The sequence below is a fragment of the Mucilaginibacter gilvus genome, assembly GCF_004054195.1.
In the GTDB taxonomy this organism is placed as follows: Bacteria; Bacteroidota; Bacteroidia; order Sphingobacteriales; family Sphingobacteriaceae; genus Mucilaginibacter; species Mucilaginibacter gilvus.
Genome location: NZ_SBIW01000004.1, coordinates 1 through 448591 on the forward strand (window position 1 = coordinate 1; position 448591 = coordinate 448591).

The window sequence follows — 448591 nt, forward strand, 5'->3', positions numbered from 1 at the left end:
GTGGTCAATTTGGCCCGGAATGCCTGGTCAGTTTGCCCCGGAATGGGGTGGTCAATTTGACGCGGAATCACTGGTCACATTCCGCCGGAATCAGGTGGTCAATATCAGCGGTATATCCAGTAAGGCATACATTCATTCCAAATTTAAAGATTAGTAAGATACGATTTTAAGAAATGCTGGGAAATTTGTATATTTATTAAAGCTAAAGTCAAGCTAAGAACCGTTAACAATACGTTAACAGAAAAAAGAAAGGCAGTCACGATCTAACGTAACTGCCTGATTCTGAGGTAGCGGGAACAGGACTCGAACCTATGACCTTCGGGTTATGAGCCCGACGAGCTACCAACTGCTCCATCCCGCACTATGTTAATCTTCATCGCGGCCATAACATCCGCAATGTTTGTTCCTTCTTGCAAGGAAGCCCGGATTTTGTCGACCCGCCGTTTAGAAATCAAAAGCCTCAAATCGTAAAGACTTGAGGCTTCCTAATTTTCTGGGTAGCGGGAGCAGGACTCGAACCTACGACCTTCGGGTTATGAGCCCGACGAGCTACCAACTGCTCCATCCCGCACTATATTTGGTGTTTATTACCTTCCGTTCATAACCCCGGAAAGTGGTTTCCAATTGTCAAAATGCAATTTGCACTCCGTTTTTATTGGACTGCAAAGATATAATTCGTTTCTTTGCAGTCCAAATAATATTTTAATTATTTTTTCTATGGCACACAGGGCAGGTTTTGTAAGCATAATTGGTAAACCCAATGCGGGTAAGTCAACCCTTATGAACGCCCTCGTGGGCGAAAAAATGTCTATCATCACCCCAAAAGCGCAAACAACACGTCACCGTATTTTGGGTATTGTGAATGAGGAAGACTATCAAATTGTATTTTCGGATACCCCGGGGATCATTAAACCGCACTACGCATTACACGAAAGTATGATGCACCAGGTAGACGGCTCCATTGTAGATGCCGACCTGATTTTGCTGGTTACCGATATCCACGAAGAATACAACGAGCAGGATGTGCTGAAAAAGCTGGAAGGCTCCACAGCTACACTTATTGTATTAGTGAACAAAATAGACCAAAGCGACGAAACGGAAGTAAAAGAGAAAGTTGATTACTGGCAGGAGAAGTTGAACCCTAAAGCCATCTTCGCTATATCTGCCCTGCATGGCCACAACATACAGGCCATTATGGAACTGATACTGGACGAACTGCCCGAGCACCCTGCCTATTACGAAAAGGACGCGCTGACCGATAGGAACGACCGCTTCTTTGCCTCAGAAATGATAAGGGCGCAGATTTTTAAGCAGTACAAAAAAGAGATCCCATACAGCACCGAGGTAATTGTAACCGCGTTTGTAGAGGGCGAAAAATTGCACCGCATCAGTGCCGAGATCATCGTTGAGCGCGATTCGCAAAAAAATATCATTATTGGGGAAGCCGGAAAAATGCTGAAAATAGTAGGCACCTACGCCCGCCGCGATATGGAAGATTTTTTCCAGAAGAAGGTCTTCCTGGAAATGTTTGTAAAGGTTATCCCCGACTGGCGCAGCAAAAAAAATTACCTGAAAAAATTCGGGTACGAATAAGAAAAGTTTTGAGTAGTGTGTGTTGAGTTCTGAGTTGTTTAAGCTTAACTTTACACACGGGCAAAGCTAATAAGTAATAATTTATTGGGTATGTTGTGGGATAAACTCACAACTCATTACTCACAACTCACAACGAACAATGAGTAATATAGTAGCTATAGTAGGCAGGCCAAACGTTGGCAAATCCACTTTATACAACCGTTTAACCGAAAGCCGTAAAGCTATTGTTGACGATTTTAGCGGCGTAACCCGTGACAGGCATTACGGTACCAGCGAATGGACCGACCAAAAATTTACAGTTATAGATACCGGCGGTTACGTAGCCAACTCCGAAGAACTTTTTGAAGTTGCCATCCGCGAGCAAGTATTAATCGCTATCGAAGAAGCATCTGTGATCTTGTTTATGGTGGATGTTACCACCGGCATTACCGATCTGGACGATGAGATTGCAAACATCCTGCGTAAAGGTAAAAAACCAGTCTTTGTAGTGGTAAACAAACTGGATAACAACTCCCAACTGGCAGATGCTACCGAGTTTTACAGCCTTGGCCTTGGCGAGATCTACACCCTGTCGTCTATGACAGGCAGCGGCACCGGCGAACTGCTGGATGAAGTGGTGAAACATTTCGAAGATGTTCCGTTTGACGAGAACGAGCGCCCTAAATACGCCATTGTTGGCCGCCCTAACGTAGGTAAATCATCTATCATTAACGCGTTGATCGGCGTGGATCGTAACATTGTTACCCCTATTGCCGGTACCACCCGCGATAGTATCCATATCCACTACAACCAGTACGGCCACGATTTTATGCTGATCGACACTGCCGGGATGCGTAAGAAAACCAAGGTGAAAGAAAATATCGAATTTTACTCGGTAATGCGTACCATCAAAGCCCTGGAAGAAGCCGATGTGGTTATCCTGATGATTGATGCTGTTGAAGGTTTGGAATCTCAGGATGTGAATTTATTCCACCTTGCTGAGAAGAACAAAAAGGGTATCGTTATTGTGGTGAACAAATGGGATCTGATTGAGAAGAACAACAAGACCGTCAAGGTTTTTGAGGAGCAGATCAAACAAAAAATAGCGCCATTTACCGATGTGCCTATCGTATTTACCTCGGTTACCGAAAAACAGCGTGTACTTAAAGTTATCGACGTAGCCAACCAGGTTTACGCCAACCGTGCCCGCAAGATCCCAACCTCAAAGCTAAACGAGGTAATGCTGCCCATCATCGAGAATTACCCGCCGCCATCTTTAAAAGGTAAATACGTAAAAATTAAATACATTACACAGATAGCGGGCCAATCGCCCATGTTCGCGTTTTTCTGCAACCTGCCACAGTATGTAAAAGAACCATACTATCGCTTTATCGAAAATCAGCTGCGCGAGCATTTTGAGTTTTCCGGCGCGCCTATACAGGTGTGGTTCAGGCAGAAATAGGCAGTTATAATATTTATATATGCAAAGGCGATAGGTTTTATACCTGTCGCCTTTTTGTTTGAAATCATTACAACTATCTTTATGGAAACAAAGCAAATATGGATATTGATGGTAACGAAAGTATTGCTGCGTCTTTTCCCGCAAACTATATCAATGCCGAACTTGGCATAACGCTGTCGGCCGAACAATTTGAGCCTTTTAAGACGGGGATTTATGCGGGCAGCATGGACGAAAAGTGGAATATTTTTGTTTTGGGTGATGTATTGTTCTTTTCTCGTAGCTGGACGAATAACTGCATTTTTAAAGTATACATAGAAGAACAAGAAGATTTAGTTCTTCTTAAAAATGTTGATATTAACAATGACCCGGCGGAATATCGCGTTGTAGATATAAAAGCAAGCGTTGACCATGTAAAGTGGATAATACAGCTTTATTTGTCCAGGCAAGAAGTTGTAGACCCTAAATTAAAGTTACCGTTTATACGTGATACTATAAGAAAAGAGGATCCCGATAATGAATGCTCCAAAATAGTAGGCTCGCGTACTGTCGCGCAGGTAAGGCATATTTATAACGCCTTAAACTCTTCGCCAAATGATGAGTTATTTACTGTTCGGGGATGGGTAAAATTCGAAGCAAACCTTTTAAGCAGGGTGGATAAAGAGGCCTTAGTAAGCATTTATATTACAAACAAGGCTAAGGATATTGCCAAAACCCTATACTTTGACGAAACGGCAAATGAGTTACTCGGTAGCATTATTATCGAAAAAATAAGGGCGGAGTAGCTAACCGTAAAGGTACCGGTCATTTCAAATTGTATCGTCTCAAAAATTTTTATCCGTCAATATCTTCTTACCTTTAAGGCGCTCGATGATATGGCGTGCTTCGGCTTCATCCAGATCGTTGCCAAACTTTACCGTTTTTAGGCCGTAATCAAACTTAACGGTGCCCGAATTATAATTGCTTAAAAAACCTTTTTGCTCCCGTCGGCCAAACTGAAACCCATTATAAATCGAAAACTCTTCTAAGGCGCGTACATGCTTAACCTCATTTAAGTCGTACACCTGGGGCGATAAAAAGAACAGCGCTCGGTTACGGATAGAGATAGTGCCCTGCCCCGCTTCAATAATCTCTTTTCCAAGGAGCATAAAAAGGATAGTGCTCACTACAAAAATGCCGCCGAGCGTCCAGCCGCATAGCCACACAATTAAAAACAGGTCTGTGCCGGCTGCAATTCCTCTTGTTCTTGTTACACTCGTTTCGCCAAAAAACCAGCCAACCAGCCAAACCGAAAAAAACAATAAAATAAAATAGTTCTTTTTGCCGGGGATAACGATCTCTACTTTGTCGAAGTTGTCGGTAATGATGGCGCGGCCGCCGTAAGGGGTTTCCAATTGCGTAGGGGATTAGGGTTTAAACGTTTATAAAAGTAAGGTTACGGCTTGTAAAAGCAAATCTTTACATCGTTATTTTTGAACCACCGTTTGCGCTACAATTTTTAGTAATTTTACTTTTATTATTATGCAACCAACCCTCAATAAATACAACATCAAATTCAGCGAAGCGCTCGCCGGCTTAAACCCCGAGCAATTGGCGGCAGTAAATAAAATGGACGGCCCGGTGCTGGTAGTCGCTGGCCCCGGTACGGGTAAAACGCAAATATTGGCCGCGCGTATAGGTAAAATATTAACCGATACCGATGCCCAGCCAAACGAGATCCTCTGCCTTACTTATACCGATGCGGGCGCCGTAGCTATGCGCAAACGCTTGTTCGAATTTATTGGCCCGGATGCTTACCGCATTAATATTTACACTTTCCACGCTTTTTGTAACGAGATCATCCAGGAAAACCTGGAGTATTTTGGCAAGCTGAACCTGGAATCGTTATCGGATCTGGAATCGGCCATGCTGTTTCGCGAATTGGTAGATGAGTTTGGTAACGAACATTTGCTGAAGCGCTTTACCGGCGATATTTATTATGATGCACCCCGCCTAAAAACCCTCTTCTCTACCATGAAACGCGAGAACTGGAGCAAGGAGTTGATTGTACAAGCCGTACAGGAATACCTCGACGATCTGCCAAACCGCGAAGAATTTATCTACAAACGCGCCAACCTTAAAGCCGGCATCAACATAGGCGATCCAAAACAAAAGGATATCGACAAGGCGAAAGATACCATGGCCAAACTTTTGGCCGCCGTTGCGGAGTACGAGAATTATTCGGCCAAGATGAAAGCCCGCGGCCGGTACGATTATGACGACATGATCATCTGGGTGCTGAAAGCCTTCCGCGAAAATGAGGAGATATTGCGTAAATACCAGGAACGGTACCAGTATATTTTGGTAGATGAGTTTCAGGATACCAGCGGTTCGCAAAACGAATTGCTCAAATTCCTGCTGAACTATTGGGAAACGCCAAACGTTTTTGTGGTGGGCGATGACGATCAATCCATCTTCAAGTTTCAGGGCGCCAACATGAAGAACATCCTCGATTTTGCCGGCGACTACGTAAGCGCCCTGCATACTGTGGTGCTTAAGCACAACTACCGCTCCAATCAGCAGATCCTGGATATTTCCAAAGCACTCATAAACAATAACCGCGAGCGTTTAACCAGCCAACTGAGGTTAGACAAAAACCTGAAGGCCTCGCACCCCAGGTTTGATACGTTGGTTGTAGAACCGGCTATAAAAGAATACGATAACCCCGCTAATGAACTGGTGGATGTTGCGTTGCAAATAAAAGAGCTGGTAGAAAAAGGCACGGAGCCCGGCGAAATTGCCGTTATCTACCGCAACCACAGCCAGGTAGAAGAATTGCTCATCTACCTGGAGGCGCAAAAGATAGCCGTAAATACCAAGCGGAAGATAGATATCCTTACTGTCCCCTTCGGCGAAAAGATCCTGAACATCCTCCGCTATCTCGCCATGGAGTTGGACTCGCCATACAGCGGAGATGAACTGCTGTTCGAGATCCTGCATTACGACCTTTTCAACATGCGCCCTATAGAGATCGCTAAAGCAAGCATCGCGGTATCCAAAGAAAACTTCGCGACAGCAAAAAACAATGAGCCGGTAACCAGCCTGCGCCGCTACATCCACGAGATGAAATTGGTTGCCCAAACTGATTTATTTAGCAAGCAGCCCAACGTAGAGATGAAATACCTCATTAACGATATTGATGAGCTGCTAAAGTCTGCCGTAAGCGTTACACTACAGCAATTTTTTCAGGATGTGGTCACCAAAACGGGCATCCTCAAGTACATTATGCAGCAGCAGGATAAGGGCACGCACATGCAGATCCTCACCAGCTTCTTCGATTTCCTGAAGGATGAAAGCCGTAAGGACCCGGAGATAAAACTATCGGGGTTGATAGCTACCGTCGAACTAATGAAGAAGAACAACATAAGGTTGGAGCTGAACAAGGTGATCTTCTCTGATAACGGCATCAACTTCTTAACCGCTCATGGCTCTAAAGGACTGGAGTTTGAGCATGTGTTCTTCATCGGCTGCGATAAAAAAACATGGGATGGCAAGGGCCGCAATTACGGTTTCAGTTACCCGGATACGCTCACCAGCTCAGCATCAAACGATATTGCGCAGAAAGAAGAGGCACGCCGCTTGTTCTACGTGGCCATCACCCGGGCTAAGCAATGCCTTAATATTTCCTACGCCGGCAAAGATGCCAAAGGCAAGGACCAGGAACCATCGCAGTTCATCGGTGAGATATTGGCAGATACCGATTTGCAATTACAATTCCCTAAAGTAAGCGACGCTAACATGCTCGGCTTCTTCGCCACCCAATTCAGCGAGGCTGAAAAACCTGTGGTGGAACTGCTGGACAGAAATTACATTAACCAGTTATTGCAGAATTACACGCTCTCGGTTACACATTTAAGTAATTATTTGGATTGCCCGCTGCGGTTTTACTTTCAGTGCCTTATCCGCGTTCCATCGGGCAAAAGCCCTTCGGCAACGTTTGGGCAGGCGGTCCACTGGGCGCTTAATAAAGCCTATCGCAAACTGCCGGAATATGGCAATGAGTTTATGCCAATAGAGGATTTTGTGAAGGAGTTTAAGTGGTACATGTACCGCAACCGCGATTCGTTCACCAAAACCGACTTTAAACTACGGGTAGATTATGGCGAAAAGATCCTGCCGCCGTATTATGAGCTTAACGCCCCCAACTGGAATAAAGTAGCCCAAACCGAGCGAAGCATCAAAAATATTGAGGTGGACGGTGTGCCGATAAAAGGCAACCTGGATAAAATAGAGTTCGACGGCAAGGATGTTACCGTGGTGGATTATAAAACCGGCCGTGTGCGCAACGCAAAAGATAAATTGCTTCGCCCTACAACCGATGCGCCAAACGGCGGCGACTACTGGCGCCAGGCGGTTTTCTACAAGATATTGATAGATAACGACCACACCAACGATTGGCAGGTGGTGAACACAATATTTGATTTTATTGAACCGGTAAGCGACGAGTATTTTAAAGAAAAGGTGGTGATAGGTCCACAGGATATTGAGGATGTTACCGGGCAGATCACATCCGTTTATCAGAAGATCATGAACCACGAATTTAGCGAAGGCTGCGGAAAAAAAGAATGCGACTGGTGCCATTTTGTAAAAAGCAATTTTAAGCAGCCGGGTAACATTTTGGAGACAGTTGAAGGGGACGAAACAGAATAATTAAATTGCTTGTATGAAAAACGCATTTATCCTTTTGCTCTCCTGTTTAACCCTTGGTGCATCTGCCCAAACCGTAGTAAAGCAAGATGCCGCTATCAAACAAATGGTAGATGAGGTTTCTAACAAAAACATCGAGGCCATTGTGCGCAAGCTGGTGAGTTTTAAAACCAGGCATACCCTAAGTGATACCATCAGCAAAACCGAAGGCATTGGCGCGGCTCGTAATTGGATAAAAGCCGAATATGAACGCTATGCGGCGGCATCAAACGGGCGCATGAAAGTGCAATTTGATGTATTTGTGCAACCACAGGGCAGGCGTTTAAGCAAGGCCACTACCATGAAGAACGTGCTGGCCGTTTTAAAAGGGACAGATACTTCAGATCATCGGGTTTATATCGTATCCGGTCATTACGATTCACGTGCTACCAAGGCAATGGATTCTACGTCATTCGCGCCCGGCGCGGTGGATGATGCATCCGGCACGGCCGTTTCTATGGAACTGGCCCGGGTGATGGCAAAACGTTCGTTCCCGGCTACTATTATATTTATGGCGGTTGTTGGCGAAGAGCAAGGCTTGTACGGCTCTACCAACGTGGCTAAGCGCGCAAAAGCCGAAGGGTGGCAAATAGATGCCATGCTGAATAACGACATTGTAGGTAACACCTACGGCATGGAAACAGGCTTGAAAGACAATCGCAGCATTCGAGTGTTTAGCGATGGTGTGCCAACGGCTGCTACAGAAAAGGAAATAGCCGCCCTAAAATCTTTAGGCGGAGAAAATGATAGCCAATCGCGGCAGTTAGCGCGCTATGCCAAAGAAGTAGGCGAGCGTTACGTAGAACAACTGGATGTAAAACTAATTTACCGTACCGACCGCTACCTGCGCGGCGGAGACCACCTCCCCTTTTTAGAACAAGGTATTACCGCCGTACGCTTCACCGAAATGAACGAGAATTTCGAACGCCAGCATCAAGACGTTCGCAAAGAAAATGGCTTGGACTACGGCGACCTCCCCGATTTTGCGGATTATGATTACACACAGAAAATAGCTCGCATGAATCTTTCAATCCTCGCCAACCTGGCCTCCGCCCCTGCGCAACCGCAAAACGTAGGCGTAATCACCAGCGACCTCACCAATAAAACAAAACTGAAATGGGATGCTCCAAAAGGCAAAGCGCCTGCGGGCTATTATGTACTGATGCGCGAAACTATTAGCCCGTATTGGGAAAAGAAATTTTATGTAACCGATACCAATGCAACCATTGGCTACTCAAAAGATAATTACCTGTTTGCGGTGCAGTCGGTTGATGCCGCGGGGCACGAAAGTTTGCCGATGGGGCCAAAGCCCGTGAGGTAACGGTTTTTATCGCTGCGAAGTATCTCGTTTCTACGATGAAACTACTTCACGCTTTTCTTCCGCACGATAAAATATCCCAGCACAAAAACTACCGCTGCCACGCCAAGGCTTACAAAAACATCTTTTGTAAATATGTCTATGGCAAATTCTTTAGCGGGTCCTCCCTTGCCGGGTTTCATCATGCTTTTTAACGCGATCATAGGGTGTGCATAAGGGAAGGCGTAGCTGTATTCCCAATTGGTTGACACGGAGATAACACCCAGGATAAAGCAAACAAAACCAATACCCATTGGCTTTAAAAAGTCACTCCAAAGCAGGCTAAGTAAAAACTGGATGGATAAGATGCCTAAGGCAGACAAGAATAGCTTAAAATAGATTTCCCCAATTTCAATTTCGAGATGATAAGTATCAAACTTCAATTCGGGTTTTAAAAGGCTAAGCAGGTTACCAAAGATAACCGTAAATAGGGCAAAGAGCCCCATACAAGTAAACAGTAAAAACACTGCGTAAAAATATTTAGCGCTATAAATCGCCCAGCGAGACATAGGCAGGCTAAAGAGCGTTTTCCAAGTATCTGCTTTATGCTCAATACTATTTACTGAGTATGCCAAAAATATTGCGAACATAGGTAGTAATAACGACCCCATAACCCCCAAAGCTAAGCCGGCAAACTGCATCCACAAGGCCATGCCGGATAATGCAGCTAACCTTTCGCTTTTGAGGTAAAAACCAACAGCAATAAAAAAACAAATCAATAGCGGCAGCAATATTGAACTCCAAAAACCCAGGGTTTTACGGCTCTTATAAAATTCCGAGCGGAACGATAGTATAAATCCCTTCATCTGTGGTTAGTTGCTTTTGGTTATAGCCAGGAATAAGTTCTCCAGGTCTTTATGCTGTTTGTTAATGGCAAATACCGTAATGCCGTTTTGGTTGAGCAGGGCGTTTAATTCACCCATTTGCTTTTTAGAGGTAAAGGGCACGATAAGGTTCTCATGGTTTATATCAACAACCTCGTAATTATTGCGTTTAAGCAGGTTGGCCGCATCCACGGTGTTATCTGTCTCTATATATACCTGCGGCTGGCTAATGGCTTCCAGATCCTTCACGCTGCCCTGGAATAATAATTCGCCGTTATTAATAATGCCTACGTGCGTAGCCATTCTTTCTATCTCGGCAAGCAGGTGGCTGCTGATGAATACTGTTTTATTATGGTCGCGCGTTAAACGCACCAGCAGTTCACGGATCTCTATGATACCGTTCGGGTCCAATCCATTGGTGGGTTCGTCAAGTATTAAGAGTTTAGGGTCGCTTAATAAGGCAAGCGCAATGCCCAGGCGTTGTTTCATGCCCAGCGAGTATTGCCCTGCTTTTTTACCGGCGGCGTTGCTGAGTTTCACAAGCGCGAGCATCTCATCTACGCGCTCATCCTTTACGCCAAGCAGCATGGCGCGGTTCACCAGGTTTTCGCGGCCGCTCATGTGGGCGTATATCGCGGGCTGCTCTATCAGTGAGCCTATTTGCGATAATATGGCAACGCGGTTGGTTTGTAATTCTTTTTCAAAAACAAAAATGCTGCCTTCATCTGTTTGTAACAGATTAAGCAGCATTTTTATGGTGGTGGTTTTCCCGGCACCGTTTGGGCCTAAAAATCCGTATATACTTCCTTCCGGAACTTGGAGGGATAATGCTTTAACAACCTGCTGGCTGCCAAAGCTGAACGATAGGCCTTCCGTACGAATTACCATACGTTCTCTTGAGCAACAGATACAACAGTTTTTACTAAACCAATGCCTTTAACAAAAAGCGATTTGGCCTGGGTGGCTGATGCGTGTGCAGATGCAAATTGTTGTGTTTTTTGTTCAAACTGGTAGCTAACCCCCATTACAATGGCAAATAATACTGGTGCCAATAATAAAATGAAGGGATTTGAATTTGAAACTAACTTTTTCATTGTGTGTTTGATTTTGATAGAACAAAGGAATACTAAATAACCCACGCGCTAAAATCAATTAGACCAACAGGCGGGAATTGTAGATGAACGGCCCTTTTTGTGATTAAACCCTGTTCATCGGTCTTTTTTGCCCGTTCGTCGAAAAAAGCGCCAGCCAACTGTAATTCACAGACTTATTTAGCATCAAAACGCTACTTTAGGTGCTGTTAACATGTATATTATTTGATGAAAAAAAGCTGGCAAATATTCTGGCACATGTTTTTTTGGCTAAGCATGATCTCGTTCTTCGTGTTTATAGCCTATAGCGGCGGCAAAACCAGTCTGCAAAACCTTCTTGTGATATTTGTGGTTTTTGGGGTGGTAAACATTGGCCTTTTCTATTTAAACTACCTCGATTTTATCCCCCGCTTTTTAGATAAAAAGAAGTACTGGCAATTTGTAGTAACGGTAATTTGCACGGTGATCATTGTCGGGGTGGCAAAATATGGGCTGGCTTTGTTGTTTAAATCCGTCATCCTCGTGCGGATGGGCAAACAGATCGGCTTTTGGCAGTATATCGTAAGTTCGGCCTTTACCAGTGTGGTTTTTGTATTCCTGAGTACCATATTAAGGTTTACCGTAGATTGGTTCCTGAACGAACGCATCCAGCGCGACCTGGAGAACCAGCGCCTCAGCGCGGAACTGTCGTTTCTAAAGTCGCAGATCAACCCGCATTTCCTGTTCAATTCGTTAAACAGCATTTATTCGCTGGCTTACCAAAAATCAGACACTACGCCGGAGGCCATCCTGAAGCTCTCCGAAATTATGCGCTACATGCTTTATGAGTGCAACGACAACAAAGTAGATTTAACCAAAGAACTGCAATACCTGCAAAACTATATCGACCTGCAGAAGATCCGTTTTGGCAACAAAGCCTTTATTAATTACGAAGTTCATGGCGAGGTTACCAACCAAAACATTGTGCCCTTGCTGCTCATTTCTTTTATAGAGAACGCCTTTAAACATGGCGTTGCCAACGACCCGGCATCGCCCATAGCATTAAAAATAAACCTGAGCGACAGCCACCTTTACTTTTTTGTGCAGAATAAAAAGCACACCCATAACCGCGATGCATCGGGAGGGATTGGCCTTGTTAACGTAAGGCGCCGGCTGGACCTCCTTTACCCGTCTAAATATAATTTAGAAATTCGAGACGAAACCGATACCTACACCGTACAATTATCCTTAGTTTTATAACCATGATCAGATGCCTTGTAGTTGACGATGAGCCCTTGGCCCTCCACATACTGGAAGATTATATTTCCAAAATACCTTTTCTGCAGCTGGTTAAAGCAACCACCAACCCTATCGAGGCGCTAACCCTGGTTCAGGATGGTGGTATCGATCTTGTTTTTCTGGATGTGCAAATGCCCGAACTTACCGGCATTCAATTCCTTAAAATATCAAATGGCAAGGCAAAAGTGATCCTTTGCACCGCCTACCCGCAATACGCGCTGGAAGGGTACGAGTTGGATGTGATAGATTACTTGTTAAAACCCATCGCTTTCGACCGATTTTTTAAATCGGTACAAAAAGCTCAAACAGTTCTTGCACCGGCAGCCAAGCCCGTAGCACCGGCAGAACCCGCCAAGCAGGACGACTTTATGAGCGACTTTATCTTCGTGAAAACCGAGCATAAAATTCAAAAGGTATACCTGCACGATATTTTGTTTATTGAGGGTTTGAAAGATTACATCTCCATTTTTACTCCTGCCGAGCGCATTATTACGCTACAGGGTATGAAAAAGATGGAAGACGCCCTGCCCGAAAAGCATTTTATGCGCGTACACAAATCCTACATCGTATCTATCAACAAAATTGACAGCATCGAACGCAGCCGCATTTTCATTGGCGATAAAATAATCCCCGTAGGTGATACGTATAGAGAAGATTTCTTTAAGATAGTGGACGGGAAGAATATTTAAACGGGAATCAACTTGCATTCCCCTCCACCATGTCTTTTCGATGAAGCAGTGGGAAGGACCGAGCGGCGGCGCGAAAGAGAAATCTTATACGCTGTGCATTCGGGCACGCAATCCAACTATGCATTGGCTTGATGCGGGGCGTATAAGACTTCTCCCCTCTGCGCTCAATCCCCGCTTCCGGGTTCGAAATGAACGTAAAGGGGTAAAAAAGCAAAGCCCGTTTACTTGCGTAAACGAGCTCTCTTATTATATAAAATCCACTCCTTATATCGATAGTATCTCTACGATCTTTAAAAAGTTAGCGTTAATTTCTACGTGATGTTTACATGCGTGCTCAAACGGCGTGAACGCGATCTCATTATGTACTATGCCTATCATCTCGTTACGGTGCCCGTCTCTAAGCGCCTCAACGGCAGCTACGCCTACGCGGCTTGCCAGCACCCTATCCATACATGATGGCTTACCACCACGCTGAATGTGGCCCAGGATAGATACCCGGGTATCGTAATTAGGGAATTTTTCTTTTACCTGGCGGCCAATTTCAAACGCGCCACCCGGGTCTTCCCCTTCGGCAACCATCACAATTTTTGATGATTTGTCCTTACGCCCATTTTCAAGCCTATCCATCAAAGCATTAATATCGCGATTTGTTTCCGGGATAATAATAGCTTCCGCACCCGATGCAATACCGGTACGCAAAGCAATTAGCCCGCTATCGCGGCCCATCACCTCAACAATAAAAAGCCTGTCGTGAGATTCCGCCGTATCGCGGATCTTATCAACGGCATCAATTACGGTATTAATGGCGGTATCGTAGCCTATGGTAAAATCCGTTCCGTAAAGGTCGTTGTCAATGGTACCGGGCAAACCAACAACCGGCATGTCATATTCGCTGCCGAAGATACGCGCGCCGGTAAAGGTGCCGTCGCCACCTATGGCAACCAGGCCTTGTATACCATGTTTAATCAGTTGGTCATAAGCTAAACGGCGGCCTTCGGCAGTTTTAAACTGCTCGCTGCGCGCTGTTTTAAGTATGGTACCGCCACGCTGGATAATATTGGCAACCGATTTTCCATCCATCGGAAAAAGCTCGCCGTTTATCATGCCTTCGTAGCCGCGGCGAATGCCAACAACTTCTATATTGTAGTATTTTGCTGTACGCACAACCGCTCTAATAGCGGCGTTCATTCCCGGCGCGTCGCCGCCCGAAGTAAAAAGTCCTATTTTTTTGATCTGCGTCATTTGTTTGGGGAACGCCCTTGTAGCTTCTGATAATGTATTTACTTACTTCTTAACGATATTAAAAGGCATTCCTTTATATACCGCTTCAAAAGTTCGGCGAATTTACACTTTTTTGCTGAGAATGACGGGCATTAAAGCTAATGAAGCGCTAATGAAAAATGATTACGGCTTATTTGGCAGCTTTATAGGCGGTTAGGCCGCTGTTTAAGAATTTGATGTAATTACTTACGCTATAATTAGCGCCCTGTGGTGGCACCAAAACGGCACCATTACCATCCATAATAATATAATTGGGCTGCGAGTTAGAATTGAAATCTTTTGCCTCCATATCGCTCCACTTGCCACCAATGGTAGTTATTTTTTTACCGCTATAGGTAGATACAAAAACATCTTTAGGGTCAAGATCTGCTTTGTCATCAACAAATAGCTGTAGTAAAATAAAGTCGTTTTTTATGCGGGAAAACACTTCTTTGTTACTCCATACATCGCTTTCCATTTTGCGGCAGTTTACACAAACAAAACCGGTGAAATCTATCAATATTGGTTTATGCTGTTCTTTGGAAACCTGGAGTGCCTGCTCATAATCGTACCATGGCTCAAGCCCTTTTATTTTATTGCTCACGTAGTTGGCAGCGTATTTCCGTTCGGTAATTTTTGAAGGAGTTTCAGCCGGGTTAACCGATGTAATGCCCACGTCCGGCGCTTGCGATAAGTTAAAATCCTGTGTTCCCTCAGGTGGTAAAAACGCGCTGATGGCTTTTAGCGGTGCACCCCATAGCCCGGGTATCATATACACCACAAAAGCGAATGTGACAATGGATAAAAATAAACGCGGGATACTCACAAACGGCACATCGCTATCGTGAGAAAACTTGAGCTTACCCAACAAATATAAACCCAGCAATGCCCATATTGCTATCCATAACGACAGGAACACTTCACGGCTGAATAAATTCCAGTGATAAGCAAGGTCTACGTTAGATAAGAACTTCAAGGCAAACGCCAGTTCTAAGAAGCCTAATACCACTTTAACGCTATTTAACCAACCGCCAGATTTTGGCAGGCTTTTTAACAACGATGGAAACATCGCGAAAATGGTAAACGGCAGTGCCAGTGCTAAAGAAAAACCAAACATACCCAGAGCGGGTGCTAAGCGGTGTCCCTTGGATGCAGCATCAACCAACAGGGTGCCTATGATCGGGCCCGTGCAGGAGAACGATACAACCACTAATGTAGCAGCCATAAAAAATATCCCGGCCATGCCCCCCTTGTCGGAGTTTTGATCGAGTTTGTTGGCAAGCGAGCTTGGCAGTGTTATTTCAAACGCACCCAGGAACGATATACCGAATACGATCAGCAGCAAAAAGAAAAAGATATTGAAGACGCCGTTGCTCGCCAGCGCGTTAAGCGCATCTGACCCAAACAGAAGGGTTATGATAAGCCCCAAGCCTACATATATAACAATGATGGATAAACCATATATCACCGAGTGCATAATGCCCTTGGCTTTACTTCCGCTCTTTTTGGTAAAAAAACTTACGGTTAATGGCAACAATGGATAAATACACGGCAGCAACACAGCTGTAAAACCACCTATAAGCCCCTCTATAAAAATTTGCCAAAGCGACTTTGGTTCCTCTTTGGACGTTACGGTTTGCTTTGCCGCTGCGATCTTCGCCACAGAATCTCCCTTTGTTTTAGCAACCGAATCTGCCTTTTTGCGAATAACAACACTATCGGCTGCTGTAGGGATATCGGTAAATTGCATTTCACCCGTGACGGCGGTATCCGCTTTTTGGAATGCATTTGCCTGTTTCGGTATAAAAACCGTTAGGCAAAATAGCGCTGCTAATAATATGATTCCGTTGCGGAGCATGCTGCGCCTGGTTGCTGTGGCCATTATCTATTCTTTGTTAAAATTATTTAGCTAATGGGATAGAGAAAGCTACCTCATCCGGTGGCAGGCATTTGGCATCGTTGCAAACCATAAATTCAAGCTTGCCGGTTACAGCAGTAGCCTTCGCCGATTTTAATTTTATTTTTTGGCTAAACACCACCGAATTTTCAAAGTAGCCAACATTCATGCTAAACACCTTTTCGTACTTGGATATTGGTTTTGGCTCTACCGTTTTGCCAATTGGAGCGTAATCTTTAGATTTTGTAAACGTGAACGATGTTTTTACCGGGCCGCCTTCTTTAACGGTTTGCGAATAAATGTGCCAATCCTTTTGGATAGTAGCTTTCAAATAAACAACGGCCTCAGTAGCGCTCACTTTTTTGGCCGCGTATGACCATTTTACCGGTGTTTCTATTTGTGCATGGGCTGCTGCGGTTAATACCAAAGCCGCAACCATTAAAAATAATTTCTTCATCTTATTTGTTTAAAAATTCTATTTCCTTTAAATTATATTGTTCTTCTGTGCCATTACGCTCTACCACCAGCAGCCCGTTCTCTACCACATTTTTAATGGTGCCGGTAAACGTTTCCCCGTTAGACCGATATTCGCTTGCTTCGTTTAACCGGTATAGTCGGCTTAAGTAGGTACTCCTTACAATATCCGTTTTACCGGCCTTCAGTTTAAGGTACCAGCCTTCCAGATGGCTGCAAATTTCAGATAATATATCTTTCAAATCATAATCCCTTTGTAATATCTGCTTAACAGAAATAGCGCTCCCGGCACTTTCGGGGTAATTATCCTGGTTGATATTGAGCCCGATGCCGATAATGGCATTTTTGATTTGTCCGCCCTGTATCATATTTTCAATTAGCATGCCGCCAAGTTTACGGCTGCCAAAGTAAATATCGTTGGGCCACTTAATTTTTAAACCGCCGCCCAGCAAGGGGTGCAACGCGTCGTAAACCCCTAAACTAACGGCTCTTGTGAGGTCGAATTGTTGCGTGGGCGAAATAAAATGAGGCTTTAATAACAGGCTGAAGGTTAAATTTTTACCTGGCTGGGCGTGCCATGTGTTTTGATGCTGCCCGCGGCCGGCGTACTGGCTCTCTGCCATAATGACCGTTCCCTCCGGTACTGGCTTGGAATTTGACAAGATATTTTTGAGGAAAGTATTGGTGGAGTCAACTTCTTTTAGTGTCACTAAATTTTGTCCAACAAATAATCCTGAAATTATGTTATTTTGCAACGTATAATATTTTATAAACCCAAATCGTTCAAAACTAATTCTTTTTGATGGTAAAAAGTAAAGTGATAAATGAATCTACCTATATTTCTGAACTGGCCATACACGGTATGCAGGAGAAAAAGGGGAATGAACTGGTAAGGCTCGACCTGAGGAATATCAAAAGTTCGGTAGCTGATTATTTTGTGATCTGCCATGCAGACTCTGCCACACAAGTAAAAGCGATAGCACATAGTGTTGAAGAAGAAATTTATAAGGCCATACAGCAAGACCCCTGGCGAAAAGAAGGGCTTGAATATGGCGAATGGATCCTGCTGGATTATATAGACGTAGTTGTACACATCTTCCGTACCGATAAACGCGAGTTTTATGGGGTGGAGGATTTATGGGGTGATGCTGAAATTAAAAGCTATAAAAGCGCTTAAACAAAAGCTCAAAATTATATACCCTTTTTAATTAATTATTATTGATTGTTGAGCTTGTAGAAAATGGAAAACGATAAAAAGGCCGATGGCCAAAAACCGATAAGGAAAATACCGATTAAAAAAATTACGCCTAAACCGCCTAAGTTTAACCTCATGTGGCTTTACGCCATTGCTATAATTGGTTTACTGGTAGTGCCAACCTTTTTGGGCGGCAACAACGGCAAGCCTATAAACTTTCAGCGGTTTGCCGGCAAAATGCTGAAGACCCGTGACGTGGACCACATAAGTGCCTACAAAAACGGCGACCTGGTGGTTGCAGAGGTTTACATTAAAGGGGATAGTTTAAAAGCAAAAGCATCCGGCGAATACCTTGATGCCAATAAAAATCAGGGCACTTTAAAACTAAATGCCGATGGCCCGCAATATTATTTTACCGATGCATCTTACGAAAGCCTAAAACAATCTATAGCCAATGCCGATAAAGCCGTTGGCGATGGGCAGGTTACCTCTATAGAGTATTTGCAAAGCAAAGAGAACTTGTTAAGTAACTGGCTGGTACAATGCATTATTATGGCAGTACTGCTGGTGGGTGTATGGTTATTCATCATGCGCCGTATGGGCAGTGGTGGCGGTGGCGGCCCCGGTGGCCAGATCTTCAACATCGGTAAATCAAAAGCTACCTTGTTTGATAAAGAAGCACAGGTATCTGTTACCTTTAATGATGTTGCCGGTTTGGAAGAAGCCAAGCAAGAGGTAATGGAAATTGTAGATTTCCTTAAAAACCCCAAAAAATACACCAACCTGGGTGGTAAAATACCAAAAGGCGCATTGCTGGTTGGTTCGCCGGGTACGGGTAAAACCTTATTAGCCAAAGCCGTTGCAGGCGAGGCGCAGGTGCCTTTCTTCTCTCTATCGGGTTCCGATTTTGTGGAGATGTTTGTGGGTGTGGGTGCATCGCGTGTTCGCGACTTGTTCCGCCAGGCAAAGGATAAAGCGCCGTGTATCATCTTTATTGATGAGATAGATGCTATTGGCCGCGCCCGTGGCAAAAATAATATTGTAGGTGGTAACGATGAGCGCGAAAACACGCTGAACCAGTTATTGGTGGAGATGGATGGTTTCGGTACCGATTCTGGTATCATTATCCTTGCAGCTACCAACCGCCCGGATGTTTTGGATTCTGCTTTATTGCGCCCGGGTCGTTTCGACAGGCAGGTATCTATTGATAAACCGGATCTGGTTGGTCGCGAGCAGATCTTTAAAGTACACTTAAAACCGGTTAAACTGGCTGAAGGTGTGGATGCTAAAAAATTATCGGCACAAACCCCTGGTTTTGCCGGTGCCGAAATAGCCAACGTTTGTAACGAAGCTGCTTTGATAGCCGCCCGTAAAAACAAAGAGGCTGTTGATATGCAGGATTTCCAGGATGCGATTGACCGTGTGATAGGTGGTTTAGAGAAAAAGAACAAGATCATTTCGCCGGAAGAAAAACGCATTGTTGCTTACCACGAAGCCGGCCACGCTATTGCAGGCTGGTTCCTGGAGCATGCCGATCCACTGGTAAAGGTATCTATCGTTCCTCGTGGTGTCGCGGCTTTAGGCTACGCCCAATACCTGCCAAAAGAGCAATTTTTATACACTACCGAGCAACTGCTTGACGGGATGAGTATGACCTTAGGAGGCCGTGTTGCCGAGGACATAACTTTCGGTAAGATCTCTACCGGTGCGCAGAATGACCTGGAGCGCATTACCAAACTGGCTTACGCTATGGTTACCATTTACGGTATGAACGAAAAAGTTGGTAATGTATCCTTCAACGATCAGCAGGGTGAGTACCAGTTTAACAAGCCATACTCAGAAAAAACATCTGAATTGATCGATACCGAAGTACGCAACCAGATAGCTGAAGTTTACGCCCGTACCAAAGCGTTGCTGATAGAGAAACGCGAAGGCCTGGAGAAACTGGCTAATAAACTGATAGAAAAAGAAATTCTTTTCCAATCAGATCTGGAAGAACTGTTAGGCAAGCGTCCGTTTGATAACCGCACCACTTATGATGAGTTTGTAAATGGCGAAGGCGAATCTAATCAGGAGCCGGTTGCACAAAGCTTAATACACGAAGGTGTTAATGATCACTCGGGTACTTTCTCAAGAAACCCCGGAGAAACTGATACAACAGCAAAGGACTAATAAAATAGTGTTGAGTTTTGGGTTGTGAGTTTTAAGTTCAGTACTTATAACTCACAGCTCAAAACTTTTTACTTTTTACAACATGAGGGATATCACTACATCGAAAGAAAAGCTGCTTAAAAAAGTGCGCAAGGCGCTTTTGGAGAAGCGCGATAATCCCTATCCCAACCTGGAAGACCTGCCCATGTACCCACCCAATGAAGAAATATTGGAGGTGGTTTTTGCAGAACAATTTACAGCGGTAAGCGGTCAGTTTGTTTTTTGTGAAGACGAGGTGCAATTTATTGAGAATTTACTGGAGCTTGCCGAAGAACGCAAATGGCACAAAATATACTGCTGGGAACCCGCCCTGCAACAAGTGCTCAACACCTACGAATACCCCTTTTTTGAAACTGATAAAGATTTTGAGCAGGCCGACGTTGGTTTTACCCTGTGCGAAGCTTTAATAGCGCGCAATGGCAGTATATTGCTCTCCAACGCCAACGCAGCAGGCCGCAGGCTAAGCATTTACCCGCCGGTACATATTGTGCTGGCCTACACCTCGCAGTTGGTGTTGGACCTTAAAGATGGCTTTAAGCTCATCAAAGAAAAATACAGCCCCCGTTTGCCATCCATGATCACTACCGTTACCGGACCAAGCCGCACGGCAGATATAGAAAAAACACTGGTTTTAGGCGCGCACGGCCCCAAAGAGTTTTTTGTTTTTTTATTAGATGGATAACTGTAGAGACGCGATACTTCGCGTCTTCGTTAGGGCGGTAATGAATACGCAAAACAGGGATTTTCATTAAAACCCGAAGTATCGGTGTCTCTACGGGTTAATTTAATTTCAAATCTCCCAGTTCGCATTCTTCCAATACAATTCTTTCGCTCACCTTTTTGTGGTACGTCCATTTGATCAGGCGGATGCACTCGCCCTCAATTTCTATCCCGGTGATATCCCCATCGTCAAAGCAGCAACAGCCCGTGTTAAAGTACGTGTCGAGGTAACCGTTAAAATCGGGTGGGGTATTTCCTTTTAGGTGCAGGCCGGTTATCTCCCTTTCTAATTCTACTGTTTTTGCGGTGTCGTTCGCTTCCTTAGCTTTATCCAGGCTGATGTATAAACTTTCCAGTTGGGTTAAGGATCTAAACACCGGCTGATGCGTATGCCCGGTTATCAGCAGCAAGTCTTTTCGTTGACTGCTCCATTCGTACATAATACGGTTGTGGTCGGTTTTCATTTGGTTGTTAAAGGCTGGCGTATTGGGGTTAATGCGCAGGTAACCCTGCAGGGGGCCCCATACATCAGATACAAACCATTTGCTAAACCAATTGCCATCGCTTTGCAGATCGCCCTGATGGCCATGCGTCATAAAAATGGAGAGTGGTTTATTGTTTATGGTGGTTTGCAATACAACGCCCTCGTACACCCTGATCACCTTACCATAAATTTGCGCCAGGCTTACCATGGCCAGCGGGTCGTTCCCCCAGTACAGATCGTGGTTGCCAAATATTTTAATAAACCTATCCTGGTCAATAAAAAGCTTCTCTCTTGTAAAAGTGGCTTTGTTATGCCGCTTTACTGTCAAAAAAACATTCTCCCACAGTTCCTCACTATCACCAAGGTTGATGTAGGTAAAACCTTCCCGGTAATAATGATCAAGCGCCGCCAGGTAGTTGCGCTCGGAATGAGCAAATATATCGGCACCATCCCGGGCGCCTTTATGCTGATCGGACAGGATGATGAATTTGTCGTGCCGTGCATCAAACGGTATCACCAGCCCTTTTTTGCCGGGTCGGGTTGTAATACTTTTATAAAGCGCGTTCAGCGCTTTATCCACCCGGTTTTTGCTTGGCCTCGACGAATATTTATCGGCAAGCCGTACTACGGGCTTATATAAAAGTTTTTGCAAAAACTTGCGCATGGGTGGATAACGCACAAGGGGCCTAAATTGTTGCTGGTAGATGCAGGGCCTTTTTTTGAGGGAGAGATGATGTTAACTGGAAGGAGGCGCGGGGAGCGAATTGCTCCCCAACCATTCCTTCCGTCCCTAAATTCCCCCGAAGTAGGGATTAACTTTAAACGCTTATTTGAGCTTAAGCGCTTGTAACACTTTTTTTCCTTTGCCCGGGTTGTAGCCCTAAGCAGAGGCACAATCAACTAATTATCTGATATCCAAAGTAACGCTATAATTAATTCTACCGAAAGAAGCAGAACACCCAAAAAAAACGCGGTTTTAACGGTAAAAAATACCGTGAAAACACCCCCTTAATTTAATCGTCAAATCCTACCTTAGAAAACAGTTTCAACCCTAACACAATTAACTATGGCAACTACAGATCTGAAAGGCGCGGCCGGAGCCGGCGTGCCCACAGCCAAGATTAAAAAGCTATCTGACAACTACTTCAAGAGGATGCAGATCATGCGCGAAGACGGTAAATTCGAAGCACTCGACCCCAAAAAAGACAGTAAATCTATTTGGTTCTCCAAAGAAGCTATCGACAAATTATTTACAGACAATGGCTACACCGGCGACTCTACCGGGTTTGGCCTCCGTATTTATTTTGGGATGCATGATAAGAAAAACATCTTAACCGACATCCCCGACCACGCGCATAACAAGCTGATGACCGTGCTTGTGGCTACCAAAGCGCCATCGGCCGAGGCGACACATGTTGATATGCTAACGAGCACCCAAGCCAAAATGACCGCTGAAGCCAGTGGTGAAGTAACAGCCGGAGGCGATGGCTTAAACCATGGTAAAATATGCCCGCCTGAGAGTTGCGTATAGGCGCACAATTTGTATTTAGTAAAATGTTATATTGCTACGGAATAACCCCCCTTAGCAATATGACATTTGAAATTTATTTTGGCTTTGAATTACTTGCCCTGTTTACTGCCCTTGTAAAATATAGGTCGCTCCTGAAATCTGATTATAAATTCTTTATACCATTCCTGATTTTAATTGTATTGTACGAAACCGGCTCATTGTACAACAAGTTTAGTATCGGCAACAATAATGCATTGGCCACCAACTTAATGACAACTTTTGAATTTGCATTTTATAGCTTTTTTATTAGGAACACGTTAAATAATCCGTTTTATAAGAAGATTATACTGATAGCCATTTTTACGTGCCTGGTTTACAACATTATTAACTTGTTTTTTATCCAGGGGGGTATGAAGCTTAATGTAAGTACTATTATACTGCAAACGATAGTTATTATACTTATTACCGGTGTATACTTTTTGGAACTGATGCAGGTTTCGTTCGGCAACAGCCTCAGCATTATTAAACTACCCGGGTTTTGGTTAAATACAGGCGTTTTGTTTTTTTATCTGGGCGAATTTTTATTATTTGCGTCTTACAGTTATATGGCTTATAAGCATAATTACGATTACTTAATGTTATTCCGAATGATATCAGATATAGCCAACGCTATATTATATACCTGTTTAATTATTTCCTTCCTATGCCTCAACCCGACCAGGAAATTATCAACTTAGTTATAGCAGGCACCGGGATGCTGCTATTGCTGGCTGTATTTATTATTGGCTTTTTGTTCCTGTACCAGCGCAGGCACAACAAATACCACATGGAACAAGAGCAGCTAAAGGCGGCTTTTAGCCAGGAGCTGCTTAAAACCCAGATAGAAATGCAGGAGCAAACCCTGCACTACGTGAGCCAGGAGATACATGATAATATTACCCAGGTGCTCTCTTTTGTGAAACTCAACCTGGCGCTTACCGGCAATTTAAATGAAACCGATAAGGCTCATAAAATAGATGAAAGCCGCAAACTGGTTGCCCAGGCCATTGGCGATCTGCGCGACCTATCCAAAAGTCTCAGTTTTGAGCATATCGCGCAGCTTGGCCTCGTAAAAACCATCGCTATAGAGGTAGAGCGGATAAACAAGAGCAGCATTATGGATGCGGTGATGGATGTTAAGGGGCAATCTTTTAGTTTGGGCGACGAACGGGAGTTGGTGATTTTCCGCATCTTCCAGGAAGCGCTGAACAACGCGCTTAAACATGCCTGCGCTAAACAGTTTAAGATCAACCTTAAATATACCGAAAACTTATTTGAATTAACCATTGCCGATGATGGGGCAGGCTTCTCCATCGACGCACTGACTACCGGCGGCTCGGGCCTGAGGAACATGCAGAACAGGGCCGCTCTTATTGGTGGCGTTGCCAATATAACCAGCGAACCGGGCAAGGGATGTGCCATCACTATCACCATAGACCCCATAGCGCAGCATACCTAAATAGCGAATACGCGCAATGTGTTTTTTTTGCAGCGTTTGTTGCGCCCGGCCGGTAAAATGCCGGTGAAGCCGAATGCGTATATTGGCACAATGGTGTGGTCAGACTATCTCTACTTTTTATTCGAGCTGATGGCTTTTATTGTTGCCCTTGTGCAATGGCCAAAAATGAAGGGCACACCATACAGCTATTTTGTGCCTTTTTTGTTTTTTATAGTGGTTTATGAGTTCGGCACTATTCGTAACTGGTTCAGCATCAATCACTCTAATTTGTGGATCGCCAATATAGAAATTACACTTTTCTTTGTCTTCAACGCGCTCTTTTTAGTAGGGCAACTCCAAACACCGTCCTTTAAAAAACGGTTGAGGGCCGCCATCGTTTTTACTATTGCCTTCACTATTATCAACATGGCTTTTTTCCAGGGGTTTTGGAAACTCGACACCGTGAACATCCTGCTGCAGGACGTAGTACTTATTGTTTCATGCTGCTTGTATTTTTCCGAGCTGATGCATTACACGATACTCCCCTTATCCATTATTAAGCTCCCGGGCTTTTGGGTAAACACGGGCTTACTGCTTTTTTGCACCATTACCTTTATGTTTTTCGCCTCGTATGCCTACATGGCCTATAAAAATAACTACAACTATTTCTTGCTGTTTTGGGGCATCGCCAATACTTCAAACGCCGTACTTTATTCATGCTTGGCGGTAGCGTTCCTGTGCTTCCGCAGAGGCGTGGAACCGGGCCAATAACACCATAAAACGCACTTAAACATACCTGGTTAAACAGTTCAAAATTTGTTTGTGGTATTCTTCGCATTTATTTAACTTAACCCTCGCTGATGATGGTGCCGGTTTTGTTGCTGCTATAACAAAAAAACGGCACATCGGGCATTAAAAACAGGCAGAACAAAGCGGCCTTTACCGGTGCTGTTGCTACTGAGCAGCAAAAGGGAAGAGGTTGTTGTATTACAATTATTATTGACCCCCTTTTTTAGAACAGACTTATGCCCACGGAAGCTATACAAATAGTGCTGGTTGATGACCATCGCCTGTTCAGGAGCGGGCTGGTGTCGTTAATAAATAGCCTGGGCGGATACATGATTCTTTTTGAAGCTGCCAATGGCGAAGAACTAACCCGTAAGCTATCCCCACAGCTAAAACCCGATATTATTTTACTGGATATAAACATGCCGGTAATGGGTGGCATAGAAACCGCGCGCTGGCTAAAATCAAACTACCCTGATATTTGTGTAATTGTATTATCAATGTTTGAGGATGCCGAAAAGGTTTTAACCATGGTGAAGCTCGGCGTAAAGGGCTACCTGCTTAAAGATGCCGAACCCTACGAGTTTGAAAGCGCCCTCCGCAAAGTAGCCCAGGGCGAAATTTATTACCCCGAGTTTGTTACCCGCCACCTGGTAAACAGCTTTAACCGCAATGCCGACGAAATTAAGCTGAACAGCCGCGAGCTGGAATTTTTAAAACTCGCCGGTACCGAACTTACCTACAAAGAGATTGCCGACCATATGTGCATCAGCGCGCGCACCGTTGACGGCTACCGCGACCAGCTTTTTGAAAAACTGCAAATAAAAAGCCGCGTTGGCCTGGTACTTTACGCCATAAAAAACAATTTGGTACAGTTGTAATTTGCTAAAATAATTAGCAAATTTGTTCTCATGGCACATGGGGAGAACGGGGAGTTTTTTAAGGGAAGAGGCGCCCAGGTAAACACACACAACAAGTTTTTAAAGCAGAAATACGTACTGGACCACATTGAAGGGCTGGACGAACAGTTGCTGGAAGATACCCGTACGCAGCTTTTTGAAGAGAACGCCAAAAAGATAGTAAGCGAATCTAACAGCCCGGACCTGAGCCATTTTGTTTCCATCAATCCTTACCAGGGCTGCGAACATGGCTGTATCTATTGCTACGCCCGTAACACCCACGAGTATTTTGGTTTTAGCGCAGGGCTGGATTTTGAGCGCAAGATAATTGTAAAGCGCAACGCTGCGGAACTCCTGGAAAAACATTTTAATAAAAAAGGCTACCAGCCCGTGCCCATCGTACTATCGGGCAATACAGACTGTTACCAGCCTACCGAACGAAAGCTGAAGATAACCCGTTCGTTACTGCAGGTGTTCCTCAAATACCGCAACCCAGTAAGCATTATCACCAAAAACAACCTCGTGCTGCGTGATATTGATATTTTAACCGAAATGGCGCAGATGAACCTGGCGCATGTAAATATCTCCATCACCTCGTTAAACGAATCGCTTCGCCAAAAGCTGGAGCCGCGTACCGTAACCGGCATGGGCAGGTTAGCGGTAATACAAAAGCTATCAGAAAAAGGAATCCCCGTAAGGGTAATGGTGGCGCCCATTATTCCCGGCCTAAACAGTAACGAGATCCCCGATATTATTAAAGCCGCCGCAGATAGAGGTGCCCTCTCCGCCGGATTCACCATTGTACGCCTCAACGGCAGCATTGCCGAAATCTTTACCGATTGGGTACACAAAGCTTACCCGGACCGGGCCGAGAAGGTGCTGAACATGATAAAAGCCTGCCACAACGGCAACCTGAACGATAGCGAATTTGGCCGCCGCATGAGCGGCGATGGCCATGTAGCCAACTCTATCCACCAACTATACCGGATGGCCTGCGTGCGCTTCCTTGCCGACAGGGAGATGCCTTCGTATGATCTCACACTGTTTACGCCCAAGGGCGGGAAGCAGATGGGAATGTTTTAGCCAACGTGCTTAACAATAAAAACAGTAGCTTTAACAAACCTTATTACAATGAAAAAAATTTGCCTGCTTGTCTGTTTGGTATCATTTGGCGGAACACTTTGCAAAGCGCAAACCTATACCCCATTGGAGCTATGCAAACGCATACTTTCCAGAGACACCCTCCCCTATATTAAGAAATATTGCGCCGGTGATTTTGAAGGGCACCCAAACGGCAGCGATTTTGCGCCACACCTTAAAGTATCGTTTACCGTGTTGAAGCAAACCGACAAGACTGCCGTTATTAACGTAACACTGTCCGATTCCACAGGTAATTCTCTCGACACTTACTTTCATTTAGCAAAAGACAGCATATGGAAGGTAAATGCATTTCGCGCTTTGGCAATGACCGGTATGCTACAACAAATGTATGATGAATTAAAAAAGATGACTCCGGCGCAGATAGATAAAATAATAGCAGAGCCGCTACGCAAAGGCAAGGATCATCGCATATTTAAATCAAGGGACGAATACCAATACCTATTAAATAATACGGAACTGACCCTTGCGTCGGATGATAAAATTGTTGCACATTTTCAAAAAAACAAAGAAGCCTTTGAACAGTTAAAGGCCGATCTTTTGACCTCCCCTTCAGTCGGCAAACGAAATTTCATACAGGCTTTAGGAGCTAAAAATGCCCTATCCGATAAACTAAAAGCACTTTACCTGCACAATGCCGAACTTGACGGCGAACAAACTACCAACACCGTAATTTTAAATATTGGCGGTATTGTGGATAACTATGTAGGTTATATGTATATTAAAGATAGTAAGGATGTACCCGAAATGAGCGGCGACCACTTCATTATGATTCGCTCGATTGGAGATGGCTGGTATTTGTACAAAACTACCTGATATTCTTGTTCAACCCATCCTATTAAACCCAACCGTGTCCCGGTACATTTGCGGGCTTACGTCGGCATTGGTTTTAAAGAACCGGCTAAAATAGCTTTCGTCATTATACCCCAGTTCGTAGGCAATTTCTTTTACGGGTTTGTTGGTGAGGTATAATTCGCGTTTGGCTTCGATGATGATGCGCTCGGCTATCAGGTCGGTTAACGTTTTATTGAAATGCGCCTTGGTTATCTTGGCCAGGGCCTTTGGTGTAATATTAAGCAGATCGGCATATTCGCCTGCGGCGTGGCGGGTTTTAAAATGCAGCTCTATATAATCCTTTAACTTTTGCAGGATAAACGGCTCCTTGCTGCCGGCTGTCGCTTTTTCCGCGTCGGGCTGCTGCTGTGTTTTTAAACGCGATGCGGTTATCAGTAATATTTTCAAGTACGATACCAGCAACTCGTACTGCGCCAGGGCGGGGTTCTGCATTTCGGCTCGTATTTGCGCCAGTAGCATTTCCAGCGTTGCGGATGCTGGTTCGTCTAAATGTAAAAAGGGCGGGTTATAAATATTGTTAAACAAAACGCCGTTGCAGGCCACTTCCTTTTGGTGTTTGTGGATACAAAAGAAGTCTGGATGAAAATGGAGCGCAAGCCCGGCAATGCCATCATTGGGTGTAAACATAAAGGGCTGATAGGGCGAAAAGGCAAACAGCGTATTCGCTGTAAAAGCATAGTCGTTAAAATCGGCCCGTGTGGTACCGCTCCCTTCCTTTACCCAAATAAGCGAGTAATAGTTATTTCGCTGCACATGGTCGAAATAACTATTATCGCTAAATGCGAACAGTTTAAAGGCGAGGTTCCCGGTTTGCGGGTTAACCAGGGTGAAACTCTGCTGCTCTGTCATTATTTATAATTTACGGTCGGCTTCGGCAATGGGCATATCATTTATGCTGGCAAAGCGTTTTTGCATGTAGCCGTTCTCGTCAAATTCCCAAAGCTCGTTGCCGTAGCTGCGATACCATTGCCCGGCCTCATCGTGCCATTCGTATTCAAAGCGCACCGCCATACGGTTCTCACGGAAGCCCCACAGCTCCTTCTTCAGCTTGTAATCCAGCTCCTTTTCCCATTTGCGGGTTAAAAAGGCTTTTATCTCTTCGCGTCCGTTTATAAAATCGGTGCGGTTGCGCCATTCCGAGTCTATAGTGTAGGCCAGGCTCACCTTTTCGGGGTCGCGGGTGTTCCAGGCATCCTCTGCCGCCTGCACCTTTTGCAAGGCGGTTTCCATATTAAAGGGCGGCAAAGGGAATCGTTTATTTTCTGTGCTCATGCTTTTACGTATTAGCGGGCCTGCATTATTACAATGCCGGTGCCAGTGGGAAATCTACCGCAATATCAGTTAAATTGTGCAGGTAATTCATGGCTGTTTTATCGCTGATCTGTAAAATTAAATCTATCAGGTTTTCGTTGGTGTACCCGTTGGCGTAAATGTTGCTTACTGCTTCATCGGCTGCGTTACCACGGTTGCGGGTGATGTCGCCGGCCAACTGTACCAAGGCATTCAACTTAGGATTTTCGCTTTTGCCCCTGCGGAGATCTAAGATCTGTTCATCGGTAAAGCCATTCATTTTACCAATTACGGTATGCGCGCTTAAACAGTACGAACATCCGTTTACTTCGCTCACAATTAAGTTAACCGCTTCTTTCTCTTTATTATTTAACGTTGTCTTTGCGTTTTGATAGGCAAGGTAGCGGGCAAGGCCAGCATCAGAATAGGCGATGGTTGCGTACAGGTTTGGTACAAAACCCAAGGCTTTTTTCAGGTTATCAAATATGGCCTGGTTGGTTGGGGTTACTTCTTCGCGGGTAGGTATTAAAAATTGCTTTTTCATTTTGCTGTGTCTTTGTTGTCGTTATTGACAATACAAAGGTGCAGCATGCCCCGCTACGGGTAAAGGGATAAAGGGCGCAAGTACATGGATAGTTTTCCCTCGCTAAAAAACAAATCCAACAAAAAAGGCCCCATAGCTGGGGCCTTCTAAATATAAATTTATAGTTGGTTGCTTGTTATACGTTCTCTTCTTCCAAAGCCATCAGTTCATCAACCAATATACGGCCACAGTGCTCGCAAACGATAATTTTTTTGCGCTGACGGATATCTGACTGGCGTTGTGGCGGGATCTGGTTAAAACAACCAGAGCAAGAATCGCGCTGAATGGTTACTACAGCAAGACCATTTTTGGCGTTGCCGCGTAAACGGTTGTAAGCGGTAAGTAAACGTTCCTCAATGTTCGGGATAGCTTTTTCAGCTAAGGCGGTTAGTTCGTTTTCTTCTTTTTCGGTTTCGGCGGTAATGGTGCCTAACTCGTCTTTTTTAGCATCCAGATCTGCACGGCGGGCATCAAGGTCGGCCAGTGCTTTTTCGTAAATGGCAGTTTTAGAAGAGATCTCAAAACCAAACTCACGAATTTTTTTCTCGCTTACCTGTATGTCTAAACCCTGTATCTCAATTTCTTTTGAGATCGCATCATATTCGCGGTTGTTTTTAACCTCGTTTAGCTGGGCTTCGTATTTTTTAGTGTTGGCCTGTGAGTCTTTGATAAGGTTCTTGCGGGTTACAATTTCGTCCTCAAGATCATCAAGCTCATTTTTTATTTTTTGTATACGGGTTTCTAATCCGGCTACGTCATCTTCCAGATCGGCAACTTCCATAGGTAATTCACCACGTACCTGGCGAATTTTATCAATTTTGGTGTGGATGGTTTGCAGGTCGTATAAAGCTTTAAGCTTTTGTTCTACGGTTTGTTCCATTAAATATAATATTTGACGGGGTTTGTATTCACTTTTGTTAAACGGACCGCAAAGTTAACAAATTTATTTTGAATAATTTCATACAATAATTGTTGCGTAAATTGCTCACTTTCAAAATGTCCAATGTCTGCGATCACTATTTTTCCTTCGGCATCAAAAAACTCGTGGTATTTGTAATCGGCAGTGATAAAAACATCCGCTCCGGCCGCTATTGCCTGCTTCAATAAAAACCCTCCCGAGCCTCCGCAAACCGCCACTTTCTTGATCGGCTTGCCGGTAAACGCAGTATGCCTTATAACGCTCGCGTGCATCTTTTCTTTCACCATGGCTAAAAAAGCGTCGGCATTTTTGGCGTTCTCCAGTTCACCTATCATGCCGCTGCCTACCTGCTGGTGCTGGTTAGTAATGGGGTAAAGATCGTAAGCCACTTCTTCGTACGGATGCGACAGCACCAGTGCCATAATAATTTTACTCTCCAGGTTGGCGGGGTAAATACTTTCTATGCGGATCTCGTGCTCGCGATGGCGTTTGCCCGGCTCGCCTACATAGGGATTGGTATGCTCGTTTCCTTTAAAGGTGCCAAAACCCTCAGCATTAAAACTTACCTCGCTGTAATTACCAATATTGCCGGCACCTGCAGCAAATAAAGCGTTGCGTACTTCTTCGGCCTGGGCAATGGGCACATAAGTAACCAGTTTCTTTAACAGCTGATGTTTGGGCGCCAATATGCGGCTGTTTTTTAAACCAAGCGTTTCGCAAATGCGGGCGTTAACCCCCGTCATGATATTATCCAGGTTGGTGTGGATAGCGTAGATGGCAATATTATGGCGAATGGCTTTCTCCACCACGCGTTCCACGTAGGTTTTACCGTTGAACTTTTTTAGGCCTTTAAATACGATGGGGTGATGCGACACGATCACCTGGCAGCCGGTGGCAATGGCTTCGTCCACCACTGCCTCGGTGCAATCCAGCGAGATAAGCGCCTGGTGGATCTCCGCATCGGGATGCCCTACGATCAGGCCCGAATTATCATATTCTTCCTGGTAGGCCAAAGGGGCCAGGCTTTCCAGGTAAGCGGTGAGCTGTGCTAATTTCATATTAGCTAAGGTAGTACAGGATTAATGAGATTGGAAGGATTGGAGGATTTTTTATTGGAGGCCTCACCCTGCCCTCTCCAAAGGAGAGGGTTCTATCCACATTGTTTCAAAGTCCTCTCCTTTGGAGAGGATTAGGTGAGGCTTTTAAACAAACAAAGATCAAAACGTATGTAATATTTTCTTTGGTGGGCCAATCGCCGCCGGGCGTTCTGCCCTTCCCAATGCTTACATTCGTTTTGATCTTGCGGGGGCCAATCGCCCTTTTATTTCTACTATCAGGCTTTTTTAGCGCGGACAGATTTCAGGTCGCTTTTTAACAGGTTCATTAACTCTTTATCGAAACGAACGGTTAATTGAGTTGCGGTTTTGTTAAGGGTTTTCATGGTGGTGTGTAGGGTTGATGGTGATGATTATATTGTTTATTCCTGAACGGCCATTTTGGTGATCTGGAAGCTCTCGTAAGCCATTTTTTGGTTGTATTCGTTTGCTAACGATTTGTGGTTGATCAAGTCGATTATCGATCCAATAAAACAAAAGCCTACTGTGAACAGGTATAAAAGGCCCATCCCTATCTGGCCGGTAATAAATCGCTGCAGTCCCGGCACTAAAAACAATCCTACTAAAGAGAAGATCAGCATATCTTGCTGGCTTTTTCTTTTACCGGAGTAAACCATGTAAAAGTATTGCTTCTGTTTCTCGGTGAGGCCGTTTGTTGCCTGTTGCAGAGAACCCATTTCTTCGGATGTCATATCCGCGAAAGTCATATAAGGATCTTGATACATGTTCATTGTCTTAATTTTTAATTTGTTTGTGATGATTTATGATGTAAAACTACATCCAAACACAAAAAACGCCAATACAAAGTTGGCAGCCAGTAATAAACTATCGGTAAACAACGTGAAATTTACGGTGAAGCGGGGGCGGATTTTTCGCCGGTGGCGGGGGTGTCGGCGAGTGGAGCTAGATAGGGCTTATCGCGGGGTTATTTACTCGCCATGCGCACTTTAGAGTTCGCTATGACCGCTTTCTATCTTAGCCAAATAATTCACCGGCCTTGCCAGGGTATATATCCGGTAAAAGATACCCAGCACTGCAGGGATGCCCAGCCAGTGTGCATGAAAAGAGTTGATGATATCGCCGCGAAACAACCAGGAGATGGAATGCCCCAGCCCGCAGCCGGGGCACCAGGTAAAGCCCATGGCCTTAAACGGGCACAGGCTAAAATGCGAATGGCCTGCCGGGTTTGTAAACGCCAGGCAAGCCATTGCAGTTATCCAGAATACGAGTTCGAAGTATCTGTGGAAAAACTTTTTAATCAACTTTGTTGCTCTTGGTTGTAAGCAATAAAGATACGCCAAAAGCCATAATTACACCAACCAGCAATGCGCCAAAAATACGGCCGCTAAAGCTTTGAAAAGTAGTGTCGTGAGAATCCGGGTTACCCCAGTTGATAAATACGATGCCTGCAAAAACAGCCAGGGCACCGCCTACCAGCAATATTTTAAAGCTTTGGATCAGCGCCTCTAAAAAGCCCATATTGCCTTTTAGTTCGCCATCGCGGAAGTTTTTTACGCCAAAGTACAAGCCGATAAGCGGTATCAATACCGATACGTATTCTATCGGCGATGCTTCGCTATCGGTAAGGTTATAGCCGGTTGCGCGCATTACAAACAGCCATATCAAGCTTAAAACGCCTATTACTATTCCGAAAATTACTGAGTTCTTCATGGTAGTATAAAGTTTGGTATCTGAGTTCTAAAATGTGTTTCGCCATATAAAAGCGAAATATCATTTAAAAGTAAACAATGCCTGCTTTTGTTTGCTTTAATTTTTGATAATTATGCGGCGAAGACAAAAACGCCTTTTTTAGCTATATTTGCACCGCTTTGAATATCCGCGATATATTAGATAGGTATAAGGCCGACGAACGGATAAAGGCATTGGCGCAGGCGCTTAATGCCGGTAAAAATCCAAGAGTTCAGCTTAGGGGGTTAGTCGGATCGGGCGATGCGGCCATGGCGGCAGCATTGTATTTTTTGCAGCACAAGCACATGATCTTTGTGCTGCCAGAGCGTGAGGAAGCCTCCTATTTCCAGGCCGACCTGGAAAACCTCACCGGTAAAGAAGCCCTGCTTTTTCCCTCATCATACCGCAAACCCTTTGAATTTACCCAGCCCGATAGCAGCAACGTTTTGGCACGCGCCGAAGTATTGAACGAGCTGAACCATAGCACCGAATACGGGCAACTGATTGTTACCTACCCCGAGGCCATTGCTGAAAAGGTAATAGACCGTGCTTCGCTGGAAAAAAATACTTTAGAAATTGCCGTTAACAATAAGCTGAGCATCGATTTCATAGCCGAGTTTTTGGTAGAGTACGATTTCGACCGCGTTGATTTTGTGTACGAGCCGGGCCAATTCTCGGTACGTGGTGGTATTGTGGATATCTTCTCCTTCTCGCACGATCTGCCTTACCGGGTAGAGTTCTTCGGCGATTTTATCGAGTCGATCCGTACATTCGAGATAGAGAGCCAGCTCTCTGCCGAAAAAGTAAAGAACATCACCATCGTGCCCAATGTGCAATCCAAATTCCTTACGGAGAATAACATCTCCCTGCTGGAATACGTGGACGCAGGCACACAGGTATGGATAAAGGATGTACAATTTACGCTGGATATCATTCAAACCGGACACAAAAAGGCAACCGCCTTGTGGAAGGCCCTCTCCGCAGAAGAGAAAAATCAGAACCCCGACTGGATAGACCCCAAGTTTAGCTTTACCGACGAGAAACTGATAGCCGACCAGCTGCACGATTTCCCGCTGGTAGAATTTGGCAAGCAATTCTTTTACCACGATGCCGCGCAGATCAGCTTTGATATGCGCCCGCAACCATCCTTCAACAAAGATTTTAGCCTGCTTATTCATAATTTCAAGAATAACGAGGCGGAGAAAATAGAGAACTACATCCTTACCGATAGTTCGCGACAGGTAGAGCGCCTTTATGCTATTTTGGATGACCTGGATAAAACCGTGAAATTCACCCCGCTGAGTGTATCCATCCGCGAAGGCTTTATTGATAAGGAACAAAAGCTCGCCTGCTATACCGATCACCAGATCTTCGACCGTTATTATAAATATAAGCTTAAAAAGGGTTATCAGCGATCACAGGCCATCACCCTGAAGGAACTGCGCGAACTAAAGCCGGGCGATTTTATCACCCACATAGACCACGGTATTGGCAAGTACGCCGGGCTGGAAAAAGTAGAAGTTAACGGTAAAGTACAGGAAATGATACGGCTGGTTTATGCCGATAACGACCTGCTATATGTAAACATCAACTCGCTGAATCGTATCAGCAAATACAGCGGCAAAGAAGGCACGCAGCCCCGCATGAACAAGCTGGGCACCGATACCTGGGAAAGGCTGAAGAAAACAACAAAAAAAAAAGTTAAGGATATCGCCCGCGACCTAATCAAACTTTACGCACTACGTAAAGCCCAGGATGGGAACGCCTTTTCGCCGGACAGCTACCTGCAGACCGAGCTGGAGGCGTCGTTCCTTTACGAAGATACCCCGGACCAGGAAAAAGCTACCACCGATTTTAAGAAGGATATGGAATCGCCACACCCGATGGACCGCCTCATTTGCGGCGATGTAGGGTTCGGTAAAACCGAGATAGCCGTTCGCGCCGCGTTTAAGGCCGTTGCGGATAGCAAACAGGTAGCCATACTGGTGCCGACCACCATTTTGGCAGCCCAGCATTATAAAACCTTTAGCGACCGCCTAAAGGGCTTCCCTGCCAATATAGATTACATCAACCGCTTTAAAACCAGTAAGCAGATCAAAGACACCCTTGCCAAGCTAAAAGAGGGCAAGGTGGATATCATCATTGGCACGCACCGTTTGGTGAGCAAAGATGTGAAGTTTAAGGACCTGGGCCTGATGATCATCGATGAGGAGCAAAAGTTTGGCGTAACCGTTAAGGAAAAGCTGAAACAAATGCGCGCCAACGTAGATACGCTGACGCTGACGGCAACGCCTATACCGCGCACCCTGCATTTTTCGCTGATGGGCGCGAGAGACCTTTCCATCATCTCCACCCCGCCGCCAAACCGCCAGCCGGTAGTTACCGAGCTGCATGTGTTTAACGATAAGCTGATTAAAGAGGCCGTTGAGCACGAGATTGAGCGCGACGGGCAAGTGTTCTTCATCCACAACCGCGTTGCCGATCTGCCGCAATTAGGCGGCATGATCCATAAGCTGGTGCCTAAAGCCCGCATCGGTATTGCCCACGGCCAATTAGAAGGCGACGCGCTGGAAGATGTGATGCTGAAATTTGTGAACCACGAATACGATGTGCTGGTGGCCACTACCATTATCGAGGCTGGTTTGGATATCCCGAACGCCAATACCATCATCATCAATTACGCCCACATGTTCGGCTTGAGCGATCTGCACCAGATGCGGGGCCGCGTTGGGCGAAGCAATAAAAAAGCTTATTGTTATTTATTGAGTCCGCCCTTATCTACGCTGACCAACGAAGCCCGCAAACGCCTGAGCGCTATTGAAGAATTTAGCGACCTGGGCAGCGGCTTTAACGTTGCCATGCGCGATCTGGATATCCGCGGCAGCGGTAACCTGCTGGGTGCTGAGCAAAGCGGTTTCATTGCCGAAATTGGCTTTGAAATGTACCACAAGATATTGGACGAGGCCATACAGGAATTAAAGGAAGACGAGTTTAAAGGCGTTTTCCCAGATGAAAAACCGAAGCCATTTATCACTTTCACCCAGATAGATACCGACCAGGAGATCCTTATCCCTGACGAGTATGTAACCAGTATAGCCGAACGCTATAACCTATATACAGAACTCTCCAAGCTGGAGAATGAAACCGAACTTGAAGCCTTTAAACAACAACTGCACGACAGGTTTGGGCCGATACCATTACAGGTGAACGACCTGCTGAATTCGATGCGCCTGCAATGGTTGGGCAAAACCATCGGCTTTGAGAAGGTTTCCCTCAAAAACAACGTGCTGCGCGGCTACTTCATCACCAACCAGCAGTCCGCCTACTTCGAAAGCGATGCCTTCCGCGAAGTGCTCAATTTTGTACAGCGCAACCCACGCCGAACCAATCTTAAAGAAGTAAAAAACACGCTAAGGTTGAGCGTGGATAGAGTTGGCAATATCAATGAAGCGTTGGAGGTTTTGGAAGAGTTAATGGTGGTTGGGGTATAATGCTCAAATCTCCATAAACCGTCCTGCCGAACTCGTTTCGGCACCCCACGCGGCAAGTGGACTATGCAAAATCGCTACTTTTCATGTGGGATGCTGAAATAAATTCAGCAGGACGTTGGATTATACCATTCTACCCTTCCTTAGTCTTCGCCACCATTTCCGTAAAACTCCTTGCCGCATTGGTAAAGTCCGACGGTACCAGTACAATGGTGGTGGTATTGTTATCGATACCAATTTCGGAGAGCATCTGCATGCGGCGCAGTTCCAGGGCTATCGGGCTGGCTTCCATTTGCTTGGCGCCCTGGGTGAGTTTGATGGATGCTTCCAGTTCCGCCTCCGCCTTAATGATCCGGGCGCGTTTCTCGCGGATAGCCTCTGCCTCGCGGGCCATGGCACGCTGCATCGATTCGGGGATCTCTACATCTTTCATCTCTACCATTACAATTTTTATCCCCCATGGCTCGGTAGCGGCATCCACTATCTTTTGCATGGTGGAGTTGATCTGCTCACGTTCGCGCAGCACTTCATCTAAATGGTGCTGGCCAATAATGTTACGCAAAGCCGTAACCGCAAACTGGTAAACAGCCATGTTGTAGTTTGCTACCTTAATAATGGAATCCTCGGGGTTGATCACCTTGAACCAAAGCACGGCATTAACCTTAATGGTTACGCTATCCTTAGTGATAGTTTCCTGCTGTTCCAGATCAACTGTGCGGGTACGGATATCCACAGTTATCTGCCTGTCTACAAAGGGGATAATAAAGTAAAGTCCCGGGCCGGCGGTGCGGCTGTAGCGGCCCAAACGAAAAACAATGGCGCGCTGATACTCTTGCGCAATGTGAGCGCTGATCACTATCAGCACAATGGCGACAGCTAATGCAATAAGTAAATACATGATGTTTTATTTGTTTAATGAACGCATCGCCTGCCTGTAGGTTCCGGGAGGATTTTGGACGTCGGGGAAGGGTTCACCGGTACGCGATTACGCGGTAAATGTAGCGTACATTTTGATATTTGCAAAAAATATTTTGCGGGCGAAAAACAACGATAGAAATCTGATAATCAGGCACAATAAGGAGTATCAGGAAATTACAGTTACCCTATCTTCCTATATATCCCCTTCAAATTTCGGCCCAGTTCGCGGTAGTCTAAGCCGTAGCCTACTACAAAATCATTCGGCACCTGGAACGCCACGTATTTTAGCTCTTCAATGCTGTACACAACCGCATCAGGTTTAAACAGGAGCGATACTACGGTGATAGACGCCGGTTCGCGCACCATTAATTTTTGGATAAGGTAGCGGATGGTGTTTCCCGAGTCGATAATGTCTTCCACCAAAATAATATCACGGCCCTTAATATCCCCGGTAAGGTCAAAATCATCGCGGATGGTTTGTGTGCTGGATACCCCGCCGAAGTACGATGCCAGCTTGGTAAACGTTACCTGGCAGGGCAATACTATCTCTTTCACCAAGTCGCCGATGAACATAAAGCTACCGTTCAATATCCCTACAAATATGGGTTCCTTGCCTTCAAAATCTTCGTTTATCTGCTGCGCCATTTCCCTAACGCGTTCTTGTATCTGCTCGTATGATATCAGTGGCTCAAACTCCAGGTCGGCTATTTGTAGTTTCATCTTACTAAAATAAAAGAAATATGTATACCAAGGTATAAAATTATCGCGGCTGCCAAAAATTATAACAATTGAACTGCTTGCCTAAATAAGTGGTGCCCGCACAGGTTAATATAAACACTATCTTTGCGCCTTAATGACAGACCACCAGATACATACCCTGCCCAACGGCATCCGCATATTATTTAAACATTCGCCATCACCCATTACGCATTGCTGCTTTGTACTCAATGCAGGCTCGCGCGATGAAACGCCAAACAAAGAAGGCCTGGCGCACTTTATAGAGCACCTGCTATTTAAAGAAACCGAACGCCGCAGCACTAACCAGATCCTTAACCGGCTGGAACTGGTAGGTGCCGACTTGAACGCCTACACCACCAAAGAGTACACCTGCATCCACGCGTCGTTACTAAGACAGCATTTGGAGCGCGCGGTAGACCTGTTTGAGGACATCCTGTTCCACTCTACCTTTCCTGAAGAAGAAATGGAGAAAGAACGCGGTGTGATCCTTGACGAGATCTCCAGCTACCTTGACCAGCCCGAAGAAGCCATTCAGGATGATTTTGAGGCTTTATTGTTTAAAGGGCACACCATAGGCAACAACATATTAGGCACGCCCGAAAGCGTTGCTGCTATAAACGGGCAGGATATAAAGCAATTTATGCTGGCCAACAACAACACGCACCAGATGGTATTTGCCGTATACGGCGATTACGATTTTAAAAAACTGGTGACGCTCTGCGAAAAGTACTTCGGTGGGGTGCCCGAAAATACAAGCCAAAAACAGCGCATAGCGCCTTCGCCAATAACGGGCGGGCAATACGTTATTCAAAAGCCAATCTCGCAAACGCATTGCGTACTGGGCAGCCGGGCTTACCCATCGGCACACCCCAATAAATATGGGCTGTTGTTATTGAACAACCTGCTGGGTGGCATGGGCATGAGCAACCGCCTCAACCTGGAAATCCGCGAGAAGTATGGCATCGCTTACACCATCGAGAGCAATTACACCTCGCTTACCGATACCGGCATCTTCTCTATTTACTTTGGTACAGATGCCGAAAAGGCGGAGAAAGCGCTTAAACTGGTACATAAGGAATTAAAAAAGCTGCGCGATAATACCATTGGCACCATCCAGCTAAAACAGGCCAAAGAAAAATTTATAGGGCAGATAGCCCTGGCCGAAGAAAGCCGTATGAGCCTCATCATCAGCATGGCCAAAAGCCTGTTGGATTTTAACCATATCGATTCGCTGGAAGACATCTTCGCTAAAATAAATGCCGTTACTGCCCAACAATTATTAGAAATAAGCAACGAAATTTTTGATAATGACGGTATGATAACCTTATTATTTGAGCCTAAACAGTAAATCCCTTATTTTTGCATAATGAAATACCCTATTGTAGCATACGGCGACCCTGTTTTGAGGCGTAAGGCCCCTTCTATTGAGCCGGATGAGTACCCTCATATAAAAGAACTGGTTACCAACATGTACGAAACCATGTACGGTGCGCGTGGCGTTGGGCTGGCCGCCCCGCAGATAGGCATGAGCGCGCGTTTGTTTGTGGTTGATCTGTCGCCGTTTGATGATGAAGAGCCGGAATTGGCCGGTTTTAAAAAAGCGTTCATCAATGCTGACATATTAGAAGAGAGCGGTTCCGAATGGTCTTTTAACGAGGGTTGTTTAAGCATCCCCGATATCCGTGAGGATGTATCGCGCAAGCCGGTTATCCGCATGTCATATTACGACCAGAACTGGAAACATCACGAAGAAACTTTTAAAGGCATGGCCGCCCGCGTAATACAGCACGAGTACGACCATATAGAGGGCAAGTTGTTTACTGATAAGCTGAGCCCACTGCGCAAACGCCTGATAGAGAAAAAACTGAACGATATATCTAAAGGTGCCGTTGACGTAGATTACAGAATGAAATTCCCCGATGCTAAGAAGGGGAGATAGGGTCAAGAAATAAGAGACAAGACAGGAATTATTGAACTGTATGTTGCTAAAAGAAAGGGCCGCGATGATCATCACGGCCCTTTTTTTATTTTTTTATCTTGATCCTTATCTCTTGATTCTCAAAACTAATTCCCCTTCTTATCCCCATCCGTAATGGACTTGATCAGGCTTCCCCAGGCAAGTGGGTTCAGCAGCGGGTTGGTAATGGAGTGGGAGTTTGCCAGGTTGGTATGCATTTGCGATGCATTTGCCGACTGAATCTCCTGCCCATCGCGCGGGAGTGAAGTGGTTAGCGCTGCAAGTGATGCACGGCTAATGTTCTTCCGGGCTATCTCCAAGTCATCGTCAGCCAGTTTTGCCGTTATGAAATCGCGTCTGAACTCATCCGTAGTGGCCCATGGGAACACCCGGAACACCGGCAGGTTAATGATCTGCGGCTTTATTTTTATTTGGGTGGTGTAGCTTTTGTTGGCCAGATTTGCGGGTATAACAACCGTAAGGGGCGCGTAACCCACCGCGGTAAAACTAATGGTATCCTGCTCATGCACCACAAAAGAAAAGTAGCCATTGTAGCTGGCTATAACTGTTGCGTTGTGGTAGCTTTTATTGCTGATGCTTACATAAGGCACCACCACATTGGCACTATCGCCATTGTAAATAACGCCGGTAAATTGCACCAAAGGTTTTTCCTTTTGGGCGAATGCCGAAAGCGATACCAACAAAAACAATATGCCAATTAACTTCTTCATTTATCTTTTGCGTATTTATACTATCAGGCCTGTTTTATATTGTTTTAGAAACGGGCATGTAAAAATACATTATTCATTTAAAGCAAATTGCTATTTAACAATTCTTAACACTACCGTAAATTCTCTGGGAGCACAGCATATGGGTCGTCAATGTCTGTTAGGTTAATGGCTTCAACACCGGTAATTTCGGGCACGGCTTTTTTAATGGCCTGTTCAATTCCCGCTTTCAGCGTCATGATGCTCATGGGGCAAGAACCGCAAGAACCAAGCAGCTTTAACTTCACAATACCTTCAGGCGTTATTTCTTCCACAGAAACGTTACCGCCATCTGCCTCCAAATACGGGCGAATGGAATCTAACGCTGCTTCAACCTGATCAATTAAACTCATTTTTACTAATTTATATACGTAAAGTTATTAATTATTTGCAACATTCATAACATTTGCTTTTTCGGCATTTGCTATAGATACCTGCTGCGCCACCCTGCGGGCCATCTCCATAAAGGCAATGCTCATGCCGCCTTCTTCTTCCAACACTATAGGTTTACCAGCATCGCCGCTGTCACTTATCCCCTTTATCAACGGAATTTCGCCCAAAAATGGTACATCAAGCGTTTGCGCCAGCTTTTGCCCGCCACCTTGGCCAAAAATATAGTATTTGTTATCGGGCAGTTCGGCCGGGGTAAAATAGCTCATGTTCTCCACAATGCCCAGTATCGGAACGTTAATGGCATTCATCATAAACATGCCTATCCCCTTTTTGGCATCGGCCAGGGCCACATTTTGCGGCGTGGTTACAATAACCGCCCCCGTAACCGGGAAGCTTTGCGTAACCGTGATGTGGATATCACCGGTGCCCGGTGGCAGATCTATCACCAAATAATCCAGCTCGCCCCAGTCGGCATCATTAAATAGCTGCTTTACCGCTGTGGACACCATTGGCCCGCGCCAGGGCACGGGTTGGTTAGGGTCTGTAAAGAAACCTATGGATAAAAGTTTGATACCATATTTTTCTATCGGTTCTATGCGTGTTTTACCGTTTACGTTGCTGGCCAACGGTCTTGCGCCTTCCAGCCCGAACATGATGGGGATGGATGGGCCGTAAATATCGGCATCTATTAACCCAACCTTAGCACCGGTTTTTGCCAAAGCTAGCGCCAGGTTTACCGATACGGTAGATTTACCCACGCCGCCTTTGCCGGATGCTACCGCGATGATGTTCTTCACCCCAGGTACGCTAGTGTTCTTTTGCGAAGTAACCCGCGACGTCATGTTGATGCTTACCTCAATCTCTTTACTGATGAAATGCTTTATAGCATTGCGGCAAGCGTTCTCTATGAGAGCCTTTAAGGGGCAGGCGGGCGTGGTTAATATTACCGAAAAGCTTAATTTTTGGCCATCGATAACAATATCCTGTATCATATTTAATGTAACCAGGTCTTTTTTCAGATCGGGTTCCTCTACGTTGCTCAGGGCTTGTAATACTTGTTGCTGGGTAATTTCCATATTTATCTGGTTACAAAAATACGAAAACAGGGGGCGTGTAGCGTTTGTTAAAAAAACAATTTGCTGTAACTAAGCGTTGCAGCGCATTATATTTAGTTTAGTTTTGAAATAAATTTCTCAAATGCGCCGTATCCACCCTAAATATATTCGTATTGCAGGTATCGTAGTTGCTGTTTTAGTAGTTCTGTTGGTTATAGGCGGTTTTGTTGCCTATTCCAAGCGCGAAGCTATCCTGCAATCTGCTATCAGCAAAGCTAAAGCAAAAGCAAAAAGGGATTATAATTTGGATGTAAAAATAGGTTCAGCACGTTTTACAGGGCTGGCAACCGTAGCTTTTACCGATATTTCTGTAGTGCCATACCAGCGCGATAGCCTGCTGTCTGTCAAAACCTTTAGTGTAAGCGTTAAGATCCTCCCCATCATTTTTGGTACCATTAAGCTGGGCGATGTGGTACTGCAAAACGGGCACCTTAACCTTACCAGTAAAAAAGGCGTTAAAAATTTCGATTTCCTGTTTAAAAAGAAAAAGGACAGCACCCAAACCAGCCAAAAATTGAATTTGGCCGATCTGACGGATAACCTCATCAACGAGGTGCTTTATAAGATCCCGGATAACCTTTCGCTCAATAACTTCCTGGTATCCGGTGCCGACGATAGTACCCGCATTACCCTGCTGGCCAAATCGGCTATTATTAACGATGGCAAGCTTACCTCAACCATTTTAGTGAATGATGGCCTGGCTGCTTCTATCTGGCATTTTGATGGTAAAATGCATCCATCGGACAAGGATATCGATATCCGACTGTTTGCCGAGGGCAAAAAGGTAGAGTTGCCTATAATCGAGAAGAAGTTTAAGGTAAAACTGAATTTTGATACGCTGACAACCAAGCTTACCAAAGTAAAAAGCCGCGATGGCGAAACCCAGGTATTTACCTATTGCGCGGTACGTAATTTATTGGTGAACCACGCAGGCCTTTCCACTAAAGATATTGTTGTACCAAACGGATCGATAGATGCCAATTTTTTTGTGGGATCTAACTACGTATCGCTCGATAGTTCTTCGGTTATCCATTTAAAAAAGATCACCGCTAACCCGTTCCTCAAGTATACCCTCAACCCGTTTAAGATCTACGAGATGAAGATCCACACCGGCTGGCTAAACGCGCAGGATGTTTTTGATTCGTTCCCTACCGGGATGTTCGAATCGCTGGAAGGGATGCAGGTTGCCGGGAAGCTGAATTACAATCTCAACTTTTTTATGAACTCCGCCCATGTAGACGATCTGCGGTTTGATTCGCGGTTGGATAACCAGGGCTTCCGCATTGTTAAATTTGGTAAAACCGATTTCAACAAGCTGAACAAAACGTTTGTATATACGCCATACGAGAACGGCAAACCAATGTCGCCGCATACCATCGGCCCCGAAAACCCTAAGTTTACACGTCTCGAAGATATCTCGCCGGATCTGCGCAACGCGGTAATGACGGCCGAAGACCCATCCTTTTACCGCAACAAGGGTTTTGTGGATGAATCTATCCGTAAATCGTTGGCTACCGATTTTAAAACCAAAAAATTCACCCGCGGCGGCAGCACCATATCCATGCAACTGATCAAGAACGCTTTTTTGGTGCGCAGTAAAACATTGTCACGTAAAATTGAAGAGATACTGATCGTGTGGACCATTGAGAACACCCGCCTGATGAGTAAGAACCGTATGCTGGAGGTGTATTTTAACATTATAGAGTGGGGCCGTAATATTTACGGTATCGGCGAAGCCTCGCATTACTATTTTGGCAAATCGCCGTCAGAACTTACGCTTGGCGAAAGTATTTTCCTGGCCAGTATAGTGCCCCGCCCCAAAGCCGGCCTATACTCGTTCCAGCCCGACGGATCACTGCGCCCCGGGCTGCACGGCTACTTTAACCTTATTGGGCGGCTGATGGCAGGCAAGGGCCTTACACAACGGGATACCAACGCTTATGGTTTTTACAGTGTAAGACTGAGAGAAGGCCTGCGCAGCCAAATAGCACCGATAGACACTGCCGTTGTTGATAGCCTGATGAAGCAGGGAGGCGAAAATACCGGCGTAGGTGTGGAAGCCCCGGTATATGAAGAACCCAAGCGCCCAAACTTTTTCCAACGCCTTTTGGGTAAAAAAGATACCAGCCAGGCGGCAAAGTCAGAGGAGAAGATAAAAGAAACCAATGAGATGATTAAAGCCCGCATCAAACAAGAAATTGAAACGATGAAAACGGATTATAAATCGAAAATGGACAATGTGGATACCGCCGGACGTACCAAAAAAGAGGTGAAGGAAGAAAAGAAGCGGTTGAAGCAGGAGATGAAGGATAAAGAAAAAGATATGAAAAGCAGGTTGCCGTAGGATGCTATTTGTCACATAAAAATACAATTATCTACTGCTTTGGTAGCCTTTACGAAAGCATGACTTTAATATTTGTTCAAACATATATGTTTGAACAAATATTAAAAATAGCATCTCATGTCAATAGTAGATAAATTAAAATGGCGCTACGCCACCAAAAAATTCGATACTAATAAAAAGCTTTCGCCACCACAATTAGATCAGTTGCTGGAGGCCATCCAACTATCCCCATCCTCTATCGGGTTACAGCATTACAAAGTGCTGGTGATAGAAAATCCCGAGGTACGTGCCAAACTGCGCGAAGCCGCTTATGGCCAGCCGCAGATCACCGACGCATCGCAATTGATCATATTTGCCGCCGAAGCCAATATGGACGAAGCATACGGCAAAAACTTTATCAGCCTTGTGGCCGACATCCGTGGTGTAGAGCGCGAAAGCCTTGCGGGTTTAGAGGGTATGGTGCTTGGCACCATCAACAGCCGCACACCAGAGCAACTTTTACTATGGGCTCAAAAACAAGCTTACATTGCCCTGGGTGTTTTGGTTGCCTCAGCAGCCGACCTGGGTATTGACGCCACACCGATGGAGGGTTTTGATCCCGCAAAATTTGATGAGATCCTGGGCCTGAAAGAAAAAGGATTGACGGCAACCGTTATCGCGGCTGTAGGTTTCCGCGCCGATGATGATCAGTATAGTAAACTTGTAAAAGTACGCCGTCCGAAAACAGAGTTGTTCATCCACATTTAATTTCCCCACGGATTTTAGACGATCATACCAACCTTTTTGTAAGGCATTTTTCCCGGGGATAAAAAGGCGCGAAAAACGCGTGTTTTTATCCCTTTTTCGTGCTTTTTTTCGCAGAAAAGCGGAAATTTTTGAACAAGGCTTTTATTCCCCTGAAAAGATGGAAAGACACCCTGTTTTTTACTATCGTAAAAATAATTTTCACAAAATTTAATTAGCGGCATGGGCTTTGCATAACCATCTGAAATACAAAGCCATGAACAAGAAAATATTAATAGTAGACGACAATGAACTGATCACCGAGGTGATGAGCTACATATTGACCAATAATGGCTATGATGTAACCACGCTGAACACCGGCGACGGTGTGGTAGCCCAAATAAAACAATCCCATCCCGACCTGGTGATTATGGATATATCCTTGCCTGGTGTAGATGGCAGAGATATCTGCCGCATCATCAAACATAATAAAGCCACTGAAAATCTGCCGGTTATCATTTGCTCCGGCAATGATGATATCGAATCGGCCTTAAAGCAGGATGGCGCGCCAAACGATGTGTTGGCTAAGCCATTCGATATGACCGTGTTACTCAACAAAGTAGAATACCAGTTGGCAGCGTAATTACGCATTGCGTCGTTATAAAAAAAGAGCCCCGGTTTTGCCGGGGCTCTTTTTTTGCAGTTAATTAAATTAAAACGCTGCCTTCAGGGTGATATACTTATTAATATCATCAGATTTAAAACCCTTCTCTTTCATTTGGCTAACGTACTCGGGGGTTACACCCATAGCTTTCAATGAACTGGCCTGATCCAGCGACACATTGTATCCAATCGCCTTAAAGCCTTTTAAAAATTCCGGCGTAATGCCCAGTGCTTTTAGTCCGGTTGCGTTATCTAAGCTGATATCACTGTAGCCTGCATTTTTAAAGCCGTTTAAAAATTCGGGGGTAATGCCTAATGCTTTTAAAGATGAAGCCTGGTCAACAGACAATTGTTTATAACCCGCGGCTTTAAAGCTGCTCATAAATTCGGGGGTGATACCCAATGCTTTAAGCGATACCAGGTTATCGGCCGAGATCTGGTTGTAGCCTGCTGCTTTAAACCCGTGAATAAAAGCTGCATCTACCCCAACAGCTTTCATACTGGTTAACTTGCCTGCGGAGATGTTAGTATACCCTTCCTTTTTTAATGAATTGATATAGTTATCATCTACATTGAGTGCCTTAAAGGCTACCATATCATCATCAGATACGTCCTTTTTAACAACGCCCGGTTTGCCGTTGGCTGCTTTGAACTTACTGATGTATTTACCATCAATACCCTGGGCTTTAAAACTGATGAGTTTATCCCAACTTACTTTAGGGTAGCCCGCTTTATGGATCTCGCTGATGAACGCGCCAGTAATACCCAAAGCTTTACCGGAAATCAACTCCTGTAACTTAATATTAGGGTAGCCATTTTGCTTCATCGATTTAATGTACGACTCATCAACCCCAAGCGCTGCGCAAGCAATAACATCATCTTTTGATGGGGTTTTGTATCCGTTATTTTTCAGCATAGCTATAAAGCTCTTTTTAACGTTGAGAAAGAAAAACGCCATCTCGTCGTCGCTGCTGATGCCGGTTACGCCTTCGCCGCGTAAATAGCTGTTGAACGCTGCATCTGGCGTAAACTTATATTTTCCAGAGCCTTTTGTCCCGTCAAACCTGCCGGTGAATTGCATGGTGCCTGCTTCTCTTGTCAGTTTAAACGCACCTTCCTGCCCCATTGGCAACGCGGTAAATTCGCTTACCAGAAAATTAGAATTGCTCATGTTATTTTTGTCCTCATCGCCTTCGTATAGCTTAAGGTCAAGTTTTTTGCCATTTATGGTGCCTTTCCAGTTGCCTTCGTTACGGGTAGGGTCTGTTGTGTTCGATTTAACTACGGTGCTAACTGTCTTTGCTACACTGGAGGCGGCCGGCTCGTTTAGGGCACATACCAAAAATGCCATCAGGGGCACCAGGAAAAGATATTTCCAGGCGGTATGTATGTTTGATTTTTTTGCGTTCATCATAACTATTCGTTTTTTTAAGAGTGATTGATTATAGTTGGTTGTAATTCTCAGGGATAAATTAGGTACGGATACCTTTAATAAATTCATCTGGTAGTCGGCACGTTCAACCGTGGCGTCGTGCAGCACTTCGTTATCAGCCAGGTATTCTAAGTTGCTTTCAACTTCTTTGCGGTATAACCAGGCAAAGGGGTTAAACCATTGGAACGCCAGCATCAGTTCCGCTATCAGCAGATCGAGGCTGTGGCCCTGCCTAATGTGGATCTTCTCGTGCAGCAAGATCTGGTTAAATGTATCCGGCTCGTATTTGGTTGGGTTAATGAAAATGTTGTTACCGAAACTGCATGGCGCTTTATCATCATCCAGTTCCACAATACGGAACTGCCCATCAATAATAACCGGTTTGCGGTAGGCCTGGAAAAGCAGCACACTTATCTGTAGCAGCAAATTCGCGCCGAAAGCCACTACGCCAAACCAATACACGTAAAACGCCCATTTTATAATACGTGTTAAAAGCGGTAACTGTGGCTCCGCAGCCTGCGTGATCTTAGCAACCGGTTCGGCCTGTTGTTTCGGACTATAACTTTCTGCCGGGGTTACCTGTGGTAGGTGAATGGCCACAACGGGGATGCTTTCTGCGGCAACCGGTTGGGGGCTTTCCCTTAACGCCCATTGCTGCGGTACGTGTATCAGTGGCAACACAAAGGCCATAGCAAGGCAGCCCAGCAGGATAACGCGGTTAAGCCGGTAATAGGTTTCCTTTTGCAGCAGCAGCTTGTAAAACAACAGGCAAATAGCCAGCAGAAGGGCCACGTGTAATACGTATGGTATCATTTCTTGTTGGATTTAATCAGGGTTAATATTTCGTCCAGTTCAGTCTCAGAAATTTTTTCTTCTTTGGCAAAGAAGGCCAGCATGCTGGGGTACGAGTTATTGAAGTATTGGCTCACAATATCTTTCATGGCGTGCTTTTGGTATTCTTCTCGCGTGATCTTTGGATAGTAATTGTAAATGTTGCCAACTGTTTCGTGGTCTAAAAAGCCCTTCTCCTCCAGTATCTTTACCATGGTGGCCACCGAGTTATAGTGAGGCTTCGGGTCGGGCAGTTCGGGAATAATTTCTTTGATGTATGCTTTTCCGAGGCTCCAGAAAGCCTGCATTATTTGTTCTTCGCGCTTAGCCAGTTTTTGCATAATTCTATAATTATAACGCAAGCTACTACTAATGAATTAGTATTGCAACTAATAGATTAGTATTTGTCAACAAAACCTGTAAATCACTGATTATTAATGATATAATTTACAGCAGCCGCTCAATGGCTTTTCGCTGTTGTAGATAGACGCTTAAGGAGTACAAGTGTGACATTTGCGAGGACCTTTTGAAAAAGCACCCTGCGGGGACTAAAGGGCGGCGGTGGCGCCGCCTTAGGGATGGTTAAACGGTGGAAGTGAATAATCTGTTCAAGAAACAGGTGTACCAAAAAAGTGTTTCACCTTGTTGTGAGCCGAATTTCTTTTTTTGCTTAATGCCCTGATAATAAGAAACATATAAGAATCACTCAACGTACAGGGATGTTCCAAAGCGCTTCGCTAAAACTGTAAAGCGCTGATAAACCAGTGTTGTTTTTAAAACAAGTGTTCCACTTTCAAAAATGGAACACTTATTCGCGCTATTATCCTATGGCTGGAAAATACTCCGGGCTTTCTTAATGGTTTTCTCTAAGTCTATGCCCTCGCCTAAAACACCTTTAAACAGGTCGCCTTCTTTTTTAAGGCGGGCTATGGAGTTGTGAATAGTGAAATGCTTCATGGTGAGGCCGGGTTTTACCTCGTCCCAATGCAGCGGCATAGATATCGTTGCGCCGGGTTTCGGTCTCAGCGAATACGGACCGGCAATGGTTGCACCGGGGCGGTTTTGCAGAAAATCGAGGTACATTTTGCCGTGGCGGTTTTTTATCATCCGCTCCAGCGAGGTATAATCCGGAATTTGCTTGTGTACGATGTTTACGATTAGCCTTGCAAACATCTGCGATTGGTCGTAATCGTATTTCGCTTCCAGGGGGATATAGATATGCATCCCGGTAGAGCCGGATGTTTTACAATACGATGGTACGTCGATAGCATCCAGCACGTTTTTCACTTCAAGGGCCGCTTCAATTACCTGGTCGAAAGTATTTTTATCTGGGTCCAGGTCGATAACGCAGTAGTCCGGGTTATCCGGCGATTGTACGCGACTGAACCATGGGTTCATTTCTATACATCCCAACGACGCCATCCAAAGCAGGGTAGCTTCATCATGGCCCACCAAATAATCCTTATCCTCGCCATCGCTGGTGGTATAGGGGAAGGTCTTTACCCAATCGGGCGATTTGCCTCTTACATCCTTCTGGTAAAAGCTTGGCCCATGGATCCCGCCCGGGAAACGGTTAAGTGACTGCGGACGATCCTTTAAATAAGGCAGAATATATTCGGCTACCTGGTAGTAGTAGTTGAACATATCCCTTTTGGTGATGCCGTCTTCGGGCCAGTAAACTTTGCTCAGGTTGGTGAATTTCAGGTCGTGCCCGCAGATTTTTTTCACCTGGGTTTCTTCCTTGGGGTTGAGCAGCGTGCGTTTGGTGCTTTCCTTTGGCGCCTTTACCAGATCGTGCTTTTCGGCTTTCGTTTCTTTTTGGGGGTTTACATCTTCTTCAATTACCTCGTCGGTGTGCACCTCGGTTTCCCTTACCACATCCTTCGCCTTTTTATCATCGCGCATTCCCTGGAATGAGGGGTGCCGGAAAACGCCATCGCTGGTTACCTCGGCAAAACTCACTTCGCAAACCAACTCTGGTTTTAGCCAGGTGGCTTTTGCCTTCGGCGGATTTGGGCGAAACCGCGAAGGCTTGTTTACATCGGGTTCGCTCTCAAATGGTGTTTTCTCTATAATTAATGGCTTAAATTGCGCCATCATTTCCTTTTGCAGCTTATCCGAAAAGCCGGTACCCACCTTGCCTACATATTGAAAACGACCATTCTCATATACCCCCAGTAACAAGGAACTGAATTGCTTTGCTGTTCCGTCGTTTTTGGTGAAGCCGCCAATAACAACTTCTTGCCGTTTATTTATTTTAACCTTTAGCCAATCTTTAGACCTATTATCTGCCAGGTAAGGGCTATTTGCTTTTTTGGCCATGATGCCTTCCAGTCCTGCTTTTTCAGCTGCTGCAAAAAACTCCAGTCCATTAGCGGTGAATACCTGGCTCAGGCGGATGCGGTCATCATCCGTTGGCAACACTTCTTTTAATATGGCCTGGCGTTGGGTAAGCGGCAGGTCAATCAGATTTTTGCCCTCATACCAAAGCAGGTCGAACACGTAGAGCATCAATTCGCCGTCGGCTTCGCTACGCCAGTTTTGCAGCGCACCAAAATTTGACACGCCTTTATCGTTAGATACCAAGATCTCGCCATCTATTACGGCATTTATCTTCCAGCTTTCCAGCAGTTGGGTAATGGGGTAGTATTTTTCGTTGAATGATTTGTTGTTTCGCGAGAGCAGTTGCACCTCACCTTTGTTGATGAACGCAAGCGCGCGGTAACCATCCCATTTTATTTCGTAAACCCAGTCCGGGTCGTCGAAGGGTTTATCCACCAGGGTTGCCAGCATAGGCTTCATTCCGGTGGGGATTTTTGCTTTGGGTGCTTTTTTGAGGGTGGCCTCTATGTCTATCGTTTCAGTCGGCGTGGATTCCCCTACGTCATCTTCAAGTTTTTCGGCCTGGAGTTTTTTTTTACTCTCTTTTTCAGGTTCTTCGTCTACATCTTCCTCATGTCCGTGCTGCCAAACCTTTTCGCCGGTTTTCTCCATACTTTCGATGGTCTTGCCTGAAAGAACGGATTTGTCCTTTTTTGTAATATCCTTATCCGAAGCAAAATCATCTTTATGCTTGATCAGCAGCCAGCCGTTCTCGCCCATGCCATGGGTTTTCACCAGGGCATACTCGCCTTCCAGCTTCTCGCCGTGTAGTTTTATTTTTAAAGAGCCCTCGTTAAGCTGTTTCAGCAGATGTTTTTCCTGGGCTTTTTTACCTTCTATTTCCTCAATAGGTTCGTATGTGCCTTCGTCCCACACAATAACGGTCCCGCCACCATACTCCCCCTTGGGAATGAGGCCCTCAAACAAGCGGTAATCGTACGGGTGGTCTTCCACCATCATAGCCAGTCGCTTGGTTTTTGGGTCGGTTGAGGGACCTTTTGGTACGGCCCAGCTTTTTAGCACACCCTCCATCTCCAGCCTGAAATCATAGTGCAAGCGCGTGGCGTCATGCTTTTGGATCACAAACCGCAGTTGATCCTTATCCTTGCTTTTACCGGCTTTGGGTTCTGCCGTTTTGGTAAAATCCCGCTTCTCTGCATATTTCTCCAGGCTCATGGTATTCCTGTTTATTTGTTAAGATACGCTTTAACTTTTTCTGCCGATGTGCCGGCTTCTTTTACAGCATTGCGCAACTCATCACGACTTACGCACAGCGCTTCGCTCCAATATTGCAGTTCGTAATCCTCGTTTACATTTATCCTGTCCCTATCGGGAGCGCCTACATTTTGTTTGTTATCCACAACCTTAGTTTTTGTTTATGAATAATTAACAGCCTTATTCTTATATGGTTTGAAAGAAATTTACTTATTAGGAAACGGCCGGCTATGCTCCGGCATCTTCAATTACCGATAGGATATTGCCTGCAGGATCTGTAAACCAGGCAATGCTTGGGCCACGTTCGCCCCCATCGCCGCGGGAAATGTTGTTTTCGTCGGTTTTTAAATATTCGGAATCGTAGCTTTCAAAGGGCACCCCTTTTTCTTTTAGCCCCGCTACGGCCTTATCTATATTCTTCACGAGGAAATTATGTACGGTGAACGTGGCTGGCGCATGGTTGGGTTTGGGATAGATAATAAAATGTCCGCTCCCGGTTTTCACTGTAAGGATGTTGCCCATCTTTTCGTTCATTTCTACCGACAAACCTAAAGCTTCCCTGTAAAACTGTTCTGCTTTCTCAATGTCGTTCACCGAGAAACTACCAAATGTTTTTGAATCTTTTAACATGATAATTTTGTTTGTTATTGCTTATGGTTTTTGATCAAACAGCGCTTTGCCGTTTTCCATATTTATTGGTTCGGAAATATGCTCGTGGACGATGAGCCATTTGCCGCCCACGTTTTTGTAGCAGGATGTAACGCGGTACCACATGTCCAGGTCCTCGCCCGCCACGCTTGTGCCCCAGGTACGCGTCAGGCAATGACTGTAGGCTATTTCCTTAGTTGCTTCCACCTCCACATGAGTAACTTCCTGGTTAATGTGCCCGTTGTAACCCGAGAACCATTTTCGCAGCCGCTCTTTCAGTCCGCCATTATTTTGCAGCGGCGGGCCAAGGTCAAATGTTATCACGTTGCCTGCATACCTGTTTAAAACGGCATGCTCGTCGCGGTTATAAATGGCTGCTATCTTATCATCTATCAATTCCCTTATTTCCGTTTCGGCAGTAAGCGCGGCTGTTGCTTTGTCCATAAAAATTTAGTTTAATGTTAACGGCGTTTATAGGTTATAGCCCTGCAAAAGTGCTGCCAATAAATTGATTTATAACATCTTATTACGCCAACAAGCGGGGGCAAATACGACACCTTTTGCGTGCGCCACAATTATCTGCTATATTTACAATGGTGATCAAGAAAGTATCCATATCATTGTTGTTAAAAAGCAGGCTGAAAAGCGTGCTGTTTGTTGCGGCCTTCCTGGTAAGTTTTTTTGCCGTGTCGGGATCTGTCAGCACAACCAACGCTACGCTAAATGCACAACAAACCGCGCAGACTTTTTCAAAATGGGCTGTTATCAAGAAGAGCGCGGACTATCAGCGCTTTTTAACATCGCTTTACAAAAACAACCATCGGGACATTCCCTGGTTACAAGACCTTACTGCAACGGGCCGTTGTTTCGATGCTGGCGTCAAAAGATGCCTGAAAACCCAACGTGCCTGTTTCGGGCTTATTAAAACTAATATTGCCTTCCCGGTTACCCATCAATATTACACTGCCGATAGTTTTTTCGCTGTCAATTCCGGAGTAGCACTATACTCCTGACCTTCCATTGATTAGTTTAATTTCTTAAGAGATGGCTACGCCTTATCCGTAAACTATCTGCATTTTCTCTTCAGCATGAAAAAATTAAGGAAAATAATGCGGCTTTGCGGGCTTGTGTTGTTTTTACTATTGGCTGTTGGGGGAGTATCCCTTACAGGCGCAGCCCCAACAAGGCCACAAAATCGCGATAGCTTTTTAACAGAACAAATAGAAGACGAGCGGGAGGAAGCCGATGAGCCGCTAAACGAAAATTTCTACCAATAAAAAAGCCGGTCGGTATTAATACCGACCGGCCTCTTGTTAGTTATACTGAGCTTAGTTGATTTCGAAAATGGTCGCTGTTATCTTTTGGTCCGGGTTGCCGGAGGTTGTAGATTTAAGTAATACCTCGGGGATGGTTACCTTAACCTTGCCACCGGTAATGGTGATATCTACATCAGTATCTACGCCAATATAGCCATACGCTTTACCGTTGCCTCCCGCCGATAATTGAAACTGTTTGTCGGTGGGTGTGCTGCCCAAGCCTATCAAGGTGTATTTACCACTTGCGGTTGGCGATGTTTTAAAAGAAAGGTTTAACGTATTTACAGCCGGGTCGGCACCAACGGGAATCTTATCTGCAAAGATAATAAGGGTTGATGGCGTCCCGCCACTTGTTAGCCCTTTGTTGGTGAAAGTAACTGTGTGCTTGGTGCCACCAAGTGTCCAGGTGTTGTCGCCGGTTGGGGTTGGGTCGCTGCTGCTTTTTGAGCAGGAGGCAGTAAGTATGATAACCGTCGTGCTCATCAGGAAGAATAATTTTTTCATGGTTTTTGGTTTAAGGGTTGCTTGTTCTACAATACAAAAAACCGCGTTTTGCACTACGCCTTCAATAACGCATATGTAGTATTTTACGGGCAAAATGTTCTTTAATTATTAAATATTGCGTTTATAGATCTATATTTAACACATTGATTATTAAAAAGAACCAAAACAATGAGCAGCCATTATTTAACCTTTTAAGGATTATAACCTTTGGCGCATGCTGTTTTTTGTTGCCCCGGCCTCTTGGCCAAAAAGATAATCTGTTAAACGCTTTTTTACGCCGATTCGGTAGGGTTGAACAGTCTGATTATCGAAGGGAGAAAACATGGAAGACGAATTTGGCGGCATTGGCCTAAAAAACATAGGCAGCCGCATGGAATACCTGAAAGGCACGGTTGATTATCTTTCGGCAAGGAATAAGGGGACAACCGTAAAGGTTTGGGTGCCGGTGATGTAATAAAAAGGCCTTCGGTTAAAACTAAGCCGGCACCCTTTTTTCAACCGATAGCTTATGCGCCGGTATAGTGAACGAAAATTCTGTGCCTACACCGGGCTCGCTGGTTAACCATATTTTGCCGTTACATTTTTCTACCAAATCCTTACAAAATAGTAAACCCATGCCGGTACCCAACTCATTATTGGTGCCGGTTTTGCTATCTACCTTGCTTTTAAACAGCTTTTCGGCCTGATCTGCGGGCATCCCCATGCCGGTATCTTTTATGCGCACCAAAACGGTATCGTCATCCTGCACATCCGAGAATACTTCAATAGAATCGCCCTTGCCGGTAAATTTAATGGCGTTGGTAATAAGATTGCGGAGAACGATGCGGATGGAATTTGGATCGGCAGATGCCGACAGGCCTTTTGCAACATGGTCTATCAGCTTCACGCCTTTTTGTTCGGCGGCATCCTGGTAGTTTTCAACCTCGTACCGCACAACATCCTTTAACGAAAACGTGGTTACCGAACTTACAAAGCTCTCCATCTGGCTGTTGATCCAAAAGAGCAGCGTATCCAGGAAATCTGATGTGTACTCCAGTTTTTTCAATACGCCAGGGATCATATCCAGCATTTCCTCATGGGTAATGGTATCATCCTGCAACAGGTCGAACATTCCGCGCAACGTACTTAACGGCGCGCGAAGATCATGCGCTAAGATGGAGATGAGCCTGTCCTTTAGTTTATTCAGGTCGTTTAGTTTATAGGTTTGCTCGTCAAGGCTTGCCTTTTGCTGCAGCACTTCAAAATTCTTTTCTTCCAGCTTTGCGTTTATCTGTTGCTGCTTGCGCCGCTGCATGTAATAATTTACCAGTATGATCACCATCGCAAGGATGATAATCCCAAAAATGATATTGATAGAGCGCTGGCTGGCGATTTTTTGCCGGTATAGCAGGGTTTCTTCGCGTTGCTGTTCCTGCAACTGATGTTCTTTAGTCGCAAAATCGAGGTCGTAATTATAAGAGGTTAGTTTCTGTATGCTCTCGTTATCCTTCAGTTTGGATTTCATATCCATATACTGATTGAGGTAAGCGTAGGCGTCCTCAAATTTACCCAGGCCGGCCAGCGTTTTGCTCAGCTGTAACGATGCATTGGCCCTAACCGATAAATTACCTAACTGAACAGCCAGCGCCTGCCCCGACAAAGCGTGTTGGTATGCTTTACTGTATTCTTTTTGCAAATTATACGCCGTAGACAAGCCGATAAGGGCGTATGCTTGGTTATAAACGTATTTATATTTTTTAGATAATTGTATAGCGGTATCCAGGTAGTTAATGGCAAGCGGCCCCTTCCCTTGGTAAGCGTAGCAAAGGCCCAGGTCGGTATAAAGAGAGCATAGCCCATCAATATCCTCCTGGCTTTTGGCAACCTTTAGCGAGCTGGACAAGTAACCAATTGCCTTACCGTATTCTTTTTGCGCCAAAAGCACTTCACCAATGTTTTCGTTTACGGTAGCTATGGCCTGGTAGTTTTTTGTCCCCTGAAAAAGGTTTAGCGCTTTCTGATAATGCTCGAGCGCCTTGGGGTAAACCTCCATGTTTTGCAGCACCAGGCCGATATCGTTATACAATTCGGCCGACGGGCCGCTGTAATGGTTTTTAACCGCTATAAACAACCCTTTATAATAAAAATCGAGCGCTTTGGATAGCTCTCCCTGACTATAGTAAACAACTCCTATATTTTTATAGTTATCGGCGAGTGCCTTTTCATCCTTAATACGCAGGTTGATGCGTAACCCCAGATTTAAGTAAACCAGTGCTTGCTTATAATCGGCAAGCAGGGTGTACATTCGCCCAAGCGACACATAGCACATGCTAAGCCCTTTGTCGTTTTTCAGTCGCTTAAATATCCCGATAGCTTCATCAAAGTTTTGCTGCGCTTTTTCAGACCGACCCTTAAAATAGTTCACGTGGCCGGTTTGCAGCAGGCCATTGGCTATACCTTCGTCGTACTTTATTTTGCGTGCCAGTTCAATCCCTTTTTGGCCATAGTAATAGGCGCTGTCCGGGTTCGATTGGAAATAATCTGCCGCAAGTTTATTCATCCGGTTTATGGTAACCGTATCCGTTGCCGCCTGGCCATCTAAAGAAATACCTATTAAATTTTTTATGCTATCCACATGAGGATTGCGCACCCCAGCAAAAAGCGAAGTACTGGTAAGCGAGCATATAAAGGCAACACCAAGCTTTACCTGGCGTATATGTTTGAGGGGCATGTATTTAATTTAACTCCGATTGCTTGTTTTTATACGAAAAATACAGCTGAAAAAGTTTCCGATAAGGTAAATAAAAAAATGCAATATTAAGCCATTCGGTCAAAAATTGCTAAAAACCCTATCTATTAGCCATGTTCCAGAGCGTTGTAAAGGCCAGCTGCGTTTGTTTGGTAAGCAAAGCATAGTTTATTTTATCGGGGGTATCGGTTGGTTTGTGATAATCGGAACAAAACCCGCAATCTATCCTTATAAAGGGTACGCCCTTTAAATAAAACGGGTACTGGTCCGAACCTGTTAGCCTTCTCATCATATATTTGGGATTCTCATAATAAGTATCCAGGGTAAGCTTGGTGGAGGCATCATTGGCTGTGTAAAGCGCTTCGCGCAGGCCCCGGTTTAGTGTGTCTTTTACCAATATGTATGCATAGTTGGCGCTATCCGGCATATTATGATTTAAGTGGATGGTATCCGGGCGGCCAAACATATCAATATTTAAAACCCCATAGGTTTTTTTCATACTGTATAGAGGATGGTCTACGTACCATGCCGATCCTAACAATCCCCGCTCTTCGCCCGTGAACGACGCAAAAACAATGGTGCGCCTGGGTTTCAGTCCCTGTTCAACGGCGCGGGTCATCATTGCCGCAACCTCCATTATAGCTACGGTTCCGCTTGCATTATCCACCGCACCGTAATAAACTTCTTTTCCGTTTACCCCGTCGTGGTCGTGATGGGCGGATATCACAACCGAAGCCAGCGAAGTATCGCTGCCTTGTATAACACCTATTACGTTGGGCGCATGGGTTTCTTTAAATTGTATTTGCGCTCGCACCGTTAGCCGGGTTTGTATGTCGAAGTATGGTTTATCTCCGGTGTTCAGCACATTGGCGTCTTCATCAACAATCAAATTATCGGCAGCCAGCATTTCGCGCAAGCGCTGTGGCGTTAAATTAACTTCGGGCAGGGGCTGCACTTGTGGCGGATTACCATCGTATGGCTGTACATATTGCGGTAAAAAACGGCGGGCCTTTTGCCTGTCAATTATTTTATTGAAGAAAGGGCCACTCCAGGCAACCATCAACGCCCCGCGCCTTTTCAATACCATCTCCATGCTGTCTAATCCTTTTGCGATAAAAGCGCGGGCAAGTGTCGTATTAAAAAAAATCGCCTTTTCTCTAACCTCCATCTTCGGCAGATCGCGGTAAAACGCCTCAATGCTGTTATGCATTACATACAAAACCGGCACGTTTTTCAGATCGGTTGGTTCGGTAAGGAACATCTGCCAGCCGTCCAGGTAATCATATCTTTTGTTATTGATAGTAAGGGCGGCCCTGTTTATTTTTTGTACAGCCGTTATGGATTGAAAGTAGGACAGCCCTTTGTTATATGGCGCCTGTACGCCATTTTGCTTATACCATTCAGCTATATATTTTGCCGTGAGTGTATCCCCGCGGCTGCCCATTAACCGGCCCTGCAGCTTGCTACTTGCCAGGTAATACAGATTTTTTTTGAGGTTGACTGTTGAACAGCTGCTGGTAATATTTTCTATAGATTTTTGCTGGGCCATACAGGCCGTGCCGCAAAGCAAGAGTAACGTTAATAAGCGCATTTACAAAATGGTGGGCAGTGTTTTAATAATGAGATAGTTGTGCTGCTAATTTATTAAAAGATTTTTAAAATCCTAACCCCCCCGCAAAATCGCGAACCTCACGGTACGTCCTTTTACTAATCACCATTTACCGGCAATAGCGTCGCGGCTTTTTGTTAGGAGCCTAAGTTAGTTTGGGCCGGGGTAAAACTTTATGCCGTTTTGTTAGTTAAGCTTTATTGTTAACTAATTTGATATCAAAAACATACATTATGAAACTTTACGTAATTATCCCCGCGTTGCTAATTGTGGCAGCAATGACACAAAGTTGTGTCAGCTCTAAAAAATATAAAGAACTGCAAACCAATTATAGTTTATTGGATAGCAATAACCGCGACCTTAAAACCAAATACCTAACCAGCGAACAAAACCTTGCGGTACGCACAGGCCGTGTAGTAAGCTTGGAAGAACAGCTGGCATCTGAAAGGACAAACGCCAAACAATTGCAGGCCGCGTTGGATAAATGTTTAACATCCGGTAGCCAAGGTAATGTTAACATCTCTAAACTGGTTGATGAGATCAATAGCTCTAACCGTTACATACAACAGTTAGTAAATGCCAAAAACAAAAGCGACTCGCTCAATATGGTTCTTACCAACAACCTCACCCGTTCGCTTAGCCAAACAGAGGCGCAGGGTGTTGATGTACAAGTGTTGAAAGGTGTGGTTTATATTTCCTTATCAGATAACATGCTTTACAAATCGGGCAGTTACGAAGTATCCGACCAAGCCGGCGCTACGCTGAGCAAAATTGCCAAGATTATTAAAGATTACAGCACTTACGACGTGTTGATAGAAGGTAACACCGATAACGTGCCTATTACGCAGAAAAACATCCGCAACAACTGGGATTTGAGTGCATTGCGTGCATCATCGGTAGTAATGGCACTGCAAACCACTTACCAGGTAGACCCGAAACGTTTGACCGCAGGCGGCCGTGGCGAGTATAACCCCATTGCCGATAACGCTTCAGAGGCCGGCAAGGTTAAAAACAGGCGCACACAAATTATCATTACACCAAAACTCGATCAGTTTATGGAGCTGATAAATAAAGCGCCGGAAAAACAGAAGTAATAGATAAATAATTGTTAAACGAAAGGCGAACCCGGATGGGTTCGCCTTTTTTTAATATGTACCCATCCAAGCGCTCCTTAATTATTCCTCTTGGGGGGCTATTGCCAATTCCGCTTTCTGCCAATATTACCTATTTAATAGTCCGTAAACAGCTTTATAAATAACATTCCCATTTGTTATATTCGGAACGTTATAAAGTTGTGTGCAAATTGAATACGCCCAATGGCTTATTTGGGTATTTGAATAGAAAATATGTATCTAAATAAAAAAGTTGTTGTTGTTTTACCCTCGTACAACGCCTCGGCAACATTAAAACAAACCTACAGTGAAATTCCTTTCGACCTGGTGGACGACGTTGTGCTGGTTGATGATAAAAGCTATGATAACACTGTTGAGATAGCAAGAAGCCTTGGAATAAACCATATTGTTGTTCATGATGTAAACCGGGGTTATGGCGGAAATCAGAAGTCTTGCTATGATAAAGCCCTGGCTTTGAATGCCGATATTATAGTAATGCTGCATCCCGACTATCAATACTCGCCAAAATTAGTTAGGGCTATGGTATCTGTTATTGGAGAAGGGCTGTACGAGGTGATGTTTGGTTCCCGTATCCTTGGGAAAGGGGCGCTTAAAGGCGGCATGCCGATGTATAAATATTTAGCAAACCGGGTGCTAACCCTTGCTCAGAATATTTTGATGAATCAAAAACTTTCTGAGTATCACACGGGCTACCGGGCTTACTCTTCCGCGGTTTTAAAAGCAATCCCCTATCACAAAAATTCCGACGATTTTGTTTTCGACAACCAGGTAGTTGCACAGATTTTTTACGCCCAATTTGAAATAGGGGAAATTACTTGTCCTACAAAATACTTTGAAGGAGCTTCTTCTATCAGTTTTTCGCGAAGCGTATCCTATGGTTTGGGTGTATTGGGGGTTTCATTCAGGTATTTCCTAACTAAAATAAAGCTGTATAAATGGAATCTGTTAACGTTTTAAAATGACTCATATTAAACCTAAAGCGGTTTTAATTACTATTGCTGTTATATGCATTGTTTCCATAGCGGCGATCATTATTACCCAAAGCCGGGGCATGTTATATGATGAGGCCTACTTTATACCCAATATTCATCTTATAACGCACACGGGGCTAACAACAGATTTTCTCTTAAAACTCACCGGCTCGCCGGGGCCAACCTATGCCGTAATACATGGCATGCTTACCGGGATTACCCACTTTAGTATCCTGGGCATCAGGCTCACAAACTTCGGGTTGTTTTTGCTGCTTCTTTGTTTTATATATTTAAATGCTAAGCTATTAAATGCCGAATCTCCGGTTATCGTTTCTGTCAATTTTGTTTTTGTGCCTATTGTTTGGGTGGTGTGTGGCCTGGCATTAACAGAGACCCCCACTATGCTTTGCGCAATGGTGAGTTTATACTTTATGCTGCTCTGCCTTAAAGGGACCTTACCCTTGCTACCGAGGATAGCGTTGGCTATTTTGGCCGGAGTATTTTTGTCTTTCGCTATACTTGGCCGTTCCTTTTTCCTGATAGTTGTATTGGCTTTTTTGGCGTGCATAATTGTAAACTATCTTATAACCAAGTTTGATAGCCACAACATTACCCCCTCTAAAAAGCCCACGATAGTTATTAATAAAACATATACTCCTTTGCTGTTAAGCCTTTTCTTTATCTTCTCAATACTGTTACCTATTCGTGTTTTTATGATCTGGAGAGCTTTGGCTCCCCCTACAGAAACAGCGATAGTTGGTGCCAATAACCTATCGCTTGTGCCATGGTATGGTATGCTTTCTTTTTGCTACTGTGGCTTTGTAACCATTATACTGGCTCCTAAATGGTTTGTAATAGATAAAAAAACCATCGTTGCTACATTTGTTGTTAGTCTGGTCTTTCTGGTCTTTAATATTTATAACGGTTATTTTGAGTTCGCGCCATTTTTAAGTGCCGCGGGCAGGTTCTTAAACGCCGAAATGTTTTCCTGGTATCAGCGGGCAATACCGGCGCTGGTTGTTTTTTTATCGTTCCAGTTCTTACTATCCTCCCTTATCCGGTTGTGGGAAAACAGGCACGATCCTATTGTTATATATATCGGGCTAACCGTGCTGTTTATTGCCATTTCGGCCATAAAAGTAAAGGTGCAATTCTCAAGCCGTTACGTGGCCCAGATTGTTCCATACTTTCTGTTGCTGTTTATCCCCTATGAAAAAAACGATTGGCAAAAAGTTGTCCGGGTATCTGTCGGTTCAGCCTTAGGGTTCTTGTCGCTGTATTTCTATTACCACACGGGGTAAGTCGTGCAGAGCAATAATAACTAGCAAAAAAACAAGCCCTCAATCTTTCGATCAAAGGCTTTCCGATTTATATGTCGGGATGAGAAGATTCGAACTTCCGACCTCCAGCACCCCATGCTGGCGCGATACCGGGCTACGCTACATCCCGAACAATTGGGCTGCAAATATATAATCTGGCTAAAATAAAAACAATGCGTTTGCCCCCATTATTTACAGTTATATTCAAATTTATACCCGTAAATGTTTTCAATGTTCACGGTTTCCGTCATGGCAACAACGTTTCCCGAATCAGTTGTTTATGCAATGTACCGGGCATGTCACAAAAAAGTCTTTTACATATTAATTAAACTGTATTTTCGTTTTATCCGATACATTGGTAGCTTAGCCATTTTATGACGCCCGCTGAAAATTACGACCTGTTGATCGACAAGATCAACACCTTTATTCGCAAATACCATTATAATAACCTGCTGCGCGGGCTGATATTTGTGGGCGCGGGTATATTTTCGGCTTATGTTATCATCACCCTTGGCGAGTATTTCGGCAACTTTAATACTACGCTGCGTACCATCCTTTTCTACTTTTTCATTTTACTGAATCTCGGTTTGATTGCGTGGCTGGTGCTTCCGCCCCTACTGGCACGCCTGCAATTAGGTAAAACACTTACGCACGACCAGGCAGCAGAGATCATCGGCAAGCATTTTCATGATGTGAACGATAAGCTATTGAACACCCTGCAGCTAAAAAAGCAATCGCTCGATAATGCCGAACACCGCGATCTGATAGAGGCCAGCATCAATCAAAAAATAGAAACCCTTAAACCGGTAAGCTTTCCCTCGGCTGTAAACATCCGCGAGAATAACAAATACCTTAAATACGTTATCCCGCCTGCGGCTATTATTTGCATTATCGCGTTCGCCGCGCCGTCTATATTAACAGAAAGCACCAAAAGACTTATCCGCCATAACGAATATTTCGCACCGGTTGCACCATTTCAATTCACGGTGATGAACAAAAATTTATCCGCAGTGCAGGGCGAAGATTTTAAGCTGGATCTGAAACTAACCGGTGATAAACTTCCGTCGGATGTGTACGTGGAAACCGCCAGCAATACTTTTAAGCTGGATAAACAGAACATCAGCCGCTTTCATTACCTGTTTACCAACCTGCAGCAAAACACGGTATTTAAGCTTTCGGGCAACGGCTTTACTTCTGTCCCTTATGAAATTAAGGTGAACCTTAAACCCGTTTTGCTTCATTTTGATGCCGAACTAAGCTATCCTGCCTATCTCCATAAAAAAAACGAGCTGGTTACTAACGCGGGCGATCTGACGCTTCCCGCTGGGACGGTAGTTAACTGGCAGTTCCATACTCAAAATACAAATACGTTGCTGTTTAGTGTCAACAATCATAATATCGCCCTCCAACCATCGGCAACTGATGTTTTTGAACACCGCGAAAGGATCTTAAAAAACACATCCTACAATGTTAGTCCGCTAAACAATTCGGTTAAACGCAGCGATTCTGCCAGTTACCGCATTAGTGTGGTTGCCGATGAAGCACCTTCAATAGAAGTACAGGAAAAGCCTGACAGCGTTAGCCTTAAAGCCATTTACTTCAACGGAAAAATACAGGATGATCATGGTTTTTCGGCCTTAACCTTTCATTATAAAATTGGCGACAAGGCTTTCACCAAATCAGTTAAAGCCGATCTTTCTGCAACGCAAAGCGGCTTTTTCCATTTTTGGAGCCTGAAGGAAACCGGCATACAACCCGGCGATGTGGTTACGTATTATTTTGAAGTTGCTGATAACGATGGCGTTAGCGGGCCAAAAACCACCCGATCGCCCGAGCGTACCTTAACCGTACCAGATGCCGCGGCATTGGCCGAACAGCTAAACGCCAGCACACAGGCGGTAAAAGACAAAATGGCATCGGCTGTAAAGCTGGCAGCGCAGATAGAGAAAGATGCGCAAAAACTTAACCAGGCCCTGCTTGATAAAAACAACCTCTCCTTTGATGAGAAAAAGCAAGTGGAAGAGTTGCTGCAAAAACGCAAGGACCTGGAAGAACTGGTAAAAGACATTCAAAAAGAAAACAAAAAGAACCTGTATAACCGCCAGGAAAGCTTTAAACAGAACGAAGAATTGCTGGAGAAGCAAAAACAGATAGAAGACCTGTTTAATAACGTACTTGATGAGAAGACCAAGGATATGCTGGAAAAACTGCAAAAACTGTTAGAGCAGGATCAGAAGGATTCTACCCGCGATGAGCTCTCTAAAATGCAGAGCGATAATAAATCTTTAAAAAAAGAGCTCGACCGTATGTTGGAGCTTTATAAAAAACTGGAGTTTGAACAAAAACTTAACCAGGTTATTAACCAGTTAGACCAATTAGCCAACGACCAACAGCAGCTTGCCGATAAAACACAGAAGGATGGCAACAACCAACAGGACCTGCAAAAACAGGAAAAACTGAATAAGGATTTTGATGCGGTAAAAAAATCCATGGACGATCTGCAAAAAACCAACGAGCAGAACGGCAAAAAGGAATCTTTTGAGAACCCTGAAAAAGAGAAGCAGGCCATTGATCAGCAAATGGAACAAAGCAGTGATAACCTGAAAAAGGAGAACCGCAAGCAGGCATCCAAATCGCAGCAATCTGCCGCTAAGCAAATGAAAGAGCTGGCCCAGAAAATGCAACAACAAGAGGCAGAGGGCGAGGAAAGCGAAAATGCGATAGACGCACGGCAACTGCGCGAGTTGTTAAAATCGTTGGTGAACAGTTCCTTTAGCCAGGAAAAACTAATGCAGCAATTGCGCAGCACCAACGCATCAGATCCAAACTATACTAAACTGGCACAAAGCCAAAAGGATATTAAGGATAACCTTAAAACTGCAGAAGACAGCCTGTATTCGATAAGCCGCCGCGTTCCGCAGATACAATCAACTGTTAATAAAGAGGTTACCGCCATCAATTCAATGATAGACCAGGCGCTGGAAAAACTGGGCGACCGCCGTACCGCCGAGGCCTTACGCAACCAGCAGTTTGCCATGACATCTATGAACAACCTTGCCCTGTTGCTAAGCGATGCCCTTAGCCAGTTGCAAAAACAGATGAACAAAAGCAAGGGCGGCAAAGGCAAAAGCGGGCAGCCATCACTATCGCAGTTGAGCAAAATGCAGCAGCAGCTAAACCAAAACATGCAAAAAGCCCGCGACCAAATGCAGCAGCAGGGAAAACAACAGGGTCAGCAGCCCGGCAAAAACGGAAAACCGGGCCAAGGCCCCGGCATGAGCGAGCAACTGGCCCGATTGGCCCGTGAACAACAACTGATAAGGCAAACCCTACAGCAAATAAGTCGTGAGCAAAAGAAGGATGGAACGGGGCAAGCGGGCAGTTTGGATAAAATTTCAAAAGAAATGGAACAAACTGAGAACGATCTCGTAAACAGACGAATTACCGATGAAGCACTAAAAAGGCAGCAGCAGATACAAACACGTTTGCTTGAGGCCGAAAAGGCTGAGCAGCAACGCGAACAAGACCAAAAAAGGGAGGCTCGCGCCGCTACAGATATGCCTCCAGGATATATAAAAGCCCTGCAAAATTACGAACAGGTGAAAGCAAAACAGACAGAACAGCTTAAAACCGTTCCATCGGCACTAAATTTGTATTACAGGCAAAAAATAAAACTATACTTTGATCAACTTAATGGTAAATGATATGGAGCAGGCAAACGTTCAAACAGGACGATTATACACACTACAGCTTCCGTCTAAGTATGAAAGCATAAACCTGCTGGAGGCTTTGATAGAGGAAATTGCAGATAAGTACCAGGTGAGCGACGATACGTTCGCTAACATGATGACCTGCCTTAATGAAGCCGTAGTGAACGCTATTGTACACGGTAATAAGCTCGATGAAACCAAAATGGTTATAGTAAATGCCGAAGTAGAGCCTAAGCGCGTTGTATGGACCGTTACCGACCAGGGAGCCGGCTTTGATTATAACAACCTTGCCGACCCAACCGCGCCCGATAAATTAGAAGAACTCACCGGCCGTGGCGTATTCATCCTTAAACACCTTGCCGACCAGTGCATTTTTAACGCCAGCGGCAACGAGGTGGAACTACATTTTAAAATATAATGCCCGCTATAACTTTTTTCGAAGAAGGCATCAGCTATAAACTAAAAAACAAAACCGCGGTACGCAAATGGCTAACAGATACCATTGTTGCTGAGGGCTTTAAGCTGACCGAACTTAACTACATTTTTTGCTCGGATGAGTACCTGCTACAAATAAACCAGCAATACCTGGATCATGATACCTATACCGATATCATCACGTTTGATAATTCCGAAGAAGAGGGCATCATCGTAGGCGATATTTTTATCTCCATAGAGCGGATAAAAGAGAACGCCGGCAAGTTTTCCGTTACCGAAGCACAGGAACTCCACCGGGTAATGGTACATGGCGCATTGCATTTATTCGGGTATAAAGATAAATCTGCCGCTGATAAGAAAAAAATGACTTTAAAAGAAGATCATTTTTTGGGCGAAAGAACTTTTTAATCCTACTTTTACAGTATAAAATATTCATCTCCAATTTTTTAACCAATGAAAACACTTGCATTAATACTTACGCTGATGTTTGTAACATCTGCACCCTCATCAGTATATGATTTTAAGCTAAAAACCATCGATGGTAAAGACTTTTCGCTTAAAAAATACAAGGGAAAAAAAGTACTGATCGTTAACACAGCTTCTAAATGCGGATTCACCGTACAATACACAGATCTGCAGAAACTTGCGGAGCAGTACAAAGACAAATTGGTTGTTGTTGGTTTCCCCGCAAATAACTTTGGCGGCCAGGAACCGGGTACCGAGCAGGATATCAAGACCTTTTGCCATGATAACTTTAACGTTACCTTCCCGATGAGCGGCAAAGTAAGCGTTACTGGTTTGGATATTAACCCATTATTTAAATTTCTGACCACTGCGGATAACCCTGATTTTAAAGGCGATATTAAATGGAACTTTGAGAAATTCCTGATAGATGAGAATGGTAACCTGATACACCGTTACCGATCGGCCACAAAACCGCTTGATCCTGCGATCACCAGCGCGTTATAATCCAACAAAGCATTTTTTAAAGGCTGTTCCCGTTTCGGAGACAGCCTTTTTTGTTGTTATACGCCCAACATGTTAAGCTTTTTCCACCTATATTAGCGATAAACACTTTTGCGTCGACATGAAAAAAATCATCCCATTGCTGGCCATTGCCCTGGCGACGGCCAGCCTCACAAAAGCACAAATGACTATTAAAACACTCCCGTACCCCCAAACTAAAAAGGGTGATATTACCGATACGTACTTCGGCACCGCCGTGGCCGACCCATACCGCTGGCAGGAAGATGACCGCGCCGAAGACACCAAAGCCTGGGTTATTGCCGAAAACAAGGTTACACAAGATTACTTAGGGCAGATCCCCTTTCGCGAAGACATTCGCAAACGTTTAGAAGTATTGTGGAATTACGAAAAATACAGCGCTCCCTTTAAAGAAGGGAAATACACCTACTTCTATAAGAACGATGGTTTGCAAAGCCAATCGGTACTGTATAGGCAACTGGGCGAGGGCAAGCCAGAGGTTTTACTCGATCCAACGAAATTCTCTAAGGACGGTACCACTTCGCTGGCAGGGATCAATTTTTCTAAGGATGGTAGCCTTGCGGCCTACCAGATCTCAGAAGGCGGGTCGGACTGGCGCAAGGTTATTGTTATCAAAACAGCCGATAAAAGCATTGTTGGCGATACGCTGATCAACGTAAAGTTTTCGGGTATTTCCTGGTACAAAAACGAGGGTTTTTATTACAGTAGTTACGATAAGCCAAGAGCCGGCAGCGAATTAGCCGGTTTAACTCAATACCATAAATTGTACTTTCATAAGCTTGGAACGTCGCAGGCCGAAGATAAAATGATCTTCGGAGGTGATGTTACCCCACGCAGGTATATTGGCGGCGACGTAACGGAAGATGAGCGCTACCTGGTTATCAGCGCAGCTACATCTACTACGGGTAACGAACTGTACATCAAAGACCTATCCGTACCAAACAGCCCCATTGTTAACATTGTAGATAATTTTGAAAAAGAGCACCATGTGATAGATAATGTAGGCAGCAAGCTTTACATCTTTACCAATTTGAATGCACCGAACTACAGGTTGGTAACCGTTGACGCAGCCAACGCAAAACCCGCTAACTGGAAAGATCTGATCGCGGAAACTCAAAATGTACTTGGTATATCCACAGGTGGTGGTAAAATTTTCGCGGAATATTTAAAAGATGCTACCTCGTTGGTGAAACAATACGATATGAATGGCAAATTTGAGCACGATATCGCGCTGCCGTCCGTTGGTACAGCGGGTAGTTTCGGGGCTAAAAAGCATGAAACGGAAACTTATTACAGCTTCACTTCCTACATATACCCAAGCACTATTTTTAAGTATGATATAGCGAGCGGTAAATCAACCGTTTATAAAAAATCAGGCGTACAATTTAATCCTGAGCTATACGAATCCAAACAGGTGTTCTATCCGTCAAAAGATGGCACCAGGGTGCCAATGATCTTAACCTATAAAAAAGGCACGGTACTTAACGGAACAAACCCAACCATGCTATATGCTTATGGCGGCTTTAGTATAAGCCTTACGCCGGGGTTTAGCACCTCCAACATCGTTTTGCTGGAGCATGGCGGTATTTACGCGGTACCTAACCTCCGTGGTGGTGGCGAATACGGCGAAAAATGGCACCTCGCCGGTACTAAAATGCAAAAACAGAACGTGTTTGATGATTTTATTGCAGCAGCGCAATACCTTATCGATAACAAATACACCGCCAAAGAACACCTCGCTATTTCGGGTGGTTCTAATGGCGGGCTGCTTGTTGGTGCGGTTATGGCGCAACGGCCAGATCTTTGCAAAGTGGCCTTCCCCGCAGTGGGGGTAATGGATATGCTGCGTTACAACAAATTTACGGCAGGCGCCGGATGGGCGTATGACTACGGTACCGCCGAAGATTCTAAGGAAATGTTTGAATACCTGTACAAGTACTCCCCTTACCATGCCATTAAACCTGCGGATTATCCGGCAACCATGGTAACCACAGCAGACCATGACGACCGTGTGGTACCCGCGCATTCCTTTAAGTTTGCGTCACGGCTTCAGGAAATGCAGAAAGGTGCGGCGCCCGTGCTTATTCGGATAGAAACGAAGGCCGGGCATGGTGCGGGCAAGTCAACCGCCCAGGTGATAAACGAGCAGGCCGATAAATGGGCTTTCATGTTTCAGAATATAGGCGTAAAGTATTAACGCAATGTTCCATGTGGAACATTCATAAAAAAAGACGCGCTCGTTTGTAGCGCATCTTTTTTTATAACCTGTTAATTGTTAGGCAATTAATTTGTTTTCTTTGCTTCTTCTATTGCTTTCTGTTTTACCTTTAACTTGTCTTCCTGCACTTTTTTTATCGAATCCAGTTTAGCTTTTTTAGCTTTCTCCTTTTTCTTAAAAAATCCTCTCAGCAAAAAGTTATGTTGTGCTGCCTGAAGGTCTTCGTTGAGGGTGGCGGTGGTGGCATGTACGCCTTTCATGGTAGTTTGCGCCTGTTTTACGGTGCCTTCCAAGTCGCGGGCAATTTTATCATTGTTCAGCAGGCGGCCTATGCTGCCTTTGCCGTTGTTTACCTTGGCCACAATTTCGGCAAGGTTGCTGGTGAGCACTTCGGCGTTATCGGCAACCTTGGTTAGCTTGTTGAAGATTCTGTCAACATCTATCGGGTTTACGGAGTTTAGCTCATTATCTTCCCCAATTTCCTCGGTACTGTTAACGCCCCCAGGGGCAATTACCACTAATTTATCGCCCATCAACCCATCGCTGCCGATGCTCATTTTCGAGTCTTTTTTGATGAACTTCTTAACTGATTTGTTCAAGCTCAGGTCCACCCTTACCGAGCTATCGGTAACGATATTAATGCTTTCCACCACGCCAATATTAATGCCCGCAAAGCGCACATTATTGCCAACAGTGAGGCCGTTTACGTTTTTAAATGTTCCGTATACATTAAAGGTAGAATTGAACAGGCTTTTTTGGTTCCCGATAAAGAATACTGCCAGCAGCAGTATTACAAACCCAATGACGGTGAATACGCCGATCTTTATTTTTTGTGATGATGTAGTTCTCATGTTGTTTCGTTAAAAAATGACCTTACAAGTTCGTCGTCCGAGGATTGCAGCTCATCGAACGAGCCTTCGGCTATATATTCTCCATCGTTCATGATAACTACACGGTCGCCGGTTATTTTGGCGCATTCCATGTCGTGGGTGATGATGATGGATGATGTTTTATATTTCTTTTGCATATTCAGGATCAGTTCGCTTATCTCTCGCGAAGTAATTGGGTCTAAGCCCGTTGTAGGCTCATCGTAAAGCATAATTTCTGGTTTCACGATCATGGTACGCGCCAGGCCCACCCGTTTGCGCATCCCCCCGGAAAGGTCAGACGGCATTTTGTCTATCGCGTCCAGCAACCCTACACCCTCCAGCACCTCTTCTACCCGTTGGTCTATTTCTGCCTTGTCCTTCATTTTTAACACTCTTGTAAGCGGAAACTCGAGGTTCTCGCGCACGGTCATAGAGTCGTACAAAGCACCGCTCTGGAAGAGGAAACCTACTTTGGTACGCAGGGCTTTTAGCTGCTTGTCGCCCATATCGGCTACCACATCGCCAAATACTTTTACAACACCTTCATCGGGGTTTAAAAGGCCAACGATGCATTGTATGGTAACAGATTTCCCTTGTCCCGATTTACCAAGCACTACCACATTTTCACCGCGTTTTACCTTCAGGCTGATATCCTTGAGCACCTCATTATCGCCAAAAGATTTAGAGATATGTTCTATATCAACAACCACCTCGTTGGGGGTACGCTTTTGTTCGCCGTTATGTTTTACCTGCTCTTCCATTTTACCTGTAGAATAAGATACTGGTGACTTGTACAGCAAAAGCATCTATCACGAAGATCCAGAGTGAGGCGGTTACCACGGCAGAATTTGCTGCCAGCCCCACGCTTTCGGTACCCTTATCAGAATGGAAGCCTTTATAGCAGCCCACAAAACCTATGGCGAAGCCAAAAAACATTGTTTTAACCAGGGCTGGTAAAAAATCGATGAACTCCAGCGAGGAGATACATTTATGGAAGTAGAGCGAAAAGCTGATGTCATCAGTAAAGTTTAAAGCCAGGAAACCACCAAATAAACCAATTACATCCCCCATTAACGCCAGGATGGGCACCATTATGGTGGTTGCCAGGATGCGTGTAACCACAAGGTACTGCATAGGATTGGCCCCCGATACTTCCATCGCGTCTATCTGTTCGGTTACCTTCATACTGCCCAACTCGGCACCTATGCTCGATGCTATTTTACCTGCGCAAATAATGGCGGTAATAACGGGCCCCATTTCACGGATGAAGGATACAGCAAGTGTTTTAGGCAGCATACTTTCCGCTCCCATGTCAACCATAGATGGGCGGAGTTGGAGGATGAGCACCAAGCCCATAATAAAAGAGGTGAGCCCAACCAGCATAAACGATTTGTAGCCAATCTCGTAGCATTGGCGCACGAATTCCGACCATTCAAATCCACCAGTAAAAATGTTGCGGAAAAAACGACTGAAGAAAACGCCTTGTTCGCCAACGCCCTCCATCCATTTTTTGTACCCGGTTAATGCCTGTTCTGCCATAAAATTCTAATTACTTGCCAGTTATAAACAATCTGTTTGGTATTTGTTTGGGTTGGGCTATTATTTAACTCCGGCTTAAAAACTTATGCTAAACAAGAAAGTTGCTGCGGAATTGAAAATTATAACTGGTTGGGAGATTAACAGCGGATGAGGGTAATTGTTTAAGGGCCTTTATACGCCCAGGTTTTCTACTAACAACTCCTTATGCACTAATAACTTACCGTGCCTAAAACGTTACCTGTCCAATGATACCCGCTCGTCTTCAATTTACCTTAGTTACCATAGGCGGCTATTTACAACTATCTGATTATTAAATAATTGTAAATTCAATTAGGCTTTTCATCTCTTGGACATCGTCGGTTCTCCCTTTTTCCCATCCCCTATCTTTTACAGTATAAAAACATACCGTTTATAACCACTATTTTATTTATGCGTATTTTTGCGGTTTAAACTGGCCATCAATGGGATATAAGGCAATTATAGTGGGTGCAAGCGGGCTTGTAGGCGATAAACTGCTTACGGTGATGTTAAACCATGCCGAATACGACGAGGTATTGGTTTTGGTGCGAAAAAAATTGCCGGTGGAGCATAAAAAGCTTGTACAGATGGTAATAAACTTTGACGATCTGCCTAAATACGCGGCATCGCTAACCGGCCATGCAGTTTTTAGCTGCTTGGGCACAACCAATGCAAAAACGCCTGATAAAGAACAATATCGCAAGATAGACCATGACTATCCTTTGCGGATAGCAGAATTAGCCAAGGCCAACGGGGTTGAACAATTCCACCTGGTATCTGCTGTTGGCGCTAATGCCGGCTCTTCCACCTTTTATTTAAAGTTGAAAGGTGATTTGGAAGATAGTTTAAAAGCGGTCGGTTTTAAAAGCCTTTATATCTATCAGCCTTCCATGTTATACGGCGGCAGAAAAGATCAGCGCACTTTTGAAAACGCGTTAATTAGCCTTTTTAAAGTGATAGACCACCTGATGATGGGCGGCTGGCGGAAATACCGCAGCATCGATGCCGCTAACATTGCAAACGCCATGTTCCGTAATTCGCTGAAGAGCGCACCGGGAATACATACATATACATTTGATCAAATAAAGAACGCTTAGTGAGTACATACATTTCGGCCGAGAATTTGGGCCATTCCTTTCATGATAACTGGTTATTTAAAAACCTAACCATTGGCATTAACCGCGGCCGCAGGGTTGCTTTAGTGGGTATTAATGGTGCCGGTAAGTCTACCCTTTTAAAAATTCTTTCGGGTTCGTTAAAACCGACAGAAGGCAAAGTAGCGCAGGCGCGCGACCTCAATGTGGGCTACCTGGAGCAAGACCCGCATTTTAAAAACGCGGTTACTATCAGCGATTACATCTTTCACGCTGATAATATTCAGCAGCAATTGATCCGCCGTTACGAGGAGTTGTTAGAGAACGACCCGGATAATATGAAAGAGATGGATAAGATCATGGAAGAGATGAGCGACATCGATGCCTGGGATTATGAGTACAAAATAAAAACCATTTTGGGCCGGCTGGATATTCATCATTTAAACCAACCTATAAATACGCTTTCGGGTGGGCAAAAGAAACGTTTGGCCCTGGCTAAATTGCTGATAGAAGACCCGGAGATCTATATTTTAGATGAGCCTACCAACCACCTGGATATTGATACCATTGAGTGGCTGGAGAAACTACTCACCGAAGGCAGCAAAACTATCCTGATGGTTACGCACGACAGGTACTTTTTAGATAACGTTTGTAACGAGATATTAGAGATAGACCGCGGTAAAATCATCCCTTACGTGGGCAACTACGGTTATTACCTGGAAAAGAAAGCTGAGCGCGAAGCAACCGACGAAGCCACATTCCAAAAAAACTCACAGTTATTAAAGAAAGAATTAGAATGGATGCGCCGCCAGCCTAAGGCAAGGGGCACCAAATCTAAATCGAGGATTGACTCTTATTATGACCTAGAAGCGAAAACCAAGAACAACGGCGGTAAACAGGATGTAGAACTGAGCGTGAAGATTGCGCGCCAGGGAAACAAAATAATGGAGATGCACAACGTCACCAAGGGTTTTAACGGAAACACTTATATAAAAGATTTTAATTACGTTTTCAAAAAAGGCGACCGTATTGGCCTTGCCGGTAAAAATGGCAGTGGTAAATCAACCCTGCTTAACTTAATTACCGATGGCTTACAACCAGATAGCGGCGAAGTTATAAAAGGTGAAACCACCGTTATCGGCTACTTTAACCAGGCGGGTTTGTCTTTTAAGGAAGATGAACGCGTTATAGACGTAGTAAAAAACGTCGCAGAGTTTATTACCATGGCCGATGGTAAAATGATCTCCGCTTCGGCCCTGCTCACTTTGTTCCTGTTCCCCCCTGCTAAGCAATACGGCATGATAGCCAAATTAAGCGGTGGTGAAAAGAAGAGACTTCACTTGATGAGCATCCTGATGAAGAACCCCAACTTCCTGATACTGGATGAGCCCACCAACGATTTGGATATAGACACGCTGAATGTACTGGAAGAGTTTTTAACTACTTACCCCGGCATCCTGATGATCGTATCGCACGATAGGTATTTGCTGGATAAAATGGCAGAACAGCTGTTTATTATGGAAGACAATGGGGATGTGAAGGTATACAACGGCAACTATTCATCGTACCGTATAGAACTGGAAGAAAACAAACAGGCCAATAAAAAGCCCGCTGCTCCTGTCCCGATACAAGTAGAAACGCCAAAGAAGCCTAAGCTAAGCTTTAAGGAAGAAAAGGAATTTGAGGGTTTAGAAAAGGAAATAAGCGACATTGAGAACAAGCTAAAGGAAACAACCGATGAACTAAACACCACCAATATCGAACCTAAAAAATTAAACCAGCTTACAGATAAGATAGCTTATTTAAACAAGCAATTGGATGCAAAAAGCATGCGCTGGATTGAGTTGTCTGAGCTGAAAGAAGTATAAAATGAAACCATCCGACGTTATTGCATCTACGGGTGTTATTATATTATTAGCGGCTTTTTTGCTGAATTTATACAAGAAACTGCCATCGCACAGCGCTGGTATAGCGGAATGAACTTTATAGGAGCAGGCTTGTGTGGGTTATCATCCTAAATGATTAACTTCTACCCTTTTGTGGTTTTAGAGAGCATTTGGTCATTATTTGCCCTTTATTCGTTCATTGTTCCACGTGGAACATCTGCCAAGGAGAGCAAACAATGTTCCACGTGGAACATCAAAAAGAAATATTAAACAATGTTCCACGTGGAACATGGAGGTTATATGTTTAAGAAATATAATGTAATAGTTGTTGGCGCGGGTCATGCAGGCTGCGAGGCCGCTGCTGCCGCTGCCAACCTTGGTTCGTCGGTTTTACTGATAACCATGAATATGGGAACCATTGCGCAAATGAGCTGCAACCCCGCTATGGGCGGCGTTGCCAAGGGACAAATTGTGCGCGAGATTGATGCTTTGGGTGGATATTCAGGTATCATCACAGATAAAACATCTCTTCAATTTAGGATGCTAAACCTTTCCAAGGGTCCTGCTATGTGGAGCCCTCGTGCCCAAAGTGACCGTGCAAGATTTGCCGAAGAATGGCGTATCGCCCTTGAGAAAACCCCAAATGTCGATTTTTGGCAAGATACCGTTACCTCGTTATTAGTTAAAGGAAATACCATTGCCGGGGTGAAAACATCCATCGGTGTAGAAATAGAAGCTGACTCTGTTGTACTTACCAACGGTACGTTTTTAAACGGTGTTATTCATATCGGCGAAAAGAAATTTGGCGGAGGCCGCTCAGGAGAGAAAGCAGCTACCGGTTTAACCGAGCAATTAATAACCCTTGGCTTTGATAGCGGCAGGATGAAAACGGGCACCCCACCCCGGGTAGACGGACGAAGCTTGAACTACTCTTTAATGGAAGAACAATGGGGAGATGAAGAACGCGGTCGCTTTTCTTACACCAACGTTGAACTTGCTAAGGACCAACGCTGCTGCTGGATCACCTACACTAACACCAAAGTACACGAAACGCTAAAGGAAGGCTTCGAACGTTCGCCAATGTTTACCGGGCGTATCAAGGGTTTAGGCCCGAGGTACTGCCCGTCCATAGAAGATAAAATAAACCGCTTTGCAGAGCGCGACCGTCACCAGATTTTTGTAGAGCCCGAAGGATGGAACACTTGCGAGATCTATGTAAACGGTTTCTCCACCTCGCTACCAGAAGATGTGCAGTACAAGGCGCTTACCCAAATCCCCGGTTTCGAAACTGCAAAAATGTTCCGCCCGGGCTATGCGATAGAATATGATTACTTCCCACCTACCCAATTGGGTTTAACGCTGGAAACAAAACTCATCAGCAACCTTTACTTCGCAGGGCAGATAAATGGCACCACCGGGTACGAGGAAGCGGCATCACAAGGCTTTATTGCAGGCATCAATGCGCATCAAAAAATAAACGACAGGCACGAGCTGATTCTAAAAAGGTCGGAGTCTTATATAGGCGTATTGATAGATGACCTGGTAACTAAAGGTACCGAAGAACCTTATCGTATGTTTACTTCAAGGGCGGAACATCGCTTGTTGCTTCGCCAGGATAACGCGGATATTCGCCTTAGTCCAATGGGTCACGATTTGGGCCTGATCAGTGATGAGCGTTTAGATAAAGTAAATCAAAAGGTAAAAAACTCGGACGACATTGTTGCTTTTACCCGCAGCAAAAGTGTAGACCCGGCTACTGTAAATAAACTGCTGGAAGAGTTAGGTACTAGCCCGATAAACCAAAGTGCTAAATTGTTTAATTTATTAAGCCGACCACAGATTGGAATTAAGGACCTTAAAAGCATCGACCCTACCCTGCAGGATAAACTCTCGGCTTACGATAAAGAAACTATTGAGCAGGCTGAAATAAAAATTAAATATGAGAGTTACTTTATAAAAGAAATGGAAATTGTTGAGCGGATGAAAAAAATGGAGGACAGAGAGATCAATCCCGAATTTGATTACAGCCAACTGGTTTCTCTTTCCAAAGAAGCTCGTGAAAAACTGAAAAGGATAAAACCACGCACTTTGGGCCAGGCATCACGTATTTCGGGGGTTTCACCATCAGACGTGTCGGTTTTGATGGTTCATGTGTCGAGATAGTTTATAAATATCTGCAAATCAACTATTTATAAAATATCGTTTATAAAGCACTATTTTAAATTTTTAATATCAGCGTTCATAAAAACATAAAAGTTGCTTACAGGCCAAAAAAACTATGTTAAATAAAAAACCGGTCTTTTTTAATAAAAATTTATTCTTCCTGTTAATCGTTTTGGTGCTTTGCGGCTGCGCGGCCCAGCAAAAACCGCAGGGCGGCCCAAGGGACCTCACTCCGCCAAAAATATTGAAGGCAACGCCCGAAGATCAGACCCGTAATTTTAAAGCAAAAGAAATACGTATCGATTTTGACGAATACTTCCGTCTCACCAACCCATACCAGGAAATCAGCATCAGCCCAGCCCAGGAAAAACAGCCTGAGTATAAAACCGATAAGAAAAGTTTGGTGATCCAATTTAAAGATACACTACTAAAGAACACCACCTACGTGATTAACTTTGGTAAGGCTATTGCAGATGTGAACGAAAGCAATGTGCTCAAAAATTACACTTATGTTTTTTCTACCGGCAGCCACATTGATTCGTTAAGTCTTTCGGGGAACGTGGTAAACTCTACCACCGGCCTAAAAGAAAAAGACGCTACGGTATTCCTTTTTTCGCTCCGCCAGGATTCCCTCCTCTTCGGTAAAAAGAAACCGGGAATTTTCACCACGACAGATACCGCCGGCAATTTCTCTTTAAATAATTTACGTGAGGACACCTATCGGATCTACGCGTTGAAAGAAAGCAGTCCGGATAAAATTTTTAACAATGATAACGACCTTATCGCATTTACAAAAAAACCGATCAGGGTTGATAAGGACAGCTCTAACATTTTATTAAAACTCTTTAAACAAGTTCCCGATAATTTCAGGGTAGCTGAAAAGAAATTTACGCTTGATGGAAAACTATCATTAGTATTTAACCGGCCCGTTCAAAAGCCGGCACTAAAGGTGTTATACCCCGCGGCACTTGATGCACAAAAAATAGTTGAGTTCACCAAAACCAAGGATACCGCAGTGGTATATATGCGCAACATGGCCTTCGATTCCCTGAGCATCGCTATACTGGATAATAACAAACCTATAGACACCGTTTACCAGCTGAAAAGCAAAAACGAAACCTTTCAGCGAAATCTAAATTTCACTTTCGGGGTAAACCGGGACAATAAATTAAAACCGGGAACAGACCTGCCTATCACCGGTAATTTCCCGCTGGAAAGTTATGATGCCGCGCAGATCGTACTTCTTGAGGATTCCATTCCAATAACTACTTTCACCCTTACAAAAGATACCACTAACCTGAGGAAGTATTACTTAAAATACCGATGGCGCGTAAACGCCAAATACCAGATAGGGTTGAATGAAGGAGCGTTTACAGATATCTACGGCGATAAAAGTAAAAAGTTTGTAAAGCCATTTATTGTAGATAAACCTGAGAACTATAGCCAACTTACCTTAAAAGTAAACTTACCCACAGACACCGGTAAATCTTACGTGGTTGAACTTTTAGACGATATTAAAAATGTGCTTCGGAGTGATGTAGTTAGCAAAAATACTTCGTTGGTTTATAAAAACTACGCTACTATAAAATATTCAATTCGTGTTATCTACGATGCCAACCACAATGGGCGCTGGGACAGCGGTAACGTAAAACGCAGGGCACAGCCTGAAACAATATGGGTAAGTCCAAAAGACATTGTGTTACGTGCTAATTGGGAAGCTGAGGAACCTTTGGATATACCAAAGGAGCAGTCTAATCCTTAAACCAGCCCGAGTACATGATATAGTTTTGCGGCAATTTATTTAGTAAAGCCTTTTGCTCATCAGTAAGAGGCTTTATTTTTTTGGCGGGACTGCCGACATACAGGTACCCTGACTCACAAATGGTTCGTTCCAGCACTACGGAACCTGCCCCTATGATCACATATTCTTCCACCACGGCATCATCCATTACAATAGCACCCATGCCTATCAAAACGTTATTTTGCAGCGTACAGCCGTGTACAATGGCGTTATGGCCTATAGAAACGTTATCACCAATATTGGTAGGTGCTTTTAAGTAAGTAGCGTGGATACAAGCACCATCCTGTATATTGGTGTTGTTGCCAATTTTGATGTAATGCACATCGCCACGCAACACCGCGTTAAACCAAACGGAGCAATTATCGCCCATTACCACATCCCCTACTATAGTAGCATTTTCGGCTATGAAACAATCATTTCCCCAAACAGGGCTTTTATCTTTTACGGGTAGTATTAATGGCATAACTTAATTTGAGCAGAAAGGTTAAAGGATAAAGGTAAAAGCTTTTAAAACTTATCTTAAAAATATTTATGTTTGAGGGCAATTAAATGCGGGAATAGCTCAGTTGGTAGAGCGTCAGTTTCCCAAACTGAAGGCCGCGGGTTCGAATCCCGTTTTCCGCTCTTAGACAATTGCTCTAAAGCAATTGTTCATTCCCGTATCTTGACTCAAAGAGGTCTAATAAATCTTGTGTATTGGTAACTTCAGGATTAATAACACTCAACACCTTAGTTTGAACTGGATATTCATCAATAAAATTTAAATTTTCCTTTCTATACAATTCAAACCCTTTCATTGTCTCTTCAAACTTTACCTCATCTATTCCCCAGTATTGAATATATTTAGTTCTGTGAACAAATACTTCCTGTAATTCAGTTTCTGTATTATTAATTATTCCGAAATGGAGAAAGCCATCTTGTACAACTTCCTTCTCATAATTCTCTAAGTAATTTATCAGGCTAAATTTATCTACATACTCACCGTACTTGGGCTCTTCATCATCAATATATTGATAAATAAGAGCGACTTCCTCTGGAAAATCAATAATCAATGCTTTAACAAGCGACCATAACTTTTCGTTATCAATATTTATTTCAGAAAAAAAGGAAAATAAGTCGTTTGGATCAGTTCTACCACTTATTTTATAACCCTCAACGATGTTTGCGCTTTTCCTCCTTTCTAACATATCCAACACGTCCTGAGTTTGCGGTACATCTCTAAGTTCAGGCGTGCTAATTGTGGGTGCTAATTTTAAAGCTCTCATAATTTATAATACCGTATCCTCCAAAATATCCGCATGTTCCGGGTAATCTGTCGTATAATGCAATCCCCTGCTTTCGTGCCTTGCGGTTGCAGATTTCACTACCAGGTAGCTAACCTGTATCAAATTTCTCAACTCACAAAGCTTAACAGATACTTTGGTATGTTTGTAAAAATCCTCTGTTTCCTCATACAATAAACGTAGTCTGCGCATAGCGCGTTCCAGCCTAAAATCAGAACGAACAATACCCACATAATCATTCATCAGTTTTTGCATCTCGCGAATGTTGTGGGTGACTAAAATATCTTCGTTGGATAGTTTCACGCCATGCTCGTTCCAGTCAGGAATATTGACGGGTATTTCAAACTCAGCAAAAGCAAATACTGCATCTTTATAAATACGATGAGCAAATACTAAAGCTTCTAATAAAGAATTTGATGCCAGGCGATTAGCACCATGCAAGCCCGTTGACGAACATTCCCCGCAAGCATAAAGCTGCCTGATGGATGACCTGCCAGTATGATCTACAAGTACCCCGCCGCACATATAATGGCAGGCAGGCGCTACAGGGATCATATCGCGGGTCATATCTATACCCATCTCTAAACACTTGGCATATATATTAGGGAAGTGCGCTAAAATATCCTTCTTCTTTTTATGCGTAATATCCAAATAAACAAAGTCCTCCCCCGATTTTTTTATCTCCGCATCAATAGCGCGGGCAACAATATCACGCGGAGCAAGCGATTTACGTTCATCGTACTCCTGCATAAACTCTTCGCCGTTAGTGCGCCTTAATACGCCTCCCATACCGCGTACAGCCTCCGAAATAAGAAAAGATGGATATTCGCCCGGGTTGTATAAAGCTGTGGGGTGGAACTGGATAAACTCCATGTTCCGTACCTTTCCTTTAGCACGATAAACCATAGCCACTCCATCGCCGGTAGCAATAGTAGGGTTAGTAGTAACCGAATAAATATGCCCGGCCCCACCAGATGCCATTACGGTAACTTTAGAAAGTATCTTCTCTACGTTATTATTTTCTGTATTGAAAGCGTAGATGCCATAACAGGTAATATTATCTGAGGATTTTGTTACCATCTCACCTAAATGATGCTGAGTGATCAAATCCACCGCAAAATAGTGAGTAAGTATTTCTATATTGGGTTCCCGATGGATCTCTTCCAGTAAGGACCGCTCTATCTCAAAACCGGTAATATCCTTATAATGTAACACCCTAAATTCAGAGTGGCCACCCTCTTTTGCAAGGTCATAATTACCTTCATTGGTGCGGTCGAAATTGGTTCCGTACTCAATAATCTCGTTGATCCGTTCCGGGCCCTCCTTTACTACTACCTCCACAACTTCCATGTCGCATAGCCCATCGCCGGCAATAAGGGTGTCGTTTATGTGCTTTTCAAAAGAATCCTCTTTTTTATCCACAACTACCGCAACGCCGCCCTGGGCATACTTAGTGTTACTTTCATCTTCATTGGCTTTGGTAACTATCAGTACCTTACCATGCTTTGCAGCCTTTAGTGCAAAACTTAATCCGGCGATGCCCGAACCTACTACCAGGAAATCCACTGTTCTGGTCATGCTTGAGTTATATATTGTGTAAAATTAGTACTAATGTTAATAAGCGGTATAAAACCTGTTAAGTTTGTGTAAGTAAATAATTAGAAATAACCTGAATAGTTAACAACCCGGAATTTTATCAATTTTTACAATACTTTTGAGCGATTTGTAAGACGATATTACAACGAAACTAACATTTTATTGAGCAAGTAAATATTAACATTTAAGTTTTTATATTAATACTTGATTGTCACAGAAAGCTAAAAATCAGTAAAATAAAAAATAAAAAGGCATTAATAAATGTTAGTAAAAATGTATAAACAATTTTTTTACTATAACCAGTAACGACTTTTGAACATTACTAACACCTTAATAACAATAGGTTTATTTTATATATAAAAAGAAGTTATTATTAATTGATTTGTGGAATGGATACCTTCGAAGAAATAAAAATGAATGGCTTTGTGGACGAATACATCGACCCGACACTTGACCTTTTTGCCGAGATCAATAAACTTAAAAAAGAAAAAAATGCTGTTGTGCTGGCCCACTACTACCAGGAAGGAGATATACAGGATATTGCCGATTATATTGGCGATAGCCTTGGCCTTTCTCAGCAGGCTGCAAAAACAGATGCCGATGTTATCGTTTTTGCCGGTGTGCATTTCATGGCCGAAACAGCTAAAATATTATCACCAAACAAGAAGGTTCTGCTACCGGATATGAAGGCAGGCTGCTCCCTGGCCGACAGTTGCCCGCCCCATTTGTTCAGAAAGTTTAAAGAAAACTACCCCGACCATTTGGTGATAACCTACGTGAATTGCACAGCAGAACTGAAAGCAATGAGTGATATTGTTTGTACTAGCAGTAACGCTGTGCAGATAGTAGAGAGCCTGCCTAAGGACCAGAAGATCATCTTCGGACCGGATAAAAACCTGGGTGCTTGGGTAGCTAAAAAAACAGGGCGCGACCTTGTGTTATGGAATGGTGCCTGTATGGTACACGAAATCTTCAGCCGTGAAAAAATAACCAAACTGAAGGAGCGCCACCCTAATGCTAAAATATTGGCACACCCGGAATGCGAGGAAGTGATACTGCAAATGGCAGATTACATAGGAAGCACCACCGGGATACTAAAATATGCCACTAATAGCCCCGAAACGGAATTTATTGTAGCAACAGAGGCTGGTATTATTCACCAGATGGAAAAGGAAAATCCATCTAAGAAATTTTTCCCGGCTCCACCAAATAATACCTGCGCCTGTAACGATTGCCCGCACATGAAGCGTAATACGCTGGAGAAATTATATCTGTGTATGAAAAACGGCACACCAGAAATTGATGTGCCGAAGCATATTATTGAAAAAGCTGTTTTACCGATTGAGAGGATGCTGGAGATCTCGGCAAGATTGGGGTTATAGTGGTTCACATTAAAAAAGATGATTGCACAGATTAGTTTTTTTTAAAATATGTGTAATCATCTTAAATCTGTGTAATCCAGCTTACAAATTATCCTTTTTAATTTCAACTGCGTCCTGTACCCCTTGTGGCAAAGTGCTCAGCAGGTTATAACCAGTTGCTTTTTCAATATCACGCACGGTTACGCGGTATTGTTTCCAATCGGCATTTGTGGTGTTAATGTTAGGAGTATTCACTGCAATTACCCGGGTTGTGGCAGATACACGGCTAACATCGCCATCGCCTATAGGAACGATCACAGCAATTTTCCAAACATTGCTTGGAACGGTAACGTGGCCGTTGTTAATAGTAGTGACCGCGCCATTTTTACCTGTACCACCTGTGCCGTAAGCACCCATTACAATATAAACCTCGTTCCCGGCAACAACCTGCGCACGCAGGTAATTTTCCATATTTGCCCAGGTTTGTTGGTTATTATTTGGTGCCTGCGGGATCATATTGGTCATTAAAAAAGTAGCCGAGTTGGCATTGGCAGAACTGGTACGATCTGCAGAAGGGCAATTGTGGCCCCTATCGAAACCGGAATTTTGATAGCTGTTGCTTTCTACATGGTAAAAGCTTGCGTCTAAACCGATGAAACCCGCAAAATTATCCAACCTTGGCGATGCGTTGTTAATGGTAGAGGCATCAATATGCCAACTCACCCAGTTGGGTATGCCCCTGGTGCTGCTGTAAGATTCTACGTAATACTTCTGGTCTATCAAATAATCATTCAGCATAACTACATTAGGCTGTGCACCGGATGGATTACCGAATAGCAAATTGCTGTTATCGCCACTTTCGGGCTGAATATCCGCACCTGCTGTTACGCCACGCTCCGCAGTAGCGGGGCTGGTTGTAGTTGTGGTATCGGCGCCGCTATTATCAGTACTGCCGCCAACTATAATCCCCGCATCGCCTATGCCTTTAAAAGTTATATCATCTATATTGATACGCGTGGTGGCTGTGCCAATTTTTTTGAATTGGAAACGCACCCTTTTGGTGGTATTTACAGCAAATGAATCTGTTACCAGGGTAGTATTAGTTTCATTAAAATCGGTACCCAGTTGCGTAAATGTTTTCCCGCTGTCTATCGACATTAGCAACTGCCAGCCGGAGGCTGCATCTGCGCCGTATTTACCGTGTTTAAAACTAATTTGCTGTATGCCACTGATATCAAATTTCATGGTTAGGTCTCCGGCACGCAACCTTACAGTCTTAACGCCGCTTTTAAGATCTTGTGGTAAATTGCCAATAAGAGCGTCGTTAAATGTCCAAACACCGGTGTTTAACTGTACGTCACTCTGTTTGTAATCTCCTTTACTGCCGGTTTCAAAACCTTCTACAATAGTGTAAGGTTTTGGTACAACAACTTCAATGGGAGGGGCAGGGTCTACGGTAATTCCACCGCGGTAATCCTTGGCGCAACCCGCTATAAGTAATAGCCCAAGGCTTAAATAGATAAGTAATTTTCTGTTTTTCATATATATATTATTAGATAAGCAAAAATATTACTTAAACATTAACTGTGTGTTAAATAGTTTTATGTACGGTAAATGTTACAATCAGTGCTAACACTAAGGGGATTAATTAATTATTGGTAATTTTGTGTTTTTAGAATACAATATGTTTGAGAACCAGGAACGTACCCACTTAGATGAATTAGGCGAGTTTGGCTTGATAAGCCACCTTACTAAAAATATAAAGCTTACCCAAAAAAGCACCATAAAAGGCGTTGGCGATGATGCTGCGGTGTTAGATCACGCAGGTAAAAAACTGTTGGTATCTACCGATATGCTTTTGGAAGGGATCCATTTCGATCTTGCTTATACGCCATTAAAACACCTCGGCTATAAAGCCATACAGGTAAACCTGAGTGATATTTACGCCATGAACGGTACCGCCAGCCAGGTAACGGTTTCTATAGGTATGAGCAGCAAGTTCCCGCTGGAAGCTATTGAAGAATTGTATGAAGGTATTTACCTGGCATGCGATAATTACAATGTAGACCTGGTAGGCGGCGATACTACCGCGTCAAAACAAGGCTTGGTGATCAGCGTAACCGTTTTAGGTTATGCCGATGAAAAGGATATTGTTTACCGTAACACCGCCGAAGAAGGCGACCTGATCTGCGTATCCGGCGACCTGGGTGGCGCATATACCGGCCTGCAATTGTTAGAGCGTGAGAAACTGGTCTACATAGAGAACCCAAACATCCAGCCCGATTTGGAAGGCAAGGATTATATTGTAGAACGCCAGCTAAAACCCGAAGCACGTAAGGACATCATCGACCTGCTAAAAGAACTGAATGTAAAACCAACATCTATGATTGATGTATCTGACGGCCTGGCTTCGGAGCTACTGCACATTTGCAAGCAAAGTGATAAAGGCTGTAATCTTTACGAAGAAAAGATCCCTATAGACCCGATGACCTATGAAACCGCACGCGAATTTGGCCTCGACCCAACCGTATGTGCCCTAAGCGGTGGCGAAGACTACGAACTTCTGTTCACCGTAAAACAAGCGGAGTACGATAAGATAAAATTTAAAATGGATTTCACCATCATAGGCTATATCACCGAACCAAATGCAGGGTGTAATTTGATCACCAAAAGTGGCAACGTACATCCGTTAAAAGCACAGGGGTGGAATGCGTTTGGGTCGCAAGCGTAGCCCCCCAGCCCCCTGAAGGGCGAGCTTTTGAAACGCTTAAACAAGAAAAGCAATGCCAACAGCGTTGTTTTTCTTGTTTATAGGCTAAAATTTGGCCTTGCCAAATCAAAGGGTCCTCTTCAAGGGTGAGGGGGCTTCCTCACCAATATATTTAACATCAATCTGCTTATTAGCCTTAGCGCCAAGCTTCTTAATCTTCTCTGCAGTCACAGTTAAATTTCCTCGGCCGTCGGTGAGTTTGTTGATGGCTTTTTCGTAGCTGTCCTGGCTTTGTTTAATGTTTTTGCCAATGCCTTCCATATCGCCAACAAAACCCACGAATTTATCATACATTTCGCCGCTAAGGCGGGCAATCTCCAGTACGTTGCGGTTTTGGCGTTCCTGTTTCCAGATGCTGGCGATGGTACGCAGGGTAGCCAGTAAAGTGCTCGGACTTACGATAACTACCCGTTTATCCCAGGCATCGCTAAACAGATCAGCATCCAGCTGCACCGCAAAGCTGAACGACGATTCTATCGGCACAAAAAGCAAAACAAAATCAGGTGAGTTTACCTGGTAGAGGTCGTGGTAGTTTTTAGACGACAGCCCATGTACGTGCGCGCGGATAGATTCGATATGCGCTTTGGAGAATAAACGGCGCTCTTCTTCGGTTTCGCAATTTACCAGCCGCTCATAAGCGATCAACGAGACCTTAGAATCGATTATTAAATGTTTTTCGTCCGGGAGGTCAATAATTACATCCGGCTGCAGCCTGTTGCCATCCGCGTGGTTTAGGCTGGCTTGTGTGCGGTACTCGCGCCCGTTCACCAGGCCACTCCGCTCCAAAACCTTCTCTAATATCACCTCGCCCCAGTTGCCCTGCTTCTTATTGTCGCCTTTAAGGGCCTTGGTAAGATTTGATGCTTCGGTACTGATGAGTTTGTTCAGATCCATCAATTTGGAGATCTCCCCCTTCAGTACATTCCGCTCGTCCGATTCGGCTTTGTACACCTTTTCCACTTTTTCCTCAAAAGATTTGATGTTTTCTTTTAGCGGGTTGAGGATAGTGTCTATGCTTAATTTATTTACATCCGTAAACTCCCGCGATTTCTCCTTCAATAATTTTTCGGCGATGTTTTCAAACTCCTTTTGGAAATGGCTGCGGGTTTGTTCTATATCGGCTTTTTGTTCCGCCAGTTTTTCTTGCTGGGCCTTAAAAAATGAGCGGGATGATTCTAACGATTGATTCGCCTGGGCCAGTTGGGTACGTTCGTACAATAGTTCATCCAGCAAACGGTTTTGCTCGTCTTTTAACAGCTTGGTGATATTTTCTTTTTCGGATTGCAGCCCGGCTGCCTTCTGACCGGAAATGGCTAACGAAATTTTAAACGATTCATTTTCGGTTTTTAAGGCAGCAAATTCATCCGCGGAAATAAACCCTTCTGGCCGCTTTCTAACAAAGAAAAGCACCATAGCCACTATAACAAATAAGCCCGCAACACCTAAAATAACCACGTCCATTTGATAATAATATTAGCAAAACGAATGTAGTAAATTATATATTACTAAAAAAAGATAAAAATTGGAACTACCTATTTGCAAAAATGTAGCGCGTTTTCTACAGCCGCTTTATTACCTAACGTTATAGCCTTTTTAAAATCGGGGCAGGCGGCGGCATCATTTCTTAAGGTATGGCTTATAAAGCCACGGTTGTTATAAGCGTCGCCATTTTTAGGGTCGATAGCGATTACGCGACTGTAATCGGCGATGGCGCCAGGGTAATCCTTCAGGTTTCGTTTGCAAAACGCGCGGTTAAATAAGGCTTCGGTATTATTGGAGTTGAGCGATAAGCGTTTATCAAAATCCTCAACGGCATTTTTGTAGTTAGCCGTTTTTAGGTAGTCATTTCCGCGCTTTAAATATGCCCTGCCGCTATCTTCATTACTTTTTAAATACGTGGTGTAATCGGCAATAGCGGCAGCGAACCGGCCCAAATTATCCAGAGTTATCGCCCGGTTATAATACGCCAGGATGTTCTTAGAATCCAGTCGTATGGCGGCGGCATAGTCAGCATTAGCGCCCGCATAATCTTTAATTTTCAGTTTGGCATTGCCACTATTCAGATACATATCGGCACCCGGAGGGGCTAATTTTAACGCCTGATTATAATCGCCGGCGGCCCCTTTAGCATCATTAAGCGCCGATTTTGCTTCGGCGCGCAAACTATAGGCACCAACATTATTAGCATCAATGGCAATTGCGGCATCATAGTCTGCAACAGCACCTTTACTGTCGCCGGCCTCCTTTTTTAATTGTCCGCGTTCTATGTAGGCGTTTTTATATTTAGGATCAAGCTCGATTGCCTTGTCATAATCTGCTCTGGCAGCAGTGAAGTTATTCATGCTAAAATTAGCCAGTCCCCGGCTATAATAGGCAACGGCGGTAGGTTTAATTGATATCGCCTGGTCGTAATCGGCAATGGCGCCTTCGTAATTACTTAAAACATCTTTTAACCGGCCACGATCAACATAAGCGCGGTCGAAGTTTATTTTTAAGCTCACGGCTTTATTAAGGTCTACAAGCGCTCCGTTAAAATCTTTAAGGGTTATCCTGGCATGGCCGCGCTGGTAATAATCATCTGCTTCGTTGGGAAAATCGACGATATCTTTGGTGTAAAAGTCCACAACTTTCACGGCTTCAACGCTATCAGTTGATGTGGTTTTTAATTTAGCATTTTGTGCCGAAGCGAATATGGGGATTAAAAAAAGCAACGCGAATAGCTTATTCATGACAGGATATTAGGATCACCTAAAATAGCTATTTTATCCGCCGGGTAAACAAGAAAAATCAGGGCTTTGTTTTCAGCGTATCCTTTGGTATGCTAGTAGTGCCGCTGCCATTGCCGCTGGTATCTTTTCCGCCGGTTTCGGTTGGGCTGGTTTTGTATCCGGCGCTATCTGCCGGGCCAGAGTTGCCCACGTGCGTTTGGCCCGAATCTGCAGCCGCCCCACCGGTTTGCCCGGTATTGCCTTTACAAGCCGTGAAAAACAACAGCGCCGCAGCTAACACGATAGCGAGGTAAGAAATTATTTGTTTCATCAGACGGTAATTTTTGTTGGTATACTTAAACTACAATTAGCATATTTACATGTTTAAAAATTCTTAAAATAAATCTGGCTATGAAATACGCGTTTATTCTGTTGAGCCTTATTGGCGGCTTTTTTTTAACCTCTTGTGGTAAAAAAGGAACCGCCGGCCCTGTGCCTCATAATATCAAAGTAAACGTAACCGGCACGGCGGCGTTCACGGTGACGCTGTCCGCCATTAAAGCAGATGAAACCATAACCTCGGCTATCGATACTAAAATGGTAAGCAGCGGCACATACGAGTTTACAACGGGACTGGTTGCAGGCGGCGTATTACATTTAGAGATCCAAAACTCGGGCGCGGAGAACACCGTATCGTACACCATCACCAATAATGGTGCCGCAGGCAAATCGGATTCAGGCAAAGAGCTGGGCTCGTTCAGTAAAATAACTACTGATTATACGGTTAACTAAAACCAGAATAGCGTTATCAAAATAAAATAAGGCTTATTGATATGTATAACGGTCTTATGCCTGCTTGCCGGTTGCTCCTCAAACAAGAACGAACCTTTATGGTTAGCAAGCATACCATAAAGGTTACAGCTACGGCAGCGCAGGAATATAGCACAGGTGTTTGGGTGCAGGATAACACCCTTAGGAACCGCTCAGGATGGAAAGACCTTAACCGGAACTTATGAATTTACAACAACAGCCACTGTTGGGCAAACATTGGTTTATAAGTTACAGAGCGTTAATACCACCGACCTCTCTTATACCATAGTTGACAACGGGGAAGAAAAAGTAGGCGTTCCTTTTGAGACACCTGTTATCCGGTTAACTAAACCAGCCTACTTACAATATTTCGCCAGGTTGCCTACGGCTTGTGTATTGCCGTACTCTACGCCTTTTCTAAAATCTTCGCATGCCCCCGTGGCATCCCCTAACAGGCGTTTTGCATTACCACGGTTATTAAAAGCGTCGCCGTCTTTTGGTTCCAGCGCAATATATTTGGTGTAACCCTCTATTGCGCCTTTGTAGTCGTTAAGAGATCTTTTTGCGAGGGCGAGGTTATAGTAGGCATCGGCATATTCCTTATCAATAACTATAGCCTTGTTCAGGTCCTCCACCGCGCCATTATCGTCGTCGAGGTTTAACTTTGATGTCCCTCTTTTAAAGTATCCGTCGGCCTCTTTTGGTGTAAGCGTTATGTATTTGGTGTAATCTTCAATGGCATCATTGTAATTTGCCAGCCCATCCTGCGCCAGCCCGCGATTATAGTATCCATCGGCATATTTAGGGTCGAGCGCTATGATCTTGTCTGCATCGGCAATGGCACCGGCATAATCTTTCAGGTTATATTTGGCTACGCTGCGGTTATTGTAAGCGTTTATAAAATCGGGAGAGAGCTTAATGGCGGTAGTATAATCATCAATAGCTGCCTGGTAATTTTTTGTATAGCGTTTGGTATTACCGCGGCTGTAATAAACATCCGGATCTTCGGGCGTTAGTGTGGCAACTTTGTTAAAATCGGCCATGGCTGCGGTATAATTTTTGGTGATGTTTTCTGCAATACCACGGTTATAGTAGGGGTTTGGCCCGGTAGGATTTATGGCAATGGCCTTGGCATAATCGGCCATAGCGCCCTTATAATCTTCCAGTATTTTTTTCTCCACGCCGCGTTCGTTATAGGCGTCTTCATCGTTCGGGTCGAGCGCGATGGATTTATCAAAGTCGAGTATAGCGGCTTTATGGTCATCCATGTGGGCTTTGGTAACCGCGCGTTCGTAATAAGCAATCGCGGTTGGTTTGATCAGGATGGCGGCAGAGTAATCGGCAATGGCGCCTTTGTAATCTTCCAGGTTGTCTTTAGCGCGGCCACGATCAATAAAGGCATCGTCGTATTTTGGGTTGAGGGCTATCGCTTTGTCAAAATCCTTTATGGCCTCCTGGTAATTTTTAAGTTTTGATTTGGCGATGCCGCGTTTATAATATGCTTCGGCGTCGCCGGGTTTATCGGCAATAATTTTGGTATAGTATTTAACCGAGCCAGCGTATTTAACACTATCGGTATTTTGCGCTTTTACAAATAAAGGGGCGAATAAGAGTAGTACGGCAAGTTTTTTCATTGCTTAAGAGATAGGTTTAAGCAACTAATATAAAAACATGAAATGGTTTTACGCCGCCGGAAATAAAAAAAATGCGCTTATTGCGCTTTTTCTATCCGCAGGCCAACGTCGCTTACCTCGTGCAGGGGGTTATCGCGCATGTTTTGCTCTATCTCAAGCTGATACACGCCTTTAGCAGGGAATTTGTATTGTTTACGCAAAGGCAGCTGGTAGCTGTACAGGTTTCCGCTGCCACTGCCCAGCCATTCCCCATCCGGGTTGGCCAGTGGAAACTGGTAACGGGTTTTAGCTGTTTTATTGCCGTGTTTTTGCAATAGTAGCACGTATATGTTTGAGTATCGGTATCCGCCACCAACCCTTAAGTTAAGGTATATGTTATAGGGCGCGGTTTCGTCATCTATCTTCACATCAAACTTAACCCGGTTAATGTACGCCCAGTTGTGGTTGCTTATCTCCTCATTCTGATCTAAAACAGCCGCCGCATCGGTGCAGCCCTGCACTAAAAAAAGGGTAAGGGCTGCCGATACACCTAAAATAAATTTAAACATCCGCTTCATTATTCCGGCCTTGCTGGGGGTGGGTTATTATCGTTTCGGTTCGGATTATTGGGGTTGTTAGGATTCGGCCTCGGCCTGTTTGGCCTGCGGTTTTGGTTATTGCCGCGGCTACCTTCCGGGCGATTGCCACCGTCTGGTCTTGGGCCGGCCTGCTGGCCACCTTCGCGTTTTGGCGCATTGTTTTGCTGGCGGTTACCTTCCGGGCGTGCTCCGGCTTGTGCTGGTGCCTGTCCATCGGGTCTCGGCCCTTTACTGCGGCTTTTATTCTTGCTTTTGTTTTTATTGTTGTTGCGGCGCTCATCCAAACGGGTAAGGCTATCCTGGCCAACAACGTTCTCGTAATCCAATACTTTTACTGGCTTGGTTTCCACTTCAACAATTTCGCCAAGGTCTTCCGGCAAAACGCCATCGCGGTTCATTTGCTGTATTTCTTTAACGCGGCTTATTGGCAAGGGGATCCACGCTTCTTCGCGCGGGTAAGCAAACCACATGATCTTTTTAAAGATATCGGTCTTTTGCAAACGTGCGTCGCCTTTTTCGGTCTTCAGGAAGTTTACATTATCGGGGATGTGTTTCAGCGCATCCATGTAAGTATCCAGCTCATAGTTGAGGCAGCATTTTAACTTACCGCATTGGCCGGCAAGCTTAAGGGTGTTTAGCGATAGGTTTTGGTAACGTGCAGCCGAGGTTGATACGGTTTTAAAATCGGTAAGCCAGGTGCTGCAGCAAAGTTCGCGGCCGCAGGAGCCAATACCACCTAAGCGGCTTGCTTCCTGGCGCATTCCAATCTGGCGCATCTCTATCCGGATCCGGAAACTCTCCGCCATTTTTTTGATCAGCTCGCGGAAATCTACGCGGCCCTCTGCGGTATAGTAAAACGTAGCCTTGGTTTTATCGCCCTGGTAATCTACGTCGCTTATCTTCATGCTGAGTTTTAGCTCAAGCGCCAAGGTGCGCGATTTGTGCATGGTTTCCCACTCCATATCCTTGGCCATTTTCCACTTATCTACATCGGCGGGAGTGGCCCGGCGATAGATTTTTTTTACCACATCGGCTTCTTTTACATGGCGCTTGGTCATTTGCATCCTCACCAACTCGCCGGTGATAGATACGTGGCCAATATCGTAGCCGCCGGTGGTGGTTTCAACCGCTACCAGTTCGCCCGTTTCCAGGTAAATATTGTCGTTGTTATGATAGAACTCCTTTCGCGAGCCTTTGAATTTTACTTCGACTATGCTAAAGGGCTTATAATTGTTTGGCATATCCATGTGTGACAGCCAATCGTGTACATCCAGTTTGCTGCAACCATTTGTAAGGCAACTGCCATTACTTTTGCAGCCTGCAGGTGAGCAACCGCCCCCTGTTGAGCAACTTCCGCATCCCATAATTAATTCGGTATATAATGATTCCCCGGAGGGACGATTTTTAAATTTAGTACTTTTATAATTTGCAAAGATACATCTAAAAACAAGATCTTAGGGTTAGCATTGCGTTCTATATGATAGTGAGCTTTTTCCAGCTCGTCTATAATGGTTTCCGACTGTGCGATGTTCATCACCTTGGCCATTTTACGGGCCGTATCCAGTTCCTGATCCGGTAAATGTACCATTCCTTCGGCGCCTGCCGATATTAAACAGCACTCGCGGATAAAATTAATGCCATAACGCAAAAAATTCTTTTGGTTCTCGCGGCCCATTTTTGAGGATTGATCTACAAAGCTCAGCACCTCCAGCCCTTTATTACCAAAGCATAAACGCAGCCATTGTACAAACAGGTTATGATAGCCTTTGGCATCCTGTTGTAACATGCCAAGCGCCTCGGTCATGTTGCCATTGCTTAAGTAGGCAATTTCGGCGGCCGCCGTTTCGGTTTGATTGTGCTGCGCTATGAGGTGATTTTTAACATCATCGTAATTTAAACAAGGGATTTTTATCAGCTGCGTACGCGAGAGGATGGTGTTCAGGATCTGGTCCTGGTTTTGCGCGACGAGCAAGAACAGTGTATTGGGCTGCGGCTCTTCAATCGCTTTTAGCAGGGCGTTGCCCTGTTTATCCAAATATTCAGGCAGCCATAAAATCAGAACCTTGTAAACCGATTCGAAGGGTTTAAAGCTGAGTTTTTTGATGATCTGGTGGCACTCCAGTATGTTGATATTAGCCTGTTTATTGCCCGAATCTAAGTACCCCCGCCAGGTATCTAAGCTTAAATAGGGTTTTTCGGTAAAGGCAGTGCGCCATTGCTCAATAAAATCGATAGAGGATTCTTTTGGTGTGCCGAAGGTTGGGTAAGAAAAATGCAGGTCGGGGTGCATCAGTTTCTGGTACTTGCGGCAACTGGAACATACACCGCAGGAATCGTCGGGCTGTTTATCCTCGCAGCTTAAATATTGCGCGTAAGCAACGGCCAGGGCCAGGCTTCCGCTACCTTCGGGCCCTAAAAAAAGCTGCGCATGGCTCACTCTGTTCTCATTTACAGAGGTGATCAAACGTTGCTTTATAGCGCTTTGCCCGGTAATTTGCTTAAACTGCATTGGTGCAAGGTAAAAAATAGATTTGAGATGTAAGATATGAGATTTGAGACAGGAAAGGGATTACACTATCTTTGAATAAGTTTCACTTTTTAAATTACAAACGAATGCCATATTTCACATCTCATATCTCACATCTCATATCTGCGAAGCAATGAGAGTAATGGCTTTCGACTATGGTACCAAGCGCATCGGTATTGCGGTTACCGACCCGATGCAGATCATCGCTACCGGGCTGGATACCATCCACCCCCTGAAAATTATCGACTACCTGAAAAAATACCTGCAAGCCGAGCCGGTGGAGCGCTTTATTGTTGGCGAGCCCAAGCAGATGGATAACACTCCCTCCCAATCGGCCATCCATGTAAAAGGCTTTGTGAACCTGCTGAAGAAGACCTTCCCCGAAATACCCATTGAGATGCTGGATGAGCGCTTCACCTCCAAAATGGCATCGGCTACTATCGCCCAAAGCGGGATGGGCAAAAAAGCCCGGCAGAATAAAGAACTGGTAGATACCATATCTGCGGTGATACTGTTGCAGAGTTGGATGAGTAAAAGTTTCTGAACCGTTGTCCCGCCTCGCAATGAGGTGATGGAGAGCTAATTGATAGGTCAAAAATAATTTCCCTATTTTTGCCCCATGGAAATTTTAGATCCAGCACTGCAATCCTACCTCGACGCTCACCTCGACCCCGAGACCCCCGAGCTGCAGGCCATCAACCGGGAAACGTATTTAAAAGTGCTTAAACCACACATGCTAAGCGGCCATTACCAGGGACGTGTTTTGAGTATGCTGAGCAAAATGGTGGCCCCAAAGCTTATTTTAGAGATAGGTACGTTCACCGGTTACTCCGCCATTTGTTTGGCTGAAGGATTGGTAGAAGGCGGCATTTTGCATACTATAGAAGTTAACCGCGAGTTTGAGGAAATGCTGAATTCACATTTCAAATTAACAAATGTGGATAAAAAAATAAAGCTGCATTTTGGCGCTGCTGAAGCTGTAATTGCTGATTTAGAGGAAAATAACTTTGATTTGGTGTTTATTGATGCGGATAAACGGAATAATTTTACTTATTTTGAGTTAGTAATTGACAAAGTAAGGCCCGGTGGGTTAATAATAATTGATAATGTTTTGTGGAAAGGCAAAGTATACGGCAACGAAAAAGACGCCGATACCTTAAACATCCGCAAACTAAATGAACACATAGCTGTTAACACGACGGTGGAAAAAGTAATTCTCCCCATTCGTGATGGACTATTGATCATCAGAAAAAAATAATTATGAAGAAACTCTTTACTGTTACTCTACTGTTAGTAACCGCACTTGTTGCAACAACTACAGCCGTTTCGGCACAAAGCGCTCCACAATCATACATCGAGAAGTTCAAAGATAATGCCATTCGCATTATGCATGAAACAGGCGTACCTGCAAGCATCATTTTAGGCGTTGCCATGCACGAATCTGCCAGCGGAAAGAGCAATATAGCCCAAAACCTCAATAACCAGTTTGGAGTAAAAGGCGGAGGCACTGTAGTTTATTACAAACACAATAAAAAAGTTAGGACAGCATACAAACGTTACGAATCGGTAATGGACTCCTTCCAGGATTTTGCCCGTATTATGACGGAGCGTAAGCAGTTCAGCCACCTGGCAGATAAACTTACCCAGTACGATTACACCGGCTGGGCAAAGGGCATCCAACGCAGCGGTTACTGCAGCAGCCATACCTGGGCATCGCAGGTAATGGCGATCATAAAAAAATACAAGCTTAACGATCTGGATGAAAAACCTGCTGATGCACCTGCGGCAGCCCAGTTAGCAGATAATAACCAAAAATAATTTTTCACTCTTTTATGTTTAGCCCGGTAATGCGGGCTATTGGTTATTATGCGGAAATTTTGCATCCTCTTCGCTCTCGCTATTGTTTTCAATTCCTGCTCTGCGCATAAAAGCACCATCAGCAGCAGTAAGGCCCGCAAAAACAATAAAGCCATTCAAAAACGCAACCAGGCAGCAATAGCGGCCCACCGCAATATGTCCTCGCTGGAGTATATTGAGCGTTTTAAAGCCATCGCCATACAGGAAATGAACACCTACGGCATCCCGGCCAGCATAACGCTTGCGCAGGGCTTGTTTGAATCGGGCGCGGGTAACAGCGACTTGGCCGTGGCGGCAAATAACCACTTTGGCATAAAATGCGGCAGCACCTGGAGCGGCTCGAGTTATTATAAGGACGACGATAACACCAACGATTGCTTTCGGGTATATGATAACCCCGAAGACAGCTACCGCGACCATTCCGAATTTTTAAAGAAGAAAAATTACGCCCGGCTTTTTGAGCTGGACAAGGATGATTTTAAAGGCTGGGCCTACGGTTTAAAGGCTGCCGGTTATGCTACCAACCCCAAGTACCCGCAACTGTTGCTTAATATCATCACCAAATACAACCTCGACCAATATGACCGGCCCGAAGGCGAGGTAGCCAAAATAAAACGCGAAGACCGCGTGCTGGATCAGATCAACAGCAATATTGGCCTCGCACAGCAGGATACCATTGCCAAAACATCGCCCGACGATAAAATTTACACCGTAAAGCAGGGCGATACACTATACAACATCTCTAAACGTTTTGGTATCACTGTAGACGAATTGAAAGCACTGAACAGAATGGGAGAAAATGGCATAAGGATAGGCCAAAAGCTCGTTGTGGTTAAATAGCGTGTTAAAATTTGTTAATTTCAGCCAAACCCATTCGTTAAACGTGTAGTTTTAATCCCTTGATGAAATTATGGCTTCCCTTATTGTTCTGCATAGTGTATGTATCTGCTTTTGCCCAACAAAAGGAGGTTACGGGTATCGTGTTCGATAAGGAGAACAAAGGCCGCATCGCGAAGGTAAATGTCCGTAACAATAACTCCGGGCAATCGGTATACAATACTTTTAAAGGCGAGTTTACCATAAGTGCCAACCTTGGCGACGTGCTGGTCTTTAGTAAGGCAGATCACCACTCCGATACCATTACCGTAAAAAACTATGCTCCGCTTGCGGTTTACATGAAGGCAACAGCCATTCAGCTGAAAGAGGTAACCATCCGAGATAGTGTGTTGAACCCGCAGCGCCGGTACCGGGCCACAAAAGGCGAGTACGGCAAAATTTATGGCTCCTTAGCTAACCAGGACCTGCTGAGCATTGGGCAGGGCGGCGTGGGCTTTAGCATTGATGCACTATACAATATGTTTAGCCGCAGCGGCAGAAATGTCGAACACCTGAAAGAGATCATCGATAGGGATTATAAGCAGTCGGTAATTGATTACCGGTTCAATAAATCGTTTGTGGCTGGGATCACCGTTTTAAAGGACCCCGACCTAACCGACTTTATGTTTAAGTACCGCCCAAGTTATTATATGGTAACCACCGCCAACGAATATGAGTTTGTGGCATACGTTCGCACCAGTTTAAGGCGTTATAAAAGAAACCCTAAAGCATTTGAGCTGGCACCGCTGCCAACCCAATACATCAATATTAAATGAAAGGCTGGCTTATAGTTGCCCCGTTTTTAAATGTTAACGCCATGGCATTGTTTCCCTTTATTTTGCTGCGCGAAGAAGAGATGCGCGGAGATGTGGTTTTGCTAAACCATGAGCGGATACATTTAAGGCAGCAGGCCGAGTTACTGGTATTGCCTTTTTACGTGCTATACCTTTTAAATTACCTGGTAAACCTTGCCCGTTACAGTAGCCATAACAAAGCGTATCTGATGATCTTGTTTGAGCAGGAGGCTTATCAAAGGGAGCTGGATGTGGCTTATTTAAGCTGCCGGAAATGGTGCAACTGGCTGGCTTTTTTTTGATTGCGAACACATTAGTTACATTTTGTGCCTTGAAATAACAGATTTTTCCATTTTCTTTGCGTTTATGTTGAAAACCGGTTTTAAAGTAGTTCTCACACTTTGTTGTTCATTTGCGCTCTCAGCCAGTGCCCAAACAACCGATACTGTTAAAAGAGATACAGTTAAAATTGATACCAACCTATTGAACAGGTATCGCATCTCGCCAAGGCCCAATGCTATCCCCGTGCCGTCGAAACCCTTGCTAATACAGCAGGAACTTTTGCCCGTAACCATGCTTGATTATAAGGTAAGCTACTGGCGCAGGTATGTTACGCTGGGGCTAAACTTTAACCAGGCGGCCTTTAGCAATAATTACAGCGCGGGTGGTGTTACCGCAATCGCTTTAGGCACCAATTTAATTTACCGTATCGAGTATAATAAAGCGCCTTTTAGTTACTCTACAGATTTGAACCTGCTATACGGAAAATCGAAAAACAAGGGACAGGGTGCCCGCAAAACCAACGACAGGATCTTCCTGGATAACAAGGTGGCCACTCAAATGTCAAAGCACTGGTTCTTCTTCGGTTCGTTAAGTTTCGAATCTCAGTTTGATAAGGGTTTCCAATACGATGCCGCAGGGGTTAACCCACCGTTGCTCATATCCAACTTTATGTCGCCGGGGTATTTAACCGAATCTGTAGGTTTTGAGTACAAGGCCGAAAAGTTCTTCGATCTGCGTTTGGGTACGGGTACGGCCCGCCAAACTTTTGTATTGGATACCACCATTTACCACAACAACCCGGGCAACTATGGTGTTACCCCTGGCAAAACCATCCGTACGGATATCGCATTCCAGATGGTGGCCATATTTGATAAGGACATTGCCAAGAACATGCATTTTAACGCCCGGTACGATATGTTTGTGCCTTACGGCAGGGCATTGGCTTTTGTTCGCCACAGGCTTGACGCGGTGCTGGCGGCAAAGGTAAACCGCCTCATCAACGTATCTATCAATGGTACGCTACTGTTTGATAAAAACACGTCTGACAGTGTACAAGGTACAGAAGGCCTATCTCTGGGGATATTGTATAAATTCCCGTAAAGGGTTATCTCTTCCCGCGCAATGCCGCCGCGTAGGTTAAAAGGCTTATAATCGCTTACCCTTTATTGTTACGCTTCCTCAGCGCCTGAAAATCGATATAGTACAGCACCTTCAGCGAGAAGTTGTTGTTCTGCGGCAGATTATAAGTGTCGTGCAAGTTATTAAGATAACCTCCATTGGACAGGCTATTGCTGTTAAACGCAGAGTTTTTCCAGGCAAGGCTTAATTCACTGCCCGGGGTAAATTGCCAAACGTATATCATATCCACGTTCCAGATATTTACGTTGCGGTCGCTGTGGTCAAAATCATTTGATGTAAGGGGGGCAACGTATCTGTCCTGCCCGAGGCTAAAAAACTCTTTGTTGTTAACTTTACTCCAATAATGCCTCAAACGAAGGTTAAGCCCCATTGTACTGCTAAAGGTGTACTTAAGGTTAAAGATATTCTCAACCGTGTGCACGTCCCTTCGGGCAAAAACAGGCTGGTTAACGCTGTCAAATGTGGAGAACCCGAGATAGTTTAGCCGGGGGCTAATGGTAACGTCTTCGCCAATAGAAAACTTGTTGCTAAGGCGTAAGTTTAAAAACAATTCAAGGTCGTTACCATGTCCGTAGCGCGCGTTCCACACCCAGGTATCTGAATACCAAAAACCACCCGAAAGTATTTTTGACCTATCGGTGCTCAAATTCCAGTTTAACATAAAATTTTGAGGGGCAGCATACGGGCGGTCTGCCACATGTGATTCATAATAATCAACGCCTTCTTTGCGGAAGTGGGCATTAATATTTACCTGCCACAAGTTTTTAAAGGTGCCAAAGCCGCCAAAATTTTGGTTAAAGTATTGATAAACCGCTGGGTTCACCCGGCGGGAGTAGTAGGTGTTTGTCCAAACCCCGTACTGCGTAAACAGGTGCTTGGGCTTGTAATTGGTGTACTGCATGTTAAGGTTGTGCTCTAAATAATTGTTGTTATTATAAAAGCCCAAATCGTTAACCTCATATTGGCTATCCACCATATCCTGCCCAATATCCCAGGTAAAATTACCTGATGATTTCCCCGCAATAACTTCATAGCTGTAACCGGTTTTGGTTTTCATACCACCGCCGTACAAGTTACTCATCATGGCAAAACCACGTAATTTGTAGGTGTTCTTTTTATTGTTGAGGCTGTACACCAGGCCGCCAACATCGGCAGAGTAATCTTTACCAAAACGGTTTACATTGGTATTGATAAGGGTGATGGCCGAGTTGTTCTTCAGGTTCTGGTCGAAAACCAAAATGTTATAATTAGCCAGCGGGCTGGTTTGTACCTGCCTGCGATTGCCTTGTCCATCTTCTATGGTGGCGTAAGCGGTGTTGGTAATAGCGTTAAAAACACCAATACCCAAGCCGTTTGAAAGTCGCCCCGAAAGTTTGATAGCGTTTATGAGTTTGGTTTCGGTTGGGTTGCTTATCACCTCCTCTCCCGGGGCAAGGTTGGCGTAAGCTCTATCGTAATTTAACGGAGTACCCCCCACCCGGCGCGAATAGAACAGGTTGCCTTTATTAAACAGTTCGGTACCTTCGGTGAAAAAAGCGCGATTCTCATTATATTTTACCTCAAAAGGGGTTAGATTGAGTACTTTATTATCTGATTGTACCTGCCCAAAGTCAGGTATCAGGGTCAGATCCAGCGTAAAGGCATCGTTTATACCGTATTTAACATCCATCCCGCCATTAACCGATGCTTTTGTATTAGGTACTCCCGCCGTGTTGTATGGATAATGGTTTACGTAAGTAGAAAAATATGGATAGAAGGCCAGCCGCACTGGTGGGTTTAACTTCTCTAAGCCGGTTAAAGTGCCCTCCTGGTTAATAAAACCGTTCATCTTTGGGTCTATCTCGTTCCAAAACAATTGTTGCTGAATGCGCTGACGCTTGCGGATGAGGTTCATGCCCCAGGTTTGCACATCTTTTTTTGCAAAGCGCAGCGCCGAATATGGGATGCGCATCTCTACCGACCAACCATGATCATCTACCTGCACCTTGCTGGTCCAAACAGCGTTCCAGTTAGGGTCTTCGTCGTTACCCTCTGCATTCGGCGGCGCGTATTTGGCATCGAACTGGCTGTTTGCCGATGTTACGAAGAAGCCGGTACCGTTGATACCGTCCTGGTAAGTATCAAAAATAACCCCCAGGAAATCTGCATTACCCACATTATCCCGGGTAGCAATCTCCTTGGCTACTTTATCTGCCGAGGTTTCGTACATGCGTGCGCCTATATATATGGCGTTGTTATCATAAATTATTTTTACTTCGGTACGCTCTTCCGGTTTCTCGTGGTTGCCGGCGTTTGGGCGCAGTTCAACAAAATCGGTTGCGATGGGTGCATTCTGCCATGCTGCATCGTCGAGCACGCCATCCATTTTTGGCGGGGTTTCGGTTTTTATGGCAACTAAGGTTTTCTTCGCCTTTTGACAAAAAGCGCTAACGGATAAAATGGAGAATAAAAGGGCGAGGAAAAATACCTTCATGTAAGGGGGCTTATAATGCTATAAGATGTGCGAAGTTTGCAAAACGTTACAACCTGAAGTGTTAAATGTTAGTTAACAGATGTTAAATAATTGGCTATGTGTTAAATAGCCATTAAAAAAACATATTCCCGGGGTGAGTAAACGACTAATATGGCTTTATTTTAAGCTTTTGGGCCTAAAGAAAGAGAACCGAAAGCAAAGGGTTATCTACACATTTAAGCCCGTTAAAGAGCTTTAGCCGATAGTGGCCCCACGAAAATGTTTAATTGCATTCATATTAGCCGAATTGCTTCAAAATCTTAACTTTGTATCCTCAAAAATTACGAATACATAATGTTTGAAAATTTATCAGATAAGCTCGACAGGGCGTTTAAAGTACTAAAAGGACAAGGATCGATCACGGAAATAAACGTGGCCGAAACCATGAAAGAGATACGTAAGGCCCTGTTGGATGCCGACGTTAACTATAAAACAGCCAAAACATTTACAGATGATGTAAGGACAAAGGCAATGGGCGAAAATGTATTAACCTCCATTTCGCCGGGCCAATTGCTCACCAAGCTCATGAACGATGAGCTGACCGAACTGATGGGCGGCACCACTGCCGAGCTGGATCTGAAGGCATCGCCAACCATCATCCTGATAGCGGGTTTGAACGGTGCGGGTAAAACAACCTTTACCGGTAAGCTGGCCAACTACCTTAAAACACAAAAAGGCAAAAAACCATTACTGGTTGCCGATGATATTTACCGCCCGGCGGCGATAGACCAATTGGAGGTTTTGGGCCAGCAGATAGGCGTACCTGTTTATGCCAACCGAGAATCGAAGGACCCGGTTGCGATTGCTTTAGAAGGTATAGCCCAGGCCAAGCGCGATGGCAACAACGTGGTTATTATTGATACCGCCGGCCGTTTAGCTATAGACGAGGCCATGATGCAGGAAATAGAGCGCGTAAAAGCCGCTACTAAACCGCAGGAAATTTTATTTGTTGTTGATAGTATGACCGGCCAGGATGCCGTGAACACCGCCAAGGTGTTTAACGACCGCCTGGACTTTACAGGTGTTGTATTAACCAAACTGGATGGCGATACCCGCGGTGGTGCGGCGTTGTCTATCAAATCGGTAGTTAATAAGCCGATAAAATTCATTGGGACGGGCGAAAAAATGGAAGCGCTCGACGTTTTCCACCCGGATCGTATGGCATCCAGGATATTGGGCATGGGCGACGTGGTTTCCCTGGTGGAGCGTGCGCAACAGCAGTTTGACGAAAAGGAAGCTGCTGAGCTGCAAAAGAAGATCCGGAAGAACAAGTTCGACTTTAACGACTTTTACAGCCAGATACAGCAGATCAAAAAAATGGGTAACATGAAGGACCTGATGGGCATGATACCGGGTGTTGGTAAAATGATGAAGGATGTAGAAGTAAGCGACGATGCTTTTAAAGGTATCGAAGCCATCATTCAATCCATGACGCCGAAAGAAAAAGAAAACCCCGACCTGATCAATCAAAGCCGCCGCCAGCGCATCGCGAAAGGATCTGGTAGCGATCTGCAGGAAGTAAACCGCCTGATGAAACAGTTTGATGATATGAAAAAGGTGATGAAACAAATGAGCAACCCCGCCGCCATGGCCAGCATGATGCGCCGGATGCCGAAACAATAGCACCTAAAAGGAACACAATTTTGAACGCCTCAGCAGAGATGTTGGGGCTTTACTTTTTTAAATCTTTCACCAATTTATTAATCGACTCCTGAAATAATTTTTCATCAATATCCGTACAGTTAAAAGAAGTGAAATCTGTTGAGTTTATTGCTTTTGGTTCTTCAATATTCATCCAAAACTCTTCCTGCATTAATCTAGGTCTAATATCATCCTTTTGCACATTAAATAGAAAATCGTCTATATGTATAGGAAAATAAATCGTTTTCCATAAAACGTCTTGCTTTTTTCTGCCCTCCGTAAGTTCATATTGACATGCCACGCTCTTGATTGAGTTTTCTGAAGCAATAAAAAGGAGCGTATCATATCGCTGTATATTTTCAGACATTATTTTTTTCAACGGCTTTCCTCCAGGCGCGTCGTTTTCCCATAAAAAAGTCGAAACACCCCTTAGTCTAAGACCCTCATTTAGTTTTCTTGCGAATACCTTGTCTTTAAAACTATATGATATAAAAACCTTATCAAACATTTTCAAGTGTATGACTTAGGCCTATTGGCGATGGTGATCGTGGGGCTTACGTAAAATTCCTACTACACATACCCGCTTTGTGATTGAATTTTACAAACTTTAGCTTTTAAACTTTTTACGATCATGATGTTATCTTTACCTGTACGCCGGGCGCTGTTGGTTGCGCTGGCTGTTTCTGCATTGTCCTCGGCCCAAGCGCAAAAAAAGCAGCTTACCACCGGGCAAATGCTCAAAAACGAGCCCAATAAAATTATTACCCCGCTGCCAGGCTTCACCGGCTGGGCAGATGACAGCCATTACATAAAAAGCGCTAACCGCCGCCCGGGTGGCAATGGCGGTGGGAGCAGCGTAGCTGTAGATGTACTTACCGGCACCGAAACCCCTTACACCCCGCCCGTTACCAACATGACGGTGAGCGTACGCGATAAAGATGTTTACCTGAAACAGGTAGACGGCACCGAAACCCGCCTCACCAAAACAGCAGACGAGGAGCAGAACCCAACCCTATCGCCCGATAACAGCAAAGTAGCCTACACTTTTGGCGGCAACCTGTACATTTTAGATGTCGCCAGCGGCAAGCAATCAAAAATTACTACCGATGGTACAGACGTTATCTACAACGGTTATGCGTCGTGGGTTTATTATGAGGAGATCCTGGGCAGGGCATCGCGCTACAAGGCGTTCTGGTGGTCGCCGGATAGCAAAACTTTGGCCTGGATGCATTTTGACGATACGCAGGTGCCTATGTTCCCGCTGTATAACTCCGATGGTCAGCACGGCTTTACCGAGCTAACCCGCTACCCTGAACCGGGCGACCCGAACCCGAAGGTGAAACTGGCCTTTTACAATGTACCGGCGAATAAAATTACCTGGGCCGATTTTAACGAGAACGACGATACTTACCTGGGCACGCCTATCTGGTCGCCGGATGGTACCGAGCTTTGGATGCAGTGGATGAACCGCGACCAAAACAACCTGAAACTATACGCCGTAACCCCGGCAACCGGTACCAAAAAAGAAATTTACGACGAGAAACAAAGAACCTGGATCAGCTGGTTTAAGGATGTTAATTTCCTGAAGAACAACCAGGGTTTTATTGTGATGAGCGACAAAAGCGGCTGGGAGCATATTTACTGGTACGGCATGGATGGAAAACTGAAATCGCAATTAACTACCGGCGGTTACACCGTAACCGGCATCCAATACATCGACGAGAAGAACAAACAGGTTTACTTCACCGCCCGTAAAGAGAACACCGCGCGTGTGGATTTATACAAAACCAACTTTAGCGGCAAGGGTTTAATCCGTTTAACAGCAGGCGAGTTTAACCATGCGGTATCTATGTCGCCCAATGGCACTTACTTTACCGATACCTACTCTAACGTAGAAACCCCGGCTAAAACCGCCGTGTACGATAGCAAAGGCAAACTGGTGAAAGATATTGCAGATAGCAAAGGCACCGAGTATGGCGATTACGAAATGGCGACCACCAAACTTATCCGTGTGAAAACAGCGGATGGTTTCGACCTCCCGATGACCATTATGCTGCCGCTTAATTACGACCCGAACAAAAAATACCCGGTGATGATCAGCATCTATGGCGGGCCAAATGCCGGTACCGTTATGGATACCTGGAAATACAGCGGCATGGCGCAATGGTGGGCAAAAGAAGGTATGATACAGGTGGCGATGGATCACCGTGCATCGGGCCACTTTGGTAAGGTTGGCCAAAACTATATGTATAAAGATCTGGGCAAATGGGAAATGGCCGACTACATTGAGATGGTGAAATACCTGCGGACCCTAAGCTATGTGGACCCAACCAAAATGTGCATTACCGGCGGTAGCTATGGCGGTTACATTACCGCGTATGCCCTAACCTACGGTGCAGATTACTTTACCCATGGCATAGCCAACTTTGGCGTAATGGACTGGAGCCTGTACGACACCCACTACACCGAACGCTATATGGGCACGCCCAAAAACAACCCTGAAGGTTATAAAAGCAGTTCGGTTTTAACCTATGCCAACAAGCTGAAAGGTGTTCTGCGGATAGTACATGGCACCATGGACGATAACGTACACGCGCAAAACAGCATCCAGCTGATAAACAAACTGATGGACGAAGGCAAGCATTTTGAATTTATGCTGTACCCCGGCCAGCGCCACGGCTTCCGCGATAAGAGCAAGGCAGAGCACCAGCAAATGGAAACAAACCGGTTTATTTACCAGTATTTATTGCAAAAACCGATACCGGCTGAATTGGCAAGTAAATAAATGAACACGAATTTCACGAATAGGACGAATTTCACGAATTTTAGCTTCGGCGGGGTATCGAATCAAACACTAACCGATAAGAAACATGGCTGATATCCTTTTTAAGGAAGAATCTTACAAAATAGTTGGAGCTTGTTTTGAGGTGCATAAAGCGTTAGGGCATGGTTTTAAGGAGGTTGTTTATAAAGATGCTTTAGAGCTAGAGTTTAAACGCCTTGGTATATCCTTTTTGCGCGAGAAGCCGTATGATATATATTATAAGGAGCAAAAGCTAAAACATTGTTTCGTAGCGGATTTTGTGTTATTGAATAGTATTATCCTCGAGATAAAAACCGCTGGCTACATTGGTGAACCTTATTTAAAGCAAACGCTAAACTATCTTAAAGCATCTGGCCTTCGTTTAGGTATTGTAATAAATTTCGGAACACCATCATTAGAATATCAGCGCGTAATAATATGAGGGAGCTAAAAAATTCGTGAAATTAGCGTCATTCGTGAAATTAGCGGCAGTTATTTTATATTGCAATTGTTGCTTTTCTCAAAATTTAATTTTACTTTGCGTAACAAAACAAACAACAATTCGTTAAACTATTTAATAACGGTACTGTCTAACAGGCGGTACTAATTTGTTAACCTTAAACACCACACGCCATGCAAAAAGCCTATCAATCCATTTATGTATCGTTTTACAGGTGGAACTTTAAAAACTTCGGACAGGGTAAAAGCTTACCAGAATTTAAATCGATGTTTAACGTGAGCTTTTTGCTGGTAGTATTGCTTACCAACGCCATGCTTTTAACCAAGCTGATGATTAAAGGGCATTTGGTAAACCTTGGTATGGGTGTATGCGTGGCCATTGTTGCCGGTGCCATGCTTTTTCTGGTGGCCAATCACTTTATTTTGCTGAACAACAAGTGGTTTAAAAATGTGAACTTACAGATGGCGCGTGTAAGCACCCGCCGCAATGTTAACATCTGCTCGGCAGCCTTATTATTCAATGTATTTATCGCCTGCGGCCTAAGCTTTATATAAGGAACCCCGCAGCAACGTATTATAATTAAACGCCGCAATTTTGCGGCGTTTTTTGTTGATGGCATACTGCAATTGCTTAACCGCCCCGTTTGCTTAATTAAACAGGAATTGGTTAAAATCCATATCTTGCAGCTGCTTAATGAAACCGCTGAAAGAATTTAAGATAAACAACTTCGACCTGCTGAGGCTGCTGGCCGCTATCGAGGTAATATTCGATCATTATTACCAGCACCTTAAGCTACCCATCAGTCATACCAGCTTAAAAATATTGTACCTTTTCCCGGGTGTGCCCATTTTTTTTGTGATCAGCGGATACCTTATCTCGGCTTCCTACGAACGCAATAATTCCATCAAAAACTACATCCGCAACAGGGCGTTGCGCATTTATCCGGGGCTTTGGGGCTGTATTATTTTAACGCTCATCGTTTTCACCATTACCGGCGTAAACTTTTTAAATAAACAAACCCTTGTCTGGCTGCCAACGCAGTTGATGGGCTTTATATATACGCCCAACTTTTTGGCAAATTACGGCTTCGGCTCCTACAACGGCAGCTTGTGGACCATCCCCATCGAGCTGCAGTTTTACATTATGCTGCCCATCTGCTTTTTATTAGCGCCAAAGGGTAAGCTCAACGGCTGGTTCATCGTGCTGTTTGTGGTTTTTGTGGGGCTGACGCTTACCTACAACCTTTCACACTTGGGCGATAAACTAACCAAACTGCTGCGCTATACGTTTATACCGCATTTCTACCTGTTTTTAACGGGGGTGATTTTTCAGCGGCTGCGCATCTACAGCTCAAAATTTATTTACGGGAAAGCGCTGTACTGGATAGTGCCCTACGTGGCGTTCAGCATGTTCTTTTTCGACGGGATAGATGCAGCATACTTTACGGTGATACAATACCTGTTCCTGGCGTTCACCCTACTGTCGATGGCGTATACCCTGCCAAACCTTGCAGATAAACTACTGCGGAAAAACGACATTTCCTACGGCATTTATATTTACCACGGAATGATTATCACTGTTGTGGTGGAGCTAAAGCTGGTGCCCTATTTTAACCTGGTTTATTTGATCCTGGGCACGGTGCTGATGGCGACCTTATCCTGGTTGTTTATCGAAAAGCCCTTCATCAAGCGGAAGGCGCGCACCATTCACGCGGTGGAATAGAACAACAGTGATAGGACTTCTTTTAGTTCCCCCCTTGAGAGGGGTGTGCCGTAATGCGCAGTGGTAGGGGGTGTTCTACGTTATGCCGACCAACAACGCTTGCACCCTATTTTATCAAAACCCCCACAAACATATTGCCCGCCATATTAAATGGAGCAAATAAGCCGTAGATAATTTTGGCGGCGCTTAACTGCACGCCTTTTGGCAGCTTGCCGGCCAGTTTAGATACCACGAGTCCATGGTCCCAAAGGCGGAGCACTTTTATTTGTTTATAGTTTTTTAGGAGGTAACTTTTAACGGCCTGGGTAAAACTGTTCTTGTCCCAACGGTACACGTAGTTGATGGCGGTGCCCTGTTCCTCCCACTCGGTACCCATCAGGTTACCAATAAGGCTGTCGTAAGGTTCTATCACGATGACCGCTTTTTTGGCTACACGCAGCATCTCCGTAAAGCCCGTTACCGGGCGCGGAAGGTGATGCAATCCGTCCTGCACTACTACAAGGTCGTACGAGGCATCGGGCACATCCAGGCTTTCACCGTTCAGCATAATGGTGCTTATAGTTGGGTCGAATTCGTTGCAAATCTTGAGTGAGTTCTCGGAGATATCGCTTACGGTAACGTTATTAAACCCGTTCTTTTTAAAAAACAGGCCTTCGCCCCCAACGCCGCCGCAGGTAAGGAGTACGCTCCACTCACGGATGTTGGCGTTGCTTTGTTCCAGTACGGCAAGAGCTTTTAACAGCCGGCGATCGCGCAGGTAACGGGTGAGCGGGTCGGTAGTGATATGAAAATCAAATTCCGAGCGCTGTTCCGGCGCGTAAATTCCCTCGTAAGCGTTCTGCTGCTGTTTAACCTGCTCAAGCATCCTGTAAGTTTTTAGGGGAAAGATAGGGATTTTGAGGGAAAGGAGGAAGTGGGGCGGTGCGGGTTTGTGAAATTACCTGTGCTATGTAATACCGGGCACCCTTGCCCGGCGAGATGGTTATAAAACTATTTTTTCCATAGCGTCTTTTGCAACATACGAATTATAAAAATCGCCTGTGCCCTTGGCATCTAATCTGCCCACAATCACCTCTTCAGAGCTTTTACCGAGTTCGATGTTTGGGCGTAAATGGTAGTGTTCTCTTGCTCCTACCGGAAGCCATGTTTCATTTTCCTGATTTAAGTTGGCTATTTTAATTAAAAGTTTTGCGAACGATCTCAGTCCTTCGGGGTCGCCGTGAATTAATATCTCCTTCCATTTTTTAATTTCCCCTTCAAATTCATCTTCGCAATCCGCAACATCAATATCCAAATGACCTTTAATTTCATTTCCGCGCCATTTTATCTTTGCCATACCAACTGTTTCTTGCTAATTAACTAATAAATTCTGGTATTTCTTGTAAGCCCAACTCCGTTCAATCCGTCCATCGCTCGTTTTTTAAGTATAAAAATTCCCCTCATGTAACCTTCAAAATAAATCTATATCTTTCGCTTTACAAAAACCTTGTCTATAGTGTTAGTTAAAACCTTTGGAAGTGCGGTATATGGTATACAGGCCATTACCATAACAGTGGAAGTGAATATTGCAGCGGGTACCAAGTACTTTGTAGTAGGCCTGCCCGATGTGGCTATTAAAGAAAGTTATTTCCGAATAGAGTCGGCACTTAAAAATTGCGGCTACCGGATGCCCCGCCAGCAGGTGGTGGTAAATATGGCCCCTGCCGACATAAAAAAAGAGGGCTCCTCATACGATCTCACCATCGCTATCGGCGTATTGGCCGCCTCCTCGCAAATAGAAGCCGACAAACTGGACCAATACCTCATTATGGGGGAGCTATCGTTGGATGGTAGTTTGCAACCTATAAAAGGCGCTTTACCAATTGCTGTGCAGGCCCGTAAAGAAAAATATAAAGGGTTCATCCTTCCCAAACAAAACGCCCGCGAAGCCGCTATTGTAAACGAATTGGAAGTTTACGGAATAGAAAACATTAAACAGGTCGCCGACTTTTTTAACGGCACGGGCCAGCTGGAACGCGAAGTTGTAAACACCCGGGAAGAGTTTTTCGACAGCCTCACTAATTACGACAGCGATTTCAGCGAAGTTCGGGGGCAAGAGAACATCAAACGCGCTTTAGAAATTGCCGCCGCAGGCGGGCATAATGTTATACTGATAGGCCCGCCCGGTGCCGGTAAAACCATGTTGGCGCGGAGGTTGCCCTCCATACTGCCACCCCTCAGCCTGCACGAATCCTTAGAAACCACCAAAATCCATTCCGTAGCCGGGAAGCTTTCCGCGGCGGATGCGTTGGTAACTACCCGGCCATTCCGGTCGCCACACCATACCATTAGCGATGTGGCCCTGGTTGGCGGCGGCAGCAACCCGCAGCCTGGCGAGATCTCGCTGGCGCACAATGGCGTTTTGTTTTTGGATGAATTGCCCGAGTTTAAGCGCTCGGCTTTAGAAGTAATGCGGCAACCATTGGAGGAACGTAAGGTAACCATCTCACGGGCCAAGTTCACGGTAGATTACCCCAGCAGCTTTATGCTTATCGCCAGTATGAATCCATGCCCCTGCGGCTACTATAATCATCCCGAAAAGGAGTGCATCTGTCCGCCGGGAATGGTACAGAAGTATCTCAGTAAGATCTCGGGCCCGCTGCTTGATCGTATAGACCTGCATGTAGAGGTTACCCCGGTAAACTTTACCGAACTCTCCTCTGATCGCCTCGCCGAAAAAAGTGAGTTCATCCGCGATCGCGTTATTAAAGCCCGCGAAAAGCAAATAGAACGCTTTGGTGACAAGCCCGATCTGCACGCCAATGCGCAGATGAGCCCGCAAATGGTGCGCGATATCTGCAAGATAACCCAGGCAGGGCAAATGTTATTAAAGAAGGCCATGGAAAAACTCGGCTTGTCTGCCCGGGCTTACGACCGCATCCTTAAAGTATCGCGCACCATTGCCGATCTTGCCGGCAGCGACGAGATACTGTTGGAACATTTGGCCGAAGCCATACATTTCAGGAGTTTGGACCGGGAAGGTTGGGCGGGATAGTGCAACCACCTAAGCGCTACCTCGAATTGGATGCCTTGCGCGGCATGGCAGCTATGTTTGTGGTATTGTATCATTTCACGCTGGGGCAGGATGTTTGGTGGAGGTTTAACCTGGGTGTTACCGGCGTCGATCTGTTTTTTATCATTAGCGGTTTCGTTATTTTTATGAGTATAAACAACGTGGCATCGGGCACCGGGTTTGTTATCAACAGAATATGCCGCCTTTACCCCACTTATTGGGTTTGTGTTTCTATAACCTTTGGTGTGATGGTATTACTCAGGCTTATACATTTTGGGGCAGCCCATGATAGCCATGCAGGGCCAATAAATTATTTGGCTAACCTCACCATGTTTCAATATTATTTAGGCATTAAGGATTTGGATATACCCTACTGGACAATGATCGTGGAAATGCTTTTCTATATCGTTATCCTTATACTTTATTCGACAAAGTTGCTAAAGCACATTATCATCATCGGCTGCTTTGTTAATGTTTTTATTATTTTAAACGGGTTATGTTTGATACTGCATTGGCCTCACATCAACCCCAAATATTTTCCACTTTTTAATCATTTCGCCCTGTTTTTTTCGGGAATAACGTTTTATAAACTCGCCACAGGTAGCATTAGCCGGATTAAAGGCTACATCCTTCTTCTGTTTTGTATTTTTATACAGTGCTCTATCTTTTTGTTCGCAGGCCCTGCACATGAACATATTAGCTGGTACCAGTATATAGCGATGCTATTATTCTATTTTTTACTTTTTACATTATTTATCAATGGCTGGCTGAAGTTCATCGTATCCAAACCAGGCCTTTTCCTTGGGAAAATATCGTTTGCTTTGTACCTTATCCACTCCTATATTTTCGTGGGGATAATAGGCGTGTTGACGAAACACGGTATGCCTTTTGGTGTGGCCGTTTTTTTGGTTGCGGTGCCCGGAGCAATTGTGCTTGCCTGGCTTGTAACAGTCTATATTGAACGACCCCTCGGGAAAAAACTGAAAGCGGTTTTGCATAAACAAATAGGGTAAGCAATATGCGCATGGGTGTTCATTTTGAGTTATTCGAGTTTTGGTTGTAATTAAAATATTTGCTTTTTTTAAAAGTTTTTTATAGCTTCACACCTCTACACCCCAATGAATAAACAGACAAAAAAAATTATCATTTTTGACGATGACGAGGATATCTTGTCTATCTGCAGCTATATTTTAGAAGAACAAGGATGGGAAGTGCATACGTTTACCGATTGTAATAATATTACAGAAAAGGTAGCAGGCGTTCTCCCCGATGTTATTTTAATGGATAACTGGATCCCCGATGCCGGTGGCATTGTGGCCACACAAGCCCTTAAGAAGGATGAAGCACTAAAACACATCCCCGTAGTATATTTTTCTGCCAACAGCGATATACAGCTCCTTGCCGACCATGCCGGCGCGGAAACTTACTTGGCCAAACCCTTCGACCTGGAGGAACTCGAGCGCGTGATCAACACGGTGCTGATAAGCAACTAAAACTTACCATTTATAAATAACAAAAGGCATCCGTTACAAAACGGATGCCTTTTGTTATAGCTATGCCGGGCTACTACATCGGGCCGTCTGGCCTGCCGCCTCCTGGTGGCCTGCCACCGCCGCCGGTTCCGCCACCGTCTCCTCTAAAGCCGCGGCCAGAATCTGCTGCTGGTGCTTTGCCCGAGAATTTTTGCAAACGCAAGGTAAATGATACCAGGAAGTAACGGCCCAGTTTATTTACGTTAGTTTGTGTAACGGTACTCCCGGTGGTTACGGTTGAAAAACCGGTGTTCTCGTTAAATAAGTCATACGCTGCAAAACGCAGGGTGCCTCTGTGGTCTTTTAAAAACCTACGTTCTACATAAGTGTTTAAAATATTAGGGTTTTTTATTTGAAGCTCTTCTGAATAGCCGTAGTTGAAGGTTTTATTGTAATCGTAGCTCAACGTCCAATCCTTCCAGAAATAATTTTTACCGCTGGCACCAAGGTTAAGCGTGCGTATGTTTGTGTTTTGATTAAATAACGCGGTATTTAAAGAGTTATCTGTTTTGTTGACAGCATAGCTGGAGTTTAACTCAGCGTCTATCACATCCGTAATATTTACCCTGAAGCGCAGCCCGGGAGATAAAGTAAATGTTTTTGCAATGTTTTTATCGATAGCTGATGCTACGTTGTTTTCGTCGACCGAACCGGCAAAACCGATATTGTTGGTGTAACCAACGTTTGTGTTAAAAATAACCGTGTACTTACGTTCGGACCATGGCTTGGAATAAACCAAACCACCGTTAACCTGGTAATATCCGCTTGCATTTTGATACTTGATAAGGTTAGAGCCTACCAGGTTTTTCAAGGTTGGATCGGCAGCCAGGGCCGCATTTGTAAAACTTCGCGGATGTACGATATTAACGTTCACAATTTTATTATCGGTTTGCGTATAACCAACATTTGCGAAGAAGATATTGCCTGTTTGGAAACTGAAGTTACCGTAACGTAATTGCAAGCTGTTGTTAAACTCGGGGCTTAAATTGGGGTTACCCAATACAGGGTACGATGCGTTTGAGAAATCTATCACAGGCTGTAGTTGGTTAAACGCCGGCTGGTTGCTGGTACCGTTGTACTGGAAGCTTAAGTTTTGGCTCCTTGAGAAGTTGTATACAAACCGCGCTGTTGGTATTACGTTAAAGGTATTTACCTTGGTCGATTGGTTTGTTTTCACATTGAAGCCTTCCAGTGTTGCCGGTTGGCCGCCAATACCAATTACATAATTATATTTTGCCTGTACAACCCTATAGTTTAAGCCAAAGCGGTTCGTTGTAAAGGTGTAGTTGTAATTATTGCTCCAAAGCTCATAGTTATGGTATGCACCGGGCGCATATAAAGTATCTGTTTCTTTATTACTGCTTGTGTAGCTATGGTTAAATGCATAATTACCTTCCAGGAATGAGTGTTTACTCAGGGGCTCCTGGTACGATAAGTTTGCACCATACGCGTTGGTACGGCTATCGGTATATATCACCTGGTTTTCCGGCGAGGTACGCAACGAACCTGGCGCATAAGCATAAATAGGGTTATCGTATTGGTTGTTTTTATTGGTAGACCCGTTAAAACCGATGCTTAAGTTACGGCCGCGGCTGTTAAAACGGTGGTTATATAAACCAGTTATTCCATAATTTGGTGCCGAAGAATTGCTGATAGAATTTGCCGTGTAAGATTGCGCTACAATGCCATCCCTCGTAGAATTTACATTATCGAAACTGGTAACATCACTGCCTGAGTATGAAAAGGTTGGTGTTAACTTTAAATAGTTTACAGTGTCTGGTTTCCACTCCAGGTTGAAGTTGAAACGGTGGTTAACGGGGTTATTGGTTTCGTTACTTAAACTATTGCTTTGGCTAACTGTATTTGCCGATGCGTTGGTTTGTAATGTGGTTGAATTTGTGAAGACAGTGTTATCGTTAAAGCTATAGCTGCCATATACCGATAAGGTTTTGCCCCATTGGTCCCTGAAGTTTAAGCCGATAGAATGCGCGTTTGTGATGCCGTTTGCGTTTGTGGTAGACCCATTTGAGCCGCCCCTTAAAGCGTTACCACGGCCACCGCCACCACCTCCTCCGCCAAAACCACCGCCGCCTGCTGCGCCACCGGTGGGCGTACCAAAGCTAAAGGTGTTTACGTTGGTATTGTTGATGCTTCCTAATACAGATACTTGCTGGTCGCCTTTGAATTTGAAAAAGTTTAAAAGGCCAAGGTAACGGCTATCATTAGTTACCCCCGGGTTTTTTGGCAAAAGGTCAGAGCCATCGCCCGCTGTTGCCTGCCCAAAATAGCCATAGTTTTTATCCTTACGGATGGTAAAGTTCAGCACTTTATTGGGTTCGCCGGTTTTTACGCCGGTAAGGTTGGCCTGGTCGCCGTAATCATCCACAATCTGCACGCTTTCAATAACATCCGCAGGCAAATTTTTGGTTGCGCTTAAAACATCACCACCAAAAAAGTCCTTCCCGTTTACACGCACTTTGGTAACCTGCTTGCCCTGGGCAGTAACAGTACCATCTTTGGCCACATCAAGCCCGGGTATTTTTTTAAGCACGTCTTCAATCGGCGCATTCTCTCGCACTTTATAGGCCGCAACACTGTATTGAACGGTATCTTCTTTAAAAACAACAGGATTAACGCCAACAATGGTTACCACCCCAAGCTGTCTCGTTTCCGATTTTAGGACGATGGGGTCCAACACTACGGCTTTACCATCGGCGGGTAAGGTATAATGTTTTATAATTCCCTGGTAGCCGATTGATGAGATAGTCAGGGTGATTTTGGTGCCTTTTATTGCAGGGAACAAAAATTTGCCGTTTACATCTGTTGTGCTTGCCAGGCTATCGCCCAGCTCTGATGATATCTTAACGTTGCTGCCGGGCAGAGTTAGTTTTGTAGAATCGATAATGGTGCCGCTTAGCGGGCGGCTAACCTGCGCGTTGGATCGCAGCGAAGACAAGCTTAGGATAGTAAGAAGTAAAAAAATGTATTTCATAATGTATTTAAAGGCGTGCATTGATATTATTATGTGTAACACACATATATTATGCAAATGTTCACTTTATAGAATTTAAATATTTAATAATCATAGCATTGTTACATATTATAGCAGGTAAACAATAGCATTGTTACATATATAAAAACAAAAAGCCCCGCATTGCGGGGCCGAAGTTAAATAAGCTGCACGGAAATTTATACGGTTGCAGTATTAATTTGATAAATGTAACGCGCCTGCAACCTCGTTGTAGTTCCGGAGATTGATATTAGGGTGAGCGGCACCAAATGTAGTAAGTGAAGTACCCTGTATGATCACCACTCTAAAATCCAGGCCGCTCGCGGTAAAGTTTGATTTTACACTCACATAGCCTACGCCATACGAAGAAAGCGCAAGTGTTTGGCCTGCCTCGGCATACGGCATTGCGAAAAAGCCGCTGTTGCTGCCGGTTATGCGGAAGAACATCAAAACCAAGCCTTTGTCAACAATATCCTGCGTAATTGCAGGCACATTAAATTGCGTGAACCCGGTTAAAACAACCGATCTGTTTGTTAATAATACGCTGGCAACATTGGCACTGCCATCGGCACCCGTTGCGCCGGTAGCGCCCGTTGCACCTGTTGCACCTGTTGCACCTGTTGCACCTGTTGCGCCATTGGAGCCATCGGCTCCGTTTTGCCCGGTGGGGCCTTGTGGCCCAGTAGCACCCGTAGCACCGTTTTGCCCGGCTGGGCCTTGTGCGCCTGTAGCTCCTGTGGCACCAGTTGCTCCTGTGGCACCAGTTGCTCCTGCAGGGCCTGTAGCGCCCGTTGCTCCGGTAGCACCTGTTGGGCCGGCAGCGCCGGTTGCACCCGTTGCCCCGGCCGGGCCGGTAGCACCACCGTTAGCACCAGTGGCTCCGGCAGCGCCGGTTGCTCCCTGCGGCCCTTGAGGACCGCTTGCGCCTGTGGCACCAGTAGCACCGGTTGCACCAGTAGAGCCGTCTGCACCGGGTGGGCCCGGAGTAATTGTTTTTTTACAAGCCCCAAGGGTAGTTAAGCAAATTATCGAAATCGCAAAAAGAGTATTGGTTAGTTTCATATTCGGTTATGCTGAGTGGTCTTTGTACGGGCGGGGTGTTAATAAGTTTCACTCAATGTGGAAAGAAAATATATTTCTTACTAAACCAATAAGTTTCGTGCTGCGATTTTGCCCATATATTGTTAACGATTGTTAAAAAACAGGCCTAAAAAAGAATAAAACCTTTGCTTAATCGTTTTCGTTAAACACTACAAATCTTTAACCTATGGATAATATCAGAAAGTCGCTCCACGCAAAAGTGCATACGTGGATGGATGCTATTGGGTTCAGTCTCAATGCATCACAAACTAATTTTAAGAACAAAGTAACCACCAATCATTACTTTTTCGAGACCTTTAATTTTTACGAAAAATCAAAAGGGGGCGATCTGTCGAAAGTGAAATTTCTATGTTTTGATATGTATGGTGAAAAGATGAGTGTAAAGTCGCTGCTCGACTTGCAGACCGCCTTTTTTGAAAACATCAGCCAGCTCAAATAATTATTACCCCGCTATTTATATTCTTAACTAAAAATAAAACCCCCGCTAAAATAGCAGGGGCTTAATTTTTAGTTCTTTTACCGGTTAAGCCAGTACGTCTATTAGTAATTTATTTCTGTTTCCTGTTGCTCCTGCTCGGCTAAACGGCCAGCTACTGTGCCGCCAATAACGTTAATAACCGGTTTTGTTGGATTCAATGCTTCTTTTATACGCAAGCGCAGGTCTGCATAATGCGCTGTGGTTAGCGCATCGCCGCCTTTTGGCAGGGTGGTGCTTATTTTGGTAAGCTCGGCACGCACCATCGGCCTGATATCAGATAAAGCGATGTTGATAGGTGTAAGGCCAAAATTTGCTAACTGCACGCTGGTAGCGCCCGGGAGAGTCTGGCTGGCATCCGTATTCAGGAACATTTTTAAGTTTTCGATATAACCGCGCTGTAAATTGCGTTGAAACTGGTCTGGTTTACCGGCAGGGAATACACCGCCTCGTAAATCGGTAAGCAGATCGCTTACGCTGTAAGCCAATGCGCCGCTTTTTGCTTCGTTATCAAACATACGGGCCAGGCGCGATGGGTTTAATACGTTTGCAAGCGCGTTTACCTGTAAGGCTTTGATACGGCCAAGAACTACGCCGTTATCAAACTTGCTTAGCTCGGGTGTATTGATCAACCAGGTTGGTGTTTTAAAAAGCTGCTGGTTTAAAAACACAACAGCATCGTGCTGCAAACTTTTATTTACAAAGCCATAAACGGGGCCCGTTTGATCGTATGTTTTAAAATTCTCGTTCATGCCGCCAATGTTCATGGTAACGTGTCCAATATAGCGGTTGAACTGGCCAATAACTTCGTTGTAAAGGGTTTGTACGTCATCGTACTCTTCGCCTTTCTGGAAGGTCCATTTCTCAATATTCGGTAATATCCTTTTCAGGTTGGCAATGCCGTAAGTGCTTGCTTTCATGGCGTTATCACCCAGATCCTCGTTTTGCAGGCGCGGATCTATAGAAGTGCCCTGGCGGCCATAATAATAAAGCGGGTTGCCTGCTTTTGCTGTTGTCCAGGCATCAAGCGCTTCTTTTTCCTGCTTAGGTGTTTTGTTGCCGTTAAAGTAGCTATAACCCCATTTTACAGCCCAAAGGTCGTATTCGCCAATTTGCGGGTAAAAGCGGGTTACGCCGTCGCCAGGTTGGGCAATGTAGTTAAAACGGGCATAATCCATTATAGACGGAGCGGTGCCGTGTGTAGCAGTAAATGTTTTAGAACGCAAAGAATCTACCTTGTAGGCATAGCTGGAACCAAAGTTATGCGGCAGGCCCAGTGTGTGGCCAATTTCATGCGATGATACAAAACGGATCAGTTCGCCCATTTGCGTATCGGTAAATTGTGCGTTGCGCACGTTGGGGTTTGTGGCGGCAGTTTGGATAAAGTACCAATTGCGCAATAAACTCATTACGTTGTGGTACCAGCCTACATGGCTTTCCAGTATCTCGCCGCTGCGTGGGTCGGAGATGTGCGGGCCATAGGCGTTCTGTACATCTGATGCGAAGTAACGCAATACGCTGTAACGGGCATCTTCGGTACTAAATTCGGGGTCTTCTTTGGCGGTTGGGGCAACTTTACCCACAATAGCGTTTTTAAAGCCCGCGGCCTCGAATGCTTTATTCCAATCGTTAATACCTGCTATGAGGTATGGCACCCATTTTTTGGGTGTAGCAGGGTCTATGTAGTAAACAATTTGTTTTTTTGGCTCTACCAATTCGCCGCGGCCGTAAGCAGCCTCGTCTTTAGGCTCCAGTCTCCAGCGATGGATGTAAGAGGTAGCCTCCGCTTTTTGTGCATCGGTACCATAATCTGTTTGGCTTTGGCCAAAGTAACCAACACGCGGATCCATCAAACGAGCTTTCATGGGCGTTTTTGGCAACAGCATCATCGATGTGTTCAGCTCGAAAGTTAAAGCAGCGTTGGTATTGTCGGTTGGTGACTCAGCAGCGCGGAAGGTTTTCAGCGTACGTACCTCTACATTTATCGGAAAGCTTTTGATAGTATCTATATACGACCGGGTGTTATCTATCGCGGTAACTTTGTAAGCTTTCTTCACATTATCGGGCAGGCTGATAGCCGCTACATCGCCATTATACATATCGGTAACATCTACCAATACGCCGGTAGTATCTTTATTGTAGGCTTTAATATCGAAAGAGGCCAGTACCGCATCGAGGTTAGAGTTTTTAACAGAGCGATACATATCGCTGGTACTATCCGCACGTACCGAGTAGCTTGGCACGCGAATGAACACCTGCTTATCGTGGCGCTCCCATTTCCAAACCTGGTCGTTAACCTCTTCGCCGCCATACTGCTGGCCAAAAGATTTTAAGCCGGTTGGTGTTTTTACAAAGCGGGTAACCACCAGCATCTCGCGGTTTAGCAAGCTATCCGGGATCTCGAAGTAATACTTCCCGTCAACCTTGTAGGTGGGGAACAAGCCGCTATCGGCTTTAACTTTTCCAATCAGATCACTGAATTTTTTGATCCCTTCTTTTTTGGCCGGGCCTACCGTTGCTGTAGTGGCAGTTGTTCCGCCTGGCGTAGTAGTTGTTTTAAGGGTTACCGTAGATGCGGTTTCTTTTTTTGTAGCGCACGAGCTTGCTGCAACGGCAAGGGTGATAATTGCTACGCGCAGGCTGGCGCCTACCCGTAAAGATTTATTCATGGTTAATTGTTAAATTAATTAGTAAAAAGCAAAAGCTAAAAATATGGAATATTATATAAAATTTCTAATGCCCATGGGTTTGTTACAATTGGCATTAAATACGGCGGCGAAGGGTTAATATTACACGATCATACAGCTTGTCGTGATATACTTCCAGTAACAAACTCCTGTCGGTTCTTGATTTTAATAGATTGTCTACCTCTTCTATGCTCATTTTAGATACAGGCTTAAAATTGATAGAGACGATCTCGTCGTTTCGTTGTAAACCAATCTCATCTGCGGGGGAATTTTGCTCTACGCGGCTTACGATCAAGTGGTCGAGATTTTCGCCGGCCGAGTAGTATTCTATGCCGCTCATATCATGTTCAAAAGGTTCATCATAGGTTAGGTTCGGCTTAAGATATAGGGCGTTGTTACTGTAATCGAATATAACGTTGAACTTTTTCAGGATCCCGATACCTAAATTCCCATCGCGCGGAACTGAATAGGTGCGGGCTTCTGTAGCAACATCCGGGAAGGAGGTGATAACGTTTTTTACCTTGTATTTGCCCAGTTCAAGTTCATTTATCCGGCTTATAAAACCACTGATGGGGCCGTTTAAAGCCACGCCGAGATTTGCCCTGATGTATGATTTGGGCAGCCCATTGGTTTTTTGAAGGTTTTCCAGCGATAGCGGGTGCCCGGCACCAAGATCTATCACCAGCTTATTTATCGCTTTGCGTCCGTCAGGGAAAGTTACCAGGGTTTCCAGGTAAGGTTTTTTATCCTCAATGGTGATGGGTATTTTCTGGCTTTTTTTTGTCCCTTTGAGGTCCTTGGGGCGGCAAACGGTCATTGTGCTATCAGAGAAGTTGATCTTTACAGCCAGGTTGTTAAAAAAATCCCAGCCTATTAAGCCGTGTATAGGCACCCCTACATAGCTGGATAGGTTAAAGTAATCCTTTTTTAAGATAGCCGATGACACCCCGATACTGTAAAGTCCGGGTATTTCCAGCTTTAGCGGAGAGGTTACAAAAGCCTCATAATCCCCATCCTCGCCAAGCCCTGTTATTTTGATGGTGCGCTTTTGTGATAGGTTTATTGAGTCGACCATGGTTGGGTCGGTCATGATCATGAGCCCTACACCCGTATCCAGCACAAAATTAAATGGGCCTTTGTTGTTGATCTGCATTTTAATAACCACCATATTGCGGATAAGGCGGAACGGGATGTTAACATTTTTACGGTTACTATCCACCGCGAAATACTGTGCCGAGGAGGATAAATACAGGCAGCATAGTATAGCGGTAAGCCAGAAAGCCCTTATTTTAAATATATGCACAGCTGCTAACAAACGGATAAAATTGGTAGCTAAATGTACACCATTATTTATTAATGTAAACACACCTGTTTACAAATGGGAAAGCAATGTGAACTATGCTGCTGTGCCAATGTAAATCAAGGGCTTAATAAGAGTATCCTACTTTTTTTTAGCGGGCTTGTCGTCGCATTTAAGGTTACCTTTTATTTCCGGGTTCTGCGCCGGGAGTTGTGCAACGGTACGTTCTACTTCGGTTTGCTGTACGTGTACTGCGTATTCGGCGGGCTCAATACGGCTGCCAATGGCTTCAGCATAAACCTGTGTAAACTCGGCACCGATGTAAAGAATGGCCGCCGTGTAGTAAATCCACACCAAAACTACGATGAGCGAGCCTGCAGCCCCATAGGTAGACGTGGAGCCTTGTGAGGTATATTGAATATAAAGACCAATTAAATACTGCCCAAGAATAAATAAAATGGCGGTAAAGATTGCTCCCGAACGCACATCCTTCCATTTGATTTTTACATCGGGCAAGAATTTAAAAATAATACCAAACAGTGTTGAAATAACTAATAGCGTAATACCAAGGTTTACAACCTTTAGCAAATTGCCGGTAATTATAGGGAGAAAATCGGCGATGCGTTCTTTCAAAGCATCCATTAATATACCCACCAATAGAGAGGCCATTAGCAAAAAGCCGAGGCTTATAATGAGCGAAAAAGACAGGAACCTATTCTGTAGCATTTTTACCCAGCCTTTTTTGGGCTTTGCCTTCACTCGCCATATCATATTAAGCGAATCCTGGATCTCTAAAAAGATGCTGCTTGCGCCTACGAGCAATGTTACTACGGCTATTACTACAGCTGTACCTGTTTTGCCGCTTAGCTCCAGATTCTTCAGCATTTCCTCTATCTGATGGCCGGCGGATTTACCTACGTAGTGTGCAATTTGAGGATAAAGGCGGTGGGTAGCAGCATCGTGGCCAAAAACCAGGCTGGCCAATGATATTACTAAAATAAGCAACGGCGCGATGGAAAACACCGTATAATAGGCCAGTGAAGCGCTTAGTTTTAAACCATTATCGCTGCCAAAGCTGCTGAAGGTTGTCATCAAAACCTTCCATAGGTGCTTTAAATATTCTTTATCAAAAAACCGCATATCAATATATTTGTAAATACCTTTACTTGTAAACCTATTAAGCACGCTATGAAAAACGTATTGCTACAATCTAAAATATTAAAAGTACTCTTTGTTTGTTTGTTCCTTAGCAATTATAATGCCTTTGCACAAAAAACAACTATTTGGCTTGTAAGGCATGGCGAAAAAGAACCGGCAACTGTAAAAACCGCCGATGATCCCAATCTTTCTTTAGACGGGCAAAAGCGCGCCGAAGCCTTAGCCAAATTTTTAAAGCGCGAAAAAATAAAGGCTATATACATTACCAAATACAAACGTACCAGCGAAACCGCACGCCCCCTTGCTGCCCAGGCCAGGATTGTACCCCAGGTGTATGGCGATAGCCTTAAAACTTTTGCAGCCGGTATCCTCAAAAGCTTTAATGGCAGCAATGTGCTCATCATTGGCCATTCTACAACGTTAATGCCCTTATTAGGTGCCTTTGGTGCCGAAATGCCCTTTGAGGCCCTCGACGAGGACGATTTCGACATGATATTTAAGGTAACCATAAAAGATTCTGGTGAGCGCGAGCTGGAAATTTCCTACTACGGTTCCCTTCATCATAAATCAGACCTGCCTCAAAAATACAAAGAAGACAACCGCCCGGCACAGCAATTTGTAAGCCCCGCTGCCCACTATTAATTAGTGATTGGATACAACTAACAGGTCGAGATCTTTACAAGGGATGCCAAAACGCTCGCCCATGTGTTTGTTGGTAAGGTGCCCCTGGTAAATGTAAACCGCGTTGCGGATGCCCGATCTTTTCCAGATCACGTTCTTTAGGCCGCCATGTTCGCCAATATCCAATAATATCGGCGCAAAAATATTAGTGAGCGCATAAGTAGCGGTACGCGCTACCCGCGATGCAATGTTTGGCACACAATAATGTATAACGTCGTATTTTCTGAACACCGGGTGGGTGTGGTTGGTCACTTCGGAGGTTTCAAAGCAGCCGCCCTGGTCGATGCTCACATCTATAATTACCGAATTTGGTTTCATTTTGCTTACCGTTGTCTCAGATACCAGGCAGGGACTGCGGCCATCATCGGCACGCATGGCACCAATGGCCACATCGCAGGTGGTAATAGCTTTCTCCAAAACAATAGATTGTATAACTGAGGTAAATACGCGGCTGCCAATGTTGTTTTGCAGGCGGCGCAGTTTGTAGATAGATGGGTCGAACACTTTGACCTCGGCGCCCAAGGAGATGGCTGTACGGGCGGCATATTCGCCAACCGTGCCTGCGCCAAGTATCACAATTTCGGTTGGCGGTACGCCGGTTATACCACCAAGCATTAACCCTTTACCACCAAAAATATTACTCAGATATTCTGCCGCGATAAGAATGGATGTAGCGCCAACAATTTCGCTCATGGCGCGCACCACGGTTAGGGTGCCACCTTCATCCTCAATGTTTTCGAAGCAAATGGCAGTTATTTTTTTTGCCATCAGCGCCTGCAGGCATTCGGCTTTTAAGGTAGATACCTGTAAAGCGGATATTAATAATTGCCCCGGTTTCATCATGGCTATCTCTTCCATGGTAGGTGGCGCAATTTTAATAATGATATCGGCCTCGTAAACGCGCTTGGTATCGTACACTATTTGTGCGCCTTGTTCGCTGTAATTATTATCAGAGAAATTGGCGGCTTGGCCGGCATTGCTTTCTAAAAGCACATCGTGCCCGTTATTTACCAGCAAGGCAACAGATAATGGCGTAAGCGGAATACGGTTTTCCTGGAAGGAAACCTCTTTGGGGATACCGATATAAAGTTTATTTTTCTTGCTTTTAACCTCCAGCATCGACTCCTGGGGCTGCATCATCGCCTGGCGGGCGACATCAGAAAACCCACTATATTTTCCTGAACTCATTTTTTCTTATTTTCGGGATGTTGAAGATAAGAAAAACAACGGGTTTAAGCATCAAATGTTTTCCACAGTTATTTGGCGTACACCCTCTTCTGAAACCACTATGCGGATGCCGGTGTATTGATCGGGGATCAGCCCGGCAATTTTTTCTGGCCACTCTATAAAGCAATAATTATCCGAAAAGAAATACTCCTCGTAGCCCATATCCAAGGCCTCGCCCTGCTCTTTCAACCGGTAAAAATCGAAGTGATAAACGGGACTATCGGTTCCCGCATACTCGTTTACTATTGAGAATGTGGGGCTGGTAACCTCGTCTGTTACGCCAAGCGCGGCACAAAGAGATTTAATGAGGGTGGTTTTACCCGCGCCCATATCACCGTAGAACAAAAATATTTTATTGCTGCCGGCGTATTGTAATATGTCTGGTGCAGCACCTGCTAATTCTTCAAGTGTTTTGATGTGGATATCCATGGTGAGTTAGTGGTCTGTTTCCTACTTCGGCCCGTAAGTTACTATCGGGATGATCATTTCTTCTAACGAGATCCCGCCGTGCTGGAAGGTTTCGTTATAAAAATTCACAAAGTGATTGTAATTGTTTGGGTACACAAAATAGCTGTCGCCTTTGGCAAAAACAAAGCTACTGCTTACGTGTAGCTTGGGCAGCATAGCATCATGTGGGTTACGGATGTGGAACACTTCCTTGGCATTGTAATTAAGGTTTTTACCTTGCTTGTAACGCAGGTTGGTATTGGTGTTGCGGTCGCCGATGATCTTGCTTGGGTTTTTTACTTTGATGGTACCGTGATCTGTTGTGATGATCACCCTTACTTGTTTTGAAGCCAAAAACTTCAAAAGGTCGAATAAGGGCGAGTGCTCAAACCACGACAGGGTTAGCGAACGGTAAGCTGCATCGTCGCTTGCCAGCTCGCGGATCATCTGCATATCAGTACGGGCGTGGCTCAGCATATCCACAAAGTTGTAAACCACCACGTTCAGGTCGTTCTGCATCAGGTTGTTTACAGATTCATTTAGCGCGCGGCCTTCATCAATGTTTAATATTTTGTGGTAAGAGTGTTTGATCTCTTTGCGCAAGGAACGCTTTAGCTGATCGGCAATAAAATCGGCTTCATATAAATTCTTGCCGCCCTCATCCTCGTCATTCTGCCACATTTGCGGGTAGCGTTTTTCCATATCCAAAGGCATTAAGCCCGAGAAGATGGCGTTGCGCGCGTACTGTGTTGCTGTTGGCAGGATACTGAAATAGGTGTCCTCCTCCTCCAAGCGGAAGTACTCGGATATAATAGGGTTGATGATCTTAAACTGATCGTAGCGTAAATTATCTATCAATATAAAGAAAACCGGCCCGTTGCCATCCAGCTTAGGGAACACCTTCTTTTTAAATAATTGCGGCGATGATGTTGGCGCGGTATCTGGGTTTTTAACCCAATCGAGATAATTGCGCTCTACAAACTTGCAAAACTGTACGTTGGCTTCGGCCTTTTGCAGGGTGAGGATCTCGTGCATGCCGGCGTCTTCCAGGGTTTCCAGTTCCAGTTCCCAATAGATGAGTTTTTTGTAAACGTCTACCCATTCCTGGAAACTGAGGTTATCGTTCAGCGTCATCCCCAGTGTGCGGAAATCCATCTGATAGGCCATGGTAGTTTTCTCGGTTACCAGGCGCTTGTTCTCGGTAAGTTTTTTAATAGTAAGCTGTATCTGCTTGGGGTGTACAGGCTTTATAAGGTAGTCGTCTATCTTAGAGCCGATGGCATCTTCCATCAAGTATTCTTCCTCGTTCTTGGTTATCAGAACAATAGGCACATCGCTGCGGATGTTTTTTATTTGCTGTAAGGTTTCCAGGCCGGTTAAGCCGGGCATATTTTCATCGAGGAAAACAAGATCGAAGTATTGTTTTTTGAATTCGTCTAATGCATCGTGGCCATTGGTTACGGTGGTAACCTTGTAGCCTTTTTCTGTTAAGAACATTATGTGCGGTTTCAACAAGTCAATCTCGTCGTCGGCCCATAATATGGAGGTATCTTGCATAATAAATTTATTTGTACCCTTCTATAACCCCGGGGTAGTATAATTTGTTGTAAAATTATACAAAGGTTTAACATATATTAACAATAGCATGGTGCTTGTTTTGTCATAATTCAACACTTTTGCATTCTATATAGTTGCTTTGAATAAAAAGAAGATCATCAACGACCCGGTTTACGGGTTTATCAGCATACCATCCGAGCTGGTGTTCGACCTTATCGAACATCCCTACTTTCAGCGGCTAAGGTATATTAAACAATTGGGAATGACCCATTTGGTATACCCCGGCGCTTTGCATACCCGTTTCCATCATGCTATCGGCGCAATGCATTTAATGGGTACCGCTATGGAAACACTTTGCAATAAAGGCTGCACCATTAGTGCCGAAGAAAAGGAAGGGTTACTCATTGCCATCTTGTTGCACGATATTGGGCATGGCCCGTTCTCACACGCATTGGAACATACCATTATAGAAGGGATTGACCACGAAGACATCTCCATTTTATTAATGGATAAACTGAACGAACAATTCAACGGGCAGCTTTCATTAGCTATAGAGATATTTAAAGGCACCTATCCCAAAAAGTTCCTTCATCAACTGGTATCCAGCCAGTTGGATATGGATAGGATGGACTACCTTAATCGTGATAGCTTTTTCACCGGTGTATCCGAAGGCGTTATCAGCTCCGACCGCATTATAAAAATGCTGAGCGTGAAGGATGATAGTGTTACGGTAGAAGAAAAAGGCATTTATTCGATAGAAAAATTCCTGATAGCCCGCAGGCTAATGTACTGGCAGGTGTACCTGCACAAAACCGTAATAGCCGGCGAACAACTGCTATGCAAGATTTTTAACCGCAGCCGCGAGCTGGCATTAAAAGGGCATAAATTCAACATTACCCCGGCATTGAACCATTTTTTGGAGAAGGTAATTTCTAAAGAAGATTTTAAAAGCCAGCCGCATCACCTTGATGTTTTTGCCAAGCTGGATGATACCGATGTGATGGCGGCTGTAAAGATTTGGGCAGACAGCGAGGATTTTGTTCTGTCTACCCTTTGTAACAACCTGATAGAGCGGAAATTATTCCATGTGGATATCACCGCCGAAAGGCCGTACGAAGATTTTATTGCAGATCTAAGGCGCAGGGCGGCTGAGTTATATAATATTAGCGAGGAAGAAGCATCGTACTTTGTATTTACTGATGCGATACGTAACAACGCTTATAACAAAGGCGATGGCAATATTCATATACTGATGAAGAATGGCGCGACAACGGATATTGCATTGGCAAGCGATAACAGTAACCTGGAGGCCCTTACAAAAACAGTGAAAAAATATATACTTTGCTACAGCAAAGCGCTGGTATAATCAGGTAGAAATGATCGCAGATTTAACATTGTCTTTACCTCAATTTAAAAGGACTATTTGCAGCACTATAGAAAACATAAAATAAACCTAAATTTGCAGGATGCAATTTACCGCTAAGGACATAGCCTTTATGCTAAACGGAACTGTTGAAGGCGACCCGCTTGCGGCCGTTAGTCAGCTTTCTAAGATAGAGGAGGCACAAAACGGTTCGTTATCATTTTTAGCTAACCCTAAGTATGAGCAGTATTTGTACACTACAAAAGCATCCATTGTTATTGTTAATAACGATCAGCAATTAAGCGGCCCGGTAAGCGCTTCGCTGATACGGGTAGAGAATGCTTACAGTGCTTTTACCCTTTTGCTGGAACAATACAACACCTTAAAACTGCATAAAGCAGGCATCGAGCAGCCATCTTTTATTCATCCCTCGGCCCAGATAGGAGAAAATGTTTATGTTGGCGCTTTCTCTTACATCAGCCAGGATGTAAAAATGGGGAGTAACTGTAAAGTATATCCTAATTGCTACATTGCAGATAACGTTACCCTTGGCGATAATGTTACCTTGTTCCCTGGTGTTACTGTTTATTTTGATTGTGTTGTAGGTAATAATGTTATTATCCACTCAGGTGCCGTAGTTGGCAGCGATGGCTTTGGCTTTGCGCCTAAGCCGGATGGCACCTACAGCAAAATACCGCAGATAGGCAATGTTATTATTGAGGACGGCGTGGAGATAGGCTCCAATACCACCATAGATAGAGCAACAATGGGCTCTACCATAATACATAAAGGCACCAAGCTTGATAACTTGGTGCAGATAGCCCACAACGTAGAGATTGGGGAAAATACGGTTATTGCCGCCCAGGCAGGCATAGCGGGGAGCACCAAGCTGGAGAATAATGTGATGCTTGGTGGCCAGGTGGGTATTGTGGGGCACATCAACATAGCAAGGGGTACGCAGGTGCAGGCGCAATCAGGCGTTAGCCGCCCAATTACCGAAGAGGGAAAAAAATGGGCCGGCTCACCGGCTTTGCCGTATGGCAGCAATATGCGGTCGAATGTGGTGGTAAGCCGCTTGCCCGAATTAGAAAAGAGAGTATTAGAATTAGAAAAGATAATCACTGAATTAAGGAAAGACGTTCATTAGTCCACTCGTTCGTTGGTTCGTTAGCCGTTAAGGCTGATGAAGTTCCACCAATGAACCAATGAGCCAATGAGCCAATGAACCACTAATATGAATGTAAAACAAAGAACTATTAAAGAACCCGTTTCGGTTTCGGGTACAGGCCTGCACACCGGCGAATTTGTTACCCTTACGTTTAACCCGGCACCGGAGAAACACGGTTATAAATTCCGCCGGGTGGATCTTCCCGGCCAGCCTATTATAGAGGCTGATTGCGATAACGTAACCGATACATCTCGCGGTACCACGCTTACCCAAAACGGCGCAAGTGTTAGTACTGTGGAGCACGTACTTGCCGCGATGGTTGGTTTGGAGATAGATAACGTACTAATAGATATTAGTGGTCCCGAGATGCCAATAATGGACGGGAGTTCGATCCAATTTATTGATGCCATAGAGGCTATTGGCTTTACCGAACAGGATGCCGACCGCGAGTATTACCACATCCCTTACAATATCCACTACACCGAGCCCGACCGCAAGGTAGAGATGGTGGCTATGCCTTTGGATACCGATTACCGGTTTACCTGTATGGTTGATTATAACTCACAGGTACTGGGCAGCCAACACGCTACCATATCTACCATTGCCGAGTTTAAAAAGGAGATCGCGTCAAGCCGTACTTTTTGCTTTCTGCATGAGTTAGAGGCCCTGCTACAGCACGACCTGATCAAAGGCGGCGACCTGAACAATGCCATCGTTGTGGTTGATAAGGAAGTGGATGAAGAAGAGCTTGCTCACCTTGCCAAACTGTTCAATCGTAAAGATATCAGCGTAGCCCCACAGGGAATCTTAAACAATATTGAGCTTCGCCACCAAAACGAGCCGGCACGCCACAAGCTGCTGGATATGATAGGCGATTTGGCTTTAGTTGGTGTTCCGCTTAAAGGGCACATTATGGCGGCAAGGCCGGGTCACGCGGCAAACGTTGCTTTTGCCAAAAAGATAAAAACGCTTATCAAAAAAGAACGCAGCCGCAAACATGTAAAGGTTTACGACCCTAACATGAAACCGGTGTACGATACGGTACAGATCATGAACATTCTGCCGCATCGCCCGCCAATGCTGCTGATAGATAAAATATTAGAACTATCAAAAACGCACGTGGTAGGTTTAAAGGCCGTAACCATGAACGAGCCTTTCTTTATCGGCCACTTCCCCGGCGCCCCCGTAATGCCGGGTGTTTTGCAGATAGAAGCAATGGCGCAAACCGGTGGTATTTTGGTGTTGAACACCGTACCCGACCCCGAAAACTGGCTGACGTTATTCCTGAAAATAGAAAATGCAAGGTTTAAAGATAAGGTATTGCCCGGTGATACGTTAATATTCCGTTGCGACCTGATTGCCCCTATCCGGCGCGGTATTGCGCAGATGAAGGGTATAGGTATGGTTGGAGAAAAAATTGTGGTAGAGGCCGAGCTAATGGCACAAATAGTAAAATATAAATAGAAGCATGATACAGCCTTTAGCGTACATACACCCCCAGGCCAAAATTGCCGATAACGTGGTTATAGAGCCCTTTGTTACCATCCATAAGGATGTGGAAATTGGCGAGGGCACCTGGGTGGGTTCCAACTCGGTTATTATGGATGGTGCCCGCATCGGTAAAAATTGCCGTATTTTCCCGGGTGCCGTTGTATCTGCACCACCACAGGATCTGAAATATAAGGGCGAGCCAAGTACTGTTACCGTTGGCGATAACACGGTTATCCGCGAATGCGTAACCCTTAACCGCGGTACGGCGCTTGATAAAAATACCACCACCATTGGCAGTAATTGCCTGCTGATGGCTTACGTACACGTTGCGCACGATTGCGTTATTGGTGATAATGTGATCATTGCTAACGCTGTTCAACTGGCCGGGCACATTAACGTTTACGACTATGCTTTCATCGGCGGAACTTCTGCCGTCCATCAGTTTGTTGAGATAGGCGCGCACAGCATGATCTCCGGTGGTTCGTTGGTACGTAAAGATGTACCACCATTTACTAAAGCCGGCCGCGAGCCACTTTCTTATATCGGCATCAACTCGGTAGGCTTACGCCGCAGGGGATATTCGGCAACTACCATCAACGAGATCCAGGAAATCTACCGCATTATCTTTCTCAAAAAATACAATATCACCAAAGCTTTGGATATCATCGAGGCAGAGTTTAACCCAACCGTGGAGCGCGACGAGATAATCAACTTTGTGCAGAATTCGCAGCGCGGCATCATGAAAGGTTTTGGAAGTATATAGTCCGAATCAGAATGTACAGAATTTTATAATGAACAGAATGATTTGTTCATTTAGCAATTCACCCGTTGCCTAAATTCTGAAAATTCTCTAATCCTGAAAATCCTGATTCAGAATATGAAAATCACCCTCCAAAACATAGGCCGCCGCTTTAACCGTGAATGGATCTTCAAGGGGGTGGACTATACTTTTGAGAACAAAGAAAGCTACGCCATATTAGGCTCCAATGGTTCGGGGAAATCAACCCTGCTGCAGGTTTTGAATGGCAGTTTGGCACCATCCGCCGGCGTGCTCGCTTATTCTTACGAAGACAAATCGGTAGAGGCGGAAGATGCGTTTACTTACCTGAGCCTTGCCGCGCCCTATTTGGAGCTGATAGAAGAATTCAGCCTTAATGAGATCATCGATTTTCATTTCAAATTTAAAAGCTATAAAACGGGGCTCAACAGGCAATCTGTAGTAGATCTGTTAAGCCTGCCTGGCAGCCCCAATAAACTGATCAAATATTTTTCTTCGGGTATGAAACAGCGTTTGAAACTCGCGCTGGCTTTTTGTTCGGATACGCCCATGCTGATGCTGGATGAACCCACTTCCAACCTGGATAGCCAGGGCATCGACTGGTATCTTAGCCTTGTAGAACGATACAGCGCCAACCGCTTAACCATCATCTGTAGTAACCAGGAGCATGAATACAGCTTTTGTAAAAATCGGTTGAGTATTGCGGATTATAAATAATTAAGAAGCGAAGTATCGAGCTTCTACAATTAATCCCAAGGCCAACTATTTGCTTCTTTCCCTACAGATATTAATTTTGACTCTCAATTGTTGGAATTGGAAATTAGCTACACCGAACCGGCTGTAAAAGGCGATACGTCAACCGGCGCGCAAAAAAAGGCAACCGTTGAAACCGGTGCCGAGATCCGCGTTCCTTTGTTTATTAACATTGGCGATAAAGTAAAGGTTGATACCACCACAGGCGCTTATGTGGAGAGAGTAAAGGCGTAAGCCCCCGACCCCGGGAGGAGGGAGCAGAATATTATCTAAGCCTCCGATAGGGGGCTTTTTTGTTTGATGTTATTGTATTACTTTTGATTATGCAGGAAATAGATAAATATAAGCTTCTTATTCTACCTGTGCTAAGGCGCTATCTCATTAAACGCGCTGCAATTTTTGGGTCAATTGCTAAAGGAAATCACAGTTCAAACAGCGATATCGACTTATTAATTGAAGGCGACTCCACATTTACCATGTTCAAGCTACTCTCTCTGGAGGAGGAAATCTCTCAAATAGTAAATCGAAAAGTCGATTTGGTGGAGTATGGTGCTATCAAATCATCAATCCGGAATGAAGTGCTTCAATCGGCTATTACTATTTTATGAGCCGGTCTGATAGTGTTTACATAGAAGACATTCTCGAATCAATAACAATTATCGACAACTATATTACCGAGAAAACAGAGTTTGATTTCATTACCGATATGATGATGCAGGACGCAGTTATCCGTCGGTTTGAAATTATAGGTGAAGCAGCAACAAAAATATCAGAGGCTGTAAAAACGGCTAACCCCAATGTGCAATGGCGATTGATGAAGGCGATGCGGAATAAGTTAATTCACGAATATTTTGGCGTATCGGCATCAACAATATACACCACAGTCAAATCCGACTTGCCGATTTTAAAAGATCAGTTGAGTAAGATCAAGCTATAATCCCTCAAACGTCGCCAGCAGATTCACATTCGGGTCGAAAACCAGGTTGCCCGAACTGGCGGAAAATTTCATAGTCATTTCCCTTTCAGTTACCCGGATTATTCCGGCTCGTCCGTCAATGGTAAATTCTAAGGGGAATTCATAAAGCGCTTCCTGCTTTTGTGTTATGTTCAAGGTTATCGTTTTTGATGCTTTATCAAACGTTTTCTCAATCATTAACACAGGATGCCCCGCAGTATACAGCCATTGTTTAAAAAATTGTTTTAAGTCCATGCCGCCGGCTCTTTCCATAACGGTGCATAGATCGTTAGTATTGGCGTTTTTGTCCTTGTATTGGGCGTAATAGCTTCGTATACCTTTCCAAAACAGTTCGTCGCCCAGTTTACGGCGCAGCATGTGCAGCACCCAGCCACCCTTTTGGTAGCTGTTGGCATTAAGCAGCTTCATATAGTCGCCGTTTATGGTGGTATCAACAACTGGCGCAAAATGTGTTTTTTCTAATGCGAATATCGTTGCGGTATCTGCAAGTAACCGCTTTTTAAGCTTTTCCGGACCGTATTTGCTTTCTATATAAAGGTTGGTCATGTAGGTGGCAAAGCCCTCGCTTAGCCACAGGTTTGGCCATGTTTTTTCGCTCGCCGCATCGCCGAACCATTGGTGAGCTATTTCGTGTGCCATCAACTCCTCAATGGTTGGGCTTTTAACCGATTCCTCGAAATAGAAGATGCAACTGGCATTCTCCATGCCGCCAAATATGGTTTTTGATTGTACATTGGCCAGCTTTTCGTAGGAATACGGGCCCACATTCTTAATGAAGAAAGGAAGTATTTCTTTAGCTACGGCATAGCTCTTAAAACCGGTTTCCTTATCCTCCGGGAATACGTAGGTATAAACCGGGATACCGTTAACATCGCCGGTATGATCAATCACAAAATCGGCAACGCCTATCACCATCACCTTGGTAGAGATGGATGCCTTCTCGCTCCAATGGGTAAGCTTTAATTTGCCGGGTAGATCTTGTTCTTTAACCTTCGATCCGTTGGCGACTACGTTGTAGTGCGTTGGCGCGGTAACAATAAATTCCACGGTTGCCTTATCAGCAGGATGATCTGCACATGGCAACCAGTTTTGCGCACGGTTGGGCCAGTTGTCGCCAAAAAAAGTGCGGTGCTTGTAGTTATTGGTAGAGATGATGAGCCCATCCGCGGGGACGCCGCTGTACTTGATGGTATAGCTATGCAGGCTACCGGTCGTAGCTCTTGTATTGATCTTTACAGAATTGCTATCCTGAGTAAACTGTAATAGCTTGCCAAGTTCCGTTACCGATGATACCGTCATCCCCTTGCCTTTTGCGTTCTTTTTAACCAGATCAAGGCTAAACGCATTTGCCGATTTTAAGAATTTAAGCGTTACGGTTGCATTGCCTATGATGTTGTTATCCGCATCATTTAATTGCAGTGCAAATTTATAATGCTGTACATCGATGGCAGCGCCAGGCTGTTGAGCCTGCGCAAAATGGGTAATGATTAAACAAAGAAAAGAAAGGCAATAGTTACGCATGGCTGGAGCTTTTTCAAATATACGATTCGTCTTAAAATTTAGGCTTTTTAAAGAGGCGTTAGTCCCGGCCTATGTCGTAGCAACGGATTTGATCTGGTAAAAAAGGCGCCTTTTATGTTAACCCTGTAAAATATCAACCAATTGATTACCAACACATTAAAAGTTAACACTTTGAAAATGTGTTAACTTTTGTAAACTTTTTCATCCAAACAGCTATTTCGCGCCAAGCGAAAACGCATTAAAACTCCAACTCCAGCAATACCGGGCAATGGTCAGAATGTTTGGCTTCGGGCAATATGGCGGCGCGTTTAATATTGCCTTCCAATTCTTTACTCGCCATGGCGTAATCAATCCGCCAGCCCAAATTCTTGCCGCGTGCGCCGGAACGGAAGCTCCACCAGGTGTAGTTGTGCGGCTCCTTGTTTACATGCCTGAAGGTATCTACAAAGCCCGATTCGATAAAGTTTTCCATCCATTCGCGCTCCTCGGGCAAAAAGCCGGATGAGTTGGCGTTTGATTTTGGGTTATGAATATCGATGGCGCGGTGGCAAATGTTGTAATCGCCGCAGATAACCAGTTTTGGGTGTTCTACTTTCAATAAGGTGAGGTATTTGCCAAACTCATCCAGGAAACGGTATTTAAAGATCTGCCGTTCATCGCCGCTGGAGCCGGACGGGAAGTACGCGCTCATTACTGATACCTCATCAAAATCTACCCGGATGCAACGGCCTTCCCTGTCAAAATCGGGAATGCCGCAACCGTATTCCACATGGTTTGGTAATATCTTGCTGAAAATAGCCGTACCACTATACCCTTTTTTCTCCGCAGGGAACCAAAAATGTTGGTAGCCCAAATCATCTATTAGTCCCAGATCGGCGATAACATCGGGTGTGGCTTTAATCTCTTGTAAACAAACCACATCGGCATCGGTAGCCTGAAGCCAAGCCAGCCAATTTTTATTGATGGCAGAACGAATGCCGTTAACGTTGTAAGTGATTATTTTCATGCCCGTGGCCCCCTAACCCCCTAAAGGGAATTTCTTTTAATGTGTTTTATCAATTATATTTAAATCCCCAATACTAATCAAAAGCTCCCTCTTCAGGGGGCTGGGGGGCTAAGTAATTTATCCAACTGCTTACACTCGCGTTTACTCAGCAACACCACTACCATATTCACATTGGTGGTTGGGCGGTCGTGTGCATCTTTTTTAACGGCGGCAATGCGGTCAACCATATCAAGGCCGGTTACTACCTCGCCGTAAACGGTGTAGTTTTGGTCGAGGTGAGGCACTCCGCCAACGGTAGTATAAATATCGCGCTGCCAGGCTGGAATCTTCCGGCCTTTGAGGCGGGTCATCTCCAGTGTATCTAAACGGCCCGGAGTAAAACGCTTGCCCTCTACAATGTAAAACTGGCAACCGCTCGAGGCCTTTTTAGGGTTATCATCCCGCGCGGCGGCCAACACTCCTCGTTTGTGGAAAAGGCTGTCCCTAAATTCGGCGGGAATAGTATACTTTACATCGCCATTACCCAATTCGGCACCTGGTTTGGCTTTGCTGGTATCGCGCGAATCCGGGTCGCCACCCTGGATCATGAAATTCTGTATCGCCCTGTGAAACAAGGTACCGTTATAAAAGCCTTTTTTGGCGAGCTTTATAAAATTATCGCGATGCAGCGGCGTTTCGTTATACAGGCGAATAATGCAATCCCCATAGCTGGTACGGATACGCACGTATTGGTTCTTTGGCGGTTTGGCAAAGGCAATGCTTACCGTAAGAAGGAGTAAAGTAAGGGTAAAGAGTTTCTTCATGTTAGTTGGAAAGGTTGGAAATGTTATAAAAGTTGAAGAAGTTGTAATTGTTGAAAATTAAAATGATTGTTAAAGATATAACGTAAAAATTAATCTCCCAACCTCTCTAACCCTTCCAACTTTTACAACCTTTCTAAACTAATATCCGTTTTCCTCGAAATAAGTAATTATCAGCGATTTTATAAGCATCTCCTGCTCTAATATTGCGTAATTGGGAATGGTTTTCACCAGTTTCCAATGCGGCCAGCCGTCCTGGTCCTGGCCTTCCAGTTCGTAAAACCCCATTTGGCTAAACAGCTTGCAGTTAGCAATATGCATCAGCTCCTCCTTTTGCCTTTTGTTGAATTTACGCGGCCCCTGCCCCAGTTCCTGTACGCCAATTAAAAACAAAAGTACTTTAATGTCGGGCTTTTCGTTATCAAAGTCGGCGGCTATGCGATCCTGTAATGCAGTAAATTTTAAATTGATCTCAGCAGGTTTCATACGGGCAAATATACGTACGCCGGCTTGTTTAAAAATGTAATGATTAGGTGCTATTAACAATATTGTTACGAACCAAACATCGCGTTGGCATATTATTAATTAGCTTTGCGCAAACGTTGCTAAAAGCTTACAAATCGCTGTGAAAAAAAGCACTTACCATATTATCTATTCCTGGGCATTGCTGCTTTGCTTTGTTACGGGGCAGTATATGGTATATGCCCACCAGCACAACCAGGTAAAAAACCTTCATTCATCGGCAAATCACGATTGTAAGAGTTCTTCGCATACTATTGTAAAAGAGAAATGCGAGATCTGCGATAGTATGCACCACAATGCAATGGACCTTTCTGCCAGTGTTGAAGTTCATACTCCCTTGATTATTACAAAACACTCCTTTAAATCATCTCCGTATGATTTTACCAGCATAGCCCTCATTTTAGCTGCCGGGCGTGCTCCTCCTATCGCTTCATAATAAGCCATTCTTAAATAACGCCGCCTGATGTGGCATTTTCACGGATTTTATTTATTTATTATGAAACTAAAACTCATTAGTTGTTTCCTGTTCCTGTTTATACAAATTACGGCCTTCGCCGATGTTAATATTATTAAGGGTAAAGTTATAGATGCCAAAACAAACGAAACACTCATAGGTGCCGTAGTAAGCATCCCAGATCTGCACGTTTCTGTGGCTACCAACGCCAACGGCGAGTTTACTTTCCGGTCGGTACCGGCTACCGGCAAGTACGTGATGCAGGTGCAATACCTCAGCTACAAAACCATTACCCGGGTGGTAGATTTTTATTCCGCAACAGCACTGGTATTCGCTATGGAAACCAGCGTGGTAGAGGCCCGCGAAGTGGTTATCACAGGCACGCCCATTACATCAAGCAGTAAAAACAATAGCACATCGGCCAGCGTGGTGAGCAAAGAGCAGCTGCAGGGAGCATCAACCAATTTGATAGATGCACTGGCAAGGCAGGTGCCTGGCTTAGGGCAAATATCTACCGGACAGGGAATTTCCAAGCCGGTTATCCGCGGCCTAAGCTATAACCGCGTGGTTACCCTTAGCGATGGTGTTAAACAACAAGGCCAGCAATTTGGCGACGAACACGGTATTGAGATAGACCAATTTCAGGCCGAGCGCGTAGAGGTTTTACGCGGTGCCGCATCACTGATGTACGGCTCGGACGCCTTGGGTGGCGTCATTAATGTGATAGACCCGCCAAGCCCGCCCGAAGGAAACATTAAAGGCGAGATATTAAGCAACTACTCTACTAATAGCGGCCTTATTAATACCTCGCTGATGCTGACAGGTAACGAAAGCGGCTTTGTATGGCGTGGCCGCGGAAGCTACCAAAACGCACATTCTTTTAATACGCCCGCCGGTTATTATGCCAACAGCGGGTTTAACCAAACGGATTTTAACGGCATGCTTGGCGTTAATAAATCATGGGGTTACTCGCATTTAAATTTCTCGTACTTTAAAAGCAACATCGGCTTTTTTGATGCCGAACCCGGCGATAACTTGTACAGCAACTCAACCAGCCGTACGCTGGATTACCCGAAACAGGATATCCGCCACTATAAGTTAGCCTTCAACAATAACTTTATCATGGGCGGCAGTTCGCTGAAACTCGACATTGGTTTCCAGAAAAACCAGCGCCGCGAATTAGCAGACAGCCCGGTACCATCTTTGTTTTTCGACTTGAACACCTACTCGCTCGATGCAAAATATTATACGCACGAAGTTAACGGTTGGCACCCCGTTATAGGCTTTAGCGCAAGCCTTGGGCATAGCGTTAATAAAGGCGTTGAATTACTGGTGCCTGCTTATGACGAATATAGCACCGGGGCATTTGGTTACGTAAAAAAAACCTGGGACCAAAACACTTTTAGTGCAGGTTTACGGATTGATTATATCCAAAATAAGGGTAAACAGCAAAATGTTGATGGCACGCAGGTTTTTAGCGGATTTGATAATAAATTTAGTAACCTGAGCGGCGCTATAGGCTATACTCATGCCTTTAGCGATGCACTGAACTTTAAAGCCAACGCCGGTACAGCTTTCCGCGCGCCAAACCCTGCGGAGTTAGGCTCTAACGGTGTGCACGAAGGAACCAGCCGCTATGAAATTGGTAACGGCGAACTGGCACCGGAACGCAGCTACCAGGCTGATGCAACGTTGGAGTATGGTTCGGGTTTTGTTACCGGTAGTTTTGGTATTTACGAGAACTATATCCACAATTACATTTACGCATCAAACACCAACAATGAGCAGATCATCGTTACCGACGAGGCCACCGGCCTGCCGCGCGGTTACGACGCTTACCGTTATGGGCAAGTGAATGCAAGCCTATACGGCTTTGAGGGTAACTTAACACTGCACCCTGTATCGTTCCTGCATTTTGAAAATACATTTAGCTACACCCGCGCGCAAAACAGATCGTTCGACAGGCCCTTGCCGTTGATACCGGCCGGGGTACTGCACAATACTTTGCGTTTTGAACCTAAGGTAAAAGGCATCAGGGATTTTTATCTGTCGGCCGGGATTGATAACTTCTTTAAACAAACCAGGGTTGATGCCACCTTTGAAACGCCGGCGGACGCCTATACTTTGCTGAACGCGGGGATTGGCGCTACGTTTAAAATTGGTGCTCAGGCCCTTAAAGTGTACGTGTCTGGAAATAACCTCACCAATAAACGCTACTACGATGCTCTTAGCCGCTTAAGGCCGGGTCGTTACAGCCAGGAAGACCCCACCTTTGGAGTGTACAACCCCGGGCGTAATATCACCTTTGGTTTCTATCTGCCATTCGGTACCAACAAATAGCCAAAACAACAATTAAAATAAGCAAAAGCCCTGCGGGATATCCTGCAGGGCTTCGCTGTTTGTCGAAATCAGAATTTACAGGATTAAAGAATTTTCAGAACGGGAGCTACATGGGTGACTCAATCTGAAAAACCATACTTCGATGGTAAATTCTGTTCATTCTAAAATTCTGCGAATTCTGATTCAGACAATTCCTTTGGCTACCAGCTCTTCCCTCAGTTTTTCTGAAGACGTAAAGTGGATGCAATTTATCCCCATTTTTTCTGCCGCGAGAATGTTGCGGTAATTATCATCAATAAAGAGAGATTCTTGCGGGTTAACGTTATACCTGTCGAGCAAGATCTGGTAAAACTCAGGAGCCGGTTTGCGCATTTTTTCCGCACCCGATACTACGATGCCATCAAACCAATTCAAAAATTCAAACTTTTGCTGCGCCAACGGAAAGGTCTCTGCCGACCAGTTAGTTAAGGCGTAGATCCTATATTTTCCGCTTTCTTTCAATTCTTTAAATATCTCCACGGTTCCCTCAAAGGCATCGCCAAGCATCTCTATCCATCTGCCATAAAAGGCGCGGATGTTTTCTTCGTGATGCGGGTGTTTTGCCACAAGCAATTCTGTCCCTTCTTGTAACGTACGACCGGCATCCTGTTCTTCGTTCCAGTCAGAAGTGGTTACGTTAGTCAGGAAATCGCGCATTTGTTGCTCGTCGGCAAAAACGGTGCGGTACATGTAATCGGGGTTCCAGTCTATAAGTACTGCCCCAAGGTCGAATATGATGGTGTTTATCACTTTTTCTCTTTCTTTTTCGCTGTCTTTTCAAAAATCTGCACATCGGTTACCACCGAATCAGCATTCAACTTAAACAATAACCCTTTAAAATAAGCAGTATCAATGCCGCTCATTTTAAGGGTGATGTCGTAATAAAAACTTCTGTCGGTATGGCTGTTGCGTTGGGGGTATCTCAGCAGCAATATAACCTGTTTGTAGGTAAGCCCCTTTAATTTATGTGTAGCCAGCAGGTCATCTACCATCATATACCTTTTAGGGAAGTCGATGCCGTCGCCATCGTTCCATGCGCGCCTATCAAAAGGGCGCTTGTTTTTACAACCTGCAATACCCAATATGGCAACAACACAAAAGATAAAAGCCCACCTGATGATACTCATGCTTAACTATTTGCCAGCAAATATCCTTTAAATTCGTCAAAACCGGTGCCTAAACTTACCGCTTTGCTGTCTTTTTCTTCCAGTTCCTTTACCTGCTCGGGTATGGTTATCTCATGAGCTATCTGTTCCGTAAACACATCAGGGAACTTGCATGGATGCGCGGTTGATAAAAACACCCCGGTGGTATCATCGGCTTTATTTTCCTGCTGATATGCTTTTAAGGCTTTCCAGGCAATAGCGGTATGCGGACAAGCAACGTAGTTATAGGTGTCGAAGATCTCTTGTATAGCGGCTAAGGTAGCCTCATCGGTATAGGTGTAGCCTGTGATGAGGGCGTTTAATTGGTCCGGGTGTTCCTTAAACAGGTCCGCAATACGCACCCAGTTACTTGGGTTGCCTACATCCATGGCGTTGGATAAAGTAGCCACAGACGGTTTTGGCTGATAAACGCCGGTTTTTAAAAACTCGGGCACGGTATCGTTCGCGTTTGTTGCCGCTATAAATTGTTCAACCGGCAAGCCCATTTTCCAGGCTAACAGGCCAGCACCAATGTTGCCGAAGTTACCACTTGGTACGGCAAAAACCACCTTGCTGGTACCACGCTTTAATAGTTGTGCGTAAGCGTTGAAATAGTAGAACGTTTGCGGGATAAGCCGGGCTATGTTAATAGAGTTGGCAGATGTTAAACGGAATTTGGCGTTCAGTTCAGCATCGGTAAAGGCTTGCTTAACCAATGCCTGGCAATCGTCGAATGTGCCGTCAATTTCCAGCGCACGGATGTTTTGCCCGTTGGTGGTTAACTGTAGTTCCTGTATATCGCTTACCTTACCTTTGGGGTAAAGGATGGTAACGCGTGTGTTGGGCACGCCTAAAAAGCCAAGGGCAACGGCACCACCCGTATCGCCCGATGTGGCAACCAGTACATCCAGTTGTTTTTCGCCGTCCTCTAAAAAGTAGCTCATGATGCGGCTCATAAAGCGCGCGCCAAAATCTTTAAAAGCCAGCGATGGGCCATGGAAAAGCTCCAGCACGTTTATCTTTTCTTCCAGCTTTACAACTGGGGCGTAAAAGTTAATTGCATCTTTAATTAGAGCCTTCAGGTCTTCCGCCGGGATATCATCGCCCAGAAGGTTTTGCGCAACATGATAGGCTATCTCGGGTAAAGTGTATTGGTCGAGGTTGTGGATAAATTTGTCGCCCAGATGCGGGATCTCAACGGGCATATAAAGCCCTTTATCCTGCGGCATGCTGTTAAAAACGGCCTCTTTAAAGCCAACTCTTAGTTCGGTATTATTGGTACTGTAGAATTTCATTTTGGTTGTCTGAATCAGAATTTACAGAATTTTAAAATTTTCAAAATGTGTGAGGGCGCTGTATCGACTTATAGGATTCTGTAAATTCAATAATCCTGTAAATTCTGATTCAGATAATTACCCTATCACCCTTGGCCCCTTATCATTTATAGTTGATACGTAACCGTTAGAGCCTATTTTTATGCTTGTTAAATGTTTTTGTAATTTCTGCGTGATGCGTTTGGCGGTTTCCTCATCCCGGGTGAAAGCAAAAACCGATGGGCCCGAACCGGATATACCGAAGCTTACCGCTCCCATTTCCATGGCCATTTCGCGCATGATGTAAAAATCGGGGATCAGCATACTGCGTACCGGCTCTACCAGTACATCCTTCATGCTACGGCCTATCAGGTCGATATCCTGCATAAACAGGCCGCTTACCAGGCCTGCTATATTGCCCCATTGAGTAACGGCATCTTTCATGAAGATCTTGTTCCGGATGATCTGCCTTGCCTCGCGGGTGGGAACATCCACGTCCGGGAAAACGATGGCGCACCATAAACCGTCGGGGTGTGGCAGGCGCACCACGTCAAGCGGTTCGTAGCTGCGGATCAGCACAAAGCCGCCCAGCAAAGCCGGTGCCACGTTATCCGCATGGCCATGCCCGCAAGCCATTTCCTCACCTTTCATTGCGAAAGGTAAAAGCGTAGCCGCGTCGCTATCATCGCCTAACAGGGTTTTAATGGCGAACAAACCAGCGACCGTACTGGCCGAACTGGACCCCAATCCACTGCCGATGGGCATTTTTTTGTGCAACTCTATATCTAAACCAATATCGGTGCGGCCTAAGCTTTGCAGGTAATGCTGCACGCTTACGCTTACGGTGTTCTTTGCCGGGTTTAGTGGCAGGCGGCCATCGTCGCCAGTAATTTTGCTGATGGTAATGCCGGGTTTATCCGTCAGGCGCATAATTACCTCGTCGCCCGGCTCGTTAACCGCGAAGCCCAGCACATCGAAACCGCAAACCACATTGGCAACGGTAGCGGGCGCAAAAACATGGATAGAGCCCCCCCCGCCCCCTGAAGGGGGAGTAGCCCGCCCCGCCCCCTTAAGGGGGAGCTTAAAATCTTGTATGTCGTTATTATTCATATAAACTATTTAAATTCTGTTCCCCCTTCAGGAATTAGGGGGCTTCTAATTAGCGCCCACATTTATCAGGTCTGCAAATACGCCGGCGGCGGTTACTTCTGCACCAGCGCCGGGGCCTTTTACTACCAGCGGGCGGTCCTTGTACCTGTCGGTTGTAAATGATATAATGTTATCGCTGCCACTAAGCATATAGAAAGGATGGTTCTCATCAACCATTTGCAGGGTGATGGATGCCTTGCCATTTTCCAGCTTGCCTATGTAGCGCAGCACTTTTTTATCTCTTTCTGCTGTGTCTTTCAGGTTTGCAAAGAAAGCATCTTCGCTTTTTAATGCTGCATAAAAATCTTCAACAGTTTGTGCATCAAGGCAGGATTGCGGTAGAATGTTATCTATCTGCACATCGGCTGCTTCCATTTCATAACCGGCATCGCGGGCCAGGATCAGCATTTTGCGCATAAAATCCTTACCGCTCAAATCGTCGCGCGGGTCTGGTTCAGTGTAGCCTTTTTCCTGCGCCTCTTTTACCACATCATGGAAGTTGGCGTCACCTTTAAAGTAGTTAAAGATGAAAGAAATGGTGCCCGAAAGGATAGCCTCGATGCGTTGTACTCTGTCCCCACTGCTCATCAGGTCCTTCAAAGTACGGATGATTGGGAGGCCGGCACCCACATTAGTTTCGTAAAAGAAATCAACGCCGTGTCTGCGCGCGGTATCCCTAAAAGTTTTGTATTGGCTGTAACTTGCCGAATTTCCTATTTTATTGCAGGTGACAACCGAAATATTCGATTTAAAAACCTCCTCGTAGAAACCTATTGGGGCGGGGTTGGCGGTGTTATCAATAAAAACGCAATTCGGTAGGTTCATCTCCTTCATGTGGTGGATAAAGGTTTTCAGATCGGCCACGTGGTGCGATTGCGCCAATTCATCCTCCCAGCTGTCAAGAGGCAGTCCGTCAGCATTGAACACCATTTTACGGGTGTTGCTGATACCGGCTATTTTAACCTGGATGCCGTTATTTTTTTGCAAGAAATCGCGGTGGGCATTCAATTGATTAAATAAGGTTTTGCCGATGTTGCCGGTACCCAGGCAAAATGCATGGAGCGTTTTAGTAAGTTGGATAAAAAAAGCATCGTGCACCGCATTGAGGGCTTTTGCCAGGTCGGTCGCGGAAATGATCACCGAGATATTATACTCTGATGATCCCTGCGCTATCGCCCTTACGTTGATACCATTACGGCCAAGCGCGTGGAATAATTTTCCGCTTACACCTGGTGTTTGCTTCATGTTTTCACCTACGATAGCCAATATCGCCTGGCCTTTTTCTACCACCAGTGGTTCCAGTTTGTTGGCTAACAGCTCGAGTTCAAATTCCTGTTCTATCAAAAACTTTGCTTTCTCCACGTCATTCGGCTGCACCGCAAAGGTGATGCTGTGTTCTGATGACGACTGAGTGATCAATATGATATTGATCTGCTCTCTCGCCAACAATGAGAATAAACGGCCGCTAAAGCCCGATTTGCCTACCATGCCGCTGCCTTCGAGGCTTAAGATGCTGATATTATTGATGGAGGATATACCTTTTATAGGAAGGGTGGAAGATTTGCAATCGTGGCGGATAACGGTACCTGCAAATTCCGGCTCGAAGGTGTTTTTGATCACGATTGGAATCTTCTTCAAAAACGCCGGGATCATGGTTGGCGGATATATCACCTTGGCACCGAAATACGAAAGCTCCATTGCTTCGGTATAAGTAAGCTCTTCTAAGGAGAACGCTTTTTTTACCATACGCGGGTCGGCGGTCATCATGCCGTTTACGTCGGTCCATATTTGAATTTCCTGCGCGTTGAGTGCCGATCCAAATATAGCTGCGGTATAATCGCTGCCGCCACGGCCAAGTGTTGTTATCTGCCCTGCATCGTTACCTGCAATGAAACCTGTAACGATCAGTAATTTATCGCTGTGTTCCTTATAGAAAGTTTGGATCAGCAGGTCGGTAAGTTCCTGGTTAACGCGGGCGTTGCCAAATGCGCTATCCGTTTTTATCAGTTCGGAGGCATCCACAAACATCGCTTCGGGGAAATGTTGTGCCGCTATTTTGCTGATCATCATTGCCGAGCAGCGTTCGCCATAGCTCAGGATGGTATCGCGGGTTTTGGCGGTAAGCTCTCTAAGGGTAAGCACGCCTTGCAATAATTCCTCTAACTGGTTAAAGTGAATTTTTAGGCGGGTATAGGCTGGATTTTGGTTTTGAATATCCAACAACGCTTTTACCACTTCAAAGTGGCGGCGTTCCAGTTCGGCCAGCTCGGCGGTAAATTCTTTGCCTTCCGCTGCCCCCTCTGCCATGGATATAAGCAGGTTGGTAATGCCACTCATAGCCGATAATACAACCACCGGCTTGCTGCCGTTTTTGTTCTCTTCCCTTAGTATTTCCAGCAGGGTTTTGATGCTGTTTACCGATCCTACGGAGGTTCCTCCGAATTTTAAAACTTTCATTGATTGCGATAAATTAAATCTTTGGCCTCACCCTGCCCTCTCCAAGGGAGAGGGTGAAAACTCATTTTAAGTCCTCTCCTTTGGAGAGGATTTAGGTGAGGCTAATAAAAAAGCCTTCCTCTTTGCGGAGGAAGGCTTTCATTTGGTTTGTCTTTATGTTTTACACCATACGATTATCTTCCTCCAAGTTTTATCCCGGTGGTAATAATTGTTGTAATTGTGGTGTTGTTAGTAGTCATATATAATGTGGGTAAAGTAAGTAGATTATTTTCTAACAAACAAGGGTTATTTTCATTTTTATTAAATATCCATTATAATGCTTATAATTTGTAACATTAGCTCATTATGAAACGGTATTTAATAACAGCAATTTTGGCGCTTCTGCTTAGGTGTGCCCTGGCTCAGGGTGTGAAAGATTCGCTTGTATATCATCTGCCTATGGTTAATGATAAGCTGATTTATACTGACACTGTTAAGGTAACAGGTAAAAAAGCTTTATTAGATAGCGCAGCCAATGCCTGGTTCAAAAACTATTTCAAAAACTATCGGCCTTATCCGGCAGACAGAGAAATTGACGCAGGTGCAGCTGTTTTTAACCAGGCCATGTTAGAATTTAAAGTGTCTCCCGGGTTGATAGCTATCGATTACTTCGCTGCGGTTTCTATAAAAATAACCTGTGGCAATAACTTTTACACGTATAAAATTTATGAGATCAGTTTCCGGCCAAAGAACGGCGTGCTGAATAAGATTGGTTATCAGAAGAATCCGGAGTATTTGATTGAGCTTTATAAGAAGAAATATTTGGGGTTGATAACCTCGATGAGCTTAAGCCGCGGGATGATAAGGGAATACCTGGATAAAATGAATACGGCAGTTATTGCCTGTATTGAATCGCTAAATAGGGCGATGGCGAATAAAACAATGTAATTGAGTATTTTTGGCGCTGAATATGCAGGGGCTCGTAACAAAATCAACCGGAAGCTGGTACCAGGTGAAAACCGGCGACCAGACTATAGATTGCCGTATAAAAGGAAAATTCCGCACTAAGGGAATCACTACTACTAACCCATTGGCGGTTGGCGATGTAGTGGATTTTGAGATGGAGCCCGAACAGGAAACCGGTGTAATAACCAACCTGCAGCAGCGCAAAAACTATATTATTCGCAAGTCCATCAACTTGTCCAAACAAGCGCAGATCATCGCGGCAAACCTGGATTTGGCCCTACTGATAGTAACGCTGGCATCGCCCCGCACATCACTTGGCTTTATCGATCGCTTTTTGGTTACTGCTGAGGCTTATGGCATTACCGCCTGCTTAATATTTAATAAACTCGACCTTTTTAGCGATGAAGGGTTGGAGATACTGGCAGAATACCAATCCGTTTACGAGAACATCGGGTACAAATGTTATTCGGTTTCAGCATTGGAAGGCACGAACATAGATACCGTTCAGGATCTTTTAAAAAATAAAGTTACGCTATTCTCGGGCCACTCGGGCGTAGGGAAATCAAGCTTAATTAACCGCCTGCTACCAGATCTTGATCTGCGCACCCACATGATATCCGACTGGAGCGACAAGGGTATGCACACCACTACCTTTGCCGAAATGTTTGAGCTGCCGCAGGGCGGTTACATTATCGATACTCCAGGCATTCGGGAGTTAGGTGTTATCGACATAGAAAAACAGGAGCTTGGCCACTTTTTCCCCGAGATGCGCGAGCTGATGAACCAATGCCGTTTTAACAACTGCCGACACATAAACGAACCTGGCTGCGCGGTGCTTGCTGCTATTGAAGAAGGTAATATCGCATTGTCGCGTTATGATAGTTACCTGAGTATTTATAATGGGAACGATACGAGGGCGTAGACCCCAGCCCCTGAAGGGGGAGCAGAATTTAAAATAACGAGATAAACATGCGCGCAGTACTACAACGGGTTAAACAAGCAAGCTGCACTGTTGATGGAAACATTACGGGAGAAATTGGCTTAGGCTTTTTAGTTTTGGTTGGTATTGAAGATGCCGATGCAGAGGAAGATTTGCTATGGCTGGCGCAAAAAATAGTGGGTATGCGTGTGTTCGGCGATGAGAATGGGTTGATGAATAAAGCGCTTGCCGATGTTGGTGGCGACATTTTGTTAATATCGCAGTTCACCCTATTTGCTCAAACTAAAAAAGGTAACCGACCATCGTTTATAAAAGCCGCCCGGCCTGATAAAGCTATCCCGATGTATGAGAAAATGATAACCGTGCTGGAAACCCTTACCGGCAAAAAAATTGCCGCTGGTGTTTTTGGTGCCGATATGAAGATAAGCCTGCTAAACGATGGCCCGGTGACAATTGTGATGGATACGAAGGACAAAGACAACCATTAATTGATAACACGAGTTTCACTAAGGAAGGCGAATTTATCACGCTAAGCCGCCAAGGTATTTATGATTGCAACTATGTCTTTGTGCCTTCGCGTCTTAGCGTGAAATTATATTTAACAAAATACCATGGAAATAAGCGAAGCCCAAACCCTTGTAGACAACTGGATAAAAACAACCGGCATCCGTTATTTTAACGAACTCACCAATACCGCTATCCTGATGGAGGAGGTTGGAGAGGTTGCCCGTATTATGGCGAGGCAGTACGGCGAACAGTCCTATAAAAAATCGGATACGGAAGTTAACCTGGCCGATGAGATGGCTGATGTGCTGTTTGTGCTGATCTGCCTGGCTAACCAAACCGGCATTAACCTTACCGATGCGCTGGAGAAAAATATGGTAAAAAAGAGCATCCGGGATGCCGACAGGCATCGGAATAATGAAAAGCTAAAATAATACAAATCGACATAAAAGTCTATTTATTTGAAATAAACAGAATATAATTCTGTTTATTTCAAATATTACACAATATAATAATGTTCCACTGCGTTTAGGAGATAAAACTGAACCACATTATTATGAAAACTTTATTTGCTTTTGTCCTCCTCTCATCGGTAATATTAACAGCCTGCCACACCGAAAGCCAACCGGAAAAGGTTGCAATATCAGAAATACAACTGGCTCCGCTTGTCGAGGAAAAGGCGATGGACGTATCTACGCCCCTTCCCCCGGTCGCAAGCTCAACCGGAAATTCGGAAGAAAGCTCAAAAGATACCGGTAAGAAAATAGTAAAAGAAGGGCAGGTGAATTTTGAATGTCGGAACATTTCTAAAACACGCACCGCCCTTTATAAGTCTTTGGCTAAATTGGGTGGATATATCGCGGTGGAAAGGCAAAATGACGAAGGGGATTCTACCCGCAAAGTATATTTTATGCAAGTGAGGGTACCAGCTGATAATTTCGAGCGGTTTTTAAGTTCAGTACCCGAAACGGCCGAGCGGATCGATTCCAAAAACATCCATATGACGGATGCAACTTCGGAGTACATCGACTTGAATGCCCAGCTCATTAACAAAAAGGCATTAGAAGCCCGGTATTTAGAATTACTAAAAAAGGGTACCAAAATCAAAGACCTTTTGGAAATAGAAAATAAAGTTGCCGAAATAAGAACCGATATAGAATCAACCAAGGGAAATTTGAACTACCTGAGTATGCAGGTTGCATACAGCGCGCTTGACATTACCTTTTATGTTGATCCTCCTATAAGGATTAACGTACGCACGTTTGGTTACCGAATAGTTACAGCTTTGTCAGATGGGACGAATGCCCTTGGGTCATTCTTTATTGGACTTTTAGCAATGTGGCCTTTATGGATATTATCAATTCCCGGCTATTTTGCAGTAAAAAGCTGGAAACGAAAAACAGCCGCTAAGTTAGCGGCACAAGAAGCCGCCTAAACCAATTTCACCAACCTATCGCCATTTAAAACCGGGATGGCGGTAGTTAGGTCTACCTGCAGGCAAAAGGCTATGTCTTTTTCTATGCCCAGCTTTTTCATGCGTTCGCCGTGGGAGGTTTTATCAAGGTATTTGGCAATATCAGCTTTCCCTACCTGGAAAAGATCGTTTGCGGCGATTGCGGGGTCGTCTAATACGTATCCGCTGGTTTTTAAGTGTTCAATAACGGCCCCGGCAAACAGCGTATCCTCCAGATTAAAATTATTCTTCCAGCCAGCGCAAACCAGCAGGATGTTTTCGTTTTGCATTTTTAGCCAGTTACAAAGCGCCGTTAAATTTAAAAACGAACCGATAACAATTTTCTTGGCCTTGCGGGATAAATGCAGGGCGTGTGTACCATTTGTAGTGGTAAGCACCACGGTTTTGCCCAATACTTTTTCGGGCGTGTAAGAGAATGGCGAATTGCCAAAGTCAAAGCCATCAACCACTTCACCATTGCGTTCGGCAGCCAGCAGGTAATCTAAGCCCTTTTCGCGGTAAGCGGCGCATTCTTCCACCTCCGATACCGGGATAATGGCTTCCGCGCCATTCTCGATGCCATAGCAGATAGAAGAGGTCGCGCGGAAGATATCGATTACTACGACTATATAATCCGAAACATTATATAACGGGATGAGCGCGGGAGTGAGGCAAACGTCGAGCGCGAGCCCAGCCCCCCAACCCCCTGAAGGGGGAGCAGAAGTTTTGATGTCTTTAGTCATTTTAATTCAGTTCCCCCCTCAGGGGGTTAGGGGGCTTGAGCTATGTAGGTTATTTATAAAACGGCGGTTTAACCACCTTTGCTTTTACTTTGTTATCGCGGATGCTGATAAATATTTCCGAACCTTCTTTGGCAAATTCGTTTTTTACGTAGCCCAGGCCGATAGCTTTTTGCAGCGATGGTGATTGTGTGCCCGATGTTACCCGGCCAATGTTGTTACCGTCGGCATCTACAATGGCGTAATCGTGTCGGGGGATACCGCGGTCTATCATTTCAAAACCAACCAGTTTTTGGCTTACGCCTGCTGCTTTTTGCTGTTGCAAAGCTTCCGAGTTGGTAAACTCCTTGCTGAACTTGGTTACCCATCCTAAGCCAGCTTCTAAAGGAGACGTCGTGTCGTCGATATCGTTTCCGTATAAACAGAAGCCCATCTCTAAACGGAGGGTATCGCGTGCTGCCAAGCCAATCGGTTTAATGCCGAATGGCTCGCCGGCTTTAAATACGGCGTCCCAAATAAATTCGGCGTGTTCGTTATCAAAATAGATCTCGAAACCACCCGCGCCTGTATAGCCCGTTGCAGAAACCACTACATTGTTAATGCCGGCAAATGTTCCTTTTTTGAAGGTATAGTACTCCATCGAAGCCAGGTCAAGATCCGTTAAGCTTTGCAGCGCCTCGGCGGCTTTTGGGCCTTGTATGGCCAAGAGCGAGGTGCGGTCGCTGATATCTTTCATATCTACGCCGTCGGTATTGTATTTAGAGATCCAGTTCCAGTCTTTTTCAATGTTGGACGCGTTCACCACCAGCATATAGGTTTTTTCGTCTATGCGGTAAACCAGCAGATCATCTACAATGCCGCCGTCTTCGTTAGGCAGGCAGGAATATTGCACCTTGCCATCGTATAATTTAGAGGCATCGTTACTGGTAACCTTTTGTATCAGCGCCAGCGCGTTCTCGCCTTTCAAAATAAATTCGCCCATGTGGCTTACATCAAACACGCCAACGCCTTTGCGTACGGTTTCATGTTCGGCATTGATGCCGATATATTGTACCGGCATATTGTAGCCCGCAAAGGGAACCATTTTAGCGCCGAGTGCGGTGTGTACTCCTGTTAATGCAGTGTTTTTCATGCTTAATTATTATCGGGGCAAAAGTAGTAAAATAGCTTTAATTGCCCGCGGTTTAGATAATGGACCGGTAAAAGTCTACCAGGCTTTCGGTAACCTTATTTATATCGTGCTGCTCTTCCATTAATTTGCGCGCGTTTTCCCCAATAGTACGGCAATATTCTTCATCCCTTACGCATTTTAGTACCGCGTTGTAAAACTCATCGGCATTATTGGCAATGAGAATGCTCTCGCCGTGCTTAAAGTTAATTCCCTCCGCGCCAATGGTGGTAGATATGATACACTTTTGCATCGCCATTCCTTCTACAATTTTAACCCGCATGCCCCCACCGGAAAGTAAAGGCACTATCATGATGGATTTGCTGTTGATAAATTCAAGCGCATCATCCACTTCGCCCTGTATAAATACCTTCCCGGGCACCTCGTACTCGTCAAATTCCTCGGGAATGTTGTTGCCGGCCACGTAGAATTTTACTTTCAGTTCGCCATCAACAATATCTTTATGAAAGTTATTCATGAACCATTCTATACCCTCGCGGTTGGGGAGCCAATCCAGCGAGCCTAAAAAGAACAGGCTGGGGCACTCGGTTTTAGCGGGCGCGGGGATATACATGGCAAGGTCTACACCGATGGGCAATACCCGCATGGGGGTTTTTGTGCCGAAGGATAGCATGGAAGCTTTATCCTGCCCGGTAAATACCGCTATACCATCAAACTTGTTAAGCAGTTCCAATTCATAAGTTTTTACGCGGCGCGCAAGCAGGTTGAGGTACCATTTCTTAATTGGATCGCCTTTTTGCTGCGCCAGCCTGCGCCATACCTGGTGCTCAATATTGTGGGCGCGGTAAACGATGCGGGTTTTTGAACTTTTGCGGATAGCGGCGAGATAAGGAACTACAAAAAGCCCCTCCAGCTGTATAATGTCGTACTCGTTATCTTTTAAGTTTTGAACCAGCAGCTTTTCAAACCCGGCGTCATAATACTTATCAATATTATATGAGTTTTTGGTGAAGATGTTGCTCACAAACTCTATCCACGAAATGCGGGTATCAATATCGTATTCTTTATACTTAATTTTTCGGAGCAGCTCGTCGGGCTCCAAAACTTTGTCGGTATGCTTTTTTACGTTGAGGCTGATGAGTGAAACTTCATGACCGTGATTGATCAAACCTTTTATGGTATTGCCTACCACAATAGGGTAGCCTCCATTCTGCGGAAATGGTACACGGTGGGTTAAGATCAGAATCCTCAAAGCGAGTAATAATTGGTTCTTTCAAAGTTATCAACCTTGTGCCGTTTGGCAAAGCAATGGCTAAAAAATAGTGAGCTGCGGGTTGGTAACTTTAAAAGTTTTACGATGATATGGCGTATGCCCCAGTTCCAGTACGGTTTTGCGGTGGCTGGTGGTAGGATAACCCTTGTTGTTATGCCAGTTATATTCTGGATGTTCGGCAGCAATTTGCTTCATATAATCATCCCGGTAGGTTTTGGCAAGGATGGATGCCGCCGCAATGCTGAAGTATTTACCATCGCCTTCTATGATGCAGGCATGTGGGGTTGTGCCGTATTTATTAAAGCGGTTACCATCTATAATTAAGAATTGCGGGGTGAGGTGCAGTTTAGCAATGGCGCGGTGCATGGCCAAAAAAGAAGCGTTGAGGATGTTGATCTCGTCTATCTCCAAATTATCGCAGCAGGCAACTGCGTAGGCAATCGCTTTTTTTTCTATCTCCACACGAAGCTGGTAGCGCAAATCTTCGGTGAGCTGTTTAGAATCGTTGAGCAAATGATGGTCGAAATCGGGAGGTAAAATAACGGCTGCTGCATATACGGGGCCCGCAAGGCAGCCGCGACCGGCTTCGTCGCATCCGGCTTCTATAAATTCGTGCTGGTACCGGGATAGCAGTACCCTCTTTTCTTGTTCCTTCGCTTTCAATTTCACAAATATCCTGATTATTTAGCTCTGGGTAACGTCCGGGGTTGAAATTTAATTTTCACTTGATGCCTTAACCCCGTAACGTATTGCAGCTTCAAGTACATTAATGTTTATATCTTTCAGCGCTTTGAATTTAATGCAATACCCGGTAACGCTTGCTTTGCCTATTGTTGTTCCAAACGTGTGGGCTAAGTATTTCTTATCTTCAATACCAAGAATATAGACAGAAATTCCAGTTGTGTTTGCACTGATGCCAATCTGATAAAACTCTCTTACGGTTCCATTAGTATATTTCATGGTGTAAAATCCATACCCTATACTGGGGTTACTAACAGTTTTGTTTTCGCTGTCTTTACCATCCAAGAACCATAATTTACAACCCGGCAGGGTTTGAAGGATATGCTTATGCAACGCTGCCATGTCGCTACGTTTTAGTTCGGGTTGGCTATTAATATAGTTTTCTATTTGTTCTTGTATGTTCATATCAAATTAGGGTTGCTAACCAGCCCTTTTCAAATCTCGCTTATTTTTTAATTATACACTAATTTCAAACGGAGCCACTTTGGCGGAAACAGCGGAATGCATGTGAAAAAATAAACCCTGTTGAGTTAATGCCGTCAAACTAACATCAGAAACTAATGTTTACCCTTTATGCGGATAGGAGGAGGCATATTTATTTTATTGTTGGTTTGTACCATTCAATTTGGCTATGCGCAAAAGCCGCCACCCCTGCCGCATGGTATGGTGTTCGGCATAAAGCCAACGGATATAGCACCGGTACGCGCTTCGCAAATAGAAGCCTCTATGGCAAAAAAAACGCGCATAACAACCGCCATTGTGGGCAAGGTTATCCGGGTAACCCAATCGGAAGGCGGCTGGTTTGAAATGGATGCCGGCAAGGGTAAAGTAATTAACGCGCATTTTAAAAATTATGGGGTCAATCTGCCGAAAGCTTTGCGCGGGCGTGTTGTGATCATAGAAGGTGTTGCACAAAAGCAATTTATTGCAGACGATATGCAGCACTTTGCAGGAGATACGGTAATTGGCGCTAAGCAGCATAACGTTAAAGCTAACCCTAAGCAGCGACTAACTTTTGAGGTAAGGGGATTGATGGTGGATGAATAAAAGCCTTGTTATGCTGAGCGATAGCGAAGCTTCTGATGGTCGATAAGCAGAGCGGCAATGCAAGTTCGCTATTAGATGCTTCGCTATCGCTCAGCATGACAATTGGGTGTGTAAAGGATAGGCTGACGTGCGCACGATGCAAAAAAAATAGCGATAGGTTTCAAACCCATCGCTATCTGTTATGAAGCGGTTGCTTAAGGATTACTATGCCAACTTCGCTTCCTTCGTAAGAACCGACAGTTCTAAATGGAACGATTCTGCAAACAATTCTTTTACCTTTTGCACTATTTCTGCACGGTTTACGCTTGATGCATCGCGGCGGCATTTAAGGTGGTGCTCGCGGGCTATCTTTTCGGCGAGGTCGCCAATGGTTTTTACTTTAAGCTCTTTGCCAAAACGGCCGGCAAGCCTTAGGCCCGCTATAGAAACAATTAAAGCAAGGGTAGCTACAGTACTGTTTATCCAAAATAAAGCGATGGAAGCAACCAGCAGTAAACCAAATGTCCAAACTATCCATTGCTTAGGCTGCAGCAGGTTCATGTGGAAACCCATTTCGGCCTCAATGTCTGCAACCACTTCAATGCGGTTATCCCGCGGAAATAGCTCGCAAAGTTTAGTTTGAGGTTTTACCAGGTATTTTTCTGTTGGGTTTTTAGCGTTGATAGCGCTACGCAGTTTGTAAAATGCCTGCTGCGTAGTGCAGCTGTCTGCCTGCGCGTGTTTAACCTTTGCTACCACTACATCGCATAGCGCGCCAAAGGTTTTTGCCTCTTTTAAATCGGCATCATCAAAGGTGATATCAAACGATTTTTCTACCTTAAGCAATACATCGCCAATATCTTCGGCGTCGAAGTTGTTTAAATTAAGGCCAGGGGTGGCGCTTTTTATGTTAAGTTTCAATACGATCGAACTAAATTAAACCATTGTTTATAACAACAATTGCGGCTGCAATAAACCTATAAAAATTCAAATTCCAAAAATTGGATTTAAATTTATTTACTCAAGTACATTGATTTTTCTTTATACAAATGCCTGAAATACGGGTCCTGCAGATTAGGGATAAACCTGATCGCTTCACCTGTTGATTTCATTTCGGGGCCTAATTCTTTGTTCACCTCAGGGAATTTATCGAAGGAGAATATAGGCTCTTTGATGGCATAACCCCATAGTTTGCGCTCTATCGTAAAATCTTTCAGTTTGTTAACCTCCAGCATCACTTTAGCGGCGATGTTTATGTAAGGAACATCGTAAGCTTTGGCGATGAAAGGCACCGTGCGCGATGCGCGCGGGTTAGCTTCTATCACGTATACCGTATCGTTCTTCACCGCAAACTGGATGTTAAGCAAGCCACGCACGTTAAGGGCGCGCGCTATTTTCTCGGTGTATTCTTCCATCTGGCTGATCACACTGTCGCTCAGGTCGAAAGGAGGCAGCACGGCAAATGAATCGCCCGAGTGGATCCCGGCAGGCTCTATGTGCTCCATCATACCAATAATGTGTACATCGTCGCCGTCGTGGATAGAATCCGATTCTGTTTCAGATGCACGATCCAGGAAGTGATCGATCAGTACGCGGTTCCCCGGGAGGTTTTTCAGCAGGTTCACTACTGCTTTCTCCAGGTCCTCGTCGTTTATTACAATGCTCATGCCCTGCCCGCCTAATACATAGCTCGGGCGAACAAGCACAGGGTAACCAACTTCGTGCGCTACAACCAATGCTTCTTCGGCACTTTCGGCTACGCCATATTTAGGGTAAGGGATACCAAGCTCTTTCAGCAGGTCGCTAAAACGGCCACGGTCTTCGGCGATGTCCATATTATCGAATGATGTACCGATAATTTTGATGCCATGCTCGTGCAGCTTTTCGGCCATCTTTAAAGCGGTTTGGCCGCCAAGCTGTACAATAACACCAAGTGGTTTTTCCAGTTCGATGATCTCGCGGACATGCTCCCAATAAACCGGCTCAAAGTAAAGCTTATCGGCCATGTTGAAATCTGTAGAAACCGTCTCCGGGTTACAGTTGATCATAATAGCCTCAAAACCGCTTTCTTTAGCGGCCAATAAGCCATGCACGCAGCTGTAGTCAAATTCGATACCCTGGCCAATACGGTTAGGACCCGATCCCAGCACGATGATCTTCTTTTTATCCGATACGATGGATTCGTTCTCTCCCTCGTAAGTTGAGTAGTAGTAAGGTGTTTTGGCGGCAAACTCGGCAGCGCAGGTATCCACCATTTTGTAAACGCGGCGGATGTTTAATGCCTGGCGGCGCTGGTAAACATCTTCTTCGGTAACGTTGCCTAAAATGTAAGCGATCTGCGTATCCGAGAAACCTTTTTGTTTCAGGGTGAAGAAGAAATCTTCGGGGATGTTGTTTAATGAATAACGGCGAAGCTCGTTCTCCATATTCACCACTTCCTGTATCTGGTTCAGGAACCAACGGTCTATTTTAGTTGCCTTGCGGATAGACTCTACCGGTACACCCAGGCTCATGGCATCGTAGATGTGGAAAAGCCTGTCCCAGCTTGGTTTTTCCAGGCTGTGCATAATTTCATCGAGGTTGCGGCTTTGGCGGCCGTCGGCACCTAAGCCTGCGCGGCCAATTTCCAAACTCTGGCAAGCCTTCTGCAACGCTTCTATAAAGCTGCGGCCAATACCCATTACCTCGCCTACCGATTTCATGGTTAACCCAAGCTCGCGGTTAGCGCCTTTAAATTTATCAAAGTTCCAGCGGGGGATCTTTACAATAACATAATCCAACGTTGGCTCAAAGTATGCAGATGTTGTTTTGGTGATCTGGTTCTCTATTTCATCCAGGTTGTAACCAATGGCCAGCTTTGCAGCTATTTTAGCGATTGGGTAACCGGTTGCTTTTGACGCTAATGCTGATGAACGCGATACACGCGGATTGATCTCAATGGCGATGATAGATTCATCTGCCGGGTTTACCGAGAACTGTACGTTACAGCCGCCCGCGAAATTACCAATGGCACGCATCATTTTGATGGCCTGGTTACGCATCGACTGGTAGCAGCGGTCGCTTAGGGTCATGGCCGGGGCCACTGTGATCGAGTCGCCGGTGTGGATGCCCATCGGGTCAAAGTTCTCGATAGAGCAAATGATAATTACGTTATCGTTACCATCGCGCAGCAGCTCCAGTTCGTATTCTTTCCAGCCTAAAACGGCTTGCTCTACCAATACCTCGTGGGTGGGTGAAGCCTGCAGGCCGCGGCTTAAAGCAGCATCAAATTCTTCTTTTTTGTGTACAAAACCGGCACCTTTACCCCCCAGCGTATAGCTTGGGCGTATCACCAGCGGGAAACCAATTTCCTGCGCGGCTTCTTTGCCTTCGAGGAATGAGTTGGCAATTTTTGAGGTTGCAACACCAACGCCAATATCCACCATTAACTGGCGGAAGGCCTCGCGGTTCTCTGTTTTTTCTATCGCCGCGATATCAACACCTACAATTTTAACACCGTATTTTTTCCAGATGCCTTGCTCATCGGCCTCAATACAAAGGTTTAGCGCGGTTTGGCCGCCCATAGTAGGCAGTACAGCATCAATTTTTTGTTCGATAAGTATTTTCTCGATGCTTTCGCAGGTAAGGGGCAGCAGGTAAACGTGATCGCCAATAACCTTATCCGTCATGATGGTGGCGGGGTTGCTGTTGATGATGGATACGGTAATGCCTTCTTCTTTGAGCGAAAGGGCGGCTTGCGAGCCGGCGTAATCAAATTCGCATGCCTGGCCAATAATAATAGGGCCAGAGCCGATGATCAGGACGGATTTGATGGAGGTATCTTTTGGCATAGGGCTTTTTTTAATTAAAAAGTTCTAAGATAAGAAGTCAAAGTATATCAATATGATAACAATTTTTCCTATGCACTGAAGGCGAAATCCCGACCTCAGTGTCGGGGTGCAAAGATAGTAATTTACAGGTATTTGAAATTTATTTTTTAATTTAATAAAATTTGCCCCCGTAACCCAACCAAACCGAAACTAATACCGTAAAAACGGGTTGTTTATCTTAGTTTTCACCAGTCCTGTTAATCCCCAATTATCATGAAGAAACTCCTATTTGTTTTAGCGGCTGTAATATTGGTATTTACCCGCTGCGGCACAATGCAATCTATCATTAAATCAAGCTTTCCGTATACCGCAACGCTGGTTATACCGGCATCATCTTCTACCGGTACTACACTGACGGCCATTAGCCAGGGTACCAGCTTTGACCAAAACTTTGCAAAAAATGGTAACAACGGCGCACAGGTGAGCGATGTGCACATTGTATCGGCCAAAATGGTTGCAACCATCCCGTCCGATTTTAATATAGGCAACCTGGTGTCGGCAAAAATATATATGGCTAAAGCAAATGGTGAGGGCGAGGTTTTGGTGGCATCGCGTACGGATATAGGCGCAAACAGCGGCAACAATATTACGCTGGATATTGATAACACCCACTTTTTAGATGAACTGGTGCGCGAAAAAAGCGTGCGTATAAAAATGGTTTACCAGTTGCGGAATAAAATAAGCCTTGATGCCAGCTTAAGGGTGGTGCTGGGGATAACGGCCGATCCGACTAAGTAATATTATTCCTCTTGAGCGAGAGACAATGAAATAGGTATCGAAAACCTTACCCCTTCCCTTTCCCGGAATCCGTATCGCATGCCGGGTTTCCATGGGGATGAATCCTGTAATGCACGTATCGCTTCGCTATCTAAACCTGCGCTAACGCCCCTCTAAAGACATATGTCACTTAATTTACCGTCTTCTTCAACATAAAATGTTAAAATAACCTTGCCTTGTATTTTTTTATTGCGCTCCTCGGCCGGGTATTTAAAGTGCCTTGAAAGATATTTTAAAAAGGCAGCACCACCTCCGGGATATTCCGGCGGGACTTCGCGTTTGCCAGGGTAGGTACATGTTTTTCCATTTTTGGTTGCCATGGCCGAAATCAGTTCGCCATTTTTGTACTCCTCCTTGAATGCCACTTTCGTGTATTCATCTATCCCCTTCCAACTGCCTTCCCGCTTGCTGTTTTTAAACGCCCCCTCATCATTAATTTCGGTGAAAGCGTCATTGTAAAGAGTATAATAACCATTTCCATCAGTAAACTTTACTACGCCTGTAGAATCGTAAATCTGTTTTATATAGGCATCCTTCAGAAGATTATAGGAAAATTGCTCTGTAGGATATTCTATGTGCATATACAGAACCCCATTGGGATAATACCTATAACAATCGCCGGCTTTCCACCCTTTAGTGTTATTATAAACCAAAGATCTTTTACCGGTCTCAAAATACTCCATGCAAGGCCCTTCAAATCGCTGAGGATAAATGGAGCTTGATTTACCAACAAGCTTCCGTTTTCCGCTCGGGTAGTAATCAAGCACGTTGTAAAGCTCTGATCCGGCATCGGGTTCTCTCACAATACGGATAAAGTCGGCGCTGTCTTTAGTGGAAACCGTGTCTCCGTTCTTTTTATAAAAATATACATCCTGGTTTTGTGCGAAGCAATGCAAAGCGAAAGATAAAAACAGGGCGGTAAGGATAAACTTCATGATAATGGCCTAAGCGTTGGTGTAATTTAACTGTTTTTTTACCGGTTGCCAAGTTTGAGGATGTTGAAATGGCCCGTTAGTGCAGTACAAAGTTTACCGGAACAGCAAATGTTACCCTATTGGTTTGGCCAAAACGTATTGCGAAGAGCATAATGGCGAATTTTTAATTACCCGTGCGGCTTCCTACCCGGCACCGGGGCTTACCGTTTTTTGCACCTAACGTCAACAGGGTTTTCGCTAGGGTAATTTATTTAATTAACTTGTTATTAGCGTCCGGGAAGATCAGAATCGGCTCATAACTACGGGCTTCTTCGGCCTCCATGTACGCATAGCTCATGATGATAATAATATCGCCTACCTGGGCAAGCCTTGCGGTTGCACCGTTAAGGCATATGGTGCCGCTGCCGCGTTCGCCTTTTATCACGTATGTTTCAAAGCGGGCGCCGTTGTTGTTGTTAACTATTTGTACCTTTTCGTTGGGGATAATATTGGCGGCCTCTATCAGGTCTTCATCAATGGTAATGCTGCCAACATAATTCAGTTCGGCCTGGGTTACCTTAACACGGTGAAGCTTCGATTTTAAAATCTCAATAATCATAATTACACGTCATCTGTCAATAATCCTACCATTTATTTAGTTGTAACGAAGCAGGCGCTTTAAAATGACGGTGCAAAGATACAAGTATTTTTTACTCATACTTCATGGTCAATACTTCATCGTTTGCAGATGTTGTGTGCCGTAATTATGGCAGATGTTGCCGTCTGTCATAATTACGAACCAGCCGACATCAACTACCTGATCACCACATTATCTATCAGCCGGGTTTTGCCTACGCGCGCCGCGGTAAGCGCCACAATAGATGTGGAGTTTTCGTCGGCAGGCAGCAGTGTTTTCCCATCGGCTATTTCAATATACTCGGGTTCAACGCCGGGTTCGCTTTGCAGCATGGCCATGGCATCCTGCTCTAATTGAAAGATGTTCTTAACATCAAAATTGCTTTTAAGCCAGTTTAAGGTTTTAGAGAGGATGAGGGAGTGTTGCCGGTCGTCGGCAGTTAAATGGATGTTTCGCGAACTCATGGCCAGTCCATCGGCCTCGCGTGCTATAGGGCACATCACCATTTGCACGGGGATGCTTAAAAGCTCCACCATGCGGCTTACCACCATAAACTGCTGGTAATCTTTTTGCCCCAGGTACAGGGTGCTTGGTTTCACAATATCAAGCAGTTTATAAACAACCTGTGTTACCCCCTGGTAATGCCCCGGGCGAAACTCCCCCTCCAGCAAAAACTCCAGTTGGCCTATATTTAAATGCCAATGCTCATTATTATCATAAATTTCTGATACGGGCGGATTGAACAAAATATCGCATCCGGCGGCTTCCAGTTTGCTAATATCGGCGGCTATAGGGCGCGGATAGTTCTGCAGGTCCTTAGGGTCGTTAAACTGGGTAGGGTTCACAAAAATGCTGCAAACAGCCAAATCGTTGCTGGCTTTAGCTTGTTCTATTAAGGAAATGTGGCCGCGGTGCAATGCGCCCATGGTGGGTACAAAGCCAATAGTTTTACCATTTAAACTGGCTAAATATGACTGAATTTTGCTTCGGGTGCTGAATATTTTCAATGGATTATTGGCTGGGAAAATTTGCTAAAGGTGGGCAATAGATTAAAAATTACCAAATAGGCTTGCATTATTGGTTGCCAGTTGATATAATAATGCTTATATTTGCAGACTCAAATTTTTTGACTTCTTACATTTTAAAATTCTGATTTAGTGATGGGTAAATCTAAGCTTTTGTTCATAACTCATGAAATGTCTCCTTTCCTCGAACTCACAAAAATTGCCGAAATAACACGCCAGCTTCCGCAAGCAATGCAGGAAAAAGGCTACGAGATACGCATTTTAATGCCGCGTTTCGGGAATATTAACGAGCGTAGGAACCGTTTACATGAAGTTATTCGTTTATCAGGGATGAACATCATTATCAACGATAATGATAACCCGCTGATCATAAAAGTAGCGTCTATCCCGGCAGCGCGTATGCAGGTTTACTTTTTAGATAACGAAGAGTATTTTCAGCGCAAGCATGTATTTAACGATAAGGACGGTAAGTTTTATGCCGATAACGACGAGCGTACCATCTTCTTTTGCAAAGGCGCGTTGGAAACCGTTAAGAAATTAGGCTGGGCACCAGATGTTATTCATTGCCACGGCTGGATGAGCGCTTTGGTACCCGCTTACTTAAAAACCACTTATAAAGACGACCCTACTTTTAAAAACTCAAAAGTGGTTTACTCTATTTACGAAAATGACTTTACCGAGAAAATGGATGCCGATTTTGCACGTAAAGCCGTTATGGGCGATATGACAGAAGCGCATACCGAAGTTTACAAAGAAGGTACTAACTCTGCTATGTATGCAGGGGCTATACAATACAGCGATGGTATTGTACTGGCCAGCGAGAACATCAATGCAGATGTGTTAAATAATGTTAAAAACAGCAATAAATCGGTATTGGATTACGTTTCCACTGCAGATTACGAAAATTATTACAATTTTTACGACGAAATCACCAGCGACGAATTGGTGCATGTTGCATAAGCTTTAAAACTATATATGAAATTTTACAAATTAGGCTTATTAACCCTGTTAATAAGTCTTTTTATTTTGAGTAGCTGTAAAAACCAGGACGGCATAGGTTTAGGTGTTGATGCCGGAAACGAGCTTAACGGTACATTATTAGCCGACACTAACATTGTTGTTACCAACGTTTTAGAGGATACATTAACTACCAACGGCCTTTTCAGGACGCCGCTGGCTTATTTTACAGACCCCGATTTAGGCACAACCGAATCTAATATTGCCGCCCAAATTACTTTACCAGGCGGCGCGGCCTACACGTTGCCTACCGGTACTATCAGCATCGATTCTGTTTTGCTGGTGCTGCCATACGCGTCTTCGGGGTTTTACGGCGATTCGCTTACATCCAAATATAAAATAAACGTTCACCAGCTAAACGAAAAGTACGTTTCGCAAACCTACTATAATACCAAAACATGGAACTACTCGTCTACGTTGTTGGGTACCAAAACCTTCACCGCGCGTTCACACGATACCATCAAGATCGTTGATATTGTAAAAGGCAGCAAGGATACTTTAAAGAAAGTGTCCCCTCAAATTCGGGTTCCAATTAACCCCGACTTTGTTGGCGGCGGCAATTTTTTTGAAGGGCCCAGTACGTTTCGCTCGTCTACCCTTGCGTTTCAAAACAACGTAAAAGGGATATACCTTACGCTTGATAAAGCGGGTACTACCGGGCCGGGTGGCAATATTATGTTGGCAATGGATTCTGCCCGTTTTGATGTTTATTTTAAAGTGAATAATGGAGGTGTTATAGATACTGCGCTAATAAACTTGCCGGTTGTAACAGCCACGCACATGGCCTCTATTAAACACACTTATAGCACTAAAGTACAGGCCGCCTTAAATAAAACCTCCACAGACGGGCTTATTTATTTGCAGGGTATGGCCGGTTTAAGGGCCAAAATAGAGTTTCCGGGCATTAAAAACACTTTCGCTACTTTGGGTAATAATGTAATTATTAACCGCGCCGAACTGGTTATTAAACCGGCTCCTGGTACAACAGTTCCTTATGCCGCGTTAAGCAGGCTTACCATGTATCAGCTCGATCTGGCTAAACAGCGGGTTAGGATACAGGATGCATCAACAGCTGACCCGAGAGGGATTAACGGCCCATCCTTTTTTAGTGGTTTTTACAACAAGGCAACCGGCGAATACCACTTCCTGGTTACGGCCTATATTCAGGACCTTGTTAGAGGCAAAACGGTAGACTATGGTACCTACATTGCACCGGTAGACCCTACGGTTGCTACATCGATCAACATTAACCCGATAGCAAACTACGCAGAGCGTACCATAACTCCGGGTAAAAACTCGCCTTCGCGCATCAAGCTCAACATTATCTATACCAAGATAAATCAATAGTCAGCACAACTTATCAGCAAAATCGATGTTTATTATTTAACAAACATTGATTTTGCTGCATTAAGGCTATTTTTGCGGCCATACATCTAAACTTTAATATATGTGCGGTATAGTTGGCTATATAGGTTACCGGGATGCATATCCCATTATTATAAAAGGGTTACACAGGCTGGAATACCGCGGATACGATAGCGCCGGCATAGCCTTGGCAGATAAAGGCCTTAAGGTTTATAAAAAAGCCGGCAAGGTTAGCGATCTGGAGAGCTTTGTAAAAGACCTTACACTCACGGCCACTGCCGGCATGGGCCACACGCGTTGGGCCACCCACGGCGTACCAAGCGACCGTAACTCGCACCCTCACTCATCCGGCGACCGCAAGCTTACCATCATTCATAACGGTATTATTGAGAACTACGTAGTGCTTAAAGAAGCGCTAACGGCTAAGGGGCACACATTTAAAAGTGATACCGATACCGAAGTGCTGATTCACTTGGTGGAGGATATCCAAAAAACTACAGGGCTTGATCTGCAGGAATCTGTTCGCCTTGCGCTCAATCGTGTTGTTGGCGCTTATGCTATTGTAATTATGAGTGCCGACAGTCCCGATGAACTGATAGCCGCCCGTAAAGGCAGCCCTATGGTAATTGGCGTTGGTAAAGGCGAGTACTTTATAGCTTCGGACGCTACACCGATAGTAGAGTATACCAAAAACGTTATCTATTTAAATGATAACGAGATCGCCTACATTAAGCGGGACGCTCTGTTGATCAAGAATATAGACAATACGGTGCAAACCCCGTACATACAAGAACTTTCTTTAAAGCTGGAGATGCTTGAAAAAGGCGGCTACGACCACTTTATGTTGAAAGAGATATACGAGCAGCCGCGCTCTATCCGCGATTGCCTGCGCGGGCGAATCTACCCTACCAAGGGCCTGGTGCAGCTGGGCGGCATTAAAGAGTATGTGGAGAAGCTAAAGAATATCGACCGCATTATTATCGTTGCCTGCGGTACATCGTGGCACGCTGGTTTGGTGGGCGAATACCTGATAGAAGAGTATGCGCGGGTACCTGTTGAAGTAGAGTACGCATCGGAATTTAGGTACCGCAACCCCATCATCACCTCCAAGGATCTGGTAATAGCCATTTCGCAATCCGGCGAAACGGCCGATACAATGGCCGCCATAGAACTGGCCAAAGAACGCGGTGCAACCATCTTTGGTATTTGCAATGTGGTTGGCGCATCTATACCAAGGCTTACCCACGCGGGGGTTTATACCCACGCAGGGCCCGAGATTGGTGTTGCGTCCACCAAGGCATTTACCGCGCAGGTTACCGTGTTAACTTTAATTGCCTTTTACATAGCGCAGCAAAGAGGCACCATTACCCAGGGTAAACTGGTGGAATACCTTACCGAGCTGAACGAGATACCGGACCTGGTTACGCGCACCCTAAAAACCAACGACCAGGTAAAACTTATTGCCGAGCGTTTTAAAGATTCACCAAACTGTTTGTTCCTGGGACGGGGTAGCTCGTTCCCCGTGGCGCTGGAGGGTGCTTTAAAGCTTAAGGAGATTTCATACATCCACGCGGAAGGATACCCGGCCGCCGAGATGAAACACGGCCCAATAGCCCTGATAGATGCCGATATGCCGGTTATATTTATCGCTACCAAAAACTCGTCGTACGAAAAAGTGGTGAGCAATATACAGGAAGTGAAGGCACGCGGCGGCCATGTTATCGCCATCGTATCTGAGGGGGATACCGACGTTAAAGAAATGGCCGAATATGTGATAGAAATACCCCAAACCGGCGAAGCTTTTGTGCCGCTGCTGGCTACCATACCTTTGCAGCTGCTTGCTTACCACATTGCGGTGCTCCGTGGCTGTAATGTGGATCAGCCGAGGAACCTTGCAAAATCGGTTACGGTGGAATAGTTTTTAGAGGTGAGATAAAACATTCATCATCCCAAGTAAGATAGTAAACGCCGGCGCAATGCCGGCGTTTTTGTTAATAGCTTTTTATCTCATACCTGCCATTCCAATCTTTTTACCGCCATAGAATAAAACAATATTTTTTATATTCGCATAGTTTATATCTATCAAGAGTATGACCATTACCCAACTGGAATATATTATAGCCGTTGATACCTACCGAAGCTTTGTTGGTGCGGCAGATAAATGTTTTGTAACCCAGCCCACGCTGAGTATGCAGGTACAAAAACTGGAAGATACCTTGGGTGTAAAGCTATTCGACAGGAGCAAACAACCCGTTATCCCAACAGAGATTGGCAGTGAGATCATCGCCCAGGCGCGGGTGCTGCTTGCCGAGAGCGAAAAAATAAAAGAGATCATCAGCGACAGGCAAAAGGAGCTTTCCGGCGAGTTGAGGGTGGGCATTATTCCTACCGTTGCGCCATATATACTGCCGAAGATCATACAAGGTTTTGTGGAGAAGTACCCGGGGGTGAAGCTGATCGTTTGGGAGCAAACAACCGAACAAATTATTCAGCAATTAAAAATGGGCACGCTGGATTGCGGCATACTATCCACGCCGCTGCATGAAAGCAGTCTTACCGAGGTGCCTGTGTTTTACGAGAATTTTGTGGCCTATGTGTCAAAAAACAGCAAGTTATCTAAAAAGAAGAACATCGTTCCGGATGATATTGACATGGAAGAAATGTGGGTACTAAACGAGGGGCACTGCATGCGGGAGCAGGTGCTAAACATTTGCCAGCGCCGCAAGGCCACCAAAGGCTATCAGCATTTTGAATACAATACGGGCAGCGTAGAAACGTTGAAACGCATGGTAGATATGAACAACGGCGCCACTATTTTACCCGAACTGGCCCTGGCCGATTTGAACGAAAAACAGTTGGATAAAGTCCGCTATTTTAAAAGCCCAGAGCCGGCCCGCGAAGTAAGCATTGTAATGCACCGCAATTTTTTGAAGCGCCGCATGATAGAAGCTTTGAAAAACGAAATTTTGAATTTTGTGCCGAAACGGCTTCGCAGTAAAAAGAAGAAGGAAATAATGGATATTTAATATTGCCGCCTTGTCATGCTGAGGAACGAAGCATCTATTCGACACTTTGCAGGCCGACAAGCATGTTGACATAGGTCCTTCGCTATCGCTCAGGACGACAATGGAAGAGGCTTACTCTTCGCTCGTAACTACCTTTAGCGCTTCCCTTATTTTCTCTGCTGTTGCCGCCAGTTCTTCTTGGCTTGGGGATAGTTTAGGGCGGGCAAAATTCATATCATCCACACGGTTCATAGGTATTAAGTGGATGTGCGCGTGAGGCACTTCCAGCCCGATAACCGCTACTCCAACCTTTTTGCAGGGGATGGCTTTCTTTACACCAATAGCTACAATTTTGGTGAAGATATGTAGCTCGTTGTAAGTGATATCATCCAGGTCGAAAATATAATCTACTTCTTTTTTAGGGATCACCAGCACATGCCCCTCTGCCAAGGGACTAACATCTAAAAATGCCAGGAAATCATCGGTTTCGGCAACCTTATGGGCCGGGATCTCGCCTGCTATTATTTTTGAAAAGATAGTCATTTTGTAGTTGTAGGTGTAAAGTTATGAGTTTTGAATGGCCAGCGCGCACTCAAAACTCACAGCTCAAAGCTAACGGGATACTTCCAGTATCTCAAATTCAATTTTACCGGCTGGTACGGTTATCTCAATGGTTTCGCCTACTTTTTTGCCTAAAAGGCCTTTAGCAATAGGCGATGCTACTGATATTTTACCGGTTTTCATATCTGCTTCGCTTTCAGATACCAGCTGGTAACTCATGGTAGCGCCGTTCTTCAGGTTCTTTATTTTTACGATAGATAATGCCAGCACTTTAGTTACATCCAGTTTAGACTCATCCAGTAAACGGGCATTTGCCAGCGTTTCAGACATCTGGGATATCTTGGCTTCGTGTAAGCCCTGCGCCTCTTTGGCAGCATCATATTCCGCGTTTTCAGATAGGTCGCCCTTATCGCGTGCCTCCGCAATTTGTTTTGATATATCAGACCTGCCGGTAGTTTTTAACCGTTGTAATTCTTCTTTTAATTTTTCTAAACCTTCTTTGGTGTAGTAAGAAACATCTGCCATAGTACAGTAATTAATGAAATTTTATTTACGTTGTGCGCCAAAAAAAACCGCCCCACTATTTATAGCAAAATAGAAGAGCGTGATGGCCTTAAAAACAAACAAGACTACGTCGGCTTTGCCTGCATAGTCTTGTTTAGTGTAAAACGAAGATAAGGTAATTAAGTTTTAATATCCAAATTTTTGTTTTGAGGGGTTGCCGATTGAAAATGATTTTTTTTAATCACTGATAAGAAACCACTCACCACTTTCTATTCACTACCCACCGGCAAAGCCGAAAGCTTCTCCGCCATTACCTCACTTATTTTTCGGTAGCTGTCAAATGTCCAACCGGCTACATGGGGGCTCAGAATAACCTTGCCCGATTGGCGCAACTCATCAAACCAGGCTTGCTCTCCAAGCGCCGGGAATTTTTCAACTTCCAGTACATCCAGCCCGGCACCTATTATTTTATTTTGTTTGATGGCGTTTAAAACGGCGCTTGTTTTTACAACATTACCACGGGCAGTATTAATTAGAAAGATAGGCTTCTTAAAGTGAAACAAAAACTCATCATCTACTATGCCATTGGTTTCGCGGGTGAGCGGAATGTGGAGGCTCAGTACATCGGCGTGCTTTACAATTTCCTCCATGCTTACCTCCCGGGCGTATTTATCGCTGAAGCCGGTTTTGTATTTGTCATAAGCCAACACGCCAACCTGGAAACCCGACAGTTTGCGTGCAAAGCTTTGCCCCATGTGGCCATAGCCGATGATGCCAATGGTTTTACCTTTCAGTTCGTGGCCGCGGTTTGCTTCGCGCTGCCAGTTGCCCGCTCGGATCTGCGCATCGGCAATGTTGATGTTGTTCATCAGCGACAACAATAAGCCGATAGCATGTTCGCCAACCGCGTCTGAATTTCCCTCTGGCGCATTAATAAGGGTGATGTTGCGTTTGATAGCGTAAGCCTCATCTATATTATCCATCCCGGCCCCTGCGCGGCAAATGAAGCGCAGGTGTGGTGCGTGGTCTATCACCGCTTTATCTACCTGGAACTTGGAGCGGATAACCAAACCATCGTACTGGTTTAATATACCGATGGCCTCGTCGGTTTTGATGGTAGGCTGGTAATCGCAGCTGTAACCTGCAGCTTCGGCACGTTCAATAAAAATGGAGTGGATATTGTCAACGATGAGGATGTTGTTTTTCAATGCTTTGAATTTATAAAGAGCAAAATTACAAATTTCGCCAGAGTTTGTCTGAACTCGAATTTTTGGAATTAACGAATTTAAACTAATCAACACAAATTCTTTCGATTCTAAAAATTCGTTCAATTCAAGTTCAGACAAAAGCATTACCTGTCACATCTTCCGCCTTTTAAAACTGGCACGTAAATAGCATATACTTATATGCGGGTACTTTAAGCCGCATCCAAAAATGAAACTACCATTTAAACAAGCACGCATAGATATAAAACAGTACGCCGAAAAGCTATCGCAAGATGGCTTTAAGCAGATATTTGACCATATTGACCAGTTCAACATCAAAAAAGGGGTGGATAAAATGGGACTGGATAAATTCATTAACCAATGCGCCTACCTCGCTGCGGGGTCTGGTGCCATATCCGGCAGCGGCGGTATTATCACCATGGTTGTAGGTATGCCGGTAGATTTTGTGAACCTAATTACCCAGCAATTTAGGGTTACAATGGCCATTATGTACTATAGCAGGGGCAATTACAAGATCACCTTCGAAGAGTTTATGGGCCTGGTGGCATCTTCATTTAAAATAGAAGCGGGCGTAGCCATGACCAAAACCGTAATGGAAAGCGTTGCCGAAAAACTTTTGCTTGCCTTTGGCGTACGCACTGCCGAACGACTGATACCTGTAGTGGGGGCTGTAATTGGCGGCACGGCAAACTACCTATTTGTAAAACGAATGGCCGATTCGGTTAAGAAAACGCAGGGGATTGTTGGCCCGGTGGAGATTAGAGTTTACTAAGCTTTATTCGCCGTTATCTCATTCGTCAGTTTCACAAAATCTTCTACGCTCAAGCGCTCGGCTCTCAGGTCGAGCGTTTTATTTTCGGTCATTTTTTCTTTGTTAATGATGGACGATAAGGCGTTTCGCAATGTTTTTCTGCGCTGGTTAAAGCCGGCCTTTACTACCTGCCAAAACAGTTTTTCGTCACAGCCCAACTCTGCTGTTTCGTTCCGGGTAAGGCGGATAACGGCCGATAGCACCTTTGGTGGTGGATTGAACACGCCGGCTTTTACCGTGAACAGGTATTCTACCTTATAGTAAGCCTGCAGAAATACACTCAGGATGCCATATTCCTTACTGCCCGGTTTATTTGCGCAGCGCTCAGCTACTTCCTTTTGGAACATGCCAACCACTTCAACCACCTGCTTGCGGTTATCCAGGATCTTAAAAAGGATCTGCGAGGATATATTGTAAGGAAAATTGCCAATTACCGCCATTTGCGGTTGAAAAATGGCCGCAAAATCTAGTTCCAAAAAATCTGCGTTGATCAAATGCGTGCCCAGCGCCGGGTATTTCTTTTGTAGGAACGTGTACGATTCTGTATCGATATCTATCAAAAAAACCTCGTATTCGGGCTTCTGCAACAAAAAATCCGACAGGATGCCCATGCCCGGGCCAACCTCCAGCACCTGTTTGTATTGATCAGCAGGGCGCAGGCTCTCCACAATTTTTTGCGCTATATTTTTATCAGTAAGAAAGTGTTGGCCTAAATGTTTTTTTGCTCTTACTAATGTCATTATCTAAGTATATTAAGCAAATTACGGCATATTTGCGCTTTATTAAGGAATTATAAACTTAAAATCTTTTTATTTGCACATAAGCAGGGAGTTTAAGGCTCAAAGCTTAAAGCAATTACATTAACCGGTTAAACCTTTCTACCTTAAAAAGCTTCACAAATAAAATCAGTGAAGCTCTATAATTATGGAATCGAAAACATAATCGGTGTAATCACAAAACTATGAGCGATAAACCTAAAATAGGCATAAGTATTGGCGATGTAAACGGTATTGGATTAGAGATAATCATCAAAACCCTGGCCGATGCAAAAATATACGATTACTGTACCCCCATTGTTTATGGGCATACCAAGGTAGCATCCTTCCACCGCCGGGCTACGCATATCAATGAGCTTAATTTTAACGTCATAAGCGACGCATCGCAAGCAATGGCAAATCGCGCCAATATGGTCAATTGTTGGGAAGAAGATGTGCGTATAGAACCGGGTACGGTTACAGCGGATGGCGGCAAGTACGCTTACCTCTCTCTGCAACGCGCCACAGATGACCTGCTGCGCGGCATGATAGAGGGCCTGGTTACGGCGCCCATTAACAAAGACAATATCCAGAGCGAAGACTTTAACTTTCCGGGCCATACCGAGTACCTGCAATCGCGCGATAACGCGGATGAATCGTTGATGTTTTTGGTGAGCGAGACCCTGCGCGTTGGCGTGGTTACCGGCCATATCCCGGTATCAAAGATCTCTGAAAGCATCACTACCGAAAAAATTATTGCCAAACTTAAGCTGATGCACAGCAGCCTTCGAGATGATTTTTGGATCCGCAAACCAAAAATTGCAGTATTGGGGCTTAACCCCCACGCCAGCGATAACGGGCTGATAGGCTCCGAAGAAAAAGAAGTAATTATCCCGGCTATAGAAGAAGCCCGCGCGCATGATGTTCTGGCTTTTGGGCCTTATTCTGCCGATGGCTTTTTTGCCAACGGCACCTACCTGCAGTTTGATGCCGTGCTGGCCATGTATCATGATCAGGGCCTTATCCCATTCAAACAGATAGCGTTCGAATCGGGGGTTAATTATACCGCCGGGCTGAGCTTTGTACGCACCTCGCCAGACCATGGCACCGCGTATGATATCGCCGGCAAAAACATGGCTTCAGAGATCTCTTTCCGCGAAGCCTTGTTCACTGCCACACATGTTATTAAGCACCGCCGCGAGACAGCCGAACTAAATGAAAATCCACTTTTATTTAGCAAACTGAGCCGCGACAGGGACTAAAGCACCGCTTAGCGATACTGTTTTGAATAAATCACCGTTTACTTAAAACACTTATCTCTGAAAATACATTTCCCTGTTTAATGAGTAATTTAATTAACCGCATCAGGTCAATTGATGCGTTTCGTGCGGTTACCATGTTCCTGATGATCTTCGTGAATGATCTCGACGGCGTGCCCAATACGCCCGAATGGCTCAAACACGCAGCTGTAGATGCCGATGGATTAGGATTAGCCGATACGATATTTCCCGCGTTTTTATTTATTGTAGGCCTGGCAATACCTTATGCTTTTGCGCACCGTTCAAAAAAGGAAGATGCCAAGATTCCCATGCGCATCATCACGCGCTCCTTCGCGCTCATATTTATTGGTTTTTTTCATGCCAATATGGAAACCTACGACGAGTTGAACGCTATTTTGCCCCGCCCCGTTTGGGATAGCCTGGCTACTTTCAGCTTCTTTTTTATTTTTATCGATTACAGCAAAACCACGTCGCTTGTTAAGCGCTATTTATGCCAGGGCTTTGGCATTGCTTTACTTATACTGGTGTGTATTGTATACAAAAGTTCAGACCCCGGGCACACCTGGCTGCATTTAACCTGGTGGGGTATCCTGGGCCTTATTGGCTGGGCGTACCTCATTTGCGCCTTTATTTATCATTATTCCAACGGGGCGTTATGGGTGCAGGTAGCGGCTTGGCTGTTCTTCATGTTTTTTAACATCGACTATCACTTTGGCTTGCTTAATTTTTTAGCGCCAGTGCAAAAATACGTATGGATATCTGGCAATGGAGCTATGCAGGCCTTCACCATGGCCGGCATTTTTGTTTCGGTACTGTACATTAGGCTTACGCAAAACGGTGAGCTAAAAATGCTTTGGGTGGCCATGTTTTTGATCGCCATCATTATGTTTAACCTTGGCTTTATTGTAAGATACTTTAGCGGCGGCATCTCCAAAATGCGCGACACCCCTTCATGGGTGCTTATATGTACCGGCATCAGCCTCATTGTATACGCGGTATTTGTTTTTGTGGTAGATACCTGCAAAAAATACCATTGGTTTAAAGTGATAGAACCAGCGGGCACTAACACATTCACCTGTTACCTACTGCCGTTTTTGTTTTACCCGCTTTATCAAATGTCGGAGTTGAATTATCCCCAATACTTTGACCAGGGCACGGGCGGGCTTATCCGGTCGCTGCTGTTTTCGCTGGTAATTGTTTGGCTGAGCGGGCTGCTGCAGAAGATAAACATCCGGCTTAAAATTTAAGCGAAGGTGCGAAGCAAAGAGAGGGTGCCTTAAAGGTTCTGAATCCAGGGGCAGCAATGGTAAAAAGCTTTCCTAAGGGTGTCTTTTGGGATGCCGGTGGTGGGTAGTTCGCCAGGATAGGTTTTTTCAAACACTTTTACCATGCAATCGCAAAGTTCGGCTTTTTGCTGCTTGGTGCCTGCGGCACCTGGCAAGTTTAGCTTAAGCCGGTTGGTTATGGTATCCTTTACGGTCTGTTTGTATTCGGGGTTCCAGCCGCTGCACGACGCAAACGTAAAAATCACAGAAAGAAAGAGTAGGGTTCTTTTCATTATTAAAAATTTGAAGCTAAAATAAGTAAAAAATGCATTGCTCTGCTGTTCCTGTTATGAGAGACGAGCAGGGCTAAAGCCCCAGTTTTTACCTGCCGGTCCTCTCCTTTTTTTGTTTTCTGCGCTCTTTTACCCTCCTGTTTTTTGTGTTTAAATTCCTCGTTCTGTGTCTCCCAGATGCCATTGTTTATAACCTCAGTTCTATTTAAAAAAAACAGTTTCCAGTTTTAGGAATTTTACCTACATTTGCGGGCTAATTGTTGCTCATTGAAATCGCTAAGGACATACGCAATCCCATTTACCGGCTTAAAGCTGGGTAAACACCTTTTTGAATATGAAATAGGTGAGGGCTTTTTTAACGAATTTGAGTACTCGTTGGTTAAAAAAGCCAGCCTGCATTGCAATCTTGAGCTGGATAAGGAGGAAACGATGCTCATCCTTAACTTTGACATCACCGGAACGGTTACGGCCACCTGTGATAAATGCTTGTCGGAATATCAGCAGCCGATAGACATTGAGGAGCAACAAATAGCCCGTTTCAGCGAAGAGGAAATGGGTGAGGATGATGAAATTATTACACTCGGTAAGAACGATCACGAGATTGATATTGCCGGGTTGATATATGAATATGTTACCGTTGCCATGCCATTTGTTGCTTTATGCAGCAATCAGGGCGACGGAAAGCAGTGTGACGAGGAAATGCTTGATAGCTTGAATAAGCTATCGGTAAATGAAGAACAAACAGAGAAAATAGACCCAAGATGGGACGCTCTGAAAAAATTAAAGTAAATTAAATAACAGGATCATGCCACATCCAAAAAGGAAAATTTCGAAATCGAGAAGAGATAAACGCCGTACGCACGATAAAGCGTTAGCGCCAACCTTAACCACTTGCCAAACTACTGGCGCTGTGCATTTGCCACACCGTGCCTACACTGTTGATGGTAACGTTTACTTCAACGGTAAAATTCTTATTGAGAAAGCAGTAGCAGTATAAGTTAATTTTCTGAAATGAAGATTGGCTTAGATATAATGGGCGGCGATTACGCCCCCAAAGCAGCCGTTTTAGGAGCGATAGAAGCGTGTAAAACGCTCTCTGCCGGCCAAAAACTGGTTCTTATTGGCGATAGAGATATCGCGGTTACTATTCTTCAGGAAAATAATTTTAGCCCCGATAACTTTGAGTTTGTACACACAACCGAAGTTATCACCATGGGCGAACACCCTACTAAGGCCATCGTACAAAAGCCCGATTCCAGCATTGCTGTGGGATTTAAAATGCTGAAAGAAAATAGCATACAAGCTTTTTCGTCGGCAGGTAATACCGGGGCCATGCTGGTAGGTGCTATGTTTAGCGTAAAAACAATACCCGGTGTTATACGCCCGGCCATGACCACCATTGTACCCAAACTTAAAGGCGGTTTGGGTATTATTTTGGATGTAGGCGCCAACGCCGATTGCAAACCCGATATGCTTGTACAATTTGGCGTATTGGGCAGTTTGCTTGCCGAATCGGTTTACAACATTCCCAATCCCCGCATCGCCCTGATGAACATTGGTGAGGAGGAAGAAAAAGGCAATTTACTTGCCCAGGCCACCTACCCTTTAATGCGCGATTCGAAGTTATTTAACTTTGTGGGCAATATAGAGGGGCGCGACCTTTTTGAGGATAACAACGATGTAGTGGTTTGCGACGGTTTCACAGGTAATGTGATCCTGAAGCTGGCCGAATCATTCTATGTTATTACCTTAAAGAAAAGATTGAAAGACGAGTTTTTCGACCGCTTTAATTACGAGCAATACGGTGGCAGCCCTATCCTTGGGGTAAACGCGCCGGTTGTAGTGGGCCACGGTATCTCCAGCCCCGAAGCCATCAAAAACATGGTGCTTTTATCAAAAAATATGATCGAGACCAATCTCATCGATAAAATTAAACAGGCTTTTCAGTAAAAAAATATGAGTAAGATCCATGCCGCTATTACCGCAGTAAATGGTTACGTGCCCGATTATGTCCTCACCAACCACGAACTGGAAACGATGGTGGAAACCAACGACGAGTGGATAATGAGCCGTACCGGTATAAAGGAACGCAGGATATTGAAAGGCGAAGGAATGGGCACATCTGAAATGGCCGTACCGGCTGTGGAGGGCCTGCTAAAAAAACGCGGCATAAGCGCAGAGGAAATCGACCTGATTATTTTTTGCACCGTAACGCCAGATCTTACCTTCCCTGCAACCGCAAACATACTGGCTCATAAAATCGGCGCGACGAACGCATGGGGGTATGACCTTCAGGCAGCATGCTCGGGCTTTTTGTTTGGGCTGGCTACCGGTGCACAGTTTATTGAGAGTGGCAAGCATACCAAAGTGTTAGTTGTGGGCGGCGATAAAATGTCGTCTATCATTAATTATGAAGACCGTGCTACCTGTATTATATTTGGCGATGGCTGCGGTTGCGCCTTACTTGAGCCTAATGATGAAGGTTTGGGCATCATGGATTCTATTTTGAAGACAGATGGTTCGGGAGCGCAGCTCCTTTATCAAAAAGCCGGCGGCTCCGTTCGCCCGGCATCGCACGAAACTGTTGATAATAAAGAACACTACGCATACCAGGAAGGCCAGGCAGTATTTAAGTTTGCTGTTACTAACATGGCCGACGTTGCCGCCGAAGTAATGGAACGCAACAACCTCACTGCCGATGATATTGCGTGGCTGGTGCCGCACCAGGCAAACAAGCGTATTATTGACGCTACCGCTAACCGTACCGGTATAAGCGCTGATAAGGTGATCATCAATATAGAGCGTTACGGTAATACCACCAATGGTACTATCCCACTTTGCTTATGGGAGTGGGAAAGCAAATTTAAAAAGGGCGATAACCTGATACTGGCTGCTTTTGGCGGCGGGTTCACCTGGGGATCTATCTATTTAAAATGGGCCTATAACTCGTAGATGTGCAGATGATCTGCATGTGTAAAAAACAAAACATCTGCCCAATAATTAATGTTACTTAACTAATAATAAAGCAACAGGGAACATTAATTTGCATATCTGCATATTTGCACATCTGCACATTAAGGTATACCTTAGCTTATAAACTTATCCAAAACCAATTAGCTCCAACATGGATATTAAACAAATTCAGGATCTTATACGCTTTGTTTCCAAATCGGGTGTAAACGAAGTTTCCATTGAACAAAAGGATTTCAAGATCACGATCAAAACCAACGAGGTAGCGCCGGCAGTTTATCATGCTTCGCTGCCTGTGGCACCAATTGCAGCGGCACTTGCCCCGGTTGCAGCAGCGCCAGCACCTGAGCCGGTTGCGGCTATAGCCGATACAAGCAACTACATCACCATAAAATCGCCGATGATAGGTACGTTCTACCGCTCGGCATCGCCGGAGAAACCACTGTTTGTAAACGTGGGCGACGAGATAAGCAATGGCAGCGTGCTTTGCATTATTGAGGCGATGAAGCTTTTTAACGAAATAGAATCGGAAGTATCGGGCCGTATTGTTAAAATATTGGTTGATAACGCTTCGCCTGTAGAATACGACCAGCCTTTGTTTTTGGTTGAACCTAAGTAATTTGAAGATTTGTTAATTTGAGGATTTGAAAATTAAGGTTTTCAGGTCATTGCGTTAAATTTAGTTTACACATTTCAAATTACCATATTTTCAAATTTTCAAATCGAAAAGACATGTTTAAGAAAATATTAATAGCCAACCGTGGCGAGATTGCCCTGCGAATTATTCGTACCTGTAAGGAAATGGGCATCAAAACCATAGCGGTTTATTCCACTGCCGATAGGGATAGCCTCCACGTACGTTTTGCCGATGAGGCCGTATGTATTGGCCCCCCTGCCAGCCGCGATTCTTACCTCAATATCCCCAATATAATTTCTGCTGCCGAATTAACCAATGCCGATGCTATTCATCCGGGCTATGGTTTCTTGTCGGAAAATGCGAAGTTCTCTGCTATTTGTGCCGAATATGGCATCAAATTCATCGGCGCAACTGCCGATCAGATCAACAGGATGGGCGATAAAGCTTCGGCTAAAGAAACCATGAAAAAAGCTGGTGTTCCCATTGTTCCGGGTTCCGAAGGCTTACTTCCCGATATTAAAACAGGCATCGTAATAGCCAATAAAATTGGCTACCCGGTTATACTAAAAGCAACTGCCGGTGGTGGTGGCCGTGGTATGCGTATTGTTTGGAAAGACGAAGAGTTTGAAAATGCCTGGGATAGCGCACGTGCCGAATCTGGCGCGGCCTTCGGTAACGATGGCCTGTACCTGGAAAAGTATGTACAAGATCCCCGCCACATTGAGATACAGGTAGTAGGAGATCAGTACGGCAAAGTTTGCCATTTATCTGAGCGCGACTGCTCTATCCAGCGCCGCCACCAGAAACTGGTGGAAGAAGCTCCCTCTCCTTTTATGACAGAAAAGCTGCGTAAAAAAATGGGCGAAGCTGCTATAAAAGGGGCAAAGGCTGTAAAATATGAAGGTGCAGGTACAGTAGAATTTTTGGTTGATAAGGACCGTAACTTCTACTTTATGGAAATGAACACCCGGATACAGGTAGAGCACCCGGTTACCGAAGAGGTGATTAACTTCGACCTGATAAAAGAACAAATAAAAGTAGCCGCGGGGATCCCAATCTCGGGTAAAAACTACGAGCCAACCATGTGCGCTATTGAGTGCCGCATTAACGCCGAAGACCCTGCCAACAACTTCCGTCCGTCGCCGGGGAAAATAACCAACTTCCACTCGCCGGGTGGCCACGGTGTGCGTGTAGATACGCATGTGTACAGCGGCTACACTATTCCGCCTAATTACGATTCGATGATAGCCAAAGTTATATGCATGGCGCAAACACGCGATGAGGCATTAGCAACCATGGAGCGCGCGCTAAGCGAGTTTGTTATAGAAGGCATCAAAACCACCATCCCATTCCATTTAAAATTACTTAAAGACCCCAACTTTAGGGCCGGTAATTTTACTACCAAGTTTATGGAGACCTTTGAATATTAATAAATAAAAACTTTTAGGGTTACATAAAACGTAAATAGCATTCCTGAGCGTTAAAGGAGTGATATTTAAAACAGATAATGAGCGATAACAAACTAATAAAGGCGATAAAAGAAAAAGGCCAGACCATGGAGGCCGAAATGTCATTTTTTGACCATTTGGAGGCCCTGCGCTGGCACCTCATCCGGGCGGCTATTGCCATCGTTATTTTCACAATTGGCGCATTTTATTTTTACAATTTTATATTCGATACCGTTATCCTGGGCCCAAGCCGCCCCGATTTTTGGACGTACCGGATGCTTTGCAAGCTTGGCGACGCGCTTGGCAAATCGGGCTTTTGCATCGATAAAATAAATATTAAGCTTATTAATACCGAGATGGCCGGGCAATTTACCCTCCAAATAAACTCTTGTTTATTAATTGGCGTGATGCTGGGATTCCCTTATTTGTTATATGAAATATGGCTGTTTATAAAGCCCGCTTTGCACGAGAAAGAGCGTAAAGCCGCAACAGGCTTTGTGTTTTATGCTACCTTCCTTTTTGTGCTGGGCATCCTTTTTGGCTATTACGTAATTACTCCCGAGTCTATCAACTTTTTATCGGGCTTTACAGTGAGCGATAAAATAGAGAACTACTTCGATATTGATTCGTACCTGTCATCAGTAGCAACGCTTACGCTGGCTACCGGCATTGTGTTCCAGCTACCAATATTGGTGTACATTTTATCCAGTCTCGGTATTTTAACGCCAAAATTTATGCGCAGCGGCCGGCGGTATGCGGTGGTTGCCATTTTAGTAATATCTGCCGTTATTACACCAACGCCCGATATGATGACCATGACCATTGTTAGTATCCCACTCTTTGTTTTATATGAGGTAGGTATTGTAGTAGCCGGCGTGGTAGAAAAACGCAAACTGAAACGCGCGGCAGAATTGGATTTGTAATCTTCTCCACTAAGTAGCAAGATTAAAAGCGTAGCCCTCTCTTTTCAAAAGAGTGGGCTTTTTTTGTCGCAACCGCCACCAAAATTGAACACTTAAGAGTTACTTCAACCTTCAAACTCGAAATTGAAAGTTCGAATTTCGACATTCCCATTCCGTTCCTATCAAAAAATTTACGTAAGCCCTTGTATAAAAATTATACATTTGAATAATGAAAACAGGGTTAAAAATTGCCATTGGTGCAGACCATGCCGGCTTCGACTATAAGCAGGCCATTTTAGGCATGTTTGATGATATTGAGTTTAAAGATTTCGGCACCGATTCTGCCGAATCTGCGGATTACCCCGATTTTGCACATGCTGTAGCATCAGCCGTAGAAGGCGGCGGTTTCGATTTCGGTATTCTGCTTTGCGGTAGCGCCAACGGCGTAGCCATGACGGCAAATAAACACCAGAATATCCGCGCTGCTATTTGCTGGAAGGAAGAGGTTGCCATCCCCGCCCGCACCCACAATGATGCCAACGTATTGTGCATCCCCGCCCGCCATGTTACCATAGAGGAGGCAAAAACCATTATAGAACGATTTTTAAACGAAGAATTTGAAGGCGGCCGCCACGCAAGGCGCGTAGGTAAAATTGGCTGCTAATATATTAACCATAGATAAATTAGAATAGATGAAGAAAGTATCACTTTTATTAACTGCCCTGGCTATAGGCGCGAGTGCATGTGCACAGCAAAATGCCACCGCCGTTAAGTACGGTAAGTTAATTACTGCCGAAGATGCCAAAAAGCACCTGAGCATTTTAGCGTCGGATGAGTTTGAAGGTCGCGAAACCGGCAAACCGGGTGCCGAAAAAGCCGCCAACTACATAGCTGGCGAGTTTAAAAAATTAGGGCTGCAAGCACCCGTAAATGGCTCGTACTTTTTCGATGTACCGTTGAGTGAGGTTTCGCTAAAGGTTACCGCTTTCAACATCAATGGGCAGGCATTCGCAAATGGCGAAGATTTTTTCCTTAACGGTTTGTTTGTTGACAAGAGGATCGTTTCTCCTGATATTGTTTTTATTGGATACGGCACAGAAGCAGAATTAGCCGGAACCGATATTACCGGTAAAGTGGTACTGTGGATAAATGAAGACAAACCGGAAGCGGGAAAAACAGCAAACACCAGCTATAGGATGACAGCCGGCCGCCAGGCCATATTAAAAGCCATGCAAGAAAAAAACCCGGCGGCTATTTTTGCAGTCAATAGCGAGCTTGGCCCAATATTGAAACGTTTTGGCAGCAGCATACGCGGCGGCAGATTAGCTATTAAAAAAGACGGTGGCGCAAAATTAAATTCAACCGCACCGGTGTTTAACGTTACCACTACCTTGGCAGATGCTGTAGTTAAACCTACCGGCAAAACCTACGCAGACCTGAAAACAACAGCAGCTACAGCATCACAAACGCAAGTAGTTAAATCTATAGCAACTATAACTTATGCTACCGAGCAAAAAGATGTAAAGGCTGTTGATGTATTAGGCTTTATGCCTGGCAGCGACCCGAAACTGAAAGATGAAGTTTTGATCTTCTCCGCCCACTACGACCACATTGGTTTGGTAACCACCCCGGGTGCTAAAGATAAAGTAAACAACGGTGCCGATGACGATGGCAGCGGTACCACCGGTATGCTGGAAATTGCACAGGCATTTACTAAAGCAAAAAAGGACGGTAAAGGCCCGCGCCGCAGCGTTTTGTTCCTGGGTAATGTTGGCGAAGAAAAAGGATTATTAGGTTCTGAGTACTATACAGACCATCCGGTTTATCCTTTGGCTAATACCATTGCCGATTTGAACATTGATATGATCGGTCGTGTTGGCGAAGAATACATCGGCAAGCCCGATTCTGCTAACTACGTGTATTCGATCGGTTCTAACATGTTAAGTTCAGATCTGAACAAAATTGGCGAGGATGCAAACAACACCTACACCAAAATGAAACTGGATTACAAATACGATGATCCTAACGACCCTAACCGTTTTTACTACCGCAGCGATCATTACAACTTTGCACGTTACGGCGTACCAATTATATTCTACTTCAACGGCGTACACGCCGATTACCACCAACCTGGTGACGAAGTAAGCAAAATTAACTTCCCGCTGTTGGCGAAACGCGCGCAGCTGGCGTTTTACACCGGCTGGGAACTGGCTAACCGCGATGCCCGCCCTGTAGTTGATAAGAAACCTGCAGGCGGCACCCGCTAAGCATTTGCATAATCCTTTTATAGAAAGCGCCTCGCAAGGGCGCTTTTCTTGTTTCGTCTCAAACAGTCACCGTGATGTTTACTTAACTGCACAACCCTCCCAAAGGCAGTGTCTCGCGGCCTTTCCTTGTCAGGCTTGAGGATCGTGACATCGCGCCTGCGTAATAATTAATAAAAAAATAAATTTGCAAAAATGTAAAACATACTTTACATTTGGTAAACTAAGCTTTACAGGCCATGAGAACACGCTATTTATTTCCACACTGGAGCCGGTATCTGGGATGGCTGCTGGTATTTGTACATATCCCCATCATGCTCATCAAAAAGATGCTGGTTGGCGAACATTACGAGGGACACGCCGCTGGCGACACCGGTTTTTTTACTTCCGACCATTTGTTTTTTATAGCCACGGCGCTGTTTATGGCCATCGGGTTATTCCTCGTTGCCTTCTCTAAAGAGCATATTGAAGATGAGCAGATCTCGCAGCTCCGGCTCGATTCCCTGCAATGGGCCATATATGTTAATTACGGCTTGCTAATTTTAACGTTGATAATTTCTAACGACCGCGTGCACATCCTCTTTTTAAACATGTGGGTTCCGCTCGCGTTTTTTATAGTACGCTTCCGCTGGAAGATCTGGCAGCTTAACCGCCTGCTAAAAAAAGAAGAGAGCCAGGCATGACGAATAATATACGCGTAGAGCGCGCCATCAAAAATATCACCCAAGCCGAACTGGCCGAACTGATAGGTGTATCGCGGCAAACCATTAACACTATCGAAAGTAACCGCTATGTGCCATCCACCATATTGGCGCTAAAAATTGCAAGGGTATTTAACAAACCTGTTGAAGAAATATTTAAATTGGAAAAGGAGGACTGAGGCGAGCCCTCTAACCCACTGAACGGGAACAGAAATATATAGTTAGAACTGTAAAATATTGTATCATGGAAAATCAAGATTCTATTTCCATTCGCGCAGGCCGGCTGCCTTTGCCATCTTTTGCCCCGCAGCTGTACATACCCAACGGGGTGGCTGATGTAAGTTTTTACGAAAAAGCGTTTGGCGCAGTGGAGCTTCGTCGTTTTGGTAACGACGATGGCACTATCCATGTTTCGGAGTTTGCCATTGGCGGTGCCATGTTTCACCTGCACGAGCAAGCGCGGCACTCGGGAGGCTTAAGCCCGCATACAAGAGGCGGTACTACCGTTTTAATCGGCCTGTTTGTAGAGGATGTGTATTCGGTAGTAGCGCAAGCCGAAGCAGCAGGTGCTACAATTTCATCGCCGGTGGAGGATTATGATTACGGTTACCGGCAGGCCACCATCATTGATCCGTTTGGCCATCAATGGCAGATACAGGCTCAAATTTGAGTACGTTTAATGCAAAAAATCGCCCTAGAAATCAATCAAAACAGCAAAAAAACGCAAATAATGGAAAGTAAAAAACCCACTTTCGGGCACGGCAAAATTTGTTATATCGAAGTGCCCGCAGCCGACATTGCGGCGTCGGCCGCGTTCTTCGAAACGGTATTCAACTGGCATATCCGCAGGGATAACCATGGCGGGGTATCGTTTGATGATGGCGTAGGCCAGGTAAGCGGCATGTGGGTGACCGGGCGAAACCCTACAGACGGATGCGGCTTGATCGTCTCCATTATGGTAGATGATGCTGCGGCCACAGTTGCCAAAATTGAGGCTAACGCAGGCATAATAGTGCAACCCATCGGCAAGGATTTTCCGGAGATAACCGCCGCCTTTAAAGACCCCGCCGGCAACCTTTGGAGCATATACCAGCATCGGGGGTAAGAGAATTAGGAATCAAGACAGGTACTGAATTTATATCTTGCCGCTGTGCTAAAAGTCTTGCTGCTATCGGCTATCCGCACTTCTTAAATCCCCAAATCTGCACATTCATAAATCACTATCTTTGTGTTATGCGTTTCGATATCATTTCCGTACTGCCCGGCTTGCTGGAAAGCCCCTTCGCCCACTCTATTTTACAGCGTGCCCAAAAAAAAGGCGTGGCCGAAATAGTGGTGCATAACCTGCGCGATTACTCTACCGGCAAACAAAAAAGCGTAGACGACTACCCTTACGGTGGCGGCAGCGGCATGGTGATGACGATACCACCCTTTGCGGCGTGTATTGAGAAACTGAAAAGCGAGCGGGAGTACGATGAGGTGATCTTCATGTCGCCCGATGGCGAAACGCTCAACCAAAAAATAGCAAACCAGTTATCCATCAAAGGAAATATCATTATCCTTTGTGGGCACTATAAAGGCATCGACCAGCGCATTCGCGATGTCTTTGTAACCCGCGAAATTTCTATAGGTGACTATGTGCTCTCCGGCGGAGAACTGCCCGCCGCGGTGCTGGTAGATGCTGTAGTAAGGCTGATACCGGGCGTATTATCTGATGAAACCTCCGCCCTGTCAGATTCTTTCCAGAATGACTTGCTGGACGCGCCGGTTTATACCCGCCCGGCTGATTGGAATGGCCACAAGGTGCCGGATATCCTTTTAAGCGGTGATACCCCCAAAGTAGAGCAATGGCGCTTTGAACAGGCGATAGAACGTACCAAACAACGCCGGCCGGATCTGTTAGAATGAGGAATTTTCGGCGAGCCCTTTAACCCCTGAAGTGGGAATAGAAGTTTACATAATGTCTATGAAGTTTCGGCTAACAGAACATAGTCTTTAAGCGTTTCAAAAGCTCCCCCTTCAGGGGGCTTGGGGGCCCGCCGATGGCCATGCAACCAAATTCCATTTTTGCATTATACATACAGGGGATGCCAAAAAAGAACAACAGCTTATACAGCGATGCCGGGATAACCCAGCTGTGTTTGGCGATGTTTTTGATATTTGGTAAGCCCCGGTATTCGGTTATATCTATCGCCGTACTGCCGATTACAACCTCTCCCGCGACATTGCTGCCGAAACATTCCTGAAAGCTTACCTCAACATAGGGCGCTTTAGCTGGCATGGCGTCAGCCTTTCCTCGTGGATCTACCGCATTGCTACCAACGAGCTTAACCAGTATTCCCGCAAGCAAAAGTATCAGCCACAATCGCTACAGCAATTACTGGAAGAACCCGGGATGGCCAAACTACTGCATGCACAGGCCGGTAATGAAAAAGAAATTATAGAAAAGGAAATGAAGGACCTGAGCGCCTACAACCAGGTGCGCGTAAATCTACTTAAACTGGATAATACCAGGGGGTGATCTCACTGCGCTACTTTGAACAAAAAACCAATACCACATAAGCAACATACTGGATAAAAACGAAGGAACGGTTAAATCGCTGCTTTCGCGCGGACTGGAGAAACTAAGAGATATGCTTTAACGCTGCAACCAATTATCATTTACACATTATAGAGATATAACAATGAAAGATAAAGACGAATTTTTAAAAGAAATGGAAAACCTGCAAGTCCCAAGTGCCGATCCGTCGGCACACCACCAAAACAGCGTTAAAATAGCCATCATGAATGCCAACCGCTCAGCGGCCCTTGGCACCTGGCTTATTGCCGTGCCCTGCTACTTTTTGTTCCGTGTGTTTATGTATTATTACTCGCACGGGCAACGTAACTGGTTTGAGGCAATGTTCAATATCATTATTAGGCTTGATGACAACCCCTGGCTCGATTTCCTGGCGCCGATAGTGCTCATCATAATGCCGATAGGTTGCATTATCATCAATGTGCTTTCCATTACCCGTGTGCAATATAAGGCGGTGGATGAGGCGCGCAAATACAAAGAATTTAGCTTCACTATCCGCATCAGGTGGTGGAATGTGCTGCTCATCGTGCTCAGCCTGCTTACATCAGCGTTGTTCATCGCTTTCGCCATGACAGAAAATATCTCAATCACAAAATAACCTCATCATGAAATTAAACTGGTTCACCCGCAAAGGCATCGTTTATTTGCCTGCGTCTATCATTGGATGGCTTATATTTGCCGCCGCGTTACTGTATGCCGTTTACGCTTTTATCGATATCGACAGCCGCTCGCATTTGGTAAGCGATATGCTTATTAACTTTGTGTTTAACTTTTTGTTGATAGGATTGGCATACACGATAGTGGCCTATTTTACCGAGAAGAAGCCCGCTGGCCCTCTATCTCTCTGATGAGTAAACAGAAGCTTGCATTGACATTTGCTTTGCTACTGTACGATAAATGTTTAGGCGTTTAAAGGCGGGCTAAGGGACTCGTCGCCAACCTGATTTTGTGCATAAAACATAAAATGTGGAAATTTTTAAAACATACTTTTTTATTTCAAATAAAATCCCTATTATTGCACTCCGATTTTTACGGGTTAAAAGTCGCTTTAAGAGCTAAAAATCATGGATTTAGTAAAATTTGTAGAAGAGCAATCAGTAGTTAAGAATCAATTTCCCGCTTTTAAAGCCGGTGACACTGTTAGCGTGTATTATAAAATCAGAGAAGGTAACAAAGAACGTATACAACTTTACCAAGGTGTTGTACTACAACGTAATAGCGTTGGCAACAGCGAAACTTTTACCGTGCGTAAAGTTTCTAACGGTATAGGTGTAGAGCGTATATTCCCTTACAACTCTCCAAATATCGATAAAATTGAAGTGAACAGTGTTGGTAAAGTACGCCGTGCCAAATTGTTCTATCTGCGTGCCCTTACCGGTAAAGCAGCCCGTATCAAATCAAAAAGAGTTTAATTTACATTTTTGTATATTAAGGCCTTTCTGCATTTTGCAGAAAGGCTTTTTTTGTTTCAACCCGGTTTGCTGATGAAATACGTATTTTTTGTAGCTGCTTTTTTGATAGGGAACACTGCTTTTGGGCAAAACTTAACGGGTAAATGGCTGGGCGAGTTGCCCCAGAATAACCGCGATGTTAAATTTAAGCTGGAGATAGATCTGGTACAAACCGGTAAAAACCTTGTAGGTACCTCCACCTTTACTACAGTAGATAACCATAAGGTTGTTTTTGCCCTGCAGGGAACCGTTGATGGTAAAAACGTGGTGCTGGAAGAGTACAAAGGCGTAAGCTGCGATTGCGAAAGCGGCAAGTACGAATTTTGCCTCAAAAAAATGAAAGGTACCTTCACGGTAGATTCGCTGAACACGCTGTTTGTTGTTGACGGCACCTGGACGAGCGAAAGATCTTTTAATGGAAAAGAATACCTTAACAGTGTTTGCGAACCAGGCCGGTTTACTATTGTGAAACCCGCGTTTATTCGCCCGCTGGATGGTTATTACCGCAAAAGCAACATCGCAAATTCAACAAAACCAGCAACTTATGCCAACACGCGCGAGGCCGATTTGGTGTTTGCAAAACGCGTTTGGCGCGAGATAGACTTGCGCGAAAAAATGAACCAATACCTGGCATCGCCCAAGCAGCGATTGATGGATGTTTTGCTTACCGCGGTAGAAAAAAGGGACGTGGTAGCCTACGACCCTACCTCTACCAAAGATGACCTTAATGGAGATGCTTTCTCCAAACGCTTAACCGTGGCCCAGGCACTCCGCAGGCTTGCCGATAGCAGCGTAGTAGATGTGATAGATAAAAAAACAGGTGAAAAAACAGCTTCTAAAATTGTTGCCGGAGAGTTTAACCCCGACGATATTGTAAAGTTTCGCCTAAAAGAGGATTGGCTGTACGATAAACAACGCGGCATTTTTGAACCGCGTATTATTGGCATTGCGCCGCTTATAAAAATTAAAACGGCGGGAGGTGTAACTAATAACGAATATCAGCCCGCGTTTTGGATCTATTTCCCCGAGGCGCGCAGCATACTTGCCACCAAGGAAGCTGTGAACCGTGGAAGCGATGCCACCGGCCTAAGCTTTGATGATGTGTTTATGAAAAGACTTTTTACCAGCTACATCATCAAACAATCTAACGACAGGGATGAGCGCATTCGCGATTATGCGCAGGGCATTGATAAGCTTTACGAGGGCGAACGGCAAAAGCTAAACCTGAAAGGCTGGGAGCTTGGGCTGTGGCAGTATTAAGGTTGGTGAGTGGTTGATTAAGTGAGTGGTTCTTATTTCGACAAATAGCATAAAAACAACTACCCACCTAATCAACCACTCACTATTTCTTCGGCTTCGCGAATTTCTCTTTAGGGGCTGTTTTAGCCTGCGGGCCTTTCTTTGTTTTTTTCGGCATATCTTCATGTTCAACAATCATGGTAGGCTTGCCATGCGCGTTAGATAGCGGTACTGTTGAGGGCTCTGTAAAGTTGGGAATTTGTACTTCATCGGGCACGTCGTCAATATCTACAAATGTACCAACGGATGGCAATTCGGCCAATATAGTGCGGCCTCCTTTAACAACATCGTTAATAGCAACATTTATTTTAGTGTTGAGCGGTAAAAAGATATCCACCCTCGAGCCAAACTTAATAAAGCCAAACTGATGCCCTTGTTGTACCTGGTCGCCTTCTTTTACATACCATACAATACGGCGGGCCAAAGCACCCGCTATCTGGCGGAACAGTACCGCTACACCCTCACTGTTTTCGGTAACTACAGTGGTGCGCTCGTTCTCTGTAGACGATTTTGGGTGCCACGCCACCAGGTATTTGCCCGGGTGGTATTTAAAGTATTTTACAAAGCCGCTGATGGGGTTACGGTTAATGTGTACGTTAATGGGCGACATAAATACCGAGATCTGGATACGTTTATCCTTAAAAAACTCTGTTTCCACGGTTTCTTCAATTACCACAACCTTACCGTCGGCAGGGCAAAGCACCTGGGTTTCTTCGGCATTTATGGCCAGTATAGGGCTGCGGAAGAATTGTAGGATGATAAAAAACAACAGGGCCGACAGAATATAAACCACCCATTTTAGTGTATTGGCATCGGGGAGGTAAAACTGGATCAGCGCATTCACAACAGCTATGAACAAAACGGACAAGGCTATGGAGGTATATCCTTCTTTATGGATAGTCATACGAGCTTATATATTGGTTAAAAATATTATTACAAAACTAAACATTTACTACAAAGTACAGGTATGTGTACACAATTGGCGCGGCAATTAAAAAACCGTCGAACCTATCCAGCAAACCGCCGTGACCAGGCAATATGCCGCCCGAGTCTTTTATGTTGATACTCCGCTTAAACATGGATTCCACCAAATCGCCCAGGGTGCCAAAGCAGCCGATGATGATGGCGATGGATACCCATTGGTTCCAGGGCAGATCGGTAAAGTACAGGCTGATAATAAAGCCTACTATGGCGGCTATTAAAACCCCGCCTATAAAGCCTTCCCAGGTTTTCTTGGGCGAGTGGCGCTCAAACAGTTTGGTACGGCCAAAGGCACGGCCCACTAAATAAGCACCGGTATCATTAGACCAAAGCATCAGCAAAAAAGCTAAGGGAAAATGGAAATTAAAAGCTCCCTTAACATATGCCAGCGCATGAAAAAAGGTAAACGGTAAGCAAACCAATACCAGCCCCCCAAGTGTGTAAGCGATATTGGTAAACGGCGAAACTGACAGCTTAAACAACTCTTGTATGAAAATTGCGCTGATTGATATGGTTATCAAAAACAACAATTTGTGCAATAATGGGCTATCCTGGTAAGTAATGAACGCGAAAATGCCATAAATAAGCACCGCGTTAATAAACCCCGCTGCTCTGTTGGGTTGTATGCCGCTTTTGATATTAAGCCCATAGAATTCGTGCAGGCAAAGCAGGCAAAGCACCAGGTAAAATATTCCGAAAGGATAATGGCCCAGCAATACAGAGCCTAACATTACAATAATAAAAAAGAAGCCTGTGATGGCGCGTGTCTTCATAAGTTCAATTGGTTCAATATCATTATTTCAACGGCAGTGCTAAAGTTTTCCTGGTGAATGTACACTTCAATGTCGCCAAAATCGTGATGGGATGATGCCTGCCGGTTAAGCAAAACAGCATCAATGTGGTGGCCGGTAAGCATTTGCTTAACAATTTCTGATTGATAAAAATTGGTGGATGTAAAAATTTTAACCCAGTTCTTCTCCATTAATGTTAACAGCCTGCTTTTTGCCCGATGTTATGTTTTTGTAAACTAACAGCAAAATTATAACAATTATCGCGCTAAATATATAGCCACTGTAAGTAAATGTGTGTGTGTCGTCGGGGTTTATCTTTATTTTTTTCTGCTGATACAAATATGTTACAATTACGGCGCTCCCATTATTTACAAAGTGTGCCCACACCGCCGGCCAGATGCTGCCGCTCCATATAGCGAAGTATCCCATTAAACCACCTAAAAGCACCCTCGGAAGAAAACCAAAAAACTCCAGGTGGAAAGCGCTGAAGATGGCGGCGGTTACCCAAACAGCTACATGCTGGTTTTTTGTCCACCGGTACAAAATAGGCTGCAACACCCCGCGAAACATAAACTCTTCGGCGATGGCGGTAAGCAAACCCACAAGCAGCAGGTTTTTAAGCATATCGCCGATGGTATTCATTTTCAGGATAGCTTCGGTCAGTTTTTGCGCGCGGTCTTCGCTCTCGCGGATCATTTTTTCCAAGCCTTTAAGGCTTGCCGGCAAGTTAAGGTGCTGGTTTACGCGGCTCAATAATTCTATCAGCGGCAAGCATAGCATCATAATAAAAAACACCACTATCAGCGTTTGCCATGGAAAGGGCTTTGCCACGCCCATCAGATCCTTAGGCTCCTTCACCACAAACCGCGCGAAGATTACCGACGAAATAAAAATGGGGAAGGTCATGGCGATGATCTGCAAAAGGTACAAGGCCTGCCCAACATTCGGGTTGCGGAAGTTTAAGGCTCCGATATCCCGGAGCAGGTTAGCGCCATACATTCCGGCTATACCAAAGGCACCCACTACATTACAAACGATAAATATCCCTGCAAAAAGAAGGAGGAAATAAAGCAATTGCCTGCCCGGCGATAGCTGATTTACAGGCTGTTTTACCATTTAGCTTAAATTTCGTAAATTTGTACGAATATAATTCATGTCGGTACAAATAGGAAATATAGATTTAGGGGAATTCCCGCTGCTGCTGGCACCGATGGAAGACGTGAGCGATCCGCCTTTCCGTTACGTGTGCAAGCAAAATGGCGCGGATATGATGTATACGGAGTTTATTTCTTCGGAGGGATTGATACGCGATGCCGCCAAAAGCCGCCAGAAACTGGATATATTTGAGTACGAGCGTCCAATTGGCATCCAGATCTTCGGCAGCGATATCGACCACATGCGCGAAGCAACCGAGATTGCGAGCCTTGCAGGGCCCGACCTGATGGATATCAACTACGGCTGCCCGGTAAAACAGGTTGCATGCCGTGGCGCAGGCGCAAGCTTGCTACAGGATATTGATAAAATGGTAGCCATGACCAAAGCGGTTGTTGGCGCTACGCATTTACCCGTGACTGTAAAAACCCGCCTCGGCTGGGACGATAGCACCAAAAACGTTTACGAAGTTGCCGAACGGCTGCAGGATGTGGGTATAAAGGCACTCACCATACACGGGCGTACCCGTTCGCAAATGTACAAGGGTGTTGCCGATTGGAGCCTGATACACGATATTAAAAAGAATCCGCGTATTAAGATCCCCATCTTCGGGAACGGAGATATCGATTCGCCGGAGAAAGCAGCCGAATGGCGGATGCAGTTTGAAGTGGACGGTATGATGATCGGTCGCGCTGCCATTGGTTACCCATGGATCTTCCGCGAGATAAAGCACTACTTTAAAACCGGCGAGCATCTGGATAAGCCAACCATTGCCGAGCGCATAGAAGTTTGCAAAACCCACCTGCAAAAATCAATGGAATGGAAAGGCCCTCGCACTGGTATTTTTGAGATGCGCCGCCATTACAGTAACTATTTTAAAGGTGTGCCCGATTTTAAGGAGTTTAGGATGAAACTTGTTACCGCAGGCACCGTAGAAGAGATCATGGATATTTTAGCAGAGGTTGACAAAAAATATGCGTTTGAAATGGCGTAATATTTGTTTGGATGCTATATATTTGAATTAAAAGAGATTAACAAGCAATGGCTACTACCATAACTGAAGGTGTTAAGGTTTCAGTTGAAACAATTTACCAGCCCGAATATTCTAACCCGGCTAACGACCACTTTATGTTTGCCTACCGGGTGAATATAGAGAACATGAGCAATTATGCCGTGCGCCTGCTAAGCCGCCATTGGTATATCTTCGATTCTAATGGTGCCAAGCGCGAAGTAGAAGGCGAAGGGGTGGTAGGCCAGCAACCCATTATTGAACCCGGAACTTCCCACGAATACGTATCGGGCTGTAACCTGAAAACCGATATGGGCAGCATGAAAGGCGAATACCAGATGGAACGCCTGTTAGATAGCTCCCTCTTCAACGTACAAATACCTGAGTTTTATCTGGTAGCACCGTATAGGTACAATTAAGTATATAAGAGCCAAGATTAGTAGAGCCCCCGTTTTAGTCACGAAACGGGGGCTTTTTATTGTTCATCCCGGCGTTTAATTTCATACGTTTCCATATTAATTTTACATTTGATTTTGGAACAAAACTTTTCCTATTGGGAGCGTACAGCGTTTATTGATAATGCCGATGTAATTATCATCGGCAGCGGCATTGTAGGCCTGAGCGCGGCCCTGCATTTGAAAACCCGCGAACCAAATTTAAAAGTCCTGGTGCTGGAGCGGGGCTTTCTACCCAGCGGCGCAAGCACAAAAAACGCCGGATTTGCTTGTTTTGGCACCGTTTCCGAGCAGCTATCGTCCTTAACACACTCCTCCGAAGAAGAGGTAGCCCGGTTAGTAAACTACAAATGGCGGGGCTTGCAGCGCCTAAGGCAAAACCTTGGCGATGAGAATATTGATTACCATCAGCACGGCGGCCACGAACTATTTATTCAGGGCGAAGAAAGTTATGCCGATGAATGCATCGGGAAGATAGACTACCTGAATAATTTGTTAAAGAACGCCATTAACGGGCATGACATTTATTCATTAGCGAATGAAAAAATTACAGGTTTTGGCATTGGCGGCGTAAGCCGGATGATTTACAACCCCTTTGAGGGGCAAATACATACTGGTAAAATGATGCGCACTCTCCTTAATAAATGCTACCAAAAGGATGTGGTGGTTTTAAACAACTGCGCAACAACCTCGGTGACACACGAAGATGACCATATCCAAGTGAACACATCACATGGAGCCTTTAAAGCAGCTAAAGTAATATTGGCGACCAACGCTTTTGCCAGCCAGTTATTTCCCGAACTTAAAGTTATCCCCGGGCGCGGGCAGGTATTGGTTACCAAGCCTATCCCCGGATTAAAATTGCAGGGCACTTATCATTTTAACGAAGGGTATTACTACTTCCGCAATATTGATGGGCGGGTACTGTTTGGGGGAGGGCGCAATCTTAATTTTGCTGCCGAAGAAACCGCTGAGTTCGGCCATACGGATGCCGTGAAGCAAAGCTTAGTAAAGTATCTCAACGAAGTTATCCTTCCCGGGCAAAATGCAGAAATTGATTACTGGTGGAGCGGTATTATGGGTTTTGGGGAAGACATTAGCCCTATTGTAAAACAGGTGGAGCCAAACATCTACTGCGCGGTACGCTGCAACGGAATGGGTGTGGCCATGGGCAGTCTGGTAGGCGAAGAAGTCGCCGATCTGTTGCTGAATAGCTGATCAGAATCCCTTTTTGCGGGTGATGCCCACCTTGCGGGCGCGCGGTGCCGGCTCGGGAACATCAACTTCATCGGCGCCATAGCGGCGGGCCATTTTGGAGATGCGCTCCTCCATGGTTTCGGTAGTTAATTTTTCGCGGCCAAGGCTATCTACCATTATCGGGAACGCGAAGGGTGTAGGGCGCTCTATGGTTTTTAAAACAATGCTTTGCGTGGCGATGCGCTGCAAGGCCGCCCGCAATCTAAATTCTTCCAATTGGAAAGCCAAAGCCTCGTTGTAAGCTTGGCGCACCAATAAATTATCCGGCTCGTACTCGTTAAACACTTCAAACAGCAACGACGTGGAGGCCTGTAAATGCTTGTTTTTCATGGGTTGGCCAGGGTAGCCTGTAAACACCAGCCCCCCGATGTGAGCAATATCACGGAAACGACGGCGAGTCATTTCGTTGGCGTTGAGGCTGTTTTGGATGTCTTCTATCAGGTTGTTGATAGAGAAGAAATCGGTATCTTCCAAGGCTTGTTCGATCGGGATATCCTCATCCGCCAACAGTTCAAAGCCATAATCATTCATGGCGATGGAGAAGCTGGCTGGTTTTATTTTGGAGATGCGGAAGGCCAGTAAACTCGCCATGCCCTCGTGCACCAGTCTGCCCTCGAAAGGGTAAAAAAGTAAATGGTGCCCCTCGCGGGATTTGAACGACTCTATTAAAAATTCATGGCTTTGTGGCAAATGCGATAACTTACTTTGCAGATCGAACAATGGCTTCAGGGCTTTCACCTCTATATCCGCTTCTACCCCATGCGCCACTTCGTCCAGCTTGTCACGGAAAACAGCAGAGAGTTGCGAGGAAAGCGGCATCCGCCCGCCCGCCCAGCTGGGTATCAGGCCCTTGGTTTTGGTAGATTTTTTTACGTAGGCCGTCATTTCTTTTACCTTGATAAACTCCAGGCTGCGCCCCGCAAACCAAAACGTATTACCCGGTTTTAGTTTCGATATAAAGCCCTCTTCCAGCGTACCCAGGCTGCCGCCGCTAAGCCATTTTACCCGGATGCTGAGCTCGCTGGTAATGGTACCGATGCTAAGGCGGTGCCGCATGGCTACCCGGCGGTTATTCACTTTAAATAAGCCGTTCTCGACCTCAACCTTTAAAAACTCGTCGTATTGGGCAAGGGTTTTGCCACCGTTGGTAATAAAATCAAGCAGTTGGTTAAACTCGTCACGCCTCAGATCGGCAAAGGCAAAGGTTGATTTTACTTCTTTATATAATTCATCTGCCCTAAAACCTTCCGAAACGGCCAGCGTAACCATGTATTGAATCAGCACATCCATGGTGAGCAGCATCGGATCGCGGCTTTCAAATAAGCCGTTTTTAATCGCTTGTTTAAGCGCAGCCCCCTCCAGTAACTCCAAAGAATGGGTAGGCACAAAATAGGCCTTAGAGATAGCGCCGGGGGCGTGCCCGCTTCGCCCGGCACGCTGCATAAAACGGGCAACACCTTTAGGGCTGCCCACTTGTACGACGGTATCCACCGGCCTGAAATCCACGCCAAGGTCCAGGCTGGATGTACATACCACCACTTTTAGCGCTTCGGCATGGAGGGCCTGTTCCACCCAGTTGCGCAGCTCGTTATCCAGCGAGCCGTGGTGCATGGCCATAATGCCAGCGTACTCGGGATAATTATCAATAATAGCATGGTACCAGATCTCCGCCTGCGAGCGGGTGTTGGTAAATATCAGCGTGGTCTTGCTTTTGGCTACTATCTTCATCACCTGTGGCAGCAATTTTACGCCGATATGCCCCGCCCAGGAGTAATTCTCTATATTCTCGGGTATCACAGATTCTATCACCAGCTTTTTAATAATATTGGCCCGCACCATGCGGATCTGTTCCGGCGGAAAATCATTCCCAAGCAAAACCTCGGCGGCCTGCTCCAGGTTGCCAATGGTGGCAGAGATACCCCAAACTCTTAGTTGTGAGTTGTGAGTGGTGAGTGGTGAGTGGTTGCCTGCTTGGTTCTCTTCCGCTTTTTGGTTTGCGCTTAGGGCTTTCAGCTTGCTCAGCCCAAGTTCTACCTGTACGCCGCGTTTGGTGCCTAATAGTTCGTGCCACTCATCGCACACCATTACCTGCAGGCCGGAGAATACCTTTGGATATTCTTTTTGGGCGAGCATCAGGTGCAAACTTTCGGGGGTAGTGAGCAGTACTTCGGGCAGTTTTCTTTTGAGGGCGGCTTTCTCTGCTGCGGAGGTGTCTCCGGTGCGCGTCATGATGCGCCAGGGAAGGCCGATCTCGTCGCAGGTTTCCTGCATCGCCTTGCGGATATCGTTGGTGAGCGCCCTCAGGGGTGTTATCCAAAGCATCAGCAGGCCATTATTGCTTTTTGTAGTATAGGTATCGGGATGCTTATTAATAAAATCGGCCAGGAAGGGCAGGAACAAGGCAAAGGTTTTACCGCTGCCCGTAGGCGCGTTCAGCAAGCCCGAAAAGCCCGACAAATAGGCTTCCTCCATTTCTTTTTGAAACGGGAACTGCTTCCATGCCTTTTGCTTGTACCATTGCTGAATTACCTGCTGCCCTTTTGTTGCCATGCCCTTATTATACAACGCAAATTGGAATAAGTTGCGTTGGTATCAAAGTACCGGGGCTTTTATTTATACTGTTTCAGTTAGCCGGTTCTATCGAGAGCCTTCTCTCTATCGGGCGTGTTATACAAATGCTCTGGTATTTCGGCAAGGGTTGATGGATGCACCTGTTCGCCCAGCCCATAAAATTGCTGAAAACTCATGATAAGCGGTTTCCATGTGTCGGGGTCTACGTGATTGGGGTGGCCGTCCATTAATATCGACTCATCCAGGTAAACGCGTTTTATCAGCAATTCAAAAGTTAGAATCTTCCCACGCATATCGGCGTCGTGTTCGGCAAGGCCGTGTACTGCTTCAACCACTGCCTCCATTTGCACCGGGCATTCGTTAACTCTTGGTGCCTGCACGGTTTCTGATGTTTGTTTGGTTAAGCCCGCAAGTTCAAACTTGTCCTGGTGATACCGGTAGCCCTTTTGCACTTTACCGATGGGAACCGGGTTGCTGCCCGTGGTTTTGGCCAGCAAATTAACCGCGCCTGCTTGGTGTACCGATGGGAGGTTTAATACGCACTCCCTTGTACGTAATAGGTTTTGTGTTGTTTTAGAGGCCGCCGCCAGGCCGATGATACAACGCCAACCCAACCAGAAAATGGACGACATGGGCGCGAGATTATCTGTTTGGTTTTCGTTTTTTGTGCTGACAAGCACTACCGGCGTGCCGAAGTACAAGATAGATGTTTGACTTTTAATATGCATACTTTGATTTTATAAAACAAAAGTAGTACAGCCGTTACCAGGAGGGAACCCGATTCTTGCTGAGTATGTCTCTAACAAAAGGCGGGTTTTATAGTTATAAGTAAAGGGTTCAACAAAAAGATTAAAAGGGATGAAGCGCTATACATGTTTGACGATACTTTTTGCAATGCTGTTCGCTGTAGCGTGCAAGCAAAAAGGCAGCGACGCAGTGGGCAACGAGACCCCCAACCTGCCGGACACTACGGAGGTGAAAGCCATCCCCGCCGAACAGCTGATTAGCCCTGGTGAAAGCATAGGGCATATTAAACTGGAGGGCAGCGCCGATTCGGTAATGCAGCTACTTGGCCGCCCGGATACAGGCGACGCGGCCATGGGCAGCCAGTTGGCCACCTGGTATGCCGACCATGATACTGCCGGTTATCAAACCAGTATTTTTAGTCGCCGGGATATGGGCGGCAAGGACGAGCCGGTTAGCCGCATCAAAAAAATACTGGTGACCTCGCCATGGTTTAAAACGGGTGAGTATATCAGTACAGGCAATAACATAAAAGATATTGGCAAGTATTACACGCTTAAGGAAGGCAACGGTTATAAAAGAAATGGCCGAAGCATTAAAATATATACTGACATGGCGAAAGGGATTTCGTTTGAAATAGATGAGAACGGTAAATGCGTGAGTATATTGGTACATAAACCCAACTCCGCAGCGGATACTTATTTGAATATGCACTAAGCATTAAAACTATAAAACAAGCAAGGCCTGATTTATCGCCGGGCCTTGCTTGTTTTTATTAATAACGGAGCTTATTTTTTCTCCGGCATTAATATAAGTTTCACCAGGTTGGTGGTGTTTAAATATTTAGCAGCGGTTTGTTTGGTGCTTTCCACAGTGATCTGCTCCAGGCTGCTCACGTGCTTTAAAATGTCGTCTGGATTTTGGCCGTTTTGTGACGCACCACCAAGATATCCGGCCCAAAATACATTTTCCTTTAACTGAACCTGTGTAGAGCGAGCCTCTTCGGCAACGAATTTTTGTATGTCGGCCGGGGTTGCGCCATTCAATTTAAGTTTGCTTATCTCGTCCATAGTGGCAGCTATCAGTTTATCAACATTGGCGCTGCCGCAGGTGAAGTAAATGGTTGCCGTGTACCTGCCCGATGGAATTTTAGCGTAAGAGATCCTTACACCCGGCGCATAAACACCGCTTTCCTGTTCGCGCAGGCGCTCGGTAAGCTTAATGTTCATCACCTCTTCCAATGCATCCAGTTGGATGTTGTTGGTTTCGTTGTACTCGTAAGTGCCGCTAAATACCATCTGTACGGTGGCTTTATCATCAAGGCCCTTGTAAACCGTTTTGGTTAACTGCCCTGCAGGCGGGTGGATGCCCAGGTCTTTATATTTTTCTTTTTTGTTTGTTGATGGAAGCGAGCCCAGGTACGATTCGATGTATGGTTTTAAAACCTCTATATCAAAGTTGCCCACAAAAGTGAAGGTAAAGCCGCTTGCATCGGCAAAACGGTCTTTGTAAAAATTATAGGCCTTATCTAAGCTGGCCGAGTTTAAATTAGCCAGCGTGGTAACCATCGACCGCATATTATAATTGCTCAGCACGGCAGAAACGGTGTCTTGGTAAACGCTTCCCGGGTCCAGCCCACGGTTAGTGAGGATAGAACGTGTTTGGCTGATATTACCTTTCCAGATATCCTCATCCTTGCGAGGCTGGGTAAAGTAAAGGTTGATCAGCTGCATAGCCGTTTCAAAATCTTTTGGCGATGTGTTGGCGCTGATGCCCTGTGTAATATCGCTTATGTAGGTGTTTACGCTTACGTTTTTACCGGCAAGCATTTTATCAAGCTGGCCTTGGTTAAAATCGGCAATGCCGCTGCCGCCTATAATTGGGGCAGCCAAGTTAGCCGACGTGAAATCCTGGTCGCTGGCTAATGAGGTGCCGCCAAAGCTATAACCATTTACCATGATCTGGTCGTTTTTAAACTTAGTTGGTTTTAAGATCGCCTTTAAGCCATTCTCCAAAACCAATGTGGTAGTTCCTATGGCCTCGTCTGTTGTTTCGCTTACAATTTTACCGCGGGCAGGCGTTTTTTCCATCAATGGCCTGCTGGTAACATTATCCACATAAGCGGTTACGCCGGTACCGGCGGTGCTTATCCAGCCTAATATTGTTTTTTCGTTGGGTAGCTTATCCTTGTCTTTCTCCGGGCCTTCTATTATAATAACACGGTTTTGATCGCTGATGAACTGGCCCGCCAAAACGTTCATATCGGCAGTGCCAATTTTGTTAATGTTGGTTGCAATGTAATTGTACTCAAACTCAATACCGGGGATGGCTTCGCCGGATAAAAAGTTTTTGCTGTAATCGCGCACAAAATTTGCCGAGTTGGTTTTGTCGCGCTCGTTATAAGCGTTTTGTACCTGTACCAAAACGGCTTGTTTAGCCCGTTCCAGTTCGGTTAGTGTAAACCCAAATTTGCGGGCGCGCTCGGTTTCGGCAACCATTGTTTTTACAGCGTTTTCCAGGTCGCCGGGTTTGGCTATCACTACCGAAGAAAAGGCATCTTGCTTGGCAAGTAACGACGCGTAGCTCGCCCTTGCGTATAAATACGGAGGCTCGGGCTTTTGCAATAATTCGTTTAGCCTTTCGCTCATCATGTAATTAAACAGGTTGATGCGGAGGCTGCGCATATAAGTTGTTGTGTTGGTAACCGTAGCCTGAGGGTGCTTCACAATAATTTGCGCAAGTGTGTAAGGGAACTCCTTATCCGTAGCAATTTTAACTACCGTGCCGGGGGTTGATGGTACGGTAAACGCAGCGCGCGGTTTTTCGCCGGCCGGGTTGGTTAACAACGAAAATTTATTTTTAATGATCTCTTCAACCACTTTTACATCAAAATCGCCCACGGCAATAATCGCCTGCAGGTCTGGCCGGTACCAATCGTGGTAAAAGCTTTTTATGGTTTCAGCGTTAAATGTTTTTAGTACGCTCTCTTGCCCAATTGGCAAGCGCGATGCATATTTGGAATTATTAAGGATAACCGGCAATGTTTGCAGGCTAAGGCGCTCCTGCGCGTTTTTACCACGCAGACGGGCCTCTTCTAAAACAACGCCGCGCTCCTTATCAATTTCGGCAGCGTCAAAGCTTACGTAGCCCGCCCAGTTGGCCAATATATTAAAGCCATTGGTGAACACGGAGGCGCTATCGGTAGGTAAAGGCAGCTGGTAAACGGTTTCATCGAAAGAGGTGTAAGCGTTAAGATCGGCGCCAAACTTTACACCCGATTTTTGCAGGTAGTTAACCAGCTCGTTCTTTGGATAATCGCGCGTGCCGTTGAAGGCCATGTGCTCGGTAAAGTGGGCCAGGCCTTGCTGGGCATCAGTTTCTAATATAGAACCGGTTTTTACCACAAGATAAAGCTCGGCGCGATTTTTGGGCTGTTCGTTATGGCGAATGTAGTAAGTTAAGCCATTTGGCAGTTTACCTATAAGCACGTTCGGGTCTGTTGGCAACAGGGACGGGCGTACCTGCAAAGCAGCTGCAACAGGTTTTGTTTTTGGCGATGGAGTGGGCTTTCTTTTAACCTGTGCAACAGTACTTGTTGTAGCAATTGCAAGTGCTATTAAGGTTACAGAAAAATTTCTATTAAAGTTCATAAATCAATTAAGAATGAGAATGCTAAGATGCAAAACGAAAGAGGTAGTTACAAATTGTTTTCGGGCTTAATTACAGTAGGAATGGAAGCAAATACTGTGGTCATCGGAACAGGTTCAAATATTTAAAAACGGGGCAATATTATGCCCTTGCGATAGTTTAAGTAGTGGTTTTGTCACATTGTTTTATTTAGCCGGACTTATAAAAATTGATAATTGAATTAGGCATCAACGGTTTAATAATATAAATTTGCAATCGAATAATTAATATCAACACTATGTCGCATCACGAAGAAGAGAAAAACTTTGATTACGTATATTACCTGGTTGCATTACTTAGCGGTGCTTTTGTGGGCGCAATTGTAGATCGTGGCTTTATATGGATACCTGTAGGCGCTATACTTGGCTTGCTTTCCGCTGGGTTATTTATTAAGGTTTTGGTTAGTGGCCGTGAAGAGGTCTGATAGCAGCCTCCCCTCATTTATACAAAACTGGAACCAGTTTTACGGCGTTGTGCTTGTATGGCTGGTTTTTTTGATTTTTATCTTCTGGCTCATTACACGTTCTTTTGAATGAGCTTAACCGACTGGATAGTTCTTGGCTGCACGCTGCTTGCCATCGTTGTTTACGGTGTTTTTAAAAGCGGAAGTAACAAGGACATAGGCCAATACCTGGGCAGCCGCTCGTTACCCTGGTACCATGTAGGTTTATCGGTAATGGCTACGCAAGCCAGCGCCATTACCTTCCTCTCGGCACCCGGGCAAGCTTACAGCGACGGGATGCGCTTTGTGCAATTCTATTTCGGGCTGCCGCTGGCCATGATCGTGCTGTGCATTACTTTCGTCCCCATTTTTCATAAACTTAAAGTTTATACCGCGTACGAATTTTTAGAAACCCGGTTCGATTTGAAGACCCGCACGCTTACGTCTATGTTGTTTTTAGTACAGCGGGGCTTATCTACAGGGATCACTATTTACGCGCCATCTATTATTCTGTCGGGCATACTGCATGTCAACATTACCTACACCACCTTATTTATTGGCGGGCTGGTTTTGTTTTACACCGTTTATGGCGGGAGCAAGGCGGTATCCTACACCCAGTTACTACAGATGACCATCATTTTCTCGGGAATGTTTTTGGCAGGACTATTTGTAGTGATGCTGATGCCATCTGATGTTGGGTTTATCAAGTCTATTAAAATGGCAGGCAACCTGGGGCGGATGAACGTTATAGACTGGAAGTTCGACCCCAACAGCCGCTATAACATCTGGAGCGGCGTTATCGGCGGCTTCTTTTTACAGCTGGCCTATTTTGGTACCGACCAAAGCCAGGTGGGGCGTTACCTTACCGGTTGTTCGGTAGAGCATAGCCGCCTTGGGCTTATTATGAACGGGATGCTAAAGATCCCGATGCAGTTTTTGATACTGCTGGTTGGCGTGCTGGTGTTTAGCTTTTACCAGTTTAACCGCCCGCCGGTTTTCTTTAACAATTACGAGGTGGAGCAGGTGAAGAAAAGCAGCTATGCCCCGCAGTTTGACCAGTTAGAAGAGCAGTACAACAAAACCTTTGAGCAGCGAAAAATAAAAGCCGATAACCTGGCCAAAGCACTGGATAGCGATGATGCCGGGCAGATAAACAAAGCAAAAACAGAATTAAGCAACCTCAATAACGAAGCGGGTAAGATCCGCACCGATGCCATTGCCGTTATTAAAAAGAACAACGACAAGGCCAATACCGATGACACCAACTACGTGTTTCTCACCTTTGTTACCCACTATTTACCAAAGGGGTTAATTGGGCTGCTTATAGCGGTGATATTTTTAGCGTCGATGGGTTCAACGGCAAGCGGGCTCAACTCGCTGGCATCTACCACCGCGGTTGATTTTTATAAGCGTATCATCAGCCCAGGGGCATCCGATAAAAGCTATGTAAATGCACTGCGCCTGGCCACCGTATTTTGGGGTCTGGTGTGTATTGGTATGGCCCTTTACGCCAGCAAAATTGGTAACCTGCTGGAGGCTGTTAACCAGTTAGGGTCGTATATTTATGGTACAATTTTGGGCGTATTTGTGGTAGCTTTTTATTTAAAAAAGATAAAGGGCACCCCGGTATTTATAGCCGCTATAGTTACCGAAGCCATTGTTTGCTATATGGGCTATAAAAACACAGTGGCTTATTTGTGGCTAAACCCAATTGGTTGTATTGTGGTGATTATAATTGCAGCAATTTTAAATATCTTTATCAAGCCCAAACAAGCCGCAATTAATTAAGATTATGCAATCCCCGCCCGTTCAATTCCCAAAAAAACTTTACGGGCTTGATCATTTGCGTGCCTTTGCCATCTGCTACGTTTTAATTTATCATTACCGCCTTTTCGGCCACCCGAACTGGGTGCCTGTAATTGGCGGCTTCGGTTGGACGGGCGTTGACCTGTTTTTTGTACTAAGCGGTTTCCTCATCTCCTCGCACCTTTTTGCCGAGCTATCTAAAACAGGCACCATATCTTTAAAAGCATATTTCATCAAGCGTTCTTTCCGCATTTTGCCGGCGTACCTGTTTATTGTGGCGGTTTATTTTTTAGTGCCGGCATACCATGAGCGGGAAACCTTATCGCCGCTGTGGCGCTTTCTTACATTCACCAAAAACTTTGGGATGGATACCCGGGTGGAGGGAACGTTTTCGCACTCATGGTCGCTTTGTGTGGAGGAACAATTTTACCTGGTATTGCCATTGGCGCTGCTTGCGCTGGCTTGTTACAAAGCAGGCAAAAAGGGTCTGCTGCTTTTGATGGCGATATTTTTAGCTGGCTTCGTGATTAGGTGGTATGGCTGGCAACTCATAGCGCCTTATGCCAATACCGATGCATTTAGTGCCGTATTCCGCACCTATATTTATTACCCCACCTATAACCGGCTCGATCCATTGCTGGTTGGGATTGCGGTATCGGCCCTTTATCATTACCGTCCGCCTTGGTTCGCAAAAATAGGCAAAGCATCCAATTGGCTTTTGCCCTTAGGGCTGTTAGTGTTAATTGGCGCGTATTATTTAAATATGGACGAGACTAATATAAAGGCAACTATATTTGGTTTCCCGGCAGTAGCTTTTGGTTATGGCATATTGGTTATGGCAGCTGTACATCCCGTAAGTGTTTTATATAAATACCGCTGGGCGGTAACAGAAAAGATCGCCGCCTTATCTTACAGCCTTTATCTGTCGCACAAGGGATTGATGCCTCTAACCCAGCGTTTATTAAAACCTTATGGCTTCGACCCCAATAGCAACATCACGATGCTGATCTGTTTTATTGTGGTAATAGCAGCCGCTGTGTTGCTACATGTTGTAGTAGAGAAACCCTTTTTGAGAATGCGCGACAGGGTTTTGGAGCGGAAAACAGAGGCTCTCATAGAGACGCAAAAGTTTGCATCTCTATGAGAATCCATTTAAAACCAAAAAGGCGCGAATTATCGCGCCTCCTTAGAGATATCTTTTAAAACTACGGTTTAGTTTTTTGCCTGGGTTATCACTGCTTCGTTTAGCCTAACGTACTCATCGTCTTTTGTTGCTTTTGCAATCTTAACGCCTTCCTGGGCGGTGGCGATAGCTTTTGCCTTATCACCCATTTTTAGCTGGATGCGGGCCTTCCATAGTTTGTACCATGGGCCATTTGGCTCCATTTTTTCGGCTTCTAAGGCCCATTGCATGGCTTTATTCAGGTCTTTATCGTTCTCGTAAAAATATTGTATAGCGTTAAAATAAGGGCGGTTTGCTTTTTCGCCCTGCATTAGTTTTTCTATGTTGGCAGTTATCTGCGCGTCATCATCGGTTTGCAGATGGATGGGTACAGCAGTATGGTCCCAAACAATATAAAAATCGGTGGATTTTGTGGTGGAGTTTGCAAACTGCATGGTGCAGGTTTCTCTTTTCTCATCAACCTTACGTGGTTTTACTTTAACACGCAACAGGTCATCTTCCTGCTTGTAGCTATAGGCACCCCATTGTTTTGCTGTTTTGTTAAGGATGATGGTCCACTCGTTTTCACCGGGAATGCTGAACAATGCGTAGGTTCCGGCCGGTACTTTTACACCTTCGAAAATTACACTTTCGCTAAGGATGATGGTGGTTGCAGCGTTTGCGCCGGTGCGCCAAACTTCGCCATACGGGTTTATGCCGCCAAATATTTTACGGCCTTTTACATTTGGCCTGGAGTAGGTAACGGTTATTTTGCCCAGGCCAAAATCCTGAATGATGGTTTGAGTAGAGCTGGCCTCTGGGATGCGGGGCGGTTCTTGTGCAAATAAACTGGCGGAGGTACAACACGCCAGCATGATGGCAAAGAGGTATAAAAACGGTTTCTTCATCAGATCGGTAAAATTTAGCACTAAGGTAATAATTGTTAAATGAATTTTTAATGAAATAGCTGCTAAGGGCTTGCATGCAAAAAGTGTTAAAAAATAAAAGCCCCCCAGACTTGCTCCGGGGGACTTTCAACCTAAACCTTATCACAATTAACCGGCAGATAGCCGGTCCGTGTTATATATTACAAATACTATACCAAACCTTATTTGGTGTTTAAGCGTATTTTATTTGTTACTTAACGCTGTATATAATGTTGATATATAGTGCGCTATTTAATGTAGTTGCTACAGTTGTTGTACATCTTGTCAGAAAAAACGTACACGGTTGTAAGCAATTAGTGTTGTTTTGCATTCTGTTTTCTGCGCAGGTATGCATCTAAAAGGAACAAGCCCATCACCAGATCGAAAAATAGGAAGCCCTTTAGCACGCCGCCCGAAAAGAAACTTTTTACATGATTGCTGTCCAATTGCTCGGGCATTTTTATGTTAACGTCGAAGCGGCCATTGCCGGAGGGCATGCTCCAGTTAAGTGTACTCAATGCGAATATCACCAGGATAGCTATGGTTATAATAAAGAATGCGGCTATGCCCCAAATAATACGCTTATTTATAGCCGCTTTAAGGGGCTTCAAGGCGTTTGCTGTACGGATGGTTTCCATCACATTGTAGGTGAATGCCATCGACGGTTCATCCATTTCCATGGTGCTGAATTCCTGGTTCAGTTTTAGCAACTCATTGTATTTAATGCGGTAAGCCTCATCCTGCGCAATAAGCGCGGTTATGGCCTGCTGTTCCGCGGGGGTACAGGAGCCATCAATGTAGTTCCAAAGTTGTTCTTCTATACTGTTCATATCAGTTCTTTAACTTCGTGTTTTAAATTACGCTCCAGCCGTTCTTTTAAACGCTGGCGCGCCCTAAATAGTTTTACCTTAACGGTATTGGCCTCCATTCCCAGGGCCTGTGCAATTTCTTCGAGCGATTGCTCGCCTTTATAAAAAAGCGTAATGATGGTTGCATCATCGGGCAATAGTTGTGCTATGGCCTGGTTGAGGTAAAAAGACCTCGATTTGTTTTCGATGTTGTTGATATCATACGCGCTTGGTTTATGCTCTATCTGTATATAGCTTTCATCATCATCTATCGATGAGGTATCTATCCGTTTTTTCCGCAGAAAGGTCATGGCCGTGGTATATACAATACTGTACAGCCATGTACTAAACTTGCTTTGCTGCTGAAAGCTTGATAAGGAGCGATACGCCTTTATAAAACAATCCTGGGCTATCTCCTCCGCATCTTCGCGCCCTTTTGCAAAACGCATAGCCAATGTAAACACAAAGCGCTGGTGCCGTTTAACCAGGTCGGCATAGGCCGATTGGTTCCCCGCCAGGGTTTGTTCTATCAATTCGATATCGGAAAGCTTGTTTTGCATATTATACAACCTCTCTGACTACATGGCCCGCGATTAGGTTACACCTTAATTTCGAATGTTGAGTGTTCAATTTCGAATTTGCTTTTTATACGTTGATAATAAGATGCCCTACTTCGAATAGCTATATAAAGGTAAGTATATAATATATAGCATGGCGAAATTCGAAATTGAACACTCAACATCCGAAATTATTTTTCTTAGTGGGTGTAACCTTGTTAAAAAACGTGTGGTCATAGCATACAAATACACCGTAGTGGTGGGTTTGAAAACAAAAAATACACACTTATTTAAATTTATAGTATTATGGAAGGAATTTTGGTCCCAATATTAATTTCCCTTGGGCTTTTCGCAATGATCTTCGGAATTGTTTACGTTAGAAACCGCGAACGTATGGCAATGATTGAACGCGGCATGGATCCCCGCAACTACAAGGCACAACCAGCGCCATATCAAAACCTAAAATGGGGTTTGTTACTTATCGGTGCGGGTGTAGGATTGTTTTTAGCATTCCTTTTAGACCGCACCGTATTTGAAGCTACCCGCGACGAAAACGCAGCCATCTACTTTGGCCTGATAGCTATCTTCGGCGGTTTAGGTTTGGTGCTTTCTTACCGCATTGAGAAAAAAGAGCTTTACAACAACGAAAAAGAGTAAGCTTGTAAAAACTTTACACATGGAAGGGGGTAGCGTTTACGTTACCCCTTTTTTTGGTTTATAAATATTTTTCCTTCAATATCCGTAGGTGGTGCAGTTCGTGCCCGGAAGTCATGTAAATAAGCGCCCTTACCGTTAAATAATTTCCGCTGGCGGTGCCGTTGCGGTTGATCTGCTCTTCGGTGAAATTGCGGAACACGTACAGGTTTGATTGACGGGTCATACGGAACTCATCCGCCAGGTCCTGCAAACGGCGGCTGTTATAATCAGTATTGTTTACATATGTATCCTGGTCGAAACCCGGCAGTGTTACCTGCTCGCGCGAGAAGCAAAACGCCCGAAAAGCGAACACCCGCTCGGTATCTATCATGTGCCCCAAAACTTGCTTAACGGTCCATTTGCCTTCGGCGTAGGCATAAAGCGCTTTCTCTGACGGCAAATTGCTGAACAAGTTGTGGGTTTCTGCTATCGAATTGGCTAATAATTGCATTACATCGGCACCTTGGGATACCATGTTTACATACGTACCCGCAAATACAGGGTATTCGTTAGGTTGTGGCCTTGCTATCATCTGTTAAACTTTTTAATACTATCCTGAAGGTTGTGCCCTTGCCCAGCTCCGAGTCGCGCACAAAAATTTGTCCGTTGTGGTAGTTTTGTATCATGCGCTTGGTGAGCGAAAGGCCCAGCCCCCAGCCGCGTTTGCGGGTAGTGTACCCCGGCTGAAATACGGTCTCGAACTTAGAACGCGGGATACCCTTGCCGGTATCAGACACATCAATATAAATTTGCTTTTTGGCGCGGCTACCACTGATATTTACCTTGATGCTGCCTGTGCTATCAATGGCGTTTACCGCGTTTTTCAGCAGATTTTCTAGTACCCAATCAAACAAAGGTATATTAAGCCCGGCCAGCAGGCGCCGGTTACCGGTAAGTTCGAAACTTATCTTATCACTCACCCGCACCCTGAAATAATCTACATAATCTTTTACCACATCATAAACCGGCTGGGTTTCCAGTTTTGGTACCGAACCTATTTTGGAGAAGCGATCGGCAACTATCTCTAACCGCTTTACGTCGTTCTCCATCTCCGCCAGCAGCGGGTCGTCCTCGGCGTTAAATTTATCTTTTATCAGTTCTATCCATGCCATTAAGGATGATATGGGCGTACCCAGCTGGTGGGCCGTTTCTTTAGCCAATCCAACCCAAACCTGGTCCTGTTCAGATTTGCGGGAAGAGCTGAATGCTGTATAAGCCACCATTAAAAATATGGCTATTACCGATAGCTGGATGTACGGGAATATTTTTAGCTGCGTAAGCAGGGGCGAATCTTTATAATAAACAAGCCAGCGCTCGTTTAAAACGGTAAGCTGGATAGGTTCGTGCTGGCTTTTCATGTACTCCAGCTCGTCTTTAAAATATTGCAGATCGTATTTTTGGTGCTTTGCTTTCAGATCTTCGGGGTCCAGCTTATTAAAGGTTCTGGTAGTGTCCAGGCCGCGGGTGAGCTGAAATTCACCCTGGGAGTTAACCACGAGGGATGGCACCACCGAGCTGTCCCGAACAGCCAAAACGTAATTCAGGAAATCGTTATCGTCTGACGATAGCATTTGCCTTATACTCATGGCCCATACCTGCGCACGCGTACGTTCAGATTTAGCTATGTTTTTTACCAAATAGCTGGTGTAAAGCAGCGACCCGCTGGCAATAACAACGGCAAAAGCAAGCAGCGAATATTTCCAGGTTCGTTTTTGTTGGTATGGGTTCATTTAATAAGTCCGTGGTCCAGGAAGTCCGTAAGGCCCGGAGAAGCGGCAAATTACACAAAATGTTTTTATTGTGGAGAGAGTACGTAGCTGAGCCAAATTGTTTATTCTCGCTTGCAGAGTGCATTCACCCCGGCTACACTCCGTTGGCCGACCCTCTCTGCTGCGCAAAGAGGGTTAAAAAGAAAACAAGCTCCCTTCTTTGCGCAGCAGAGAGGGGTTAGGGGTGAGTCCACTCGCCAGGCGGTGCGCGCAATTGCTCAGCCCTATCCCCTCAGCGTCAAAAATCCCTTAACCTTTTGCACTATAATACTAAACCCTATCTTTGCCCAGCTATGTCTGAGAAAAAAGTAAGAGTTCGTTTTGCGCCAAGCCCTACAGGTGGTTTACACCTTGGTGGTGTGCGTACCGTATTGTTTAATTATCTGTTTGCCAAAAAACACGGCGGTGATTTTGTTTTACGTATTGAAGATACCGACCAGAGCCGTTACGTAGAGGGCGCAGAAAAGTACATAGCCGATTGCCTGGCCTGGTGCGGCCTCGTTCCTGATGAAAGCCCCTCGGTAGGTGGGCAATACGCGCCATACCGCCAAAGCGAGCGCAAGGTAATTTACCGCGAATACGCCGAACGGCTGGTATCACAAGGACATGCCTATTATGCTTTTGATACGACTGAAGAATTGGATGCCAAACGCAAGGAAGTGCCCAACTTTCAATACGGCCATACGCACCGCAGCGGCCTGCGTAATTCGCTTACCCTGCCTTTGCAGGAAGTAGAAGCCCTGTTGCATAATGGCACGCCGCATGTTATCCGTATAAAAATGCCTGATAACGAAACCATCAGCTTTCATGACATGATCCGTGGCTATGTAAGCTTTGAGACTGGCTTGGTAGACGATAAAGTGTTATTAAAGGCCGACGGCATGCCTACCTATCACTTAGCCGTAGTGGTAGATGACTACCTGATGAAGATCTCCCACGCTTTCCGCGGTGAGGAGTGGTTGCCATCGGCACCGGTACACCTGTTGTTATGGGAGTATTTGGGCTGGAAAGAAGATATGCCAAAGTGGGCGCACTTGCCTTTGATACTAAAACCCGACGGGCACGGCAAACTGAGCAAGCGCGATGGTGCACGCCTGGGTTTCCCGGTATATGCCATGAACTGGTACGACGCTAAAACAGACGAGCACACACCGGGCTTCCGCGAGCTGGGCTTTTTGCCAGGCGCGTTTTTAAATCTGCTGGCCATGCTCGGATGGAACGATGGCACCGGACAGGAAATATTCACGCTGGAAGAGCTGATAGAAAAATTCTCTATCGAGCGCATCAGCAAGGCGGGTGCTAAATTTGACTTTGAAAAAGCAAAATGGTACAACGCCGAATGGATAAAGAATGCACCTGCAGAAAAATTAAAGGTAAAAGTAGCCGAAGTGTTAACCGCCAAAGGTGTAACGATTAATAAAGAAGCTTACCTGCTGAAAATAATTGACGTGGTGAAGGACCGTTGCGTATTGCTGACTGATTTTTATCAGCAGGCATCATACTTTTTCCAGTGCCCCAAGGAATACGATATCAACTCCGTTAAACCAAAATGGACCGACGTTAAAACGGATTTCTTCAATCAGCTGAAAGATAATTTTAGCCACTCGGATACCTTTGAACCGGCCGACCTGGAAGCCCGCTTTAAAGCCCTGGCCGAGGAAAAAGGACTGAAACTTGGCGATGTGATGCTGCCCTTCCGCATTATGCTGGTAGGTGGCAAGTTTGGCCCGCATGTATTTGATATCGCCGCTTTGCTGGGCGAATCGGAAACATTGAAACGGATAGACAAGGCGCTGGCGGCGTTTGCCCCCCCCGCCCCCTGAAGGGGGAGCTTTTGAAAAGCATATTTGTAGAGGCCCGATACTTCGCATATCGCACTTAACCAAAATTTATTCGTATTATTGGGATACACCTCATCCCGAAATATCATGAACAAAAAATATATAAAAAGCATCGGTAGCCTACTGATGCTTTTTTGCGTTACAGCCACCTTGGCACAAAAGGCCGATTCGGTTAAGTATATAAAAGCGGGCCGTTTTGTTGATGTAGAAAAGGGCCGGGTGCTTGCCAACCAGGTGATATGGATTGACCACGACACCATTAAGGCTGTTGGCAGCACTATTGTTATACCGGCCGGGGCTAAGGTAATCGACCTGAGCGGTGCCACTGTAATGCCCGGCCTGATAGATTGCCACACCCACCTCACTTCGCAGCCCGGAGAAAACTACTACGAAGATATCTTCCGCAAAACACCGGTTGATATGGCCATTGTTGCCCCTGTTTTCGCTAAACGAACTTTAGAAGCAGGTTTTACCACCTGCCGCGATGTTGGTGCCTCGGCTTTTGTAGATGTTGCCTTGCGTAACGCTATCAACCGGGGTGACATCCCCGGCCCTCGCTTGTTAGTGGCCACCCTGTTTATTGGCAGCACGGGCAGCCACGGCGACCTAAATGGTTTTTCGCCTTATATAGAATGGGTTGGGCCTAAACAAATGAGTGGCGTTGCCAATGGCGTGGAAGGTGTGCGTGCCCAGGTGCGTTACAACATTAAGTACGGTGCAGAGGTAATAAAATTTGGCGCGAGCGCTGGTGTGTTAAGCGAGGAAACCAGCGTGGGCGCACCACAGTTTACGCAGGAAGAAATGAATGCTATTGTTGATGAAGCGCATCTTTGGGGTTTAAGGGCCTGTGCACATGCGCATGGCACTATCGCTATAAAAATGGCGGTTAAAGCAGGCGTCGCGTCTATTGAGCATGGCAGTTTGCTGGATGATGAGGCCATCGCTTTAATGAAAGAGCACGGCACTTACCTGGTAGCCGATATTTATGATGATGATTATATCCTGAGTGATTACGCTAAACATGGCACACCCGAAAAGATCATCGCCAAAGAAAGATTAGTAGGCCGCGAACAACGTTTAAGTTACCAACGCGCTGTAAATGCGGGTGTTAAAATCGCTTTCGGTACCGATGCCGGCGTGTATCCCCATGGCTGGAATGGCAAGCAATTCAGATACATGGTGAAATTTGGCTTATCGCCTATGCAGGCCATCCAATCGGCCACTATAAGCGCTGCTGATCTGCTGGGCTGGAAAACCAAAGTTGGTTCCATTGCCCCCGGTAAATTCGCCGACCTGATAGCCGTGAAGAACGATCCGCTGGCAGATATCACCGCCCTGGAAAACGTACCCTTTGTAATGAAAGGCGGCGAAGTGGTTAAGAATGAGTTAGGGGTGAAATAAAAAGATGAAAAACAGCATCATTGCGAGCGAAGCACGGCAATGATGAGGTGTAGGCAATTTCCCGTTCCCGCAGGGTCTCTCGATAGAGGACCCTGAGGTTTTAGGACGACAATGGATTTATTCGTATAATGGGTTACAAACAGTCCAAATACAATGAATAAAAAATACAAATGAAACTACGTTATTTTATAATCTTTGGAGTAATTGCGATCCTTTTTATATGGTTTGCCTTATATATAAAAAATCTTGGGGATGAAACGATCAAACAAATGAGGGATGACCCTCAAAGGGATACAACTTATATTTCGCCCGATTATAATAGATTATTTAAAGATACGGGCAAGCTTATTTTTATAAATACAGTTAAGAGTAAATATAGAAATCCGATTTCGGAGTTCAAAGTTGGAGATGACTTATTTGTTGAAGTTTATAAGCTTGATTCGCTCTCAAAGATTCAGTTTTCTAACGATTTTGTGTTCACTACTGCTGATATTCCTATTTCGTACGACGTCGTTTATCGATCAGGATTTGGCGGAGAGCAACTTAACATTCGTTATAAATCGGGAACTCCTGATAGGATATCAAAACTTCATTTCAATTTATTTGGATTAAATACGAAAAATTTAATTCAGAACGATTCTGTTGCCTACTTTTATTCTAATTTCAAAAGTTTTTTAATAAAATTCGACAAAGACCTTCCGCAGGATGTATTTGGAGAGCCATTAGATGAAAAACACCAGCCTATCGAGGTTCTTTTTCTAAAAAAAAGGAAAGCACTTTATTTTATATTATTATCGACTAAGGCTGGCGGTAAAATTAAACCGGGAACATTATTAAAACTCATTAATCTCTTATAAACCGTTACGTTAGATATCAACTTGTTCTCGACCCACTATAGCATGTAGCCTAAGTCAGTAGAGTTTGGTTACTTTTGGTCAGTTGGTAAAATATATCAAAAGCATCGGTAGCCTACTGATGCTTTTTTGCGTTAGCACCGCTTTCGCGCAAAAGGCCGATTCGTACGCCCGAAAAGATCATCGCCAAAGAAAGGTTGGCAGGCCGCGAACAACGTTTAAGTTACCAACGCGCTGTAAATGCGGGTGTTAAAATCGCTTTCGGTACCAATGCCGGCGTGTATCCCCATGGCTGGAACGGAAAGCAGTTTAAGTATATGGTGAAATTTGGCTTATCGCCTATGCAGGCCATCCAATCGGCCACCATCAGCGCTGCTGATCTGCTGGGCTGGAAAACAAAAGTTGGCTCCATAGCCCCCGGTAAATTTGCCGACCTGATAGCTGTAAAGAACGATCCATTGGCAGATATCACCACACTTGAAAACGTACCCTTTGTAATGAAAGGTGGTGAAGTGGTTAAGAACGAGTTAGGGGTGAAATAAAAAGATGAAAAACAGCATCATTGCGAGCGAAGCGCGGCAATGATGAGGTGTAGGCAATTTAGAAAAAAAGGGACATTACAATTCTCTCCGCATCACAAAATCGTTCATCCAATACTCGCCAATAGGCACATCCTCCTCATAAACCACTTCAAAGCCCATCTTTTCGTAAAAGGTTTTGGCGTTGTTGTAGCGGTTTACGTTTAGGTCTAAGGTGTTTTTGCCGGCCTCATTTACCTTATCCGCAACGGCGTTTACAAGGATCTTACCATAACCTTTTCCCTGGGTTTTGGGGAGGCAATAAAGCTTGTGCAGCTTGTATACTTCGGGGTTCTCCGTCCGCGGGGAATAGGCGGCAAAGGCTACCGGCTCATCATCTTCCTGCAACAGGAGAAATGATTGAGCATTGTTTTCTATTTGCCCTGATATTGTTTCCACACTGTAAATAGTGCCCAGCATGAAGATAATCTGTTCCTTCTTCAGTATCGGCCCATAAACCGACCAGTACGTTTCGCTGGCGATGCTAATGATCGCATCTGTATCGGCAATGGTTGCTTCTTTAATGGCGTACATTCAGCAAATTTAGTGGTTTTCCTCTTTGTCAACCTTAATTTCAGGCGTAACTATCTGCCCTACCCCAAAGTATTCTTCCAGTTCGCTGAGGGTAGATGAGCTGGTGGCAATATCTTTAATAATAACACCCTTTTCCATCAGTAAAATGCGGTCGCACACATCGGTTACGTGGTTCAGATCGTGGCTGGATACGATGGTGGTTACGCCGTTGTTCTTATTCTCGGTCTTCAGGATGTTCTTTAAACGAAACTGTGTGCTTGGGTCTATATTAGCAAAAGGTTCGTCCAGCATCAACAATTCGGGCTTTTGCAACAGGCAGCTGCCAACCCCAACCTTGCACTGGTTGCCTTTGGATAGGTCGCGGATGTATTTGCCTTTTTTTAGGATCTCGCCATTGAAAAAGTCGGTTAAGCCTAAAAGCGTTTCATCAACCTGGGCCCTGTTTTGCTGATGCAGGCCGCCAATAAAATAAAAGTATTCTTCGGGGGTGAGGTAATCAATCAAAAAACCCTCATCCAGGTAAGATGCGGTATAGTTTTTCCATGCTTCGGCACCGGCGACATTGTAGCCATTGGATAATACTTCCCCGCTTTCGGGGCGTATCAGATCCAATATCATGCGGAACAGGGTGGTTTTACCCGCACCATTATTGCCCACAAGCCCAATACTTTCGCCTTTTTTTATCTCCAGTTGCGGCACATTCACTACGGTTGCGCCGGCATACACTTTTTTGAGGTTTTTTATCTCGATCATGGTTATTTGTTTCTGAAGCCTTCGGCTATTTTATATCTTTTTGAATAGAAATCGGCCTCCAATTTTTTAATCCAGAAGCTGCGGGTGGCAACAAAGCCCAGCCCTGTCGCCGCCAAAGCAGCATACGCGGCGTACTGCATCCCAAATACACTGAAAGGCCAATACACCAGGTAGGGCAATAGCATTAGCGGGAAGGATAGCAGCATTTGCGTTGCCCCAACGCCCTCCCAATTGAAGGATGCGCCTTTAGATAAATCGATACGTTTATAATTTCGGTTAGCAAAAAACAGTACGATGGTTGTATTTACTCCTAAATTCCACAGGTACATTACAAAGTGGATAAAGATCACCCGCCACCCAAAGTAAACATAGGGCAGCGTAAGCAAAAACGCCAGCGTAGAAACGATGGTGAACAACACGTATTTGGCCTTTAAAAAATCGGTAAACTTAACATTGCTTACCAACAACCCATCAAAGTGAGAGGCTTGCCAGCTAAACATAAACTGCCCGTAACTGATGATGAAGATCCCCGTCATGAACATCCCCAAAAAGATCTTAAATCCATCGGGATAAACTTTTTGGGTATAAAATATCAGGCCGTAAAAAAGCATGAAACTGCTCATGATCAATGCCGACCGCGAGCGCTTATTGCGTAGTATTAGTTTTATCTCGTTGGCAACCAAGTCGCCCACGCTGCCATAGCGGCTCAGGAAGGGGATCTCGGTACTGCTTTTGTAAGCTGCTGCTTTTCGCGAGCCCAGTTCTTCGAGGTACAGGTTACCCTTGAGGTAGATGAAGTTTAAATAAAACATGGCCCCACCCATTACCAGTGGCAGCAAAGCCAGGTAAGGCTTGGTTAACAACGCGCCGAAGAACAAGTAGGACAAATTGCGCATGGAATAAAAATGCCAAACATAATCGCCGGCACTTAAAAGCGCCAGCACTGCGCCGGCAACCAAAAATATCCACCCGTTTAAATTGGCTTTGCGCTTTATATACATAGCCAGGTAGTTATTAAATACCGACAATGATATAATAGAAAGCAGGAAGGTTATTGTTGCCATAGCGCCAGACGCAGGCAGAATCACCTTTAAAATAAAGGGCGTAAAAAGGATGATGGGCCAAAGATTAAAAAATGAAAGAAGGGCGGTTAAAGCCAGGTAGCCAACTACGCTGTTACGTGTTACGGGCAAATGCAAGTATGGCTGTACTTTAAGGGTGGGCAGTTCCTGCAGTTGCAATCGCATTAACATATCAAACAAAAAGTAAACCAATATAATGCCGCAAAAAGAAACAATAAGATCAACCTTCGGGAATATTTTGCCTAACAATAGGTCTAAAAATACGCCTAATGCAACAACGTAAAGCAGCAATATTAGGATGAGTATCCCCATTACTACTTTTACCGCTATACTTTTCCCGGTATTTTTTGACCGCCAAAAAGCTTTTAGTTCGTGACTGAAAAAGGTTGATATCATGCAGGTGTTTATTTGATGAATAGTTCGGGGTGCTTTTTACGGTAATACCGTTTTAAAAACATCATAAATACAAAAATAAGACCGGGGCACCAATACGCAATACGCATGCTGAACGTGCTGACCAGAAAAGAAAGTAAGAACACAAAAGGTGCTATCATAGAGCGGGCCTTGCAGTACGAAACAAACGCCCGATTAGTTAAACCCTCGCTCAATTTATTCGCCGGGTTGCTTACCACGTACCACAAGCGGGTATTCATAAAACCGGTTAGGCAAATGTTTACAACGTAAAAACCCAGGGGTACGGCGCTGTACGAAAGCCAGTAATCGCTGTAAAACGCTGAGCTGAAAGGCATCATCACGATAGAGAACAACAAAAAGAGGTTGGTCCAAACTAACTTTGGGCTATAATGCACCACATACTTAAATATTTGGTGGTGGTTAACCCAATACAATGCAATTACAAAAAAACTTACTATAAACCCGATAAATTTCGGGATAAGCGCGAACAGCCCTTGAACTATCTCGGCAGAACTAAACCGCTCGCCGTGTACCTCGGGCACTTTAATTTCGATAATTAAAAGGGTAATAGCGATGGCGAAAACTGCATCACTAAAGAATGCAATGCGCTCTACCTGGAATTCTTTTTTGAGGTCGTGGTTTAGCATCATCAAGGGTTAATGACTGAAGGTAATAAATATTAACTAATACTTATACCTGTCGCCCCAAAGTTTCCTCATTTTATCTTTGGACTCGTTCTCTTTAGCGTTGTTACCCGGTTCGTAAATTTTAGTGCCCCGGATGGCCTCGGGCAGAAAATCGAGATCGGCAAAGTTGCCTTCGTAACTATGCGCGTATTTGTAATTTTTGCCGTAACCAATGTTCTTCATTAGCTTGGTAGGTGCGTTGCGCAGGTGCAAAGGCACGGGCAGGTCACCGGTTTGTTTTACCAGGGCAATGGCCGCGGCGATAGCTGTTGTAGCCGAATTGCTTTTTGCCGACGTAGCCAAATAGATCACCGTTTGCGAAAGGATCAATTGCGATTCGGGCATCCCGATCACTTGTATAGCGTTGAAGCAGCTTTGCGCCAATAGCAATGCATTCGGGTTGGCGTTACCAATATCCTCGGATGCCAGTATGAGCATCCGGCGGGCGATAAACAGCGGGTCTTCCCCGCCTACGATCATGCGGGCAAGCCAGTAAACAGCACCGTTAGGGTCGCTCCCGCGCATAGATTTGATGAAGGCCGAAATGATATCATAATGCTGCTCGCCGGTTTTATCGTACAGGGCCATGTTTTGCTGCACATGCTCCAGTACAACATCATTGGTCAAAACTATTTTCTTGCTGTCGAAAGCGTTCACCAACAGCTCAAAGATGTTGAGGAGCTTACGGGCGTCGCCACCGCTGAGGCGAAGCAGGGCTTCATATTCTTCAACGACTATATTTTTTTCCTTGATTAGCACATCTTCCTTTTGCGCTTTCTCCAGCAGATCGAGCAAATCCTGTTCGGCTAAATGCTGCAAAATATATACCTGGCAACGGGAGAGTAACGCGGAAATAACCTCGAAAGAAGGATTCTCTGTAGTAGCGCCTATCAGCGTAACAATGCCACGCTCCACGGCACCCAACAATGAATCCTGCTGAGACTTGGAGAAACGGTGGATTTCATCAATGAAAAGAATGGGTAATATCTCGCCCTGTTCCTTAAGGATAGATGCTTTTTCGATCACTTCGCGTACATCCTTCACCCCCGAATTGATAGCGCTCAGCGAGAAGAAGGGTCGGTAAAGCGACTGTGAGATAATATACGCCAGTGTAGTTTTACCCACCCCCGGCGGCCCCCAAAACAGCATGGAGGGCAGCGTGCCGCTCTCGATGGCCTTGCGTAGTACCGCGCCCGGGCCAACCAAATGTTTCTGCCCCACATAATCATCCAATGATTTTGGGCGCATACGTTCGGCTAATGGCGGCAGGTTTTTCATAAAATGTAAAATTCAGAAATTGAAACGCTAAATCCTAAAAAGATTAGTAATTTTAAATTAACAATTATATGCCTCAACAGTTTAACCAATCTACATACCACTCCATCTGCAACGAACTTGGCCAAATGGATGCCGACTTCGCCGCTGTTATTCAAAACCATGGCTACCCGCCCATGTGGACGCGGCCAAACTCCTTCGAAACATTGGTGCATATCATCCTGGAGCAGCAGGTATCGCTCGCATCCGCATTATCTGCGCTGAATAAACTGCGCGAACGAATCCAAGAAATAACCCCCGCGCGAATTTTATTGCTTACCGATTTAGAACTGCGCGAATGCTATTTCAGCAGGCAGAAATCGGCATACGTGAGGTATTTGGCAGAAGCTATTATTAGCGGCCAACTCAGCCTTGAGGCATTTGGGCAAATGGAAAATGATGAGATCCGCCGGGAACTTTGCGCCCTTAAGGGCATTGGCAACTGGACGGTGGACGTATACCTGATGTTTGTACTCCAGCACTCCGATATTCTCCCCCTCGGCGACCTCGCTATTGTGAACGCCATTAAACGGTTGAAAGGCTTACCCAAAGAAACCGCCAAAGAGGAATTAAAAATGGTTGGCGAGCAGTGGAAGCCCTACCGAACGGTAGCGAGCATGTTGCTATGGCATTATTATTTGTCATCGCCCGCGCCAAGGGCCGCTAAAATGAAAAAAGGTTAAGTTTGGTTGCAGGTGTTCCAATTTCAATGTGGAACACTTATTTTTAAAACAATATTGACAATCAGCGTTTTACAGTTTTTCGTGAAACACTTTGGAACACCCCTGTTGTTTAGGTAATTAGTTTAATTGTCTTGCTGCTAACAAGATATGTTAAAAATAGAATAGGGAATTTTCGCTAAAAATTGCTATTTGTGAAACAGTAACCCACAAAAAAGCCTGCCCGATAAAATCTGGCAGGCTTATGTTTTTCAAAAACTCCCCCTCAGGGGGCTGGGGGGGCTTCGCCTAAACGTTAAACAACCCGTTGCGCTCCTGCTCCTGGTAGTTTTGTACGGTTTCTATGGCGTTGCTTATTACATCGCTCAAGGCTACAATGAATGCTCCCGGTTTAGCCATGCTCATGGCGTGCTTAATAGCGTCTATTTCCTTTGGCACAATCTCGTACGGAGTGTTGCCACCTTCGGATGCGATACCCGTTTTTAGCAGGTCCAATATATTCTCTTCGGTACGGCCGCGCAGGTGTTTTTCCTGGCGGAGGATGATGTAGTCGAACATTTCCGCAGCTATTTTACCCAGCTCGATGATGTCCTCGTCGCGCCTGTCGCCGGTGCCGGCTATGATGCCTATTTTCAGTGGCGAATCGATATGGCTCAGGAACTGTTTGATGCCGTTAAAGCCGTCCGGATTGTGCGCGAAATCGATCATGAAGCGGAAATCCTTGAACTCAAAGATGTTCATCCTGCCTGGTGTTTGCGCTGCCGACGGAATAAAGGTTTCCAGCGACATTTTGATGTCTTCGGTTTTAAAGCCGTGGAGGAAGGTAGCGAGGGTGGCAGCCATTACGTTATCAATCATAAAGGCCACAGTACCGCCAAAAGTAAGCGGGATGAGGATGGTGCGTTGCACGCGGATCTTCCAGTCGCCTTTTTGGATGGTGATGAAGCCATTTTCGCAAACGCAGGCAATACCGCCTTTTTTGCAATGGGCAATTACTACCGGGTTGTTCTCGTTGCGGCTAAAGTAAGCCACGTTGCAATCCGCTTTTTTTCCTATTTCTACGCAATACTTATTATCGGCGTTCAATACCGCCCATCCGTCTTTTTTTACGGAATTGATCACCACGCTTTTTACGCGGGCCAGGTCGTCCAGCGTATGGATATCTGACAGGCCGAGGTGATCTTCCTGTATATTGGTGATCACGCCTATATCGCAAAACCCAAAACCAAGGCCCGAGCGCAGGATGCCGCCACGGGCGGTTTCCAGTACGGCGAAATCGACGGTTGGGTCTTTCAGGATAAATTCGCTGCTAACCGGGCCGGTGGTGTCGCCTTTTAGCATCATGGTGTTTTGCACGTAAATACCGTCAGATGTGGTGAAGCCTACACGGTGCCCGTTGTTTTTCACAATATGTGCTATTAAACGGGTTGTTGTGGTTTTACCGTTGGTGCCGGTGATGGCGATAATAGGGATCCTTGCCGATTTCCCGGCAGGGTAAAGCATGTCTATCACATGCCCGGCAACGTTACGCGGCAGGCCCTCGCTTGGCGCGATGTGCATCCTGAAACCCGGTGCGGCGTTAACTTCCAATACCACGCCACCGTTTTCGGTAAGGGGCTCGGTGAGATTTTCGGCCATAATATCGATGCCGCAAATATCTAAACCGATAATTTTGGAGATGCGCTCGCAAATGAAAACGTTTTGCGGGTGTACATGGTCGGTAACATCAACAGAGGTACCGCCGGTGCTAAGGTTGGCGGTGGATTTTACAAACACCTTTTCACCCTTGGCCGGCACGGTATCTAAAGTATAGCCTTTCTTTTCAAGCAGGTCTAAAGTGTCGCGATCCACGTCGATCAGCGTAAGCACATTTTCGTGCCCGTAACCGCGGCGGGGGTCGGTGTTTTCTTTATCGATGAGTTGTTGAATAGTGAGTTCACCATCTCCTTTTACGTGGGCCGGGTCGCGCAGGGCGGCGGCTACCATTTTATTATCTATCACCAGCACCCTAAAATCGTAACCGGTTACAAAGCGCTCCACAATTACGCGGCGCGAGATTTTGGCCGCAAATTCGTAGGCAGCTATCGCATCTTCAATGGTGTTAATATTGATGCTGATGCCCCGGCCATGGTTACCATCCAGCGGTTTAAACACCAGCGGAAAGCCTATCCTATCGATGGCCTCTATCACCTGTTCGGTACGGCTTATGGTCATGCCTTTGGCAACAGGGATGGCCTGCTCCTGTAAAAGGCGCTTGGTTTCGTCTTTATTACTGGCAATATCCACGGCAATACTGCTGGTTTTCTCCGTCATGGTGGCGCGGAAACGTACCTGATTTTTGCCGTAGCCCAATTGTACCAGGCTTTGATTGTTCAGCCTGATCCATGGGATATTCCTCGCGATAGCTTCTTCCACAATGGCACCGGTGCTTGGGCCAAGGCGTGTGTTCTCACGGATCTCGCGCATCTGCTGGATATCTTTTTCGAGGTCGTATTCTTCGCCTGCAATAAGTGCTTCGGCAATGGCTACGGCAGATTCCGCCGCAAAAACGCCAACCTTTTCTTCGAGGTAGGCAAACACTACGTTATAAACGCCGGGTGTTTTGGTTTCGCGGGTGCGGCCAAAGCCAGTTTCCATGCCCGCAAGTGTTTGTATCTCCAGGGCAATATGTTCAATCACGTGGCCCATCCAGGTGCCGGCGATCACGCGCTCGTAAAAGCCGCCCGGCACGCCCGGTGAGCAGCGGTGGTTGTATAGCGAAGGGATCAGCGCTTTCATACGCTCGTAAAAGCCGTCTACTTCATTGGTTGGGCGCTGTTCCATTTCCTGCAGATCAAGCCGCATTTGTATCAGCTTTTTGCGGTTAACGCTCCAAAGGTTAGGGCCGCGCAGTACTTGTATATTTTCTATCTTCATAAGATGTTGTGTCAAAAACTGGTGTAAGGGTAATATGTTTTAAAGCTAAAAAACTTATTAATCTAATAAAACCTTTCGGCGGAAAAATGCAGTTTTATTAATTTAATCCCTGTGTTTTAATGATTTTTATTTTAATTTGTATAAATTGATATAAATAATGAATAGCCCTAAAGGAAAACTGGTAATAATTGGAGGTGCTGTGGATATGGGCAGTAACGTAAGCGTGCTGGAACATATTATGCAGCCGCATTATATCAAGTTTTTCGAAAAAGGTATCCTGCGCCGCATCATTAACGAGTCGGCAAAAAAGGAGGGTTCATCCGTAGAAGTTATCACCACGGCCTCGCAGATACCTGAGCTTGTAGGTAATGAATATATTAAGGCCTTTAATCAGCTTAATGTTACCCACGTAAATATTCTGCACATTAAAAGCCGTGAGGATGCCGCTAATCCAGAGTATCTCGACCGCATCAGCCGTGCTGACGTAGTGATGTTTAGCGGCGGCGACCAGCTGCGGCTCACCGCCATCTTCGGCGGCACGCAATTTTTACAGATCTTAAAAAAGCGTTATAATCAGGAAAACTTTGTAATTGCCGGTACATCGGCAGGTGCGGCGGCGGCATCAACCCACATGATCTATCGCGGACAAAGCAACGAGGCCCTGATAAAAGGCGAGGTGCAGATCACTGCAGGACTTGGTTTTATCGACTCCGTTATTGTGGATACCCACTTTGTGCAACGTGGCCGTATTGGCCGTTTATTGTACGCGGTAGCCACTAACCCAGGGATATTAGGCATTGGCCTTGGGGAAGATGCCGGCTTGCTGATCACCGAGGGCTGCATGATGGAAGCTATAGGTTCGGGTTTAATTATGCTGGTTGATGGCACTAATATTGTGGAGACTAACGTTTATGATGTAGAGATAGGCGACCCTGTTTCTATAGAGAATTTGAAGGTGCATGTGATGTCGATATTTGATAAATACGATTTGGATCAGCACAAGATGATTATCAAAAAAGCGGTTAAGGTAGAAGAGGGCGTATTTATAACCGCCCAGGACAGTAACGATTTACAATGAAGCTAATTATTCACGGCGGTTTTTTTAGCGAGAGCCAAACAAACCAGGAAGTAAAAAAGGCCAAGCAGGATGCCCTGCTGGAGATAGTACACCTGGGCCATAAATACCTGGAGCACCATACCGCCGCGCAAACCGTGGTATACACCGTGCGCCTGCTGGAAGACTGCGACCTGTTTAACGCGGGTACCGGCTCGCAGATCCAAAGCGATGGCAAGATTCGTTTAAGTGCCTCCCTGATGGACGGCAAAACGCAAAAGTTTTCGGGCGTTATTAATATCGAGGATGTGCGCAACCCCATTTGCGTTGCCGAAAAACTGATGGATTATGACGACCGCGTGTTAAGCGGCAAAGGCGCCTGCGATTTTGCCACAGAGAACGGCTTTGAATACTTTAACACCGAAATACCACAACGCCGCAAAGAATACGAAAAGAAACTAAGCGACTCTATCCGCCTGGGTACCGTTGGCGCCGTAGCTTTAGATATTTATGGCGATATAGCCGCCGCTACCTCAACCGGCGGTAAGGGCTTTGAGATCCCCGGCCGCGTAAGCGATTCGGCAACTACTGCGGGTAATTATGCCAATGCTTTCGCGGGCATTTCCTGCACGGGCGTAGGCGAGGATATTGTAAGCGGATCTGTAGCCACCAAAATAGTTACCCGTGTAACCGATGGCATGCCTCTCTCCATCGCGACAGATAAAACACTTGACGAGATGAAACCTTACGACGGCTTTGCCGGCATCATCGGCATAAGCAACAGCGGTGATATTTACCACGCCGATACCCACCCCTACATGGTTTGGGCCCTGCATGATGGGGAGGCAGAGGTGTTTGAATAGGCAAGTTTCACATATTCGCCGCGTGCATTTTGGCCACCGGAATCACGCTTAACAATTAATAATTCATATCATCTGCCGACGTATCCTGGGCCATTTCTATGAAAACGGCGTCCATCCTGTCGAGCTCTGTTTTGATATGGGCAAGCACCTCTTCATCGCCAGGGTCGCTTTGTAAAATGGTTATCAGGCCTTTTAAATTAGCTAAAGGGCTCCTGAGAATATGCGATTGTTTCCAGATCATCTCGCGGATAAATCCAATGTTTGTTTTGATGCGCTGGTAGGCTAATTGCAAGCTCTGTTCGCCATTTTTACGTTCTGTAATATCAGAAATGGCCAGTACCAGCCCCAATATCTCATTCTCTTTATTAGAAATCGGGAATATCTTTACATAGTACCAGATATTGCCGCCGTCGGGCTGGTCATAGGTAGCTTCGTAGCTTATGGTATTTCCTTTAAACACTTCTTTAATATATCCTAAAAACTGCGTGCGCCTGCTTTCGGGCAAATGCTCAAAAAAGTTTGTGCTTTCCCCCGGGTTGAAATTGAATTCCTGCTTTGCAAACAGCAGGGCTATCTCATTGTACTCCAATACATTAAACTCGTGGTCTAAAAGCGCATAAGCTGTATCAGTTGTGTTTAAAATTGTTTGCAGGTTAGCTTCAGATTTTTTCAGCATTTCTTCTGCCTTTAGTTTTTCGGTGACATCAACGGTTGACGAGATCCGTACGGGCCTGCCTTCAAATAAAATGTCTTCGGAAATTATGCTTACAAAAATTGGGGTGCCGTTTTTTTTCACGTGTCTTACCACGCCAAAATCCACTGTGCCCGTGATTTTCTTCTGATAACTTAGCTGTTGCTGCTCCCAATCTTCTATGGGCCTGAGTTGTTTTACACTGGTGTTTAATAACTCATCTTTGCTGTATCCGTAGAGGTTGGATGCCGCCTCGTTGGCTGCTATGATAGAAAGATCATCCTTTGCTATGATCCATAGCGGCACTGGGTTGCTCTCAAAAAGCAGTTTATATTTCTTTTCAGATGCCTTTAGTTCTTCTTCAGCTATTTTTCGTTCGGTGATATCTATCATCGAGCCTATTATAGTCGGCTCATCTTCAAGAACGGCCCGGCTACCATAAAACTCAACCCAATTGGCGCTGCCATCTTTCATTTTCCCCATTGCTTCGTAGTGCACACTGTCCACTTCGCCCTCTACCCGTAACCTGATGTTTTCGTTTGAGATAGCCTGATAATTAGGGTGTACAATGGCCTCAACGGGCTCCCTGCCTATCAATTCACTGGCCTCGTATCCAAAAACCTCCGCAAAACGTGGGTTTACGTATACAAATTTTCCTTTTTGTACAATGTAAATGCCAACCATGGATTTATCTGCGAGCGTTCGGAATTTCAACTCAGCATTGATTAGTTCCGCTTCCATGGCCTTGCGCGCCGTGATGTCTCTGGAGATTATCGTTATCCTATCGTCAGTGAATTTTTTACCATTAATTTCAATATCTATAATCTTCCCATTTTTTTGCACTACTTTTCGCTCCCCGGTTACCGATTCGCCAAGTTTTCTTGTAGCATATACAAGCGGGTACATTTTTATTATTTCTGCATTTAAAATGTCGGTAACATTCATGGCCAACAACTCATCGCGGCTATAGCCTGTTAATTGGCACATGCTATCGTTTGCTTCGGTAAAGTTCCCTTCTGAATTCATGATGAATATAGCATCGGAGGCCTGTTCAAAAAGCGAGTAGTATTTTTCCTGGGTTTCTTTGATTGCATCATTCCTCACTAAAATGCCTTTAATTAAAGTTCTGATGTTCTTAATGATGTATAAGGACAGTGAAAGGGCGATAGCTAAAAAACCTGATATTAAAATAATGAACCGTTTTGATGTGGTGTGGTATATTTTATTATTCTCAGTAAATATTTGTTTCCCAACCCTTACCTGAAATTTCATCAATTGAGTTAAGTTTACTGTAAACGGCGCCGGCCCGGCAGAATTTTCGGTTTGTATAAACTTTTCCAGGGCCTTGTAATCCTGTTTGGTTAAAAGGATCAGTAATTCTGTATATTGTTTATAAGCCTTTTGCTTAGTACGTTCGGTTTGTTTAACCAATACGGCCTCTTCTGGCGTAAGGTAGGTTTGCCGGTAGCTTCCCCAGTTGTAATTTATCGTCTCTTCCGCTTGTTTTACCCTTTTCGTCGCATCGCTGAAACTGAGCGTACGGTTTGCCACTTTTTGAGCCACTGTCAGTATTTCTGTAGTGTATGCAAAGCGCACGTTTGAAAGTTGCTCAAACGGCAGCACCCTGTCGGTATACAGCGTTTGGGTGTTTTGATTCATGTCTTCCAGGTCGCTGATCCCGTATACCCCCAACCCTACAATGCTAACGGCCGTAATAAATAGCAGGAGGTATAATTTTGCGGAGACGCTAAACTTATTTAACATGCAGCTGCGTTTATTTTTTAAATATCAAAGCTTTAGCCGCTTTTTTTTAATTTGCAATGGATAATTTGGTTGCCCACCCAATTTATACGGCTTAAACAGAGACTGTTATATCGGTAAGCTAAGTTATTCTTTTTTGCAGTAATACAAGACCAATATTATGCTTTCCGACTATTTTGGACTTTTTGTACCAAAAACGCGTTTATTTCGTTAACATCTCAAATATAAAATGAATACTTACCCCAAGCTGTGGTATTTGCAAATCCTAATACTTGTAGTATCTTTACATACCAGTTAATTAAACCATACCCGGGCGAAAAAATCTTAAATGAGATACATCCTATTAGTACTCCTTTGCGCTTTTAACCTCACAGCGAATGCGCAGTGGTGGCGCGGCGATTTTAAAAAACACAAGCGTTATGCGCTTATTACCCAACCCAAAAACAACCCCATAAAGCGTATCCCGAAGTCTTCCATTGCTAAAGTTAAGCTGCCGTTTGCCACGGTTCCGCGCAGCGCCTATAATCTGGAGATATGCGAAAAGGCAGTCATTAAATTGGCACAGCATCACATGCGCTACCGCGAATATGCCCTTGCAAGTTATAATTTTAGTGATCTGGCCGAGCTCTACGTAAAGGAGAATCGCCTGTCGGAAGCAAAATGGTATTATCTGCAAAGCATCCTGTTATCTAAAAGGCAGGGCGACCAGCAGCACACCATCAGCAGCCTGATAAGCCTCGGCATGGTAAAAGCCGATCTGGGTGATTTAGTCCAGGCTCAGCAGGACCTGGCCGAGGCGCGGCAGATAGCTGTAGCGGCCGGCCGCAATGCGGATGTACTTGCCATCGATAAGAAAGTGGCGTATGTAAAAAGCAACAAAGTGTGGCTTTCTAAATCAGAATTGAGGTACGCCGAGGCGGTAGAATTATCCGGTAAATTAAAATAAACTTTCTCCCGGCTCGTTTATGTAACATTTACGTAAAATGCGGGTCGTATTATAAAACAACCCAAACATTATTGTAATATTGTTATTCAATATATTAGCGGGACGGCTTAGTAGCTGTCTCTTTTTTTATAAGACGAAATTAAACAGGCACAAGTATTGATGTTTCATCCGGATCCCGATTTAAAGACTGTAAAAGATATGTTAAAGAAATTTTATTTAATGCTGGTTTTGGCCGCTGCGCTTGCCTGCAACGCTTCGCCATCAAAACCTGTTATGAAAAAGACGGGCCCCAATGACCTGCAACCCGATGAGCAACAGAGCGTAGTAATGAAAACAGTGGCTGGCATGGTTAGCAATTACAACTATAAAAAAGTACCGCTTAACGATTCGATATCAGCCATTATTTATACCGAATACCTGAAGAAGATAGACGAGAACCATAACTATTTTACCGCGGGCGATGTAAAGGAATTTGAGCAGTATAAAACTGTTTTGGATGATGATATTAAAATTGGCGACCTGAGCCACGTGTTTTACATCTTCAACGTGTTTCAAAAAAGGTATACCGAATATGTGAACTTTTCTATCGCGCAGCTAAGCAAACCGATGGATTTCACCAAGAATGAAACCTTTACTTACGACCGGGAAAACCTGCCTTATGCTGCATCTGAAAACCAGTTGCACGAGCTTTGGGCACAACGTGTAAAATACGATCTGCTAAACCTTAAGCTTGCCGGTAAAGAGCTGGAGGCCAATAAAGAAACATTAAAGAAGCGCTACAGTAATATCCTGTCGCAATCTAATAAATTAAACAATCAGGATGTTTTCCAGGTGTTTATGGATGCCTTCACCGGCGCTATTGATCCGCACACCAATTATTTTATCCCATCGGCTGCTGCCGCGTTTAATATTGATATCTCCCGCTCATTGGAAGGTATTGGCGCTACCCTGCAGTCGCAAAACGAATATGTTACCGTAACCTCTATAGTTCCCGGCGGCCCTGCTGATAAGAGCAAGCAATTGGCTGTTGATGAACGTATAGTGGGTGTTGCACAAGGCAAAAACGGCGAGTTTCAGGATATTGTAGGCTGGAGGATAGAGAACGCTATAGCGTTGATCCGTGGTACAAAAGGCACTACGGTTAGGTTGCAGTTATTGCCTAAAGGTACCGGCGCTACCGTAAAACCACGGGTATTGGAGCTGGTGCGCGAAAAAATTATCCTGAAAGATATCTCGGCTAAAAAGGAGATCCGCACTTATAGCAGCAATGGTAAAACCATCAAAATAGGTATCATCAATGTACCGGCCTTTTACCTCGATTTTAACGATTACAAATCGGGCAACCCTAATTACAAAAGCACCACCCGCGATGTGAGGCTGATACTGGATACCCTGAAACGCGAAGGCGTTGATGGTGTGGTATTAGATCTTCGCCAAAATGGCGGAGGCTCGCTTATGGAAGCTACCGAGCTTACCGGCTTATTCATCAAAACTGGTGCGGTTGTGCAGGTACGCGATCCACGCGATCAGGTTGAAGTTGAAAAAGACGATAACCCGGCAGTTGCTTATGGTGGTCCGCTGGCTGTATTGGTAGACAGGTTTAGCGCATCGGCATCAGAGATCTTCTCGGGCGCTATACAAGATTATGGCCGTGGCCTGATCATCGGTACTCAAACTTACGGTAAAGGTTCTGTACAACGTATTATCGATCTTGATGAAGTGATCAGCCCTTCTATCAAAGAAAGATTGGCTAAACTGGTTGGTAAATCAACCTCGGTAGCAACCGGAAGTCAGAATAAATTTGGCCAGTTAAACTTAACCATTGGTAAGTTCTATCGCGTTAGCGGCGGCTCAACGCAGCATAAAGGCGTGTTGCCAGATGTTGAGTTCCCGTCGGTTATTCCAATGGATAAATACGGTGAGGATACCGAGCCATCTGCCATGCCTTATGATGTTATACCTAAAACGGATTTTACCAAATACGGCGACTTTACCTCGGTATTGCCACAGCTTAAAAAATTGCACGAGCAGCGTATGAGCGGCAGCGACAGTTTTAAATACCTGATGGAAGACATTGCTGAAATTAAAAAACGCGATGCCGAAAAAAGCGTGACCTTGAATGAGGCCCAGCTTAAACAACAGCGCGATACCGACGAAAAGAAAGCGTTTGAGCAAAATAACCTTCGCCGTGTAGCATTGGGTTTACCAGCCTTAACCAAAGGCCAGGCCAAACCAAAGAACGAAGACCTAGACTTTTTGAAACGTGAAGCAGGCCAGGTATTAACCGACTATATTACCCTAGATAACAAGGTGTCTACTATTATTAAATAAGATACAAACTTATATGGTAAGCCCCGGTCGATTATTTCGACCGGGGCTTTTTGTTTAGCCGTTGGCGCGCGTAACAAAGAAGACGGAATCAACCTCTTCACCCTCTTTGCGAACAGAAAGGGTCGACGCACGGAGTGCCGTCGGGGTGAGTCCATTCGCGCGCGGTTACCAACGGCTTGCCATAGGGCAATTTCTTCCGACTCTAAAAAAAATCCCGCTCTATATTAGCATTGTACAATTATTTTAACCCTATATTTGTTGTGCTAATATTTAGTATGACAAATATAAAATTTGATAGTTATTCTTACCTGCTCGACCGCACCGCGCGCCGGGTAAAAGGATACGCGCAGCAAAAATTCGCATCGGGAGATTTCGATGTAACGGTTGACCAATGGCTGATATTGAAAAGCCTGGATAATGATAAATACCTGAAGCAAAAGGAACTCGCCGAGATAACCGGAAAAGACAACCCAACGCTTACCCGCATTGTAGATCTGCTTTGCAAAAAGGGGCTAACGGAACGCATTACCCATAAAGATGACCGCCGGAGCTTTACCGTACACTTAACAGCGGCTGGTACCGCTAAGCTGGAAGAGTTATCTCCACGGGTGAACGAGGTCCGGATGAAGGCCTGGGAGAATCTAACCGAGGAGGATTACGAGCAGCTAAAAACCATACTGAACAAGATTTATCAAAACTTAGAATCTTAATAATTACCGTTATGATCACTACAGATATAGGCATTATCGGGGCAGGGCCAACCGGTATGTTTGCCGTTTTTGAAGCTGGCCTGTTAAAGATGCATTGCCATTTGATTGATTCCTTACCGCAAGCTGGCGGTCAGTTATCAGAAATATACCCGCAAAAGCCTATTTACGATATCCCTGGCTACCCAACCGTAAATGCACAGGAGTTGGTTGATAAATTATCGGAACAAATAGCACCTTTTCATCCTACCTACTCACTTGGTGAGCGGGTAGAGACACTCGAAAAGCTGGACGATGGTACTTGGCTCATCGGCACGAATGAAGGCACGGTGATCAATTGCAAGGTGGTAGTAATAGCCGGCGGCTTGGGTTGCTTTGAACCGCGCAAGCCAGAGGTTGACCGTTTAGCCGAATTTGAAGGCAAGGGTGTGATGTATGCCGTACGCAATCCCGAAGCATTCAGGGGGAGGAATATTGTGATAGCAGGCGGCGGCGATTCCGCGTTGGATTGGACCATTTTCCTGGCCAACATTGCCAATAAAGTAACCCTCGTGCATCGCGGCGATACTTTCAGAGGCGTACCTGATGCTGCCGAAAAAGTGGCCGAACTGGCTAAAACAGGCGCAATTGACCTGATGCTGAAATCAAGAGTGGTGGCATTAGACGGCACCGGGCATTTGGAAACGGTAACACTGGTGGGGCACGATGGTAAGGAACAACAATTACAGGCTGATAGTTTTATCCCGCTGTTTGGCTTGAGTCCGAAACTGGGGCCGATAGCAGATTGGGGCCTGGATATAGAAATGAGCGCAATTACAGTAAATACCCGCGATTACAGTACCAATGTAGAGGGCATTTATGCCATCGGCGATATTAACACCTATCCCGGTAAGCTGAAGCTGATCCTATGCGGTTTCCACGAAGCAGCGCTGATGGCGCAGAGCGCGTTTAAGCATGTATATCCCGATCAGCGTTTAACCTTTAAATATACCACCGTTTACGGCATAACCGAATTGGCATGATAACCTTTACCGTAGAAGACAGAGATGGCACCACCGCGTCCATAGAAGTGCCCGAAGGCATCAGCCTCAGCCTGATGGAGGTATTGAAGGGAAGCGACTATAACATTATGGCCACCTGTGGGGGCATGGCGCTTTGCGCAACCTGCCCGGTACAGGTACTAAAAGGTGTGGAGCAACTCCCACCCATCAGCGATGCGGAATTGGATATTTTAGATACCTTGCCTATTGTAGATGACACCCTGCGCCTCTCCTGCCAGTTGCGAATAGACGAACGGTTGGAAGGGTGTTACTTTAAGATCCCCGCGGAAGATTAAAAGATTTGTTGTAGAGACGCGATACTTCGCGTCTCCCTCAGGACTGCCGCAGTGGAATATTTATTAAGACGCGAAGTATCGCGTCTCTACAATGAAAACCAATTACCCTCTCAGCGGTTATTCTCTACATGGCCAAACCACTGCTGGAGTTTACAGATCGCGGCATCTACTGCGCACAGGGGAAGTTTTACATCGACCCATGGAAGCCCGTGACCGATGCCGTAATTACCCACGCCCATGCCGACCATGCCTACTTTGGGCATAAGAATTATTTGGCGCACCGCCTCTCCCGCGAAGTGATGCTTTATCGCTTGGGCGAGATCAACCTCCGCACTATTGAATACGGCGAAACAGTGATCAAGCACGGTGTGCAGATCTCTATGTACCCTGCCGGGCATGTAATAGGTTCGGCGCAGATAAGGGTAGAATATAAAGGCGAGGTTTGGGTGGTAAGCGGTGATTATAAAACGGAAGACGATGGCATCTCCACACCTTTCGAGCCGGTAAAATGCCATCACTTTATTTCGGAATGTACCTTTGGAATGCCGGTTTATACCTGGAAGCCACAAGCGCAGATTTTTGCCGGTGTGAACGATTGGTGGCGAACAAACCTCCAAAACGGTATAGCCACCGTTGTGGTAGGATATTCCCTGGGTAAAGCGCAGCGCATCCTCCAAAACCTCGACTTGAACAACGGCAAGGTTTACACCCATGGCGTTATCGAAAATACAAACGAAGCCCTCCGCCGAAACGGTGTTATATTAAACCCTACGGAACGGATAACCTTCGATTCCTCTAAAGAAGAGGTTCGCAAAGGCATCATCCTTGCGCCGCCATCATCGGTAGGTACGCCATGGATGCGGAAGTTCGCGCCATATAGTTTCGGCTACTGCAGCGGCTGGATGGCCATCAGGGGAGCCAAGCGCCGCAGGGCGGCCGACAGAGGCATCGTATTATCAGACCATGCCGACTGGAACGGGCTGGTGAGCGCGATAGACGCCACCGGTTGCGAAAGTGTTTACCTTACGCATGGCTATACCGCGTCTTTCAGCAGGTATTTAAGCGAAATTGGCTTTGATGCCCACGAGGTACATACGCTTTACGGCGGCGAAGAAGAAGATGCGGCCGTTACCGAAGGAGAAGAGAAAAAGGAAACCACCCCTTCGGGCGATGTGGAACAGGAGGAGGTATCATGAAAGCCTTCGCGCAACTGTTTCTCTCTTTAGACGAGACCAATAAAACCAACGAGAAGGTTAAGGTATTGAAGGATTATTTTACCAACGTACCCGATACCGATAAAATGCATATGCTGGCCTTATTCACCGGCAGGCGGCCCAAACGGCAGATCAATTCCACACTGATCCGCACCTGGGCAATGGAAGCATCTAATATCCCTGCATGGCTTTTTGAGGAAAGCTATCACGTAGTAGGCGACCTGGCCGAAACCATGAGTTTATTGATGCCCGAAAGCCAGAAGAGCAGCAGTAAAACCCTCACCGAATGGATAGGCGAGATAAACGCGCTCGCAACCAAAACCGAAGAAGAAAAAAAACTTTGGCTCATGGCGTCATGGGCGATGCTGGATAGCCAGGAGCGCTTTGTATTTAACAAACTGCTTACCGGCAGTTTCCGGGTAGGGGTTTCGCAAAGTTTGGTGATCAAAGCTTTAGCCGATATTACCGGGATTGAGGCGCCGGCACTCACCCATCGTATTATGGGCAGCTGGATGCCGGAGAATTATACCTACGACCAGCTCATCTGTGAGCAAACCGCATCTGATGATATCTCGCGGCCATACCCATTCTTTTTGGCTTACCCCATACAGGAAACATCCGAGAAGCGGAAGTCTGCAGAAGAAGTTGGAGCAGCCCTCGGCGCGGCCGAAGACTGGCAGGCAGAATGGAAATGGGACGGAATCCGCGCGCAAATGATCAAGCGCGATGGGCAGATCTTCATCTGGAGCCGCGGTGAGGACCTGGCTACCGAAAAATTCCCGGAATTGCACCCCTTTTTAAACGCCCTGCCTGATGGGACGGTATTGGATGGGGAGATCTTGAGCTTTCAGAATGGCTTGCCCATGTCGTTTAGTGTGCTGCAAACCCGTATCGGGCGAAAGAACCTGAGTAAAAAGATCTTGACGGATAGCCCGGTAGCAGTAATCGCATACGATTGCCTGGAGTATCAAGGCGAGGATATCCGTACAAAAACGCAAGCGGAACGGCGTGTCATTTTGGAAGAATTGCAAAGCCAAACAGAGTTCCCCGAGGTGTTTAATATTTCGAGACTGATCAACTTCAATAGCTGGGAAGAATTGGAAACCACCCGCGAACAATCCCGGGCCATGATAGCAGAAGGGATTATGCTGAAACGCAAAAGCGCCGCCTACCAGGTTGGCCGCAAACGCGGCGATTGGTGGAAGTGGAAGATAGACCCGCTTTCGGTTGATGCGGTGATGATCTACGCCCAAAAAGGCCACGGCCGCCGCGCCGATCTGTACACCGATTATACCTTCGCCGTTTGGGATGGCGATAAGCTGGTCCCATTCGCCAAAGCATACAGCGGCCTTACCGATGCCGAGATAAATAAGGTAGATTATTTTGTAAAGCGCAACACTTTAGAAAAGTTCGGCCCGGTGCGTACCGTAAAACCCGAATTGGTATTTGAGATAGGGTTTGAAGGAATAAACAGATCCACCCGCCATAAATCGGGCATAGCCTTACGTTTTCCGCGTATATTGCGCTGGCGACATGATAAACCCAAAGAAGAAGCCGATACCTTAGAAAGCTTAAAAGCCTTGTTAAATGAATAACACCCTCCACATCCTCAACGGCGATGCCACCCTGCCCGGTTTTACAGAAGCTGAAATTCCCGGCGATACCATGATCTGGCGCGAAATTTTGTCGGAAGGGCCTGTTATCAAAAATGTGGCTTCGGCTGCGTTTTGGCAGTTGCGCTCGGATTGGATCTGCCAGGCTTTTGGCGAAACGGCTGAAGTTTACAACGATGGCATGATCGTGCCATTAGAAAAAATGAGCGCGCCTTACGAGGAAATTAACTTGTGGTTTGAGTTCGATCTGCATTGCCAGATAAACCTGTTGGGGGCTTTGGTGATGCTGAACCAGCAAACCAATCTATCGGCACCAGAAGTTTATCTGATCAGTCCCTCGGAATTTCCCGGCTTGGAAAACTTTAGCGGAATGGGCGAATTGAACGGCGAACAATTGGATTACCTGTATGATAACATCCGCGTACAATTAACCGAATACGATTTTAACCTGGCAGCCGAAGCATGGCAACTTTATGTAGAAAGCGATGCCGGTAAACTAAAAACCTGGCTTGCCGATACACCATTTTGGGGCAACATGCCTAATTTAAAATCAGCCATGGAAGCGCATTTAAAACGGCTGGAGTTTAACACCGACGGTTTAAATTACATCCACCAACAACTGCTGGCAATTTACCAAAGCGGCGTGCACACAAAAGCAGGAATCTACCAGTCTTTCTGGCAAACCGAAAAGATCTACGGCATGGGCGACAGCCAGCTGGATATGTACCTGCAGTTGTTAACCGATAAAAAACTGATTGAGCTTTAAGCTCTATAACGCAGGCAATGTAACCGCTATGGTTGGCGTTCGTTCGCTTTCGTTCTTCAGCCTGTCGAGTGCGGTTACCACATAAAAATACGTTTTGCCCGGTTGCACGTTCGTGTCCAGGTAAACGGGTTCGGTATTGTATTGAATATGCAGAATGTTGCGCGGGTCGCCCAGATCAAACTTTTCATTCACCTGGAAACGGTAAACTACATACCCGTAAACCGGCTCGTTATCTTTCGCCGGCAACGGCATCGACCATTTTAGCAAAATGCTTTTCTTCTCGGCCCTGGCAATAAAATTTTGCGGCGCATTGGGCGGGATAGAATCTAACCAAAGCATTGTCGGCGGTAGGGCCGGGTATTGGTAAAAATCCTCTTTAAGTGAATCGGCCAGGTGATTGGCATTGCCTACCAACGACTGTGACCGGAAGTATACGCTCCCGTGCGCCCGCGGATTAGCGCGGATCAACCGCAACTGATTGGGAATCTCTGATGGGTTTTTATACGCTGGGCTGCGTGGTTCGTAAAAACGGTATGGTGCCTGGCCAACATATAGGTGGCGGTTATAAGTGTTGTTGCTCCACCAATCCAACAGTTTTTCAAATGCTGCCAGCCGGTAACCAATATGCCAATAGATTTGCGGGTTTATATAATCTATCCAGCCTTCTTTCATCCACTTACGGGTGTCGGCAAAATTTTCGATATAGGATGAGCCACCGTTTGTTTCAGACCCATCCGGGTGTTGGCTCCTGTTGGCCCAGATGCCAAATGGGCTGATCCCGAATTTCATGTTGGGCTTATATTTGTGGATACTGTCGGCAAGCATGTGTATCAGCTTGTCAACATTATCGCGGCGCCAATCTTTTATGTTATTAAAACCGCCGCCGTATTCTGCGTAGGCATTTGCGTCATTAATTGTTTGGCCCCTCACCGGGTACGGGTAAAAATAATCATCCATGTGGATGCCATCTACATCATAATTTTTCACCACATCCAATACCACCTGTACAATGTACTCGCGTACTTCGGGAAGCCCGGGGTTAAAAAGTTTTATCCCCTCGTATACAAAAAACCACTCGGGCTTTGTGCGCGTGATGTGGTCTGATGCCAGCAGGCTGAATTTATTATCAAAGGTGGCGCGGTATGGGTTAAACCAGGCGTGCAGCTCCATGTTACGTTTATGCGCTTCGTCTACAGCAAATTCCAGTGGGTCATAGTCGGGCGCTTCGCCCTGTTTACCGGTTAGGTATTTAGACCATGGCTCGCGGCTTTTGGCGTAAAAAGCATCTGCTGCAGGCCTCACCTGGAACATAATAGCATTTATACCGGTTTGCTGATGGGAGTTTAGCTGTGCAATAAGATCGCGTTTTTGTACTTCGGCGGTGGCGCGGGCGTTTTGCGGCCAGTCTAAATTTACCACGGTAGCTATCCATACCCCCCTAAATTCATATTTTGGCTCTGGCCTGGCGGTTTCTTCGGCAACAACGGCTTGTGCTATTGATTGGGTAACAATAAATGTAGAAAGTAGGGTAATGAACAGGTATTTATATAGATGCATTAAGCAGATGTTTTTATTAAAAGGTGCAAAGATATAAACTCATCACTAAGCAGTTTTATTATTAAGTATAATAATTACCGGCATTTTGTGTTTTAACTCTATTGTAATTTACTTTAACCTGCGGGTTAATTTTATGTGGTTAAACAGATTTTTATACCTTGGTAATGAAAAAAGCGCTACATTTATTTTACAACCATGACAACCCCGAGGCTTATACGCTGGTTTAAGCTTTAGTTAAACTTTAAAAGAAACACAATGGAAAACCAATCCGGACAATCGCAGAAAAAAAATTCGAATGTCATTTACTTTTTGATAGCGGTAGTGGTAGCACTGTTAGGCACCGATGTATACCTGTACATGCAGAAGAATAAATCTGATACGAAGATAGTTTATCAGAATGACGAGAAAACCCGCCTGCAAACAGAATTGGATAGCCTTGAAGCACAGATAGAGCAGGTGAACTTAGGCCGTGCAAAAATGAGCACCGAGATGCAGGCCAAAAACGATTCGTTGAGGACCAAGATCAAAGTGTTGAGGAAAGAATTGGCTAAAGGCAAACTTACCGTTGCGGAACTGTCACACGCCCAGGAAGATATTAAACAGCTACGTTACTTTGTTACCAAATACACCGCTGACCTTGAAGAACTTAAGAAAGAAAATACCAACCTTACTGTTGAACGCGATACTTTAAAAACCAACCTGGCTTCGGTTAGCGAAAAAGCTACCACCCTCGAAAAAAAGACCCAGGAACTGGATGCTAAAGTTAAAGAAGCCTCGGCCATTAAGGTGGGCAGTGCGGATGTTGTGGCCTATAAGATAAAGAACAGCGGTAAAGAGGTTGAAGAGAAAAAGGCCAAAAACGCTCAAAAAATTAAAATAAACTTTACCGTAGCAAGTAACACGGTTGCCGAGAAAGGCCTGCATGATGTTTACGTTCGTGTTATAGACCCGACCGGGAACCTGATCACCCCTGCTGACAGCGGTACGTTTAGCGCTGATGCGCAGGATCTGCAATACACCTACAAAACCGCTATCGACTTTAAAGATGATGGCAGCGGTTATACTATTGATTGGTTGTACTCACCTTTCCAAAAAGGAACGTACACCGTTATTTTGTATGCAGATGGTTATACCATGGGTAAAAGCTCGTTCACTTTGAAATAGAAACCAATTTGGTTTAGCATAAAAAACGCCTGTTGCAGTTAATGCAGCAGGCGTTTTTGTTTTTAGTCTTTGTTGGTGAGACGCAGATTCTACCTCGCTCCCTGAGGGCAGTGCTCTCTTAAATAGTTAGTATACATAGTACGCAGGTGCGTGGTTGTACCGGCACCTTCTGAGATACTGTGGGTACGGTTAGGGTACAGCATCAGTTGGAACTGACGGTTGTTTTTCACCAGCTCGTTTATCAACTGCTCGGCGTTGGTGTAGTGAACGTTATCATCGCCGGTGCCATGTACATAAAGCAAATTGCCTTTTAGGTTTTTAGCATAGGTTATTGGCGAGCCTTTTGTAAAGGCTGCGCGGCTTGCTTCATCTACAGGTACGCCGGTATAGCGCTCCTGGTAAATGTTATCGTAAGTAAGCTGATTGCCTACTGCGGCTACCGCTATGCCTGTTTTAAATATATCCCCGTATTGGAACATCAGGTTTAGCGTTGATGAGCCGCCACCGCTCCAGCCCCATACCGCTACGCGGGAGGTATCCAGGTAGCTGCGTTCTTTCAGCAACTGTTTGGTGCCCATGGCGAGATCGCGGATGTTGAGCGTGCCAATGCCTTTGTAGATGGATTTACGCCACTCACGCCCCTTTGGAACGGGTGTGCCGCGGTTATCTATCGACATATAGATATAACCATCCGCAGCCATATCGCCGTTGTACATAAAGTTATAGGTGGCGCCGTTCTCATCTTTCACGTTCTGGCCCCATGGTTCTCCGTAAACATACAGCACAACCGGGTATTTTTTTGCCGCATCGAAGTTGTTGGGCTTTTGCATCCAGCCATCCATTTCTACGCCATCTTCAGTTTTTACTTTGAAGAACTCTACGTTAGATTTTGCTTTGGCATCCGCCGCGGCTGCTATGGCTTTCACCACTTTTTCATCGCCGCTGAAGGTTTTATGCAACGGTAACGATACGGTTTCGTTGGTGCCTTCCGTATAATAGTTAGAGAAGGCATGGGTAGCCGCTTTTCCGTTTGGCGATACATCATACTCGTGGGTGCCTGGTTCGGTAGCCGGCGTCAGACGCTCGGCTTTGCCGCTACCATCCAATTTTGTACGATACAGGTATTTCTGAGTAGCATTATCCGGCGAGGCTGAAAAATAAACATAGCCGGACTTTTCGTCTACGGCGTTTATCTGCATCACATCATAATTACCCTTGGTGATGAGCTTCTCTTTTTTACCATCGCGGCTGATGCGGTATAAGTGGCGCCATCCGTCTTTTTCACTTGCCCATAAAAATTCCGCGCCGTTTTTAAACCAATTCCAACCGCCGTAGTAATAGGTAGATTCCCATTCGGGTAAAATATCTATCCAGGCAGCATCGGTTTCCTGGTAAATGGTTGCGCCTTTACCGGTTGATGCGTTTAGCATCATTACTTCGGTGTGGTTTTGTGCGCGGTTCATGTGTTCAATTATCAATTCACTGCTGTTTGCGGCCCACTCCATCCGCGGCACGTACGATTGCAGAACCGGGTCGGTAGGGATATCCATCCACTTGGTGCTGCCACCATCCGCGCTGATCACACCAATTTTAAAAGGAGATGGCGGTTCGCCGGCTATAGGGTATTCTACGGGTTTTACAAATGGGTAGATAGAATCGGTAGTGTTCAGCATCAAATAATTTTTAGTGTTGCTGGCATCTATCTGCCAATAAGCTATTTTTTTGCTATCGGGGCTCCATCGGAAACCATCGCGGCAGAAAAATTCTTCCTCGTAAACCCAATCGAAGGTGCCGTTGATCAGTTTGGTGGTGCCGTCGGTGGTCAGTTGCTTTACGCTGCCATCAGCCAGCGTCTCTACATAAATATTGTGCCCGCTTACGTAGCCAACTTTAGTGCCATCGGGAGAGAATTTACCGAACATTAAGGACGATGCCGGGAATTTAACACCCAGCTTGGTTAGTTTTTTGGAGGTAAGATCGTACACCCAATAATCGCCTCGGGTGGGGTAGCGCCATACTTTTTTTGCATTGGTGTATACCAATATCTTTTGGCCATCGGCCGATAGGTAGAAGTTGCGTACAGCAATTGGTTTTTGCCCGGCCACGGTAAGCATATCTTTGCTCAGCAGCACGGTTTTCTTATTGGCATCGCGGGTGTCAAGCACCACTACTTCGCCGCCTTGGGCTTTGTAATACTGGAAGCCATCGTTTGCCCAATGGGTGGAGGGGATTTGCGCTACTGCCGTTTGGCCGGCCATCAGCAGCGATAAAAACAGCAGTGAGGGCAAGCCCCAACAGTAATTTTTCATATCTGAATTAGATTAAACGTTTGCAGGCAATATTTGTTAACAAAACAACGCCCCGGTAAATTTTGCGTTAAATTAGCATTTTAAAGCCTTTAAATTAATACCTCTACGGATGAAAAAAATCTCTCTGCTTGTTTTAAGTTTTTTTGCCCTTGTTACTGCCCAGGCCCAAAATGCCGACCGCAGTAAATTCCTGAAAGATAGCCTTGACAGCTACATTAACCGGGCGCTTACCAATTGGCGTATCCCCGGCGCGGCGGTTTGCATTGTAAAGGATGGCAAAATAGTTTTGATGAAAGGCTACGGCATTAAAGAACTTGGCTTGATGAACAAGGTGGACGAGAACACCCTGTTTATGATAGGCAGTAATACCAAGGCATTCACAGCCACCGCGCTGGCCATACTGCAGGCCGATAAAAAGCTTTCGCTGGATGAGAAGGTTACCAAATATATCCCCGAATTTAAGCTGGATAACAAGGCCGCAGGAGAGTTAACCATTGTAAAAGACCTGCTTTGCCACCGGTTAGGCTTCCGTACCTTTCAGGGCGATTTTACTTTTTATAACACCAACCTGGCCCGCTACGAGGTGATAGACAGGCTTGGTAAAATGAAGGCGACTTACCCCTTCCGCACTACCTGGGGCTATACTAACGCCGCTTTTTTAACCGCCGGCGAAATTATCCCAAGGGTAATAGGCAAGCCCTGGGAGGTTTATTTGAAAGAAAGTATTTTTGCGCCACTGGGTATGGGTAACACCCTGGCGCTTAGTGCCGATATGCCTAAGGCGCTTAACCGAACGGTGCCGCATACGCTGGTTGATAACCGGTTAACCGCTATCCCTTACTGCAATATTGATGGACTGGCTCCGGCGGGTTCTATCAGTTCATCGGCTAATGATCTGGGCAAATGGGTAATGGCCCTGCTGAATGACGGTAAAGTGGGCAACCGCCAGGTTATCGCGTCGGCGGCCATACAGGCTACCCGGCAGCCACAGGATATTGTGGGCAGTGTAAAACACTTAAACGGCGAAACCAACTATGAGCTATACGGGCTGGGCTGGCAAATACAGGATTACTCGGGCCACCGCATTTTTATGCATTCGGGCGGGGTAAACGGCTACCTTACTTCGGTTACGCTGGTGCCGCAGGATAAGTTGGGCATTATTGTGCTCACCAATTCCGACCAGAATGAATTTTATGATGCGCTGCGCTGGGAAATAATGGACGCCTATTTTAAACAGAAGTTTCGTAATTACAGCGAGGTTTACCTTTCGCAATATAAGGCCGCCGCCACCAGGCAGTTGGTAACCGATCGCAAGCTAAGCGATACCGTTGCCCTGGCACCTAAACCCAAATTATCACTAAACGATTATACCGGTAAATACACAAACGATTTTTATGGTAATATGGCTATAACGGCTGGGGAGAACGGCATCCTGGAAATGCGTTTTGAGCACCATCCCAAAATGTACGCCAAACTACAGGCCCTGGGCGGCAACCGCTTTTACGTAACCTTTAGCGACCCAACCCTGGGTAAAGCGGTATTTCCTTTTTACGTAACCAACAATAAAGTAACCGGCGTTAGGGTTAAGGTAGCCGATTTTATTGAGTATAATCCGTATGATTTTAAGAAGATAGATTAAAGGGGAAGGATTCGGAAGTGGGATTTTCGGTTTCGGATTGATACGCCTTACTCCCTTGACGCCTAAGTTGACAAATACGCTGCTAAACTATTTTGTAGTATTTCCACCAGTTCCGGGTCGTTAAATTGGTAGAGGTCTTCGACATCCAGAACAACGATAGCGCTGCCGTTTAAGCAGAAATTTTGTTTAACTATATCCCGGTGGCGGTATTCCATCACAAAAATCACATCGGCCCAATCCAGCATTTTTTGGTTTAGCTTTACCCTTGCCTTATCGCCTGTGCCAGCCGAGCGGGCTTGGTGCAGCGCGTGGTTTTTAAAAAGCAGTTCGGCCGTGGGGCTGCGCCATTGGTTTTTACTACAGATGAACAAGAGGTTGGGCATTACTTAGATAGTTCGTTTTGTTCGACGTTATTTACCATTATTATAAAACACAAGCGACCCTCTTTCTGAATGTAATCTGCCCTAAAAAGCTTTCCGGTCGGCGTATCGAAAAACAACATCCATTGATGCTTTGATTTTGCTGATGTATGTAAAAACAAAACGGTGTAAAGGTCTATATCGGTCCCGTTAGTGGCTTCATCGTAGCGGCCGGAGAAATGCTTTCTAAAAACGTTTATTGCTGTATTTTTATCAAGCCGGAATTTATCGAAAAGAAGATATGCGGATGGCGTTTTTCTAAAGTTGATTGATTTTGATTTAACTGTTTGCGCGTTCAGATCAACGAACGAAAACAAGTAAAATAAAATCAAAATAACTGTAACCTGTTTCATAAGGCCCTTAATTTTATAGTTAATATGCTATTTGCTTTTAGCCATATAATCAAGCGTTAAATCACACAGCGCTTTCACACCAAGCGTAAAACCGCTCTCATCCAAATAAAAATCGGGTGTGTGATGCGATGGCGCGGTTATCGAATTACCGCCTTTTGGCATCCCGCCTAAAAAGAAAAACAGCCCGGGTACTTTCTGCTGAAAAAAGCTGAAATCTTCGGCACCGGTTACAGGCGGGCGCAGCATTACGTTTTCTTTGCCGGCTGCAGCCTCTAATGATGGCAGCATTTTGGCGGTAAGGGCCACATCGTTAAAGGTAACCGGGTAATGGTTGCTAAAGGGCAGCATCACTTCTGCTGTAGCACCGTAGGCTTCGGCAGTCTTGGTGGCTATACGGCGTACATTGTCGGTCACCAGTTTTTCGTCGTACTCGGTAAAGTAGCGGACGGTGCCCTGCATTTTTACGCTTTCGGGAATGATATTAAAACGCGAACCGCCCTGTATTACACCAATGGTAACCACAGCGGGGTTTTCGGTAACGTTTACGTTGCGGCTCACAATGCTTTGTAAACTGCTGATGATCTGTGCCGATACCACTACAGGGTCGATACTGCTCCATGGATAAGCGCCATGTGCGGAGCGGCCTTTAACGGTAATTTGCAGATCGCTTACGCCGGCCATGGTGCCACCGGGGCGATAAACAATTTTGCCCACTTCGGTTTGTGAATTAATGTGCAGCCCGAAAATGACATCAACCTTTGGATTTTCCAGTACACCCTCTTTCACCATTTGCTCTGCTCCGCCCTTTTCACCCGCGGGTGCGCCTTCCTCAGCAGGTTGAAAGATAAATTTTACGGTGCCTCGCAGCTCCTTTTGCATCCCGGCCAATACTTCGGCAACGCCCATCAGGATGGCCATGTGCGAATCATGACCGCAGGCATGCATTACGCCAACTTCCTGCCCGTTATATTGTGTTTTCACCTTCGACGCGAAGGGGAGCGGAACCCGCTCGGTAACCGGCAGGGCGTCCATATCGGCACGCAGGGCCACTACAGGGCCGGGCTTGCCGCCTTTTAAGATCCCGATAACGCCGGTGGTGGCAATGCCGGTTTGTACTTCTATTCCCAGCGATTTTAAATGTTTGCCGATAATGCCCGATGTGCGCACCTCGCGGTTCCCCAGCTCGGGGTGTTCGTGGAAATCGCGCCGCCAGGCTATAATTTTATCCTGCAAGGCATCTGCTTTGGCACTGATGACTTTATTGGAAGCGCTGTTTTGTGCCGAAGCAGATAGCGAAACTACGGTTAAGGCAAGCAGGAGGAGTTTTTTCATTGGGGAGGGGTTTGGTAATTTTTCTAAATATAAATATTTGCAGGAGAAAAGCATGGATGTGTTTAAAGCGCTTAAATATGGCAGTACCCTGTATATGCGCCAGGGTTGCTATCCCGTTTTGGCTGTTATAAGCGTATTTATTCGCACCAATTGCACAATTGTCCCAAAGCTAACAGCCGATAATAATTAACTGGTAGGCAAAAATGATTCAATATATATGTAAACCCTGTAAAATTTTAATATATTGATTATTAGATATTTAGATTGTTAACACATTGAATTGTGTAAACTTTTGTAAACTTTTTTATCGCAACAGCAGCGGGCATTTTTTAAGTTAAGAGAAATTGTGACCGGCAATCCCTTTGTTATATCGGAAGGGATGATTTAGGGAAAGGGCTTTTAGACTATCCACCCAAAACAAAAAGCGCCTTGTGATAACAAGGCGCTTTCCGATAAAATTTTTATTGAATTTAGTTAGTGACGCTTAACAGATCGATAGTAAATACCAGTACCGAGTTTGCAGGGATGCCCGCACCCGGCGAACTGTTGCCATAAGCTAATACCGATGGTACGATAAGCAGCATGCGGCCGCCTGGTTTTAAAAAGGGGATACCTTTTTGCCAGCCTTGTATAAAGCCGCTTAGCGGGTAGGTAGTCCCTGTGCCTTTATCAAATTGGCTACCATCTAACAATTTACCTACGTAGTTTACGGTAACCGTTGAAGATAATGTGGGGTTTGTGCCTGTGCCGGGGGTGATGATCTGGTAGTAAACACCCGATGCATCTTTTGTGGCAGTAATGCTTGGGTTAGCCGTAAGGAAAGCCTGGATAGCGGCCTCATCTTTAACTGCTTGTGCCGCTGCATCAAATTTCGCTTCTTTTTTACAGGCGGAGCAGCCGATTATAAATAAACTAAGGACTAATAAATATCTTTTCATATACAAGGGTAACGGCAAAATTTAAGATAATGATACAGTTGTTTTTATTTTTAACTCGTTCATCTGCGCATCGGCAATGGTTGATGGCGAATCTATCATCACGTCGCGGCCCGAATTATTCTTAGGGAAGGCGATCACATCGCGGATAGAATCAAGCCCGGCAAAGATAGAGGTAAGCCTGTCGAACCCGAACGCGATACCGCCATGCGGAGGTGCGCCGTACTCAAAGGCATCCATTAAAAAGCCAAACTGTTTCTGCGCTTCTTCCGGTGAAAAGCCGAGATGCTTAAACATCAGCGATTGCAGGGCTCTGTCGTGGATCCGAATGCTGCCACCGCCGATTTCGGTACCGTTGATCACTAAATCGTATGCATTGGCACGTACGTTTTTAGGGTCCGTATCCAGCATTGCAATGTCCTCCGGTTTTGGTGAGGTGAAGGGATGGTGCATGGCATGGTAACGCCCGGTTTCTTCGTCCCACTCCAGCAGCGGGAAATCGAGCACCCAAAGCGGCGCGAATTTGTTCTTATCGCGTAAGCCTAAACGGCCGCCAATCTCAAGGCGTAATTCGTTCAGTTGCTTGCGAACTTTATCTGTAGAGCCGGCCAGGATCATTATCAAATCGCCTTTTTCTGTTTGGAAAGCAGCGCTCCATTTAGCCAGGTCTTCTTCGTTATAAAATTTATCTACCGATGATTTGATAGTTCCGTCCTCGTTATGGCGGGCATAAATTAGGCCGGTAGCGCCAATTTGCGGGCGTTTCATCCACTCGGTTAGTTCGTCTATCTGCTTGCGGGTGTAACCGGCGCAGCCTTTGGCTTTGATACCTACAACGAGTTCGGCATTATCAAAAATGCTAAAACCTTTGCCTTTTACCACATCGTTCAGTTCCACAAACTCCATCCCGAAACGGGTGTCGGGTTTATCAGAACCATATAAACGCATGGCATCGGCGTACTGCATGCGCGGGAAATCGCCAAGTTCCAGCCCTTTTACGTTGCGGAACAGGTGGCGGGTAAGGCCTTCAAAAATATTCAGGATATCCTCCTGGGTAATGAACGACATCTCACAGTCTATCTGGGTAAACTCCGGCTGGCGATCGGCGCGCAGGTCCTCGTCCCTAAAACATTTAACGATCTGGAAGTAACGGTCGAAACCACTTACCATAAGCAATTGCTTAAACGTTTGTGGCGATTGCGGCAGGGCGTAAAATTCGCCCGGGTTCATGCGGCTTGGCACCACAAAATCGCGCGCGCCTTCCGGGGTAGATTTGATCAGCACCGGTGTTTCCACTTCGATGAAGTCTAATCCGTCCAAATACTTGCGGATCTCCTGCGCCATTTTGTGACGCAGCACCAGGTTTTGGCGGATAGGGTTACGCCGCAGATCCAGGTAACGGTATCTGGCACGCAGCTCTTCGCCGCCGTCTGTTTCGTCCTCAATTAAAAAGGGAGGTATTTTAGAGGCGTTCAAAATTTCCAGTTCGCTAACGGTAATTTCAATTTCGCCGGTAGCAATTTTTGTGTTTTTGTTAGAACGTTCTACCACCTTGCCTTTAACCTTAATTACAAACTCGCGGCCCAGCTGGCGGCCGGCTTCGCGCAGGCCGGCATCGGTATCGGCGTTTAAAACCAGTTGGGTAAGGCCATAGCGGTCGCGTACGTCAATAAAAGTGGTACCGCCCAAATCGCGCGATTTTTGCACCCATCCGCAAAGGGTAACAGTTTCCCCTAAATTGCTGATATTTAATTGCCCGCAGGTATGTGTTCTAAGCATAATTCCTTTTTAAAAAGTTTGCAAAAGTAATATTTTTTGAGATATGAGATGTGAGATATGAGATATGAGAGCAAAGAAAGTTTAGAATAGCGAGCGCAAATACCGGTACGATGCGGATTTTTCTCAAATCTAATGTCTCACATCTCACATCTTATTCCCTATATTTGCGCTATAATTCTCAAGGGGTGCCTTGCTTTGGTGTACTAAAAATAATCTGCAGGTTATTTTACCAAACTGAAAGACGGGCTGAGATCAAACCCATTGGTGTTGTAGTTATGAGTTTTGTGTTTTGAGTAATGAGTTTTATAACTCAAACCCAACACTTACCACTTAAAACTCAACCCATGCACCTGATCCGGGTAATGCCGGCGTAGGGAGAGGTAACAAGTTAAGTGTACTGGCGCATTACCCTGGCGACAGATGGTTTAACTCATTTTTTGTTTAACACATTTGAAAAATTTATTTGCGGCGCTCTTCGCCCTGCTGTTGCCTGCATTGGCATCGGCTCAATTTTCCATCAGCGGAAAAATCACCAATCAGTCCGGCGATGTATTGCCCGGCGCAACCATTAGCCTGGTAAACCCGGCCTTAAACACACAAGCCGATGTGAACGGCAACTACCGCCTGGGGAGTGTCCCGGCAGGCAGTTACACCTTAAAAGCCACCTTTGTAGGCTATCAAACGTTTACCAAAACAATTATTTTAAGCGGCAACCAGTCGGTTAACTTTACCCTTACCAGCGGCGTTTTCAGTGCCGAAGAAGTGGTAATTACCGCCACCCGTGCGGGCCATAATTCGCCAACGGCATTTACCAATTTAAGCAAAAAAGACCTGGAGAAAACCAACTTTGGCCAGGATTTGCCTTATATGCTTAACCAAACCCCATCGGTAGTGATTACTTCAGATGCAGGCGCGGGTATAGGCTATACAGGCATCCGAATCCGCGGCAGCGACGCAAGCAGGGTAAACGTTACCATCAACGGTATCCCTTACAACGATTCGGAAAGCCAGGGCTCCTATTTTGTGGACCTGCCGGATATCACCTCATCCATCAACAACATCCAGGTGCAGCGTGGCGTAGGTACATCAACCAATGGCGCAGGCGCGTTCGGCGGTAGTATCAACATCCAAACCACTACGCGCCGGGATACGGGTTATGCCGATATCAACAACTCGGTAGGTTCTTACGGCTCGGTAAAAAACACCATTAACCTGGGGACGGGTTTATTGGGTGGTAAATTCAGTGTAGACGGTCGTTTATCGCGAATCAAATCTGACGGATATATCGATAGGGCATCTTCACAGCTGAAATCGTTTTTTGTGAGCGGCGCATATTACGGGGCTACCAGCACCCTGCGGGCCAATATCTTCTCGGGTTACGAACGGACATACCAGGCATGGAACGGCATCCCCGATTATATCATCAGCGATGAGAGTATCCCCAACCGACGCCGCTATAACGAGCTGGGCCTGATGCCCGATGGTACTTATTATAAAGACCAGGTGGATGATTATCTACAAAACCACTACCAGTTACTATACGATCAAAAATTATCTGATAAGGTTTCCTTTAGCGGTGCGTTGCATTATACAAAAGGCAAGGGATATTACGAGGAATTTAAAACCGATGCCAAGGTAGCTGATTATGGCTTAACGCCTGTAGTTATTGGAGGCACAACCATTTCCAAAACAGACCTTGCCCGCCGCCGCTGGCTGGATAACGATTTTTATGGCGTTACCTACGCTTTAAAATACCTGCCGCAGGATAATCTCAACTTCACTTTGGGTGGTGCTTACAACCGCTATACCGGCGCACATTTTGGCAACATCATTTACACCAAACAAAGCGCGGGCATTCCGCCAAATTATGAGTACTACCGCGACGACGCCGAAAAGAATGATTTTAACATCTTCGGCCGTGGCGAATGGAAAACAGGCAACACCATCATATTTGCCGATATGCAGTACCGCCGCATTTATTATTCATTCTTAGGTTTCGACAGGAATTTGAACAATGTGCAGCAAAATACTACGCTCAATTTCTTCAATCCTAAGGTGGGCGTTACCTATGAGTTCGATGCACAGAACAATATCTACGCTTCCTTCGCAGTGGGTAACCACGAGCCTAACCGCGACGATTATACCAACAGCACCCCCGCCAGCAGGCCCAAAGCAGAAAACCTGAAAGATTTTGAAGCAGGTTACCGCACCAGCACCGGCGCGTTTAAAGGCGGCATCAACCTGTTTTATATGCTGTATAAAAATCAGCTGATACTAACCGGCTCGTTAAATGATGTTGGCGCGCAAATCCGTAATAACGTAAAAGATAGCTATCGCGCGGGTATTGAGCTGGACGGCCGCGTAAAAATTACCAAAGCGCTCAGCTGGGCTGCAACGGCAACCATCAGCACCAATAAGATAAAAAATTACGGCCAGTTTTTAAATAACTACGATGACGACACCCAGGCATTTATCCTGCTAAAGAAAACCGACATCGCTTATTCGCCGTCATTTATCGCTTCCAGCGAGATCAGCTTGTCGCCTTTTAAGGGCGGCGAAATTGCGTTCGTCAGCAAGTACATAAGCAGGCAATTCCTGGATAATACATCTAACACCAATCCAGCAGGCTTCGCTTCATCCGGCGTTAATGTTTTTGTAACCGACAGGCTGCTGAAGAGTTATTTTGTGAGCGATGTAAGGCTGCGGTATAACTTCAGTATAAGATCGGTTAAAAACATTGGGCTGGGCTTGCTGGTGAACAATATCTTCAGCAAAAAATACGAGGCCAACGGCGCGACATATCCAGATATTGAAGGTGGGCAAGTGATGAACTATAACTACTATTTCCCGCAGGCCACGCGCAACTTCCTGGCATCGGTTAGCTTAAGTTTTTAGGCGGATGCAAAGCTGGATAGCCCTTTTTATAGAACAACTAAAGGCTACAACCTGGCTGGAATGGCTCGCCGTAATATTAGGCGTTGCCGAAGTACTGCTGGCGCGTGCCAATAAAGTGTGGCTATACCCAACCGGTATAGCCGCCACTTTAATTTCGCTTTACCTGCTGCTGCAGGTGGCCTTATATGCCGAGTTATTGCTGAACGGTTACTACGTAGTGATGAGCGTTTACGGCTGGCATCACTGGATAAAAAAGCGCGGGCAGCCCGCCGTACAGGTGGCTTACGCCAACAAGCGCGAGTGGATAATTACCCTGCTCATAGTCTTTGCCGGCTGGGGCCTGTTGTATTTGATGCTGGTGAACTTCACACAATCTACCGTGCCCGTTTGGGATGCCTGGGTATCTTCTACCGCCTGGGCGGGGATGTGGCTGCTGGCCCGGCGTAAAATAGAGAACTGGGTGCTGCTAAACATCAGTAACCTGTTTGCCATCCCCTTACTTTATCATAAAAACCTGGTGATGTTTGCCGTGCTTACGCTGATATTGTTTGTGGTGGCCATTTTTGGTTATTACGATTGGCGCAAGATCATTATTAAAGAACATTTAATCAGTGTTGCAAGCTGATATGGCTTATACAGATCACCCTTCCGCCCGCCTGTTGCCGGGTTGGGTAGAAACTATTCGCGGCCACGCCGCGGAGGCAGAGAAACTGGGCAAGCTGCATCCCGAACAATTAAAATTGATCTATCAGCAGCAATGGTTCAATCTGCTTGCGCCTGCTGTTTATGGCGGATTGCAAACGCCATTGCCGCAACTCATCGCGACAGAAGAAGCCCTTAGCTGGGCCGATGGCAGCCTGGGCTGGGTAGTAACTTTGTGCTGCGGCGCAGGCTGGTTCGGCGGTTTTTTACAACCCGGCGTTGCCAAACAGGTTTATGCCGATACCGAAGCGTGCATTGCCGGAAGTGGCGCCGCTACTGGTACCGCTGCCATTACAGGCGATGGCTATATTGTCAATGGAAGTTGGAAGTATGCCAGCGGCGTGCATCACGCTACCTATATCACCGTAAACTGCCTGATTACCAATGGCGAGGAACCGGAATTGGATGATGATGGCGCACAGTTGATACTACCCTTTATACTCAACCGGGCCGATGTAACCCTCCTGCCAGGCTGGAAATATATGGGCATGGTAGCCACAGGCAGCGATGCCTATGAGGTGAATAACCTTTATGTGGATAAAAGCAGGTGTTTTAAAATTGAAGCCGCCGCGGCGGCGATTCCCTCGCTGTTATACACCTACCCGTTTTTGCAGCTGGCAGAGGCCACGCTCGCGGCCAACCTATCGGGCATGGCGGTTCATTTTATAGACCTTTGCGTGCCGGCGTTCGCGTATAAGGCTACCAACATCCGCCGGGTAAATGAGGCCAATGTGGCGCTTATGGAGAGCGAGCTTACTACCGCCACTACACAGCTTAACCAAACGCGGCAGGATTTTTTTGCCGCTGTGGATGCATCCTGGCAGCAGCCTACAGATATCGGTTTATTAAAAGAGGTAAGCCACACCAGCCGGATATTGGCAAGAACAGCGCGCGAATGTGTAGACAAGCTTTATCCCTACTGCGGCTTGCTTGCTGCATTGCCCGTTACGGAAATTAACCGCGTATGGCGCGATCTGCATACTGCCTGCCAACATGCGCTGCTTACTTTTGCAGAATAATGCTTCGCTGCTTAACCATTACGTAACGCAAATATCACACTGATAATTCATATCATTGTTCATATTTGCGTTATTTAATTCTGCTATTGTATGAAATTCAGATCCCTGTTCTTCGCGGTACTTCTTATCGCAACCGGCGTATCGGCCCAAAATAAAAAAGTAACAGCAGCCTCATCAGCCCTACCCCGCCCAAAGTTGGTGGTAGGCATCGTAGTTGACCAAATGCGCTGGGATTACCTCTACCGTTATTACGACCGTTACCAGGCCGGCGGCTTCAAAAGAATGCTGAGTGAGGGCTTTACCTGCGAAAATACCTTGATCCCCTATATCCCAACGGTAACCGCCATAGGCCATTCCACTGTGTACACCGGTTCGGTGCCGGCTATCCACGGCATGGCAGGCAACGATTTTATTATACAGGCAACCGGTAAATCCATGTATTGCACAGCCGATTCTACCGTAAATACCGTAGGCAGTACTTCTGCTGCAGGCAAAATGTCGCCACGTAACTTGCTGGCCACAACTATTACCGATGAATTGAAACTGGCCACAAACTTCCGCTCGAAAGTGATCGGTATCGCTTTGAAAGACCGCGGCGGAATCCTCCCGGCAGGGCATGTGGCTAACGCCGCGTATTGGTTTGATGATGCCACCGGCAGCTGGATCAGCAGCACCTTCTATATGAACGATCTGCCTGCCTGGGTAAAAACCTTCAACAGCCAAAAAAACGCCGAAAAATATCTGAATCAGGATTGGAACACGCTGTACCCTATTAATACTTACGTGCAAAGCGCGCCGGATAACAGTCCCAAATACGAGGGTAAGTTCGGCGGAACCGATGCGCCTACCTTCCCTATTAAAACTTCGATATTGTATAAAGGCAACGCGGGGATGATCCGTAGCACGCCTTATGGAAACACCTTAACACTTGATCTAGCCAAAGCCGCCGTTGATAACGAGCAGCTGGGCAAAAACGTAGTGACCGATTTTTTAGCGGTGAGCCTGTCGTCAACAGATTATGTGGGCCACCAGTTTGGGCCGAACTCGGTAGAGGTAGAAGATACCTACCTGCGTTTGGATAATGACCTGAGCGCGTTTTTTATTTACCTTGACGCTAAAGTTGGTAAAGGTAACTACAGCGTATTTTTAACTGCCGACCATGGCGCGGCCCACAACCCGCAGTTTTTAATAGACCATAATATCCCCGCAGGGTATTGGGACGAAAGTGCCGCGCGTACGCAGCTGAATAAATTATTAGAAGATAAATACAAGCAAAAAAACCTGGTTTTGGGGCTGAACAACTACCAGGTAAACTTTAACAACGTTCTTATCAACAAAGAATCCATTAGTGAAGAAGCGTTAAAGGCTGATTGTATAGTCGCTTTGCAAAAACAGTCTGGAGTTGCTTACGCGGTTGATTTGCAAAGGGCGCAAACGGCCAATATCCCCGAAGACCTGCGCACACGGATCATTAACGGCTACAATGTAGAACGCAGCGGCGTTATCCAGATCATCCTGAAACCGGGTTGGTACGGTGGGCATGGGGGCACCGGTACTACCCACGGCACCTGGAACCCTTACGACGCGCATATCCCGCTGGTATTTATGGGCTGGGGTATTAAACACGGCAGCCTGGTACGCGAAACGTACATGACTGATATTGCCGCTACACTTGCTGCCTTATTACATATACAAGCCCCAAGCGGCAACATAGGCGCACCAATTGGCGAGGTGCTTAAATGGTTTAAAGATTAGAGTATCAGAATTAAGGAATTCCGGAAGATGAAAGTTTGCACGCGTTGATCTTTCGGACTTCCGTTTTTTAGGCCATATAAAATGAGAAAATACATCTCCAAATTCCATTATCTTACGCAGGATCTGCCGCAACGGAGTCATATAGAACAGGCGCAAATTGCCTGCGAAGCGGGTGCCAATTGGGTGCAATACCGCTGCATGACCAAAACCGACGAGGAAATGATAGCCGAGATTCACCAGATAGCTTCTATCTGTGATGACTGGGGCGCTACGCTCATCCTCGCCAACCACTATCACCTGCTTGATAAAGTGGATGCACAAGGCGTACACATAGAGGACCTTAGTGCCGATTTTGCCGCTATCCGCGAAGTAATAACTGATGAGAAAACGTTAGGTGCATCGGCCACGAATATAGAAGCGTTGCTGCGCGTACAAAATTCAAGAGTGGTAGATTATTGTGGTTATGGCCCCTTTGCACACACGGATACCAAGCCTAACAATAAACCGCTGCTGGGTTATAGAGGCTATCGCGAGTTAGAAAAACAACCGATAGCTATACCTGTAATAGCCGTTGGCGGCGTACAACTAAAAGATGTAGAACCCCTGTTAGCAACCGGTATTTACGGCATCGCGGCTTCGGCTGCTGTTAATTTATCGTTGGATCCGGGCGGTATGGTGAAAGAGTTTTACAGGAAGATATATTAAATTACCGGTTTGTAATCCAGAGCGATAGCGAAGGGTGACAAAGTTAAAACATGGGATGTGCATTGGCCGATTTTTCGGGTACATCCTGTATCACATCCCAGTGCTCGGCTATCTTGCCGTTCTCTATCCTGAAGATATCAATAACAGAACTTACCTTATCGCCCATTTTGCTTTTGAGGTGTATATACACAAAATTGCCGTCTGCGGCCAGGTGCTGTATATCTATTTTGGTTTTCGGCGCACCTTTAAACCACAGGGTTGCACCCTGCCTTAAAGCCTCCCTGCCATCGGGCAGCGCAGGGTTATGCTGAATATAATTTTCCGCCAAATACTTATCCAGCGCGCCAATATTTTTATCGCCAAAAAACTCCTGGTAAAACTCTGCCACCATCTTTTTATTAAGGGATAATTGCGTTGCCGCTTTGCTTAACGAATCGGCAGTAGCCTTTTCTGTTTCAGCACCTTTATTATTGCAGGATATGATGACAACTGAAGCTAATATAAACAGGGCAGGGATGAGTTTTTTCATGGTTAAATATACTAAACAAATAACGAAAATTGATTCTTTGGTGATTGCACAGCAGAGAAGGAGGGTGGGCCGAATCTACTTCCCCAATGCTACTTCCTGTACGCCACATAAATGTGTTCATCCAGTACCTCGCCCCGTTTAAAAACCACGTTTTTTAATATCCCCTGTTTAACATAGCCCGCTTTTTCCAGCACGCGCATGGATGCCGGGTTGCTGCCAAAAACACCTGCCTGTAAGCAAATGATATCAAAAGTAGCAAAGGCGTATTGGGTAATCAGTTGCGCGGCTTCACTCATAATTCCACGCCCCCAGTATTCCTCGCCAAGCCAATAGCCGAAAAGCGGTGCCTTGGTAAACACATCATCCCGTAATGTGATGCCAATAGTGCCGGCGAACGTGCCATCTACATCTATTACAAAAGTTGTCGGCGGGTTTTGGTTGATATTGAGGCCAATGAAAAATTCGGCATCTGCCAAACTGTAGGGAGATGGAAAGCGGTCGTACAGGTTAGCGCCAATTTTGGGGTTATCTGCAAGGCGCTGTAACTCGGTAGCATCGCTTTCGCGCCAGTTTCGTAAAGTAAATCCTGTTCCTTTTATTTCCATTTGTAACAATCCAACCGTTAAAAATAGTAATATTACTTAAACTGCTAAATTGCGGCGGCTAAGCTATATTCCATGAAGAAACTCTTTACATCCCTACTGTTGTTTATATTTGCAGGCGCGTCGGCACAAAAGCTGGAGACCCTCAGCATCGAAAAAATCATGCGCGACCCTAAATGGATGGGTGTATCACCCTCCAACATCCGCTGGAGCGACGATAGCAAAAAGATCTATTTTAATTGGAACCCCAAAAGCGAGGAGCGCGACGGGCTTTTTTCCATCACCCCAACCAACCTGAAACCGAGGGAAGTTGCCACAGAAGAGCAACGCGAAATAGCACCCGAAAACGGCAGCTGGAATAAAAAACGCTCGCTAAAAGCCTTTGAACGCAATGGCGATATCTACCTGTCGGACGTTAAAACCGGTACCATCACCCAACTTACCAGCACCACAGAGCGAGAAGCCATTCCCACTTTTACGGCTGATGAAAGCGCAGTGCTATTCTCTAAAGAAAATAACCTGTATAAACTCAGCCTTGCCAAAGGGCAGTTAGTGCAGCTAACCAATTTTGTAAAAACAGCAAGCGGCACAACCAAAAAGAATACCGACAATCAGCAGGAAAAATACCTGAAAAAGCAGCAACTCGAATTGTTCGACATTATTAAAGTGGAGGATAAAGACCGCAAGCTGGATAGCATTGAACGGAAAGAGATGCAGCCCGCGAAACTAAAAGAGATTGTTTACGGCGATAAGCGCGTAAACAGCGTACAGCTAAGCCCGGATGGCAGGTACATTACTTACCGCCTGATACAGCCCGCCGAGGGTGCTAAGAACGGTATTGTACCCAATTATGTGACCGGATCTGGCTTTACGGAGGACATTCCGAACCGTACCAAGGTGGGCGCGCCGCAATCGTCCTCGGTTAGTTATGTGTTTGATCTAAAACGCGACTCGGTTTACGCCATCTCTACCAAAGAGATTCCCGGCATAAAAGACTTGCCCGACTATTTAAAAGATTACCCCAAACTACTCGAAGACCGCAGAAAAGCCAATGCCGACCGCAAGGTGGATATCGGCGTACCGGTTTGGAGCGAGAACAGCAAATACGCGGTGGTGGTAGTAGAATCGCAGGATAATAAGGACCGCTGGATCATGAAACTGGATGCCGCCTCAGGCAAATTAACCCTGTTGGATCGCCAGCGCGACGAAGCGTGGATAGGCGGCCCGGGTACCGGCGGTTTCTTTGCCAATGGCAGCCTTGGCTTTACCGATAATACCCATTTTTATTACCAAAGCGAAGCCAGCGGCTATTCGCATCTTTACCTGTTGGATATGGTAAACGGTGAGAAGAAACAGCTCACCAGCGGCAAATGGGAAGTACAAACCTTAAAGCTCTCCAACGATAAAAAAACGTTCTATTTTACAGCCAATATCGAGCACCCGGGCCTCACTCATTTTTATAAGATCCCGGTAACCGGCGGCGCTCCTGTAAAGCTAACGAGCATGAAGGGTGGTAACGAGATAGACCTTTCGCCGGATGAAAAATGGCTGGCTATCCGTTACTCTTATTCCAACAAACCATGGGAACTTTATGTGCAGCCCAATAAACCGGGCGCGAAAGCCGTACAGGTTACCAACTCTACCACGGCAGAATTTAACTCCTACGCGTGGAAAGAACCGGAGGTCATTAGCTTTAAAAACCGCTATGGCAGCGATATTTATGCCCGCGTTTATCAGCCCAAAACTGCCGACCCAGCCAAGCCGGCCGTAGTATTTGTACACGGCGCAGGCTACCTGCAAAACGTGCATTACTGGTGGAGCAGTTATTTCCGCGAGTATATGTTCAACAACATGCTGGCCGATAATGGCTACACGGTAATCGATATCGATTACACCGCCAGCTCGGGCTACGGCCGCGATATGCGTACCGGAATCTATCGCCACATGGGCGGCAAAGATTTGACCGACCAGGTAGATGGCGTGAAATATTTGATTGATAAATATGGCATCAACCCTAAACACGTGGGTTTGTATGGCGGTTCGTACGGTGGTTTTATTACCCTGATGGGTTTGTTTACCCAGCCGGATGTATTTGCATCCGGCGGAGCCATCCGCTCGGTTACCGATTGGGCGCATTATAACCATGGCTACACCTCCAATATTTTAAACGAGCCTTTTGAGGATGATATCGCTTACCGCCAAAGTTCGCCCATTTACTTTGCCAACGGGCTTAAAGGCAAACTACTGATGCTGCATGGCATGGTAGACCAAAACGTAAACTACCAGGACATTATCCGCCTCACGCAGAAACTGATAGAGTTACACAAAGAGAACTGGGAGCTGGCATCGTACCCCGTAGAAGACCACGGCTTTGTGCAACCCAGCAGCTGGACGGACGAGTATAAACGGATTTATAAATTGTTTGAGGAGACACTGAAGGGGAAATAGGCAATGTATAATCATAGCGATGGGTTTCAATACATCGCTCTAATTATACACCCACATCAACACCTTTTTCTTCTTTTTTTTCAGTAAAGCATCAACCACCTTCATGGTGTTGTTGAATATGGTGGGGCAACCCCAGCCCTCGGGCGTGCCTTTGGGTAAACTTCGGTTTAAGGATGTTAATTGCTGTACAGGTTTTAGGCTAATTTCTGTTTAATTTGCACAACGTCAAATCACAAGCTTCACCAAATGAAAAATAAATTGATGCTATTGCTAATATTGCTCAGCCTTGGTTGTTCATCCCCAGAACAACCCAATACCATCACCATTTCCTTAACCAATAATAAAATGTCGCTGCGGTTTAGCGGGCTCGACCGGGGGGTGATTGGTGAGGTTAGTAGGGATACTATTGGCAAAGGCTGGCAGGGGCTGGTGCCCGTTTACCGGATGCCTGCCGATACCGATATGAAAAACTATCAACCGGAGCAGCCCGGTAAATACCAGAGTGTGGATAGCGCTGTTGTTTTTACACCCGATACACCATTTACCGCCGGCCAAACTTATTTTGTGCGCTGGTACCGTTTTGAGAGCGGCAAAAAGGCTTCCAACTACCTGCGCGGCGGCAAGCGACTTGGGCAAACACAATTTACCGATTTGATTTTTAAGCAATAAGCATTTGAAATAAAAAATATTTCGTACATTTGTATCCGAATTAAAAAAGAGGGGGCTTTAGTCCCCTCTTTTATTTTATCGATCAAATTATCATTCAGATAAACCGACCCGATAATGAATATTGAAAAAAGAGTAACAGAACTGGTTGAAGAGAAAATTGCCGATATACCAAACTTGTTTTTGGTGGATGTTAAAATGCATTCGAACGGTAAATTAATTGTGTTGGTAGATGGGGATAATGGCATTGGTATAGCCGACTGCGCCGCTATAAGCAGGTATGTAGGTTTCCACCTGGAAGAGGAGAACGTGATAGAAGAAGCCTACAATTTAGAGGTTTCGTCGCCGGGGATTGATACGCCGCTTACCTTGCCAAGGCAGTATGCTAAAAACATTGGCCGTGCGCTGGAAATAAAAATGGCAGACGGCGCCAAGCGCGAGGGAAAATTGCTGAGCGTTGGCGAGGGTGCCATTACCATAGAAGAAACAATAAAAGAAAAAGGGAAAAAGGCTGAAACTGTTGAAAGCACTATCCCTACAGATAAAATAACAGAGACAAAAGTTTTAATATCATTCAAGTAAGAAAATGAGCAATATTAATTTAATTGATTCTTTTCAGGAATTTAAAGATTTCAAGAACATCGATCGCCCAACCATGATGAGCGTACTGGAAGACGTTTTCAGAAGCATGATCAGGAAAAAATACGGTACCGATGAGAACTGCGACGTTATCGTAAATACTGATAATGGTGACTTAGAGATCTGGCGCACACGTGTGGTTGTGGAAGATGGTTTTAGCGAAGATGACGACCTGGAGGTTGAACTGATAGAAGCTAAAGCATTTGATGCCGACCTGGAAATTGGTGATGAGCAAATTGAGCAGATCACTTTGGAAAGCTTTGGCCGCCGTGCTATTTTAGCCGCACGCCAAACTTTGGTATCAAAAATTCTGGAACTGGAGAAAGACGAGATCTTCAAAAAATATAAAGACCGCGTTGGCGAAATTGTTACCGGCGAGGTTTACCAGGTTTGGAAAAAAGAAACTTTGGTATTGGATGATGAAGGCAACGAGCTTTTGTTGCCAAAAACGGAGCAGATCCCGGCAGATTACTTTAAAAAAGGCGATAGCGTAAGAGCTATCATCAGCAAGGTAGATATGCTTAACAGCAACCCTAAGATCATCATCTCCCGTACAGCGCCTGAGTTTTTACAGCGTTTGTTCGAGATGGAAGTACCGGAAATTTTTGACGGTTTGATCACTATCAAAAAGATCGTTCGCGAGCCGGGCGAAAGGGCTAAAGTTGCTGTAGAAAGTTACGATGACCGTATCGATCCGGTTGGTGCCTGCGTAGGTATGAAAGGATCACGTATCCATGGTATCGTTCGCGAGCTGAAGAATGAGAACATCGATGTTATTAACTATACCAATAACATCCAATTATACATACAACGTGCATTGTCGCCGGCCAAGATCACCTCTATTAAGTTAGATGATGAGAAAAAAACAGCGGCGGTTTACTTAAAGCCCGATCAGGTATCGTTAGCGATAGGCCGTGGTGGTCATAACATTAAACTGGCCGGTAAATTAACCGGTTACGAAATTGATGTTTACCGCGAGGCAGACGAGCACGATGAGGATGTGGATATCGAAGAATTCTCAGATGAAATTGATAGCTGGATACTGGACGAATTTAAGCGTATTGGCTTAGATACGGCAAAATCAGTATTGGCGCTTTCTGTTGGCGAATTGGTAAAACGTACCGATTTGGAGGAAGAAACCGTGAAAGAAGTTTTATCAATTCTGCAGGCTGAGTTTGAATAAACAGAATAAGCAAAATTAAAATCGTATTTTTGCGATAATTAGAGCAGAGAAATAATAATAAATGTCAGAAGACAAATCTATAAAATTAATAAAAGCAGTAAAAGAACTGAACATCGGTATGGGTACCCTTGTCGATTTCTTAGCTACTAAAGGTTACAAGGTGGAGAAGCACCCAATGGCCAAGCTGGATAACGATATGTATACTACCTTGTTAAAGGAGTTTGCTGTTGATAAAATTATTAAGGAAGAGGCCAAGCAGATAAGTATTGGTAAGATCAGGAAAGAAGAGCCGGGACAGGCTCCTGAAAAACCTGTGGAAACCCGTCGTTCGAGAGATTTCGAGAACGAAGAGATCCTTATCAAAAACACTGGCCATTTTTCTTCAGCACCGGCTGAAAAGCCTAAACCTGCTGAACCGGCACAGCCGAAGGTGGAAGACCGCAGTAATACAGGCTTGCCTGGTGTTACCGTTGTGGGTAAAATAGACTTAAACAACCTGGGTGCAAAACCGGCGGAAGCGCCAAAAGCACCAGAACCTGTTAAAGAGGCTGTTGTTGCCCCTGTTGCAGAAGCGCCAAAGGTAGAAGCGCCAAAAGCGCCCGAGCCGGTTAAAGAAGTAGCAGCCCCTGTGGCCGAAGCGCCAAAAGCGCCCGAACCAGTTAAAGAGGTTGTTGCCCCGGTTGCAGAAGCACCAAAGGTAGAAACGCCAAAAGCACCAGAGCCTGTTAAAGAGGTTGTTGTTGCCCCGGTTGCAGATACTCCTGTACCAGCAGCGCCAGCGCCTGTTTTAGCAGAAGCACCGCCTGCGCCGATAGTAGCAGAGGAAGGCGACGACGTTATCCGTGCGAGCGCGGAACGCCTTAGCGGACCCAAAATTATTGGTAAGATTCAACTGCCGGTTAGCAATACGCCTAAGCGTGGCGGCCCGGTTGCCTCATCATCAAATGCTGCAGGCAACGCAGCAGACCACAAACGTAAACGTAAACGTAAAGACGCACAAGGTGGCGGCCAGGGTGGCAATAGCGCGGGGCAGCAGGCACCGCCAAGCGGCCCTATAAACCCTAACCGTCCCGATTTCAGGAACAGGCCAAGTGGTCCTCCGGGAGGCGGCGCAGGTAACAGGCCCGATTTTAGAGGCGGAGGCAGAAATGCACCACCAAGCTCAGGCCCTAAGGAAGAACCAACAGAAAAAGATATACAAGACCAGATCAAAGCAACGCTTGCACGTTTAAGCGGCGCGGGTAAATCGGGTAAGTTTGCACAGCGTGCTAAATTTCGCCGTCAAAAGCGTGATGATGTGGCTGCAACCGCCGAAGAACTGGCAATGGAGCAGGATGCGCAATCCAAAGTAATAAAGGTTACCGAGTTTGTTACGGCAAACGAGTTGGCTTTGATGATGGACGTTTCGGTTACTCAAATTATCTCAACCTGTATGAGTTTGGGTATGTTCGTATCCATCAACCAGCGTTTGGATGCCGAAACTTTAAGCATTGTTGCTGATGAGTTTGGTTTCCAGGTAGAGTTTGTAAAACCACAGGATGAAGAGGCGAATTTAGATACGCCCGATAATCCGGATCAGTTGATACCGCGTGCACCAATTGTGACCATCATGGGGCACGTTGACCACGGTAAAACATCATTGCTCGATTTTATCCGCAAAACCAACGTAATTGGCGGTGAGGCAGGGGGTATAACCCAGCACATCGGCGCTTACGAAGTAACCTTGCCGGATGATAAAAAGATTACCTTCCTGGATACACCGGGCCACGAAGCGTTTACCGCCATGCGTGCCAGGGGTGCACAGGTAACAGATATTGTTATTATTGTAATTGCTGCTGACGATAGTGTGATGCCGCAAACCCGCGAGGCCATCAACCATGCACAGGCTGCAGGTGCACCAATCATCTTCGCATTCAACAAAATTGACAGGCCGGGCGCTAACTCTGATAAAGTGCGTGAGCAGTTATCTGCCATGAACATATTGGTAGAAGAATGGGGTGGTAAATACCAAACCCAGGAGATCTCTGCCAAAACAGGCTTAAATATTGAGTTACTGTTAGAGAAAGTATTGCTTGAAGCAGAACTGCTCGAGCTTACCGCTAACCCTAACAAACGTGCCGTTGGTACGGTAATAGAATCGGCACTGGATAAAGGCCGTGGTATTGTTACTACGGTATTGGTACAGGCAGGCCGCCTAAAAGTGGGCGACCCGATATTAGCAGGTTGCTACAGCGGCCGTGTTAAGGCATTAACCAATGAGCGTGGCCAACGCGTAGATTCGGCAGGCCCGTCTACACCGGTACAGGTGTTGGGTATGCAAGGCGCGCCAACAGCGGGTGATAAATTCAACGCGCTGGAAAGCGAAGTAGAAGCACGTGAAATTGCCAACAAACGTTTACAATTACAACGCGAGCAGGGCTTACGTACGCAAAAACACATCACGCTTGATGAAATTGGCCGCCGTTTGGCAGTTGGTAACTTTAAGGAACTTAACATTATTGTTAAGGGTGACGTGGATGGTTCTATCGAGGCGCTGTCAGATTCGTTACTGAAACTTTCTACCGAACAGATACAAGTTAACATCATATCTAAAGCGGTTGGTCAGATCTCAGAAAGTGATGTATTGCTGGCATCTGCATCAGATGCGATCATCATCGGTTTCCAGGTACGTCCTTCGGGGGGTGCACGTAAACTGGCTGAAGCAGAGCAGATCGATATCAGGTTATACTCAATCATCTACGATGCGATCAACGAGATCAAAGCAGCGATGGAAGGTATGCTGGCACCAACATTCGAAGAGAAAATTGTTGCTAATGTAGAGATTCGCGACGTGTTCAAGATCAGCAAGGTGGGTACTATTGCAGGTTGTATGGTACTGGATGGTAAAATTTCCCGTAACAGCAAGATCCGTATCGTTCGCGATGGTGTGGTGATCCATACCGGTGAACTGGCTTCATTGAAACGTTTCAAAGATGACGTGAAAGAAGTTGCAACCAATTACGAGTGTGGTTTAAACATTGCCAACTACAACAACATTGAAGTAGGCGACATAGTAGAAGCATACGAAAACGTAGAAGTAAAACGTAAATTAGCCTAAGGGTTTTTATTGAATATTTACAAAGGGACGGCGAAAGCTGTCCCTTTTTTGTTGATGCGAATTTCCAAAAATCGCCATGTCGAACCGCTGTGTAGTGGGCGAGGCGAAAAGGCGAGAGTGAGAAATTTTATATGCCATACTTCGCGAGCGTTGAATAAGTTTTTTCCTTCGGTCAAAAGATAATCCTCTTCACCCGCTCGCTGCTCGCTCGAAACGACAACGTTTGCAAAATCTAGGGATTAAAACAACCCCACCAATCGCTCCAGCGCCATCCCGCGCGAACCTTTTATAAGTACAGTGGCATTGCTTATCGGGTTGGCTTTTAAGCCAGCCATGGCATCTTCGGCAGTTAAATAGAATGTGGGCTTTTCGTCCATGGTCCATGGTCCATTGTCCATGGACGAATTCGCTGCCGCGAAATCCTTCCCTATAAAGATCCGTTCCTGCACATCGGCTGCCATTGCTTTTTGCAAAACCAGGAGGTGTTCCGTAGCAGATTCTGGCCCCATCTCAAACATATCTCCCAAGATCATCACCTTGTGGCTGCCCTGCATTTTGTCCATGTTATCAATAGCTACGAACATGCTGCTGGGGTTGGCGTTATAAAAATCGCAAATGAGCGTATTGGTTACGGTGCGTTGTATCTGCGAGCGATTGTTTGTGGGCTCGTAACCGGCAATACCGTCACTTATTTCCTCGGGTGTTAGCCCGAATGTAGAGCCTATGCAAATCGCCACCAATATATTATCCAGATTGTAGGAACCCGTTAAATGGGTTGATACTGTATAACTGCCGCCCTCTAAATTGTCCGTCCATTCCAGTACCAGCAATGGCGAGCTATCCAGCAGTTTGCCGCTGATGATGTTATTAGGGTCGTCGTTTTTACCGTAATAAATTACGTTAGTTAGCCCCCGCTCTTTTTTCATGGCGCTCAATAGGGTGTCATCGCTATTAATGAAAGCAACCGCGTTGTTTTCGGCCCGGCCCAAATAATCATACATCTCTCCTTTGCCTTTACGTACACCTTCCACACCGCCAAATCCTTCCAAATGCGCTTTGCCAACGTTAGTGATGAGCCCATGCGTAGGTTGGGCAATGTTACAAAGCAGCTCGATTTCTTTTTGGTGATTCGCGCCCATTTCAATTACGGCCATTTCATGCGAGGCGTTAATTTTCAGGAGCGTAAGCGGTACACCTATGTGGTTATTCAGGTTTCCCTCGGTAGCGAGGGTGTTAAAACGTTGTGATAAAATCGCGTTGATGAGTTCCTTGGTGGTGGTTTTGCCGTTGGTGCCTGTAAGCCCTATAACAGGGATGTCCAGCTGCCTTCGGTGATGAGCGGCAAGGTTTTGCAGGGCAGTTAAACCATCGGCAACCAAAATATATTTCTCGCCCATCGCATATTCCGGGTTATCAATAATGGCGTAGGCTGCGCCGGCTTCTATTGCTTTTTCGGCAAAGGTGTTGGCATTGAATTTATCGCCTTTAAGGGCAAAGAAAAGGCTGCCTGGAGCAATTTTCCGGGTATCGGTACTAATAGTCGGGTGCTGCAAGTAAAGCTGGTAGATGTCTTCTATAGTGGCCATGGTATGCAATATTAATCCCGGGTGTGCGGGTGGTCAATATTAATAATTCTTAGGTACGGGAGCAAATTTACAACTATTGTTATGGCGGTTAGGTACTGCGGTTCATCCAGGCAATTACCGCCCTTATTTCGCCGTAAGTATAATTATCTCCTAAAATTTCCTTTAATGGTGCCAGTCGTTCGTTGCCATATTTTTCAACAGCATCTTTTATGGCCGGTATTTTTTCTTCAGTAACAAACGTAAGCACATCAAGTTCTCCTGTTTGTACAAAAGTACTTAAGTGCCCTTCTATAGTTGTTGGTGATAAGCCGCGCTCGCGTGCAATTTCGGCAACTGTTTGCCCCTGCTTAAAGAGTACGAGGCTCACTTTAGCCGTATCCGGCACTTTTTCTTTTTTGGGCTTACGCTCCCGTTTGGCCGATTTTAGATCGATGCGCGAGTTCAGCCCCTTAAGTGCACTATATTCGGTAACCAAGGTTAAAAACTCCCGCCCATACCTCGCCAGTTTGATGTCTCCAAAACCGGAGATCAGGCGCAGCTCATCCAGCTTTTGCGGCAGGTAGGTGGCAATTTCTAACAACGTGGCATCCGACAGGATAATATACGCCGGCAGGTTTTCCATCACAGCAATTTCCTGGCGTTTTTTGCGCAGGCCGTTGAGCAGTTCCGCTTCGAAATTTAAAGACGCGGTCTCTTTTTCATCGGTAGTTTGAGAGGAAATGAGTTCTACTTTTTCCAATCCCTTTAACACTAATTCGCTTTTTGGCGTGAGCCGGAGCGAGGCGTAGGCGTCGTCGGTAACGCGGAGGTAGCCCATGGCTATCAGTTCGCGCAGGTACCGCTGCCAGTCGGCTTTGCTGATATCCGCACCGGCGCCGTACGTTTTTAACAGTTTATGGTCGCCCCAGATCTTTTCGCTGCGCGATCCGCGAAGGAAATCAACGATATAGGTTACCCCAAAACGTTCTTTCACCCGTGCTACCGCGGACAGGGCTTTTTGCGCGATGAGTGTACCATCGAATTTCACAAACTCGCTGAGGCAAAAATCGCAGGAGCCGCAATTATCCGGGAAGGCCTCGTCAAAGTATTGCATTAAATACTGGCGTCGGCAGGCGTGCAGCTGGCAATAATTCACCATATCGTCCAGCTTTTTCAGCATAATGGCGCTTTGCTCGGGGTTGTTCTCCACCTGTGCGAAGCCCTTCAATTTCATAGCATCGCCGGGCGAGTATAGCAGCAACGCATCAGATGGCAACCCGTCTCTGCCCGCGCGGCCGGTTTCCTGGTAATAGCCTTCTATGTTTTTGGGCAGGTCCACATGCACCACGTAGCGTACGTTAGATTTATTGATGCCCATCCCGAAGGCGATGGTAGCCACCATTACCTTCACATCATCCCGCAGAAAAGCTTCCTGGTTTTTGGCTTTGATGTCGTTTGTTAAGCCTGCATGGTACGCCTCGGCAGAGAAACCCTCGTCCTTTAAATTAGCAGCAAGTGCCTCGGTTGACTTACGCGAGAGGCAATAAATAATCCCAGATTCATCTTTTCGTTCCTCCAAAAAATTGATGAGCTGATTAAAGCTGTTCTTTTTTGGATTAACGCGGTAGGTAATATTCTCCCGGTTAAAAGAGGAGATAAACACCGCGGGCTTTTGCAGGTTCAGTTTATCCAGGATATCTTTTTGGGTAAGCTTATCGGCTGTTGCTGTTAGCGCGATAACCGGCACACCCGGAAACTCGTTCTTTAAGCCGGCCAGCATCAGGTATTCGGGGCGGAAATCGTGACCCCATTGCGAGATACAGTGCGCCTCATCAATGGCTATTTGTACCACGTTAAGTGTTTTCAGGAATACCATCAAACGGGTATCCTTGCCGAAAAGGCGCTCTGGAGCTACATATAATAGCCTAAGCTGATTGTTTTTTAGTTGGACAGCGATATCCTTCTGCTCTTCCGGGTCCTGGCTGGAGTTTAAAAACGCCGCCGGGATGCCGCTCAGGTTCAGGCTGTCAACCTGGTCTTTCATTAAGGCGATCAGCGGAGATATCACAACCGTTAATCCATTTAGTAACACGGCCGGCAACTGGTAGCAAAGCGATTTACCGCCACCGGTGGGCATCAGCACCATTACGTCCTGCTTGTTTAAAACATGCTGTATAATAGCTTCCTGCGAATGCCTGAAATTGCTGTAGCCAAAATATTGTTGAAGCGCTTGTAATGGGGTCATAGATAGTGCAAATGTGCAGATTTCAAATGTGCAGATTGTTTAGGTGGGTAAATTAAATATTTCAAAACCAAAGTGCTAAAAATATTAGACTTTACGATGGTCAGCTGCGTAGTTTCTGTAACATTTACGCAACTGAAAACCGTGTGCGGGCACAATTGCAAAAAAAAGTGCATATTAGCCTTTACATCACCCCAACATCAATATTATGATAAAAAGGTTACTCCTCGTTGTTATAGCTGTTGCATCTTTTTCAGCTGCTTTCGCCCAAAACATCCAATCGCCCGAACAATTTTTAGGCTACAAGCCCGGCGAGCAATTCACCCCGCATTACCGCATTGTGGAGTATTTCAGATACGTCGCCACGGCATCAAAAAGCGTAAAATTACAACAGTTTGGTACCACCAACGAGGGGAGGCCGCAGTTGGCCATGTTTATCGCGTCTGACGAAAATATTGGCCGTTTGGAGGATATTCGTCATAATAACCTAAAGTTGGCGGGTATGGAAAACGGAACTGCCAACCTGCCCGATGCACCGGTTATTTTATGGCTTAGCTATAACGTACACGGGAATGAGCCTGCCTCAAGCGAGGCTGCTATGTGGACACTGTTTGACTTGGTTAACCCGGCAAACACCCGCACCAAAGCCTGGTTAAAAAATACTTTGGTAGTTATAGACCCATGCCTTAACCCGGATGGGCGCGACCGCTACGTAAACTTTTATAACTCGGTAAAGGCCGGTAAGCCCGACCCAAGCCCAACCGCCCGCGAACACGCGGAACCATGGCCAGGCGGCAGGGTGAACCATTATTATTTTGATTTGAACCGAGATTGGGCATGGCAAGCGCAAAAGGAAACGCAGAACCGCATTGGCCTGTACAACCAATGGCTGCCCGAAGTGCACGTAGACTACCACGAGCAGGGCGTTAACTCACCGTATTACTTTGCCCCTGCGGCAGAGCCGTACCACAAGGATATTACCCAATGGCAGCGCGATTTCCAGGTGACCATTGGCAAGAACAACGCTAAGGATTTTGATAAGAACGGCTGGATGTATTTCACCAAGCAGGTGTTCGATCTGTTGTACCCCTCTTACGGCGATACCTACCCGCTGTACAACGGCTCTATCGGCATGACCTATGAGCAAGGCGGCATCAGTGGCGGCCTTGCAGTGGTTACCCGCAGTGGCGATACCTTAACGCTGGTGCAGCGTGTGGCGCATCACCATTCTACCAGTATCAGCACTATAGAAACTGCTTCCACCAATGCCGGTAAACTACTTACGGAATTTAAAAAGTTCTTTGATAACAGTAAAGCCAACCCGCCGGGCCCGTACAAAACATACATTATTAAAAACGACAATAACGAAAAGGTAGATAAACTGGCCAAATTGCTGGCACGTAATGGCATACAATATGGTTATGGCCTGGCTGCAAAAAGCATTACCGGGTTCGATTATTTCAGCGGGAAAACCGAGACCTATAATGTAGATGCCAACGACTTGGTGATAAACGCCTACCAGCCAAAAGCGGTATTGCTTAACGTGCTGATGGAGCCAACCACTTTTATTGCAGATTCGGCCACGTATGATATCACCGCATGGGCATTGCCTTACGCTTTCGGCTTGCGCGCTTATGGTTTAAAGGAATCGCTTAAGCCGGCCACCGCCAGCTGGAATGTTGCTAAGCCGCAGGTTTTACAAAACACACATGCTTACGCTTACGTATCGGCCTGGCAGTCGGTAGCTGATGTGCGGTTTTTAGCCGCCCTGATGAATAAAGGCATAAAAGCCCGCTACTCCGAAACGCCTTTTGAAATTGCGGGTAAAAAATTCATGGCTGGTTCGCTGTTGATAACTAAGGCCGGTAACGACAGGGCCGATTTTGACCAGGTGGTTACCCAAACCGCTGCGGAACTGGGCCACGAGCTCACACCAATATCTACCGGTTTTATGGATAAGGGGAATGATATCGGCTCGAGCGAGGTTCGTTTTATTAAACAACCACGCGTGGTGCTCATGACAGGCGACGGCGTAAACTCCGAAGCGATGGGCGAAGTATGGCACTTGTTTGAGCAGCAGATAGGTTACCCTATCACCCTCATCAGATACCAGGATCTTGGCCGTACCAAACTGTCCGACTTTGACGTCGCTATTTTCCCCGATGGCCGTTACGATGGCTTCCCTTCAGAAAAACTGCAGGCCTGGGTACGCGATGGCGGCAGGCTTATAGCCATGGAGAACGCGGTATCGTTATTAGCTGATAAAAAAGACTTTGGCATTAAGCATAAAGAAGATAAAAAAGATGATAAGAAGGATAAAACGCCGGAAGTAAAAGTTTACGCCAATCGCGAGCGCGACGCGATATCATCTGGTATCCCCGGTGCTATATTTAAGATGAGTTTGGATAATACCCACCCGCTGGGCTTTGGTATGCCAAACTATTACTATACCTTGAAAATGAACGACGACATTTATGAGCCGCTGGGCGATGATGGCTGGAATGTAGGCACCGTAAAAAAAGATGCTTATGTATCGGGCTTTGCTGGTGCTCAATCCAAACAAAAAATTGCTAACGGCATGTTACTTGGTGTGCAAAGCATGGGCCGCGGCTCGGTTATTTACATGGCCGACGATCCCCTGTTCCGCAGTTTCTGGGAAAATGGCAAGCTCATGTTCAGCAACGCAGTATTTATGGTGGGGCAGTAGAAGCCCCCAGCCCCCTGAAGGGGGAGCCGAAATTTGATTCAAGAGAGTCAGAAATATAAAAAGCCCTCATAGTGTAAACCATGAGGGCTTTTGCATTTCAAAAGTTCCCCCTTTAGGGGGCGGAGGGGGCCGAACTCTTAATTCCCGCTTTTCACCCTGCTTTTTTCGTCGTCGGCACCAGTTTGGTGCTGGCGTGATTTTATTTTGCTGTTGCCAAAGTTATAGGTGAAAGTAAGGCGCGCCACACGGGTATCGTTCTTTTGCCTTACATCAAGGTTTACGTTTTGGTAACGGCTGCTTACAGTGTTTTTGCGGGTGTTAAATATATCGCTCACCGCGAATTTCAGGTTCATTTTTTTGTTGTAGAAAGAATGGCTTACGCCTGCATCTATGGAGTATTGCGGTTTGATATTGAATATACCAAATGCTAAGGCCGATTGGTAATTGCCAGATAGCTCAGCTTTATATCCCTTGGCAACCAAAAACGTTTGTGTTGTTCTGATCACGTAAGTTGCTTTGCCCGAGTTTAAGGTAGCACCTAACAGCGAATCGGACTTAAACTGCTGGTGAAAACCGGTGAAATTTACGTTCCCTGTCCACCATTTGGCAATAGTGTACGGCGAGTTGATGTTGATGTTGTAAGAGTTTTGCCTGTTCAGGTTAAGGCGTGTTTGATAGGTTGCTTTGCTTATAGTATCCGTAAGGATGATCTCGGTGCTTACATCATTTGTTTGGCTGTAACCAAGCGTTACGTTAATGGTTTTATTATAGGTGTAGCTTAGCTCATAAGAGTTGGTGTACTGCGGTTTCAGGAAAGGATTTCCCTGTTCGTAAGTGTACTGGTCCAAATAAAAACGGAATGGGTTTAGCTGGTCGTAACCGGGACGGTCAATGCGGCGGCTGTAGTTTAATCCCATTTCGTGCTTGTCAGAAAAGGTGTGAGTGATAAACAGGCTAGGAAAAAAATCTAGGTAGTGGCGTTTTAATGCCTGGTTTTTAGTTACTAAATCTCCCATTGATGAGGTGTGTTCAGCACGTACACCGGCCTGTACCGATGTTTTTGCCCAGGTTTTGCTCATATTTACATAAGCGGCGGCAATTTTTTCGTCGTAAATAAAACGGTTGGTACGGCTGGTATCATTTATAAAGGCGTTGCCGCTGTTTATTTGGGCTTGCAGGTCATTATCCGTTTTCACCGAACTGAATTTTACACCGGTTTCAAATTTTACGCTTTTGGTTATGGGCAGCGTGTAATCTGCCTTTTGGGTGTAAATGGTTATGGTTGATGGTGTTTGGTTGCGGATAAACATAGGCGGCATTTGCGAACCACCTGCCGGAGTATAAAAATAGGTGTCGTATTGCGCGTTAGAACCATTGTGGAATATAGAGTAATCCATGTCCAGGCTTAGTTCCTGTCCGTTGGTATCTATCTGTAACTTGTCATTTAAATTAGCCGCGAAGTTGCGGTAGGTTTGCTTAATAACCGAAGTTGTGGTTTGGTACGAATCGTTTGCGGCGGGGGTACGGCCAAGGTGCGTTACCGAAGTGTTGGGGTTATTATATTCGTTAGTGTAATCGCCATTAATAACAAAGCCAAGCGTGTTTTTTGATGATGTGGCATAATCAGCACCAACGCGGTAGTTATTATAATGCACGGTAGAGCGTAATTCGGTGCGTTGTTTAAAATAGGTGCTGGTAGTTGCGCTATCAACCACACGGTCGATATCCAATACATTTAATCGCTGCGCATCGCCCCTGCTAAATGTGCCGAATAAATTAAGGTTACCCTGTTTGTGGTTGAGCGTAAGACTGGTATTGTCCCTAAACCGTTTGCCTTGTACAACGCCCAGGCTTAAATTACCGTTTGTACCGCTTTGCTTGTTCTTTTTTAGTTTGATATTGATAATGCCCGAATTCCCGGCGGCATCATACTTAGCCGACGGATTGGTGATGATCTCGATAGACTGTATGGTAGATGCATCGGTAGATTTCAGCATGGTTGTTAACTGCGATGCCGACATATAGGTAAGCTTATCGTTTATCATTACGGTAACCCCCTGCTTGCCTTTCAGGCTAATGTTGTCGTCTTTATCAATAGTTACTCCCGGAGCACGTTCCAAAACTTCCAATGCCGAATTGCCTGCTGCCAAAACACTGTTCTCAATGTTCATTACGGTACGGTCGGCTTTGCGTTCTATCAGCGGTTTTACCGATATAATGTTTACCGTTTGCAGGCTTTTGCTGCCCGGTTGCATTTTTATGGCCGGTACGGTTACGGCCGGCTGCTCGCCACTAACAGTTACTGGCTGGCTCACGGTTTTTTGATATCCAACAGTTGTAGCTGATACCAGGTAACTGCCGGCGGGGACTTTATCAAACACATAAGTACCAGCATCTGTGCTTAAGGTTCCTTTTACTACGGATGAGTCTTTCGCGCGTAGCAAGGTTACCGTTGCAAAATCTATCGGCTTGCCTTGTTCGTTCAATAATGAGCCCGAAATGCTTGCGTTTTGTGAATTGTTTTTGGGCTGGGCATTGGCTGCGCCTGCGATAAATACAAAGAGTATAATATATATGAAGTGGATGATAGTTTTCATGGTTTAGAAAAAATTGGGCAATAAGATGCCAGGGAAGGTCGCCCTTCATTTTTTTGCGTTAGTAAGTAAAAGTGTTTAGTAGTGTGCTATCAAATAATAGCTGGTTTTGGTGTGTGATTTATATGATGGATGTTCTGCATAGTTGTTGTTTTAAATTTGCCCTGCCATTAACAGCAAGGTGCTTTTGTTTATTAGTAAGATGCAAAAACAGGGGTTAAGGTTACATCTTATTTTAATTTTTTAATGCGGGGAGCAGTGGCTCCACAATTTGGCTGGTGATAAGCGGAAGTATAGTTGCAGGCTTTACCGCCTGGTATTTAGAGGATTGAATTGCTTTTTTAATGGGTAAGACGGTTGCTGTTTGCAGGCTTTTTAAGTTGCAAACAGGTAATATAAGCCCGCTGAATAGCAGCAGGCTTATATACTTTATGATGAGTTTCATTATTCTCCGACTTGTGTACTATCGGCTGGTATAACGATTTTTTTGGATTGTGGAAGCACCAGGGTATCTACCTTGCATTGTAAACCGTTCTCGGTCATGATAAACTTGGCAGACGATGCACCTTCCTGTTTATTGATTTCTTTACAATCGTAAATGCTTACGCCTCTTACAAACCTGTCGAGGTTTTGATCAATAACCAATTTGTAATTCATCGGTACTTTTAAGGTAAGGTGCAGCTCCTGGGCGCGCCAGAATTTATCTTCCTGTTTCTCCATACGGCGGTTAAACTTTAACACATTGCCTACCTGCTGAAACTGGTAGCTGATGCCACGTGCATTTGATAAAGCATCTTCGTAATCGCGGCCACGCGCGCTGAACGATTCTACCAGCACAGGTTGCGATACGTCACTTTTTTCGATGTAGATATCGATGTTCTTGTTCGGCATATCCATGTTATTATCGTCATCGTCATCCAGGATAACACGGCCATCGAATTTGTCTTTTATTTGCAGGCGCACGCTATCCTCGCGGCTCAGGTATTTGATGTCGTTTAGTTTTAAATAGTAGGTGCTATCCGCCTGTGGTTTTATGCTAATGCTTTGGCTAAAGCTGGCACCTTCTCTGAAATTGGCACCGGCTTTGGCGGTATAGTATATAACTATACTAATAGCTACCACCCAAACCATTAACAATGCCGAGCCTGTTGTACGGCCGATGGTGCTGCTTTTAAATACAGCGTTAATAATAACCAGTATAATAGCCAGTAAAGGCATGGCCATAGTAAGAAAACCACAAATAAGAAACATGGTGTTGGCCTCCTGGTTTACGATGTTGAAAGGGAACACATGCGTTAGCGCGGTGTTGCCGTACACGGTGAACATTATTATAGTTATAACAAGCCCTATCATGGCGGCAAAACAAGCTAACAAAACAGAGATTGCAACAAGCTTAAATACCAGTTTTGATGCGCCGCCAATAAACGTACCAAAGTGGCCAAATACGTCGCCTGCAAAATCGCGGGTTTTGTAGGCAAGAGGCTTGGCTTCGTGCCTGAGGGTGTTGAGGTTGCCCTTTACGTTGCTCAATTCCTCCTCAAAGTTTTGCTTAAACCCATGCAGATCCAGCTTTTGGCCTTTCATGGCCATCCTGTCGGCACGGGTAACAGCCTTTGGCACAACTATCCACAGGATGATATACAAAAGAAAGCCAATGCCACCGCCGGCGCATAAGAGTAGAAACCCAAGCCTTACCCAAATAGCGTTGATATCAAAGTAGTTTGAGATCCCTGCGGCAACTCCGCCTACGAGGTGGTCGTCCGCATCGCGGAAGAGCCGGCGGTTTTCGGTGGTGTATGTGTAGGCCTGGCCAGGGTTTTCGCCATTTTCTTCTGCTTCAAAATCCTCTACCGAACCCATTTGCCCAATCACTGTATTTACATCCTGCGCAACAACAACCTGTTTGCCTTCGCGGGTTAAAATTTCGGTGAACATTTCCGCTATGCGGTTCTCTATATCGGTGGTGATCTCCAGGCTGTCGGCCGAGTTCATAAAATGACGCGTTACAGTGGTCATGTACGTTTTAAGTATCTCGTAGGCATCCTCTTCTATATGGAAAACGGTGCCGTTTATGTTAATGATGATAGTCTTATTCATGATGATGGTGATAGTTAAGGATAATTAATTGTTTCTGTCTCCAATTGCGGTTTGTACGGCAAAAGCCAGTTCCTTCCATGTGGTGTCGAGCTGCTCCAAAACCTTTCGGCCTTCATCGCTCAGCACATAGTACTTACGTGGCGGGCCTGAGGTAGACTCTACCCAGTTGTATGACAGCAGGCCATTGTTCTTCAATCGGGTTAACAAGGGGTATAGCGTACCCTCAACAACAAGCAGCCGGGCTTTTTTTAATTCAGCAATTATGTCTGAAGCGTATATCTCGCCCTTCGCTATAACGGAAAGGATGCAATACTCCAGTATGCCTTTCCTCATTTGGGTTTGTGTGTTCTCAACAATCATAATGCAAAGATATATGTTTAAGAATGTATTATGCAATACATAGTACTATATTCTTTTACTTTATTTTTATTTTTTAACTTATTTTAACAATTCGAGTCTTTTTTTTAGAAATTATTTGATTTATTGATCGCGTAACACTACTTTTATGATTAATTAACTATTAACTGATCTTATTATTAACAAACATGAAAAAACTTCTACTAGTAAGTTTGTGTTTCCTGATGTTATGCATAACACAGGTATATGCACAAAATCGTACAGTATCCGGTACGGTTACAGCCAGTGACGATGGCTTGCCAATACCGGGAGCGACGGTAAGGGTGAAAGGTACTGCAACAGGTACTCAAACTTCAACATCCGGAAAGTATTCTCTTAGCGTACCCGCTAACGGAACTATTATCGTTTCCTTTTTGGGTTACAGCACACAAGAGGTTGCCGTTGGTGGCAACAGTGTGTTGAATGTTACCCTTAAAACATCAAGCAGGGAGCTTGGTGAAGTTGTTGTAACAGGCGCGCTTGGTGTTAAGCGTCAATCTAAAGAATTAGGTTACGCTGCCACTAACATTACTGCAAAACAACTTACCGAGGCTCACCCTACCAACTTTACCACTGGTTTATCCGGTAAAGCCCCTGGTTTGCTGGTATCTACAGTAAACAACGGTATCAATCCCGATACTCGTTTTACGCTACGTGGTAACCGCCACATTAACGGTAACAACTTTGCGTTGGTGGTTTTGAACGGTACGCCGATCTCTCCAAACGAGGTTTCTTCGATCAACTCGGATGATATCGAAAGCGTTAACATCCTGAACGGTGCTGGTGCTGCTGCACTTTACGGTTCAGAAGCATCTAACGGTGCATTGGTTATTACTACCAAACGCGGTAGCGTAGGTGGTACTCCACAGATCACTTATTCAAACACTTACCAGTTAGAGCAGATCTCTTACATGCCAGCTTTGCAAAACAAGTTTGGTGGTTACGGTGGTGAAGGTGCCCCTTACCAGGATCCTGTTACCGGTTTCATTACAACTACCACTCCTTATGAAAACCAGTCTTACGGCCCGGCTTATGACGGTCACTTACAGGCATTGGGTATTCCTTTGGAGGATGGTACTATTCAGTCTTATCCTTACGCCGCGCCATCAGGTAAAAGCTACGCCCGTCGTTTCTTCGAAACCGGTCACAGCGATCAACACAGCGTGAGCTATGCAGCCGGCGATGCTAACAACGCATTCAACTTAACTGCCTACCGTTTAGATCAAAAAGGTATCGTTCCGCTTGATAAATTCAACAAAACTCAATTGCGTATAACCGGAGTAAAAACCGTAGGTATGTTCAGAGCAGATGCAACCGGAAGCTTTTCACAATCTAACTCTGATGTATATGGTGACTATGGTGGTATCTTAAGCACTATATACAATACGCCATCATGGGTTCCCCTGCAAAATTTTAAAGACCCAACCAAGCCTTTTGCCGATCCGAGCACTTACTTCAACTCTTATGGTATCAACCCATACTGGAGTATTAATAACTCTCGTATTAAAAAACGCCAGGATGTATTTAACGGTAGCTTCTCGGGTACATTAACACCAACAAAATGGTTTGATGCAACATACCGCTTAAGCTACAACGGTGGTCTTTACCAAGAACAAAGCCGTCGTGCGCAGATCAACTACACGCCATACGCACTAAGCGATCCAACGAACGGTGGTGGTACTGTTGCTTCTTCTTATAAAGCGGCCGTTAACCCGGGTACCGTAAGCAACTACAAACAATTTGGTGATGGTGGCAGCACTATTGGCCGCGGTGGTCCACAAGGTTATAGCCGTATCCAACAGGATGTTTTAACCAACTTCCATTACAACTTCTTTAATGACCAATTAAAAGCTAATTTATTAGTTGGTAATAGCATTTGGCAAGAATATGTTGATGTTGTATCTAACGGATCAAACAACCTGGCCATACAGGATTATTACAATGTAAATGCTATTTTAGGTGTTCCAAATGCTGGTCAGGATACTCGCAAAATTCGCCAGATAGCTTATTTCGGTGACCTTTCGTTAGGCTGGAAAGACTGGGCATTCGTAGAAGGTACCCTTCGTAACGACCACGATTCAAGGCTTACTGCTGCAAATCGCTCTATCTGGTATCCTTCGGTAAAAGGTTCATTGGTTCTAACCTCAGCTATCGATGCTTTAAAAGGTAGCAAGATCCTTTCTTTTGCTAAGATCCGCGGTGGTTACAGCCAGGTAGGTGACGTAAACGTTGATCCTTACAGCTCGCTTAATACTTTTAACACTACAAATGGTTTCCCTTACGGTAACGTAGGTGGCTTAACTCAAAGTTCTACTTTGAACAACCCCAACCTGAAACCGGAGATAACAAAAGAAGTTGAGGTTGGTGCTGATTTAGGTTTCTTCGATAGCCGTGTTAACTTAAACGCTACTTATTACAATACCCACACTACAAACCAAACACTTAACGTATCTACATCGCCAACAACAGGCTATACTGGTTCTGTTCTTAACATTGGTGAAACACAGAACACTGGTGCGGAGTTTATGTTAAATTTAGATGTACTTAGGAAAAGTGCAAATGGCGTTGGTTTAAACCTGAGCGGTAACTTCACTATTCAGAACTCGAAAGTAGTTTCGTTGTTTGGTGATTTAAAGCGTTTGTCATTAGGCGGTTACACCATAGCTAACACTTTTGCAGCAATTGGCTTGCCATATACTGTTATTTACGTAACAGATGTTAACCGTGATGATAAAGGCCGAGTGATAGTAAACCCTACAACAGGCATGCCATCAGCTAACCCAACTTTGGTTAACGCTGGCCAAACTACACCTAAATACCTTTTAGGTTTAACGCAACAAGTTAGCTACAAATTCATTACTTTATCGGTAACTGAAGAGTACCGCGCCGGTAACGTGATCTTTAGCCAGAGCTTACAATCTGCAACTGCTGCGGGTGTATCTCAGTTCTCTACATCATCAGATCGTCAGCGTTTCATATTCCCTAACTCAGTTATCAACACCGGTACGGCTGCAGCCCCGGTTTATACGCCAAACACAACAGTTAGCGTATCAGACGGCGCACTTGGTTTCTGGGATGCCGGTGCATTTTATTCATCAGGTGCTGCTTACGTTTCAAGTGGTGCATTTTGGAAGGTACGTGAAGCAAGCTTAACCTTCGATTTAACCCGTTGGGCCAAAAAGACCAATTTTATCAAACGTGCATCTTTTGCTCTTAACGGCCGTAACTTATTTATGTTCAGGCCAAAAACAAACAACTGGGTTGACCCAGAGTTTGCTAACAGCCCTAACAACGGTGATATCGGTGTTAACAGCACTAACCAAATGCCGCCATCGCGCTTTTTTGGTGGTACTATAAGTGTAACATTTTAATTAAAATTAAATGAAAAAGTTTTTAACAATATTAGTCGCAACCCTTGCAATTTCTGCAGGCAGTTGTAAAAAAGATTATCTGGAGCTGGCGACGAACCCTAACGCACCTTCGAGTTCAACACCAGGAGCGGCACTGACGGGTGCACTGAAAACTACAGCAGACATTATAAATGGCGGCGGGTTTACAATGTATGCTGCATGGGATGGTTATTTAAGCTGGAGCACTGGTTTCCAGGCTAACGTTGCTTTGCTATCGTACCAGATCACTTCTGCAACATACGATGTTTGGTCTCCTCTTTATTTAAACATCAGTAATTACAACGCATTGTACAATCAAACAACCGACGCGAGCTATAGAGCAATGGCTGAGGTTATGACCGTGTACGATTATCAGGCACTTGTTGATAACTACAACAACGTTGCTTACGGCGATGCAATAAAAGGCGTTAGTGTGCTGAACCCCACTTACGAAAAAGGTTCTGATGTATACGACAAATTACTTGTACGTCTTGATGCAGCTATTAAAAGCTTGCAAACTCTTAGCGCTGGTGCACAAACAGCCAACTCAGCAGACATTATGTACAATGGTAACATGACCAAATGGTTGAAATTTGCTAATACGCTTAAGCTGCGTTTGGCGCTTCGCCAAAGTAATGTAAGCGGTAAAACAGCTGCGCTAAAAGCTGCAGTTGCCGCAACACAGGCTTCCGGTTATATCGATGAGTCAGCTCCTGCCGCTGTAAACCCGGGTTATCTTAATAGCGATGCCAACAATGGCCAGCAAAGCCCGCTTTGGAGAAACTATGGTTATACTCAAAATGGTGGCGCGCAAGCTAACAACAACCAATACCAGGCTAACTCGTATGCCGCTACCAAGTTAACATCAGACGGCGATACACGCGGTTTCAGGGTGTACACATTAACTGGTGGTAATATTATTTCAACCCCATTTGGTGGTACAACCCCACCAAGCAGTCCACCGAGTAAAGTTGGCCCTGGTATATTGCAGGCTGCAACTATGTCTGCATTTATTATGTCTCCGGCTGAAGCTTTGTTTTTACAAGCAGAAGGCGTGCAATTTGGTTATATAACATCGTCTACCAGCACCGCTGCTGCTCTATATGCCGCTGGTATAAAGGCATCATTTACTTATGATGGTGCAACCGGCGTAGATAATTACATAAGTCAGCATGCATATCCAGCCGGTGGTGGCGCTGCCGCTTTACAGGCTATCATCAACGAGAAATGGAAAGCACTTGCTATCTTCGGCGCGTTGGAATCATTTAACGAGTTACGCAGAACCGGTTACCCTAACGACGTTCCATTGTCAATTTATCCGGGCGCTAATCCTCCTAACCAGGTTACACGTATCCCTTATCCTTCTGTAGAGTACGCTACCAACGCAAATGTGGTAGCTGGCGAAGGAACGATAAATGTATTTACATCTAAGATATTTTGGGCCAAATAAATTTAAAACATAAGAAAATGAAAAAAACATTTTATATAAAAACGGCCTTCGTCGCATTGTTTGCGCTGGCAGGGCTCAGCTCATGTCTTAAAGACGATTCTCACTATGTTGATTTTGCGGGAGCGACTCCCCTTGTAGAGTTGCCTTCTGCTGCTAACGTTGGTGGTTCTGGTGGTTTGTTTCAGGCCTTAGCGCTTGATATTTCGGCTACACCGGTCTCTGTATCATTAGCAGTTAACCTGGCAGCGCCTAAAACACTTGGCTCTGACCTTGCCGTTAAATTATCGGTTGACCCGGCAGCATTAACAGCTTACAATACCGCTAATGGCACCAGCTACCAGTTATTACCAGCTAGTTACTACACAAGCACCTTGTCCGCAACGATCAAGGCCGGTACTAACCTATCTGCATTTGTGATTAACGTGAATTCAGCGCTTATCGATCCTGCAAATACCAATTATGTGTTGCCATTGACAATCACTGATGGTGGCGGCCAGCAAATCAGCAACTATAAAACAGTTTTGTACAACGTACAGGTTAAAAACAAGTACGATGGTGATTACAAAACAACCGGTACCAGGGTTCATCCTACTTTAGGTCCATTTCCATTTAGCTATAATGTAACTATGAGCACAGCAGGTGCTACATCAATAATTGGTGGCGCTTTAGCGGATTTGAAATCAGACTTAAAGATAGTCGTTAATGCAGATAACAGTGTATCGCTTTCAAGTGCGGCGCAACCTTCTGTAGCGTTAACACCAGGTGGTGTTAACAAATACGATCCGGCAACTAAAACCTTTACTTTGACCTATTTTTATAATACAGCTGCTCCACGTACTATAACTCAAACTTTAGTAAAACTGTAAGTTTAATGTTATCATTGTAAAAACGCCCGGGTAAAACCCGGGCTTTTTTTTTGCATAAGACTGAAGGTTGCTTTTTTGATTTAATTGGAACTTCATGTCTTAGCTAAATGATTGCCAAGCTTTCGTGCCTCAAAAATGTTACATAATAGATTGTTGTTTTCTGTATCGAAATGAATATTTTCAATGTCTTAATTGAAAAGAAATATCTCTTATGAAAAAAATATTATTTGCGTTTTTAATAGCATCCGTAAGTTTGGTACATGCCCAAACAGTTCCGGTTAGCGGCACAGTAACCGATCAACAAGGAAACCCTGTTCCTTTTGCATTTGTAGTAGACTCGCAGCACCCGTATGCTACATATTCAGACCAGAATGGTTCTTTTAGCCTGAAAGCCGACCCTGCTTCAAATTTGTTTGTGTCTGCCGCTTTTCACAGTGAGGTTAAAGTTAAAATAGATAATCCTGCAAATGTTAAGGTTTTACTTCCATTGGATTCAGGAAGTACAGGGCCGGCAAAAACGGAGAAGGAAAATAATTTTTTTAAGCCCGATGAATCCCGAATTGATCACGTGCAATCCATTAACCACATTGGCACGGGTGCTGACCAGGGATTGCATGGAAGCCGTTACCTTTTTGAGAACTGGGTGCACGGTTTTGCAATCAGCCCTAAAGATTCTATAAAGCAGGATGCTACCTATCTGTTTAATTATGATAAAATAACAGGTTCGCTTATGTTTACCCGTACCAGGAAGACTGCAATGCTGGTGGAAAAAAACGAGATCAAAGGATTTACACTTTTTGACGAGAACGCCGTCCCGTCTACTTTTGAAGAGGTATCTGCAATAGATAATAAGCGATATGTACAGGTTTTGGCGCACGGGCCTAAATATAAAATATACCGTACGTTAACAACAAAATTCGTTAAAGCCGACTTTACCACAAACGGGTTCACCTCGTCTGGTCATAACTATGATGAGTATAAAGATGAAAGCACCTACTATTGCGTAGTGGGTACCGGCCAGCCGCAAAAGTTTGAACTGAGGAGTAAAGCGATAAAAGCAGTATTTGCCAGCGAACCTGATAAAGTAAAAAAATTCTTTGCAGACAATGAAGGAGATATTGATGATAATTATATCAAAGCGCTCGGAGAATATATGAATCAATAAAATAAGACCGGCGCCACCAGGCGCCGGTCTTATTTTTTATCGGCACTGTATTTACCAGGTCCTATAAAGAATAAACCTGCAAAAAACACAGCATCTTCAATAGCGTGTGCGGCACCGTCTAAACCGTCGCCTTTGCCAAAATGCGTTGCGGCAGCTACTATTAAATTAATTAGTAACAGCAAACAGGCTGGGCGAAACCCAAGCCCCAATATGATCAGCACACCACCTACGGTTTCGGTAATTGCGGCCAGTAGTCCCCATATCATAGGTAAAAAAGTGATACCCACGTACTTTGTAGAGCTGCCGAGCCCAATCCACATTTCTTTGCCACCTATAAGTTTTGGGTAGCCGTGATAGATGAACATGGCGCCCAATCCAATGCGAATAACGAGGAGGCCAAAATCTTTATACTTGTTTAAACTGCTTAAGTAAGCCATATTTTTTACTTTTGATTAATAACTTAACGATGCGCCACCTTGTTTTACCGATAGCTTTGCGGTTTTGCCAAGTACCAGGCTGCAATTATTGGATACATGCCCCGCCGGAAAATCGAAACAAACGGGGTAATCATATTCGCGGGCTACGTCCATCACTATCTGCGGTATAGTTTGCCCAAAGGGAATGTCGTTATCCTTCATGTCTGTAAAGCCGCCCACTATTAAACCCGCAAGGTTTTTGAGCTTACCGGCGCGCTTAAGGCAGCGCAGCATCCGGTCTGCCGAGTAAAGGTATTCGCCCACATCCTCTATAAACAGTATTTTGCCGTTGTAATCTACATCGCTTACCGAGCCATTTGTTGCTACCAAAAGGGATAGGTTGCCGCCTATTAATACGCCGTTGGTATCGCCTAACCGGTTAAGCGGGTTCGGCGGAATCTGATAAGCCAATTCCTCACCAAACAGCGCCAATCGCAAAGTCTCCAGCGACCAGGCAGAGGCATCGGGTATATTTAATGGCATTTGCCCATGGATACAAGCCAAATTATAGTTGTTGATGATATGTGAGTGCAGTAACGTAATATCACTGAAGCCCACAACCCATTTTGGGTTGGTAACCAACCGGCTAAAATCAACCTTATCTATCATCCGGATGGTGCCGTAGCCACCGCGGGCGGCAATAATGGCTTTAACGTTGTCGTCATCGATAAAGCGCTGCATATCCGCCGCGCGAAGTTCGTCGTCGCCGGCAAATTGATTATATGATGCGGCTACCGTTTCTCCGAGGATAACCTCCAGTCCCCAGCTTTGCAGCAAATTGACAGCGCTCGTCATGGGGATGGGGAGCTTTTTTGCCGGGCAGGTGATGGCTACCTTGTCGCCTTTTTGCAGGTAAGGGGGTATAGTGGGGGCAGAAAAGCCTAAAGTCCGCATAAGTCCGGGTTCAATTAACAATTTTAAGGATGATGATAGTCTTTCTCGGTCATTCAGACTTTCCGTCTTCCCGACTAAAAACTTATCTTTGCAAATTAATAAACATACCTGCTTAATGTCGCAACTTAATAAATATAAAAGATATACAATAACATCGGCCCTTCCCTACGCAAACGGGCCGCTGCATATAGGTCACCTGGCCGGCGCGTACCTGCCTGCCGATATTTTTGTGCGCTACCTGCGGCTGATGAAAAAGGACGTGGTATACATTTGCGGATCTGACGAGCATGGCGCAGCCATCACCATCAAAGCCAAAAAGGAGGGCACAACGCCCCAGGCCATTATTGATAAATACCACAACCAGATAAAAGACAGTTTTGCGGAGTTTGGGATCTCTTTTGATATCTATCACCGCACCTCATCTGCCATACATCACGACCTTTCGCAGGAGTTTTTCCTGAATTTGTACGAGAAGGGTGAGTTCATCGAGAAATTCTCGGAGCAATATTACGATGAGGAGTTCGACCAGTTTTTGGCCGATCGATACATTACCGGTACCTGCCCCGTTTGCAGTTATGATAAGGCCTATGGCGACCAATGCGAGAATTGCGGCACATCGTTAAATCCTACTGATCTTATCAACCCGGTATCAACCCTGAGCAATAAAAAACCCGTGCTTAAGCCAACCAAACACTGGTTTTTGCCGCTTGATAAATACCAGCCCTGGCTTGAGAAATGGATAGACGAGAAGGAAGGCGAGTGGAAAGTGAATGTATTTGGGCAATGCCGCTCGTGGTTAAAATCGGGCTTGCAGCCGCGCTCGATGACCCGCGACCTGGATTGGGGTATTGATGTACCACTACAGGAAGCAAAAGGCAAGAAATTGTACGTGTGGATGGATGCGCCGATAGGTTACATCTCTGCTACTAAACAATGGGCTATAGATAACGGCAAGGATTGGCAGCAATACTGGAAAAAACAAGCCAATACCGAAGACGACGCTTGCCTGATGCACTTCATCGGCAAGGACAATATCGTGTTTCATTGCATCATATTCCCGGCGATACTGAAAGCGCACGGCGATTATATTTTACCACAGAATGTGCCCGCCAATGAGTTTTTAAACCTCGAAGGTGATAAACTGTCCACATCCCGCAACCACGCCGTTTGGCTGCACGAATACCTGGAAGAGTTTCCGGGCAAACAGGATGAATTGCGCTACGTACTTACTTCGATATTACCCGAGACCAGCGACAGCGAATTTACCTGGAAAGATTACCAGGCACGCGTGAACAACGAATTGGTTGCCATTTTGGGCAATTATGTGAATCGCATACTGGTGCTGATGCATAAATATTACGATGGCAAAGTAGAAACCGACGGCACTACACTAAAATTGACAGACGCCAAAATTGACGCAGAGCTGGGCGGCTATTATGATGAACTGGGCAAAAACCTGGAGAATTACCGTTTCCGTGCCGCAATGCAGAACGTAATGGATATGGCCCGTATGGGTAACCGTTATCTTACCGAGCAGGAGCCTTGGAAAACTATAAAAACAGAGCATGAAGCGGCTAAAACAGCCTTGCACAATAACGTGGTATTGGTTGGGCACATTGCAACCTGCCTGCAGCCATTTTTACCGGGCACAGCTGCAAAAATATTTGGGATGCTGAACGTTGATTCGGTGAGTTTTGACCAGGAATTGGAGTTTGCCAACGGGCACCAGCTAAACCCGGCGGCGTTGTTGTTTGCCAAGGTAGAGGATGAGGCGATGGACATCCAAATACAAAAGCTGGCCGATAAAAAGCAAGCCTCGGTTGCTAAAGTTGTTGCACCCGTGATACCCGCTAAAGCGAACATCAATTTTGATACTTTCGCGCAGATGGATATCCGTACCGGCACTATTTTAACCGCCGAAAAAGTAGCCAAAACCAAGAAACTTTTAAAACTGACCATTGACACAGGCATTGATCAACGCACGGTAGTATCTGGCATTGCCGAGCACTACGAACCCGAAGCTATCATTGGGCAGCAGGTAAGCATACTGGTTAATCTCGAGCCTCGCGAGATAAAAGGTATCCTTTCGCAAGGGATGATACTGATGGCCGAAAACGCAGAAGGCAAACTAAGCTTTGTAGCGCCTATCGACAATATGCCGAACGGATCGGTAACGCGATAAAGCAAATGTGCAGAATGTACTCCGCAATAAAGTCACGACCTGAAAACAATATTGATTTATCTTGTGAAATCCGGTTTGATAGGTTAATTTCAGAGCTAAATGAAATGCGGAAGGCGTTATAAAATCCGGTTAAAATTTGTCGGTTAATTTTTTAAAACAAACAATGAAATCGGTTATAAAAAGGGGGATAGCAGCTGCTGTAAACAATAAATTGCTTTGGATATTTATAAAACCCGTGGCTAAACTTGGTTTTTTTGCTTTTTACAGCCGCAGAGTAAAACAGGTCATAGTAAACGTTGAAGGCGGACCGTACGCATCAATTTTTGAAAAGAAAGAAGTGTTGAGCGGCCCATTTAAGGGCATGAAATATCCTTCTTTGTCGTCCGTGGGCAGCTCACTTTATCCAAAGCTTTTGGGTAGTTATGAAAAAGAACTTCATCAGGTAATAGGTGAATTAATGGGGAATAACTACACCGAAATTTTGGATATTGGTTGTGCTGAGGGTTATTACGCCATTGGTTTGAGCTTAAAAAAACCGCGGGCAAAAGTATATGCATACGATACCGACGAAACTGCCAGAGCCTTGTGTGAAAAAATGGCTCACCTAAACGGCGTGGATGACAAGGTGATTTTAAGGGAAACATGCACGGCGAAAGAGCTGGTCCATTTTAAATTTACAGGCCATGCGTTAATTGTTTGTGATTGTGAAGGCTATGAAGAACATCTTTTTACGCCGCAAAACGTTTCCAATTTAAAAGACTGCGATTTGCTGATTGAAACGCACGATTTTTTGAACCTGAGCACTTCGCTTAACTTAATTGAGCTGTTCAAACAAACACATCATATCAAAATAATTAAAAGTATTGGTGATATTGAAAAAGCCCAAACCTACGTTTACCCGGAAACCCATAACCTGAGCTTAAACGAAAAATTCGAACTGCACTGCGAACGGAGGCCAACCATTATGGATTGGCTTGTTTGCACCCCTATTTAAAGTTTCGGTAGTTATAAACAAAGAGTTACATAGCTTCTTCAGCTTACTTTCAATCTTGCCCTAGCAGATGTGCAAATGATTTTGACAAACTCAACCAAAATTTGCACCTTTGCATTTCTTAAAATCTGCATATTTGCACATCCGCACATTTGTATATTTGATAGGTCCTGTAGTTCAACGGATAGAATAGGAGTTTCCTAAACTCTAGATATGAGTTCGATTCTCGTCAGGACCACATTTACACCCATCCATGGGAACGGCATGGGAAAGATTATTTAAAACCCTTTAGATGGAAATCTGAAGGGTTTTTATTTTTATTGTTATTAATGAGATTCGCCTGTATGAGACAAGTTTAGTTCAAGATCGACTTTGCTTATAAATTCCTTTTCAAATATATCAGTAAACTCTTTCAACATTTCTTTTGTTACTCCTCCGTTACAATCACTTCCTCCTTTGTGATTTTTATCAAATGCGTAACAAATAAAAATTTCAGAGTTACTGGAAGTTTTCCAATCTTCTTCATCTCCATAGTATCTAAAAGTATATTCATTAACTTCTTGTCCGGAAGTTATTTTTATTGTGACATAATTTTCCACATCATTATAATAATTATCACCAGTACTTTGATCTCCCGAAGAAGCTGAATTAGTTGGTGGATTACTTGATTTATCCAATGAGGTGTCTCTATAGATATTAGAGCTGCTTTTTATAACCTTCATTATTGCTTGTTGCAACTTTTCCTTTTTTATTGCATATTTATATTCCTTTAAAGAACCATGTGTCCCAGCGCTAATAAAACAACCAGTCACAACAACAGAGAGGAATATCACCCCCCCCCCAATAAAATCTCTTAGTACACATGTTATTTCGAAAAACTAAAATTATTATAAATAATCGCTTAATGTTAATAGAAGAATATTTATTTCAAAACCCTAACAAATTATCCTCTAAACCCGCCGCACAATGCAAAGCAGCTATAAAAGAGTTCGAGTTTTGTAGTCTAAGGACCACTAAATGACCGCCGTATGCTCAGCATGGGAATAAAATTGAAAAAGCCTTTAGATGAAAATCTGAAGGCTTTTTTATTTCAGTTATAAATTTGAAGCAACATCCGCTATCAAGTGTTCTTCAGTTAGGGGCGTTGCACCTTATAACCCAAACCTATGTTTACATTGATAAATATGTTACTTTGTTTATTGTTGGGCCCATTTTGCAACTTATAGTTGTCGTCTATCTTCCAGTTACTATTAGAGGCTTGCAAGTAATAACCAAACCTTACGCCGATAGGCAAACTGCGATGGATGGTATAGCTATCTATCTTTTTATCTTTAATGCCTATCAAATAATCAAAACCTGCACCAAACTCCAGGCCAAAGCGCGGGTTCCATAAAGTTTTGCTTGCCGTTTGATTTAACAGTTCTGTCGAAAAATCAGATGTATTTTGCGTGCGTTTATCGTCGCGAATATTTAACATGGCCGCCGATAAATTCAACCCAACGAAGGGGAACGCCCGCATTTTTTCATGTGTAGCAACGTTATAGCCAAGCCGGCCATAAATTTGGTATTGATTGTATTTGGCTCTGATGCCGTTGGTTGTATTAGCCGCCGAGTTCGACATAAAACTGGCTCCAATTCCATCCTCCATGATCCAGTTTTTGCGGCTATGATTCATAGACACGTTAAGCCAATAATTGTTATCGGGTAAAGCCGGAATGCCGTTGGCATTTAAGATCCCGCTTAGCTGCCCCAGTTTACTTTGCCGGTACATTCCCTGTATCTGCATCGTTCCTGAGACCTCTTTACCCATCATGCCCTGGGCGTTCGCTGCCGAAGTGATAGTTAGTATTGCCGCTGCCAATACAAGCAGCTTATTTAGTTTTTTCATGCCAAAGTTTTATTGTTAATATAATAAGTAAAAGCGCGCCCCTTTGTTTGAGCCAAAGCACATAACTCGAAGATTTAGTTAACCACATCCTCATACACAACACAAATCGTCCCTGCCGATCATTGTATTACTGGCCAAATTTGCTAATAGCTTCAGGAGTGACCGGTGTAAAGAAATTAATCAAATTGCCGTCCGGATCGCGAAATAATAACGAGCGATTGCCCCAGGGCATAGTTGTTGGCTTTTGCACGATGGTGCCTGCCAGATCTTTTATCCTCTCGTAATCATCGTCAACATTCTTAACGCGGAATTCGATGATCACGCTTTTGTTACTGGCTGCTTCTGTAATATTCTGGCCAAATAAGCCCATCGTTCGCGTGCTGCCTAACGCTAATGTCCCTCCCGGGGTAACTATTTCCGCAAAGTCTTCAGTATACCAATTAGCAGGCAAGTCTGTGGCTTTTTCAAAAAATTGAACCAGATTTTTGAGGTCATCGGTAATGATCCGTAGTGATGTTAAATTCATTATCTTATTGTTTTGATCGCTAAAAAAATATTGTTGTTACAAATGTAAAATGGCCTGGTGACAGCAGTATGTCAACAGGCGCAATGTTACGATTTGATAAAATAGTTGGATAATCATAATGCCGGCAAATAATAAGCTAAACGCGGCACAATATAATCAGCCATAAAAGAGGTCGAGTTTTGTATCGCAAAACCCGCTTTTCCATTTTAATCCCAGCGGACTTCACCATTAAACTTAACTAATTTATTTTTCCTCAAACCGAAGGCAAATACCCCCTAAGCACCCCCAATAAATTTCCCTTGCCAATACAGTACATAACAGTTATCAGGTTTGGGTTAGTTAGCTTAGCATTGTTATTTACCAATTAACCTAATTTTCATGCAAGCAATATTTGGGATCATATTCCATTTTATCGGTGGTTTTGCCTCGGGCAGTTTTTATATACCCTATAAAAAAGTAAAAGGTTGGGCCTGGGAAAGCTTTTGGATAGTAGGCGGTATCTTCTCCTGGCTTATCGTTCCGCCTGTAGCAGCATGGTTAACTGTTCCGCATTTTGTAGAGATCATTCAGGCTACCAATGGCGGTATTTTGAGCTTAACCTATTTCTTCGGATTGTTATGGGGCATCGGCGGCTTAACGTACGGCTTGGGCGTCCGCTACTTGGGCGTATCGTTAGGCAGCACCATTATATTGGGCCTATGCTCGGTATTTGGGGCTCTGGTGCCCGCGGTTTTTTACCAGTTTTCGCCAACGGCTGGTAAAGATAGCATTGGTACACTGGCTACAACCCATTGGGGACAAATGGTTTTATTGGGCATCCTGGTATGCGTTATTGGTATAATTATTTGCGGCAGAGCCGGTACTTTAAAAGAGCGCGACCTGGCTAAAGAGGGTGCCGCAGCCAACGAAAATAAAGAGTACCGTTTTGGCCTGGGTATAACCGTTGCCATTATATCGGGTGTGCTCAGCGCTTGTTTTGCGTTCGGTATTGATGCGGGTGCAGATATGGCGAACGCGGCAAACGCGGCATGGAGAACGGCCAACCACATTACCGATAATGCTAATTTTCTTTACAAAAACAACGTTACCTACATAGTGATCCTTTGGGGTGGCTTAACAACCAACTTTATATGGTGCATGGTTTTAAACGCCCGCAATAAAACATTTGGCAACTACACCGATAGTAAAACGCCGCTGTTAAAAAACTATATCTTTTCGGCCTTGGCAGGCACTACCTGGTTTCTGCAATTCTTTTTTTATGGCATGGGCGAAAGCAAGCTGGGCAATGGCGCAAGCTCGTGGATCCTGCACATGGCCTTCATTATATTGGTAGCCAATGGTTGGGGCCTGGTGTTAAAGGAATGGAAAGGGGTGAGTAAAAAGGCTTTAACTACGGTAATTGCGGGGATTGTTACCATCATCATTTCTGTACTGATCGTGGGTTATGGTAATTCTATTAAGGGTTGATCTTGAGCAGTGTATGATTTAAACATCACCTTGCGCAAGACAGTGCATGACAGTTTGAAAATATTGGTTAGCTAAATTCGAAGTGTTAACCCGATAATGCCCAAAAACTATGGGCGACTTTAGTAATAATAAATATAATAATTGAAAGATATGTCTGTCAATACAACACAATTTAAACACGTAAGCTACCTCTGGGACGATGCTAAAGCCGATGAACTGGCCGGCGACGAAGTAGCCCTGTTAATATACCGCTCTAACCTGCTCGGTGCCGATCTGCGCCTTACTAACTACGGGGGCGGCAATACCTCCTGCAAGGTAACAGATAAAGACCCCCTGACCGGAAAAGAAGTACAGGTGATGTGGATAAAGGGGTCGGGTGGCGATATTGGCACCCTGAAAAAAAACGGATTGGCTGCCCTATATGTTGACAGGCTGCGCAGCCTAACCAATGTTTACCGCGGAATTGAGTTTGAAGATGAAATGGTAGCATTATTTAACCACAGCATTTTTGATCTTGATTCTAAAGCACCATCGATAGATACGCCTTTACACGGCTTTTTGCCTTTCAAACATATCGACCACCTGCACCCCGACGCAGCTATTGCTATCGCGGCAGCAAAAGACGGGGAGAAGATAACGCAGGAATTATTCGGCGGCACCATAGGTTGGGTAGGCTGGCAACGCCCCGGTTTCGATCTGGGCTTGCAGCTGAAAGAGTGTCTGGATAATAACCCCGGCATCCGCGGCATTATGCTTGGCTCGCATGGCTTGTTCACCTGGGGCGATACGGCTTATGAAAGCTATATCAACACCCTCGAAGTAATAGAAAAATGTGCTGAATACCTCGAGCAAAGCTACGCCAAAAATGGCAGCGTATTTGGTGGGCAAAAAATAGAAAGCCTGCATGAGGCCGACCGTAAAAAACAAGCCGTTGCCCTGGCGCCGATACTACGCGGTTTCTGTTCTTCAAAAACGCAAATGATAGGCCACTATACCGATGATGTAAGGGTATTGGAATACACCAATTCTAACGACCTGGACCGTTTGGCACCCATGGGTACCAGCTGCCCCGATCACTTTTTGCGTACTAAGATCAGTCCGCTGGTTTTAACGCTTGCAGCGGGTGAAGACCTTGGCGATGTTGCTGCCATAAAAGAAAAACTTACCCCTGCATTTGAGGAGTACCGCAAAATGTACGAGGATTATTATAACACTTGCAAACACCCCAACAGCCCCGGCATCCGCGATGCTAACCCGGTGGTGATATTGTATCCCGGTGTGGGCATGTTCACCTTTGCAAAGGATAAACAAACGGCAAGGGTAGCAGCTGAGTTTTACATCAACGCCATCAACGTAATGAAGGGTGCCGAGGCGATCTCCGAATACACTTCCCTGCCACGCCAGGAAGCCTTTGATATCGAGTATTGGTTGCTGGAAGAAGCAAAATTACAGCGCATGCCTAAGCCAAAAGCATTATCTGGCCGTGTTGCTTTGGTAACCGGTAGTGCCGGCGGCATTGGTAAAGCCATCGCCAAAAAATTCGCGGAAGAGGGTGCCGTTGTTATCCTGAATGATATGAATGTCGACCGCTTGGCCGGTGCCTACGAGGAATTTGTAAAACAATTTGGTAAAGATGCCTGCACAACCGCAACGTTAGATGTCACCAGCGAAAGCCAGATCCAGCACGCTATAGCTACAGCCATACTGGCCTTTGGCGGGGTTGATCTGATTGTTAATAACGCGGGTCTGTCCATCTCAAAAACCATAGGCGACCATACCGAAAAGGATTGGGACCTGCTATACAATGTATTGGTGAAAGGGCAGTTCTTTGTAACCCAGGCTGCGGTTGCTGTAATGAAAAAACAGGCAATTGGTGGCGATATCATCAACATCGTGAGTAAGAATGCTTTGGTAAGCGGGCCTAACAACGCAGGCTACGGCAGCGCAAAAGCGGCGCAGCTGCACCTGAGCAGGTTGAACGCTGCCGAACTGGGTGCCGATCATATCCGTGTAAACGTAATTAACCCGGATGCGGTAATAAGCGATAGCAATATATGGGCCGGCGGGTGGGCCGAAGGCCGTGCAAAAGCTTACGGCGTTACAGTTGCCGAATTACCTGCTTATTACGCTAAACGGACCCTGCTTAACGAGGTGATTCTTCCGGTAGATATTGCCAATGCATGCTTTGCTTTAACTGGTGGCTTGCTCGGTAAATCAACCGGGAATGTGATTAACGTAGATGGGGGCGTTGCCGCAGGATTTGTAAGATAATTCGCAATAAATTAATTGAAAAACAGCCGGCTAACCACCGGCTAAACCAAATTATAACCAAATGCAAATTGAGAAACATAAGGTTGATGAGCTTAACCATCAGCTAAGCGCTAAACATACACATCAGTTTGAGCACATTGCCGCCGACGTTAATAACGTTGAGGGGGTGCTGACTAAACTCGGCGCTTTTAACGTTGCCATACCAAGCTGGGCTTTGGGTACCGGTGGTACCCGCTTCGGTCGTTTTTCGGGCGGCGGCGAGCCGCGCAGTCTGGAAGAGAAGATAGAAGATGTGGGCGTGATTCACGCGCTGAACAAGTCCAGCAGTTCCATTTCCCTGCACATCCCGTGGGATATCCCGGAGAATGCAACGGCAATGAACGTGTTGGCAGCGCAGCATGGCTTACATTTTGATGCCGTAAACTCCAACACCTTCCAGGATCAGAAAGATCAAAAGCTGAGCTACAAGTTCGGCTCTCTGCATCATACCGATAAGGCCGTGCGCAAACAGGCAATTGAGCATAACATCGAGGTGATCAAATACGGGGTGCAACTAAATTCGAAGGCATTGTCGGTTTGGCTTTCAGATGGCTCTAACTTCCCGGGTCAGCTAAACTTCCGTAAGGCATTTCAAAACACGCTGGAAAGCCTGCAGGAAATTTATGAGGCTTTGCCCGACGACTGGAAGGTTTGGGTAGAGTACAAGCCCTACGAGCCAAACTTCTACTCCACCACTATTGGCGACTGGGGCCAGTCTTACCTGTTGGCATCTAAACTGGGGCCAAAGGCAAGCACACTGGTAGATCTTGGTCACCATTTGCAGGGCACCAATATAGAGCAGATCGTATCTATACTGTTGATGGAAAATAAACTTGCAGGTTTCCATTTTAACGACTCAAAATATGGCGACGACGACCTTACCGTGGGCAGCATTAACCCATACCAATTGTTCCTGATATTTAACGAACTGGTAGAAGGGATGGATGCAAGGGGCATGAACCATGCAACCGATCTGGGCTGGATGATAGATGCATCGCATAACGTTAAAGACCCGGTAGAGGATCTGCTTCAATCGGTACAAGCCATCAAAATTGCGTATGCCCAGGCGCTTATTGTAGACAAGGCGGCGTTAGTCGCGGCGCAAAACAACAACGATGTGACTTTGGCGCAGGAGATACTGCAGCAGGCCTATCGCACAGATGTAAGGCCGCTTGTTGCGGAAGCCAGCCTGCGAAACGGTGGTTCGTTAGACCCGGTTAGTGCGTATAGGAGGTTAAGCGTACGCGAACAATTAATAAGCGAACGTGGTTTAAAAACGGTAGCTACGGGATTGTAATATGATGAACGCCATACCTGTCATAGCCATATTTGATGTAGGTAAGACCAATAAAAAGCTGTTCCTGTTTGATCGGGACTACCGTATTGTTTTTGAAAAAACTGCGCGGTTTATAGAAACAGTGGACGAAGATTGCTTTGCCTGCGAAAACCTGCAAAGCCTGCGCTTGTCGGTATTCGATTCGCTGAGCGAAATTTTCAGGTTAAAGGAATTTACGGTAAAGGCAGTGAATTTTTCTGCGTACGGTGCCAGCTTTGTTTATTTAGACGAATTTGGCCAGGCGGTAGCGCCCTTGTACAATTACCTTAAGCCCTACCCGCAAGATCTCAGCAATCAGTTTTATTCAACGTATGGCGGCGAGCTTAAGTTTAGTACCGAAACCGCTTCCCCTATTTTGGGCAACCTAAATTCGGGCTTACAGCTTTACCGGATCAAGCATGAGAAGCCGGAATTGTTTAAGCGTATAAAATACGCCCTGCATTTACCGCAGTACTTAAGCTTTTTACTTTCGGGCCAGTACTATTCCGATCTTACCAGCATAGGCTGCCACACCGCGTTATGGGATTTTGCGAACGACCGCTACCACGAATGGGTGCAACGCGAAGGGCTGGCCTTAAAACTCGCCCCCGTAGCCGCAGCGGACAAGGCCTTGCCTGCCTTGTTCCCCGGGAATAACTATAAGGTGGGGGTAGGCCTGCACGATAGTTCGGCGGCGCTTATTCCTTACCTGGTGAATTTTAGCGAGCCCTTTATTCTTATTTCAACCGGTACCTGGTGCATTAGTTTAAACCCTTTTAATCAATCGCCTTTAACAGCGGACGAGCTGAATAAGGATTGCCTTTTTTATATCCAGTATAAAGGTAAACACGTAAAGGCTTCGCGTTTATTTTCCGGGTTTGAGCATGAGCAGCAGGTGAAAAGGATAGGCGTCCATTTTAACCAGGATGCCATCAAATTTAGGAATCTCCCTTTCGATCCTGAGGTGATGGTTAAGCTAAAAAAGAGAAATAGGCACGCACCAAAAGCAGGATTTGTCAAAGAATCGGTATTCGCATCAAGGGACCTGTCGGCATTTGATAACGATGAGGAAGCCTATCACCAGTTGGCCCTCGATCTGGTCAATTTGCAGGTGGAATCGACGAAGCTGGTATTAACCAACACGCCGGTTAAAAGGATCTTTGTTGATGGCGGCTTTAGCAAAAACAGCATTTACATGCATTTACTGGCTTCTTCTTTTCACAACATAGAGACCTTCGCCGCATCAATGGCACAGGCCTCGGCAGTTGGTGCGGCGTTAAGCATCCATAAAGAATGGAATACCAAACCCATCCCGAGCGATATCATCGAACTAAAATATTATTCAGCAAGCGAGGCCATAGCGCTATGAACACAGGGTGTTTTAACGGGCTTTATATCGGATACTATTGCCGGATGAGAGAAATATCCGTAAATATGTGTTTTACAAGAACTATGAGCTAAAACTATTTCATGAAGCAGCTTACCCTTTATGATTTTATCAAGATAGACGAATATTCCGCAACGCCAAAATATTTACAGTTAGCCAATTCTGTCATCAATGCGCTGGAAGCCGGTGTTATAAAAAAGGATTATCTTCTTCCATCTATTAACGAACTGAGCTACCAGTTCGACATTTCAAGAGATACCATCCATAAAAGTTACCGTCACTTAAAAAAAATTGGAGTGGTTACGTCTTTTCCAGGCAAGGGCTATTGTATCTCCAACCTCGATTTTCGGCAGAAACTAAAAATATTTTTATTGTTCAACAAACTGAGCGCGCATAAAAAGATCATATATGATTCGTTGGTGGCCGCCCTCGGAGATGATGTGGCCATCGATTTTTATATTTATAACAACGACTTCAACCTGTTTAAAAAATTGCTGCAATCTGCAAAGGAAGATTATTCGCACTATGTAATTATCCCTCACTTTATAGAAGGCGGTGAAAACGCCAACGAGGTGATCAATGCCATCCCCAAGGATAAGCTGATACTGCTGGATAAGAACATCCCCGGCATAACCGGCGAATACAGTGTGGTGTACGAAAACTTTGAGAAAGATATTTATAACGCGCTTTACCAGGCACGCACGCAGTTAAGTAGGTATCACACCATAAAACTCGTTTTCCCGGAGCAGACGTATTTCCCGGTGGAGATCATTAGCGGCTTTAAGCGCTTTTGCCAGCAGTACGCGTTTAACCACGAAGTGATCAGCAATATAAGCGATGCCTCAATAAATAAAGGGGAAGTGTTCATTAGCCTGATGGAAGACGACCTGGTGGTTTTGCTGGAACGGATTTTAGAGTATAAGTTTAAAGCCGGTAAAGATGTAGGCGTTATCTCGTATAATGAAACACCCTTAAAAAAGGTACTGCTTAATGGTATCACCACCATATCAACCGATTTTAAGTACATGGGTGCAGTGGCGGCAAGCATGATTTTGGAAAGCACCAAAAGAAAAACGGAAGTGCCCTTTTATTACATCCGGAGGGCCTCCTTATAATCCGAGCGGTTATACAATTTCCCGGATCATCACTTTTAATAACAGGGTAACAATTGACCGCATTTTGGCCACGAAAAAAGCTAAATTTGCACACTTGTTTGCATCTAACTACCCCGTGCCCGCCAAAATGAAAATGTTTAACAGATATTTATTACCCTTTAAAGCGGTATATAAAAATTGCTGTACCTTTTTGTTATTTGCCTTGGCAACGTCGCAGGGAAGCGCCCAGGGTCTGCAGTTCAACTCCAACGACAGCCTGATGAGCAAACGTACATCGTATGTTGTTTTTGCTGATAATGTACCAACCTTTCATAATCATTTAACAATAAGTTTCGATCTGTCGTTATGGGATAACGACCACCTTGGTTACGTTTTTAACATTACCGATACCCGCAACAATTCTTACAGCCTTACCTACATTTATAACCACAACGGGTCGCCGGCGCTGAATTTTAATATTGATAGCAAAAGCAACAAAATTGAGATCCCCCTTAACCTTGCCCAGCTAAAAAAACGGAAGTGGATGCCCGTTAAGGTGGATATTGGCCTCGCCGATAACACGGTAACATTTTTAATGAACGGCAAACTGTACCGCGCAAAAGATTTTGGGTTTGAGGATAAAATTACGCCGCAGATCACCTTTGGTAAAAACCCGCATTATTCTGATGTACCTAAAATGGCCATCAAAAACCTCATCATTAGCGATGCGGATGATCGCTACTTTTTCCCGCTGGCAGAATGGAAAGGCAACGCCGTGCATAACGACGAAGGTGAAACGTTCGGCTATGTAGATCACCCTGCCTGGCTCATCAACGAATCGTATTCCTGGACGCCGAAATTCAGCAAAAGCTTTTTTGAAGTAGCCGGGCTAAATTTTGATGCGGCAAAACAGCAGCTTTTTGTCTTTAAAAGGGACTCGCTTCTCACCTATAACCTGCCCGATGAACGGATAGAGGTAAAACCATTTCAAAACAGGCTTCCGATGGCGCTTTTGCTGGGCAAGAGCGTTATTAACACTCGCCTGAACAAATGTTATGTGTACGAAGTTCAACCGCCCGATACATCGCACGGCATAGCCGCGCTCGATCTGGCAACGTTGAGATGGGAAGAAATAGGAAAAGGCTTTATTAAAGATCAACACCATCATCATAATGCCTTTTTTGATAAAGACCAGCAAAATATTTACCTGTTTGGTGGCTACGGTTCTTTCTCCTATCATAAAGACTTTTTTAGGTATAAAGAGGAGGCCGACAAGTGGGAGACCGTAGCATTTAAAGGCGATGCCATCTCGCCACGATTTTTTTCGGGAAGCAGCCAGGCCGATGAGCGTAATGAACTTTATATTTTTGGAGGGTACGGCAATCAATCCGGCAACCAAATAGTTGGCGGCACGCATTATTACGATTTGTACTGGGTTAGCCTAACTACCCGTACCATAAAAAAATGCTGGGAAATAAAGCCGGATGAAGAGCCTTATGTATCGGCCAACAACCTTATCCTTTCCAAAGACAAAAAGTATTTTTACGCTTTATGTTACCCGCACGAAAAACCCAAAACCAGCCTGCGGCTTTATAAATTCTCTATAAAAGATGGGTCCTACGAAATAGTAAGCGGTGCCATTCCTGTTACCTCCGAGCGGATAGAAAGCGATTTCAACCTGTTTTACGATGCCCGGCAGGAACAGTTTATTTGTACGGCGCAGGAATTTACATCACCTACCAAATCGTCTGTACGTGTTTTTACATTGGTTGCCCCGCCGGTCAGCCAGGCGGCTTACCTGGCCTCGCACCAGCCGGCTACTCCAGGTTTTAGCCAGTATATTAAATACTTGGTAATTGTTTTGTTGATCGCTGCTGCTGCGGTATGGTACCTGGTTAGAAAGCGCCGGTTAAAAGCGCTGGAGAACGGCGATGAAAACGAACTCCCGGAGGATATTTACAATACAAAGAAGGCTGCCGAAAAGAAACCCAACGCGGTTTACACCCTGGGCGATTTCGCGGTATTTGATAAAACCGGCAGGGACATCTCCTACATGTTCAGCCCTAAAATAAAGCAGCTGTTCATCCTCGTTTTGTTGAACAGCCGCGGGGGGCATGGCGTGGTATCCAAAAAGATCTCTGCAACGCTATGGCCCGATAAGGAAGTTACCAAAACAAAGAACATCAGGGGGGTGACCATCAATCACCTGCGAAACATCATAGCGGATATCGATGGCATCGAACTCAGCTTTGTGAACGATACCTATTGCTTTGTATTGCAGGAAGGTTTTTTTTGTGATTATTTCGCGGTAGCTGATGCGATAACGCAGCTTAAACAACACCAGCTAACACCCGACGAGTTGTTAGCCACGCAGCTCGATCTCTTTTCGCGCGGGGCTCTCTTGCCCGATATACAGGAACCCTGGTTGGATGAAACCAAAGTGGGCTTCGAAGAAGCGCTATTGCAGATCATCGTCCCCGAAATCAGACGGATCTATGATAGCGGCGAACGCAAAAAAGCACTGGACCTGTGCCGGGTTGTAATGGCCATTGACCCCTTTAATGATACCGCGCTAAAATTCAAGCTCAAGGCACTCCGCCGGATAAAGGGCGTTGATGTTGCCAGGCGCGCCTATGATGAATTTGTTGCCGATTATGCCCGATCCCTCGGCGGTGAATATCCCATCCATTTCGATAAGATCTGTAAATAAAGCAGCCGCTTTAACCAATACTACATTTTTGGGGTTAATTTTTGCCTGGTTAATAAATTTTTGACCGCGTTAACCCCTTTTTTAACCCATCTTTTAATACTTCCCCCTCTATACTTGCTCGTCGGTTAATCTGATGCTGCCGTTGACCAGCGGTTGCATTACCGGCAATAACCAGTTTAAAACCAATAAACCTATGAGTGAAAATTTTACTAATTATGGTGGATGCCATCGCATTCACTATGGTGTGAAGATCAGGCGGACGGTGCAGTATTGTATGATGCCGCTGCTGTTTGTATTGATGTGGAGCACATCTTTCGCACAAACCAAAACCATTGCCGGTACGGTATCAGACAACGCCGGTGTATTGCCCGGTGTAACCGTAAAAGTAAAAGAGGCCGGTACAGCCACCGTTACTGATGTAAACGGTAAGTATTCCATCGCCGTAAATTCGGGTCAAACGCTCCAGTTCTCTTTCCTCGGGTATGCAACACAGGATGTTGTTATCGGCAGCCAGCCATCTGTAAGTATCACTTTAACGCAGGCGTCTTCAACGCTTAATGAGGTGGTGGTAGTTGGTTACGGCACGCAAAAGAAGGTTACCGTAACCGGTTCTGTTGCTACGGTAAACAGCAGCGAGATTGTGACCACCAAAAACGAGAACGTCCTCAACTCGCTTACCGGTAAAGTTGCCGGTTTGCGTGTAACCCAAAACTCGGCCGAGCCCGGCTCGTTCGATAATTCATTTAGCATTCGTGGTTTCGGCGATCCTTTGGTGATCATCGACGGCGTTCCGCGTGACAATATCACCCGGCTTGATCCAAACGATATCGAAAGCGTATCGGTACTGAAGGACGCGGCAGCGGCCATATACGGTGTTCGCGCGGCAAACGGTGTGGTTTTAGTAACCACCAAAAAAGGAAAGAAAGGCTCGCTGGAGCTAAACTACTCGGGCACTTATGGTTTCCAGGTACCATCCGGCTTACCAAAACCAGTAGGCGCGATAGATTACATGACCCTGGTGAACGAGCAGTTATTGCATAACGTAAATGGCGGCCAGGTAAAGTATTCACCTGCAGATTTTGACGCATACGCCAGCGGCAGCCGTACCACTACCGATTGGTATACCCCGGTTATAAAAAATAGCGTACCGCAATCGCAGCATAACTTAAATGCCATGGGCGGGAACGAAAGCACAAATTACTTCATCAGTGCGGGTATTACCCAGCAGGATGGTTTCCTGCGCAGCGGCGACCTTAACTACAAACGTTATAACCTGAGGTCGAACCTAACTACTCATATCAGCAAAAACCTTACGGTAGACTTGAACATTAACGGTACTATGGACCAGAAAAACCAGCCCTACCAGGATGCCTGGTGGATCATCCGTTCGTTTTGGAGGCAGGTGCCAACACAATCTATCTACGCCAATAACAACCCGGATTACCTGAACGTGGGGCAGGTTGACGGCTCTAACCCCGTGGCGTTGGCAGATGCTAATGTGAACGGCTACCGCGTTTACAACAACAAGTGGTTCCAATCGCAGATCTCTGCAACGTATAGCGTGCCCTTTGTTCCGGGCTTAAGCGCTAAAGGATTGTTCAGCTATGATTATTATAACTCCAGTAACCGCATCTATCAAAAATCGTACAACCAATACAATTACGATACAAACTCTGATAGCTATTCGGCTGTGCCAAATCAAACCCCGGCAACTTTCCGTCGCGAGTTTTTTGAACGCCCGGGTACTTTAACCCAGCTTTCTTTAAACTACGACCGTACTTTTGGCAACCACAGCTTTACCGGCTTATTGCTGTACGAAGAAAATAACCGCCAGCAGGATAATTTTTACGCGCAGCGCGAGCTCTCCCTCGCGGTTGACCAGCTTTTCTCAGGAAGCAGCGAAAACCAGGTGGGCTCATCAAATTCCGGTGATATTTATAACTATACCAATAAATCGATAGTAGGGCGTATCAACTACAACTACAAATCAAAATATCTTGCCGAGGTCAGTTTCCGTAACGATGGTTCTTCCAGGTTCTCTCCGCTTAAACGCTGGGGCTTTTTCCCGGCGGGTTCATTAGGCTGGAGGATCTCGCAGGAAGATTTCTGGAAAAAATGGTCTGCGCTATCGTTCATTAACGATCTCAAGTTCCGCGTTTCCTACGGAAAAGTGGGTGACGACTCTGCTTTGGCTTACCAGTTCCTTACCGGTTATCGTTTCCCTGCCGATGGCTCGAATAACCAGTTGCCTCCGGGCTCCGTTTTCGACGGAACGTTTGTTAACGGCACCCAAAATTTAGGTATTGCAAACCCCAACCTTACCTGGTTCAATGCCGAAACGTATAATATCGGCGTTGACCTGGAAGCATGGAACGGCTTGTTGGGTGCAACCTTTAACGCTTTCCGCCGCGACCGGAACGGCTTACTGGGTACGCAGATCCTAAACTTGCCAAGTGTTGTCGGCGCCGATCTTCCGCAGGAAAACTTAAACAGCGACCGCACTCAGGGTTTCGAAATAGAGCTAAGCCACCGCAACCACGTTGGCGCATTCAATTACTTTTTAAAGGGAAACCTGGCCTATGCACGTACCATGAGGCGTACCGTTGTGCAGGCAGCTTTTGGCAACTCGCAGCTTAACTGGCATAACAACCAAAATAACCGTTGGGATAATATCTACTGGGGACTTGGTGCCGATGGGCGCTATACCAATTACCAGGATATCCTAAACAGCGGGCAATTTGTATCGCGCAACGCGGTAGTAGGCGATTATGTTTACGAAGACTGGAACGGCGACGGGCAGATCAACGGAGACGATGTACACCCTATTGCTTATAACAGCGCGCCGTTAACCACCTTCGGTTTAACGCTTGGCGGCTCGTATAAAGGTTTCGATTTTAACACCGTATGGCAAGGTGCTACAGGTGTTACCGTATCGTATTTCGAGCAATTAAATACTCCGCTGTGGGGCGGAGGCAGCGCGCTTACCATGTTCCTGGACAGGTATCATCCGACCGATCCCAATGCTGATCCATACAACCCAAACACGGTTTGGATCCCAGGCAACTACGCGCTTACCGGTACAACAGCCGATGTGAACTCGATGTTCAATATCCAGAATGCCAGGTATCTGAGGTTGAAATCTGCTGAGTTGGGTTATAGCCTTGCACCGGGTTTCGCTAAAAAGATAGGTATAAAAGGCGCCAGGATCTTTGTTAACGGATACAACCTGCTAACCTTTACCGGGGTAAAATACCTCGATCCGGAGCACCCATCCAGCACATACGGGTACCTGTACCCCCTCAACAAGACATATTCACTGGGCGTAAATGTTAAGTTATAAGATCATCAACATGAAAAAGAATATATACATCATCATATGCTTTTTGGTTTGCTGGACAACAGCATGTAAAAAGCTCGACGTACCTCCTATCAACATTATACAGGATAAGGACGTTTTTACAAGTACCGGCGGGATACAGGCCTACATGGCGCGCATCTACAGCGAGCTACCGATAGAAGATTTCAGGTATTCACCGCAGCGCGGACTAAACTTCTTTTGGATCATCAGCCCCTTTCCTGCTGTTACCGGCGAGGCACTAAGCCGCGACCAAAACGGCGCTATGCAGGAAAACGTAGGCGAATCGCCATGGAGCGATTGCTACAAGCTGATAAGGGATGCCAATTACTTTATCGAGAATATGCCAAAGTACGCAAGTACCTACACACCTGCGCAGGTTAACTCTTGGTTGGGAGAAGCTCGTTTCATCCGTGCGCTTACCTACTTCGCATTGGTAAAACGCTATGGAGGTGTGCCGATAGTTGATAAAGTATTGGAATATCCAACTGCCAATATTGACGACCTGAACATGGCCCGTGCATCCGAAGAGGCTGTTTACGATTTTGTTGCCGCCGACCTCGATTTTGCATACGCTAATTTATCAGAATCTAACCAAGCAGGTCGCGCCAACAGATATGCTGCCGCGGCATTTAAATCGAGGGCTATGCTGTATGCGGGTGCTATAGCCAAATACAACACCACTACACTATCTGATGGTGCCGGCAACCGGGTATGCGGTATTCCTTCGGGCAAAGCGGTAACCTATTTTAAAGCTGCTTACGATGCCGCCCTGCTGGTTGCTCCTAAATACAGCCTTTATAAAAAAGTATGGGCCGCCGGCGATAAGGAAGCACAGTTTCAAAACTATGTTAACATGTTTTATGATGAAAGCAGCAATGAGAACATTTTTGTGAAGCAGTACCATTACCCCGAATCTGTTCACGGTTATGATGCTTATAACGTTCCGCGCCAGTTAATGGGTGGCAATGGTTATTCATCTGCGGTAAACCCAACTTTGAATTATGTAGAACTGTTTGACGGCCTTCCCAAAAATGCTGACGGAACACTCAGGACAACAACGTCCGGCAAGTACGAACTGTATACCAATACTATGGATCTTTTTGCCAATGCTGAGCCAAGGCTAAGGGCAACAGTTATCCTACCCGGTGATAAGTTTAAAGGCCAGAATATAGAGATACGCAGAGGTATTTACACCGGCAGTTCGGCAGGTGGTATCAATCCACTTTTAGCGCCGGGTTCTACATCAAATTATCCAACGGCAAACATTGTGCAATCGTCCAATGCTAACCAAAGCCCATATATGCTGCCCGATGGTACAACCATGAACCCTGCAGGTTTAAGCGGTGTTTTCACCGGTGATGGTACCTGCGCTATATCGGGCTTTTCTATCCGTAAGTATCTGGTTCCGGATAAACCGACTTCGGAGGTTCTGGAGAACCGCTCTGACCAAACCTGGATAGAGATGCGCTACGCCGAGGTATTGCTTAACCGCGCCGAAGCCGCTTATGAGCTAAACGCTTTAGGGCAAAACGATAAGGATTATCTGCAGGATGCGTACCAGGATATTAACCAGGTACGCGAAAGAGCAGGTGCTACTTTGCTTGCAGGCCCCGGGGATTTGTCAAACGTGAGCGTGGTTCGTAAGGAGAGAAGGAAAGAACTTGGATTTGAGAACAAGATCTGGTGGGATATGAGGAGATGGAGAACTGCCGATATCGAGCAGAACTCAACCATTTACCGGGTGCTGATGCCATTTTATTCTGCAAACGACAAAAAGTACTTTTTTGATGCGCGTACAGACGAGCGTAACGTGCGCTACACCTTTGATGTGCGCTGGTACTACGAAGAGATCCCGAACGGCGAGATCCAGAAAAGTCAGAAGTTAATTCAAAACCCCGGTTATTAATAAGCTAACAACATGAAAAAGATATTATATACAATAGCCGTATGTGCGATAGCTCTTGGGGCATCCTCATGCAAGAAACTGGATAATTACGAAGAACCGCAGGAAACCCTCACAGGCAGCGTAATCGACGCCGGCACAGGCAAAACCCTGCAAACTGAGAACGGTGGCGGCGGAACGCGCATTAAACTGCTGGAGATCAGCTGGAGTGATAACCCAACGCCTTTCTATATCGCATCTATGCAGGATGGTACTTTTAACTACACCAAACTATTTGCAGGCAAAAATAAAATTAGCGCCGAAGGTGCTTTTGTACCACTGATGCAAACTAATGGCAGCGGTGCTACCACGGTTGATAAAAGCCAAACCGTTGATATTAAAGGCACCACTACCGTTAATTTTTCGGTTGACCCTTTACTGCGGGTTGAATGGGTTGGCGAGCCGGTTTTAAATGCAGACGGTACCGTTTCGGCCAGCTTTAAGATCACCCGAGGAACCAGCGACCCTGGGTTTCAGAATGATATTACCGATGTGCATTTGTTTTTGAACTCCAATAAGTTTGTGGGCAATAACAATTACGACAACCGGTATTCGCCGCAGATGGATTTTAGCGGTTCATCGGCTAATGCCCAGCTGGGCCAAACCATTACCCTTACAACAAAGGGCGGTCCGCTTCCCACCAAACGCGATTATTTTGTCCGCATAGGTGCCCGTACCAATTATGGTTTGAAGTATTACAACTACACAGATGTGAAAACGATTAGTGTTCCTTAGATAAAACTGTTCATCCTGCTCCGGGGCGGTGGTCCAAACGCTCCGGGCAGGTTTTTAAATACTACCTATGAAAAACTTTTTACTCAGCTGCGCATTAGTGGCACTCACGGGTGGGGTGTATGCCCAGCCAGGAAAGCCTGTTGCATTAAAACAGAAAACTGCGTTCCAAACCAGCAGTCCCTGGATCCCCGAGATAGATGTGCGGTCTGATATTGCCATTGTTTACGGCGTGAACGACCGGCCCGGGATGACCTTTGAACAACGCCTGCAATCCTGGCGCGACCACGGCTATCAAACCCAGTTTATGACCGGCATAGCCTGGGGTGACTACAAAGACTACTTTTTAGGCAAATGGGATGGCGTCAACCACCTCGGCGTTGGGCAGGTTACTCAAAAGGGTGATACCATATTCCATGGGAAGGATATGCCTTACGTAGTGCCGGTTAAATCTTTTATCGAATACATGAAAACCGCCGTTATTAAGCGGGTAATAGATGCGGGGATAACCGACATCTTTTTAGAAGAACCCGAATTTTGGGCGAGAGCCGGTTACAGCCAACCCTTTAAAGAAGAATGGCAAAAGTATTACGGTTTCCCCTGGAAACCGCAGCACGAATCGGCAGAGAATACTTACCTCTCCAGCAAGCTAAAATATCACCTGTATTACGAGGCCATTAAGGAAACATCTAACTACGCCAAAGCATATGGTAAAAGCAAAGGCAAAAGCATCAGGGTATACATCGCCACGCATTCGCTGGTGAATTATTCATCGTGGCAAATTGTTAGTCCCGAGGCCAGTTTGGCATCGCTGCCCGGCATCGACGGCTACATAGCACAGGTATGGACCGGTACCTCCCGCGAGCCCACGTTTTTCGACGGGCAAAAAAAAGAACGTGTGTTTGAGAACGCATTCCTGGAATATGGCTCCATGGTATCCATGACAGCGCCGACGGGCCGCAAAATGTATTTCCTTACCGACCCTATTGAGGACTGGCCGCGCGATTGGGCGGATTATAAAAAGAACTACCAGGCTACTTTTACAGCCAAGCTGCTTTACCCTACGGTTTCAGATTATGAAGTAATGCCCTGGCCCGAAAGGATCTACACGCATCCTTATAAGGTGGCTAACAGTAACGAAAAAGTGCTGATCCCGCAGTATTATTCCACGCAGATGCAGATCATGGTGAATGCTTTGAACAGTATGCCGGCATCTGAAAATAAGGTAACAGGCGTTAATGGCATCGGCGTGTTGATGAGTAATTCGCTCATGTTCCAGCGCTTTCCAACGCATAATGGTTTCGAGGATCCGCAATTCTCCAACTTTTACGGGCAAACCCTGCCACTGCTTAAGCGCGGCGTACCGGTGCAAACGGTACACATGGAAAACCTCACTTACACCGCCACTTTAAAAAACATCAAGGTGTTGATCGTGAGTTATACTAACATGAAGCCGGTTTCGGCAGAGATCCATATCGCGCTGGCTAAATGGGTAAAAGAAGGTGGTGTACTCATCTATTGCGGCCGAGACGACGACCCGTACCAATCGGTAATGGAATGGTGGGATACCAAAAGCAACAAATTTACCGCTCCGTCTCAGCACCTTTTCCAGCTGATGAAGATCAACGGTGCTTCCGGGCAGGAGAAGTTCAATTTCGGTAAAGGCTCGGTTTACATCATCAGGCAAAATCCAAAAGAATTTGTACTACGAGCCAATGCCGATCCGAATTTTGTAAAGGTGGTGAAACAGGGTTACGAGAACGACGCCAAGGCAGGCAAGCTTGAATTTAAAAACAGCCTCTACCTGGAGCGAGGCCCTTATGTTGTTGTTTCGGTGATGGACGAGAATGCCGATGCGAAACCCTATACCATCAAAGGCCCGGTGATCGACCTGTTCGATCCGCAGCTGCCGGTGCTTGCTCAAAAGATTATCAACCCCGGCGAGCAATCATTGTTGTATAACACGAACAGGATAGTCGATAAAACAAAACCGCAGGTATTGGCCGCGGCTTCAAGGGCGTATGACGAAAAAGTGCTTGGCAAAAGCTATTCGTTCGTGGTAAAAAGCCCAATCAAAACATTGAATAGCATGCGGGTATTGCTGCCGGCGCAACCCAAGGCCACAAAAGTGACCAATAGCCAGGGCCAGCAGCTTACAGATGTAAAAACATCTTGGGACGAGTCGTCCAACACGGTATACCTCGGCTTCGCCAATGATCCTGCGGGGGTAAAAGTTGAATTGAGTTGGTAAGATATTTTTAGTTGGTTTAAAGAGCGGCCATCACTGCCCTGCACGGAGCTTTTCGTGCAGGTGTAGTATGGCTGTATAACGGCCACTACCCGCTTATAATATGTACATAAAAAAAACACTATTAGCCGTACTGGCATTTTTGCCGGCCTTTGCATTTGCACAGGTTAACATCACAAACCTCGCCGACTTGGTGAACCCTTTAATGGGCTCCGATTCGAAACCCTCTCTATCCAACGGGAATACCTATCCTGCTATAGCATTGCCCTGGGGGATGAACACCTGGACGCCACAAACCGGGAAAATGGGCAGCGGCTGGCAATACACTTATAACGCAGATAAGATCCTCGGCTTTAAGCAAACGCACCAGCCATCGCCCTGGATGAATGATTATGGGCAGTTTTCTATCTTCCCGGAAACGGGCAAAATAAAACTCGAAGATACGGAGCGCGCCAGTTGGTTTTCGCATAAAGCAGAGGTATCAAAACCCTATTACTACAGTGTTTACCTGGCCGATTACGATATCACCACCGAAATTACCCCAACAGAGCGGGCCGCCATCTTTAGGTTTACCTTCCCCAAAAGTGATAGCTCACATATTGTGATAGACGCCTTTGATAAAGGCTCGTACGTAAAGATCATCCCGGGCGAGAACAAGATAGTGGGTTACAGTACCCGTAACAGCGGCGCTGTACCGGCCAATTTTAAGAACTACTTTGTTATTTATACCGATAAGCCATTTACCGCATCGGCCTGGCATGGTAAGGATGTGGATGAAGGCAAGCTGGAATATACCGGCGACCATGCTGGTGCCGTTATCAGCTTTAAAACCACCAAAGGCGAGGCGGTGCACCTGCGGGTAGCATCATCTTTCATCAGCTTAGAACAAGCCGAACTGAATTTAAAACGAGAGGTTGGCAATGATGACTTCGGCGCCACCAAACAAAAGGCAAAAACCGTTTGGAACAATACGCTAAGCAAACTGAAGGTTGAAGGCGGTTCGGTAGATCAAACCCGCACATTCTATTCCTGCCTGTACCGGGCGCTCTTCTTCCCAAACCGGATGTATGAATTCGATAGTAAGAATCAAATGATACATTACAGCCCGTACACCGGCAAGGTGTTGCCGGGTTATATGTTTGCGGGCACCGGTTTTTGGGACACCTTCCGGGCCTTGTATCCTTTTCTCAATCTTGTTTACCCGTCTATGAGTAAAGAGATGCAAGAGGGCCTGCTGAACGATTACAAAGAAGGCGGATGGCTGCCCGAATGGAGCAGCCCCGGTTATGCCGATGTAATGGTGGGTAACAATTCTGCGTCTGTAGTCGCCGAGGGCTACTTAAAAGGTGGCCGTGGCTATGATATCCAAACACTTTACCAGGCCCTGATGCATGGTGCAAACAACACCGGCCCAAATGCTACCGGCCGCCGTGGTGTTGAGTTTTACAACAACCTTGGCTATGTGCCCTATGATGTAGAAATAAACGAGAATGCTGCCCATACGCTGGAATATGCTTACGACGATTTTGCCATTTATAAGCTTGGCAAAGCGCTCAATCGCCCGGCAGCCGAAACGGAAGTATACCGCAAACGCGCCATGAACTATAAAAATCTGTTCGACCCTTCAAGCGGGCTGATGCGGGGTAAAAATAAGGATGGCAAATTTCAAAGTCCGTTTAATCCTTTTAAATGGGGCGATGCCTTTACCGAAGGCAACAGCTGGCATTACACCTGGAGTGTTTTCCACGATGTGCAAGGTTTGATCAACCTGATGGGCGGCAACCAGAAATTTGTCACCAAGCTCGATTCGGTGTTCATCCTTCCTCCGGTGTTTGATGACAGTTATTATAACCAGGTAATTCACGAGATAAGGGAAATGCAGATAGCCGGGATGGGGCAGTACGCGCATGGTAACCAGCCTATACAGCACATGGTATACCTGTACAACTACGCGGGCCAGCCGTGGAAAACCCAGCAGCATGTGCGCGATGTGATGGATAAAATGTACAAGCCAACCCCCGATGGGTATTGCGGCGACGAGGACAACGGCCAAACATCGGCCTGGTACATATTTTCTGCTATGGGCTTTTACCCGGTAACGCCCGCCAGCGACCAGTACGTACTGGGTACCCCGCTGTTTAAGAAATTGACGTTGACCCTCGAGAACGGCAAAACAATAACCATAAATGCCGCCAATAACAGCGCCACAAACCGCTATGTGAATAGTCTTACTGTAAACGGTAAGCCATACGGTTTTAACTGGCTCAGCCATTCGGCGCTGCTAAAAGGGGCTACACTCAACTTCGGTATGTCGGCGCAGCCCAATAAACAAAAGGGGACGCAGCCTGCAGATGCGCCTTATTCACTAACAAACGACAAATAAACTTACATCTACCTATGAAAAAAGTATTTTATGTAATGGCCATGAGTATGCTCATAACGGCTGTGAGCTGCAGTAAGGGCACCGAGGGGACAAAGCCGGTTGATACCAAACCGGTAGAAACCACCCCCACCTCTTTTACTGCCGCGGATGCCACAACGGCCTACACCGCCTTTAACCGGTATTTTTACAATACAAGCGCTAAGCTTTATTACAGTACCACCCGCCGCGATGGATTGGCCGCCATTTGGACGCAGGCCATTTATTGGGACATGGCCATGAATGTGTACGAGCGAACTAAAGACCCTGCACAGTTGACCATGATAAACGATATGTATCAAGGCGGCTTTAACCAGTACGACGGCTACAATTGGGATAATACCACCACCTGGTTTATTTATGACGATATGATGTGGTGGGTAATGGCCCTGGCCCGCGCCAATCAGCTTACCGGTAACGATGTTTACCTGCAAAAAGCAATAGCAGGATTTAACCGCGTTTGGAATGGCTCTTACGACCCTGCAAACGGCGGCATGTTTTGGGATTTTAAGCATAGCGGTAAAAATGCCTGCATTAATTACCCAACGGTGATAGCGGCCATGCGCCTGTACAAAATCACAGGTGATGCAAGCTACCTTGATAAAGCGAAGTTGATCTATAGCTGGTCCAAAGCAAATTTAATGGACGCCGTAACGGGCCGTATTGCCGATCATAAAATTGGCAACAACGCGCCGGGTTATGAGGATTACACCTACAACCAGGGCACTGCTATAGGCGCGGCAGTAGCACTTTATAAAGAAACAAAAGAAGTTGGCTATCTGGATGATGCTAAACTGGTAGCCGGTTACACCCAAACCAAAATGGGCAGCAATGGGCTTTTACCGGCCGAAGGTGATTTTAACGAACAGGGCGTATTGAAAGCCATATTTGCCCAGTACATGGTGCAGCTGATAACCGATGGCGGCCAAAGCCAGTACCTGGATTGGGTACGCACCAATATTAACACCGGCTGGAAGAACCGCGATACCGACAGGAACCTAACCTTTAGGAACTACGCCATCCACTGCCCAACCGGCGACATCCAATCTTACGAGGCAAGCAGCATAGTAACGTTTATGCAACTCTGCCCTCCGCAACAGTAAATTTCCATCACAACAATTGAGAAAAGGCGCTCCCGTAAATGGGTAAGCGTCTTTTTTTATACAGGTGAATTTAATGTAGCAATGCCGGTATATTTGCAATAGAATACCGCCCGGTTTATGATCGAAAATAACTACGCCGCATCCCTGAACGAAATTCGATCGGATATCGAATCGTTGCGAGGCAATTCGCTTCTTTACCAGCAAAAGAATTTTAGCGCCCGTGTGGAAGCGCTGGATTTTATCGATTTTCATATTATCGGGCATATCGACGCGTTGATGCCTCAAATAAGCCAGCCGGATGAATTGCCCTTACTAAGGCAAGACGCGGATAAGATAAAGACGGAGCTCGAGCACATCGATAATCAGCTTTTTGAAGAACTCCGGGCGGCTATTCAATCAGATGCTTATAAAAAAAAGGGCTTTAGAAGCCTTGTTGAGGACTTCACGGACCTTAATTTGCTACCGAATGGAGAGGAAGAAATTGGCTACGATAACCTGGATGTTTTTATGAATGGTTTGTTGCCCGATCGCGCTTTACCCGTGCCAGTACAAACGCTGGAGGCGGAAATGGTTTATTATCAGAAAACGCCGGCAAGGCTTGTTTTTGAAATGGTAGAGCAGATCCGGTTTAGCGGAGAGGATGTGTTTTTTGATATTGGTTCGGGGTTGGGTCAGGTAGCCATGCTGGTAAATCTGCTTGCCGGAGTCAAAGCTATCGGCATCGAGTTTGAGCCTGCTTTTTGCAGTTACGCGAGTGAAGTTGCCGCCGCGCTTAATTTGCCCGATGTGGATTTTGTGAATACCGATGCCCGTGAAGCCGATTATACAAATGGTACGGTGTTTTTTATGTACACGCCTTTTAAGGGAAACATGCTGCTGAATGTTTTAGATCGCTTAAAACAGGAATCCACATTAAGGAATATTACGGTGATCACTTATGGCCCCTGTACGCCCGAAGTAACATTGCAAGGCTGGCTGATTCCTACGGGATCGATAGACGGGAGTATCTACAAAGTAGCCGTTTTTACCAGTCGGGAACCGGATAGCGAAACGATGGATGCAAGGCCGGGAACGGTAGTTTGATAAAGCATTTGTTTACTGCCCGCGTTTGTACAGGAATGCCGATATTTGCGGCATTGTTATAAATTAAATTATGCCATCAGCCGAAAAACAAAAACCCGCCGAAAAAGAAAGTTTGCATCCGCGCAATTTACACCGGGCAGGTTATGATTTTGATAAGCTGATCAAAGCATCGCCCACGCTGCGCCCGTTTGTTAAACTCAATCAGTATGAGATCGAATCAATTGATTTTGCCGACGCGGAAGCGGTAAAGGAACTGAACAGGGCTTTGCTTAAGTTTTTCTACGGCATAAATTACTGGGATATTCCCGCAGGGTATCTTTGCCCGCCGATACCCGGCCGTGCAGATTACATCCATTATATTGCCGATCTGCTGGCCGAAGGAAACAGTGGTGCCATCCCTACCGGGAAAAGCATCAAAGTTTTAGATGTTGGCGTTGGCGCTAACTGCGTATATCCGCTAATAGGTAACAGCGTTTACGGCTGGCAATTTACCGGTACTGATACTGATGCCGAGGCTATTCGCTGGGCGAATAAGATCGCATCTGCAAGCCCGGAGCTAAATAATGCCATTAAAATTCGCCCGCAAAGCAACAAGGCAAATATATTTAAAGGCGCAATTACGCAGGGCGAAATATTTGATATTACCATTTGCAATCCGCCGTTTCATGCCTCGTTGAAAGACGCGCAAGCCGGCACGCTGAAGAAACTGCAGAACCTGAATAATGGCAAACCGCAACAGCCGCAGCTAAACTTCGGTGGGAAAAATACCGAGCTATGGTACCCTGGCGGCGAGGTTGCGTTTATCCGAAATATGGTTGACCAAAGCGCGCTTTTTGCCGATAAGGTAATGTGGTTCTCTACCCTCGTATCCAAAAAAGACACTCTTGCCTCCGTTTACCGTGCCTTAAGTAAAGTAAAGGCTGTAGAGGTAAAAACCATTAACATGGCCCAGGGACAAAAGGTAAGCCGCATAGTTGCCTGGACATTCCTGAGCGAAGCCGCGCAGCGCACCTGGCGCAATACGTATTGGAAAGAGACCGCATCGAAGATTTAGCATTGCGCCGGAGGCAATACTCATAAAACATTCTTATTTTTAGCGATACCAATTAACTAGATACGTGAGGCCCGGCATTGCAGCAATTCTGTTTTTCCTGCTTTTTAATATAGCTGCTCTTGGCAAGGCAGGCAACGGTTGCGCGATAAAATCAGTTACCGCCCCGCAGGATACCACAAAAAAAGATAAGCTCAAGAAAACAAACGCCTGTAATACCATTGGCAACCTTACAGGCAATACCTGCATTGGAAGCACCTTAACCGCTTCCGCTACCGACCCGATAGCATCTGTAGAGTGGATTTACGAGAACACCTCAACCGTTGCCAAGCAACAGGCGCAAAACACCCCATATGCTTTCAGAGCCGATATTGCAGGTACGTATTTTGTAAAAATAATTACGCAGGCAGGCTGCGAACTCAACTCCAACTCCATAACCATTACCAATCTCAAGGTGCCGATCATTGAGATCTCCACGCGATCCAATATTATTTGTGCCGAGTACCCTAATCCATCTTTTACCGGGGTGCCCACCTTTAACGGAAACCACGCAACTTACCAATGGAAGGTAAATGAAATAAATGATGGCCCCCTGGTTACCGATGTTAACCAGCCTTTTATGCCGGCCGGGTTAAAAAAGGGCGATGTGGTAAGCTGTGAAATGACCAGTACCGATGTTTGCATTACTACCCCGGTAGTACAAAGTAACCACATTACCATAGATGATATCCCGGTGGAGAATCCGTCGGTAAGTATTGAGCGGAGTGCTGCCAACCCCTGCGCCGGGAGTACCTTGGTGTTTACTGCTATCCCGGTGAACGGCGGTGATTTACCTGATTATCAATGGTATGTAAACTTGGTGGCAGCCCCAAACGGCAACGCTAAAATCTTTATATCAGGCCGGCTGAATGAGGGCGATGAGGTTACCTGTAGCATGGTGAGCAATGCAAAGGTATGCCAGGTAACCACATCGGCTACCAGTATGCCATACATCGTAAGGCTTATTCCGCTGGTTACGCCGAAAATAAGCGTTAGTCCCGTTACTTTCGAAGCAGGTGTATCTGTAACGTACAAGGCTACAGTAGAAAACGCCGGACCCGGCCCGGTATATCAATGGCAAATAAACAGCATAAACGCGGGTTCGGGATCAGATACCTTTGTTGCTACCAAACTTGTACCAGGCGATGTGATCAAATGCATATTAACAAGCAATGCAGATTGTACAACCAGCGATATGGTGACTTCAGACCCGGTGGTGAATAATGCCACCATACCCTTTAAGGCAGCGACAGCAAATTTATTTACGCCCAACGGAGATGGCGTAAACGACACCTGGAGTTTTCCCGGTGTAGATGCTTTTAGAAATGCTAAAGTGAGGGTGTATAACCGTTACGGCCAGCAGGTGTTCCATTCAGCAGGCTCTGTGGAGGAATGGGATGGAAAAACAGACGCCGGGAAACAATGTCCATCCGGCGTATATTATTATTTCATAAACCTCAATCAAACCCAAACCACTGTGGGTTCGGTTACCATTATCAGGTAAGCTTAATTACTCGGCTACCTTTTCGGCTTCTGGCTTAACAGTTTTGGCCGCTTTTGGTTCAACTGCAACAATTTCTTTAACTACTGCAACTTCTTTAGCTTCGGTTGCTGCTTTTACAAGAGCGTCTTTATCTACCTTAACTTCTGCAGAAAGTTTTTTGGCTAAATTTTTAGCGCTTTTTTCAATTTCTTTTGTTGTTTTTTTGGAGGCGACACCCAGCTTTTCGGCTGCTGCTTTTAGTTGGGCAACAAGGGTTGCTTTAATAGTTTCGGTTGTGTTTTTCCGGGTGGATTTTACTAAGGCTTTCAGTTTGTTTTTTTTCATAGCTGCGAATTATTGCGCGAAGATAAGTTAGTATCAGGTTAATTCAATGTTATCATTATGTTAAGTGCCATATAAGTGCTTAACATTGACCCAATTAGGCATGGCTATTGTGGGTTTTAATGATGATGCAGATCAATTATTACGAAATAGGATTAGTGGTACTACTGGCTGTAGGGCTGGTAATATGGTTAATAATACGTAACCGTAAGGACGAGAAGGCATTTGAAAAAGATGAATTAACCGATACAGTCGATTCGCCCGATCCCGATAAAGAGTAGCCTACTTGTTTTTGATGATGATGCTCTCTATCACCACGGTAGCGTGCTCGCATTTATCGGTAGTGCGCTCCAGCGCGGCCAATATTTCGGTGTATTTGATCACTTCTACAGAGTTTTTTTCGCTTTCCATAACCGCGCCAACGGCTTTGCCAGAGACCTGATCGGCATAATGCTCCAGCTGTTTAATTTTATTGCAGTTGTCTTTTATCGCGTCCGAGTTATCTAAATTGCTCAGGCCTGTTACGGCAGCCTGCAATTCTATACAGCTTTCAATAATAATACCCGCCAATTCTTTTATAGCCGGATTTGCCGGTTCTGATTGGAACAGGCTATACCTACGCGATGAAATATGGATATAATCGCAAACGTTATTGATAGCAGAAGCCAAAGCATACATATCGCTACGGGCAAAGGGCGATACAAAAGCCTTTGCCGATGCCAGGTAAACTTTGTGCTTTACTTCGTTCCCGGTTTGCTTGAGGCGGCTTATTTGGTTAAGCAGGATATTATGGTCCTGCGATTCGCCGCTTACCAATTTAAAAAGCAATTCGGCCATTTGCACGTTGAGGGTGCAGGATTGATCGAAGAGGTCAAAAAATGCGCGGTCTTTTGGTACCAAAAACTTTAACAGGGTTGCCATGTAGTAGCTATTTGCTACAAACCTACAAAAAGCATATTAAGCCTGTGTTAATGTTTGGCTTTATATAGTCCAAATAAGCCATAAAATTACATCCCGGGTATAAATATTTCTATCTGGGTGCCTTTTAACTGTTCGCTTTGCACCTGCATCTTACCATCCAGCAGGTTTACGCGGGCGGCTATGTTTTTCCAGCCGATGCCCTTAGATTCATCTATCTTGCTGGCATCAAATCCCTTCCCGTTGTCTTTAATACTTAGTGTAAGGTTGCTTTCTTTTTGAACAATATCAATATCTATGTGTGTTGCCTGCGCATGTTTCATCATATTATTAAGCACTTCCTGTACAATGCGGTATATCGAAAGTTCGTTTGGTTTGGCAAACTGGTATTGCCTGATATCCTCCGGCACATTCAGCATCACCTCGGTGCCACCCGCCGAGTTCACCTTTTGGCAAAGGTCCTCCAGCGCCGCAAACAGGCCGAAGCTAAGCCCTTCGGGTATCAGGTTATGCGATATGTGGCGCACTTCGTTAATGGTTTTATCAACCAAATTAAGCGCGTTGTTTACCGCCGGCACCTCGGCGTCCTGTGGTTGCAGCACAGAGATATTCATTTTAATGACGGATAGCATCTGGCCTATGCTATCGTGCAGGTCGCGGGCTATGCGAATGCGCTCTTTTTGCTCACCCTCAAAAAGGGATTTGGTCGTTATCTCCTGTTGCTTAAATACTTCGGCCTGCAGGCGTTTTTCCTGCTTGTATTTGTTTTTACGGATGATGAGGAAGGCCAAAGATACGCCGAGTATCAATAATATAACCGAGCCAAAAAGCCAGTAATTTTTCCGGCTTATTTCAAACTGTTGCTGCTGTATCAGTTTTTGTTTGCGTTCGGTTTCAAACTTTACGTTCAATTCCGATAGCTGCCGGGTATTGTCCAGGTTGATGAATTTGTCTTTAGTTAGGGCGTAAAGCTTATGGTATTCAAAAGCGCTTTTGTAGTTGCCCACTTTGGCTGCGGCGTCTCCCATACTATCATACGCAGATTCAACAATCTCGATGGCGTTTATTTTTGTGGCAATGGCTATGCTTTTTTCGCAATAGAGTTTGGCGTTTGTAAAATCGCCCAGCTCGCCATACAGGTTACCAATATTATTATAAGTGGCGGCCATCATCCACTCATCGCCGGTTTTAAGCGACAGGTCTATGGCTTTAAAGTTGTATTGTAGCGAGGCGGCATAGTCTTTTTGGAATTTATACACAATGGCCACGTTGCTAAGCGCCATGGCTATTTTTGCCGGGATGTTCTTTTTGGTGTAAACATCCAAAGCGTTCTTATATGCTATGATTGCCTTATCATATTTTAGCTGCTGCTCATAAACGGTTCCCTTATTGTTTTGGCAATCGGCGGCCAATTCCTCTTCGTTAACTTCCAAGGCCAGTTTCTCAGCTTTTTCGTAATAGCCCAAAGCTTCTTCAAATTTTTTCCAGCTGATGTAGATTGCGCCAATGCCTTTGTAGATATGCGCGGTTAAGGTTTTATCGCCAATATCATCCGCTGTATGCAAAGCCTTTTGGTAGATCTCCAACGATTTTACATTCTCGCCCTTATCGGCATACATCCTACCCAGGCTAATGTTAGCCTGGATAAAAGTTTTGGCATTATTGGTTTGCTTTGCGGCCAGGATAATTTCGTTCAGCAACACCCCGGCGGTATCGGTACTTCCTTTTTTGAGGTAGGCTTTGGCCGCTTCTAATTTCAGACTAAGGTTATCCGGTTGTTTTTGTAATTCGCTTAAAATTTGAGGCAGGGTTTTGGCAGCCGGGGGCATTTGCGCTAAACCCAATAAAGGGGAAATAAACAAAGCCAGGGCCAATACCAGTGGCTTTACGTGGAAACTACCAGGAAACTTTACCATCAATTAAGGAATATAATATCCTATAATAATACAGGTATTTTATGCTAAACTCAAAAGAATAATATGTTGATGGGTTGTGCAGGATATTAATGTGCCGCCACGGCTATCTTATTATACTTATTGCGGTATTCCACGGGTGATACGCCGGTTATTTTTTTAAAAGTTTCACGGAAAGCCTTGGTATCGGTATAGCCCACGTTGTACATTACTTCGTTAACGTTTTCGCGCAAGGTTTCCAGGCTCATTTTGGCGGCTTCTATGCGCACTCGCTGCATATATTCTACTACCGTGTTTGAGGTGGCCTTTTTAAACCTGCGCTCCAGGTGCCTGCGGCTCATGGCAAAGGTTGATGCCAGGTGGTCCACGGTTATTTTTTCGGAGTAGTTATGCTCTATATATTCCTGCGCCTTTTTAATGGTATCGTCCTCGTGGTTTTTTTGCCCGTGGAAAATGATGAACAGAGATTGGCTATTGCGTTCAATATCAATCTCGAACATTTTTGAGGATGTGATGGCCATATCGCGGCCCGAGAATTTCTCTATCAGGTACAGCAGCAAATTCAGCGAAGAATAGGCACCGCCGCTGGTGTAAATGCCGCCTTCGTCGGTTATGATCTTATAAGGCATCAAGTTAACATCCGGGTACATCTGCCTGAATTCTGCCGCGGCAAGCCAGTGGGTGGTGCAGTTTTTGCCCTTCAACAAGCCAGTTGCTGCCAGTATAAACGCGCCGATGCAAAGCGATACTACCTCTGCGCCACCTTTATATTGTTTTATTATCCAGGGAATAAATTCGTCATTCTCACTTACCACTTTAGCCATATCGCCATGTACCGCCGGGATTACAATGAGGTCGGTTTTGGTAACCTCGCCAATGGTTAAGTCGGGCTTAATGGTGAACAACCCATTGCCAAGCGTGGTTTCCCGGCTAATACCTACCAACTGGATCTTAAACAAGGGGGCCTTCTTCATCCTATCGAACGCGTTGTTCACCTCGGTAAACATTTTATAGGTCGATTCTATATTGCTCAGGCTGGCATTGCCCCGCGGAATAAGGATAGATATGTGTTTCATAACATCAAAATTAAATAGAAACAGCGTCGCAATCAACCCCTTAGAATGTCGTAATAACACCCCTGCCGTTGCGCAAAAGCCATGCACCTTTGTGATGTCAACAAATGAATATGATAGAGGTTTTCAAAACAAATGTAGACGATTTTAGCAGATCGCAGGTGCTGGCGGTGCTCATCGAAACGTATTTTAAAGCGTTGCGGGTAAATTTCGACTTGGAAGATTGCGACAAAGTGCTGCGGATAGAAGGCCCCGAGTTTTGCCCGAAAAAGGTAATTGCCCTGTTAAAATTAAACGGGCACCATTGCGAAGTACTTATTTAAAACACATATATTTATTTAACTTAAAAATAATAAGCCATGCCTAAAATTAATGCATACATCGGTTTTAATGATACCTGTCGCCAGGCGATGGAATTTTACCGGGAAGTTATTGGTGGCGACCTAACGCTGCAGGTGGTAAAAGAATCGCCGATGAAAGATATGTTCCCGGCCTCGCATCAGGATAAGATTCTGCACGCTAATTTAGAGAGCAATGATTTCACCTTGTTAGCTACCGACCTGCCGGGCAACAATGCTGTAGTTTCTGCCGGAACAATAATACTGATGCTTGTTTATGACACAAAAGCAGAAATACAAGTCACTTTTGATAAACTGGCGGAGGGCGGAAATATTACCCACCCAATAATGGAATTTTTTGCCGGTACCATGGGAAACCTTACAGATAAATTTGGCGTAAAATGGGGCGTTTTTTCGGCAGAAAAATAACTAATTTACACATTCCAAACCCCAAGTAAAAGCCCCACAATTATGAATGTCCTTTTCATCATCCTGGCAATAATTGCAGCTATAGTTGTAGTGTTGCTGCTTGCTGCCGCATTCTCTAAAAGCGACTACGCCGTAGAACGTGAAATAATCATTAAAAAACCGGTAGCGCAGGTTTTTGGATACGTGAGATATCTGAAAAACATGGATGATTACAATAAATGGGTAATGGTAGACCCGATAATGCAAAAGGATTATAAAGGCGAAGATGGTGCAGAAGGCTTCGCTTATGCCTGGGATAGCGATAATAAAGGCGGCCGGGGCGAGCAGGTGATAAAAAAGATTGAGGAAGACAAGCGGATAGATGTACAGATAACTTTTATAAAGCCTTTTGCCGGTATTTCAGATTCTTATATGATCACCGAGCCTACTATGGACAATAACACCACGGTAAAATGGGGCTTCGCCAGCAAAATGCCTTACCCTATGAATGCTATGATGTTATTTATGGATATGGGCGAAATGTTAGGTAAGGACTTGACCATCAGCCTTCAAAACCTGAAACAGATAATAGAAAAACAACCATAGCGTATAACAGAGGGTAGGTTTAATCCGTCTTTAAATGGATGGTGCACTTGGGAATTAAAGAATAAACTAAAAAACTTAAATATTATGAAGATTGCAATGATCGTTGTCCGTACCCTGATGGGGGCATTTCTGCTGTTTGCTTCCATCGCTTATTTTTTTGAACTGGTAAAGCCAACAACAGCGCCGCCCGATGCAGCTATAGTATACAATAAAGGTATAGCAGTAGCGCACTTGCTAACCATCGTAAAAAGCATTGAATTGATATGCGGACTGATGCTGATTACGGGACGCTTTGCTGCGCTGGCTACTATAGTGATATTCCCGATAACTGTAAACATCGTTATATTCCACGCCTATGCAGATCCGGCGAACATCGGTGGTGGCATATTATTATTGGTGTTAAACTTGTTTATGGCGTATTACTACCGCAAAAATTACGCGCCGATTTTCCAAATGAAGTAAATAGTGCTTAAAGATTTGACAACTTTTTAAAAGTTGTCAAATCTGCTTTATTCTTTTATCCCCCTATATTAGCGGGATGAAAAAACTATTGCTGTTTGTGTTTTTCCTTTCGGTGGTTGCTGTTGCCGGTAAAACTGTCCATCATAACGATACTATCCCCGAATTTATGAAGGGGAAGTTTAAGGATGATTATGGCATTAAGTACGAGATAAGCGACACCTTGTGGACACAACTGCCCCGTAGCAAATACCGCATTGTTAAATGGAACTTGCCGGAGCAATACCTGGTGGCCCGCAATAACGATGGTAACCCCGGCGAAGGCGGCCTGTACACCCGGATAGATTTTATGGAGTTTAAAAACATGTCGCCCTGGAAATGGGGCTATTGTTTAACCGCTTATGATGCTAAAACGGATGTAATAGCCGAAAGCATGGCCAAGGCAGATCGAAAGCACCCCAAAACCGGCTGCAACGGGTTCCCCTTTTCGCGAATGAAAATTAACGAATAACAAAAAAGCTGCACCGAAAGGCGCAGCTTTTTTTTATGGAACTTAAATAGACGATGAACCATTGTCTATGAATCAATTTTACTTTCCCGCTCTTTTATTCAGCTCTTCCACAGGCATGATCAGCATACGCCCAACCTGTTGTTTGCCTTTATAAGTAACAACCTTTAACTGTGTGGCATCAATAGGTACCAAAAGGGTGCTGGTGTATTTAGGATAAAATCTATCCGGCGATGAGTTATCAAAGCTGTAGTAAATATCCAGTCCGGGCACTTCGGGCGTAAGAGTTACGCCTAAGCTCTTATCCGCGTTGCGGATGGCCTTAAAGGTCGGGTCGTAAACACTTGGCGAATATTTGGTTTCGCTCAGGTCGAAACGCGCAAATTGTTTCTCTACCTTCGGGAAGAAAACGGTAAAATCTTTCTTCGCTTTTGGCGACCATACAGCCTCTGACACCGCCAGCGCACGCGGCCATATCATGTACTCTACCTGGCGGAAATTGTACACCTGCTCCGTCCAAAGGTTGGCTTGGCCACCTTTTATTAACTTGGCATCAACACCATCGGGCACCGGTTCAAACTCATAAGTTTTGTTCAGGCGCAGGCTGGCATATACAGGCGGCTCAGTTATTTTATCGCTTTGCATATAATCCAGGTACACATAAGTGGTTGGGCTCATTACAACCTCGTGGCCCATTTTGGCGGCTTCTATACCCCCCTGTATACCGCGCCAGCTCATCAGGGCTGCATTGGGGCCAATACCGCCTTCCAGTATCTCATCCCAACCCATAAATTTTTTGCCCTTGCTTTCTACTATCTTTTCTACACGTTTTTCAAAATAGCTTTGCACTTCTTCCATGGTTTTCAGGTTTTCTTTTGCCATCAGGGCTTTTACCTGGTCGCTTTGCTCCCAAAAGTTTTTGGCGCACTCATCACCGCCCATGTGCATGTAGGCAAACGGGAAAAGCTGCGCTATCTCCCCCACAACTTTATCCAAAAATTCGTAAGTGTATTCGCTGGCCGGATTAAGGCTATTATCTACCAAAGCCGGGTGGCCGGGTTTCGACCAGTCCATGATCTTTTCGCCCGAACGCACCTTGTACTGGTCTGCTCCGGCGGCAGACGCTAACTGCGGATAAGCAGCTATAGCTGCAAGGCTATGGCCGGGTACATCTACTTCGGGCATAACATCTACAAACCTGTCTTTAGCGTATTTTACAATTTCGCGGATGTCATTCTGGGTGTAAAAACCGCCGTAGGTGCGCGGTTCATCTGCCGGTGGAGGTATAAAATCACCAAAGGCACCTTCGCGTTTTGCATTGTAAGCTCCAACGGTTGTTAGGCGCGGCAGGCTTTTTATTTCTATCCTCCAGCCCTCATCGTCGGTAAGGTGCATGTGCAGCAGGTTAAATTTGTATTTAACCATGTCATCTATAAAGTGCTTAACCTCCTGTTTGGTAAAAAAGTGACGCGATACATCAAACATCAAGCCTCTCCATACAAAGCGGGGGTAATCGGTAATGTCAACCACAGGGACGGTCCAATTTACATTTTTCGCAACTTCGAAGCCTTCAATTTCCTTAGGAAGTAATTGCATGAGTGTTTGTACACCGTAGTATAAACCGGCAGGCTCATTAGCGCTTATGGTAATGCCTTTAGAATTTACCGATAATAAATACCCTTCTTTACCAATTATAGCATTGGCGGTTTTATTAAGCACCAACTTAATGGTGGCGGCAGGTGCGGTAGCTTTTACCGAAACTGTTTTGCCCGCAGCCGTACTGAATTTCTTCTTCAGCAAGTCCAGTATCGAGGTCATTTCCGGTTGAGAACTGCTTTGTACCACCACAATTTTTGGCAGTGTAAATAGCCCGACATGCCTGGTTATTTTAACAGGTTCGGGGATGATGGAAATATCCGTGGCCGTTTGCTGCGCAAAACTTAACGAACCAATAAAGCAGGAAAATACCAGTAAGGATAGTTTTTTCATTGATAATAAATTGATGGTTTATAATGGGGGTATTGGGATGCAATTTATAACTTTTTAAATTAAATTAATAAGTTTTTTTACACGTGTATCTGTAAATGCTTTAATGCCAAACTTATTATGGCGAAATAAAATTTCATTTTAGTTTTTTTGTTAAATTGCCCTTTATAGATCTCACAATTGCGCCTGCAATTTTATAAACCAATTATTAAATCTTAACTATTAAAACATGTCAACTGATCGCAGAAAATTTCTCAAGCACCTGGGTACTTCGGTTTTGTTAACCTCCGCTTCGCTCACCAGTTTAGCGGCAAAAGAGCAGAACGAGATAAGGGAGTTACGTGCCCAAAAACGCATTACCCCAAATGATAAAATACGCATTGCCACCATTGGCATGGGTATTATGGGCTTTAATGATACCCGTGCAGCGCTAACCACAGCGGGTGTAGAACTGGTTGGTGCCTGCGATCTGTATACCGGCAGGCTGGCCCGCGCCAAAGAGGTTTATGGGGCAGGCCTGTACACCACCGGCGATTACCGCGACATTATCAACCGTAAGGATATCGACGCCGTTATTATTGCCACCAGTGATAACTGGCATAGCCAGATAGCCATTGATGCCATGCGTGCCGGCAAAGCCGTTTACAGCGAGAAACCAATGGTACACCAGATAAGCCAGGGACTTGGCGAGATAAAGGCGCAGCAGGAAACCAAGATGGTTTTTCAGGTGGGCAGCCAGCGTGTGAGTAGCATAGCTTACAAAAAGGCTAAGGAAATGTACGAATCGGGCGCTATCGGCAAGATCAATTCTATCGAGGCGTCGTTTAACAGGCAGGATGCTTTAGGTGCCTGGCAATATACAATGCCAATGGATCAGTCGGTACAAACGGTAGACTGGTCAAGGTTTCAATCCAACGCTAAAATTAAATATGACTATGACCCGAAACGCTTCTTCCGTTGGAGGAATTACCGCGAATATGGTACCGGTGTAGCCGGTGACCTGTTTGTACACCTATTGAGCGGCATCCATTTCATTACGAGTTCTAAAGGCCCCGAACGCATTTATTCCATAGGCGACCTGGCTTATTGGAAAGACGGGCGCAACGTGCCTGATGTGATGAGCGCAGTAGTTCATTATGGCGAAACCAAAGAGCATCCCGCATTCCAGGTTACGCTGCGGGTTAACTTTATCAGTGGCGAGGGCGACCGTACCGTTACAAAAATTGTTGGGTCGGAAGGCGTAATGGACTTGGGCGGAGAGGGAGATAGTTTCAGCATCCGCAAGAACAAAATGGCCGAAGCACCGGGCATAGGCGGCTGGGATTCTTTATTTACCTATACCGAGGCGCAACAAAAAGCGTTGATGGACGACTACAATAAGCGTTACACCGAAGCGCAAAGAACACGCCCGCGTTTCCCTGATGTAACCTACCGTGCGCCGGATGGTTACAATGCCTCTAACGACCACTTTGCCAACTTCTTTGATTCCGTACGTAATAAAACGAAGGTGGTTGAAGATGCTATATTTGGCTTTAGGGCCGCCGCGCCTTGCCTCGCCTGTAACGATAGTTATTTCGAGAACCGGGTGATCAATTGGGATGCCGAGAACATGAAGATAGTTTAAGTGTGATGTTTTCAAATGAACGGCCGTGGGTGTATGCCTGCGGCCGTTTTTTGTTTAGCGTAGTATGGTTACCCAGCCCGCTACTTTTGGTTTTAGGGTATGGGTATCTACAATATAATAATAGGTACCCGCGGGCAGGGCCTTACCCGAAAACGTACCATCCCACGGCTTGGCGTAACCGATAGATTGGTATACCAGCTTACCATAGCGGTTGTAAATGAACACGGTGGCCGTTGAGTATTTGCTTAAAATCGGGATCTGCCAGTAATCGTTAATGCCGTCGCCATTGGGTGTAAAAGTGTTGGGGATCACAATATCGCATTCGCTGCCTGGCAGTATTTGGGCGGTGATAGGGTTGGATGGTGCGGTAGTATTTAATAGGCATTTGCCGCTGCTGGTCATTACGCAGGTAACCACGTCGCCATCCTGCAATTTGCTGGTGCCGAAATTGGGGCTGTTGCTGCCCGCGTTTATGCCATTTATTTGCCATTGATACGATGGACTGTTTGGGCCCAATTGGATGTTGATGGGAACTGCTTTAAAATCGAGCTGGCTGCCCGGGCAAACAGGGCCCGTAACGGATGGAAATATGGTTACCGATGTAGTTACCGATGAAGCTGCGTTAATAGATGCAGGCGCCGACGGTGCCGATGAAATATCCGCGCAGCCATCATGGTTGGTAACTATGCAGGTAATTTTATCGCCAGTGATTAGGTCCGCGCTGGTAAATTCATCGCCCCCGCTGTATCTTTCTGCGCCGTTTACATACCATTTATAAGTTGGATTAAGACCGCCGTTTTGCGCTTCGGCCTTATAGGTAACCGGGAAGGAGGCGCAGGCATCAATAAAACCGGGGCTTACCGTTATGGTTGGGGTAGGTAATTTATTGGCCGTGATGGTAAAGGTAGTACTGCCATCATCATAGGGACTAAGTTTATCATGCGCGGTTAAAACCAGGTTTACAGTTTGCCCATTGTTTAAAACGGTACCGGCTGCGGGCGTTTGCGTAAAGGTGAAGGCGCTTGCACAACCGCTTTTTGCGGTTGCTGTTTGTGTATAATCGGGCACAAGGGCGGGGCAAACATCCAGGTAAGGTATAATTACCGGCGTGTAGGTGCTGGTGATGGTTATTGGGCTGGTAATTTGAATTGGAATATCCTTTTTAGTTTTGTTGCTGTAACTGGTATTGTCGAAATAGCCTGGCGCGCCGCTGCCTGCAATGGTTGTAACAAGTCCGTCGGGTGTTATTTTACGGATGCGGTGGTTATCCTGGTCGGCTATATACAGGTTGTCCTGTGGATCAATGCCGATACCCTGCGGATTATTAAACGAAGCTACCGTGGCACCCGGCCCGTCTACCGCGCCAATGCGGCTGGCGCTGCCGGCAAATATGCTAAGCGTACCGTTGGGCGTAATTTTATAAATTTTTGGCTCGGACGAGGCTATAAAAGCATTGCCTTTGCTATCCACCACCAAGCGGGTAAAGCGCAACAGCGCATCGTTTTTGTTGTAAATTGTGGTTACAACGCCAGCAGGTGTAATCTTACGCAGCAGATTATAGCTGGTGGGCGTAGAGCAGGCTACATACAGGTCGCCATTAACGGCAAAATATAGGCCCGTTATGTTGTAAAAATCGGCCGTTTCGCCTATGCCATCTGTGTTTAATTCTTTTCCGCTTCCTGCAAACACTGCGGCGCTGGAACCGTCAGGAGTGACCTTATAGATCCGGGTGTTATCGGATACATAAATATAGCCCGCCTTATCTGCAGCCACCGCGCGCGATACCAGCGGGTCGTAATCGTTAAAAGGGATGAGTTGCTCGTAGGCAAAAGTACTCACCGTACCATCCGGTTTTATTTTTCTTACCGATGCGTTAAATATATCACACACATAGATGTTGCCTTGTGGGTCGCTGGTGATGGTTAACAGTTCCTTGCTAAAGCCAGCGAGCCCGGCCTCGCCATCCTCTTTACCGGGGCGGCCGCTACCGGCCAGTGAACCTACCCGCCCATCGGTACCTATTTTCCTCAGGCGGTAATTGCCTTTGTCTGATATATACGCCTGCCCGGATGAGGCATCGAAAACAATATTACTCGGGTAATTAAACTGTGCCGTAAGCGGGTCAAACGGATCGTGCCCAAAGCCGGCGGTTATGGTAGCCGTTTGAGGGCCAACATCACCACAATTGTACTGGCTTTGTTTCAGTGCCACTACGCGTTCCTCTAAATTATGCTCGCCGGTAACGTCGGCAACCTGGTCGTAAGTAATCGTGATGTTGCCCGTACCATCCAGCGGGAATAAAATAGGGCCGGGCTTCGGGGTAATGGTAGGGTAGACAACAACAGGCGGCACTTCTGTTACAATCAGTTCGCGGGGTACCGGCTCGGCATCAAAATAAAAAGGGTTGCCGTTTTGGGTGGCGGTAATAATAGTTGTCCCCGGGCCGATGATGTGGATCTTCCCGTCGGATATGGAGGCGACGTTAATACGGCTTGACGTGAGCACGATGGGCGATGCCCCAGGTGTAGTATTGCTACTGAATGGAAAAACCTTGAAATCGGCATCGGTTTGCTGTTTTACCGGGATAGGCGCAAAGGTGATCACCTGGGGTGTCCGCTGGGCTTCGTTCACCTGTATGTTTACAAGGTACTGCCCCTGCCCATCTACATTATAGCCCACAATATTATAATCGGTAGATGGCCATGGAGTTGTTGGGGTGCCGCTGATGGTGCCGGTGGTTGCATCAAATACTAAACCCGGAGGCAGGTCCGGGAAGATCTTATAGCCGGTGGTGGAGATCTTTCTGATCAGGTTGTTTCCCGCATCCGCCAGGTAAATAAAACCCGCGTCGTCAATGCACATCCCCGCAGGATTGTTAAACCGGGCACCAATGCCAATACCATCAATGGCACCGCTGTTATAGGGGTCGCCCGCAAGCTTGCTTACAAAATCTTCGCGGCGGCCAAACCGTCGTATGAGTTGATTGCCGGGATCGCTGATAAACATGGTGCCTGCTTTGGCTATAGTGATGCCGTAGGTATTATTAAATACCGCAGTGTGTGAGTCGCCATCATAAGCGCCTTTCGACATGAAAACTCCCACTTCGGTATTTACCACTGCCGATGGTGTTATCTTTCTTATTTTTTCGCCATTTGCAAAATACATATTGCCATCAGGACCGGTTTGAATGCTGGTTGAAAACCCAACACTTGCCCTTACCCCAGGGCCGTTTATATCGCCCAGGTAAGTGCCGGCCGGCGATTGCCCCGCAAAAGGCACAACATACCCAAAATTAGCTTCCCTGATCTGCCCGTTCCCACTATCGGCCACATACATCTGCCCGGAGAGGAAGGTTAAGCAAAGCGGGTTGTTTAAGGTATTGTTTGTTTTGCCCGAAACACCCGGTATGCCTGTATAAATACTCACCACACCCGAAGGTGTTATTTCCCGGATGAGATGATTATACCTGTCGGCAACGTAAAGGTTGCCCGCGTCATCAAACACCAGGCCGCTTGGCCCGTCGAATTTGGCTGCTGTACCAATACCATCTAAATAACCGGCGGTGCCATTGCCCGCAATGGTTATCACAGTACCATCGGGAGAAATTTTGCGGATGGCGCTATTGCCTTCATCGGCTACGTATAAATTGCCTGCCTGGTCCAGTTTTATATCCAGCGGATTACTGAAGCTGGCTGCAGTGCCTTTTGCGTTGATAAACCCGGGGGTACCATTGCCGGCAAAGGTGGTTACCTGCCCGTATATGTTTTTTGGAACCGGGCCGCTCGCGCTGCGCATATCCGGAGGCAGTGGCGCTATGGGCGTTGCTACATAATACTGCTGCTGCGGCAGATCCCTAAACTTTGGGGTTTGGGCGTTCGCGTTTTGTGTCGCTAACGCGGCAAACAGGCAATACATGATATAGGCAATCCTTCTCACAGATCGTTACATTCAAAATTTGGTACTCGCGCCTAACTATCTCAGGATAGTTACCGAGCCCGATAATGGCGCGCTCCCGGTTTTAAGGTCAATAATAAAGTAATAGGTTCCGGCTGGTAATTTTGCACCGTTGTAAACGCCATCCCAAGGTTTGCTGTACCCAATGGCCCTGTATACTAACTTTCCATAGCGGTTAAATATGGAAAAATTACAATCGGGGAAGCTGCTTAGCTCGGGAATCTCCCAGATATCGTTTGTGCCATCGCCATTTGGTGTAAAAGCGTTAGGGATGGTTATAGCGCATTCGGTATCGGTTTTAACGTGTACCGTAACTGGGATAGATCGTACGACAGGGCTGATGGTGCATTTAATATTACTGGTCATTTCGCACACCACTTCATCCCCGTTCACCAGGCTGTTGGCGGTAAAAGTGGCGCTGTTGCTACCCTTTGGGTTGCCGTTCACTTTCCATTGGTAGCTTGGGGCAAGGCTTGGTGTTTGGACGTTGCCGGGTGTCGCCGTAAAAGTGATGCCCACGCCAGGGCATATAGCCTCATTAGTTGAAGCGGATACAGTTACCGAAGTTTGTATAGATGGCTCGGTAGATACCGTGTAAGCGTCGGAAGGATCAGATTCTACCAGCTCACAATAATCATGGTTGATAACCGTACAGGTAACCTTGTCCCCGGTTTTCAAAACACTTGAGGTAAATTCATTTTCGCCCGAAAAAGCAAGGGTGCCGTTTACCGCCCAGTTATAAATGGGCCTGCTGCCTTCGCCCTGTGTTTGCGCCTTAAACGTGATTGGGCCGCCATCGCATAGTGCTGATGTTACAGGCACTATGGTTACCGTTGGTTTTGGAAGCGGCACCGCCGATACGGTAAAAGTTTGATTTTTTGTTTGGCCGAGATTATCGGTAGCGGTAAGCGTTACGGTTATTGGCTGGCCTATGGTAACCGGGGCACCCGCTGCCGGCGATTGTGTAATAACTATGTTATTAGCACAGGTACTTAGCGCGGCGGCATCTTTTTTGTAATTGGGCAAAACAGCCGGGCAGCTTGCAGCTGCAGGTATGGTAACATCGGTTTGCGTGGTGCTGAATTTAAGCTCGCTGAGGATGGTTACCTGTACGGTTACCTTAGCGGCATTGCTTTTATTGGTGTTATCTTTTGGCCCGGGATTGCCGGAGCCAGCTATGGTGGTTACTTTCCCGGCGGGTGTGATTTTTCTGATGCGGTGATTGTCGGAATCGGCGATGTAAAGGTTGTCGGCAGGATCTATAGTGATACCCTGTGGATTATGAAATCTCGCTGTGAGGACCGACCCGTCAGCAAAGCCTTCACCTGCCCCCGCGTATATCGAGAATTGGGCATCAGGGGTAATTTTATAGATCACCCCTGCAGTTGACCCTACGAAAACATTTCCTTTGCTATCCACCACCAAGCGGGCAAAACCTGCTGCGGAGGGGACAGTATAAAGCGTGCTAACCGTGCGATTAGGAGTAACTTTGAAAACACCGTTACCATTGTTGTAAGCATTTGTACTTACAAACATATCTCCATTCCTGTCGAATGTGAGGCCTGTTATGCCGTTAAAATTTGCGGCGAAGGGGGCTACGGTGTTACCATCGGGTGTTACTTTAAATATAGTAGATTTATTGGCTACGTAAATATTATTAAAGCGGTCTACCGCTATGGATTCGGGCTTAAAGATTTGGCCGCCATTGGCAGCTAACAAAGCGGGCATCGCAAATGTGGTAGTTACACCATCCGGGGTTATTTTTCTTACGGCGTTATTAAAAACATCGCAAACATAGGTATTGCCTTGTCCGTCATTTGCGATGGAAAGCAAGTTGGCGCTGAAACCAACGTTTGGCCCTGTGCCCTCCCGGTAGTCGTTTACCCCGCCGGCGAGTGTGGTAACGCGGGTATCGGTGCCGTACTTTCTTACCTTGGTATATGCTTGGTCCGAAACGTAAAAGTTGCCCGATGAAGCATCGTAAGAAATGGCGCTGGGTTCATCAAATTCGGCGTTAAGCGGGTCGGCAGGGTCGGGGCCGTAACCGGCTCCTACGGTTATGGTTTGCTGGCCTATATCTTCACAGGTAAAATTTGGCGTTGGCCTTATAGTGATAGTTGGGTCCGGTTTTTGCGGGCCGGGCGTAATTTTGGCAAGCTGATCTGCCTTCACGGTATAGGTGCCAAACTGGTCTAAAGCAAATATAAACGTACCGCTTAGGGCTTCCACAGTTGGTTTTGCAAAATCAGGCTCGGGGCCTACTTTTATGGGCTGAGGTTGATCTTCTGCGGCGGCATACTCAACGTTTCCCTTTTGATGGGCGGTTATAATAGCGGTGCCCTCACCCACAAAGTGTATTTTGCCATTAGCGATGGTGGCTACTGCATTTTCGCTGCTGGTGTAGGTAATCGGAATTGAACTATTTGTACTGGTGGCACCCGGCGCAATATCCTGATCGCCAACGGTAGCATCAGCAAGCGCCCCAAAAGTAAGGACTTGCGACTTTAATTCCGCCTCGCGCACCTCTATCATAAAGGAATAAGCGTACTTGCCTGCTGTGTTATAACCAACAACACTATAGTTAGATGCTTGTAAAGTTTGAGTTGGCGTGCCGCTTATCTCGCCGGTCCTGCTATCGAAGGTGAGGCCTGCTGGCAAAGCCGGCTCCAGGTAATAACCGGTGGTTACCATTTTACGGATAACATTATTTTTTTCGTCGGCGATGTACAGGTTGCCATCTGCATCAATATCTAAACCCGCGGGGCCGTTAAGCGATTGCGACGCTAAGTTGGTAACCAGGTCATCTGTGCCATATCGGCGTATCAGACTGCTGCCGTAATCAGCAACAAAAATGGTACCCGCGGCATCCCGAACGATGCCTGATGGAATACTAAAACGGGCGCCCTTGCCTAAACCATCAAATGAACCGCTAAAAAAACCACCTGCGATTGTAACGACATTATTGTCATAGTCTATAGTACGTATATGGGAGTCGTCGCCCAGGTAAAATAACTCGTTGGAGCCGTAATAAGCGGCGCGTGGTGAGTTCAGTTTAGCGCTGGTGCCATTACCGTCCACCCAGCCAGAGGTTCCGTCACCGGCAATGGTGCTCACGGTACCATCGATGCCCACATGGCGCACCAGATTGTTTCCATAGTCGGTAACATACAGCCCGCCATTTTTATCTACCGCAATGCTTGTTGGGAAGTTAAAACGTGCAAAATCCCCCTGCGAGTTAACCATACCGGGCACACCCGCTTTACCGGCTAATGTGCTAACCACCCCGGCCGCGTTTATTTGCCTTATTACATGGTTATCCCTGTCTGCAACAAAAATATTTCCGAGTTTGTCTAAAGCGATACCGGTGGGGTTGTTAAAGGTAGCGGCGCTGCCAATACCATCTGCCGAACCCGTGGCCCCCGTGCCGGCAACCGTTGAAACCATACCGTCGGGGCTTATTTTGCGGATCATATTATTGCCTGCGTCAGCAATATATATATTGCCCGCGGCATCAATATGGAGGTCGCGTGGGGCATTAAAACTTGCCGACAACCGAGAGGCTGAGTTTGCGGCACCCGGCGATCCTGTGCCGGCGAAAGTAGTTATTTGGCAAAACACGGTGGCAGGTATATCGCCACCGGTTTGCATTGGTTTTAGAGGCGTAATGGGTGTGCCTTTCTTAAAAGAATTTACATCGTTGTAAGTGAAAACGGGTACCTGGGCATAACAATTGCCTACCGCCAGTATGGCAATTATGTAAATAGCAATATGGAGCACCCGTTTCACAAATGTTGCGTATTACTTTAGCTTTCTGGCCGTTACGCCCACGTTGGTGATTTTCACCGGCTTAATAAAGCCTTTTGCATCAAATATCATTTTATCAATACAGGTTACCCTGTGGTTGCCATCGGTTTCTGTTAACGGGCGGCGGTGGTAAACTATATAATATTCGTCCTTGCCCGGTACTTTAATTACGGAGTGGTGCCCCGCCCCGGTTGCCACGGCAGCATCTTGTTTTAAAACCGTGCCTATCCGTTTAAAAGGGCCGGTTATATTATCGGCAATGGCGTAAGCCACGCGGTAATCTGGGCCTGTCCACCCACCTTCGGACCACATAAAGTAATATTTGCCATTACGGATAAACATCACCGGGCCCTCCACGTAGCCATTGGGTGTGATTGAACGGAACAGGGTACCATCGGCAAAGGGCACAATGGCTGTAAAATCACTCTTAAGCTTCGCGATGTTGCAGTGCCCCCATCCGCCATAAATAATATAGTATTGCCCGTCTTTATCTTTAAATACAAACTGATCTATCGGCTGCGCGCCGTTGTAAAACTTATCTATCAAAGGCTTGCCTAAATAATCTTTAAAAGGCCCTTCGGGTTTATCTGCCACCGCTATGCCTATGCCGCCAATGGCCTGGTCGTTCTGGATATCGTTAGCGCCGAAGAATAGATAATATTTGCCGCCTTTAGCTACTATAGCCGGGGCCCACATGGCGCGCTTTGCCCACTTAACATTGGCCGAATCGAGTACGTTATCGTGTTTTTTCCAGGTGATGAGGTCTGATGAAGAAAATGCGTCGAAGTGTACCTGCTTTTCGTATTTATCGGAGTAGGTGGGGTAAACCCAGTATTGTTTACCAAATATGGTGGCTTCCGGGTCGGCATACCATCCCTCAAAAATTGGGTTGCCCGATGTTGTTTTCTTTGGAGTTTGCGCCTGTGTGTATTGCAGGCAAAGTACAGTAAAAAGGGAAAGTATAAGTAATCGTTTCATGTTCATTTAAGCTGTGCTACCACGTAGCCAATTAACTCTTTAATATAAGTGTTCCAGGTGCCATATACTACGGTATCGGGCAAAATATCCCATAAAGATACGCTTCCCATGTTAGTTTTATAATAGTCGCAGGGGTATGCAACCACAGGTAAGCCGGCCTTTTTAAAGATCAAAAGCGCCCGCCGTGTATGAAAGGCAGAAGTTACCAATAAATATGGGGGTTTAAGCGTTGTTTTTTTCAATATAGCTTTTGAGAATGAAGCGTTTTCAAAAGTATTACGGGCTTGGCTTTCAATTAGTAACAAGCTATCGGGAATATTTAGTTTGCGCAGTTCGGCCTGCACAAATATACCCTCGCGAAAGCCGCTTGGATTAAGATTGCCGTTGCCGCCGGTAAACAGCAGGTGAGATGCCGTACCATTCTGCAAAAGTTTTACGGCCTCGGTGTAACGGTTGGCCGAGTTATTAAAAAAGCCCTTGCCATTTGCATCTTCAGATACAAAGCCACCTAATAAAATTATGCTGCTGTATTTAGTATTGCCGGGGTTATAGGCTTTTATATCCCACGCGTTTGCGTATAGCCTCATTAACAATGGGTTGCCAAAAATGTATAACACCACCACCGAATAGATAAGCAGCTTACGCGCCCTTTTTGTGTTTTTGGTGAAAATGGCATATAGCAACATGCCAAACACCCACATAAATGGAAGTATAAGTATATAAAGTACCTTAGATAGAATAAAATACATAGGCTTTATTATGGCGGTACAATTTAACTCATTTTTATGTATTTGAGGTGTAACGCGTAATTTATTGTGGGCGCAGGCCGTGCTTAGCCAACCGGCACATAAATGTTTACCGCGGTACCTTGCCCGGGTGCCGAATTGTAAGCTATTGTGCCCTTAAGGTAGGCTATGCGGGTTTGGATATTTTTTAAGCCGATACCCGTAAAATTCTCGGCTTTGCTGCTGTCAAAACCTACGCCGTTATCCTTAATAATGGCGGTAATGCCCGCCGCTGTGCGGTTTAGGGTAATGTTGAGGTGGGTAGCTTTGGCATGTTTAATAACATTGTTAATGCTCTCCTGTATAACACGGTAAAGCATGGTTTCCACGGTGCTTTCCAGCCGGCTTTTAAAACCCGAGGCCTCCAGCGAAACTTTCAGGCTGTCGGCATCTATCTTTTCTATAAAACTCTTCAGATCCGATGCGATGCCCGAGCGCAGCAGCATGTTTGGCATCATCTGGTGCGATATGGTGCGCACTTCCTTGCAGCTTTCTTCTACCAAAGCCAGTGTATTCTCGGCCAAAAACCGGTCTTCCTCCCGATCCATTGTTATCCTGTCGAACAGGCCGCCCAGGTTCATTTTAACGGCTGAGAATAGTTGTCCTACGCCATCGTGCAGGTCGCTGGCTATACGTTTACGTTCGTTTTCTTCGGCATTAACCACCGCTTTGGTTAAAACATCCTGTTGTTCCAGCATTTGCTTCTGCATCAGGGCTTTTTGTTTGAGCTGATGCCTGTTGTAAAATAGCCCGCCCATGATCAGCGAGAGCAAAAATAACCCCGCTATAATGCCAATGGTTTTATTGCGACTGGATATGGAGAGTTTTTGGATGGTATTCTCTTTATTTAATATCGATATGCGGGCCTCTTTTTTCTCCGTTTCGTAAACGGTTTGCATGGTTGCTATTTGCTTATCGTTATTTTCGTTAACGATAGATGCACTCAGATCCTGGTACTTTCTACCGGCCTCCAACGCCTCCGGGTAGCGCCCCATTTTTTCGTAAACGATGCTCAACACCCGGTAAATGTTTTTTTCGCCCTGTTTGTACTGGGTTTTCTGCGCAAGCGGCAGCGATTTTTTTAACCATTTAATAGCCTCGGCATACTGGCCTTTATCTTTATACACCTCGCCAATGTTGAGGTAGGTATCGCTTTGCTGTTTTTCGTCGCCAAAGAATATATCTGTTTCCAGCGTTTTAAAATTATAACTCAGGGATTTATCGTATAGTTTAAGTTCGCCATAACAATGCGCCATGTTAGAGTAAATTTGCGATAGCCCTCGTTTGTTGCCCGTTTGTTCGCAAATAATAATTGCTTCTTTATCTATTTTCAGCGCCTTAGTATAATCTTTGCGCGCGCTGTACAAATTAGCCAGTGTATGCATGCAATTGATCTGGATGTTGGGGTTACCTATCTTTTTACCCATCTCCAACCCTATGGTAGCATACTTTTCCGCCTCGTTCAGCTTTTCGTTGTCAAGGTAAACCATGCCCAGGTTGCCGGCAGATGAGGCAATGCCTTTCTCGTCGGTAAGGCGTTCACGTATTTTTAATGCTGCAAGGTGGTTCTTGATGGCCGCCGTGTAATTGCCGGTTTGCCAGTAGTATATCCCCAGCCCATTATATCCCAGGGCCTGGTTTGTGAGCAGGTTATGCTTTAAGGATATTTCGAGACATTTTTCGGCGTTTACCCTCATGCCCTCAAAATCGCCGCCGTAGTTGCTTTGGGCTACTTTAAAGTAATACACATTGGCCACGCCTTTATAATAATTTGCTTTTTGAGAGATGGCCAGCGCCTGGTCGGCCATTTTTTGCGCTGCAGGCGGGTCTATACCCTGCAACTCCATCGCCATCTGGTAATAGATAGAAGCTTTTGTAGTATCGGCCTTTGCCTGTGTTAATGCTTTTTTAAGACTATCGACAGTTGGGTTTTGCGCATGCGAAAAAAAAGGCAGCAATAGCAGCGCTAAAGTAAATCGTTTCATAAGGGTTTACCAGGTTTATAAAAACTGCCCAAAGACGGGCTAATTTTTAATAAATATATATTAAATAGAATAAAATAAGCAACTGTTAAATTCTATTTGGCTGGCATTAAATTAAATAGCTGTGTTTTTGTGGCTGAAATAATATCTGGGGTACGCCAAAATACTACATATGTGGTATTGATGTCGGCCTCAAATTCCGCTTGCTTAGTACTATTAAAAACATCAATTATTTCACTAAACACAAAATCCTTAAAACAATGAAAAAGATTTTTACACTGGTTATTGTTATGCTGGCAGCGGTAACAACCTCAAAACTTTACGCGCAAGATGGCGATTACAAAAAATTCTCACTTGGGCTTGGTTTCGAAGGTGCACTGCCGGTTGGTAACCTGGGCAATGCCTATAGCTTTGGCGCAGGTGCTACTATCCGCGCAACCATCGGGCTTGATGCTTCAAGCGCGGTTACCATTACTTCGGGTGCTATCGCCTTTATCCCTAAAGACCTGGGCAGCGGCTATAAACTAAAAACACAGATCAACATCCCTATCAAAGCCGGCTATAAATACATGCTGAGCGATAATTTTTACGCTATTGGCGAGGCTGGTATCACCATTGCTAAATCATACGCAAGCAACGGTAACGGCGGTACTATATCTGCAAGCGGTTCATCGTTTACCTACGCACCAGGCATAGGCCTAAAACTTGGCGCGCTCGACCTGAGTGTGAGGTACGAAGGTTACAGCGGTGCAGGCTTCATCGGCACACGCCTGGGCTTCAACTTCTAAGTAAATCAGCTACAAGCAATGAATACTTTAGTATTAGTACTGATAACCATAGGCATTATGTTTATAGGCACGCGCAAGCCCGAAGGCAGCAACAATAAAAGTTGAAAGCGCATACTACTTAAACCGTTATTATCATAACTCGTACGCAGACATTTAAAAGCTGCCCCGGCAGGAGGGGTGGCTTTTTAAATATTATTCCCTATTTTTATAAACCTATTTCCCTCGATATCATGAGTATACCGGTTGCCATTGTTGATGATAAACGCATACTGCGCCAATCGTTAAGCGAGCAGATAGCTTATTACAAAGAAATCAGCGTTGTGTTACAATCTGCCGATGGCTCTGCTTTTTTAGAGGGAATGAAGGTTTTTAAAGCAGATGAGCGCCCCCAGGTGGTGCTGATGGATATTGAGATGCCCGTGATGGATGGTATAGAGGCGGTGCTCATAGGCAAAGAAATTTATCCAGACGTGCATTTTTTGATGCTTACCGTTTTTGATGATGACGAGAAGCTGTTTGAGGCCATAAAGGCCGGGGCAAGCGGTTATTTGCTGAAGGACGAGCGGGTATCAAACATTGTAAAAGCCATTACCGAAATTGTTTACGAAGGCGGGGTGCCTATGTCGCCACGGATAGCCCGCAAGGCGTTGGCCATGCTCAGGAACACGACCGACCCGGTTGAACAACCCAAAGAAGATGCTGACGACTGCTCGCTTTCATCCCGCGAACTGGAGATCCTGAACCGGATAGTTGACGGTTTAAACTACACCCAAATAGGCGAACGCCTTTTCATTAGCCCACATACCGTGCGCAAGCACATCGCCAATATTTACGATAAGCTGCACGTATCCAACAAAGCATCAGCCATCAAGATTGCATTGCGAAAGAAGTGGTTTAATTAAATAAAAAAGGCTCCGCAGGAGCCCCTTCTAAATTATATACCATTGGGATTTCTTATACCACCAAACTCTCCAATCCGTACTGCTTCAATACATCGGCAGGTACACCTACCCATTTATTAGGTGAGTTACCGGCGTATCCAAGATCCTTTACGCCCATTTCGGTAGTAAAGAAACCTGTTGCGGTAAGATCGCGCATGCGGTTAAAAAAGGCTACGCCCTGCTGCATTTCGGGTTTTGCTTTAGCCGGGTAGGCTATCTGGTCTACCATTTCTAATTGCTGGGCAGCTGAACTGGCCACAAAGGTTTTACTGAAACGGTTAAGGCACTGCAGATCCAGCCATTTAAGGCCACCGCGCAAGGGTAGCTGATGATCTGGTATATCTTTTACAATAAACTCTATAAACTCAGGCACCTTGGCATCAGATGCACTTCCGGATTTTGCGTCCTTCGGGATAATGATATTTGCCAATACCGTAATAGTAGCCATCTCGTGTTCGGTGAAAAATTTATCGGCAAGCAGTTTATTTTCCCGCTCCACTTCAGAAGGCTGGCGGCCGGGAGTAGCGCCTTTAGCTGTTTCGGCAGCTTCGGATGTGTTTTTATCAGGGGTTTTGCAGGCTTCCAGCATTACCGTTGCCGATAATGTGCCAATGCCAAGTGCTTTTAGGGAGTCGCGTCTGTTCATGATGCGTTATACGTTAAGTTTTTTACGTTGAGCCAAAATATATTCCGCGGTGCGCATACTCAGGGCCAAGATGGTCCAGGTAGCGTTTTTATCGCCCTGCTGTACAAACGGGGCGGCATCTACCACAAAAAGGTTCTTACAATCGTGCGCCTGGCAATACTTGTTCAGTGCCGATTTCGAAGGGTCATCACCCATACGGATGGTGCCCACCTCGTGGATGATCTTGCCCGGCGCTTCCAAGCCGTAATTGGTTTCGGGGCCTTGCTTGGTGCCGTGTATGGCGCCCATGTTGTGCAATACCTCTTCAAAGGTATCTTGCATGTGCTTGGCCTGGTTTATTTCGTCGTTGGTCCAGTTGTAATGAAACCGCAGTACCGGGATGCCAAATTTGTCAACCACGTTAGGGTCTATCTCGCAATAGTTATCGGCCCGTGCAATGGCGGTACCACGGCCGGCCATGCCTACCTGTGTGCCGTAAAAACGGCGGTAATCGTCTTTCAGCGCTGCGCCGTAACCACCGGCCTCTTTGGTTTTGCCATCCCTATCCGGCACCGCGCCATTCATGTTTTGCATCCCAAAGCCGAAACCGTACGATGGCATATGCAGGCCACCGCCGTATTCGATGTGGTAACCACGCGGGAAATTCAGTTTTTTATTATCCAGCCACCATGGCGAGTAAATATGCACGCTGCCTACGCCATCCTCGTTGTAGCGCTTTCGATCCAGTAGTTGCGGCAGGAAACCGCCCGCGCTGGAGCCGGTAGAATCGTGCAAATATTTACCAACCACGCCGCTGCTGTTGGCCAAACCGCCCGGGTGGGCCGACGATTTGGAATTGAGCAGAATACGTGCAGATTCGCCCGCGCTGGCGCCAAGCACAACCGTTTTGGCGTTTACCTGGTACTCCTGCATATCTTCTTTATTTACATAAGATACGCCGGTTGCCAATCCATCTTTATCCGTAAGTATCTCGCGCACCATGGCGTTGGTGATCACTTTTAAGTTGCCGGTTTTTATAGCCGGGATAACCAGGCAGGATGATGCCGAGAAATCGCCATATATTTTACAACTACGGCCGCATTGCCCGCAGAAGAAACAAGCGCCACGGTCTTTATTGCCCGGCAAAGCTTCGGTAAGTACCGAGCCACGGCCCGGGATAACTTTTACACCAGCCTTGCGCGCGCCTTGCGTAATAAACAGTTCGTTCAAACGAGGTTTCGGTGGCGGTAGAAAAATGCCATCCGGTTCGTTCTCTAAATTTTCTTTGGTACCGTAGATGCCTATCAGGCGGTCAACTTTATCGTAAAAAGGTTTTACGTCGTCATAGGTTATCGGCCATGGGTCGGTAAGGCCGTCCGTAGGCTGAAAATCCTGCGGACCCATCCTCAACGAGATACGGCCCCAGTGGTTGGTACGCCCGCCCAGCATCCGCGAGCGGAACCAGTAGAACTCTGTTTTATCTTTTGTGGTGTATGGTTCGCCATCGATATCCCATCCGCCAAAGGCGGCATCAAAATCGCCGAAGGGGCGGGTACTGCTTGCGCCCCTGCGTGCCGATTCCCATGGCCAGCGCAGTTGCTGTGAATCTTTTTGGGGGTCGAAAAAAGGGCCGGCCTCCAGCAGTAAAACTTTAACACCAGCGTTGGCCAGCACATAGGCTGCCATACCGCCGCCCGCGCCAGAGCCTACAACCACCACATCGTAAGTAGTGCCCGACTTTTTGATCTGCAAATCTTCCATTGAAAAAATATTTCGCTTATTGGTTGATGAAGCCTTGACTTATAATTGTTTTATTTTAATGTTTTTGTAGCTCACTACAGCGCCGTGGCCCTGTAAAGCAATATGGCCTTTAGGGTATTTGGCGAAGCCTTCCCAGGTTTTAAATTTGCTGTTGTTCAGCATTTCGGTCCACTCGGGGCTACCTATCAATACATTAACAGTTTCTATGCCGTTTAGCCAGAAGGTAAGTTGGCCATTTTGTTTACGCACTTTTACTTTATTCCACTCGCCTGCCGGTTTTGCCGCAGTGGCAGGTGCAGCTTTCATATCATATAAGCTACCGGCAAGGTGGTTTGGTTTTTTGTTGTCTTCTGCTTTTATGTTATCCAAAACCTGCATCTCAATGCCGGTAAGGTAAGTGGCGCTTAACGATGGGTCTTCGTGTACGCCTAAGATAATACCGCTGTTGCCGCCTTCGGCAATTTTCCAATCGATAGTTAATTCATAGTTCTCGTATTCGCCATCGGTAAGCAAGTCAGATGCTTCGTGCGATGTTGGATCTAACTGTAATGCGCCGTCTACAACAGACCATGAGCCTGCGCCGGTTTTGTTGTAAGCATGCCAGCCGGTAGTGGTTTTGCCATCAAATAATTTCACATCTTTTTGTGCTAACGCGGTGTAGCTAACTGCCGATAACGCCAAAGCGCTTAAAATTAATTTTTTCATACGGTTTCGTTTTAGCAGCGCTGAGTGGGCCGCTTTTGTTTGGGTAGTAAAAGTAGTATTTATTTTTATTGATGCTACTTTAACGTTTAATCAATCAAAAAAATTACAGTGGAGGAAGGGAGAATTGTCTGAATCAGAATTTTCAGAATTAGATAATTTTCAGAATAATAATCAGCGCGGCATTCTGCTCATTCTAAAATTCTGATTACTTATTCAGTAAAAACGATAAGCCAGAGGCCAGCCCGACGATACCATAACCATAGCTGCTTTGGAAAGAGATGTTGTAATCGTCCTGCCCGCGGTAGCCACCACCGGCGAGGATGGATACATCCTGCAGAAAGGGTAAGTGGTAATAATATTTAAGGCTTACGTTCAGTCTTTTTTTGATGTTGAAGGCTTTGTAGTTTTCGTACTTATCGGCTATGTAGGTAAAGTCGAACTGCAGGCGCTGCCAGTTGGCAAAGAGCTTGTTGTCTTTTTTAATAGGGTCGTCGTAAGCTTTTGCCAGGTTCAGCATGTAACTGCCATTAACCCTTACCCAGCCGTAGCGCCCGGGCAAACCAGCGGCAGAACCCTTGCCAAACAGGCCGCTATGAATTTCTACACCGATGGTTTTATATTGGTTGATGATCATGTTGGGCTTATCTGTACGCTTGCCAACGGTGTAGTTAAGCGTGTAAAAATTAGTGGAAAATTTACCGCTATCTACATAAAGCTGTTATCGGGCAGTAGTGTCGGTCCGCGAACGCCATTGGAGTGGTGCGTATACCCGCCGGAAAGGAATTCCGAATTAAGAACATCGCTATTGAGCCGGTAAAATAGCTGGATGCCGGGCATATAACTGGGCGATTTTACCGGTGCGCCCGGCGTGCTCAGCAGGCGGATCTTTACCCGGGTAAACGCATTTACAAAAAGGCGCGATTTGGGCGTATTGTACACCACAAAGTTGGCCACTACATCTGCAACCAGCTGTGTTTTTATAGGCTGAAAAAGTTCCTGCCCGAAAAACGAAGAGCGGAGATTTTGTACATAAATGTCGTTAAAATCGCGGTTGATGAGGCGGGTAGCTATCAGCGATGTGATGGTATCCTGCACAACGTTGGTGCCTTTTACCTTAATGGTATCGGAAACTTTACTGGAACTGAAAGCGAAGCTTTTGTGGGGAACGAGGAGTATTAAAATAATTAAACCGGTAAGTATCTTAAAAATGGGCCTTATAGGGGTCAATGTTATTGCTTTATGCGATTGTTTTTAAAGATAAACAAGAATTACAGCGGCAACGGGTGATTGTTTGGCAATACCTTACTCCTTTAACAAAACAACGTTTGGCTGACATTGAACAGATTTTGGGTGCAGGTTTTTGATGGATTTGCATATACCTTATTAATGCTTAGGCCGTATTAACAACAAAATGACTACCTTGCGTAATTTACTTATAGAATATAGTGACTTTTCAGGATTTTAATTTCAACGAACAATTATTAGAGGGCGTATTGAGCATGGGTTACACCAAGGCTACCCCCATACAGGAAATGACCATACCGGTTATAATGAATGGCGACGACCTTATCGCCTGTGCCCAAACTGGCACGGGTAAAACCGCATCTTATTTACTGCCGGTTTTAAATTTTATCGCTAACGCCAACACTCATCAAACTACCGCTTTGGTGCTTGCCCCAACACGGGAGCTTGCCCAGCAGATAGATCAGCAGGTAGAAGGGCTTGCCTATTTTACCGGCATCAGCTCTCAGGCTGTTTTCGGCGGTGGCGATGGTATGGCTTACGAGCAGCAGCGCCGCGGTATCCAAAATAGTGTAAATATTATTATTGCCACACCAGGGCGCTTAATTGCGCACCTAACATCAGGCGTGCTTAAGTTTAACCATATTACCCATTTGGTATTAGACGAGGCCGACCGGATGCTGGATATGGGTTTTAGCGATGATATTATGCGCATCATCAGCTATCTGCCCAAAAAACGCCAAACGCTTTTGTTTTCGGCAACCATGCCCGGCAGGATCCGCAATTTGGCCAAAGCTATCTTAACAGATCCGCAGCAGATCAATATCGCTATTTCGCAACCCGCAGCAGGCATAGACCAACAAGTTTACCGCCTTCACGATGGCCAAAAAACGCCTTTACTAAAAATGCTTTTAAAGGATGGGGGCTACTTAAGCTCTATCATTTTTGCATCCCGTAAGGAAATTGTAAAATCGCTTTATAAAGAACTAAAACAGGCACATTTAAATGTTGCCGCTTTTCACTCAGACCTGCAGCAGAACGAGCGGGAAGAAATTCTACTCCGCTTTAAAAACAAACAATTACCCGTTATTATTGGTACCGATGCTTTGTCGCGTGGGATAGATGTGGAAGGGATAGACCTTGTGATTAACTATGACGTACCCGGCGATGCCGAGGATTATGTTCACCGCATAGGTCGTACCGCACGTGCTGCAACAACAGGCACCGCCATCACTTTTGTGAACGACCGCGACCTGAAGAAGCTGAAAAGCATTGAGCAGCTGATAAGCCGTGAAGTAGCCCAAAAGGAACTGCCCGAAGAGCTGAAAGGTATTGAGCATGTTGCACAGGAACGCCCGCATGGTGGCGGCCGTAACGATCAGCGCCGAAGACCAAACCAGTATAAAGGAAACAAACCGCGCCCTGCAGCCAATTAAACCTTTTAAATTTTATATGGTCTATTTGATTTGTAATAGTGAATGTGTTACATTTACACAACAAACCAATTAAATAACCATACCATGACTTCCAGACGTTCTTTCCTCAAAACCTCAGCGGTATTGGGTACCGGGCTTTTAATGGCCCCAAACTTATATGCCCGTAACAAAAAATATATCGGCGTACAACTTTATACGGTGCGCGATGCAATGGCCAAAGACCCGGTAGGTACTTTAGCTAAAGTGGCCAAAGTTGGCTTTAACAGTGTAGAAGGCGCTACCTACACAGGTACGCAAAAATTCTACGGAATGGAGCCAAAGCAGTTTAAACAAGTGTTAAGCGACAATGGGCTGAAAATGCTAAGCGGGCACTATATGCTGGGCGAAGGGATGGCAACAACCAAAGGCACAATTACAAACGAATGGCAGAAAGCGGTTGACGATGCTGCTGCCGTAGGTTTAAAATATATGGTTTGCGCCTATTTGCTTGATGGTGAGAGAGGCACGCTGGCCCACTATCAGCAAACTGCCGAGAAATTGAATACAGCCGGTGAAATTTGCAAAAAAGCAGGTATACAGCTTTGTTACCACAACCACGATTTTGAATTTAAGCAGGAGGATGGCAAATTTCCGTATGAAACTTTGTTGCACAGTACGGATAAACACCTGGTGAAAATGGAAATGGATATTTATTGGATATACCGTGCCAAGCAAGATCCTATCGCCTTGTTTAACGAAAACCCGGGCCGTTTCCCGCTATGGCACGTAAAAGACATGGATAACACCCCTAAACAAATGTTTACCGAAGTAGGTAACGGCGTAATTCCGTTTAAAGAGATATTTAAACATGCCGATAAAGCAGGGTTAAAATATTTCTTTAACGAGCAGGACGTTTGCCCGGGCGATCCATTCAATAGCATCACCCAAAGCTACAACTACATTAAAAAGAACCTAGTTTAATTACACAGGCGTTGATATTAGAAAAGCCGGATCCGAAAAAGGGTTCGGTTTTTTTTGTGAGGTGTTTTTTATTCCCGTGCTGAGAGATTAATAGCCTACCAAAAGACAGTGGTTTTTAAATTTCTTTACGGTTTATAATAAAAAATTTAAGATTTATGGTGACACTATTATGGTGAAAAATATGTTAACCCTGATTATTTTTAAATTTTTGATTATCAATTATTTGAAATCTGTAGATTGAAATTGTGTTAAGTTATGTTAACCCTAATTCCTAAGCACCGATGCTTGATGATTAGTAAAAGAGGGCTAAATTAAAGAGATTATAGAAAGGTTTACAAATTGAACATGCTGGGTTTAATTGGCTATATTCTGCTCAGGGCGGAAGATAGCGTCTTTTAAATTATATCCAAAAACGAAATCGCATACCCTACCATCGTCGTATATAAGCACATGAACATACCTCATTTAAAAAACTTCCTTGCAGCCGCAGTGCTTTGCCTTGGATTAACTATACCCGCCCAGGCCCAAAAACATCTGGAAAAAGGCGATAAAATGCCTTCATTTTCGTTAACCGACCAAAACGGCAAAACCTTTAACGTAACCAATGAGGTCGGCAAGCATAAATTGGTAATATACTTTTATCCCAAAGACGAGAGCATGGTTTGCACCAAAGAGGCTTGTGCCTTTCGCGATATGTTCGATCAGTTTGCTAAGGTAGGCGCGGTAGTTATTGGCGTAAACGGCGGGACGGTTGCCAGCCACAAAGCCTTTGCCAACCACTACAAACTCCCGTTTGTTTTGCTGAGCGACCCCGGCGATAAAGTGTACAAACTGTTTGGGGTGAAGAAAAAGTTTTTCATGAGTGGCCGCGAAACTTTTGTGGTAGATTTGAATGGAACCATCGTGTATTCGCACGCTGCTATGCTGGAAGGCAAGGCCCATGCCGATGATGCACTTGCCGCTCTAAAGTCAGCCAAATAAACAAATATGATAACCGCCTTAAAAGTAATTTTCAGCCTGGTATTTGTTTGGGTCTGCTACACGGTGATCACTACCAGCCTGCAAAGTAACTTGTTTGAGCAGTGGGATTACCTCGGTTCCATCCCCTGGATGCGCGCCACCCTCTGGGATTTTTATGCCAACGTATCGGTGATATACCTGTGGGTTTGCTATAAAGAGAAAGGCATTGTGTCAAAGGTCATCTGGCTGGTGTTATTGATAGTTTTGGGCAGTATTGCCAGTACGGCATTCGTACTCATCCAACTTTTTCGCTTGAAACCTAATGAAGGATTAAAGGAATTTTTTATCTCGCGTAATGGATAATTATACCGTGTGGCAGTTGGCCCTTTACAGTTTCGTAGGGTGCTCTATTATTATGGGGCTGGTTTGGGTATGGAGTTACAGGATAAAAAATGCCGGGGTGGTGGATATCTTCTGGTCGTACAATTTCCCCGTGATCGCCATTATCCTGTTTTTGCTTGCGCCTGGTTTCGAGCTACGTAAACAGCTGATAGCTGGCATGGTTGTTTTGGCCGGGTTGCGTTTAGGTACACATTTGGCCATCCGAATTACTAAACACTTACGCGAAGAAGAGCCCCGCTATGCGCATATCCGTAAGGAATGGGGCAAAAATGCCGAACCCAAGATGTTCGGGTTTTTCCAGATGCAGGCGGCATCCAACGTATTGCTGGCTATTCCATTTTTCATCATCGCCATGAACACAGAACCGCGATTATCTGTGTTTGAATATATCGGCGTAATACTTTGGGCCATCAGTGTTATTTGCGAAGCCGTGGCTGATAGACAATTGGCGAACTTCAAAAAAGATGCGGCTAATAAAGGGAAGGTCTGCGATACCGGGCTTTGGCATTATTCGCGGCACCCAAATTACTTTTTCGAGTGGTTGATGTGGGTATCGTATTTTGTTTTCGCGCTGGGTTCGCCCTATGGGTACCTGGCCATCATCAGCCCGGCGATAATTTTGTATTTGTTGCTCAAGGTTACCGGCATCCCTACTACCGAAGAACAATCCTTACGTTCCAAACCCGAAGCATACAAAAAATACCAGGCAACAACCTGCGTTTTTGTGCCCTGGCCTAAGATGAAGAAGTAAAAATTTGCGCGTAAAATCCGTACCGGTTTTTACAACGTATACCTCTATAAATAAACAACAACCTCGCGCTTAGAAAAGCGCATACCCCCAATTATGTGGTACGATAAATTAGTAGAACAAGATAAAGTCCCCGATCTTTTATTGCGGAAAGGTATCCGCAAGCTATTACAGCAAAGACTTAATGATGAAAAAAAGCCCGATGTAGAAGCCCAGCAGGCACACCTAATGAAGCTCATTACCGAACTGAAAGCATCGCCGATTGCCGTTAATACCGCCGATGCTAACGAACAGCATTACGAGGTGCCCACCAAATTTTACCAGTATTGCCTCGGCAAAAATTTAAAATATAGCAGCGGGTACTGGAAATTAGGTGTTACCGATATTGATACCTCCGAAGATGATATGCTGGAACTTACCTGCCAGCGTGCAGGCTTAGCCAGCGGTCAGCGTGTTTTAGAGCTGGGCTGTGGCTGGGGTTCGTTATCCTTGTTTATGGCGGCTAAATACCCGGAGAGCACCTTTAAAGTAGTATCAAACTCCCGCACGCAGAAGATCCATATTGATGAGCAGGCCAAACAACGTGGGATTACCAATCTTACGGTACTAACCGCCGATATGAATACCTTCGCTATCGACGATAGATTCGATAGGGTGGTATCGGTAGAAATGTTTGAACACATGCGCAACTACCAGCTGCTGATGGCGAAAGTAGCATCATTTTTAAAAGAAAATGGCAAGCTGTTCATCCACATCTTTACCCATAAAGAATACGCTTACAAGTTTGAAGTGAAGGACGAAAGCGACTGGATGAGCAAATACTTTTTCACCGGTGGCATTATGCCAAGCGACGACCTTATGTTCTACTTCAACGACGATTTGGTGGTAGAGAACCACTGGCAGGTAAGCGGCACCCATTACGCCAAAACATCTGAAGCGTGGCTGGCCAATATGGATAAGCATAAAGCAGAAATTATGCCGCTGTTCGAAGATACTTATGGTAAAGATCAAGCCGTAAAATGGTGGGTTTACTGGCGCTTATTTTATTTAGCTTGCGCCGAATTGTGGAACTTTAACCAGGGCAACGAGTGGTTAGTGAGCCACTACTTATTTCATAAAAACGGCGCATGATCAGGCTTATCCTCGTAATTATTCTCTTCCTTATTTCGTTGCTGGCGGTGTCCAGGGCACCTGCTTACTATTTGTGGCTGCTGGCCATTGGCGTAACGGAGTTTCCTTTGCTGTTCGCCGGGATAACTTCCATGGTATTGATCGCCGGGGTTTGGTTTCAAAAATACCAGGCGGCGTCAACCTCTATTGGGGTGCTTGCCTTGCTGCTTTTTCTTTCGCCTATAGTAATGTCTTATATAGTAGCATCGTCATTAAAAAAAGATTTTGTAACGGCTTTTGGTCCGGGCAGTGCCAGTATCAATGGCGATAGCACGCAGGCCCCGTTCAGCTTTTTTAAATTGTTTAAGGCGAAGCCGTGGGTTGCCTACAAATCGCTGGTTTATAATACCAGCATGGAGGCGCCGCTGAGCTTGAATTTTTACCCCTCGGCTATCAGTGGCAAAAAGCCTTGCATCGTATCGGTACATGGTGGTTCCTGGGCAGGGGGCGATAACTCCGAATTGCCTGAATTAAACAGCTACCTGGCGCAACAAGGCTATAACGTGGCGGCAATTAATTATCGCCTTGCGCCAAAATATCAAACCCCATCCCCGGTTATGGATGTGGCCGAAGCGTTTGCTTACCTGAAAGCCCATGCCGATGAATTGCATATCGACACCAATAATTTTGTGCTAATGGGCCGCTCGGCGGGCGCGCAGATCGCTTTATTGTATGCCTACACCCATCCTGATAGTGGTTTAAAAGGCGTGATAGATTTTTACGGCCCTGCCGATATGGTTTGGGGGTATTCCATCCCATCTAATAAATGGATCATGGATTCGCGCAAGGTAATGGAGAACTACATCGGCGGTGCTTACCCCGCGGTGCCGCAGAAGTATCTGGATTGCTCGCCGCTTGAATTTGTGAGTAAACAAAGTGTACCCACGCTTTTGCTCCATGGTAGTAACGATGTGCTGGTAGCGCCCGAGCATAGCCGCCGATTGGATAAAAAGCTAACCGAAAACAACATCAAACATTTTTGGCTAAAACTGCCCTGGGCAACTCACGGGTTCGATTATAACCTATACGGACCGGGCGGGCAATTATCAACCTACGTGGTAGAGCGTTTTATAAAAACCGTAACCAAATAACATGCACAAAACAGCTATCATTGGCACCGGTATAGCCGGCATGGGTTGCGGCCATTTCCTGCAAAAGCAAACCAGCCTTACCTTTTACGAGCAAAACGATTACGTAGGCGGCCATACCAATACCGTAACGGTTGATGAGGGTGGCAAGCCCGTTTACATTGATACCGGTTTTATGGTGTTTAACTATAAAACCTACCCCAACCTTTGCCGCCTGTTTGCAGAAATTGGTGCCCCGGTGAAGAAAACGGATATGAGCTTTAGTGTGCAGCATATCCCAAGTAATTTGGAGTACAGTGGCAGCAGTTTAAACCACCTGTTTGCCCAGCGGAGGAATATTTTCAATATCCCCTACCTGCGGATGCTAAGCCAGATAAGTCGCTTTAATAAAGAAAGCGTGAAGATCTTGGACGACCCTAAATTCGCCAATTATTCCATCGGCCAATACATCAAAGAGTTTAACTACAGCGAGGATATGCTGTGGAAGTATTTGGTTCCCATGAGTTCGGCGGTTTGGAGTACGCCGATGGAGCAGATGCTCGATTTTCCTGCTGTATCGCTTATCCGCTTCTTTCTCAACCATGGTTTTTTAGGGCTGGATACGCAGCACCAGTGGTACACACCGGTGAACGGCAGCCAATCGTACCGCGAGATCCTGATCAAACCCTTCCTGGATAAGATCCGTGTAAACTGTAAAGCCATTAACGTTGCCCGCCTGGCAGATGGCAAAGTGCTGGTGCTGGGTTCTGATGGTTCAAAAGAGATCTTTGACAGGGTGATCATCGCCGCCCATGGCGACCAGGCGCTTAAAATGCTGGATGCCCCAACTATGGATGAGCAGCGCCTGTTATCCTGTTTCAAATATCAGTACAACAAAGCCACCCTGCATACCGACGAAAGCATTATGCCCAACAAAAAGCTCGCCTGGAGCAGTTGGAATTACCGCATCCAAATGCAGGATGGCAAGCTAATGCCCAGCACTATTTATTGGATGAACCGCCTGCAGGATGTATCAGATAAAAAGAATTACTTCGTGTCTATCAACCCGCATAATAACATTGATGAGAAGAAGATAATTAAGCAGATCGACTACGAGCACCCCCTGTTTGATGTACCCGCCATGCAGGCTCAAAACGAACTGCACAAACTAAACCAAAACGGCCCCATTTACTTCTGTGGCAGCTATTTTAAATACGGTTTCCACGAGGATGCTTTTGCCAGCGCGGTTAAACTAAGTTCGCATTTGCTGGGGAGAGAAATTTATGCGGATATAAACGCGTAGAAGGGAACACCCTTATTTGTTATTTTTCAACTCGATAAAAAGGGTGTCAATTCCTTCTGTAATCTCATTGAACATGGAACCATGGCGAATTACTGTAATAAGCCAATTCATACCTCCGAGCCATCCAACACACAACAAAAATCCCAGATAACTGCCTGAAAATATCCAGAAACCAATGCCCATAATTGGAACCACAATAAACAATTGATACATAAAATACTCGTAAGTTATTTTACTTTGAAATCCATCTTCTTCAATCCTAAAAACACCTTTATCAACGGCTCTTAAAATATTCCAGTTAAAATACGAGGTCGAGCCTTTATATCGGAGGCTATAATCAGTTTTATCAATGTTTTTACCGGACTTATCTCGTATAAATTTATCTATATAACAAAGTATTTTTTCTGTCTCATCTTTTGAAAGCCGTTTCTCGAATGATTTGGAGCGTGTAATGGTGATATGGAATGGCATGGTTTAGATCGTTGAAATAAAGGTAGTATTTAATCAACAAGTTTCATAAAGCATCTGGGCCGGCTTAAACTTCGTATATTCCCATATGCCAAGCCCCGCCATTAATTCCTGTTTATACAAAGCAAAGGTGATGCACCACCGTTTGGCGCCTAAGGTACACAGCTTCCATTACGAAGTTTTTATGTTCTATCTCGATCTGGATGAGATAGCAGGGCTATCTAAACGCTTTAGGCTAATGAGCCGCAACCGGTTCAACCTGTTCAGCTTCAGGGATAAAGACCATCTGCAACTACCACGCGAAAAACCCGATACGACCAAAAATATCCGTGAGCATATTAACGCCTACCTGGCAGAGAACGGCATTACCAACCCACCCAAACGGATAATGGTGCTCACCAACCTGTGTACGTTGGGCTATCAGTTTAACCCGGTTTCGTTTTATTTTTGCTATAATGAGGCTGATGAGCCTATCTGTTCCGTTGTGGAAGTTTGCAATACCTTTAGGGAGATGAAGCCTTATTTTTTGGGTGCAGATACCAAACAAGATGAAGGGTTTAAGCTCAATACGGAGAAATACTTTTACGTATCGCCCTTTATCGATATGGATACCAATTTTGATTTTGATCTGCAAATTCCCGGCGATAAACTACAGGTACGGATAGATGATTACGATAAGGCCGGCAAGCGGTTTTTTATCAGTACCCTTACAGGTTTACGCAAACCTTTAACCGATTCAAACCTGCTGCTGTATTTTATAAGTTTCCCGCTGATAACCCTAAAAGTTATCGGCCTTATCCATTGGCAGGCCATGAAACTATGGCTCAAAAAACTGCCGTTTCATAAAAAGGGCGACGATGCCGGGCTTCAAAAAGGCGTGTACCGCCCCTATAGAGCAAATTAGGCTAAACAGCAAAAAACTTTTTACTGTACATACTTCGTACATTAATTTATATTAAAATATACGCAGATACCACCAATGGCCAATTCGCTCTCCATAACCAAAAAAAGAACAGGTTTTTACCAGGATATCGTTCTCGGGTTCCTTTACAAAATGGACAAGGGCTTCCTTAACCTCACCCTGCCCAATGGCGAACAGATAAGCATTGGCACCGGCGAAGGCAACATTGCCGCCAATATTGTGGTTAACAGCGATGAATTTTACAAGCGTGTAATTTTATATGGCGATATCGGTTTCGGCGAGGCTTATACCGATGGCCTTTGGGATACCGATAATATTACCAACGTAATAAAATGGGTACTGCTGAATATAGAGAACGCGCCGAGCGTATCGGGCGGCAAAGCACAGGCGGCAGCGCTCAACGTGTTTAAATGGTTCAATAAACTCTCCCAATCAAAACGCGCCAATACACTGGATGGTTCGCGCAAAAACATCTCCGAGCATTACGATCTGAATAACGATTTCTTCGGTAGCTTCCTCGACCCAACTATGACTTACTCCAGCGCGTATTTTTACCGTGATGGCTTGTCGTTAGAGGAGGCACAGATTGCCAAGTACGACCGTCTGTGCCGCCAGTTGCACTTAAAACCAACCGACCATGTGCTGGAAATTGGCAGCGGATGGGGCGGCAATGCCATCTATATGGCCAAAAACTATGGCTGCAAGGTTACCTCGCTCACCATATCCGAAGAGCAGCACAAACTGGCTGTAGAGCGCGTGGAAGCAGCCGGCCTTTCGCACAAAATAAGCATCGAGCTGCGCGATTACCGCACGCTGGAAGGGCAGTACGATAAAATAGTTTCGGTAGAGATGCTGGAAGCAGTGGGCCATGAGTTCCTGGATGTATACTTTAAAAAATGCCACTCCCTGTTGAAGAAAAGCGGCATCCTGGCCATACAAGTGATCACCTCGCCCGATTCGCGCTACGATAGCCTGCGCAAAGGGGTGGACTGGATCCAGAAACATATTTTCCCCGGCTCGCTGCTGCCATCAGTTGCCGCTATCAACAGCTCCATTAACCGCACCGGCGATATGACCATGGTAGACCTGAAGGACTTGGGCATAGACTATGCCAAAACCCTAAAACTGTGGTACGATCAGTTTAACCTTAGCCTGGGCAAAGTAAAAACATTAGGGTTTGATGATACCTTCATCCGCAAATGGAACTACTACCTCTGTTACTGCGAGGCCGCCTTCGCCATGCGCAACATCAATGTAATGCACCTCGTTTATTCAAGGCCGAATAATGTGAGTTATTGAGAATAGTAGCAGTTCTTAGTAGCTGTAGCAGTTTCCAACTTGTTACGCCGGTATGTATTTGTTTATTACTTTACCGCTTTTGTACACATGTGAACTAACCAGTTTCAGGATCTTTTGCGCTTTAAAAATGCTCATGCCGTTGCCTATGGCAACGGGGTTGATGATGAGATAGTATTCGTCTATAAGGTTTAGGTCTACAAGAGAGCTTACAAAATCGGCACCCCCATAAACTATAATATCCTTTCCCTTCTCGTTTTTAATCGCTTGCACTGCGCTGGCCAGGTCGCCGTTTTCCACCTTTAAGTTTCGGCCTGTAATATTGGCTTCTGTTTTGCTGAAAACTATCTTGCGCATATTCACCATCAGTTCGGCCATATGGTGCGCGGGGTTGTCGGCCATATTATCGGCCATGTTTTCCCAGTGATCAACAAAGCGCCTGGTCATTTTACGGCCCAGTAAGAGGGTATCGCTGCTTTCGGCCATTGTAACTACATCCAAAAAACTGTTCTCGTCCTTTTCGCTCGGGAACCACATCCAATCGGTATCGCCATTTTGCCTGCCTACAAAACCGTCCGCGGTCATTTGTATCTGTAATTTTAATTTTCTCATGAAAGTTTAGCGTAATACTTGGTGCTATTTTATATAACAAATGTAGGCGGGCGGCTTAAGCTATTGCAGGTGCGAACGCGACAAATTAAGGGCGTTTAAGCGGGGCATAAGCACGTATATATCCGGAAAGCGCACCTATCAGCGGCTTTTATGTACACAAATCAGCCGCTGCTATCCTTTTTTCTCCCTAAACCGGCTGAAGAAAACGATAGCCAACAGGCAAAGCACGCATCCGCAGATACCATTCAGGCGCAGGCCGTAGTCGTTTCCCGGGTCTTTACCGTACACGGTGAGGAAGGCAAATAGCGCGATACCCAGCGTTTGGCCAAGCTTTACAAACAGATATTTTACAGCGAAGAACATTCCTTCCCGGTTTTCGCCGGTACGCTTGGCGTCGTTCTGGGCAATTTCGGCAAGGATGGCATTAGGTAAAATACCCAGCGAGGCCAAAGGGAAGGATGCGCTTAACACCAGTATGTAGATCTGTACTTTGGGGTCTACCGGTACTTTTCCCAGGAAAAATATCGCCACAAAAATTAAGCTTAATAAGGCGAAGGAGAATAGTACGATGGGCTTTTTGCCAACTTTTTTAGAGAGGTAATTCACCAGTGGATAAAATACCAGCGAGGTTATCACCATGGATCCCATCAGTACGCCGCCCATAGATTCGGGCAGGTTTAGCAATACCGTGATGAAAAACAACAAGCCGCTGGAGATAATGCTCAGCGCCATGTAATATGAAAAATCGGAAATGAGGTAATACTTAAAATTCCTGTTTTCAAAGGTTTTGCGGATGGCCGACAGTAGCGGCAAATGCGTAGGCTTACTGTTAGAGTATCTTTTCTCTTTAATGGACAGTACCGGCACCAGCATTACCAGCCCCGAGAAGATGGCAAGCCCCCAAATGGTGTATTGCACGGCGGTATCGCGATCTGTAATATGGAGAAACCCTTCTACCCCATCCGCAAAGTTATTCACCAATGCCGACAGGATGATACCGATAACAAAGCCGACTTGTTGCAGCGAAGACAGTTTTACCCGTTCGGCTCCCGTGTTGGTAAGCTCGGGCAATAAGGCGTTATAAGGGATGATGTACGCAGTAGCACCCATAAAGAAAAAGATGAGCGTTGCGGTAAGCCACCAGGCGTTATGAACGCTTACGCCCTTTATCCAGGGATAAAAAGTGAGTGCGCAAAATACAACAGCCGGCAAAATGGCCCATTTCATATATGGGATGCGACGGCCCTTTTTATTGTTGCTTTTGTCGCTCAGCGAAGCAATAAAGGGATCGAAAAAGGCATCAACCAGCCTGCCCGATGCGGTGATGAGTGATAGGATATTAAATATGCCGAAGACCAACAATTGCGGTATAAGCGGCCTTAAGCCTGCGTTATTGGGTGGCAGGTAAAAGTAGGGCAACATTACAATAATAATATTGGTCATGGTGCTCCAGCCTATCATTCCGCAGGCATAAGCTATTTGTTTAGAAAGAGGCAGTTTCGCGGGCAGCATACCCCGCAATATGCAAATAATAAGCGAAATTAAAAACGCGTTGGCACCACCCAAATCCACACCTTTATTTACTTCGTTTGTATTTACAAAGGCATAATTGCGATATTTGATAACCCTACTAAACCATAGCGCATGTCCGAAAGTAAATTTGATATTTTATTTTATTCCGGCACACAGCCCATGTGGGTGTTTGATGTAGACTCTCTAAGGATAATTGAGGTGAACAGCGCTGCCATAAAACGTTACGGGTTTACCAAAAAAGAGTTTTTAAGTAAAACCATTATGGACCTGCGGCTGCCGGAAGATATCCCGCTGGTAATTAAAGTGCTGCCCGATATACGGGGTACCAAAACCCGGTACAGGGAGTTTAAGCACATTGCCAAAAACGGCCGGATTCTGAATGTGGAGATCATGTCGCATCCTTTTATTTATAAAGACTTGAACGCGCGGCTGGTGGTTGCCCAAAACATTGACGAAAAAAAGGAGATACTGGGGCGGCTGGATTTTACCGAGCATAAACTGGAGCAAATTTTAGAAGAAACCAAAGTTGGCTTCTTCCAGCTGGATTACCAATCGCATATAATTTATTGGAACCAGGCATCCGAAAGGCTGATAGGCTATAAACGCGAGTACGTTAAAGGGCGCAATTTATGGGATGTTTTTCCCGAACTGAAGGGTTCTGATTTTTATCACCATTACGAGTGGGCGTTGCAAAAACTGGAGGGCGTGCAGTTTACCGAATACTTTTGGCCGGTGCAAAAGTGGTTCAGTATTGACATATATCCGGTGGCTGATGGTATTATTGTAACCATAAACGATGTTACCAGCAAGCAGAGGATGGAAGAGCGGCTGCTCGAGAAAATTGAGCAGATGTCGGAAGTGTCGTTTTTAAATTCCCATTATATCCGCAAACCCATTGCAAGCTTGCTGGGCTTAACCAGCCTGTTCAACGATGGGCTTTTAGCACCCGATGAAATAGGAGACACGCTACAGCTTATCAGGGACTGTGCTATCGAACTGGATGATATCGTTAAAAGGGTAAACACCAAGGCGAATTATACAAGCGAGCTAACCGATCCGGAATACGAGATGGGCGATTTTTCTTTGAACGGGCTTTTAAAAGAAGTAGCTGCCAACCTGCCGGAGCGGGTATCTCATAAACTCGTTCTAAAAAAGAAAACCGATTTTATTTACTTCGGCAATCGTAAAAGTATCGCGCTCGCAGTAGCCAGCCTGGTAAAAAATGCCATAAAGTTCTCTCCTAAAGCTAACCGGGTTGTTATCGACAGGCAGATCATAGATAACAACCTCGTATTATCGGTAAGGGATTTTGGAGAAGGGATAGATCAGAATCTCATCAACAAGATATTTCTAAGCTTCAGCAAAAAAAGCGTGGCGCGCGAACTGGGGACGGGTTTCCAGAAAATTACAGAGGCGGCCAGTAAGCATAACGGAAGCGTTTGGGTAGAAAGTATGCCGGGTAAGGGTACAACTTTCAGCATGAGGTTCCCGCTCTCCAACATCTCTAATGTTAAGGTCAGGGGCAAACATGCGTCGGTATTTAAAAACCCGGGGATAGAGATAGACTACGATGAGACAGCCGGGTGCATTATTGCCAATTGGCGGGGCTTCCACAGCCTGCACTCGGTAAAAACGGGCTGCATTCAACTGCTGGAAGCCCTTGCTGCTTACAGCTGCAGTAAAATATTAAATGATAATACCAATGTATTAGGCACTTGGGATAACGCGGTAGATTGGGTGGTAAGCGAGTGGTTCCCGCTGGCCGAAGCAGCCGGGTTAAAATATATTGGCTGGGTATACTCGCCAAGCACCTTCAGCCGCCTATCTGCCGACCTTACCATAGAGAAATCAACCGGAGATATCACCCACAAAACTTTTGATAAATTAGAAGAAGCAAGCGACTGGCTTAAAACCATCCAATAGCCTGCCCCTCTTAAAATATTACAGGCCCGAATAATAATCGTAACCGCTCCTGGCCCAATAATCGGGCGGGCGGGTATTGCTAAAGGTGATGCTGCCTATCCGTTTCAAGTTTTTGATGCCATATTTTACCGGAATGATGAGCCTTAACGGTGCGCCATGGTTCATGGGGATGGGCTTGCCGTTCATTTCGTAAGCTAAAATAGTTTGCGGGTGTACGGCGCTTGGCATATCCAGGCCAACCTGGTAGGCTTTATCGGGTGTCATCATGCCCACGTAGGCAAGTTTGGTTTCTTCGGCAAGGCCAAAGTGTTCAATAAAATCTATCATTTTTAGGCCGCCCCAGTATTGGATCTGGTCCCACCCTTCCACGCACTTAAAATCATAAACGATCTCGGTTTTGGGCAGGGCCTTTATCTGGTCTATGGTGAAGGTTAATATTTCGCCGGTATGTTTTATTACCTGCAGCTTCCAGTCTTCAATAACAAAACCACCTTTTACGCCAATATCGCTGTTGTGGCGTACGTTTTTAGCCGCCATAGATTTTGGGTAGGTTCTCACCAAATGGTTGTTGCTAAAAAAATTGCGCATGGCCAGTTCGGTTTGGTTTAAAGCCCGGCGCAGCGGGGCCTTTGCAGATGCGGTTACCCCGGCAACCTCCTTAGGCGCAGTATACAGCCAGCGCCAGCCTTTGTAGGCGGCAACGCCCATTACGCCAAACACGCCGAAGGAAATAAAATTGCGACGGTTTATCTTTTGATCGATAGTCAGCTCTTTTTTGGGTTGTTTTTTATTTTCCATCTTCGGCGGGGGTTGGGGTAATTACCGGTTTAGCCTGTTCGTTCACTATCTCGAAGCCCGAGATAACCGAGCGGAAATTATTCCATCCGGCCAAAATAACCTGTACAATATGGATCAAAAAGAAAAACACATAGCCAATGGTTAATGCAAAATGCAGGATGCGGGCGAGGTGATAGCCCCCACAGAGCCAGGTAATGGTGGCAAACTGCACCGGTTTGTAAATGGCCAGCCCCGTAATTAACGACCCGAACCCCATTACAATAATAGCGGTGTAAGCAATACGCTGTGCCGCGTTATACTTGTTTTGCGGCGGCGCCATTTTGCGGATGTGCAGATCGTGCAGAAGCACCAGCCAGGCCTCTTTAAAAGATTTACGCTGTGGCAGCAACTCACGCCACGAACCCGAGATGATGGTATACAACACATAGATGATGCCGTTGAGCGCAAAGAACCACATAAACAAAAAGTGAAAAGCCATTCCTTCCGAGAGTCGTTTGGAAAAATGGAAATAATCATAGAACCCCTGCGGAAAAAATTTAAAATACGTATGGCCGAACAGCGTAATACTGTACACATCGTTGCTCCAGTAGATAAGCATCCCGCTCCATATCATAATGGTAAGGATGGGGAAGTTTACCCAGTGCGTCCACCGCATCAGCAGCGAATGTTTTTCTTTTATGGCTTTCATTTGTGGGAGTAGGTTATGGTTAAAATTAATTGCTGGCGCTAACCGTTGGGAATGCCGCCCGCGATGCTGCCAGGATCTCGCCGTTCTGTACGTTCTGCACAAAAGCGATCACCTCGTAGTTCTGTGCGGTAAAATTCTTTGGCAAGCTAATACTCGTCTCACCGTTTTTATCACCATTTAGCGCGATATTTTGAATCTTGGTAACGATCTGCACGTGCGATAAGGTGCGCCCGCCATTCTCGCCGGCCTTTACCACGGTGGTAGCGTTCTTTTCCACCAATGCCAAAACAAGGGCGGTATTTTCACCGGCACCATCGGCCTTGTATTTAATGGTAGCTTGATTGCTGCCTGCCTTCAATCCGTCTAAAGTTAATGCTGTTTTACCCGCTTTGCCTATCCCCGCTGTAATGGCATTGCGTAAGGTGCCTTCCTGCGAGCCTACGAATTCCTTACGCCCGTTTACAACAACCTGCGGCGTGTAAACGGAACTTAAGTTAAGCCAGTTGGCATAAGTGTTTTGCCTGCGCGAATAATCGGCACTGCTAAAAACATCCTTCCAGCCCAGGCGGTTCCAGTAATCTACATGATAGGCTAAAATGTACACTGGTTTGCCCGCGCTTTCTTTCTCAATTTTGGCAACTACCGCGTCTGCCGACGGGCAGCTGCTGCAACCTTCGGAAGTAAAAAGTTCCACCACCGCGAAGCCTTTGCCCTCAAAAGTTGCTTTGGACAATTTGGCAACGGGCTTTTTGTTGCTAAACGCTGCCGAAACAATTACTGCGGAGCACAGTAACACGGCACATATTAAGGTTTTTATATTTCTCATGACTATCTTTTTTCTGGCTTAGTAGCTATTAAAACAATATCCTTACAAATAATTATACATTTATAAATGCCGGTTATTGTACCTAAATTGATGTACGTAAACGATGCCGCCTTAATTGTAAAATAAAATATAAATCTCGCTGTAAGGTTTTACATATCCTAACGACAAACCGAATGTTTACAAGACAGATGAAATGATAATACCTCCCACAGATCATCAGCTTGAACCTAAGAATTGGGTAAAAGCTTATGCCGACTATTTGTACATGTACGCCATAACCCGCATTAATGACGAGGAACAGGCGCAGGACCTGGTGCAGGAAACCTTTTTGGCCGGCCTGCAGGCCATGGGCCGTTTTGCCGGCAAAAGCAGCGAGCGTACATGGCTAACGGCTATCCTGAAAAACAAAATTATTGATGTGTACCGGAAACGGTCCTCCGGCTTAAAAACGCAGGAACTTACTAACGCGGAAGGCGAGGTAACCAATTTTTTTGACGAGGCCGACGGGCACTGGAACAAACAGAACGCCCCGCAGCATTTCGGGCTGGACGATTACGACCCCCTGCAGGGCAAGGAGTTTAACCACATCCTGAAAAAATGCATGGAGAAACTGCCTGCCCTGTGGTTAGCGGTATTTACCATGAAGCACCTGGACGATGAACCTACCGATACCGTATGCGCCGACCTGAAGATAAGCGCGTCAAACTATTGGGTAATTATTCACAGGGCTAAACTTAACCTGAGGGCTTGCCTTCAAAAAACTTGGATGTAAAATGGGCGAGCTAAAAAGAATTATATACAACTGCCAACAGGCCACCTTCCTGATTGATAAACGGATGGAGGGCAAGATAACTTTCCGCGAACGGATAGAGTTGCGCATCCATCTTATACAATGTGATGTATGCAAACTTTATATCAAACAAAGCGAAAAAATAAACGAGATGATCAAGAGCTTATTAAAAACACCTACGGGCTTGGAGATCCTCCTTGATGATACGTTTAAAGACGAACTGCAGGTAAAAATAGATACCCAATTAAATAAAAATTAAAATAGTTGTAAGGGTTGTTTAAACCCGCCGACAAAGCGGGAAAGTAAATTAAACAAACCATGAAAACTCAGAACAAGTCAGTTTTAGCAACTATTGTATTAACCGGCGTAATTGCCCTGTACAGCTTTACCGTAAACGCGGGCACCATTAAATTATCAACCCCGCATTCAACCGCTGCCCAAAGCGATACCACCAAAATGAAGAAGGAAAAGATGAAGATGGAGAAAAAGAAAATGGCCATGATGAAGAAGTCTGAAAAAATGAAGATGGACAAGATGAAGAAAGATGAAAAAATGAAGATGGACAAGATGAAGGACACCACTTCGAAAATGTAATGACAAAAAGAAAAAGGCAATAAATAATTGGGAGGTTGTTTTTGTTTTGGGAGAAGGGGGTGCATAGCCCCCTCTTTTTTATTTAACCATATCAAAAAAAGTATAATGAAGAATTCTACATTAACAGTATTCGGGGCGTTAATAGGCCTCTTTTTGTCGGTACAGGCTATGGCGCAAACCGGGCTAAAAACGGGCGCCACGGCACCGGCATTTACAGCTACAGATAACACGGGCAAAAAGGTTGACCTGAAAACCCTGCTGAAAACAAACAAGGCGGTTGTGCTATTTTTTTACCGCGGGCAATGGTGCCCGTACTGCAATAAACAAATGAAGCACATTCAGGATTCGTTACAAATGTTAAGCGGCAAAGGCGCTTACGTTATAGGCGTAACACCGGAGACGGATGAGAACATCAAAACAACCGTGGCCAAAACCAAGGCATCTTACTCTATTGTACAGGATAAGGGCTACACCATCATGAACAGTTACGGTGTAAAATATGTAATGGACGAGGCCACCGTTACTAAATACAAAGGCTATGGGCTTGATATGAGCAAAGCAAACGGCAACGCCGAAAATGTATTGCCTGTGCCGGCAACCTATGTGATAGGGAGCAACGGTAAGATCCTGTTCGCGCATTTTGATAAGGACTACAGCAAGCGCGCTTCAGTTAAAGATATTTTGGCCGTACTCTAATTTTAATATTTCCCTTAAGTAAACAACTATTTTACTAATTTGCTCAAAGTTAACCCCGGTTGGCTTTGAGCTTTTTTATTTATCGAACCATGAAAAAACTATTTACCATACTGCTTTTTATTTACGCGGGCAGCGCCCTGGCACAGGAGAAAACTCGGCAAACCAATAAGGTCGCTATTTTGGGCGAGGTGGAGAAGGAATCTGTGATCACGATGGACTCGCTGAAGCAATACAAAATTGCAGAGATAGGGGATGTAAACGTTACCGACCATACCGGCGCCTTTAAGCATAAAGACGATCAATTGAAAGGCATTTTATTGAAAGATGTGCTCTCGCATACCAAATTTAAAACCACCAGTCCAAAACTGCTGAGCCGCTTTTACTTTGTTTGCACAGGGATAGACGGCTACAAAGTAGTTTACTCCTGGAACGAACTGTATAACACCATGGTGGGCGACCACGTGTACATTATTATGGAAAAGAACGGCATCACCGCCAATAAGATGCCCGAAAGCATACAAATGACCTCCGCTGCCGATATAAAAACCGGTCGCCGGTATTTGCATAATTTGGATAAGATAGTTGTGGAGCAGGTGAAGTAGAAAGGTTAGTTATTCCATCGCGGCATTATAAGTTGGCTTTTGAAGGGACGTATGACAAAGAGCGTGGAGCCATCCTGAGCTTGTTGAAGGGTGTGCGGCCGGCCTATTCGCGATGGTTCGACAGGCTCACCATGACACGCGATATGCTTACCCATGTACCCCAGGGGTTGAAAACCCGAGGTAGCGGTGATAGTATAAAATTTGTCATTGCTGTAAGGAGCCATAGCGACGCGGCAGGCTCAGCATATCCGCGTGTTCTATGAGGTTGCCGCGCTTCGCTTACAGCAATGACAAGGTGGCGATTATTATCCCACCTCCAGCTCATCCCCACTCACCCTATCCAACTCCTGCGGGTTGTGGCTCACAATTAGCGCCGTTGCGCCTATTTCTTTAAAAAGCACCTGCAGGTCTGCTATTAAATCACCTTTCATCTTTACATCCAGCGCCGAAAAGGGTTCATCCATCAGCAATAGTTTTGGTTTAATAGCAAGGGCGCGTAAAATGGCCAGTCGCTGCTGCTGCCCGCCGCTGAGGTATTCAGGCTTATGATCGGTAAAGGTTTCCAGTTTGCCGATGGTTAGCAGGCGATTGATCCAGGCAGTGTTCTTAGTTGCGTATTCCAAATGCTGCTGCACCGTCATGTTGGGAAACAGCGCGTAATCCTGGAAAACAAATCCCGGCATCCGCTGCTGGGGCGAAAGGTTGATCTTTTGCGAGGCATCGAACCAGGTAATTCCATCAACCACTATGCGCCCAGCATCGGGGGTTATCAGCCCCGCTATCATTTTAAGCAGTGTGGTTTTACCAACGCCAGATGGCCCGGTGATCCTGGTGATGCTTCCTGTAGCGAAGTCTTTTTTCACCCGCAGCACGTCTACGCCTTTATAGGCCTTTAGCTTTTTTTCTATATCGATGCTAATCATTCCAAAGAGCTTTTTACCTGGTATTTATTGTAAACGAATACGCTGATAACCAATATAAAAGTAATGGCGAACAGGATGAGCGAATAGTTATTGGCGGCCGCGTAATCCATCTGTTCCACCGAATCATAAACGGCGATGGAAGCCACCCTGGTTACGCCGGGGATGTTGCCGCCTATCATCAGCACCACACCAAACTCCCCCAAAGTATGCGCAAAGGTGAGTACAATGGCAGTAAGCAGCGAGGGCTTAATATTGGGCAGCAATACCTGCCTTAAGGTTTGCCATTGGGTTTTACCCAACGTATAGGAGGCCTGCGAAAGCGAAGCAGGCAATTGCTGAAAAGCCGATTTTACGGGGCTGATCATAAAAGGCATACTGTAAATTACTGATGCCAGCACCAGCCCCTCAAAACTAAAAACAAACTGAAGGTTAAAATTATCGTGTAGCCATTTACCAACTCCATGTTGCGGACTAAAAGCCAGCAGCAAATAAAACCCCAAAACGGATGGCGGCAGCACCAGCGGCATGGTGATGATAGCTTCGATAATGATCTTCACCAGCGATCGTTTTTTGGAGAGCCACCAGGCCAGCGGCAGCCCAAAAGTAAGCAGTAGCAAGGTAGTGATGCCTGCCAGCTTCAGCGTAAGCCATATCGGGGTAAGATCCATTTATTGCTGCTTAGTTTAAGTGGTAGCCATAACGGGTAAATATTTTTTTTGCCGCCGGGCTCAGAATATATTTGTAAAACTTTTCGGCATCGGCTTTTGGTTTGGGCTGTTTTATAAGCACCATGCCCTGCTCAATAGGGCTGTAAGTTTTCGGGTCGATGATCTTATAATACAGTTGGGTTTTGTTAGCCGCGTCTTTCACTAAAGATAAGGTAGTGAACCCCGCCTGCACCACCCCGGTGGTAATGTATGTGTTCACCTGGGTAATGCTCTCGCCCAGTACAATTTTGGGCTGCATCCGCTCATAAATGCCGGCCTTTGTTAGCGCTTCCTGCGCGGCTTTGCCATAAGGGGCTATAGCCGGGTTGCCAATAGCGATTTTTTGCACGGACCCGCCCGGTAAAAGCTTTGGCCAGTTGCTAAGATCCAATTTTTCGGTACTGCAAATGATGAGGGTTCCCGATGCATAAACCACCGGTTTGTTAGTCGCGAAGCCACTTTTAAAAAGCTCATCGGGGAAGTTAACATCGGCAGAAAGGAAAACATCAAAAGGCGCGCCGTTCTTTATCTGTGTGGTTAGTCCGCCCGATGGGCCGGAGATAGCGTCAACGCTGATCCCCGTTTTTGCCTTAAAATCCTTCAGCAGTGCCTTCATTACGGGTTGCAGGTTAGCCGCTATGGCAACCTTTATGTTTTGTGCCTTTAGAGAGAGAGGGCTTATAACTATTAGCCACAAAGCAGCAAACAGCAATTTTTTACAACCCCTCCGAATATTAATATAGCTCCTCATTTTCATAACGGTAATAAACAAACCCCGGCAAACAAATTACGTATATACATTAGCCAACGCAAATATAAACTGTTAAATATCTTGATATAAATGCATTACATTTGTGTTGCTTGTACACCAATATAAACACCTTCCACCTGTGAATACTTAATCTGCCTATGAATAATTATGCACTATAAATAATCCGTCAATATCTCAACTATCTCTTTTCTCTCTCATATCTCACAACATGAAAAAAGTAATTATCCTGTTTGTAGCGCTTGTTACCGGCGCTTGCACCCTTCGCGCGCAAGCGCCTAAATTCATCTCAACAAATGGCAAAGAAGTTATTGGCGTAGATGGTAAGCCTTTCCTCATTAAGGGCACCAATCTGGGTAACTGGCTGGTGCCCGAGGGATATATGTTTAAGTTTAAAGCCGTTAACTCACAAAGGCTCATTAACCAGGCCTTTACCGAGCTGATTGGTCCCGAAGAAACCAGGCTGTTCTGGAAGAAGTTCCAGGATACGTATATAACCCAGGCAGATATCAAATTCATCAAAGCATCGGGCGCAAATTCTATTCGCATTCCGTTTAATTATAAATTGTTTACCACCGAAAGCTATATGGGAATGAATAACCCTAACCGTGGTTTCGAACTGCTGGATAGGGTGATCCGCTGGTGCAGGCAGGAGAATTTATATGTAATGCTGGATATGCACTGCGCGCCCGGCGGCCAAACGGGCGACAATATCGACGATGGCGACGGTTACCCGTTCCTGTTCACCAGCGTAGCAAATCGTAAGCAAACCGCCGACATCTGGAAACGCATTGCCGCCCATTATAAAAACGAAAGCATCATTTTAGGGTACGATCTGCTGAACGAGCCCATTGCCCATTATTTTAAGGTAGATGAAATAAACCCGCACCTGGAGCCAACCTACAAGGAAATTACGGCTGCCGTACGCTCGGTAGATAAAAACCACATTGTGTTTATTGGCGGGGCGCAGTGGGATAGCAACTTTAAGATCTTCGGTAAACCGTTCGACAGTAAGGCGGTTTACACTTTTCATAAATATTGGACGGACGCCACTAAACAGGTGGTACAGGAATACATCGATTTCCGCGATAAATACAACGTACCCATTTACGTTGGCGAAACAGGCGAGAACACCGACCAATGGGTGCATGATTTCCGTATCGTATGCGAGCAAAACAATATTGGTTGGCATTACTGGCCTTATAAAAAGCTGGATAGCTCACGCGGTTTTATGAGCTTTAACATACCTGATGGCTACCAGGAAGTAATTGATTACACCGAAAAACCACGCGCCAGTTTTGATGACATCCGCAAGGCCGCCCCTGCCGACAGGGCAAAAATAAAAGCGGCCCTGTATGCCTTTTTAGAGAACTGCAAGTTTGCCAACAGCATCCCGCAAAAGGGGTATATGGAAGCGCTGGGCCTTAAAGTGCCTGCTAAATAAACGGCATAGTATTACTTTAATAGGTTTGAATTTATAAATCGCTTACATTGCAAAGAGAATTATAAACTGTTGCTGCTGCGCCAAACCCGGCGGGCCTTATTTATTGGATGCTTATGTGTAAACGTTACTATCAGTTTGTGTGCCTTTTTATTGTGCTGGCAGGCATGGCCCTGCCAGCCGGTGCGCAAACCATAGTGCCCGTTGCAGATACCGCCAAACAGCACGTATTTAGGTTTGCCGAGCTGGAATCCCTGCGCGACACCACCAATGCGCTCACCATAACAGATGTAAGCGAGGACCACAGCAGCAAATTTGTAAGTAATACAGTCCCCACGCCCCAGATAAGCGAGGCCGGCGCTACCTTTTGGTACCGCATCCGGCTGGACCAGCGCATCCCTACAGAAAATAACTGGATCCTGGAGTTCTTCGATCAAACCATCGATAGCATAACCGTTTACTCGCCTGCAAAAGGGGGCGCATATACCGCTATGCTGCTGGGCAGCAACCGGCCCTTTACACAAAGGATGTTCGCGCATAAAAACTTTACGCTCAACATCAGCAACGATATTAAGGCCGAAAATTACTACTACTTCAAGCTTCGCTCGCACGAATCGGCCAACGTAATTATCGTATTACGGTCGGTAAACTGGTTCATCAGCTATGCGCTGGACGAATACTTTTACTTCGGCATCTTTTACGGGATGATCCTGGTTTTCGGGCTGTATAACTTTATGATGTTTGTGGCTATGCGGCAGCGGCAGTATTTGTATTACATCGTTTACAACCTCAGCATCGGCCTTTACGAAATGTGTACCGATGGCATCGCCTACCAGTACCTGTGGCAAACCGCCCCGCAATGGAACCATTATGCATACGGCATTGTCTTGTTCCTTGCCAGTACGTTCGCTATGCTGTTCGCCCAAAGTCTGCTCAATTTAAAAGAGAATGCCCCGGGTTTTAACAAGCTCATTAAAGCCGTAATTATCGTCAGGAGCATCTTCTTCGCCCTTTGTTTGCTGGTAGATAAAACCTGGTTTACCTATAAGATCATCGAGATCATCCCGCTATCGGTAGCCTTTATATCGGGCTGTTATGTGCTGTACAAGGGGTATCGGCCGGCTCGGTTCTTTGTTATCGGTTACAGCTTTTTGTTTACCGGGTTTGTTATTAAATCGCTCATCGCGCTTAATATATGGTGGCTGCCGGTAACCGCGCTCAATTTTTACAGCCTCAGTTTTTGTTTTATTATGGAAATGCTGTTCATCACCTTCGCTATAGGCGATAGGGTGCGGATGCTGAAACGGGAAAAGGATACCGCCCAGCAGCGCATGATCAAACAATTGCAGCAAAACGAGGAGCTGAAAGATATGCTGAACAAACGCCTGGAAGTACAAGTGGCCGAGCGTACCAGCGAACTGATAGAAAAATCATCGCTTATTGAACTGCAGAACGAGGAGCTTACCGCCGTAAACCATTTGCTGCAACAGCAAGCCGGGGAAATTTCGCGCATGAATGTGCTGCTGGAGAAGGACAACCTTACCCTGCATAACGATATTGAAAAAGTAACCCATGACAGGGTAATGAGCGCCGAGGTAGATTTTGAAGAGTTCAGCCGCATTTACCCCGACCGCGAAACCTGTTTCAAATTCCTGTCGGACCTGAAATGGGAACACGGCTACGCCTGCAAAAAATGCAGCAACACACACTACGGCAACGGGCATTTGCCCTACAGCCGCCGCTGCTCTAAATGCGGGTACGAAGAATCGGTAATTGCCTACACCATTTTGCAGAACACGCGTATCCCCATCAATAAAGCCTTTTACATGATATTTTTGATGTACAGCACCAAGGGCAAAATATCATCCCATAAACTCTCCGAGATCCTCTCCATTCGCCAAAGCACCTGCTGGGCATATAGCAGCCGCATAAAAAAAGCGATGGAGAGCATGAAAAAAGAGATCAAGAACGCCGGCAGCAAAGGCTGGAGTAAGCTGGTGATAGATACTTCGGAAGAGTAGAGTTCAAATGCCTACTGCCTTGCACTGCAAATCGCTCTCCAGTTCTTCGTTAGGAGCTTGCTGTAAGTTATTTTAAGCCTGTGGTTGTTACTTTCTTTTTTTCCGCTAAAAAGAAAGTAACCAAAGAAAAAACTCTCGGCTGCGCCCTGTTCTATGAAAGGTTTTGCTTTAGCACTAACAGTGGTTGCCGAACAGGACAAGGCCGATTAAAGAAGGGCTTTGAAAGGTTAGTTGGTTCAAGTAAACGCCTTTCTTTTCTTTGAATTTTTAAAAAAAAGAGATAGACGAACAGAGCAATAACCTAAAAACCGGCATCAGTAACGCACGGGTGGCACTAAAACTGCTTTAGTACTAACTTTCACAGGCGTTACGTAGCCGGCAGTTTTCTTTGGTTACTTTCTTTTGCTGCCAAAAGAAAGTAACATCCACAGGCATATATAAATCCACTGCCATTCATAACAAGGCGCAACAGAACATTTTACCCCTACCTGCCAATGCTTTTGCGCTAACTTCACTTTTCTCAAACCCTGCTGACATACTGCTGTCATTAGCCCATAGTTTCTTTGTATCAACAAACAAAAAAACAACGATCATGGAAAACCAACTTATTGAAACCACCAACACCGATGTAGCTGTAATTACTGCCGATGAACTTTTAAAGCACTGGCAGGGGCATCGTAAATTAAGCCGTAAAGTTTTAGATGCATTTCCCGAGAACGATCTTTTTGGATTCTCTATAGGTGGTATGCGCACCTATGCCGGCTTGGCGAAAGAAATGATAGGCCTTGCCAGTGGCGGCATCAATGGCGTAGTGACTGGCGACTGGTCCACCAAACCCGAGCTGGACTATTTTAACCCTACCGCGGATATTAAGTCGAAGGCCGAGCTGCTTGCCGCCTGGGACGAAGTGACCGAACAACTTGATACGCTTTGGTCGCAAATACCGGCAGATCATTTTACCGATACTGTGAAAGCTTTCGGGCAGTTTGACAACACCGTTATTGGCACTATTCTTTATTTTATTGATAACGAGATCCACCACCGTGGCCAGGGCACCGTTTACCTGCGCGCCTTAGGTATTGAGCCACCAGCGTTTTGGGACAGGTGGTAGGTAAGTTGGCGGAGAGATGGATTTTCTAATCCCTCCCTGGGGAGGGGCGCGAGGGACTGTGCGCAAATGCAGGGAGGGGTTTAGCCACCAGGCAAGTAATGCATAGCTTTATAAACCCCTTCCTCCTCCTTCCCCAGGGAAGGAATCGCACTTTCCGCCGCTCCTTATTTTGAATATCTGTATCAACAGCAATGAGTTGAGATCTGTTAACCCCGACGTTCGATATTCATTATTCAACATTGCTGTCTTACCCTAACTACCCTCCAATCTCCGGCCTCTAATCTGTAATCTAATCCGCTTACTTCCCATGGCTATATTGCTTAAAAATTAAACTGTGAGGTAAGCGTATCACAACTATTTTTTATTTTTTTTAAAAGCCGCTTTAAACCCTTTAAAGCGGCTTTTTGCTGTTTCGTTCCTGTGAAGCAAGCGTATCAAAACATATATAAATAGTTAATTATCAGTTATTTATAAATATTTACACTTGTTTGTAACGTAAAAATTACTTTAAATTTGTGGTAACCGATTATACCGGCATCTGCCTGTTTCCTGGAAAACAACTAAAAGCCCTTAATGCCTTTGCGTATTACTGCGCTTTGTAGTTTGCATAAAAGTTAATGGCTTGCAGGCATTCACGGCTTTATAATTACCAACATAGCAAACCAATTAAAAACCAATCAAATACAAAAACTATGAAGATCACTTACAAGATCAAGCTATTGGCAACGGTGTTTATCACCATTGCCCTGCTGATGAACGCGTGTAAAAAAGATGCCCGTACACAAAGCATCGATGGCACAAAAACAAGTATAACCGAGCCGCGTAACGCCACCAGTGCCGTTACCACCTGGCTTACCACTTCAAATCAATCGAGCCTGTTGGCGCAGGGCAGCGTAAACTTCGCGGCAGACGCGGGCACTAACGCTACTACCATTACGGTTGACGAAGGCACTACCTACCAGGGGATTGATGGCTTCGGCTACACCCTTACCGGCGGCAGTGCAAGCCTGCTAAACGGGCTGGGCGGCAACCAGGCCAGCGTGCTTAACGAATTATTTGGCACCGGTACAGGGCAAATAGGCGTTAGCTACCTGCGTATCAGCATTGGCGCGTCGGATCTCAGCTCGTCAGATTTTACGTACGACCAAACCGCTGGCGATGTAAACATGAACAACTTTAGCCTGGCGCAGGAGAACACCGATTTTCTGCCTATCCTCAAAAAGATCCTCGCCATTAATCCCAACATCAAAATAATAGCCACCCCCTGGACGGCCCCAACCTGGATGAAGGTGAACACAACCGGCAATAACGGCTATACCGGCGGCAGCTTAAACACCACTTACTATGCCGCTTATGCCAAGTACTTTGTAAAATACATACAAGCTATGGCCGCGCAGGGCATCCGTATAGATGCCGTTACCCCGCAAAACGAGCCGCTTAACCCCTACAACAACCCAAGTATGGTAATGCAGGCCAACGAGCAGGTAACGTTTATAAACAACCACCTGGGCCCGCAATTTGCCGCAGCCGGCATCACCACCAAAATTATTGCTTATGACCATAATGCCGATGTACCCAGCTACGCTACAACGGTAGTTGGCCAGGCAGGCGGCTATGTGGACGGTTCAGCGTTCCACCTGTATGCGGGTGATATCAGCGCTTTAACAACCGTACACAACGCCTACCCTAACAAAAACGTTTACTTTACCGAGCAATGGGTGGGCGCGCCAAGCAACTTTGGCGGCGACCTGGGCTGGCACATCAACACCCTCATTATTGGCGGTACCCGTAACTGGAGCCGCAACGTACTGGAGTGGAACCTTGCTGCCGACCCTAACAACAACCCGCATACAGCAGGCGGTTGCAGTACCTGCCTTGGCGCTATTACGGTAAGCGGTACATCCATTACCCGCAACGTGGGCTATTACATTATTGCTCACGCGTCAAAAGCGGTAAGGCCGGGCGCGGTGCGTATTGCATCAAACATAGCAGGCAGCATCCAAAACGTAGCTTTCCGCAATAGCGATGGTACAAAAGTGCTTATCGCATCAAACAGCGGCGGTAGCTCGGTAAGTTTTAAGGTAAAATGGGGAACAGAATCCTTCACTTACAGCCTGGCAGCAGGCGCGGTGGTAACCTTTAAATGGAGCGGAACACCTGGAGGAGGCACGAGTACCGGCGCGCCGATAGGCCAAACCATCACCCTAAAAGGCTTCAATAACCAATATGTAAACAGCCAAAACGGCACGCAGGCCATGACTTGTACCAGCGCGGTAGCATCTACCTGGGAGCAATTCACCGTGGTTGATGCAGGCGCAGGTAAAATTGCATTGCGCGCCATGAACAAGTACGTATCATCAGAGAATGGAACGCAGGCTATCACCTGTAGCCGCGCCACTATTGGCGACTGGGAGAAATTTGACTGGGTGCCAACCACCGATGGAAAAGTAACCATACGGGGTAATAACGGCAAATTTATCTCCAGCGAGAACGGCACCCAGGCCATGACCTGTACCCGCGCAACAGCATCGGGCTGGGAAGCGTTCGGCGTGAACCAGTAGAACGGAATGATGATGGGTTGAACCGCGCGACGATTGGACTCACCCCGACGGCACTCCTTGCGTAGCACCTCTCTGCTTCGCAAAGAGGTGCTAAGAAAAATCAATACAGCGATGGGTTTCAAACCCATCGCTATGATTAACCACCATTGCCTTCACCCTCTTTACCGCAGGTAGAGAGGGCCTGGCAGCGAAGCGAACCAGGGGTGAATAAAATAGCCCATGGACAGGCTAACAATGAATATACCTGGTTTATAAGAACATCTCCAATATTATCCCGCTCTGCAAGCAGGGCGGGGCAGGAGGTGAGTAACCATAAGAAAATTCTACCTCCTCAAACCCTTTTCGAAGGAGAGGGCAGAATGAGACCAACAAAATCCAATAACACTAACCAATAAACACCAACACTATGAAAAAGCAATTATTAAACTTATTGAAAGGAGCCGGGCTGGTACTGGCTATCAGCCTTACTGTGATCTCCTGTAAAAAAGATGTAAAATCTCCGGCGGATGATAAGAGTGTCGCCTCCACTTCTACCGCTACTACCACTACACCCCGTGCCCTAACGCTGGTTTGGCAGGACGAGTTTAACGGTACCGGCGTGGATGGCAGTAAATGGAACATAGACAACGGCAACCCCAATGTAAATAACGAGAAGGAATACTACCAGGCGGCCAATGCGGCTGTAACCGGTGGTAATTTAGTGATCACCGCTAAAAACCAGAGTGTAGGCGGGCAGCCGTATACATCGGCCAAGTTGAATACTTCGGGCAAATTCAGCGTGAAATACGGGCGTATAGAGGCGCGCATTAAGCTCCCGGCTTTTCAGGGCAGCTGGCCGGCATTTTGGATGCTGGGCCAAAACATCGGTTCGGTAGGTTGGCCGCAATGCGGCGAAATTGACATTATGGAGCAGGTGAATACCAACAACACCATTTTGGGCACCATGCACTGGAACAACAACGGCCACGTTTACTATGGCAACAGCATTACAGCCACCGCTACAGACTACCACGTTTACGCGGTAGAGTGGGATGCAAACAGCATTAAATGGTATGTAGATGGCACCTTGTTCAATACCGGCAATATCCAAAACAACGTTAATGGTACCGAGGAATTTCAGTTGCCATTTTACATCATCCTGAATTTGGCGGTAGGCGGCGATCTGCCGGGCAACACCATTAATAATGGTGCGTTGCCGGCCAATATGTATGTAGATTATGTAAGAGTTTACAGCATCAGTGGGGGAACAGGCTCTACCGCGCCTATTGGGCAAACGGTTACGCTGAAAGGCTTTAACAACCAATATGTAAACGGCCAAAACGGCACACAGGCCATGACCTGTACCAGCGCGGTAGCATCTACCTGGGAGCAATTTACCGTGGTAGACGCAGGCGGCGGCAAAGTTGCTTTGCGTAGCATGAATAAATATGTAAGCAGCGAGAACGGTACCCAGGCCATCACCTGTAGCCGCACCACCATTGGCGATTGGGAGAAATTTGATTGGGTACCTACCAGCGATGGTAAGGTTACCTTCCGCGGCAACAATGGTAAATTTATCTCCAGCGAGAACGGCACCCAAGCCATGACCTGTACACGGGCAACAGCCCAGGGCTGGGAAGCATTTGGTGTGAACCAGTAGAATATAAATTGCAGCTCAACCTCTTTACCGTAGGCAGAGAGGGTCGGGCAGCGAAGCGAACCCGGGGTGAGTAAACTCGTCGATAGCATTATACACACAATTAGTCGCAGCCACCCCGCATTAGAAAAATTTACTACATTACAGCCTGCCTTCTTAACCGGGAGGCAGGCTGTTTATTTTACCCGCATGAGAAGACTTTTTGTTACCGGCTTTTGTGTTTTATTAAGCACTGCTTTGCTGCAGGCGCAATCTTTGCAAAAAAAACTGCAGCTAAGCCTGAGTACGGGTTACCAGCGGGAAGACCTGAAATGGTCGATTGCCGGCAACCTCGACGGGCAAAATCCAAATATCTATTCGGAGCTGCGATGGATAAAGATTGGCGGGCAATCGGTAGCGGCATCGCTGCAATGGAACTTTTGGAATAAGCTGCTGCTGATGGGCAATTATCAGCGGGTGTCGATAAAGTCGGGCACGGTGAGGGATAACGACTATAGCGGCGATAACCGCACCAACCCCGCTTACAACCAATTATTTGATGCCGATAAAGGTTTTACCCGCGACATCGCCTTTGGCCTGGGCTACAAATTAATTGACAAGGAAAAATTCTCGCTTACTCCCTACGCAGGATATGGGACAAGCAAACAGTCGCTGTATTTACTGGATAGGTCCGGCCAGTACGCCGATCTTAACAGCACCTACGAAACCAATTGGAAAGGGCCGTTCGTAAAAGCGATAGCAGCGGCAAAGGTCGCGAAAAAGTTTACCGCCACCGCCACAATTGCCTACCATCAGTCCGACTACAATTCCAAAGCCGACTGGAACCTGATCCCAACCTTTCAGCACCCGGTGAGCTACCGGCATACCGCCAAGGGTTACGGCGTATCGGCAGATGCATCGCTGGCTTATGGCATCACCAAAAACCTCGTGGTAAATTTGGGCGGTGGCTATTTCACCTGGCAAACCGGCGAAGGTATCGACGAACTGTTTTTATCTTCCGGTGGATCCGAAAAAACGCAGCTCAATGGGGTGGATAGAAAGGGGTACAAATTATCGGTTGGATTAATGCTCAATTATTGATAAAATATCCCTTTTTATTGATTAAAATGGGAAAAACACGGAGATTTTCGACACTGCTTTTTACGCTTTTTGGTATTATTTTAACCAATATCCAAAAACATTCAGCAAATTAGGGGACGCTAATTCTCATTATGAAAAAAATATTTACCTGCCTTTGCTGCCTGGTTTTGCTGCTCACCGGCACATCATTTCAACTACCATCAGAGTGGACCTCCCTGCTTGATAAAAACCTCTCCAAATGGGAAACCTACCAAAGCTTTTACCATAAAGTTGGCTATAAAGGCAAACCGCCGGTAGATGATAATGGCGTGGTAATTAAGCCGATAGGCTATAATGTAAATAAGAACAACGTATTCTCGGTAGTGATGGAGAACGGCCAGCCGGTATTAAAAATTACCGGCGAGATCTACGGGTGCATTTTCACCAAAGAGGATTTTGCCAATTACCACCTCAAGCTAAAGTTTAAATGGGGCCAAAAGAAATGGGTACCAAGGCTGGATGAGTTGAAAGACAGTGGTTTACTCTATCATTCGCAAGGCAAGTGTGGGGTAGAATATTTCCGCACCTGGATGCTGAGCCAGGAGTTCCAGGTGGTGGAAAACAGTTCGGGCGATTATTGGTCGCAATCCAGTTCACAAGCCGATGCTAAAGCGCTGAAAGACAGTAGCTATAAATTCAACACCGCAGGGAAATGGACCCCGCTCGGCGGCGCGACCGGTAACGGCGGCTTCTGCGGGGCGGGCAAAAAAATGGATAAACCCATAGGCCAATGGAACGAAATGGAACTGATCACCTATGGTGACAAAAGCCTGCATATAGTTAACGGACAGGTGGTTATGGCTTTAAAAAACTCTCGCTATAAAGATGGCGATACCATGAAACCGCTTACCCACGGCAAACTTCAGTTGCAAAGCGAGGCAGCGGAAGTTTACTATAAAGATATTATGATCAAACCGATAAAGAGCATCCCGGCGGAGTATGCTAAGTACTTTGAATAAGATTGGGGCGTAACCACGGTAATTATTGAAATTCGTCCCAATTGGTGAAATTGGTGTTAATTTAATTACTTATCACTCAGCAATATCGGTGTCCCCTTGTTATTTCCAATTATAATAACCTTTGCATTTGGCGATAGGGCAATTTCCTTTTGGGCTTTAATGCTTTCGTATTGTAATTGCTTATCAGATAAGCCGGTAGAAAGGATCTTTTGATAATCGGCAATACCCTGTGCTTCAACGCGTTTACGATCGGCTTCCTGGCGTTCTTTCTGCAGTACAAAGGTCATTTTCTGGGCCTCCTGCTCCGCGTTTATCTTCGATTCGATGCTTGCCTTAACAGATGGCGGTAACGAGATATTGCGGATGAGGATCTGTTGTAATTCCAGCCCGCGTTTAGCGAAACTGACGCTAATGGTCTGGTTTATCTTATTTTGAAATTCCTGTCGTTTTACCGAGTACAGATCAACGGCAGCATAGTTTACGGCATTATCGCGGATGGCAGTGCGGGATACTGTACGTACAATATTCTTAACATAATCCAGCCCAATGTTTTGCAAAATATAGGGCGCTTTATCAGGGTTTACTTTAAATAGAACGGTGAGGTCTGCCGTAACTTCCAATCCGTCGGACGATAAAACCCTTATGGCGTCATCCCCTTCTACATCACCTTCGGTATGCTGCCCGCTCATGGTGTAGTTTTGTGTACGCACGTCAAACGGGGTAATATCAACAAGTGGGTTTACTATATGCAATCCGCTTTCCAAAACATCTGGCTGCACTTTTCCAAACAAAACCTGTACACCTACTTTCCCCGAGTCGATAACCTTAACGGATGATAGCACCAGGCCAAGAACTGCTATTATAACACCCACAACGCTAACAATTCCGCCAAAGCGGCCAGCAGGCTCGGGCGAGCGTTTTAACATTACACCTACAAAAAGTATAACAATACCAACAATTGCTAAAAACATGATAGTTTAAGGATTAATATAAGTTTTGAGATCGTTTTGGTATTAGAATTAAAATGCCCGACTTTGTTACTAATCGGGCATTTATTTTAAGTGATGGAGTTTGAATATTATTGCTTGGTAGTATTCTTTACTTCCTTTATCAACTTTATTTTCAGGGAGACAAATACAGCGGCGATAAACACCGCACCCAGTAAATAGGCGTATTGCGCATGTTCTATTCCCCAGTACCCTATCAGCAGGGCCACAAAAATGCCCAGGTTGTAGACTACGTTGAGCGCTATTTTCTTGCCCATATTAGTACACGCTTATTGTAGGGTCTATTTCTGCCTGCCAGGCTAAAATGCCGCCTTGTAAGTTATACAGGTTGGTATAACCTTGTGCCTCTAACTGGTGTAAAGCTACCGAACTGCGTTTACCGCTTCGGCACATAATAACAACCGGCTTATCTTTAGCTACCTGGTCTGCCTCTATCAGGATCCCGCCCAGAGGGATATGCTTGCCACCCAGGTTAGAAGTTTCGTATTCAAAATCCTCGCGGACATCTATCAACTGAAAATCTTCGCCGCTATCTAATTTCTCTTTTAGTTCCTGTACGCTTATTTCTTTCATCGTAATATAATTATTAGCCAAAGGTATGTTTTTTCTGTATCAAATAATTGGTCCCATTTTGTAACAATAGGCACCTTGGTGCGTTTCATAGATAAGTGTAAAATATTACATAAACAGCTTAAATGAAGAAAGTTAACCGATTTTTTTGGTTCTGTTCCGGAGCACATATAGATACTTTAAAGAAATACCCGATAGAGCATAACAAGTACGTAGGCATTGGCGCTACCATATTTTTTACTGCTTTATTCGCTTCTTTATCAGGCGGTTATGCCATGTATTTTGTTTTTAGCGGCGATGCGTTCGCCGTTGGTTTCGCTATACTTTTCGGGCTTTTGTGGGGCACGGCTATATTTAATATGGATAGGTATATCGTATCAAGCATTAATAAAGAGGGCAGTATTAATCAGCAAATATTACAGGCATCGCCCCGTATTTTATTGGCTATAATGATAGGCGTTGTAATATCGCGCCCGCTGGAACTGAAGATCTTTGATAAAGAAATTCGCCAGAAATTAAAAACGGCCTACCTTAAAGGGCAGCATACCAAGATAGATTCGCTGCAGAAAACCTACCAGAAGAAGTACGCCCAGGAGATAGGTAAAAATACTGATTTAAAGAAAGAGAAGGATTCCTTAGAGCGCGATATCAACCGCTCGCGCTATCAGCTAAATCAGGAAGTTTTTGGCGATAAAACCAACCAAACATCGGGCATTACCGGCTATGGCACCTATGCAAAGCAAAAGCAGCAAGTGCTTCAGGAGAAGGAAGGCAGGCTAAAAACCGTAACCGACAACCTGGGGCAGATGGACACCTATTTGAGCCAGCGAAAAGAATATGAGGGCGTTAACAGCACCCGGTTGTTCAACGAAAAACAATTGGACAGCCTCTCCAACGTGGCCGGTTTTGCTGATCGCAACTGGGCTTTGGGGCAGCTATCCTACAATGTAGATGGCTCGCGCGATCTGGATACTTATCTCGCTATCTCGTTCATCGGGTACTTGTTTATCCTGTTCGAATGCTTGCCGGTTTTTGTGAAACTAATGTCGCCCAAGGGCCCTTACGATACTGCTATCGCGAAAATTTCGGAAGCAAACATCCATTTTGCCGATAAAGATAAAGATCGGGATATGGCGGTTACCGACAGCACCTATGACCATAACCTGGATGCCGATGTTGACCGGCGAAAGCGCATCATAACAGCACAGTCGGATTACGACTTTGGCAGGCATAGTTATGATTAATGCGTAGTAATGAGGGTAAACGGAGGCTTGTAGCTATTAACCATTCTCCACTCACTACTAACCATCCACCCCCTGTAGTAAAATTGATAGAAAACATTTACCGATTAAATGCTAATTTCATCACCGTAATCAACTGATCAATGAAAAAAATATTTACGCTTGCTGCGGCTTCGCTTTTAGCCGTGTCGGCATTCGCCCAAAAGCAAAAGGCCGTCTATTATGCCATCTCGTTCCCTAACGCGGTGCATCACGAGGCCGAGGTCTTATTAACCATTCCTCAGGCACCCGCAGGGTCGCTAAAAATACATATGAGCCGCTCATCCCCTGGTCGTTATGCCACGCACGAGTTTGGTAAAAACATATACAATTTAAAAGCTACAGGAGCAGATAACGCTCCGCTTGTTATTAAACAGCTGGAGGGCGATCTGTATGAGGTGCAGGTAACCAGTGAAACCGTAAAGATAAGTTATACCCTTTTTGGTAACTGGACGGATGGAACCTACGCAAGCGTTGACGCCAGCCACGCGCATTTAAATATGCCCGCCACCATTATGTGGGCTGAGGGGCAAGCAGATAGGCCTATAAAAGTGCAGTTTAACGACGCCGATAAATACGGATGGAAAATAATTACCCAGCTAAAAAATGAAGGCGACGGCGTATACAGCGCACCAAACCTGCAATACCTGATGGATAGCCCAACCGAACTATCTGCCTCCAAAATAAACAGCTGGACGGTAGACAACAACGGCAAGCCCGAAAAGGTGAGCATAGCTGTACACTCTGATGATAGCCAAGCCGTAATAGATGGTTTTGGCAAAATGGTGCAGAAAATGGTGTTAGAAGAAAAGGCTATTTTTGGCGAGTTGCCTGCTTATGATTATGGCGAATATGTGTTTTTGGATGATGTGCATCCAACCACGTCTGGCGATGGTATGGAGCACCGCAACTCTACCGTTATTGTGCAGCCCATTAACAAGGTTGAGGGTAACGAATCGAGGTTGCTGAGCACCTTTTCGCACGAGTATTTTCACAGCTGGAATGTGAAACGCATCCGCCCCAAATCATTGGAGCCCTTTAACTTTACCCATGCAAACATGAGTAGCGAGCTTTGGTTCGCCGAGGGTTTTACACAGTATTATGGCGATTTAGTTTTGGAGCGTTCGGGATTCCGCACTGTTGAAGACTACACCCGCACACTTGCCGGCCTGATAAACCAGGCGGTTAATACACAGGGTGCTGCAAAATATTCACCTGCCGAGGCAAGCCGTTATGCGGTATTTGCCGATGCAGGCGTATCTATCGACCCGAACAACCAAACCAATATGTTCACCAGCTACTATACTTATGGCGGTGCAACAGCTTTGGCCTTAGATCTGCGCCTTCGCAGCGAATTTAACCTAACGCTTGATGATTACATGCGCCAGGTTTGGTTGGCACGTGGCAAAGTAATGCGCCCCTATACTATTGCAGATCTGCAAAGCGATTTAGGGACACTCACCAAAAACGCGAAGTTCGCGGCAGATTTCTTTAAACGCTATATCAACGGTACCGAGAAAAATAACTACGAAGCACTGCTGGCCAAAGCCGGTTTGGTATTGCAGCGTGTGCAGCCCGGTAAAGGCTGGGCAGGGCCAATAGGCGGCGCCGGTGGCCGTGGCAGAAGTGGCCAGGCGCGTACCGGTGATGGTGAAGGGTTTGCTTTGCAGGGAAATACTACGGCAGGTACACCAATTTATAAAGCAGGAATTGATGCCGGCGATGTTATCACCAAAACCGACGGTAAGGATATTAAAGATGCTGCTGCTTTTAATGATGCATTGGCCAATAAAAAACCGGGCGATAAGATAACCGTAAACTTTAAAAACCGCGCAGGCGAGCACGAAACCGTGATCACCTTGGGAGAAAACCCTAACTACGAAGTGGTAACCTTCGAAAAAGCAGGCAAGAAATTAACAAAAGAGCAACAGGATTTCCGCGATAAGTGGTTATCATCAAAAGTAAAATAAAATGAGAAAATATCTAATAGCAGCAGCCCTACTGGCAACATCGGTTTACGGATTTGGGCAGGATGTAAACAAACTGATCAAGCAGGATGATGTGGAACGCATTATTAAAACGCTAAGCGCTGATGATATGCAGGGCCGTGGTACCTTTACACCGGGCATTGATAAGGCCGCTACTTTTATAGAGGGCGAATTTAAAGTAGCGGGCATAAAACCACTTGCAGGCGCAACTGGTTTCCGCCAAAACTTTAGCATGTTGCGCACTACGCCTGTAAGTTCAAGGCTTACCATCAATGGTACCGATGTGCCTGCCGATAAGTTTGCCATCAGCGCATCCGGTTCTTTTAACTGGAGCAGCCTCGACGGTGTGGAAGTAGTGAAAATTGCAGCCGGCAAAAACTTTAGTACCGAATACCAGGCCTTGTTAAAAAGCGGAAAAAACACTGTGGTCTTGTTGGATACCAGCTATGCAGCCATGTTTAAACGCGTTGCTGCCCGTGCAAAACGCGGCGGTACTTCTTTTAAGGGCGCTGCTGATGCAGATAAGCCTGTTGTATTTGTAATGGCGGGAGTTGATGATGTAAAATCGTTATCGGTTACTTACGAGGCAAAAACCGAGGAGAAGCCTTTATTTAATGTTGCGGGCATGATCCCGGGTAAATCAAAACCTAATGAATATGTTGTATTCTCAGGCCATTACGATCACCTTGGTATTATTAAACCGATGGATGGCGATAGCATTGCTAACGGAGCTGATGACGATGCATCGGGTACTACTGCCGTGATAGAGCTGGCTAAATACTACAAAAAACTAAATAGCAACGAGCGTACGCTGATATTTGTGGCCTTTACTGCGGAAGAAATTGGCGGCTACGGCTCGCAGTATTTCTCTAAACAGATGAACTCAGACCAGGTTACCGCCATGTTTAATATTGAAATGATTGGTAAGGCGTCGAAATTTGGCGAGAACTCGGCGTTTATTACCGGCTACGAGCGCTCGGATTTTGGGAAGATATTGCAAGGCAACTTAGAAGGTACTGCCTTTAAATTTTACCCTGACCCATACCCGGCGCAAAACCTGTTCTACCGCAGCGATAACGCAACTTTAGCGGCTTTAGGCGTACCGGCCCACACCATCTCTACCGACCAGATAGATACCGATAAGCTTTACCATTCGGTTAAAGATGAATTCAGCAGTATGGATGTCAGTAATATCGTGGCAACCATCAGGGCAATAGCTTTAAGCTCACGCTCCATAGTAGCAGGTAAGGATGCCCCAACAAGGATCCCGAAGCTGGAGAGATAAGTATGTTGGAAAGTTGAAAGGTTTTAGTTGCAATGTTGCTTAACAGGTATAATTTTATAACCGTTTAATTTTCCAACCTTTCAACAAACATTTATTGATATCCCGGCGTTAAGCCTAAAATAAATTCAATATTATGCAATGGTTTGGCAGGCGCGAAAGCAGTAATACAGAAGAAGGCAGCAGCGGTGGCGGCGGCCGTGGTTTTGCTTTTGGCGGGGGTATATTAGGTATTGTAGCTGCGGCTATTTATTTTTTTACCGGGATAGATCCTTCACAGGTGATCAACCAAACCCAGGGTAACTCGCAGCAAACAGAGCAGGTTAACTCAGAATCTGCCGGGCCGGATAATAATCAAAAAAAATTCGCGCGTGTTGTTTTGGCCGATACAGAAGATATCTGGACCAAACTCTTCAACGATATGGGCAAAACCTACGATAAGCCCGTGATGCACTTTTTTAGCGAAGGCGTAAACACAGCTTGCGGGCAAGCATCGTCGCAAAGCGGCCCTTTCTACTGCCCCGGCGATCAGAAGGTATATATCGATGTTTCGTTTTTTGACGAGCTGACCAATAAATTTGGTGCAGGCGGCGATTTTGCGCAGGCCTATGTAATTGCCCACGAAGTTGGCCACCATGTGCAGGACCTGCTGGGCATAAGCGCTAAAATGGACCAAGCCCGCCAGCAATTAAGCGAAGAAGAGTATAACAAACTATCGGTAAAGCTGGAGTTACAGGCTGATTTTTATGCCGGAGTTTGGGCCCATTACGAGAAAAGCATGAAAAACGTGCTGGATCAGGGCGACATAGAAGAGGCACTTAACGCGGCCCACCAAATTGGCGACGACCGCCTGCAGCAGCAATACCAGGGCCAGGTTACGCCCGATACCTTTACCCACGGCAGCAGCGCCCAGCGGATGTTTTGGTTTAAAAAAGGTTTCGAAACCGGCGATGTAAGCCAGGGGAATACGTTTACAGCAGGGGATTTGAATTAAGCTGGGATAGGTGTTTATTGGAATATTTAAAAAAAGAAGTGTTTCACCGGTTAAACCCGGGTAAATTTGATGTTTTAAATAAAACGCTGTAAATTAGCTTATTAAGCCGCTTATATCAAGTATGTGGGTGTTCCAAAGTCTTTCGCGAAAAACTGTAAAGCGCTGGTAGTCAGAATGTATTTTAAAATAAGTTCCGCTTTTAAAGGTGGAACACCCAGCTTAAAGGTTGAATTACTCTACCACCCCTCTTATTCTATCCTCAATCTCCTTCACCAATTCATCAATCGGGGTTTTGCCGGGTTCGATGGGTTCAAGAATTTCCCAGCTCATAGGGGTGAAGGTGTTTAGCGGATACAATCCGTAACGGATCATCTTCCATGAGTTTTTTATGGCGACAGGAACCAACAATGCTTCGGGGCATTTTTTTAGCAAGGCTGCCACACCGGCTGCCTGGAAGGGTTTCACATTACCATCCTTAGAGCGTGTCCCTTCGGGGAATATCATGGCCGACCATTTATTTTCTTTCATCCGGTTGCCAAATTTTACCAGCTCGGTAATGGATTGCCGTGCGTCTTTACGGTCGATATTGGCGCCTCCGCCTACTTTTAGGTTGTAGGATATAGAGGGGATACCTTTTGTTAATTCTACTTTAGAGATAAACTTAGCGTGATATTTCCGCAGAAAATATATCATCGGCGGGATATCAAATATACTTTGGTGGTTGGCGATGAATATCATGGGACGCCCAACTGGCAAATTTTGCTTGTTGGTAAACGTTACCACATTCCCTACGATATAGAAGGTGCTCACCAGCCAAAAGTTGAGGATATCTACGCTTTTTTTATGGGCCGCGTAGCCAAACCAATTATAACAGATCCATTGTATGGGATGGAAGATGCAAAGCAGTAGCAAAAACGCAACAATAGCAAAGGGCGACAGGATATAGCCTAAAAACTTTTTCATTAACGCCGCAAAGTTATATTTTTTTAAGAAAATGCTAAATGTTTGGCTTATAATCTGTTCTCCAATTGCATCAGCTTTATCTTAAGCACGGCTGCTACGGTTACCGAATCGGTTATTTCGCCCGCATTAACCATCCGGTAAACCTCTTCAAAAGGTATTTTATTTACTAGCAGGTCCTCGGTGTCCTCGGGCTCCGCTTCATGCTGTTGCAAGCCACGTGCCAGGTAAATGATGCTCAACTCATCGCTTACCGAATTGGAGAGATGCATCTGTAGTATTTCGGTCCATTCGGTAGCCTTAAGTCCGGTTTCTTCCAATAGTTCGCGCTTGGCAGATTCCAATGGGTCGCTGCCTTCAGGGCCGCCGCCTTCGGGGATCTCCCAGCAGTATTGGTTCAGCACATAGCGATACTGGCCAACGAGGTAAGTATTCATATCAGTATCCAGCGGGATAACGCCGATGGCTACATTCTTAAAATGTATTTTGCCATAGATCCCCGGGTTGCCCGATGGGTTGATCACCTGATACTCGGTAACATTTATCCAGGGGTTATCATAAACATTTTCGTGGGAAACGGTTTTCCAGGGGTTTTCGGCAGGGTGTTGCATAAAGTCAGAATCAGAATTTTCAGGATTTGTGAATTTTCAGAATGATTTGTAAAGGTATTTTAAATACGTCATTTTAAGCTGTCTCCGCCTTATTTCTGCTTAAATACCCAGGCACGTTTACCAACAGTATTCCTGCCAAAATAACGATAAGGCTTAGCAACTGCGCTAAGTTCACCTCTTCGCGAATAAAAAGCCAGCCCAAAAACACTGCCACAACTGGGTTCACATAAGTATGTGTGCTGATAATTGCAGGCGACTTTATAGTAAGCAGCCACACAAAGGAGAGGTAGGCGATCAACGAACCCATTACAATCAAAAATATCAGCCCCGCCCAGGCCTCAAAAGTCACCGCACTGAATGAAAAGCCAACCTGCTCACTTTTGCAAAAAGCAATAACGGTTGCTGCAACACCGGCTGCCAGGAGTTGTACACTGGCATTCATCACGGTAGAGCTTTTGCCCCGACTGCCTTTGATAATGAGCGAACCAAACACCCAAAGCAGCGCGCTGAACAGGATCACCACGCTGGCAATAGTTGCCATAGGCGACTGATGCGCCGGTGGAACGCCTAATTTTAAAAACAAAAAGATGCCGGTAAAGCCAATGATGAGCCCGGCAAGGATGAATTTATTGGAGAAATATTCGGGCCAGCGTGCGCGGTCTATCAACAGGAACATAAGCGGCTCAGTTGCTACCAATATAGCCGCCTGCCCCGAGCTGATGTACTGCTCTGCCCAGGCTATCATACCCGTTCCGCCAACCAGCATCAGGCTACCGGCCAGCGCATGGCGCCAAAGGAATTTCTTTTTGGGCAGGGCTTCGCCTTTTATCTTACACCAGGCAAGCATCAGCACCCCTGCTACCAGGTAACGGGTGCCTACCAGTATGAATGGTGGGAAGCTTTTTAACCCAAAGATCACCGCCAGGTAGGTTGACCCCCACACAATGTATATGTTGAAGAAAGCGAAAGCCACTAAAAGGGGCGGGATCGTTTTTTGAGTTTTCATATCAAACACAATTTTATTGAGGGAATAATGGGGTACAAAAAAAGCGACCGATGTATCAGCCGCTTTCCATTGATTTTAATTTATTAGGGGAATTATAATCCGAATTCAGCTTTTACTTTGTCTACATAGTCTAACTTTTCCCAGGTAAACAGTTCCACTTCGCGTTCCAGTTTGCTGCCGTCGTGCGCGTTGAATATTTTAGTAACCGTTACGCTTGGCTTGCCAAAGTGGCCGTAAGCCGCAGTTTCGCTATAAATAGGGTTGCGCAGTTTAAAGCGGGTTTCAATAGCGTAAGGCGTCATGTTAAAAATAGCGTCTACCTTTTTAGCTATCTCACCATCGTTTAAACCAACTTTTGCGGTACCGTAAGTGTTTACGTAAATACCCATTGGCTGTGCAACACCTATTGCGTAAGATACCTGTACCAATACCTCGGTACAAACACCGGCAGCAACCAGGTTTTTAGCAATGTGGCGGGTTGCGTAAGCAGCAGAGCGGTCAACCTTTGATGGGTCTTTACCGCTGAATGCACCACCACCGTGCGCGCCTTTACCACCGTAGGTATCTACAATGATCTTGCGGCCGGTTAAGCCGGTATCGCCATGCGGGCCACCAATAACAAACTTACCGGTTGGGTTAATGTGATACTTAATCTCGTTGTTAAAGAAGTGGGCGTATTTAGGGTATTTTGCTTTTACACGGGGGATAAGGATGCTGATGATATCATCGCTGATCTTTTTCAGCATAGTAGCTTCTTCGTCAAAATCATCGTGCTGGGTAGATATTACAATGGCATCAATACGTTGTGGGGTGTTGTCGTCATCATACTCCAAAGTCACCTGCGATTTTGCATCCGGGCGAAGGTATTTGATCTCGCTGTCTTCACGGCGGATAGCTGCAAGCTCTATTAATAAAGCGTGTGCAATATCCAAGGCCAACGGCATATAGTTATCAGTTTCGGCAGTAGCGTAACCAAACATCATGCCCTGGTCGCCTGCGCCTTGCTCTTCCGGTGCTTTACGCTCAACACCCTGGTTAATATCAGGAGATTGTTCGTGGATAGCCGAAAGCACACCGCACGAACTGCCATCAAACATATAGTCGCCTTTGGTGTAACCAATTTTGTTGATCACCTCGCGGGCAATTTTTTGTACATCAAGATAGGCCTTTGATTTAACCTCGCCGGCTAAAATTACCTGCCCGGTTGTTACCAGGGTTTCGCAGGCAACCTTTGACTCAGGGTCAAAAGCTAAAAAGTTATCAATTAACGCGTCGGATATCTGATCGGCAACTTTGTCTGGGTGCCCTTCTGATACGGATTCTGATGTAAATAAGTATGGCATATTTTTTTTGAAATAAACGTTAAAACCGAAAGTATGGATTTTTTGAAACTTGTAAAAAGAGAAGCAGGAATTAGCACTTTTTTACGTGGTTGCAATAGGTACCGGGCAGGCCGGTACGATCAAATCAGTCCACTTTCGCGTGGCAAAAATAAAACAATTTTTCACAAAGCCGAAAATACATTTACTTTTGCCGCTTGTAAACCTATATAGTTGAAAAGGAAAGCTTTATTTATAATAAACCCGGTGTCGGGAGGGAAGAAGAAAGATGGTGTGCCGGAGCTTATAAGTAAGTACCTCGATCACTCGTTGTTTGATTACAAAACCGTTTTTAGCACCGGTGTAAAACACGCACGCGATGTTGCCCGCGAACAAGCAAAGTTTTATGATGTTATTGTTGCCGTTGGCGGCGATGGTACGGTTAACGAGGTAGCTTCGGCAATTGCCGGTACGGATACTATATTAGGTGTGATACCGTATGGATCGGGTAACGGTTTATCCCGGTTTTTAAGCGTGCCCATGAATGCCGAAGGTGCTATTAAAGGAATCAACGCCGGCCGGGTGGTAAATATAGATGCGGGCCAAATGAACGGGCGGTGGTTTTTTAACATGGCAGGTATGGGTTTTGATGCCCACATAAGCCAGGTATTTGCCAATGGCAGCACCAAGCGAGGTTTTATGGGGTACCTCAAATCGTCCATTCGCGAAATATCAACCTACAAATCGCAGATATACCAGGTAGATATTGATGGAGTGAAGTACGAGCGTGAGGCTTTTATGCTGAGCATTGCCAATTCATCGCAATACGGTAATAACGCCCACATATCGCCAACCGCCTCGGTGCAAGATGGGCTGCTTGATATTTGTATCATCAAGCCGTTTCCGCTGTACAGGTTCCCGGAGATGGGCCTTAGGATGCTCACCAAAACTTCAGAGAGTACTAAATACGTAGAGATAATTAAAGGCAAAAATATTACCATTACCCGGTCACATCCCGGGCCCATACATTTGGATGGCGAACCCAGGGAAGCGGGCGTTGACGTAAATATTAATGTAAAGCCCGGCGCCTTAAAAATTATTGTTGGCGATAACTATAAAGACTAACGTTATGGCAAAGAAAAACTTTACAGGCATTATGTACTCTACCGACCCTGATTTTAAATACCAGGAAGAGGGGGGCGATACCCAGGAAACACTGCCCCCTCAACAGCAGAACTTAAAGATATATCTCGACAGGATAAAGGGCAATAAATTGGTTACCCGTATAACCGGTTTTACAGGTACCGATGCCGACCTGGAAGCAATTGGCAAAAAGCTTAAGACAAAATGCGGCGTAGGCGGTTCTGTTAAAGAAGCTGAAATATTAATACAGGGCGACTTTAGGGATAAGGTATTCACCTTATTACAAACAGACGGCTATAAAGTCAAAAAAGCCGGAGGGTAGCTCTGATCGCTCTTTCTACACCTTTTATATAAGGTGTTATAGCCTCCGCCTGGCAGGCTACATAAACACCCCCACCTTTTTTTTTTACAGAACGGGCCTTGTTTCAACTTGTACCAACTTGTTCATCTTGCGGTTTGCCAGCCTCCCGGTAATCCATTTAATTTGTTTTTAGCAATAGATTGTAAATGAATACGATTACAAGCAAACAAGTTGCTTGTTACAGGTGTTGCAGTATCGCATGCAGCTATTATGCACCAATTCAATGCGTTAAACAGACACATTTAGCAGGCCGCGGATAGGGCGCATAGCAGTAATTGTACTTTAGACACTAATATATCAGCTTAGTTACACACTTTTTATAGGGCAAGGCTTGCTATTATTAAAAAAAATGGGTTTTATTGTAAAATATTATTTGGTAAAAACACAATTTTTGGACTTGAGAACGTTATGTATTACCATTTTGCCAAACCGCTAAGCGGGCTATATTAAATTATTATAAAGAATTACATAAAAAGTTTTTTTAATTCATTTAAATTCTATTTTTGTTATTCGCTTAATACGCACACATTTTTATTAACTTATATTATAAACAAAACGAAAACTAAAAATTAAAAAGTAATGGCAAACGCACCAACAAAACCAACTACCCCTGTTAAGAATGAAAGCTCAAGTGCATCGGGCGCATTTGCAACTTTGACCATCCCAATTTGTATAGTAGTCGCTATTTTAATATACATGTTCATTTTGGGCGATGGCAGCCACTACAAAGGCGGCGACCCTGAAAATGATGTAAACCCTGGCGATTATTTCGGTATCATACACAAAGGTGGTATCATCGTACCTATCATCATGTCTTACCTGTTAATGGTTATCGTTTTCTCTATCGAGAGGGCTATTGTTATTGGTAAAGCATCTGGTACAGGTAACGTAGATGTTTTCGTTAAAAAGATCCAATCTTTCCTTAACGCTGGTAACATCGATGCTGCAAGCGCAGAGTGCGACAAACAAAAAGGTTCGGTAGCAAACGTTATCAAATCTGGTTTGAAAAAGTACAAAGAAATGGAAGCAGAACCAAATCTTGATGTTGATCAAAAAACATTAGCTATCCAAAAAGACATTGAAGAAGCAACAGCTTTAGAAATGCCTATGTTAGAGCAAAACCTTACTATCATCGCTACTTTGGTATCAATCGGTACCTTAACCGGTCTATTGGGTACGGTAATCGGTATGATCAAGGCCTTCGGCGCGTTAGCAGCTTCTGGTGCTCCAAACCAATCGGCATTATCAAACAGTATTTCTGAGGCACTTATCAATACAGCATTAGGTATCGGTACTTCAGCTATTTCAATTGTTATGTACAACTTGTTTACATCTAAAATAGATAAGCTTACTTACGCTATCGATGAAACTGGTTTCAGCATTGTTCAAACATTCGCTGCATCACACAAAAATAGCAAGTAATAAAATATTAGTGCTTGTTTCCACGTTATAACAAAATATAATTTGGAATTAATTTGAATTTGTAACACTTAATATTTAATTTTACAAAATGCCAAGAGTAAAAGTCCAAAGAAAAAGTACTTCGATAGATATGACCGCCATGTGCGACGTAGCTTTCCTGCTGCTTACCTTCTTTATATTAACCGCTAAGCCAAAAACGGAGGATCCTGTTCCTGTTGATATACCGGCATCTACAACAGTGCTGCCTATACCAGATGATAACATGCTAATGTTAACTGTTGGTCAGAGCAAAGTGTACTTCTCTGTAGATGGTAACGATATCCGCAAGCAAACGTTGATCCAGATGAGTGATAAGTACGGCGTTAAATTCACTCCGGAACAGCAGGAAAAATTTTCAGGCTTGCCAATATTTGGCGTACCTATCAATCAACTTGCCGGTTTCCTTGATCTGGATGCAGAAGGCAGGAAAGCTTTTAAGCAACCGGGTATTCCGCACGATACGACAGCCAATAATGAATTGTCTGACTGGATCCGCGAAGCGCGCCGCGTTGACGTAAGCTTACACAACAGGGCTCTGCGTATTTCTATCAAAGGAGATAACAAAGAAGAGTATCCAACTATCAAGAAACTGATAGGCGTTCTTCAAAAACAAAAAATAAACAAGTTCGCGCTGATCACTACGATCAAATCGGACCCCAAAAAGTAAAAAGATGGCAGAATTAGATACCTCCGGCGGGGGTAAACATAAAGGCGGGAAAGTACGAAGTAAAAAGGCGTCTACGCGCGTGGATCTAACCGCGATGGTGGATCTTGCCTTCTTGCTCATCACCTTCTTTATGCTTACCACCACGCTATCGAAACCTAAGGCAATGGACTTAGTTATGCCCGATAAGGACGAAAAGACTAAGGACCAGTTACCTGTAGCAGCGTCGCGTTCCATGACACTGTTATTAGGTGCTAACAACAAAGTTGAGTGGTTTATTGGCGAGCCTGGTAAATCACAGCCAACTACCGATAATTACGGTAAAAATGGCTTGCGTAAAACCCTTATCGAAAAAGGCAAAGAAATTCAACAATCAACCGGTAAATACATGGTTGTGTTAATCAAACCAAGCGATAAATCAAACTACAAAAACGTAGTTGATGTGATTGATGAGATGAACATAACTGGTGTACAATCCTATGCAATTGTTGATATCATGCCAGCAGAGCTTGAGTTGCTGAAAAGGGATGGCAATTATTAAATGTAAATTAACGTTATAAGATAATGTTTGGATCAAAATTAGACATACTAAACCAGCAATGGATAGATGTTGTTTTTACAGGCCGTAACAAAGCTTATGGAGCATACGAACTAAGAAAGGAAAATCCTCGTCATACCAACAAGGCCCTTATTATTGGCGTAGCTGTATTTGTTTTAGCTATATCCTTTAAAACAATCCTCAATAAGCTTGAGGGCTTTATTCCAAAAGCTGATGAAAAGGTGAAGATCACAGAAGTGGTGCTTCCACCTCCACCGATTGATGAAAACAAAAAACCACCTCCGCCGCCACCGGAACCACCAAAACCGAAGGTTGACCAGGTGCGTTTCCCACCTCCAGTAGTAAAACCGGATAATGAGGTGCGTGAAAAAGAACCGCCAACCGTAAAGGAATTGGAAGTTGCCGATCCTGGTCAGAAAGATCAAAAAGGTGACCCTAACGCGGATATCAAGATTGACGAACCCGTAGGTAACTCCGATGTAAAACAAGTGGTTGAGGAAAACCCTAACCAAATTTTTACAGCGGTAGAGCAACAACCAAGCTTCGGAAATGATGATAACGCATTTAACAAATATTTAGGTAAAGCTATTCGTTACCCTGCTGTTGCAAGGGAAAACAACGTACAGGGTAGGGTAATCTTAACCTTCGTTGTGGAGAGAGACGGATCGTTGACAGATATTAAAGTGTTAAGAGGTATAGGTAGCGGTTGCGACGAAGAAGCAATACGTGCGCTAAAATCCTCTCCAAAATGGAAACCAGGTATTCAAAACGGTCGCCCTGTACGTGTACAGTTCAGCGTACCTGTACAGTTTGCCTTGGCTTCAGAAGAATAAGTTTAATGTTATTAAATGATAATGGAAAGCAAAAATCGCCCAAAAGGCGGTTTTTGCTTATTTTAGGAGTTGCTGCATTCGTAGGGTTTTGTATACTGGGCCTAATGATAATTTTTTGGGATAAGTTTCCCTTGCAGTTACCGTCAACCCAACGCAAGATATTTGGAGCGGTAATTTTAGTTTACGCTGTGTTACGTTTTTCGCGCTATTTAAAAAAGAGCCCCGATGATGAGGAATAAATTTGCATTGCCGCTACTGGGCTTAGCGCTAATTTTAATTTTTCAGGCCTGTAAGGAAAATAAAACGGATAAAAAAGCAGTTATAAAAGACGGCTTTACATTCGGAACCCTGGTTTTTGCTGCCGACGAATCGTTTTCGCCGATAGTTGGCGAAGAAGAATACGTTTTTAAAGCGCTTTACCCCGAGGCGAAGCCGGAGATCAAGTATCTCCCTGAAAGCGAGGTGGTGAACCAATTGCTTAATGATAAGGTACGGGTTGCCATTATATCCCGGGAACTTGACACAACAGAGTCCGGTATTTTGAAGAGGCGCGCGTTAGCACCCGAAGTAAATAAATTTGCTGTAGACGCGGTTACTATTATTGTAAACCAGCAGTCCACCGATACATTAACATCGGTAAAAGAAATTATTGGCATGTTAAACGGAACTGTCAAAACTGATAAAAGCATTGTTTTTGATAACCCTAACTCGAGTTTGGTAAGGTATTTGAAGCAGTTATCAGGAAACAAGGATTTTACGCAGAAAAACATCTATGCGTTAAAATCAAATAAAGAAGTTATAAAGTACGTGAGCGAACACCCTAATGCAATTGGCATCACAGGGTTTGCCTGGCTTAACGATCCGGATAAGGATTACGCGGACGCGGTTGCAAAAGTGAAGATAGTTGGTGTTAAGGATGAAGCTAATAAAAAGGCGTCGGGGGAATACTTTAAACCTTCGCAGACAACGCTCGTCCAACATACGTACCCGCTTAGCAGATCGCTGTATATAGTTGATTGCACAGGCAGAAAAGGATTAGGAGCCGGATTTGCATCATTTTTAGCCAGCGAGCGCGGACAAAGAATAATACTAAAATCGGGCCTGTTGCCAGATTCTATCCCTTCGAGGGAAATAAACATAACACACTAAGAACTATATTTTAATTACGAAACTAAGATGAAAATGATCAGTAAAATAAGTAAACTAATATTAGCACTTGTATGTGTTGGGTCATCTGTTTTTGCGCAAAGTTTGGAAGATGCCAGGAAAGCGATAGATGCTGAACAATACCAGAAAGCTAAATCGATGCTTAAGAACTTAACCGTTACACAGAGTACTAAAGATGAAAATTTCTTTTACCTGGGCTGGGTTTATGTTCTGCAAGACTATACAGATTCTGCAAAAACCGTATTCAATAAAGGGATTGCTGTAAACCCAAAATCGGCCCTGAACTATGCTGGCTTAGGCGTTGCTGCATTTGTTGATAAAGACAGAGCAACCGCTACAAACAATTTTAACCAGGCAACTACTTTAGCTGGTAAAAACAGTAAACCTTACGCTTATGTAGGCCGTGGCTATTTGGCCGCGCCGATTAATGATAGGGTTGCCCCTGCCGATGCGGAAGCTGCTATAGCTATCTTAAGTAAAGCAAAAGCGCTGAACCCGAAAGATGTTGATGTATTATTGGCATTGGGTGATGCTTACCGCACACAATCTAAAAACACCGAAGCCTTGAGTAACTACCAGGCTGCATTGTCTATAGACCCAAAACTGGCCGGCGCTAAAGTAGCAACCGGTGTTATCTGGAAGTTTGCCAATAACTTTGAAATGTCTGAAACGGAGTTTAAAGCCGCTTTAGCTATCGACCCTAACTACGGCCCTGCTTACCGCGAATGGGCTGAAACAGATGTGCGTTGGGCATTGTCTGATCCTAAAATGGCATCTGTTAAAGTTAAAGAGGCTACGGATCAATACCGTAAATACTTAGCGCTGACAGATATGTCTGAAGAGTCGCAGTTGCGTTATGCCGACTTCCTGGTATACAGTGGTGATTGGAAAACATTACAAACTGTTGCAACTGAGTTAGCAAAAACGTCTAAGAACTTAAAAGTTCAGCGTTACCTGATGTACTCATCAACAGAGAACAAAGATTACCCTGCAGCTATCGCAGCTGGTAACACCTGGATCACCAAAGCGGAGCCTAAGCGTATCATCGCGCGTGACTACCTTTACCTTGGCCGCGCGCAGATTGCCTCTGCACAAGATTCATTAGGTATTGGTTCATTGCAAAAAGCATATGCCTTAGATACCACCCAGGCAGATGTTTACTCAGAAATTGGTAAATCGCTGTTTGCTCAAAAGAAATACGAAAAAGCGGGTGACGCTTACCGTACCTACCTAAGCAAATCTCATAAAGGGACCCTTAACGACTACCTCCGAGAAGGTATGAGCTATTACTTTGCATTCGATACTAATAAGCCAGATACTACCCTGTTAACCAAGGCTGATTCTGCTTTCAGTTACATATCGCAAAAAGCTACAACCCCGGTTGCCCCGGTAATTTTGTACCGCGCTTATGTTGCCGATTCTAAAGATGCCGACAGGAATAACATAAAAGGATTGGCTAAACCATACTACGAACAGTATATACAGGTAATAGGCGCCAAAACCTCTCTTACAGACTCTGAAAAGAAAACCCTGGCAGCGGCTTATGCTTACTTAGGTACTTACTACGAGTACAAAGAGAAAGACGATGCCAAGGCAGCCCAAAATTTTACCAAAGCGAGAGAAACTGATCCTACTAACAAGCAGGCAGTGTCGTACTTCTCGCGTAAAGGCGGTGCTTCAAAAGGTAAATAACCCTTTCCCCTAAATAAATAAAAAAGCCCCTTGAAAAAGGGGCTTTTTTATTATCTGCTCATTTGTATATTTGCAGCATGGAATTAAAAAGTTTACCGGTTGATTTTCTTCCAATCATATTTCAGATGCTGGTGGCGCTTGGGTTTGTGGTTACAACCATGTTTGTTACCCACAAAATTGGGCCAAAACGTGCAACTAAGGATAAGCTTACCCCATTTGAATCGGGTATAGAGGTTGTTGGCAACGCACGTACTCCCATGTCTATCAAATACTTCCTGGTGGCCATCCTTTTTGTGCTGTTTGATGTGGAAGTGATTTTTATGTATCCATGGGCGGTTAACTTCCGTGAGTTGGGCAAAGATGGGCTGATAGAGATGTTCATCTTCATGGCCACGTTATTGGCCGGCTTTATCTATATCATTAAAAAAGGTGCGTTGAACTGGGATTAGTTTAGACTGATTCTAAATATATTGCCTCTTCTTTCTTAGTGTACTCGTTACAGCGTATTTTACTTAAATTTGCAAAATCAGCTTAGCTGATGGGTTTAGTTTATTTGATAAAAATTCATGAGTGATATTCAAATAGTTGAGGCTCCAGCCGGTGTAGAAGGATCGGGCTTTTTTGCCACGTCGCTTGACAAGGCGATAGGCATGGCGCGTGCAAATTCATTATGGCCACTGCCGTTTGCTACATCATGCTGCGGTATCGAGTTTATGGCCACTATGGCATCAACTTACGATCTGAGCAGATTTGGTGCCGAGCGTTTAAGCTTTTCGCCACGCCAAGCCGACCTGTTGATGGTGATGGGCACTATATCTAAAAAAATGGGCCCTGTATTGCGCCAGGTTTACCTGCAAATGGCCGAACCCCGTTGGGTGATGGCTGTTGGCGCATGTGCATCAAGCGGTGGTATATTTGATACTTATTCTGTTTTACAGGGCATTGATGAAATTATCCCGGTGGATGTTTACGTGCCAGGTTGCCCGCCCCGTCCCGAAGGCATTATTGATGGTTTTATGGCGATCCAAAAATTGGTTAGAACAGAAAGCCTGCGCCGCCGCGAAGAACCTCAATACCAGGAATTGTTAGCTAAATACGGAATACAATAATGGGTAAGATAGCTAACGAAGTGCTGATAAAAAAACTGGCGGATAAATTCCCTGGCCAGATCACCGAATCGAACCAGGATTATGGTTTGCTTTCGGTAGAAACCAGCAGAGAGCAAATAACCGGCGTACTTTCTTATTTAAAAACTGATTCGGAATTGAAGTTTACCTTCCTTACCGATATTACCTCCGTTCACTATCCTGAACAGGAGAAGCAAATAGGCGTAATTTACCACCTGCACAGCTTAACAACAAATACACGTATACGCGTTAAAGTTTTCCTTTCGGCTGATGATGTGCATATCCCTACCGCAACCACGCTTTGGGATGGTGCCAATTGGATGGAAAGAGAAACATTTGATTTTTATGGGGTGATATTTGACGGGCACCCTGACCTAAGAAGGATACTGAATGTTGATGACATGACCGTATTCCCGATGAGGAAGGAATTTCCGTTAGAGGACCCAAACCGTATTGATAAAAAAGATTACTTTTTCGGAAGATAATGCATAACCACCCCGTATATACCGATAACGATCCGCAAACGGAGTACTCCACGCTAAACCTTGGGCCAACACACCCTGCCACTCACGGCGTTTTCCAAAACGTACTGCAGATGGACGGCGAGCGTATTGTTAGCGGCGTATCAACCATAGGTTACATCCACCGCGCATTCGAAAAAATTGCCGAACACAGGCCATATTACCAGATAACACCACTTACAGATCGATTAAACTATTGTTCTTCGCCCATCAACAACATGGGCTGGCACATGACCGTCGAAAAACTGTTGGGCATTACCATGCCCAAACGTGTAGATTATATGCGGGTTATTATTATGGAGCTGGCCCGCATTACCGATCATATTGTTTGTAACTCCATCTTAGGCGTTGATACCGGCGCATTAACCGGTTTTACCTATATGATGCAGTACCGCGAAGCGGTATACGAGATCTACGAAGAGATCTGCGGCTCGCGTTTAACTACTAACATTGGCCGTATAGGCGGGTTTGAGCGTAATTTTAATAAGATCGCTTTCGATAAGATCCGTAACTTCTTAAAAATATTCCATGTAGGGTTAAAAGAGTTTGAAAGCCTTTTTAACCGTAACCGCATATTTGTAGATCGTACCCGTGGTGTAGCCGAGGTTACTGCCGAAGCTGCTTTAAGCTATAGCTGGACAGGCCCGATATTGCGCGCCACCGGTGTAGATTATGATGTAAGGGCCATGGAGCCATATTCATCCTACGAGGATTTTGATTTTGAGATCCCTGTTGGGGATAACGGCGATGTTTATGCGCGCTTTTTAGTACGTAACGAAGAGATGTGGCAGAGCATGCGCATTATTGAACAGGCGCTTACCAAATTAGAAAAAGAACCATCAGATATATTCCACGCGGATGTGCCGGCATTTTACCTGCCTCCAAAGGAAGAAGTTTATAATAACATGGAAGCTTTGATCTATCACTTTAAAATAGTGATGGGCGAAGTAGAAACGCCAACTGCCGAAGTTTACCACGCGGTTGAAGGCGCAAACGGTGAACTTGGGTTTTATTTAATTAACGATGGTGGCCGCTCGCCATACCGTTTGCATTTCCGCAGGCCAAGTTTTATCAATTACCAGATGTACGCACCAATGAGCCAGGGCATGCTGTTATCTGATGCGATTATTAACATGAGTAGTTTAAACGTAATAGCAGGAGAGTTAGATGCTTAGCGTACAGGATACCAATACCCCGGTAAAATTTTCACCTGAACTGATCAGCAAGTTTGCTGATGTGGTTAGCCGTTACCCGGTGGGTAAACAAAAATCGGCCCTGCTGCCTATACTGCATTTGGTGCAGGCGGAATACGGCTGGGTAAGCGCACCGGCAATGGATAGCGTTGCCGATTTCCTTTCTATCCAATCGATAGAAGTTTACGAGGTGGCCTCGTTTTACACTATGTACTTTTTAAAGCCGCAAGGCAAGTACATGCTGGAGGTTTGCCGCACAGGCCCTTGCGAAATTGTAGGCGCAACGCCTATTATGGAGCACATTGAGAAAACGCTCGGTGTAAAAGAAGGCGACGTTACCGAAGATGGCTTATTTAGCTGGAGAGGCGTTGAGTGTCTGGCAGCCTGTGGCTACGGCCCGGTTTTACAAATTGCCCCCGAATACACTTTTTACGAGAACCTGACTACCAATTCGGTTGATAAATTGATTGGTGACTTAAAAGCAAAGGCGAACAAATAATGGGACGCAAACTTTTACTCGAACATATAAACGTACCCGGCATCAATACCTTTGATGTGTACCGCTCAAAAGGGGGTTATGCAGCTGTGGAAAAAGCCCTGAAAACCCTTACACCAGAAGAAGTTGTGGAAGAGGTAAAAAAATCGGGCTTGCGCGGCCGTGGTGGTGCGGGTTTCCCTACCGGGATGAAGTGGAGCTTTTTGGCTAAGCCAGAAGGTGTAGAACGCTACCTGGTATGTAACGCAGATGAATCTGAGCCCGGCACTTTTAAAGACCGTTTCCTGATGACCTACATCCCCCACTTATTAATTGAGGGGATGATCGTAGCCAGCTTTGCGCTGGGTGCCAAAACATCATACATCTACGTTCGCGGCGAAATGATGCCGCAGATCCGCATACTGGAAAAAGCCATTGCCGAAGCAAAAGCGAAAGGCTTTTTAGGTAAAAATATTTTAGGCACGGGTTACGACCTGGAGCTTTACGTACAACCCGGCGGTGGTGCTTACATCTGCGGTGAAGAAACCGCTTTGTTAGAATCGCTGGAAGGTAAACGCGGTAACCCAAGGATAAAACCACCGTTCCCGGCTATTGCGGGTTTGTATGGTTGCCCTACTGTGGTAAATAATGTTGAATCAATTGCTGCGGTTGTACCGATCATCAATGATGGTGGCGACGAGTATGCAAAAATAGGCATCGGCCGCAGTACAGGTACCAAACTGATCTCGGCGGGTGGTAACCTTAAAAAACCGGGTGTTTACGAAATAGACCTTGGCTTACCAGCCGAAGAATTTTTATACAGCGACGATTATTGCGGTGGCATCGCCAATGGCAAACTCTTAAAAGCGGTTGTTGCAGGCGGGTCATCAGTGCCAATTCTCCCTGCAAACTTATTTTTGAAGACCATTAATAACGAAGCCCGTTTAATGAGCTACGAATCGTTAGCCGATGGCGGATTTGTGAGCGGTACCATGATGGGTTCGGGTGGTTTTATAGCTTACGATGAAGACCAGTGTATCGTTCGTAATACCTGGAACTTTGCACGTTTTTATCACCACGAAAGCTGTGGGCAATGTTCGCCTTGCCGAGAAGGTACCGGCTGGATGGAGAAAGTTTTACACCGCCTGGAATACGGCCACGGTAAAATGAGCGACATGGACCTGCTGGTAGATGTATCCAAGAAAATAGAAGGAAATACCATTTGTCCGCTTGGTGATGCAGCGGCCTGGCCGGTTGCCAGCGCTATACGCCACTTTAGGGATGAATTTGAATGGCACGTAACAAACGCCTACGAAGCTACAACACGCAATTACGGGCTAGCGCATTATGCTGATCCGTTGAACGCGGTTATTGCGTAAAATAAACAATAAAGCGTCATTGCGAGGAACGAAGCAATCTCCCGATAGGTAAATCGGATTTGCAAGTTATCGCCAGACTAAAAAATAAAGACTGATAAGTCAATGAAGGTAACAATTGATAGTATAACAATTGAAGTAGAGCCGGGAACTACCATCCTGAACGCCGCAAGGATGATAGGTGGTGACATAGTTCCGCCTGCTATGTGCTATTACTCCAAGCTGGAAGGCAGCGGCGGTAAATGCCGTACCTGTTTGGTGCAGGTAAGTAAAGGGTCTGAAAAAGATCCGCGCCCTATGCCTAAGCTGGTAGCAAGCTGCCGTACCACCGTTATGGATGGTATGGAGGTGAAAAATATCTCTTCTCCGGAAGTGATTGAAGCGCGTAAAGGTGTGGTAGAAATGCTATTGATAAATCACCCGCTTGATTGCCCTGTTTGCGATCAGGCCGGCGAATGCCACCTGCAGGATCTGGGTTATGAGCATGGCGCTGCAAAAACCCGCTACGAGTTCGACCGCCGTACATTTGAAAAAATTGATATAGGCGATAAAATACAACTACACATGACGCGCTGCATCCTTTGCTACCGCTGTGTATTTGTTGCCGACCAGATAACCGACCACCGCATCCACGGGATATTAAATCGCGGCGACCACTCCGAAATTTCTACTTACATAACAAAAGCGGTTGATAACGACTTTAGCGGTAACGTTATTGATGTTTGCCCGGTAGGCGCATTAACAGATAAAACCTTCCGCTTTAAAAACCGCGTATGGTTTACCAAACCGGTAGAAGCGCATCGCGAATGCGAAAACCCTAAATGCTGTGGTAAAGTAACCCTTTGGTACAAAGGCGAAGATGTTTTACGCGTAACCGCACGCAAAGATGAGTATGGCGAAGCAGAGGAATTTATTTGTAACACCTGCCGTTTTGATAAAAAGAAAACAATTGACTGGGTAATAGAAGGTCCGCGTAAAGTATCGCACAAATCTGTTATCAGCTCAAACCACTACGATACGCTTAAACCATTACCGGTGGTAAAAACCAACCCGTTATTGCAGCAAGCGAATAAAGAACAATTTGAAAGGGAGACACGCCTGTAATGGAATTAGCAGAAATAGGTATAAAATTCGCTCTTGTAGCTATCATCTTCGGCATTAGCCTGGTTGTGGCCATGTATTCTACTTATGCCGAGCGTAAGATAGCGGCATTTTTTCAGGATAGGGTTGGCCCTAACCGTGCAGGTCCGTTTGGTATTTTACAACCATTGGCCGATGGTGCAAAGATGTTTTTGAAAGAAGAGATCATCCCAACCAACGCTACACCGTTTTTATTCATCGTTGGTCCATCATTAGCTATCCTAACCGCTTGTATAGCCTCGGCTGTTATTCCGTGGGGGCAAAATGTGGTTATTGCCGGTAAAACCATTCCCTTACAGGTTACCGATATCAACGTGGGGATCTTGTACATTTTCGGCGTGGTATCTTTAGGGGTATATGGCGTAATGATAGGTGGATGGGCATCAAATAATAAATACTCGTTATTGGGAGCTATTCGCGCGGCATCGCAAAATATCAGCTACGAAATTTCGATGGGCTTATCCATCATCGCGTTATTGCTGGTTACGGGCACGCTTAGCCTTGGCGAAATTGCACAACAGCAACATGGCTGGCACTGGAACGTAATTTACCAGCCGGTAGGATTTATCTTGTTCCTGATATGTGCTTTTGCCGAAACTAACCGTACACCATTTGATTTGCCTGAGTGCGAAACCGAATTAGTTGGTGGTTACCATACGGAGTATTCTTCGATGAAACTGGGCTTTTACCTTTTCGCCGAGTATATCAATATGTTCATTTCATCGGCAGTAATGGTTACCTTATACTGGGGCAGCTACAACTACCCGGGCATGGATTTTATGAACGAATTATTGGGAACAACCTGGGGGCCATTGTTTGGTTTTGCGGTGATGTTCTTTAAAGTATTATTGTTCATATTCTTCTTTATGTGGGTACGCTGGACTATCCCGCGTTTCCGCTACGATCAACTGATGGACCTGGGCTGGAAGGTGTTGATACCTTTGGCTATTGCCAATATTGTTGTTACCGCAGTTGTTATTACTTTTTTAAAATAGTTTAAATGGAGTCGTTAAGTAATAAAAAGAAAGTTTTAGAAGTAAAGCCGCTCAATTTTTGGGAGAGGGCCTACCTGCCTGCAATTGCAAAAGGGTTGAGCATTACCATGGGGCACTTCTTCAAAAAACCGGTTACTATACAGTACCCTGAGCAAAAACGCGAATTTTCTGAAAACTACCGTGGCCTCCATTCGCTTAAGCGCGACGAGAACGGTAAGGAACGCTGTACCGCCTGCGGGCTTTGCGCTTTATCGTGCCCTGCAGAAGCCATTACCATGACTGCTGCTGAGCGCCAGAAAGGTGAAGAGCATTTGTATCGTGAGGAAAAATATGCTGCCGTTTACGAAATTAATATGCTGCGCTGCATTTTTTGCGGCCTCTGCGAAGAAGCTTGCCCTAAAGAAGCTATATACCTGGATGGCGATATCGTACAATCAGATTACCTGCGTAAGGATTTTATTTACGGTAAAGACAAATTAGTAGAAGCACCCTTAAATCAATAACAGAAGTTTTATACCTTTGCCCCGAATTACAAGGGCAAAAGTATTTTGTAAAATATAAACATGAGTACATTTTACTTCATCGCGTTTTTATCTATATTTTTCTCTATACTGGTTATTTCTGCAAAGAGCCCGGTGCATAGCATCCTGTACCTTATACTAACGTTTTTTACTTTTACCATCCATTATATCTTAATGAATGCCCAGTTTTTGGCCATCGTAAACTTTATTGTTTACATGGGCGCTATACTGGTTTTGTTTTTATATACGCTGATGCTGATCAACCTCAACAAAGACAGCGAACCCGTTAAGCCTTTTATGGTGAAACTCGCAGCGGTATTTGGCGCAGGTATTTTAATGGTGGCGTTAGTATCGTCATTAAAATTATCAGGAGCATCAGCACCTGTAGTACTTACCAATCCCAACCTTGGCCTTGTAAAAAACCTGGGTAAAGTTTTATTTAACGAATTTTTATTGCCGTTTGAAGTATCCTCGGTATTGCTGTTATCGGCAATGGTAGGTGCTGTTTTGCTGGCAACCAAAGATCCTAAAGAACCAAAAGCAACCATCTGATGCAAAGCCAAACTGTAGCCAATGCCATTCAAGCGGTGCCGCTTAACCATTACATACTATTAAGCGCTATCATATTTTCAATAGGGGTTATGGGTGTGCTTTTACGCCGTAATGCTATCGTAATATTTATGTCGGTTGAGCTGATGCTCAATTCGGTTAACCTGTTGCTTACCGCGTTCTCGGTTTACCGTGGCGATGCAGCCGGGCAGGTTTTTGTATTTTTTATTATGGCGCTCGCCGCTGCCGAAGTAGCAGTGGGGCTGGCCATTATAGTAATGATATACCGCAACACCAATTCGATAGATATTAATGTATTGAACAGGTTGAAGTGGTAGAGCCCCCGACCTCTGTTGGCTAATGGAGGAGAGGAGAGCTAAATTAAAAGAAAATTAAACTTCTATTCCCCCTTCAGGGGGTTAGGGGACTAAATGAACTATACATAACATGAATCAATATATCTGGCTTATTCCCATATTACCTTTAGCCGGTTTTGTTATAAACGGACTGGGACGCAACACGCTGTCTAAAAGCGCAATTGGTGCTATGGGCAGCCTGCTGGTATTTATTTCCTTCGGAATAAGTGTGGCTACTTTCTTCCAGATCAAATCAACAGGTGCACCTATAAATATCACGCTGTTCGACTGGATAAGCGTTGGCGATATTAAAATACCTTTCGCCTTTTTAATAGATCAGTTAAGTTCTATTATGCTGTTGATCATCACGGGGGTTGGCTTTCTAATCCACCTGTACTCTATCGGCTATATGCATGATGATGCCGGATTCGGTAAGTTTTTCGCTTACTTAAACTTGTTCGTGTTCTTTATGCTGCTGCTGGTTATGGGGAGCAACTATATTATTATGTTTATTGGCTGGGAGGGCGTGGGCTTATGCTCATACCTGCTTATCGGTTTCTGGTACACCAATGCCAGCTATGCCGATGCTGCCAAGAAAGCATTTATTATGAACCGCATTGGTGACCTTGGCTTTCTGTTAGGCGTATTTTTACTGACAGCAGTATTCAAAAGTGTTGAGTTTGCGGCCATTTTCCCTAAAGCCGCTACAATGATAAGGGGTGATATATTCTTCACGGTAGTTACCTTATTGCTTTTCATAGGCGCAATCGGCAAATCAGCGCAATTGCCTTTGTTTACCTGGTTACCAGATGCGATGGCCGGCCCAACCCCGGTATCGGCATTAATACACGCCGCTACCATGGTTACCGCGGGTATCTACATGATCGCCCGCTCTAACATCTTATTTAGTATGGCACCGCAAACTATGGAGATTATTGCCATAGTAGGTTTAACCACCGCCTGCTTTGCCGCGCTCATCGCCTTAACACAAACGGATATTAAAAAGGTACTGGCCTATTCAACGGTTTCACAACTTGGGTATATGTTTTTGGGTTTGGGCGTTGGCGCTTATACCGGCTCATTCTTCCACGTATTAACGCACGCTTTCTTTAAAGCGCTGTTATTCCTTGGTGCCGGTTCTGTTATCCACGCTATGAGCGGTGAGCAGGATATGCGCAAAATGGGCGGATTAAAGGGTAAGATCAAAATTACTTTTATCACCATGCTCATCGGCACCATTGCCATCGCAGGTATACCGCCTTTCTCGGGCTTCTTCTCTAAAGATGAAATTTTAGCGGCAGCATTCGCGCATAGCACTACGTTTTATGTAGTGGGTGTAATTACAGCTATGCTTACCTCTTTCTATATGTTCCGGATGATGTACCTTACTTTTTGGGGTAAATTCCGCGGGACGCACGAACAGGAACATCACTTGCACGAGTCACCTCCAAGCATGACCATCCCCCTTATTGTATTGGCAATCTTATCTGCCATTGGCGGTATGATAGGCGTACCGGCAGTAATGGGCGGCCACCACGAATTAGGCGCATACCTTGCACCGATGTTTGAGGGTTCAACTAAAATATTAGGAGAGCACGAGCTGAGCCATAATACCGAGTGGTATTTGATGGCAATATCGGTTAGTGTAGCGTTAATAGCTATGGTTTATGCTTACGTTAAATATGTAAAAGGCGGAAGCTTACCCGTATCAGACGAAGAAGAACGCCCGGCACTGGCAAACCTTTCATACCACAAATTTTATATCGACGAGTTGTACGATACTATTATCCGTAAGCCGCTTGATGCCATATCGGTATTCTTCTATAAGGTAATTGAACAATTAGGAATAGATGGATTTGTGAACGGGCTTGGCAAAGGCACAATAGAAACAAGCAAAGGTTTACGCCTGCTGCAAACAGGTAATGTGGGCTTTTATATATTTATGATGGTAGTAGGTATTGTTGCCATTCTGATATACGGAATAACTAAAATATAGAACAATAGCGTTTTTCAACACATAAAATGACGGTTAGCATTTTAATTTTTTTACCAATAGTAGCAGCACTTTTAACATTGCTGTTTAAAAACGAGATGGCGAAGCATGTAGCAATGTTTTTTGCTGTTGTGGAGTTGGCTATTGCCCTTTATTTTCTGAGTGGTTTTGTTCCGGATGCTTCGTTGCAGTATAGCATTGATGCACCATGGATACCGCAGTTTGGTGTTTATTTTAAAGCCGGAATAGATGGGATAAGTATGGTGATGGTATTGCTGACCACCGCCCTTGTTCCCCTTATCATCCTAACCACATATGAGCACCAGTATAAAAACGCAAAAGCGTTTTACGCGCTGATACTATTTATGCAAGCGGGTTTGCTTACGGTGTTCACCGCGTTTGATGGCTTTTTATTTTATGTGGGCTGGGAAGCGGCGCTGATTCCTATCTACTTTATTTGCGCGTTATGGGGCGGCGAAAACCGCATCCGTATCAATATCAAGTTTTTTATATACACATTCGCCGGGTCGTTGTTTATGCTGATAGGGATTATTTACCTGTATCTGCAAACACCAAGTAAAGATTACGACCTGCAGCACTTTTATAACCTGAGTTTAGATGCCAGCCATCAATCGTGGGTGTTCATCGCGTTCTTTTTAGCTTTTGCTATTAAGATGCCGATATTTCCGTTCCACACCTGGCAGCCGGATACTTATACCGAGGCACCCACTGCAGGTACGATGATGTTATCAGGTATAATGCTTAAGATGGGTATTTACGGGGTTATACGCTGGTTAATACCCAACGCGCCGCTTGGCTTTTTAAACTGGGTTAACGTTGCTATCATTTTATCAATAATAGGGATTGTTTATGCATCGCTCATAGCGTTTAAGCAAATAGACGGGAAGAGATTGGTGGCCTACTCATCCATCGCCCACGTAGGTTTAATTGCAGCCGGTATTTTTGCCTGGAACATTTATGGCCTGCAAGGTGCCATGATACAAATGGTAAGCCACGGTATAAACGTAGTTGGGATGTTTTTTATATGGGATATAATCAGCCGGCGGCTGGGCACCCGGGATATCAGTAAGTTGGGCGGGATAGCCAAAGTAGCTCCTCAGTTCTCCATAGCGTTCTTAATTATTGTTTTAGGTACAGTTGCCCTGCCATTAACCAATGGCTTTGTGGGCGAGTTCTTATTATTGAGAGGCGTTTTTAACAGGGGAATTATTACAGCAGCCATTGCCGGTACAACGATCATATTGGGCGCGGTATATATGCTGCGTATGTATAAAAATGTAATGCAAGGCGAATTGAACGAACTAACAGCTACTTTTACCGATATTAAAGGCTCGGAGAAATTAGCGTTAGGGATCATCTGCGCGTTAATAATTATAATTGGTGTTTATCCGCAGCCATTATTGCACTTGTCAGAAGCGGCGGTAACCAATTTGGTCAACACCGTAAGTCATAAATTTATCACAACGAAATTTTAAAGTACAGATATAATCGTCAAATGAATACTTTAATCATCATATCTGTTTTACCTATTGTGCTCTTGTACCTGGGTTTATATAAAGCACAAAAGGCGTTGCTGCCGGTTACCATTGTTGGGATGCTGGTTGCATTGGGTGCAGCCGTAATGCAATGGAACGATAACGCGCAGCCTATTTATCATGGTATGATGCTGTTTAATAACTTTTCCATTGCTTTTTCGGTTGTCAGCATCATCTCTACCATATTAATACTGATGCTCTCTAAGGGCTATTTTGAAAAGATCAGCAGCCATATTGCAGAGTACTATGCCATCATCTTGTTCTCGCTGGTGGGTATAGTAGTAATGGTAAGTTATCACAACTTAACTATGCTGTTTGTTGGTATCGAGATCATGTCGGTGAGCCTCTACATTTTGGCGGGTATACGCAAAAATGATTTTGCGTCAAACGAATCAGCTTTAAAATACTTCCTGATGGGTGCGTTTTCAACAGGCTTTTTGCTGTTTGGCATCACACTTATTTATGGTGCCTCAGGTTCATTCGATCTGGATGGTATTCGCGACTATGTATTAAGCCATTCCCATAATATCGATCCGATATTTTATACCGGTGTGTTACTGATCATTGTAGGACTTTGCTTTAAAGTGGGCGCGGCACCCTTCCATTTCTGGACGCCGGATGTTTATGAAGGTGCTCCTTCGCTGATTACAGCCTATATGTCTACTGTAGTTAAAGCGGCGGGCTTCGCGGCGTTTCTGCGTTTGTTTTCGGCAAGCTTTAGTTCAATCGCGGCATTCTGGTCGCCGGTGCTCATGGTAATTACCATCATCACCCTGTTTATCGGCAACATTACCGCATTATACCAGCAAAGCTTTAAACGCATGCTGGCGTTCTCCAGTATATCACATGCCGGGTATTTAATGTTTGCCATTGTGGCTTTAGGCGCTGCTTCAGCCAATGCGGTATTTGTATATGCAACAGCTTATTCAATTGCATCGATAATCGCGTTTGGTGCGTTGGTATTGGTTCGCCAACAAACCGGTAGTGATAACGTCGACGGGTTTAATGGCCTTGCACGCAAGAACCCATTCCTGGCGTTTGTACTCACGGTAAGTATGCTATCTTTAGCGGGTATCCCATTAACAGCTGGATTTATAGGCAAATTTTATATGTTCTCAGGGGCATTGCTTCAATACAAATACATTATGGTTATTGTGGCAGTAGTAAACGCCATCATCAGCATTTTCTATTATTTCCGGGTTATAATAGCAATGTATTTCCGCAGTGCCGAACGTAGCGAGGTGCTTATACCGGCCTATTACAAATTCGTTTTAGGCTTCTCTGCACTGGTTACCATAGCCATAGGCGTTTACCCTGCGTTAATATCAAGCCTTATTTAATTTAGCGCTAAAGCATTTTCCATTTAATATTTGTAGTTTTACTGATATACTGAATGGAAAATATTTGGGAATACCTGCGGAATTTAACCGACGCACAATCTATTATAAGCAACGGTGGCTTCTACCTTTTGCTTATTGTGGTTTATGCCGAAACAGGGTTGTTTTTCGGATTCTTCTTGCCCGGCGATTATCTTTTGTTCCTTGCGGGGATCCTGAGCGCTGCTGGTATTATACAAGTCCCCATTTATACGCTGGTGTTATCGCTGATAGCGGCCGGAGTTTTGGGGAACTATACAGGCTACTGGTTTGGCTATCGAACAGGACCTGTGCTTTTCAGCAAGAACGATTCTTTGTTTTTTAAAAAGCGCTATATTACCGTAGCCGAAGAGTTTTATGACAAATACGGAGGCATGGCTTTGATTTTAGGCAGATTTTTCCCCATAGTTAGAACATTTGCCCCTATATTTGCAGGCGTTGTTAAAGTTGATATTAAAAAGTTCACTTTATATAACATTATTGGCAGTGTAGCCTGGGTAACCACGTTAACATTGGCCGGTTATTTTTTAGGCAGGCGTTTTCCGCAACTAAAAGATTATTTGCAATACATTGTACTTGGACTGATAATAATAACAACCGTTCCCTTGATTTTTGCTTTTGTAAAGAAGAAACTCACCAAGGCAAATAATCAGGAACAATAATTATAACATATACCAAATGAGCACACAGCACCCATGGCACCAGGTTTCTCCGGGCGAAAACGTTCCAGAAATTGTAAACGCTATTATTGAGATACCAAAAGGTTCTAAGGCTAAATATGAAATTGACAAAGATTCGGGCCTGTTGAAACTGGACCGCGTTTTATTTTCATCAGTAATGTACCCTGCAAATTATGGCTTTATCCCGCAAACCTATTGCGATGATAAAGATCCGTTGGATATATTGGTACTTTGCTCTATAGACGTTTATCCAATGAGCATCATCGAAGCTAAGGTTGTAGGTGTAATGCACATGGTTGATAACGGCGAGCAGGATGACAAGATCATCGCGGTAGCGAAAAATGATATGTCAGTAAATTACATTAATGACTTGAACGAATTGCCTCCACACGCCATGACAGAGATCGTTCGTTTCTTTAAAGACTACAAAAAATTAGAAGGCAAGAACGTAACCATTGAGCATTTGCTCGGCTTGCGGTACGCGCACAAAGTGATTACCGAGGCGCAAGACTTGTATAAGGCTACTTTTCCCGTTTACCAATAAATAATTGATGGACCCCGCGCATTACGAGATCAATGGCTTTTATATAATCGCAACCATATTTTTGGTGCTTCTTAACGGCTTTTTTGTGGCTGCCGAATTTGCCATGGTAAGAGTACGCGGTTCGCAAATAGAGCTTAAGGCTAAAAGCGGAAGCGGGGTTGCTAAGGTTGCCCGCGGCATACTGCACAATTTAGATGGATACCTGGCCGCAACGCAACTTGGTATAACCATAGCATCGCTGGGGCTTGGTGTTGTTGGCGAGGGGGTAGTTACCAATATTGTGCTTAGGGGTTTTTTAGGCGTAGGGATAGATTTATCGCCCGGATTTATAACTGCTGCGCATATAGTATCGTTTGCGGTGATTACGGTTCTTCACATTGTTTTTGGGGAGTTAGCACCAAAGTCGTTAGCGATACAAAAATCGGTTAGGACTACTTTGGCGGTTTCCGTGCCTTTGCAGTTCTTCTTTGTTGTATTCCGGCCTTTGATATGGTTACTGAACGGCTTTGCCAATTTTATTTTGAAATTAATGGGCATTACCACTTTAGAAGGTGGCGAGGCGCATCATAGTTCCGAAGAGTTGCAATACCTTTTAGAACAGGGTAAAGAAACCGGCGCGTTAGATTCTAACGAACACGAACTGATCCAGAACGTTTTTGACTTTAACGAGCGCGTGGTGAAAAACATTATGGTGCCCCGTACCAAAATATCGGGCATAGCGGTGGATACACCAACGAATGAACTATTGGAAATCCTCATCACCGAAGGTTACTCGCGTATGCCGGTTTACGACGAAGTGATAGATAAGATCATTGGTATTGTACACGCTAAAGATATATTGCCGTTGCTGGCCCGAAACGAGGAGATCGTACTGAAGAACATCATCCGCAAGCCTTACTTTATTCCCGAAACTAAAAAGATAAACGATTTGATGGCCGAACTGCAGCAAAAGCGCATCCAGATAGCCATTGTGTCTGATGAGTTTGGCGGTACGGCCGGTATGGTTACCCTGGAAGATATTGTTGAAGAATTGGTAGGCGAGATACAGGATGAGTTTGACGAAGAGAAGCCAATCGTAGAAAAAATAAACGAACGCGAATTTGTAGTGAATGCCCTGGCACCTATCTACGACGTGAATGAACACTTGCCACACGACCTGCCTGAGGACGGCGATTTTGATACCGTTTCGGGCTGGTTGGGTGATATCTTTGGTAAGATCCCTGATGTGGGTGAACAAAAGGAATCTAATGGGTACAACATTACCGTACTAAAAAAATCCGACCAAAATATTGAATCGGTTAAGTTGGAGTTGCTTATAAATGAGGAAGACGCGGTAGATTTACATTAGTAATTTTTACTATGCAACTTTTTTATACCCCCGGCATCGATCCATCAGTATCCCAATACTTTTTAAGCGAAGAAGAAAGCAAGCACGCCGTGCGTGTATTGCGCCTAATAAATGGCGATGCCGTTACTTTAATAGATGGCAAGGGTGGCTTATATGATGCCGAAATAAAAGACGCTCACCCCAAACGTACCATCCTGCAAATAAATTCGGTAAAAACAGAATTTAACAAGCGCGACCACTACCTGCATCTCGCGGTTGCCCCCACAAAAAGCATAGAGCGTACCGAGTGGTTTTTAGAAAAAGCTACCGAAATAGGCATCGACGAGGTATCGCTCATCATCTGCCAGCGCTCCGAACGTAAAGAGGCCAAAGTGGAAAGGCTGAACAAAATTATTACCTCGGCCATAAAACAGTCCATCAAAGCTTACCACCCTGTTTTAAACGAGGCGGTATCGCTTATTCAGTTTCTAAAGCAGCCTTTCGACGGGCAAAAGTTCATAGCCCATTGCGCCGATGGCGAAAAGTTAAGCCTTGCGCAATCTCTAACAAAACAGAGCCGTTATTTAATACTGATAGGCCCCGAGGGCGATTTTAGTCCCGCCGAAATAGATATGGCTTTGCAAAACGGATATAAAGCCATAACTTTAGGTGAAAGCCGTTTGCGTACCGAAACAGCCGCTTTGGAAGCCTGTTTCGAGGTGAACTTTTTAAACCGGATATGAGGAGATCCTTTTTTATCATTGCAGCGTTAATACTGATGATATCTGTCAGTGGTTTTAGCGATGCATCCTATAAAATGGGCCGCCTAAAATATAATGGCGGGGGCGACTGGTATGGCGACCGCACCGCACTGGTAAACCTCATCAAGTTTTGTAATGAAAATTTAAAAACAAATTTCCAGGCCGAAGAAGAAACGGTGGAAGTAGGTAGCGAGGAGCTTTATAATTATCCTTTTGTATTTATGACCGGCCATGGTAACGTGATCTTCAGCGATCAGGAGGCGAAGAATCTGCGTAAATATTTAACAGGTGGCGGTTTCCTTCATATTGATGATAATTACGGTTTCGACCAGTTCATTCGCCCGCAAATGAAAAAGGTATTCCCCGAACTGGAGTTTATGGAATTGCCAACCAATTACGCCATCTATCATCAAAAGTATAACTTCCTCACGGGGCTGCCCAAAATACACGAGCACGATGGCAAGCGACCGCAGGGTTTCGGACTGATATATAAAGGCAGGCTGGTATGCTTTTATTCCTACCAGTGCGATCTGGGCAACGGCTGGGAAGACTTGGGTACCTACGCAGGCGACAGCCAGGAAACACGTTTGAAAGCATTGCGTATGGGCGCTAATTTAATACAGTATATATTTACCAAATAGGATGTATAAAATAAAGGTTAATAATAAGCACAATTTTGAAGTTGAAAGGCAATCAACGGGCTTGGTTGTAAACGATGCCGTGGTTAACGCAGATATAAAAGCGCTCAACTCATCCTCAATTCACGTTATTAATAATAATGCATCTTACAATGCCGAAGTAGTAAGTTTTAATAAAGAAGAAAAGACGGCTGAGATAAAGGTTAACAATAATGTTTACACCGTATCGGCTAAAGATGAGTTTGATGTTTTGCTGGATAAAATGGGTCTTAGCAATTTAAATGCCGCCAAGGTGAGCGAAATAAAAGCACCTATGCCGGGTTTGGTGCTTAAAATATTTGCGGAAGTGGGCGCTGAGATAAAAAAAGGGGAGAACTTATTTGTGTTGGAGGCCATGAAAATGGAGAATATTATAAAAGCACCTGCAGATGTTAATATTAAGGTAATTAAAATTAAACCGGGAGATAAAGTTGAAAAAGGGCAGATTTTAATGGTGTTTTAACATCTGATAAAAGCGATGTTTTGAATTTTTTAGCAAAATATTAACAAAAGGTATAATTTCTTATGCCTTTTGTTGCTTTTATGCTTTTTTTTTGTGAACTTACTTTTTCAATTTACTTAACTAATATCGCATGAAGAAAATTCTACTCTCATTCCTGCTGTTATTTACTTCCATAACATTTGCTTTTAGCCAAAACAGTGTTGTTACAGGTAAAGTAACAGATCAGAAGGACGGATCAGCGTTACCGGGAGTAACAGTAACCGTTAAAGGATTCCCTACCATCGGCACACAAACCGATATTAATGGTAATTACAAAATAACCTTACCTACGGGGGCGAAGGCGCTTATGTTCAACTATATTGGATATACGCCATTAGAGGTTGCCATCAGCGGGAGCGTTATGAATGCGCAAATTACAGCTGATGCCAAGCAACTTACTGAGGTTGTTGTGGTGGGTTATGGTACACAAAGCAGGCGCTCATTAACAGGATCAATATCAAAAATAAAGGGCGGCGATATCGAAAACCTGCCGGTACCGAGTTTAGAATCGGCCATACAGGGTAAAAGTCCGGGTGTTTACATCCAGGCGCAAAACGGTAAACTTGGCCAGGGTATACAGGTGCGTATACGTGGTGCATCATCTGTATCGGCAGGTAACCAGCCGCTATATGTGGTGGATGGTTTACCTATTACGGTTGACGACTTTTCCAGCAACGGCGCGTCCACCAACCCACTGGTAGATTTGAACCAGAACGATATCGAATCTATTGAGATCTTAAAAGATGCATCTGCTGCAGCCATCTATGGTTCAAGGGCATCAAATGGCGTGGTGCTGGTAACTACCAAAAAAGGTAAAGCAGGCGATACAAAAATCACCTACAACCAATACTACGGGTTTAGCAAGCCAACAAAAGAGCGCGAGTTTTTAAACTCAGAGCAATATGTTACTTTGCTTAGAGAAGCCGGCGCTGCAGGTGGATACTCTACAACTTCGGTAGAAGCGAGGTTAAAACGCTACGCTGCCGGTAGCGACAATTACAAAACTTATGATGTAAATACCGATTGGCAAAAGGCTATTACCCAAAAAGCGCCTGTGCAAAACTACAACTTGGTGTTATCTGGCGGTAGCGATAAAACTAAGTTCTACATATCAGGTACATACAACAATCAGAAAGGCTTTTTAATAGGAAATGCCATCAACCAATACAGCTTACGTACAAACGTCAGCAATCAGGCCACAAAGTGGTTAGAAGTTGGTGCCAATTTAAGCGTATCCCGTACAAAAAATTATCGGTTATCTAACGATGACCAGTTCTCTACACCGGAGCAAATTGTGGCATTATCGCCCATAACCCCCCTTATCGACCCGCGCACCGGCTTAACCAGTGGCGCTTTAGATCTGGACCCAAATGCGAAAGGTGCCCCTAACTCAAATTTCCCGGTTTATTATAACCCCTTATTAAACGCTCAAAATTCATACTTTAATACGATAGACTTCCGTAATCTTGGTAACGTATTTGCCCAGGTGAAATTCACATCGGCTTTAAGTTTCCGTTCTGAAGTTGGCGTGGATATATTAAACTCCAGCGAAGATTCATACGCAGGCGCATTAACCGCTCGTAACTCAGGCACAGGTAACGGCTTAGGCTTCAATTCATCTGTAACATCTACTAATTTCAATACCAACAACTTTTTACAATACATCCAGGCATTTGGAAAAAGCACCATCAACGCGGTTGGTGGCATGACTTTTCAACGCCAGCAGAACGACCTTAACTCCATAAGCGGCGACCAGTTCCCAAGTGATGCTTATAAAAAACTGATCAGTTCTGCTGATATAACAAACGCATCGAGCGCTTCTACAGCATATTCGTTGCTTTCGTACTTTGCAAGATTAAATTACAACTTTAGCGAAAAGTACTTGGTGTCGTTAAGCGGCAGGATAGACGGTTCATCAAGGTTTGGGGTTAACAACCGTTACGGTTTCTTCCCGGCCGGTTCGGTAGGCTGGGTTATCTCACAGGAAGATTTCATGAAGCAACAGTCGCTTGTTTCCGAATTAAAGCTGAGGGCCAGCTATGGTATCACCGGTAACTCCGAGATCGGTAACTTCCCGTCGCGCGGTTTATTTACCGCGTTTGGTTACGCAGGCGTAGCCGGTGCAAGGCCAACACAATTGCCAAACCCCGATCTGAAATGGGAAACCACAGCGCAAACAGACATCGGTTTGGATTTTGGGTTTTTCAATAACCGCTTATCGGGCCAGGTGGATGTGTATCTAAAGAAAACGAAGGACCTGTTATTAAACGTACAAGTGCCGGCAACTTCTGGCTATACAACGATCACTCAAAACCTGGGCAAGTTGCAAAATAAGGGCTTGGAGATTCAGTTAGACTCAAAAAACATTGTTGGCAAAGGCGTTACCTGGACAACCAGCGTTAACTTCTCTATAAACCGGAATAAAATTACCGATCTAAAAGGCCAAATAATAACCGGTGGTGGCGATGCTGTAAACCGCGCTGTTGAAGGCCAGCCCTTAGGCGTATTTTACACGGTAGAATTTGCCGGTGCCGACCCTGCAAACGGCGACGCTCTTTACTACAAAAATACAGACTTGGGTGATGGCAAACGCGACCGCGCAACCACTAATGACTATAACGCGGCTACGCCGGTTGTGGTGGGTAACCCCAATCCTAAATTTATTGCCGGTTTAACTAATACTGTAACTTATAAAGGCTTCGACTTTAGCTTTTTGCTGCAACAGGTAAATGGCGATGATATTTACAACGGGGGTGGCCAATATATGTCTGTTGGTTTTAACAACGGGGCAGATAACCAAACTATTGATCAATTGAACGCTTGGAAAAGCCCGGGAGATATTACCCAAGTGCCACAGGCCAGGCTATTTGGCGGTAACGGCGTATCGGCAAGTTCGAGGTTCCTGAGCGATGGTTCTTATGTGCGTTTAAAAAATATAGCTTTGGGGTATACGTTCCCAAAATCGATAGTTTCTAAGCTTAAACTGCGAAGCTTAAGGATATACGCACAGGCTACCAACTTAAAAACATGGACGAAATACACCGGCTGGGACCCTGAGTTGAACTCTGATGCATTCTCCGGAAATATTACCCAGAACTATGACTTTTATGCAGCTCCGCAGGCTAAAACAATAACTTTTGGACTAAACGTGGGATTTTAATTTAAGCTGAAGAAAATGAGAAATTTTAAATATTTAATGATAACACTCGGCACGGTAGCGTTGCTGGGTACAAGCTGCCAAAAACAGATTGACATAAAGCCCCAAAACTCGGTTGAATCCGACTTGGCGTTAAAAACATCAAAAGACGTACAGGGTGTACTTATTGGCGCATATACCGCAGCGGCCGCGAGAGGTTTATACGGTGGCCGTTTCCAGGTTACATCTGATTTTTTGGGCGATGATGGAGACTTTGGCTATTTCGGTACATTTTTCGGTTATACTGAACTTAATAATAAAACGATAACTGTTGACAACAGCTTTACCGAAGGTGTTTGGAATGCCGGCTACAATACAATAGGTGTTTGTAATACCGTATTAGCACACCTTGACCTTGTTGATGCTGCTAATAAAGCCAGGGTTGAGGGCGAAGCCAAATTTTTACGCGGGATGACCTATTTTGACCTGGCACGCTTATTTGGTAAAGCCTGGAATGATGGCTCACCCGCATCTAATCTTGCCGTTCCATTGGTTTTAACACCAACAACTGCTATTGTAGATATACAAAAGCCTACTCGTAATACAGTTGCCGAAATCTATGCCCAGGCCATTACCGATTTAAAAGTTGCCGAAACTAATTTAGGAATTAAATCGACCTATGCGAGTTCTGCGGCAGCATCGGCGGTTTTAGCAAGGATATACCTCACACAAGAAAAGTACGATTTGGCAGACGCCGAAGCGACAAAGATTATTTCCAGTGGCGAGTATGCGCTTGTAGAGCACTTTGTTGATGAGTTTCAGGTTAAAGAGCAGGCAACGCGCGTGTTCAATACATCGGAAGATATTTTTGCAATACAGATATCTAACCAGTCGGGCTTTAACGCACTTAACGAAGCATATGCATCATCAACATATGCTGGTCGCGAAGAGACCTACCTATTTAACCAGTTTTTTGATAGTTACGAAGATGGTGATGATAGGGTAAATGAGCAAACCGACGACTCTTTCACTTCTAAATTTAATAACGCATTCGGCAACGTAGTGGTTATTCGCCTGGCGGAGATCTATTTAATAAGGGCGGAAGCAAGGATAAAGAAAGCCTCGCCCGATTTAGCCGGTGCAGCCGATGATATCAATGTAACACGCCATCGCGCATTATTAGACAATACCACAGCAACCACTGCCGAAGATCTGTTTGATGCCGTGAAATACGAGCGCCGCGCCGAACTTAAATTTGAAGGCTTTAGGTTGTTTGATTTGAAACGCTACAAAGAATCAACCTATTCTGTAGATGGTGATGGTAACCACGTAGATGAGTTTGTTTGGAACTCACCAAAGCTTGTGTTCCCGATCCCTAAACGTGAGCGTGATGCCAATCCGTCGCTAACACAAAACGAAGGATACCAATAATAATAGCTTGACAAAGCAAAAATCCCCGGAGCGATGGCTTCGGGGATTTTTTTGCTTGGTGTTAAATGGCTCTATTTCAATTCGCCCAACTTCATCAGCGCATAAAATAAGCCCGTGCAATGCAAGGATTGCGGTATTTTGTTATCGGCTAATAATTGCTTTACCTCGTCAATGGTATATTCCATCACTTCAATCTGCTCATGTTCATCAAGCGATTGCTCTGTAACTTTTTTACCTCCGCGAGCCAGGTAGCAGTAGGTAACGTTGCCTGCGGTTGATGGGTTAGCGTAAACGGTACTGATCAATTCTACCTCGGTAAATTCGTAGCCGGTTTCTTCCAGTAACTCGCGGCGCATACCAACTTCTTTATCTTCACCTTCCTCAATTACACCTCCGGGAATCTCCAACGATACAATACCTGCCGCATGGCGGTATTGCTTTACCATCACTATCTTGTTATCTTCGGTAAGTGCTACGGCGTTAGCCCAGTTAGGGTATTCCAGCACATAGTATTCAACTACAATAGTGCCATCGGGCATTTCGCATTTATCGGCGCGGAGCGTGGCCCAGGGGCCTTTGTGTACATAGGTTGTGGAAAGAGTTTTCCATTTAAGATCAGACATAGTAATTTTTAAAGAAACTGTAAATATGGTTTCTCTTGTTTAAATTATCAAACGATTCGTATTGATGCTGTACTTCCAGTTCATCAAACAAAATCATTATTTTTTTAAGGATTGATGCCGTTTCATCGTCGGCATTAAACGGTTCGGCGAACACATAAAGCATCTGGCTCAGGGCGTTCAGTTTTTCGGCACTGTATGCTCTCTCTTTAAGTTTCGAATTAAAATCCGCTTCAGATAAGCCAAGCAATTCGTCCAACTCGGTATTATATTCATCATGCAATATTTGGTTGAAATACTGTTGGTACTCCTCTTCGCTGCTTTCGGTTTTTAAGCCCATTAGCTTGGCCAGCAGCAATGCCATTTTGCGGGCCTCATTAAGCAAATAATCGCGTTGCTCCATTGTTATCAGATATTTTACGGCCGCTTACTTCCGGTTAAGTTTAAATGTTGGGCCTTAGAATTTAATCCTTACCAGCTTCCGCTGCTGCCACCGCCGCCGCTGCTGCCACCGCCGAAACCGCCCCAGCTGCTGCCACCGCCACCACCACCAGAGAAGCCTCCCCAGTCGCTGCCGCTGCTTCTGCCACCGCCGCTGAGCATGTTGCCTGCCAGAAGCCACCAAAACGGGTTAGCGCCGCCACGGCTGCCTATAACACGGTTGCCGCCACCACCACCCCGGTTACGGAAAATGATGATAAGTACGATAACTACAATAATGATAACAAAACCGGCGCTGCCGCCACGCCTGCCGGTATTGCTGCCGGATGCTTTTTTGGTGGCCTTGTATTCGCCCTTTGTATACTTAATGATGTTAGTTGTAGCAGCATCCAGCCCCCCGTAGTAATCACCTTCTCTGAAGCGGGGCTTCATGTCGTTCTGGATGATCTCCTGGGTAATGATATCGGGCAGTGCTCCTTCTAAACCGTACCCGGTTTGTACAGACATCTTTCGGTCGTCTATGGCCACCAGCACCAACACGCCGTTATTTTTATCTTTTGTACCGATACCCCATTTGCGGATAAGGCCGTTGCCATACTGGATGATCTCGTAATCGCCAAGGGTTTTTACAAGTACAACCGCAATCTGGTTAGAGGTGGAATCTTCGAATGCCTTTATCTTTACATCCAGCGCCTCTTTTTGTTGCGGCGATAAGGTGCCGGTAAAGTCGGCAACCGGGCTTTGGGTAGGCCTTTCGGGATAATCCTGCGCGAATATGGTTGTTATGCAAAGCACCAGGCTTAGGCATAATAATAGTTTTTTAAGCATCGGGGTAAGTTTAGTGGCCATCCATAAAAGCAATGTCGTCGGGCAGTTCGTTCTGGTCGTCCAGTAGGTGTGGGAAATACTTTTTTAGTTGTTCGCCAGTCTTTGTAACGCCGGTAACAATTCCATCAACCAGGTTGCCGTATTTAAAATGGTTCAGCATGTCTTCTTTTGTAGTATCCCAAAAATCGGCGGTCACAACTTTGTTAATGCCTGCATCGCCAATAATGGCAAATTTACGGTCTACCGTGGCCACATAAATAAGTACGCCGTTGCGCAGCTTGGTTTTATGCATTTCCAGTCGGGCGAAATATTTTGCGGCACGGTCCAATGCTTCGTCGCTGCAGGTTTTTTCCATACAAACGCGGATCTCGCCGGATGTGTTCTTTTCGGCCTCGGCCACAGCGTTTTGAATACGCTGCTGTTCTTCGTCGGTAAATACTGCCATATTGGTTGGGTTACACTGATTGTTTTAAGGTTGATTACACCGCTTAAATACTTGCTTATGCGTACGAGAGTTGCTTCAATCACATAAGCAAGTACTACTAATTATTTGGTAACCTCTTTTTTGGTATCAGTATCGAAGTTAACAGGGGGAGCTTTGTCTGAGCCAGGATCGGCCTGGAAATACCCTTTTTCTTTAAAACCGAACATCTTGGCAGTAATATTAGCCGGGAAGGAGCGGATCTTGCTGTTATATCCCTGTACGGCTTCGTTAAAGTCTTTACGTGCGATGCCAATACGGTTTTCTGTGCCCTCTAATTGTACCTGTAAGCCTCTGAAAGCGTCATTTGCTCTAAGGGTAGGGTAGTTTTCGGTAACACTAAGCAGCCTGCCTAAGGCTGTGCTTAACTGTCCTTGCGCTTCCTGGTATTTTTGGATGCTCTCGGGGGTAAGTTTGCTGGCATCAACCTGTACTGATGTTGCTTTGGCGCGTGCCTCGGTAACTTCTGTAAGGGTACCTTTCTCAAAATTAGCTTCTCCTTTAACGGTTGCAACTAAATTAGGGATGAGGTCGCTCCGGCGTTGGTATTGCGTTTGCACTTCGCCCCATTTACCTTTTATATTTTCGTCGGCAGTAACCATGCTGTTGTAACTGCACGAGCTTAACGACATTGCCCCAACCATAATAGCGAAAGCGAAGAATAATTTTTTCATCTGTTGTTGTTTTTAGTTTGGTGATGTAATTTACAAATTAGATTACAAAAGCCATACCGATGTTACAAACGGTAACAATTGCGCCATAATGGCAATATTTGGCTATGGTAGCTGTAATAAAATACGGTTAACCAAGATATGATTTTATATTTGCTTCTGTTAAATTGTTTTACTTATCGTACACTATCGCCCAAAATGAAGAAATCATTAGCAGCCCTGATATTATTTGCCGGCCTTAATGCCTCGGCTCAAACCCCGGCCCACGAAAAATTGGTGCAATATGTAAAGCCCATCATCGGCACACAGCGTATGGGCCACACTTACCCGGGCGCAACGGTGCCTTTTGGTATGGTGCAACTAAGCCCCGAAACAGATACCCCAAGCTACGAACTGAACGGGAAATATAACCCTGATGTATATAAATACTGCGCCGGTTACCAGTACGATGATAAAACAATTGTAGGCTTTAGCCATACCCATTTTAGCGGTACGGGGCACTCAGATCTGGGCGACTTTCTGATCATGCCTACCGTTGGGGCCTTAAAGCTAAATCCTGGTACAGCCGATAAACCCGGCAGCGGCTATCGCTCTGCTTTCTCTCATGCCAATGAAGTAAGCGAGGCCAATTATTATAAAGTAAAGCTCGACGAAAGTAATATCACCGCCGAAATGACCACCAGCGCCCGCGTTGGTTTCCATCAGTACACTTTCCCCAAGTCGGATCAATCGCATATCATTCTCGACCTGATGGCTGGTATCTATAATTATCCCGATAAAACCGTTTGGACTTACGTGAAAATATTGAATGATAGTACCTTGGTGGGTTACCGCCAAACTAACGGCTGGGCGCGTACGCGTACCCTGTATTTCGCCATGGCATTCAATAAAAAGTTCACCCAATATGGCTTTAAAAAGTACGAAAAACGGCAAGTTTACGGAGGATTTTGGGGTAAGTTTAATCAATCAAAAAACTTCCCGGAGATAGCCGGTAAACAGATCCGTGCGTATTTCGATTTTAAAACCGAAGCGGATGAAAAGATAAAAATCAAATTCGCCCTTTCGCCCGTAAGCATGGATGGCGCGATGGCCAATATGCAGGCAGAAGTGCCGGGCTGGGATTTTGATAAGGTAAAAACGGATGGGCAAGCCCTTTGGGAAACTGCTTTAGAAAAAATCACAGTGAGCGGCAGTGTAGCTAAAAAGCAAGATTTTTATACTGCCATGTACCACACCATGATCAACCCCACCATGTACATGGATGTGGACGGGCAATATAAGGGGATAGACCAAAATATACACAAGGCGGATGGTTTTACCAATTATACCACTTTTTCGCTATGGGATACTTACCGGGCCTTGCACCCGCTGTTTAACATTATTGAGCCGCAGCGCAATGCCGATATGGTAAAATCTATGCTGTTGCATTACGACCAAAGCCCTGAGCATATGTTGCCTGTATGGAGCAATAGCGGTAACGAGAACTGGTGTATGAGCGGCTATCACAGTGTATCTGTTTTAGCAGATGCCGTTGTAAAGGGCAACGCGCCATTTGATGCCAATAAGGCCTTAGACGCTGCCGTTGCAACAGCACGCCACCGGAACTATGAAGGTATTGGTGAGTATATAGACAAAGGCTACATCCCCGACGAAAAAACAGGCGTATCGGTATCTAATACTTTAGAATATGCTTATGATGATTGGGCGATAGCGCAAATGGCGAAAAAGCTGGATAAGATGGATATCTACAACGAATTCATCAAACGCAGCGAGAACTATAAGAATGTGTACGATCCTGCCGTAGGTTTTATGCGCCCAAAACTGGCAAACGGCACCTTCCGCGCTAAGTTTGATCCGCTGAGCACTATCAACGAAGGTTTTATTGAAGGTAACTCTTGGAACTACACCCTGTTTGCCCCGCAGGACCCTGAAGGATTAATAAAGCTGATGGGCGGCGACAAACGCTTTGTGCGCTACCTCGATTCCTTATTCACCATGGAACTGCCTGACAAATATTTTGCAGAGACTGAAGACATCACCCGTGATGGTATCATAGGCAACTATGTACACGGTAACGAACCGTCGCACCATGTTGCCTATTTATACAACTGGACCGACAAGCCATGGAAAACGCAGGAACGCATCCGCATGATATTGAACCGGATGTACAAACCCACCCCAGATGGTTTGGGTGGCAACGATGATACCGGCCAAATGAGCGCCTGGTACATCTTTAGCACACTCGGTTTTTACCCCGTTGCACCTGCATCAAATGATTATGCTATTGGCAGCCCGGCTATCAACGGCGCGGTGATACAGGTTGGCGGCGGTAAAATCTTTACCATCAATGTAAAGAACCAAAGCGAAAAGAATGTTTACATCCAAAAAATGGTATTGAACGGCAAGCCACTAACAGGCCTATCCATCACCCACCAGGATATTATGGCGGGCGGCGAGATCACCTTTTTTATGGGGAGCAAGCACAAATAATATATCGAGACATATAGTAACGAAGGGTATATCGTCAATGATATGCCCTTCGCTATTTAATAGGGGCTGATTTATTACTTCATTTTTTAGTAGCCAATTTTAGTGCCTTTTTAATTAACGGGTGCAGGCCATATCATGCATATACTTTGTATTTTAGACGCACAAAATTTATCTGCATGAGTTTACAACAAACATGGCGCTGGTATGGGCCCAACGATCCGGTTAGCCTTGCCGACGCCAGGCAGGCCGGTGCTACCGGTATTGTATCGGCACTGCATCATATCCCTACCGGCGAAGTTTGGCCCGTTGACGAGATATTGGAGAGAAAGAAAATTATAGAAGACGCGGGTTTAACCTGGGCGGTAATTGAGAGTGTGCCGGTGCACGAGGATATTAAAAAGCGCAGTGGCAACTACAAGCAGATTATAGAAAATTATCGCCAAAGCCTGCTTAATATAGGGCAATGCGGCTTATGCATAGTTTGTTACAACTTTATGCCGATACTGGATTGGACGCGTACCGATCTGGATTATTTGCTGGCCGATGGCTCAACCGCGCTGCGTTTTGATACCGCCGCGTTTGCCGCTTTCGACGTTTATATCTTAAATCGCCCCGGGGCGGAAGAAGATTATCCCGAAAAGCTTAGAGAAAAAGCAAAAGCATACTATGACACGTTAACAGAAGCAGGCAAACAGCAGCTGGTTAGCAATATAATTGCCGGTTTACCCGGAGCGAATGAAGGGTACAACACAGAAAGGTTTTTAGAAATGCTGGCATCGTACGGTAGTATTGACGCGGCAACTCTTAAGGCTAACCTTGCCGATTTTCTGCGCGATGTGATCCCGGTTGCTGAACAGGCTGGCGTTTTGATGTGCATCCATCCGGATGATCCACCGTATCCTATTTTGGGTTTGCCAAGAGTGGTAAGCAACGAGCAGGACATTGTAGATATTTACAACGCTATTGATAGCCCCAATAACGGTTTAACATTTTGCACCGGCTCGTTTGGGGTAATGGCCGATAACGACCTGCCGGGTATGGTTGAACGTTTAGGCGAAAGGATCCATTTTATCCACCTCCGCAGCACCAAGCGCGATGAAGATGGCAATTTTTACGAGGCCGACCATTTAACCGGCGATGTAGATATGTATGCCGTAATGAAGGCATTGCTGGAAGTGCAAAAAAAGCGGGCCGCCACCGGTCGTGCGGATCTTTCAATGCCATTCCGGCCAGATCATGGGCACAAAATGCTGGATGATTTGCGCAAAAAAACTAACCCGGGGTACTCGGCTATTGGTCGCCTAAGAGGGCTTGCCGAGTTGAGAGGCTTGGAGTTGGGCATTCAAAGAGCATTCAATAGGGAGGCATAAGGTTATCTGTTAGGTGACTTTTTGATCGGATAAATATTTTTTAGGGCTTTTGCCAACTTCTTGGTGAAGGAACGGCTAACAGGGATCCATACGGGCAACCCGGGGGCATCGCAAACCGCTAACAAAGGAATAAAGGGCTATCATCGCAGCCCTTTATCTTTTAAGTACTTTACTAAAGCTGCCGGATGGTCGGTTTGGAGGCCGGTAAGTCCTTTTTGCAGGGCTTTATCCCAGTCAGCGGGTCCTTCGCCAGCGCTTTGTATGTCCGGCCAAACCGGGAGTTTCATGCTTGCAGCGTAAGCGAGTAAGGCGGGTGTATACTGGCTATAGTCGCCGTCGAGCAGATCGGGCTGGTAGGCATCAAGGAATTTTTGCATGCCGGAAACGCTCTTAACGCTATCGGGTAAGCTTAGCATTAAAGGCATTTTTGGAGCTTCTTTTAGCCAACCTGTAAATTGCGCCTGGCTGTTGATGTATACCAGCACCTGTTTCTCCATGCCATATGCCTTTATCATTTTATAAGCTGCGGTAGGATCTGCGGCTTTAAAATCCAGGTAGATGTTTATTTTATTTTTGGCGAGTTTTAGGATCTCTGCAAACGTAGGGATCCGGTAAGTTTGGGTGCTATCCTTACCTTTTAGTTTAAGCTGCTTTAGTTCATCAAGCGTAAAGCTGCTTACAGTACCCTTACCGTTCGCCATGCGGTTTACCGTACCATCGTGCATACTCACCAATTGGCTGTCCTTTGTGGTTCGCAGATCTATCTCAATATAATCCGCCTCGTTTTTTATGGCTTCGCGATAGGCTTCAAGGCTATTCTCAGGGTAGATCACGTGATCTCCCCGATGTGCGATCACAATAAATTTATGCTTCGCTGCAGGAACAGGATTAGGCGTGTATGTGCCTAATCCTGTCAGCATTAGTATCAGTATTGAAAATGGACTGCGCATACTTATTTGGTAACAGTTTTTATCGCATCGCCAACTTCATGCCCTGCATTCGCCTTGAAATCAAAGCCCAGCAATTCGGCCATAGTTTGTGCTAATTGTTTGTGGTAGGTGGTTTCGGCGGGTTTTACCTCGCCCATTGGTGCGGTATCCGGTCCCATAACGGCAAACCACGTCTGTTCCGAACCAACAACCTCGGCCCCATGCCCTTTCCAGGAATCTAAAGGTACTTCGCCGCGGCCATGGTCGCAGGTGATGAGCAGGGCGGTGTTATTTTTATAGAAAGGGTCGTTTTGGATGGTTTCCCAAAGTTGCTTAATAAAGCCATCTTCCTGTTTTGCCCTTTCGAGGTACGATTTATAGTTGCCATCATGCGCCATGTCGTCCGTTTCGTCAAAAGCCATGAACAGCACACGCGGTTTGTATTGCTTTAAATACTCTTTGCTGTACTCGTAAGTAATAAAATCTGAACGGGTGCTATCACCTAAATAGCGTGGCGTATGGTGCTGTAACTCATTCAGGTATTTTAGGCGGGCATTGGCATTGGCATTCTTCAAGTCGGCATAGCCCGAGTATACCGGCAACCCCGATCGGTTCACATTCAAGATCTGAGGAAAGCGCTCCCATGAGGAGAAAGCGATCACCTTACCTTCAAAACCCTTTTGTTTGTTAATGTACTCCAGCACGTTCATATTAGGGTTGGTGATGGGGTCGTTGGTGTTCATCCGCTTATCGGGGAAACCGGTAAAGATCTCGTTATAGCCAGGGTACGAAAAGCGGTAGGGGTTGGCTAACTCGTCCTTGCTACCCGCGTCTCTATTGCCATAAAGCTGCCCCTGCTTAGCTATCACGCTCCATAGGAACGGGAACAAAATGGCGCGGCGTTCCTGTGGCGTTGCGGCCCAGTATTGTTTCTTTACCTCCGCTTTATCATTGGTGAATTTGGAATTAAGAAGTGCCGAATCTGCCCCGCGGTAGATCTCCTGCCAGCGCATTCCATCAAGTGTTATTACAATGAGGTTTTTGGTTTTATGCTGAGCAATAGCCGGCATTATAATGCAGGTAATTAGCAGTATGAAAAGTAATTTTTTCATAGATTTTGTTTTAAACAAGCAGGGCAGCTATCTCTAACTGCCCTGTTGCGCTTTGTTTTTTGTTTATTATTTAAGGATGTACATCAAACCGTTGATATCGTCGTTGCCGCCAAATTGGGCCTGCAGCGCTTTATTGTAGTTATCAAGATTAGACGTACGCTCTGAATTTGGATACTGGAAACGCGAAGCTATACGGCTGCCGTTACCTGTACCCGGGCCGGTTGTAAAGGTCGGTATACCTGTTCTGCGGTAGGTGAAATACGACTCTAAACCCGAGTGACGGAATAGCGCCAGGTATTTTTGCTGTAAAATTTTAGTCAAACCAGCAGCATCGTTGGTGTATTTAACGGTAGCCTGGCCGTAGTAAGCAGCCCAGTCAACATCAATATTATAAGTATCATAGTTGGCTATGTTGGCCGTACCTGTAGAGCCCGGGCGGTAAAAGTAAGCAGTAAAGCTACCTGTGCCGGTTGGGATACCGTATGATGCAAATGATGCCTGGATCCCTTTTACGTAGTAAGCTTCGGCATCGCCGGTTGCCCAGCCACGGTTAATACCTTCGGCAATGTTAAACATCAGTTCGGCATAACCTATCTGGATAGATGGCTCGCCCGTAAAGGTAGAGTAGTAACGTTTACGGTTAATGAAAGAGTATTTCTGCAAACCGGCGTTGTTGTACATCACACCCAGATCCAACCCCGGATCGGCACCAACAAACGAGTTGAAAGCGGTTGCGCTTTGTTTCAGGTTATCAACCAGGTCGCGGGCTGGCTCATTAGTAACAAAGGTACGCGGGTCTTTTAAGCCGGTTAATAAACTTACATAAGTGGTAGATGAGTTTTTACGGGAACCGTTCTGCCCAAAGTTATCAGGTGTCATTGGGTAGTAGTTGCTTGGCGCAACAAAAGTGTATTGCAGATTATCATCAGCACTTGCCATTACAGGGTATTTAGTTGGGTTGCCAACAATAGCAGCAAACTGGCTTATTACGCCCAGGTCGGCTTCAGCGGTTTTTTTGCTCAGCTCGGTTAATAGCCTGATGTGGTAGGTATTGATGACCTTACGCCATTTAGCAAGATCGCCGGCCAGGTAAATGTCACCTGTAAGGGTGCTGCCACCTGTAGTTATAACTGCCGTCATATCTGTATTGGCTTCCTCTAACCAGGTTAAGCATTGCTTCATCACGTCCTTTTGCGAATCGTAAACTGGGGTAAGGTTTTCCTTACCTTTCAAAGCCTGGCTCATCGGGATATCGCCCATCTGCAAGCTCATCTGGCTGAAGAAATACGCGCGGAAAAACTTACCAACGGCACTGTACTGGTTCACGGCAGGCAAACCGGCTGCGGCAGCCTGCTGCTCCATAGCAAGTACGTTTTTAAGCGTGTTGTAATAGTTATCGCCACCACCAAAATCGTATCTGTTGTTGCCGTAATAATCGTAGTTGTACAGGTAATATTGCGAAAATATTTCCTTTTGGCTATCCGGAAAATCGGGCATGCTGTTTAATACGCCATTAAATAATAACGAAGCAGGAACAGCATTGGGTACGTTGTTGTTAACAGAGAGTTCGTCAAAACTCTTTTTACAGCCTGTTACCGATAGCGCTATACACACCGGCAGCACGCAAAATTTAAATATCTTTTTCATATATATCCTGATAATTAGAATGATAAGTTTAAGTTAAAACCGTAGCTGCGTACAGTTGGCGATTGCAATACTGTTTGAGCTTGCGAGCCATTGTACTGGTCTAAGTCAACATCTTTAAAGCGTTTGTCTTTGTAGAAGTACAATAAGTTACGCCCGTAAAGTGATGCCGATACCTTTTGGATAAAGGTTTTCTGTAGAAACGATTTTGGAAAATCGTAAGTGAAGGTAACCTCGCGCAGTTTCGAGAAGGTTTTGCTCATCAGGTTACTTTCGTCCACATTGTAGTACTTGCTCACGTAATCCTGCACAAAAGCGGTTTGCTTGTTAGGCGAAAATTGTAATGCAGAGTAGTTTAAGATAGCACCTGTGTTTGAGTCGTAGTTAATTGGCACCGGTTTGCCATCGGCACCTTTGTTAGAGACATAAACACCTTCGCCAATGTAACTGCCGTTATAGCCAGCTACGCCAAAGTTTTGCCAGTCTTTGTAACGGGCATCACCCAATGCGCCTGTTGCGGTTTCAATGTTGGCACCGCCACGCATGGTTTTGTTGTGCATGTAATCAATAATTACACCACCAACCGAACCATCAAACTGGAAACCCATGCTTAGGTTTTTATAACGGACTTTGTTGTAAACGCTCCAGCTGTATTTGGCATTCTCGTTGCCTAAAAACTGATTGCCTACAGAAAGCGGCTTGCCAGCGGCATCGTTAATGATCTGGCCGTCTGTTGTGCGTACAAATTTGCTGCCGTACAATTTATCGGTACGGTCGCCCTGGTGGAAGTTTGTAGCATAAACACTTTGGCCCGGAGGCAATTCCAAATAAGTTTGCTTGTTGCTTGCAACGTTTACCAAAACATTCCAGGTAAAGCCGCTCATGTTTCTAATAGGTGTACCTTCTAACGAACCTTCTAAACCTGTACGCTTAGTTTTCAAAGCGTTAAGATACAAGATGCTGTATCCGGTAGCTGTTGAAATTACGTTAGGTAATATCTGCGGACCATCTACATACTGAAATGCGGTTGCGCTGAAACCTAAACGATTTTGCAGGAATTTAATATCGAAACCTTGCTCCCAGTTGATACGGGTTGAGGTTTTAATACCATCCTGAAATAACGAAGTAGCAGCATAGGCGGCTGTTTGGCCACTGTATGGCTTGCTGGTTAAGTAAGATGGTGTAAGTTCGTAAGTTGGGCCGTTATACGGTGACGTATAGGTAGAACCGTAACCCAGCGGGTTATTAAATAACGACGGTGCAATGCCGCCACCAAAAGCGGTGATTGAGCTGAACGGAGCAGGACCAATGGTTGAGCTTGATGCGTCACGAATAATACTCGCGTACGATGCGCGCAGCTTAAGGAAAGAGATAACCTCCGGCAGTTTAACATAATCAGACACAACGGTTGCTACCGAAACGCTTGGATAGCTGTATGATGTAGCTGATTGGAAAACGCTTGAGCGGTAGCGGCGGAAAGTACCTGATAGCGTAGCGTATTTGCCAAAAGTAGCATCTAACGAAGCGTAGTAGCTAAATTCCCTTCCGGCTGAACTAAAGCTGGTTGCCTGGATAGCATTTTTTGAGTTGCTGAAAGCGTAAACCTCAGGAACGTTCAAATAATCGGTAGATGTCCAGCTACTGTTGTAATTAAAGCTACGTAAGGTAGTACCCACCAAACCAGATAAGTTCAGGAAGTTTTTAAGGGTATAGTTATAACTCAGGAACGCGTCGGTATTGCTATCGTACAGATCACGGCGGTCTTCGCGGTAATCGCCCTGGTTACCTTCGCGGCCATAAGGGTGAGCCGAGTATGGCAGTTTTTCGGTGCGTAAGATGTTATAAGTGTTAATAGACGACCTTAAAGTAACGTTCAAATTGTTATTGAATTTGTAGTTACCGGTTAAGTAGCCGTAAGTATCGTTTTTGTAGTGGCCACGGGTCCATTTTTGGGTTAACAGGTATGGGTTATGGTAACGTTGATATTCGGCAAAAACAGATTGAACGCCAACTTTACCTGGTGCCCATATGGCTTTAATGTCAGGTGCGTTGATATCCCAGTCGGCTCCGGTCCATACAGCAATGTTGTAGATGATACTGTTTGGGCCGTACTGTACATCGGGAAAATTATCAGTACTTTGACGGTTAAAATCAAAGTTACCTTCAAATTTTAGCTTAGCAGTCGGACTGAACGAAGCGTATAAGTTAACATTGGCAATATCCAGATACTGCGAAGGGATGTAGCTGGTTTGGTGCTGCTGCGAAACCGATAAGCGGGTTACGTAGTTTTCGCCAACGGTGCCTATAGCAACGTTGTTGTTAAATTGATAACCTGTTTGCAGGAAATTCTTCAGATTATCTTTACCGCGAGCCACATACGGCGTACCTTGCCTTACACCGTTAATGATAGGGCTATCGTATTGCGGAATAAGCTGGCCATTAAAGTAAGGCCCCCAAACATCGTAGTCACCATCTACACCACCCGGTGCACCACCTTTACCGTCAACAAACTGGTAGTAAGTGTTTTCGCCACCGCCGTACAAGTTTTGCGTACGTGGGAAAGCCAGGAAGCCGGAGTTGGCTACAGTACTGCTATTGATATCAACAGTTAAGCCTTTTTTGTTTTTGTCGCCCTTTTTTGTGGTAATTAAAATAGCGCCTGTTTGTGCACGGTTACCGTAAAGCGCCGCAGCCGCAGGGCCCTTTAATACCGTGTAGCTCTCAATATCATCAGGGCTGATATTATATGTATCGGTATTAATAGGGAAACCATCCACTACATATAACGATACCTGGTTACCCCTTATTAATACGTTAGGGTTACCCAAAAGCTCGGCAGACGGGCCAACCGATACACCTGCCACTTTACCAATTAAACCTGTAATAGGGTTAGGGTCGCGGGCGGTGGTCAGTTGCTCACCGTTTACGGCCTGTATGGCATAACCAAGGCGGCGGGTTTCTTTCTTAACACCCAATGCGGTTACAACTACCTCGTTTAAGGTTTTACTGCTACCACTTAACGTAACGTTGATAATGGCTTTATCACCTACGGTTAATTTTTGTGTTTCTAAGCCGATAAAGGCGAAGGCAAGCGTTTGGCCAAAAGTGGCGTTTACAAGGTAGTGCCCTTCAACATCGGTAGCTACTTTTTTGCCGGTTTCAACTACGCTTACGGTTACTCCTGGTAATGGTAAGTGGTTTTCGTCTGTAACAGTACCTGTAATTTTCGATTGCGCAAACAATAATGCCGGCGACAAACAGAATAATACAACTGCTACAACAACTTTTAATTGCTGGTAAATCTGTTTCATTAAATTAATTTTTTTGAGTGAAAAAGCTTCGTTTTTTTGTTGCAGCAATACTAAACCTTGTTTATTATTTGTAAACTAAGTTTAGATTAAGTAAACTTTAACACTTTGTGTACTTAGAATTAAGCACCGGGACGGATAGTAACAATTAAATTACAGCACCGTTAAACTAAGTTAACATGCGCATGCAGGGGCCGCTATTTGCGCTTTAAATGAGATAGCGCGATGCTTTTTAAATGCGCAACATTGTTAACAGCTACGTTTTGCAGCTTGGCCTCATCGTCCCAGTAGCGCATCCGAATAATAAGGTCGGCATCAGGATGTTGTTCAAAGATGCTTGCTTCTGCTGCGCTCATTACGCCTCCCTGGAAACCAAGGGTAACCTTGCTCGCTGGCGACAGCTTATCAAAATACTCGGGATATTTGTAAGTTAAATAACGCTTGGCAATCACATGGCCGTTCACAAGGTTGGCCAATCGGGTGGAAAAGCCGCGTTCTAATAAATAATCTGCTCCAAGTTTTTCGTGATCCACATTGCCCATGCCGTCCATGCTTTCTGCGCTGGCACATAAGTGCCCTATATCGTGGAAGAAAGCGGCCAATATTACTTCATCATCATGGCCTTCGGCTTCAGCCAGTGCGGCAGCCTGCGACATGTGCTCCAGTTGCGATACCGGCTCGCCAATGTAGTCTTCATTGCCATGCAATTCATACAAAGCAAAAACTTCGTCTACAATTTTTTCGGGCGTGAGCGGCATAAGGGGCATTAATAGATTTTTATAGTCAAAGGAAGGCTTTTAATATTAGGATAAAATTAAGTTTTCGTCATATAATTTGTCACAGGTAAAAGGCATTAAATAAAGCTAAATACCTTGCCTTGCTTAATTTTATTATCTACTTTGCCGACCTTCAATAATCGATAGTACAGCATGGAAGATGATATACTGATACAGATCAGTAACCGGATAAAGGACAAAAGGCGCGAAAAAAATATAACGGTGCAGGAACTTGCTTCGAGAGCCAATGTGAGTAAGGGGCTTATTTCGCAAATTGAGAACAGCCGCACTATTCCTTCTTTGGTGGTACTCGTAGATATTATCAAAGCATTGGAAATAGATATGAATGTTTTTTTTAAAGACATCCATGGCGCCGGCAGCAACTTCCCGCTAATTATACGCCGGCAGGCCGACTATGATCATTTTGAGAAGGAGCACGCCGAAGGTTTCCATTACCAGCGCATTTTTACCCAATCTATCAAAAACTCCACGGTTGATATTGTGATTTTAGAATTGGAGCCCGATGCGCACCGCCCGCAGGTAGAAACCGAGGCCTACGAATACAAATATATTCTTTCGGGGAGTATTGAATATCAGTTTGGCGAAAAGGTGTATACCCTAAGCCAGGGCGACTCGATGTTGTTCGACGGGCGCATTCCCCATACCCCAAAAAACACGGGTAAAGTGAAAGCAAGCATGCTGGTCGTTTACTTTTTTGAAGAGCGGGCGTAACACTTAAAAATTTCTTAACCTTAATTTAGTTTATTATTAATAAACATAGTTTAACATTGCTAAACAAAATTGTTAGCAAATGTCTATTAAACTTGTTGTTTTTGATATGGCCGGTACCACGGTTAAAGATGAAAATAAGGTAACGGAAACATTCCGTCTCGCGCTGGAAAAATATGGCTACCAGGTTACTTACGACTCCATAAACCCGTTAATGGGTTACGAAAAAAGCGTTGCCATTACCAAAATGCTTCACCTGCTGGAGCCTGATACGGAAAAGATCACACGAGAACTTATTAAAAATATTCACAAGGAGTTTATCGCGCTGATGATAAACTATTATAAAAAAGCGCCCGCTTTGGAAGCTTTGCCTAATGCCGAAGAAACTATGGCTACGCTACGGAAAACGGGGATCAAAATAGGCGTTAATACCGGTTTTTCTAAAGATATAGCAGAAACCATCATCGAGCGCCTGCAATGGTGCGAGAAGGGGTTGATAGATTATTTGATAGGGTCGGACGAGGTAGAAAATGGCCGTCCCGATCCTTCTATGATAAACCGCATGATGAAACTTGCCGGTATTACCGACCCGCAGGAAGTTGCCAAGGTTGGTGATACCGAAGTAGATATCCGAGAGGGCCAAAATGCCGGGTGCAAGTATGTAATTGCGGTTACTACCGGTGCTTTTACACGCACCGAACTGGAACCCTATAATCCCACCCATATCCTGGATGATATTGCCGGTGTGCTGGATATCGTACTCAACTAATGGCCATGCCTTTAGCCAATAAACTAAGAACAGCTGTAGCCAATTGGCCGTACTGGCTGGTTTCTGTTATGGCCGCGATATCGGCATTTGGTGCTTACACCTCCATGTATGCTTTTCGTAAGGCTTTCGCAGCCGGCACCTATCCGGGGCAACAATACTTTCATGTAGATTATAAGGTTTGGCTGGTAATAGCGCAGATCATCGGCTATACTTTAAGTAAGTTTTATGGCATTCGCTTTATAGCGGAAGTAAAGGGGGCCAAACGCGGGTTAACTATATTGATGCTGGTTGGGGTCTCCTGGCTGGCTTTACTGGGTTTCGCGCTGGTGCCCGCGCCGTATAACATCGTTTTCCTGTTCGTTAACGGCTTCCCGCTCGGGCTGATATGGGGCCTGGTTTTCGGGTATCTGGAAGGCCGCCGCTCTACCGAATTTATGGCGGCTGTGCTATCTATCAGCTTAATATTTGGTTCGGGCTTTGTTAAAACTATTGGGCAAACCTTAATTCATGTATACCATATCCGTGAATATAATATGCCTTTTTTTACGGGCGCTTTGTTTGCCATACCGCTTGTGCTGTTTGTTTTTATGCTGGAATTGATGCCGCCGCAAACCCCGGAAGACAAACTGCTCCGTGCCGAACGCGCGCCGATGAACGCTCAGGAACGTAAAAACTTTATCATTCGCTTTTTACCGGGTATTATATTAACCCTCATTATTTATGTACTGCTCACCATTATGCGCGATGTACGCGATAATTTTGAGGTAGAGATCTGGAATAGCCTTGGCATAAAAGACCGCGGCATCTACACAAAAATTGATGCGCAGATCTCTGTTATTGTATTAGTAGCCATGAGCCTGCTTATCCTCGTCAGGAAAAATCTGCGGGCATTTAGCATCATCCACTTATTCATTATAGGCGGCTGCGTGCTGGTAGGTGCATCAACGCTACTATTCTCGTTAAAAATTATTGGTCCGGTAAGCTGGATGACTATGGCCGGGCTTGGGCTGTACCTGGGCTATGTGCCTTACAACGCCATTTTTTTCGAAAGAATGATAGCTGCCTTCCATTATAAAAGTAACGTTGGTTTTGTAATGTACGTTGCCGATTCGATGGGGTATCTGGGTAGCGTTAGCGTACTTTTGGTTAAGGAGTTTGCCCGGCCAAACATTAGCTGGGGCGAGTTTTTTAAAGAGGGTGTGGTGATAGTCGCCCTTGTGGGCGGCCTTTGCGGCGTTTTATCTTTAATTTACTTTTTGCAATCGGCACGCAGGCAGCCACCCGTGCCCGAAAGCAGTGTCGATTTAAAATTTTCTGCTATATGAGCATTCCATCAGCTATCGTAATTGGTGCGGGCATTGTTGGCCTGGCCACGGCCAGGGCTTTGGCTATGAGGGGTTATGAGGTAACCGTTTTTGAACGAAATGAACGCGCTGTTGGCGCATCTATACGTAATTTTGGTATGGTTTGGCCCATTGGGCAACCAACAGGCCCACTGTTTGAGCGGGCAATGCTCTCGCGCAGCATCTGGAAGCAAACCTGCGTGGATGCCGGTATCTGGCACGACGAGGTTGGCTCGTTGCACATGGCATACCATGATGATGAACTGGAAGTAATGGAGCAGTACGCCAACATTAACAAAACGCATCGCGACTGTGCTTTACTTACCCCTCAACAGGCAATAGAAAAATCGCCCGGTGTAAATTCCGATGGACTTAAAGGCGCCCTGTGGAGCGGTACCGAGATGATTGTTGAAGCCCGAGCCGCAATAGGTAGCATAGCCCAGTATTTAGCAGATAAATACGATGTGAAATTTTACTGGAATACTGCTATAAGCCATGTGGAGCAAAGCATCATATTGAGCGGTAGCAGCAGTTGGCAAGCCGATGAAATATTTATTTGCAGCGGCGTAGAATTTGAAACGCTTTATCCGCAACTGTTTGCAAGTTTCGATATTACAAAGTGTAAGCTGCAGATGATGCGTTTAGCGGCACAGCCCGGCGACTGGCGAATTGGCCCGGCACTTTGCGGAAGTTTAAGCATGATCCATTATCCTGGCTTCCAGTCTGCACCTGCGCTGCCTGCCTTGCGCAAACGTTATGAAACGCAATACGCCGAAGAATTAAAATGGGGCATACATGTTATGGCCTGCCAAAACCACACCGGCGAACTAACCGTTGGCGATTCGCATGAATATGGCCTGGTGCATGATCCATTCGATAAGGATTTCATCAACCAGATGATCTTAAAATACCTGCAAACCTTTACCCGTTTAAAGGATAGCCACGTGATACAAACCTGGAACGGCACCTACGCAAAAATGACCACCGGGCAAACCGAACTGGTAATGGAACCCGAGCCGGGCGTAACCATTATTAACGGGCTTGGTGGTAATGGAATGACGCTATCCTTCGGGCTATGCGAGCAGATAATTGCAGCTAAGTTTGATTAGTTTTTGTCGTTTGGTCGAAATTCTACAAGCGTTTTTTCAATTCAGCTAAAGGGAAATCTTGTTGTTGATATAAACCTTAACCATCTGTTTTCTCATGTTTTCCGTTTCCTGCGGAAAGCCGTGTTTTCTGCAAAATTCCTCTCCGTTAGTGTAACAATTACAATATTGTTTAATCTAAAAATAGTCACTTACTTTGACACCGAAATCGACGATGACCCCAATCGGCCGCGCCAATTCTATTAAGATGGAAACACCCTGGCAAACAATAAAAAAATAATCTTTTATACATACTAAAATGGCTATTACTCTGAGAAAAGGAGAAAGGATCAACATTGGCCTTTCTAAAATTAGTGTTGGCTTAGGCTGGAACCCTAATGAAGGTACCGGCTTGGCTTTTGACCTCGACGCGTCTGCGATCATGATCGGCACCGGCCGTTTAATTCCGGCTGAAGAATTCTTTGTGTTTTATGGTAACACCACCTCGCCCGATGGTGCGCTGTCCCACTCGGGCGATGACCCCACCGGCGGTAACAGCGACGGTGGCGACGACGAAGTGATCAGCGTAGACCTTAACCAGGTTGATCCGCGAATTACCGAGATCCTGTTCGTGGTAACCATCCATGAGGCAACCCACAGGCGCCAAAACTTTGGGCAGGTGCGGGATGCATACATCCGTATAGTTGACGAAACCACCGGCATGGAGATAGCCAAATATGAACTGGATGAGGATTTCTCGATAGAGACCGGCATTGAATTTGGCCGTTTATACAAAAAAGATGTGGACTGGAAATTTGAAGCATCGGGCGTTGGGTACCGCGAAGACCTTTCGTATTTCCTGAGCAAACATTTTAAAGGGGAGATCATCAAATAACAAGGGGAGGTTAAACATAATGGCAATAAGTTTAATAAAGGGGCAAACCATCGATCTCCGTAAAAATGATGGCGGTACCGAGTATGACCTTTCGCAAGTAACCATTGGGCTTGGTTGGGATGTGAGGAAAAAAGATGTGGGTTTCTTTGCCAAACTCTTCGGCGCGGAAGACGAAGATGAGTACGATCTGGATGCGATAGCTTTTCTGTTGGATGCCAACGGCAAAGTGGTAAATACCGGTAGAAAAACACCCACCTCCAACGGCCGCAGCATTAGCTATTACGGTGGCGATGTGGTCTTCTTTAATTCAATGGAACACCCATCGGGCCATATCTGGCTAACGGGCGATAACCGCACCGGTGCCGGCGAAGGCGACGACGAGCAGATCATTGTAAAACTAAACGACTTAGGGCAGCAATACCAAAAGATAGTATTTGTGGTGGCCATTTATATGGGTAAGGCCCACCGCCAGCACTTTGGAATGGTGGATAATGCCTTCATTCGCGCGGTAGACAAAAAGGGCCGCGAGATTGCAAAGTTTAGTCTATCCGGCGATAGTACCTATAACGGCATGCGCTCCATGATATTTGCCGAGGTTTATCGTAAGGATGATTCCTGGAAGTTTCGCGCTATCGGCGAGCCGCACGGCACGGATAATTTTGTGGATTTGCTTAAAAAACACACCTGATATAATGTTCACCTAAACCTGCCTCGCGATAGCAATAGCCCATCAGAATACAGTGTTTAATAAATTTGATTATGGGTCTACAATAAAATTTTAAGATTTATGGTGACACTATTATAGAGAAAATAATGTTAACCCACATTTTTTTTAAACTGTTGATTATCAGCTATTTGAAAGTGATTTATTGAAATTGTGTTAAGTTATGTTAACCCTCGCGACAGGGGGCGTGTGCAAAGGCAGGGAGGAGGAGGCGCTATAAAGAACGGTAAAACCCCTCTTTGCCACTGCACATTTCAACCCCGGGAGATAATGAAAAGGGATAAATTTCCCCCTATTTCACGTCCGTTACCACCCAGGCATTTAAGGTATTATTCTTCCCTTCAATAACCACCTTGTAAAATGCCGATGGCATCTCTTTCACAGAGATCAGCGCGTGCTCCTGCTCAATGGGTAATTCGGCCATTAGCTTGTAGGCATCAGGCTTGCCTTCCTTAAAGTTATTGGTAGTACTTACCCAAATCTTTACTTTTTCACCTTTGTTTAAAGCTTTCCAGCTTACATCAATATTACCTTGGATAAGATTAACGGTTTCCGCCGCGACTGAAACCGGGCCTGTAAGCGGTGTCCCATCTATCTCCCTGCTGTAGTTAACCGGGATGCTGATGTTCATAAAGCGCGCCATAGAGGGCATAATATCAACAATGCCCGGGTAATAATACTTTTGGTAACTGTTCAAATCCTTAGCATTGGTAACCATCCAGGTAGAGCGTTGCCTCATCGATTGGCCGCCGTGGTCCCTGCCGCTCTGCTCATTGCGCCCATGATCTGTAGTAATGAATATGAGCCATTCCTCGCTGAATTTTTTCTGGCGATATTGTATCGCTTCCCATAATTTGCCAACCTGTTTATCCATCATTTCGATAGCATTATAAAACTGCGGGCTGTCCCCATGCCTGTGCCCCATGTCGTCCGTGTACTCAAGGTATACCCATGAAAGATCGGGTGCTGTTACTTTAATACCAGTGGCGGCTTCGGTTACAACTTTTTCGTCGATGAGGTGCATATAGGCACTTTCCCTGTCGTGCTTAAAATTAATGGTGTCAAGTTCAAATCCATCAGCATGGTAGTCGACTTTGATATTGTTTGTAGCAGTTAAACCATCGCCAACCAATTTGGTGCGGTTGTCTAACCAGCTGGAATAAACGGCTATTTTTTTGTTTGGATACTGATCTTTAAATAACCTGAAAATGGTAGGGTAGCGGTAGTTGGGTGCCTTAATATCGTTATCCCAAACGTTGTGCTTATTAACCCAGGTGCCGGTAAGCAAACTGTTATAACCCACTGCCGAAATAGTTGGCGTTTGCGAATAACCGCCCTTTTCACCCCCTACATGAGCCCTCATATATTTGCCCTGTTTGGCTATCAGGTTGAGGTTTGGTGTATTTGTTTTTTCAACCACATCCGCTGGGATGCCATCCACGATGATAAACAAGGCTTTTTTTACTTTTTGCTGCGCATAGGTAATGGTTGATATACACAAAGACAGTATAACAAGCTTAAATATTCTGGAAGACGAAATCATAGCGGTTTATTTTGGGGCTAAGCTAAAATACAAAAAAGTTGCCTGGGTTAAGCAATTATTATCTTATCAACTAAACGGAAATACAGATCAGATGGAGGTTGTTATAACTTTTATAGATCTTTTGGTACAAACCAGCGAACGGCAGCCTTTTGGAGTTCGCCGCAATCAGGTGTTCCCTCAGATGCCCAGGCGACGATCCCATCAGGGCGTATCAGTATCGCGCTCAAGCCAAATTGCTCTTTCGCCCGTACCGAAACATATTTCATTTGGTCGCCGTATGTATTCGCCAAAATTTTGAGTGATGCATTACTATCGAAGTCGAGCAGTATTCCCTGGCCGTTGTGCATCAACTCCCCAATAATGGCACCGTCTTCCAACTCAAAGTTGGGGACGCTGTGGCCCGTTAAAGAGTGGCTTTCATTAAGATCGTAATGTGTGTTAATACCCCAAACCCGCCCCGCAAAGTAGGTGGCACCATCGCGCGTATCCATTAGGTCGCGAAAAATCGCATTAAGGGCGCGCGCCTGCAGGCTTGTGTTCATGATGGCTACCTGCGCGCGCGACCAATCCAAAACCTGTGCACCAATCGGGTATCGCTCGGCATAATAACTATCCAGCAGGCTTTCTGGCGCTCTGTTTTGGATGGTTGCGGCAAGCTTCCAACCCAGGTTCATGGCGTCACCCAACCCGAGATTAAGCCCTTGGCCTCCCAGGGGAGAGTGAATGTGCGCTGCGTCGCCGGCTAAAAAGACCCGCCCGTTGCGATAGGTGGTGGCCTGCCGTGCACGGTCGGTCCAGGTAGTTGCAATATGCAGGGCGTTGATAGTAACGTCTGTGTTTGAAACGCGCCGCAGTACATCTTGCACATGTTCAAGGGTTAAGGGCTTTTCTGAATGATGGAATGCCCCGCCATCAAAATCCTGAATCACTACGTAACCTGGTTGTGATTGCATGTACATACCTGTTGAGGTCACGATTCGGCCCGAACTAAGTTTCTCCGGGTCGGCAATATCAACCCGGGTGGTGTAGCCGGTAAATTCCGGCTCGGTGCCGGCGAATTCAAAACCACCCGCCTTGCGCGTAATGCTCCTGGCTCCATCGCAGCCTGCCAGCCATTTACCTTTAAAAGATTTATCACCAGATTGAACATGTACCATGCCCCCGGTTTGGTGAAAATTGGTAATAGCAAGCCCCCGCATAATTACCACTCCAAGGGCTTCAGTGCGGCGAGCCAGCACCGTTTCAAGTTCCTGCATTTCAGAGATCAAACTGGTATCGGTAGAGCTTGGCAGGCGATAGGCCCATTGTGAGACGTCAATATCACCCTCGCGAAATGGAATACCCGCGAAGTGCCCCACTTGGCGGCGCGACCCTGATGGTGCGTTTGAATGAGGGTTTTTAACGCGTTTATGTATCTCGAGTTCCTTTAACAAACCACGGCGATAAAGTGCCTCAATAGTAGGCACCGAGAGTCCCCGGATGCCAAAAGGGAGTTGCTTTAAAGGCGAGTGCGGATCCTCTGCCTTTTCCAATACCAATACCGAACATTTGGCCAGGGCCAGTTCACAGGCGAGGAACAGGCCTACGGGCCCGGCACCAGAAACGATCACATCGTATATAGCATGGTCTTGAGCCGATGTGTTATTTTTAAGTGTAGCTTTCATATAAAATGATTTGATACTCAAAACTCGGGAAAGCTCCTGCGTTAGGCTTGTATAAACGCGACAAAATCGTTGTTTATAACCGGCTTTCCTTTTTTTGCTTGCCGCGCGAACGCTGCCGGCGTAGCGCCGCTGTAGCGCTTAAATTCCCTGCTTAGGTGGGCTTGATCTGCATAACCTAATTCGTGTGCTAAGCCGGCCAGGTTGCTGTCCGGGTGATGCCATAGGTGGTTTCTGACCTGCTCAAAGCGTATCAGGCCGGAGACGTCCTTAACTGTATAACCAGAAGATTGCTTGAAACCTCTTTCTAATGTGCGCACCGTTGCGTGGGCCGCCGCAGCTACCTGGCTTACCGGCATGCTGCCGTTTGCTTTCCTCATAGCAGTTCCCGCCTTAAATAGCATACTGCTGGGAGCAATCCGCAATCGCGCATTCAGAAAATACTGTTTTACTTCGGCCAGCGCTTCATCTATTCTGCCGGCGAGTACCCACTTATTTAAAGTGGTTTGCAGTTCGGCGATTGGGTGCTCAAACACGCGGACTCCATCTTTCCCGGGCGGTAACCCAAGTAAATCAAAAACGGTCCATGGGAAGCACCTTATGCCAATGATCTCTAAACGGTTTTTGGTATAAAAGCTAACTGGCTGATTAAGCAGCCCCATCATGAACGGGGAGGGTAATGGCTGTAGGCTTCCATTGTGAGAAATGGAGCAACCTCCCCCGAAATGAAAAATAATTTCGGCGTAGCCATCAGGCTGTACCTCAAAACTTGATTGAGATTCTCCAGACTCTCTCCTGTTGTACCAAAAGCACTTTATGGTATCCCGAAGCTCTCCGGGAGCTTCAAATTCTTGGTGCTGCATGTTGAAAGATAACATATTTGGGCGTATTGAATAAATGCATCCCATTAAAAAGATTTGAGTGCTGCTATGCGAACGCTATCGGATTGGGCATTAATAACCTGTGTGCTATGTTTTGACAGAGTGGTTGGTGGTTTGTAGGAACCATGTTCGCCACGGGCCGATGTCCAATCCTGCAAACTGAAAGTAGCCGTTATTTGCCGGGTTCCCGCTTATAAAGGATTGTTTTCGGAGAATTTTCCGTCGAACAAAAAAGATACGCTGAACTATTTTCAGGGTGCCGCCGTTACCGAAAGACCGGTGAGCTTTTTGTGGCCGTTCTCAGGCGTTTTTACAGCCACTAATATATTAATGCGCATGCCGTCGCTAAAAAGTAAGTATAAAACTTACCAGGATAGCCTGATAGCAGGAGTGGAACAGTATCACGATAGTGTGCGCCAGCCGGCCGGCTACCAGGCTTACCCGGTAAAACTGGAGAAAGCCGACAGGTACTACGACGACAACGGGCTGGTGGGTATCGATTATATGGAGTCGTACTTTAAGACCAAAAACCCGCTCTACCTGCAGCGCGCTAAAGGGGTGTTTAAATTTATCCTGAGCGGCTGGAACAATGATATGGGGGGCGGCGTAACCTGGCTGGAGGGGCATAACGATCAAAAACCGGCCTGCACCAATGGAATGGCAACGCTAACCGCCCTTAAAATTTACCAGGGATGTAAAGAACCCTATTACCTGGAGCAGGGCAAAAAGTTTTATAACTGGATGTACAGCACGCTGCGCGATTCTACTGGAGTGATAGGCAACGACATTAAAATGAATGGTAAGCTCAACCGTACTTTTTGGAGTTACAATACCGGGTCATTGCTGGAAGCTGCGGTAATTCTCTACAAGGAAACAGGCGACAAAAAGTATCTTGAACAGGCAAAGCTACTGGCGAGCGACAGTTTTAAGCATTTCAGCAATGTTCCGCACGACAAGAACCTTAGCTTACATATCGACCTGCCCTGGTTTATTACCGTATTGTTCAGGGGCTATGAGGCGCTGTATCATGTGGACGGTAACTATAAATACATAACGGCCGTTGAGCACGATCTGAACTACGCCTGGCAAAACTCGCGCGATAAACATGGTTACACCACCCATAGCTGGTTACCCAAAGCTGATGAGCTGCAAAAGCCAAAATGGTTGCTGGATGAAGCCTGTATAGCAGAGCTTTATGCCCGTCTCAGTATATTACAAAAAGAAAAGAAATAGTGTTTAGTTGATAATTTGGTGAGCCGCCGGAGATGAGAGCCCGGCGGCTTTTTATTCGTTTGGGCTAACAAGAAAGATGTTTTCCAATGGCCTTCTCAAAAAAAGCTTTGGGCTAACGATGTGTACCGAACACGGGTTTAGATTAAAATGCAAAAGAGGCTGATCATGATTTGATACGGCCTCTTTTGAATCGTTTGATATATAAATTACGGAGAGGGAGGGATTTTAACCCGATTTGTTACTTGTTGTATTGCAGTCTCTTAACCATTAATTTATTTATAGGTCTCGAATAGGTCACTTTGTTGCTTTATAGGAGCCTTATAATAAGAGTAGGGAAAAAAACTGAGCGCTGACTTTGTAATATCATTGGACGGTACTCGAACCGAGTTTGGTATATTCCTTATTTCCAATAAATTATAATCTTCAAGCTGCGGTAATTCCCGAATTACCCACAATTGAGTTGATACAGTTTAATTACTAATGACCTAAGTAAAAATAGTATTGCTTTATGTATTTTGCCGCCGAAACACCGCTGCATTTGCAAACCGATTTTAGGTAATATTCGAAATCTACAATGAATGCATGGTCAAGGCTTTTAATTTCAACGTCCGTTTTCCTGAATTTAGTTTTCAGAAATCCGGATAAGTGTTTAACCGAGGTATTATATCCTTTCAATGTATTAAGCTCAAACCCATTACCGATCAACGACTCCATGCGTTTATTATGCTTGTTAAATATTTGCATTAGGTACCGGCTCTTTTCCGCGTTGCGAGAGAACTGGTTTTTGAAGCTTTCGGCAGTGATTGGTTGGCCGCTGTCAAGCAAAATTTGATGGGAATGCCGCATTTTTGTTGCAAGGTGTCTAAATAAGTGTTAAGCATCTTCGCTTCTTCCTTATTTCCAATACATCGTCCTGCTTCAGGATTCCAGCGGTTTATTTCGCAGTTTCTTCCGCGTGAAAGTTATGACCTTCTGCAATTTACAGTGATTCGGAGGTAGATAACAATAGGACCCTTGGTCCAGGCCATTGGCTTCTTTAAATAAAAAAGTAATGTGAAATTTGTCAGTGGTCTGATTTTGGTGCTGCTTGGAAAAAGGAGAAATACGTTCAGCTTCAAATCGCGTCGTTCAGCTTTTGTCCGCATCAGCTGAATTTTACCTATTACGCGCCCCATAACGCAAAAAACGTCGTTTTCTTGTATGAAAACGACGTTTACCGTAGCCCGTAGGGGAATGAATTCGAACCCCTTTTTGGAAGATTTGAGATTGTTGGCAGCTTCTTGATTGCTTATAAAGTATTGAAATTTAATATTTTATAAAATTGCTCTGAATTATTTCAACTTGATTTTAGTTAACATAATGTTGGTTTGAGTTTGAACACTCGGACTTCTTTTCTTGCAAGAAAAGAAGCAAAAGAACTTAAATGCCTATAACAACATTGGAATCTTCCCTGATTAAATTTGTGGTGGTTGGGCCCAATTTGCAGAAAGACTTTTAAGACTAACTTATTATCCCCAGACTGGACATAATTCGAATCATTTGGTGGAACAATTAAAGTTTTAACCCATTTTTACAAGTTGCGTAATAGGAGTTCGACCCTTATGGAGTAAACCATTATCGGCTACTTTTTTAAGAACTCGATAATATTTGTATTCCTTTGATTTTAAGTAAACAGCTAATGTTGCGATTGACGACTTCCCCTTTATAGTTAATTGCAGTATTACTTGAAGTAAAATAAACCTGTTTTCTAGCACGCGTCACAGCCACATAAAATACGCTTAATTCTTCAAGGTATTTATGTTCATTAGCATCGGTGACGGTCAGATTACAAGTATTGTTATAAGGGCAACCTCCGCATAATCCATAATAATTAGGAAAAGATTGCTCTTCCATATCAGGAAGAATTACATAAGGCCATTCCAGTCCTTTCGAGCCGTGAACAGTGGTAAGGATGACCGTAGCATTGATGAATTCCACATATTGCTTCAAGCCGTTGCCTTCAAGGGTTTCAATCAGCAGGTCTTTTTTTTCCTGGTTCGATAAATAGGAAAAATCTGTAAATACCTTTTCAAACAAAATGGCAAGCAATTGGAATAATGAACTGTACAAAGGGTCGGTAATGTCATACTTCGCTTTAAGCTTAACAGTAATTGCTGCGAGCAGCTTTTTTGTAACTTGGTCTTTTAATTTTATCTGTTCAAAAAACTCATATAGGCATTCACGGTTAAATTCAACATATTTTGGATCCTCGTCACTGAATAATCCATAAAAGTAAGGTACGCCCGCTGCCTGGAAAGTACCCATAATGGTGACGACGTTTGGCCCTCGCTGTTTCACCAGAATCGCAACATGGCTATCAGGGTCTGTGGATATAAGGTATTTGCATTTGTCAACGATTGCAGCCGATTCAGTTGCATGATCAGGATAACTGTTGAAGTCAACAGTTGCGTTCTCTGTGATCTGGGGATCCCGGGGCTGCTCCGCGTTCCTTCTGATGTTCTGATCCAGACTAAGCATCTGTTTATTATCCTTGAACCGGTAATTTTGATCCAGGCTTATTTTGGTCAGGCCAAACTGCGTAGCTGCTTTGGTCAGAAGATTCGGAACGGCTCCGATAAAACCATATATCCGCTGTAGGTCGTCTCCCATCAGTATAACCTGTGTGTTAGCCCCGATCAGATAATACAATAATAGGTAACTTAAAACATTGGTATCCTGAAATTCGTCTACCAGAACCGTAGTGTACAGCCGTCGATAAAATTCACGCACAACCTCGAAATCGGTCAGCAATTTAGCGGCCAGCGTTAGTATGCCATTGTAGGTTAAAAGTCCGCGCGAGAGAAAGTCATTGATCAGCACCTGGTTGTAGGCAGCGAGATTGTTCTGAATGTAGGTTCCGTTAATTTTCTTTACCTCCTCATTAAATTTCTCTAAAATTGATGCCGATGTATAGGACAAGCCGTTTACGTTTGACAACAGGTAGGTTGCTTTACTGTCATCGATTATCTTTAATTCATCGATATTGATCAGGGCAGGATGTAATTTATAACCTGAACGTTTTAATAAACGACGTGCAAACCCGTGGTAGTTAGACACTAATATCTTCTCAGAAATGGTATAGTCGGTTTTAACGCCTTCAAGAATCAACGGAATCTGATGCGTTACGTCCTTTTTGATTTTCATGGCGGCATTTACACTGAAAGTGAGTGCAAGCAACCTTTTCGGATAAGGAATACTGCCAGAGGCCAGCATATAGGCGATCTTGCTGACCATAGTCTTGGTCTTCCCATAACCGGCAGGTGCCTCGATCAACAGCCTTTTTTCCGTTGTGAAAATTGCGTCAAGCTGTTTCGCATCACCCAGATGCAAGCCCCTGATCTTTTCTTTTATCTCATCAAGGGTCATATGGCAGCGAAGGTTACGGCCTGGTTAATTACGGTTTTATAAATTGCGGGAATATCCGCAACGTCGATCTTTTCCCCGATCAATTTTCCTAAAGGGTAGCTTTTGTTTCCCGCGAACCAGCTTAAATAAAAAGCCTTCAGGTTGATAATGTCGGACTTTGGAATGTCAGCAAGTTTCAAATCAGCAGTATAGGGAACCGCGGCAACGCTGTAAGCTTTAAAGGCATATTTATTTAGCTGCCCGGTTTGAACTGTGACATTATCTCCTTCAAACTCTTTTACAATATTTTCCAGAAATCCTTCTTTGCCAGCATCAATTAAACTGACGAGTTCTTCTTCAAAATCTTTTTTCAAGGTTAAATAGAGCGGCTGTGCTACTGCGGGTTGATTATCCCGATCACCGATGCCGGTAGCAGGAATATCGAATTTCTGAGCAAGCTCGATCAGCAGTTTTATAGCGGCGACCTCGCCACCCCTTGATTGAATGACACTTATCCCGAGTTCATCCAGGTCAATGCCCATTTTTCCGGCAAAATCAGGAAAGCTGCTTTCTTCCGAGTCGCCTTCCACAAATATGACACACCGGGAGAAAAATGCTTCCTTGATATAAGGAAAATGCATGTGCAATCTTTTAGCCTCTTTATCCAGTAAGGTAACCTGGGAGCCGGATTTGATTCTCGTACCATTGGCCGGATAAAGACGGATCACCTGGCGATAGTCGTTTAATAAAATATTAGGGGAATGTGTTGCAATAATGATCTGGCCGTTAAACCTGTCTATGTCGAACAGCTGCTTGATTAGCTGCTGGAAATCCGAATTCTGGTTGGCAATAATTTTATTGAGGTACTTGATCAGTGAACGCTGCATGTAAGGATGCAGGTGAATTTCGGGTTCATCCAGGCCAATGATCAGCGATATAGATTTTTTGTGGTCCGTTTCATCCTCAAAAATCCCCTTATCCTTCCGCTGCAATTTAATTGCATGGATCCGCTCCAGTATCGAAAGTGTTATTAACAAAAGGAATTGTACGCCATAACCCGAATTGGCAAGTGGTTCGCCTTTATCATTCTTCAGCACAACAATTCTTGATAACAGGCTCAACAGGTCACCTTCTGAGCTGGCTTTAAACGAAAAATCATTAAAAGCCTTCAGCTTTTCCAGCTTTTGATTGACGTCTGCAAGGAGTGCTTTCATCGGCGCGTCTTTGATGAAGTCCTCACTCTTGAGGCTTTTTTCTTCAATGTGCCCAGCCAGCAGGCTGGAGAGAAATCTGCCGGCCCCTTTCCCTTTGTCAAAATTGATCTCAGATACGGGGTTTCGCAAGGAATCGTAATAGATGTAATTGGTACATCTTACTATCGCAGGCTGGATGTAAGTGCCTGTTTCAAGATGTGAAAAGTTGACATTATCGCTATCATTCTCCTGTAAGCATTTGATATTGATCAAATGATAATCATCTACGTCGAAAAGGTCTTCAAAGTGTCCGATCTCGATATCCGCTAAACTGATTTGAAGGATAATTTCTATGGGATTGTTCAGATCGGTAAAATCGGTATCGCGAAAACCACGATTAGAAAATAATACCTGCAGAAGATTAAGAATGTTCGATTTTCCGAGATTGTTTTCGCCTACTATGAAATTACAAGTATCCGCGAATTGAACTTCCTGCCCATCCAAATTGCGATAGTTCCTGATGGTAAGTTTTTTTACTTGCATTGCTATTAACTGTGATTAGTTTAGATATCGAATAAAATCAGACCGTAGTTCCAACAATTGCCTAAGTTTCTCAAAATAGTGGAATTGACTCTTAAAGATGATACCATTAGCTTTTAGAACCACTTTATTAGAAGTAAATAGATTGCATTTTCCAAAACACTGAGTCTGCTTAACGTTGATCGAATCGTTAGGTAAATCTTCTAAAATTTGGTAAGGCTTTCTGGTTTTTACCCCCTATATATTTATATCATTGTTACGTTTATTTATTTTTACCTGAACGTCTATTGCATTATCATCATGCCTCAATTCATACATTTTTAAGGCTTCTGTATATATGTTAACGTTTTGATGAATAGTTGCAAAGGTTATATCCTCAATATGATTTTTATTACCCCATAAACTTTTTTCTATTTCTGTTGCATCGTATCCCGCTACTGCTCCTTTGCAATCTTCCAATTTTCCGGCGAGTCGCTCAATCCATCTTATCTGGTGTAGGTCATTCAGATTTAATTCATTTTCGGGGTCGTAAGGGGTAAGAAAAATCATTTTGTCCCTGGCCCGACTAATCGCCACATTTAGAATATTCTTTTTATTCAAGAAGCTTCTTAAACTTCGAGTAATATTTCTAGGGGGATTTAACACTACGATGACCAAATTACATTCATCGCCTTGAAATCCATGAACTGTGCCTGAAATCACTTCTACATTTCCTGATCCTATTTTTTCCAACAATTTAGAAATGAGTGTGCTTTGTATTGCATAAGGACTAATAATGCCTATCCGGTAAACCTCTCCCTCAGCTAAGGTGACATTTTGCTGAATATACCTTATCAATTCTACAGAAAATATAGCTGCATAAATTTGATAAGGGCTTCCTTTTATGGTTCTAGAACGGAAAATCCCACCATATTTTTTTACGGGAAAATGTACAATATTTATAGTGCTAAGTGGAAGTGACTTGATAGTAATGGGGGCGGGTGCTAAATCTTTATTCTTCGAAATTGCGGCTTCCGTTCTAGCATGGGTAAGTAATCCGCCGTATCGGTAATGGCTGAATAAAGAACCGATTGGAACAAGGCTCCGGTATTGAATTAAAAGTTTGTGGATTTTGAATGGATGAGGAGTGGTTTTAGGGTTACTGAAACTATCATCTTTCATTAAATCTACGAATGCGTATATATTACCTCCATCTTGTTTCCAGGCCAATTGGTTTGATATTCCGGGGATGTTGACCACCTGATTCCGTGGCAAAGTGACCAGGCGATTAGCTGGCGAACGATAGCAGCGAGAGCTGTAAAAGCGTTTTCAAAGTTAGTTATTAAAAGTGGTT

At 45.2% G+C, this 448591-nt stretch carries 401 protein-coding genes, 5 tRNA genes and 2 pseudogenes; 237 read left to right on the top strand and 171 right to left on the bottom strand.

Translation table 11 applies throughout. From position 1 onward, the window contains the following. Positions 1 to 288: 288 nt before the first annotated feature. Positions 289 to 361, bottom strand: a tRNA-Met gene (locus tag EPL05_RS09980). A gap of 133 nt (positions 362 to 494) precedes the next feature. Further along, positions 495 to 571: transfer RNA gene (locus tag EPL05_RS09985), tRNA-Met, on the bottom strand. Between the two features lie 146 nt (positions 572 to 717). Here EPL05_RS09985 and era point away from each other — a divergent pair. From era to EPL05_RS10000, 3 genes are all read left to right on the top strand, one after another. Further along, on the top strand, positions 718 to 1593 hold the full coding sequence (gene era, locus EPL05_RS09990) for a GTPase Era (RefSeq protein ID WP_128533825.1): 876 nt from the start codon (positions 718 to 720) through the stop codon (positions 1591 to 1593). A 139-nt stretch (positions 1594 to 1732) separates the two neighbouring features. After that, positions 1733 to 3034, top strand: a complete 1302-nt coding sequence (der, locus tag EPL05_RS09995; RefSeq protein ID WP_128533826.1) for a ribosome biogenesis GTPase Der — start codon at positions 1733 to 1735, stop codon at positions 3032 to 3034. A 98-nt stretch (positions 3035 to 3132) separates the two neighbouring features. Further along, on the top strand, positions 3133 to 3816 hold the full coding sequence (locus EPL05_RS10000; RefSeq protein WP_128533827.1) for a hypothetical protein: 684 nt from the start codon (positions 3133 to 3135) through the stop codon (positions 3814 to 3816). 39 nt (positions 3817 to 3855) lie between these two features. Here EPL05_RS10000 and EPL05_RS10005 read toward each other — a convergent pair whose 3' ends face one another. Further along, on the bottom strand, positions 3856 to 4425 hold the full coding sequence (locus tag EPL05_RS10005; protein ID WP_128533828.1) for a hypothetical protein: 570 nt from the start codon (positions 4423 to 4425) through the stop codon (positions 3856 to 3858). A 127-nt stretch (positions 4426 to 4552) separates the two neighbouring features. Here EPL05_RS10005 and EPL05_RS10010 point away from each other — a divergent pair, with 127 nt between their 5' ends. Together EPL05_RS10010 and EPL05_RS10015 are read left to right on the top strand one after the other, a co-directional pair. Then, entirely contained in the window at positions 4553 to 7720 is a 3168-nt protein-coding gene (locus EPL05_RS10010; RefSeq protein ID WP_128533829.1) for an ATP-dependent DNA helicase, read from the top strand. Between the two features lie 13 nt (positions 7721 to 7733). Beyond that, complete coding sequence (locus EPL05_RS10015; protein WP_128533830.1) at positions 7734 to 9077, top strand: M20/M25/M40 family metallo-hydrolase; 1344 nt, start codon at positions 7734 to 7736, stop codon at positions 9075 to 9077. Between the two features lie 41 nt (positions 9078 to 9118). On the opposite strand, the gene EPL05_RS10020 is transcribed toward EPL05_RS10015, so the two are convergent. The 3 genes from EPL05_RS10020 to EPL05_RS10030 are packed head-to-tail and all read right to left on the bottom strand — an operon-like array spanning position 9119 to position 11031. Further along, positions 9119 to 9919, bottom strand: coding sequence for an ABC transporter permease (locus tag EPL05_RS10020; RefSeq protein ID WP_128533831.1), 801 nt, complete (start codon positions 9917 to 9919; stop codon positions 9119 to 9121). A 6-nt stretch (positions 9920 to 9925) separates the two neighbouring features. Beyond that, entirely contained in the window at positions 9926 to 10825 is a 900-nt protein-coding gene (locus tag EPL05_RS10025) for an ABC transporter ATP-binding protein (RefSeq protein WP_128533832.1), read from the bottom strand. Further along, entirely contained in the window at positions 10819 to 11031 is a 213-nt protein-coding gene (locus EPL05_RS10030; protein WP_128533833.1) for a hypothetical protein, read from the bottom strand. Before EPL05_RS10030 ends, EPL05_RS10025 begins: the two co-directional genes overlap by 7 nt. Positions 11032 to 11256: 225 nt before the next feature. Here EPL05_RS10030 and EPL05_RS10035 point away from each other — a divergent pair, with 225 nt between their 5' ends. After that, on the top strand, positions 11257 to 12267 hold the full coding sequence (locus EPL05_RS10035) for a sensor histidine kinase (RefSeq protein ID WP_128533834.1): 1011 nt from the start codon (positions 11257 to 11259) through the stop codon (positions 12265 to 12267). Between the two features lie 2 nt (positions 12268 to 12269). Further along, positions 12270 to 12995: a LytR/AlgR family response regulator transcription factor gene (locus tag EPL05_RS10040; RefSeq protein WP_128533835.1), complete on the top strand. Its 726-nt coding sequence runs from the start codon at positions 12270 to 12272 to the stop codon at positions 12993 to 12995. Positions 12996 to 13259: 264 nt separating this feature from the next. Here EPL05_RS10040 and pfkA read toward each other — a convergent pair whose 3' ends face one another. From pfkA to EPL05_RS10060, 4 genes are all read right to left on the bottom strand, one after another. Further along, positions 13260 to 14237 carry a 6-phosphofructokinase gene (gene pfkA, locus EPL05_RS10045; protein WP_128533836.1) on the bottom strand — a complete coding sequence of 326 codons (978 nt, stop codon included), beginning with the start codon at positions 14235 to 14237 and terminating at the stop codon, positions 13260 to 13262. 169 nt (positions 14238 to 14406) lie between these two features. Then, positions 14407 to 16137 (bottom strand): protein-disulfide reductase DsbD family protein, encoded by a 1731-nt coding sequence (locus EPL05_RS10050; RefSeq protein ID WP_243837264.1) that lies wholly within the window; start codon positions 16135 to 16137, stop codon positions 14407 to 14409. 19 nt (positions 16138 to 16156) lie between these two features. Then, the gene (locus EPL05_RS10055; RefSeq protein WP_128533837.1) at positions 16157 to 16609 is read right to left on the bottom strand and encodes a protein-disulfide reductase DsbD N-terminal domain-containing protein; all 453 of its coding nucleotides are present in this window, start codon (positions 16607 to 16609) and stop codon (positions 16157 to 16159) included. Between the two features lies 1 nt (position 16610). Next, on the bottom strand, positions 16611 to 17336 hold the full coding sequence (locus tag EPL05_RS10060) for a biotin--[acetyl-CoA-carboxylase] ligase (protein ID WP_243837265.1): 726 nt from the start codon (positions 17334 to 17336) through the stop codon (positions 16611 to 16613). Positions 17337 to 17428: 92 nt separating this feature from the next. On the opposite strand from EPL05_RS10060, the gene rsfS reads away from it, so the two are divergent. The 3 genes from rsfS to EPL05_RS10075 all read left to right on the top strand — a co-directional run bounded on the left by rsfS (position 17429) and on the right by EPL05_RS10075 (position 20714). Next, the gene (rsfS, locus tag EPL05_RS10065; RefSeq protein ID WP_128533839.1) at positions 17429 to 17803 is read left to right on the top strand and encodes a ribosome silencing factor; all 375 of its coding nucleotides are present in this window, start codon (positions 17429 to 17431) and stop codon (positions 17801 to 17803) included. Positions 17804 to 17866: 63 nt separating this feature from the next. Next, a complete protein-coding gene (ftsH, locus tag EPL05_RS10070; protein WP_128533840.1) occupies positions 17867 to 19993 on the top strand; it encodes an ATP-dependent zinc metalloprotease FtsH in 2127 nt (708 codons plus the stop codon). 82 nt (positions 19994 to 20075) lie between these two features. Next, positions 20076 to 20714 (top strand): LutC/YkgG family protein, encoded by a 639-nt coding sequence (locus EPL05_RS10075; RefSeq protein WP_128533841.1) that lies wholly within the window; start codon positions 20076 to 20078, stop codon positions 20712 to 20714. A gap of 97 nt (positions 20715 to 20811) precedes the next feature. On the opposite strand, the gene EPL05_RS10080 is transcribed toward EPL05_RS10075, so the two are convergent. Continuing rightward, entirely contained in the window at positions 20812 to 21900 is a 1089-nt protein-coding gene (locus EPL05_RS10080; RefSeq protein WP_128533842.1) for a metallophosphoesterase, read from the bottom strand. Positions 21901 to 22302: 402 nt separating this feature from the next. On the opposite strand from EPL05_RS10080, the gene EPL05_RS10085 reads away from it, so the two are divergent. The 7 genes from EPL05_RS10085 to EPL05_RS10115 all read left to right on the top strand — a co-directional run bounded on the left by EPL05_RS10085 (position 22303) and on the right by EPL05_RS10115 (position 27882). Next, positions 22303 to 22767 carry a hypothetical protein gene (locus tag EPL05_RS10085; RefSeq protein ID WP_128533843.1) on the top strand — a complete coding sequence of 155 codons (465 nt, stop codon included), beginning with the start codon at positions 22303 to 22305 and terminating at the stop codon, positions 22765 to 22767. A gap of 59 nt (positions 22768 to 22826) precedes the next feature. Next, a complete protein-coding gene (locus EPL05_RS10090) occupies positions 22827 to 23483 on the top strand; it encodes a hypothetical protein (protein WP_128533844.1) in 657 nt (218 codons plus the stop codon). Further along, positions 23450 to 24244 (top strand): sensor histidine kinase, encoded by a 795-nt coding sequence (locus tag EPL05_RS10095; protein ID WP_128533845.1) that lies wholly within the window; start codon positions 23450 to 23452, stop codon positions 24242 to 24244. The genes EPL05_RS10090 and EPL05_RS10095 overlap by 34 nt, the downstream gene beginning before the upstream one ends. A 90-nt stretch (positions 24245 to 24334) precedes the next feature. After that, positions 24335 to 24994: a hypothetical protein gene (locus EPL05_RS10100; RefSeq protein WP_128533846.1), complete on the top strand. Its 660-nt coding sequence runs from the start codon at positions 24335 to 24337 to the stop codon at positions 24992 to 24994. Positions 24995 to 25248: 254 nt separating this feature from the next. Beyond that, entirely contained in the window at positions 25249 to 25890 is a 642-nt protein-coding gene (locus EPL05_RS10105) for a response regulator transcription factor (RefSeq protein WP_128533847.1), read from the top strand. A gap of 30 nt (positions 25891 to 25920) precedes the next feature. Then, complete coding sequence (locus EPL05_RS10110; RefSeq protein ID WP_128533848.1) at positions 25921 to 26991, top strand: PA0069 family radical SAM protein; 1071 nt, start codon at positions 25921 to 25923, stop codon at positions 26989 to 26991. Between the two features lie 48 nt (positions 26992 to 27039). Continuing rightward, positions 27040 to 27882, top strand: coding sequence for a hypothetical protein (locus tag EPL05_RS10115; protein WP_128533849.1), 843 nt, complete (start codon positions 27040 to 27042; stop codon positions 27880 to 27882). Between the two features lie 9 nt (positions 27883 to 27891). On the opposite strand, the gene EPL05_RS10120 is transcribed toward EPL05_RS10115, so the two are convergent. The 8 genes from EPL05_RS10120 to EPL05_RS10155 form a co-directional block, all read right to left on the bottom strand. After that, positions 27892 to 28770: a helix-turn-helix domain-containing protein gene (locus EPL05_RS10120; RefSeq protein WP_128533850.1), complete on the bottom strand. Its 879-nt coding sequence runs from the start codon at positions 28768 to 28770 to the stop codon at positions 27892 to 27894. A 3-nt stretch (positions 28771 to 28773) separates the two neighbouring features. Continuing rightward, positions 28774 to 29193 carry a nuclear transport factor 2 family protein gene (locus tag EPL05_RS10125; protein ID WP_128533851.1) on the bottom strand — a complete coding sequence of 140 codons (420 nt, stop codon included), beginning with the start codon at positions 29191 to 29193 and terminating at the stop codon, positions 28774 to 28776. A gap of 28 nt (positions 29194 to 29221) precedes the next feature. After that, positions 29222 to 29755 (bottom strand): carboxymuconolactone decarboxylase family protein, encoded by a 534-nt coding sequence (locus EPL05_RS10130; protein WP_128533852.1) that lies wholly within the window; start codon positions 29753 to 29755, stop codon positions 29222 to 29224. 175 nt (positions 29756 to 29930) lie between these two features. Beyond that, a complete protein-coding gene (locus EPL05_RS10135; protein WP_128533853.1) occupies positions 29931 to 30674 on the bottom strand; it encodes a zinc ribbon domain-containing protein in 744 nt (247 codons plus the stop codon). Next, positions 30674 to 31771 carry a Nif3-like dinuclear metal center hexameric protein gene (locus EPL05_RS10140; RefSeq protein ID WP_128533854.1) on the bottom strand — a complete coding sequence of 366 codons (1098 nt, stop codon included), beginning with the start codon at positions 31769 to 31771 and terminating at the stop codon, positions 30674 to 30676. Before EPL05_RS10140 ends, EPL05_RS10135 begins: the two co-directional genes overlap by 1 nt. A gap of 419 nt (positions 31772 to 32190) precedes the next feature. Then, the gene (locus tag EPL05_RS10145; protein ID WP_243837266.1) at positions 32191 to 32559 is read right to left on the bottom strand and encodes a TM2 domain-containing protein; all 369 of its coding nucleotides are present in this window, start codon (positions 32557 to 32559) and stop codon (positions 32191 to 32193) included. A gap of 216 nt (positions 32560 to 32775) precedes the next feature. Beyond that, positions 32776 to 33090 (bottom strand): DUF2752 domain-containing protein, encoded by a 315-nt coding sequence (locus EPL05_RS10150; protein ID WP_243837267.1) that lies wholly within the window; start codon positions 33088 to 33090, stop codon positions 32776 to 32778. Further along, positions 33083 to 33499: a DUF4199 domain-containing protein gene (locus tag EPL05_RS10155; protein ID WP_128533855.1), complete on the bottom strand. Its 417-nt coding sequence runs from the start codon at positions 33497 to 33499 to the stop codon at positions 33083 to 33085. The genes EPL05_RS10150 and EPL05_RS10155 overlap by 8 nt, the downstream gene beginning before the upstream one ends. A 158-nt stretch (positions 33500 to 33657) precedes the next feature. On the opposite strand from EPL05_RS10155, the gene mfd reads away from it, so the two are divergent. Continuing rightward, on the top strand, positions 33658 to 37008 hold the full coding sequence (gene mfd / locus EPL05_RS10160) for a transcription-repair coupling factor (protein WP_128533856.1): 3351 nt from the start codon (positions 33658 to 33660) through the stop codon (positions 37006 to 37008). A 130-nt stretch (positions 37009 to 37138) separates the two neighbouring features. On the opposite strand, the gene EPL05_RS10165 is transcribed toward mfd, so the two are convergent. Together EPL05_RS10165 and hpt are read right to left on the bottom strand one after the other, a co-directional pair. Next, positions 37139 to 37903: a slipin family protein gene (locus EPL05_RS10165; protein WP_128533857.1), complete on the bottom strand. Its 765-nt coding sequence runs from the start codon at positions 37901 to 37903 to the stop codon at positions 37139 to 37141. A gap of 200 nt (positions 37904 to 38103) precedes the next feature. Then, on the bottom strand, positions 38104 to 38643 hold the full coding sequence (gene hpt / locus EPL05_RS10170; protein WP_128533858.1) for a hypoxanthine phosphoribosyltransferase: 540 nt from the start codon (positions 38641 to 38643) through the stop codon (positions 38104 to 38106). A 133-nt stretch (positions 38644 to 38776) separates the two neighbouring features. Between hpt and EPL05_RS10175 the strand changes: the two genes are divergently transcribed. Further along, positions 38777 to 40009, top strand: coding sequence for a M16 family metallopeptidase (locus EPL05_RS10175; protein ID WP_128533859.1), 1233 nt, complete (start codon positions 38777 to 38779; stop codon positions 40007 to 40009). A gap of 18 nt (positions 40010 to 40027) precedes the next feature. Then, positions 40028 to 40600, top strand: a complete 573-nt coding sequence (gene def / locus EPL05_RS10180) for a peptide deformylase (protein WP_128533860.1) — start codon at positions 40028 to 40030, stop codon at positions 40598 to 40600. Between the two features lie 125 nt (positions 40601 to 40725). Here def and EPL05_RS10185 read toward each other — a convergent pair whose 3' ends face one another. From EPL05_RS10185 to EPL05_RS10195, 3 genes are all read right to left on the bottom strand, one after another. Next, positions 40726 to 41349, bottom strand: coding sequence for a hypothetical protein (locus EPL05_RS10185; protein ID WP_128533861.1), 624 nt, complete (start codon positions 41347 to 41349; stop codon positions 40726 to 40728). Between the two features lie 110 nt (positions 41350 to 41459). Next, positions 41460 to 41738: a NifU family protein gene (locus tag EPL05_RS10190; RefSeq protein WP_128533862.1), complete on the bottom strand. Its 279-nt coding sequence runs from the start codon at positions 41736 to 41738 to the stop codon at positions 41460 to 41462. Between the two features lie 27 nt (positions 41739 to 41765). Next, complete coding sequence (locus EPL05_RS10195) at positions 41766 to 42854, bottom strand: Mrp/NBP35 family ATP-binding protein (RefSeq protein ID WP_128533863.1); 1089 nt, start codon at positions 42852 to 42854, stop codon at positions 41766 to 41768. Between the two features lie 121 nt (positions 42855 to 42975). Between EPL05_RS10195 and EPL05_RS10200 the strand changes: the two genes are divergently transcribed. The 3 genes from EPL05_RS10200 to EPL05_RS10210 all read left to right on the top strand — a co-directional run bounded on the left by EPL05_RS10200 (position 42976) and on the right by EPL05_RS10210 (position 46603). After that, positions 42976 to 45237: a biosynthetic peptidoglycan transglycosylase gene (locus EPL05_RS10200; protein WP_128533864.1), complete on the top strand. Its 2262-nt coding sequence runs from the start codon at positions 42976 to 42978 to the stop codon at positions 45235 to 45237. Between the two features lie 117 nt (positions 45238 to 45354). After that, positions 45355 to 45984 carry an NAD(P)H-dependent oxidoreductase gene (locus tag EPL05_RS10205; protein ID WP_128533865.1) on the top strand — a complete coding sequence of 210 codons (630 nt, stop codon included), beginning with the start codon at positions 45355 to 45357 and terminating at the stop codon, positions 45982 to 45984. 253 nt (positions 45985 to 46237) lie between these two features. Beyond that, positions 46238 to 46603 carry a response regulator gene (locus EPL05_RS10210; RefSeq protein ID WP_128533866.1) on the top strand — a complete coding sequence of 122 codons (366 nt, stop codon included), beginning with the start codon at positions 46238 to 46240 and terminating at the stop codon, positions 46601 to 46603. Between the two features lie 69 nt (positions 46604 to 46672). Here EPL05_RS10210 and EPL05_RS10215 read toward each other — a convergent pair whose 3' ends face one another. From EPL05_RS10215 to EPL05_RS10240, 6 genes are all read right to left on the bottom strand, one after another. Next, a complete protein-coding gene (locus EPL05_RS10215) occupies positions 46673 to 48868 on the bottom strand; it encodes a M56 family metallopeptidase (RefSeq protein WP_128533867.1) in 2196 nt (731 codons plus the stop codon). Beyond that, a complete protein-coding gene (locus tag EPL05_RS10220; protein ID WP_128533868.1) occupies positions 48865 to 49227 on the bottom strand; it encodes a BlaI/MecI/CopY family transcriptional regulator in 363 nt (120 codons plus the stop codon). The genes EPL05_RS10215 and EPL05_RS10220 overlap by 4 nt, the downstream gene beginning before the upstream one ends. A 484-nt stretch (positions 49228 to 49711) precedes the next feature. Beyond that, complete coding sequence (gene ligD, locus EPL05_RS10225) at positions 49712 to 52444, bottom strand: DNA ligase D (protein ID WP_128533869.1); 2733 nt, start codon at positions 52442 to 52444, stop codon at positions 49712 to 49714. Positions 52445 to 52455: 11 nt separating this feature from the next. Then, complete coding sequence (locus EPL05_RS10230; protein ID WP_128533870.1) at positions 52456 to 52629, bottom strand: DUF3606 domain-containing protein; 174 nt, start codon at positions 52627 to 52629, stop codon at positions 52456 to 52458. An 82-nt stretch (positions 52630 to 52711) separates the two neighbouring features. Further along, complete coding sequence (locus EPL05_RS10235) at positions 52712 to 53113, bottom strand: VOC family protein (protein ID WP_128533871.1); 402 nt, start codon at positions 53111 to 53113, stop codon at positions 52712 to 52714. A 21-nt stretch (positions 53114 to 53134) separates the two neighbouring features. Continuing rightward, entirely contained in the window at positions 53135 to 53575 is a 441-nt protein-coding gene (locus EPL05_RS10240) for a YybH family protein (protein ID WP_128533872.1), read from the bottom strand. Between the two features lie 149 nt (positions 53576 to 53724). On the opposite strand from EPL05_RS10240, the gene EPL05_RS10245 reads away from it, so the two are divergent. Together EPL05_RS10245 and EPL05_RS10250 are read left to right on the top strand one after the other, a co-directional pair. After that, positions 53725 to 54144: a hypothetical protein gene (locus EPL05_RS10245; RefSeq protein WP_128533873.1), complete on the top strand. Its 420-nt coding sequence runs from the start codon at positions 53725 to 53727 to the stop codon at positions 54142 to 54144. A 75-nt stretch (positions 54145 to 54219) separates the two neighbouring features. Next, the gene (locus tag EPL05_RS10250; protein ID WP_128533874.1) at positions 54220 to 54408 is read left to right on the top strand and encodes a hypothetical protein; all 189 of its coding nucleotides are present in this window, start codon (positions 54220 to 54222) and stop codon (positions 54406 to 54408) included. A 51-nt stretch (positions 54409 to 54459) separates the two neighbouring features. Here EPL05_RS10250 and EPL05_RS10255 read toward each other — a convergent pair whose 3' ends face one another. Further along, entirely contained in the window at positions 54460 to 54951 is a 492-nt protein-coding gene (locus tag EPL05_RS10255; protein ID WP_128533875.1) for a hypothetical protein, read from the bottom strand. Between the two features lie 322 nt (positions 54952 to 55273). Here EPL05_RS10255 and EPL05_RS24480 point away from each other — a divergent pair, with 322 nt between their 5' ends. Further along, positions 55274 to 55405, top strand: a complete 132-nt coding sequence (locus tag EPL05_RS24480) for a hypothetical protein (protein ID WP_262708174.1) — start codon at positions 55274 to 55276, stop codon at positions 55403 to 55405. A 21-nt stretch (positions 55406 to 55426) separates the two neighbouring features. Here EPL05_RS24480 and EPL05_RS10260 read toward each other — a convergent pair whose 3' ends face one another. Both EPL05_RS10260 and EPL05_RS10265 read right to left on the bottom strand, forming a co-directional pair. Further along, positions 55427 to 57661 carry a tetratricopeptide repeat protein gene (locus EPL05_RS10260; RefSeq protein WP_128533876.1) on the bottom strand — a complete coding sequence of 745 codons (2235 nt, stop codon included), beginning with the start codon at positions 57659 to 57661 and terminating at the stop codon, positions 55427 to 55429. A 118-nt stretch (positions 57662 to 57779) separates the two neighbouring features. After that, the gene (locus EPL05_RS10265; protein WP_128533877.1) at positions 57780 to 59270 is read right to left on the bottom strand and encodes a M28 family metallopeptidase; all 1491 of its coding nucleotides are present in this window, start codon (positions 59268 to 59270) and stop codon (positions 57780 to 57782) included. Between the two features lie 251 nt (positions 59271 to 59521). Here EPL05_RS10265 and EPL05_RS10270 point away from each other — a divergent pair, with 251 nt between their 5' ends. The 3 genes from EPL05_RS10270 (at position 59522) to EPL05_RS10280 (ending at position 62693) form a co-directional block, all read left to right on the top strand. Next, complete coding sequence (locus EPL05_RS10270; protein WP_128533878.1) at positions 59522 to 60382, top strand: OmpA/MotB family protein; 861 nt, start codon at positions 59522 to 59524, stop codon at positions 60380 to 60382. Between the two features lie 252 nt (positions 60383 to 60634). After that, positions 60635 to 61378 carry a glycosyltransferase family 2 protein gene (locus EPL05_RS10275; protein ID WP_128533879.1) on the top strand — a complete coding sequence of 248 codons (744 nt, stop codon included), beginning with the start codon at positions 60635 to 60637 and terminating at the stop codon, positions 61376 to 61378. Position 61379: 1 nt separating this feature from the next. Further along, entirely contained in the window at positions 61380 to 62693 is a 1314-nt protein-coding gene (locus tag EPL05_RS10280; RefSeq protein WP_128533880.1) for a glycosyltransferase family 39 protein, read from the top strand. 74 nt (positions 62694 to 62767) lie between these two features. Here EPL05_RS10280 and EPL05_RS10285 read toward each other — a convergent pair. Further along, positions 62768 to 62841: transfer RNA gene (locus tag EPL05_RS10285), tRNA-Pro, on the bottom strand. 244 nt (positions 62842 to 63085) lie between these two features. Here EPL05_RS10285 and EPL05_RS10290 point away from each other — a divergent pair. From EPL05_RS10290 to EPL05_RS10310, 5 genes are all read left to right on the top strand, one after another. Beyond that, positions 63086 to 66415: a DUF4175 family protein gene (locus EPL05_RS10290; protein ID WP_128533881.1), complete on the top strand. Its 3330-nt coding sequence runs from the start codon at positions 63086 to 63088 to the stop codon at positions 66413 to 66415. Further along, a complete protein-coding gene (locus EPL05_RS10295) occupies positions 66393 to 66839 on the top strand; it encodes an ATP-binding protein (protein WP_243837268.1) in 447 nt (148 codons plus the stop codon). The genes EPL05_RS10290 and EPL05_RS10295 overlap by 23 nt, the downstream gene beginning before the upstream one ends. After that, on the top strand, positions 66839 to 67264 hold the full coding sequence (gene ybeY / locus EPL05_RS10300) for an rRNA maturation RNase YbeY (RefSeq protein WP_128533882.1): 426 nt from the start codon (positions 66839 to 66841) through the stop codon (positions 67262 to 67264). Before EPL05_RS10295 ends, ybeY begins: the two co-directional genes overlap by 1 nt. 45 nt (positions 67265 to 67309) lie before the next feature. Then, positions 67310 to 67825 (top strand): glutathione peroxidase, encoded by a 516-nt coding sequence (locus EPL05_RS10305; protein WP_128533883.1) that lies wholly within the window; start codon positions 67310 to 67312, stop codon positions 67823 to 67825. A gap of 118 nt (positions 67826 to 67943) precedes the next feature. Beyond that, positions 67944 to 70058: a prolyl oligopeptidase family serine peptidase gene (locus EPL05_RS10310; protein ID WP_128533884.1), complete on the top strand. Its 2115-nt coding sequence runs from the start codon at positions 67944 to 67946 to the stop codon at positions 70056 to 70058. 86 nt (positions 70059 to 70144) lie between these two features. Here the strand turns inward: EPL05_RS10310 and EPL05_RS10315 are convergent, their stop codons facing one another. Genes EPL05_RS10315 through EPL05_RS10325 form a run of 3 tightly spaced genes read right to left on the bottom strand, consistent with a single transcriptional unit; the run spans position 70145 to position 72487 of the window. Further along, positions 70145 to 70930, bottom strand: coding sequence for an MlaD family protein (locus tag EPL05_RS10315; protein ID WP_128533885.1), 786 nt, complete (start codon positions 70928 to 70930; stop codon positions 70145 to 70147). Further along, positions 70927 to 71709 carry an ABC transporter ATP-binding protein gene (locus tag EPL05_RS10320; RefSeq protein WP_128533886.1) on the bottom strand — a complete coding sequence of 261 codons (783 nt, stop codon included), beginning with the start codon at positions 71707 to 71709 and terminating at the stop codon, positions 70927 to 70929. The genes EPL05_RS10315 and EPL05_RS10320 overlap by 4 nt, the downstream gene beginning before the upstream one ends. A 1-nt stretch (position 71710) precedes the next feature. Beyond that, positions 71711 to 72487 carry an MlaE family ABC transporter permease gene (locus tag EPL05_RS10325; protein ID WP_128533887.1) on the bottom strand — a complete coding sequence of 259 codons (777 nt, stop codon included), beginning with the start codon at positions 72485 to 72487 and terminating at the stop codon, positions 71711 to 71713. A 461-nt stretch (positions 72488 to 72948) separates the two neighbouring features. On the opposite strand from EPL05_RS10325, the gene EPL05_RS10330 reads away from it, so the two are divergent. The 4 genes from EPL05_RS10330 to EPL05_RS10345 all read left to right on the top strand — a co-directional run bounded on the left by EPL05_RS10330 (position 72949) and on the right by EPL05_RS10345 (position 79410). Then, positions 72949 to 73602 (top strand): NAD(P)H-binding protein, encoded by a 654-nt coding sequence (locus EPL05_RS10330; RefSeq protein ID WP_128533888.1) that lies wholly within the window; start codon positions 72949 to 72951, stop codon positions 73600 to 73602. Next, positions 73602 to 75467, top strand: coding sequence for an ABC-F family ATP-binding cassette domain-containing protein (locus EPL05_RS10335; RefSeq protein ID WP_128533889.1), 1866 nt, complete (start codon positions 73602 to 73604; stop codon positions 75465 to 75467). Before EPL05_RS10330 ends, EPL05_RS10335 begins: the two co-directional genes overlap by 1 nt. Before the next feature lie 318 nt (positions 75468 to 75785). After that, complete coding sequence (mnmG, locus tag EPL05_RS10340) at positions 75786 to 77648, top strand: tRNA uridine-5-carboxymethylaminomethyl(34) synthesis enzyme MnmG (RefSeq protein ID WP_128534208.1); 1863 nt, start codon at positions 75786 to 75788, stop codon at positions 77646 to 77648. 115 nt (positions 77649 to 77763) lie between these two features. Next, positions 77764 to 79410, top strand: coding sequence for an Ig-like domain-containing protein (locus EPL05_RS10345; protein ID WP_128533890.1), 1647 nt, complete (start codon positions 77764 to 77766; stop codon positions 79408 to 79410). Here EPL05_RS10345 and EPL05_RS10350 read toward each other — a convergent pair. Beyond that, a complete protein-coding gene (locus tag EPL05_RS10350; protein WP_128533891.1) occupies positions 79400 to 79912 on the bottom strand; it encodes a gamma carbonic anhydrase family protein in 513 nt (170 codons plus the stop codon). The genes EPL05_RS10345 and EPL05_RS10350 overlap by 11 nt on opposite strands. An 88-nt stretch (positions 79913 to 80000) precedes the next feature. Between EPL05_RS10350 and EPL05_RS10355 the strand changes: the two genes are divergently transcribed. Then, positions 80001 to 80073, top strand: a tRNA-Gly gene (locus EPL05_RS10355). 14 nt (positions 80074 to 80087) lie between these two features. On the opposite strand, the gene EPL05_RS10360 is transcribed toward EPL05_RS10355, so the two are convergent. Then, positions 80088 to 80714: a hypothetical protein gene (locus tag EPL05_RS10360; protein ID WP_128533892.1), complete on the bottom strand. Its 627-nt coding sequence runs from the start codon at positions 80712 to 80714 to the stop codon at positions 80088 to 80090. Positions 80715 to 80717: 3 nt separating this feature from the next. Next, complete coding sequence (nadB, locus tag EPL05_RS10365; RefSeq protein ID WP_128533893.1) at positions 80718 to 82310, bottom strand: L-aspartate oxidase; 1593 nt, start codon at positions 82308 to 82310, stop codon at positions 80718 to 80720. A gap of 407 nt (positions 82311 to 82717) precedes the next feature. Between nadB and nadA the strand changes: the two genes are divergently transcribed. Then, on the top strand, positions 82718 to 83710 hold the full coding sequence (gene nadA / locus EPL05_RS10370; protein WP_128533894.1) for a quinolinate synthase NadA: 993 nt from the start codon (positions 82718 to 82720) through the stop codon (positions 83708 to 83710). An 81-nt stretch (positions 83711 to 83791) separates the two neighbouring features. Here nadA and EPL05_RS10375 read toward each other — a convergent pair whose 3' ends face one another. Further along, positions 83792 to 85231, bottom strand: a complete 1440-nt coding sequence (locus tag EPL05_RS10375) for a DNA/RNA non-specific endonuclease (RefSeq protein WP_128533895.1) — start codon at positions 85229 to 85231, stop codon at positions 83792 to 83794. A gap of 142 nt (positions 85232 to 85373) precedes the next feature. Between EPL05_RS10375 and thiL the strand changes: the two genes are divergently transcribed. Then, positions 85374 to 86420 carry a thiamine-phosphate kinase gene (gene thiL / locus EPL05_RS10380; protein WP_128533896.1) on the top strand — a complete coding sequence of 349 codons (1047 nt, stop codon included), beginning with the start codon at positions 85374 to 85376 and terminating at the stop codon, positions 86418 to 86420. 105 nt (positions 86421 to 86525) lie between these two features. Here thiL and rmuC read toward each other — a convergent pair whose 3' ends face one another. From rmuC to EPL05_RS10395, 3 genes are all read right to left on the bottom strand, one after another. Beyond that, complete coding sequence (rmuC, locus tag EPL05_RS10385) at positions 86526 to 87920, bottom strand: DNA recombination protein RmuC (RefSeq protein WP_128533897.1); 1395 nt, start codon at positions 87918 to 87920, stop codon at positions 86526 to 86528. A gap of 71 nt (positions 87921 to 87991) precedes the next feature. Continuing rightward, positions 87992 to 89188 (bottom strand): tetratricopeptide repeat protein, encoded by a 1197-nt coding sequence (locus tag EPL05_RS10390; RefSeq protein WP_128533898.1) that lies wholly within the window; start codon positions 89186 to 89188, stop codon positions 87992 to 87994. A gap of 58 nt (positions 89189 to 89246) precedes the next feature. Then, positions 89247 to 89498: a hypothetical protein gene (locus tag EPL05_RS10395; protein WP_128533899.1), complete on the bottom strand. Its 252-nt coding sequence runs from the start codon at positions 89496 to 89498 to the stop codon at positions 89247 to 89249. Between the two features lie 80 nt (positions 89499 to 89578). Between EPL05_RS10395 and EPL05_RS10400 the strand changes: the two genes are divergently transcribed. Next, positions 89579 to 89959: a hypothetical protein gene (locus EPL05_RS10400; RefSeq protein ID WP_128533900.1), complete on the top strand. Its 381-nt coding sequence runs from the start codon at positions 89579 to 89581 to the stop codon at positions 89957 to 89959. A gap of 98 nt (positions 89960 to 90057) precedes the next feature. Continuing rightward, a complete protein-coding gene (locus tag EPL05_RS24485) occupies positions 90058 to 90183 on the top strand; it encodes a hypothetical protein (protein ID WP_262708175.1) in 126 nt (41 codons plus the stop codon). A 150-nt stretch (positions 90184 to 90333) separates the two neighbouring features. Here EPL05_RS24485 and EPL05_RS10405 read toward each other — a convergent pair whose 3' ends face one another. The 4 genes from EPL05_RS10405 to EPL05_RS10420 all read right to left on the bottom strand — a co-directional run bounded on the left by EPL05_RS10405 (position 90334) and on the right by EPL05_RS10420 (position 94698). Beyond that, a complete protein-coding gene (locus EPL05_RS10405; protein ID WP_128533901.1) occupies positions 90334 to 91611 on the bottom strand; it encodes a tetratricopeptide repeat protein in 1278 nt (425 codons plus the stop codon). Between the two features lie 77 nt (positions 91612 to 91688). Beyond that, entirely contained in the window at positions 91689 to 92159 is a 471-nt protein-coding gene (locus EPL05_RS10410) for a gliding motility lipoprotein GldH (RefSeq protein ID WP_243837269.1), read from the bottom strand. Positions 92160 to 92167: 8 nt separating this feature from the next. Further along, complete coding sequence (gene ricT / locus EPL05_RS10415; RefSeq protein WP_128533903.1) at positions 92168 to 93553, bottom strand: regulatory iron-sulfur-containing complex subunit RicT; 1386 nt, start codon at positions 93551 to 93553, stop codon at positions 92168 to 92170. A 2-nt stretch (positions 93554 to 93555) separates the two neighbouring features. After that, positions 93556 to 94698 carry a DNA polymerase III subunit gene (locus EPL05_RS10420; RefSeq protein ID WP_128533904.1) on the bottom strand — a complete coding sequence of 381 codons (1143 nt, stop codon included), beginning with the start codon at positions 94696 to 94698 and terminating at the stop codon, positions 93556 to 93558. 151 nt (positions 94699 to 94849) lie between these two features. Between EPL05_RS10420 and ruvX the strand changes: the two genes are divergently transcribed. From ruvX to EPL05_RS10455, 7 genes are all read left to right on the top strand, one after another. Then, positions 94850 to 95260, top strand: a complete 411-nt coding sequence (ruvX, locus tag EPL05_RS10425; protein WP_128533905.1) for a Holliday junction resolvase RuvX — start codon at positions 94850 to 94852, stop codon at positions 95258 to 95260. Positions 95261 to 95335: 75 nt separating this feature from the next. Next, the gene (locus EPL05_RS10430; protein WP_128533906.1) at positions 95336 to 95974 is read left to right on the top strand and encodes an O-methyltransferase; all 639 of its coding nucleotides are present in this window, start codon (positions 95336 to 95338) and stop codon (positions 95972 to 95974) included. A gap of 2 nt (positions 95975 to 95976) precedes the next feature. Continuing rightward, complete coding sequence (locus EPL05_RS10435) at positions 95977 to 96534, top strand: glucosaminidase domain-containing protein (RefSeq protein WP_128533907.1); 558 nt, start codon at positions 95977 to 95979, stop codon at positions 96532 to 96534. Between the two features lie 48 nt (positions 96535 to 96582). Beyond that, positions 96583 to 97413, top strand: a complete 831-nt coding sequence (locus EPL05_RS10440) for a glucosaminidase domain-containing protein (protein ID WP_128533908.1) — start codon at positions 96583 to 96585, stop codon at positions 97411 to 97413. A gap of 62 nt (positions 97414 to 97475) precedes the next feature. Further along, positions 97476 to 98225, top strand: coding sequence for a hypothetical protein (locus tag EPL05_RS10445; RefSeq protein WP_128533909.1), 750 nt, complete (start codon positions 97476 to 97478; stop codon positions 98223 to 98225). Next, positions 98222 to 98545, top strand: coding sequence for a hypothetical protein (locus tag EPL05_RS10450; RefSeq protein ID WP_128533910.1), 324 nt, complete (start codon positions 98222 to 98224; stop codon positions 98543 to 98545). The genes EPL05_RS10445 and EPL05_RS10450 overlap by 4 nt, the downstream gene beginning before the upstream one ends. Before the next feature lie 181 nt (positions 98546 to 98726). Beyond that, positions 98727 to 99626, top strand: a complete 900-nt coding sequence (locus EPL05_RS10455; protein ID WP_243837270.1) for a DUF3078 domain-containing protein — start codon at positions 98727 to 98729, stop codon at positions 99624 to 99626. A gap of 55 nt (positions 99627 to 99681) precedes the next feature. Here EPL05_RS10455 and EPL05_RS10460 read toward each other — a convergent pair whose 3' ends face one another. Then, on the bottom strand, positions 99682 to 102138 hold the full coding sequence (locus tag EPL05_RS10460) for a DUF5916 domain-containing protein (protein WP_243837271.1): 2457 nt from the start codon (positions 102136 to 102138) through the stop codon (positions 99682 to 99684). Positions 102139 to 102471: 333 nt separating this feature from the next. Here EPL05_RS10460 and ffh point away from each other — a divergent pair, with 333 nt between their 5' ends. Beyond that, positions 102472 to 103800: a signal recognition particle protein gene (ffh, locus tag EPL05_RS10465; RefSeq protein ID WP_128533912.1), complete on the top strand. Its 1329-nt coding sequence runs from the start codon at positions 102472 to 102474 to the stop codon at positions 103798 to 103800. A gap of 49 nt (positions 103801 to 103849) precedes the next feature. On the opposite strand, the gene EPL05_RS10470 is transcribed toward ffh, so the two are convergent. Further along, entirely contained in the window at positions 103850 to 104326 is a 477-nt protein-coding gene (locus tag EPL05_RS10470; protein WP_128533913.1) for a toll/interleukin-1 receptor domain-containing protein, read from the bottom strand. Between the two features lie 123 nt (positions 104327 to 104449). Between EPL05_RS10470 and EPL05_RS10475 the strand changes: the two genes are divergently transcribed. The 4 genes from EPL05_RS10475 (at position 104450) to EPL05_RS10490 (ending at position 108803) form a co-directional block, all read left to right on the top strand. Then, positions 104450 to 106603: a S9 family peptidase gene (locus EPL05_RS10475; RefSeq protein ID WP_243837272.1), complete on the top strand. Its 2154-nt coding sequence runs from the start codon at positions 104450 to 104452 to the stop codon at positions 106601 to 106603. A gap of 85 nt (positions 106604 to 106688) precedes the next feature. Continuing rightward, a complete protein-coding gene (locus EPL05_RS10480; RefSeq protein WP_128533914.1) occupies positions 106689 to 107063 on the top strand; it encodes a GxxExxY protein in 375 nt (124 codons plus the stop codon). 191 nt (positions 107064 to 107254) lie between these two features. Then, a complete protein-coding gene (locus EPL05_RS10485) occupies positions 107255 to 107635 on the top strand; it encodes a hypothetical protein (protein WP_128533915.1) in 381 nt (126 codons plus the stop codon). A gap of 139 nt (positions 107636 to 107774) precedes the next feature. After that, a complete protein-coding gene (locus tag EPL05_RS10490; protein WP_128533916.1) occupies positions 107775 to 108803 on the top strand; it encodes an acyltransferase family protein in 1029 nt (342 codons plus the stop codon). A 106-nt stretch (positions 108804 to 108909) separates the two neighbouring features. Here EPL05_RS10490 and EPL05_RS10495 read toward each other — a convergent pair whose 3' ends face one another. Both EPL05_RS10495 and EPL05_RS10500 read right to left on the bottom strand, forming a co-directional pair. Continuing rightward, complete coding sequence (locus EPL05_RS10495; RefSeq protein ID WP_128533917.1) at positions 108910 to 109668, bottom strand: class I SAM-dependent methyltransferase; 759 nt, start codon at positions 109666 to 109668, stop codon at positions 108910 to 108912. A 117-nt stretch (positions 109669 to 109785) separates the two neighbouring features. Further along, positions 109786 to 110139 carry an Imm32 family immunity protein gene (locus EPL05_RS10500; protein ID WP_208394722.1) on the bottom strand — a complete coding sequence of 118 codons (354 nt, stop codon included), beginning with the start codon at positions 110137 to 110139 and terminating at the stop codon, positions 109786 to 109788. A 159-nt stretch (positions 110140 to 110298) separates the two neighbouring features. Here EPL05_RS10500 and EPL05_RS10505 point away from each other — a divergent pair, with 159 nt between their 5' ends. From EPL05_RS10505 to EPL05_RS10515, 3 genes are all read left to right on the top strand, one after another. Beyond that, entirely contained in the window at positions 110299 to 111837 is a 1539-nt protein-coding gene (locus EPL05_RS10505; protein ID WP_128533918.1) for a YifB family Mg chelatase-like AAA ATPase, read from the top strand. Continuing rightward, positions 111837 to 112868: an acyltransferase family protein gene (locus tag EPL05_RS10510; RefSeq protein ID WP_128533919.1), complete on the top strand. Its 1032-nt coding sequence runs from the start codon at positions 111837 to 111839 to the stop codon at positions 112866 to 112868. Before EPL05_RS10505 ends, EPL05_RS10510 begins: the two co-directional genes overlap by 1 nt. A gap of 105 nt (positions 112869 to 112973) precedes the next feature. Next, on the top strand, positions 112974 to 113348 hold the full coding sequence (locus EPL05_RS10515; RefSeq protein ID WP_128533920.1) for a response regulator: 375 nt from the start codon (positions 112974 to 112976) through the stop codon (positions 113346 to 113348). A gap of 73 nt (positions 113349 to 113421) precedes the next feature. On the opposite strand, the gene EPL05_RS10520 is transcribed toward EPL05_RS10515, so the two are convergent. Both EPL05_RS10520 and EPL05_RS10525 read right to left on the bottom strand, forming a co-directional pair. Further along, complete coding sequence (locus tag EPL05_RS10520; RefSeq protein ID WP_166727682.1) at positions 113422 to 116379, bottom strand: outer membrane beta-barrel protein; 2958 nt, start codon at positions 116377 to 116379, stop codon at positions 113422 to 113424. A gap of 213 nt (positions 116380 to 116592) precedes the next feature. Beyond that, a complete protein-coding gene (locus EPL05_RS10525) occupies positions 116593 to 117459 on the bottom strand; it encodes a collagen-like protein (protein WP_128533922.1) in 867 nt (288 codons plus the stop codon). Between the two features lie 205 nt (positions 117460 to 117664). Here EPL05_RS10525 and EPL05_RS10530 point away from each other — a divergent pair, with 205 nt between their 5' ends. Continuing rightward, the gene (locus EPL05_RS10530) at positions 117665 to 117937 is read left to right on the top strand and encodes a hypothetical protein (RefSeq protein ID WP_128533923.1); all 273 of its coding nucleotides are present in this window, start codon (positions 117665 to 117667) and stop codon (positions 117935 to 117937) included. 101 nt (positions 117938 to 118038) lie between these two features. On the opposite strand, the gene EPL05_RS10535 is transcribed toward EPL05_RS10530, so the two are convergent. The 3 genes from EPL05_RS10535 to EPL05_RS10545 form a co-directional block, all read right to left on the bottom strand. Further along, positions 118039 to 120642, bottom strand: coding sequence for a zinc-dependent metalloprotease (locus EPL05_RS10535; protein WP_128533924.1), 2604 nt, complete (start codon positions 120640 to 120642; stop codon positions 118039 to 118041). A gap of 94 nt (positions 120643 to 120736) precedes the next feature. Further along, on the bottom strand, positions 120737 to 122026 hold the full coding sequence (locus EPL05_RS10540; RefSeq protein WP_128533925.1) for a PDZ domain-containing protein: 1290 nt from the start codon (positions 122024 to 122026) through the stop codon (positions 120737 to 120739). Positions 122027 to 122101: 75 nt separating this feature from the next. Continuing rightward, positions 122102 to 123100, bottom strand: coding sequence for a YihY/virulence factor BrkB family protein (locus tag EPL05_RS10545; protein WP_128533926.1), 999 nt, complete (start codon positions 123098 to 123100; stop codon positions 122102 to 122104). A 48-nt stretch (positions 123101 to 123148) separates the two neighbouring features. Between EPL05_RS10545 and EPL05_RS10550 the strand changes: the two genes are divergently transcribed. Further along, entirely contained in the window at positions 123149 to 123760 is a 612-nt protein-coding gene (locus EPL05_RS10550; protein ID WP_128533927.1) for a SixA phosphatase family protein, read from the top strand. Here EPL05_RS10550 and EPL05_RS10555 read toward each other — a convergent pair whose 3' ends face one another. The 3 genes from EPL05_RS10555 to porX are packed head-to-tail and all read right to left on the bottom strand — an operon-like array spanning position 123761 to position 127030. Then, positions 123761 to 124987: an alanine dehydrogenase gene (locus tag EPL05_RS10555; protein ID WP_128533928.1), complete on the bottom strand. Its 1227-nt coding sequence runs from the start codon at positions 124985 to 124987 to the stop codon at positions 123761 to 123763. 51 nt (positions 124988 to 125038) lie between these two features. Beyond that, positions 125039 to 125455 (bottom strand): tRNA (adenosine(37)-N6)-threonylcarbamoyltransferase complex ATPase subunit type 1 TsaE, encoded by a 417-nt coding sequence (gene tsaE, locus EPL05_RS10560; RefSeq protein ID WP_128533929.1) that lies wholly within the window; start codon positions 125453 to 125455, stop codon positions 125039 to 125041. 21 nt (positions 125456 to 125476) lie between these two features. Next, positions 125477 to 127030, bottom strand: coding sequence for a T9SS response regulator signal transducer PorX (gene porX / locus EPL05_RS10565; RefSeq protein ID WP_128533930.1), 1554 nt, complete (start codon positions 127028 to 127030; stop codon positions 125477 to 125479). 139 nt (positions 127031 to 127169) lie between these two features. Here porX and EPL05_RS10570 point away from each other — a divergent pair, with 139 nt between their 5' ends. The 8 genes and pseudogenes from EPL05_RS10570 to EPL05_RS10605 all read left to right on the top strand — a co-directional run bounded on the left by EPL05_RS10570 (position 127170) and on the right by EPL05_RS10605 (position 133520). Then, the gene (locus EPL05_RS10570) at positions 127170 to 128396 is read left to right on the top strand and encodes an HD domain-containing protein (RefSeq protein ID WP_128533931.1); all 1227 of its coding nucleotides are present in this window, start codon (positions 127170 to 127172) and stop codon (positions 128394 to 128396) included. A gap of 100 nt (positions 128397 to 128496) precedes the next feature. Further along, on the top strand, positions 128497 to 129540 hold the full coding sequence (lpxD, locus tag EPL05_RS10575) for a UDP-3-O-(3-hydroxymyristoyl)glucosamine N-acyltransferase (protein ID WP_128533932.1): 1044 nt from the start codon (positions 128497 to 128499) through the stop codon (positions 129538 to 129540). Positions 129541 to 129627: 87 nt separating this feature from the next. Continuing rightward, a complete protein-coding gene (locus EPL05_RS10580) occupies positions 129628 to 131025 on the top strand; it encodes a bifunctional UDP-3-O-[3-hydroxymyristoyl] N-acetylglucosamine deacetylase/3-hydroxyacyl-ACP dehydratase (protein WP_128533933.1) in 1398 nt (465 codons plus the stop codon). A gap of 4 nt (positions 131026 to 131029) precedes the next feature. Continuing rightward, complete coding sequence (lpxA, locus tag EPL05_RS10585) at positions 131030 to 131815, top strand: acyl-ACP--UDP-N-acetylglucosamine O-acyltransferase (protein WP_128533934.1); 786 nt, start codon at positions 131030 to 131032, stop codon at positions 131813 to 131815. Between the two features lie 114 nt (positions 131816 to 131929). Further along, positions 131930 to 132547 carry an ABC transporter ATP-binding protein gene (locus EPL05_RS10590; protein ID WP_128533935.1) on the top strand — a complete coding sequence of 206 codons (618 nt, stop codon included), beginning with the start codon at positions 131930 to 131932 and terminating at the stop codon, positions 132545 to 132547. A 90-nt stretch (positions 132548 to 132637) separates the two neighbouring features. Continuing rightward, a pseudogene (locus EPL05_RS10595) lies at positions 132638 to 132817 on the top strand (elongation factor P); the annotation flags it as partial. Positions 132818 to 132906: 89 nt separating this feature from the next. Further along, the gene (locus EPL05_RS10600) at positions 132907 to 133191 is read left to right on the top strand and encodes a nucleotidyltransferase family protein (RefSeq protein WP_128533936.1); all 285 of its coding nucleotides are present in this window, start codon (positions 132907 to 132909) and stop codon (positions 133189 to 133191) included. Continuing rightward, on the top strand, positions 133188 to 133520 hold the full coding sequence (locus tag EPL05_RS10605; RefSeq protein ID WP_128533937.1) for a HepT-like ribonuclease domain-containing protein: 333 nt from the start codon (positions 133188 to 133190) through the stop codon (positions 133518 to 133520). Before EPL05_RS10600 ends, EPL05_RS10605 begins: the two co-directional genes overlap by 4 nt. Here the strand turns inward: EPL05_RS10605 and EPL05_RS10610 are convergent. The 4 genes from EPL05_RS10610 to EPL05_RS10625 all read right to left on the bottom strand — a co-directional run bounded on the left by EPL05_RS10610 (position 133515) and on the right by EPL05_RS10625 (position 137372). Beyond that, entirely contained in the window at positions 133515 to 135080 is a 1566-nt protein-coding gene (locus EPL05_RS10610; protein ID WP_128533938.1) for a M1 family metallopeptidase, read from the bottom strand. The genes EPL05_RS10605 and EPL05_RS10610 overlap by 6 nt on opposite strands. A gap of 238 nt (positions 135081 to 135318) precedes the next feature. Then, positions 135319 to 136086, bottom strand: a complete 768-nt coding sequence (locus tag EPL05_RS10615; protein ID WP_128533939.1) for an exodeoxyribonuclease III — start codon at positions 136084 to 136086, stop codon at positions 135319 to 135321. Between the two features lie 92 nt (positions 136087 to 136178). Next, positions 136179 to 136889 (bottom strand): peptidylprolyl isomerase, encoded by a 711-nt coding sequence (locus tag EPL05_RS10620; protein ID WP_128533940.1) that lies wholly within the window; start codon positions 136887 to 136889, stop codon positions 136179 to 136181. Between the two features lie 138 nt (positions 136890 to 137027). Continuing rightward, entirely contained in the window at positions 137028 to 137372 is a 345-nt protein-coding gene (locus EPL05_RS10625) for a hypothetical protein (RefSeq protein ID WP_128533941.1), read from the bottom strand. A 139-nt stretch (positions 137373 to 137511) separates the two neighbouring features. Here EPL05_RS10625 and EPL05_RS10630 point away from each other — a divergent pair, with 139 nt between their 5' ends. Beyond that, complete coding sequence (locus tag EPL05_RS10630) at positions 137512 to 137844, top strand: hypothetical protein (RefSeq protein WP_128533942.1); 333 nt, start codon at positions 137512 to 137514, stop codon at positions 137842 to 137844. A gap of 60 nt (positions 137845 to 137904) precedes the next feature. Continuing rightward, the gene (locus tag EPL05_RS10635; protein WP_128533943.1) at positions 137905 to 140202 is read left to right on the top strand and encodes a TonB-dependent receptor; all 2298 of its coding nucleotides are present in this window, start codon (positions 137905 to 137907) and stop codon (positions 140200 to 140202) included. Between the two features lie 183 nt (positions 140203 to 140385). Here EPL05_RS10635 and EPL05_RS10640 read toward each other — a convergent pair whose 3' ends face one another. The 5 genes from EPL05_RS10640 to thrA all read right to left on the bottom strand — a co-directional run bounded on the left by EPL05_RS10640 (position 140386) and on the right by thrA (position 146305). Further along, complete coding sequence (locus EPL05_RS10640) at positions 140386 to 140991, bottom strand: HAD family hydrolase (protein WP_128533944.1); 606 nt, start codon at positions 140989 to 140991, stop codon at positions 140386 to 140388. After that, positions 140988 to 141368 (bottom strand): hypothetical protein, encoded by a 381-nt coding sequence (locus EPL05_RS10645; RefSeq protein WP_128533945.1) that lies wholly within the window; start codon positions 141366 to 141368, stop codon positions 140988 to 140990. The genes EPL05_RS10640 and EPL05_RS10645 overlap by 4 nt, the downstream gene beginning before the upstream one ends. Before the next feature lie 2 nt (positions 141369 to 141370). After that, positions 141371 to 142681 carry a threonine synthase gene (gene thrC, locus EPL05_RS10650; RefSeq protein ID WP_128533946.1) on the bottom strand — a complete coding sequence of 437 codons (1311 nt, stop codon included), beginning with the start codon at positions 142679 to 142681 and terminating at the stop codon, positions 141371 to 141373. Between the two features lie 117 nt (positions 142682 to 142798). Then, a complete protein-coding gene (locus EPL05_RS10655; RefSeq protein ID WP_128533947.1) occupies positions 142799 to 143809 on the bottom strand; it encodes a homoserine kinase in 1011 nt (336 codons plus the stop codon). Between the two features lie 45 nt (positions 143810 to 143854). Beyond that, positions 143855 to 146305, bottom strand: coding sequence for a bifunctional aspartate kinase/homoserine dehydrogenase I (gene thrA / locus EPL05_RS10660; RefSeq protein WP_128533948.1), 2451 nt, complete (start codon positions 146303 to 146305; stop codon positions 143855 to 143857). A gap of 345 nt (positions 146306 to 146650) precedes the next feature. Here thrA and EPL05_RS10665 point away from each other — a divergent pair, with 345 nt between their 5' ends. The 5 genes from EPL05_RS10665 to EPL05_RS10685 all read left to right on the top strand — a co-directional run bounded on the left by EPL05_RS10665 (position 146651) and on the right by EPL05_RS10685 (position 150129). Further along, positions 146651 to 147232, top strand: coding sequence for a hypothetical protein (locus tag EPL05_RS10665; protein WP_128533949.1), 582 nt, complete (start codon positions 146651 to 146653; stop codon positions 147230 to 147232). A 22-nt stretch (positions 147233 to 147254) separates the two neighbouring features. Beyond that, entirely contained in the window at positions 147255 to 148172 is a 918-nt protein-coding gene (gene rsgA, locus EPL05_RS10670; protein WP_128533950.1) for a ribosome small subunit-dependent GTPase A, read from the top strand. A 47-nt stretch (positions 148173 to 148219) separates the two neighbouring features. Further along, entirely contained in the window at positions 148220 to 148678 is a 459-nt protein-coding gene (gene dtd, locus EPL05_RS10675; RefSeq protein ID WP_128533951.1) for a D-aminoacyl-tRNA deacylase, read from the top strand. Between the two features lie 123 nt (positions 148679 to 148801). Further along, positions 148802 to 149128 carry a nucleotide pyrophosphohydrolase gene (locus EPL05_RS10680; RefSeq protein ID WP_128533952.1) on the top strand — a complete coding sequence of 109 codons (327 nt, stop codon included), beginning with the start codon at positions 148802 to 148804 and terminating at the stop codon, positions 149126 to 149128. A 122-nt stretch (positions 149129 to 149250) separates the two neighbouring features. Further along, positions 149251 to 150129 (top strand): DUF4349 domain-containing protein, encoded by an 879-nt coding sequence (locus EPL05_RS10685; RefSeq protein ID WP_128533953.1) that lies wholly within the window; start codon positions 149251 to 149253, stop codon positions 150127 to 150129. Here EPL05_RS10685 and EPL05_RS10690 read toward each other — a convergent pair. From EPL05_RS10690 to EPL05_RS10710, 5 genes are read right to left on the bottom strand one after another with little or no spacing between them, the layout of a single operon-like run. Beyond that, a complete protein-coding gene (locus EPL05_RS10690) occupies positions 150126 to 150890 on the bottom strand; it encodes a 2-phosphosulfolactate phosphatase (protein WP_128533954.1) in 765 nt (254 codons plus the stop codon). The two genes, EPL05_RS10685 and EPL05_RS10690, sit on opposite strands and share 4 nt — an antisense overlap. Positions 150891 to 150939: 49 nt before the next feature. Next, a complete protein-coding gene (gene gcvT / locus EPL05_RS10695) occupies positions 150940 to 152019 on the bottom strand; it encodes a glycine cleavage system aminomethyltransferase GcvT (RefSeq protein WP_128533955.1) in 1080 nt (359 codons plus the stop codon). 52 nt (positions 152020 to 152071) lie between these two features. Then, positions 152072 to 153268, bottom strand: coding sequence for a glycosyltransferase family 4 protein (locus tag EPL05_RS10700; RefSeq protein ID WP_128533956.1), 1197 nt, complete (start codon positions 153266 to 153268; stop codon positions 152072 to 152074). A 60-nt stretch (positions 153269 to 153328) separates the two neighbouring features. Then, positions 153329 to 153958 (bottom strand): ribonuclease HII, encoded by a 630-nt coding sequence (locus EPL05_RS10705; protein ID WP_243837273.1) that lies wholly within the window; start codon positions 153956 to 153958, stop codon positions 153329 to 153331. A 45-nt stretch (positions 153959 to 154003) separates the two neighbouring features. Continuing rightward, complete coding sequence (locus EPL05_RS10710) at positions 154004 to 154435, bottom strand: DUF1801 domain-containing protein (RefSeq protein ID WP_128533957.1); 432 nt, start codon at positions 154433 to 154435, stop codon at positions 154004 to 154006. Positions 154436 to 154603: 168 nt separating this feature from the next. On the opposite strand from EPL05_RS10710, the gene EPL05_RS10715 reads away from it, so the two are divergent. Next, positions 154604 to 155077, top strand: a complete 474-nt coding sequence (locus tag EPL05_RS10715) for a DUF4920 domain-containing protein (RefSeq protein WP_128533958.1) — start codon at positions 154604 to 154606, stop codon at positions 155075 to 155077. A gap of 204 nt (positions 155078 to 155281) precedes the next feature. Here the strand turns inward: EPL05_RS10715 and EPL05_RS10720 are convergent, their stop codons facing one another. Then, positions 155282 to 155977 carry a hypothetical protein gene (locus EPL05_RS10720; RefSeq protein ID WP_128533959.1) on the bottom strand — a complete coding sequence of 232 codons (696 nt, stop codon included), beginning with the start codon at positions 155975 to 155977 and terminating at the stop codon, positions 155282 to 155284. Positions 155978 to 156069: 92 nt separating this feature from the next. Continuing rightward, complete coding sequence (carB, locus tag EPL05_RS10725; protein WP_128533960.1) at positions 156070 to 158886, bottom strand: carbamoyl-phosphate synthase large subunit; 2817 nt, start codon at positions 158884 to 158886, stop codon at positions 156070 to 156072. Positions 158887 to 159138: 252 nt separating this feature from the next. Here carB and EPL05_RS10730 point away from each other — a divergent pair, with 252 nt between their 5' ends. Next, positions 159139 to 159663, top strand: coding sequence for a hypothetical protein (locus EPL05_RS10730; protein ID WP_128533961.1), 525 nt, complete (start codon positions 159139 to 159141; stop codon positions 159661 to 159663). Between the two features lie 152 nt (positions 159664 to 159815). Here EPL05_RS10730 and EPL05_RS10735 read toward each other — a convergent pair whose 3' ends face one another. The 3 genes from EPL05_RS10735 to panC all read right to left on the bottom strand — a co-directional run bounded on the left by EPL05_RS10735 (position 159816) and on the right by panC (position 162260). Then, positions 159816 to 160637: a hypothetical protein gene (locus tag EPL05_RS10735; RefSeq protein ID WP_128533962.1), complete on the bottom strand. Its 822-nt coding sequence runs from the start codon at positions 160635 to 160637 to the stop codon at positions 159816 to 159818. A 247-nt stretch (positions 160638 to 160884) separates the two neighbouring features. Next, positions 160885 to 161235, bottom strand: coding sequence for an aspartate 1-decarboxylase (gene panD, locus EPL05_RS10740; protein ID WP_128533963.1), 351 nt, complete (start codon positions 161233 to 161235; stop codon positions 160885 to 160887). A gap of 194 nt (positions 161236 to 161429) precedes the next feature. Then, a complete protein-coding gene (gene panC, locus EPL05_RS10745) occupies positions 161430 to 162260 on the bottom strand; it encodes a pantoate--beta-alanine ligase (protein ID WP_128533964.1) in 831 nt (276 codons plus the stop codon). 153 nt (positions 162261 to 162413) lie between these two features. Here panC and EPL05_RS10750 point away from each other — a divergent pair, with 153 nt between their 5' ends. The 4 genes from EPL05_RS10750 (at position 162414) to EPL05_RS10765 (ending at position 167686) form a co-directional block, all read left to right on the top strand. After that, positions 162414 to 163238 carry a glycogen/starch synthase gene (locus EPL05_RS10750; protein ID WP_128533965.1) on the top strand — a complete coding sequence of 275 codons (825 nt, stop codon included), beginning with the start codon at positions 162414 to 162416 and terminating at the stop codon, positions 163236 to 163238. A 15-nt stretch (positions 163239 to 163253) separates the two neighbouring features. Continuing rightward, complete coding sequence (locus EPL05_RS10755) at positions 163254 to 164642, top strand: DUF4270 domain-containing protein (protein WP_128533966.1); 1389 nt, start codon at positions 163254 to 163256, stop codon at positions 164640 to 164642. A 100-nt stretch (positions 164643 to 164742) separates the two neighbouring features. Further along, positions 164743 to 166578, top strand: a complete 1836-nt coding sequence (gene glmS / locus EPL05_RS10760; RefSeq protein WP_128533967.1) for a glutamine--fructose-6-phosphate transaminase (isomerizing) — start codon at positions 164743 to 164745, stop codon at positions 166576 to 166578. Between the two features lie 172 nt (positions 166579 to 166750). Further along, positions 166751 to 167686 carry a hydrogen peroxide-inducible genes activator gene (locus EPL05_RS10765; protein ID WP_128533968.1) on the top strand — a complete coding sequence of 312 codons (936 nt, stop codon included), beginning with the start codon at positions 166751 to 166753 and terminating at the stop codon, positions 167684 to 167686. 111 nt (positions 167687 to 167797) lie between these two features. Here the strand turns inward: EPL05_RS10765 and EPL05_RS10770 are convergent, their stop codons facing one another. The 3 genes from EPL05_RS10770 to EPL05_RS10780 all read right to left on the bottom strand — a co-directional run bounded on the left by EPL05_RS10770 (position 167798) and on the right by EPL05_RS10780 (position 169938). After that, positions 167798 to 168208 (bottom strand): HIT family protein, encoded by a 411-nt coding sequence (locus tag EPL05_RS10770; RefSeq protein WP_128533969.1) that lies wholly within the window; start codon positions 168206 to 168208, stop codon positions 167798 to 167800. Between the two features lie 69 nt (positions 168209 to 168277). Beyond that, positions 168278 to 168751, bottom strand: a complete 474-nt coding sequence (greA, locus tag EPL05_RS10775; RefSeq protein WP_128533970.1) for a transcription elongation factor GreA — start codon at positions 168749 to 168751, stop codon at positions 168278 to 168280. Positions 168752 to 168999: 248 nt separating this feature from the next. After that, positions 169000 to 169938, bottom strand: a complete 939-nt coding sequence (locus EPL05_RS10780) for an NAD(P)-dependent oxidoreductase (RefSeq protein ID WP_243837274.1) — start codon at positions 169936 to 169938, stop codon at positions 169000 to 169002. Between the two features lie 226 nt (positions 169939 to 170164). Between EPL05_RS10780 and EPL05_RS10785 the strand changes: the two genes are divergently transcribed. Beyond that, the gene (locus EPL05_RS10785) at positions 170165 to 170728 is read left to right on the top strand and encodes a hypothetical protein (protein WP_128533972.1); all 564 of its coding nucleotides are present in this window, start codon (positions 170165 to 170167) and stop codon (positions 170726 to 170728) included. Here the strand turns inward: EPL05_RS10785 and rsmA are convergent. Next, positions 170725 to 171507, bottom strand: a complete 783-nt coding sequence (gene rsmA / locus EPL05_RS10790) for a 16S rRNA (adenine(1518)-N(6)/adenine(1519)-N(6))-dimethyltransferase RsmA (protein WP_128533973.1) — start codon at positions 171505 to 171507, stop codon at positions 170725 to 170727. The genes EPL05_RS10785 and rsmA overlap by 4 nt on opposite strands. A 221-nt stretch (positions 171508 to 171728) precedes the next feature. Between rsmA and pdxA the strand changes: the two genes are divergently transcribed. Both pdxA and EPL05_RS10800 read left to right on the top strand, forming a co-directional pair. Then, positions 171729 to 172784, top strand: a complete 1056-nt coding sequence (gene pdxA / locus EPL05_RS10795) for a 4-hydroxythreonine-4-phosphate dehydrogenase PdxA (protein WP_128533974.1) — start codon at positions 171729 to 171731, stop codon at positions 172782 to 172784. 80 nt (positions 172785 to 172864) lie between these two features. Then, positions 172865 to 174049, top strand: a complete 1185-nt coding sequence (locus tag EPL05_RS10800; protein WP_128533975.1) for a DUF5009 domain-containing protein — start codon at positions 172865 to 172867, stop codon at positions 174047 to 174049. 29 nt (positions 174050 to 174078) lie between these two features. On the opposite strand, the gene EPL05_RS10805 is transcribed toward EPL05_RS10800, so the two are convergent. Next, entirely contained in the window at positions 174079 to 174360 is a 282-nt protein-coding gene (locus EPL05_RS10805; RefSeq protein ID WP_128533976.1) for a hypothetical protein, read from the bottom strand. A gap of 267 nt (positions 174361 to 174627) precedes the next feature. Here EPL05_RS10805 and EPL05_RS10810 point away from each other — a divergent pair, with 267 nt between their 5' ends. From EPL05_RS10810 to trmD, 14 genes are all read left to right on the top strand, one after another. After that, entirely contained in the window at positions 174628 to 175149 is a 522-nt protein-coding gene (locus EPL05_RS10810) for a YceD family protein (RefSeq protein WP_128533977.1), read from the top strand. Positions 175150 to 175165: 16 nt separating this feature from the next. Then, positions 175166 to 175357, top strand: a complete 192-nt coding sequence (rpmF, locus tag EPL05_RS10815; RefSeq protein WP_128533978.1) for a 50S ribosomal protein L32 — start codon at positions 175166 to 175168, stop codon at positions 175355 to 175357. 14 nt (positions 175358 to 175371) lie between these two features. Then, positions 175372 to 176310 carry a phosphate acyltransferase PlsX gene (plsX, locus tag EPL05_RS10820; RefSeq protein WP_128533979.1) on the top strand — a complete coding sequence of 313 codons (939 nt, stop codon included), beginning with the start codon at positions 175372 to 175374 and terminating at the stop codon, positions 176308 to 176310. Positions 176311 to 176316: 6 nt separating this feature from the next. Beyond that, positions 176317 to 177312, top strand: coding sequence for a beta-ketoacyl-ACP synthase III (locus EPL05_RS10825; RefSeq protein ID WP_128533980.1), 996 nt, complete (start codon positions 176317 to 176319; stop codon positions 177310 to 177312). 172 nt (positions 177313 to 177484) lie between these two features. Then, on the top strand, positions 177485 to 177949 hold the full coding sequence (gene accB, locus EPL05_RS10830; RefSeq protein ID WP_128533981.1) for an acetyl-CoA carboxylase biotin carboxyl carrier protein: 465 nt from the start codon (positions 177485 to 177487) through the stop codon (positions 177947 to 177949). Positions 177950 to 178062: 113 nt separating this feature from the next. Next, positions 178063 to 179397 (top strand): acetyl-CoA carboxylase biotin carboxylase subunit, encoded by a 1335-nt coding sequence (accC, locus tag EPL05_RS10835; RefSeq protein WP_128533982.1) that lies wholly within the window; start codon positions 178063 to 178065, stop codon positions 179395 to 179397. Between the two features lie 77 nt (positions 179398 to 179474). Next, a complete protein-coding gene (gene tatC, locus EPL05_RS10840; protein ID WP_128533983.1) occupies positions 179475 to 180338 on the top strand; it encodes a twin-arginine translocase subunit TatC in 864 nt (287 codons plus the stop codon). 208 nt (positions 180339 to 180546) lie between these two features. Next, positions 180547 to 180981, top strand: coding sequence for a ribose 5-phosphate isomerase B (rpiB, locus tag EPL05_RS10845; RefSeq protein ID WP_128533984.1), 435 nt, complete (start codon positions 180547 to 180549; stop codon positions 180979 to 180981). 28 nt (positions 180982 to 181009) lie between these two features. Then, positions 181010 to 182584 (top strand): M28 family peptidase, encoded by a 1575-nt coding sequence (locus tag EPL05_RS10850; protein WP_128533985.1) that lies wholly within the window; start codon positions 181010 to 181012, stop codon positions 182582 to 182584. 236 nt (positions 182585 to 182820) lie between these two features. Further along, positions 182821 to 183264, top strand: a complete 444-nt coding sequence (locus tag EPL05_RS10855) for a hypothetical protein (protein WP_128533986.1) — start codon at positions 182821 to 182823, stop codon at positions 183262 to 183264. Beyond that, positions 183261 to 183461 (top strand): helix-turn-helix transcriptional regulator, encoded by a 201-nt coding sequence (locus EPL05_RS10860; RefSeq protein ID WP_128533987.1) that lies wholly within the window; start codon positions 183261 to 183263, stop codon positions 183459 to 183461. Before EPL05_RS10855 ends, EPL05_RS10860 begins: the two co-directional genes overlap by 4 nt. Positions 183462 to 183526: 65 nt before the next feature. Next, positions 183527 to 183952 carry a VOC family protein gene (locus EPL05_RS10865; protein WP_128533988.1) on the top strand — a complete coding sequence of 142 codons (426 nt, stop codon included), beginning with the start codon at positions 183527 to 183529 and terminating at the stop codon, positions 183950 to 183952. A gap of 60 nt (positions 183953 to 184012) precedes the next feature. Further along, on the top strand, positions 184013 to 184387 hold the full coding sequence (locus EPL05_RS10870; RefSeq protein ID WP_128533989.1) for a VOC family protein: 375 nt from the start codon (positions 184013 to 184015) through the stop codon (positions 184385 to 184387). A 128-nt stretch (positions 184388 to 184515) separates the two neighbouring features. Next, the gene (gene trmD, locus EPL05_RS10875) at positions 184516 to 185190 is read left to right on the top strand and encodes a tRNA (guanosine(37)-N1)-methyltransferase TrmD (protein ID WP_128533990.1); all 675 of its coding nucleotides are present in this window, start codon (positions 184516 to 184518) and stop codon (positions 185188 to 185190) included. A gap of 70 nt (positions 185191 to 185260) precedes the next feature. Here trmD and EPL05_RS10880 read toward each other — a convergent pair whose 3' ends face one another. Beyond that, positions 185261 to 185563 carry a hypothetical protein gene (locus EPL05_RS10880; protein ID WP_128533991.1) on the bottom strand — a complete coding sequence of 101 codons (303 nt, stop codon included), beginning with the start codon at positions 185561 to 185563 and terminating at the stop codon, positions 185261 to 185263. Here EPL05_RS10880 and EPL05_RS24635 point away from each other — a divergent pair. The 5 genes from EPL05_RS24635 to porN all read left to right on the top strand — a co-directional run bounded on the left by EPL05_RS24635 (position 185507) and on the right by porN (position 188571). Then, entirely contained in the window at positions 185507 to 185803 is a 297-nt protein-coding gene (locus EPL05_RS24635; protein ID WP_394342727.1) for a sigma factor, read from the top strand. The two genes, EPL05_RS10880 and EPL05_RS24635, sit on opposite strands and share 57 nt — an antisense overlap. Before the next feature lie 163 nt (positions 185804 to 185966). Further along, positions 185967 to 186458 (top strand): hypothetical protein, encoded by a 492-nt coding sequence (locus EPL05_RS10890; protein ID WP_128533992.1) that lies wholly within the window; start codon positions 185967 to 185969, stop codon positions 186456 to 186458. 7 nt (positions 186459 to 186465) lie between these two features. After that, positions 186466 to 186708, top strand: a complete 243-nt coding sequence (locus tag EPL05_RS10895) for a hypothetical protein (protein WP_128533993.1) — start codon at positions 186466 to 186468, stop codon at positions 186706 to 186708. Between the two features lie 216 nt (positions 186709 to 186924). Beyond that, positions 186925 to 187272: a 50S ribosomal protein L19 gene (rplS, locus tag EPL05_RS10900; RefSeq protein ID WP_128533994.1), complete on the top strand. Its 348-nt coding sequence runs from the start codon at positions 186925 to 186927 to the stop codon at positions 187270 to 187272. Between the two features lie 72 nt (positions 187273 to 187344). Further along, positions 187345 to 188571, top strand: coding sequence for a type IX secretion system ring subunit PorN/GldN (gene porN / locus EPL05_RS10905; RefSeq protein ID WP_243837275.1), 1227 nt, complete (start codon positions 187345 to 187347; stop codon positions 188569 to 188571). Positions 188572 to 188860: 289 nt separating this feature from the next. On the opposite strand, the pseudogene EPL05_RS10910 reads toward porN, so the two are convergent. From EPL05_RS10910 to EPL05_RS10925, 4 genes and pseudogenes are all read right to left on the bottom strand, one after another. Continuing rightward, positions 188861 to 189514: pseudogene (locus EPL05_RS10910) on the bottom strand (phosphatidylserine decarboxylase family protein); the annotation flags it as partial. 37 nt (positions 189515 to 189551) lie between these two features. Next, positions 189552 to 190364, bottom strand: coding sequence for a phosphatidate cytidylyltransferase (locus tag EPL05_RS10915; protein ID WP_128533995.1), 813 nt, complete (start codon positions 190362 to 190364; stop codon positions 189552 to 189554). After that, positions 190361 to 190573, bottom strand: coding sequence for a hypothetical protein (locus EPL05_RS10920; protein ID WP_128533996.1), 213 nt, complete (start codon positions 190571 to 190573; stop codon positions 190361 to 190363). The genes EPL05_RS10915 and EPL05_RS10920 overlap by 4 nt, the downstream gene beginning before the upstream one ends. Continuing rightward, positions 190554 to 191498 carry a CPBP family intramembrane glutamic endopeptidase gene (locus tag EPL05_RS10925; RefSeq protein WP_128533997.1) on the bottom strand — a complete coding sequence of 315 codons (945 nt, stop codon included), beginning with the start codon at positions 191496 to 191498 and terminating at the stop codon, positions 190554 to 190556. Before EPL05_RS10925 ends, EPL05_RS10920 begins: the two co-directional genes overlap by 20 nt. A 37-nt stretch (positions 191499 to 191535) precedes the next feature. Here EPL05_RS10925 and dusB point away from each other — a divergent pair, with 37 nt between their 5' ends. The 3 genes from dusB (at position 191536) to EPL05_RS10940 (ending at position 194216) form a co-directional block, all read left to right on the top strand. Continuing rightward, on the top strand, positions 191536 to 192528 hold the full coding sequence (gene dusB / locus EPL05_RS10930; protein WP_128533998.1) for a tRNA dihydrouridine synthase DusB: 993 nt from the start codon (positions 191536 to 191538) through the stop codon (positions 192526 to 192528). A 47-nt stretch (positions 192529 to 192575) separates the two neighbouring features. Then, positions 192576 to 192962: a Co2+/Mg2+ efflux protein ApaG gene (apaG, locus tag EPL05_RS10935; RefSeq protein ID WP_128533999.1), complete on the top strand. Its 387-nt coding sequence runs from the start codon at positions 192576 to 192578 to the stop codon at positions 192960 to 192962. Positions 192963 to 193076: 114 nt separating this feature from the next. After that, a complete protein-coding gene (locus tag EPL05_RS10940) occupies positions 193077 to 194216 on the top strand; it encodes an NAD(P)/FAD-dependent oxidoreductase (RefSeq protein WP_128534000.1) in 1140 nt (379 codons plus the stop codon). On the opposite strand, the gene EPL05_RS10945 is transcribed toward EPL05_RS10940, so the two are convergent. Both EPL05_RS10945 and EPL05_RS10950 read right to left on the bottom strand, forming a co-directional pair. Then, positions 194217 to 196805 (bottom strand): ligase-associated DNA damage response DEXH box helicase, encoded by a 2589-nt coding sequence (locus EPL05_RS10945; protein ID WP_128534001.1) that lies wholly within the window; start codon positions 196803 to 196805, stop codon positions 194217 to 194219. A 77-nt stretch (positions 196806 to 196882) separates the two neighbouring features. Continuing rightward, on the bottom strand, positions 196883 to 197554 hold the full coding sequence (locus tag EPL05_RS10950) for a flavin reductase family protein (protein ID WP_128534002.1): 672 nt from the start codon (positions 197552 to 197554) through the stop codon (positions 196883 to 196885). Between the two features lie 130 nt (positions 197555 to 197684). Here EPL05_RS10950 and EPL05_RS10955 point away from each other — a divergent pair, with 130 nt between their 5' ends. After that, the gene (locus tag EPL05_RS10955; RefSeq protein ID WP_128534003.1) at positions 197685 to 198287 is read left to right on the top strand and encodes a hypothetical protein; all 603 of its coding nucleotides are present in this window, start codon (positions 197685 to 197687) and stop codon (positions 198285 to 198287) included. Between the two features lie 71 nt (positions 198288 to 198358). Here the strand turns inward: EPL05_RS10955 and EPL05_RS10960 are convergent, their stop codons facing one another. Continuing rightward, positions 198359 to 201220 carry a M16 family metallopeptidase gene (locus EPL05_RS10960; protein ID WP_128534004.1) on the bottom strand — a complete coding sequence of 954 codons (2862 nt, stop codon included), beginning with the start codon at positions 201218 to 201220 and terminating at the stop codon, positions 198359 to 198361. 275 nt (positions 201221 to 201495) lie between these two features. Between EPL05_RS10960 and EPL05_RS10965 the strand changes: the two genes are divergently transcribed. The 3 genes from EPL05_RS10965 (at position 201496) to EPL05_RS10975 (ending at position 204649) form a co-directional block, all read left to right on the top strand. Beyond that, entirely contained in the window at positions 201496 to 201681 is a 186-nt protein-coding gene (locus EPL05_RS10965) for a hypothetical protein (RefSeq protein WP_128534005.1), read from the top strand. A 108-nt stretch (positions 201682 to 201789) separates the two neighbouring features. Continuing rightward, positions 201790 to 203487, top strand: coding sequence for a sodium:solute symporter (locus tag EPL05_RS10970; protein WP_128534006.1), 1698 nt, complete (start codon positions 201790 to 201792; stop codon positions 203485 to 203487). Between the two features lie 4 nt (positions 203488 to 203491). Then, positions 203492 to 204649 (top strand): acyltransferase family protein, encoded by a 1158-nt coding sequence (locus EPL05_RS10975; protein ID WP_128534007.1) that lies wholly within the window; start codon positions 203492 to 203494, stop codon positions 204647 to 204649. Positions 204650 to 204717: 68 nt separating this feature from the next. Here the strand turns inward: EPL05_RS10975 and EPL05_RS10980 are convergent, their stop codons facing one another. From EPL05_RS10980 to EPL05_RS10990, 3 genes are all read right to left on the bottom strand, one after another. Next, positions 204718 to 205575 (bottom strand): DUF2911 domain-containing protein, encoded by an 858-nt coding sequence (locus EPL05_RS10980; protein WP_128534008.1) that lies wholly within the window; start codon positions 205573 to 205575, stop codon positions 204718 to 204720. A gap of 332 nt (positions 205576 to 205907) precedes the next feature. Beyond that, on the bottom strand, positions 205908 to 206423 hold the full coding sequence (locus tag EPL05_RS10985; RefSeq protein ID WP_128534009.1) for an anti-sigma factor family protein: 516 nt from the start codon (positions 206421 to 206423) through the stop codon (positions 205908 to 205910). After that, positions 206420 to 207001 (bottom strand): RNA polymerase sigma factor, encoded by a 582-nt coding sequence (locus tag EPL05_RS10990; protein WP_128534010.1) that lies wholly within the window; start codon positions 206999 to 207001, stop codon positions 206420 to 206422. The genes EPL05_RS10985 and EPL05_RS10990 overlap by 4 nt, the downstream gene beginning before the upstream one ends. A gap of 303 nt (positions 207002 to 207304) precedes the next feature. Between EPL05_RS10990 and EPL05_RS10995 the strand changes: the two genes are divergently transcribed. Continuing rightward, a complete protein-coding gene (locus EPL05_RS10995; protein WP_128534011.1) occupies positions 207305 to 207655 on the top strand; it encodes a DUF6249 domain-containing protein in 351 nt (116 codons plus the stop codon). A 58-nt stretch (positions 207656 to 207713) separates the two neighbouring features. On the opposite strand, the gene EPL05_RS11000 is transcribed toward EPL05_RS10995, so the two are convergent. Beyond that, entirely contained in the window at positions 207714 to 208226 is a 513-nt protein-coding gene (locus EPL05_RS11000) for a DinB family protein (protein WP_128534012.1), read from the bottom strand. Then, complete coding sequence (locus EPL05_RS11005; RefSeq protein WP_128534013.1) at positions 208204 to 209424, bottom strand: sensor histidine kinase; 1221 nt, start codon at positions 209422 to 209424, stop codon at positions 208204 to 208206. Before EPL05_RS11005 ends, EPL05_RS11000 begins: the two co-directional genes overlap by 23 nt. A 332-nt stretch (positions 209425 to 209756) precedes the next feature. Between EPL05_RS11005 and gltX the strand changes: the two genes are divergently transcribed. The 4 genes from gltX to EPL05_RS11025 all read left to right on the top strand — a co-directional run bounded on the left by gltX (position 209757) and on the right by EPL05_RS11025 (position 214101). Continuing rightward, positions 209757 to 211286: a glutamate--tRNA ligase gene (gene gltX / locus EPL05_RS11010; protein WP_128534014.1), complete on the top strand. Its 1530-nt coding sequence runs from the start codon at positions 209757 to 209759 to the stop codon at positions 211284 to 211286. Between the two features lie 105 nt (positions 211287 to 211391). Continuing rightward, a complete protein-coding gene (locus EPL05_RS11015; RefSeq protein ID WP_128534015.1) occupies positions 211392 to 212705 on the top strand; it encodes a Xaa-Pro dipeptidase in 1314 nt (437 codons plus the stop codon). A 170-nt stretch (positions 212706 to 212875) separates the two neighbouring features. After that, complete coding sequence (locus EPL05_RS11020) at positions 212876 to 213562, top strand: hypothetical protein (RefSeq protein ID WP_128534016.1); 687 nt, start codon at positions 212876 to 212878, stop codon at positions 213560 to 213562. 179 nt (positions 213563 to 213741) lie between these two features. Further along, a complete protein-coding gene (locus EPL05_RS11025; RefSeq protein WP_262708183.1) occupies positions 213742 to 214101 on the top strand; it encodes an amidohydrolase family protein in 360 nt (119 codons plus the stop codon). A gap of 75 nt (positions 214102 to 214176) precedes the next feature. Here the strand turns inward: EPL05_RS11025 and EPL05_RS11030 are convergent, their stop codons facing one another. The 5 genes from EPL05_RS11030 to EPL05_RS11050 are packed head-to-tail and all read right to left on the bottom strand — an operon-like array spanning position 214177 to position 218884. Beyond that, positions 214177 to 214671 (bottom strand): GNAT family N-acetyltransferase, encoded by a 495-nt coding sequence (locus tag EPL05_RS11030; protein WP_128534018.1) that lies wholly within the window; start codon positions 214669 to 214671, stop codon positions 214177 to 214179. Positions 214672 to 214680: 9 nt separating this feature from the next. Next, positions 214681 to 215424 (bottom strand): ABC transporter ATP-binding protein, encoded by a 744-nt coding sequence (locus EPL05_RS11035; protein ID WP_128534019.1) that lies wholly within the window; start codon positions 215422 to 215424, stop codon positions 214681 to 214683. 2 nt (positions 215425 to 215426) lie between these two features. Then, positions 215427 to 216902: a DUF5687 family protein gene (locus EPL05_RS11040; protein WP_128534020.1), complete on the bottom strand. Its 1476-nt coding sequence runs from the start codon at positions 216900 to 216902 to the stop codon at positions 215427 to 215429. An 8-nt stretch (positions 216903 to 216910) separates the two neighbouring features. After that, positions 216911 to 217570, bottom strand: a complete 660-nt coding sequence (locus EPL05_RS11045; RefSeq protein ID WP_128534021.1) for a TMEM175 family protein — start codon at positions 217568 to 217570, stop codon at positions 216911 to 216913. A 33-nt stretch (positions 217571 to 217603) separates the two neighbouring features. Further along, complete coding sequence (locus EPL05_RS11050; RefSeq protein WP_128534022.1) at positions 217604 to 218884, bottom strand: replication-associated recombination protein A; 1281 nt, start codon at positions 218882 to 218884, stop codon at positions 217604 to 217606. Between the two features lie 68 nt (positions 218885 to 218952). On the opposite strand from EPL05_RS11050, the gene EPL05_RS11055 reads away from it, so the two are divergent. Then, positions 218953 to 219603, top strand: coding sequence for a DNA-3-methyladenine glycosylase family protein (locus EPL05_RS11055; protein WP_128534023.1), 651 nt, complete (start codon positions 218953 to 218955; stop codon positions 219601 to 219603). Positions 219604 to 219888: 285 nt separating this feature from the next. Here EPL05_RS11055 and cphA read toward each other — a convergent pair whose 3' ends face one another. Further along, positions 219889 to 222516 (bottom strand): cyanophycin synthetase, encoded by a 2628-nt coding sequence (gene cphA / locus EPL05_RS11060; protein WP_128534024.1) that lies wholly within the window; start codon positions 222514 to 222516, stop codon positions 219889 to 219891. A gap of 157 nt (positions 222517 to 222673) precedes the next feature. Here cphA and EPL05_RS11065 point away from each other — a divergent pair, with 157 nt between their 5' ends. Together EPL05_RS11065 and EPL05_RS11070 are read left to right on the top strand one after the other, a co-directional pair. Next, a complete protein-coding gene (locus EPL05_RS11065) occupies positions 222674 to 223594 on the top strand; it encodes a cyanophycinase (RefSeq protein ID WP_128534025.1) in 921 nt (306 codons plus the stop codon). After that, complete coding sequence (locus tag EPL05_RS11070; protein ID WP_128534026.1) at positions 223591 to 224433, top strand: isoaspartyl peptidase/L-asparaginase; 843 nt, start codon at positions 223591 to 223593, stop codon at positions 224431 to 224433. The genes EPL05_RS11065 and EPL05_RS11070 overlap by 4 nt, the downstream gene beginning before the upstream one ends. A 55-nt stretch (positions 224434 to 224488) precedes the next feature. On the opposite strand, the gene EPL05_RS11075 is transcribed toward EPL05_RS11070, so the two are convergent. Next, positions 224489 to 226888, bottom strand: a complete 2400-nt coding sequence (locus EPL05_RS11075; protein ID WP_128534027.1) for a PAS domain S-box protein — start codon at positions 226886 to 226888, stop codon at positions 224489 to 224491. A gap of 325 nt (positions 226889 to 227213) precedes the next feature. Between EPL05_RS11075 and EPL05_RS11080 the strand changes: the two genes are divergently transcribed. The 8 genes from EPL05_RS11080 to EPL05_RS11115 all read left to right on the top strand — a co-directional run bounded on the left by EPL05_RS11080 (position 227214) and on the right by EPL05_RS11115 (position 235798). Then, positions 227214 to 227831, top strand: coding sequence for a tetratricopeptide repeat protein (locus EPL05_RS11080; RefSeq protein ID WP_128534028.1), 618 nt, complete (start codon positions 227214 to 227216; stop codon positions 227829 to 227831). Positions 227832 to 228029: 198 nt separating this feature from the next. Further along, positions 228030 to 230162, top strand: a complete 2133-nt coding sequence (locus EPL05_RS11085; RefSeq protein ID WP_128534029.1) for a carboxy terminal-processing peptidase — start codon at positions 228030 to 228032, stop codon at positions 230160 to 230162. Positions 230163 to 230437: 275 nt separating this feature from the next. Next, positions 230438 to 230872 carry a MarR family winged helix-turn-helix transcriptional regulator gene (locus EPL05_RS11090; protein WP_128534030.1) on the top strand — a complete coding sequence of 145 codons (435 nt, stop codon included), beginning with the start codon at positions 230438 to 230440 and terminating at the stop codon, positions 230870 to 230872. 11 nt (positions 230873 to 230883) lie between these two features. Beyond that, positions 230884 to 231891: an NAD(P)/FAD-dependent oxidoreductase gene (locus EPL05_RS11095; RefSeq protein ID WP_128534031.1), complete on the top strand. Its 1008-nt coding sequence runs from the start codon at positions 230884 to 230886 to the stop codon at positions 231889 to 231891. Continuing rightward, a complete protein-coding gene (locus EPL05_RS11100; protein ID WP_128534032.1) occupies positions 231888 to 232205 on the top strand; it encodes a 2Fe-2S iron-sulfur cluster-binding protein in 318 nt (105 codons plus the stop codon). Before EPL05_RS11095 ends, EPL05_RS11100 begins: the two co-directional genes overlap by 4 nt. A 128-nt stretch (positions 232206 to 232333) precedes the next feature. Beyond that, a complete protein-coding gene (locus EPL05_RS11105; protein WP_128534033.1) occupies positions 232334 to 233401 on the top strand; it encodes a ligase-associated DNA damage response exonuclease in 1068 nt (355 codons plus the stop codon). Then, complete coding sequence (locus EPL05_RS11110) at positions 233398 to 235014, top strand: ATP-dependent DNA ligase (protein WP_128534034.1); 1617 nt, start codon at positions 233398 to 233400, stop codon at positions 235012 to 235014. The genes EPL05_RS11105 and EPL05_RS11110 overlap by 4 nt, the downstream gene beginning before the upstream one ends. Beyond that, entirely contained in the window at positions 235007 to 235798 is a 792-nt protein-coding gene (locus EPL05_RS11115; RefSeq protein WP_128534035.1) for a hypothetical protein, read from the top strand. The genes EPL05_RS11110 and EPL05_RS11115 overlap by 8 nt, the downstream gene beginning before the upstream one ends. A gap of 3 nt (positions 235799 to 235801) precedes the next feature. Here the strand turns inward: EPL05_RS11115 and EPL05_RS11120 are convergent, their stop codons facing one another. Beyond that, complete coding sequence (locus tag EPL05_RS11120; RefSeq protein ID WP_128534036.1) at positions 235802 to 237355, bottom strand: glycoside hydrolase family 10 protein; 1554 nt, start codon at positions 237353 to 237355, stop codon at positions 235802 to 235804. Positions 237356 to 237610: 255 nt separating this feature from the next. Here EPL05_RS11120 and EPL05_RS11125 point away from each other — a divergent pair, with 255 nt between their 5' ends. After that, positions 237611 to 238519, top strand: a complete 909-nt coding sequence (locus tag EPL05_RS11125; protein ID WP_128534037.1) for a hypothetical protein — start codon at positions 237611 to 237613, stop codon at positions 238517 to 238519. 89 nt (positions 238520 to 238608) lie between these two features. Here EPL05_RS11125 and EPL05_RS11130 read toward each other — a convergent pair whose 3' ends face one another. Beyond that, positions 238609 to 240828 carry a S9 family peptidase gene (locus tag EPL05_RS11130; RefSeq protein WP_208394724.1) on the bottom strand — a complete coding sequence of 740 codons (2220 nt, stop codon included), beginning with the start codon at positions 240826 to 240828 and terminating at the stop codon, positions 238609 to 238611. 109 nt (positions 240829 to 240937) lie between these two features. On the opposite strand from EPL05_RS11130, the gene EPL05_RS11135 reads away from it, so the two are divergent. Next, positions 240938 to 242467, top strand: coding sequence for a serine hydrolase (locus EPL05_RS11135; RefSeq protein WP_128534038.1), 1530 nt, complete (start codon positions 240938 to 240940; stop codon positions 242465 to 242467). A gap of 62 nt (positions 242468 to 242529) precedes the next feature. Here the strand turns inward: EPL05_RS11135 and EPL05_RS11140 are convergent, their stop codons facing one another. The 4 genes from EPL05_RS11140 to aspS all read right to left on the bottom strand — a co-directional run bounded on the left by EPL05_RS11140 (position 242530) and on the right by aspS (position 247285). After that, positions 242530 to 242850 carry a low molecular weight protein tyrosine phosphatase family protein gene (locus EPL05_RS11140; RefSeq protein WP_128534039.1) on the bottom strand — a complete coding sequence of 107 codons (321 nt, stop codon included), beginning with the start codon at positions 242848 to 242850 and terminating at the stop codon, positions 242530 to 242532. A gap of 416 nt (positions 242851 to 243266) precedes the next feature. Continuing rightward, positions 243267 to 244571 (bottom strand): amidohydrolase, encoded by a 1305-nt coding sequence (locus EPL05_RS11145; RefSeq protein WP_128534040.1) that lies wholly within the window; start codon positions 244569 to 244571, stop codon positions 243267 to 243269. Positions 244572 to 245041: 470 nt separating this feature from the next. Next, entirely contained in the window at positions 245042 to 245509 is a 468-nt protein-coding gene (locus tag EPL05_RS11150; protein ID WP_128534041.1) for an FKBP-type peptidyl-prolyl cis-trans isomerase, read from the bottom strand. A gap of 21 nt (positions 245510 to 245530) precedes the next feature. After that, positions 245531 to 247285, bottom strand: coding sequence for an aspartate--tRNA ligase (gene aspS / locus EPL05_RS11155; RefSeq protein ID WP_128534042.1), 1755 nt, complete (start codon positions 247283 to 247285; stop codon positions 245531 to 245533). 450 nt (positions 247286 to 247735) lie between these two features. Here aspS and EPL05_RS11160 point away from each other — a divergent pair, with 450 nt between their 5' ends. From EPL05_RS11160 to EPL05_RS11180, 5 genes are all read left to right on the top strand, one after another. Then, on the top strand, positions 247736 to 250180 hold the full coding sequence (locus EPL05_RS11160; RefSeq protein ID WP_243837276.1) for a TonB-dependent receptor: 2445 nt from the start codon (positions 247736 to 247738) through the stop codon (positions 250178 to 250180). A gap of 4 nt (positions 250181 to 250184) precedes the next feature. Further along, a complete protein-coding gene (gene pnuC, locus EPL05_RS11165) occupies positions 250185 to 250805 on the top strand; it encodes a nicotinamide riboside transporter PnuC (RefSeq protein ID WP_128534043.1) in 621 nt (206 codons plus the stop codon). 1 nt (position 250806) lies between these two features. Next, entirely contained in the window at positions 250807 to 251901 is a 1095-nt protein-coding gene (locus EPL05_RS11170) for an acyl-CoA dehydrogenase family protein (RefSeq protein WP_128534044.1), read from the top strand. A gap of 90 nt (positions 251902 to 251991) precedes the next feature. Beyond that, complete coding sequence (gene pafA / locus EPL05_RS11175) at positions 251992 to 253656, top strand: alkaline phosphatase PafA (protein WP_128534045.1); 1665 nt, start codon at positions 251992 to 251994, stop codon at positions 253654 to 253656. 81 nt (positions 253657 to 253737) lie between these two features. Continuing rightward, positions 253738 to 254361, top strand: a complete 624-nt coding sequence (locus tag EPL05_RS11180) for a thiamine phosphate synthase (protein WP_128534046.1) — start codon at positions 253738 to 253740, stop codon at positions 254359 to 254361. Positions 254362 to 254404: 43 nt separating this feature from the next. Here EPL05_RS11180 and EPL05_RS11185 read toward each other — a convergent pair whose 3' ends face one another. After that, the gene (locus tag EPL05_RS11185) at positions 254405 to 254890 is read right to left on the bottom strand and encodes a nuclear transport factor 2 family protein (protein WP_128534047.1); all 486 of its coding nucleotides are present in this window, start codon (positions 254888 to 254890) and stop codon (positions 254405 to 254407) included. Positions 254891 to 254979: 89 nt separating this feature from the next. After that, positions 254980 to 255495: a GNAT family N-acetyltransferase gene (locus EPL05_RS11190; protein ID WP_128534048.1), complete on the bottom strand. Its 516-nt coding sequence runs from the start codon at positions 255493 to 255495 to the stop codon at positions 254980 to 254982. Between the two features lie 72 nt (positions 255496 to 255567). Here EPL05_RS11190 and EPL05_RS11195 point away from each other — a divergent pair, with 72 nt between their 5' ends. The 5 genes from EPL05_RS11195 to infB all read left to right on the top strand — a co-directional run bounded on the left by EPL05_RS11195 (position 255568) and on the right by infB (position 263525). Next, a complete protein-coding gene (locus tag EPL05_RS11195; RefSeq protein ID WP_128534049.1) occupies positions 255568 to 257940 on the top strand; it encodes a S9 family peptidase in 2373 nt (790 codons plus the stop codon). Positions 257941 to 258186: 246 nt separating this feature from the next. After that, positions 258187 to 258609, top strand: a complete 423-nt coding sequence (locus EPL05_RS11205) for a hypothetical protein (RefSeq protein ID WP_128534050.1) — start codon at positions 258187 to 258189, stop codon at positions 258607 to 258609. A gap of 114 nt (positions 258610 to 258723) precedes the next feature. Continuing rightward, positions 258724 to 259188: a ribosome assembly cofactor RimP gene (rimP, locus tag EPL05_RS11210; RefSeq protein WP_128534051.1), complete on the top strand. Its 465-nt coding sequence runs from the start codon at positions 258724 to 258726 to the stop codon at positions 259186 to 259188. A gap of 4 nt (positions 259189 to 259192) precedes the next feature. After that, positions 259193 to 260428 carry a transcription termination factor NusA gene (nusA, locus tag EPL05_RS11215; protein ID WP_128534052.1) on the top strand — a complete coding sequence of 412 codons (1236 nt, stop codon included), beginning with the start codon at positions 259193 to 259195 and terminating at the stop codon, positions 260426 to 260428. A 61-nt stretch (positions 260429 to 260489) separates the two neighbouring features. Next, positions 260490 to 263525: a translation initiation factor IF-2 gene (infB, locus tag EPL05_RS11220; RefSeq protein WP_128534053.1), complete on the top strand. Its 3036-nt coding sequence runs from the start codon at positions 260490 to 260492 to the stop codon at positions 263523 to 263525. A 239-nt stretch (positions 263526 to 263764) separates the two neighbouring features. On the opposite strand, the gene EPL05_RS11225 is transcribed toward infB, so the two are convergent. Together EPL05_RS11225 and recQ are read right to left on the bottom strand one after the other, a co-directional pair. Next, positions 263765 to 265111 (bottom strand): UDP-N-acetylmuramoyl-tripeptide--D-alanyl-D-alanine ligase, encoded by a 1347-nt coding sequence (locus EPL05_RS11225; RefSeq protein WP_128534054.1) that lies wholly within the window; start codon positions 265109 to 265111, stop codon positions 263765 to 263767. Positions 265112 to 265199: 88 nt separating this feature from the next. Next, positions 265200 to 267335 (bottom strand): DNA helicase RecQ, encoded by a 2136-nt coding sequence (gene recQ / locus EPL05_RS11230; protein ID WP_128534055.1) that lies wholly within the window; start codon positions 267333 to 267335, stop codon positions 265200 to 265202. Between the two features lie 205 nt (positions 267336 to 267540). Here recQ and EPL05_RS11235 point away from each other — a divergent pair, with 205 nt between their 5' ends. After that, positions 267541 to 270039 carry a M14 metallopeptidase family protein gene (locus tag EPL05_RS11235; protein WP_128534056.1) on the top strand — a complete coding sequence of 833 codons (2499 nt, stop codon included), beginning with the start codon at positions 267541 to 267543 and terminating at the stop codon, positions 270037 to 270039. Positions 270040 to 270176: 137 nt separating this feature from the next. On the opposite strand, the gene EPL05_RS11240 is transcribed toward EPL05_RS11235, so the two are convergent. The 4 genes from EPL05_RS11240 to EPL05_RS11255 form a co-directional block, all read right to left on the bottom strand. Then, complete coding sequence (locus EPL05_RS11240) at positions 270177 to 272636, bottom strand: outer membrane beta-barrel family protein (RefSeq protein WP_128534057.1); 2460 nt, start codon at positions 272634 to 272636, stop codon at positions 270177 to 270179. 232 nt (positions 272637 to 272868) lie between these two features. Continuing rightward, positions 272869 to 273078 (bottom strand): hypothetical protein, encoded by a 210-nt coding sequence (locus EPL05_RS11245; RefSeq protein ID WP_128534058.1) that lies wholly within the window; start codon positions 273076 to 273078, stop codon positions 272869 to 272871. Then, a complete protein-coding gene (locus tag EPL05_RS11250) occupies positions 273078 to 274730 on the bottom strand; it encodes a PspC domain-containing protein (protein ID WP_128534059.1) in 1653 nt (550 codons plus the stop codon). Before EPL05_RS11250 ends, EPL05_RS11245 begins: the two co-directional genes overlap by 1 nt. 24 nt (positions 274731 to 274754) lie before the next feature. Beyond that, a complete protein-coding gene (locus EPL05_RS11255; protein WP_128534060.1) occupies positions 274755 to 275090 on the bottom strand; it encodes a PadR family transcriptional regulator in 336 nt (111 codons plus the stop codon). Positions 275091 to 275275: 185 nt separating this feature from the next. Here EPL05_RS11255 and EPL05_RS11260 point away from each other — a divergent pair, with 185 nt between their 5' ends. From EPL05_RS11260 to EPL05_RS11275, 4 genes are all read left to right on the top strand, one after another. Then, positions 275276 to 278497 (top strand): SusC/RagA family TonB-linked outer membrane protein, encoded by a 3222-nt coding sequence (locus EPL05_RS11260; protein WP_128534061.1) that lies wholly within the window; start codon positions 275276 to 275278, stop codon positions 278495 to 278497. A gap of 10 nt (positions 278498 to 278507) precedes the next feature. Then, on the top strand, positions 278508 to 279965 hold the full coding sequence (locus tag EPL05_RS11265; protein WP_128534062.1) for a SusD/RagB family nutrient-binding outer membrane lipoprotein: 1458 nt from the start codon (positions 278508 to 278510) through the stop codon (positions 279963 to 279965). 17 nt (positions 279966 to 279982) lie between these two features. Beyond that, positions 279983 to 280831 (top strand): BT_3987 domain-containing protein, encoded by an 849-nt coding sequence (locus EPL05_RS11270; RefSeq protein WP_128534063.1) that lies wholly within the window; start codon positions 279983 to 279985, stop codon positions 280829 to 280831. A 211-nt stretch (positions 280832 to 281042) separates the two neighbouring features. Further along, complete coding sequence (locus EPL05_RS11275) at positions 281043 to 281996, top strand: carboxypeptidase-like regulatory domain-containing protein (protein ID WP_128534064.1); 954 nt, start codon at positions 281043 to 281045, stop codon at positions 281994 to 281996. Between the two features lie 29 nt (positions 281997 to 282025). Here EPL05_RS11275 and EPL05_RS11280 read toward each other — a convergent pair whose 3' ends face one another. Both EPL05_RS11280 and EPL05_RS11285 read right to left on the bottom strand, forming a co-directional pair. Next, a complete protein-coding gene (locus EPL05_RS11280) occupies positions 282026 to 282433 on the bottom strand; it encodes a DoxX family protein (RefSeq protein ID WP_128534065.1) in 408 nt (135 codons plus the stop codon). A 15-nt stretch (positions 282434 to 282448) separates the two neighbouring features. Then, entirely contained in the window at positions 282449 to 283366 is a 918-nt protein-coding gene (locus tag EPL05_RS11285) for a S66 peptidase family protein (protein WP_128534066.1), read from the bottom strand. A gap of 115 nt (positions 283367 to 283481) precedes the next feature. Between EPL05_RS11285 and metG the strand changes: the two genes are divergently transcribed. The 3 genes from metG to EPL05_RS11300 all read left to right on the top strand — a co-directional run bounded on the left by metG (position 283482) and on the right by EPL05_RS11300 (position 286777). Beyond that, the gene (gene metG, locus EPL05_RS11290; protein ID WP_128534067.1) at positions 283482 to 285548 is read left to right on the top strand and encodes a methionine--tRNA ligase; all 2067 of its coding nucleotides are present in this window, start codon (positions 283482 to 283484) and stop codon (positions 285546 to 285548) included. A gap of 163 nt (positions 285549 to 285711) precedes the next feature. After that, complete coding sequence (locus EPL05_RS11295; RefSeq protein ID WP_128534068.1) at positions 285712 to 286542, top strand: methyltransferase; 831 nt, start codon at positions 285712 to 285714, stop codon at positions 286540 to 286542. Between the two features lie 163 nt (positions 286543 to 286705). After that, a tRNA-Arg gene (locus EPL05_RS11300) sits at positions 286706 to 286777 on the top strand. Positions 286778 to 286865: 88 nt separating this feature from the next. On the opposite strand, the gene EPL05_RS11305 is transcribed toward EPL05_RS11300, so the two are convergent. The 3 genes from EPL05_RS11305 to EPL05_RS11315 form a co-directional block, all read right to left on the bottom strand. Next, positions 286866 to 287372, bottom strand: a complete 507-nt coding sequence (locus EPL05_RS11305; RefSeq protein WP_128534069.1) for a hypothetical protein — start codon at positions 287370 to 287372, stop codon at positions 286866 to 286868. Between the two features lie 302 nt (positions 287373 to 287674). Further along, positions 287675 to 288427 (bottom strand): hypothetical protein, encoded by a 753-nt coding sequence (locus tag EPL05_RS11310; protein WP_128534070.1) that lies wholly within the window; start codon positions 288425 to 288427, stop codon positions 287675 to 287677. A gap of 127 nt (positions 288428 to 288554) precedes the next feature. Further along, positions 288555 to 288953, bottom strand: coding sequence for a VOC family protein (locus tag EPL05_RS11315; protein WP_128534071.1), 399 nt, complete (start codon positions 288951 to 288953; stop codon positions 288555 to 288557). Positions 288954 to 289331: 378 nt separating this feature from the next. Between EPL05_RS11315 and rhaT the strand changes: the two genes are divergently transcribed. The 15 genes from rhaT (at position 289332) to EPL05_RS11390 (ending at position 314715) form a co-directional block, all read left to right on the top strand. Beyond that, positions 289332 to 290420, top strand: coding sequence for an L-rhamnose/proton symporter RhaT (gene rhaT, locus EPL05_RS11320; RefSeq protein ID WP_128534072.1), 1089 nt, complete (start codon positions 289332 to 289334; stop codon positions 290418 to 290420). Between the two features lie 150 nt (positions 290421 to 290570). Further along, positions 290571 to 292691 (top strand): bifunctional aldolase/short-chain dehydrogenase, encoded by a 2121-nt coding sequence (locus tag EPL05_RS11325; protein ID WP_128534073.1) that lies wholly within the window; start codon positions 290571 to 290573, stop codon positions 292689 to 292691. Between the two features lie 61 nt (positions 292692 to 292752). After that, complete coding sequence (locus EPL05_RS11330; RefSeq protein WP_128534074.1) at positions 292753 to 294027, top strand: TIM barrel protein; 1275 nt, start codon at positions 292753 to 292755, stop codon at positions 294025 to 294027. A gap of 4 nt (positions 294028 to 294031) precedes the next feature. Further along, the gene (locus EPL05_RS11335; RefSeq protein ID WP_128534217.1) at positions 294032 to 295414 is read left to right on the top strand and encodes an FGGY-family carbohydrate kinase; all 1383 of its coding nucleotides are present in this window, start codon (positions 294032 to 294034) and stop codon (positions 295412 to 295414) included. Between the two features lie 101 nt (positions 295415 to 295515). Then, positions 295516 to 296547: a GntR family transcriptional regulator gene (locus EPL05_RS11340; protein WP_128534075.1), complete on the top strand. Its 1032-nt coding sequence runs from the start codon at positions 295516 to 295518 to the stop codon at positions 296545 to 296547. 64 nt (positions 296548 to 296611) lie between these two features. Next, positions 296612 to 299236, top strand: a complete 2625-nt coding sequence (locus EPL05_RS11345; RefSeq protein ID WP_128534076.1) for a Kelch repeat-containing protein — start codon at positions 296612 to 296614, stop codon at positions 299234 to 299236. Positions 299237 to 299429: 193 nt separating this feature from the next. Continuing rightward, positions 299430 to 302576 (top strand): SusC/RagA family TonB-linked outer membrane protein, encoded by a 3147-nt coding sequence (locus tag EPL05_RS11350; protein WP_166727683.1) that lies wholly within the window; start codon positions 299430 to 299432, stop codon positions 302574 to 302576. Positions 302577 to 302586: 10 nt separating this feature from the next. Continuing rightward, positions 302587 to 304500 carry a RagB/SusD family nutrient uptake outer membrane protein gene (locus tag EPL05_RS11355; RefSeq protein WP_128534078.1) on the top strand — a complete coding sequence of 638 codons (1914 nt, stop codon included), beginning with the start codon at positions 302587 to 302589 and terminating at the stop codon, positions 304498 to 304500. A gap of 12 nt (positions 304501 to 304512) precedes the next feature. After that, positions 304513 to 305271 carry a DUF3823 domain-containing protein gene (locus EPL05_RS11360; protein ID WP_128534079.1) on the top strand — a complete coding sequence of 253 codons (759 nt, stop codon included), beginning with the start codon at positions 304513 to 304515 and terminating at the stop codon, positions 305269 to 305271. Positions 305272 to 305338: 67 nt separating this feature from the next. Further along, positions 305339 to 307519 (top strand): hypothetical protein, encoded by a 2181-nt coding sequence (locus tag EPL05_RS11365; protein ID WP_128534080.1) that lies wholly within the window; start codon positions 305339 to 305341, stop codon positions 307517 to 307519. A gap of 100 nt (positions 307520 to 307619) precedes the next feature. Next, on the top strand, positions 307620 to 309899 hold the full coding sequence (locus EPL05_RS11370; protein ID WP_128534081.1) for a GH92 family glycosyl hydrolase: 2280 nt from the start codon (positions 307620 to 307622) through the stop codon (positions 309897 to 309899). Between the two features lie 14 nt (positions 309900 to 309913). Then, complete coding sequence (locus EPL05_RS11375; protein ID WP_128534082.1) at positions 309914 to 311038, top strand: glycoside hydrolase family 76 protein; 1125 nt, start codon at positions 309914 to 309916, stop codon at positions 311036 to 311038. A gap of 117 nt (positions 311039 to 311155) precedes the next feature. Beyond that, positions 311156 to 312121 (top strand): class I SAM-dependent methyltransferase, encoded by a 966-nt coding sequence (locus EPL05_RS11380; protein ID WP_128534083.1) that lies wholly within the window; start codon positions 311156 to 311158, stop codon positions 312119 to 312121. A gap of 70 nt (positions 312122 to 312191) precedes the next feature. After that, positions 312192 to 313175, top strand: coding sequence for a 23S rRNA (adenine(1618)-N(6))-methyltransferase RlmF (rlmF, locus tag EPL05_RS11385; protein WP_128534084.1), 984 nt, complete (start codon positions 312192 to 312194; stop codon positions 313173 to 313175). Between the two features lie 64 nt (positions 313176 to 313239). Continuing rightward, entirely contained in the window at positions 313240 to 314715 is a 1476-nt protein-coding gene (locus tag EPL05_RS11390) for a gliding motility-associated C-terminal domain-containing protein (RefSeq protein WP_128534085.1), read from the top strand. 6 nt (positions 314716 to 314721) lie between these two features. On the opposite strand, the gene EPL05_RS11395 is transcribed toward EPL05_RS11390, so the two are convergent. Continuing rightward, on the bottom strand, positions 314722 to 315039 hold the full coding sequence (locus EPL05_RS11395) for a hypothetical protein (protein ID WP_128534086.1): 318 nt from the start codon (positions 315037 to 315039) through the stop codon (positions 314722 to 314724). A 119-nt stretch (positions 315040 to 315158) separates the two neighbouring features. Here EPL05_RS11395 and EPL05_RS23960 point away from each other — a divergent pair, with 119 nt between their 5' ends. After that, positions 315159 to 315317, top strand: a complete 159-nt coding sequence (locus EPL05_RS23960) for a hypothetical protein (RefSeq protein WP_166727681.1) — start codon at positions 315159 to 315161, stop codon at positions 315315 to 315317. Between the two features lies 1 nt (position 315318). Here the strand turns inward: EPL05_RS23960 and EPL05_RS11400 are convergent, their stop codons facing one another. The 3 genes from EPL05_RS11400 to EPL05_RS11410 form a co-directional block, all read right to left on the bottom strand. Next, the gene (locus EPL05_RS11400; RefSeq protein WP_128534087.1) at positions 315319 to 315957 is read right to left on the bottom strand and encodes a DUF47 domain-containing protein; all 639 of its coding nucleotides are present in this window, start codon (positions 315955 to 315957) and stop codon (positions 315319 to 315321) included. Positions 315958 to 316043: 86 nt separating this feature from the next. Continuing rightward, positions 316044 to 317870 carry an ATP-binding protein gene (locus EPL05_RS11405; RefSeq protein WP_128534088.1) on the bottom strand — a complete coding sequence of 609 codons (1827 nt, stop codon included), beginning with the start codon at positions 317868 to 317870 and terminating at the stop codon, positions 316044 to 316046. Between the two features lie 86 nt (positions 317871 to 317956). After that, positions 317957 to 318943, bottom strand: a complete 987-nt coding sequence (locus EPL05_RS11410; protein WP_128534089.1) for a GlxA family transcriptional regulator — start codon at positions 318941 to 318943, stop codon at positions 317957 to 317959. Positions 318944 to 319053: 110 nt separating this feature from the next. On the opposite strand from EPL05_RS11410, the gene EPL05_RS11415 reads away from it, so the two are divergent. The 5 genes from EPL05_RS11415 (at position 319054) to EPL05_RS11435 (ending at position 321262) form a co-directional block, all read left to right on the top strand. Beyond that, complete coding sequence (locus EPL05_RS11415) at positions 319054 to 319263, top strand: hypothetical protein (protein WP_128534090.1); 210 nt, start codon at positions 319054 to 319056, stop codon at positions 319261 to 319263. A 36-nt stretch (positions 319264 to 319299) separates the two neighbouring features. After that, positions 319300 to 319707 (top strand): VOC family protein, encoded by a 408-nt coding sequence (locus EPL05_RS11420; protein ID WP_128534091.1) that lies wholly within the window; start codon positions 319300 to 319302, stop codon positions 319705 to 319707. A 42-nt stretch (positions 319708 to 319749) separates the two neighbouring features. Then, positions 319750 to 320292 carry an SRPBCC family protein gene (locus EPL05_RS11425; RefSeq protein WP_128534092.1) on the top strand — a complete coding sequence of 181 codons (543 nt, stop codon included), beginning with the start codon at positions 319750 to 319752 and terminating at the stop codon, positions 320290 to 320292. A gap of 84 nt (positions 320293 to 320376) precedes the next feature. Then, a complete protein-coding gene (locus EPL05_RS11430; protein ID WP_128534093.1) occupies positions 320377 to 320754 on the top strand; it encodes a DoxX family protein in 378 nt (125 codons plus the stop codon). 76 nt (positions 320755 to 320830) lie between these two features. Then, complete coding sequence (locus tag EPL05_RS11435; RefSeq protein ID WP_128534094.1) at positions 320831 to 321262, top strand: hypothetical protein; 432 nt, start codon at positions 320831 to 320833, stop codon at positions 321260 to 321262. Between the two features lie 78 nt (positions 321263 to 321340). Here the strand turns inward: EPL05_RS11435 and EPL05_RS11440 are convergent, their stop codons facing one another. Continuing rightward, a complete protein-coding gene (locus EPL05_RS11440; RefSeq protein ID WP_128534095.1) occupies positions 321341 to 323248 on the bottom strand; it encodes a beta-N-acetylhexosaminidase in 1908 nt (635 codons plus the stop codon). Between the two features lie 226 nt (positions 323249 to 323474). Here EPL05_RS11440 and EPL05_RS11445 point away from each other — a divergent pair, with 226 nt between their 5' ends. After that, entirely contained in the window at positions 323475 to 324869 is a 1395-nt protein-coding gene (locus EPL05_RS11445) for a Gfo/Idh/MocA family protein (protein ID WP_128534096.1), read from the top strand. A 54-nt stretch (positions 324870 to 324923) separates the two neighbouring features. Here the strand turns inward: EPL05_RS11445 and EPL05_RS11450 are convergent, their stop codons facing one another. The 5 genes from EPL05_RS11450 to EPL05_RS11470 form a co-directional block, all read right to left on the bottom strand. After that, positions 324924 to 328805 (bottom strand): NHL domain-containing protein, encoded by a 3882-nt coding sequence (locus tag EPL05_RS11450; protein WP_128534097.1) that lies wholly within the window; start codon positions 328803 to 328805, stop codon positions 324924 to 324926. 36 nt (positions 328806 to 328841) lie between these two features. After that, positions 328842 to 332609: a T9SS type B sorting domain-containing protein gene (locus EPL05_RS11455; RefSeq protein ID WP_128534098.1), complete on the bottom strand. Its 3768-nt coding sequence runs from the start codon at positions 332607 to 332609 to the stop codon at positions 328842 to 328844. Between the two features lie 12 nt (positions 332610 to 332621). Next, on the bottom strand, positions 332622 to 333605 hold the full coding sequence (locus tag EPL05_RS11460) for a glycoside hydrolase family 43 protein (protein WP_128534099.1): 984 nt from the start codon (positions 333603 to 333605) through the stop codon (positions 332622 to 332624). A gap of 2 nt (positions 333606 to 333607) precedes the next feature. Further along, positions 333608 to 334354 (bottom strand): YdcF family protein, encoded by a 747-nt coding sequence (locus tag EPL05_RS11465; protein WP_128534100.1) that lies wholly within the window; start codon positions 334352 to 334354, stop codon positions 333608 to 333610. An 83-nt stretch (positions 334355 to 334437) separates the two neighbouring features. Then, on the bottom strand, positions 334438 to 336375 hold the full coding sequence (locus EPL05_RS11470; RefSeq protein WP_128534101.1) for a tetratricopeptide repeat-containing sensor histidine kinase: 1938 nt from the start codon (positions 336373 to 336375) through the stop codon (positions 334438 to 334440). Between the two features lie 257 nt (positions 336376 to 336632). Between EPL05_RS11470 and EPL05_RS11475 the strand changes: the two genes are divergently transcribed. Next, positions 336633 to 337160, top strand: a complete 528-nt coding sequence (locus EPL05_RS11475; RefSeq protein ID WP_128534102.1) for an outer membrane beta-barrel protein — start codon at positions 336633 to 336635, stop codon at positions 337158 to 337160. Positions 337161 to 337390: 230 nt separating this feature from the next. Then, positions 337391 to 338062, top strand: a complete 672-nt coding sequence (locus EPL05_RS11480) for a response regulator transcription factor (RefSeq protein ID WP_128534103.1) — start codon at positions 337391 to 337393, stop codon at positions 338060 to 338062. A 52-nt stretch (positions 338063 to 338114) separates the two neighbouring features. Here EPL05_RS11480 and EPL05_RS11485 read toward each other — a convergent pair whose 3' ends face one another. The 5 genes from EPL05_RS11485 to EPL05_RS11505 all read right to left on the bottom strand — a co-directional run bounded on the left by EPL05_RS11485 (position 338115) and on the right by EPL05_RS11505 (position 342419). Continuing rightward, on the bottom strand, positions 338115 to 338747 hold the full coding sequence (locus tag EPL05_RS11485) for a gluconate 2-dehydrogenase subunit 3 family protein (RefSeq protein ID WP_128534104.1): 633 nt from the start codon (positions 338745 to 338747) through the stop codon (positions 338115 to 338117). 6 nt (positions 338748 to 338753) lie between these two features. Beyond that, entirely contained in the window at positions 338754 to 340487 is a 1734-nt protein-coding gene (locus EPL05_RS11490; RefSeq protein WP_128534105.1) for a GMC family oxidoreductase, read from the bottom strand. 39 nt (positions 340488 to 340526) lie between these two features. Continuing rightward, positions 340527 to 341192 (bottom strand): 3-keto-disaccharide hydrolase, encoded by a 666-nt coding sequence (locus EPL05_RS11495; protein WP_128534106.1) that lies wholly within the window; start codon positions 341190 to 341192, stop codon positions 340527 to 340529. Positions 341193 to 341397: 205 nt separating this feature from the next. Further along, entirely contained in the window at positions 341398 to 341826 is a 429-nt protein-coding gene (locus EPL05_RS11500; protein WP_128534107.1) for a hypothetical protein, read from the bottom strand. Between the two features lie 71 nt (positions 341827 to 341897). After that, positions 341898 to 342419, bottom strand: a complete 522-nt coding sequence (locus EPL05_RS11505) for a hypothetical protein (protein ID WP_128534108.1) — start codon at positions 342417 to 342419, stop codon at positions 341898 to 341900. On the opposite strand from EPL05_RS11505, the gene EPL05_RS23965 reads away from it, so the two are divergent. The 9 genes from EPL05_RS23965 (at position 342419) to EPL05_RS11545 (ending at position 350480) form a co-directional block, all read left to right on the top strand. After that, positions 342419 to 342556 (top strand): hypothetical protein, encoded by a 138-nt coding sequence (locus EPL05_RS23965; protein WP_166727684.1) that lies wholly within the window; start codon positions 342419 to 342421, stop codon positions 342554 to 342556. The two genes, EPL05_RS11505 and EPL05_RS23965, sit on opposite strands and share 1 nt — an antisense overlap. Positions 342557 to 342637: 81 nt before the next feature. Further along, a complete protein-coding gene (locus EPL05_RS11510; RefSeq protein ID WP_208394725.1) occupies positions 342638 to 343870 on the top strand; it encodes a DEAD/DEAH box helicase in 1233 nt (410 codons plus the stop codon). A gap of 84 nt (positions 343871 to 343954) precedes the next feature. After that, entirely contained in the window at positions 343955 to 344830 is an 876-nt protein-coding gene (locus tag EPL05_RS11515) for a TIM barrel protein (protein WP_128534109.1), read from the top strand. A gap of 450 nt (positions 344831 to 345280) precedes the next feature. Continuing rightward, complete coding sequence (locus tag EPL05_RS11520) at positions 345281 to 345811, top strand: peroxiredoxin (protein WP_128534110.1); 531 nt, start codon at positions 345281 to 345283, stop codon at positions 345809 to 345811. A gap of 6 nt (positions 345812 to 345817) precedes the next feature. Continuing rightward, entirely contained in the window at positions 345818 to 346153 is a 336-nt protein-coding gene (locus EPL05_RS11525) for a DUF1475 family protein (RefSeq protein WP_128534111.1), read from the top strand. Continuing rightward, complete coding sequence (locus EPL05_RS11530) at positions 346146 to 346943, top strand: DUF1295 domain-containing protein (protein WP_128534112.1); 798 nt, start codon at positions 346146 to 346148, stop codon at positions 346941 to 346943. Before EPL05_RS11525 ends, EPL05_RS11530 begins: the two co-directional genes overlap by 8 nt. Before the next feature lie 93 nt (positions 346944 to 347036). Beyond that, a complete protein-coding gene (locus EPL05_RS11535; protein ID WP_128534113.1) occupies positions 347037 to 348071 on the top strand; it encodes an SAM-dependent methyltransferase in 1035 nt (344 codons plus the stop codon). Then, positions 348068 to 349201 (top strand): alpha/beta hydrolase, encoded by a 1134-nt coding sequence (locus EPL05_RS11540; RefSeq protein ID WP_128534114.1) that lies wholly within the window; start codon positions 348068 to 348070, stop codon positions 349199 to 349201. Before EPL05_RS11535 ends, EPL05_RS11540 begins: the two co-directional genes overlap by 4 nt. Position 349202: 1 nt before the next feature. Continuing rightward, a complete protein-coding gene (locus EPL05_RS11545) occupies positions 349203 to 350480 on the top strand; it encodes an NAD(P)/FAD-dependent oxidoreductase (protein WP_128534115.1) in 1278 nt (425 codons plus the stop codon). A gap of 12 nt (positions 350481 to 350492) precedes the next feature. On the opposite strand, the gene EPL05_RS11550 is transcribed toward EPL05_RS11545, so the two are convergent. Continuing rightward, positions 350493 to 350951 carry a hypothetical protein gene (locus EPL05_RS11550; RefSeq protein WP_128534116.1) on the bottom strand — a complete coding sequence of 153 codons (459 nt, stop codon included), beginning with the start codon at positions 350949 to 350951 and terminating at the stop codon, positions 350493 to 350495. 85 nt (positions 350952 to 351036) lie between these two features. On the opposite strand from EPL05_RS11550, the gene EPL05_RS11555 reads away from it, so the two are divergent. Together EPL05_RS11555 and EPL05_RS11560 are read left to right on the top strand one after the other, a co-directional pair. Next, complete coding sequence (locus EPL05_RS11555) at positions 351037 to 351852, top strand: DUF1365 domain-containing protein (RefSeq protein ID WP_208394726.1); 816 nt, start codon at positions 351037 to 351039, stop codon at positions 351850 to 351852. A gap of 75 nt (positions 351853 to 351927) precedes the next feature. Beyond that, complete coding sequence (locus tag EPL05_RS11560; protein ID WP_128534117.1) at positions 351928 to 353169, top strand: SAM-dependent methyltransferase; 1242 nt, start codon at positions 351928 to 351930, stop codon at positions 353167 to 353169. 42 nt (positions 353170 to 353211) lie between these two features. Here EPL05_RS11560 and EPL05_RS11565 read toward each other — a convergent pair whose 3' ends face one another. Both EPL05_RS11565 and EPL05_RS11570 read right to left on the bottom strand, forming a co-directional pair. Continuing rightward, on the bottom strand, positions 353212 to 353778 hold the full coding sequence (locus EPL05_RS11565) for a dihydrofolate reductase family protein (RefSeq protein ID WP_128534118.1): 567 nt from the start codon (positions 353776 to 353778) through the stop codon (positions 353212 to 353214). Positions 353779 to 353949: 171 nt separating this feature from the next. Beyond that, a complete protein-coding gene (locus tag EPL05_RS11570) occupies positions 353950 to 355290 on the bottom strand; it encodes an MFS transporter (RefSeq protein WP_128534119.1) in 1341 nt (446 codons plus the stop codon). A 132-nt stretch (positions 355291 to 355422) separates the two neighbouring features. Here EPL05_RS11570 and EPL05_RS11575 point away from each other — a divergent pair, with 132 nt between their 5' ends. Beyond that, a complete protein-coding gene (locus EPL05_RS11575) occupies positions 355423 to 357234 on the top strand; it encodes a PAS domain-containing sensor histidine kinase (RefSeq protein ID WP_128534120.1) in 1812 nt (603 codons plus the stop codon). 18 nt (positions 357235 to 357252) lie between these two features. On the opposite strand, the gene EPL05_RS11580 is transcribed toward EPL05_RS11575, so the two are convergent. From EPL05_RS11580 to EPL05_RS11590, 3 genes are read right to left on the bottom strand one after another with little or no spacing between them, the layout of a single operon-like run. Then, positions 357253 to 358032, bottom strand: a complete 780-nt coding sequence (locus tag EPL05_RS11580; RefSeq protein ID WP_128534121.1) for a molybdopterin-dependent oxidoreductase — start codon at positions 358030 to 358032, stop codon at positions 357253 to 357255. Next, complete coding sequence (locus EPL05_RS11585; protein WP_166727685.1) at positions 358022 to 358720, bottom strand: cytochrome b/b6 domain-containing protein; 699 nt, start codon at positions 358718 to 358720, stop codon at positions 358022 to 358024. Before EPL05_RS11585 ends, EPL05_RS11580 begins: the two co-directional genes overlap by 11 nt. Positions 358721 to 358745: 25 nt before the next feature. Beyond that, a complete protein-coding gene (locus EPL05_RS11590; RefSeq protein ID WP_128534122.1) occupies positions 358746 to 359546 on the bottom strand; it encodes a DUF1223 domain-containing protein in 801 nt (266 codons plus the stop codon). Positions 359547 to 359739: 193 nt separating this feature from the next. Between EPL05_RS11590 and EPL05_RS11595 the strand changes: the two genes are divergently transcribed. The 5 genes from EPL05_RS11595 (at position 359740) to EPL05_RS11615 (ending at position 362228) form a co-directional block, all read left to right on the top strand. Beyond that, a complete protein-coding gene (locus EPL05_RS11595; protein WP_128534123.1) occupies positions 359740 to 360318 on the top strand; it encodes a sigma-70 family RNA polymerase sigma factor in 579 nt (192 codons plus the stop codon). A gap of 1 nt (position 360319) precedes the next feature. After that, a complete protein-coding gene (locus EPL05_RS11600) occupies positions 360320 to 360595 on the top strand; it encodes a zf-HC2 domain-containing protein (protein ID WP_128534124.1) in 276 nt (91 codons plus the stop codon). A 59-nt stretch (positions 360596 to 360654) separates the two neighbouring features. Then, a complete protein-coding gene (locus EPL05_RS11605; RefSeq protein WP_128534125.1) occupies positions 360655 to 360930 on the top strand; it encodes a hypothetical protein in 276 nt (91 codons plus the stop codon). Between the two features lie 105 nt (positions 360931 to 361035). Next, positions 361036 to 361626 carry a peroxiredoxin-like family protein gene (locus EPL05_RS11610; RefSeq protein WP_128534126.1) on the top strand — a complete coding sequence of 197 codons (591 nt, stop codon included), beginning with the start codon at positions 361036 to 361038 and terminating at the stop codon, positions 361624 to 361626. 89 nt (positions 361627 to 361715) lie between these two features. Continuing rightward, complete coding sequence (locus EPL05_RS11615) at positions 361716 to 362228, top strand: molybdopterin-binding protein (protein WP_128534127.1); 513 nt, start codon at positions 361716 to 361718, stop codon at positions 362226 to 362228. Positions 362229 to 362533: 305 nt separating this feature from the next. On the opposite strand, the gene EPL05_RS11620 is transcribed toward EPL05_RS11615, so the two are convergent. From EPL05_RS11620 to modA, 3 genes are read right to left on the bottom strand one after another with little or no spacing between them, the layout of a single operon-like run. After that, positions 362534 to 363151 (bottom strand): ATP-binding cassette domain-containing protein, encoded by a 618-nt coding sequence (locus tag EPL05_RS11620; RefSeq protein ID WP_128534128.1) that lies wholly within the window; start codon positions 363149 to 363151, stop codon positions 362534 to 362536. Beyond that, the gene (gene modB, locus EPL05_RS11625) at positions 363148 to 363819 is read right to left on the bottom strand and encodes a molybdate ABC transporter permease subunit (protein ID WP_128534129.1); all 672 of its coding nucleotides are present in this window, start codon (positions 363817 to 363819) and stop codon (positions 363148 to 363150) included. The genes EPL05_RS11620 and modB overlap by 4 nt, the downstream gene beginning before the upstream one ends. Positions 363820 to 363829: 10 nt before the next feature. After that, on the bottom strand, positions 363830 to 364615 hold the full coding sequence (gene modA, locus EPL05_RS11630) for a molybdate ABC transporter substrate-binding protein (RefSeq protein WP_317127888.1): 786 nt from the start codon (positions 364613 to 364615) through the stop codon (positions 363830 to 363832). Between the two features lie 223 nt (positions 364616 to 364838). Here modA and EPL05_RS11635 point away from each other — a divergent pair, with 223 nt between their 5' ends. From EPL05_RS11635 to EPL05_RS11665, 7 genes are all read left to right on the top strand, one after another. Then, positions 364839 to 366071 (top strand): glycoside hydrolase family 5 protein, encoded by a 1233-nt coding sequence (locus EPL05_RS11635; RefSeq protein ID WP_128534131.1) that lies wholly within the window; start codon positions 364839 to 364841, stop codon positions 366069 to 366071. 113 nt (positions 366072 to 366184) lie between these two features. Beyond that, positions 366185 to 368089: a 7TM diverse intracellular signaling domain-containing protein gene (locus EPL05_RS11640; RefSeq protein ID WP_243837278.1), complete on the top strand. Its 1905-nt coding sequence runs from the start codon at positions 366185 to 366187 to the stop codon at positions 368087 to 368089. A gap of 592 nt (positions 368090 to 368681) precedes the next feature. Next, positions 368682 to 369200 (top strand): DinB family protein, encoded by a 519-nt coding sequence (locus EPL05_RS11645; RefSeq protein WP_128534133.1) that lies wholly within the window; start codon positions 368682 to 368684, stop codon positions 369198 to 369200. 692 nt (positions 369201 to 369892) lie between these two features. Next, positions 369893 to 371761: a glycoside hydrolase family 30 beta sandwich domain-containing protein gene (locus tag EPL05_RS11650; RefSeq protein WP_128534134.1), complete on the top strand. Its 1869-nt coding sequence runs from the start codon at positions 369893 to 369895 to the stop codon at positions 371759 to 371761. A 406-nt stretch (positions 371762 to 372167) separates the two neighbouring features. Next, positions 372168 to 373400 (top strand): family 16 glycosylhydrolase, encoded by a 1233-nt coding sequence (locus EPL05_RS11655; RefSeq protein ID WP_128534135.1) that lies wholly within the window; start codon positions 372168 to 372170, stop codon positions 373398 to 373400. 186 nt (positions 373401 to 373586) lie between these two features. Then, positions 373587 to 374477, top strand: coding sequence for a hypothetical protein (locus tag EPL05_RS11660; RefSeq protein WP_128534136.1), 891 nt, complete (start codon positions 373587 to 373589; stop codon positions 374475 to 374477). Positions 374478 to 374608: 131 nt separating this feature from the next. After that, on the top strand, positions 374609 to 375475 hold the full coding sequence (locus tag EPL05_RS11665) for a 3-keto-disaccharide hydrolase (RefSeq protein WP_128534137.1): 867 nt from the start codon (positions 374609 to 374611) through the stop codon (positions 375473 to 375475). Positions 375476 to 375540: 65 nt separating this feature from the next. Here EPL05_RS11665 and EPL05_RS11670 read toward each other — a convergent pair whose 3' ends face one another. From EPL05_RS11670 to EPL05_RS11680, 3 genes are all read right to left on the bottom strand, one after another. Beyond that, positions 375541 to 376446 carry a prohibitin family protein gene (locus tag EPL05_RS11670; RefSeq protein WP_128534138.1) on the bottom strand — a complete coding sequence of 302 codons (906 nt, stop codon included), beginning with the start codon at positions 376444 to 376446 and terminating at the stop codon, positions 375541 to 375543. 107 nt (positions 376447 to 376553) lie between these two features. Next, the gene (locus tag EPL05_RS11675) at positions 376554 to 376739 is read right to left on the bottom strand and encodes a DUF6358 family protein (RefSeq protein ID WP_128534139.1); all 186 of its coding nucleotides are present in this window, start codon (positions 376737 to 376739) and stop codon (positions 376554 to 376556) included. A gap of 1 nt (position 376740) precedes the next feature. Further along, on the bottom strand, positions 376741 to 377055 hold the full coding sequence (locus EPL05_RS11680) for a rhodanese-like domain-containing protein (RefSeq protein WP_128534140.1): 315 nt from the start codon (positions 377053 to 377055) through the stop codon (positions 376741 to 376743). 122 nt (positions 377056 to 377177) lie between these two features. Here EPL05_RS11680 and EPL05_RS11685 point away from each other — a divergent pair, with 122 nt between their 5' ends. The 4 genes from EPL05_RS11685 to ypfJ all read left to right on the top strand — a co-directional run bounded on the left by EPL05_RS11685 (position 377178) and on the right by ypfJ (position 382596). Continuing rightward, a complete protein-coding gene (locus EPL05_RS11685) occupies positions 377178 to 378296 on the top strand; it encodes a DUF4407 domain-containing protein (RefSeq protein ID WP_128534141.1) in 1119 nt (372 codons plus the stop codon). A 140-nt stretch (positions 378297 to 378436) separates the two neighbouring features. Next, positions 378437 to 380302 carry a M61 family metallopeptidase gene (locus tag EPL05_RS11690; RefSeq protein ID WP_128534142.1) on the top strand — a complete coding sequence of 622 codons (1866 nt, stop codon included), beginning with the start codon at positions 378437 to 378439 and terminating at the stop codon, positions 380300 to 380302. A 1-nt stretch (position 380303) separates the two neighbouring features. Further along, on the top strand, positions 380304 to 381605 hold the full coding sequence (locus EPL05_RS11695) for a M20/M25/M40 family metallo-hydrolase (RefSeq protein ID WP_128534143.1): 1302 nt from the start codon (positions 380304 to 380306) through the stop codon (positions 381603 to 381605). Between the two features lie 133 nt (positions 381606 to 381738). Next, on the top strand, positions 381739 to 382596 hold the full coding sequence (ypfJ, locus tag EPL05_RS11700) for a KPN_02809 family neutral zinc metallopeptidase (protein ID WP_128534144.1): 858 nt from the start codon (positions 381739 to 381741) through the stop codon (positions 382594 to 382596). A gap of 231 nt (positions 382597 to 382827) precedes the next feature. Here the strand turns inward: ypfJ and EPL05_RS11705 are convergent, their stop codons facing one another. From EPL05_RS11705 to metK, 4 genes are all read right to left on the bottom strand, one after another. Then, complete coding sequence (locus EPL05_RS11705) at positions 382828 to 383559, bottom strand: lysophospholipid acyltransferase family protein (protein ID WP_128534145.1); 732 nt, start codon at positions 383557 to 383559, stop codon at positions 382828 to 382830. A 47-nt stretch (positions 383560 to 383606) separates the two neighbouring features. Next, positions 383607 to 384167 (bottom strand): NUDIX domain-containing protein, encoded by a 561-nt coding sequence (locus EPL05_RS11710; protein WP_128534146.1) that lies wholly within the window; start codon positions 384165 to 384167, stop codon positions 383607 to 383609. Positions 384168 to 384240: 73 nt separating this feature from the next. Next, a complete protein-coding gene (locus EPL05_RS11715) occupies positions 384241 to 385173 on the bottom strand; it encodes an EamA family transporter (protein WP_128534147.1) in 933 nt (310 codons plus the stop codon). A 92-nt stretch (positions 385174 to 385265) separates the two neighbouring features. Continuing rightward, positions 385266 to 386516 (bottom strand): methionine adenosyltransferase, encoded by a 1251-nt coding sequence (gene metK, locus EPL05_RS11720; protein WP_128534148.1) that lies wholly within the window; start codon positions 386514 to 386516, stop codon positions 385266 to 385268. 210 nt (positions 386517 to 386726) lie between these two features. Between metK and EPL05_RS11725 the strand changes: the two genes are divergently transcribed. From EPL05_RS11725 to EPL05_RS11875, 30 genes are all read left to right on the top strand, one after another. Next, entirely contained in the window at positions 386727 to 387617 is an 891-nt protein-coding gene (locus tag EPL05_RS11725; protein ID WP_128534149.1) for a diacylglycerol/lipid kinase family protein, read from the top strand. 4 nt (positions 387618 to 387621) lie between these two features. After that, the gene (locus tag EPL05_RS11730) at positions 387622 to 387957 is read left to right on the top strand and encodes a translation initiation factor (protein ID WP_128534150.1); all 336 of its coding nucleotides are present in this window, start codon (positions 387622 to 387624) and stop codon (positions 387955 to 387957) included. Between the two features lie 618 nt (positions 387958 to 388575). Beyond that, positions 388576 to 389418: a MotA/TolQ/ExbB proton channel family protein gene (locus EPL05_RS11735; protein WP_128534151.1), complete on the top strand. Its 843-nt coding sequence runs from the start codon at positions 388576 to 388578 to the stop codon at positions 389416 to 389418. Positions 389419 to 389506: 88 nt separating this feature from the next. Then, the gene (locus EPL05_RS11740; RefSeq protein WP_128534152.1) at positions 389507 to 390124 is read left to right on the top strand and encodes an ExbD/TolR family protein; all 618 of its coding nucleotides are present in this window, start codon (positions 389507 to 389509) and stop codon (positions 390122 to 390124) included. Positions 390125 to 390128: 4 nt separating this feature from the next. After that, on the top strand, positions 390129 to 390662 hold the full coding sequence (locus EPL05_RS11745) for an ExbD/TolR family protein (RefSeq protein ID WP_128534153.1): 534 nt from the start codon (positions 390129 to 390131) through the stop codon (positions 390660 to 390662). A 23-nt stretch (positions 390663 to 390685) separates the two neighbouring features. After that, entirely contained in the window at positions 390686 to 391513 is an 828-nt protein-coding gene (locus EPL05_RS11750; RefSeq protein WP_128534154.1) for an energy transducer TonB, read from the top strand. Between the two features lie 225 nt (positions 391514 to 391738). Then, positions 391739 to 392662 carry a PstS family phosphate ABC transporter substrate-binding protein gene (locus EPL05_RS11760; RefSeq protein WP_128534156.1) on the top strand — a complete coding sequence of 308 codons (924 nt, stop codon included), beginning with the start codon at positions 391739 to 391741 and terminating at the stop codon, positions 392660 to 392662. Between the two features lie 27 nt (positions 392663 to 392689). Further along, the gene (locus EPL05_RS11765; RefSeq protein WP_128534157.1) at positions 392690 to 394372 is read left to right on the top strand and encodes a tetratricopeptide repeat protein; all 1683 of its coding nucleotides are present in this window, start codon (positions 392690 to 392692) and stop codon (positions 394370 to 394372) included. A 77-nt stretch (positions 394373 to 394449) separates the two neighbouring features. Further along, on the top strand, positions 394450 to 394821 hold the full coding sequence (locus EPL05_RS11770) for an NADH-quinone oxidoreductase subunit A (RefSeq protein ID WP_128534158.1): 372 nt from the start codon (positions 394450 to 394452) through the stop codon (positions 394819 to 394821). A 117-nt stretch (positions 394822 to 394938) separates the two neighbouring features. Next, entirely contained in the window at positions 394939 to 395481 is a 543-nt protein-coding gene (locus tag EPL05_RS11775) for an NADH-quinone oxidoreductase subunit B (RefSeq protein ID WP_128534159.1), read from the top strand. After that, on the top strand, positions 395481 to 395984 hold the full coding sequence (locus EPL05_RS11780) for an NADH-quinone oxidoreductase subunit C (protein ID WP_128534160.1): 504 nt from the start codon (positions 395481 to 395483) through the stop codon (positions 395982 to 395984). The genes EPL05_RS11775 and EPL05_RS11780 overlap by 1 nt, the downstream gene beginning before the upstream one ends. Further along, complete coding sequence (locus tag EPL05_RS11785) at positions 395984 to 397195, top strand: NADH-quinone oxidoreductase subunit D (protein ID WP_208394727.1); 1212 nt, start codon at positions 395984 to 395986, stop codon at positions 397193 to 397195. Before EPL05_RS11780 ends, EPL05_RS11785 begins: the two co-directional genes overlap by 1 nt. Then, positions 397188 to 397712 carry an NADH-quinone oxidoreductase subunit NuoE family protein gene (locus EPL05_RS11790; RefSeq protein WP_128534162.1) on the top strand — a complete coding sequence of 175 codons (525 nt, stop codon included), beginning with the start codon at positions 397188 to 397190 and terminating at the stop codon, positions 397710 to 397712. The genes EPL05_RS11785 and EPL05_RS11790 overlap by 8 nt, the downstream gene beginning before the upstream one ends. After that, positions 397712 to 399067, top strand: a complete 1356-nt coding sequence (gene nuoF, locus EPL05_RS11795) for an NADH-quinone oxidoreductase subunit NuoF (protein WP_128534163.1) — start codon at positions 397712 to 397714, stop codon at positions 399065 to 399067. The genes EPL05_RS11790 and nuoF overlap by 1 nt, the downstream gene beginning before the upstream one ends. Positions 399068 to 399169: 102 nt before the next feature. Then, the gene (locus EPL05_RS11800) at positions 399170 to 400168 is read left to right on the top strand and encodes a 2Fe-2S iron-sulfur cluster-binding protein (protein WP_128534164.1); all 999 of its coding nucleotides are present in this window, start codon (positions 399170 to 399172) and stop codon (positions 400166 to 400168) included. After that, positions 400168 to 401199: an NADH-quinone oxidoreductase subunit NuoH gene (nuoH, locus tag EPL05_RS11805; protein WP_128534165.1), complete on the top strand. Its 1032-nt coding sequence runs from the start codon at positions 400168 to 400170 to the stop codon at positions 401197 to 401199. The genes EPL05_RS11800 and nuoH overlap by 1 nt, the downstream gene beginning before the upstream one ends. 5 nt (positions 401200 to 401204) lie before the next feature. After that, positions 401205 to 401702, top strand: coding sequence for a NuoI/complex I 23 kDa subunit family protein (locus EPL05_RS11810; RefSeq protein WP_128534166.1), 498 nt, complete (start codon positions 401205 to 401207; stop codon positions 401700 to 401702). A gap of 60 nt (positions 401703 to 401762) precedes the next feature. After that, positions 401763 to 402272, top strand: a complete 510-nt coding sequence (locus EPL05_RS11815; RefSeq protein WP_166727686.1) for an NADH-quinone oxidoreductase subunit J family protein — start codon at positions 401763 to 401765, stop codon at positions 402270 to 402272. Beyond that, positions 402272 to 402607, top strand: a complete 336-nt coding sequence (gene nuoK / locus EPL05_RS11820; RefSeq protein WP_128534168.1) for an NADH-quinone oxidoreductase subunit NuoK — start codon at positions 402272 to 402274, stop codon at positions 402605 to 402607. The genes EPL05_RS11815 and nuoK overlap by 1 nt, the downstream gene beginning before the upstream one ends. A 109-nt stretch (positions 402608 to 402716) precedes the next feature. Next, positions 402717 to 404621 (top strand): NADH-quinone oxidoreductase subunit L, encoded by a 1905-nt coding sequence (gene nuoL, locus EPL05_RS11825; RefSeq protein ID WP_128534169.1) that lies wholly within the window; start codon positions 402717 to 402719, stop codon positions 404619 to 404621. 26 nt (positions 404622 to 404647) lie between these two features. Next, positions 404648 to 406114, top strand: coding sequence for a complex I subunit 4 family protein (locus EPL05_RS11830; protein WP_128534170.1), 1467 nt, complete (start codon positions 404648 to 404650; stop codon positions 406112 to 406114). A gap of 20 nt (positions 406115 to 406134) precedes the next feature. Next, positions 406135 to 407514 carry an NADH-quinone oxidoreductase subunit N gene (locus EPL05_RS11835; RefSeq protein ID WP_128534171.1) on the top strand — a complete coding sequence of 460 codons (1380 nt, stop codon included), beginning with the start codon at positions 406135 to 406137 and terminating at the stop codon, positions 407512 to 407514. Between the two features lie 53 nt (positions 407515 to 407567). After that, positions 407568 to 408212 (top strand): DedA family protein, encoded by a 645-nt coding sequence (locus EPL05_RS11840; protein ID WP_128534172.1) that lies wholly within the window; start codon positions 407568 to 407570, stop codon positions 408210 to 408212. Positions 408213 to 408228: 16 nt separating this feature from the next. Next, positions 408229 to 408774 (top strand): inorganic diphosphatase, encoded by a 546-nt coding sequence (locus EPL05_RS11845; RefSeq protein ID WP_128534173.1) that lies wholly within the window; start codon positions 408229 to 408231, stop codon positions 408772 to 408774. A gap of 7 nt (positions 408775 to 408781) precedes the next feature. Then, the gene (locus EPL05_RS11850) at positions 408782 to 410122 is read left to right on the top strand and encodes a hemolysin family protein (protein ID WP_128534174.1); all 1341 of its coding nucleotides are present in this window, start codon (positions 408782 to 408784) and stop codon (positions 410120 to 410122) included. An 11-nt stretch (positions 410123 to 410133) separates the two neighbouring features. After that, positions 410134 to 410844 carry a 16S rRNA (uracil(1498)-N(3))-methyltransferase gene (locus tag EPL05_RS11855; protein ID WP_128534175.1) on the top strand — a complete coding sequence of 237 codons (711 nt, stop codon included), beginning with the start codon at positions 410134 to 410136 and terminating at the stop codon, positions 410842 to 410844. Next, positions 410841 to 411503, top strand: a complete 663-nt coding sequence (locus EPL05_RS11860; protein WP_128534176.1) for a DUF4159 domain-containing protein — start codon at positions 410841 to 410843, stop codon at positions 411501 to 411503. The genes EPL05_RS11855 and EPL05_RS11860 overlap by 4 nt, the downstream gene beginning before the upstream one ends. 1 nt (position 411504) lies before the next feature. Continuing rightward, positions 411505 to 412002 carry an acetyl-CoA carboxylase biotin carboxyl carrier protein subunit gene (locus tag EPL05_RS11865; RefSeq protein WP_128534177.1) on the top strand — a complete coding sequence of 166 codons (498 nt, stop codon included), beginning with the start codon at positions 411505 to 411507 and terminating at the stop codon, positions 412000 to 412002. A 130-nt stretch (positions 412003 to 412132) separates the two neighbouring features. Further along, complete coding sequence (locus tag EPL05_RS11870) at positions 412133 to 415201, top strand: SusC/RagA family TonB-linked outer membrane protein (RefSeq protein WP_128534178.1); 3069 nt, start codon at positions 412133 to 412135, stop codon at positions 415199 to 415201. A 15-nt stretch (positions 415202 to 415216) separates the two neighbouring features. Continuing rightward, positions 415217 to 416608 (top strand): RagB/SusD family nutrient uptake outer membrane protein, encoded by a 1392-nt coding sequence (locus tag EPL05_RS11875; RefSeq protein ID WP_128534179.1) that lies wholly within the window; start codon positions 415217 to 415219, stop codon positions 416606 to 416608. 71 nt (positions 416609 to 416679) lie between these two features. On the opposite strand, the gene EPL05_RS11880 is transcribed toward EPL05_RS11875, so the two are convergent. The 5 genes from EPL05_RS11880 to EPL05_RS11900 all read right to left on the bottom strand — a co-directional run bounded on the left by EPL05_RS11880 (position 416680) and on the right by EPL05_RS11900 (position 419652). Beyond that, complete coding sequence (locus EPL05_RS11880) at positions 416680 to 417231, bottom strand: NUDIX hydrolase (RefSeq protein ID WP_128534180.1); 552 nt, start codon at positions 417229 to 417231, stop codon at positions 416680 to 416682. After that, positions 417224 to 417631, bottom strand: coding sequence for a hypothetical protein (locus tag EPL05_RS11885; RefSeq protein ID WP_128534181.1), 408 nt, complete (start codon positions 417629 to 417631; stop codon positions 417224 to 417226). The genes EPL05_RS11880 and EPL05_RS11885 overlap by 8 nt, the downstream gene beginning before the upstream one ends. A 68-nt stretch (positions 417632 to 417699) precedes the next feature. Continuing rightward, positions 417700 to 418497 (bottom strand): TPM domain-containing protein, encoded by a 798-nt coding sequence (locus EPL05_RS11890; RefSeq protein WP_128534182.1) that lies wholly within the window; start codon positions 418495 to 418497, stop codon positions 417700 to 417702. A gap of 10 nt (positions 418498 to 418507) precedes the next feature. Then, entirely contained in the window at positions 418508 to 418942 is a 435-nt protein-coding gene (locus tag EPL05_RS11895) for a TPM domain-containing protein (RefSeq protein ID WP_128534183.1), read from the bottom strand. A gap of 101 nt (positions 418943 to 419043) precedes the next feature. Continuing rightward, positions 419044 to 419652 (bottom strand): LemA family protein, encoded by a 609-nt coding sequence (locus tag EPL05_RS11900; RefSeq protein WP_128534184.1) that lies wholly within the window; start codon positions 419650 to 419652, stop codon positions 419044 to 419046. A gap of 195 nt (positions 419653 to 419847) precedes the next feature. Between EPL05_RS11900 and EPL05_RS11905 the strand changes: the two genes are divergently transcribed. Beyond that, on the top strand, positions 419848 to 422139 hold the full coding sequence (locus EPL05_RS11905; RefSeq protein ID WP_128534185.1) for a GH92 family glycosyl hydrolase: 2292 nt from the start codon (positions 419848 to 419850) through the stop codon (positions 422137 to 422139). 176 nt (positions 422140 to 422315) lie between these two features. Beyond that, complete coding sequence (uxuA, locus tag EPL05_RS11910) at positions 422316 to 423509, top strand: mannonate dehydratase (protein WP_128534186.1); 1194 nt, start codon at positions 422316 to 422318, stop codon at positions 423507 to 423509. A gap of 140 nt (positions 423510 to 423649) precedes the next feature. On the opposite strand, the gene EPL05_RS11915 is transcribed toward uxuA, so the two are convergent. The 5 genes from EPL05_RS11915 to EPL05_RS11935 all read right to left on the bottom strand — a co-directional run bounded on the left by EPL05_RS11915 (position 423650) and on the right by EPL05_RS11935 (position 431269). Beyond that, on the bottom strand, positions 423650 to 424429 hold the full coding sequence (locus tag EPL05_RS11915) for a glycerophosphodiester phosphodiesterase family protein (protein ID WP_166727687.1): 780 nt from the start codon (positions 424427 to 424429) through the stop codon (positions 423650 to 423652). Between the two features lie 32 nt (positions 424430 to 424461). Next, entirely contained in the window at positions 424462 to 425550 is a 1089-nt protein-coding gene (locus tag EPL05_RS11920) for an alkaline phosphatase family protein (RefSeq protein ID WP_128534188.1), read from the bottom strand. 66 nt (positions 425551 to 425616) lie between these two features. Then, entirely contained in the window at positions 425617 to 427197 is a 1581-nt protein-coding gene (locus tag EPL05_RS11925) for a SusD/RagB family nutrient-binding outer membrane lipoprotein (protein WP_128534189.1), read from the bottom strand. A gap of 14 nt (positions 427198 to 427211) precedes the next feature. Further along, the gene (locus EPL05_RS11930) at positions 427212 to 430505 is read right to left on the bottom strand and encodes a SusC/RagA family TonB-linked outer membrane protein (RefSeq protein WP_128534190.1); all 3294 of its coding nucleotides are present in this window, start codon (positions 430503 to 430505) and stop codon (positions 427212 to 427214) included. Positions 430506 to 430699: 194 nt separating this feature from the next. Next, on the bottom strand, positions 430700 to 431269 hold the full coding sequence (locus EPL05_RS11935; RefSeq protein WP_243837279.1) for an HDIG domain-containing metalloprotein: 570 nt from the start codon (positions 431267 to 431269) through the stop codon (positions 430700 to 430702). A gap of 162 nt (positions 431270 to 431431) precedes the next feature. On the opposite strand from EPL05_RS11935, the gene EPL05_RS11940 reads away from it, so the two are divergent. The 6 genes from EPL05_RS11940 to EPL05_RS11965 all read left to right on the top strand — a co-directional run bounded on the left by EPL05_RS11940 (position 431432) and on the right by EPL05_RS11965 (position 436787). Beyond that, complete coding sequence (locus EPL05_RS11940; protein ID WP_128534191.1) at positions 431432 to 432010, top strand: helix-turn-helix domain-containing protein; 579 nt, start codon at positions 431432 to 431434, stop codon at positions 432008 to 432010. Between the two features lie 79 nt (positions 432011 to 432089). Next, entirely contained in the window at positions 432090 to 432776 is a 687-nt protein-coding gene (locus tag EPL05_RS11945) for an HAD-IA family hydrolase (protein WP_128534192.1), read from the top strand. Between the two features lie 5 nt (positions 432777 to 432781). Beyond that, on the top strand, positions 432782 to 434101 hold the full coding sequence (locus EPL05_RS11950) for a DUF5690 family protein (RefSeq protein ID WP_208394728.1): 1320 nt from the start codon (positions 432782 to 432784) through the stop codon (positions 434099 to 434101). Continuing rightward, a complete protein-coding gene (locus EPL05_RS11955) occupies positions 434098 to 435228 on the top strand; it encodes a TIGR03364 family FAD-dependent oxidoreductase (protein ID WP_128534193.1) in 1131 nt (376 codons plus the stop codon). Before EPL05_RS11950 ends, EPL05_RS11955 begins: the two co-directional genes overlap by 4 nt. 295 nt (positions 435229 to 435523) lie before the next feature. Further along, positions 435524 to 436099, top strand: a complete 576-nt coding sequence (locus EPL05_RS11960; RefSeq protein ID WP_128534194.1) for a TerD family protein — start codon at positions 435524 to 435526, stop codon at positions 436097 to 436099. Positions 436100 to 436118: 19 nt separating this feature from the next. After that, a complete protein-coding gene (locus EPL05_RS11965; RefSeq protein WP_128534195.1) occupies positions 436119 to 436787 on the top strand; it encodes a TerD family protein in 669 nt (222 codons plus the stop codon). Positions 436788 to 437115: 328 nt separating this feature from the next. Here the strand turns inward: EPL05_RS11965 and EPL05_RS11970 are convergent, their stop codons facing one another. The 3 genes from EPL05_RS11970 to EPL05_RS11980 all read right to left on the bottom strand — a co-directional run bounded on the left by EPL05_RS11970 (position 437116) and on the right by EPL05_RS11980 (position 440890). Beyond that, positions 437116 to 438366: an alkaline phosphatase family protein gene (locus EPL05_RS11970; RefSeq protein WP_128534196.1), complete on the bottom strand. Its 1251-nt coding sequence runs from the start codon at positions 438364 to 438366 to the stop codon at positions 437116 to 437118. Positions 438367 to 438476: 110 nt separating this feature from the next. Continuing rightward, positions 438477 to 440030: an FAD-dependent monooxygenase gene (locus tag EPL05_RS11975; RefSeq protein ID WP_128534197.1), complete on the bottom strand. Its 1554-nt coding sequence runs from the start codon at positions 440028 to 440030 to the stop codon at positions 438477 to 438479. Between the two features lie 41 nt (positions 440031 to 440071). Beyond that, positions 440072 to 440890 carry an AraC family transcriptional regulator gene (locus EPL05_RS11980; protein WP_128534198.1) on the bottom strand — a complete coding sequence of 273 codons (819 nt, stop codon included), beginning with the start codon at positions 440888 to 440890 and terminating at the stop codon, positions 440072 to 440074. Between the two features lie 219 nt (positions 440891 to 441109). Here EPL05_RS11980 and EPL05_RS11985 point away from each other — a divergent pair, with 219 nt between their 5' ends. Then, positions 441110 to 442141 (top strand): glycoside hydrolase family 76 protein, encoded by a 1032-nt coding sequence (locus EPL05_RS11985; RefSeq protein ID WP_243837280.1) that lies wholly within the window; start codon positions 441110 to 441112, stop codon positions 442139 to 442141. 477 nt (positions 442142 to 442618) lie between these two features. Here EPL05_RS11985 and EPL05_RS24640 read toward each other — a convergent pair whose 3' ends face one another. The 4 genes from EPL05_RS24640 to EPL05_RS12005 all read right to left on the bottom strand — a co-directional run bounded on the left by EPL05_RS24640 (position 442619) and on the right by EPL05_RS12005 (position 448419). After that, positions 442619 to 442987, bottom strand: a complete 369-nt coding sequence (locus tag EPL05_RS24640; protein WP_128534200.1) for a phage integrase SAM-like domain-containing protein — start codon at positions 442985 to 442987, stop codon at positions 442619 to 442621. Between the two features lie 783 nt (positions 442988 to 443770). After that, complete coding sequence (locus tag EPL05_RS11995; RefSeq protein WP_128534201.1) at positions 443771 to 445546, bottom strand: UvrD-helicase domain-containing protein; 1776 nt, start codon at positions 445544 to 445546, stop codon at positions 443771 to 443773. Then, positions 445543 to 447261: an ATP-dependent nuclease gene (locus EPL05_RS12000; RefSeq protein WP_128534202.1), complete on the bottom strand. Its 1719-nt coding sequence runs from the start codon at positions 447259 to 447261 to the stop codon at positions 445543 to 445545. Before EPL05_RS12000 ends, EPL05_RS11995 begins: the two co-directional genes overlap by 4 nt. Before the next feature lie 234 nt (positions 447262 to 447495). Further along, the gene (locus EPL05_RS12005; RefSeq protein ID WP_208394729.1) at positions 447496 to 448419 is read right to left on the bottom strand and encodes a C-terminal helicase domain-containing protein; all 924 of its coding nucleotides are present in this window, start codon (positions 448417 to 448419) and stop codon (positions 447496 to 447498) included. Positions 448420 to 448591 lie beyond the last annotated feature (172 nt).

What these genes read in the sequence shown, in the direction of transcription:
- EPL05_RS10865 (WP_128533988.1), top strand. Translation starts at nt 183,527, where the DNA reads ATGGAAAATCAAGATTCTATTTCCATTCGCGCAGGCCGGCTGCCTTTG.
- EPL05_RS11095 (WP_128534031.1), top strand. Translation starts at nt 230,884, where the DNA reads ATGATCACTACAGATATAGGCATTATCGGGGCAGGGCCAACCGGTATG.
- EPL05_RS11480 (WP_128534103.1), top strand. Translation starts at nt 337,391, where the DNA reads ATGAGTATACCGGTTGCCATTGTTGATGATAAACGCATACTGCGCCAA.
- EPL05_RS10220 (WP_128533868.1), bottom strand. Translation starts at nt 49,227, where the DNA reads ATGCAAAAACTGGCTAAGCGCGAAGAACAAATAATGCAGGCTTTCTGG.
- EPL05_RS10730 (WP_128533961.1), top strand. Translation starts at nt 159,139, where the DNA reads ATGAAGAAACTCCTATTTGTTTTAGCGGCTGTAATATTGGTATTTACC.
- EPL05_RS10445 (WP_128533909.1), top strand. Translation starts at nt 97,476, where the DNA reads ATGAAATTATGGCTTCCCTTATTGTTCTGCATAGTGTATGTATCTGCT.
- EPL05_RS11205 (WP_128534050.1), top strand. Translation starts at nt 258,187, where the DNA reads ATGAAAAATAAATTGATGCTATTGCTAATATTGCTCAGCCTTGGTTGT.
- carB (WP_128533960.1), bottom strand. Translation starts at nt 158,886, where the DNA reads ATGCCAAAAGATACCTCCATCAAATCCGTCCTGATCATCGGCTCTGGC.
- thrA (WP_128533948.1), bottom strand. Translation starts at nt 146,305, where the DNA reads ATGAAAGTTTTAAAATTCGGAGGAACCTCCGTAGGATCGGTAAACAGC.
- EPL05_RS11030 (WP_128534018.1), bottom strand. Translation starts at nt 214,671, where the DNA reads ATGTACGCCATTAAAGAAGCAACCATTGCCGATACAGATGCGATCATT.
- EPL05_RS10985 (WP_128534009.1), bottom strand. Translation starts at nt 206,423, where the DNA reads ATGAACAGTATAGAAGAACAACTTTGGAACTACATTGATGGCTCCTGT.
- mnmG (WP_128534208.1), top strand. Translation starts at nt 75,786, where the DNA reads ATGTTTAAGAAATATAATGTAATAGTTGTTGGCGCGGGTCATGCAGGC.
- tatC (WP_128533983.1), top strand. Translation starts at nt 179,475, where the DNA reads ATGAGCGATAACAAACTAATAAAGGCGATAAAAGAAAAAGGCCAGACC.
- EPL05_RS10185 (WP_128533861.1), bottom strand. Translation starts at nt 41,349, where the DNA reads ATGAAGAAGTTAATTGGCATATTGTTTTTGTTGGTATCGCTTTCGGCA.
- EPL05_RS11675 (WP_128534139.1), bottom strand. Translation starts at nt 376,739, where the DNA reads ATGGGCAAGAAAATAGCGCTCAACGTAGTCTACAACCTGGGCATTTTT.
- EPL05_RS10850 (WP_128533985.1), top strand. Translation starts at nt 181,010, where the DNA reads ATGAAGAAAGTATCACTTTTATTAACTGCCCTGGCTATAGGCGCGAGT.
- EPL05_RS11515 (WP_128534109.1), top strand. Translation starts at nt 343,955, where the DNA reads ATGACTTCCAGACGTTCTTTCCTCAAAACCTCAGCGGTATTGGGTACC.
- EPL05_RS10035 (WP_128533834.1), top strand. Translation starts at nt 11,257, where the DNA reads ATGAAAAAAAGCTGGCAAATATTCTGGCACATGTTTTTTTGGCTAAGC.
- EPL05_RS10860 (WP_128533987.1), top strand. Translation starts at nt 183,261, where the DNA reads ATGACGAATAATATACGCGTAGAGCGCGCCATCAAAAATATCACCCAA.
- EPL05_RS11015 (WP_128534015.1), top strand. Translation starts at nt 211,392, where the DNA reads ATGAACAAAAAATATATAAAAAGCATCGGTAGCCTACTGATGCTTTTT.
- EPL05_RS10085 (WP_128533843.1), top strand. Translation starts at nt 22,303, where the DNA reads ATGGCAACTACAGATCTGAAAGGCGCGGCCGGAGCCGGCGTGCCCACA.
- EPL05_RS11955 (WP_128534193.1), top strand. Translation starts at nt 434,098, where the DNA reads ATGAGCATTCCATCAGCTATCGTAATTGGTGCGGGCATTGTTGGCCTG.
- glmS (WP_128533967.1), top strand. Translation starts at nt 164,743, where the DNA reads ATGTGCGGTATAGTTGGCTATATAGGTTACCGGGATGCATATCCCATT.
- EPL05_RS10665 (WP_128533949.1), top strand. Translation starts at nt 146,651, where the DNA reads ATGAAACGGTATTTAATAACAGCAATTTTGGCGCTTCTGCTTAGGTGT.
- EPL05_RS11120 (WP_128534036.1), bottom strand. Translation starts at nt 237,355, where the DNA reads ATGCATCTATATAAATACCTGTTCATTACCCTACTTTCTACATTTATT.
- EPL05_RS10925 (WP_128533997.1), bottom strand. Translation starts at nt 191,498, where the DNA reads ATGGTAAAACAGCCTGTAAATCAGCTATCGCCGGGCAGGCAATTGCTT.
- EPL05_RS10715 (WP_128533958.1), top strand. Translation starts at nt 154,604, where the DNA reads ATGCGGATAGGAGGAGGCATATTTATTTTATTGTTGGTTTGTACCATT.
- EPL05_RS11005 (WP_128534013.1), bottom strand. Translation starts at nt 209,424, where the DNA reads ATGAACCCATACCAACAAAAACGAACCTGGAAATATTCGCTGCTTGCT.
- EPL05_RS11280 (WP_128534065.1), bottom strand. Translation starts at nt 282,433, where the DNA reads ATGGCTTACTTAAGCAGTTTAAACAAGTATAAAGATTTTGGCCTCCTC.
- EPL05_RS11585 (WP_166727685.1), bottom strand. Translation starts at nt 358,720, where the DNA reads ATGAAAGCCATAAAAGAAAAACATTCGCTGCTGATGCGGTGGACGCAC.
- rpiB (WP_128533984.1), top strand. Translation starts at nt 180,547, where the DNA reads ATGAAAACAGGGTTAAAAATTGCCATTGGTGCAGACCATGCCGGCTTC.
- EPL05_RS11195 (WP_128534049.1), top strand. Translation starts at nt 255,568, where the DNA reads ATGAAGAAACTCTTTACATCCCTACTGTTGTTTATATTTGCAGGCGCG.
- EPL05_RS11950 (WP_208394728.1), top strand. Translation starts at nt 432,782, where the DNA reads ATGCCTTTAGCCAATAAACTAAGAACAGCTGTAGCCAATTGGCCGTAC.
- EPL05_RS11575 (WP_128534120.1), top strand. Translation starts at nt 355,423, where the DNA reads ATGTCCGAAAGTAAATTTGATATTTTATTTTATTCCGGCACACAGCCC.
- EPL05_RS11525 (WP_128534111.1), top strand. Translation starts at nt 345,818, where the DNA reads ATGATAACCGCCTTAAAAGTAATTTTCAGCCTGGTATTTGTTTGGGTC.
- EPL05_RS11395 (WP_128534086.1), bottom strand. Translation starts at nt 315,039, where the DNA reads ATGAAAAAAAACAAACTGAAAGCCTTAGTAAAATCCACCCGGAAAAAC.
- EPL05_RS10475 (WP_243837272.1), top strand. Translation starts at nt 104,450, where the DNA reads ATGATGTTATCTTTACCTGTACGCCGGGCGCTGTTGGTTGCGCTGGCT.
- EPL05_RS11595 (WP_128534123.1), top strand. Translation starts at nt 359,740, where the DNA reads ATGATAATACCTCCCACAGATCATCAGCTTGAACCTAAGAATTGGGTA.
- EPL05_RS10755 (WP_128533966.1), top strand. Translation starts at nt 163,254, where the DNA reads ATGAAATTTTACAAATTAGGCTTATTAACCCTGTTAATAAGTCTTTTT.
- EPL05_RS11340 (WP_128534075.1), top strand. Translation starts at nt 295,516, where the DNA reads ATGAAGCAGCTTACCCTTTATGATTTTATCAAGATAGACGAATATTCC.
- pafA (WP_128534045.1), top strand. Translation starts at nt 251,992, where the DNA reads ATGAAATTCAGATCCCTGTTCTTCGCGGTACTTCTTATCGCAACCGGC.
- EPL05_RS11360 (WP_128534079.1), top strand. Translation starts at nt 304,513, where the DNA reads ATGAAAAAGATATTATATACAATAGCCGTATGTGCGATAGCTCTTGGG.
- EPL05_RS10360 (WP_128533892.1), bottom strand. Translation starts at nt 80,714, where the DNA reads ATGAGAGCTTTAAAATTAGCACCCACAATTAGCACGCCTGAACTTAGA.
- EPL05_RS10420 (WP_128533904.1), bottom strand. Translation starts at nt 94,698, where the DNA reads ATGCAGTTTAAGCAAATTACCGGGCAAAGCGCTATAAAGCAACGTTTG.
- EPL05_RS11600 (WP_128534124.1), top strand. Translation starts at nt 360,320, where the DNA reads ATGGGCGAGCTAAAAAGAATTATATACAACTGCCAACAGGCCACCTTC.
- accB (WP_128533981.1), top strand. Translation starts at nt 177,485, where the DNA reads ATGGATATTAAACAAATTCAGGATCTTATACGCTTTGTTTCCAAATCG.
- EPL05_RS10645 (WP_128533945.1), bottom strand. Translation starts at nt 141,368, where the DNA reads ATGAGTATCATCAGGTGGGCTTTTATCTTTTGTGTTGTTGCCATATTG.
- EPL05_RS11770 (WP_128534158.1), top strand. Translation starts at nt 394,450, where the DNA reads ATGGAATTAAAAAGTTTACCGGTTGATTTTCTTCCAATCATATTTCAG.
- EPL05_RS10235 (WP_128533871.1), bottom strand. Translation starts at nt 53,113, where the DNA reads ATGTTAAAAGATTCAAAAACATTTGGTAGTTTCTCGGTGAACGACATT.
- ffh (WP_128533912.1), top strand. Translation starts at nt 102,472, where the DNA reads ATGTTTGAAAATTTATCAGATAAGCTCGACAGGGCGTTTAAAGTACTA.
- EPL05_RS11055 (WP_128534023.1), top strand. Translation starts at nt 218,953, where the DNA reads ATGCCTCAACAGTTTAACCAATCTACATACCACTCCATCTGCAACGAA.
- dtd (WP_128533951.1), top strand. Translation starts at nt 148,220, where the DNA reads ATGCGCGCAGTACTACAACGGGTTAAACAAGCAAGCTGCACTGTTGAT.
- EPL05_RS10165 (WP_128533857.1), bottom strand. Translation starts at nt 37,903, where the DNA reads ATGTATTTACTTATTGCATTAGCTGTCGCCATTGTGCTGATAGTGATC.
- porX (WP_128533930.1), bottom strand. Translation starts at nt 127,030, where the DNA reads ATGCAAGATACCTCCATATTATGGGCCGACGACGAGATTGACTTGTTG.
- EPL05_RS10980 (WP_128534008.1), bottom strand. Translation starts at nt 205,575, where the DNA reads ATGAAGAAACCGTTTTTATACCTCTTTGCCATCATGCTGGCGTGTTGT.
- EPL05_RS11745 (WP_128534153.1), top strand. Translation starts at nt 390,129, where the DNA reads ATGGCAGAATTAGATACCTCCGGCGGGGGTAAACATAAAGGCGGGAAA.
- EPL05_RS10135 (WP_128533853.1), bottom strand. Translation starts at nt 30,674, where the DNA reads ATGGAACAAACCGTAGAACAAAAGCTTAAAGCTTTATACGACCTGCAA.
- EPL05_RS10620 (WP_128533940.1), bottom strand. Translation starts at nt 136,889, where the DNA reads ATGAAGAAACTCTTTACCCTTACTTTACTCCTTCTTACGGTAAGCATT.
- EPL05_RS10485 (WP_128533915.1), top strand. Translation starts at nt 107,255, where the DNA reads ATGCAAAAAGCCTATCAATCCATTTATGTATCGTTTTACAGGTGGAAC.
- EPL05_RS11965 (WP_128534195.1), top strand. Translation starts at nt 436,119, where the DNA reads ATGGCAATAAGTTTAATAAAGGGGCAAACCATCGATCTCCGTAAAAAT.
- ybeY (WP_128533882.1), top strand. Translation starts at nt 66,839, where the DNA reads ATGCCCGCTATAACTTTTTTCGAAGAAGGCATCAGCTATAAACTAAAA.
- EPL05_RS11765 (WP_128534157.1), top strand. Translation starts at nt 392,690, where the DNA reads ATGAAAATGATCAGTAAAATAAGTAAACTAATATTAGCACTTGTATGT.
- EPL05_RS11895 (WP_128534183.1), bottom strand. Translation starts at nt 418,942, where the DNA reads ATGGCAGTATTTACCGACGAAGAACAGCAGCGTATTCAAAACGCTGTG.
- EPL05_RS11255 (WP_128534060.1), bottom strand. Translation starts at nt 275,090, where the DNA reads ATGATTGTTGAGAACACACAAACCCAAATGAGGAAAGGCATACTGGAG.
- EPL05_RS10880 (WP_128533991.1), bottom strand. Translation starts at nt 185,563, where the DNA reads ATGCCAGCTAAAGCGCCCTATGTTGAGGTAAGCTTTCAGGAATGTTTC.
- rhaT (WP_128534072.1), top strand. Translation starts at nt 289,332, where the DNA reads ATGCAAGCAATATTTGGGATCATATTCCATTTTATCGGTGGTTTTGCC.
- rlmF (WP_128534084.1), top strand. Translation starts at nt 312,192, where the DNA reads ATGCCATCAGCCGAAAAACAAAAACCCGCCGAAAAAGAAAGTTTGCAT.
- EPL05_RS10325 (WP_128533887.1), bottom strand. Translation starts at nt 72,487, where the DNA reads ATGGCAGAACAGGCATTAACCGGGTACAAAAAATGGATGGAGGGCGTT.
- EPL05_RS11935 (WP_243837279.1), bottom strand. Translation starts at nt 431,269, where the DNA reads ATGCCCCTTATGCCGCTCACGCCCGAAAAAATTGTAGACGAAGTTTTT.
- EPL05_RS10435 (WP_128533907.1), top strand. Translation starts at nt 95,977, where the DNA reads ATGAAGAAACTCTTTACTGTTACTCTACTGTTAGTAACCGCACTTGTT.
- EPL05_RS11890 (WP_128534182.1), bottom strand. Translation starts at nt 418,497, where the DNA reads ATGCTTAAAAAACTATTATTATGCCTAAGCCTGGTGCTTTGCATAACA.
- EPL05_RS11815 (WP_166727686.1), top strand. Translation starts at nt 401,763, where the DNA reads ATGAGTACATTTTACTTCATCGCGTTTTTATCTATATTTTTCTCTATA.
- EPL05_RS10805 (WP_128533976.1), bottom strand. Translation starts at nt 174,360, where the DNA reads ATGAAAAGAACCCTACTCTTTCTTTCTGTGATTTTTACGTTTGCGTCG.
- EPL05_RS11180 (WP_128534046.1), top strand. Translation starts at nt 253,738, where the DNA reads ATGAGAAAATACATCTCCAAATTCCATTATCTTACGCAGGATCTGCCG.
- EPL05_RS11785 (WP_208394727.1), top strand. Translation starts at nt 395,984, where the DNA reads ATGCATAACCACCCCGTATATACCGATAACGATCCGCAAACGGAGTAC.
- ligD (WP_128533869.1), bottom strand. Translation starts at nt 52,444, where the DNA reads ATGAGCCTGGAGAAATATGCAGAGAAGCGGGATTTTACCAAAACGGCA.
- nuoF (WP_128534163.1), top strand. Translation starts at nt 397,712, where the DNA reads ATGGGACGCAAACTTTTACTCGAACATATAAACGTACCCGGCATCAAT.
- EPL05_RS11145 (WP_128534040.1), bottom strand. Translation starts at nt 244,571, where the DNA reads ATGAAAAAACTCCTCCTGCTTGCCTTAACCGTAGTTTCGCTATCTGCT.
- EPL05_RS11535 (WP_128534113.1), top strand. Translation starts at nt 347,037, where the DNA reads ATGTGGTACGATAAATTAGTAGAACAAGATAAAGTCCCCGATCTTTTA.
- EPL05_RS10430 (WP_128533906.1), top strand. Translation starts at nt 95,336, where the DNA reads ATGGAAATTTTAGATCCAGCACTGCAATCCTACCTCGACGCTCACCTC.
- EPL05_RS10210 (WP_128533866.1), top strand. Translation starts at nt 46,238, where the DNA reads ATGAACAAGAAAATATTAATAGTAGACGACAATGAACTGATCACCGAG.
- EPL05_RS11560 (WP_128534117.1), top strand. Translation starts at nt 351,928, where the DNA reads ATGGCCAATTCGCTCTCCATAACCAAAAAAAGAACAGGTTTTTACCAG.
- EPL05_RS10965 (WP_128534005.1), top strand. Translation starts at nt 201,496, where the DNA reads ATGTCGCATCACGAAGAAGAGAAAAACTTTGATTACGTATATTACCTG.
- EPL05_RS10410 (WP_243837269.1), bottom strand. Translation starts at nt 92,159, where the DNA reads ATGTTTAAATTTATTTTAGGTGTATCGGCAGCCCTTACCCTTTTTTTA.
- EPL05_RS10405 (WP_128533901.1), bottom strand. Translation starts at nt 91,611, where the DNA reads ATGAAAAAACTTGCCGTACTACTCTTATTCGCCCCTTTATTTGTAAAA.
- EPL05_RS11855 (WP_128534175.1), top strand. Translation starts at nt 410,134, where the DNA reads ATGCAACTTTTTTATACCCCCGGCATCGATCCATCAGTATCCCAATAC.
- EPL05_RS11520 (WP_128534110.1), top strand. Translation starts at nt 345,281, where the DNA reads ATGAACATACCTCATTTAAAAAACTTCCTTGCAGCCGCAGTGCTTTGC.
- EPL05_RS10305 (WP_128533883.1), top strand. Translation starts at nt 67,310, where the DNA reads ATGAAAACACTTGCATTAATACTTACGCTGATGTTTGTAACATCTGCA.
- EPL05_RS11540 (WP_128534114.1), top strand. Translation starts at nt 348,068, where the DNA reads ATGATCAGGCTTATCCTCGTAATTATTCTCTTCCTTATTTCGTTGCTG.
- EPL05_RS24480 (WP_262708174.1), top strand. Translation starts at nt 55,274, where the DNA reads ATGGAAGACGAATTTGGCGGCATTGGCCTAAAAAACATAGGCAGCCGC.
- EPL05_RS10120 (WP_128533850.1), bottom strand. Translation starts at nt 28,770, where the DNA reads ATGACAGAGCAGCAGAGTTTCACCCTGGTTAACCCGCAAACCGGGAAC.
- EPL05_RS11750 (WP_128534154.1), top strand. Translation starts at nt 390,686, where the DNA reads ATGTTTGGATCAAAATTAGACATACTAAACCAGCAATGGATAGATGTT.
- lpxA (WP_128533934.1), top strand. Translation starts at nt 131,030, where the DNA reads ATGATACAGCCTTTAGCGTACATACACCCCCAGGCCAAAATTGCCGAT.
- aspS (WP_128534042.1), bottom strand. Translation starts at nt 247,285, where the DNA reads ATGCTTAGAACACATACCTGCGGGCAATTAAATATCAGCAATTTAGGG.
- EPL05_RS11355 (WP_128534078.1), top strand. Translation starts at nt 302,587, where the DNA reads ATGAAAAAGAATATATACATCATCATATGCTTTTTGGTTTGCTGGACA.
- EPL05_RS10545 (WP_128533926.1), bottom strand. Translation starts at nt 123,100, where the DNA reads ATGCGGTTTTTTGATAAAGAATATTTAAAGCACCTATGGAAGGTTTTG.
- EPL05_RS11580 (WP_128534121.1), bottom strand. Translation starts at nt 358,032, where the DNA reads ATGGAAAATAAAAAACAACCCAAAAAAGAGCTGACTATCGATCAAAAG.
- EPL05_RS10390 (WP_128533898.1), bottom strand. Translation starts at nt 89,188, where the DNA reads ATGAATAAGCTATTCGCGTTGCTTTTTTTAATCCCCATATTCGCTTCG.
- EPL05_RS10400 (WP_128533900.1), top strand. Translation starts at nt 89,579, where the DNA reads ATGAAATACGCGTTTATTCTGTTGAGCCTTATTGGCGGCTTTTTTTTA.
- EPL05_RS10125 (WP_128533851.1), bottom strand. Translation starts at nt 29,193, where the DNA reads ATGAGCACAGAAAATAAACGATTCCCTTTGCCGCCCTTTAATATGGAA.
- EPL05_RS10960 (WP_128534004.1), bottom strand. Translation starts at nt 201,220, where the DNA reads ATGAACTTTAATAGAAATTTTTCTGTAACCTTAATAGCACTTGCAATT.
- EPL05_RS11495 (WP_128534106.1), bottom strand. Translation starts at nt 341,192, where the DNA reads ATGAAAAAATTAATTTTAAGCGCTTTGGCGTTATCGGCAGTTAGCTAC.
- uxuA (WP_128534186.1), top strand. Translation starts at nt 422,316, where the DNA reads ATGAGTTTACAACAAACATGGCGCTGGTATGGGCCCAACGATCCGGTT.
- EPL05_RS11880 (WP_128534180.1), bottom strand. Translation starts at nt 417,231, where the DNA reads ATGTCTGATCTTAAATGGAAAACTCTTTCCACAACCTATGTACACAAA.
- EPL05_RS10320 (WP_128533886.1), bottom strand. Translation starts at nt 71,709, where the DNA reads ATGGAAGAGCAGGTAAAACATAACGGCGAACAAAAGCGTACCCCCAAC.
- EPL05_RS10480 (WP_128533914.1), top strand. Translation starts at nt 106,689, where the DNA reads ATGGCTGATATCCTTTTTAAGGAAGAATCTTACAAAATAGTTGGAGCT.
- thrC (WP_128533946.1), bottom strand. Translation starts at nt 142,681, where the DNA reads ATGAAATTCTACAGTACCAATAATACCGAACTAAGAGTTGGCTTTAAA.
- EPL05_RS10240 (WP_128533872.1), bottom strand. Translation starts at nt 53,575, where the DNA reads ATGGACAAAGCAACAGCCGCGCTTACTGCCGAAACGGAAATAAGGGAA.
- der (WP_128533826.1), top strand. Translation starts at nt 1,733, where the DNA reads ATGAGTAATATAGTAGCTATAGTAGGCAGGCCAAACGTTGGCAAATCC.
- EPL05_RS11650 (WP_128534134.1), top strand. Translation starts at nt 369,893, where the DNA reads ATGAAGATCACTTACAAGATCAAGCTATTGGCAACGGTGTTTATCACC.
- EPL05_RS10610 (WP_128533938.1), bottom strand. Translation starts at nt 135,080, where the DNA reads ATGCGTAACTATTGCCTTTCTTTTCTTTGTTTAATCATTACCCATTTT.
- accC (WP_128533982.1), top strand. Translation starts at nt 178,063, where the DNA reads ATGTTTAAGAAAATATTAATAGCCAACCGTGGCGAGATTGCCCTGCGA.
- EPL05_RS11655 (WP_128534135.1), top strand. Translation starts at nt 372,168, where the DNA reads ATGAAAAAGCAATTATTAAACTTATTGAAAGGAGCCGGGCTGGTACTG.
- nadA (WP_128533894.1), top strand. Translation starts at nt 82,718, where the DNA reads ATGGATACCTTCGAAGAAATAAAAATGAATGGCTTTGTGGACGAATAC.
- EPL05_RS11420 (WP_128534091.1), top strand. Translation starts at nt 319,300, where the DNA reads ATGCCTAAAATTAATGCATACATCGGTTTTAATGATACCTGTCGCCAG.
- EPL05_RS10970 (WP_128534006.1), top strand. Translation starts at nt 201,790, where the DNA reads ATGAGCTTAACCGACTGGATAGTTCTTGGCTGCACGCTGCTTGCCATC.
- EPL05_RS11690 (WP_128534142.1), top strand. Translation starts at nt 378,437, where the DNA reads ATGAAAAAAATATTTACGCTTGCTGCGGCTTCGCTTTTAGCCGTGTCG.
- EPL05_RS10655 (WP_128533947.1), bottom strand. Translation starts at nt 143,809, where the DNA reads ATGAATAATAACGACATACAAGATTTTAAGCTCCCCCTTAAGGGGGCG.
- EPL05_RS11240 (WP_128534057.1), bottom strand. Translation starts at nt 272,636, where the DNA reads ATGAAAACTATCATCCACTTCATATATATTATACTCTTTGTATTTATC.
- pdxA (WP_128533974.1), top strand. Translation starts at nt 171,729, where the DNA reads ATGAGCGATAAACCTAAAATAGGCATAAGTATTGGCGATGTAAACGGT.
- EPL05_RS11970 (WP_128534196.1), bottom strand. Translation starts at nt 438,366, where the DNA reads ATGATTTCGTCTTCCAGAATATTTAAGCTTGTTATACTGTCTTTGTGT.
- EPL05_RS10290 (WP_128533881.1), top strand. Translation starts at nt 63,086, where the DNA reads ATGACGCCCGCTGAAAATTACGACCTGTTGATCGACAAGATCAACACC.
- EPL05_RS11140 (WP_128534039.1), bottom strand. Translation starts at nt 242,850, where the DNA reads ATGCCCAACCTCTTGTTCATCTGTAGTAAAAACCAATGGCGCAGCCCC.
- EPL05_RS10195 (WP_128533863.1), bottom strand. Translation starts at nt 42,854, where the DNA reads ATGGAAATTACCCAGCAACAAGTATTACAAGCCCTGAGCAACGTAGAG.
- EPL05_RS11170 (WP_128534044.1), top strand. Translation starts at nt 250,807, where the DNA reads ATGGCTTATACAGATCACCCTTCCGCCCGCCTGTTGCCGGGTTGGGTA.
- EPL05_RS11590 (WP_128534122.1), bottom strand. Translation starts at nt 359,546, where the DNA reads ATGAGAAATATAAAAACCTTAATATGTGCCGTGTTACTGTGCTCCGCA.
- EPL05_RS11960 (WP_128534194.1), top strand. Translation starts at nt 435,524, where the DNA reads ATGGCTATTACTCTGAGAAAAGGAGAAAGGATCAACATTGGCCTTTCT.
- EPL05_RS11555 (WP_208394726.1), top strand. Translation starts at nt 351,037, where the DNA reads ATGCCAAGCCCCGCCATTAATTCCTGTTTATACAAAGCAAAGGTGATG.
- EPL05_RS11105 (WP_128534033.1), top strand. Translation starts at nt 232,334, where the DNA reads ATGGCCAAACCACTGCTGGAGTTTACAGATCGCGGCATCTACTGCGCA.
- EPL05_RS10105 (WP_128533847.1), top strand. Translation starts at nt 25,249, where the DNA reads ATGCCCACGGAAGCTATACAAATAGTGCTGGTTGATGACCATCGCCTG.
- EPL05_RS11865 (WP_128534177.1), top strand. Translation starts at nt 411,505, where the DNA reads ATGTATAAAATAAAGGTTAATAATAAGCACAATTTTGAAGTTGAAAGG.
- apaG (WP_128533999.1), top strand. Translation starts at nt 192,576, where the DNA reads ATGGCTACTACCATAACTGAAGGTGTTAAGGTTTCAGTTGAAACAATT.
- EPL05_RS10955 (WP_128534003.1), top strand. Translation starts at nt 197,685, where the DNA reads ATGAAGCGCTATACATGTTTGACGATACTTTTTGCAATGCTGTTCGCT.
- EPL05_RS11400 (WP_128534087.1), bottom strand. Translation starts at nt 315,957, where the DNA reads ATGGCAACCCTGTTAAAGTTTTTGGTACCAAAAGACCGCGCATTTTTT.
- EPL05_RS10515 (WP_128533920.1), top strand. Translation starts at nt 112,974, where the DNA reads ATGAATAAACAGACAAAAAAAATTATCATTTTTGACGATGACGAGGAT.
- metG (WP_128534067.1), top strand. Translation starts at nt 283,482, where the DNA reads ATGTCGCAACTTAATAAATATAAAAGATATACAATAACATCGGCCCTT.
- EPL05_RS11275 (WP_128534064.1), top strand. Translation starts at nt 281,043, where the DNA reads ATGAAAAAAATATTATTTGCGTTTTTAATAGCATCCGTAAGTTTGGTA.
- tsaE (WP_128533929.1), bottom strand. Translation starts at nt 125,455, where the DNA reads ATGGATATCCACATCAAAACACTTGAAGAATTAGCAGGTGCTGCACCA.
- EPL05_RS11900 (WP_128534184.1), bottom strand. Translation starts at nt 419,652, where the DNA reads ATGAAAAAATTATTCTTCGCTTTCGCTATTATGGTTGGGGCAATGTCG.
- EPL05_RS11415 (WP_128534090.1), top strand. Translation starts at nt 319,054, where the DNA reads ATGATAGAGGTTTTCAAAACAAATGTAGACGATTTTAGCAGATCGCAG.
- EPL05_RS11370 (WP_128534081.1), top strand. Translation starts at nt 307,620, where the DNA reads ATGTACATAAAAAAAACACTATTAGCCGTACTGGCATTTTTGCCGGCC.
- EPL05_RS11705 (WP_128534145.1), bottom strand. Translation starts at nt 383,559, where the DNA reads ATGAAAAAGTTTTTAGGCTATATCCTGTCGCCCTTTGCTATTGTTGCG.
- EPL05_RS10010 (WP_128533829.1), top strand. Translation starts at nt 4,553, where the DNA reads ATGCAACCAACCCTCAATAAATACAACATCAAATTCAGCGAAGCGCTC.
- EPL05_RS12005 (WP_208394729.1), bottom strand. Translation starts at nt 448,419, where the DNA reads ATGAAAGATGATAGTTTCAGTAACCCTAAAACCACTCCTCATCCATTC.
- EPL05_RS10100 (WP_128533846.1), top strand. Translation starts at nt 24,335, where the DNA reads ATGGTGTGGTCAGACTATCTCTACTTTTTATTCGAGCTGATGGCTTTT.
- cphA (WP_128534024.1), bottom strand. Translation starts at nt 222,516, where the DNA reads ATGAAGATAGAAAATATACAAGTACTGCGCGGCCCTAACCTTTGGAGC.
- ruvX (WP_128533905.1), top strand. Translation starts at nt 94,850, where the DNA reads ATGAGAGTAATGGCTTTCGACTATGGTACCAAGCGCATCGGTATTGCG.
- EPL05_RS10075 (WP_128533841.1), top strand. Translation starts at nt 20,076, where the DNA reads ATGAGGGATATCACTACATCGAAAGAAAAGCTGCTTAAAAAAGTGCGC.
- EPL05_RS10615 (WP_128533939.1), bottom strand. Translation starts at nt 136,086, where the DNA reads ATGAAAATAATCACTTACAACGTTAACGGCATTCGTTCTGCCATCAAT.
- EPL05_RS11130 (WP_208394724.1), bottom strand. Translation starts at nt 240,828, where the DNA reads ATGAAAAATTACTGTTGGGGCTTGCCCTCACTGCTGTTTTTATCGCTG.
- EPL05_RS10275 (WP_128533879.1), top strand. Translation starts at nt 60,635, where the DNA reads ATGTATCTAAATAAAAAAGTTGTTGTTGTTTTACCCTCGTACAACGCC.
- EPL05_RS11930 (WP_128534190.1), bottom strand. Translation starts at nt 430,505, where the DNA reads ATGAAACAGATTTACCAGCAATTAAAAGTTGTTGTAGCAGTTGTATTA.
- EPL05_RS10520 (WP_166727682.1), bottom strand. Translation starts at nt 116,379, where the DNA reads ATGAAATACATTTTTTTACTTCTTACTATCCTAAGCTTGTCTTCGCTG.
- EPL05_RS10685 (WP_128533953.1), top strand. Translation starts at nt 149,251, where the DNA reads ATGAAAACTTTATTTGCTTTTGTCCTCCTCTCATCGGTAATATTAACA.
- EPL05_RS11475 (WP_128534102.1), top strand. Translation starts at nt 336,633, where the DNA reads ATGAAAAAGATTTTTACACTGGTTATTGTTATGCTGGCAGCGGTAACA.
- rsfS (WP_128533839.1), top strand. Translation starts at nt 17,429, where the DNA reads ATGGTAAAAAGTAAAGTGATAAATGAATCTACCTATATTTCTGAACTG.
- EPL05_RS11840 (WP_128534172.1), top strand. Translation starts at nt 407,568, where the DNA reads ATGGAAAATATTTGGGAATACCTGCGGAATTTAACCGACGCACAATCT.
- EPL05_RS10800 (WP_128533975.1), top strand. Translation starts at nt 172,865, where the DNA reads ATGAGTAATTTAATTAACCGCATCAGGTCAATTGATGCGTTTCGTGCG.
- EPL05_RS10050 (WP_243837264.1), bottom strand. Translation starts at nt 16,137, where the DNA reads ATGGCCACAGCAACCAGGCGCAGCATGCTCCGCAACGGAATCATATTA.
- EPL05_RS11070 (WP_128534026.1), top strand. Translation starts at nt 223,591, where the DNA reads ATGAAGCTAATTATTCACGGCGGTTTTTTTAGCGAGAGCCAAACAAAC.
- EPL05_RS10330 (WP_128533888.1), top strand. Translation starts at nt 72,949, where the DNA reads ATGGGATATAAGGCAATTATAGTGGGTGCAAGCGGGCTTGTAGGCGAT.
- EPL05_RS10020 (WP_128533831.1), bottom strand. Translation starts at nt 9,919, where the DNA reads ATGAAGGGATTTATACTATCGTTCCGCTCGGAATTTTATAAGAGCCGT.
- EPL05_RS11375 (WP_128534082.1), top strand. Translation starts at nt 309,914, where the DNA reads ATGAAAAAAGTATTTTATGTAATGGCCATGAGTATGCTCATAACGGCT.
- EPL05_RS11270 (WP_128534063.1), top strand. Translation starts at nt 279,983, where the DNA reads ATGAAAAAAACATTTTATATAAAAACGGCCTTCGTCGCATTGTTTGCG.
- EPL05_RS11640 (WP_243837278.1), top strand. Translation starts at nt 366,185, where the DNA reads ATGTGTAAACGTTACTATCAGTTTGTGTGCCTTTTTATTGTGCTGGCA.
- EPL05_RS11870 (WP_128534178.1), top strand. Translation starts at nt 412,133, where the DNA reads ATGAAGAAAATTCTACTCTCATTCCTGCTGTTATTTACTTCCATAACA.
- EPL05_RS24640 (WP_128534200.1), bottom strand. Translation starts at nt 442,987, where the DNA reads ATGCGGCATTCCCATCAAATTTTGCTTGACAGCGGCCAACCAATCACT.
- EPL05_RS10000 (WP_128533827.1), top strand. Translation starts at nt 3,133, where the DNA reads ATGGATATTGATGGTAACGAAAGTATTGCTGCGTCTTTTCCCGCAAAC.
- EPL05_RS11045 (WP_128534021.1), bottom strand. Translation starts at nt 217,570, where the DNA reads ATGATGCTAAACCACGACCTCAAAAAAGAATTCCAGGTAGAGCGCATT.
- greA (WP_128533970.1), bottom strand. Translation starts at nt 168,751, where the DNA reads ATGGCAGATGTTTCTTACTACACCAAAGAAGGTTTAGAAAAATTAAAA.
- EPL05_RS11035 (WP_128534019.1), bottom strand. Translation starts at nt 215,424, where the DNA reads ATGATCGAGATAAAAAACCTCAAAAAAGTGTATGCCGGCGCAACCGTA.
- EPL05_RS10995 (WP_128534011.1), top strand. Translation starts at nt 207,305, where the DNA reads ATGGAAGGAATTTTGGTCCCAATATTAATTTCCCTTGGGCTTTTCGCA.
- EPL05_RS11845 (WP_128534173.1), top strand. Translation starts at nt 408,229, where the DNA reads ATGAGCACACAGCACCCATGGCACCAGGTTTCTCCGGGCGAAAACGTT.
- EPL05_RS10095 (WP_128533845.1), top strand. Translation starts at nt 23,450, where the DNA reads ATGCCTCAACCCGACCAGGAAATTATCAACTTAGTTATAGCAGGCACC.
- EPL05_RS11730 (WP_128534150.1), top strand. Translation starts at nt 387,622, where the DNA reads ATGGCAAAGAAAAACTTTACAGGCATTATGTACTCTACCGACCCTGAT.
- EPL05_RS10495 (WP_128533917.1), bottom strand. Translation starts at nt 109,668, where the DNA reads ATGCTTGAGCAGGTTAAACAGCAGCAGAACGCTTACGAGGGAATTTAC.
- EPL05_RS11445 (WP_128534096.1), top strand. Translation starts at nt 323,475, where the DNA reads ATGTCAACTGATCGCAGAAAATTTCTCAAGCACCTGGGTACTTCGGTT.
- EPL05_RS10030 (WP_128533833.1), bottom strand. Translation starts at nt 11,031, where the DNA reads ATGAAAAAGTTAGTTTCAAATTCAAATCCCTTCATTTTATTATTGGCA.
- EPL05_RS10635 (WP_128533943.1), top strand. Translation starts at nt 137,905, where the DNA reads ATGAAACTAAAACTCATTAGTTGTTTCCTGTTCCTGTTTATACAAATT.
- EPL05_RS11190 (WP_128534048.1), bottom strand. Translation starts at nt 255,495, where the DNA reads ATGGAAATAAAAGGAACAGGATTTACTTTACGAAACTGGCGCGAAAGC.
- EPL05_RS11500 (WP_128534107.1), bottom strand. Translation starts at nt 341,826, where the DNA reads ATGATCATCAACCAATATAAAACCATCGGTGTAGAAATTCATAGCGGC.
- EPL05_RS10205 (WP_128533865.1), top strand. Translation starts at nt 45,355, where the DNA reads ATGTCAATAGTAGATAAATTAAAATGGCGCTACGCCACCAAAAAATTC.
- EPL05_RS10680 (WP_128533952.1), top strand. Translation starts at nt 148,802, where the DNA reads ATGGAAATAAGCGAAGCCCAAACCCTTGTAGACAACTGGATAAAAACA.
- EPL05_RS11350 (WP_166727683.1), top strand. Translation starts at nt 299,430, where the DNA reads ATGAGTGAAAATTTTACTAATTATGGTGGATGCCATCGCATTCACTAT.
- EPL05_RS10015 (WP_128533830.1), top strand. Translation starts at nt 7,734, where the DNA reads ATGAAAAACGCATTTATCCTTTTGCTCTCCTGTTTAACCCTTGGTGCA.
- EPL05_RS11435 (WP_128534094.1), top strand. Translation starts at nt 320,831, where the DNA reads ATGAAAAAACTATTGCTGTTTGTGTTTTTCCTTTCGGTGGTTGCTGTT.
- EPL05_RS10245 (WP_128533873.1), top strand. Translation starts at nt 53,725, where the DNA reads ATGGTGATCAAGAAAGTATCCATATCATTGTTGTTAAAAAGCAGGCTG.
- EPL05_RS11660 (WP_128534136.1), top strand. Translation starts at nt 373,587, where the DNA reads ATGAGAAGACTTTTTGTTACCGGCTTTTGTGTTTTATTAAGCACTGCT.
- EPL05_RS11440 (WP_128534095.1), bottom strand. Translation starts at nt 323,248, where the DNA reads ATGAAAAAACTATCCTTACTGGTATTTTCCTGCTTTATTGGTTCGTTA.
- EPL05_RS11800 (WP_128534164.1), top strand. Translation starts at nt 399,170, where the DNA reads ATGAAGGTAACAATTGATAGTATAACAATTGAAGTAGAGCCGGGAACT.
- EPL05_RS10580 (WP_128533933.1), top strand. Translation starts at nt 129,628, where the DNA reads ATGAATGTAAAACAAAGAACTATTAAAGAACCCGTTTCGGTTTCGGGT.
- EPL05_RS11645 (WP_128534133.1), top strand. Translation starts at nt 368,682, where the DNA reads ATGGAAAACCAACTTATTGAAACCACCAACACCGATGTAGCTGTAATT.
- panD (WP_128533963.1), bottom strand. Translation starts at nt 161,235, where the DNA reads ATGATTATTGAGATTTTAAAATCGAAGCTTCACCGTGTTAAGGTAACC.
- EPL05_RS11695 (WP_128534143.1), top strand. Translation starts at nt 380,304, where the DNA reads ATGAGAAAATATCTAATAGCAGCAGCCCTACTGGCAACATCGGTTTAC.
- plsX (WP_128533979.1), top strand. Translation starts at nt 175,372, where the DNA reads ATGAAGATTGGCTTAGATATAATGGGCGGCGATTACGCCCCCAAAGCA.
- EPL05_RS11245 (WP_128534058.1), bottom strand. Translation starts at nt 273,078, where the DNA reads ATGAAACTCATCATAAAGTATATAAGCCTGCTGCTATTCAGCGGGCTT.
- EPL05_RS11380 (WP_128534083.1), top strand. Translation starts at nt 311,156, where the DNA reads ATGATCGAAAATAACTACGCCGCATCCCTGAACGAAATTCGATCGGAT.
- EPL05_RS10550 (WP_128533927.1), top strand. Translation starts at nt 123,149, where the DNA reads ATGAAAAACGTATTGCTACAATCTAAAATATTAAAAGTACTCTTTGTT.
- EPL05_RS10915 (WP_128533995.1), bottom strand. Translation starts at nt 190,364, where the DNA reads ATGAAGACACGCGCCATCACAGGCTTCTTTTTTATTATTGTAATGTTA.
- EPL05_RS10710 (WP_128533957.1), bottom strand. Translation starts at nt 154,435, where the DNA reads ATGAACATACAAGAACAAATAGAAAACTATATTAATAGCCAACCCGAA.
- EPL05_RS24485 (WP_262708175.1), top strand. Translation starts at nt 90,058, where the DNA reads ATGGTTAGCAAGCATACCATAAAGGTTACAGCTACGGCAGCGCAGGAA.
- EPL05_RS11835 (WP_128534171.1), top strand. Translation starts at nt 406,135, where the DNA reads ATGAATACTTTAATCATCATATCTGTTTTACCTATTGTGCTCTTGTAC.
- EPL05_RS10950 (WP_128534002.1), bottom strand. Translation starts at nt 197,554, where the DNA reads ATGCATATTAAAAGTCAAACATCTATCTTGTACTTCGGCACGCCGGTA.
- EPL05_RS11565 (WP_128534118.1), bottom strand. Translation starts at nt 353,778, where the DNA reads ATGAGAAAATTAAAATTACAGATACAAATGACCGCGGACGGTTTTGTA.
- EPL05_RS11680 (WP_128534140.1), bottom strand. Translation starts at nt 377,055, where the DNA reads ATGAAAGAAATAAGCGTACAGGAACTAAAAGAGAAATTAGATAGCGGC.
- EPL05_RS11670 (WP_128534138.1), bottom strand. Translation starts at nt 376,446, where the DNA reads ATGTTTTTAGCAATTGTTGGTATTGTTATACTTTTTGTAGGTGTAATG.
- EPL05_RS10190 (WP_128533862.1), bottom strand. Translation starts at nt 41,738, where the DNA reads ATGAGTTTAATTGATCAGGTTGAAGCAGCGTTAGATTCCATTCGCCCG.
- EPL05_RS11090 (WP_128534030.1), top strand. Translation starts at nt 230,438, where the DNA reads ATGACAAATATAAAATTTGATAGTTATTCTTACCTGCTCGACCGCACC.
- EPL05_RS11085 (WP_128534029.1), top strand. Translation starts at nt 228,030, where the DNA reads ATGTTAAAGAAATTTTATTTAATGCTGGTTTTGGCCGCTGCGCTTGCC.
- EPL05_RS11430 (WP_128534093.1), top strand. Translation starts at nt 320,377, where the DNA reads ATGAAGATTGCAATGATCGTTGTCCGTACCCTGATGGGGGCATTTCTG.
- EPL05_RS11610 (WP_128534126.1), top strand. Translation starts at nt 361,036, where the DNA reads ATGAAGAATTCTACATTAACAGTATTCGGGGCGTTAATAGGCCTCTTT.
- EPL05_RS11995 (WP_128534201.1), bottom strand. Translation starts at nt 445,546, where the DNA reads ATGACCCTTGATGAGATAAAAGAAAAGATCAGGGGCTTGCATCTGGGT.
- EPL05_RS10555 (WP_128533928.1), bottom strand. Translation starts at nt 124,987, where the DNA reads ATGAGTTCAGGAAAATATAGTGGGTTTTCTGATGTCGCCCGCCAGGCG.
- EPL05_RS11040 (WP_128534020.1), bottom strand. Translation starts at nt 216,902, where the DNA reads ATGATATCAACCTTTTTCAGTCACGAACTAAAAGCTTTTTGGCGGTCA.
- EPL05_RS10605 (WP_128533937.1), top strand. Translation starts at nt 133,188, where the DNA reads ATGAGCCGGTCTGATAGTGTTTACATAGAAGACATTCTCGAATCAATA.
- EPL05_RS11425 (WP_128534092.1), top strand. Translation starts at nt 319,750, where the DNA reads ATGAATGTCCTTTTCATCATCCTGGCAATAATTGCAGCTATAGTTGTA.
- ricT (WP_128533903.1), bottom strand. Translation starts at nt 93,553, where the DNA reads ATGGGATGCGGAAGTTGCTCAACAGGGGGCGGTTGCTCACCTGCAGGC.
- EPL05_RS11335 (WP_128534217.1), top strand. Translation starts at nt 294,032, where the DNA reads ATGAACGCCATACCTGTCATAGCCATATTTGATGTAGGTAAGACCAAT.
- EPL05_RS10055 (WP_128533837.1), bottom strand. Translation starts at nt 16,609, where the DNA reads ATGAAGAAATTATTTTTAATGGTTGCGGCTTTGGTATTAACCGCAGCA.
- EPL05_RS11115 (WP_128534035.1), top strand. Translation starts at nt 235,007, where the DNA reads ATGAATAACACCCTCCACATCCTCAACGGCGATGCCACCCTGCCCGGT.
- EPL05_RS10785 (WP_128533972.1), top strand. Translation starts at nt 170,165, where the DNA reads ATGAAACTACCATTTAAACAAGCACGCATAGATATAAAACAGTACGCC.
- EPL05_RS11235 (WP_128534056.1), top strand. Translation starts at nt 267,541, where the DNA reads ATGATAAAAAGGTTACTCCTCGTTGTTATAGCTGTTGCATCTTTTTCA.
- EPL05_RS10625 (WP_128533941.1), bottom strand. Translation starts at nt 137,372, where the DNA reads ATGAAACCTGCTGAGATCAATTTAAAATTTACTGCATTACAGGATCGC.
- EPL05_RS11310 (WP_128534070.1), bottom strand. Translation starts at nt 288,427, where the DNA reads ATGAAAAAACTAAATAAGCTGCTTGTATTGGCAGCGGCAATACTAACT.
- EPL05_RS10155 (WP_128533855.1), bottom strand. Translation starts at nt 33,499, where the DNA reads ATGAAGAACTCAGTAATTTTCGGAATAGTAATAGGCGTTTTAAGCTTG.
- EPL05_RS10975 (WP_128534007.1), top strand. Translation starts at nt 203,492, where the DNA reads ATGCAATCCCCGCCCGTTCAATTCCCAAAAAAACTTTACGGGCTTGAT.
- EPL05_RS11940 (WP_128534191.1), top strand. Translation starts at nt 431,432, where the DNA reads ATGGAAGATGATATACTGATACAGATCAGTAACCGGATAAAGGACAAA.
- EPL05_RS10690 (WP_128533954.1), bottom strand. Translation starts at nt 150,890, where the DNA reads ATGACTAAAGACATCAAAACTTCTGCTCCCCCTTCAGGGGGTTGGGGG.
- EPL05_RS11570 (WP_128534119.1), bottom strand. Translation starts at nt 355,290, where the DNA reads ATGCTGCCCGCGAAACTGCCTCTTTCTAAACAAATAGCTTATGCCTGC.
- EPL05_RS11150 (WP_128534041.1), bottom strand. Translation starts at nt 245,509, where the DNA reads ATGAAAAGATATTTATTAGTCCTTAGTTTATTTATAATCGGCTGCTCC.
- EPL05_RS11100 (WP_128534032.1), top strand. Translation starts at nt 231,888, where the DNA reads ATGATAACCTTTACCGTAGAAGACAGAGATGGCACCACCGCGTCCATA.
- modA (WP_317127888.1), bottom strand. Translation starts at nt 364,615, where the DNA reads ATGAAAATGAGGAGCTATATTAATATTCGGAGGGGTTGTAAAAAATTG.
- EPL05_RS10735 (WP_128533962.1), bottom strand. Translation starts at nt 160,637, where the DNA reads ATGAAGTTTATCCTTACCGCCCTGTTTTTATCTTTCGCTTTGCATTGC.
- EPL05_RS10080 (WP_128533842.1), bottom strand. Translation starts at nt 21,900, where the DNA reads ATGCGCAAGTTTTTGCAAAAACTTTTATATAAGCCCGTAGTACGGCTT.
- EPL05_RS11780 (WP_128534160.1), top strand. Translation starts at nt 395,481, where the DNA reads ATGGGTAAGATAGCTAACGAAGTGCTGATAAAAAAACTGGCGGATAAA.
- nuoL (WP_128534169.1), top strand. Translation starts at nt 402,717, where the DNA reads ATGAATCAATATATCTGGCTTATTCCCATATTACCTTTAGCCGGTTTT.
- EPL05_RS10200 (WP_128533864.1), top strand. Translation starts at nt 42,976, where the DNA reads ATGCGCCGTATCCACCCTAAATATATTCGTATTGCAGGTATCGTAGTT.
- EPL05_RS23965 (WP_166727684.1), top strand. Translation starts at nt 342,419, where the DNA reads ATGTTATTGCTTTATGCGATTGTTTTTAAAGATAAACAAGAATTACAG.
- EPL05_RS10270 (WP_128533878.1), top strand. Translation starts at nt 59,522, where the DNA reads ATGAAACTTTACGTAATTATCCCCGCGTTGCTAATTGTGGCAGCAATG.
- EPL05_RS10920 (WP_128533996.1), bottom strand. Translation starts at nt 190,573, where the DNA reads ATGGAGAAGAACTGGGTTAAAATTTTTACATCCACCAATTTTTATCAA.
- EPL05_RS11810 (WP_128534166.1), top strand. Translation starts at nt 401,205, where the DNA reads ATGGAGTCGTTAAGTAATAAAAAGAAAGTTTTAGAAGTAAAGCCGCTC.
- EPL05_RS10260 (WP_128533876.1), bottom strand. Translation starts at nt 57,661, where the DNA reads ATGCCCCTCAAACATATACGCCAGGTAAAGCTTGGTGTTGCCTTTATA.
- rpmF (WP_128533978.1), top strand. Translation starts at nt 175,166, where the DNA reads ATGCCACATCCAAAAAGGAAAATTTCGAAATCGAGAAGAGATAAACGC.
- hpt (WP_128533858.1), bottom strand. Translation starts at nt 38,643, where the DNA reads ATGAAACTACAAATAGCCGACCTGGAGTTTGAGCCACTGATATCATAC.
- EPL05_RS11915 (WP_166727687.1), bottom strand. Translation starts at nt 424,429, where the DNA reads ATGCTGACAGGATTAGGCACATACACGCCTAATCCTGTTCCTGCAGCG.
- EPL05_RS11330 (WP_128534074.1), top strand. Translation starts at nt 292,753, where the DNA reads ATGCAAATTGAGAAACATAAGGTTGATGAGCTTAACCATCAGCTAAGC.
- metK (WP_128534148.1), bottom strand. Translation starts at nt 386,516, where the DNA reads ATGCCATACTTATTTACATCAGAATCCGTATCAGAAGGGCACCCAGAC.
- EPL05_RS11850 (WP_128534174.1), top strand. Translation starts at nt 408,782, where the DNA reads ATGGACCCCGCGCATTACGAGATCAATGGCTTTTATATAATCGCAACC.
- EPL05_RS11920 (WP_128534188.1), bottom strand. Translation starts at nt 425,550, where the DNA reads ATGAAAAAATTACTTTTCATACTGCTAATTACCTGCATTATAATGCCG.
- EPL05_RS10460 (WP_243837271.1), bottom strand. Translation starts at nt 102,138, where the DNA reads ATGAAGGTATTTTTCCTCGCCCTTTTATTCTCCATTTTATCCGTTAGC.
- EPL05_RS11185 (WP_128534047.1), bottom strand. Translation starts at nt 254,890, where the DNA reads ATGAAAAAACTCATCCCTGCCCTGTTTATATTAGCTTCAGTTGTCATC.
- pfkA (WP_128533836.1), bottom strand. Translation starts at nt 14,237, where the DNA reads ATGACGCAGATCAAAAAAATAGGACTTTTTACTTCGGGCGGCGACGCG.
- EPL05_RS11325 (WP_128534073.1), top strand. Translation starts at nt 290,571, where the DNA reads ATGTCTGTCAATACAACACAATTTAAACACGTAAGCTACCTCTGGGAC.
- EPL05_RS11260 (WP_128534061.1), top strand. Translation starts at nt 275,276, where the DNA reads ATGAAAAAACTTCTACTAGTAAGTTTGTGTTTCCTGATGTTATGCATA.
- EPL05_RS11125 (WP_128534037.1), top strand. Translation starts at nt 237,611, where the DNA reads ATGGAAAACCAATCCGGACAATCGCAGAAAAAAAATTCGAATGTCATT.
- EPL05_RS10130 (WP_128533852.1), bottom strand. Translation starts at nt 29,755, where the DNA reads ATGAAAAAGCAATTTTTAATACCTACCCGCGAAGAAGTAACCCCAACC.
- EPL05_RS11735 (WP_128534151.1), top strand. Translation starts at nt 388,576, where the DNA reads ATGGCAAACGCACCAACAAAACCAACTACCCCTGTTAAGAATGAAAGC.
- EPL05_RS11885 (WP_128534181.1), bottom strand. Translation starts at nt 417,631, where the DNA reads ATGGAGCAACGCGATTATTTGCTTAATGAGGCCCGCAAAATGGCATTG.
- EPL05_RS10145 (WP_243837266.1), bottom strand. Translation starts at nt 32,559, where the DNA reads ATGAACATGTATCAAGATCCTTATATGACTTTCGCGGATATGACATCC.
- EPL05_RS11410 (WP_128534089.1), bottom strand. Translation starts at nt 318,943, where the DNA reads ATGAAACACATATCTATCCTTATTCCGCGGGGCAATGCCAGCCTGAGC.
- EPL05_RS11250 (WP_128534059.1), bottom strand. Translation starts at nt 274,730, where the DNA reads ATGAATAAGACTATCATCATTAACATAAACGGCACCGTTTTCCATATA.
- EPL05_RS10350 (WP_128533891.1), bottom strand. Translation starts at nt 79,912, where the DNA reads ATGCCATTAATACTACCCGTAAAAGATAAAAGCCCTGTTTGGGGAAAT.
- EPL05_RS11875 (WP_128534179.1), top strand. Translation starts at nt 415,217, where the DNA reads ATGAGAAATTTTAAATATTTAATGATAACACTCGGCACGGTAGCGTTG.
- EPL05_RS10945 (WP_128534001.1), bottom strand. Translation starts at nt 196,805, where the DNA reads ATGGCAACAAAAGGGCAGCAGGTAATTCAGCAATGGTACAAGCAAAAG.
- EPL05_RS11980 (WP_128534198.1), bottom strand. Translation starts at nt 440,890, where the DNA reads ATGCAGCACCAAGAATTTGAAGCTCCCGGAGAGCTTCGGGATACCATA.
- EPL05_RS11135 (WP_128534038.1), top strand. Translation starts at nt 240,938, where the DNA reads ATGAAAAAAATCTCTCTGCTTGTTTTAAGTTTTTTTGCCCTTGTTACT.
- nuoH (WP_128534165.1), top strand. Translation starts at nt 400,168, where the DNA reads ATGGAATTAGCAGAAATAGGTATAAAATTCGCTCTTGTAGCTATCATC.
- EPL05_RS11080 (WP_128534028.1), top strand. Translation starts at nt 227,214, where the DNA reads ATGAGATACATCCTATTAGTACTCCTTTGCGCTTTTAACCTCACAGCG.
- EPL05_RS11550 (WP_128534116.1), bottom strand. Translation starts at nt 350,951, where the DNA reads ATGCCATTCCATATCACCATTACACGCTCCAAATCATTCGAGAAACGG.
- ypfJ (WP_128534144.1), top strand. Translation starts at nt 381,739, where the DNA reads ATGCAATGGTTTGGCAGGCGCGAAAGCAGTAATACAGAAGAAGGCAGC.
- EPL05_RS10215 (WP_128533867.1), bottom strand. Translation starts at nt 48,868, where the DNA reads ATGATACCATACGTATTACACGTGGCCCTTCTGCTGGCTATTTGCCTG.
- EPL05_RS10115 (WP_128533849.1), top strand. Translation starts at nt 27,040, where the DNA reads ATGAAAAAAATTTGCCTGCTTGTCTGTTTGGTATCATTTGGCGGAACA.
- EPL05_RS10990 (WP_128534010.1), bottom strand. Translation starts at nt 207,001, where the DNA reads ATGCAAAACAAGCTTTCCGATATCGAATTGATAGAACAAACCCTGGCG.
- EPL05_RS10110 (WP_128533848.1), top strand. Translation starts at nt 25,921, where the DNA reads ATGGCACATGGGGAGAACGGGGAGTTTTTTAAGGGAAGAGGCGCCCAG.
- EPL05_RS10040 (WP_128533835.1), top strand. Translation starts at nt 12,270, where the DNA reads ATGATCAGATGCCTTGTAGTTGACGATGAGCCCTTGGCCCTCCACATA.
- EPL05_RS12000 (WP_128534202.1), bottom strand. Translation starts at nt 447,261, where the DNA reads ATGCAAGTAAAAAAACTTACCATCAGGAACTATCGCAATTTGGATGGG.
- nuoK (WP_128534168.1), top strand. Translation starts at nt 402,272, where the DNA reads ATGCAAAGCCAAACTGTAGCCAATGCCATTCAAGCGGTGCCGCTTAAC.
- EPL05_RS11470 (WP_128534101.1), bottom strand. Translation starts at nt 336,375, where the DNA reads ATGAAACGATTTACTTTAGCGCTGCTATTGCTGCCTTTTTTTTCGCAT.
- EPL05_RS10895 (WP_128533993.1), top strand. Translation starts at nt 186,466, where the DNA reads ATGAAATTAAACTGGTTCACCCGCAAAGGCATCGTTTATTTGCCTGCG.
- lpxD (WP_128533932.1), top strand. Translation starts at nt 128,497, where the DNA reads ATGCAATTTACCGCTAAGGACATAGCCTTTATGCTAAACGGAACTGTT.
- EPL05_RS10255 (WP_128533875.1), bottom strand. Translation starts at nt 54,951, where the DNA reads ATGAAAAAATTATTCTTCCTGATGAGCACGACGGTTATCATACTTACT.
- EPL05_RS10750 (WP_128533965.1), top strand. Translation starts at nt 162,414, where the DNA reads ATGGGTAAATCTAAGCTTTTGTTCATAACTCATGAAATGTCTCCTTTC.
- EPL05_RS11635 (WP_128534131.1), top strand. Translation starts at nt 364,839, where the DNA reads ATGAAAAAAGTAATTATCCTGTTTGTAGCGCTTGTTACCGGCGCTTGC.
- EPL05_RS11050 (WP_128534022.1), bottom strand. Translation starts at nt 218,884, where the DNA reads ATGAAAAACCTGCCGCCATTAGCCGAACGTATGCGCCCAAAATCATTG.
- EPL05_RS11485 (WP_128534104.1), bottom strand. Translation starts at nt 338,747, where the DNA reads ATGAACAGACGCGACTCCCTAAAAGCACTTGGCATTGGCACATTATCG.
- EPL05_RS11775 (WP_128534159.1), top strand. Translation starts at nt 394,939, where the DNA reads ATGAGTGATATTCAAATAGTTGAGGCTCCAGCCGGTGTAGAAGGATCG.
- EPL05_RS11620 (WP_128534128.1), bottom strand. Translation starts at nt 363,151, where the DNA reads ATGATTAGCATCGATATAGAAAAAAAGCTAAAGGCCTATAAAGGCGTA.
- EPL05_RS11490 (WP_128534105.1), bottom strand. Translation starts at nt 340,487, where the DNA reads ATGGAAGATTTGCAGATCAAAAAGTCGGGCACTACTTACGATGTGGTG.
- rmuC (WP_128533897.1), bottom strand. Translation starts at nt 87,920, where the DNA reads ATGGACGTGGTTATTTTAGGTGTTGCGGGCTTATTTGTTATAGTGGCT.
- infB (WP_128534053.1), top strand. Translation starts at nt 260,490, where the DNA reads ATGTCAGAAGACAAATCTATAAAATTAATAAAAGCAGTAAAAGAACTG.
- gltX (WP_128534014.1), top strand. Translation starts at nt 209,757, where the DNA reads ATGTCTGAGAAAAAAGTAAGAGTTCGTTTTGCGCCAAGCCCTACAGGT.
- EPL05_RS10395 (WP_128533899.1), bottom strand. Translation starts at nt 89,498, where the DNA reads ATGAAACAAATAATTTCTTACCTCGCTATCGTGTTAGCTGCGGCGCTG.
- rplS (WP_128533994.1), top strand. Translation starts at nt 186,925, where the DNA reads ATGGATTTAGTAAAATTTGTAGAAGAGCAATCAGTAGTTAAGAATCAA.
- EPL05_RS11265 (WP_128534062.1), top strand. Translation starts at nt 278,508, where the DNA reads ATGAAAAAGTTTTTAACAATATTAGTCGCAACCCTTGCAATTTCTGCA.
- recQ (WP_128534055.1), bottom strand. Translation starts at nt 267,335, where the DNA reads ATGACCCCATTACAAGCGCTTCAACAATATTTTGGCTACAGCAATTTC.
- EPL05_RS10310 (WP_128533884.1), top strand. Translation starts at nt 67,944, where the DNA reads ATGAAAAAAATCATCCCATTGCTGGCCATTGCCCTGGCGACGGCCAGC.
- EPL05_RS11110 (WP_128534034.1), top strand. Translation starts at nt 233,398, where the DNA reads ATGAAAGCCTTCGCGCAACTGTTTCTCTCTTTAGACGAGACCAATAAA.
- rsmA (WP_128533973.1), bottom strand. Translation starts at nt 171,507, where the DNA reads ATGACATTAGTAAGAGCAAAAAAACATTTAGGCCAACACTTTCTTACT.
- EPL05_RS11225 (WP_128534054.1), bottom strand. Translation starts at nt 265,111, where the DNA reads ATGGCCACTATAGAAGACATCTACCAGCTTTACTTGCAGCACCCGACT.
- def (WP_128533860.1), top strand. Translation starts at nt 40,028, where the DNA reads ATGAAATACCCTATTGTAGCATACGGCGACCCTGTTTTGAGGCGTAAG.
- EPL05_RS23960 (WP_166727681.1), top strand. Translation starts at nt 315,159, where the DNA reads ATGATGATGCAGATCAATTATTACGAAATAGGATTAGTGGTACTACTG.
- pnuC (WP_128534043.1), top strand. Translation starts at nt 250,185, where the DNA reads ATGCAAAGCTGGATAGCCCTTTTTATAGAACAACTAAAGGCTACAACC.
- EPL05_RS11790 (WP_128534162.1), top strand. Translation starts at nt 397,188, where the DNA reads ATGCTTAGCGTACAGGATACCAATACCCCGGTAAAATTTTCACCTGAA.
- rimP (WP_128534051.1), top strand. Translation starts at nt 258,724, where the DNA reads ATGAATATTGAAAAAAGAGTAACAGAACTGGTTGAAGAGAAAATTGCC.
- EPL05_RS10470 (WP_128533913.1), bottom strand. Translation starts at nt 104,326, where the DNA reads ATGTTTGATAAGGTTTTTATATCATATAGTTTTAAAGACAAGGTATTC.
- EPL05_RS11530 (WP_128534112.1), top strand. Translation starts at nt 346,146, where the DNA reads ATGGATAATTATACCGTGTGGCAGTTGGCCCTTTACAGTTTCGTAGGG.
- era (WP_128533825.1), top strand. Translation starts at nt 718, where the DNA reads ATGGCACACAGGGCAGGTTTTGTAAGCATAATTGGTAAACCCAATGCG.
- EPL05_RS11740 (WP_128534152.1), top strand. Translation starts at nt 389,507, where the DNA reads ATGCCAAGAGTAAAAGTCCAAAGAAAAAGTACTTCGATAGATATGACC.
- EPL05_RS10870 (WP_128533989.1), top strand. Translation starts at nt 184,013, where the DNA reads ATGGAAAGTAAAAAACCCACTTTCGGGCACGGCAAAATTTGTTATATC.
- EPL05_RS11685 (WP_128534141.1), top strand. Translation starts at nt 377,178, where the DNA reads ATGAAGAAAGTTAACCGATTTTTTTGGTTCTGTTCCGGAGCACATATA.
- EPL05_RS10525 (WP_128533922.1), bottom strand. Translation starts at nt 117,459, where the DNA reads ATGAAACTAACCAATACTCTTTTTGCGATTTCGATAATTTGCTTAACT.
- EPL05_RS11465 (WP_128534100.1), bottom strand. Translation starts at nt 334,354, where the DNA reads ATGTATTTTATTCTATCTAAGGTACTTTATATACTTATACTTCCATTT.
- EPL05_RS10140 (WP_128533854.1), bottom strand. Translation starts at nt 31,771, where the DNA reads ATGAAATTAGCACAGCTCACCGCTTACCTGGAAAGCCTGGCCCCTTTG.
- EPL05_RS10175 (WP_128533859.1), top strand. Translation starts at nt 38,777, where the DNA reads ATGACAGACCACCAGATACATACCCTGCCCAACGGCATCCGCATATTA.
- EPL05_RS10265 (WP_128533877.1), bottom strand. Translation starts at nt 59,270, where the DNA reads ATGCGCTTATTAACGTTACTCTTGCTTTGCGGCACGGCCTGTATGGCC.
- EPL05_RS11615 (WP_128534127.1), top strand. Translation starts at nt 361,716, where the DNA reads ATGAAAAAACTATTTACCATACTGCTTTTTATTTACGCGGGCAGCGCC.
- EPL05_RS11830 (WP_128534170.1), top strand. Translation starts at nt 404,648, where the DNA reads ATGACGGTTAGCATTTTAATTTTTTTACCAATAGTAGCAGCACTTTTA.
- EPL05_RS10590 (WP_128533935.1), top strand. Translation starts at nt 131,930, where the DNA reads ATGAAAATCACCCTCCAAAACATAGGCCGCCGCTTTAACCGTGAATGG.
- EPL05_RS10890 (WP_128533992.1), top strand. Translation starts at nt 185,967, where the DNA reads ATGAAAGATAAAGACGAATTTTTAAAAGAAATGGAAAACCTGCAAGTC.
- EPL05_RS11295 (WP_128534068.1), top strand. Translation starts at nt 285,712, where the DNA reads ATGAAATCGGTTATAAAAAGGGGGATAGCAGCTGCTGTAAACAATAAA.
- EPL05_RS11405 (WP_128534088.1), bottom strand. Translation starts at nt 317,870, where the DNA reads ATGGTAAAGTTTCCTGGTAGTTTCCACGTAAAGCCACTGGTATTGGCC.
- EPL05_RS10440 (WP_128533908.1), top strand. Translation starts at nt 96,583, where the DNA reads ATGCGGAAATTTTGCATCCTCTTCGCTCTCGCTATTGTTTTCAATTCC.
- EPL05_RS11000 (WP_128534012.1), bottom strand. Translation starts at nt 208,226, where the DNA reads ATGATAGCAAGGCCACAACCTAACGAATACCCTGTATTTGCGGGTACG.
- dusB (WP_128533998.1), top strand. Translation starts at nt 191,536, where the DNA reads ATGTCGGTACAAATAGGAAATATAGATTTAGGGGAATTCCCGCTGCTG.
- modB (WP_128534129.1), bottom strand. Translation starts at nt 363,819, where the DNA reads ATGGATCTTACCCCGATATGGCTTACGCTGAAGCTGGCAGGCATCACT.
- EPL05_RS11760 (WP_128534156.1), top strand. Translation starts at nt 391,739, where the DNA reads ATGATGAGGAATAAATTTGCATTGCCGCTACTGGGCTTAGCGCTAATT.
- trmD (WP_128533990.1), top strand. Translation starts at nt 184,516, where the DNA reads ATGCGTTTCGATATCATTTCCGTACTGCCCGGCTTGCTGGAAAGCCCC.
- EPL05_RS11605 (WP_128534125.1), top strand. Translation starts at nt 360,655, where the DNA reads ATGAAAACTCAGAACAAGTCAGTTTTAGCAACTATTGTATTAACCGGC.
- EPL05_RS11945 (WP_128534192.1), top strand. Translation starts at nt 432,090, where the DNA reads ATGTCTATTAAACTTGTTGTTTTTGATATGGCCGGTACCACGGTTAAA.
- EPL05_RS10025 (WP_128533832.1), bottom strand. Translation starts at nt 10,825, where the DNA reads ATGGTAATTCGTACGGAAGGCCTATCGTTCAGCTTTGGCAGCCAGCAG.
- ftsH (WP_128533840.1), top strand. Translation starts at nt 17,867, where the DNA reads ATGGAAAACGATAAAAAGGCCGATGGCCAAAAACCGATAAGGAAAATA.
- EPL05_RS11285 (WP_128534066.1), bottom strand. Translation starts at nt 283,366, where the DNA reads ATGCGGACTTTAGGCTTTTCTGCCCCCACTATACCCCCTTACCTGCAA.
- EPL05_RS11075 (WP_128534027.1), bottom strand. Translation starts at nt 226,888, where the DNA reads ATGTTAAATAAGTTTAGCGTCTCCGCAAAATTATACCTCCTGCTATTT.
- EPL05_RS11665 (WP_128534137.1), top strand. Translation starts at nt 374,609, where the DNA reads ATGAAAAAAATATTTACCTGCCTTTGCTGCCTGGTTTTGCTGCTCACC.
- EPL05_RS10375 (WP_128533895.1), bottom strand. Translation starts at nt 85,231, where the DNA reads ATGAAAAACAGAAAATTACTTATCTATTTAAGCCTTGGGCTATTACTT.
- EPL05_RS11715 (WP_128534147.1), bottom strand. Translation starts at nt 385,173, where the DNA reads ATGAAAACTCAAAAAACGATCCCGCCCCTTTTAGTGGCTTTCGCTTTC.
- EPL05_RS10765 (WP_128533968.1), top strand. Translation starts at nt 166,751, where the DNA reads ATGACCATTACCCAACTGGAATATATTATAGCCGTTGATACCTACCGA.
- EPL05_RS10450 (WP_128533910.1), top strand. Translation starts at nt 98,222, where the DNA reads ATGAAAGGCTGGCTTATAGTTGCCCCGTTTTTAAATGTTAACGCCATG.
- EPL05_RS11975 (WP_128534197.1), bottom strand. Translation starts at nt 440,030, where the DNA reads ATGAAAGCTACACTTAAAAATAACACATCGGCTCAAGACCATGCTATA.
- EPL05_RS10250 (WP_128533874.1), top strand. Translation starts at nt 54,220, where the DNA reads ATGAAAAAATTAAGGAAAATAATGCGGCTTTGCGGGCTTGTGTTGTTT.
- thiL (WP_128533896.1), top strand. Translation starts at nt 85,374, where the DNA reads ATGTTTGAGAACCAGGAACGTACCCACTTAGATGAATTAGGCGAGTTT.
- EPL05_RS10315 (WP_128533885.1), bottom strand. Translation starts at nt 70,930, where the DNA reads ATGAGAACTACATCATCACAAAAAATAAAGATCGGCGTATTCACCGTC.
- EPL05_RS10490 (WP_128533916.1), top strand. Translation starts at nt 107,775, where the DNA reads ATGAAACCGCTGAAAGAATTTAAGATAAACAACTTCGACCTGCTGAGG.
- EPL05_RS10825 (WP_128533980.1), top strand. Translation starts at nt 176,317, where the DNA reads ATGAGTAAGATCCATGCCGCTATTACCGCAGTAAATGGTTACGTGCCC.
- EPL05_RS10535 (WP_128533924.1), bottom strand. Translation starts at nt 120,642, where the DNA reads ATGAATAAATCTTTACGGGTAGGCGCCAGCCTGCGCGTAGCAATTATC.
- EPL05_RS11925 (WP_128534189.1), bottom strand. Translation starts at nt 427,197, where the DNA reads ATGAAAAAGATATTTAAATTTTGCGTGCTGCCGGTGTGTATAGCGCTA.
- EPL05_RS11365 (WP_128534080.1), top strand. Translation starts at nt 305,339, where the DNA reads ATGAAAAACTTTTTACTCAGCTGCGCATTAGTGGCACTCACGGGTGGG.
- nadB (WP_128533893.1), bottom strand. Translation starts at nt 82,310, where the DNA reads ATGACCAGAACAGTGGATTTCCTGGTAGTAGGTTCGGGCATCGCCGGA.
- EPL05_RS11065 (WP_128534025.1), top strand. Translation starts at nt 222,674, where the DNA reads ATGAATAGCCCTAAAGGAAAACTGGTAATAATTGGAGGTGCTGTGGAT.
- EPL05_RS11545 (WP_128534115.1), top strand. Translation starts at nt 349,203, where the DNA reads ATGCACAAAACAGCTATCATTGGCACCGGTATAGCCGGCATGGGTTGC.
- EPL05_RS11315 (WP_128534071.1), bottom strand. Translation starts at nt 288,953, where the DNA reads ATGAATTTAACATCACTACGGATCATTACCGATGACCTCAAAAATCTG.
- EPL05_RS10855 (WP_128533986.1), top strand. Translation starts at nt 182,821, where the DNA reads ATGAGAACACGCTATTTATTTCCACACTGGAGCCGGTATCTGGGATGG.
- EPL05_RS11460 (WP_128534099.1), bottom strand. Translation starts at nt 333,605, where the DNA reads ATGAAACGATTACTTATACTTTCCCTTTTTACTGTACTTTGCCTGCAA.
- EPL05_RS11860 (WP_128534176.1), top strand. Translation starts at nt 410,841, where the DNA reads ATGAGGAGATCCTTTTTTATCATTGCAGCGTTAATACTGATGATATCT.
- EPL05_RS10090 (WP_128533844.1), top strand. Translation starts at nt 22,827, where the DNA reads ATGACATTTGAAATTTATTTTGGCTTTGAATTACTTGCCCTGTTTACT.
- EPL05_RS11905 (WP_128534185.1), top strand. Translation starts at nt 419,848, where the DNA reads ATGAAGAAATCATTAGCAGCCCTGATATTATTTGCCGGCCTTAATGCC.
- EPL05_RS10770 (WP_128533969.1), bottom strand. Translation starts at nt 168,208, where the DNA reads ATGACTATCTTTTCAAAAATAATAGCAGGCGAGATCCCGGCCCATAAG.
- gcvT (WP_128533955.1), bottom strand. Translation starts at nt 152,019, where the DNA reads ATGAAAAACACTGCATTAACAGGAGTACACACCGCACTCGGCGCTAAA.
- porN (WP_243837275.1), top strand. Translation starts at nt 187,345, where the DNA reads ATGAAATACGTATTTTTTGTAGCTGCTTTTTTGATAGGGAACACTGCT.
- nusA (WP_128534052.1), top strand. Translation starts at nt 259,193, where the DNA reads ATGAGCAATATTAATTTAATTGATTCTTTTCAGGAATTTAAAGATTTC.
- rsgA (WP_128533950.1), top strand. Translation starts at nt 147,255, where the DNA reads ATGCAGGGGCTCGTAACAAAATCAACCGGAAGCTGGTACCAGGTGAAA.
- EPL05_RS10280 (WP_128533880.1), top strand. Translation starts at nt 61,380, where the DNA reads ATGACTCATATTAAACCTAAAGCGGTTTTAATTACTATTGCTGTTATA.
- EPL05_RS10345 (WP_128533890.1), top strand. Translation starts at nt 77,764, where the DNA reads ATGTTAAATAAAAAACCGGTCTTTTTTAATAAAAATTTATTCTTCCTG.
- EPL05_RS10600 (WP_128533936.1), top strand. Translation starts at nt 132,907, where the DNA reads ATGCAGGAAATAGATAAATATAAGCTTCTTATTCTACCTGTGCTAAGG.
- EPL05_RS11710 (WP_128534146.1), bottom strand. Translation starts at nt 384,167, where the DNA reads ATGCAACACCCTGCCGAAAACCCCTGGAAAACCGTTTCCCACGAAAAT.
- EPL05_RS10500 (WP_208394722.1), bottom strand. Translation starts at nt 110,139, where the DNA reads ATGGCAAAGATAAAATGGCGCGGAAATGAAATTAAAGGTCATTTGGAT.
- EPL05_RS10530 (WP_128533923.1), top strand. Translation starts at nt 117,665, where the DNA reads ATGGATAATATCAGAAAGTCGCTCCACGCAAAAGTGCATACGTGGATG.
- EPL05_RS11020 (WP_128534016.1), top strand. Translation starts at nt 212,876, where the DNA reads ATGAAACTACGTTATTTTATAATCTTTGGAGTAATTGCGATCCTTTTT.